General features: G+C 66.6%; 367 protein-coding genes and 4 tRNA genes. 156 read left to right on the top strand and 215 right to left on the bottom strand.

Annotated elements, in window-relative coordinates; all coding sequences use genetic code 11:
* Positions 1-86 precede the first annotated feature (86 nt).
* Complete coding sequence (locus tag G342_RS0107530; protein ID WP_026304223.1) at positions 87-1,028, top strand: IS481 family transposase; 942 nt, start codon at positions 87-89, stop codon at positions 1,026-1,028.
* A gap of 117 nt (positions 1,029-1,145) precedes the next feature.
* Here the strand turns inward: G342_RS0107530 and G342_RS0107525 are convergent, their stop codons facing one another.
* Positions 1,146-2,645 carry a CoA-acylating methylmalonate-semialdehyde dehydrogenase gene (locus G342_RS0107525; protein ID WP_026304222.1) on the bottom strand — a complete coding sequence of 500 codons (1,500 nt, stop codon included), beginning with the start codon at positions 2,643-2,645 and terminating at the stop codon, positions 1,146-1,148.
* A 105-nt stretch (positions 2,646-2,750) separates the two neighbouring features.
* Here G342_RS0107525 and G342_RS0107520 point away from each other — a divergent pair, with 105 nt between their 5' ends.
* Together G342_RS0107520 and G342_RS0107515 are read left to right on the top strand one after the other, a co-directional pair.
* Positions 2,751-3,638 carry a LysR family transcriptional regulator gene (locus G342_RS0107520; protein ID WP_018182508.1) on the top strand — a complete coding sequence of 296 codons (888 nt, stop codon included), beginning with the start codon at positions 2,751-2,753 and terminating at the stop codon, positions 3,636-3,638.
* Between the two features lie 484 nt (positions 3,639-4,122).
* Entirely contained in the window at positions 4,123-4,929 is an 807-nt protein-coding gene (locus G342_RS0107515) for a sulfite exporter TauE/SafE family protein (protein WP_018182507.1), read from the top strand.
* Positions 4,930-4,981: 52 nt separating this feature from the next.
* Here the strand turns inward: G342_RS0107515 and G342_RS0107510 are convergent, their stop codons facing one another.
* Entirely contained in the window at positions 4,982-5,509 is a 528-nt protein-coding gene (locus G342_RS0107510; protein WP_018182506.1) for a DUF6428 family protein, read from the bottom strand.
* Positions 5,510-5,556: 47 nt separating this feature from the next.
* Between G342_RS0107510 and G342_RS0107505 the strand changes: the two genes are divergently transcribed.
* The 6 genes from G342_RS0107505 (at position 5,557) to arsH (ending at position 9,666) form a co-directional block, all read left to right on the top strand.
* On the top strand, positions 5,557-5,892 hold the full coding sequence (locus G342_RS0107505; RefSeq protein ID WP_018182505.1) for an ArsR/SmtB family transcription factor: 336 nt from the start codon (positions 5,557-5,559) through the stop codon (positions 5,890-5,892).
* Between the two features lie 16 nt (positions 5,893-5,908).
* Positions 5,909-6,436: an arsenate reductase ArsC gene (locus G342_RS0107500; RefSeq protein ID WP_018182504.1), complete on the top strand. Its 528-nt coding sequence runs from the start codon at positions 5,909-5,911 to the stop codon at positions 6,434-6,436.
* A 6-nt stretch (positions 6,437-6,442) separates the two neighbouring features.
* Positions 6,443-7,270 (top strand): arsenate reductase (glutaredoxin), encoded by an 828-nt coding sequence (arsC, locus tag G342_RS25635; protein WP_018182503.1) that lies wholly within the window; start codon positions 6,443-6,445, stop codon positions 7,268-7,270.
* A gap of 10 nt (positions 7,271-7,280) precedes the next feature.
* Positions 7,281-8,378, top strand: a complete 1,098-nt coding sequence (gene arsB, locus G342_RS0107490) for an ACR3 family arsenite efflux transporter (protein WP_018182502.1) — start codon at positions 7,281-7,283, stop codon at positions 8,376-8,378.
* An 81-nt stretch (positions 8,379-8,459) separates the two neighbouring features.
* Positions 8,460-8,867, top strand: a complete 408-nt coding sequence (locus tag G342_RS0107485; protein ID WP_018182501.1) for an OsmC family protein — start codon at positions 8,460-8,462, stop codon at positions 8,865-8,867.
* An 82-nt stretch (positions 8,868-8,949) separates the two neighbouring features.
* Positions 8,950-9,666 carry an arsenical resistance protein ArsH gene (arsH, locus tag G342_RS0107480; protein ID WP_018182500.1) on the top strand — a complete coding sequence of 239 codons (717 nt, stop codon included), beginning with the start codon at positions 8,950-8,952 and terminating at the stop codon, positions 9,664-9,666.
* A 141-nt stretch (positions 9,667-9,807) separates the two neighbouring features.
* Here the strand turns inward: arsH and G342_RS0107475 are convergent, their stop codons facing one another.
* The 3 genes from G342_RS0107475 to G342_RS0107465 are packed head-to-tail and all read right to left on the bottom strand — an operon-like array spanning position 9,808 to position 15,839.
* Positions 9,808-10,500 (bottom strand): peptidoglycan-binding protein, encoded by a 693-nt coding sequence (locus tag G342_RS0107475; protein ID WP_018182499.1) that lies wholly within the window; start codon positions 10,498-10,500, stop codon positions 9,808-9,810.
* 55 nt (positions 10,501-10,555) lie between these two features.
* Positions 10,556-12,187, bottom strand: a complete 1,632-nt coding sequence (locus G342_RS0107470; RefSeq protein ID WP_018182498.1) for a ComEC/Rec2 family competence protein — start codon at positions 12,185-12,187, stop codon at positions 10,556-10,558.
* A gap of 10 nt (positions 12,188-12,197) precedes the next feature.
* Positions 12,198-15,839, bottom strand: coding sequence for a S8 family serine peptidase (locus G342_RS0107465; protein ID WP_018182497.1), 3,642 nt, complete (start codon positions 15,837-15,839; stop codon positions 12,198-12,200).
* A gap of 343 nt (positions 15,840-16,182) precedes the next feature.
* On the opposite strand from G342_RS0107465, the gene G342_RS0107460 reads away from it, so the two are divergent.
* The 4 genes from G342_RS0107460 to G342_RS0107445 all read left to right on the top strand — a co-directional run bounded on the left by G342_RS0107460 (position 16,183) and on the right by G342_RS0107445 (position 21,235).
* Entirely contained in the window at positions 16,183-17,205 is a 1,023-nt protein-coding gene (locus tag G342_RS0107460; protein WP_018182496.1) for a hypothetical protein, read from the top strand.
* Positions 17,206-17,510: 305 nt separating this feature from the next.
* Positions 17,511-19,319, top strand: coding sequence for a hypothetical protein (locus G342_RS23555; protein WP_018182494.1), 1,809 nt, complete (start codon positions 17,511-17,513; stop codon positions 19,317-19,319).
* A gap of 49 nt (positions 19,320-19,368) precedes the next feature.
* Positions 19,369-20,475, top strand: coding sequence for a type 2 periplasmic-binding domain-containing protein (locus G342_RS23550; protein ID WP_018182493.1), 1,107 nt, complete (start codon positions 19,369-19,371; stop codon positions 20,473-20,475).
* Between the two features lie 85 nt (positions 20,476-20,560).
* Positions 20,561-21,235, top strand: coding sequence for a hypothetical protein (locus G342_RS0107445; RefSeq protein WP_040878385.1), 675 nt, complete (start codon positions 20,561-20,563; stop codon positions 21,233-21,235).
* Between the two features lie 5 nt (positions 21,236-21,240).
* Here the strand turns inward: G342_RS0107445 and G342_RS0107440 are convergent, their stop codons facing one another.
* Positions 21,241-22,485: a metal-dependent hydrolase family protein gene (locus G342_RS0107440; protein ID WP_018182491.1), complete on the bottom strand. Its 1,245-nt coding sequence runs from the start codon at positions 22,483-22,485 to the stop codon at positions 21,241-21,243.
* A gap of 101 nt (positions 22,486-22,586) precedes the next feature.
* Between G342_RS0107440 and G342_RS23545 the strand changes: the two genes are divergently transcribed.
* From G342_RS23545 to G342_RS0107420, 4 genes are read left to right on the top strand one after another with little or no spacing between them, the layout of a single operon-like run.
* Complete coding sequence (locus G342_RS23545) at positions 22,587-23,795, top strand: ROK family protein (RefSeq protein ID WP_018182490.1); 1,209 nt, start codon at positions 22,587-22,589, stop codon at positions 23,793-23,795.
* Positions 23,795-24,775: an ABC transporter permease gene (locus G342_RS0107430; protein ID WP_018182489.1), complete on the top strand. Its 981-nt coding sequence runs from the start codon at positions 23,795-23,797 to the stop codon at positions 24,773-24,775. The genes G342_RS23545 and G342_RS0107430 overlap by 1 nt, the downstream gene beginning before the upstream one ends.
* 28 nt (positions 24,776-24,803) lie before the next feature.
* A complete protein-coding gene (locus G342_RS0107425) occupies positions 24,804-25,766 on the top strand; it encodes a sugar ABC transporter substrate-binding protein (protein WP_018182488.1) in 963 nt (320 codons plus the stop codon).
* 5 nt (positions 25,767-25,771) lie between these two features.
* On the top strand, positions 25,772-27,292 hold the full coding sequence (locus tag G342_RS0107420; RefSeq protein ID WP_018182487.1) for a sugar ABC transporter ATP-binding protein: 1,521 nt from the start codon (positions 25,772-25,774) through the stop codon (positions 27,290-27,292).
* Positions 27,293-27,342: 50 nt separating this feature from the next.
* On the opposite strand, the gene G342_RS25955 is transcribed toward G342_RS0107420, so the two are convergent.
* Together G342_RS25955 and G342_RS0107410 are read right to left on the bottom strand one after the other, a co-directional pair.
* Positions 27,343-27,507, bottom strand: a complete 165-nt coding sequence (locus tag G342_RS25955) for a hypothetical protein (RefSeq protein ID WP_018182486.1) — start codon at positions 27,505-27,507, stop codon at positions 27,343-27,345.
* Between the two features lie 130 nt (positions 27,508-27,637).
* Positions 27,638-28,795 (bottom strand): hypothetical protein, encoded by a 1,158-nt coding sequence (locus tag G342_RS0107410; protein ID WP_040878383.1) that lies wholly within the window; start codon positions 28,793-28,795, stop codon positions 27,638-27,640.
* Between the two features lie 325 nt (positions 28,796-29,120).
* Between G342_RS0107410 and rhaS the strand changes: the two genes are divergently transcribed.
* The 4 genes from rhaS to G342_RS0107390 all read left to right on the top strand — a co-directional run bounded on the left by rhaS (position 29,121) and on the right by G342_RS0107390 (position 33,735).
* The gene (gene rhaS / locus G342_RS0107405) at positions 29,121-30,122 is read left to right on the top strand and encodes a rhamnose ABC transporter substrate-binding protein (protein ID WP_018182484.1); all 1,002 of its coding nucleotides are present in this window, start codon (positions 29,121-29,123) and stop codon (positions 30,120-30,122) included.
* Positions 30,123-30,197: 75 nt separating this feature from the next.
* On the top strand, positions 30,198-31,748 hold the full coding sequence (locus G342_RS0107400) for a sugar ABC transporter ATP-binding protein (RefSeq protein ID WP_018182483.1): 1,551 nt from the start codon (positions 30,198-30,200) through the stop codon (positions 31,746-31,748).
* Positions 31,745-32,725 (top strand): ABC transporter permease, encoded by a 981-nt coding sequence (locus tag G342_RS0107395; protein WP_018182482.1) that lies wholly within the window; start codon positions 31,745-31,747, stop codon positions 32,723-32,725. The genes G342_RS0107400 and G342_RS0107395 overlap by 4 nt, the downstream gene beginning before the upstream one ends.
* The gene (locus G342_RS0107390; protein ID WP_018182481.1) at positions 32,722-33,735 is read left to right on the top strand and encodes an ABC transporter permease; all 1,014 of its coding nucleotides are present in this window, start codon (positions 32,722-32,724) and stop codon (positions 33,733-33,735) included. The genes G342_RS0107395 and G342_RS0107390 overlap by 4 nt, the downstream gene beginning before the upstream one ends.
* A gap of 33 nt (positions 33,736-33,768) precedes the next feature.
* Here G342_RS0107390 and G342_RS0107385 read toward each other — a convergent pair whose 3' ends face one another.
* Positions 33,769-35,127: an aminotransferase family protein gene (locus G342_RS0107385; protein WP_018182480.1), complete on the bottom strand. Its 1,359-nt coding sequence runs from the start codon at positions 35,125-35,127 to the stop codon at positions 33,769-33,771.
* A gap of 326 nt (positions 35,128-35,453) precedes the next feature.
* Between G342_RS0107385 and G342_RS0107380 the strand changes: the two genes are divergently transcribed.
* The gene (locus G342_RS0107380; protein WP_026304219.1) at positions 35,454-36,341 is read left to right on the top strand and encodes a DMT family transporter; all 888 of its coding nucleotides are present in this window, start codon (positions 35,454-35,456) and stop codon (positions 36,339-36,341) included.
* A gap of 55 nt (positions 36,342-36,396) precedes the next feature.
* Here G342_RS0107380 and G342_RS0107375 read toward each other — a convergent pair whose 3' ends face one another.
* Positions 36,397-37,506 carry a linear amide C-N hydrolase gene (locus tag G342_RS0107375; RefSeq protein ID WP_018182478.1) on the bottom strand — a complete coding sequence of 370 codons (1,110 nt, stop codon included), beginning with the start codon at positions 37,504-37,506 and terminating at the stop codon, positions 36,397-36,399.
* A gap of 309 nt (positions 37,507-37,815) precedes the next feature.
* On the bottom strand, positions 37,816-38,436 hold the full coding sequence (locus G342_RS0107370) for a hypothetical protein (RefSeq protein ID WP_018182477.1): 621 nt from the start codon (positions 38,434-38,436) through the stop codon (positions 37,816-37,818).
* A 175-nt stretch (positions 38,437-38,611) separates the two neighbouring features.
* On the opposite strand from G342_RS0107370, the gene G342_RS0107365 reads away from it, so the two are divergent.
* Positions 38,612-40,042 carry an aldehyde dehydrogenase family protein gene (locus G342_RS0107365; RefSeq protein WP_018182476.1) on the top strand — a complete coding sequence of 477 codons (1,431 nt, stop codon included), beginning with the start codon at positions 38,612-38,614 and terminating at the stop codon, positions 40,040-40,042.
* 285 nt (positions 40,043-40,327) lie between these two features.
* Here the strand turns inward: G342_RS0107365 and G342_RS0107360 are convergent, their stop codons facing one another.
* The 10 genes from G342_RS0107360 to G342_RS23540 form a co-directional block, all read right to left on the bottom strand.
* A complete protein-coding gene (locus G342_RS0107360; RefSeq protein WP_018182475.1) occupies positions 40,328-40,660 on the bottom strand; it encodes a hypothetical protein in 333 nt (110 codons plus the stop codon).
* 123 nt (positions 40,661-40,783) lie between these two features.
* A complete protein-coding gene (locus G342_RS0107355) occupies positions 40,784-41,869 on the bottom strand; it encodes a GGDEF domain-containing protein (RefSeq protein WP_040878380.1) in 1,086 nt (361 codons plus the stop codon).
* Between the two features lie 207 nt (positions 41,870-42,076).
* Entirely contained in the window at positions 42,077-43,426 is a 1,350-nt protein-coding gene (locus G342_RS0107350) for an SH3 domain-containing protein (RefSeq protein WP_018182473.1), read from the bottom strand.
* Positions 43,427-43,664: 238 nt separating this feature from the next.
* The gene (locus G342_RS0107345; RefSeq protein WP_018182472.1) at positions 43,665-45,260 is read right to left on the bottom strand and encodes an ABC transporter permease; all 1,596 of its coding nucleotides are present in this window, start codon (positions 45,258-45,260) and stop codon (positions 43,665-43,667) included.
* A complete protein-coding gene (locus tag G342_RS0107340; protein ID WP_018182471.1) occupies positions 45,257-46,282 on the bottom strand; it encodes an extracellular solute-binding protein in 1,026 nt (341 codons plus the stop codon). The genes G342_RS0107345 and G342_RS0107340 overlap by 4 nt, the downstream gene beginning before the upstream one ends.
* A 426-nt stretch (positions 46,283-46,708) precedes the next feature.
* On the bottom strand, positions 46,709-47,449 hold the full coding sequence (locus tag G342_RS0107335; RefSeq protein ID WP_018182470.1) for a glutamine amidotransferase: 741 nt from the start codon (positions 47,447-47,449) through the stop codon (positions 46,709-46,711).
* 69 nt (positions 47,450-47,518) lie between these two features.
* A complete protein-coding gene (locus tag G342_RS0107330) occupies positions 47,519-48,004 on the bottom strand; it encodes a tellurite resistance TerB family protein (protein WP_018182469.1) in 486 nt (161 codons plus the stop codon).
* A gap of 666 nt (positions 48,005-48,670) precedes the next feature.
* Positions 48,671-48,952 (bottom strand): translation initiation factor IF-1, encoded by a 282-nt coding sequence (infA, locus tag G342_RS0107325; RefSeq protein WP_018182468.1) that lies wholly within the window; start codon positions 48,950-48,952, stop codon positions 48,671-48,673.
* Positions 48,953-48,962: 10 nt separating this feature from the next.
* Entirely contained in the window at positions 48,963-49,169 is a 207-nt protein-coding gene (locus G342_RS0107320) for a cold-shock protein (RefSeq protein WP_018182467.1), read from the bottom strand.
* 53 nt (positions 49,170-49,222) lie between these two features.
* The gene (locus G342_RS23540; protein WP_198010750.1) at positions 49,223-50,491 is read right to left on the bottom strand and encodes a DEAD/DEAH box helicase; all 1,269 of its coding nucleotides are present in this window, start codon (positions 50,489-50,491) and stop codon (positions 49,223-49,225) included.
* Positions 50,492-50,797: 306 nt separating this feature from the next.
* On the opposite strand from G342_RS23540, the gene G342_RS0107310 reads away from it, so the two are divergent.
* From G342_RS0107310 to G342_RS0107300, 3 genes are all read left to right on the top strand, one after another.
* Positions 50,798-51,742 carry a DMT family transporter gene (locus tag G342_RS0107310; protein ID WP_051094138.1) on the top strand — a complete coding sequence of 315 codons (945 nt, stop codon included), beginning with the start codon at positions 50,798-50,800 and terminating at the stop codon, positions 51,740-51,742.
* 121 nt (positions 51,743-51,863) lie between these two features.
* Positions 51,864-53,009: a GNAT family N-acetyltransferase/peptidase C39 family protein gene (locus tag G342_RS0107305; protein ID WP_018182464.1), complete on the top strand. Its 1,146-nt coding sequence runs from the start codon at positions 51,864-51,866 to the stop codon at positions 53,007-53,009.
* A 3-nt stretch (positions 53,010-53,012) separates the two neighbouring features.
* A complete protein-coding gene (locus G342_RS0107300) occupies positions 53,013-54,473 on the top strand; it encodes a RimK family alpha-L-glutamate ligase (protein WP_018182463.1) in 1,461 nt (486 codons plus the stop codon).
* 237 nt (positions 54,474-54,710) lie between these two features.
* Here the strand turns inward: G342_RS0107300 and G342_RS0107295 are convergent, their stop codons facing one another.
* The 4 genes from G342_RS0107295 to gyrB all read right to left on the bottom strand — a co-directional run bounded on the left by G342_RS0107295 (position 54,711) and on the right by gyrB (position 59,859).
* Positions 54,711-55,064 (bottom strand): nuclear transport factor 2 family protein, encoded by a 354-nt coding sequence (locus tag G342_RS0107295; RefSeq protein ID WP_018182462.1) that lies wholly within the window; start codon positions 55,062-55,064, stop codon positions 54,711-54,713.
* A 180-nt stretch (positions 55,065-55,244) separates the two neighbouring features.
* Positions 55,245-55,643, bottom strand: coding sequence for a hypothetical protein (locus tag G342_RS0107290; RefSeq protein WP_156830845.1), 399 nt, complete (start codon positions 55,641-55,643; stop codon positions 55,245-55,247).
* Positions 55,644-55,847: 204 nt separating this feature from the next.
* Positions 55,848-57,278: an NADP-dependent phosphogluconate dehydrogenase gene (gndA, locus tag G342_RS0107285; protein ID WP_026304216.1), complete on the bottom strand. Its 1,431-nt coding sequence runs from the start codon at positions 57,276-57,278 to the stop codon at positions 55,848-55,850.
* 151 nt (positions 57,279-57,429) lie between these two features.
* The gene (gene gyrB / locus G342_RS0107280) at positions 57,430-59,859 is read right to left on the bottom strand and encodes a DNA topoisomerase (ATP-hydrolyzing) subunit B (RefSeq protein ID WP_018182459.1); all 2,430 of its coding nucleotides are present in this window, start codon (positions 59,857-59,859) and stop codon (positions 57,430-57,432) included.
* Positions 59,860-60,105: 246 nt separating this feature from the next.
* Here gyrB and G342_RS23535 point away from each other — a divergent pair, with 246 nt between their 5' ends.
* The gene (locus tag G342_RS23535; protein WP_018182458.1) at positions 60,106-60,717 is read left to right on the top strand and encodes a DedA family protein; all 612 of its coding nucleotides are present in this window, start codon (positions 60,106-60,108) and stop codon (positions 60,715-60,717) included.
* Here G342_RS23535 and recQ read toward each other — a convergent pair.
* From recQ to mutM, 9 genes are all read right to left on the bottom strand, one after another.
* Positions 60,709-62,514: a DNA helicase RecQ gene (recQ, locus tag G342_RS0107270; RefSeq protein WP_018182457.1), complete on the bottom strand. Its 1,806-nt coding sequence runs from the start codon at positions 62,512-62,514 to the stop codon at positions 60,709-60,711. The genes G342_RS23535 and recQ overlap by 9 nt on opposite strands.
* A 107-nt stretch (positions 62,515-62,621) precedes the next feature.
* Positions 62,622-63,245 carry a LysE family transporter gene (locus G342_RS0107265; protein ID WP_018182456.1) on the bottom strand — a complete coding sequence of 208 codons (624 nt, stop codon included), beginning with the start codon at positions 63,243-63,245 and terminating at the stop codon, positions 62,622-62,624.
* Entirely contained in the window at positions 63,242-64,405 is a 1,164-nt protein-coding gene (recF, locus tag G342_RS0107260) for a DNA replication/repair protein RecF (RefSeq protein ID WP_018182455.1), read from the bottom strand. The genes G342_RS0107265 and recF overlap by 4 nt, the downstream gene beginning before the upstream one ends.
* A complete protein-coding gene (dnaN, locus tag G342_RS0107255; protein WP_026304214.1) occupies positions 64,402-65,523 on the bottom strand; it encodes a DNA polymerase III subunit beta in 1,122 nt (373 codons plus the stop codon). The genes recF and dnaN overlap by 4 nt, the downstream gene beginning before the upstream one ends.
* A 196-nt stretch (positions 65,524-65,719) precedes the next feature.
* Positions 65,720-67,162 carry a chromosomal replication initiator protein DnaA gene (gene dnaA / locus G342_RS0107250; RefSeq protein WP_040878465.1) on the bottom strand — a complete coding sequence of 481 codons (1,443 nt, stop codon included), beginning with the start codon at positions 67,160-67,162 and terminating at the stop codon, positions 65,720-65,722.
* A gap of 109 nt (positions 67,163-67,271) precedes the next feature.
* Complete coding sequence (locus G342_RS0107245; RefSeq protein ID WP_018182452.1) at positions 67,272-67,718, bottom strand: rhodanese-like domain-containing protein; 447 nt, start codon at positions 67,716-67,718, stop codon at positions 67,272-67,274.
* Positions 67,719-68,383: 665 nt separating this feature from the next.
* Positions 68,384-68,650: a 30S ribosomal protein S20 gene (gene rpsT, locus G342_RS0107235; protein ID WP_018182451.1), complete on the bottom strand. Its 267-nt coding sequence runs from the start codon at positions 68,648-68,650 to the stop codon at positions 68,384-68,386.
* A gap of 155 nt (positions 68,651-68,805) precedes the next feature.
* Positions 68,806-69,594, bottom strand: a complete 789-nt coding sequence (locus tag G342_RS0107230) for an enoyl-CoA hydratase (protein WP_018182450.1) — start codon at positions 69,592-69,594, stop codon at positions 68,806-68,808.
* Positions 69,595-69,727: 133 nt separating this feature from the next.
* The gene (gene mutM / locus G342_RS0107225; RefSeq protein WP_026304212.1) at positions 69,728-70,597 is read right to left on the bottom strand and encodes a bifunctional DNA-formamidopyrimidine glycosylase/DNA-(apurinic or apyrimidinic site) lyase; all 870 of its coding nucleotides are present in this window, start codon (positions 70,595-70,597) and stop codon (positions 69,728-69,730) included.
* Between the two features lie 167 nt (positions 70,598-70,764).
* On the opposite strand from mutM, the gene ubiE reads away from it, so the two are divergent.
* The 6 genes from ubiE to cysK all read left to right on the top strand — a co-directional run bounded on the left by ubiE (position 70,765) and on the right by cysK (position 77,012).
* Positions 70,765-71,544 (top strand): bifunctional demethylmenaquinone methyltransferase/2-methoxy-6-polyprenyl-1,4-benzoquinol methylase UbiE, encoded by a 780-nt coding sequence (ubiE, locus tag G342_RS0107220; protein ID WP_018182448.1) that lies wholly within the window; start codon positions 70,765-70,767, stop codon positions 71,542-71,544.
* A 4-nt stretch (positions 71,545-71,548) separates the two neighbouring features.
* Positions 71,549-73,123, top strand: coding sequence for a 2-polyprenylphenol 6-hydroxylase (gene ubiB, locus G342_RS0107215; RefSeq protein ID WP_018182447.1), 1,575 nt, complete (start codon positions 71,549-71,551; stop codon positions 73,121-73,123).
* Between the two features lie 41 nt (positions 73,124-73,164).
* Complete coding sequence (coaBC, locus tag G342_RS0107210; protein ID WP_018182446.1) at positions 73,165-74,427, top strand: bifunctional phosphopantothenoylcysteine decarboxylase/phosphopantothenate--cysteine ligase CoaBC; 1,263 nt, start codon at positions 73,165-73,167, stop codon at positions 74,425-74,427.
* 17 nt (positions 74,428-74,444) lie between these two features.
* On the top strand, positions 74,445-75,455 hold the full coding sequence (locus G342_RS0107205) for an Lnb N-terminal periplasmic domain-containing protein (protein WP_026304211.1): 1,011 nt from the start codon (positions 74,445-74,447) through the stop codon (positions 75,453-75,455).
* A gap of 38 nt (positions 75,456-75,493) precedes the next feature.
* Entirely contained in the window at positions 75,494-75,967 is a 474-nt protein-coding gene (gene dut / locus G342_RS0107200; protein ID WP_018182444.1) for a dUTP diphosphatase, read from the top strand.
* A 73-nt stretch (positions 75,968-76,040) separates the two neighbouring features.
* Positions 76,041-77,012 carry a cysteine synthase A gene (gene cysK / locus G342_RS0107195; protein ID WP_018182443.1) on the top strand — a complete coding sequence of 324 codons (972 nt, stop codon included), beginning with the start codon at positions 76,041-76,043 and terminating at the stop codon, positions 77,010-77,012.
* On the opposite strand, the gene G342_RS23530 is transcribed toward cysK, so the two are convergent.
* From G342_RS23530 to G342_RS0107165, 6 genes are all read right to left on the bottom strand, one after another.
* Positions 76,976-77,401 (bottom strand): YciI family protein, encoded by a 426-nt coding sequence (locus G342_RS23530; RefSeq protein WP_018182442.1) that lies wholly within the window; start codon positions 77,399-77,401, stop codon positions 76,976-76,978. The genes cysK and G342_RS23530 overlap by 37 nt on opposite strands.
* A 98-nt stretch (positions 77,402-77,499) precedes the next feature.
* The gene (locus G342_RS0107185; RefSeq protein WP_018182441.1) at positions 77,500-78,210 is read right to left on the bottom strand and encodes a DUF899 family protein; all 711 of its coding nucleotides are present in this window, start codon (positions 78,208-78,210) and stop codon (positions 77,500-77,502) included.
* Positions 78,211-78,326: 116 nt separating this feature from the next.
* Positions 78,327-79,253 carry a cation diffusion facilitator family transporter gene (locus G342_RS0107180; protein ID WP_018182440.1) on the bottom strand — a complete coding sequence of 309 codons (927 nt, stop codon included), beginning with the start codon at positions 79,251-79,253 and terminating at the stop codon, positions 78,327-78,329.
* A 266-nt stretch (positions 79,254-79,519) separates the two neighbouring features.
* Positions 79,520-80,308: a sulfite exporter TauE/SafE family protein gene (locus tag G342_RS0107175; RefSeq protein WP_018182439.1), complete on the bottom strand. Its 789-nt coding sequence runs from the start codon at positions 80,306-80,308 to the stop codon at positions 79,520-79,522.
* Positions 80,309-80,323: 15 nt separating this feature from the next.
* Positions 80,324-80,851, bottom strand: a complete 528-nt coding sequence (locus G342_RS0107170) for a rhodanese family protein (protein ID WP_018182438.1) — start codon at positions 80,849-80,851, stop codon at positions 80,324-80,326.
* Positions 80,852-80,875: 24 nt separating this feature from the next.
* Positions 80,876-81,202 (bottom strand): ArsR/SmtB family transcription factor, encoded by a 327-nt coding sequence (locus G342_RS0107165; RefSeq protein ID WP_026304210.1) that lies wholly within the window; start codon positions 81,200-81,202, stop codon positions 80,876-80,878.
* Positions 81,203-81,327: 125 nt separating this feature from the next.
* Between G342_RS0107165 and G342_RS0107160 the strand changes: the two genes are divergently transcribed.
* Entirely contained in the window at positions 81,328-82,239 is a 912-nt protein-coding gene (locus G342_RS0107160) for an MBL fold metallo-hydrolase (protein WP_018182436.1), read from the top strand.
* 201 nt (positions 82,240-82,440) lie between these two features.
* On the opposite strand, the gene G342_RS0107155 is transcribed toward G342_RS0107160, so the two are convergent.
* A complete protein-coding gene (locus tag G342_RS0107155; protein ID WP_018182435.1) occupies positions 82,441-83,106 on the bottom strand; it encodes a peroxiredoxin in 666 nt (221 codons plus the stop codon).
* Between the two features lie 236 nt (positions 83,107-83,342).
* Positions 83,343-84,740 (bottom strand): aminotransferase-like domain-containing protein, encoded by a 1,398-nt coding sequence (locus tag G342_RS0107150; protein ID WP_018182434.1) that lies wholly within the window; start codon positions 84,738-84,740, stop codon positions 83,343-83,345.
* Between the two features lie 122 nt (positions 84,741-84,862).
* Here G342_RS0107150 and G342_RS0107145 point away from each other — a divergent pair, with 122 nt between their 5' ends.
* From G342_RS0107145 to G342_RS0107135, 3 genes are all read left to right on the top strand, one after another.
* The gene (locus G342_RS0107145) at positions 84,863-85,726 is read left to right on the top strand and encodes a DMT family transporter (protein WP_018182433.1); all 864 of its coding nucleotides are present in this window, start codon (positions 84,863-84,865) and stop codon (positions 85,724-85,726) included.
* Between the two features lie 115 nt (positions 85,727-85,841).
* Positions 85,842-86,807: a hypothetical protein gene (locus tag G342_RS25630; RefSeq protein ID WP_198010749.1), complete on the top strand. Its 966-nt coding sequence runs from the start codon at positions 85,842-85,844 to the stop codon at positions 86,805-86,807.
* A gap of 211 nt (positions 86,808-87,018) precedes the next feature.
* Positions 87,019-87,780 carry an SDR family NAD(P)-dependent oxidoreductase gene (locus G342_RS0107135; protein WP_018182431.1) on the top strand — a complete coding sequence of 254 codons (762 nt, stop codon included), beginning with the start codon at positions 87,019-87,021 and terminating at the stop codon, positions 87,778-87,780.
* Positions 87,781-88,092: 312 nt separating this feature from the next.
* Here the strand turns inward: G342_RS0107135 and deoA are convergent, their stop codons facing one another.
* The 7 genes from deoA to G342_RS0107100 form a co-directional block, all read right to left on the bottom strand.
* Entirely contained in the window at positions 88,093-89,403 is a 1,311-nt protein-coding gene (gene deoA, locus G342_RS0107130; RefSeq protein WP_018182430.1) for a thymidine phosphorylase, read from the bottom strand.
* A gap of 181 nt (positions 89,404-89,584) precedes the next feature.
* Positions 89,585-90,433, bottom strand: coding sequence for a purine-nucleoside phosphorylase (locus G342_RS0107125; RefSeq protein ID WP_018182429.1), 849 nt, complete (start codon positions 90,431-90,433; stop codon positions 89,585-89,587).
* Entirely contained in the window at positions 90,433-90,870 is a 438-nt protein-coding gene (cdd, locus tag G342_RS0107120) for a cytidine deaminase (protein ID WP_018182428.1), read from the bottom strand. The genes G342_RS0107125 and cdd overlap by 1 nt, the downstream gene beginning before the upstream one ends.
* Before the next feature lies 1 nt (position 90,871).
* Complete coding sequence (locus G342_RS0107115; protein WP_018182427.1) at positions 90,872-91,846, bottom strand: ABC transporter permease; 975 nt, start codon at positions 91,844-91,846, stop codon at positions 90,872-90,874.
* A gap of 9 nt (positions 91,847-91,855) precedes the next feature.
* The gene (locus tag G342_RS0107110; protein ID WP_018182426.1) at positions 91,856-92,986 is read right to left on the bottom strand and encodes an ABC transporter permease; all 1,131 of its coding nucleotides are present in this window, start codon (positions 92,984-92,986) and stop codon (positions 91,856-91,858) included.
* Between the two features lie 55 nt (positions 92,987-93,041).
* Entirely contained in the window at positions 93,042-94,589 is a 1,548-nt protein-coding gene (locus G342_RS0107105; protein ID WP_018182425.1) for an ABC transporter ATP-binding protein, read from the bottom strand.
* A 148-nt stretch (positions 94,590-94,737) separates the two neighbouring features.
* Complete coding sequence (locus G342_RS0107100) at positions 94,738-95,733, bottom strand: BMP family lipoprotein (protein ID WP_018182424.1); 996 nt, start codon at positions 95,731-95,733, stop codon at positions 94,738-94,740.
* Positions 95,734-96,081: 348 nt separating this feature from the next.
* Here G342_RS0107100 and G342_RS0107095 point away from each other — a divergent pair, with 348 nt between their 5' ends.
* Together G342_RS0107095 and glk are read left to right on the top strand one after the other, a co-directional pair.
* Positions 96,082-96,477 carry a methylglyoxal synthase gene (locus tag G342_RS0107095; protein ID WP_018182423.1) on the top strand — a complete coding sequence of 132 codons (396 nt, stop codon included), beginning with the start codon at positions 96,082-96,084 and terminating at the stop codon, positions 96,475-96,477.
* Between the two features lie 49 nt (positions 96,478-96,526).
* Positions 96,527-97,564 carry a glucokinase gene (glk, locus tag G342_RS0107090; protein WP_018182422.1) on the top strand — a complete coding sequence of 346 codons (1,038 nt, stop codon included), beginning with the start codon at positions 96,527-96,529 and terminating at the stop codon, positions 97,562-97,564.
* Positions 97,565-97,585: 21 nt separating this feature from the next.
* On the opposite strand, the gene G342_RS0107085 is transcribed toward glk, so the two are convergent.
* The gene (locus G342_RS0107085) at positions 97,586-98,176 is read right to left on the bottom strand and encodes a TetR-like C-terminal domain-containing protein (protein WP_026304209.1); all 591 of its coding nucleotides are present in this window, start codon (positions 98,174-98,176) and stop codon (positions 97,586-97,588) included.
* A gap of 51 nt (positions 98,177-98,227) precedes the next feature.
* Between G342_RS0107085 and G342_RS0107080 the strand changes: the two genes are divergently transcribed.
* Entirely contained in the window at positions 98,228-98,677 is a 450-nt protein-coding gene (locus G342_RS0107080; RefSeq protein WP_018182420.1) for a VOC family protein, read from the top strand.
* An 81-nt stretch (positions 98,678-98,758) separates the two neighbouring features.
* Here the strand turns inward: G342_RS0107080 and G342_RS0107075 are convergent, their stop codons facing one another.
* From G342_RS0107075 to fabA, 5 genes are all read right to left on the bottom strand, one after another.
* Complete coding sequence (locus G342_RS0107075) at positions 98,759-98,986, bottom strand: DUF2442 domain-containing protein (RefSeq protein ID WP_018182419.1); 228 nt, start codon at positions 98,984-98,986, stop codon at positions 98,759-98,761.
* A gap of 94 nt (positions 98,987-99,080) precedes the next feature.
* Entirely contained in the window at positions 99,081-101,582 is a 2,502-nt protein-coding gene (gene hrpB, locus G342_RS0107070; protein WP_018182418.1) for an ATP-dependent helicase HrpB, read from the bottom strand.
* 167 nt (positions 101,583-101,749) lie between these two features.
* On the bottom strand, positions 101,750-102,595 hold the full coding sequence (fabI, locus tag G342_RS0107065) for an enoyl-ACP reductase FabI (RefSeq protein WP_018182417.1): 846 nt from the start codon (positions 102,593-102,595) through the stop codon (positions 101,750-101,752).
* 26 nt (positions 102,596-102,621) lie between these two features.
* Positions 102,622-103,845 carry a beta-ketoacyl-ACP synthase I gene (gene fabB / locus G342_RS0107060; protein ID WP_018182416.1) on the bottom strand — a complete coding sequence of 408 codons (1,224 nt, stop codon included), beginning with the start codon at positions 103,843-103,845 and terminating at the stop codon, positions 102,622-102,624.
* Between the two features lie 69 nt (positions 103,846-103,914).
* Complete coding sequence (fabA, locus tag G342_RS0107055) at positions 103,915-104,442, bottom strand: 3-hydroxyacyl-[acyl-carrier-protein] dehydratase FabA (protein ID WP_018182415.1); 528 nt, start codon at positions 104,440-104,442, stop codon at positions 103,915-103,917.
* Positions 104,443-104,657: 215 nt separating this feature from the next.
* Here fabA and G342_RS0107050 point away from each other — a divergent pair, with 215 nt between their 5' ends.
* Positions 104,658-104,981 carry a hypothetical protein gene (locus G342_RS0107050; RefSeq protein ID WP_018182414.1) on the top strand — a complete coding sequence of 108 codons (324 nt, stop codon included), beginning with the start codon at positions 104,658-104,660 and terminating at the stop codon, positions 104,979-104,981.
* A gap of 84 nt (positions 104,982-105,065) precedes the next feature.
* Here G342_RS0107050 and mtnA read toward each other — a convergent pair whose 3' ends face one another.
* Positions 105,066-106,160, bottom strand: coding sequence for an S-methyl-5-thioribose-1-phosphate isomerase (gene mtnA / locus G342_RS0107045; RefSeq protein ID WP_018182413.1), 1,095 nt, complete (start codon positions 106,158-106,160; stop codon positions 105,066-105,068).
* A gap of 82 nt (positions 106,161-106,242) precedes the next feature.
* On the opposite strand from mtnA, the gene mtnC reads away from it, so the two are divergent.
* Together mtnC and G342_RS23525 are read left to right on the top strand one after the other, a co-directional pair.
* Positions 106,243-106,962, top strand: a complete 720-nt coding sequence (gene mtnC / locus G342_RS0107040; protein WP_018182412.1) for an acireductone synthase — start codon at positions 106,243-106,245, stop codon at positions 106,960-106,962.
* The gene (locus tag G342_RS23525; protein ID WP_018182411.1) at positions 106,959-107,936 is read left to right on the top strand and encodes a DMT family transporter; all 978 of its coding nucleotides are present in this window, start codon (positions 106,959-106,961) and stop codon (positions 107,934-107,936) included. The genes mtnC and G342_RS23525 overlap by 4 nt, the downstream gene beginning before the upstream one ends.
* 97 nt (positions 107,937-108,033) lie before the next feature.
* On the opposite strand, the gene G342_RS0107030 is transcribed toward G342_RS23525, so the two are convergent.
* The 8 genes from G342_RS0107030 to hemP all read right to left on the bottom strand — a co-directional run bounded on the left by G342_RS0107030 (position 108,034) and on the right by hemP (position 116,309).
* Positions 108,034-108,963 carry an ABC transporter permease gene (locus G342_RS0107030; protein WP_018182410.1) on the bottom strand — a complete coding sequence of 310 codons (930 nt, stop codon included), beginning with the start codon at positions 108,961-108,963 and terminating at the stop codon, positions 108,034-108,036.
* A complete protein-coding gene (locus G342_RS0107025) occupies positions 108,960-110,603 on the bottom strand; it encodes a sugar ABC transporter ATP-binding protein (RefSeq protein WP_018182409.1) in 1,644 nt (547 codons plus the stop codon). The genes G342_RS0107030 and G342_RS0107025 overlap by 4 nt, the downstream gene beginning before the upstream one ends.
* Entirely contained in the window at positions 110,600-111,514 is a 915-nt protein-coding gene (locus G342_RS0107020) for a sugar ABC transporter substrate-binding protein (RefSeq protein WP_040878375.1), read from the bottom strand. Before G342_RS0107020 ends, G342_RS0107025 begins: the two co-directional genes overlap by 4 nt.
* A 76-nt stretch (positions 111,515-111,590) precedes the next feature.
* Positions 111,591-113,090 (bottom strand): xylulokinase, encoded by a 1,500-nt coding sequence (locus G342_RS0107015; protein WP_018182407.1) that lies wholly within the window; start codon positions 113,088-113,090, stop codon positions 111,591-111,593.
* Between the two features lie 107 nt (positions 113,091-113,197).
* Positions 113,198-113,983 (bottom strand): heme ABC transporter ATP-binding protein, encoded by a 786-nt coding sequence (locus tag G342_RS0107010; protein ID WP_018182406.1) that lies wholly within the window; start codon positions 113,981-113,983, stop codon positions 113,198-113,200.
* Between the two features lie 78 nt (positions 113,984-114,061).
* A complete protein-coding gene (locus G342_RS0107005; RefSeq protein WP_245557229.1) occupies positions 114,062-115,129 on the bottom strand; it encodes a FecCD family ABC transporter permease in 1,068 nt (355 codons plus the stop codon).
* An 11-nt stretch (positions 115,130-115,140) separates the two neighbouring features.
* On the bottom strand, positions 115,141-116,139 hold the full coding sequence (locus G342_RS0107000; RefSeq protein ID WP_018182404.1) for a heme/hemin ABC transporter substrate-binding protein: 999 nt from the start codon (positions 116,137-116,139) through the stop codon (positions 115,141-115,143).
* A gap of 8 nt (positions 116,140-116,147) precedes the next feature.
* Entirely contained in the window at positions 116,148-116,309 is a 162-nt protein-coding gene (gene hemP, locus G342_RS25625; RefSeq protein ID WP_018182403.1) for a hemin uptake protein HemP, read from the bottom strand.
* Between the two features lie 310 nt (positions 116,310-116,619).
* Between hemP and G342_RS0106990 the strand changes: the two genes are divergently transcribed.
* Positions 116,620-118,752 carry a TonB-dependent receptor domain-containing protein gene (locus tag G342_RS0106990; protein WP_018182402.1) on the top strand — a complete coding sequence of 711 codons (2,133 nt, stop codon included), beginning with the start codon at positions 116,620-116,622 and terminating at the stop codon, positions 118,750-118,752.
* Between the two features lie 155 nt (positions 118,753-118,907).
* A complete protein-coding gene (gene hmuQ / locus G342_RS0106985; protein WP_018182401.1) occupies positions 118,908-119,216 on the top strand; it encodes a heme-degrading protein HmuQ in 309 nt (102 codons plus the stop codon).
* Positions 119,217-119,305: 89 nt separating this feature from the next.
* Here the strand turns inward: hmuQ and G342_RS0106980 are convergent, their stop codons facing one another.
* On the bottom strand, positions 119,306-119,752 hold the full coding sequence (locus G342_RS0106980) for a MarR family winged helix-turn-helix transcriptional regulator (protein WP_026304203.1): 447 nt from the start codon (positions 119,750-119,752) through the stop codon (positions 119,306-119,308).
* Positions 119,753-119,897: 145 nt separating this feature from the next.
* Here G342_RS0106980 and G342_RS0106975 point away from each other — a divergent pair, with 145 nt between their 5' ends.
* Complete coding sequence (locus G342_RS0106975; protein ID WP_018182399.1) at positions 119,898-120,611, top strand: DUF1428 domain-containing protein; 714 nt, start codon at positions 119,898-119,900, stop codon at positions 120,609-120,611.
* A gap of 65 nt (positions 120,612-120,676) precedes the next feature.
* On the opposite strand, the gene G342_RS0106970 is transcribed toward G342_RS0106975, so the two are convergent.
* On the bottom strand, positions 120,677-121,906 hold the full coding sequence (locus tag G342_RS0106970) for an MFS transporter (RefSeq protein ID WP_026304202.1): 1,230 nt from the start codon (positions 121,904-121,906) through the stop codon (positions 120,677-120,679).
* A gap of 69 nt (positions 121,907-121,975) precedes the next feature.
* Here G342_RS0106970 and G342_RS0106965 point away from each other — a divergent pair, with 69 nt between their 5' ends.
* On the top strand, positions 121,976-122,413 hold the full coding sequence (locus G342_RS0106965) for a helix-turn-helix domain-containing protein (RefSeq protein WP_018182397.1): 438 nt from the start codon (positions 121,976-121,978) through the stop codon (positions 122,411-122,413).
* Here G342_RS0106965 and G342_RS0106960 read toward each other — a convergent pair.
* From G342_RS0106960 to G342_RS23520, 6 genes are all read right to left on the bottom strand, one after another.
* Entirely contained in the window at positions 122,410-123,099 is a 690-nt protein-coding gene (locus G342_RS0106960; protein WP_018182396.1) for a D-lyxose/D-mannose family sugar isomerase, read from the bottom strand. The two genes, G342_RS0106965 and G342_RS0106960, sit on opposite strands and share 4 nt — an antisense overlap.
* Positions 123,100-123,172: 73 nt before the next feature.
* Complete coding sequence (locus G342_RS0106955; protein WP_026304201.1) at positions 123,173-124,210, bottom strand: sulfate/molybdate ABC transporter ATP-binding protein; 1,038 nt, start codon at positions 124,208-124,210, stop codon at positions 123,173-123,175.
* Positions 124,211-124,274: 64 nt separating this feature from the next.
* Positions 124,275-125,174 (bottom strand): sulfate ABC transporter permease subunit CysW, encoded by a 900-nt coding sequence (gene cysW, locus G342_RS0106950; protein ID WP_018182394.1) that lies wholly within the window; start codon positions 125,172-125,174, stop codon positions 124,275-124,277.
* Positions 125,161-126,009: a sulfate ABC transporter permease subunit CysT gene (cysT, locus tag G342_RS0106945; RefSeq protein ID WP_018182393.1), complete on the bottom strand. Its 849-nt coding sequence runs from the start codon at positions 126,007-126,009 to the stop codon at positions 125,161-125,163. Before cysT ends, cysW begins: the two co-directional genes overlap by 14 nt.
* 9 nt (positions 126,010-126,018) lie before the next feature.
* Complete coding sequence (locus tag G342_RS0106940; RefSeq protein ID WP_018182392.1) at positions 126,019-127,056, bottom strand: sulfate ABC transporter substrate-binding protein; 1,038 nt, start codon at positions 127,054-127,056, stop codon at positions 126,019-126,021.
* A gap of 101 nt (positions 127,057-127,157) precedes the next feature.
* Complete coding sequence (locus G342_RS23520; RefSeq protein WP_018182391.1) at positions 127,158-127,631, bottom strand: RrF2 family transcriptional regulator; 474 nt, start codon at positions 127,629-127,631, stop codon at positions 127,158-127,160.
* Positions 127,632-127,766: 135 nt separating this feature from the next.
* On the opposite strand from G342_RS23520, the gene G342_RS0106930 reads away from it, so the two are divergent.
* Positions 127,767-128,744, top strand: a complete 978-nt coding sequence (locus tag G342_RS0106930; RefSeq protein ID WP_026304200.1) for an NAD-dependent epimerase/dehydratase family protein — start codon at positions 127,767-127,769, stop codon at positions 128,742-128,744.
* Between the two features lie 387 nt (positions 128,745-129,131).
* Here G342_RS0106930 and G342_RS0106925 read toward each other — a convergent pair whose 3' ends face one another.
* Positions 129,132-130,247: a mannitol dehydrogenase family protein gene (locus G342_RS0106925; RefSeq protein ID WP_018182389.1), complete on the bottom strand. Its 1,116-nt coding sequence runs from the start codon at positions 130,245-130,247 to the stop codon at positions 129,132-129,134.
* Between the two features lie 16 nt (positions 130,248-130,263).
* Positions 130,264-131,301 carry a heparan-alpha-glucosaminide N-acetyltransferase gene (locus tag G342_RS23515; RefSeq protein ID WP_018182388.1) on the bottom strand — a complete coding sequence of 346 codons (1,038 nt, stop codon included), beginning with the start codon at positions 131,299-131,301 and terminating at the stop codon, positions 130,264-130,266.
* 86 nt (positions 131,302-131,387) lie between these two features.
* Between G342_RS23515 and G342_RS0106915 the strand changes: the two genes are divergently transcribed.
* The 12 genes from G342_RS0106915 to G342_RS0106860 all read left to right on the top strand — a co-directional run bounded on the left by G342_RS0106915 (position 131,388) and on the right by G342_RS0106860 (position 145,822).
* A complete protein-coding gene (locus G342_RS0106915; protein WP_018182387.1) occupies positions 131,388-132,362 on the top strand; it encodes an isopenicillin N synthase family dioxygenase in 975 nt (324 codons plus the stop codon).
* 111 nt (positions 132,363-132,473) lie between these two features.
* The gene (locus G342_RS0106910) at positions 132,474-135,821 is read left to right on the top strand and encodes a transglutaminase family protein (protein ID WP_018182386.1); all 3,348 of its coding nucleotides are present in this window, start codon (positions 132,474-132,476) and stop codon (positions 135,819-135,821) included.
* Positions 135,822-135,825: 4 nt separating this feature from the next.
* Positions 135,826-138,336: a circularly permuted type 2 ATP-grasp protein gene (locus G342_RS0106905; RefSeq protein WP_018182385.1), complete on the top strand. Its 2,511-nt coding sequence runs from the start codon at positions 135,826-135,828 to the stop codon at positions 138,334-138,336.
* Positions 138,337-139,230 carry a transglutaminase family protein gene (locus G342_RS0106900; RefSeq protein WP_018182384.1) on the top strand — a complete coding sequence of 298 codons (894 nt, stop codon included), beginning with the start codon at positions 138,337-138,339 and terminating at the stop codon, positions 139,228-139,230.
* A gap of 205 nt (positions 139,231-139,435) precedes the next feature.
* On the top strand, positions 139,436-139,717 hold the full coding sequence (locus G342_RS0106895) for an acyl carrier protein (protein ID WP_018182383.1): 282 nt from the start codon (positions 139,436-139,438) through the stop codon (positions 139,715-139,717).
* 22 nt (positions 139,718-139,739) lie between these two features.
* Complete coding sequence (locus tag G342_RS0106890; RefSeq protein WP_018182382.1) at positions 139,740-140,207, top strand: 3-hydroxyacyl-ACP dehydratase FabZ family protein; 468 nt, start codon at positions 139,740-139,742, stop codon at positions 140,205-140,207.
* Positions 140,204-141,436 (top strand): beta-ketoacyl-ACP synthase, encoded by a 1,233-nt coding sequence (locus G342_RS0106885; RefSeq protein WP_018182381.1) that lies wholly within the window; start codon positions 140,204-140,206, stop codon positions 141,434-141,436. Before G342_RS0106890 ends, G342_RS0106885 begins: the two co-directional genes overlap by 4 nt.
* A gap of 14 nt (positions 141,437-141,450) precedes the next feature.
* Positions 141,451-142,743: a beta-ketoacyl-ACP synthase gene (locus G342_RS0106880; RefSeq protein ID WP_018182380.1), complete on the top strand. Its 1,293-nt coding sequence runs from the start codon at positions 141,451-141,453 to the stop codon at positions 142,741-142,743.
* Positions 142,744-142,834: 91 nt separating this feature from the next.
* A complete protein-coding gene (locus tag G342_RS0106875) occupies positions 142,835-143,860 on the top strand; it encodes a zinc-binding dehydrogenase (RefSeq protein ID WP_018182379.1) in 1,026 nt (341 codons plus the stop codon).
* A gap of 4 nt (positions 143,861-143,864) precedes the next feature.
* Entirely contained in the window at positions 143,865-144,797 is a 933-nt protein-coding gene (locus tag G342_RS0106870; protein WP_018182378.1) for a lipid A biosynthesis lauroyl acyltransferase, read from the top strand.
* A 95-nt stretch (positions 144,798-144,892) separates the two neighbouring features.
* Positions 144,893-145,375 (top strand): MmcB family DNA repair protein, encoded by a 483-nt coding sequence (locus G342_RS0106865; RefSeq protein WP_018182377.1) that lies wholly within the window; start codon positions 144,893-144,895, stop codon positions 145,373-145,375.
* Positions 145,376-145,471: 96 nt separating this feature from the next.
* Positions 145,472-145,822, top strand: coding sequence for a RidA family protein (locus G342_RS0106860; protein WP_018182376.1), 351 nt, complete (start codon positions 145,472-145,474; stop codon positions 145,820-145,822).
* 79 nt (positions 145,823-145,901) lie between these two features.
* Here the strand turns inward: G342_RS0106860 and G342_RS0106855 are convergent, their stop codons facing one another.
* Together G342_RS0106855 and G342_RS23510 are read right to left on the bottom strand one after the other, a co-directional pair.
* Positions 145,902-146,459 carry an ActR/PrrA/RegA family redox response regulator transcription factor gene (locus G342_RS0106855; protein WP_018182375.1) on the bottom strand — a complete coding sequence of 186 codons (558 nt, stop codon included), beginning with the start codon at positions 146,457-146,459 and terminating at the stop codon, positions 145,902-145,904.
* 135 nt (positions 146,460-146,594) lie between these two features.
* Positions 146,595-147,965, bottom strand: a complete 1,371-nt coding sequence (locus G342_RS23510; protein ID WP_018182374.1) for an ActS/PrrB/RegB family redox-sensitive histidine kinase — start codon at positions 147,963-147,965, stop codon at positions 146,595-146,597.
* A 219-nt stretch (positions 147,966-148,184) separates the two neighbouring features.
* Between G342_RS23510 and phaZ the strand changes: the two genes are divergently transcribed.
* The 4 genes from phaZ (at position 148,185) to G342_RS0106830 (ending at position 152,162) form a co-directional block, all read left to right on the top strand.
* A complete protein-coding gene (phaZ, locus tag G342_RS0106845; protein WP_018182373.1) occupies positions 148,185-149,819 on the top strand; it encodes a polyhydroxyalkanoate depolymerase in 1,635 nt (544 codons plus the stop codon).
* Between the two features lie 78 nt (positions 149,820-149,897).
* Entirely contained in the window at positions 149,898-150,374 is a 477-nt protein-coding gene (locus G342_RS0106840) for a DUF2852 domain-containing protein (RefSeq protein WP_018182372.1), read from the top strand.
* A gap of 92 nt (positions 150,375-150,466) precedes the next feature.
* Positions 150,467-151,228: a M48 family metallopeptidase gene (locus tag G342_RS0106835; protein ID WP_018182371.1), complete on the top strand. Its 762-nt coding sequence runs from the start codon at positions 150,467-150,469 to the stop codon at positions 151,226-151,228.
* A 64-nt stretch (positions 151,229-151,292) separates the two neighbouring features.
* A complete protein-coding gene (locus tag G342_RS0106830) occupies positions 151,293-152,162 on the top strand; it encodes a sugar phosphate isomerase/epimerase family protein (protein WP_018182370.1) in 870 nt (289 codons plus the stop codon).
* Between the two features lie 6 nt (positions 152,163-152,168).
* On the opposite strand, the gene G342_RS25205 is transcribed toward G342_RS0106830, so the two are convergent.
* Both G342_RS25205 and G342_RS23500 read right to left on the bottom strand, forming a co-directional pair.
* The gene (locus G342_RS25205) at positions 152,169-152,843 is read right to left on the bottom strand and encodes a DnaJ domain-containing protein (RefSeq protein ID WP_018182369.1); all 675 of its coding nucleotides are present in this window, start codon (positions 152,841-152,843) and stop codon (positions 152,169-152,171) included.
* A 171-nt stretch (positions 152,844-153,014) separates the two neighbouring features.
* Complete coding sequence (locus G342_RS23500) at positions 153,015-155,906, bottom strand: PBP1A family penicillin-binding protein (protein ID WP_018182368.1); 2,892 nt, start codon at positions 155,904-155,906, stop codon at positions 153,015-153,017.
* A 237-nt stretch (positions 155,907-156,143) separates the two neighbouring features.
* Here G342_RS23500 and G342_RS0106815 point away from each other — a divergent pair, with 237 nt between their 5' ends.
* Together G342_RS0106815 and polA are read left to right on the top strand one after the other, a co-directional pair.
* Complete coding sequence (locus tag G342_RS0106815) at positions 156,144-156,683, top strand: hypothetical protein (protein ID WP_018182367.1); 540 nt, start codon at positions 156,144-156,146, stop codon at positions 156,681-156,683.
* A gap of 97 nt (positions 156,684-156,780) precedes the next feature.
* Entirely contained in the window at positions 156,781-159,729 is a 2,949-nt protein-coding gene (gene polA / locus G342_RS0106810) for a DNA polymerase I (protein WP_018182366.1), read from the top strand.
* Positions 159,730-159,987: 258 nt separating this feature from the next.
* On the opposite strand, the gene G342_RS25200 is transcribed toward polA, so the two are convergent.
* The 8 genes from G342_RS25200 to G342_RS0106770 all read right to left on the bottom strand — a co-directional run bounded on the left by G342_RS25200 (position 159,988) and on the right by G342_RS0106770 (position 166,680).
* Entirely contained in the window at positions 159,988-160,545 is a 558-nt protein-coding gene (locus G342_RS25200) for a DUF3833 family protein (protein WP_156830842.1), read from the bottom strand.
* Positions 160,546-160,608: 63 nt separating this feature from the next.
* Positions 160,609-161,082, bottom strand: a complete 474-nt coding sequence (gene ptsN, locus G342_RS0106800; RefSeq protein ID WP_018182364.1) for a PTS IIA-like nitrogen regulatory protein PtsN — start codon at positions 161,080-161,082, stop codon at positions 160,609-160,611.
* Between the two features lie 101 nt (positions 161,083-161,183).
* Positions 161,184-161,783, bottom strand: coding sequence for a ribosome hibernation-promoting factor, HPF/YfiA family (gene hpf / locus G342_RS0106795; protein WP_018182363.1), 600 nt, complete (start codon positions 161,781-161,783; stop codon positions 161,184-161,186).
* Between the two features lie 274 nt (positions 161,784-162,057).
* Positions 162,058-163,605, bottom strand: a complete 1,548-nt coding sequence (gene rpoN / locus G342_RS0106790) for an RNA polymerase factor sigma-54 (RefSeq protein WP_026304195.1) — start codon at positions 163,603-163,605, stop codon at positions 162,058-162,060.
* Between the two features lie 89 nt (positions 163,606-163,694).
* Positions 163,695-164,675 carry an LPS export ABC transporter ATP-binding protein gene (lptB, locus tag G342_RS0106785; RefSeq protein WP_083931142.1) on the bottom strand — a complete coding sequence of 327 codons (981 nt, stop codon included), beginning with the start codon at positions 164,673-164,675 and terminating at the stop codon, positions 163,695-163,697.
* Complete coding sequence (locus tag G342_RS23490; RefSeq protein WP_026304194.1) at positions 164,605-165,246, bottom strand: LptA/OstA family protein; 642 nt, start codon at positions 165,244-165,246, stop codon at positions 164,605-164,607. The genes lptB and G342_RS23490 overlap by 71 nt, the downstream gene beginning before the upstream one ends.
* Positions 165,243-165,950 carry an LPS export ABC transporter periplasmic protein LptC gene (lptC, locus tag G342_RS0106775; RefSeq protein ID WP_018182359.1) on the bottom strand — a complete coding sequence of 236 codons (708 nt, stop codon included), beginning with the start codon at positions 165,948-165,950 and terminating at the stop codon, positions 165,243-165,245. The genes G342_RS23490 and lptC overlap by 4 nt, the downstream gene beginning before the upstream one ends.
* 115 nt (positions 165,951-166,065) lie before the next feature.
* Complete coding sequence (locus G342_RS0106770) at positions 166,066-166,680, bottom strand: ribonuclease D (protein WP_018182358.1); 615 nt, start codon at positions 166,678-166,680, stop codon at positions 166,066-166,068.
* A gap of 126 nt (positions 166,681-166,806) precedes the next feature.
* On the opposite strand from G342_RS0106770, the gene G342_RS0106765 reads away from it, so the two are divergent.
* The 3 genes from G342_RS0106765 (at position 166,807) to G342_RS0106755 (ending at position 168,695) form a co-directional block, all read left to right on the top strand.
* Complete coding sequence (locus tag G342_RS0106765) at positions 166,807-167,826, top strand: Gfo/Idh/MocA family protein (protein WP_018182357.1); 1,020 nt, start codon at positions 166,807-166,809, stop codon at positions 167,824-167,826.
* A 153-nt stretch (positions 167,827-167,979) separates the two neighbouring features.
* Positions 167,980-168,408: an Hsp20 family protein gene (locus G342_RS0106760; RefSeq protein WP_018182356.1), complete on the top strand. Its 429-nt coding sequence runs from the start codon at positions 167,980-167,982 to the stop codon at positions 168,406-168,408.
* Between the two features lie 38 nt (positions 168,409-168,446).
* Positions 168,447-168,695, top strand: coding sequence for a BQ00720 family protein (locus G342_RS0106755; protein ID WP_040878371.1), 249 nt, complete (start codon positions 168,447-168,449; stop codon positions 168,693-168,695).
* 218 nt (positions 168,696-168,913) lie between these two features.
* Here G342_RS0106755 and pheT read toward each other — a convergent pair whose 3' ends face one another.
* From pheT to infC, 5 genes are all read right to left on the bottom strand, one after another.
* Entirely contained in the window at positions 168,914-171,331 is a 2,418-nt protein-coding gene (pheT, locus tag G342_RS0106750; RefSeq protein WP_018182354.1) for a phenylalanine--tRNA ligase subunit beta, read from the bottom strand.
* 10 nt (positions 171,332-171,341) lie between these two features.
* Entirely contained in the window at positions 171,342-172,424 is a 1,083-nt protein-coding gene (gene pheS, locus G342_RS0106745; RefSeq protein ID WP_018182353.1) for a phenylalanine--tRNA ligase subunit alpha, read from the bottom strand.
* A 170-nt stretch (positions 172,425-172,594) separates the two neighbouring features.
* Complete coding sequence (gene rplT, locus G342_RS0106740; RefSeq protein WP_018182352.1) at positions 172,595-172,963, bottom strand: 50S ribosomal protein L20; 369 nt, start codon at positions 172,961-172,963, stop codon at positions 172,595-172,597.
* 28 nt (positions 172,964-172,991) lie between these two features.
* A complete protein-coding gene (rpmI, locus tag G342_RS0106735; RefSeq protein ID WP_018182351.1) occupies positions 172,992-173,186 on the bottom strand; it encodes a 50S ribosomal protein L35 in 195 nt (64 codons plus the stop codon).
* A 277-nt stretch (positions 173,187-173,463) separates the two neighbouring features.
* Positions 173,464-174,003: a translation initiation factor IF-3 gene (gene infC / locus G342_RS0106730; protein ID WP_026304192.1), complete on the bottom strand. Its 540-nt coding sequence runs from the start codon at positions 174,001-174,003 to the stop codon at positions 173,464-173,466.
* Between the two features lie 233 nt (positions 174,004-174,236).
* Here infC and G342_RS0106725 point away from each other — a divergent pair, with 233 nt between their 5' ends.
* The 4 genes from G342_RS0106725 to G342_RS0106710 all read left to right on the top strand — a co-directional run bounded on the left by G342_RS0106725 (position 174,237) and on the right by G342_RS0106710 (position 177,479).
* Complete coding sequence (locus G342_RS0106725) at positions 174,237-175,004, top strand: alpha/beta hydrolase (protein ID WP_018182349.1); 768 nt, start codon at positions 174,237-174,239, stop codon at positions 175,002-175,004.
* A 62-nt stretch (positions 175,005-175,066) separates the two neighbouring features.
* Positions 175,067-175,675 carry a sulfite oxidase-like oxidoreductase gene (locus tag G342_RS0106720; RefSeq protein WP_018182348.1) on the top strand — a complete coding sequence of 203 codons (609 nt, stop codon included), beginning with the start codon at positions 175,067-175,069 and terminating at the stop codon, positions 175,673-175,675.
* Between the two features lie 9 nt (positions 175,676-175,684).
* A complete protein-coding gene (locus G342_RS0106715) occupies positions 175,685-176,446 on the top strand; it encodes a ferredoxin reductase (RefSeq protein WP_018182347.1) in 762 nt (253 codons plus the stop codon).
* Complete coding sequence (locus tag G342_RS0106710; RefSeq protein WP_018182346.1) at positions 176,436-177,479, top strand: glycosyltransferase family protein; 1,044 nt, start codon at positions 176,436-176,438, stop codon at positions 177,477-177,479. The genes G342_RS0106715 and G342_RS0106710 overlap by 11 nt, the downstream gene beginning before the upstream one ends.
* Here the strand turns inward: G342_RS0106710 and G342_RS0106705 are convergent, their stop codons facing one another.
* Together G342_RS0106705 and G342_RS0106700 are read right to left on the bottom strand one after the other, a co-directional pair.
* Positions 177,480-178,361: an SDR family oxidoreductase gene (locus tag G342_RS0106705; RefSeq protein ID WP_018182345.1), complete on the bottom strand. Its 882-nt coding sequence runs from the start codon at positions 178,359-178,361 to the stop codon at positions 177,480-177,482.
* 87 nt (positions 178,362-178,448) lie between these two features.
* Positions 178,449-178,970: a DUF2244 domain-containing protein gene (locus tag G342_RS0106700; protein ID WP_156830841.1), complete on the bottom strand. Its 522-nt coding sequence runs from the start codon at positions 178,968-178,970 to the stop codon at positions 178,449-178,451.
* Between the two features lie 22 nt (positions 178,971-178,992).
* Between G342_RS0106700 and nth the strand changes: the two genes are divergently transcribed.
* Positions 178,993-179,697 (top strand): endonuclease III, encoded by a 705-nt coding sequence (nth, locus tag G342_RS0106695; RefSeq protein ID WP_018182343.1) that lies wholly within the window; start codon positions 178,993-178,995, stop codon positions 179,695-179,697.
* 15 nt (positions 179,698-179,712) lie between these two features.
* On the opposite strand, the gene G342_RS0106690 is transcribed toward nth, so the two are convergent.
* Positions 179,713-180,165 (bottom strand): DUF2214 family protein, encoded by a 453-nt coding sequence (locus G342_RS0106690; protein ID WP_018182342.1) that lies wholly within the window; start codon positions 180,163-180,165, stop codon positions 179,713-179,715.
* Positions 180,166-180,207: 42 nt separating this feature from the next.
* Positions 180,208-180,885, bottom strand: a complete 678-nt coding sequence (locus tag G342_RS0106685) for a sulfate transporter family protein (protein ID WP_018182341.1) — start codon at positions 180,883-180,885, stop codon at positions 180,208-180,210.
* A gap of 215 nt (positions 180,886-181,100) precedes the next feature.
* On the opposite strand from G342_RS0106685, the gene G342_RS0106680 reads away from it, so the two are divergent.
* The 9 genes from G342_RS0106680 to G342_RS0106635 all read left to right on the top strand — a co-directional run bounded on the left by G342_RS0106680 (position 181,101) and on the right by G342_RS0106635 (position 190,858).
* Positions 181,101-182,102 (top strand): adenosine kinase, encoded by a 1,002-nt coding sequence (locus tag G342_RS0106680; RefSeq protein WP_018182340.1) that lies wholly within the window; start codon positions 181,101-181,103, stop codon positions 182,100-182,102.
* Positions 182,103-182,367: 265 nt separating this feature from the next.
* Positions 182,368-182,452: transfer RNA gene (locus tag G342_RS0106675), tRNA-Leu, on the top strand.
* Between the two features lie 969 nt (positions 182,453-183,421).
* Positions 183,422-184,426, top strand: coding sequence for a UDP-glucuronic acid decarboxylase family protein (locus G342_RS0106665; protein WP_051094136.1), 1,005 nt, complete (start codon positions 183,422-183,424; stop codon positions 184,424-184,426).
* Positions 184,426-185,412 (top strand): UDP-glucose 4-epimerase GalE, encoded by a 987-nt coding sequence (galE, locus tag G342_RS0106660; protein ID WP_018182337.1) that lies wholly within the window; start codon positions 184,426-184,428, stop codon positions 185,410-185,412. The genes G342_RS0106665 and galE overlap by 1 nt, the downstream gene beginning before the upstream one ends.
* Positions 185,409-187,247 carry a glycosyltransferase family 2 protein gene (locus G342_RS0106655; protein ID WP_018182336.1) on the top strand — a complete coding sequence of 613 codons (1,839 nt, stop codon included), beginning with the start codon at positions 185,409-185,411 and terminating at the stop codon, positions 187,245-187,247. Before galE ends, G342_RS0106655 begins: the two co-directional genes overlap by 4 nt.
* A gap of 18 nt (positions 187,248-187,265) precedes the next feature.
* Positions 187,266-188,684, top strand: a complete 1,419-nt coding sequence (locus G342_RS23480) for a UDP-glucose dehydrogenase family protein (RefSeq protein ID WP_018182335.1) — start codon at positions 187,266-187,268, stop codon at positions 188,682-188,684.
* Positions 188,681-189,259 (top strand): DUF995 domain-containing protein, encoded by a 579-nt coding sequence (locus G342_RS23475; protein ID WP_051094134.1) that lies wholly within the window; start codon positions 188,681-188,683, stop codon positions 189,257-189,259. Before G342_RS23480 ends, G342_RS23475 begins: the two co-directional genes overlap by 4 nt.
* Positions 189,260-189,266: 7 nt before the next feature.
* A complete protein-coding gene (locus G342_RS0106640) occupies positions 189,267-190,223 on the top strand; it encodes a glycoside hydrolase family 26 protein (protein WP_018182333.1) in 957 nt (318 codons plus the stop codon).
* 122 nt (positions 190,224-190,345) lie between these two features.
* Positions 190,346-190,858, top strand: a complete 513-nt coding sequence (locus G342_RS0106635; RefSeq protein ID WP_018182332.1) for a DUF995 domain-containing protein — start codon at positions 190,346-190,348, stop codon at positions 190,856-190,858.
* A gap of 130 nt (positions 190,859-190,988) precedes the next feature.
* Here G342_RS0106635 and G342_RS0106630 read toward each other — a convergent pair whose 3' ends face one another.
* Complete coding sequence (locus G342_RS0106630) at positions 190,989-191,252, bottom strand: hypothetical protein (RefSeq protein ID WP_018182331.1); 264 nt, start codon at positions 191,250-191,252, stop codon at positions 190,989-190,991.
* A 373-nt stretch (positions 191,253-191,625) separates the two neighbouring features.
* Between G342_RS0106630 and G342_RS0106625 the strand changes: the two genes are divergently transcribed.
* A complete protein-coding gene (locus G342_RS0106625) occupies positions 191,626-192,771 on the top strand; it encodes a helix-turn-helix domain-containing protein (protein WP_018182330.1) in 1,146 nt (381 codons plus the stop codon).
* Between the two features lie 163 nt (positions 192,772-192,934).
* On the opposite strand, the gene G342_RS26635 is transcribed toward G342_RS0106625, so the two are convergent.
* The 19 genes from G342_RS26635 to G342_RS0106530 all read right to left on the bottom strand — a co-directional run bounded on the left by G342_RS26635 (position 192,935) and on the right by G342_RS0106530 (position 208,233).
* A complete protein-coding gene (locus tag G342_RS26635; protein ID WP_425402206.1) occupies positions 192,935-193,126 on the bottom strand; it encodes a hypothetical protein in 192 nt (63 codons plus the stop codon).
* Positions 193,127-193,159: 33 nt separating this feature from the next.
* Positions 193,160-194,143, bottom strand: a complete 984-nt coding sequence (gene dhaK / locus G342_RS0106620) for a dihydroxyacetone kinase subunit DhaK (protein ID WP_018182329.1) — start codon at positions 194,141-194,143, stop codon at positions 193,160-193,162.
* A 24-nt stretch (positions 194,144-194,167) separates the two neighbouring features.
* The gene (locus G342_RS0106615; RefSeq protein ID WP_018182328.1) at positions 194,168-194,575 is read right to left on the bottom strand and encodes a hypothetical protein; all 408 of its coding nucleotides are present in this window, start codon (positions 194,573-194,575) and stop codon (positions 194,168-194,170) included.
* A complete protein-coding gene (locus tag G342_RS0106610) occupies positions 194,572-196,203 on the bottom strand; it encodes a putative PEP-binding protein (RefSeq protein ID WP_026304188.1) in 1,632 nt (543 codons plus the stop codon). Before G342_RS0106610 ends, G342_RS0106615 begins: the two co-directional genes overlap by 4 nt.
* Positions 196,196-196,510 (bottom strand): HPr family phosphocarrier protein, encoded by a 315-nt coding sequence (locus G342_RS0106605; RefSeq protein ID WP_018182326.1) that lies wholly within the window; start codon positions 196,508-196,510, stop codon positions 196,196-196,198. The genes G342_RS0106610 and G342_RS0106605 overlap by 8 nt, the downstream gene beginning before the upstream one ends.
* A 10-nt stretch (positions 196,511-196,520) precedes the next feature.
* A complete protein-coding gene (gene dhaM, locus G342_RS0106600; protein WP_018182325.1) occupies positions 196,521-196,907 on the bottom strand; it encodes a dihydroxyacetone kinase phosphoryl donor subunit DhaM in 387 nt (128 codons plus the stop codon).
* Positions 196,904-197,515, bottom strand: a complete 612-nt coding sequence (dhaL, locus tag G342_RS0106595) for a dihydroxyacetone kinase subunit DhaL (protein WP_018182324.1) — start codon at positions 197,513-197,515, stop codon at positions 196,904-196,906. Before dhaL ends, dhaM begins: the two co-directional genes overlap by 4 nt.
* Before the next feature lie 4 nt (positions 197,516-197,519).
* A complete protein-coding gene (locus G342_RS0106590; protein ID WP_018182323.1) occupies positions 197,520-198,257 on the bottom strand; it encodes an ABC transporter ATP-binding protein in 738 nt (245 codons plus the stop codon).
* Complete coding sequence (locus G342_RS23470; protein ID WP_040878366.1) at positions 198,250-199,110, bottom strand: ABC transporter ATP-binding protein; 861 nt, start codon at positions 199,108-199,110, stop codon at positions 198,250-198,252. Before G342_RS23470 ends, G342_RS0106590 begins: the two co-directional genes overlap by 8 nt.
* A 2-nt stretch (positions 199,111-199,112) precedes the next feature.
* Positions 199,113-200,993 carry an ABC transporter permease gene (locus G342_RS0106580; protein WP_018182321.1) on the bottom strand — a complete coding sequence of 627 codons (1,881 nt, stop codon included), beginning with the start codon at positions 200,991-200,993 and terminating at the stop codon, positions 199,113-199,115.
* 82 nt (positions 200,994-201,075) lie between these two features.
* Complete coding sequence (locus G342_RS0106575) at positions 201,076-202,224, bottom strand: ABC transporter substrate-binding protein (protein WP_083931138.1); 1,149 nt, start codon at positions 202,222-202,224, stop codon at positions 201,076-201,078.
* Positions 202,225-202,297: 73 nt separating this feature from the next.
* Positions 202,298-202,720: a hypothetical protein gene (locus G342_RS0106570; RefSeq protein WP_018182319.1), complete on the bottom strand. Its 423-nt coding sequence runs from the start codon at positions 202,718-202,720 to the stop codon at positions 202,298-202,300.
* On the bottom strand, positions 202,717-203,232 hold the full coding sequence (locus G342_RS23465; protein ID WP_018182318.1) for a cucumopine synthase-related protein: 516 nt from the start codon (positions 203,230-203,232) through the stop codon (positions 202,717-202,719). The genes G342_RS0106570 and G342_RS23465 overlap by 4 nt, the downstream gene beginning before the upstream one ends.
* A 648-nt stretch (positions 203,233-203,880) precedes the next feature.
* Positions 203,881-204,081, bottom strand: a complete 201-nt coding sequence (locus tag G342_RS26245; protein WP_018182317.1) for a DUF2934 domain-containing protein — start codon at positions 204,079-204,081, stop codon at positions 203,881-203,883.
* Positions 204,082-204,218: 137 nt separating this feature from the next.
* Positions 204,219-204,422, bottom strand: a complete 204-nt coding sequence (locus G342_RS26240; RefSeq protein WP_198010748.1) for a hypothetical protein — start codon at positions 204,420-204,422, stop codon at positions 204,219-204,221.
* Between the two features lie 191 nt (positions 204,423-204,613).
* The gene (locus tag G342_RS0106550; RefSeq protein WP_018182315.1) at positions 204,614-205,639 is read right to left on the bottom strand and encodes an aldo/keto reductase; all 1,026 of its coding nucleotides are present in this window, start codon (positions 205,637-205,639) and stop codon (positions 204,614-204,616) included.
* Positions 205,640-205,868: 229 nt separating this feature from the next.
* Positions 205,869-206,144, bottom strand: coding sequence for a hypothetical protein (locus G342_RS0106545; RefSeq protein ID WP_018182314.1), 276 nt, complete (start codon positions 206,142-206,144; stop codon positions 205,869-205,871).
* A gap of 169 nt (positions 206,145-206,313) precedes the next feature.
* Positions 206,314-207,744, bottom strand: coding sequence for a basic amino acid/polyamine antiporter (locus tag G342_RS0106535; protein WP_018182312.1), 1,431 nt, complete (start codon positions 207,742-207,744; stop codon positions 206,314-206,316).
* 213 nt (positions 207,745-207,957) lie between these two features.
* Entirely contained in the window at positions 207,958-208,233 is a 276-nt protein-coding gene (locus tag G342_RS0106530; RefSeq protein ID WP_018182311.1) for a hypothetical protein, read from the bottom strand.
* Positions 208,234-208,417: 184 nt separating this feature from the next.
* Here G342_RS0106530 and G342_RS0106525 point away from each other — a divergent pair, with 184 nt between their 5' ends.
* Positions 208,418-208,732 carry a c-type cytochrome gene (locus G342_RS0106525; RefSeq protein ID WP_018182310.1) on the top strand — a complete coding sequence of 105 codons (315 nt, stop codon included), beginning with the start codon at positions 208,418-208,420 and terminating at the stop codon, positions 208,730-208,732.
* Between the two features lie 12 nt (positions 208,733-208,744).
* Here G342_RS0106525 and G342_RS0106520 read toward each other — a convergent pair whose 3' ends face one another.
* The 3 genes from G342_RS0106520 to G342_RS0106510 form a co-directional block, all read right to left on the bottom strand.
* Positions 208,745-209,998 (bottom strand): NAD(P)/FAD-dependent oxidoreductase, encoded by a 1,254-nt coding sequence (locus G342_RS0106520; protein WP_018182309.1) that lies wholly within the window; start codon positions 209,996-209,998, stop codon positions 208,745-208,747.
* Positions 209,999-210,225: 227 nt separating this feature from the next.
* A tRNA-Ala gene (locus tag G342_RS0106515) sits at positions 210,226-210,301 on the bottom strand.
* Positions 210,302-210,421: 120 nt separating this feature from the next.
* Entirely contained in the window at positions 210,422-210,814 is a 393-nt protein-coding gene (locus G342_RS0106510) for a TIGR02300 family protein (protein ID WP_018182308.1), read from the bottom strand.
* Between the two features lie 199 nt (positions 210,815-211,013).
* Here G342_RS0106510 and aroA point away from each other — a divergent pair, with 199 nt between their 5' ends.
* From aroA to trpB, 8 genes are all read left to right on the top strand, one after another.
* The gene (gene aroA, locus G342_RS0106505) at positions 211,014-212,372 is read left to right on the top strand and encodes a 3-phosphoshikimate 1-carboxyvinyltransferase (RefSeq protein WP_018182307.1); all 1,359 of its coding nucleotides are present in this window, start codon (positions 211,014-211,016) and stop codon (positions 212,370-212,372) included.
* A complete protein-coding gene (cmk, locus tag G342_RS0106500; protein WP_018182306.1) occupies positions 212,369-212,992 on the top strand; it encodes a (d)CMP kinase in 624 nt (207 codons plus the stop codon). The genes aroA and cmk overlap by 4 nt, the downstream gene beginning before the upstream one ends.
* Positions 212,993-213,276: 284 nt before the next feature.
* Positions 213,277-214,977 carry a 30S ribosomal protein S1 gene (rpsA, locus tag G342_RS0106495; protein WP_018182305.1) on the top strand — a complete coding sequence of 567 codons (1,701 nt, stop codon included), beginning with the start codon at positions 213,277-213,279 and terminating at the stop codon, positions 214,975-214,977.
* 141 nt (positions 214,978-215,118) lie between these two features.
* Positions 215,119-216,123 (top strand): signal peptide peptidase SppA, encoded by a 1,005-nt coding sequence (sppA, locus tag G342_RS0106490; protein ID WP_018182304.1) that lies wholly within the window; start codon positions 215,119-215,121, stop codon positions 216,121-216,123.
* Entirely contained in the window at positions 216,120-216,404 is a 285-nt protein-coding gene (gene ihfB, locus G342_RS0106485; RefSeq protein ID WP_018182303.1) for an integration host factor subunit beta, read from the top strand. The genes sppA and ihfB overlap by 4 nt, the downstream gene beginning before the upstream one ends.
* A gap of 8 nt (positions 216,405-216,412) precedes the next feature.
* A complete protein-coding gene (locus tag G342_RS0106480) occupies positions 216,413-216,757 on the top strand; it encodes a lipopolysaccharide assembly protein LapA domain-containing protein (RefSeq protein ID WP_018182302.1) in 345 nt (114 codons plus the stop codon).
* A 263-nt stretch (positions 216,758-217,020) separates the two neighbouring features.
* Entirely contained in the window at positions 217,021-217,713 is a 693-nt protein-coding gene (locus tag G342_RS0106475; RefSeq protein WP_018182301.1) for a phosphoribosylanthranilate isomerase, read from the top strand.
* A complete protein-coding gene (gene trpB / locus G342_RS0106470; protein WP_018182300.1) occupies positions 217,710-218,933 on the top strand; it encodes a tryptophan synthase subunit beta in 1,224 nt (407 codons plus the stop codon). Before G342_RS0106475 ends, trpB begins: the two co-directional genes overlap by 4 nt.
* A gap of 107 nt (positions 218,934-219,040) precedes the next feature.
* Here trpB and G342_RS0106465 read toward each other — a convergent pair whose 3' ends face one another.
* The gene (locus G342_RS0106465) at positions 219,041-219,433 is read right to left on the bottom strand and encodes an endonuclease domain-containing protein (protein ID WP_018182299.1); all 393 of its coding nucleotides are present in this window, start codon (positions 219,431-219,433) and stop codon (positions 219,041-219,043) included.
* Between the two features lie 221 nt (positions 219,434-219,654).
* Here G342_RS0106465 and trpA point away from each other — a divergent pair, with 221 nt between their 5' ends.
* From trpA to G342_RS0106450, 3 genes are all read left to right on the top strand, one after another.
* A complete protein-coding gene (gene trpA / locus G342_RS0106460; RefSeq protein WP_018182298.1) occupies positions 219,655-220,497 on the top strand; it encodes a tryptophan synthase subunit alpha in 843 nt (280 codons plus the stop codon).
* A 14-nt stretch (positions 220,498-220,511) separates the two neighbouring features.
* Positions 220,512-221,432 (top strand): acetyl-CoA carboxylase, carboxyltransferase subunit beta, encoded by a 921-nt coding sequence (gene accD / locus G342_RS0106455; RefSeq protein WP_018182297.1) that lies wholly within the window; start codon positions 220,512-220,514, stop codon positions 221,430-221,432.
* 99 nt (positions 221,433-221,531) lie between these two features.
* The gene (locus tag G342_RS0106450; RefSeq protein WP_018182296.1) at positions 221,532-222,851 is read left to right on the top strand and encodes a bifunctional folylpolyglutamate synthase/dihydrofolate synthase; all 1,320 of its coding nucleotides are present in this window, start codon (positions 221,532-221,534) and stop codon (positions 222,849-222,851) included.
* An 81-nt stretch (positions 222,852-222,932) separates the two neighbouring features.
* Here G342_RS0106450 and trxA (G342_RS0106445) read toward each other — a convergent pair whose 3' ends face one another.
* From trxA (G342_RS0106445) to G342_RS0106385, 12 genes are all read right to left on the bottom strand, one after another.
* Positions 222,933-223,253, bottom strand: a complete 321-nt coding sequence (gene trxA / locus G342_RS0106445) for a thioredoxin (RefSeq protein ID WP_026304185.1) — start codon at positions 223,251-223,253, stop codon at positions 222,933-222,935.
* Between the two features lie 76 nt (positions 223,254-223,329).
* Positions 223,330-226,839 carry a double-strand break repair helicase AddA gene (gene addA, locus G342_RS0106440; protein WP_018182294.1) on the bottom strand — a complete coding sequence of 1,170 codons (3,510 nt, stop codon included), beginning with the start codon at positions 226,837-226,839 and terminating at the stop codon, positions 223,330-223,332.
* Positions 226,836-229,955 (bottom strand): double-strand break repair protein AddB, encoded by a 3,120-nt coding sequence (addB, locus tag G342_RS0106435; protein ID WP_018182293.1) that lies wholly within the window; start codon positions 229,953-229,955, stop codon positions 226,836-226,838. The genes addA and addB overlap by 4 nt, the downstream gene beginning before the upstream one ends.
* Before the next feature lie 6 nt (positions 229,956-229,961).
* Positions 229,962-230,705, bottom strand: a complete 744-nt coding sequence (locus G342_RS0106430) for a nucleotidyltransferase family protein (RefSeq protein ID WP_051094148.1) — start codon at positions 230,703-230,705, stop codon at positions 229,962-229,964.
* A 57-nt stretch (positions 230,706-230,762) separates the two neighbouring features.
* Positions 230,763-232,265: a bifunctional tRNA (adenosine(37)-N6)-threonylcarbamoyltransferase complex ATPase subunit type 1 TsaE/phosphotransferase gene (locus G342_RS0106425; protein ID WP_018182291.1), complete on the bottom strand. Its 1,503-nt coding sequence runs from the start codon at positions 232,263-232,265 to the stop codon at positions 230,763-230,765.
* Positions 232,262-234,691 (bottom strand): sensor histidine kinase, encoded by a 2,430-nt coding sequence (locus tag G342_RS0106420; protein WP_018182290.1) that lies wholly within the window; start codon positions 234,689-234,691, stop codon positions 232,262-232,264. Before G342_RS0106420 ends, G342_RS0106425 begins: the two co-directional genes overlap by 4 nt.
* 375 nt (positions 234,692-235,066) lie before the next feature.
* On the bottom strand, positions 235,067-236,470 hold the full coding sequence (gene ahcY, locus G342_RS0106410; RefSeq protein ID WP_018182288.1) for an adenosylhomocysteinase: 1,404 nt from the start codon (positions 236,468-236,470) through the stop codon (positions 235,067-235,069).
* 104 nt (positions 236,471-236,574) lie between these two features.
* Positions 236,575-236,871 (bottom strand): HPr family phosphocarrier protein, encoded by a 297-nt coding sequence (locus G342_RS0106405; protein WP_018182287.1) that lies wholly within the window; start codon positions 236,869-236,871, stop codon positions 236,575-236,577.
* A 10-nt stretch (positions 236,872-236,881) separates the two neighbouring features.
* Positions 236,882-237,283: a PTS sugar transporter subunit IIA gene (locus G342_RS0106400; protein ID WP_018182286.1), complete on the bottom strand. Its 402-nt coding sequence runs from the start codon at positions 237,281-237,283 to the stop codon at positions 236,882-236,884.
* Positions 237,284-237,456: 173 nt separating this feature from the next.
* On the bottom strand, positions 237,457-237,900 hold the full coding sequence (locus tag G342_RS0106395; protein WP_018182285.1) for an HPr kinase/phosphorylase: 444 nt from the start codon (positions 237,898-237,900) through the stop codon (positions 237,457-237,459).
* Between the two features lie 20 nt (positions 237,901-237,920).
* On the bottom strand, positions 237,921-239,705 hold the full coding sequence (locus tag G342_RS0106390; protein WP_018182284.1) for a sensor histidine kinase: 1,785 nt from the start codon (positions 239,703-239,705) through the stop codon (positions 237,921-237,923).
* A 23-nt stretch (positions 239,706-239,728) separates the two neighbouring features.
* Entirely contained in the window at positions 239,729-240,439 is a 711-nt protein-coding gene (locus G342_RS0106385) for a response regulator transcription factor (RefSeq protein WP_018182283.1), read from the bottom strand.
* Between the two features lie 240 nt (positions 240,440-240,679).
* Between G342_RS0106385 and G342_RS23455 the strand changes: the two genes are divergently transcribed.
* From G342_RS23455 to G342_RS0106370, 3 genes are all read left to right on the top strand, one after another.
* The gene (locus G342_RS23455; protein WP_018182282.1) at positions 240,680-241,408 is read left to right on the top strand and encodes a HugZ family pyridoxamine 5'-phosphate oxidase; all 729 of its coding nucleotides are present in this window, start codon (positions 240,680-240,682) and stop codon (positions 241,406-241,408) included.
* Between the two features lie 285 nt (positions 241,409-241,693).
* Positions 241,694-243,301: a phosphoenolpyruvate carboxykinase gene (locus G342_RS0106375; RefSeq protein ID WP_018182281.1), complete on the top strand. Its 1,608-nt coding sequence runs from the start codon at positions 241,694-241,696 to the stop codon at positions 243,299-243,301.
* A gap of 75 nt (positions 243,302-243,376) precedes the next feature.
* On the top strand, positions 243,377-243,910 hold the full coding sequence (locus tag G342_RS0106370; protein WP_018182280.1) for a GrpB family protein: 534 nt from the start codon (positions 243,377-243,379) through the stop codon (positions 243,908-243,910).
* A gap of 79 nt (positions 243,911-243,989) precedes the next feature.
* On the opposite strand, the gene pnp is transcribed toward G342_RS0106370, so the two are convergent.
* From pnp to mutS, 26 genes are all read right to left on the bottom strand, one after another.
* Positions 243,990-246,122 carry a polyribonucleotide nucleotidyltransferase gene (pnp, locus tag G342_RS0106365; protein ID WP_018182279.1) on the bottom strand — a complete coding sequence of 711 codons (2,133 nt, stop codon included), beginning with the start codon at positions 246,120-246,122 and terminating at the stop codon, positions 243,990-243,992.
* A 195-nt stretch (positions 246,123-246,317) separates the two neighbouring features.
* Entirely contained in the window at positions 246,318-246,632 is a 315-nt protein-coding gene (gene rpsO / locus G342_RS0106360) for a 30S ribosomal protein S15 (protein ID WP_281170444.1), read from the bottom strand.
* A 277-nt stretch (positions 246,633-246,909) separates the two neighbouring features.
* Positions 246,910-247,836, bottom strand: coding sequence for a tRNA pseudouridine(55) synthase TruB (truB, locus tag G342_RS0106355; RefSeq protein WP_018182277.1), 927 nt, complete (start codon positions 247,834-247,836; stop codon positions 246,910-246,912).
* A 3-nt stretch (positions 247,837-247,839) separates the two neighbouring features.
* Positions 247,840-248,277, bottom strand: a complete 438-nt coding sequence (rbfA, locus tag G342_RS0106350) for a 30S ribosome-binding factor RbfA (RefSeq protein WP_018182276.1) — start codon at positions 248,275-248,277, stop codon at positions 247,840-247,842.
* A 164-nt stretch (positions 248,278-248,441) separates the two neighbouring features.
* Positions 248,442-251,141, bottom strand: a complete 2,700-nt coding sequence (gene infB, locus G342_RS0106345) for a translation initiation factor IF-2 (protein WP_018182275.1) — start codon at positions 251,139-251,141, stop codon at positions 248,442-248,444.
* A complete protein-coding gene (locus G342_RS23450; RefSeq protein WP_018182274.1) occupies positions 251,138-251,845 on the bottom strand; it encodes an RNA-binding protein in 708 nt (235 codons plus the stop codon). The genes infB and G342_RS23450 overlap by 4 nt, the downstream gene beginning before the upstream one ends.
* Positions 251,846-251,871: 26 nt before the next feature.
* Positions 251,872-253,473, bottom strand: a complete 1,602-nt coding sequence (gene nusA / locus G342_RS0106335) for a transcription termination factor NusA (RefSeq protein WP_018182273.1) — start codon at positions 253,471-253,473, stop codon at positions 251,872-251,874.
* Between the two features lie 42 nt (positions 253,474-253,515).
* On the bottom strand, positions 253,516-254,124 hold the full coding sequence (gene rimP, locus G342_RS0106330; protein ID WP_018182272.1) for a ribosome maturation factor RimP: 609 nt from the start codon (positions 254,122-254,124) through the stop codon (positions 253,516-253,518).
* A 215-nt stretch (positions 254,125-254,339) separates the two neighbouring features.
* Positions 254,340-255,038, bottom strand: coding sequence for a tRNA (guanosine(46)-N7)-methyltransferase TrmB (gene trmB / locus G342_RS0106325; protein ID WP_018182271.1), 699 nt, complete (start codon positions 255,036-255,038; stop codon positions 254,340-254,342).
* Positions 255,035-256,225 carry a methionine adenosyltransferase gene (gene metK / locus G342_RS0106320; protein ID WP_018182270.1) on the bottom strand — a complete coding sequence of 397 codons (1,191 nt, stop codon included), beginning with the start codon at positions 256,223-256,225 and terminating at the stop codon, positions 255,035-255,037. The genes trmB and metK overlap by 4 nt, the downstream gene beginning before the upstream one ends.
* A 169-nt stretch (positions 256,226-256,394) precedes the next feature.
* Positions 256,395-256,808 (bottom strand): helix-turn-helix domain-containing protein, encoded by a 414-nt coding sequence (locus tag G342_RS0106315; protein ID WP_026304181.1) that lies wholly within the window; start codon positions 256,806-256,808, stop codon positions 256,395-256,397.
* Between the two features lie 149 nt (positions 256,809-256,957).
* Entirely contained in the window at positions 256,958-258,595 is a 1,638-nt protein-coding gene (gene lnt / locus G342_RS23445) for an apolipoprotein N-acyltransferase (RefSeq protein WP_018182268.1), read from the bottom strand.
* Positions 258,596-258,763: 168 nt separating this feature from the next.
* Positions 258,764-259,663 (bottom strand): hemolysin family protein, encoded by a 900-nt coding sequence (locus G342_RS0106305; RefSeq protein WP_018182267.1) that lies wholly within the window; start codon positions 259,661-259,663, stop codon positions 258,764-258,766.
* 114 nt (positions 259,664-259,777) lie between these two features.
* Positions 259,778-260,275, bottom strand: coding sequence for an rRNA maturation RNase YbeY (gene ybeY, locus G342_RS0106300; protein ID WP_018182266.1), 498 nt, complete (start codon positions 260,273-260,275; stop codon positions 259,778-259,780).
* The gene (locus tag G342_RS23440) at positions 260,272-261,300 is read right to left on the bottom strand and encodes a PhoH family protein (protein ID WP_018182265.1); all 1,029 of its coding nucleotides are present in this window, start codon (positions 261,298-261,300) and stop codon (positions 260,272-260,274) included. Before G342_RS23440 ends, ybeY begins: the two co-directional genes overlap by 4 nt.
* Before the next feature lie 50 nt (positions 261,301-261,350).
* On the bottom strand, positions 261,351-262,757 hold the full coding sequence (gene miaB, locus G342_RS23435; protein WP_018182264.1) for a tRNA (N6-isopentenyl adenosine(37)-C2)-methylthiotransferase MiaB: 1,407 nt from the start codon (positions 262,755-262,757) through the stop codon (positions 261,351-261,353).
* 75 nt (positions 262,758-262,832) lie between these two features.
* Positions 262,833-263,678 carry a lyso-ornithine lipid O-acyltransferase gene (gene olsA / locus G342_RS23430; RefSeq protein ID WP_018182263.1) on the bottom strand — a complete coding sequence of 282 codons (846 nt, stop codon included), beginning with the start codon at positions 263,676-263,678 and terminating at the stop codon, positions 262,833-262,835.
* Positions 263,678-264,142 (bottom strand): Fur family transcriptional regulator, encoded by a 465-nt coding sequence (locus tag G342_RS0106280; protein ID WP_018182262.1) that lies wholly within the window; start codon positions 264,140-264,142, stop codon positions 263,678-263,680. Before G342_RS0106280 ends, olsA begins: the two co-directional genes overlap by 1 nt.
* Positions 264,143-264,173: 31 nt before the next feature.
* Positions 264,174-264,662 (bottom strand): GNAT family N-acetyltransferase, encoded by a 489-nt coding sequence (locus G342_RS0106275; RefSeq protein WP_156830839.1) that lies wholly within the window; start codon positions 264,660-264,662, stop codon positions 264,174-264,176.
* The gene (gene tsaB / locus G342_RS0106270) at positions 264,659-265,321 is read right to left on the bottom strand and encodes a tRNA (adenosine(37)-N6)-threonylcarbamoyltransferase complex dimerization subunit type 1 TsaB (protein ID WP_018182260.1); all 663 of its coding nucleotides are present in this window, start codon (positions 265,319-265,321) and stop codon (positions 264,659-264,661) included. The genes G342_RS0106275 and tsaB overlap by 4 nt, the downstream gene beginning before the upstream one ends.
* A 45-nt stretch (positions 265,322-265,366) precedes the next feature.
* Positions 265,367-265,927, bottom strand: coding sequence for a NifU family protein (locus G342_RS0106265; protein ID WP_018182259.1), 561 nt, complete (start codon positions 265,925-265,927; stop codon positions 265,367-265,369).
* A gap of 121 nt (positions 265,928-266,048) precedes the next feature.
* Positions 266,049-266,543, bottom strand: coding sequence for a universal stress protein (locus G342_RS0106260; RefSeq protein ID WP_018182258.1), 495 nt, complete (start codon positions 266,541-266,543; stop codon positions 266,049-266,051).
* 59 nt (positions 266,544-266,602) lie between these two features.
* Positions 266,603-267,646 carry a tryptophan--tRNA ligase gene (gene trpS / locus G342_RS0106255; RefSeq protein ID WP_018182257.1) on the bottom strand — a complete coding sequence of 348 codons (1,044 nt, stop codon included), beginning with the start codon at positions 267,644-267,646 and terminating at the stop codon, positions 266,603-266,605.
* Between the two features lie 63 nt (positions 267,647-267,709).
* The gene (gene murJ / locus G342_RS0106250) at positions 267,710-269,275 is read right to left on the bottom strand and encodes a murein biosynthesis integral membrane protein MurJ (protein WP_018182256.1); all 1,566 of its coding nucleotides are present in this window, start codon (positions 269,273-269,275) and stop codon (positions 267,710-267,712) included.
* A gap of 155 nt (positions 269,276-269,430) precedes the next feature.
* Positions 269,431-272,208, bottom strand: a complete 2,778-nt coding sequence (locus G342_RS23425) for a [protein-PII] uridylyltransferase (protein WP_018182255.1) — start codon at positions 272,206-272,208, stop codon at positions 269,431-269,433.
* 101 nt (positions 272,209-272,309) lie between these two features.
* Positions 272,310-274,973, bottom strand: coding sequence for a DNA mismatch repair protein MutS (mutS, locus tag G342_RS0106240; RefSeq protein ID WP_156830838.1), 2,664 nt, complete (start codon positions 274,971-274,973; stop codon positions 272,310-272,312).
* Positions 274,974-275,177: 204 nt separating this feature from the next.
* On the opposite strand from mutS, the gene G342_RS26420 reads away from it, so the two are divergent.
* Positions 275,178-277,460, top strand: coding sequence for an NADP-dependent malic enzyme (locus G342_RS26420; RefSeq protein WP_018182253.1), 2,283 nt, complete (start codon positions 275,178-275,180; stop codon positions 277,458-277,460).
* A 35-nt stretch (positions 277,461-277,495) separates the two neighbouring features.
* Positions 277,496-278,395: a glycosyltransferase family 17 protein gene (locus tag G342_RS25195; protein ID WP_018182252.1), complete on the top strand. Its 900-nt coding sequence runs from the start codon at positions 277,496-277,498 to the stop codon at positions 278,393-278,395.
* 4 nt (positions 278,396-278,399) lie between these two features.
* Here the strand turns inward: G342_RS25195 and pncA are convergent, their stop codons facing one another.
* Positions 278,400-279,059: a bifunctional nicotinamidase/pyrazinamidase gene (gene pncA / locus G342_RS0106225; RefSeq protein WP_018182251.1), complete on the bottom strand. Its 660-nt coding sequence runs from the start codon at positions 279,057-279,059 to the stop codon at positions 278,400-278,402.
* A 49-nt stretch (positions 279,060-279,108) separates the two neighbouring features.
* Positions 279,109-279,741 (bottom strand): alpha-ketoglutarate-dependent dioxygenase AlkB, encoded by a 633-nt coding sequence (locus tag G342_RS0106220; protein WP_018182250.1) that lies wholly within the window; start codon positions 279,739-279,741, stop codon positions 279,109-279,111.
* A gap of 58 nt (positions 279,742-279,799) precedes the next feature.
* On the opposite strand from G342_RS0106220, the gene dnaK reads away from it, so the two are divergent.
* The 6 genes from dnaK (at position 279,800) to G342_RS0106190 (ending at position 286,175) form a co-directional block, all read left to right on the top strand.
* Entirely contained in the window at positions 279,800-281,866 is a 2,067-nt protein-coding gene (gene dnaK / locus G342_RS0106215; RefSeq protein ID WP_281170439.1) for a molecular chaperone DnaK, read from the top strand.
* Between the two features lie 119 nt (positions 281,867-281,985).
* The gene (gene dnaJ / locus G342_RS0106210) at positions 281,986-283,122 is read left to right on the top strand and encodes a molecular chaperone DnaJ (protein ID WP_018182248.1); all 1,137 of its coding nucleotides are present in this window, start codon (positions 281,986-281,988) and stop codon (positions 283,120-283,122) included.
* A 71-nt stretch (positions 283,123-283,193) separates the two neighbouring features.
* Positions 283,194-283,790, top strand: coding sequence for a class I SAM-dependent methyltransferase (locus G342_RS0106205; RefSeq protein WP_018182247.1), 597 nt, complete (start codon positions 283,194-283,196; stop codon positions 283,788-283,790).
* A 156-nt stretch (positions 283,791-283,946) separates the two neighbouring features.
* A complete protein-coding gene (gene pyrF, locus G342_RS0106200) occupies positions 283,947-284,654 on the top strand; it encodes an orotidine-5'-phosphate decarboxylase (protein ID WP_018182246.1) in 708 nt (235 codons plus the stop codon).
* A 67-nt stretch (positions 284,655-284,721) separates the two neighbouring features.
* Entirely contained in the window at positions 284,722-285,534 is an 813-nt protein-coding gene (gene dapB / locus G342_RS0106195) for a 4-hydroxy-tetrahydrodipicolinate reductase (RefSeq protein WP_018182245.1), read from the top strand.
* Between the two features lie 20 nt (positions 285,535-285,554).
* Positions 285,555-286,175: a 2,3-bisphosphoglycerate-dependent phosphoglycerate mutase gene (locus G342_RS0106190; RefSeq protein ID WP_018182244.1), complete on the top strand. Its 621-nt coding sequence runs from the start codon at positions 285,555-285,557 to the stop codon at positions 286,173-286,175.
* A gap of 28 nt (positions 286,176-286,203) precedes the next feature.
* On the opposite strand, the gene queG is transcribed toward G342_RS0106190, so the two are convergent.
* Together queG and G342_RS0106180 are read right to left on the bottom strand one after the other, a co-directional pair.
* A complete protein-coding gene (queG, locus tag G342_RS0106185; RefSeq protein ID WP_026304176.1) occupies positions 286,204-287,349 on the bottom strand; it encodes a tRNA epoxyqueuosine(34) reductase QueG in 1,146 nt (381 codons plus the stop codon).
* 5 nt (positions 287,350-287,354) lie between these two features.
* Positions 287,355-288,047 (bottom strand): glutathione S-transferase family protein, encoded by a 693-nt coding sequence (locus tag G342_RS0106180; protein ID WP_018182241.1) that lies wholly within the window; start codon positions 288,045-288,047, stop codon positions 287,355-287,357.
* 156 nt (positions 288,048-288,203) lie between these two features.
* Here G342_RS0106180 and G342_RS0106175 point away from each other — a divergent pair, with 156 nt between their 5' ends.
* Positions 288,204-289,010 (top strand): undecaprenyl-diphosphate phosphatase, encoded by an 807-nt coding sequence (locus tag G342_RS0106175; RefSeq protein ID WP_018182240.1) that lies wholly within the window; start codon positions 288,204-288,206, stop codon positions 289,008-289,010.
* An 82-nt stretch (positions 289,011-289,092) separates the two neighbouring features.
* Here G342_RS0106175 and G342_RS0106170 read toward each other — a convergent pair whose 3' ends face one another.
* Positions 289,093-290,064, bottom strand: coding sequence for a complex I NDUFA9 subunit family protein (locus G342_RS0106170; RefSeq protein ID WP_018182239.1), 972 nt, complete (start codon positions 290,062-290,064; stop codon positions 289,093-289,095).
* 75 nt (positions 290,065-290,139) lie between these two features.
* Positions 290,140-291,228, bottom strand: coding sequence for a heat-inducible transcriptional repressor HrcA (hrcA, locus tag G342_RS0106165; protein WP_051094131.1), 1,089 nt, complete (start codon positions 291,226-291,228; stop codon positions 290,140-290,142).
* A 146-nt stretch (positions 291,229-291,374) separates the two neighbouring features.
* Between hrcA and rph the strand changes: the two genes are divergently transcribed.
* From rph to hemW, 3 genes are read left to right on the top strand one after another with little or no spacing between them, the layout of a single operon-like run.
* A complete protein-coding gene (rph, locus tag G342_RS0106160) occupies positions 291,375-292,088 on the top strand; it encodes a ribonuclease PH (RefSeq protein ID WP_018182237.1) in 714 nt (237 codons plus the stop codon).
* On the top strand, positions 292,088-292,738 hold the full coding sequence (gene rdgB / locus G342_RS0106155; protein WP_018182236.1) for an RdgB/HAM1 family non-canonical purine NTP pyrophosphatase: 651 nt from the start codon (positions 292,088-292,090) through the stop codon (positions 292,736-292,738). The genes rph and rdgB overlap by 1 nt, the downstream gene beginning before the upstream one ends.
* Before the next feature lie 4 nt (positions 292,739-292,742).
* Entirely contained in the window at positions 292,743-293,900 is a 1,158-nt protein-coding gene (gene hemW, locus G342_RS0106150; RefSeq protein ID WP_018182235.1) for a radical SAM family heme chaperone HemW, read from the top strand.
* A 67-nt stretch (positions 293,901-293,967) separates the two neighbouring features.
* On the opposite strand, the gene G342_RS0106145 is transcribed toward hemW, so the two are convergent.
* Complete coding sequence (locus G342_RS0106145) at positions 293,968-295,179, bottom strand: penicillin-binding protein activator (protein WP_026304173.1); 1,212 nt, start codon at positions 295,177-295,179, stop codon at positions 293,968-293,970.
* A gap of 129 nt (positions 295,180-295,308) precedes the next feature.
* On the opposite strand from G342_RS0106145, the gene rsmI reads away from it, so the two are divergent.
* The 3 genes from rsmI to gshB all read left to right on the top strand — a co-directional run bounded on the left by rsmI (position 295,309) and on the right by gshB (position 297,906).
* Complete coding sequence (gene rsmI / locus G342_RS0106140) at positions 295,309-296,280, top strand: 16S rRNA (cytidine(1402)-2'-O)-methyltransferase (protein WP_018182233.1); 972 nt, start codon at positions 295,309-295,311, stop codon at positions 296,278-296,280.
* Positions 296,234-296,635, top strand: coding sequence for a YraN family protein (locus G342_RS0106135; RefSeq protein WP_198010747.1), 402 nt, complete (start codon positions 296,234-296,236; stop codon positions 296,633-296,635). Before rsmI ends, G342_RS0106135 begins: the two co-directional genes overlap by 47 nt.
* A 329-nt stretch (positions 296,636-296,964) precedes the next feature.
* Entirely contained in the window at positions 296,965-297,906 is a 942-nt protein-coding gene (gene gshB, locus G342_RS0106130) for a glutathione synthase (RefSeq protein WP_018182231.1), read from the top strand.
* Positions 297,907-297,986: 80 nt separating this feature from the next.
* Here gshB and G342_RS23415 read toward each other — a convergent pair whose 3' ends face one another.
* Positions 297,987-298,934 (bottom strand): hypothetical protein, encoded by a 948-nt coding sequence (locus tag G342_RS23415; protein WP_018182230.1) that lies wholly within the window; start codon positions 298,932-298,934, stop codon positions 297,987-297,989.
* A gap of 143 nt (positions 298,935-299,077) precedes the next feature.
* Here G342_RS23415 and G342_RS0106120 point away from each other — a divergent pair, with 143 nt between their 5' ends.
* Together G342_RS0106120 and olsB are read left to right on the top strand one after the other, a co-directional pair.
* The gene (locus G342_RS0106120) at positions 299,078-300,610 is read left to right on the top strand and encodes a YifB family Mg chelatase-like AAA ATPase (RefSeq protein WP_018182229.1); all 1,533 of its coding nucleotides are present in this window, start codon (positions 299,078-299,080) and stop codon (positions 300,608-300,610) included.
* A gap of 222 nt (positions 300,611-300,832) precedes the next feature.
* Entirely contained in the window at positions 300,833-301,780 is a 948-nt protein-coding gene (olsB, locus tag G342_RS0106115) for a l-ornithine N(alpha)-acyltransferase (RefSeq protein WP_018182228.1), read from the top strand.
* Between the two features lie 7 nt (positions 301,781-301,787).
* Here the strand turns inward: olsB and G342_RS0106110 are convergent, their stop codons facing one another.
* The 10 genes from G342_RS0106110 to hisB all read right to left on the bottom strand — a co-directional run bounded on the left by G342_RS0106110 (position 301,788) and on the right by hisB (position 308,751).
* Complete coding sequence (locus tag G342_RS0106110) at positions 301,788-302,426, bottom strand: trimeric intracellular cation channel family protein (RefSeq protein WP_156830836.1); 639 nt, start codon at positions 302,424-302,426, stop codon at positions 301,788-301,790.
* 12 nt (positions 302,427-302,438) lie between these two features.
* Entirely contained in the window at positions 302,439-303,041 is a 603-nt protein-coding gene (grpE, locus tag G342_RS0106105; RefSeq protein WP_018182226.1) for a nucleotide exchange factor GrpE, read from the bottom strand.
* A 111-nt stretch (positions 303,042-303,152) separates the two neighbouring features.
* Positions 303,153-304,052 carry a cation diffusion facilitator family transporter gene (locus G342_RS0106100; protein ID WP_018182225.1) on the bottom strand — a complete coding sequence of 300 codons (900 nt, stop codon included), beginning with the start codon at positions 304,050-304,052 and terminating at the stop codon, positions 303,153-303,155.
* 120 nt (positions 304,053-304,172) lie between these two features.
* Positions 304,173-305,126 carry a type I pantothenate kinase gene (coaA, locus tag G342_RS0106095; protein WP_018182224.1) on the bottom strand — a complete coding sequence of 318 codons (954 nt, stop codon included), beginning with the start codon at positions 305,124-305,126 and terminating at the stop codon, positions 304,173-304,175.
* A 23-nt stretch (positions 305,127-305,149) separates the two neighbouring features.
* Entirely contained in the window at positions 305,150-305,473 is a 324-nt protein-coding gene (locus tag G342_RS0106090) for a phosphoribosyl-ATP diphosphatase (protein ID WP_018182223.1), read from the bottom strand.
* 11 nt (positions 305,474-305,484) lie between these two features.
* Complete coding sequence (gene hisF, locus G342_RS0106085) at positions 305,485-306,270, bottom strand: imidazole glycerol phosphate synthase subunit HisF (protein WP_018182222.1); 786 nt, start codon at positions 306,268-306,270, stop codon at positions 305,485-305,487.
* Positions 306,270-307,010 carry a 1-(5-phosphoribosyl)-5-[(5-phosphoribosylamino)methylideneamino]imidazole-4-carboxamide isomerase gene (gene hisA / locus G342_RS0106080; RefSeq protein WP_018182221.1) on the bottom strand — a complete coding sequence of 247 codons (741 nt, stop codon included), beginning with the start codon at positions 307,008-307,010 and terminating at the stop codon, positions 306,270-306,272. The genes hisF and hisA overlap by 1 nt, the downstream gene beginning before the upstream one ends.
* On the bottom strand, positions 307,010-307,660 hold the full coding sequence (gene hisH, locus G342_RS0106075) for an imidazole glycerol phosphate synthase subunit HisH (RefSeq protein WP_018182220.1): 651 nt from the start codon (positions 307,658-307,660) through the stop codon (positions 307,010-307,012). Before hisH ends, hisA begins: the two co-directional genes overlap by 1 nt.
* Positions 307,657-308,148 carry a DUF2628 domain-containing protein gene (locus G342_RS0106070; protein ID WP_018182219.1) on the bottom strand — a complete coding sequence of 164 codons (492 nt, stop codon included), beginning with the start codon at positions 308,146-308,148 and terminating at the stop codon, positions 307,657-307,659. Before G342_RS0106070 ends, hisH begins: the two co-directional genes overlap by 4 nt.
* A gap of 9 nt (positions 308,149-308,157) precedes the next feature.
* A complete protein-coding gene (gene hisB / locus G342_RS0106065; RefSeq protein ID WP_018182218.1) occupies positions 308,158-308,751 on the bottom strand; it encodes an imidazoleglycerol-phosphate dehydratase HisB in 594 nt (197 codons plus the stop codon).
* 184 nt (positions 308,752-308,935) lie between these two features.
* On the opposite strand from hisB, the gene hslV reads away from it, so the two are divergent.
* The 3 genes from hslV to G342_RS0106050 all read left to right on the top strand — a co-directional run bounded on the left by hslV (position 308,936) and on the right by G342_RS0106050 (position 311,950).
* The gene (gene hslV, locus G342_RS0106060) at positions 308,936-309,502 is read left to right on the top strand and encodes an ATP-dependent protease subunit HslV (RefSeq protein ID WP_018182217.1); all 567 of its coding nucleotides are present in this window, start codon (positions 308,936-308,938) and stop codon (positions 309,500-309,502) included.
* A 16-nt stretch (positions 309,503-309,518) separates the two neighbouring features.
* Positions 309,519-310,823 (top strand): ATP-dependent protease ATPase subunit HslU, encoded by a 1,305-nt coding sequence (gene hslU / locus G342_RS0106055; protein ID WP_018182216.1) that lies wholly within the window; start codon positions 309,519-309,521, stop codon positions 310,821-310,823.
* A gap of 176 nt (positions 310,824-310,999) precedes the next feature.
* Positions 311,000-311,950 carry a DUF1402 family protein gene (locus G342_RS0106050; protein WP_018182215.1) on the top strand — a complete coding sequence of 317 codons (951 nt, stop codon included), beginning with the start codon at positions 311,000-311,002 and terminating at the stop codon, positions 311,948-311,950.
* Positions 311,951-311,965: 15 nt separating this feature from the next.
* Here the strand turns inward: G342_RS0106050 and G342_RS23410 are convergent, their stop codons facing one another.
* From G342_RS23410 to G342_RS0106030, 4 genes are read right to left on the bottom strand one after another with little or no spacing between them, the layout of a single operon-like run.
* A complete protein-coding gene (locus G342_RS23410; protein ID WP_018182214.1) occupies positions 311,966-312,385 on the bottom strand; it encodes a helix-turn-helix domain-containing protein in 420 nt (139 codons plus the stop codon).
* Complete coding sequence (locus G342_RS0106040; RefSeq protein WP_018182213.1) at positions 312,382-312,969, bottom strand: Smr/MutS family protein; 588 nt, start codon at positions 312,967-312,969, stop codon at positions 312,382-312,384. The genes G342_RS23410 and G342_RS0106040 overlap by 4 nt, the downstream gene beginning before the upstream one ends.
* Positions 312,966-314,063 carry a murein transglycosylase A gene (mltA, locus tag G342_RS0106035; protein ID WP_018182212.1) on the bottom strand — a complete coding sequence of 366 codons (1,098 nt, stop codon included), beginning with the start codon at positions 314,061-314,063 and terminating at the stop codon, positions 312,966-312,968. The genes G342_RS0106040 and mltA overlap by 4 nt, the downstream gene beginning before the upstream one ends.
* A 15-nt stretch (positions 314,064-314,078) precedes the next feature.
* Entirely contained in the window at positions 314,079-314,810 is a 732-nt protein-coding gene (locus tag G342_RS0106030; protein ID WP_018182211.1) for a Tim44/TimA family putative adaptor protein, read from the bottom strand.
* Positions 314,811-315,070: 260 nt separating this feature from the next.
* Here G342_RS0106030 and secB point away from each other — a divergent pair, with 260 nt between their 5' ends.
* Entirely contained in the window at positions 315,071-315,556 is a 486-nt protein-coding gene (secB, locus tag G342_RS0106025) for a protein-export chaperone SecB (RefSeq protein WP_018182210.1), read from the top strand.
* Between the two features lie 154 nt (positions 315,557-315,710).
* On the opposite strand, the gene dnaQ is transcribed toward secB, so the two are convergent.
* From dnaQ to G342_RS0106000, 5 genes are all read right to left on the bottom strand, one after another.
* Positions 315,711-316,430, bottom strand: a complete 720-nt coding sequence (gene dnaQ / locus G342_RS0106020; RefSeq protein ID WP_018182209.1) for a DNA polymerase III subunit epsilon — start codon at positions 316,428-316,430, stop codon at positions 315,711-315,713.
* Between the two features lie 68 nt (positions 316,431-316,498).
* Positions 316,499-317,107 (bottom strand): dephospho-CoA kinase, encoded by a 609-nt coding sequence (gene coaE / locus G342_RS0106015; protein ID WP_018182208.1) that lies wholly within the window; start codon positions 317,105-317,107, stop codon positions 316,499-316,501.
* A complete protein-coding gene (locus G342_RS0106010; RefSeq protein WP_018182207.1) occupies positions 317,104-317,982 on the bottom strand; it encodes a shikimate dehydrogenase in 879 nt (292 codons plus the stop codon). The genes coaE and G342_RS0106010 overlap by 4 nt, the downstream gene beginning before the upstream one ends.
* Before the next feature lie 9 nt (positions 317,983-317,991).
* Positions 317,992-318,579, bottom strand: coding sequence for a Maf family protein (locus G342_RS0106005; RefSeq protein ID WP_018182206.1), 588 nt, complete (start codon positions 318,577-318,579; stop codon positions 317,992-317,994).
* Positions 318,576-319,439 carry a pyruvate, water dikinase regulatory protein gene (locus G342_RS0106000; RefSeq protein ID WP_018182205.1) on the bottom strand — a complete coding sequence of 288 codons (864 nt, stop codon included), beginning with the start codon at positions 319,437-319,439 and terminating at the stop codon, positions 318,576-318,578. Before G342_RS0106000 ends, G342_RS0106005 begins: the two co-directional genes overlap by 4 nt.
* Positions 319,440-319,839: 400 nt before the next feature.
* On the opposite strand from G342_RS0106000, the gene hemE reads away from it, so the two are divergent.
* From hemE to rho, 3 genes are all read left to right on the top strand, one after another.
* Positions 319,840-320,898: a uroporphyrinogen decarboxylase gene (gene hemE / locus G342_RS0105995; RefSeq protein WP_018182204.1), complete on the top strand. Its 1,059-nt coding sequence runs from the start codon at positions 319,840-319,842 to the stop codon at positions 320,896-320,898.
* Positions 320,899-320,912: 14 nt separating this feature from the next.
* On the top strand, positions 320,913-321,341 hold the full coding sequence (gene hemJ, locus G342_RS0105990) for a protoporphyrinogen oxidase HemJ (protein ID WP_018182203.1): 429 nt from the start codon (positions 320,913-320,915) through the stop codon (positions 321,339-321,341).
* A gap of 220 nt (positions 321,342-321,561) precedes the next feature.
* Positions 321,562-322,827, top strand: coding sequence for a transcription termination factor Rho (gene rho / locus G342_RS0105985; protein WP_083931128.1), 1,266 nt, complete (start codon positions 321,562-321,564; stop codon positions 322,825-322,827).
* 113 nt (positions 322,828-322,940) lie between these two features.
* Here rho and G342_RS0105980 read toward each other — a convergent pair whose 3' ends face one another.
* Positions 322,941-324,962: a thioredoxin domain-containing protein gene (locus G342_RS0105980; RefSeq protein ID WP_018182201.1), complete on the bottom strand. Its 2,022-nt coding sequence runs from the start codon at positions 324,960-324,962 to the stop codon at positions 322,941-322,943.
* Between the two features lie 151 nt (positions 324,963-325,113).
* Here G342_RS0105980 and mnmE point away from each other — a divergent pair, with 151 nt between their 5' ends.
* From mnmE to G342_RS0105955, 5 genes are all read left to right on the top strand, one after another.
* A complete protein-coding gene (gene mnmE / locus G342_RS0105975; protein ID WP_018182200.1) occupies positions 325,114-326,439 on the top strand; it encodes a tRNA uridine-5-carboxymethylaminomethyl(34) synthesis GTPase MnmE in 1,326 nt (441 codons plus the stop codon).
* A gap of 95 nt (positions 326,440-326,534) precedes the next feature.
* Positions 326,535-328,421: a tRNA uridine-5-carboxymethylaminomethyl(34) synthesis enzyme MnmG gene (mnmG, locus tag G342_RS0105970; protein ID WP_018182199.1), complete on the top strand. Its 1,887-nt coding sequence runs from the start codon at positions 326,535-326,537 to the stop codon at positions 328,419-328,421.
* Positions 328,418-329,053, top strand: coding sequence for a 16S rRNA (guanine(527)-N(7))-methyltransferase RsmG (gene rsmG / locus G342_RS0105965; RefSeq protein WP_018182198.1), 636 nt, complete (start codon positions 328,418-328,420; stop codon positions 329,051-329,053). The genes mnmG and rsmG overlap by 4 nt, the downstream gene beginning before the upstream one ends.
* 27 nt (positions 329,054-329,080) lie before the next feature.
* Positions 329,081-329,929, top strand: coding sequence for a ParA family protein (locus tag G342_RS0105960; protein ID WP_018182197.1), 849 nt, complete (start codon positions 329,081-329,083; stop codon positions 329,927-329,929).
* Between the two features lie 39 nt (positions 329,930-329,968).
* Positions 329,969-330,853 carry a ParB/RepB/Spo0J family partition protein gene (locus tag G342_RS0105955; protein ID WP_018182196.1) on the top strand — a complete coding sequence of 295 codons (885 nt, stop codon included), beginning with the start codon at positions 329,969-329,971 and terminating at the stop codon, positions 330,851-330,853.
* Between the two features lie 169 nt (positions 330,854-331,022).
* On the opposite strand, the gene holA is transcribed toward G342_RS0105955, so the two are convergent.
* Genes holA through leuS form a run of 3 tightly spaced genes read right to left on the bottom strand, consistent with a single transcriptional unit; the run spans position 331,023 to position 335,269 of the window.
* Positions 331,023-332,054: a DNA polymerase III subunit delta gene (holA, locus tag G342_RS0105950; protein ID WP_018182195.1), complete on the bottom strand. Its 1,032-nt coding sequence runs from the start codon at positions 332,052-332,054 to the stop codon at positions 331,023-331,025.
* Positions 332,055-332,073: 19 nt separating this feature from the next.
* Complete coding sequence (gene lptE, locus G342_RS23405; protein WP_018182194.1) at positions 332,074-332,628, bottom strand: LPS assembly lipoprotein LptE; 555 nt, start codon at positions 332,626-332,628, stop codon at positions 332,074-332,076.
* Between the two features lie 7 nt (positions 332,629-332,635).
* Positions 332,636-335,269, bottom strand: coding sequence for a leucine--tRNA ligase (leuS, locus tag G342_RS0105940; RefSeq protein ID WP_018182193.1), 2,634 nt, complete (start codon positions 335,267-335,269; stop codon positions 332,636-332,638).
* 193 nt (positions 335,270-335,462) lie between these two features.
* Between leuS and G342_RS23400 the strand changes: the two genes are divergently transcribed.
* Positions 335,463-336,191: a YggS family pyridoxal phosphate-dependent enzyme gene (locus G342_RS23400; RefSeq protein WP_018182192.1), complete on the top strand. Its 729-nt coding sequence runs from the start codon at positions 335,463-335,465 to the stop codon at positions 336,189-336,191.
* Between the two features lie 230 nt (positions 336,192-336,421).
* Here G342_RS23400 and G342_RS0105930 read toward each other — a convergent pair whose 3' ends face one another.
* Positions 336,422-336,952: a L,D-transpeptidase family protein gene (locus G342_RS0105930; protein WP_040878353.1), complete on the bottom strand. Its 531-nt coding sequence runs from the start codon at positions 336,950-336,952 to the stop codon at positions 336,422-336,424.
* 132 nt (positions 336,953-337,084) lie between these two features.
* Between G342_RS0105930 and G342_RS0105925 the strand changes: the two genes are divergently transcribed.
* Both G342_RS0105925 and G342_RS0105920 read left to right on the top strand, forming a co-directional pair.
* Positions 337,085-337,768 (top strand): response regulator transcription factor, encoded by a 684-nt coding sequence (locus G342_RS0105925; RefSeq protein WP_018182190.1) that lies wholly within the window; start codon positions 337,085-337,087, stop codon positions 337,766-337,768.
* 52 nt (positions 337,769-337,820) lie between these two features.
* Positions 337,821-338,282 carry a cyclic nucleotide-binding domain-containing protein gene (locus tag G342_RS0105920; RefSeq protein ID WP_018182189.1) on the top strand — a complete coding sequence of 154 codons (462 nt, stop codon included), beginning with the start codon at positions 337,821-337,823 and terminating at the stop codon, positions 338,280-338,282.
* Positions 338,283-338,285: 3 nt separating this feature from the next.
* Here the strand turns inward: G342_RS0105920 and G342_RS0105915 are convergent, their stop codons facing one another.
* The 10 genes from G342_RS0105915 to tesB form a co-directional block, all read right to left on the bottom strand.
* Positions 338,286-339,083: an SDR family NAD(P)-dependent oxidoreductase gene (locus G342_RS0105915; protein WP_018182188.1), complete on the bottom strand. Its 798-nt coding sequence runs from the start codon at positions 339,081-339,083 to the stop codon at positions 338,286-338,288.
* 78 nt (positions 339,084-339,161) lie between these two features.
* On the bottom strand, positions 339,162-339,701 hold the full coding sequence (locus G342_RS0105910; protein WP_018182187.1) for an SRPBCC family protein: 540 nt from the start codon (positions 339,699-339,701) through the stop codon (positions 339,162-339,164).
* Positions 339,698-340,093, bottom strand: a complete 396-nt coding sequence (locus tag G342_RS0105905) for an ArsR/SmtB family transcription factor (protein ID WP_018182186.1) — start codon at positions 340,091-340,093, stop codon at positions 339,698-339,700. The genes G342_RS0105910 and G342_RS0105905 overlap by 4 nt, the downstream gene beginning before the upstream one ends.
* 201 nt (positions 340,094-340,294) lie before the next feature.
* The gene (xth, locus tag G342_RS0105900; RefSeq protein ID WP_018182185.1) at positions 340,295-341,098 is read right to left on the bottom strand and encodes an exodeoxyribonuclease III; all 804 of its coding nucleotides are present in this window, start codon (positions 341,096-341,098) and stop codon (positions 340,295-340,297) included.
* Between the two features lie 507 nt (positions 341,099-341,605).
* Entirely contained in the window at positions 341,606-342,274 is a 669-nt protein-coding gene (locus G342_RS0105895; protein WP_018182184.1) for a LolA family protein, read from the bottom strand.
* A gap of 111 nt (positions 342,275-342,385) precedes the next feature.
* Positions 342,386-344,947, bottom strand: coding sequence for an FtsK/SpoIIIE family DNA translocase (locus tag G342_RS0105890; protein WP_018182183.1), 2,562 nt, complete (start codon positions 344,945-344,947; stop codon positions 342,386-342,388).
* Positions 344,948-344,971: 24 nt separating this feature from the next.
* Positions 344,972-346,156: an aminotransferase class I/II-fold pyridoxal phosphate-dependent enzyme gene (locus G342_RS0105885; RefSeq protein WP_018182182.1), complete on the bottom strand. Its 1,185-nt coding sequence runs from the start codon at positions 346,154-346,156 to the stop codon at positions 344,972-344,974.
* Positions 346,157-346,329: 173 nt separating this feature from the next.
* Complete coding sequence (locus tag G342_RS0105880; RefSeq protein WP_018182181.1) at positions 346,330-347,676, bottom strand: ammonium transporter; 1,347 nt, start codon at positions 347,674-347,676, stop codon at positions 346,330-346,332.
* Between the two features lie 126 nt (positions 347,677-347,802).
* Positions 347,803-348,141 (bottom strand): P-II family nitrogen regulator, encoded by a 339-nt coding sequence (locus G342_RS0105875; protein ID WP_018182180.1) that lies wholly within the window; start codon positions 348,139-348,141, stop codon positions 347,803-347,805.
* A gap of 230 nt (positions 348,142-348,371) precedes the next feature.
* The gene (gene tesB, locus G342_RS23395; RefSeq protein ID WP_018182179.1) at positions 348,372-349,274 is read right to left on the bottom strand and encodes an acyl-CoA thioesterase II; all 903 of its coding nucleotides are present in this window, start codon (positions 349,272-349,274) and stop codon (positions 348,372-348,374) included.
* A 99-nt stretch (positions 349,275-349,373) separates the two neighbouring features.
* Here tesB and G342_RS0105865 point away from each other — a divergent pair, with 99 nt between their 5' ends.
* Positions 349,374-350,612 (top strand): ubiquinone biosynthesis hydroxylase, encoded by a 1,239-nt coding sequence (locus G342_RS0105865; RefSeq protein ID WP_018182178.1) that lies wholly within the window; start codon positions 349,374-349,376, stop codon positions 350,610-350,612.
* A 261-nt stretch (positions 350,613-350,873) separates the two neighbouring features.
* On the opposite strand, the gene G342_RS0105860 is transcribed toward G342_RS0105865, so the two are convergent.
* The 5 genes from G342_RS0105860 to G342_RS0105840 form a co-directional block, all read right to left on the bottom strand.
* On the bottom strand, positions 350,874-351,065 hold the full coding sequence (locus G342_RS0105860) for a Trm112 family protein (protein WP_018182177.1): 192 nt from the start codon (positions 351,063-351,065) through the stop codon (positions 350,874-350,876).
* A gap of 11 nt (positions 351,066-351,076) precedes the next feature.
* A complete protein-coding gene (locus tag G342_RS0105855) occupies positions 351,077-351,757 on the bottom strand; it encodes an LON peptidase substrate-binding domain-containing protein (protein ID WP_018182176.1) in 681 nt (226 codons plus the stop codon).
* A gap of 13 nt (positions 351,758-351,770) precedes the next feature.
* On the bottom strand, positions 351,771-352,697 hold the full coding sequence (trxA, locus tag G342_RS0105850) for a thioredoxin (RefSeq protein ID WP_051094140.1): 927 nt from the start codon (positions 352,695-352,697) through the stop codon (positions 351,771-351,773).
* A gap of 76 nt (positions 352,698-352,773) precedes the next feature.
* Entirely contained in the window at positions 352,774-353,292 is a 519-nt protein-coding gene (locus G342_RS0105845; RefSeq protein WP_018182174.1) for a prolyl-tRNA synthetase associated domain-containing protein, read from the bottom strand.
* Between the two features lie 157 nt (positions 353,293-353,449).
* A complete protein-coding gene (locus G342_RS0105840; protein WP_018182173.1) occupies positions 353,450-354,055 on the bottom strand; it encodes an outer membrane protein in 606 nt (201 codons plus the stop codon).
* Positions 354,056-354,342: 287 nt separating this feature from the next.
* On the opposite strand from G342_RS0105840, the gene G342_RS0105835 reads away from it, so the two are divergent.
* Both G342_RS0105835 and G342_RS0105830 read left to right on the top strand, forming a co-directional pair.
* Positions 354,343-354,417, top strand: a tRNA-Gly gene (locus tag G342_RS0105835).
* 281 nt (positions 354,418-354,698) lie between these two features.
* Positions 354,699-354,773 (top strand) — tRNA-Gly (locus tag G342_RS0105830).
* 172 nt (positions 354,774-354,945) lie between these two features.
* Here the strand turns inward: G342_RS0105830 and G342_RS0105825 are convergent.
* Complete coding sequence (locus tag G342_RS0105825) at positions 354,946-355,596, bottom strand: GntR family transcriptional regulator (protein WP_018182172.1); 651 nt, start codon at positions 355,594-355,596, stop codon at positions 354,946-354,948.
* Positions 355,597-355,811: 215 nt separating this feature from the next.
* Here G342_RS0105825 and G342_RS0105820 point away from each other — a divergent pair, with 215 nt between their 5' ends.
* The 5 genes from G342_RS0105820 (at position 355,812) to G342_RS0105800 (ending at position 361,211) form a co-directional block, all read left to right on the top strand.
* On the top strand, positions 355,812-357,128 hold the full coding sequence (locus G342_RS0105820; protein WP_083931122.1) for an ABC transporter substrate-binding protein: 1,317 nt from the start codon (positions 355,812-355,814) through the stop codon (positions 357,126-357,128).
* 62 nt (positions 357,129-357,190) lie between these two features.
* The gene (locus G342_RS23390; protein WP_018182170.1) at positions 357,191-358,111 is read left to right on the top strand and encodes a carbohydrate ABC transporter permease; all 921 of its coding nucleotides are present in this window, start codon (positions 357,191-357,193) and stop codon (positions 358,109-358,111) included.
* On the top strand, positions 358,111-359,001 hold the full coding sequence (locus G342_RS0105810; protein ID WP_018182169.1) for a carbohydrate ABC transporter permease: 891 nt from the start codon (positions 358,111-358,113) through the stop codon (positions 358,999-359,001). The genes G342_RS23390 and G342_RS0105810 overlap by 1 nt, the downstream gene beginning before the upstream one ends.
* Before the next feature lie 52 nt (positions 359,002-359,053).
* Positions 359,054-360,100, top strand: coding sequence for a mannonate dehydratase (locus tag G342_RS0105805; protein WP_018182168.1), 1,047 nt, complete (start codon positions 359,054-359,056; stop codon positions 360,098-360,100).
* Between the two features lie 28 nt (positions 360,101-360,128).
* A complete protein-coding gene (locus G342_RS0105800) occupies positions 360,129-361,211 on the top strand; it encodes an ABC transporter ATP-binding protein (RefSeq protein ID WP_018182167.1) in 1,083 nt (360 codons plus the stop codon).
* Between the two features lie 74 nt (positions 361,212-361,285).
* On the opposite strand, the gene G342_RS23385 is transcribed toward G342_RS0105800, so the two are convergent.
* Positions 361,286-362,518, bottom strand: coding sequence for a benzoate/H(+) symporter BenE family transporter (locus G342_RS23385; RefSeq protein ID WP_018182166.1), 1,233 nt, complete (start codon positions 362,516-362,518; stop codon positions 361,286-361,288).
* A 333-nt stretch (positions 362,519-362,851) separates the two neighbouring features.
* Here G342_RS23385 and G342_RS0105790 point away from each other — a divergent pair, with 333 nt between their 5' ends.
* On the top strand, positions 362,852-363,361 hold the full coding sequence (locus G342_RS0105790) for an Hsp20/alpha crystallin family protein (protein ID WP_018182165.1): 510 nt from the start codon (positions 362,852-362,854) through the stop codon (positions 363,359-363,361).
* Positions 363,362-363,406: 45 nt separating this feature from the next.
* Here G342_RS0105790 and G342_RS0105785 read toward each other — a convergent pair whose 3' ends face one another.
* The 5 genes from G342_RS0105785 to G342_RS0105765 form a co-directional block, all read right to left on the bottom strand.
* Positions 363,407-364,498: an ABC transporter ATP-binding protein gene (locus G342_RS0105785; protein WP_018182164.1), complete on the bottom strand. Its 1,092-nt coding sequence runs from the start codon at positions 364,496-364,498 to the stop codon at positions 363,407-363,409.
* A gap of 10 nt (positions 364,499-364,508) precedes the next feature.
* A complete protein-coding gene (locus tag G342_RS0105780; RefSeq protein WP_018182163.1) occupies positions 364,509-365,354 on the bottom strand; it encodes a carbohydrate ABC transporter permease in 846 nt (281 codons plus the stop codon).
* 9 nt (positions 365,355-365,363) lie between these two features.
* Positions 365,364-366,308, bottom strand: coding sequence for a carbohydrate ABC transporter permease (locus tag G342_RS0105775; RefSeq protein ID WP_026304163.1), 945 nt, complete (start codon positions 366,306-366,308; stop codon positions 365,364-365,366).
* A gap of 25 nt (positions 366,309-366,333) precedes the next feature.
* Positions 366,334-367,440, bottom strand: coding sequence for an enolase C-terminal domain-like protein (locus G342_RS0105770; protein WP_018182161.1), 1,107 nt, complete (start codon positions 367,438-367,440; stop codon positions 366,334-366,336).
* Between the two features lie 133 nt (positions 367,441-367,573).
* Positions 367,574-368,824, bottom strand: coding sequence for an ABC transporter substrate-binding protein (locus tag G342_RS0105765; RefSeq protein ID WP_018182160.1), 1,251 nt, complete (start codon positions 368,822-368,824; stop codon positions 367,574-367,576).
* Between the two features lie 158 nt (positions 368,825-368,982).
* On the opposite strand from G342_RS0105765, the gene G342_RS0105760 reads away from it, so the two are divergent.
* From G342_RS0105760 to G342_RS0105725, 8 genes are all read left to right on the top strand, one after another.
* Complete coding sequence (locus G342_RS0105760; protein ID WP_018182159.1) at positions 368,983-369,651, top strand: GntR family transcriptional regulator; 669 nt, start codon at positions 368,983-368,985, stop codon at positions 369,649-369,651.
* 278 nt (positions 369,652-369,929) lie between these two features.
* Positions 369,930-371,585, top strand: coding sequence for a methyl-accepting chemotaxis protein (locus G342_RS0105755; protein WP_245557226.1), 1,656 nt, complete (start codon positions 369,930-369,932; stop codon positions 371,583-371,585).
* 31 nt (positions 371,586-371,616) lie between these two features.
* Positions 371,617-372,081, top strand: coding sequence for a chemotaxis protein CheW (locus G342_RS0105750; protein WP_018182157.1), 465 nt, complete (start codon positions 371,617-371,619; stop codon positions 372,079-372,081).
* Positions 372,081-373,334 carry a CheR family methyltransferase gene (locus G342_RS0105745; protein ID WP_018182156.1) on the top strand — a complete coding sequence of 418 codons (1,254 nt, stop codon included), beginning with the start codon at positions 372,081-372,083 and terminating at the stop codon, positions 373,332-373,334. The genes G342_RS0105750 and G342_RS0105745 overlap by 1 nt, the downstream gene beginning before the upstream one ends.
* Entirely contained in the window at positions 373,334-374,041 is a 708-nt protein-coding gene (locus tag G342_RS0105740) for a chemotaxis protein CheW (protein ID WP_018182155.1), read from the top strand. Before G342_RS0105745 ends, G342_RS0105740 begins: the two co-directional genes overlap by 1 nt.
* Entirely contained in the window at positions 374,038-376,332 is a 2,295-nt protein-coding gene (locus tag G342_RS0105735; RefSeq protein ID WP_018182154.1) for a hybrid sensor histidine kinase/response regulator, read from the top strand. Before G342_RS0105740 ends, G342_RS0105735 begins: the two co-directional genes overlap by 4 nt.
* A gap of 22 nt (positions 376,333-376,354) precedes the next feature.
* Positions 376,355-377,377: a chemotaxis response regulator protein-glutamate methylesterase gene (cheB, locus tag G342_RS0105730; RefSeq protein ID WP_018182153.1), complete on the top strand. Its 1,023-nt coding sequence runs from the start codon at positions 376,355-376,357 to the stop codon at positions 377,375-377,377.
* Between the two features lie 12 nt (positions 377,378-377,389).
* Entirely contained in the window at positions 377,390-378,451 is a 1,062-nt protein-coding gene (locus G342_RS0105725; protein ID WP_018182152.1) for a GGDEF domain-containing response regulator, read from the top strand.
* Between the two features lie 36 nt (positions 378,452-378,487).
* On the opposite strand, the gene G342_RS0105720 is transcribed toward G342_RS0105725, so the two are convergent.
* From G342_RS0105720 to G342_RS0105705, 4 genes are all read right to left on the bottom strand, one after another.
* Entirely contained in the window at positions 378,488-379,384 is an 897-nt protein-coding gene (locus tag G342_RS0105720) for a dihydrodipicolinate synthase family protein (protein ID WP_018182151.1), read from the bottom strand.
* Entirely contained in the window at positions 379,381-380,250 is an 870-nt protein-coding gene (locus tag G342_RS0105715; RefSeq protein WP_156830834.1) for a carbohydrate ABC transporter permease, read from the bottom strand. Before G342_RS0105715 ends, G342_RS0105720 begins: the two co-directional genes overlap by 4 nt.
* A gap of 14 nt (positions 380,251-380,264) precedes the next feature.
* Entirely contained in the window at positions 380,265-381,158 is an 894-nt protein-coding gene (locus tag G342_RS23380; protein ID WP_018182149.1) for a carbohydrate ABC transporter permease, read from the bottom strand.
* A gap of 71 nt (positions 381,159-381,229) precedes the next feature.
* A complete protein-coding gene (locus tag G342_RS0105705; protein WP_018182148.1) occupies positions 381,230-382,621 on the bottom strand; it encodes an ABC transporter substrate-binding protein in 1,392 nt (463 codons plus the stop codon).
* A gap of 248 nt (positions 382,622-382,869) precedes the next feature.
* On the opposite strand from G342_RS0105705, the gene G342_RS0105700 reads away from it, so the two are divergent.
* The 8 genes from G342_RS0105700 (at position 382,870) to G342_RS0105665 (ending at position 395,562) form a co-directional block, all read left to right on the top strand.
* Complete coding sequence (locus tag G342_RS0105700; RefSeq protein WP_018182147.1) at positions 382,870-383,925, top strand: ABC transporter ATP-binding protein; 1,056 nt, start codon at positions 382,870-382,872, stop codon at positions 383,923-383,925.
* Between the two features lie 14 nt (positions 383,926-383,939).
* Positions 383,940-385,568, top strand: a complete 1,629-nt coding sequence (locus G342_RS0105695; RefSeq protein ID WP_018182146.1) for a GMC family oxidoreductase — start codon at positions 383,940-383,942, stop codon at positions 385,566-385,568.
* Between the two features lie 100 nt (positions 385,569-385,668).
* Positions 385,669-386,442 (top strand): FadR/GntR family transcriptional regulator, encoded by a 774-nt coding sequence (locus G342_RS23375; protein WP_156830832.1) that lies wholly within the window; start codon positions 385,669-385,671, stop codon positions 386,440-386,442.
* A 55-nt stretch (positions 386,443-386,497) separates the two neighbouring features.
* Positions 386,498-388,219, top strand: a complete 1,722-nt coding sequence (locus tag G342_RS0105685; RefSeq protein WP_018182144.1) for an IlvD/Edd family dehydratase — start codon at positions 386,498-386,500, stop codon at positions 388,217-388,219.
* A gap of 237 nt (positions 388,220-388,456) precedes the next feature.
* Complete coding sequence (locus G342_RS23370) at positions 388,457-389,452, top strand: ATP-grasp fold amidoligase family protein (RefSeq protein WP_051094130.1); 996 nt, start codon at positions 388,457-388,459, stop codon at positions 389,450-389,452.
* 649 nt (positions 389,453-390,101) lie between these two features.
* A complete protein-coding gene (gene rnk / locus G342_RS0105675) occupies positions 390,102-390,515 on the top strand; it encodes a nucleoside diphosphate kinase regulator (RefSeq protein ID WP_026304161.1) in 414 nt (137 codons plus the stop codon).
* A 49-nt stretch (positions 390,516-390,564) separates the two neighbouring features.
* Complete coding sequence (locus G342_RS0105670) at positions 390,565-392,586, top strand: bifunctional DedA family/phosphatase PAP2 family protein (RefSeq protein WP_018182141.1); 2,022 nt, start codon at positions 390,565-390,567, stop codon at positions 392,584-392,586.
* A 378-nt stretch (positions 392,587-392,964) separates the two neighbouring features.
* Positions 392,965-395,562 (top strand): DNA translocase FtsK, encoded by a 2,598-nt coding sequence (locus G342_RS0105665; protein ID WP_083931118.1) that lies wholly within the window; start codon positions 392,965-392,967, stop codon positions 395,560-395,562.
* The last annotated feature ends 786 nt before the right edge of the window (positions 395,563-396,348 follow it).

Below are 396,348 nucleotides of genomic sequence, written 5' to 3'. Positions count from 1 at the left end.
TGTCGAAGCTATGAAGGTTGTTCATCCGGGCCGGTGCTGAGAGGCTGGGGTTGCGACGCTCCAACGTCTGGCACCGGAGGCCCCGGATGAACGTGCACGAGAATGCGCGACTGACGCCTGTTGGTCGAGCCCTGATGGTCGATCGTATCGAACGTGGCGGCTGGTCGATGGCCAAGGCGGCGGAGGCCTTCGGGGTCTCGCGGCGCACGGTCGGCAAGTGGTTGGATCGGCATCGGCAGGGTGGGGCCCGAAGGTTTCACGACCGGAGTTCGGCGCCTCGTCGATGCCCGAGCAAGACCTCGGCGGAGATCGTCGAGCAAATCCAGTTGCTGCGGCGCCGGCGGATGACGGGGCCGGCCATCGCCAGGGCCCTGGACATGGCCCGCTCGACGGTGGGGTTGATCCTGCGCCGGCTGGGCTTGGGCAAACTATCCGCCCTGGATCCGAAGATCCCGGTGGTCCGTTACGAGCGCGGTGCGCCCGGCGAGATGATTCACCTGGACATCAAGAAGCTGGGCCGGTTCCATGTCGAGGGCCATCGCATCACCAACGACCGCCGCCTGGGCCGATCGAGGAAGGCCGGCTGGGACTTCCTGCATGTCTGCGTCGATGACGCCTCGCGCCTGGCCTACACCGAAATCTTGCCGTCGGAAGGCCAGCAGGACACGACCGCCTTTCTTGAACGCGCCGTCGCCTGGCTCCTCCGCCACGGCGTGACGGTCCAGCGGGTGATGACCGACAACGGCTCGGCCTATCGCTCCAAGCTCTTCGCCAAGGCCCTGCTGGCCGCCGGGGCCAGACACGTCCGCACGCGCCCCTACACGCCGCGCACCAACGGCAAGGCCGAGCGCTTCATCCAGACCAGCCTGCGCGAATGGGCCTACGGCCGCGCCTACACCTGCTCCGAGGAGCGCGCCCGCGCCATCGGCCCATGGACCGACAGCTACAACCGTGAACGACCCCACTCAGCCATCCAAGGTCTCACGCCTTGGCAGCGTGTGAACAACCTGCTTGGAAACGACAGCTAGGCAAGGGGCCAGCCCGTCAGCCGGAGCATCAATGGACAAGCCGCCATGCGGCTCGTCCCTTACTCTCAGACAACGGGAAGCCGTGCCCAGCCTTCGCGACGGGCACGGCCTAAGGGATCAGCGCATCGTCGGCATGACGAAGTCAGCACCGGCGCGGATGCCGGTCGGCCAGCGGCTGGTGATGGTCTTGAGCTTCGTATAGAAGCGCACGCCCTCCGGCCCGTGCATGTGATGGTCGCCGAACAGCGACGCCTTCCAGCCGCCGAACGAGTGGAATGCCATCGGCACAGGGATCGGCACGTTGATGCCGATCATGCCGACCTGGATCTGGTGCGCGAACTCGCGCGCCGCGTCGCCGTCGCGGGTGAAGATCGCGGTGCCGTTGCCGAACTCGTGCTCGTTGATCCACTTCGCGGCGGTCGCATAGTCCGGCGCACGGGCCACCGCCAGCACCGGGCCGAAGATCTCTTCCTTGTAGATCGTCATGTCCGTGGTGACGTTATCGAACAGCGTGCCGCCGATGAAATAGCCGTTCTCGTAGCCCTGGCGCTTGAAGTCGCGGCCATCGACGACGAGGGTCGCGCCTTCGGCGACGCCGGCATCGACATAGCCGCGCACCTTGGCGAGGTGCTGGGAGGTTACCAGCGGGCCCATCTCGGCCTCGGGATCCGTGCCGGGCCCGATATTGAGCGCGCGCACCTTCGGCTCCAGCTTGGCCATCAGCGCGTCGGCCGTCTTCCCGCCGATCGGAACCGCCACGGAAATCGCCATGCAGCGTTCGCCGGCCGAGCCATAGGCCGCGCCCATCAGCGCATCGACCGCCTGATCGAGATCGGCGTCCGGCATGATGATCATGTGGTTCTTGGCGCCGCCCAGCGCCTGGCAGCGCTTGCCGGTCCGGGCCGCCGTCTCATAGATGTAGCGGGCGATCGGCGTCGAACCGACGAAGCTGACGGCGGCGATGTCCGGGTCGGTCAGGATGGCGTCGACAGCCTCCTTATCGCCGTGCACGACGCTGAAGACGCCGTCCGGCAGGCCCGCCTCCTTCAGCCATTCGGCAACGAGAAGCGAGGCGGAGGGATCGCGTTCCGACGGCTTCAGGATGAAGCAGTTGCCGCAGGCGAGCGCGACCGGGAACATCCACATCGGCACCATCGCCGGAAAGTTGAACGGCGTGATGCCGGCGACGATGCCGAGCGGCTGCCGCAGCGAGTGGCTGTCGACGCGGGTGCCGACATTCTCGGTGACCTCGCCCTTCAGGAGCTGCGGCGCCGAGGTCGCGAACTCGACCACCTCCATGCCGCGCTGGATCTCGCCCTTGGCGTCGGAAAGCACCTTGCCATGCTCGGCGGTGATGACAGCCGCCAGCTCGTCGGTGCGTTCTTCGAGGATGCGGAGGAACTTGTTCAGGATGCGGGCGCGGCGCAGAGGCGTGGTGGCGACCCAGCCGGGTAGCGCACTCTTGGCGGCGCCGACCGCCGCGCGCACTTCTTCGGTCGAGGCGAGCGGCACCAGTCCGGTCTGTTCGCCCGTCGCCGGGTTATAGACAGGCGCTGTCCGGCCGCTTCGTCCGGCAACCATGTTGCCGCCGATGAAATGGGAAATCAGGCTCGGCATTTCGCCCTCCACAAGCCGGTTTCGATACCGTGCTTATGAGCTTCGCAGAATTGCACAGCAATCTCGCCAATTGCGCTTCCGATGTGCAGAAAATATAGTCCCCCTATGGATTGGGATCGCGTTCGCATCTTTCTCGCCGTGGCGCGCACCGGCCAATTGGCGGGCGCGGCGAAACGGCTCGGGCTGAACCACGCCACTGTCGGCCGCCAGCTGACCGCGCTGGAGGAGGAGCTCTCGACCAAGCTGGTCGAGCGGCAGCCGCATGGCAGCGTCCTCACCCCCGCCGGCGAAGCCCTGCTGGCGACGGCGGAACGGGTCGAGTCCGAATTCCTGCAGCTCGAGGCGGAGCTTTCCGGCACGACGCAGGCGATCAGCGGCCCCGTCCGCGTCGGGGCGCCGGACGGGCTCGGCAATTATTTCCTGGCGCGGGCGCTGGGCGGCATGGCGGCGCGCTATCCCGGTCTCGTCATCCAGTTGGTGCCGCTGCCCAGAACCTTCTCGCTGTCGCGCCGCGAGGCCGACATCGTCATCACGCTCGATCGGCCCAAGCAGGGGCGCATGCTGGTGCAGAAGCTCACCGACTACACGCTCAGCGTCTACGCGTCAGAGAGCTATCTGGCCGAAACGGGTCCGATCGAGCGCGAGGCGGATCTGGCCGGACGGCTGTTCGTCACGCATGTCGAGGATTTCGTCTACAGCCGCGCCCTCGACTATGCCGATCGCCTGGGCCAGCTGATGCATCGCCGTTTCGAGTGCGGCAGTGTGATGGGGCAGATGGAAGCCGTGCGCGCCGGCCACGGCATCGGCATCCTGCACGACTACGCGGCGCAGGGTTTCCCCGAGCTGAAACGCCTGCTCCCGGCGATCCGCTTCACACGCAACTATTGGCTGATATCCCATCCGGACACGCACCGGCTTCGCCGCGTCGCCGAAGTGCAACGCCACATCGTCGCCAGCGTCCGCGCGGCGCGGCGCACGTTCGAGGCCGAGTAGCGCGGGCGCAACGGGCCCCGACACCGAACGATGCGAAGCCATGCCGTAGGTCACCCAAAGCCGCGCGTTGGCGAACACGATTCCAGGCCATCCTGAGTCCAAAGGTCGGGCGGTTGAACCGTCCATCGCCACGCAGTGCCGGAAATACGTACTGGAGACAAAAATCACTCCAATCGCTGCGTTTTGATCCGCTTGACGCCCTTTGCCGGATTGCTTGCTACCAGCGACCTGACCCTGTCCCTTCCCGCTTCGACAGAATGGGGCGACGACACAAACAATCGCACTGCAGAGGTCAGGGGGTTCGATTCCCCTTGGCTCCACCAGCTTCCGGGCTTGATCAAAAAACTAACAAAGACCAATAACTTAACTTCCGGCGCCATAGCGCTGCGTACCCGATTGCCCACCCCACCAAATCGGCTGCTGCAGCGAACCAGAATGGCCAAGATCCGCTTAGGCGAGAGCGTTCGGTGTGCGATAGGACATCATGGACCAGCGCGCGAACCGGCCCTTAACCCGCAACCCCCTCGCCGCCTTCGGCTGGGGCACTGCGATCGGAATGCTCGGAGGGCTCATCGGACTGGGCGGGGCCGAGTTTCGTCTCCCCGTGCTGATTAGCGTTTTCCGCTTTGGTGCACTGGAAGCGGTCATCCTCAACAAGGCCATGAGCTTGGTGGTGGTGGCCGCTGCCCTGATCTTCCGTACCGGCGCGGTGCCCTTTGAAGAGGTCGCGGCCCACTGGCCGATTGTCGTCAATCTTCTAGGCGGCAGCCTGTTCGGCGCTTGGTTCGGTGCGGGTTGGGCAACCAAGCTGCGGTCGAGTTCCCTGTACCGGGTGATATCGATCCTGCTGGTGCTTATCGCCGCCGTGTTGCTGCTGGGTCATGATGCGACGACTGGAGCCCCTCTCTTCAGCGGAGCCGCACAGCTCATCGCGGGTCTGATTGCCGGGTTCGCCATCGGGGTGGTCGCTTCGCTCCTCGGCGTGGCGGGAGGAGAGCTGCTCATTCCGACCCTGGTCCTGCTGTTCGGAGCGGACATCAAGCTCGCGGGCAGCCTATCTCTCGCGGTAAGCCTGCCCACCATGCTGGTCGGCTTTACCCGGTACAGCAGGGATCAAAGCTTCGCGGTGCTCGGGCGCTCGCGCAGGTTCCTTGTCGTCATGGCCGCGGGATCAATCGCGGGTGCCTTCATCGGTGGGCACTTGCTCGGCATCGTTCCGGGCGCGGTCCTTCTGCCGGGCCTCGCTGCCATCCTGCTCGTCTCCGCGTTCAAGATGTGGCGTCACGCGTAGCGCGACATGCGAGCGCGACGATCTCAGCTGGGTGCAACGAGGCTTGTCAGGCTTAGCAGCAGCCCGAACCAGCCTTCGGAGATGGGCTGCAGCACTGGGTGGGCGCTGCCCGCATTTCGGCCCGATGCCTGGGCTTGCAGATGACGGAGCGGTCCGTAAGTCGGAGCGTTGCCTGTCCCGCAAGGACTTCAAGCGCGCCGACATCGAAAACCTGCATCGGCTCGCCAGAAGGCCCGACTTCGAAGGTGAGCCGCGCATCAGCATCCAGCTCGATCCGGGACGCCACCTTGTCCAGGATTGCCGTCAGCTTCGCGGCCGTCATCGGAGAGGCTCCCTCCGCTAGTTCGGCGTCCTCAACCTGCAAGATCACCTCCCGCCACTGGTCGGGATTGCCGCCGCAGTCGAGCGTCACGAACGACGCAGCCTTCACCTCCGTCACGTGATAGCCGAGCTGGCTGATGCGGCCGGCATATTCGAGGCGGAGCGGTTCAGCCCCACAGCTCTGAAGGGCCGCTTTGACAGAGGGGACCGACGCGTCGCCACCAAAGTCATAGCGGTTTGGGGTTGCCTGCAGGGTCATGATCCGGTATCCATCATTTCAACATCTCTTGAGAGGTTGATATAAAAATGGACGAGACGCAAGCCCTGAGTGCCTTCGCGGCGCTGTCGCAGGAGACAAGGCTGCAGATCGTTCGGCTGCTGGTGAAGGCCGGGCCAACGGGACTGGCGGCCGGCGTCATCGGCGAGGCAGTCGGCGCTTCGTCGTCCAAGGCATCGTTCCACCTGAGCCATCTGGAACAGGCGGGGCTGATTTCGTCCCGTCGCGAGTCCCGCTCGATCATCTACAGCGCCGCCTATCCGGCCCTGGCCGGCCTGGTCGGGTTCCTGATGCGCGACTGCTGCCAGGGCCACCCCGAAGTGTGCGAGCCCGCGGTCGCCTCCCTCTCGACATGCAACTGCTAGCCAGAAAGACGAAGACATGACGGACCGGATCTACAATGTCCTGTTCCTCTGCACGGGCAACTCGGCGCGCTCGATCCTTGCTGAGTCCATTCTCGACAAGGACGGCGCGGGCCGTTTCAGGGCCTTCTCGGCCGGCAGTCAGCCCAAGGGCACCGTCAATCCGTTCGCGCTTCGTGCGTTGGAGAGCTTCGGCTATCCCGCCGAGGGCTTCCGCTCGAAGCCTTGGGATGAATTCGCCGTGCCCGGCGCTCCGACAATGGACTTCGTGTTCACCGTCTGCGACAGCGCCGCTGGCGAGGCCTGCCCGGTTTGGCCGGGGCAGCCCATGACTGCGCATTGGGGTATCGAAGACCCTGCGGCCGTGGTGGGTAGCGACTACGAAAGGGAGAGGGCCTTCGTCACAGCCTTCCGACTGCTGAAGACACGGATCTCCCTGTTCACGTCGCTGCCCTTCAAGAGCCTCGACACCATCGCGCTGGGAGCGAAGCTCTCCGAAATCGGCCAGATCGAGGGTGCCAGCTCGCCCCGAGAGATCGGAGCCTAGGCGTCCATGACCTTCGTCATCTACCACAACCCCGATTGCGGCACGTCGCGCAACACGCTCGCCCTGCTACGCAGCGCCGGTGTCGAACCTCACGTCGTCGAATACCTGAAGACCCCGCCGAGCCGCGCGGAGCTGGCTGAGCTGCTCCGCCGCATGGGGCTCCCCGTGCGCGATGTGATCCGCCAGAAGGGCACGCCCTATGCCGCGCTCGGGCTCGATGATCCCCACGTAAGCGACGACGCCCTTCTCGACACGATGGTCGCACATCCCATCCTGATCAACCGGCCCATCGTCGTCAGTCCGGATGGCGTAAGGCTGTGTCGACCTTCCGACATCGTGCTCGACCTGCTCCCGCCCAACGACACGGCCGGCCTCCTCAAGGAAGAGGGCGTGCCCTTCCTTCGGGACGAGCGCATCCTGGCGAACGACCCTGACTTGCTTTCCAGCCTCCGGGCCGCCGGGCTTCCCACCGACGACCTGTGCGAGCCGGGGCGAACCTTCTTCGCCTACCGGACGCCGGCTGGTGATCTCATCGGCTATGGCGGCTACGAAGCGCTCGGTGAGAACGCGCTGCTCCGATCAATTGTCGTCCTGCCGGAGCGGCGCGCCAAGGCGCTCGGTCGCAATCTGGTCGCGCTGCTGCAGCGTCGCGCCTTTGACGAAGGGGCCCGCCGCGCGTGGGTGCTCACGAGCTCAGCCGCGCCCTTCTTCGAGAAGGTCGGCTTCAAGCCGGTCTCGCGCGGCGATGCGCCCGCCACCGTCGTCGCGACCCGTCAGGCCAGCAGCCTGTGCCCGGCTGACGCTGCCCTCCTCGCCCGCACCATCCGTCTCTAGAGGCTTCCCCGTGTCCATTTTCGAACGCTACCTCACGCTGTGGGTAGCCCTCTGCATCGTCGCCGGCATTGCCCTCGGTCATCTCCTGCCGGGCGTCTTCCATGCCATCGGCGCGGCCGAAATCGCCAAGGTGAACCTGCCGGTCGCCATCCTGATCTGGCTCATGGTCATCCCCATGCTGCTCCGAATCGACTTCGGGGCGCTCGGGCAGGTCGGCCGGCACTGGCGCGGCATCGGCGTTACCCTGTTCATCAACTGGGCGATCAAGCCGTTCTCGATGGCGCTGCTCGGCTGGCTGTTCATCGGCTGGCTGTTCCGCCCGCTCCTGCCCGCCGACCAGATCGACAGCTACATCGCCGGCCTGATCATCCTCGCGGCAGCCCCCTGTACCGCCATGGTGTTCGTCTGGTCGAACCTGACCAAGGGCGAGCCGCTGTTCACGCTGTCGCAGGTTGCGCTCAACGACGCCATCATGATCGTCGCCTTCGCGCCCATCGTCGGCCTCCTGCTCGGGCTGTCGGCCATCACCGTGCCTTGGGGCACGCTGCTGCTCTCGGTCGGGCTCTACATCGTCGTGCCCGTCCTCATCGCCCAGATCATCCGCCGCCGGGTGATCTCCTCGGGCGGAGAAGCCGCGCTGGCGCGGGTCCTGCGCAAGCTCGGCCCGGTATCTCTGGTCGCGCTGCTTACGACGCTGGTGCTGCTGTTCGGCTTCCAGGGCGAACAGATCATCGCGCAGCCGCTGATCATCGCGCTGCTCGCCGTTCCCATCCTGATCCAGGTCTATTTCAACGCGGGCCTCGCCTACATCCTGAACCGGGCCACGGGCGAAGCGCATTGCGTCGCCGGCCCCTCCGCCTTGATCGGCGCCTCCAACTTCTTCGAGCTGGCCGTTGCCGCTGCCATCAGCCTGTTCGGCTTCCATTCAGGGGCGGCGCTCGCGACCGTCGTCGGCGTCCTGATCGAGGTGCCCGTGATGCTCTCCGTCGTCTGGATCGTGAACCGGTCGAAGGGCTGGTACGAGCGCGGGGCTGCAGTCCAACTTGTGGCGGGTGCCTCGAAGACTATCCAGTTTCCTGAGCGGTCCACGGAAGGCACCCGAACATGAACGGAACTGGCCGCCATGCCAGCCGATCCGACGCCTGCGTCTTGTCCGGGACCGAACCCGTCGCCTAAAGGGACTGCAAGAATGCTTGAATATGACGTCTCCGCTCGCCGCATCGATAGCTACGGGTCGGAAGCCACAACGAAGGAAGCGCGGATCACTCTCGATACCTGCCTCGCCGGGCGGGCGGATGCCTTCAACCCGGCCGAGATGCTGCTGGCCAGTCTCGCTGCCTGTATCCTGAAGGGCACAGAGCGGGTCATCCCGATGCTTCAATTCGACCTACGCGGCATCGAGGTTAGCCTGCATGGTGTGCGCCAGGACGCTCCGCCAAAAATGCTACGCATTGCCTATGAGATCGTGGTCGACACAGACGAAACCGACCAGCGGATAGACCTGCTACACCGCAACCTGCAGAAATACGGCACGATCTACAACACGCTGGCCGAAGCCACGGACCTTGTCGGCAGTATCCGCCGCAAGGAGATCTGATGACCAACGATCACGATCACACACTGCCCGCCACGGCGCACAGATCGCGCTTGGTCCGCCCCAATCTTGAGGAGAAGCGGACATGATCCCCGCACTGCCCAACGTCGCCGCCGAATTGCTCGACCCGCCCGAGGCCGGCAAGCTGCGAGCACCGGCCTCCACGCATCGCCCGCGCATCCTCCTGCTCTACGGCTCGCTGCGGGAACGCTCCTACAGCCGGTTCCTGACGCTGGAAGCGGAGCGGCTGCTGCAGCACTTCGGTGCCGAAACGCGGGTCTTCGATCCGCACGGCCTGCCGCTGCCGGACGCCACGGCCGCCGACCACCCGAAGGTCAAGGAACTGCGTGAACTGGCGTTGTGGTCGGAGGGTCAGGTCTGGACCAGCCCGGAGCGTCACGGCGCGATGAGCGCGGTGATGAAGGCGCAGATCGACTGGATCCCGCTTTCGGTTGGCGCCGTCCGACCGACGCAGGGTCGCACCCTCGCCGTCATGCAGGTATCCGGCGGCTCGCAATCCTTCAATGCCGTCAACCAGCTGCGCGTGCTCGGGCGCTGGATGCGCATGGTCACCATCCCGAACCAGTCCTCGGTCGCCAAGGCCTATCAGGAGTTCGACGAGGCCGGCCGCATGAGGCCATCGAGCTACTATGATCGGGTCGTCGACGTGATGGAGGAACTGGTCAAGTTCACGCTGCTGACGCGCGACGTCTCACCCTACCTGACCGACCGCTACAGCGAGCGCAAAGAGGCCGCCGAAGCGCTGGAAGCCCGGCTCTCGCTCGCCGCCGCCGTGCGCTGATCTCTGCCGATCCGGGGGCCAGCCAGCGCGCGCCGTGAAGCCAGGGCGACGGCCGACAGGCCCCTGCCTGGCGCCCGGCAGATCCGGAAGCGCCGGCTCTGGCAGGCGCTTCCGAACAGTCCGCACCGGCTCAATCCCTGCCTAGAGCCGGGCAGCCTGGACGTGCATCCAGTCGAAGTTCCGCGAGCGGCCGAGGCTGACCCAGCCCTCCTCCTCCCAGAAGCTCCAGAAGTCGGCGGCATCCGGTCGGGCCAGTCGCGACCGCTCCTTGTCCCATTTCAGCTGGTTGCGGTCGGGATCGAAGTCGATGGCGATGCCCCAGGAATGCATGCTGTAGCCGGAGCCGCCGCGCATCTTGCGCACGTTCAGCGATCCGCCGAACAGATCGAGCCCCATATCCTTGCGCTGTGCCTCGTTGTAGCGGCTGGCGATCTTGGCGAAGGCCCGCGCGGCGCTGTCATGCACCTTCTCGTGTACCGATATGCTGCGCACGACGACGCCCTTGTCCCAGGCGAGCCGCATCGGATAGGGCAACGCCAGCCTCGTCTGGAACAGGCCGACGCCACCATAGTGGCGCATGCAGTCGACCTGCTTCGGCCAGGCTTCGGCAGCGCTCGGCTCGGCAACGGGCGCGACGGCATCTTCCGTCTCGTTGGCGTCGTCCGGAAACAGCGCGGCGGAGGTATTGGGCCCGACCCTGCCGTCGGCGGATAGCCCATTGGCGATCTGAAATGCCTTGATGGCCTTCACGGTCTTCGAACCGCTCTTGCCGTCCAGCTCGCCGGGATCAAAGCCCAGTTCCTTGAGCCGCTTCTGGATGTCCAGGGTCGTCATGCCATGCCTCCCCTCAACGGACGCGTCGCCTCGACGCATCAAACTGTCCCACCTTTCAGCGCGGCGGAAACCGCAGCTCGAGATAGAGATCGGTCTCGATCAGCCGATCCCCGAAGGCCTTGAAATCCTGTTCCGGGAAATCCGGGTTGCTGACTTCCGAAAGCGCCACCCGGCCCTTGGTCCGTTCCGTCAGCGCATCGAGAATGCCCTGCAGCGGCATCCGGTCCCAATGCTTCATCCGCGCCGTCGGCCGGTCGACGGGAATGAAGGCGACCAGATCGCCACTGGTCATCCGCTCGATGCCCCTCGACTTCATCGTCGCATTGTGACTGCCGTGATGGCCGCCCTTGTAGAAGACGGCGCGGGCGAAGAGATCCGGAACCGTGACGGTGCGCCGGCCGATTTTCCAGCTGAGCGCGTCCCAGGAAAGCCAGTTGCCGGCCTGGGCATCGCCGACAAACAGGAATACCGGGCCGCCATCGCCAAGCTCGATCGCCAGCACGAGACTGGTGTTGTTGGTGGCGCCATCCAGCTGCAGGGCGAATTCCGGCGCCATGTCGAGCCAGCTGGTGTCGATCCGGCGCCAGCTCTGATCAACCCGGATCGTGCCGGGCTCCGTGCGGGTGACGGTCCTGGCGAATCCCGGCGACGCGAAGGTCAGCTCGGTGGCGCGCTCGCCGAAATAGTGTTTGGCGAAGAAGGCATCGGTCGCGTCGACCGGACCGCCGACGCTCGTCTCGATCGCCTTGGCGGCCGCGTCGAGATCCTTCAGCGTCGCGCCGCGGACGCTGGCGTCGAAAGGCTGCAGCACATCGTCCCAATCGGCGCTGTCGGTTCTACCGCGCAACGGACTGGCGCCGAAGAAGGCGTCGGCCGCCGGTCCGGCCGTAAAGGCATGATAGGTTTCGTCACGATCATCGGCGCGCCGGATCGCACTTGCATTTTCCGGCGGCCCGAGAGGATAGATACGCAGGCCCGGCAGATCGGCCGAGGACCAGGGTGCCTCGCCCGGTTTCCAGTAGCGCACCGGCTTCTGCGACAGCGAGCGGGCCACGGCCATGGCCGAGCCGGTCTTGCCGCCAACGGCCGCCGCCCCGAACAGGCCGGGGCCTTCCAGGCCGAAGAAGCCGAGGATCGCCGCGATCCCGTCGGCCGTGCGCTGCATCGGCTCGCTTTGCTGCGGCGGCGCCGCGGCCACGGCGGATCCGAGCGCCAGGCCGACGGCTTTCAATCCCTCGATAGTATCCTTCCGCTCCCTGGCAAGCTGCCGGGCGAGCTCATTGCCCGGATCCTCGGTCCAGGCAAACCAGACCTCGCCGATGGAAAGCTTGCCCGCCTGCTGCTTCTGGTCGCCGGGACAGAACAGTTCTTTCGCCTGATCGAAGCCGGAAACATGATCCCAATGCTCATGCGTCACCACCAGCACATCGACGAAACCGCCGGCCCCCGGCTTCCGCTCCGTTGTCCGGATGATGTCGGCGACGACGGCCTGCATCTTCGGCTCGGGATCCTTGGTTCCGACGATGACACCGCAATCGATCATCAGCCAGAACGGCGCGCCGTCGGGCCGGGGCAAGCGCACCAGGAAACAATCGCCGAGCCCTTGCCGATACATGCGGACCCGGATGCCCTCCTCGTCCGCCGGCGGGGGTGACGCCGCATCTGTCTTCCGCGCGGTCTTCGCCATCCCGGCCTCCTCAATGGCCCCAATGCAGCAAGGCGAACGGTTCGGCCGACTCCTCGGCGCCATCGCCGCCGAAATAGAGTTGCATGCCGTCCGATTGCGCCCGCCCGGACATGAATTCGCGGGCTGCCTTCAACCGCTCCTCGCTCCAGGGCGATTTCCAGACCGCGTAGCGGATCGGATCCTTCTCGGCTTCCGCGCTCATCACCAGCGTGACGCCGGAGCGGAAGACGAGCTGGTTCTCGGCCGTGTCGGGACCTTGCGGATCGAGCTTGACGATCCGCTTCTGGGTGATGACAGCGATGATGTCGCGCTGGACCTGGCCATCGAACGAGATCCGTCGCGCCGGCCGCACGGAATGCACCTCGAACGGCATGCGGACGCCATCCGGGCCGGCCGAGCGATCGAGCTTCAGATAGGCGGCGGCGGTATCGCTGAGATTGGCCTCCAGCCAGTCATGCAGGAGCTTGCCGGCCTGATTGGCGGTAGAATAGGCCTCGAGCCGATCAATCTTGCGCGACCACACCAGCGGCAGCGTCCTCAGCCTTTCGACGAGGCCGGTCGGCTGGTCGGCCGGACGGCCCCAGCGCAAGGTCTCCGTCGAGACCGACCGGATGCCGATCGGATAGATGCGCCGCGCGCGGAACGATTCCATGAAGGCGACGCGATAGCCGTAGGTATCGTCGGGAAGCAGGTCGGAATCGGCCGTGATCAGGGCGCGCAGATAGTCCGAGAAGCAGAGATCGACCGGCGGGCAATAGTCGAGCGCGCGAATGCAGATATCGAGCACGTGTCCGGCCGCCTTCGTCGCCTCGCCGGCCAGCCGCTCGACGAGATCGGGGTGAAGTTCGCGCCGCGTGCCGCGGTCGCCGATGCCGGCGAGACGCAGCAGATCGGCGGTCCGGTTGCGGACGATCCGGATATAGGCGTCGAATACGGCCGCCACGAGCACGGCACCACGCTGATGCGGCTCCGTCTCGGTGTCGTAATTGGTCACGGCGGGGTCCGATCCCAGCGCATCACGGAGCGCCGCCGCGCGACCGAGACCTTCGCCGAACTGCCGCGCCAGCTGGCCGAGCGAACTGCGCGACAGGTCGCCGCGCGAGGCCTGGATCTCATGGCGCAGCAATTCCGTCAGCGAGAAGCGCTGGAACAGCGCCACGATGTCGGCAAAGGCTTCGTGAAAGGCGAGCACGTCGAGATTGGTCGCCTCCTGATAGCGGCGATGGATGCCGTCGAGCAGCGCATGCGTCGTCTCATGCGCGATGATGTCCTGCGACAGGCAGGTGAAGATCGTCTCGCCCGGCTCGGTACGGTTCCCGATCTTGCGCGATTCCGGGAAATAGCCGAACAGCAGCGCCAGCTTAGCCGGGCTGTAATAGGCATTCGCCTGGCGCAGCGCGTGCGGATAGATGCGCAGCCGCCGGACGAAGCCCCGCTCGAACCAGGCGGCCACCGGCCCGGCTCCCTGGCTCACCGGACCGGCAGACCGCTTGCCATCCTCCCAATAGCGCGGTTTCGGCGCCCAGAGCGCGACCCGGCCCAACGCCAGCTCGAACCGGTTGATGGTGCGCATCGCCACCGCATAGACCATCTGCTGATGGAACTGCGGATCGGCGACGGAGGGGGCGAGCCCCCCGTCGGCCACGACATAGCGATCGTCGAGATCGACCGGGCGATAGGCGAGACCACTCGCCGGGTCGACATCGATCACCGCCACATATTCGCCGACCGGTCCGGGCTCGATATTGCCGGAGGCCGGCTCCCACGGGACCTCGACCGTCGCCTCGCTGACCTCCAGCGAGGCGAGACGGTTGGCGGCTAGCGGATCGGTCGCATAGATCCGGAGCCGGCGGGCTTTCGGCGGCGGTTGCACCGTGCTCGCCGCCACGATGGCGACGTCGGGCGGTTCCGGCAGCGAGCGACCGAGAGCGGCGGGAGCTGGCGGTTTCGGGCCGGCACCGGGGATCTGGTTGCGCGGCCGGGTGCCGACAGCCGCCTCCAGATAGGAGCGCAGCGAGCCGGAGAGCACTTCGTATTCCAGCAGGATCTGGGCTATGCGCTGCGCCGTCGCCGGGTCGGCCGTCTGCAGATCGGGGAATTCGGCTGTGACCCGCGCCGAGCGGGCGGCGATCTGCGTCGCCTCGAGCGCCAGGCCGGCGAAGGCCGGGTCGGGCGCCAGCGCCCGGCCGAACAGCAAGTCGGCAAAGGGGAACCAGGCGCTGTCGCGCGGGGTCTGCACCAGTTCGCGCGCCGGGACCGGCTCGCTCGCCAGCATCGTATCGGCCTTGACGACGCCGCGCCCGAACCAGGGATGCGGCTGCGCCGCCGTGCCGCCGCCGGCGGCGGTGTCGAACAGCGCCCTGCGCACCATCTCGACCCGCATCCAGCCCCGGATGCCCGCCGCATCGAGCGCCAGCTTGTGCTTCTGCAGCCAGAGCGCCGCCGCCGCGGCGACCTGCGGCGTGGCACTGGACGTGCCGGTACCGTGCCGGGCAATGACATTCTGGCAGCCCAAGATTGGCCAGGGGATGTTGGGCGTGTAGGCGGCGACCGCCGTGCCCATCTTGCTGGGCGGTCCATAGCAGCCTTCCATCTCGCCGAGGCCGAGATCGGCATAGGGCTTGCCATTCGACATGATCCCGCAGGCAGCGACGACGCGCTGGAAACGCGCCGGCCAGACGATCTGGCGCATTGGAAGGCCGTTATAGTGGTTGCCCGCCGCGCAGACGAGCACCACACCCGCCTCGTAGGCGGCGTTGACCGCGTCCGCCCAGGCCTGCGACGGCCAGCCGCCCATGCTCATCGACACGACATCCGCGCCGATCTGGCGGGCATAGTCGAGCCCCTGCGCGACGGTGCTGGTCCGGATATGGGCGACGAAATTGGCAATTCGCACTGGCACGATCGTGGCGTCAGGCGCGCCGCCGATCGGACCGATCGCCATCGCTTCCGGCGGCAGCGCCGAAGCGGGCGCCCGCCCGGCCAGGATGCCGATCGTCCCGGTGCCATGCCCGAGCGTGTGCAGCAGGCTCTGCGGATCGATCGGATCGGTGGCGTCGTTGGGCCGGTCCTCGTCGTAGAAATTGCGCTGCCGCGCGACGTCGATGTGCTTCGGGCGCGCGGCGTGGTGCGGGTCATAGCCGGTATCCAGATGGGCGATCGTCACGGGGGCGGGCGTGGAGCCGATCCCTTCGCGGGCCTTGCCGAGCTGGCCGAACTCGATATCGAGATGCCAGCCGAAATGCGGTGGCGGCGGCGCCGAGGCTTGCGGGACACCCGGATCGCAGCGATCCTCGCCGCTGGCACCCAGCTCCCTGTCATGCGGTTCCGGCCAGTAGTCATTCTGGAGGATGTCGGGCTCGACGACGAGCGCGTTGGTCTCGCGCGCCAGTCGATGCGCCACGTCCCAGTCGCTGAGGCCGCTCCACTGCGCCAGCGCCTGCGGCTCGTCCTTGACCTGGGTGATGAACCATTTCGCCGCCGCCGCGTCGGCGATGCCCTGCCCGGCGCCCGCCTTCGGCGGCGTCGCGAAGAGCGGCTGCAACGTCACTTCGGCACCGACGATGGTCAGGGATTGCGCGGCCAGGGAATGGGCGGTCTCGCTAGACAGCTTGACGAGAAATCGACGAGACCCGTTCTGAACCTCGACCATGACGCTTCCCCCAGGGAGCTATCGCCATCGTGTCTGCATTCACACTCAAGAACTCTTCCATCGCGTAGCGAACCAACAATGAAGCATGGCGCCGCACGTCAGACAAGCTACAGAGCTTAAAATTAGATCCTACCGGATGCCGCCTTTTTCTGGCCGCATCGTCATGGCCGTCACAACAAATGCGAATTCTGCTAAAATAGACTCGATCGACCCGCCAATTGAACTAGCTAAGCGGCGACGCTCAGGCAAAACCATTCGATAAATTTCCGTCAATCCTAACGCCCACCGCTATTTATACGAAAGATCGGCCAAACCTCCGCAACGTCAACCGTGGAGATTCACTATGAAGCCAATCGGGCGCCGATCCATCGCTGCGGTAGCAGCGCTGGCGCTTGCGGGCATCGTCTCGGAGGCGTCGGCGGACTGCGTGTCCAATGTCAGCGTCGAACCCGGCAGAATCGCGGAGATCGGCCGCGTCGACGGCAAGGTCTTCATCGTCGACACCCAGCCAGCCAAGGGCACGTTGCTCACCACCAAGGAAGGCGCCTCCAGTGTGCTGCAATACAGAGCCAACAATGTAGCGACGCCGACATCCGACATCGCCGTATGCGAAATACAGGGAATGCCCCGCGCGAACGTCACGGTGTCGATCCAGTCCGCCGCCTCCGGCACCGACCTCTACAGCGAGGTGGCAAAGACGCTGGTGCTGCTGTTCGCGCTGGCGGTGATCCTTGAATCCGCGCTCGCCGCCCTGTTCCGCTGGCGGCCCTTTGTCGAGATCCTCAATCCCCGCGCCGTTCGTCCCCTCGTCGCCGTCATCCTCGCCTGGACCTTCGTGCGCTATTTCGATCTCGACATCGTGACGGCGCTCGTCAACGCGGCCAAGCCGGACAACCCGAAACCAATCAACATTCCCGGCCAGCTGCTGACCGCCCTGGTGCTCGCTGGCGGCAGCAGCGGCATCAACTCGCTGCTGGTCGGGCTCGGCTTCCGGCAAGTCAGCACGCCGGAAAACACTCAGCCAAGGCCGCCGCCGGACAAGGCCTGGATTGCCGTCAAGGCGCGCCGGAAGGCGGGAACCACCGGCGACATCCAGGTGCTGATCGGAGCGGATCGGCAAGTCGGCGCCACGGCGGAACCGGCGCTGGCCGGCATCATCAAGGGATCGAGCCAAGGCGGCCTACTTTCCTATTTCACACGGGATCTCGGCCGTTTTCCCAATTATGGCGGCTACGAGGTCAAGGCGGGGACGGAATTGCGCGTGCTCCTGCGCGCCGGCACCCAGAGCGGACAGACCGTGGAAGCCGTCTGGGGGCCGCATGTTCCCGCGCCGGGCGCGATCCTCGATCTCGACATGGAAATCTGAGGGTCGAGCCGCCCGCCGATCGCGGGTCGACGCGCAGGGCAGGACCGGAATGCCCCTCGTTAACCAGTGATAAACTTTACGTTGCGGCAGGTTGAAAATGGGAATAGCGTGCCGTGCTTGAGAACTGGGTCTGTTTCGTTGGAGGCTCACATGGCGAAACGTCTGGGCATTCTCATGGCCACGCTGATCTTGATGTCGCCGCTGCTCGTCGGCGGCCAGCCCGCGGCGGCGGGCCCGTGCAATCCGCAACAGCAGCAGTGCTAACGCATCCAGAGAGACTTCCCTCCTAGTACAGGAGGCGTTGCGTGGATTCCTTTCCGGCGTATTGGCCAACCAGCGTACCCCGGACGCTGTGGCAATTCGGTCTGTTAGTTCCTGAGAACCGGCGGGATTTTCCGTTTGTCGGCATCGCAGTCTCCTGGCAGTTCCTGGCCGCCTTTCTGGCCGGGATCGCCCTGATCTGCGCCTTCGCCTGGCGCCGCTTTTCGGAGCCGGCCTATGACGTCAACGCGGCCGCCTTTCGCGATTTCAAGCAATTGACGATCTGGAACCTGAAGGACAGCGCCTCGCTGCGCCGCGCCTATCTGGTCTACTGCATTTCGCTCGTCTTCATTTACGTCGCCCTCGCCTTCTTCGGCCGGGTGATCTTCCAGCTCGCCTCGCAATTGAACGTTTCCGGGCTGGAGGTCAGCGTCGGCACCGTCGATTTCGACTCGTGGAAATGGCCGCTCGCCCTGGCGCTCGGCATCTCCGGCTTTGCCCCGCTGATCAACCCGCTCATTCCGGCGGAACATCTGCTGCGCCGGTTCGCGCACGAGGTCGTCGGCATTCCGACCCGCGTCCGCGAAAAGGCGGTGCGCCTCAAGACGCTGATCGACGGAACGCCGTTCGACGTCGGCGACGAAGTCCTCAAGACCTCGGACTGGGTCAAGGTTCTCCTGGGTTCGAAGCTGCGGGCCTGCTTCGTCCTTCACAACAATCTGAAGAGCGTCGTGGACTGGTCGTACCGGGAACACATCACCTGGTCGGATCCGGACATACGCGGGAAGCTGAACGAATATGAACGGCAGGTGCGCGAAGAGGCCGAGGGCGCGCTGGCGGATTTCGAATATCTGACGGACGCGGAAAAGGTGCCGGACGCGATGATGCGCAGTCAAAATGCCCGGCTGAAGGAATATGAGAGGCGCCTGTCCGACAACATCCTCCAGCTCGAGGAACTTCGCGACAAGTTCTCCGTCATCATGGCGATCTACTGCGAGTACGGGTCGCGCTTTGAGAAAATGAATGATGCGGCCCTAAGAAGAAGTATCGTCGATAGCCTGATCGACGACAACGATCTGGGCGGAACGGGCCTACCGCTTTACCTGTTCATCATCGTGTTCGTGATCTACTTTGTCTTGGTCATGATTCAATGGCATCCGCTCATATCTTCCGTTCCTCAATCGACCCCGAATATCGCCATCACGGCGGCGATGGAGACCCTGAAGGTTTTCCTGCTGATCTGGTTGCCTGTCATGGCGGTCGCCACCTTCACCAGCGTCCTTTCCGGCTCCGAGCGGAAGAAGCCGTCTGGCAAGGATCCAACCGTCTGGGAAATCGTCTCCGGCATGGTGGCGGCGCTTACCATTTCCGCCGTCGGGATGGCGCTCTTCGCCATCATCTATTCTGCGCTGCCGGCCAGCAACATCGCGCAGATGCAGCAGATCCTGCTGGGTTCCGGCACCTGGACCAGTGCTCTGGTCTACTACCTCCTGCTGGTGCCGGCATCCGGAATCTGTTTCTTCTTCGTCAACCTCGCCAGAGCTCCCTCGAGACGGCGAACCGTCGGAATGATCCTGGCGCCCGCCATCGCGGCGGCGCTCCTGACACTCGTCTATCTGGGGGTCGTCGCCACCCTTACCGCTCCGCCCTCCGGCTGTTTGCGAATACTCGAAAACGGCACAGAACCCGTTTCGGTATCGGTCCTGGGGGTATTTGCCGCCAGGGGCATGGATCCCGAAGATGTGCAGACGTGCTTTGCCTATTATTCGTCGCTCGACATCCTCGTCATCAGCGGCGCGACATTCGTATCGGTGCTTGGGCTGAGCCGCCTTCGGCATGGCGGGCGTCGGTAATGGCAGAGCCGATCCTCCAGCCATGGGAGACCATCCGGTGAGATCCAGGATGCTCGCCATCCTTTGTGCCTTGGCATGGCTGCTGACAGCCGGGGGCTCGGTGTCGCAGGCGAAGCGCGTGGTGCTCGGATTCCGAACCGATATTCAGCCGTTTTCCTTCCAGGCCCAGGTCAAGGACAAGGTCAAGGACAAGGCAAACGCGGCGAATCCCGACAAGCCGATGCCCTATCTCGGCTTTGTCGCCGACCTTTGCTACGAGATATTCGACAATAGCGGCTATGATATCGTTCAGGTCCCCGTCGAGGCGACAAAGCGGTTCCCCGTCATGCGCCGCCCGCCTGGCGAGAAGCGCATGGAGCGCGCCAATGGCGAAGAGGTGGATGTTCTCTGTGACGCCACCACGGTTCGGCTCGACGACAAGGAACGGATCGAGGCCGGCGTCTTCTCTCCGATCATCTTCGTTTCCGGCATATCCTATCTGTCGCGCTCGATCCGCAACTTCGAGGACATCGAGGTCGGCTACGTCGAAAACTCCACGGCGGAACGCGTGGCGAAGGAGGCATGCACCGTCGACGTGCTGCGGGTGAGCACCAAAGACACGACCGCCATCTGCCGGATACAGAAGGATCGAGAATGTATCCTCGAACGTCTTCCATTCGACCCCAAGGCGCCACGCAGGGAATCGCTGTCGCTCAGCGAACGCGCCCAACAGGTGCCCGACTACGTTCTCTGCCCGAAACCGGACCATGACGCGCTGATCCAGTGGTTCTGCAGCGACAATGGGCACGACAAGATCTATTTCGGCGATCGCGACATCATCCTGGCAAAGCTGATGGACTGGCAGACGAGGGGGCACCCCTGCAAAGGCTATCGAGACGCCGGGCGATCATTCACCTATGAGCCCTACGCCTTGCTGATTTCGAAGGCCGATCCTGAACTCATCGCGTTCGTGCAGCGGCGGGTCTATGAATTGTTCTCACATCGCGCCGGGGCGGAAGCCTTGTTCAACAAATGGTTCCCGGGCCAGAGCATGTCCGAGCCGCTGGCATGGCTGTTCGTCCTGAATGGGGTCGCCGAACAGGGCGAATTGCTGAGCGGACCGAAGGAGTACTTCATAGAAACCCCGCCCGAGCCGAACCAGCAACCGGCAAAGTGATCGATCCTCTCGACTGATTCAGAACAGCATAAACTCGGAAAGCAGGACACTTCATCCGATCGGAAGACAAGAACGGGAGACCGGAATGCGCGCATGGCGAGGATTTTGGACCGCACTTCTTCTTTCTGGATGCACGACGTCCGGCAATATCGACACCGGCGAAGTGCTGGAGGCGCGGTTCGTCCGCCCCCCGCAGTCGGATGTTTTCGTCGGATCGCTCTACTATGCCCGCGAAGAGCCGACAACCAGCCTGACCAAGCCGATCTCGATCGAACAGCTCTGCTACATCGACTACAGTGCCTATGCCATCAAGGCAGACACCAAGACCGTCGCCGATATCGACCTTCTGCGCACCGCGAACGTCTCGGCGAGCCTGTCGGGAATCCAGACCAAGCTGGTGGCGCTGGGCCTTTCCGGTGATCTGTCGCGCTATTTCGAGCTCAAGGCCGTCAACGTCAAGAAAGTCTCGCTCTGGAACGACGACATCGAAAGCCTGATGGACAAACTCGCCGCCAGCGGCAAGTGCCAGAACTGGCGGAAGAACATCAAGAAGTACGGCTGGGCCGCCTACCAGATCGAGTCGATCTACGTCGGTGACATCGTCTATTCACGCAAGGTAAACCGGGAAGCCGCCGCCGACATTTCCGCCAAGCTGGACATCGTCGAGCCGTCGCTGAAGGCGACGCTGAAGGCGGAATCGAACACCGGACTGGCAGGAAAGGCGCTTGTCTTCGGTGTTGTCCCGCTGCCGCGCAGCTGACGCGGCTAGATCGGCAAGGTGCCCCTCACCCGCCGGCCCTGCTTCATCACGAAGATCGGCCGGGCCAGATCGGCAAGGTCAGACAGCCCGCCGGCGACGGCGACCAGATCGGCGGATTTCCCCATGTCGAGGCTGCCCGTCTCCGCCGCGATGCCGAGCGCCTCGGCGCCGCCGATCGTGCCGGCCCGAAGCGCCTCGTCCGGCGACATCCCCCATTCGACCGCCAATTCGAACTCCTTCGCCGCCCTTGCGAGCGGATGCGTCGGCTTGCCGATCAGGTCGGTGCCGAGGGCGAAGCGGATTCCAGCCTGGAGACCGAGCTCGAAATCACGCCGCATCGCCTGCCAGTGGCGCTCATAGACGTCGCGCTCCCAGTCCGGATAGTGGAACGCGTCATAGGCGGCGCGATGGAAATGGAGCTGGGAGATCGTCGTGACGACAATCTTGCCCTCGTCGACCAGCCGGGCGCGGGTTTCGTCGTCGATGGCGTAGCCGTGCTCGATGACATCGACGCCGCCATCGAGGGCGAGATTGACCGCCGCCGTGCCGATCGCATGCGCGCTGACCTTCATGCCATTGCGATGCGCCTCGTCGACCGCGGCGCGGACTTCCTCGACACTGTAGGTCGTGACCTGCGCATGGGGATCATCGCCCCAGGCGTGGTAGCGGTCCTGCACACCGCCCTTCGAAAGGCCGAGCTTGATGAAATCGGCGCCGGCGCGGGCGCGCTCGCGCACCGTCTGGACGATCTCGTCGACGCCGTCTGCGATCGCCGTCTGGGCCCGTCCCCAGGAGGATGGCAGCGGCGGCGCGTCCCAGGTGCCGCCGGTCGACGAGATGAACTGGCCGGCGACGACGAGCCGGGGTCCTTCGACATGCCCCTCGTCGATCGCCCGGCGGAGATCCGGCCCGACCGACGAGCCGAGACACCGCGCCGAGGTGAAGCCCGCCTCCAGCAATTCGCGCAATTCACCCGCCGCCCGCAGCGCCCGGTAGGGTTCGCGCTCGGTATTGAGGGCGCCGAGGCCGGTGCTCGGCATGCCGAAGGTGTGCATGTGCGCGTCGATCAGCCCGGGCAGCAGCGTCGCGTCGCCGAGATCGGCCGTGGCCACGCCGGCCGGCCGCGGCACGGCGGCGTCCGGCCCGACGGCGACGATGCGCCCGGCCTCGACGAGTACGGCGCCCTCGGCGCAGGGCTCTAGCGTATCGCCGATCCGGAGTTGCTTCGCAGAAATTCGGAGGCTGGCCATCGGAATCCAATTTGTTCGATTATGGACTAATCAATCGATTGATTTGACCAATATTGACAAAACTATTCGGACTATGCCACTGCCATTTTCAGGGAGGACTCATGGTCAAGGCACGTTCACAACATCGGCTTCGCGCGCCGATCCTGGCGGCACTCGAAGACGCGCCGCGCTCGCGCGCCGAGATGGCGCGCCTCCTGTCCGTGTCCCGCTCCACCGCCTCCAGCGCCATCGCCGAGCTGATCGACGAAGGCGTCATCGAGGCGGTCGACGAACATGTCCCGACCACGCGCAAATCGGCCGGCCGGCCGGGCGAACTGGTCGCCCTCAAGGCCCGTCATGCCTACCTCGTCGGCATCGATTTCGGCCGACTGAGCCTCAAGGTCGCGATTTCGGATCTGAACTTTCGCCTGATCGACGAGATCGACTGCGCCTTTGACAGCGACACCGCCGCCGAGGCGGCGCTCTCGCTCGCCGCCGAGCACGTCGAGACCCTGATTTCCCGCAATGGCATCGACCGCCGCCGGATCGAGGCCGTCGGCATCGGCGTTCCCGGCCCGGTCGAGGCCGCAACCGGCATGCTGCATCCGGGCTCGATCCTGGCGAGCTGGGTCGGCGCCGATGTTCCGCGTCGCCTGGCCGAACGGCTCGGCCTGCCGGTCTACATGGACAATGACGCCAATCTCGGCGCGCTGGCGGAAAGCCGCCTCGGCGGCGCCGTCGGCTCCAAGATGATGCTCTATGTCCTGCTCTCGGTCGGCGTCGGCCTCGGCATCTCGATCGAAGGCGAAATCTTCCGCGGCGCCTATGGCATGGCCGGCCAGCTCGCCCATGTCGTGACCGACGAGAACGGCCCGCTCTGCCATTGCGGCAGCCGCGGCTGTCTCGAGGCACAGATTTCCGTCAACGCGCTCAGCCGCTCGCTCGAACCGACGCATCGCGACATCGCGCCGATCGAGATGCTGCGCCTGGCCGCCGAGGGCAGCCCGGGCCCCGCCCGCGTCGTCGCCGATGCCGGCTCGATGGTCGGCCGCGCGCTCGGCGCGCTCTGCAACTATTTCAACCCGGACCTGATCCTCGTCGGCGGCGAGCTGACGCGGGCGGGTCCGGTCCTTCTCAACGCGATGAAGGATGCCATGCGTCGCACGGCGATCGCGCGCGCCGTCGAGCATGTGGATGTCCGTCCAGGCGCGCTCGGCGACAAGGCGGAGCTGTTCGGCACCTTGCTGTTTGCCCATGAACGGGCGCGGCTGGCGCTGCATGCCCGCACTGCCGCCGCGACGCCCGCCGCCCTGATCGAAGGAGCCCTCTGATGTCCCTCTCCCGAGCCGATACGGGCCGGCGGCGCCTCACTCTGCCAGCCGGCGTCGCCTGGTCGAACTATGCCCTGCTCGCCATCTTCGTCGTGCTGGTTGTCGTCTTCTGCCTGACCGTGCCGTACTTCGCCACCTGGGCGAATTTCGCCAATGTGCTGCAGCGCAACTCTGTCATCGGCATCGTCGCCTGCGGCATGCTCCTGATGATCATCCTCGGCGGCTTCGACCTGTCGGTCGGCGCCGTCGGCGCGGCCACCTCGGTGGTCGCAGCAGCGCTGATCGTCCATGTCTCGATGCCGTTCGGCATTGTCGCCGCGCTGGCGCTCGGCCTTGGCGTCGGCCTCATCAACGGCTTCTTCATCGCCAAGATCGGCATCAACCCGTTCGTCACCACGCTGGCGACGCAGGTGCTCGTCACCGGCATCATGTTCGTCGGCACGGCGGCGCAGCCGGTCTACGGCGTGCCGGAATCCTTCACCTGGCTCGGCCTCGGCCGCATCGGTCCGATCCCCGTCCCGACCATCATCTTCGCGGCGGTCGCCATCCTGACCTGGGCGATCCTGCGCTTCACCACCTTCGGCCACCACGTCTACATCGTCGGCGGCAACAAGCTCGCGGCGCGGCTCGCCGGCATCAATGTCGACCGCGTGACCATCCTGACCTACGGCCTCGGCGGCCTGTTCGCCGGCATCGCCGGCGTGGTCCTGCTCGGCCAGACCAATATCGGCCAGCCCGCCAGCGCGGCGGACTGGCCCCTGACGGCGATCGCCGCCGTCGTCGTCGGCGGCGTGCCACTTAGCGGCGGCGTCGGCAAGGTCGGTGGCGCCGTGCTCGGCACGCTGCTGCTCGGCGTCATCGCCAACGCCCTCAATCTGCTCGGTGTCTCGCCCTTCTGGCAGCCCGCCGTCACCGGCGCGGTCATTCTCGTCGCCGTGGGCATCGACAGCTACCAGCGCCGCCGGCTCGAGCGGCGCTGAAACAAGTCTCAAAGGAGGAGAGAGTAACATGACGACTTCCATCACCAGACGCCTCGTGCTCGGCCTTGCCGGCGCGACCATGCTGGCCCTCGGCGGCACCGCCGCCCAGGCCGCCGACGCGCCCCGCATCGGCTTCATGATCTGGAACACTTCGGTTCCGTTCTATTCGAACCTGATCAAGACGGCCGAGCAGACCGCCAAGGATCTCGGCGTCGAGCTGAACATCCAGAGCGGCAACGGCGATCTGGCCACCCAGATCTCCGTCGTGCAGCAGTTCATCGCCCAGGACGTCGACATGATCCTGATCGCCCCGAGCGATCCGCAGGGCATCGTGCCGGTCATCCGCCAGGCGACCGCCGCCGAGATCCCGGTCATGGCCGTCAACACCACGGCCGACACCAGCACCGGCGCCAAGCTCGTGACCTATGTCGGCGTCGACGACTTCGTCTTCGGCCAGCGCCAGGGCGAACTGCTTGCCCAGGCCGTCGGCGAGAACGCCAAGGTCGCCTACATCCTCGGCAAGCTCGGCACCTCGGCCCAGCTCGCCCGCGAAGCCGGCCTGATGGACACGCTGAAGAAGCATCCCGGCATCCAGATCATCGAGAAGCAGGCTGCCGACTGGGACAACTCGAAGGCCCTCGCCATCACCCAGGATTTCCTGAGCAAGTATCCGAAGGGTGAGCTCGACGCGATCGTCGACCAGGGTCCGGAAGGCGTCAACGGCGCGCAGTTCGCCACCGAAAACGGCCGCACCGACGTCAAGTTCATCCTGGGCGACTACCCGGCCGACGTCCGCAACGCGATCATCAAGGGCACCGTGCTTGGCACCGTGAACCAGGATCCGGCGCCGCAGGGCAAGTTCGCCATCGAGGATGCCGTCAAGTTCCTCTCCGGCAAGGCCTCCGAAGTGCCGTCGCCCAACCACTATCTCGACCTGCCCATCATCACGAAGGACAATGTCGAGCAGCATCCGGCGGCCTGGGGCGGCTAGATTCCATGACCAAGGAGACCCCGACCATGCTGCTGGACATGCAGGAAATCCGGAAGAGCTTCAATGCCGGTCCCGTCCTGCACGGTGTCGACTTCCAGCTTGAACGGGGTCAGATCCACGCTCTTGTCGGCCACAACGGGGCCGGCAAGAGCACCTTAATGAAGACGCTCGGCGGCAATTTCGCCGATTATGGCGGCCGGATCCGGATCGATGGCGAGGAGGTTGTCCTCCACTCGCCGAAGCAGGCGCTCGCCAAGGGCGTCGCCATGATCTACCAGGATTTTTCGCTCATTCCCGATCTGTCGGTTGCCGACAATATCGGCCTGGGTCGCGATCCCCGCGGCAAGCTGCCCGGCCTGATCTCGCACTCGGCGCTGCGCAAGCGCTCGGCCGAGGAAGCCGAGGCGGTCGGCATCCGCCTGCCGATGGATACGCCGGTCCGCCAGCTCGGCGTCGCCGAGCAGCAACTGACGGAGATCGTCCGCGCCTGCTCGCAGAATGCCCGCATCCTCGTCATGGACGAGCCGACGGCGCGCCTGGCGCCGGCCGAACGCGAGCATCTGTTCGACGTCATGCGCCAGATGGCGCGGAGCCGTGGCGTCGGCATCATCTATATCAGCCATTTCCTCGAGGAAATCCGCCAGGTCTGCGACGTCGTCACCGTCATGCGCGACGGCCGCATCGTCGAGACAGGCGCGGCCAGCGCCTATTCGGTGCCGGACCTCGCGCGTCTCCTGGTCGGCCATGACGACATCGTCGCCGCCACCGCCAATGCGACCGCCCGGCCATCCTCCGGCAAGCCGCTGCTCGAGATCGAGGGCCTCGCCGTCGCCGGCCGCCCGCCCGTCGACCTCGCGATCGGCGCCGGCGAGATCGTCGGCATCGCCGGCCTGATCGGTTCCGGCCGGACGCGCCTGGCGCGGGCGATCATCGGCGATGTCGCGGCCTCGGGGCGCATCCGCCTTGCCGGGCGCGACCTTCCCCGCCGCACACCGCAGCGCTCGGCCGATGCCGGCCTCGTCATGGTGCCGGAAGACCGCAAGGTCAGCGGCCTCGCGCTTGCCTCCAGCATCGAAGAAAACATGGCAGCGACGGCGCTCGCCCCTCGCCTCTCCCGCTTCGGCATCATCCGAGCCCGGGAAAAGCGCGCGCTGGTCGAGAGCCTGATCGCGAAATTCGGCATCCGCCCGCCGGACCGCAAGCGCGCCGTCGGCACGCTCTCCGGCGGCAATGCCCAGAAGGTGCTGGTCGCCCGCGCCGTCGCGGCGCGCCCGAAGGCGATGATCCTCGACCAACCGACCGCCGGCGTCGATGTCGGCGCCAAGGGCGAATTGCACAAGCTAGTCGAGCTGAGCGCGGCGGAAGGCGCGGCGATCCTGCTGATCTCCGACGATCTCGACGAGATCCTCGCCCTCAGCCACCGCGTCGCCATCATGGTCGGCGGCCGCGTCAAGGAAGTGCTGCCGCGCGAGGGGCTCGATCGGGCGAGCCTGCTCGCCGCGATCAGCCAGGGCGCGCCGGAATAGTCGCAATGGAATGCCGCGCGGACCCGCGCGGCATTCCGGCTCGGCGCAGACTAGATCAGCTTGAACAGGCGCGCGCCGACCCAAACCAGCACGACCAGCATCAGGATGCCGGGCCAGACCCGCTCGCTGCGCGCGAAACTCGCAATGGCGAGACCGGCCAGCGCCAGCAGCGCCAGCACGTCGATGAAGGTGAAGTAGTCCGAGACGAAGGTCATGCCGCTCTCCTGAGGTTGGCCGTAAAGATAGAGCCGCTCGTCGTTTCATGGAAACAAGGAGCGGCCCCAGGTCTTGGTTGGGTCGCGCTTTTCCTGAAGCGAACCGTGTCCGCTTCGCTTGAAAACGGCCCTAGCGCCGGAACTGCGTCAGGCGATCAAGGATCGGAGCACCTGCCGACGTTCCGCGCATCTCGATCAGGTCATTCAGCGTGAAGACGCAGAGCCCTTCGACCGGGCTCGTCTCGACCGCGTCGAGCATGCGACCAAATTCTGGTCCATCGATCACAGTGTTGCGGCCACGGCCGGCGTGCATGCCTTCCAGATAGAGCGCCTTCGCCTGCACGGTGCAGATCGCACGCGCGCCGCTTCGGGCGCGGATGTCGGTGGCGACATTCGCCGGCCATTCCGGCTCGCGACCCATGATCTGGTGATAGGCCATCACCTCGAACACGTCGACGACCTCGGCCAGCATGCGCACGTCCTGGCCGAACACCTCGGTGACGCAATTGTCGAAATCATCGGCGAAGAAGGGCAGCGTGTTGATCGAGATCTCGACATCGCCCTTCACGGCCCGAACGGCCTCGCGGATCTTGCGGATCGCACCGACGGTCGTCGCGCATTTGTGCGCCGTCCATTCCTCGCGATGGCTCTTCGCGATCGTCGCGGCGGCGGCGACCGGATCGGAGGTATCAAGCGTCAGACCGTAAGCCTTGGCGAAGCGGTCGAGCGTCTGCGGCGCGTAGCAATATTCCGGCTTGTCGGCGCGCTTGTCGCCCGGCAGCCAGGTTTCCCAGAAGCCCGGCCAGCGGATGAAGCCGAGATGCACGACGTCCGGCGTCAGGGCGGCGACGCCCTTTTCGAGAAGGCCGATCTTGTGGGCGAGGTTGGCCTCGCGGTCCGGCGGCACGCCGATATACCAGTCCTGCTTTTCCTCGACCTTGCCGAACTGGTCGATCGGCAGCTGCTCCGGATGGGCGGCGATATAGTCGGGATCGAAGCAGATGTTGAGGCAGGAGAAATAGCCGATGCCGCGCTCGGCGAGGGCCTTGCGGACGGCGACGTCGTCGAGCGTCGCATAGCGCGCCAGATCGGCCGGCGTCACCCGGCTCGGTACCGCCGAATCCTGCATCGGCAAGTATCGGCTCTGGGCGATGACATAGCTGATATTCCAACCGGCCAGCAGATCGGCCAGTTGATCGGGCTCCATGCCGTGGCGGATATACCAGTCATTGTCGTAGATCTTAACACCACTGCGCAGGTCTAGCCTGCTCGCGCCCGTGCGTTCCATGCGAGTCTCTCAGACGAGGAAGAATGATCTTGTCTGGCATAGGCAGCGGCAGGGATCAATGCTTGCCGGACTGAATCGCCACGCCTGCCAACGCCCTTCTTTCGGGCGGCGATATTCCGCCGGTTCGACCCGTGTTTTGCGCGGTGAAAACAGCCTCGCGACCGACCGATTCACGGCCGGCGCGACGCCGGAAATGCCGTCGCCAGCACCTCCCGATAATGGCCCAAATGATCGGTGCAGCAGCATGGGTTGTCGCAACGAAACCCTCGACTTATGCGATTGACATGTTAGCCTGATAGTCCTGTCGCCCTGTTAGGAGGAACGCGTGACACCCATCAAGACACTAGGCCTGGGCACTGCCCTGGTCACCAGCCTGATGCTTTCGACGGTAACCGCCAGCGTCGCCGAGACCCGCATCGCCGTCGTTGCCAAGGACATCGGCAACGGCTTCTTCGTGGCCGCCGGCAAGGGCGCCGAGGAAGCCGCCAAGGAAATCGGCGACACCAGCATCATCTTCACTGGCCCGACCGAGCCGACCGCTGAAGGCCAGATCGAGGTGATCAACGCCCTGATCGCCCAGAAGGTCGACGCGATCGTCATCTCCGCCAACGACCCCGACGCGCTCGTTCCGGCCCTGCAGAAGGCCAAGCAGCGCGGTATCGTCGTCGTGTCGTTCGATTCCGGCGTCGCGCCGGAAGGCCGCGACGTGCAGCTCGATCCGTCGTCGGTCGACCTGATCGGCAAGACGATCATCAAGTTGGCCGCCGACCATCTGCCGGACGGCAAGGGCAAGATCGCCTTCCTGTCGGGCACCGCGACCGCCACCAACCAGAATGCCTGGCTGGCGGCAGCCAAGACGCATTACGGCGATTTCCCCGGCGTTGAAGTCGTGGCGACCGTCTATGGCGACGACCTGTTCGATAAGTCCTATCGCGAAGCCCAGGGCCTGATCTCGACCCATCCGGACCTCGCCGCCATCTCGGCTCCGACCACGGTCGGCATCGTCGCTGCGGCCCAGGCCGTGACCGACGCCGGCAAGATCGGCAAGATCAACGTCACGGGTCTCGCCCTGCCGTCCGAAATGGCCGCGCACATCAAGTCGGGCGCGTCGAAGTCCTTCGCGATCTGGAACCCGATCGACCTCGGCTATTCGGCCACCATGATCGCCAACAACCTGATCAAGGGCAACGCCAAGGCCGAGCCGGGCGCCGAGATCTCGATCGGCCGCGTCGGCAAGATCACGCTGGACGACAACCGCTCGGCAGCGATGAGCGACCCGTTCACCTATGACGCTTCGAACATCGACCAGTTCTCGTCGATATTCTGAGGCCGACACCATCCTGGGGCCCGCCGGCACGCTGCCGGCGGCCTTTTTTTATGCCGCTCCGATAGAAGACCGCCCATGACAGACGTCGCCAAGTCCGACGATGCATCCGCGTCGCACCCAGCCGTCGCGCCGCTCCTGACGCTGCGCGGGATCTCCAAGAGTTTCCCCGGCGTGCGCGCCCTCGACCAGGTCAGCCTGGAGATCTATCCGGGCCAGGTCACCGCGCTGATCGGCGAGAACGGCGCCGGCAAATCGACGCTGGTGAAGATCCTGACCGGCATCTACCAGCCGGACGCCGGCGAGATCGCCATCGACGGGACGCCGGTCGAGCTCGGCTCGCCGCACCGCGCGGCGCTGCAGGGCATCACGGCCATCCACCAGGAGACCGTGCTGTTCGACGAGATCTCGGTGGCGGAGAACATCTTCCTCGGCCATGCGCCGCGCACCCGGCTCGGTTTCATCGACTGGCGCGCCCTGCGCCGTCGCGCCCGTGAAGTCCTGGGCGCCATGGGCGCCGGGCACATCTCGCCCGATACGCGGCTCAAGGAACTGTCGATCGCCAACAAGCACCTGGTCGGCGTCGCCCGCGCGCTGTCGATCGATGCGCGCATCGTCATCATGGACGAGCCGACCGCCGCCCTCTCCTACAAGGAGATCGGCGAGCTGTTCACGCTGATCGAGATGCTGAAGGCCGACGGCAAGGGCATCCTGTTCATCAGCCACAAGTTCGACGAGATCTACCGCATCGCCGACCGCTACGCCGTCTTCCGCGACGGCCAGAGGGTCGGCGCCGGCCCGCTGCCGGAGACGCCGCAGGCCGAGATCGTCAAGATGATGGTCGGCCGCTCGGTCGACCAGATCTATCCCAAGCATGCGGCGACACCGGGCGATGTGGTGCTGAAGGTCGACGACCTCAGCCATCCGACCGAGTTCGACGGCATCCGCTTCGAGCTTCGGCGCGGCGAGATCCTTGGCTTCTACGGCCTGGTCGGCGCCGGTCGCAGCGAGGTGATGCAGGCCTTGTTCGGCCTCACCCGGACCTCGCGCGGCAGCATCGAGCTCGACGGACAGGTGATTGCCCCGCGCTCGCCGGCCGACGCCGTCGACGCTGGCATCGTCTATGTGCCCGAGGAACGCGGCAAGCAGGGCGTCGTGCTCGGCCTTCCGATCTTCGAGAACGTGTCGCTGCCGTCGCTGAAGCGCACCAGCCGCCATGGCGTCCTGCGGCTGAAGGAGGAGTTCGACCTCGCCCGCGCCTATACCGAGCGGCTGGATCTGCGCGCCTCGTCGCTGAGCCAGGACGTCGGCACGCTGTCGGGCGGCAACCAGCAGAAGGTCGTGATCGCCAAATGGCTGGCGACCGGGCCGAAGGTGATCATCCTCGATGAGCCGACCAAGGGCATCGACATCGGTTCCAAGGCCGCCGTGCACCAGTTCATGGGCGAACTGGTCGCGCAGGGCCTGGCGGTGATCATGGTTTCCTCCGAACTGCCCGAGGTGATGGGCATGTCGGATCGTATTGTGGTGATGCGGGAGGGCCGCATGGTCACGCTGCTGGACAACAAGAACCTTTCGGCCGAGGCGCTCGTCAGCGCCGCCGCCGGCATCCGGGGAGACGAGGCATGAAAGCGCTGCTGAAACAGCGCGAGTTCTGGCTCCTCGCGGTCATCGTCGCCGCCATGTGGCTGGTGTCGCTCCGCTCGCCGGGCTTCATCCAGCCCGCCAGCCTCGCCAACATCCTCAACGACACCTCGATCCTGATCATGCTGGCGCTCGGCCAGATGGTGGTGATCCTCACCCGCTCGATCGACCTCTCCATGGCGGCCAACCTCGCGCTGAGCGGCATGGTGGTGGCGCTGCTCAACATCGCGTTTCCCGGCCTGCCGATTCCGGTGCTGGTGCTGACGGCCGCCGTGTTCGGCACGCTGCTCGGCGCCTTCAACGGCCTTCTGGTCTGGAAGCTCAACATTCCGCCGATCGTGGTGACGCTCGGCACGCTGACCATCTATCGCGGCATGATCTTCGTCATCGCCGGCGGCTCGTGGGTCAACGCGCACCAGATGACCGACGCCTTCAAGGCGCTGCCGCGCGGCAGCTTCGGCGGCATCTCGCTGCTGAGCTGGTTCGCCATCCTCGTCGTCGGGCTGTTCTACCTGCTGATGACGCGCACGCCACTCGGCCGCTCCTTCTATGCGACCGGCATCAACCCGACCGCCGCCACCTATGTCGGCATCGACGTCGGCCGGACCCGCTTCATCGCCTTCTGCGTGTCGGGAATGGTGTCCGGCGTCGCCGGCTATCTGTGGATCGCCCGCTACGCGGTCGCCTATGTCGACGTGGCCGGCGGCTTCGAGCTGACCATCATCGCCGCCTGCGTGATCGGCGGCATCTCGATCGCCGGCGGCATCGGCTCGGTCGCCGGCGCCGTACTCGGCGCGATCTTCCTCGGCGTCGTCAACAACGCGCTGCCGGTGGTCAACATCTCGCCCTTCTGGCAGATGGCGATCTCAGGCCTCGCCATCTTGCTTGCCGTGATCTTCAACGCCCGCACCGAGCGCAAGCGCGGCCGCATCATTCTCAAGCAGGCGGAGCACGCGGCATGAGCGAGCTGACTTCCAACGACACCGCGCCGCGTCGCATTCCCGACCGGCTCGGCAGCCCGCTGCGGGCGCGCCTGCTCTCCTGGGAAATGCTGCTGCTCGCCGTCGCCGTCGCGATCTTCATCGCCAACAGCCTCGCCTCGCCCTACTTCCTAGACGCCTGGAGCCTGTCCGACCTAACCTTCAACTTCACCGAGAAGGCGCTGATCGCGCTGGCCATGGCGCTGCTGATCATCAGCGGCGAGATCGACCTCTCGGTCGCGTCGATCATCGCGCTCAGCTCGACGCTGATGGGAATGGCCGTGCAATACGGCGTCGGCACGCCGGGTCTCGTCGCCATCGGCATCGGCACGGGCCTGCTCTGCGGCGCCTTCAACGGCCTTCTGGTCACCCGGCTCGGCCTGCCCTCGATCGTCGTCACCATCGGCACGATGAGCCTGTTCCGCGGCATCAGCTTCATCATCCTCGGTGACGGCGTCTACAAGGGCTATCCGAGCAGCTTCGGCTTCTTCGGCCAGGGCTATGTGTGGTGGGTCATCTCGTTCGAGCTGGCCCTCTTCCTGGTCACCGCGGCGATCTACTTCTTCGTGCTGCACAAGACCAGCTTCGGCCGCCGGATCTTCGCCATCGGCAACAATCACGTTGCCGCGCAGTTCTCGGGATTGCGCGTCGGGCAGATCAAGTTCGTCCTGTTCTGCCTGACCGGGCTGATGTCGGGCATCGCCGCCGTGCTGCTGACCTCGCGGCTCGGCTCGACCCGGCCGGCGATCGCCCAGGGCTGGGAGCTCGAGGTGATCACCATGGTGGTGCTCGGCGGCGTCAGCATCCTCGGTGGCGCCGGCGGCATCCTCGGCGTGGTGATCGCCGCCTTCATCATGGGGCTGATGACCTTCGGGCTCGGCCTGCTCAACGTGCCGGGCATCGTGATGTCGATCTTCACCGGCATGTTGCTGATCATCGTCATCGCGCTGCCGATCCTGTTCCGCCGGCTGCGCAACGCGAAACCCGCCTGACGCCCGCGAGGGCGCCAGGCGACGTCGGACCCGTCAGGCGAGACCGCGCTCGCGCGCCACTTCGTGGACGGCGCGGGCGCAGACCTCGACGGCGGTGTCGAGCTGCGACCGCGTCGTGATCAAGGGCGGCGACATTTCGAGCGCCGTACCGATCCGGCAGGCGAGCACGCCATGCGCGCGCATGCTCTCGACGATCACCGACACCGTGTCATCCTCGAACTTCGCCTTGCTGGCGCGATCGGCGGTGAAGTCGACGCAATGCCAGAGGCCGAGGCCGCGCACCTGTCCGACGATCGGATGGTTTTCAAGCGCCGCCGCCAGCTCGGCGCCAAAATAGGCGCCATTGTCTCGGGCGGCATCGACCAGCCCGTCGCGACGCTTGATGGCGATCGCCGCATTGGCCGCTGCCGCGGCACTGGCGTGGCCGGCGAAGGTATGGACATGGCGCAGCATCGGGATCGCGTCGGCGATCGCGTCGGTGGTGATGACGGCGCCGATCGGCGCATAGCCGCCGCTGAGCGCCTTGGCCATGGTCAGGATGTCCGGTTCCAGCCCGAAATGCTCGCAGGCGAACCATGTGCCGGTGCGGCCGAAGCCGGTGATCACCTCGTCGGCGATCAAGAGCACGCCGTGCTTGTCGCAGATCTCGCGCACGCGCTGCCAATAGTGCCGGCTCGGCACCTGGACACCGTTCGCCTGCATCACCGGCTCGCCGATGAAGGCGGCGACGGTATCCGGGCCCTGCAATTCGATCTCGCGCTCGAGATAGGTGGCGCAGAGCTCGAAATAGGCCTCCTCCTCCATGCCAAACGGATTGCGGTAGCGGGTGGGGTTCGGGATGAAGCTGTGCCCGGGCACGCGCGGCTCGAAGATCTCGCGGACCGCCAGCCAGTCGGTGACCGACAGCGCCCCCATGCTGGAGCCGTGATAGGCGTTCCAGCGCGAAATCGTCTTGTAGGCGCGCGGCTTGTTCCCGCTCTCGCGCTGGTATTGCTTGGCGAGCTTCAGCGCCGTCTCTACCGATTCCGAACCACCCGAGGTGAAGGCGACCCGCTTCAGCGATCCGGGCGTCAGTTCGGCCAGGCTGGCCGCGAGCCGGATGGTCGGCTCGGCGAAATGGCTGGTGGTGCCGACATAGTGCACCGCGCTCATCTGGTCGAACACCGCCTGGGCGATCTCGCGATTGCCGTAGCCGAGCGAATTGGCGCGGGTGTGCGAGCCCATCATGTCCAGCATGGTGTTGCCGGCCAGGTCGGTGAGCTCGATGCCCTCGCCCTTCACATAGATGCGCGGCCCTTCGCGCCGGACGGTTTCCTGGTCGATGACCGGAAACAGGCAGTGCTCGAACGCCAGTCGCGTCAGTTCGTCGGCGTTGGATGTCGCGGCAGTCACGTCTTGGATCCTCCCCAGAATTCCATCTGCGCCGGACCATAGCCGAGGCGACACGGAAAGCTAGGACCGCCTCGTGCTACCTCCGGCTGCCGGATCCCCCAAGCGTCGGGAACCCCGGCGCGGCCCGGAGCTCGCTGGGATCAGCGATCCGGCGCGCGGCCGTGCGTCGATCCGCGGCGGACGGACGCCGCGCGGCATCCTTGCGGTTGGCGGCCGGCGGTCGCTATACCTTCGCCCGTCCGGCGACCGAGAATGGCGGCGGACGATCGCCCGGTTCGTACGCGTCGGGCCAGCGCCTCCCCTCGCCAACCGGTTCCCCCCGCGCCATGAAGCCCTCCGAACTTTTCGCCTATCTGTTCCTGGCCGTAACCTGGGGGTTCTCCTTCCTGATCCTGCTCAAGGTGGTGCACGCCTTCGGCTGGGTCGGCGCCGTCGCCTTCCGCGCCTTCATCGCCAGCGGCGTGCTGCTGGTCGTCGCCTGGGCGACCGGAAGGCGGCTCCGCTTCGCGGCCGGCTGGCGTCCTTTCGCCGTCGTCGGCGCGACCACTGTGGCGGGGCAACTGATCGGCCTCTCCTTCGCGACGCCCCGGATCGGCACGGCGATGGCGGCGATCTGCGTCGCCTCGATCCCGCTGTTCTCGATGGTGATCGGCCGGGTGTGGGGCAATGAGCGGATGAGCGGCCGCAGCGTCGCCGGCCTGGTGCTCGGCTTCGCCGGCATCGTGCTGCTGGTCGGCTTCCCGGCCGTGCCGGTGACGCCCGGCTTCGTGCTCGGCTGCGCGGCAGCGCTCGCCAGCGCCTTCTGCGCCGCCTTCGGCAGCAACTACGCCAACCGTCATCTGCGCTACACCGGCGCCCTGGAGGTGACGATCGGGTCGTTCTTCGCCGGCGGGCTGCTGGCCTTGCCGCTGCTGCCGGCCGTGCCGGTGCCCGGCGTGCCGGGACCGGTCGACTATGCCTATCTGCTGCTGCTCGGCGGCGTGATGAGCGCCGTGACCTATGTCACCTATTTCTGGCTGCTCGGGCGGATCGGCGCGACCCGCACGATCAGCGTCGAATTCGTCGTCACCGTCTTCGCGGTGCTGATCGGCGCGGGCCTGCTCGGGGAAACGCTCACCCTAGTCCAACTCGTCGGCGCGGCCGTGATCATCGCCGGCTGCGCCCTGGTGCTGGGCATCGTGCCGAGCCGTCCGCTCCGCGAAAAGGCACGGTAACGCGGGAGACGGACGCCGGATCCCGTTCCGGGACGCCCGTCTCCTAGTCTCACACTCAGGCGGCGACGCCCTTGAGCAGGCCGGTCGCGTCCGGCGCAGCGCCGCTCAGCTTGGCGAGCGGCAGCACCTTGGGCTCTCCGACACTGGCGAGCGCCGTCAGATCGAGGCGGGTGAAGTTGATGTCGTCATAGCCGCGGATCAGGAACTGGCCGCGCTCGAGGTCGGTGAGGCTGGTCCAGCAGGTGAACTCGGTCGCGTATTCCTGGGCGTTCGGATCCGACAGACCCGCGACTTCCATGTGGCTGCCGCCATCCTGCGGATAGTCGATGGTGATGTCGCGCGGCCGGTCGAAATTGTTCATGACATGGGCGAGGGTCAGCAGCGCGCGATCGGGCGTCTTCGCCTTCTCGGCATAGTTCGCATAGAAGGCGGCGCGGACGAAGCGGCCGACCGAGGTGTTGGACGCCGGCAGACCCGCGGTGGCGATGCCGGAATCCGGCTGGCCCACCTTGAAGGTGCCGAAGCTGCCGGTCGACTTGTCGACATTGGTGAGGAAGCTGTAATTGGCGAGATTGGTCAGGTGCCAGGGGAATTCGGGCCCGTTGGTCATGACGCGGACCGGATTGTCGTAGACCGTCATGGCGCCGCGATTGAATTCGATGACGATCGAGCCGCCCGACGCGTCGTTGACGATGTAGTGGAAGGGCGATTCGACTCCGCCGAGCACCGCGAGCGGCACCAGGCTGACCGGCTGCGCGGCGAGCGCCGCCTTCACCTCGGCGGCGGTCGCGAACGAGCCGAGGATCCAGGAACCGAGATCGGAGGCCGACAGCACGGCGCGCGTCGCTTCCAGCGACTGGTGGCCGGCGGCGGCCGGATAGGACAGCAAGCTGAAGGTCAGGCCCTTGTCGTTGAGGCCTTCCAATACCTTCAGATCGGCGATCTGCATCGGCGCCGCAGCCGTTGGAATGCGCACGGGCATCGTGATGGACAGCAGCGCATGCGCGGTCTTGTACTCCAGCGCCGGATGACCCTCGATCTCGGACCGAACGGGGAAGCCGGCGGGGAGGTAGACCACCTGGTAGGGAAGATCGAGCGTCAGCTCCAGCGTACGGCCGAGATAGGGCTTGCCATTGGCATCCTGGTAGATAAGCGCTGTGCACATACCGGCATTTCCTTAGAACGTGAGACAGGGCGCGTCGTTTGGCTGCGACCGGGCACAAGCTCGGAGACAGACCTGCGCCCCGCTGGCGCCTCCTCAGAAGCGCCGGGAACGCCTGCCTGCGATCGATCCTGACGCCCCACGCCACATCCATCCGTTTGTTCTCTTGGCATACTTCTCGAGGAGCGAAAAGCGCGGAGATCGCCTATTTCCGGTTGCCGGGCGAAAACGCCGCGACCGGGCGACGTGGTTCGGCCCGGTCACCGGAATAGCTGCCGGAGGGCTGGCGGGCCGGCCGTGCGGCGGCCGCCTTCAGGGCAGGATGAGGTGGATCGCGGCGGTGAAATGCATCGCCTCGACCGTCAGCCAGGCGGAAGCGGCGGCGAGGATCTTGCCCGGCAAACTGTCGGTCGGCGTGCGGCGGCGCGGCGCCGGTTCGCCCTCGGCGCGGCAGTCCTCGAAATTGACCAGATGACGCAGCGGCGAGCCGCTGGCGGCGGCGCGATCATGCATGACGCTGTAGCGCGCGCCGGGCTCGATGCCGGTGACGATGCCTGAATTGTCCTGGCCGAGCACCTTCGGCCAGACGACGCGATCGCCGATCCGGAAGCGCTGCCGGATGTCGTTGTCGAAGGCCCAGCGCGCCTGCACCGCCTCGAGCCGCTCGGCCAGCATCGAGCCGTAGTCGTCGAGCGCCGCGCAGACGGCCTCGCCGCTCTGCCAGGCCTCGTAGCGCGCCAGATCGCGACCGAGTTCCTCGCCGTCCTTGGTGATCTCGCCATAGGTGGCGATGTCGTGCGGTGCGTCCTGAAAGCGGTCCGCCCGGATCAGCCCGGCCTCGAGCAACCGGACGGCCAGTTGGGTGGCGACAGCCAGCCGATCCTCGAACGACAGATCCGTGGGGCGCGACAGCCCGGTCAGCGTAGCGGACATCCTGAACCCGTTCCCCGGCCCCACCTCCACCATGGAGCGGCCGGCCACACGGCGCATCATGACGGCGAAAGCGGAGAAAAGAAGGCTGTCGATTGATCGGGGGCCCGGACTTGTCGGTTGAACATCCTGTCGGCTCTGGTCAATCTAGGCGGAGCTGCACAAACGGAGGATTCTCATGTCGCATGAACTGAAGTTCTATATCGACGGCGCCTGGGTCGACCCCACGGTTCGCAAGGTCATCGACGTGATCGATCCCTCGAACGAAGACGCCTTCGCGCAGATCTCGCTCGGCTCGAAAGCCGATGTCGACAAGGCCGTCGCCGCCGCCCGGCGCGCCTTCGAGACATTCGGCTTCACCAGCCCGGCCGAGCGGCTCGAACTGCTGCGCCGCGTCGTCGACATCTACAAGAAGCGGAGCAAGGATCTGGCGCTGGCCGTCTCGCGCGAGATGGGCGCGCCGCGCCAGTTCGCGCTCGATAGCCAGGTCGGCATCGGGCTCGCGCATCTCGAGAAGATCGTCGAGGTGCTGAAGGGCTTCTCGTTCCAGCACGCCAAGGGCACGTCCATGGTGGTCAAGGAGCCGATCGGCGTCGTCGGCCTGATCACGCCGTGGAACTGGCCGTTGAACCAGATCACCTGCAAGGTCGGCCCGGCGCTCGCCGCCGGCTGCACCATGGTGTTGAAGCCGAGCGAGATCGCGCCGCTCGACGCCATCATCTTCGCCGAGATCCTCGACGAGGCGGGCGTGCCGGCCGGCGTCTTCAACCTCGTCAACGGCGACGGCCCGACGGTCGGCGAGGCGCTTTCGAGCCATCCCGACATCGACATGATGTCGTTCACCGGCTCGACCCGCGCCGGCATCCTGGTGGCGAAATCGGCCGCCGATACGGTCAAGCGCGTGGCCCAGGAGCTCGGCGGCAAGTCGGCCAACATCCTGTTCCCGGACGTTGATTTCTCGGTCGCCGTGCCGAAGGGTGTGGCGAACTGCTTCGGCAATAGCGGCCAGTCCTGCAACGCGCCGACGCGGATGTTCGTGCCGCGCGACCGGCATGACGAGGCGGCCGAATATGCCCGCGTCATGGCGGAGACCTTCGTCGTCGGCCCGGCCGATACGCCCGGCACCAAGCTCGGCCCGGTCGTCAGCCAGGTCCAGTACGACAAGATCCAGGCCCTGATCGAGAGCGGCATCGCCGAAGGCGCGACGCTGGTCGCCGGCGGCCCCGGCCGTCCGGCCGATCTGAACCGCGGCTACTATATCCGCCCGACCGTCTTCGCCAACGTGACGCCGGAGATGCGCATCGCTCGCGAAGAAATCTTCGGGCCGGTTCTCGCGATCCTGCCCTATGACACAGTCGAGGACGCGATCCGCATGGCCAACGACACGCCCTACGGCCTCGCCGCCTATGTCCAGTCCGCCGATATCGAAACGGCCCGCAAGGCGGCGGCCCGGCTGCGCGCCGGCGCCGTCCACATCAACTATCCGGCCTGGGATGCCGGCGTGCCGTTCGGCGGCTACAAGCAGTCCGGCAATGGTCGCGAATATGCCGAATACGGCCTTGAGGATTTCCTCGAGACCAAGGCCATCCTCGGCTACGAGGCGGCCTGACGCTGAGAGCGTTTTCAAGCGAAGCGGATACCGGTTCGCATCAGGAAAACGCGACCCAACCGATAGTCAGAGGAGGGGCCGGTGCCATGCCGGCCCCTTTTTTGTTCCAGAATTGGCTCCGCCGACGTGCAGCCGGCAAGAGTTTGCTTTAGGCGGGTAAGCGCCGCTTGGCGGGACGCCGATGCCGGGCATCCGAACGCGATCTTCCGCCCGGCGTGAAGACGATCCTCCACCCGGCGCCGCACCGCCGGCGTCGCGAGAGCTGCCGGGCAATGTCGTCTGGCGCTAGCTCAGCGTACGGTTCTGGGAGGCGGCGTGCAGGTCGCCGAGTTCGATCAGACGCAGGAAATCGGCATCGGAATTGTCGAGCCCGTGCCGGCGCAGGGTCAGGAACTCAAGCGACTCGGCAATCGAAAGGCCGCGAAAGCACTCCCGGCCGGCGCCGTCGATCACCAGCGCGTCGGTCGCCTCCAGCCTTTCCCGCTCGTCGTCGGTGAGATCGAGCAGGCGCGGGTTCCGGCTGACGGAACCGCCGCCGCCCGGCGTCCGTCTCATACCGGCAAAATCACCGCCAAGCTGCGACTTGCGGGGGAATTTCGGCTTCTTTTCCAGCGGCATCGCTTCTGCCCTATCCGTCATTACTGACGCGATATGGCAGCCTCAGCCGTTCGCAAATTCAAAAGGCGGTCATTGCAATTTGAAGCATCTGACGATTCCGCCCGTCGCGCTCCGGCGCCGCGTTCAGTGGCGCGAATCCGACATCATCTTGGAATGCTTCTCCATCGACATCAGCGCCCCGGCCTGGCCGAGCAGATCATCGAGCGACAGCGCGCTGCCTGCCCTCGCTTGAACGATGCCGACACTGACTGAAAGTTGGCACTGCGCCGGCGACAGGCGATTGAAGTAGTCGAGCCGCGCCCTGAGGCTGTTGCGCAGCGTCTCGGCCGGCGCCAGCGGAGCCGGAACGAGCACGCAGAACTCGTCGCCGCCCATGCGTCCGACGACATCCGAATGCCGCACGCTGTCGCGCAGCACGCTGGCGCAATCGGCGATCAGACTGTCGCCGACGGCATGGCCAAAAGTGTCGTTGACCTTCTTCAGGCCGTCGACATCGATGATCGCCAGCTGGCAGCCGCGCCCCTGGGCGATGATCGCCTCGGCGGCGCGCCGGAAGCCACGCCGGTTGAGCAGGCCGGTCAGCTCGTCCGTCATCGAGAGCTCCTCGATGGCCGCCTTCGCCTTTTCGAGCTCCTCGGCCCGCATGCGGACCCGCTCCTCGAGCTCGGAATGAACGCGGATGTTCTCGATCGCCAGCGACACGGATTCGGCGAGGCGCTTCAGCAGGCGCAGATCGGCCTCACCCGCGGCGTCCGTTTCGGCGAAATAGACGGCGATCGCCGCGATCGGCTCCTGCACCCGCACCGGCACGATCACCAGGCTGCGGACGAAGGTCGAGCCGTAGAGGGCCTGATCGATGCGCTCGTCGGCCTGGGTGTCCGGAATGATGACGGCCTGGCGATGGGTCATCGCCCAGCCGGCGATGCAATTCTGGAGCGGGAAGCGCATGCCCTTCCAGAGCGGCGCGACAGCCTCTTCGTCGACATAATGGCTGAATTCACCATCGCGCAGGATGAAGGCGGCGCCATCACCGCCGGTCATCTGGCGGGCTGTCGCCCGGGCGATGCGCTGCACCTGCCCGATATCGCGGGCAAAGGCGAGCAGCTGCATCGCAGCCAGCAGGATCTCCATGCCGCGACAATAGCGCTCCGTATTGTGAGCCGTCGCATCGGCGGGTTCCCCCGCCAGTTCCGATCCGAGCCCTTGCATGTCCGCTTTCAGTCGTCCTGCCGTGATTCCTTCCTCGTAGCAGATGACGCGCGGTCCGCCCAGTCAAACTGGCGGCATGAATGCAAAGAGTGTCCTAGTTGGCAACAACAGCGACGCCGGCCGCCGCCATCATCCCTGCGGAAGGACGCCCTGGCATTTCCGGAACATTCGGCATGTCGCGCCTAAGTATCGAAGAGCGAAGACCGATCAGAGCGCGGCAAGGAAACGCTTGAAGACGAACCCGCGCTTGTCGCCAGCGACGACCTCGCACCAGCCCTTGCAGCTGACCACCTCGACCTGAGCGCCCGGCTTCAGATAGCCGACCGTCGGCGCGGCATTGTCGGGGTTGCCCCGCAGCTTGACGCCACTGGTGACCTGCGCCCGGCCCGGGCCGAGATCCGCGATCGACGCCGCCTTGGTGGTCGGCGTCGCCACCGGGGCGGCCGCAGCCGGGCTTGCCGGGGTCGCTGCGGCGCCGCCGACCTCGGAATTCGTCGCCGCTACCGGGGCCGCGGGTGCCTCCGGAACGATGGCGGCATTCGTCGCCGCGACGGCCGCGGCCGGGGCCGCAGCCATGGCGTAGGCGGCCCGCACGCTGGGCTCGACGTCCGCCGTGCCGCCGGCGGAACCGGCCTTGGCCGACAGGCCAGCCGGCAGCATCATCTCGGAGCCGCGCAGCTGCGGCGCCTCCGGCAGGGAGAGGTCCTCGGCGGCGCGGTCATAGGTCTGCTTGCCCTCGGGGGCCACGGCGGGCTCCGGCTCGGCCGCGGCCAGCTGGACATCGCCGGCGGCCATGGCGCCGTCAAGTTCGGCGGCGACGGGAACTTCGGGAGAGGATGTCAGCGCCCGCACCGTCAACAGAGCGCCGCCAGCCACGACCACCAATGCCACGGCCATGGCGACGATCGACTGGTTCAACGCGAACTGGCGACGCGGCGGTCGCGCAAGATGGTCGCGATCCCCGACGATCGCCTCGCCCTCGACGAGATTGAGGCCGTCGACGGCCTCGGAAAGACGCAGCGCCAGCTCGCCGGCGAGCCGATCTTCCAGAATTTCGGGATCCGCCTGGGGTCGCGGCGCGGCGGGGCGCAGCCTCTGTCCGCGCGCCAGCAACAGCTCGACCGCGAGCCGGTCATGCTGGGGGACATCCTCCTGCTGCGGCGGCGCCGGCGAAACGGCGTGTTCGATCTCGGCTTGGGCGAGCGGCAATTGCAGCTGGCCCGGCGACGGCGCGATCCGCACCACATCGGGCGCTCGCGACGACATCGCCTTATTGAGATCGCTCATCAGGGCGGCTTCGAGTTCCGCAGCCAGATCCTGGAGCCGCGCCAGAGGGGGCTCGGAAGCCTGGGACTTGGGATGGGAATCATCGGAATGCAGGGGCTCGGCGCGTGGCGGCTCTGCCTGCAGGGCTGCCCGCATCGGCGGAATACCGATGGTCGGGAAGCGATAGAGGTTCTCGCGGAGGTTTTCGGCCTTCGTGGCGGCGCCGAACTCAGCCGGCTCGGCCGAATTGCGCTGGCGCAACGCGGCGGCGGATTTGACGGAATTGTTCATGGTACTCATCTCGACTTTGTTTCGACACGTAACCCCCGCTGCCGCCAAAACAATTCAGAAAAACTCATTGGTTAATATTTTCATGCGCCGCTTTATACTGAGTTGATATCTAAATAAGTCGCACGTACACGCGTTCGATCCGGCTCGGACCGTTCGATCGTCAACATGACGGGGAAATGCGGCGACTCTTTGCCGTTCTTCGCGACGACACCCGACGCGCGGCGACGGCCTTCGACGTCTACGTCGTTGCTTCGCTGATCTGGCGTTCCGGAACGGATTTCAGCATCCGCAGGGTGAAGATGTAGACGGGCACACCCGAGATCAGCACCAGCAGCGCGGCGAAGGGCGCGGCGGCCGCGTAGGCGCTGTCATTGGTGTGCGACCACACTTCGGTGGCGAGCGTGACCACGCCGGTCGGCGCGAGGATGAGGGTCGCCGTCAGTTCGCGCATCAGCTCGAGCGCGACTAGCGCCAGCGCGGCGCCGAGGCCGGGCGCCAGCGCCGGCAATGTCACGGACAGGAACGCCCGCAGCGGGCTGCGGCCCAAGGTGCGCGCCACCTCCTCGATCTCGCGCGGCACCAGTTCGGCCGAAGCGCGGATCGCCGATTGGGCGAGCGGCAGGAACAGGATGGCATAGGCCGCGAACAGCACGACGCGGGTCTGGTAGACCGACGGCAGCAGGCGAATCGAGAGATAGACCAGCGCCAAGGCGACGACGAGGCCCGGCAGGCCGTGCACGACATAGGGAAGCCGGTCGGCAAAGCGGGCGAACACGCCGCGGCTGCGCAGCACGAGGAGAACCAACGGCAGGGCGATGACCGTCGTCACCACCGTGCCCGGCAGCGCCAGCGACAGAGAGCCATAGAGCGCAGGACCGATCGCCTCCAGGCCGCGCCCGGCCGAGACGCCCTTGACGAGCCAGTAAAGCAGCCGGCCGAACGGCACGCCGAGCGCCAGAAGCGCCACCACGACGAAGCCGAGCGTCACGAGCGGCGCCGCGCGACCGAGCCGCGCCGGGGCGATGCGCCGGGCGGTGTTGCGGCCGACCTTGGAGAAGCGGACGCCGCGCCGGAGCCACATCTCGCCGAAGGCGACGGGCAGGCACAGCAGCATCAAGAGCGCCGACAGCACGGCGGCCGAGGCGTTGTCGAACTGCAGCTCATACTGTTGGAAGATCGCCGTGGTGAAGGTCTGCACGCGCAGCAGCGACAGCGCGCCGAATTCCGACAGCATGTGGGCGGCGACCAGCAGCGCTCCGCCGCCGAGCGCGGGAATCGTGCGCGGCAACGTGACCCGTAAGAAGGTCTGCCACGGCCCCTTGCCGAGCGAGCGCGACACCTCCTCCATGCCGGGATCCATGCTGCGCAGCGCCGCCGCCACCGGCAGGAAGATCAAAGGGAAGCTTTCCATGCTGAGGATCAGGATGGCGCCCGGCATGCCCTGAAAGGCGGGGCCGAGCGATTTCCAGGCGAAGCTGGCGACAAAGGCCGGCATGGCGAGCGGCAGGCAGCAGAGGACGCGCCAGATCCGCCGGCCGGGAAGATCCGAGCGCTCGGTGCACCAGGCGGCGGCGAAGCCGATCAGGCAGCAAGTGAACGTCACCGACAGGCAGAGTGTCACCGTATTGCCGAGCAGCATCAGCGTGCGTCGCCGGCCGAGCTCGGCCAGGATGCCCTCCCAGCCGGCGCCCCAGGAACGCAGCAGCACATAGACGATCGGCAACGCGATCAGCGCCGTCGGGATCAGCGCAAGCGCCACCAGCAGCCGCGAGACGGGCGGGCCGCCCGCGTCGCGTCTGGATGCGCCATCCCGATCGCCGGAGGAACGCGTCAAGCGAGATCCGCCTCGCGCAGCAAGGCCAGGGCGTCGGCGGCGTCGCCGAGATCGGCCGGCGTCACCGGGGCGGGATCGAGCTGGTCGAAGGGTTTCATCGGAAAGGGCGAGACGACGCCCGGCCGGAGCGGATATTCGGCGATCGCGCCGACGATCGCCGCCTGGCCCTCGGCACTGACCATGAAGGCGACGAAACGCTGCGCCGCCTCGCTCTGCTTGGAGCTCTTGAGCACGCCGGCGCCGGAGACGGTGATCAGCGTGCCGGGATCCTGGTTGCCGATGTGGTAGAGCGCCGAATTCATGCTGTCGGGGCCGAGCTCCTTCTCGAGCGCATGCCAGTAGTAGTTGTTGCTGAGCGCCACGGCGATGTCGCCGCCCTCGACGGCCTCCACGGCGGCGGAATCGCTGTTATAGACCTGGCCGTACTGGCGCAGGCCCTTCAGCCAGGCGAGCGCCGCGTCGCGCCCCTTCATCAGCGAGACGGCGACGACCTGCTGCTGGAAGGCGCCGCTGTTCGGCGCGAAGGCGACCTTGTCGGCCCAGGCCTCGCCGGCGAAATCGAGCACGGTCTTCGGCAGCGCCGACAGCTCGATCATCTCCTTGTTGTAGACGACCACGCGACAGCGCGCGCCCGCCCCGATCCAGGCGCCGGACTTGGCGGCATAGGCAGCCGGAATCTGCTTCAGCGTCTCGGCGTCGAGCGGGGCGAGCAGTCCCTTCTCGTCGATCGCGGCGAGCGAGGGGCTCTCCTCCGACCAGAAGACGTCGGCGGGCGAATTGGCGCCCTCCTCGATCAGCTGGCTGGCGAGCTGGGCGCTGTTGCCGTTGCGGGACACGACGGCGATGCCCGTCGCCGCCGTAAAGGCGGCGACCAGTGCCTCGACGGGCGGCCGGTGCTGGCCGTTGTAGAGCGCCAGCGTCTGGGTCTGCGCATGCGCCGGGGTCACTCTGCCGCTGATCAGCGAGGCGCCGGCGACACCGAGGCCGACCCGCATCAGCTGACGTCTGGAGACGTCGTACATTGGAATAACTCTATGTTATTGCAGCCGATTGTTTCCGTACCAATACCCGCGGGCGGGCCCTGTCAACACCACGCGGGCGCGACACGACCGGCCGAGCGGCGGCCGGATGCGGCAGAGATGCGGGAAAAGGCGGGACGGGATGGGCGCGCCGGCCAGGCAAGGCGGCGGGCAAGCGGAGCGGAGAAGGGCTACCGGGGGTCATCGGTTCGACCCTTCTCCGTCCGATAGGAGCTGATTACGCAATACCGGAACATCAGCTTGGCATATGTCTCGCAAGCTTCCTGCCAGGCGCCGCGACCACGCCTGCCACTACATATGGTTATAATTTGAATCAATTCAGCCAGATCTGGCGAAGGTTAACGTCCGATTCACCTTCCGCGCATTGCAATCTGCAACGGGATTCGCAGATTGCAACGACAGCGCCGCTCAGACGGCCTCGACCGGCTCCGGATTGGCACGCTCGCGGCGCGGCAGGCGCAGCCAGAGATCGAGGAAGCCATCGAGGAAATGCGAGGTCTGCGCGTCATAGACGGCGCGACCCTCCATATGGCGCTCGCGCGGTTGGGCGCCCGGCAGCGTGAAGCGGTCGGCGCCCTTGGTGGTCCAGCGATGCATCATCGCCAGCGTCAGCTCGATATGAAACTGGAAGGCGAAGGCGGCGGGGCCGTATTGGAAGGCCTGGTTCTGGTAGAGCTGGCCTTCCGCCAGCAGGGCAGCGCCGGACGGCAGGTCGAAGCCCTCGCCATGCCACTGGTAGACGGTCTCCGGCCACGGGCAGAGCCCCTGCCCGGCCTCGGTCGCCTGCAAGGGGTAGTAGCCGATCTCGACCAGGCCGTCGTCACGCGGCGCGACGCGGGCGCCCAGCTGGCGCGCCAGCATCTGCGCCCCGAGGCAGATGCCGAGCAACGGCGCCTGCTCGTCCAGCGGCACCGACAGCCAGTCGATCTCGCGGCGGATGTAGTCCTCGTCGTCGTTGCAGCTCATCGGCCCGCCGAACACGATGGCGCCGGCATGACCGGCTAGCGTCTCGGGCAGCGGGTCGCCGAAGCGCGGCCGTCGGATATCCAGATCGTAGCCGCGCTCGCGCAGCCGCAGGCCGACACGGCCAGGGGTCGAGTGCTCCTGATGCAGGATGATCAGAACGGGCGGCTTCTCGGACGGCAACAATGGTCCAACGATCCTCGCTACTGGTCGATGTCTCGCGGCGCGGCTAGTGGCAGCCCGGCGAGAGAGCGGTCAGCCTTCCTGCGGCGCGATGTCCGGAACGACATTGCCGCCCGACTGCACGATCTTCTTCAAGCGAAGCCGCGCCCGGCCGGAAACGCCGAGCAGATCGGCGACGCGCCAGATGACATTGTCCTCGAACTCCGTCAGCCGACCATCGGCATAGACCAGATCCCACATCATGGCGATGATCTGCTCGCGATCGACCTCGTCCAGCCGCGTTTTCAGCAGGCTGGTGAAACGATAGAAGTCGACGGCCTCCTCGTCGGCCTTCTCGGCCGCGCGGATCAGGTCCTCGGTCGCATCCTCGTCGAGCCCGTAGCGGTTCTTCAAGAGTTCGTGAAGACGCAGACGTTCCGGCTCGGCCACCTCGCCGTCGACGGCGATGACGTGATGGAGCAGCGCCGCCGCGGCCAGGCGATGGTCATCCTCGCCAAACCCTCGGTCGGCCTCGCCGCCGGTAAGCTCGGCGAGGAAATTGCGAAATACGCTCAGCATTCAATTCCTCCGGAAGTCCGTCCCGATGACGGACGCGGCCGATCAGAGCCCCAAGCTGCATGAGAATAAGGCAAGGGTAGGAAATCATCGCGCGACATGCCGTCGCCGGACAAGGGAGAGAACGCGGCCGCCGCAGAAAGGCCAGAATCCAGCCAAGGAGACCGCCGCCGCCCTCTTCCATGCGCGCCAGTAGAGAGCGCACAAAAATAAACCGCCGGCTGTTGAGACCGGCGGCTGAAACATAACTAAAGAAGAACAACTCTTTGCCCGAACCAAAAAAAACTCGAGCTCATCAATTCTAACTACAACTGCGCTTCAAATAACCTTCGAATACAGTTCAAACCGGGAAATTCCCGAAGCTGTCAAAGCGGCAGAGACTATTGAAGAGTGAATCGTCCGCCCCCGCGACTAGGAAAGAATATGGATTTCCCCGCCGAGACGCAAGCGGGTTTTAGCCATCGGCTGCCACATTTTTACAACCGCGCCGGATTTCGGCCGCAAATGAGGTTAATCGGCGGAAACCATGATGTGGAACGGCGACGGGTCGCCATGGCCTGCGCCGGGCAGCGAGCTGGAGCCGTCGGCCAACGCCAGGCAGGCCCGGAAACGGAAGAGCCGGCGCGATTGCTCGCGCCGGCTCTCGTTTTCATCACCTGGCGTCGGATGTCAGCGTCGACGCGCCGCGCCACCGCGGAAAGGCGGCCTTGGTGCTTGCGAGGCAAGCGGTTCGCCCTTGTGCCGGAAAACCAGTCGCGCACGATCGAGATCGTATGGCGTCATCTCGACGGTTACGCGGTCGCCCGCCAGCGTCTTGATCCGGTTTTTCTTCATCCGGCCCGCAGTGTAGGCGACGACGACATGCCCGTTCTCGAGTTCCACGCGGAACTTGGCGTCGGGCAGTACCTCGACGACCGTACCCTCGAATTCGAGCGCTTCTTCCTTCGCCATGTGTTGTTCCTTACGAGACCTTCAGTTCCGTCGCGGACGTCTTGCCGCGACGATCGGTCTCGAGTTCGTACGAGATCTTGGCGCCGTCACGCAGCGTCGACAAACCAGCGCGCTCAACGGCGCTGATATGCACGAACACATCCTGACCACCCTGGTCGGGCTGGATGAATCCGTAACCCTTGGTCGCATTGAACCACTTCACTGTACCCGTCGCCATGGAAATCTCCTTCAGTCTGGCGGTAGAGAACTTTGCTAACGACCGTCCCGTCGTCAAGCGGCTCGGCGGCGTTGTTGGCCACGCCACCGATTTTTCTTGCTCTTTTCTTGCATAGGCTGCCCGTCCCGAGCCGGCTTGTCACCCCGCTGCGTGTCCGCAACGGGTCTCGGAGCCGAAGACGGGGCTTTGAAATTGGTCGCGACTTCCGGAATCGGACGGCGAATCAGCCGCTCGATTGCCTTCAGACGCGCAGCTTCGCCAGCGTCGAACAGAGAGAGTGCGAGCCCGCTGCGACCAGCGCGTGCCGTACGTCCAATTCGATGGACATACGATTCCGGCTCGTCGGGCAGGTCGAAATTGACCACATGGGTGATGCCGGAGACATCGATGCCGCGCGCGGCGATGTCGGTCGCGACAAGAACCCGGAGGCTTCCATCCTTGAAGCCCTCCAGCGCCTTCTGACGGGCGCCCTGCGACTTGTTGCCATGCAGGGCGAGCGTCTCGACGCGCGCCTTCTGCAGGTGCTGCGCGACGCGATCGGCGCCGTGCTTGGTGCGCGTGAAGACGATGACGCGTTCCATCTCCGGATTGGCAAGCAGATCCAGGAGGAAATTGCGCTTCTCGGCCGTCGGCACGCGATAGAGCTTCTGATCGATGCGATCGACCGTGACCGCCTCGGGCGTCACCTCGACCCGGACCGGGTCCTTGAGGATCTTACGCGAGAGCGTCGCCACCTCGGCCGGCATCGTCGCCGAGAACAGCAGCGACTGACGGTTCTCCGGCAGCAGCGCCACGATCTTCATGACGTCGCGGACGAAGCCCATGTCGAGCATGCGGTCGGCTTCGTCGAGCACGAGATGGGTGACCTGGTCGAGGCGCAGCACGCGCGCCTGGAGATGGTCGAGCAGACGGCCCGGCGTGGCGACGAGGATGTCGACGCCCTTCTCGAGCGCGCGGATCTGCGGCTGATGGCCGACGCCGCCGAAGACGAGCGCGTGACGGATGCCGAGGAACTTCGAGAACTTGCGCAGCTCGGAATCGATCTGGATCGCCAGTTCCCGCGTCGGAGCGAGAATGAGGGAGCGGGCACTCTTCGGCTGGAGGCCGTCAGCGCGGCGCGACAGATGCTGGAGGATCGGCAGGCCGAACGCGGCGGTCTTGCCGGTTCCGGTCTGGGCGATGCCGAGCATGTCGCGGCCTTCGAGAAGTGCGGGAATTGCCTGGGCCTGGATCGGCGTCGGCGTCGAAATGCCGGCCACGTCAAGCGCACGCACGAGCGGTTCGGCAAGAGCCAAAGCCGCGAAATTGGTCAATTGATTCAAGAAGAAAGCCTAATTATGCGGACACCATCGGTATCCGACTTCTAGCCATGACCCACGCGCGACAGGATCAGAGGACGGGGTCGTGTCCCGCCTCACCAGCGAGATAGAGCCACCGAAATCTTCGCGTGGCACAGCGCGATCACGATGATCGTCGTCGCGTATATGCAGACTCGCCGACGAAAAAGCAACCGAAAAGTCGCAGGCGGGCAGAAGAGGCTGCCGGACACGGCCGGAGCGGCATGGTTCTTCTTGTCTCTGCCCCGCTTCTGTGCAGAGTGCCCATTCAATCATCCGTCATGTGATTTCATGTCCGCAACCACCCCCACCGCCTCCGCACGCACCCTTTCAGGCCCGGTTCTCGGCATCGCCCTGATGGTCCTCGGCATCTTCCTCTACTCAGCCAATGATACGCTCGGAAAGTGGCTGACCGCCACCTATTCCGTCGGCATGATCATGCTGGTGCGCTCGATCGCCGCCATGTGCGTGCTGACCCCGTTCATCCACAAACAGGGTGGCCTGGCGAAATTGCGCCAGGCGCCGCGCCCCGGACTGCAGCTGCTGCGCGTCTTCGTCACGGTCGGCGAGATCGGCTTCTTCTACTGGTCGGTGTCGCTGCTGCCGCTGGCCGACGTCATGACCTACTACCTGGCCGGCCCGATCTATGTGACGGCGCTGTCGGCCGTGCTGCTGAAGGAAAAGGTCGACGGGCCGCGCTGGCTGGCGATCCTGGCCGGCTTCATCGGCGTGGTGATCGTGCTGCAGCCCTCGTCCGAGAGCCTGAGCTGGGGCGCGCTGATCGCCATTGGCGGCAGCCTGTTCTTCGCCGCGCTGATGATCGTCACGCGGCAGTTGCGCGGCACGCCGGATTCGACGCTTCTGACCTTCTCGACGATGGCAACTCTGGTCACCGGCGCGGTGATCGCACCCTTCACCTGGGTCACGCCGACGCCGATCGACTTCGGGGCGCTGGCGCTGATCGGTGTCGTCGCGCTCCTCGCCCAGCTCTGCGTCACCCGCTCCCTGCGGCTGGCGCCGGCCTCGGTGGTCGTGCCCTACCAGTACACCATGCTGATCTGGGCGGTCGTGTTCGGCTACTTCGTCTTCGGCGACGAGCCCAAGATCTCGATGCTGATCGGTGCCGCCATCATCATCGCCGCCGGCTTCTACATCTTCTGGCGCGAACAGCGGACCGGCAAGCCGAAGCCGGGCGACACCATCGCCGAGGAAGTCGGCGACAACGTTCCCGGCTAGCGGGTCTCCGCTCACGATTGCGTGCGGATTCCGGCCTTGGCGCCGCCGCAATTGGAGGCCGAGATCGCGCCAACGGAGGGTGCGCCGAACGGGGCGCGCCCACTCTTGCGGATCGGCCGAAATGGGCGTTCCATCGCGCCTTGTGAGTGCAGTCGTCGCCCCCTCGCCGCCCCTCTTCAGCGTGCGCCCCGCCGGGGTCGCCGATGTCGACGGGCTGGTCGCGATCGAAGCCCGCTGCTTCGAGACCGACCGGATCGCCCGGCGCAGCTTCCGCAAGCTGGTCGAGGCGCCGACGGCGGCGATCACCGTCGCCAGCCTGCCAGATGGCCAGCTCGTCGGCTATACGCTGCTGCTGTTCCGGACCGGCACCGGCATGGCGCGGCTCTATTCGATCGCCGTGCTGCCGGAGATGCGCGGCAGCGGCATCGGCGCCGCGCTGATGGCGGAGGCCGAGCGGGTAGCCTTCGCCCGCGACCGCTTCCTGCTGCGGCTGGAAGTGCGCGAGGACAACGCGGCCGGCATCCAACTCTACGAGCGGCTCGGCTATCGCCGCATCGGCCGCTATCTCGACTATTACGAGGATCACGCCGACGCGCTGCGCTTCGAGAAGCGGTTGCGCGGGCCGGCGCAGTCGACGTCGGTGCGCTATTACGAGCAGACGACGGATTTCACCTGCGGCCCCTGCTGCGTGATGATGGCGCTCGGCCATTTCCGCAAGGATTACGCCATGAGCCCGGTCGAGGAGATCAAGCTCTGGCGCCAGGCGACGACGGTGTTCATGATGGCCGGGCTCGGCGGCTGCGATCCCCATGGCCTCGCCGTCTCGGCGGCGCGCAACGGGCTCGCCGCCAGCATCCATGTGAGCCGGGAAGGCTCGCTGTTCCTGGAGTCGGTGCGTGATCCGGAAAAGCGCCGCGTCATGGCGCTGGCGCAGGAAGACTTCCGCCACCAGACGATCGCCTTCGAGATTCCGATCGCCTACCAGCCGCTCGATGTCGCCGCGATCCGCAAGGCATTGGCCGGCGGCGCGCTCGTCATCGTGCTGATTTCCGCCTACCGCATGTTCGGCAAGAAGGTGCCGCACTGGGTACTGGTGGTCGGCGACGACGGACGCCATCTGTTCATCCACGACCCGTGGGTCGAGGACCGCGAGCACGAGACCCACAACGACGCGGCGAACCTGCCCATCCCCTATGCCGATTTCGGCCATATGGCGCGCTGGGGCCGGGAGGCGTTGCGCGCGGCCGTTGTACTCAGACCGAGGTGAACCATGCCGGATTGGGTGATCCTGGTCGACACCGCCAAGGACTTTCCTAACGAAGACACCCCCCACAAGGTCATCACGACGAAAGACTATCTGGCCCGCGCCAACCTGTTTCGCGGGTCACGGCCGAAGATCATCAACCTGTCGCGCTCCTTCGCCTATCAGAGCCGCGGCTATTACGCGTCGCTGCTCGCTGGCGCGCGCGGCCACCGCGTCGTGCCGACCGTCGAGACGATGATCGACCTCGGCAGCAAGTCCCTGTACGCGCAGGCGATTCCCGAGCTCGAAGACCAGCTGGCCAAGGCGATCACGGCCTCCGACGACAAGGACATGCCGGCCCGGCTACTGGTGATGTTCGGCATCGTCGAGGACCATCGCTTCGACCGTTTCGCCCGGCTGCTGTTCGACTGGTTCCGCTGCCCGGTGCTGGAAGTGACGATCGACCCGGCCAGCCGGGCCGAGATCCGCAAACTCGCCGCCGTGCCGCTGAACAAGCTCAGTCCCGACGAGCTCGCCTTCTTCCACGAGGCGCTGCACGACCACACGCGACGCGAGTGGCGTTCGAAGAAGGCGACCCGCTCGTCGCCGCGCTACTCCTTCGCCGTGCTGCACGATCCGACCGAGGCGATGCCGCCCTCCAACCTCGTCTCGCTGAAGCACTGGGCGCGGATCGCCGAGAAGCTCGGCGTCGAGGTCGAACCGATCACCAAGAAGGATCTGGCGCGGCTGGCCGAATTCGACGCGCTGTTCATCCGCGAGACGACCTCGATCGACAATCACACCTACCGTTTCGCCCGCCGCGCCGTGCAGGAAGGCATGCCGGTGATCGACGATCCGGTCTCGATGATCCGCTGCACCAACAAGGTCTATCTGCAGGAACTGATGACCGGCAACGGCATCGCCGTGCCGCCGACCGTCATCCTCGCCGGCAATCGCGATCTCGAGCGCGCCGGCGACCAGCTCGGCTTCCCGCTCGTGCTGAAGATCCCGGATTCGTCGTTCTCGCGCGGCGTGAAGAAGGTCGACAATCACCGCGCCATGGGCGAACTGGCGCGCGCCTGGTTCAAGGACACCGATCTGCTGCTGGCGCAGAAATTCATGCCGACGGAATTCGACTGGCGCGTCGGCGTGCTGGGCGGCAAGCCGCTGTTCGTCTGCCAGTACACCATGGCCAAGAAGCACTGGCAAATCGTCAAGCATCAGGAGAACGGCAAGGCGCTGGAAGGCGGATTGCGCTCGATGACGATCGGGCAGGCGCCGCCCGAGGTGATCGACATCGGGCTGCGCGCCGCGCAACTGATCGGCAACGGACTCTACGGCGTCGACATCAAGGAGACCGAGGACGGCTTCTTCGTCATCGAGGTCAACGACAATCCCAATATCGAGCACGGCATCGAGGACGCCGCCGAGAAGGACCAGGTCTGGATCGAACTGACCCGCTGGTTCGTCAACCGGCTGGAGCGGTAGGCCACGCCACCGCGCTGCCACCTTAGGCGCACCGCGCTCCCCGTCATCCCAGGCTTGACCCGAGGTCCATTCAGCCGGGTTGGCCGCCGGGCGAAGCTCCCGGCTTCACGGCTGCATGGATCCCGGATCTCCGCGGCGCTGCGTCCGGGATGACGGCGAGTGTGGGCCGCGGGCCGGCGCTGGGCTGGGCTGGGCTGGGCTGGGCTGGGACCGGAGACGCAGTAGCGCCCCTCACCTTCAATGATCCCAGGCCTGGATATTGGTCTGGCGACGGATCTTGCCATCGGCGAGTTCCAGCATGGCGCTCATATAGACCTTGACGCCGTCCGGATAGGTGCAGGTCTCGGCGAAGGCGGCGTGGCTGCCCTCCATCAGGCCATCGTCGATGTGGTGCTTCAGGGCGCGCCCGCAGACATCGTCCAGCATGGCGCCGATCGCCTTCTTGCCCTTGAGCACGAGCGGCCGGCTCGGCGGATGGTCCTGGTCGATCACCCGGATTTCGGCATCGTCGGTATAGAAGGCCGCCAGCGCCTTGGCGTCGTTGCCTTCCACTGCCTTGCGGAGACTTGAGAGATTGAGCGCGTCCTGCATCGCATCCTCCCATGACTGCGCCGGGCCGCCGCGCGGATCCACGATCCGTCGACCCGAGGCGGCACGAAAAAGCCCGGCACGACCGGACAAGTCTATCCGATCGAACGGGCTCGAGATCGCGTATCGCGCTGGGGGCTGATCACATTCGAGCGATCCTGCCGCGATCGGCAGGCGTCGCGCTCAGCGACGGTCGGTCCGATCCTCGTTCGGCTCGACGATCCGGTAATCCGTCTCGATCGTCACGCCGTCACTCGGGCGGTTGCCGGGCTGTGCACGGAACGGACCCGGCTCTTCGAACGGGCTCGCGGTCTCGTAGCTGCGGGCCTGCGGGCGCGGCTGCGGCCCGGGCTGGGCACCGGGCGGCATGGTGCGGGCGAGAAACGCCCGCAGGATGCGCCGGCGGAACAGATAGACGATGCCGAGGACCGGGATGAGCACGAGGGCGATCGACAGCGAAACGACCAGCGCGGCGAACATCACGGCGCCGCCGACGGCCAAGGCCGCGGCAAGTTTCAGCTTGTCCTTCCAGCTGGAAGCACCACGGGGGCCCGAAATCGTAAAGGTCCGGTAGGTCGTCATCGTCTCCGCCTGTTCAAACACGCCACCTCATGTGGGGGCGATGGATCCGTCGCGCAACGGCAAGGTCGCAAGATGGATCCGCTACGTCAGGATCGGGGGCGAATACGCCGGGATTTGGGCCGACCCGCAACACAGGATTGCGGGCCGGTATCGTTTTGTTGCTGAGCGAACCGCTCCGGAAAGCGACGCCGGCGAAGCGTCGGCTCAGGCCGGGATCTCGGATCCGTCCTGGCTCCAGCGGGTGTGGAACTTGCCGGGCTTGTCGAGGCGGCCATAAGTGTGCGCGCCGAAATAGTCGCGCAGGCCCTGCAGCAGGTTGGCCGGGCCGCGGGCGCGGCGCAGGCCGTCATAATAGGCGATCGACGACGAGAAGGCCGGAACCGGGATGCCCTCGGCGATGGCCAGCCCGACGACCTTGCGCCAGTTCGCCTCGGCCTGAACGACAGCGTCGTGGAAATAATCCTCGAGCAGCAGGTTCGAGACAGTGGCGCCGGAATCGTAGGCCTCGCGGATACGGTTCAGGAAGCGGGCACGGATGATGCAGCCGCCGCGCCAGATCGTGGCGAGCTCGCCGAGCTTCAGATCCCAGCCGTACTGCTCGGCCGCGACCTGCAACTGCTCGAAACCCTGGGCGTAGGCGACGATCTTCGAGGCGTAGAGCGCGTCGCGGATCGCGTCGATGTCGGCCTGGGTGATGGTACGCTTGGCCGTGGCCGGATGGGGGAAGCGCTTCTCCGCCTCGGCGCGCTGGGCGCGACGGCCCGAGAGCGCGCGGGCGAACACCGCCTCGGTGATCGAGGTCAGCGGCACGCCGAGATCGAGCGCCGATTGCGCCGTCCAGCGGCCGGTGCCCTTCTGCTCCGCCTCGTCGACGATCGAATCGACCAGCGGCTTGCCGGTCTGGTCGACCTTGCGCAGCACGGCGTCGGTGATCTCGATCAGATACGAGTTGAGCTCGCCCTTGTTCCATTCGGCGAAAATGTCGGCGATCTCGCCCGCATCGAGGCCGTAGACCGTCTTGAACAGGTCGTAGGCTTCGGTGATCAGCTGCATGTCGGCATATTCGATGCCGTTATGCACCATCTTGACGTAGTGGCCGGAGCCCTCGGTGCCGATATAGGTGCAGCAGGGCTCGCCATCGACTTGCGCCGCCATCTTGGTGACGATCGGCTCGATGCGGGCATAGGCCTCGCGGGTGCCGCCCGGCATCATGCTCGGACCTTCGAGCGCGCCTTCCTCGCCACCGGACACGCCCATGCCGATGAACTTGATGTCGCGGTCCTTCAGGTAGTGGAAGCGCCGGTTGGTGTCGGTGTAGAGCGAATTGCCGCCATCGATGATGATGTCGCCGACATCCAGATGCGGCAGCAGTTCCTCGATCACGTCGTCGACCGGCTTGCCGGCCTTGACCATGATGATGATGGCGCGCGGCTTGGCGATCGAGGCGACGAATTCGGGGATCGTCTTCGACGGCGTGAAACGACCTTCGGAGCCATGCTCGTTGATGAGTTCGTCGGTGCGGGCGCCGTTGCGGTTGAACACGGCGACGCCGAAGCCCTTGCGGGCGGCGTTGCGGGCGAGGTTCGCGCCCATCACGGCGAGACCCATCACGCCAATATCAGCGAGTTGCGGCAAAGTGTTTCATCCCTGATTTTTGTGTCTGACTGATCACCGGCAGCCCGCAGGGCGCGCGCCGCCGGAGTGCGACATCCTAGGTGGCCGAGCTTAGCACGCGCCGCCCGTTCTGCCACCCGGGGAGATCAGGCGCGCTTGCAACCGTCGCGGGTCAGACGTCGAGATTGACGACGTTGAGGGCGTTGTCCTGGATGAACTCGCGGCGCGGTTCGACCTCGTCGCCCATCAGCTTGGTGAAGAGATCGTCGGCGGCGTCGGCCTCCTTGATCTTCACCTGCAGCAGCGAGCGGACGTTCGGGTCGAGCGTCGTTTCCCAGAGCTGGCTGGCGTTCATCTCGCCAAGGCCCTTGTAGCGCTGCATCTGGATGCCCTTGCGGCCCTGCAGGAAGACGGCTTCCAGCAGCGAGCGCGGCCCGAAGATCGGCGTCGACATGTCCTTGCGGCGCAGCGTCGACGGCTTGGCGAAGACGTCGGAAATGCGCGAGGCGATGGCGTGCAGCTTTCGCGCGTCGGCCGAATCGATCAGCGCCATGTCGATCGTGTGGTACTCGCGGACGCCGCGAACCTCGCGCTCGAAGCGGTAGCCGCCATGCGGATCGAGCGTGCCCTGCCAGCCGCGCTCCGTCTCCTCGGCGATCAGGTCGAGCCTCGTCGCAATGGCGGCGGCGGCGGCGAGCGCGCGATCCTTGTCTTCGAGCAGCGCCGGATCGAGACCGCCGGCCATCGCCGCCTGCTCGACCATGCCGCGATCATAGCGGGTGTGGATGCCGGTCAGGATCGTCGCGATCTGGCGGGCGTCCTGGATCAGGTGGTCGAGATCGGCGCCGGCGCGAACCTCGCCGTCATCGAGATGCAGCGCCGCCTCGTCGAGGCCCTGCTGGATCAGATAATCCTCGAGCGCGCGCTCGTTCTTCAGATACTGCTCCGAGCGGCCACGGGTGACCTTATAGAGCGGCGGCTGGGCGATGTAGACATGGCCGCGCTCGATCAGCTCCGGCATCTGCCGGAAGAAGAAGGTGAGCAGCAGGGTGCGGATATGGGCGCCGTCGACGTCGGCGTCCGTCATGATGATGATCTTGTGGTAGCGCAGCTTGTCCGGCGCGAACTCGTCCTTGCCGATCGAGGTGCCGAGCGCGATGATCAGCATGCCGATCTGTTCGGACGACAGCATCTTGTCGAAGCGCGCCCGCTCGACATTCAGGATCTTGCCGCGCAGCGGCAGAACGGCCTGGTTCTCGCGGTTGCGGCCCTGCTTGGCGGAACCACCTGCCGAGTCACCCTCGACGATGAAGATTTCGGACTTGGCCGGATCGCGTTCCTGGCAGTCGGCGAGCTTGCCGGGCAGCGAGGCAATATCGAGCGCGCCCTTGCGGCGGGTCAGCTCGCGCGCCTTGCGGGCGGCCTCACGCGCCGTCGCCGCCTCGACGACCTTGGAGACGATCGCCTTCGATTCCGTCGGATGCTCCTCGAACCACTGGCCGAGCATCTCGTTGACGATGTTCTCGACGACGGGGCGGACTTCCGACGAGACCAGCTTGTCCTTGGTCTGCGACGAGAATTTCGGGTCCGGCACCTTGACCGAGACGACGGCGGTCAGGCCCTCGCGGCAATCATCGGCGGCGAGCGTCACCTTCTCGCGCTTGGAAATGCCCTGGCTCTCGGCATAGCCGGTCACCTGGCGCGTCAGCGCGCCGCGGAAGCCGGCGAGATGGGTGCCGCCATCGCGCTGCGGGATGTTGTTGGTGAAGCAGAGGACGTTCTCGTGATAGCTGTCGTTCCACCACATCGCGACCTCGACGGTGATGCCGTCGCGTTCGTTGACCATGGTGATCGGCGCCGGCATCAGCTGCTTCTTGGTGCGGTCGAGATAGCGCACGAATGCCTCGAGGCCGCCCTCATAGACGAGCTCCTCGCGACGGACCTCGACGCCGCGCTTGTCGGTCAGCACGATGTGCACGCCCGAATTCAGGAAGGCGAGCTCCCGCAACCGGTGCTCCAGCGTCTCGAAATCGAAGTCGACCTTGGTGAAGGTTTCGGTCGAGGGCAGGAAGGACACCTCGGTGCCGTTGCGACCGTCCCAGTCGCCGACCACCTTCAGCGGCGACACGGCATTGCCGTGCGCGAATTCGATCTCGTGCACCTTGCCGTTGCGCCAGATCTTCAGCTTGAGCCAGCTCGACAGCGCGTTGACGACCGAGACGCCGACGCCGTGCAGACCGCCGGAGACCTTGTAGGAATTCTGGTCGAACTTACCGCCGGCATGCAGCTGGGTCATGATGACCTCGGCGGCGGAAACGCCTTCCTCGGCATGCAGATCGGTCGGAATGCCGCGGCCATTGTCGCGCACGGTGCAGGAACCGTCCGGATTGAGCGTCACCTCGACGAGGTCGGCGTGGCCGGCGAGCGCCTCGTCGATGGCGTTGTCGACCACTTCATAGACCATGTGATGCAGTCCGGAGCCGTCATCGGTGTCGCCGATATACATGCCCGGGCGCTTGCGGACGGCGTCCAAACCCTTGAGCACCTTGATGGAATCGGCGCCGTAGGCTTCGGAGGCTTGATCGCGGGCGGTATCGGACATTCAGGCTTCCTTGAAAGCTTCGCGCGTGCACGCGCGCGAAAAGTCGAATCGAGAGGCTAATATATTGCTTCGACAAGCAAATTGCACCCTCACACCTAGTCTTTAATGACGGCGCAACGGTGGCGAAAACGAAGGGTTGCCTTGGCTTCGCCGCGCACGCGGCTATCGGCCGCCGCTTGCATGTCGCGCGGCTTGACGGGATGGTGAGGGCCGCCCTCCCGAGGCCGAGTCAGGGAACGCCGATCGATGGACGCCATTCATGCTTTCCTCGTCCACTACGGGCTGATCGTCGTCTATATCGGCGTCATCATCGAGGGCGAGAGCGTGCTGATCGCCGCCGGCTTCCTCGCCCATCAGGGCGTGATGAACCCCTATGCGGTTTTTCTCGCCGCCTTTGCCGGGTCGGTCACCGGCGACCAGCTGCTGTTCTATGTCGGACGCCATTTCGCGAGCAGCCGGATGGTGCGGCGACAGGTCGGGCGACCGCTCTTCGCCAAGGTCCTGGAGCGCATCGAGCGCAACCAGGTGCTGTTCATCCTGAGCTTCCGCTTCGTCTACGGCATCCGCACGATCAGCCCGATCGCGCTCGGCGTCGCCGGCGTCAGGCCATCGCTCTATGCCGCCCTGAACATCGCCTCCGCCGCCGTCTGGGCGGCGCTGTTCACCACGGCCGGCTACCTGTTCGGCCAGACGATCGAGCGCGTTACCGGCAAATTGCATCACGACCACAAGTTGATCATCGCCGGGGCGCTCTGCCTCGGCGTCCTGATCGTGTTCGGGCTGGCAAGGGCCGGGCTGATCCGGCGACAGACGCGCGCCGTCAGCCGGCGGGACCCGCGGGAAAGACCGTCACCGTGACGAATGCAGCGCCTCGAGGAAGGCTTCACCGTAGAGGCTGAGCTTGCGCTCGCCGACGCCCTGCACGCCGCGCATCTCGTCGAGCGTGCCGGGCATCGCCTCGGCCATCTCGATCAGCGTGCGGTCCGGGAAGACCATGTAGGCCGGCACGCCCTCGTCGCGGGCGATCTCGCGGCGCAGCGCCCGCAACTGCTCGAACATCGTCGCCGTCGCCTCGTCGAGACCATCTGCGCGGTCATCCTTCTCGGCACGCCGGCTGCGCTTGGGCGCTGCCTCGCGGATCGAGCGCAGCGCGATCTTCTCATGGCCGAACAGCACGGCCTCGCCTTCCGGCGTGATGCGGAAACCGCCATGCTCCTCACTCGCCTCGGCGAGCGCCCCGGCGGCGAAGAGCTGCCGCACCAGCGTGCGCCAGACATGGGCGCTCCGCTCCGAACCGACGCCGAAGGTCTTGATCCGGTCATGGCCCTGGCGCTGCACGGCGTCGGTCGCCTCGCCGCGCAAGACGTCGACGAGATGCGCCGCGCCATAGCGCTGGCCGGTGCGCACCACGGCCGACAGCACCTTCTGCGCATCGATCGTCGCGTCGACCAGTTCGGCGCCGCCCTGGCAGAGATCGCAATGGCCGCAGGGGCCACGCTGTTCGCCGAAATAGGCGAGCAGCGCCTGGCGCCGGCAGGTCGCCGATTCCGCCAGATCCGTCATGGCGGCGAGCCGCTTCTTCTCGACCCGGCGCTGCGCCTCGCCGATCGCCTTCTCGTCGATCTGGCGACGGCGGAAGGCCATGTCGTCGAGGCCGTAGAGCGTCAGCGTGTCGGCCGGCAGGCCATCGCGCCCGGCGCGGCCGATCTCCTGGTAATAGGCCTCGACCCCGGCCGGCATGTCGGCATGGATGACGAAACGGACGTCCGGCTTGTTGATGCCCATGCCGAAGGCGACGGTGGCGACGACGACGACGCCGTCCTCCTGCAGGAAGATGTCCTGATGCTTCGAGCGCGTCTCGGCGTCGAGACCGGCGTGATAGGGCACCGAGCGGATGCCCTTGCCGACCAGCCACTCCGACAGCTTCTCGGTCTTGTCGCGCGACGAGGCGTAGATGATGCCGCTGCCGCCCTTATGGCGGGCGAGGAAGTCGGCGATCTGCGTGCGCGGCCGGTCCTTCGCCTCGAAGCGCAGATGGATGTTCGGCCGGTCGAAGGAGTGCACGACGACGCGGGGCGGCGAGGCGAAGAGCTGGGTGGCGATATCGTTGCGGGTCGCCTGGTCGGCGGTTGCCGTCAGCGCCACCACCTGGACGCCGCCGAGCGCTTCGCGCACCGAGGCGAGCTGGCGGTATTCGGGGCGGAAGTCATGACCCCATTGCGAGACGCAATGCGCCTCGTCGATCGCGAGGCGACGGACGTCGCAGGCGGCGAGCAGCGAGACCAGCCCGTCGCCGGCCAGACGTTCGGGCGAGACGAACAGCAGCCTGATCTCACCGGCGCGCAGTCGGCGCAGCGTCTCGCGATTGGCGTCATCGCCATTGCTGGAGTTCAACGTCGCCGCGGCGACGCCGACATGCTGCATCTGCTGCACCTGGTCGCGCATCAACGCGATCAGCGGCGAGACGACGACGGTCAGCCCACCATCGACGATTGCCGGCAGCTGGTAGCACATCGACTTGCCGGAACCGGTCGGCATCACCGCGAGCACGGGCTCGCCGCTCATCACCGCCGCGATGACCTCGTCCTGGCCGGGGCGGAAATCATCATAGCCGAAGACGGTCTTCAAGGCTGCGCGGGCGCGCGATAGCGGCATGGAGCATCCGGGAAAGTGATTCGTTATCGCCCGGATGCTAGCCGCTCGCCGGCCGTGTGACACGCCCGAAACCCGGGCCGCGTCGATCCGTCAGCGCCGACGACGGTTCAGCGGGTGGCGATCGCCACCGCGGCACCCGCCATGACGACGCTGCTGCCACGGTTGACCAGGCGAACCGCCTTCGGGCTGGTGATCAGCCGGCGGGCACGCAGGGTCACGCCGACATAGAAAGCGAACACCAATCCGACCACCGTCAGCGTGACCGTCGTCAGTTCCAGGAAGGCGAGCGCGTCGATGCGGGTGATGTCGAGGATCGAGGGCAACAGCGCCAGATAGAACACCATCGTCTTCGGGTTGCCGAGGCAGACGGCGAGACCGGCGAAGAACAGCTTCACCTGGCTTTCGCGCGCCGTGACGGGGGCAAGGTCCGGCGCCGCGACCGGGGCCTTCCACATCTTCCAGGCGATGAACAGCAGATAGGCGGCGCCGGCATATTTGATCAGCGCGAACACCTCGTGGAAGGTCTGCGCGACGACGGCGAGGCCGAGGACGGCGAGCGCCAGCCAGACGATGTCGCCCATCGCCATGCCGGCGGTAAACGCGATGGCGCCGGGACGGCCGCGACCGAGCACGCGCGCGACGATCGCCGCGATGCCGGGACCGGGCGCGAAGGCGGCAACCGCCAGCGCGGCGGCGAAGAGCGCCAGGCCCGAAATCGACAAACCCGTCATGATCCTGTTTCCTGCTGCGGCATCGGCTCGACGCGTCCGTGCGTCACGGTGAAGATCTCTCCGGATTGCGGCAATTCGGCGAAGAGCGCCGGGTCCGCTCCCGTCATGAAAATCTGGCTGCCGAGCCGGTCGAGCGCCTCGAACAGGGCGGCGCGCCGGCGCTGGTCGAGATGGGCGGCGATCTCGTCGAGAAGCACGATCGGCGCCAGTCCGCTCATCCGCGCGACAAGGCGGGCATGCGCCAGCACGATGCCGACGAGAAGCGCCTTCTGCTCGCCGGTCGAGGCCCGGCCTGCCGGAACATCCTTCGGTCCATGGCGGACGACGAGGTCGCTCGCCTGCGGACCGACAAGGGTCCGCCCGGCGGCGCGGTCGCGAGCGCGGCCATTGCGAAGGGCTGCGCGATAGCGATCCTCCGCCTCGACCGCCGACCCGTCGCCGATCCAGCCTTCGACATCGCCCTCGAGCGCCAGCACGGCGAAGGGAAAGGGCGAAGCGTCGTCGCGTTCCTCGGCGATCAGGCCTGCGAGCCGCTCGGCCGTCTCCTTGCGGGCGGCGGCGACGGCGACACCGATCTCGGCGATCTCGGCCTCGAGGCCGTCGAGCCAGGCACGATCCGGCGACGGCTCCTCGAGCAGCCGGTTGCGGCCGCGCACGGCCTTCTCGAACGCATTGACGCGGCTGCCATGCGTCGCGTCGACGGCGAGCACCAGCCGGTCGAGGAAGCGGCGACGGTCGCCGGCCGGGCCGGTGAACAGCCCGTCGAGCGCCGGCGTCAGCCAGACGATGCGCAAATATTCGGCGAACGCCGTGGCGGAGGAAACCGGCGCGCCGTCGATGCGGCAGCGGCGCGAGGGCGGTTGCCCGTCAAGCGCGGTGCCGAGGCGGACGGGACCGTTCGCCGTGTCGAGATCGACAGCGACGACGAAGCCGCCATTGCCGCCGATCCGCGCCATCTCGGCCATGTCGGCGCGGCGCAGGCCGCGCCCCGGCGACAGCAGCGAGATCGCTTCGAGCAGATTGGTCTTGCCGGCGCCATTCTCGCCCGACAGCGCGACGAGCCGACGCGTGAACGACACGTCAAGGCGGACATAGGAGCGGAAATCCGCCAGCGTCAGCCGCGTGATGCGCGGCTGACCGGCGTCGGGGCCGTGGCTCACACGCGCATCGGCATCAGGACGTAGAGCGCGTCCTCGTCGCCGTCATCCTGGATCAGCGTCGGCGAGCCGGGATCGGCCAGCTTGAACAGCGCCGTACCGGTCTTCAGCTGGCCGGCGATATCGAGCAGATATTTCGAATTGAAGCCGATATCGATCGGATCGGCCTGGTAATCGACATCGAGCTCTTCCGTCGCCGAACCGGAATCCGGATTGTTGACGGTAAGCGCCAGCCGGCCTTCCGAGGAGAGCGACAGCTTGACGGCGCGGCCACGCTCGCTGGCGATGGTCGAGACGCGGTCGACGGCGTTCGAGAAGGTGCCGCGATCGACCTTGAGCAGCTTGTCGTTGCCCTGCGGGATGACGCGGGCATAGTCCGGGAAGGTGCCGTCGATCAGCTTCGAGGTCAGGATGACGCCGCCGAACGAGACGCGGATCTTCGTCTCCGACAGTTCAATCGTCGCCGTCTCTTCCGAGCTTTCGAGCAGCTTCTGGATCTCGCCGACCGCCTTGCGCGGCACGATGATGCCCGGCATGCCCTCGGAGCCGGCCGGCGCATTGGTCTGCGCCCTGGCCAGGCGATGGCCGTCGGTGGCGACGGCGCGCAGCACGGTGCGGCCCTCGATCGTCGGCGTGTGCAGATAGATGCCATTCAGATAATAGCGCGTCTCTTCCGTCGAGATCGCGAACTGGGTGCGGTCGATCAGCGTCTTGAAGGCTGAGGCCGGCATTTCGAAGCGAATCGGGAACTCGCCCGTGGTCAGATCCGGAAAGTCCGTTTCCGGCAGCATCTGCAGCGAGAAATTCGAACGGCCCGAGCGGACCGTCAGCGTCTGGCCGTCGGCCGAGGTCTCCAGCGCCACTTCCGAACCGTCCGGCAATTTGCGGACGATGTCGTAGAGCATGTGGGCGGGGACCGTCGTCGCGCCGGGACGGCCGACATCGGCGGCGATCGTCTCGAGAATCTCGAGATCGAGATCCGTCGCCTTCAGCGTCAGCTCCGAGCCGGTTGCCCGGATCAGGACGTTGGAGAGGATCGGGATCGTGTTCCGTCGTTCGACCACGCGATGCACGTGATTGAGGGACTTCAGGAGATTGGATCGCTCGAGGGTCGCTCTCATGAAACGCAGGAACCTTGACAGAAAAGCCGCGCGGATGGCGCGGCGCCGACAGAGGCCGGACGCAGCGTCCGGTACGGACCGTGGAAATTGGCTTGTTCCGGCCCGGAACGCAAGGCCCTCGCCCGCGAACAAATGCATCCGGGCGGGCCGGAATGCGAAGAGCCGGCGGAGAGGCCCCGCCGGCCCGCGCGATCGACTATTCGTCGATCATACGCTTCAGCAATTCGATCTCTTCCGCCAGATGCTGGTCGCCCTGCATCATCTCCTCGACCTTGCGGACGGCATGCAGCACCGTGGTGTGGTCGCGACCGCCGAAGCGACGGCCGATTTCGGGCAGCGAGCGCGGCGTCAGCGTCTTCGACAGATACATGGCGATCTGGCGCGGCCGCACGATGGTGCGGGTGCGGCGGCTCGACAGCAGGTCCGCCTTCGAGACGTTGTAGTGGCGCGAGACGACCTTCTGGATGTCCTCGATCTTGACCCGGCGCGGTTCATGCGCGCCGACGAGATCGCGCAGCGTGATCTCGGCCGAATTCATCGTGACGGGCTGGTTGGTGAACTGCCACTGCGCCACCAGGCGGTTCAGCGCGCCTTCGAGGTCGCGGCCGTTCGAAACCACCGACTGGGCGACATATTCGATGACGGTCTCGGGAACGTCGACGCCCGGGTTCTGCGACTGCGCGATCGCATAGCGTGACTTCAGTATATCGCGCCGCAGATCCAGATCCGGCGAGCCGATCTCGAAGGCGACGCCGCCACGCAGGCGCGAACGGACGCGCTCGTCGAGCGTCTCCAGCTCGGCCGCCGGCCGGTCGGCCGCCACCACCACCTGCCGGGCGCCGTCGATCAGCGCGTTCAGCATGTGGCAGAATTCCTGCTGCACGGACTTGCCCTGCAGGAACTGCAGGTCGTCGATCAGAAGCAGGTCGATCTCGCGCAGGTTTTCCTTGAAAGCGATCGCCGACTGGTTCTTCAGCGCCGCGACGAAACGGAACATGAAGTGCTCGGCGGTCAGGTAGACGACCTTGCGGCTCGGATCGGCGCGGCGAGCCGCCTGGGCGACGGCATGCAGCAGATGCGTCTTGCCGCGGCCGACGCCGGCATGAAGGTAGAGGGGATTATAGGGCGTCGGCCGGCCGGCGGGGGTCTCGGCCACGGCGCGCGCTGCGGCATAGGCGACGCGATTGGCGCCACCCTCGCAGAAGGTATCGAAGGTGAAGCGCGGATCGACGGGCGAACCGGCGCCATCGGGCTCGGAACGGACGGGGCCGGCGGCGACGACGATCGGAGCGGCGCTGGCGGCGGGAATGAAGGTCGGGGCGGGCGACGAAGCCTGGGCGGCGGCGACCGGCTTCTCGACCTTGACCGCCGGACGGGCCCGGACGGCGCCGCGCACGATCAGCTCGACCCGGCGGACGCTGTCGACCTCGGCGGCCCACAGGCCGAGCAGCCGGTCGAAATAATGCGCCTGGATCCAGGATTTCAGGAACCGGGTCGGCACCGACAGATTGACGGAGGCGCCATCGGAGCTTTCGAACTCAACCCGCGCGAACCAGCTCGAGAAGACGTCCTCACCCAGTTCGGTCCGAAGCCGCGTCTTGACACGCTCCCACAATACCGCATCCGCGCGCCCGCTCATCGGCAGATCCTCATTGACGGCGATAGTCCGCAGAGCCGAAGCCCCGGATCCGAATTCGCCTGTCCTGTCGTCGCGCATCTGAGCCCCTCTCGTAACGATTGGCATCTAATCATGATTGGACCCAAGGCAGTCCCGCGGCTTTCCAGCCATCCACGGAACCACGATGTCGGCCCTCGTCCAGCGGCCCTTCGAAGCCGCCGGCAATGTTGAAGCACCGGTCGAAACCGGCATCGGCCAGGGCGTTCGCTGCCGCGAGGCTGCGCGCGCCGGACCGGCACAGAAAATACAGGGCCGTCTCACGAGCGACGCCGCGCCGATCGAGCTCGGCTGCGAGTACCTCGGCGAAGTCGGCATTGACCGCCATCGTCGGGTAGCTCTGCCACTCGACCAGAAGCGTCTCCTTGCCGATCGCGCTCAGATCGACAATGCCGACATAAGCCCACTCGGCCCGGGTCCGCACGTCGATCAGCATCGACTGCGGCTCACTGGAGAGACCTTCCCAAGCCTCATCGGCCGAAACGTCGCCGGCGAAGCTGCCGGCAGGCGAACGAGACATACTGCCCCCTCACGCACATGACCTGTCGGGATCACGCGCTATGTAAAACTCAAGTTGATACAGGGTGATGGAGGATCTTCCAGAACGCGGAAGCAATCAAATACGCACAAACACTACATATAGAGCAAACTGAATGTCCGTGATTTCACTGCCGTCGCGCCCCTAGACTCTCTGAGGCGAGAAACGCCCGTTTGAATTATTGCCGGAGCACCCCGCCGGCGGACGACAACTAGAGCTGCCGTCTCCACGAAGGGGAAAATACACAGGGGGTTGGTGGGTCGCAACGGCGGATGACCAAGATTCGCCCGCCCCTCGCAACCACCCCCACGGCCCCCGGCCCCAATCCGCCAACATGCCCTCGCGAATCCCTTACGAGTCAAAGGGTTCAGAAGGCGGCGCGGCGGCCGAAGAAAAGATCCGAAGCGGGCGAAAAATATTCGACCGATGCCTCTTGACTCGATCGGAATCCGACCGAGTCGACAGGACCATTGACGACCCGCACGTAACTATTTGATTTTGCTGATCAAATGGTGCGAAGCAGGGATCCGTGGCCCTATGCCAAGACCGACCTTCACGGCATTTCTGAGGCAGGGCAGACACTTACCCGCATAACAAAAAAGCCCGGCCGAAGCCGAGCTTTTGTCAATCCCCAGAAACTCTGCAGATCAGGCAGAGATCGCCTTCACGCGGGCCGCGAGACGCGAAACCTTACGGGAAGCGGTGTTCTTGTGCAGCACGCCCTTCTGGGCAGCGCGCATCAATTCCGGCTGGGCGTTCTTGAGGGCCTCGGCGGCGGCGGCGGCGTTGCCGGACGCGATCGCCTCTTCGACCTTGCGCACATGCGTGCGCATGCGGCTGCGGCGATTGCGGTTGACCTCGGCACGGCGAGCAATCTTGCGGGTCGCCTTCTTGGCGGACGGCGTATTGGCCATGAGGGGCCTTCCTGAAAAAGCGGTTCGTTGGACTTTCCGTGCCACAAACCCAGACGAGTTCAGGCTAAACGGAAGAGGCGGCTTCGAGGCCGCCCCGGGTTCATTGGCGGCTTATAGTCGTCCGCCCGGGCGCCGTCAATCACGAAGCGCCGGATTCAGCGGTTGCGGAACGACGCAGGCCGTTTGGCGAGGAAGGCCGCCATTCCCTCGCGCGCATCCTCGGTCGCGAACAGCGAATGGAACAGCCGCCGCTCGGTGCGGATACCGTCGGAAAGCGGGCTCTCGAAGGCGCGGTCGACCGCCTCCTTGGCCATCAGCACGGCCGGGCGCGACAGGCCGGCAATCTTGCCAGCCGCGGCCACGGCCTGATCGAGCAGTTCCGCCGCCGGCACCACGCGCGAAACGAGGCCGATCCGCTCCGCCTCGGCCGCGTCGATCATCCGGCCGGTCAGAACCATGTCCATGGTCTTCGCCTTGCCGATCGAGCGGGCGAGGCGCTGGGTGCCGCCGGCGCCCGGCATCAGGCCGAGCGTGATTTCCGGCTGGCCGAAGCGCGCGTTGTCAGCCGCGATGACAAGATCGCACATCAGCGCCAGTTCGCAGCCGCCGCCGAGAGCGAAGCCGCCGACCGCCGCGATCACCGGCTTGCGGACCGAGGCGAGCCGTTCCCAGCGGGCGACGAAATCGTCCAGGAAGACGTCGACATAGCCGAGTGACTGCATCTCCTTGATGTCGGCGCCGGCGGCGAAGGCCTTTTCCGAACCGGTCAGCACGATGGCGCCGATCGCGTCATCCGCCTCGAAGGCGTCGAGCGCGGTATTCAGATCGGCGATCAGCTGGCGGCTCAGGGCGTTAAGCGCGGCCGGGCGGTTCAGGCGGATGACGCCGACCGCGTCCCGCGTCTCGACGAGGACGGTCTCATAGGTGACAGCCGCTTGGGACATGACGCGCTCCTGGCTTCCGGGTCGCCGCCCTCCCCTGCCGACGAGGGCAAATCAGCGGAGCGACATGTCGTTGGCCTAAAGGACGCGCCGCCGCTCTTCAAGGCCGCGACGGCCCGCCCGGGGCCTCAACCCCTCATTTCTGGCAGGTCGCGCAATAGAAGGAGGAACGGCCGGACTGCACCTTGCGCTCGATGACGCCGGAGCAACCAAGGTTCGGGCACGGTTCGCCTTCCCGGTCGTAAACGCGAAAAGAGTGCTGGAAATAGCCGAGCTCACCATTGGCCTGGCGATGGTCGCGCAGCGACGAACCGCCGGCCGCGATCGCCGCGCCGAGCACGTCGCGGATGGCGGTCGCCAGCCGGTCGGCTGCCTTGGCGGTCAGCGAACCGGCGCTGCGCTCTGGCGACAGGCCGGACATGTGCAGCGCCTCGCAGACATAGATATTGCCGAGGCCGGCGACGAGGCTCTGGTCGAGCAGCGCCGCCTTCAGCGGCGCCTTCTTTGCCTCGAACAGGCCGTGCAGCAGCTTGCCGTCGAATTCATTGCCGACCGGTTCGATGCCGAGGCCGGCGAGATGGCGCGCCTTCGTCAGCCCGGCGCGCGGCGCCAGGTCCATGAAGCCGAAACGGCGCGGGTCATTATAGATGACGCGCTTGCCGTTCGAGAGATGGAAGACGACATGGTCATGCGCCAGCGCCTTGCCGCGGGGATGGTGGAAGTCGCCCGGCGTCTCGCTGTCGCCCGCCCGCCCCTCCTCGATCCGGAACGAGCCAGACATGCCGAGATGCATGATGATGACGGCGCCGTCGTCGAGATCGGCGAGCAGATATTTCGCCCGCCGCCCGAGGCCTTCGATGCGCCGCCCGGTCACCCGCTCGGCGAAGCGATCGGGAAAGGGAAAGCGCAGATCGGGCCGGCGCTGCTCGAGCCGATCGATCACGGCGCCCTCCATGGCGGGCGCCAGACCGTTGCGGACGGTTTCTACCTCGGGAAGCTCTGGCATTTAGGCTGCGTCAACTCTGCGGGTGGTGGGGCCGTGGCGCGCCGATGGCGCATCAGGTATCAAGGACTTCGATTTTCTCAGATCGGGCGGCGGCTGTCGCCAGCATGCGGGATTTCTCGCATGCGCGATCGCTGGCTGGTCAAGCGTAATATAAGGAGTGGGACGCCATGGCGACCGAAACTCTTGGCGACACCCCTGAGCAGGGCCGCGCCTCGTTCGGATTCCGCGACGTCGATGTCAATGCCAAGCAGGGCATGGTCAATGACGTCTTCCATAAGGTGGCGTCGCGCTACGACCTGATGAACGACTTCATGTCGGCCGGCCTGCACCGCGTCTGGAAGGACGCGATGGTGTCCTGGCTGACGCCGCCGCGCAACCGGCCGTTCGAGGTGCTCGATGTCGCCGGCGGCACCGGCGACATCTCGTTCCGCATCGTCGAGCGCTCGCACAAATCCGCCCGCGCCACTGTCTGCGACATCAACGCCTCGATGCTCGAGGTCGGCCGCGAGCGCGCTGCGAAGCGCGGCCTCGCCGACCACGTCACCTTCGTCGAGGGCAATGCCGAGGAGCTCCCCTTCGAGAGCAACCGCTTCGACGCCTATACGATCGCCTTCGGCATCCGCAACGTGCCTCGCATCGACCAGGCATTGAAGGAGGCCTATCGCGTCCTGAAGCCGGGCGGCCGTTTCCTCTGCCTGGAATTCTCCGACGTCGACGTCCCCGGCCTCGACAAGATCTACGACTTCTATTCCTTCAACCTGATCCCCGCGATGGGCAAGGTCGTGGCGGGCGACGCCGAGAGCTACCGCTATCTGGTCGAATCGATCCGTCGCTTCCCGCATCAGGAGCGCTTCGCCGAGATGATCCGGCAGGCGGGCTTTTCGAAGGTCTCCTATCGCAATCTGACGGGCGGTATCTCCGCCATCCACTCGGGCTGGAAAATCTGACGCAATGGCGCTCGGCATAGCCGCCCTTTTCCGCCTGGCCTCCGCCGGCTTCGTTCTGGCGCGCGAAGGCGCGTTCAGCCTCGTCGACATCGAGGACGTGCCGCCGCCCGCTCGTCTCGGCGTGCGCATCGGCCGCCTGATGGAGCGGCGCTCGGCCGCCGTCGCCGATCGCGGCGAGCGCATCACCGCCGCCCTCAACAAGCTCGGCCCTTCCTATGTGAAGCTCGGCCAGTTCATGGCGACGCGGCCGGATTTCGTCGGCGAGGACGTCGCCGACGCCCTCGGGCGGCTGCGCGACGAGATCGAGCCGTTCGGCGAGGAAGCCGCCCGGGTCGTGATCGAGCGCAATCTCGGCAAGCCCGTCGACGTCATCTTTCCGCAATTCTCGCCGCCGATCGCGGCCGCCTCGATCGCCCAGGTGCACAAGGCCGAGATCGTCGAGGCGGATGGCACGACGCGCGCCGTCGCCGTCAAGGTGCTGCGCCCCGGCGTGCGCTCGCGCTTCCGCCGCGACCTCGAGACCTTCTATGCCGGCGCCAGGCTGGTCGATCGCATCGATCCGGCGATGCAGCGGTTGAAGCCGATCGCCGTCGTCGACACGCTGGCGCGTTCCGTCTCGATGGAGATGGACCTCCGCCTCGAAGCCGCCGCGCTGTCGGAAATGGCGGAAAGGACTCAGGGCGACCCGGGCTTCCGCGTGCCGACGATCGACTGGGCGCGGACGGCGCGCGACGTGCTGACGCTTGAATGGATCGACGGCGTCAAGCTCTCGGATCCGGCCGGCATCGCCGCCGCCGGCCACGACCTCAAGGCCGTCGCCCGCCGGCTGATGCAGGCGTTTCTCCGCCATGCCATGCGCGACGGCTTCTTCCATGCCGACATGCACCAGGGCAATCTGTTCGTCGACGCGGCCGGCGATGTCGTTGCCGTCGATTTCGGCATCATGGGCCGGCTCGGCCGGGCCGAGCGGCGCTTCCTCGCCGAAATCCTCTACGGCTTCATCCGCCGCGACTATCTGCGCATCGCCGAAGTGCATATGGAGGCCGGCTACGTCCCCGCCCGCCATGCGCCGGAGGATTTCGCCCAGGCGCTGCGCGCCATCGGCGAGCCGATCCACGGCCAGCCGGCCAGCGACATCTCGATGGCGAACCTCCTGACGCTGCTTTTCGAAGTAACCGAGCTGTTCGACATGCAGACGCGGCCGGAACTCTTGATGCTGCAGAAGACCATGGTCGTCGTCGAGGGCGTCGCCCGCTCGCTCGACCCGGAATTCGACATGTGGGAAGCCTCAGAGCCGGTGGTGCGCGAATGGATCGAGCGCAATCTCGGGCCCGTCGGCAAGCTCGAGGAAGCCGCGACCGGCCTTGGCGAAATCGGGCATGCCGTGACGCGGCTTCCCGTCATGCTGCAGCATGGCGCCCGCATCGCCCAGCAATTGAGCGACGCGACGCGCGACGGCCTGACGCTGTCGCCGGAGACAGTCGAAGCGATCGGCCGGGCCGAGGGACGGGGCAATCGCTGGCTGACGATCGGCGTCTGGCTGGCGGTCATCCTGCTCGCCTGGAATGCGTTCACCTGACGCAGGCCCTGGCCGCGTCGAGAGGATCGGGGAGAGGAAGCATGGCGGATTTCGACACGAATTTGGCGGAAAAGCGCATCCTTCTCGTTATCGCGGGCGGCATCGCCGCCTATAAGAGCCTCGACCTGATCCGTCGCCTGAAGGAGCGCGGCGCCCAGGTGCGGGTCGTCATGACCCGCGGCGCGACGGAGTTCATCACCCCTCTCGCGGCCGGCGCGCTTGCCGGCGGCACGGTCTATACCGAACTGTTCGACCGCGAGGCCGAGCAGGATGTCGGTCATATCCGCTTGGCGCGCGAGGCCGACCTGATCATCGTCGCGCCGGCGACCGCCGATCTGCTGGCGAAGATGGCCGGCGGCCATGCCGACGACCTCGCCAGCGCCGTGCTGCTGGCCACGAACCTGCCCGTGCTCGTCGCCCCGGCGATGAACCCGGCGATGTGGTCGCACCCGGCAACGAGGCGCAACATGGCGCAGCTCGCCGCCGACAGTATCCGTTTTGTCGGCCCCGAGCGCGGCGAGATGGCCGAGAGCGGCGAGGCCGGCACCGGCCGGATGTCGGAACCGCTCGCCATCGTCGCCGCCGTCGAGGCCTTTTTCGGAACGGACACAGCACCCGTCGACGCCACGCCTTCGGCAAGCAAGCCCTTGGCAGGAAAGCATGTTCTGGTGACGGCCGGGCCGACGCATGAGCCGATCGACCCGGTCCGCTACATCGCTAACCGCTCCTCCGGCAAGCAGGGCTTTGCCATCGCCGCCGCTGCAGCCGCGGCCGGCGCCCGGGTGACGTTGATCGCCGGGCCGGTCGGCTTGGCCGATCCCGCGGGCGTCGCGGTCCGCCGGGTCGAGACGGCGCGCGACATGCTGGCCGCCGTCGAGATCGCGCTGCCGGCCGACATCGCCGTCTTCGCCGCCGCCGTCGCCGACTGGCGGCCGGCGCATGAGGCGGCATCGAAACTGAAGAAGGATGGCAGCGGCAACGTGCCGCCCCTGCATGTGACCGAGAACCCCGACATCCTTTCGACCATCGCCCACCGTAAGGAAGGCCGCCCCGGCCTCGTCGTCGGCTTCGCCGCCGAGACGGACGATGTACTTGAGAACGCGAAGAAAAAGCTCGGCCGCAAGGGTTCCGACGTCATCGTCGCCAACGACGTCTCGCCGGCGACCGGCGTGATGGGCGGCAGCGCCAACACCGTGCATCTGGTGACGGCGGCCGGCGTGGAGAGCTGGCCGGAACTGCCGAAGGACGAGGTGGCGCGCCGCCTCGTCGACTGGATCGCCGGACAGATTTCGAAGACCTCCTGACCGGGAAGGACGGGGCCATTCGCACGCTCGCGACGATCTTCCGCTGGCTCTGCCGGCTGCTTCTCTGGCTCGTCATCCTCGCCACGGCGGCGCTGGTCGGCCTCGCATTCTGGTACCAGCTGCCGCTGCCGGAAACGGCGAAGAAGATCGCCATCGGCGTCTGGGCGGTCTTTGCCCTCGCCATTCTTTTCCTAGACATATCAAGGCGTTCGTGGATAGCGCGCGGCGCCTATCTGCTGGCGCTCGTCGCCGTCGGCGTCTGGTGGGCATCGATCAAGCCGAGCTTCGACCATCAATGGGCGCCGGATGTCGAGCACATCGTCACCGGGACGCGCGACGGCGATATCGTCACATTGGAAAACGTCCGCGATTTCCACTGGGTGACCGAGACGGAGTTCACGCCGCGCTGGGAGACGCGGACCTACGACCTTTCCAAGGTCGAGAGCGTCGACCTGTTCCTCTCCTACTGGTCCGGCCCTGCGATTGCCCACACGCTCGTCTCCTTCGGCTTCGAGGGCGGCGATCATGTTGTTTTCTCAGCAGAAATCCGCAAGGAAAAGGGCGAGAGCTTCTCGTCGATCGGCGGCTTCTTCAAGGAATTCGACCTGGCGCTGATCGCCGCCGACGAGCGCGACATCATCCGGCTTCGCACCAATATCCGCGGCGAGGACGTCTATCGCTACCGGATCGACATGCCCAAGGCCGGCATGCAGGAATTGTTCTGGTCCTATGTCGAGACCGGCAACCATCTGGCCAAGGTGCCGACCTTCTACAATACGGTCACCACCAACTGCACGACGGTGGTGTTCCGCCTGCTACGGGCGCTCGATCCGGCCCTGCCCTTCGATTACCGCATCCTTCTGTCCGGCTATTTGCCCGGCTATATCTATCAAAATCAAGGCTTTAAGACCGGATTGAGCGAGGCCGACTTCCGCCGCCGCGCCGCGATCAGCGCGCTCGGCATCGCCGCCGGCGACAGCCCCGATTTCTCCGCTGCCATCCGGGTTAACGACCCGCCATCGCGTTAGCCTGCCGTTATCGTTTCGTTAAGCATGAGGACTGCGCCGTGCCGCACCAGCCGACCATCGAACTGAAGGTGCTCGACCCGCGCCTCGAAGCCTGGGGCCTGCCCGCCTATCAGAGCGACATGGCGGCGGCGATCGACCTGCGCGCCGCCATCGACGCTGCCCTCGAGATCGAGGCGGGCTCGCCGGCCGTGCTGGTGCCGAGCGGGCTCGCGCTGTTCATCCGCGACCCGTTCGTCGCGGCGATGATCCTTCCCCGCTCCGGACTCGGCCACAAGCAAGGTCTGGTGCTCGGCAATTCGACCGGACTGATCGATGCCGACTATCTCGGGCCGATCCTGGTCAGCGTCTGGAACCGCAACGCCGCCGGCACGCCGCCGATCGTCATCGAGCCGGGCGACCGCATCGCCCAGATGATGTTCGTGCCGGTGGTGCGGCCGCGCTTCGAAGTGGTGGCCGATTTCTCGACCGCGACGACGCGCGGCGCCGGCGGCTTCGGCTCCACCGGCAGTTGAACGCGGAGGCTCGACCGGGCCACGCGGCTGGACTAGGCTTCCGTCTGAAATCAAAGGGTTGAGGAGACGCAGAATGGCCGAAGGAACCAAGAACAGGCGCGGACGCGGCAAGATCTACGCCTCGATCACCGACACCGTCGGCGACACGCCGATCGTCCGGCTCGATCGGCTGGCGAAGCTGAGGGGTGTCGACGCCAACCTTTTGGCCAAGCTCGAATTCTTCAATCCGATCGCCAGCGTCAAGGACCGCATCGGCGTCGCCATGGTCGACGCGCTCGAGGCCGAGGGCAAGATCGTCCCCGGCAAGACCACCCTGATCGAGCCGACCTCCGGCAATACCGGCATCGCGCTGGCCTTCGTCGCCGCGGCGCGCGGCTACCGGCTGATCCTCGTCATGCCGGAGACCATGTCGATCGAGCGGCGCAAGATGCTGAAGCTGCTCGGCGCCGAACTGGTGCTGACCGAGGGGCCGAAGGGCATGAAGGGGGCGATTGCCCGCGCCGAGGAGCTGAAGGCGGAGATCGGCGACGCCGTCATCCCGCAGCAGTTCCAGAACCCGGCCAATCCGGCGATCCACCGCGAGACGACGGCCGAGGAAATCTGGAACGATACCGATGGCGGCATCGACATTTTGATCTCCGGCGTCGGCACCGGCGGCACCATCACCGGCGTCGGCCAGGTGCTGAAGCCGCGCAAGCCGTCGCTCAAGGTGATCGCCGTCGAGCCGACCGAGAGCCCGGTGCTTTCCGGCGGCTCGCCGTCGCCGCACAAGATCCAGGGCATCGGCGCCGGCTTCGTGCCGGCCGTGCTCGATACTTCGATCTATGACGAGGTCGTGCAGATCCCGAGTGCCGAGGCGCTGGAGACGGCGCGGCTCGTCGCCAAGGTCGAGGGCATCCCGGTCGGCATCTCGTCGGGTGCGGCGATCGCCGCCGCGCTACAGGTGGCGGCCCGGCCGGGCAATTCCGGCAAGAACATCGTCATCATCATCCCGTCCTTCGCCGAGCGCTACCTGTCGACGGCGCTGTTCGAGGGACTGGAATAGCCGCAGACAAATAGCGGCCGCGCCTCGCCGGTGACGCTGTGCGTCTGGACGAGCAGCGGCCGCACCTCGATGCTGCCGAAGCGCGCCATCGGGCAGGCGCTGGCAATCGCGACCGCCGCCGCCATGTCCTCCGCCTCGACGATCAGGAAGCCGCCGAGGAACTCCTTGGCCTCGGTGTAGGGGCCATCGGTGACGGTGGCGCGCCCGCCGCGCACGCGCACGATCGCGGCGCTCGCCGGCGGCTGCAACGGCCGCGCCAGAATCAGCTGATTGTTCCGCCGCAGCTCCCAGTCATGCGCGATGGTTTCGTCGGTGAGGCGCGCTTGCTCCTCCTTCGACAGCGCCGCCAGCGCGGTGCCGTCGACATGGACCAGACAGGCATATTGCATCGAAGGCTCCTCGGGGATGAGGGGGGCTGGCGAAGGCTTAGTCCGGCTGCGTCTGCTTCACGTTACCCGGCATCCGCCGCGCTCGAAACCGCTCGGCCTCAGCGATATTCGAGACTCGGATACCAGTCGGTGCCGCGGCCTTCCGGCGTCATGTCGAGCATGGTCCAGAGCGGCATCGTGTCCGGCGCGCCGCGCGGATCCTGGCCGGGATCCGCCGTCTCAAAGCCCATTTCCGCGGCCCAGAAATGCCGGATCGTGCCATCGCGACGGGTGAAGACGTTGAGCCCAGGCGCATCGCCATCCTGGGGGTCGACATAGTCGCGCGTATAGTCGCCGCTGGCGTCGGAGAACAGCTTCAGCGCCTTCCAGCCGCGCTCCTGCTTGAAGGCGACGAGCCGCTCGATCGGCGAGCGGGCGATCATGACGAAGGCGGCGCGCTGGCCGATATCCTCCGCTTCGCCGTCCCAGGCGCTCATCTGCGACGTGCACATCGGGCAGGGCCGCTTGCGCTGCGGGCCATACATGTAGCTGTAGGCGATGAGCGTATCCTTGTCGCCGAACAGGTCGGCGAGGCCGACCGGACCCGCCTCGCCCTCGAAGCGGTAGTCCTTCGTCACCGGTCCACCGGGCGGCAACGCCCGTCGCATGGCGGCGACCCGCTCGATATGGCGGCGCAACTCGATCTCTTCCGCCAGCAGTGCGGTGCGCGCCTGCCGATAGGCTTCGCTCTCGTTCAGAATGCGCGCCCGGTTGCGCGCCGCCAGCTCCGCTGCCGGCACCAATGCCTCGGGAATCTGATCATGGGCCATGGCTTCTTCCCTTTCCTGATCGTCGAATGCATGTCTGGACGACGCCAAAACGCCCCGTCCTCGCTGTCTCAACGATCCGGCGGCGCCGAAATCGACAGGCCGTGCAAAAAAAAGCGCTACTCGGCCCAGCCGGTGTCGGTGGTGAAGGCGATGGTCAGCCAGCGATTGTGGCTTTCGTCGCCGATCGCCTCGCCGATCTCGTCGCGAATCCGGTCCCAGGCCTCCAGCGGTTTGGCTGGCCCGTTCTTGCGAACGATGAAATAGAGCTCGATCTGCTTGGCCCGCCCCACCTTGGCGACATAGGCGCGATAGCCGAGAAATCCATGCCGCTCGATCGTCTCCGCCGCCACCTGGTCGACATGCGCCTTGAGGTCAGGCGGCGTCAAAAGCAGCATGTCGGCCACCGCCTGGCGGACGGTGCCGATGGGGATCGGGATGATCGCAAGGCTGATCAGCGCCAGCACGGCCGGGTCGATATAGGGGGCGACCCAGTCATATTTCGTGCCCTCGACCGAATAGCCGATGGCGAAGGCGATCAGCAGCGCGCCGCTGATCGCGCCGGACATCAGCCAGGAATGGATGTCGAGCTTGATGAAGTCGGACTCGATCCGGCGGTTGGTCCGCCAGTCGAACAGCGCCATGCCGAGACAGACGAGCAAGGTCGTCGCGGCATAGAGGATGGCATAACCGAATTCGAGTTCGCGCCCGCCGGCCTGGATCGAAAGCAGCGCGTTGATCAGCGCATAGATGGCGACCATGATCAGGATGGTGCCGTTCAGACCCAGCACCATCGGCTCCAGATGCCAGAAGCCGACCGTGAAACGATTGCGCAGCTTTCCCGACAGCGCATCGCGCTTGGCCGACTGGACGATCAGGTGGGAAACGCCGAGCGCCACCGTCGTCATGGCGGCGTCGGTCAGCGCGAAGACGCCGTCGAAGGCGATCGAGAACGAGCCCGACAGCAGGCCGAAGACGATGCCGAAAGCCGCCACCGCGAAGGTCACGAGGATGGAGGCGCGCAGGACGCCCTGTTCGGTCAGCATGAGATGTCTCGTCTTCCGCAGGAGGCATGGGCGCCGGAATGCGCCCGCCGCGCGACCTTAACCGTGCCGGCGCGCCGATGCACCCCGCCGCCGCTTGATCGCGGCGCATCCCGGCCGGCAGACAGGCGCCACGATGCCCGAGGGAAGGCGTGGCGTCTCGACATGCGCCAGGTCGAGACGCCACCAGAGGCGGAAAACAACGGCCTGCCCTGCCCGATCGCGACGGGATGGATCAGCCGGCCGTATTCGTCGACCAGCCCGGCCGCTCAGCCGGTCAGGCCGCGGATGAGGACATAGATGCCGACCGTGATCACCACACCGGCGAAGACCTGGCCGAGCAACGCCTTGCGTCCGGCGAGCCGGCGGCCGAGCGCCGCGCCGCCGAGACCGCCGACCAGGCCACCGAGCACGAAGATCGCCGCCAGCCGCCAATCCACCAATCCGCTCACGGCATAGCTCGACGCCGTCGCCGCGCCGAAGGCGCTGACCGCAACCAGCGAGGTGCCAATAGCGAAGGCGAGCGGCATGCCGGTCGCCAGCATCAGGCCGGGCACGATCAGGAAGCCGCCGCCGATGCCGAAGAAGCCGGACAGCGCGCCAACGGTGAAGCCGGCGCCGATCAGGCGCGGCAGCAGATGGCGCGCGGTGGCGGCGGTCAGCCGGATGCCGGCATCGCCGACAGCGCCGCGCCGGCGCAGCATGATGAGCCCGACGACCACCATCAGCGCCCCGAACAGCATCAGCAGCTTCTCGCCATCGATCGACTTGGCCAGTTCCGCCCCCGCCAGCGCGCCGACAACGCCGGCGGCGGCGAACACCGCGCCGCAGCGCCACTTGACCCGGCCGGCCCGCCAATGTGGCCCCAGATTGACGAGCGCGCTCAACGCGACCGCCACCGTCCCGGTGCCGATCGCGACATGCGGCGAGGCGACGCCGACGCCATAGACGAGAAACGGCACGGCGAGGATCGAGCCGCCGCCGCCGACGAGCGCCAGGACAAAGCCGACCACCGAGCCGAAGCCGGACGCCAGGATGTCCGAAAGCAGGATGGTCATGGCCTGTCCCCCTGTTTACGCGGTTGCCGTCGAGGCCGGCCGGTTCCACGGCATGCGGCGCAGGATGCGCGCCATGGCGCAAGTGCCGGAAACGCCGGCGAAGACGAGGCCGGCGCCGACGAAAGCGGACAGGGCATAGAAGCCCGGATGCACGAAGGCGCCGAGCGCCGCCCCGATCAGTACCAGGCTGCCGGCGGCGATCTGGACCTGGCGCATCAGTTCGAGCGGCTGGCGCTTGTCGGCGACGACCGGAAGACCGGCCTTCTTCCACGCATCGAGCCCGCCTTCGAGACGGTAGGCCTCGCTGGCGGCCGCCGCGGCCAGCCTGTCGGCATGCGCCGTGGTGCGGGCACCGGAGCGGCACTGGAAGATGACAACGCGGCCCGGCTCGACATCGAGGGATGTGAGCGTCGACAGCGGCCGCAGCCGCGCACCGGCTATGTGCTCGCGGCGGTATTCATCCGCATCGCGGATGTCGACGAGAACGGCGCCGGCGGCGATGAGTTCCTTCGCCCGGGTGGGCAGAATCGGGGACAACGACATGATTTTTCCTTTGGGATCCAGGGGTTACTTAGCGGAAGGCTGCCGGCAGTAGAGCCGGTGCAGCACCGCCATCAATTCCTCGATGCGAGGGTCGGCGATGCGGTACCAGAGCGTCTGGCCGTCGCGACGAAAGGCGACGACACCCTCGTCCCGCATCTTGGCGAGGTGTTGCGACAGGGCCGACTGGCTGAGGCTGACCGCCTCGGCGAGCGCACCAACGGTCATCTCGCCCAGCTCAACCAGCTTGCACAACACCATCAGCCGCCGCTCGTTGCCGAGCGTGCGAAGGAGATCGGCGACCTCCATCGCGTTGGCTTCGAAGGCGGCAAGATCCATATTGGTCAGGTCCATGGTGATGAAATCCGTGGTGACGAGATCGATGGCGGAAGGCATGCCGGCGTTCCCTGTTACATTAGTGATTGCTAAATTAGATATTGCTAATATATATGTCAAGCCACCAACGAAAGGAGCGTGTCATGCCATCCACCCAGGTCCCTTCCCCGGGCTTGCCCATCATCCAGGCCTTCTTCGACGAACCGACCAACACGATCAGCTATCTCGTTGCCGACCCCGCCACCCGCCAGGCGGCGGTCATCGATCCGGTGCTCGACTATGACCACCGTTCCGGCACGGTCGATGTCGGCTCGGTCGACGCCATCCTCGCCGCCGCGGCGGCGGAAGGCTTCACCATCGTCTGGGCGCTGGAGACGCATGCCCATGCCGACCACCTCTCCGGCGCGCCCTACATCAAGGCGAAGACGGGAGCGGCGATCGGCATCGGCGAGCACATCAAGGACGTGCAGAAGATCTTCCGGCCGCTGTTCAACCTGGCCGAGCTGAGGACGGATGGCAGCGATTTCGACCGGCTGTTCGCCGATGGCGAGCGCTTCCCGCTCGGCGAGCTCGAATTCGAGGTGATGCACACGCCCGGCCATACGCCGGCCGACATCGTCTACCGGATCGGCGATGCCGCCTTTGTCGGCGACACGCTGTTCATGCCGGACTACGGCACGGCGCGGGCGGATTTCCCGGGCGGCGACGCGCGCACGCTCTACCGCTCGATCCGCCGCCTGCTGAGCCTGCCGGGCGAGACGCGGCTTTTCCTCTGCCACGACTACAAGGCGCCGGGCCGCGATCACTATGCCTGGGAGACGACGGTGGCGGAACAGCGCGCTGCCAATGTCCATGTCGGAGCGGAGGCAGGCGAGGACGAGTTCGTCGCCATGCGCGAGGCACGCGACGCGACGCTCGCCGCGCCGACGCTGCTGCTGCCGTCGATCCAGGTCAACATCCGCGCCGGGCGCTTTCCGGAAGCCGAGAGCAACGGCGTCCACTATCTGCGCGTGCCGGTCACGGCGAAGCCAGGCGCCGAACTGGCCCTCACCTGACGGTGGCGGTCTGGCCCAGAAACCGACCCGGCGCACGCCGGGTCGCGCCGAGAACGGCGATGCGGGGTTTATGGGAAGCGCTCATGCAGAATCCCGTTGTCCAAGGCAGCGTGCCGGAGGCGGAACGCCGGGTGAGAGCGAAGCGCGTTCACGGGAGAGGCGACGGGGACGCGCCCTGGCGTCCCCGTCGATCCGGCCGTCTCAGGTCAGGACGGGCTGCGGCACGATGCGGATATATGGCTTCGGCTCCTTCCAGCCCTGCGGATAGAGCTGCTTCGCCTCGTCGTTCGAGACCGAGCCGGCGATGATGACGTCGTCGCCCGGCTGCCAGTTGACCGGCGTCGCCAGCCGGTGCCTGGCGGTCAGCTGCAGCGAATCCACCACCCGCAGCACCTCGTCGAAGTTGCGGCCGGTCGTCATCGGATAGGAGATCACCAGCTTGATCTTCTTGTCCGGGCCGATGACGTAGACATTGCGCACGGTCTGGTTGTCGGCGGCGGTGCGGCCGTCCGACGTCTCGCCCGCCGTCGCCGGCAGCATGTCGAGGAGCTTGGAGATCGCCAGCGTCGGATCGCCGATCATCGGGAAGTTCGGGGCCATACCCTGCGTCTCGGCGATGTCCTGGGCCCAGTCGGCATGCCGATCGACCGGATCGACCGACAGGCCGATGACCTTGACGCCGCGCTTGTCGAATTCGGGCTTCAGCCGCGCCATGTAGCCGAGCTCGGTGGTGCAGACCGGCGTGAAGTCCTTCGGGTGTGAGAACAGGATTCCCCAGGAGTTGCCGAGCCACTCGTGGAACGCGATCCGGCCCATCGTCGTGTCGGCGGTGAAGTCGGGAGCCATATCGTTGATGTTGAGGGTCATTTGGGTGTCCTTCTCTGTCCGGAGTCCGATTGCAGGGTCACGCTCGGCACATAGGCTCCGCCAGCGTTCCCCTGCAGCACGCGCCCGGCGACGGCCCCTCCGACGTCCGGCGGCGCCCTCCCTTGAACATGGTGTCGGCTTGCGCGTTTCCATCCACCCGCCCGGCCGCTTTGACGTCCGCGTCGACGACCGCCCTCGTCAAGCCGGACCGCGCCGGCCGAGCGGCGGCGAGACGCTTAGGCCAGTTGCCGGATCGTCGTCCTCAGCACCTCGAAGATGCGCGGATCGGCGCATTGCGAGACGTTGAAGCGGAGATAGTCGCGCGCCGTCTGCGAAACGCTGAACACATTGCCGGGCGCCAGCACGACGCCCTGCGGCAGCGCAGCCTTGGCGACGTCGGACGCGTCGATCCCCCCGGGCAGACGGCACCAGAGGAACATGCCGGCCTGCGGCTCGAACCAGGGCACCAGGCCGAGCTCGCGCAGCCTGGCGCTGACCTCCGCCATGGCGCGCGCAAGCCGCAGCCGCAATCCCTCCAGATGCTTGCGATAGCTGCCGTCGCGCAGCACGGCGAGCGCCAGCTCGGCGTTGAAGCGGCCACCGCCGAACGAGGTCGCGATCTTCAGATCCACCAGCCCGTCGATCCAGTCCGGCCGCGCGGCGATGAAGCCGCAGCGGGCCGAGGCGGAGAGCGTCTTCGAGAACGAGCCGATCTCGATCACCCGGTCCAGCCCGTCGAAGGCGGCGAGGCGCGGCGCCGGTGCCGTCTCGAAATCGGCGAAGATGTCATCCTCGACGATGGTCAGACCATGCTGCTCGGCGAGCTTCAGGATCCGGTGCGCCGTCGCCGGCGACAGCGTCGCGCCGGTCGGATTGTGGATCGCCGAATTGGTGATGTAGAGCCGCGGTTTCGCCTCGGCGCAGGCCCTGGCAAACGCCTCCACGTCCGGCCCGTTCGGCGTCCAGGGCACGCCGGCGATCGTCACCCGATGCGCCCTGAGCAGCGCCTGGAAATTGAAATAGCAGGGGTCGTCGACCAGCACGACGTCGCCGGGCTCGACCAGGAAGCGGCAGAGCATGTCGATGCTCTGCGTGCCCGATTCCGTCAGCAGGATCTGCTGCGGCGACGCCTCGACGCCCTTGTCGGCCAGGCGCCGCGCGATCCATTGCCGAAGCGGCGGCAGGCCGAGCGGCGTGCCGTAGTCGAACAGCGCCGCGCCATCGGCGCGCGACAGCGTCCTGAGCGCCCGCCGCATGACATCCTCCGGCAGCCAGGCAGGCGGCAGCCAGCCGCAGCCGGGCTTCAGATCGCTATCGCCGGCGTCGAGCGACTGGCGCGACACCCAGAGCGGATCGATGGCGCGGTCGAGCTTCGGCCCGATCGCCGACAGCGCCAGCGGCGCGGCGGGGCTGGCGACGAAAAAGCCGGAGCCCGGCCGCGATCGCACCAGCCCCTCGGCGACCAGCCGCTCATAGGCCTCGACCACTGTCGAAGTCGAAACCTGCAGCTCGCGCGCCAGCGAGCGGATCGACGGAAGCTTTGCGCCTGCCGGCAGGCCGCGATGGGCGACGCGCCGCCGGATCGCCGCCATCACCCGCGCCGTCCGCGTGCCCTCTCCCGCTTCGTCATCCATCCGTTCGGTTCCTGTCACCATAACAGTTTGGCCCAACTGTATCGCTCCGTGACTGGCCGCGACAGCCCCCGCGCGCGATAGAGCGGTCGGCGGAGCGGGCAGAGCGTGACGGAGTGACGGATATGGACAGGGCAACCAGCGGCTGGATCTCGGGCTTCATCGGGGTGGCGATCTTTTCGGGCTCCCTGCCCGCGACGCGGCTCGCCGTGCTGCAATTCGATCCCGTCTTCCTGACGGTCGCCCGCGCCGCGATCGCCGGCCTGATCGCGGCCGCCCTGCTCCTGGCGTTCCAGCAGAAGCGCCCGGCCCGCGCCGACCTGGTGCCGCTCGCCATCGTTTCGCTCGGCGTCGTCGTCGGCTTCCCGCTGCTGACGGCGCTGGCGCTGCGGCACGTCACCTCGGCCCATTCGATCGTCTTCATCGGCCTGCTGCCGCTCGCCACCGCCATCTTCGGCGTGCTGCGCGGCGGCGAACGGCCAAAGCCGGCCTTCTGGCTGTTCTCGCTCTTGGGCAGCGCCGCCGTTGCCGGCTTCGCGCTTGCGCAGGGGCTCTCGGCCTCGCCCGCCGGCGATCTCCTGATGCTGGCGGCCGTCCTCGTCTGCGGCCTCGGCTATGCCGAGGGCGGGAAGCTTTCGCGCCGGCTCGGCGGCTGGCAGGTGATCTCCTGGGCGCTGGTGCTGTCGCTGCCGGTGATGCTGGCGCTCGCGCTTCTCACCTGGCCGGCGAGCCTTGCCGCCGTCGAGGCGCCGGCCTGGCTCAGCCTCGGCTATGTCTCGCTGTTCAGCATGCTGATCGGCTTCGTCTTCTGGTATCGCGGCCTGGCCTTGGGCGGCATCGCCGCGGTCGGCCAATTGCAATTGCTGCAGCCGCTGATGGGCCTGGCGCTCGCCGCCTGGCTGCTCGGCGAGCCGGTAACGGCCACCATGTTCGCGACGACACTGGCGGTCATCGCCTGCGTGTTCGGGGCGAAACGGTTCGCGGGGTGAGGGCGCCGTAGTATGCGCCGAACCGCCTTCTCCGCTCAACACTGCAAATCCACTTGCAATATGCCTTTATCGGCAGATAAGCGAAACATCCTGACAGCAAGTGGAATTAGCGATCTTGGTGACCGAAGAAAGATTCTTTTACCACTCATTTCCACGTCGTGGCGCGGCAGGCCTCAATGAGTTGGAGAAGGGATTGGCGATCCTTTCTTCCATTAGGGACATTGGTCTCCTGCTGGTTCCCGAATACATCGTATGGAACCAGCCCCTGTCAAACGGACAAGATCGTCCATTCCCAATTCTGCAGAAGCGAATTTGCTTCACAGAATTGCATCCATCCAATCTAGAGAATCACTCTGGATTATTTGGTCAATTCTCGCTTGAATTTAGTGCCATAGATGCACGCAGATTGGGTGCAGTTCCTGTTTTTTATCTACCTCAGCCAATAGAGAGGCACAACGGAAACGCCATAGGTGTCGCACTCCTAGCCGGGATAATGGATGCTAAGGCGCTAGTTAACAGGCTGGCCGTCATCGACAGCGCATTGAACGGAGATACACCCGTCGCAGATAATATAAGTATAAACCTATCTTTCAATGACAACCCAGAGCTGAAGGGGCACTACACAATCCATAGTCGCGAGGCGTCAAATTTTATCGATGCGGTTAAATTTGGTATCACGCCACTACAAGACTTAAATAATGTTCTAGAATCCATCTTAGGCATGTTTTATCCCGCGGACAACTTAAAGCATGAGATTTTACTTGATTACTACAAGCAGCGCGAATGGCGGATCGCCAGCTCATTTGTGATTGACGGAAATGAAGTTACCCGCCCGCTTAGGCAAGAAGAGAGAGACAAACTACTCGAAATCGACAGCGATTTTTTCGGAAGGAAGATTGAGTCGGGCCTCGGCGAGGTCGACATGCTCGATGCGACACTCGCTCTTCCAGGCCTTGGCGGGATACCGTTGATCGAGCTGGTGCGAAGGATAATCGTACCAGGGTCGGTTGTTGATGTAGTTAGGCAGATGCTGGGGAGCCTGTCGATCGCGCCAAATGTCATCTCTCTGGATGATCTATAGGAGATTCCGTCACCTCACAGAGGCTTGAACCAGACATTGCACGGACAACCTTCCCCCTGACGTGCGCCCCTCAGATTTTGGTTCCGCTCCTTCGGCCTTTGGCTTAGAACAAGCGCGGGCCGGGCGACCGGCGTCTTGCAGACAGCGCAAGCATTCCACACGAGTTCAGCGCGGCCGCGCGCCGCGAGACAAGCCAGGGACGGAAACACTCATGACCAGCGGCGCCATCTATCCGAGCCTGAAGGGCCGGACCGTGCTCATCACCGGCGGCGGCAGCGGAATCGGCGAATCGATCGTTCGCCACTTCGTCGCCCAGGGCTCGAAGGTCGGCTTCCTCGACATCAATGCCGAGGCCTCCGAGGCGCTGGTGAAGGAACTGTCGGCCAGCGGCACCGTGCATTTCGAGAAATGCGACCTGCGCGATATCGCGGCACTCCGCCAGGCGATTTCGAACGTGCGCGAAAAGCTCGGCCCGATCACCATCCTGATCAACAACGCCGCGCACGACCAGCGCCACAAGCTGGAAGACGTGACGCCGGAATATTGGGACGAGCGCTACCAGGTCAACATCCGCCACCAGTTCTTCGCGGCGCAGGCCGTGGTCGAGGACATGAAGGCGGCGGGCAACGGCGCCATCATCAACATGGGCTCGACCTCGTGGATGATCGGCCAGGGCGGCATGCCGGCCTATACCTCGGCGAAGTCGGCCGTGCAGGGGCTGACCCGCGGCCTGGCGCGCGACCTCGGCCCGTTCAACATCCGCGTCTGCTCGGTCGTCCCCGGCTGGATCATGACGCAGCGCCAGATCGACCTCTGGCTGACGCCGGAAGCCGAGGCCGATCTGATGGCGAAGCAGTGCCTGAAGCGCAAGCTCTTCCCGGACGACATCGCCAAGCCGGTGCTGTTCTTCGCCTCCGACGAGGCATCGGGCTGCACCAACCAGTCCTACATCGTCGACGGCGGCTGGGTCTGAGACTTTCGGCCTTCGATGCTTTCAAGAGCCCCCTCTCCGGAGGGGGCTCTTTTTGTTTCGAGGCGGGATGTCCGTCCCTGCGTCCTTTCGAGGCCCGGCTCCGCCGGGCACATCAGGATGATGGAGGCGGTGCATGGCGGGGAGGATCGGGCGCTCTTCCCCCTCCCCCTTGCGGGGAGGGTCGGGGTGGGGGGTACCGGCACCGATCGTGCCGGACGCGCCACTTCCTGGAAGCTGCGAGGTGGTACCCCCTCCCTCGCCCTCCCCACAAGGGGGAGGGAATACGGGCTTTCCCGTCCCCGAGATGACTGACTACCCCTCGATCCGCTCATAGACCGTCGGCCGGGCGTCCGGCTTGGTCCCGAGGCGATAGGCGGCGCGGAGCAGCCCGGCCGCGCGCTCGGCGTCTTCCTCGCTCTTCGCGTGGACGCGGCCGAGCGGCGTCTTCGCGTCGAGCCTGGCGCCATGGCCGGCGAGATCGGAAAATCCGACCGAGAGATCGATCGTGTCGGCGGCGACGCGGCGGCCACCGCCCAACTCGATCACGGCGACGCCGACGGCGCGGGTGTCGATCGCCGAAACATGCCCCTCGCCTTCCGTCAGCACGTCGCGGACGATCGCCGCTTTCGGCAGGTAATCGTCGACGCGCTCGACGAAATCGGCGGGGCCGCCGAGCCCCGCCACCATGCGGCCGAAAATCTCCGCCGCGCGGCCGGAGGCGAGCGCCGTCTCGAGTTGGTCGCGCGCTTCCGAAACGCTGCCGGCCTTGCCGGCGGTGACCAGCATCTCGGCGCCAAGCGCCACCGTCACCTCGTGCAGGCGCCGATCGCGCGCCGCCCCGGTCAGGTAGTGGACGGCATTGCGGACTTCGAGCGCATTGCCGGCGGCCGACGCCAGCGGCTCGTTCATGTCGGTGATCAGCGCCGTGGTCGGCACGCCGGCGCCGTTCGCCACCTCGACCAGGCTCCTGGCCAGCGCCCGCGCCTCGTCGACCGTCGCCATGAAGGCGCCACTCCCGGTCTTGACGTCGAGGACGAGGCCCTGCAGCCCGGCGGCGAGCTTCTTCGACAGGATCGAGGCGGTGATCAGCGGGATCGATTCGACCGTCGCGGTGACGTCGCGGATGGCGTAGAGGCGCTTGTCGGCCGGGGCGAGATCGGCGGTCTGGCCGATGACGGCGGTGCCGACCTCGCGCACCACCTTGCGGAACAAGGCGAGGTCCGGCTGGCTCCTGTAGCCGGGGATGGCGTCGAACTTGTCGAGCGTGCCGCCGGTATGGCCGAGGCCGCGCCCGGAGATCATCGGCACATAGACGCCGGAGGCCGCCACCATCGGCGCCAGCATCAGCGAGACATTGTCGCCGACGCCGCCGGTCGAATGCTTGTCGACGACCGGGCCGTCGAGCTCCGACCAGTCGAGCACCGAGCCGGAATCGCGCATGGCCAGCGTCAGCGCCACTGCCTCGTCGCGCGACATGCCGCGAAAGAACACCGCCATGGCAAAGGCGGCGACCTGGCCCTCCGAGACGGACCCATCGGTCAGTCCCGCGACCATGAAGCGGATCGCCTCGGCGGAGAGCACGCCGCCCTCACGCTTCTGGCGGATGATTTCCTGCGGCAGCATTGTTTTGGCACGCCTCCCAAGCGTCAAGTCCGAGTTCGATCCGGCTTACTCCAACCGGATCGCACCATACTTCACCTCCCCCGGCGGGAGAGGCCACGGCCGAGGGCCGGCGGGTGAGGGGTTCGGGAGCCATCCGGAAAGGCCGTAAACCCTCACCCGGAGCTTCGCTCCGACCTCTCCCTCAGGGAGAGGTGAAGGGAAGCGCCCGACCCTGGTCCTGCAGATCCCTCAGAAACCGGCGGATCAGCTTTTCCAGCTTCTTCGCGCCGACCGGGGCCATGTCCTTGGTTTCCTGGTGCGAGAGCTCGTCGCCCGTCATGCCGGCGCCGAGATTGGTGATGTTGGAGAAGGCGGCGACGCGCAGCCCGAAGAAGCGGGCCAGGATCGCCTCCGGCACGGTCGACATGCCGACGGCGTCGGCGCCGAGAATGCGGGCCATGCGGATCTCGGCCGGCGTCTCGAAGGACGGGCCGGAGAACCACATATAGACGCCGCGCGCGAGCGGGATGCCGGCCTCGCCGGCGAGACGCTCGAAGGCGGCGCGCCAGAGGAGGTCATAGGCCGTCGTCATGCCGACGAAGCGGCCATCGGTCGCCTCGCCGATCAGCGGGTTCTCGCCGGAAAAATTGATGTGGTCGTCGAGCATCATCAGCGAGCCCGGACCCATCTCCGGATGCAGCGAGCCGGCGGCATTGGTGAGGATCACGCCCTCGCAGCCGAGATGCTTCAGCATGCCGACGGCATTGCGCATCACCGCGGCGTCGCCCGCCTCGTAGAAATGCGAGCGGCCGGAGAAGACCAGCACCTCGACACCCTCGAGCCGGCCCGCCACCAGGCTGCCTGCATGGGCCGAGACCTTCGAGACCGGCAGGCCCGGCAGATCGGCATAGGGGATGGTGACCGCGTCCTCGACCGCGTCGGCGAGCGGGCCGAGGCCGGAACCGAGCACGATGCCCAGGCGATAGGGCGCGTCGCGGCGAAGGCGGACGCGGGCGGCGGCGGCGCTTCCGTCGTCGCGCAATGCCGCCATCAGAGCCGCTCGTCCATCGAGAAGCCGGCCGGCAGCAATTCCGCCATGGTGAAGTCCTGGCCCTCGCCGGTCGGATCCGAGCAATGGATCAGCGTCCGCGGATGCGAGAATTCCTTCAACCGCTGCCGGCAGCCGCCGCAGGGCGTGCAGACGATGCCGCCATCGACGCGGTCGGCGACGACGAAGACAGCGGCGACGCGCCGGCCCTCGCCCGGAATGCCGGCGGCGATCATCTGGCCGAGCGCCGAGGTCTCGGCGCACCAGCCTTCCGGATAGGACGCGTTCTCGCAATTGGCGCCGACATAGATGTTGCCATCCTCGGTCAGCACGGCGGCGCCGACGAGAAACTGCGAATAGGGCGCGTGGGCATTGAGGCGGACGGCCTGCGCCCGCTCCAAGAGGTCAGCGCGAAGTTCGGCATCCAAGGCAGCGGTCATGTCAGCGCTCCTTCACATAGGGCACGCCGCCGGCCTTGGGCGGGATCGCCTTGCCGATGAAGCCGGCAAGCAGGATCACGGTCAGGATATAGGGCAGCGCCTGGATCAACTGGACCGGCACTTCGCCTATGCCGGGAAGGATGGTGCCCTGCAGGCGGATCGACGTCGCGTCGAGGAAGCCGAACAGCAGGCATGTCAGAAGCACGTTGAGCGGCTTCCATTTGGCGAAGACGAGGGCGGCGAGCGCGATGTAGCCCTTGCCGGCCGACATCTCGCGGATGAAGCTCGCCGATTGCGCCACCGACAGATAGGTGCCGGCGAAACCTGCGAGGATGCCGCAGCAGATCAGCGCCCGGTAGCGCAGCCACGTCACGGAAATGCCGGCCGTGTCGACGGCGCCCGGATTCTCGCCGACGGCCCGCACTCTGAGGCCGAAGCGGGTGCGGTAGAGCACCCACCAGGTAAAGGGCACGGCGAGGAAGGCCAGATAGACGAGGACGTTCTGGCCCGAGATCAGCCCGGAATAAAGCGGGCCGAGGAAGGGGATCGGCGCGATCTCGGCGGCAAAGGGCAGCGTGATCTCGGTGAAGCGGGCAGAGTTGGGCAATTGCGGCGTGCGGCCGCCCTGGCCGAACCAGGCATTGCCGAGCAGGATCGTCAGGCCGGAGGCGATGAAATTGATGGCGACGCCGGAGATGATCTGGTTGCCGCGCTGGGTGATCGAAGCGAAGCCGTGCAGAAGGCTGAGCAGGACACCGGTCAGGATGCCGGCAAAGAGGCCGAGCCAGGCCGAACCGGTAACGGTGGCGACCGTGGCGGCGGAGAAGGCCGAGAACAGCATCTTGCCTTCGAGACCGATGTCGAAGATGCCGGAGCGCTCGGCATAGAGGCCGGCCAGCGCCGTGAAGATGAGCGGCACCGACAGGCGTACCGTGGCGGCGAGGACCTGGATCAGATCGGCGAACAGACTCTCCATGATCGATCCTCAGGTCGCGCCGGCGGCGGATGCCGGCCGGGATTTGGGTTTCGCCGCGAATAGCGCGATCAGGGCAGGCCGGAACATATGCTCCAGGGCGCCGGCGAACAGGATGACCAGACCCTGGATCAGGATGATCACCTCGCGCGAGATATTAGGCATGTCGAAGGCGAGCGCCGCGCCGCCCTGGTAGAGCACGCCGAACAGGATCGAGGCGATGACGATGCCGACCGGATGCGAACGGCCCATCAGCGCCACGGCGATGCCGACGAAGCCGGCGCCGGCGGGGAAGTCGATCTGCAGCTTGCCGGCGTCGCCCATGACCGGGTTCAGCGCCATCATGCCGGCGAGGCCGCCGGAGATCAGCATGGTGACGACCACCGTCTTCACATAGGGAATGCCGGCATAGACCGCGGCCGTCGCATTGGTTCCCATGGTGCGGATTTCGTAGCCGAAGCGGGTCCGCCAGATCAGCAGCCACACCGCCACGACCGCGACCAGCGCGATCAGGAACGAGACGTTGAACGGGGCGGCGCCGATGTCGAGCCCGAACCATTGCATGAGCCCGCCGAGCTTGGGCAGCTGGCCGCCCTCCTCGAACAGGCGAGTCTGCGGCGACATGTTGCCGGGCGGCTTGATGACGTTGACGAGCAGATAGACCATCAAGGCGGCGGCGATGAAGTTGAACATGATCGTCGTGATGACGATGTGGCTGCCGCGCTTGGCCTGCAGCCAGGCGGGGATCAAGGCCCAGAGCGCGCCGAAGGCGAAGGCCGCCACCGTCGCCACCACGGCAGTGACGTACCAGGGCATGAAGCGGTCGAGCGTCAGCGCGGCAAAGGCGACGCCGAGGCCGCCGAGATAGATCTGCCCCTCGCCACCGATGTTGAACAGGCCGCCATGGAAGGCGACGGCGACGGCGAGGCCGGTGAAGATGAAATTGGTGGCGTAGTAGAGGGTGAAGGCGATGCCCTCGCCATCACCGAGCGCGCCGACGACGAGATATTGCACCGCCTCGATCGGGTTTTCGCCGATGAACAGGACGACGAGGCCGGAAATGGCGAAGGCCACGGCGACGTTCAACAGCGGCAGCAGGCCATAATTGACCCAGCGCGGCAGGGTTCCGAGAGGGACGCTCATGGGCGGATTTCCGGGCGGTGGGTCATGGTGAAGTGGTTCATTGTGCCGAGCGTCATCACTCCGCCGCCTCCCGGCCGATGCCGGCCATCATCAGGCCGATCTCCTGCTCGTCGGCATGCGCTTCGGGCTCGCCGACGATGGTACCGGCGAACATGACGAGGATGCGGTCGGACAGCGAGCGGATCTCGTCCAGCTCGACCGAGACCAGCAGGATCGCCTTGCCCTCGTCGCGCAGCGCAACCAGGCGCTTGTGGATGAACTCGATGGCGCCGATGTCGACGCCGCGCGTCGGCTGGCCGACCAGCAGGCAGGCCGGATCGCGCTCGATCTCGCGCGCCAGAACGATCTTCTGCTGGTTGCCGCCGGAGAAATTCGCCGTCTTCAGGCGCGGGTCGGCGGGGCGGATGTCATATTTCTCGATCTTCTCGACGGCGTCCTTGCGGATGGCGTCGATGTCGAGGAACGGCCCCTTCAGATATTTCGGATCGTCCTGGTAGCCGAGGATGGCGTTCTCGTTTTCCTCGAAGGCGAGGACCAGGCCCATATGGTGCCGGTCCTCTGGCACATGGGCGAGCCCCTTCTTGCGCAGGAGCGCCGGATCGACGCGGCCGTCGCGGTCGACCGGCTCGCCATTCATGATGATGCGGCCCGACGACGCCTTGCGGATGCCGGCGATCGCCTCGAGCAGTTCCGACTGGCCATTGCCGGCGACGCCGGCGATGCCGACGATCTCGCCGGCGCGGACCTCGAACGACACGTTGTCGACCATGGTGACGCCGCGCCCGTCCTTGACGGTCAGGTTCTCGACCGACAGCACGACCGGGCCGGGCTTCGCCTCGCCCTTCTCGACGCGCAGCAGCACGCGGCGACCGACCATCAGTTCGGCCAGCTCCGCCATCGTCGTCTCGGCCGTCTTGCGGGTGGCGACCACCTCGCCGCGACGCATGACGGAGACGGTGTCGGTGATCGCCATGATCTCGCGCAGCTTGTGCGTGATCAGGATGACGGTCTTGCCCTGCGCCTTGAGCTGCGCCAGCATCTTGAACAGATGGTCGGCCTCGGCCGGGGTCAGAACGCCGGTCGGCTCGTCGAGGATCAGCACCTCGGCGCCACGATAGAGTGCTTTGAGGATCTCGACCCGCTGCTGCTTGCCGACGGGGAGTTCCTCGATGATCGCGTCGGGATCGACGTCGAGCCCGTATTCCTGTTCGATGCCGCGCAGCGCCGCCCGCACCGCCGTCTCGCCATGCTTCAGCAGCACGCCACCCTCGACACCGAGCATGACATTCTCGAGCACGCTGAAATTCTCAACCAGCATGAAGTGCTGGTGCACCATGCCGATGCCGGCGCGGATCGCGGTCTGGCTGTCGGTGATGCGGAGCTCCTGGCCATTGACCAGGATCTGTCCGGAATCCGCATGATAAAAGCCATACAGGATCGACATCAGGGTCGACTTGCCGGCACCGTTCTCGCCGATGATGCCGTGGATCGAGCCCTTGGCGACCGAGAGATGGATGTTCTTGTTGGCATGGACCGGCCCGAAGCGCTTGTCGATGCCGACAAGTTCGATGGCGGGCGTGGGGACGGCGGTCGGAGCGTTCATGGGGCGATCCCGATAGACTGCGACGAAGGGGCCCGTCGATCCGGCGACGGGCCGTCTGGGGATCCACGGCCGCCGAAGCCTCACGGGCCCAGCGTTGCCGCATCCAAAGTAAGGAGCCGCCATGCGAGGCATGGCGGCTCCTCTGGCCTCAGTTGAGGACCGGGCACTTCTCGTCGGTGTTGTAGTTATGGACTTCGATCTTGCCGGCGACGATCTCGTCGCGCGCCTTGTTGACCGAAGCTTCCATCTCGGGGGTGACGAGGCTGCGATTGTTCTCGTCGAGCGCCCAGTCGACACCGTTTTCCTTCAGGCCCAGGGCCTGCATGCCGGTGGTGAACTTGCCTTCCTTGACGTCGTTGAAGGCGTTGTAGACGGCGACGTCGACGCGCTTCACCATCGAGGTCAGCACCTTGCCGGGATGCAGGTGGTTCTGGTTCGAGTCGACGCCGATGCCGAGCTTGCCGGCGTCGGCAACGGTCTGAAGCACGCCGAGGCCGCTGGCGCCGGCCGCCGCGTAGATCACGTCGGCGCCCTGCTCCATCTGCGCCTTGGCGAGCTCGCCGCCGCGGACCGGATCGTTCCAGGCGGCGCCGGTGGTGCCGATGTAGTTCTGCGTGAACTCCGCGCCGCCGGCCTTGGCGCCGATGGCGTAGCCGCAGGCGAAGTTGCGGATCAGCGGAATGTCCATGCCGCCGACGAAGCCGACCTTCTTGGAGGCGGACTTCTCGGCCGCGAGCAGGCCGACGAGATAGCCGCCTTCCTGCTCCTTGAACACGACCGAACGGACGTTCGGCGCGTCGACGACGGAGTCAACCAGCACGAACTGGGTCTCCGGGAACTCCTTCGATACCTTGGCGACCGCGTCGGTCCAGGCGAAGGAGAGCGCGACGACGGGGTTGAAGCCGCGCTTGGCGAAGTTGCGGATCGCCTGCTCGCCCTGCGTGTCGTTCTGCGGCTCGAAATCCTTGTAGTCGATGCCGGTCTCGGCCTTGAACTTCTCCGAGCCGTTGAAGCCGGCTTCGTTGAAGGATTTGTCGAACTTGCCGCCCGTGCCGTAGACGAGCGCCGGCTTGACGTCGGCAGCCCATGCCGAACCCGTCGCCAGGAGCGCAACCACGGCAGCCCCGATGAACTTGCGGATCATGATGATAGATCTCTCCTCTGAAAGGCTTATTCGTTTGGCGTTCTTCGCCAGTCGAAACGTCCCCTTGCGTTACCGACGAGCGGCAGCTGTTCCCAATTTCGCATGGCGCCTGACAAATTTCATGCGGTTTCTTTGGTCAGGCGCCCCACCATCCGCTGCTTTCCCTGCGCTGCGGATCATGGGTCGCAGATTAGGCGGGGCCATTTTTTTATTCAACTGATCAAGAATTGCGGGGGGCCGGGCGCCAGCGGCCAAAATGCCGCCGGGGATCACTTTCGGCTTTTCCTCGGACCCCGATCTTTCTATCACTGGCACATTCGGTCGCGAGGACCGCGGGGAGTACAGTCTATGGCGATCCGTCCGGCCCTTGCGCTGGTTGCCCACGACAAGAAGAAGGACGACCTGGTCGCCTTCGCCGTCGCCCACCGCGCGCGCCTCGCCGAATTCGATCTCTATGCCACCGGGACGACGGGCGGCCGCATCATCGAAGCGGTGCCGGAGCTGCCGGTGACGCGACTGAAGAGCGGACCGCTCGGCGGCGACCAGCAGATCGGCGCGCTGATCGCGGAAGGTCGGATCCGCGGCCTGATCTTCTTCGTCGACCCGCTGACGCCAATGCCGCACGACGTCGACGTCAAGGCGCTGATGCGGCTCGGCGCGCTGTACGACATTCCGATGGCACTGAACTCGGCGACCGCCGATCTGCTGATCGCCCACCCCGACGCCTTCATGCAGACCCCATGACGCCTGCAAGCCCGCCAACCCGATGACTGATCAGCCAACGCAAGGCACCATGACCACCACCTCCGCCCCTCGCGCCTTCGTTCCGTTCCCGACGCTGATCGCCGACATCGGCGGCACGAACGCCCGTTTCGCCCTGGTGCCGGACGAGACCTCGCCGCCGCGGCGCTTCCCGACAGTGCTGACGGCCGATTTCGCCACCATCGACGATGCCATCGCCGCCGTGCTGCCGCCGGGCGTCAAACCACATTCGGCCGTGCTGGCGCTGGCCGGGCCGATCCAGGGCGACCAGGTGCCGCTCACCAATTGTCACTGGGTCGTCGAGCCGAAGCGGATGATCGCCCGCTTCGGGCTGGACGAGGTGATCCTGCTCAACGACTTCGAGGCATTGTCGCTGTCGCTGCCGGCGCTCGCCGGCGACGATCTCATGCCGATCGGATCGGGCGTGCCGCAGGCCAACGCGGCGCAGGTCGTCGTCGGCCCCGGCACCGGGCTCGGCGCCGCGGCGCTGATCCACGCCAACGGCATCTGGCTTCCGGTGCCCGGCGAGGGCGGCCATATCGACCTGGCGCCGGTAAGCCGCCGCGATTTCGCCATCTGGCCGCATCTCGAGCGGCCGCACCAGCAGAAGGATCCGTTCGCCCGCATCGAGGGCGAGACGCTGCTTTCCGGCAGCGGCCTGCTGCGGCTCTACCGCGCCGTCGCCAGCGCCAACGGCACGCCGGCCCGCTTCGACGATCCGTCCGAGATCACCGCCGCCGCGATGGATCGTTCCGATGCTAGCGCCGAGGAGGCGCTCGAACTGTTCTGCGTGCATCTCGGCCGGCTCGCCGGCAATCTGGCGCTGATCTTCATGGCGCATGGCGGCGTGTTCCTGGCCGGCGGCATCGCCGCCAAGATCGCGCCGTTCCTGAGAGAGAGCGGATTTCGCTCCGCCTTCATCGACAAGGTGCCGCATGGCGCGATGATGGACCGGATGCCGACCTCGGTCGTCGTCCATCCGGAGCCGGCGCTGGCCGGCATCACCGCCTATGCCCGCCATCCGGAGTTTTTCGGCGTCGTCACCGAAGGCCGCCGCTGGCAGAAATAGCCTCCGAAGCTCCCCGTCCGCTCAGCGCGCGACCGCCCGGAACACCGTCGCGACGACGGCGTCGGCGAGGGCCGCGTCGAGCGGCTGGTGGCCGACGAGCAGCCGGTAAAACACCGGCCCGTAGATCATGTCGAGCAAGGCCTCGAGATCCGGCGGCGGCGCGATCTCGCCGGATGCGATCGCTGCTTCCAGGATGGCGCGCCCCGTCTCGCGGCTGGCGAGGATCACCTTGTTGCGGAAGGCCTTTGTGAATTCGCTCTGCGGATCGGCCGAGGCCAGCGCCAGGGCGACCTGGCGGCCGCGCGTCGTGGCGAAGGCGGTGACGAGGCCGCGCATCTGCGCGACGAGCCGGGCACGGGCTGTGACGCCCTCGGCCAGCGCCTCCGGCAACGGGTTGGCGACGAGGGCGGCGAGCGCCAGTTCCTGCGCATTGGCCCAGTTGCGGTAGAGCGTCGGCTTGCCGACGCCCGAGCGTGCCGCCACGGCCTCGATCGACAGCCGGCCGAAGCCCTCCTCCATCAGGATCTCGTGCGCGGCGCGGAGCGCGCGCTCGCGCGCCTCGGCGCTTGGCGGCCGGCCCGGTTTCCGCTTGGGGAGGCTTGCTTGACTCATTACGTTACGAACCGTAAAGTAATACCGACTGAAGCGCAAGGGAGACAGCCGATGGAACCGACGACAATTCGGGTCAGCCCGCATTTCATCACCCGCGACGCGGCGCAGGCGATCGACTTCTACAAGAAGGCGTTTGGCGCGGAAGAGATCTTCCGCATGACGGATCCCGCCGACGGCCGGGTCGGCCATGCCGAATTGCGCTTCGGCGAGACGCTGATGATGATCGCCGACGAATATCCCGATTTCGGCGCCGTCAGCCCCGACACGATCGGCGGCTCGCCCGTCACCTTCCATCTCGACACCCGCTCGACCGACGCCATGGTCGAGCGGGCGCTGGCGGCTGGCGCGACGCTGCTGCGCGCCGCCGCCGACCAGAGCTTTGGTGAGCGCATCGCCCAGGTACTGGATCCATACGGCCATCGCTGGACGTTGTCGCAGAAGATCGAGGAGGTGGCACCGGCCGAGATGCAGCGCCGCTGGGAAGCGGAAACCTCGGCGTGAGGGAGAACCGCCAGGCGTCCCCTCCCCCTTGTGGGGAGGGGGAAGAAGGACGCCAGCCCGCAATCCGAGGCGATCCGCCGCTCAGCTGATCCGCAGCAGGCTGGCGACCGCGATGTCCTCGCCGAGATCCGGCCAGTGCAGCGCCTCGCCGCGCCCGGTGATCTGCCAGTTCTCGCGCTCGGCCCGGGTGGCGCCGACAAGGCGGGGAAACCAGTCGATCGGGGTCGCGAGCTCACGGCCGTCGGCCAGGCTGACCAGAAGCACGTCCTTGGTCACGGCCGCATCAATGGCGACGGGATCAATCTTCATGGTCGTTCCTTTCCGCGACGTGAGCGAGTGATTCGGCGATCCCGAACGATGCCGCCACAGAATGGCAATTCCGAGTCGACGCCAGGCGCTGGGCTCAGGTGCCGCGCGGCTTCGCCCGCGCCGTCGCCTGGGCGACGAGCGGATCGTCGGGCCAGACGTGCTTCGGATAACGGCCGCGCATGTCGGAGCGGACATCCTTCCACGACCCGCGCCAGAAGCCGGGCAGATCTCGAGTGATCTGGATCGGCCGGTGCGCCGGCGACAGCAGCGTCACCGTCACCGGCACGGCGCCGTCGCCAACGGAAGGGTGGCGGTCGAGGCCGAACAGCTCCTGCACGCGAATTTCCAGCACCGGGCCGTTCGGATCGGAATAATCGATCGGCACGCGCGAGCCGGACGGCGCATCAAAATGGGTCGGCGCCAGGCGATCCAGCGCGGCCCGCTTGTCCCAAGGCACCAAGCTCGCCAGCCCCTCATGCAGCACGCCCGGCGTCACCGCGTCGAGCCGGCGTTTTCCCGAGAGATAGGGCCCGAGCCAGTCATCGAGGGTCTCGCTCAGCGCCGCGTCGGAAACGTCGGGCCAGTCGGCCCCGAGGCGGGCATGCAGGAAGGCGATGCGGGCGCGGAATTGCTCGGCCGATTTCTCCCACGGCAGGTCGGCCACGCCACGCCGGCGGATTTCCGCCAACAACGCCGCTTGCACCGCCGCATCGGACACCTTGGAGCTTGCCCGGTCGGCCAGAACGAGACGCCCCAGTCGTCGAACGCTCCTGCCACGGACGGAGCCGGTCTGCGGATCGAAGGCGACGCTTTCCTCCTCGACGATCCCGCCGGCGAAATTCGCCTCGATTTCTTCACGCGAGATGGGAGCCGCCGCGAGGATCCGCGCCTTCTCGGCCGAGCCCTGCAGGCTGGCGACGGCGAGGAAAGGCTCGCGCGACAGCGCGTCCGCCGGATCGAGAACGCCGCCGCGCCCGTTCGCCATCACGAAGGCGCCGGGCGCGCCGCGCGCCATGGCGATGCGGTCCGGAAAGGCGAAGGCGGTTAGGAGCCCGGCTTCCTCGATCGATGAGCGGCCGTCCTCGGCCTTGCCGCCGGCCTGGCGGGTCCAGCGCGCGGCGAGCGCGAGCGAATCCCGGCTTCTGGGATCGCGGGCGGCATAGAGCCGGCGCAGCCGCTCGCGCAGATCCACGTCATTGCCGCCGAGCCCGGTCTCGCTGAGCACCGCCGCGATCGCGCCGGCAAGCCCGCCGAGGCCGAGCGCCGCGCCCTTGCGCAGCATGTGGCCAAGACGCGGGCTGACGGCGAGACGGGCGAGACCCTCGCCCTCCTGGGTCAGGCGGCGATCGGCATCGAGCGCGTCGAGCCGGTTCAAAAGCGCCACGGCCTCTTCCCAGGCGGGTTTTGGCGGCGGATCGAGGAAGGCGAGCTGCGCGGGATCGGCGACGCCCCAGCTGGCGAGATCGAGCACGAGCGGCGCGAGGTCGGCCTCCAGGATTTCCGGCCGGTCGAACGGCGCGAGCGCCGCCGTCTGCCCCTCTTCCCAGAGCCGGTAACAGACGCCGGGCTCGGTACGGCCGGCGCGGCCCCGGCGCTGGTCAGCCGACGCGCGCGACACGCGCCGCGTCTCCAGCCGGGTCAATCCGGTCGCCGGCTCGTAGACCGGCGCGCGTGCAAGGCCGGAATCGATGACGACGCGCACGCCCTCGATGGTCAGCGAGGTCTCGGCGATCGCGCTCGCCAGCACCACCTTCCGCTTACCCGGAGCGGCGGGCCGGATGGCGCGATCCTGCGCGGCAAAATCGAGCGCGCCATAGAGCGGCGCGATCTCGACGCCGTCGCCGACCCGCCCTTCCAGCCGCTCGGCGACGCGGCGGATTTCGGCCTGGCCCGGCAGGAAGACGAGCAGGCTGCCGGGCTCGGCCGCCAGCGCGCGGCGCACGGCGTCGGCGACGTCGTCCTCGATGCGGCGGGCGGCATCGCGGCCGCCATGCCGCGTCTCGACCGGAAACATGCGGCCGAGGCTTTCCACCACCGGCGCGTCGCCGAGCAGCCTTGCCACGCGGGCGCCGTCGATCGTCGCCGACATGACGAGGATGCGCAGGTCCTCGCGCAGGCCCGATTGCGCGTCGAGCGCCAGGGCCAGGCCGAGATCGCCGTCGAGGCTGCGCTCGTGGAACTCGTCGAAGATCACCGCGGCGACGCCGTCGAGCGAGGGATCGTCGAGGATCATGCGGGTGAAGACGCCCTCGGTGATGATCTCGATCCGCGTCTTCGCCGACACCTTCTTTTCCAGCCGGACGCGATAGCCGACCGTCTGGCCGACCTCCTCGCCGAGCGTCTCGGCCATGCGGCGGGCGGCGGCGCGGGCGGCGAGCCGGCGCGGCTCCAGCATCAGGATGCGGCGGTTCTCCCGCCACGGCGCGTCGAGCAGCGCCAAGGGAACACGCGTCGTCTTGCCGGCGCCCGGCGGCGCCACCAGCACGGCGCTGGTCCGGCCTTCGAGCGCGGATTTGAGTTCGGGGAGGACGTCGTCGACGGGCAGCATGCCGCCGTCATAGAGGGCGGCGCGGTTTCCTGCCAGTGGGGGCGTCATCCCTCGGCCAGGGTTCCTGCCGCCCAAGGCCTCGGGTGAATGGATCCCGGGTGTCCGCCCGGGATGAAGGCGCGAGCGGGAACGGGCGAGCCTCGCGTAGTTCCGCCGCAAACAAAAAGGGCGCCACAACGGGCGCCCTTTGAGATTCGACCGGAAACCAGGGCGGATCAATCCGCCTGCGGATTATTCGCCTCGGCGTTCGCCTCGTGCACCTTCAACTCCTCGAGCCGCGGCATCGAGACGATGTTGTAGCCGGAATCGACGAAATGCACGTCGCCGGTGACGCCGGCGCCGAGATCCGACAGCAGATAGAGCGCCGAGCCGCCGATCTCGTCGAGCGAGACGGTGCGGCGGAGCGGGGCGTTCTTCTTCTGGTAGTTGTACATGATGCGCGCATCGGCGACGCCGGAGCCGGCGAGCGTGCGGACCGGGCCGGCCGAGATCGCGTTGACGCGGATGTTGTCGCAACCGAAATCCATGGCGAGATAGCGCACCGAGGATTCGAGCGCCGCCTTGGCGACGCCCATGACGTTGTAGTTCGGCATGACGCGGGTCGAGCCGCCATAGGTCAGCGTCAGGATCGAGCCGCCATCCGGCATCAACGCCGCGGCGCGCTTGGCGATCTCCGTGAAGGAGAAGCAGGAGATCACCATCGTCTTCACGAAATTGTCGCGCGTCGTGTCGGCGTAGCGGCCCTTCAGCTCGTTCTTGTCGGAGAAGCCGATGGCGTGGACGATGAAGTCGATCTTGCCCCATTCCTTCTCCAGCGCCGCGAAGACGCTGTCGACGGAAGCGACGTCCTCGACGTCGCAGGGCAGCAGCAGCTTGGCGCCGACCGAATCGGCCAGCGGCTTCACACGGCGGCCGAACGCGTCACCCTGATAGGTGAAGGCGAGTTCGGCGCCATGCGCTGCCAGGGTCCTGGCGATGCCCCAGGCGATCGAATGATCGTTGGCGACACCCATGATGAGCCCGCGCTTGCCGCTCATCAGGTTGCTGGTTGGTGCCGTCATTCGATCGTCCTTGTTTTTGTTCTGTCTCAGGCCACGTAGCGCTGGAAGACCAGCGAGGCGTTTGTGCCGCCGAAGCCGAAGGAATTGGAGAGCACGGTGTCGATCTTCGCGTCGTCGATGCGCTTGCGCACGATCGGCATGTCGGCGAAGGCCGGGTCGAGTTCTTCGATATTGGCCGATTCGGCGATGAAGCGGTTGTTCATCATCAAGAGGCTGTAGATCGCTTCCTGCACGCCGGTCGCGCCCAGCGAATGGCCGGTCAGCGCCTTGGTGGCGGAGATCGGCGGACACTTGTCGCCCGAGCCGAACACGGTGCGGATCGCCTCGATTTCCGGGGCGTCGCCGGCCGGCGTCGAGGTGGCGTGCGGATTGATGTAGTCGATTGGGCCCTTCACGGTCGAGATCGCCTGCCGCATGCAGCGTATGGCGCCCTCGCCCGACGGCGCGACCATGTCGTAGCCGTCCGAGGTGGCACCGTACCCGACAACCTCGCCATAGATACGGGCGCCGCGCGCCTTGGCATGCTCGAGCTCTTCCAGGACCAGCACGCCGGCGCCGCCGGCGATGACGAAGCCGTCGCGGTTCTTGTCATAGGGGCGCGAGGCGACGGCCGGGCGGTCGTTGTACTTGGACGACATCGCGCCCATGGCGTCGAACAGCACGGAGAGCGTCCAGTCGAGCTCCTCGCAGCCGCCGGCGAACATCACGTCCTGCTTGCCGTACTGGATCATCTCATAGGCGTTGCCGATGCAATGATTGGACGTCGCGCAGGCGGACGAGATCGAATAGTTGACGCCCTTGATCTTGAACCAGGTGGCGAGCGTGGCGGAGGCGGTCGACGACATCGCCTTCGGCACGGCGAACGGGCCGACGCGCTTCGGACCCTTCTGGCGGGTGATGTCGGCCGCCTCGACGATGGCGCGGGTCGACGGGCCGCCGGAGCCCATGATGATGCCGGTGCGCTCGTTCGAGATCTCGTTCTCTTCGAGGCCCGAATCGCGGATCGCCTGTTCCATGGCGACATGGTTCCAGGCGGTACCGCCGCCGTGGAAGCGCATGGCGCGGCGATCGACGACCTCGGCCGGATCGAGCGTCGGCATGCCCTGGACCTGGCAGCGGAAACCGAGCTCTGCGAAATCCTTGGCGGAGGTGATGCCGCTCTTGGCTTCGTGCAAGCTCGCCAGGACTTCCTGGGTGTTGTTGCCGATGGAGGAGACGATACCCGTCCCGGTCACTACGACCCGCTTCATCGCTCGGTGTCCTTCCTGAATACTCTCGTTCGGTGATGACCGCCGGCCCCGCAGGGGCCGGTCCTGCCATCAGCCGACGGCAGGTGTTGCTTCGCCCTGGAACAGGCCGACGCGCAGGTCCTTGGCGCGGTAGATGGTGACGCCATCCGCCTTCAGCCAGCCGTCACCGATGCCGAGCACCAGTTTCGAGCGAAGGACGCGCTTCAGATCGACGCCATATTCGACTTTCTTGACGCTCGGCACGACCATGCCGGAGAACTTGATCTCGCCGGTCGAGAGCGCGCGGCCACGGCCGGGCGAACCGCTCCAGCCGAGGAAGAAGCCCAGCATCTGCCACATGGCGTCGAGGCCGAGGCAGCCCGGCATCACCGGATCGCCCTTGAAGTGGCACTGGAAGAACCAGAGGTCGGGATTGACGTCGAGCTCGGCGCGGATGTGGCCCTTGCCGAACTCGCCGCCCTCTTCGCTGATCGACGTGATGCGGTCGAACATCAGCATGGGCGGCAGCGGCAATTGCGCGTTGCCCTCGCCGAACAATTCTCCCCGCCCGCAGGCGAGCAGAGCCTCATAGTCGAAGCTCGACGGGCGATCTGCCATGCCGTCACTCTACCTCTGTTTGGCAGGCGCCCTCGAAAATCCGGGCGCGCGCACTATCCTCAAAACGCGGAGACGTCCGGCCCCCAGCGCTGTTCGTGGCCTTCCTAACATAGCCGTCCCCTGATCGAAAGCCCGCCGGAATTCTCTTGCGCCTCCGGCGATCCAGCCCTGATAGGATGGGGGAAAGGCGCGCTGTGCCGCCATGGAGTGGGATCATGAAGCGAAACCGGGCCCTCGGCGCGCTGCTGATTTTCGGGAGCCTGACGACGATGCCGGCCGAGGCGCAGGATCTGTTCAAGCAACCGACCCTGTTCGGCCAGCCGAAGCTGTTCACCGCGCCGCAGCCGCGTGTCCGAACGCCCGGCGCGGCGACCGTGCCCAGCCTCTCCGCCAATCAGTGCCGTGTGCTGACCGGCACCTGCCCGACCGGCCGGCTCGAGCGCGTCGGCACGACCTGCTTCTGCAACACGGCGACCGGCACGAGGCGCCAGGGCACGACCGAGATCCGGCCCCAGGGCACGTTCAAGAACGGCCCGTGAGCGGTCGCGGACGAGCGAGGTTTCAGTCTTCCTTGAACCTCCCTCAAGGGGAGGGTTCAGCCAACGACCGGCCCGCCAGCCCGCTCACCCCTTTTCGGGATAAAGCCCCGACAATCCGACGGGGCTCGCCTCGGCGATGCCGCGTTCGGTGACGAGGCCGGTGATCAGCCGCGCCGGCGTCACGTCGAAGGCCGGATTGCCGGCCTTGGTGCCCTTCGGCGCCAGCCGCACCTTGACGATGGTGCCGTCGCCGGCAATGCCGGAAATATGGGTAACCTCGTCGCCGGCGCGCTCCTCGATCTCGATGCCGGCGACGCCGTCCTCGATCGTCCAGTCGATCGTCGATCCCGGCAGCACGACATAGAACGGCACATTGTTGTCCTTGGCGGCCAGCGCCTTCAGATAGGTGCCGATCTTGTTGCAGGCATCGCCAGACGCGGTGACGCGGTCGGCGCCGACCAGGCAGATATCGACCTTGCCGTGCTGCATCAGATGGCCGCCGGCATTGTCGACAACAAGCGTGTGCGGCACGCCATGCGAGCCGAGTTCCCACGTCGTCAGGCTGGCGCCCTGGTTGCGCGGCCGCGTCTCGTCGACCCACACATGGACGGGAACGCCGTCGTCATGGGCGCGATAGATGGCGCCGAGCGCCGTGCCCCAGTCGACGCAGGCGATCCAGCCGGTGTTGCAATGGGTGAGCACGTTGACCGGGCGCGAGCGGCCGTTCGCCTCCCAGATCTCGCGGATCAACCGCGCGCCATGCCTGGCGATCGTGCCGTTGGTCTCGATATCCTCCGCATGCAGCCGGTCGGCCGCGACATAGGCGGCGACGGCGCGGTCATCGGGCGCCAGCGGCCGCAGCTCGTCGCGCAGGATCTGCAGCGCCCAGCGCAGATTGACGGCGGTCGGCCGCGCGGCATTGATGGCGTCGAAGGCGGCGTCGAGATTGGCGTCGGACGGGTTGTCGCGCATCGCCATCGCATAACCATAGGCGCCGGTGACGCCGATCAGCGGCGCGCCGCGCACCACCATGCGCTTGATCGCATCGATCGCATCGGCGACGTTGGAGAGCCGAAGCGTCTCGAAGCGATGCGGCAGCAGCGTCTGGTCGATGACGGTGACCGTCGTCTCGGAGGGATCGCGCCAGATCGAGCGATAGGCGACGCCGTCGACTTTCATCGGATGCTCCATACTAAACAGGATGACCGCCTTCACGTAATCGAGTAGAGGCGGAAGTGCCACAACCATCAGGGCCTGATCGATGTCGACCCCGCCAATCCGCGCCGTTCTGACCGATATCGAGGGGACGACCTCGTCGATCTCCTTCGTCAAGGACGTGCTGTTCCCCTATGCACGCACCCGCCTCGCCGGCTTCGTCGCCGAGCACGCCGCCGATCCGGACGTCGCCGGGGCGCTCGCGGAGGCGCGCGTTCTGGCCGGGCGGCCCGACCTCGACACCGCCGGCACGATCGAGCTGTTGCAAGCCTGGATCGACGAGGATCGCAAGGCGAAGCCGCTGAAAGCGCTGCAGGGCATGATCTGGGAAGACGGCTATCGCTCGGGCGAGCTCAAGGGCGACATCTATCCGGACGCCGTCGCGCAGCTCACTGCCTGGAAGAACTCCGGCCTCGCCCTCTATGTCTATTCGTCCGGCTCGGTGCTGGCGCAGAAGCTGATCTTCGGCTTCACCCATTCCGGCGATCTGACGCCGCTGTTCTCCGGCTATTTCGACACCGCCATCGGCTCGAAGCTGGAGGCGTCGTCCTATACGGCGATCGCGAAGGAGATCGGCATCGCGCCGGTGGAAATCCTGTTCCTCTCCGACAACACGCGGGAGCTCGACGCGGCGCGCGAGGCCGGCATGAAGACGATCGCGCTCGATCGCGGCGAAGTCGTCATCCCGCCCGACCAGACGCATCCGGTCGTCGCCGACTTCCACGCCATCGACGCCGCCACAAGCACCGTCCGGTCCGCCAATTGAGCCGCGAATCCGGGTCCGCCACGGCGATCGGCGCGGCGGCGATCGGGCTCTGGGCCTGTCTCGCCGCGCTGACCGGGGCAAGCCGGACGGTACCGACCTTCGAGGCGCTGGCGATCACCTTCGCAATCGCGGCGGTCGCCGCCCTCGTCGGCTTCACGGCGATGCGCGGCTGGGCCGGTGTGCGGCACGGCCTGACGCTCTGGCCACGCAAGGCCTGGATCCTGACGACGGTGGCGATCTTCGCCTACCACGCGCTGTATTTCGCAGCGCTCCGGCTGGCGCCGCCGGCGCAGGCGAGCCTGATCAACTATCTCTGGCCACTGCTGATCGTGCTGTTCTCCGGCCTGATCCCCGGCGGCACGACCAAGCTCGGCGGCCCACAGATCCTCGGCGCCATCATGGGCTTCGCCGCGACGCTGCTGCTCGTCGGCGGTCCCGGCCCGGTCGAGGCGAGCGGCACGGCGATGGCGGGTTATCTGGCGGCGCTCGTCTGCGCCTTCACCTGGTCGCTCTATTCGGTGCTGAACAACCGCATCAACGCGCCGGGCAGCGAGCCAATGATCGTCGTCTGCGCCCTCGTCGCCGTGCTGGCCGCGCTCTGCCATCTCGCCATTGGCGAGACCTTCGTGATGCCGGATTTCGGCGCGTCCCTGTCGCTGCTCGCGCTCGGCATCGGCCCGATCGGCGCCGCCTTCGTCGCCTGGGACCATGCCACCAAGCATGGCAAGCTGGCGCTGCTCGGCGCCATGTCCTATGCAGCGCCGCCGCTTTCGACGCTGATCCTGGTGCTCTCCGGCCAGGCCGAGCCGAGCCTGACCCTGCTCGCCGCCACGCTGCTGGTCGTCGCCGGCGCGGGTCTCGCGGCCTTCGGTAGCCGGCTGAAGCGCCCCGTTGTTTCACCTCTCCCTGAGGGAGAGGTCGACGCACGAAGTGCTGCGGGTCAGGGGTTAGGAAAGCCTCCGGAGAGGTCGTAACCCCTCACCCGAACCTGCGGTCCGACCTCTCCCTCGGGGAGAGGTGATCCGGTCGCACCGGCCATGTCCTGCCTTGCCGGCTTGGCCGTCGCTTATCTCAATCGCCGTCGCGGCCGAAATTGCGCACCAGCACGGCGGCGAGGATGATCGCGCCGGTCAGGAGATCCTGCAGGAAGCTGGGAACACCGAGGATGGTGAGGCCGTTCGAGATGACGGCGATGATCGCAGCACCGACCAGCGTGCCGGGCACGCTCGGCTCGCCCTCGCGAAACGCCGTCATGCCGAGGAAGACAGCCGCATAGGCCTGCAGCAGATAGCCGCCGCCGCCAGTCGGATGGGCGCTGCCGAGCCGCGCCGTCAGCAGCAGGCCGGCGAGACCGGCAAGGGCTGCGCAAAGCGCGAAGGCGACCACCATGTCGCGCCGGACCGGCAGGCCGACGAGGCGCGCCGCCTCGCGGTTTCCGCCGATCGCATAGAGCCGGCGGCCGAACTCCGTCTGGTCGAGCAGCAGCCAGAACACGATCGCCGTGCCGATCAGCCAGAGCGTCGGAACGGGCACGCCGGCGAGCGTGCCGCGGCCGAGATCGCGGAATCCGGCCGGAATGCCGGAAAACATCGTGGCGCCGTTCGAGATCCAGAAGGTCAGCCCGCCGATAACGGTGCCGAAGGCAAGCGTCGCGATGAAGCTCGGCACCCGGTAGCGGGCAACGAGGAAGCCGGAAATCGCGCCCATGGCGACGGCCGCGACGAGGACGGCGATCATCACCACCGGCACCGGGACTCCGGCCGCGAACAAGGCGGCGGCGGCGATGCCGGCGAAGGAGACGACGGCGGAGACGGAGAGGTCGAACTCGCCCAGCACCATCACCAGCGTCGCGCCGATGGCGACGATGGCGAGCAGCGACATCTGCTGCGTGATGTTGATGAGGTTCGACATCGTGCCGAAGGCCTGCGGCGAGGCGATGGTGAAGACGAGGACGATCAGCGCCAGAGCGAAAAGCGTGCCGTAGCGGCGAAGAAGGATCATGCGGAGCGTTCCGAGGGCGGCATCTGCTCGTCGGGAGCATGGCCGAAGGCGGCGGCGACGACGGCCGCGCGGGTGAGCGAGGGACCGTCGAGCTCGGCGACCAGCCGGCCGGCATGGAGCACGAGGACCCGGGTGGAGAGGGCGAGCAGTTCCTCGATGTCGCTGGTCGCCATCAGGACGGCGGCGCCGTCCGCGGCGATGCGGCGCATCTCGCCGTGTATCTCGCCCTTGGCGCCGACATCGACGCCGCGCGTCGGCTCGTCGACGAGAAGGACGCGGATCGGGCGACCGAGCCAGCGGCCGAACAGCAGCTTCTGCTGATTGCCGCCGGAAAGCGTCGCCGGCGAACGGTCGGGACCGGCGGCGACGAGGCGGAGGCGGGCGCCGGTGGCCTGGGCGAAGGCGCGGATCTTGGCCCGCGACGGCGCGGGAATGCTGGCCAGGGCGCGGAAATCGGATAGGTGAGCCAGCGAAAGATTTTGCTCGATCGACAGCGAATTGGCGAGGCCCTCGCGACGGCGATCCTCGGGCACATAGGCCATGCCGCGGGCGATGCGGCCGGCAGGCCCCGGCCCCGGCACCTGGCCGTCGAGGGCGATCAGCCCGCGCCCGGGCGTCGCGCCCCAGATCGTCTTCAGCAGCGACGAGCGGCCGGCGCCGACGAGGCCGTAAAGCCCGACGATCTCGCCGGGACGGATGGCGAAGGAGACATGGCTGCCGGCGGGGCCAAAGCCGAGATCGGCGGCGAGGACGGGGTTTTGGCCGCTCGCCCCCTCCCCTTTGTGGGGAGGGTTGGGGTGAGGGAATGCCGGGGCCGCGATTGTTTCATCCGGAGAGACCGAGGCCGTACCCCTCTCTCCAACTCTCTCCCATAAGGGGAGAGAGGGCTGGCCTGAGGCCGTCCCCGCAATCTCCGTCCCCGACATCATCGCCACTAGGCCGGCGCGGCTGGTATCGGAAACCGAGCCGGCGCCGACCGTGCGCCCGTTGCGCAGCACGGTGTAGCGGTCGCAGAGGTCGACGACCTCGTCGAGGCGATGCGAGATGAACAGGACGGCGCAGCGCTCGGCCGACAGCTGGCGCACGATATCATGCAGCCGCTCGGCCTCGCCTTCGGACAGGCTCGAGGTCGGCTCGTCCATGACGACGAGGCGAGCCGGCTCCATCAGAGCCCGGACGATTTCGGCCATCTGGCGCTGGCCGGGCGTCAGCCGCGCGGCGGGCTTGTCGAGCGGCAAATCGGGGGCGATGCGCGCCGCGACCTCGGCGACCCTGGCCCGCATGGCGCGGCCATCGATGAACGGGCCCCGACGGGGATGGCGGCGGCCGATCCAGGCATTGTCGACGGTGTCGAAATGCGGGACGAGGTTCAGTTCCTGATGGATGAAGCGCAGACCCAGCGCCTCGGCCGAGCGCGGGCCGTCGATGGAGATCGGCTGGCCGTCGAGGCGTATCGCGCCCGCGTCGGGCTGGTAGAGGCCGGACAGCGTCTTGATCAGGGTCGACTTGCCGGCGCCGTTCTCGCCGACAAGCGCATGCACCGATCCCGCTTCGAGAACGAGATCGGCACCATCCAGGGCTTTCGTCGCGCCGAAATGCTTGACGAGGCCGTCGAGCGCGAGGAAAGGCGATTGGCTCACGGGCAGGTGACGCCCAGCGTCTCCGGGGTGATCAGCTTGGCCGGGGCATAGATCTCGGCCTTCTCCGGCGTCTTGCCGGCGAGGATCTGCGTCAGGCCTTCGGCGGCGAGGTCGGCCATGGCGTCGAAGTCCTGGCTGACGGTGCCCTTGATATGGCCGCACGCCTTGATCATCTCGACCGCCTGCGGATTGCCGTCGATGCCGGCGATGATGATCTTCGAATCCGGCTTGTCGGCCTCGATCGCCAGCTGCGCGCCGATCGCCGGCTCGTCCCAGGCCGCCCAGACCGCGTCGATCTGGTCGCCCTGGCTCTTCAGCCAGTTCTCGGTGGTCTTGCGGGCGTCGTCGATCGGGCCGGGCACGACGACGTAATGGTCGGCGATCACCTTGATGTCCGGGTACTTCTTCAGCGCCGCGTCGAGCGCCAGCTCGCGCTGATGCACGCCCGGATGGGCCGAGTAGAAGAACTTGACGATGTTGCCCTTGCCGCCGAGCTTGTCGAACAGGAAGTCGGACAGCTTGGTGCCGAGCTCGAAATTGTCCGAGGTGACATTGAGCACGACGCCCGGCGCCTTGGCGCCGTCGATGGTGATCACGGGAATGCCGGCGGCGGCGGCGGCGTTGACCTGGTCCTGGATCTGGGTCGGGTCGACGCTGACGAGCACGATGGCCGCGACCTTGGCGGCGACGACGTCCTCGATGCGGCTGGCAAGCTGGCCCATGTCGCCGCGCGTGTCGACGACCGTGGCGTTCCAGCCGGCCGTCTTGGCCTTGTCCTGGAACACGTTGATCATCTGGTTGGTGGCGACCGAGCTCTGATAGGGCGTCAGCACCGCCACGTCGGCGGCGAACGATCCGACCGTCGAAGCCATCAGCCCGGCCAAAGCCAAGCCCAGAATTCCAGCCCGCATTTTCTCTCTCCCCTTGGGTTCGGGGGAGAGTGATATCGCTTCCGCTAGCGTGGGCGCAAGCGGCCAGACGAGCGCGTCAGAGCACCGGATCGAGCGCGGATGCGAGCGCCCGCGCATGGCCGGCCGCCTGGCGGTAGGCGGCGAAGCGGCGGGCGGCGCGCGCGGCCCGCTCGGCACGCGGCTTGACGACCGTCTCGTCGCCGCCGCCGCCGCGCTTTGCCTTGCCATTCGTCGGCGGCGTCAGGCCGATGATCGGCGCGATGATGCGGAAGGCGCCAAAGGCGGTGACGATGCGGCTGGCCGAGGGAACCGTGACCCGCGCGCCGGTGACGTCGGCGATCAGGCGCGCCACGGTCAGGCTGCCGGCGACGCCGCCGGCGAGCGCGATCGTTTTCGGCGCGATCGGCAGCGCGTCGAGATTGTCGCGGATGGCATGGGCGAGGCCCTCGAGCACGGCATAGGCGAGCGCTTCCGGCGCTTGGTCGCGGTCGAGGCCGAAAAAGGCGCCGCGCACGGCGCGATCGGAAAACGGCGCCCGCTCGCCGATCAGATAGGGCAGGAACAGCGCGCCGGGCGGATGCGCGTCGTGCTTTTCCGCCGCCGCGTAGAGCTCGGCGACCGGCTTGTTGGCGATGGCGGCATACCAGTCGATGGCGAGACCGGCGGCGAGGAAGGGCGAGATGACGATGACGTCGGTCCCGACGGGCGCGGCCAGCGTATAGGCGTCGCGCGGCGGCTTCGCCACGGCGTAGGGCATGGTGGCGGCGATCCAGCCGGTGGTGCCAAGATAGGCGTGCGGCCGGTCGTGCTGCTCGCTCGCCGTGCCCCAGGCGGTCGCACCGCCATCGCCGGCGCCGACATAGACAGGAATGCCGGGCGCCAATCCAAGCGCCGCGGCGGGCTCCGGCAGCAGCGGGCCGGCGAGCGCGTCGGCATCGAGAATATCGGGGAGGATCGCCGGCGACATGCCGATCGCGGCGAGGATGGTGGCGTCCCAGTGACGCGCCGCGAGGTTCAGCAGCCCCGTCGTGGTAGCGCAGGTCGGATCGACAACGGCGCGACCGGTCATGCGGTGGATCATCGCGTCCTTGGCGCCGAACAGCACGCGTTCGACGCGCGCCATCGTGCCGCCTTCGTGGTTCAGCAGCCAGTCGAGCCGGAACAGGCAGAGCGCCGGCTCGGCGCGATTGCCGATCCGCGCCTCAAAATCCTTTGGCAGCTGCGCCTTCAGCGCGGCGATCTCGGCATCGGTGACGCGGGCATCGCTATAGAGCAGCGCCGGACGCAGGCTCGCTCCTTCCCGCCCGAGCAGGATGACGTTCTGCATCGAGCCTGTCAGGGTGATAGCGATCGGCTGGGTGGTGATCTTCAGGGCGCGGACGGCGTCGGCGGTCGCCTTCCACCAGATCGCCGGATCCTGCTCGGCCCAGCCCGGCTGCGGGCTCGACGTGGCGACCGGCGCGTCGGCGGAGCGCAGCGTGCGGCCATTCTGGTCGAACAGCACGGCCTTCACCGACGACGTTCCGACGTCGATGATCAGTACCGTGCTGGTCGGCACCGGCTTTCTGGCTGCCATGTTCGAATCCCTGTCCGCAGTTTCGGGAGGCGCAATCTAGCGGCCCGGCAACCCGGCCGCCAGCTTCCAGACTGACGCGGAGAGAGGCTGTGAACCGGCGGTGGCGATCAGGCGGCGCGGGCCGAATGCGGCAGGATGAACGGCGCATCGGTCGGCACGCCGCCGACATGCACACTGACGCCGAAGACCTGGCGCATCATCTCGTCGGTCAACACCTCGCGCGGCGGACCATCGGCGGCGATGCGACCGGCGCTGACGACGATGATCTTGTCGGCATAGAGCGCCGCGAGGTTCAGATCGTGCAGGATGGCGACGACGCCGCCGCCAGCCGCCGCGAAGGCGCGCGCCGTGTCGAGGGTGAGGAGCTGGTGGCGCAGATCGAGGCTCGCCGTCGGCTCGTCGAGGAAGAGATAGCGCGGCACGCCGTCGACGACCGGCTCCCAGACCTGACAGAGCACGCGGGCGAGGTGGACGCGCTGCTGCTCGCCGCCGGAAAGCTCCTGGAAGAAGCGGCCGCCAAAGCCGTTCAGATCGACGCGGATCAGGGCGGCGGCGACACGGGCGGCGCGATCGGCGGCGGAAAGCGCGCCGCTGGTGCCAAGGCGCACGACCTCGTGCACGGTGAAGGGAAAGGCGAGCGAGGACGCCTGCGGCAGCACGGCGCGGCGGGCTGCCATCTCATAGGCCGGATAGGCGGCGACGTTCTTGCCGTCGAGCTTGATGCTGCCATGGGCAGGGCGCAATTCGCCGGTGACCGCCTTCATGATCGTCGACTTGCCGGCGCCGTTCGGGCCGACCACGGCCGTCAACTGACCGGGCACCACCTTGAGTGACACGCGATCGAGGATATCGCGCTTGCCGGCGCGGACGGTCAGGTTTTCAACTTCGAGCATGGTGCGTCCCGTTGCTACGGATCGACGGAAGGCGCGGCGGGCGACCCTCAGGCCGGCGCCGCCGCCCGTCCCCTTTGGTCAGAGATCGATGACGCCGCGCTTCCTGAGCAGGATCGACAGGAAGAAGGGCGCGCCGATGGTGGCGGTGACGATGCCGATCGGCAGTTCGGCCGGCGCGACAATGGTCCGGCAGATCATGTCGGCGACGATCAGCAGCGTCGCGCCGAGCAGCGCCGTCGCCGGCAGCAGCGTGCGGTGCTCCGGCCCGATCACCAGCCGCAGCACATGCGGCACGACGATGCCGACAAAGCCGATGATGCCGGCAAACGCGACCGAGACGCCGACGGCCAGCGCCACGACGAAGATGATCAGGCTCTTCAGCCACTGGGTGTTGAAACCGAGATGGCGCGCCTCCGATTCGCCCAGCACCAGGGCATCGAGCCCGCGCGCGGTGAACGGCATGGCGAGAAAGACGCCGATGATGAAGGGCAGCGCCAGGCCGAGCTTCTTCCAGGTCGCGCCGCCGAGCCCGCCCATCGACCAGAAGGTCAGCTCGCGCAGCTGGAAGTCGTTGCTGCGGAAGACGAGATAGGCGGTGATGGCGCCGGCGATGGCGCCGAGCGCGATGCCGGCCAGCAGCATGGTGCCGACCGAGGTGCGGCCCTGGCGGGTGGCTATCGAATAGAGCAACAGCGTCGTCCCGAGACCGCCGAAGAAAGCGGCGATCGGAAGCGCGCCGATGCCGAGGAAGTCCATCACCGGGGCGAGGAAGGCGCCGCCGAGCACGATCACGAGCACAGCGCCGAGCGCCGCGCCCGACGACACGCCGACGAGGCCGGGATCGGCGAGCGGGTTGCGGAACAGGCCCTGCATCATGGCGCCGGCCAGAGCCAGCGCGGCGCCGACCATGGCGCCGAGCAGGGTGCGCGGGATGCGGATGTCGAACAGGATGACGTGATTGACGGTGCTGATCTCGTCGAACCGGCCGGCGAGCGCATCGGAGAGCAGGCCGGCCACCTCGGCGGTGGAGAGGCCGGACGGTCCGATACAGAGCGAGGCCAGCGCGGCGACGATCAGCAGGACGACGAGGCCGGCGATCACCACCCGCGCGCGGCCGCGGCGATCGCCGGCGATCGGAGCTGTCATGACGAGAGACATCAGTTCGCCGCCGGCCACTCGGGGAGGTCCAGCGACGGATAGATCGCCTGGGCGAGGTCGCGGGCGGCATCGGCGGTGCGCGGGCCGAAGCCGAGCAGATAGAGGCCGTCCATGGCGACCAGCGCCTTGTTCGTCGCGGCCGGGGTGGCGCGCAGCGAGGGCGAATCGAACACGACGTCCGGCTTCGGCGGGCCGCTCTGCGAATTCATCATGACGACGACTTCCGGCGCCGCGGCGATCAGCGCCTCGTCGGAAGCCGGCTTGTAGCCCTCGACCGATCCCATCGGGTTGATGCCACCGGCAAGCCCGATCATGGCGTCGGCGGAGGTGTTGTGGCCGGCCGCCATCGGCTTGCCGCCGGCGAGGCTCATCAGGAACACGGCCTTCTTGCGCTCGTCGGCCGGAATCTTGGCGATCGCCGCCTCGAGCGCGCCGAAGCGGGCCGCCAGCGTATCGGCCATCTTGTTGCCCTTCTCCGCCTCGCCGAGGATATCGGCGATCAGGCGGATCTTGGCGACGATGCTTTCAGGCGAATGCTTCTCCGGCACGATGACGATCGGCACCGAGGCGGATTCGAGCAGGTCGACGGCATCCTTCGGACCGGAGCCTTCGACGGCGATGATCAGGTCCGGCTTGACCGACAGCACGCCCTCGGCCGACAGCGCCCGCATGTAGCCGATGTCCGGCTTGGCGTTCGCCTCGGGCGGATAGGACGAGGTGGTGTCGCGGGCGATGATGCGGTCGCCGGCGCCCAGCGCATAGACGATCTCGGTGATGTCGCCACCGATGGTGACGATGCGGTCCGTGCTGCCGATCTTGACCGAGCGGCCGGTGGCGTCCTCGATCACCCGCTCCGCCGCGACCGTCTGGACGATCGCGGAGAGGGTGATGCCGACGGCGACGGCCAGGCCGAAGACGATCTGGGAGCGGCGGCCGGCGAAACGCTCGAGCGAACGCGGCGCGCCGTGGTGGGGGGAAGTATGCGCGAGCCTCATCATGATCCCGTCTACTTGTTCAATATGAGCTTGCCGGCCCGGGTAAGGCGCAGCCTGTAGTCCTCGCCGACATGGCGAATGATGATCTCGCGCGATCCGTCGAGCAGATCGGCGCTGGATACGACGCGCGGACCGGAGCCCGCCGGGGAAGCCTCGAGGGAAGATCCAACCATGGGTGTGTCTTGCATCTCTGTCCCGCCTGCTTGCTTGGGGGAGCGGTAATTTTGAGCGGTTCTAAACTTGCGAATTATTCGCAACAATTTAGTTGACTGACGTACTCACCTTTTCGTATCTCCGCAAGTGAAACATCGCTGACCCCCGATTTCGCCGCATTCGCGACGGCCGGCGGACCAGCGAAGAAACCGCCAAGCACGCCAGAGCCGGCGCCGCGCGAAAGCCGCGCACGCCCGGACAGCCAGCCAGGCCCATCACAGAACATTCAATGGGGCTCGCATGCGTGTCGTTCGACATAAGACTTGGCTGATGGCTGGTACCGCCGCCGCACTTCTCTCCGCCTTCGCCGCCACCGCCGCCAAGGCGCAAACCGCGCCGACGCCGGCCGCCAACAGCAGCGAGACGGATGAGGAGCTGAAGAAGAAGGCCGCCAAGGGCGAGGGCAGCTTCCTGTCGCCGATCGTCTCGACGACGACGCAGGAAGGCTGGAAGAACCCGTTCGCCACCCCCGGCCCTGTCAGCACCGCCACCGAGGACGAGATCCAGCTGTTCGGCCAGCGCAACATCGGCAACGTGCTGCGCGCCATGCCGGGCACCTTTTCGCGCGACAGCATCGAGAATTCCGGCCTGTCGGTGAACATCCGCGGCCTGGAAGGCTCGGGCCGCGTCAACACGACGATCGACGGCGTGCGCCAGAACTTCCGTTTCACCTCGCATGAGGCGCAGGGCTTCGCCTATGTAGACCCGGCGCTGGTTGCCGGCGTCGACGTCACCCGCGGCGCCGTCTCGACCGCCGGCGGCGCCGGCGCGCTGATGGGCCAGGCCAATGTCCGCACCCTCGGCGTCGACGACATCCTGACCGACGGCAAGAACTGGGGCGCGCTGGCGATGCTGTCCTGGGGCAGCAACAATGTCGGCTTCTCGGAAATGGCGGCCGGCGCGCTGCGCTCGACCGGCGGCGGCGCGGCAATCGCCGGCGCCATCAGCTACAGCAGCCCGAACGACTACGAGAATGGCGATGGCATCACCGTCGCCAACACCAACCGAAACCTGCTCTCCGGTCTCGCCAAGGCCGAGTTCGCGCCCACCGACGACCTCACGGTCAATTTCGGCGCCGTGCTCTACGACAATGATTTCGCCGCCAACAGCTACAACCAGAACGTCAAGTCGAACACCTATACCGCCGGCTTCAACTGGGATCCGGACAGCGAGCTCCTCAATCTTCGCGGCAATTTCTACTACAATGACGTGAAGATGGTCTACGATTCGCCGATTTCAGCCGGCTATACGGCGGCGGGACGGACGATCGAAGATCAGGGCATCGGCTTCGATATCTCGAATACGTCGAACTTTACCCTCGGCAATGTCGGCGTCTCGTCGACTTACGGTTTCGAATATTTCCACGACACCGTCGACTCCTACAACACGATCGCCCCCAGCAAGGCTGGCGGCGTCAATCCGAGCGGCAAGAGCGACATCGGTGGTGTCTTCTCGGAGACGACCTTCTCCTACAACATCGTCGATGTGATCGCCGGCCTGCGCTACGACTTCTACTCGGTCAAGGGCGACACGACGATCAGCGGCAACAACCCGGCCGGCCTGCCGATCGGCACCTACAATGTCGACAATTCCGACGGGCGCCTGGATCCGCGCATCACCGTGGCGCTCAACCCGCTTGAGTGGCTGCAGCCCTACATCACCTATGCCGAGACGTTCCGCGCCCCGACCATCCAGGAAACCATGCTCGGCGGCTCGCATCCGGGCGGCCCCTTCGTCACGATGTTCCCGAACCCGTTCCTCGAGCCCGAAATCGCCAAGGGCTGGGAAGTCGGCGCCAACGTCAAGACAGACGGGCTGCTCACGGAAGGCGACAGCTTCCGCCTGAAGGCCAACTACTACTACCAGGACATCGAGAACTACATCACGACGAAGATCGTGCGGTTCCCGACTGGCACCCCGTCTTCCGGCACCTATTTCGCCAACAATCCGGGCACGTCGGTGGTCCAGGGCTTCGAGCTCGAGACGGCCTATGATGCCGGCTTCGCGTTCGGCAGCATCGCCTATACCCACGCCAAGTCGGACCTGCCGGCCCAGACGGACGGTCTCGGCGCCACCAGCTACCTGCCGGAGAATGTCTTTGTCCTCACCGCCGGCGCCCGCTTCCTCGAGCAGCGCCTGACCGTCGGCGGCCGGCTCAACTATGTCGGCGAAGTCGACGGCGGCGACGGCGAGTACGGTCCCAATGATGATTGGGCCGCCTACACACTGGTCGACGCCTTCGCCAACTACTCGTTCGACAACGGCCTCGACCTGTCGGCCAATGTGACCAACCTGTTCGACAAGACCTATACGCCGGCCCTGTCCAACGTCGCCTCCTATGGCGTTGTCCCGCCGACCGGCCGTGGCCGCACCTTCCTGCTCACGGCCAAGATGCAGTTCTGAGCCGATCCTGAATACGCCTGCCCGGCGGTGTGGTGACGACGGGCAGGCGCGAGGGGGGAGGCCGGTTTCCGGTCGTCCCTCCTCACCTTTTTCGCCCCATTCGGCGCGCATCACCCACCCACGCACCTCATCGGCACGCAAACGGAAGAATGACCATGTACATCGCCATGAACCGCTTCAAAGTCATCAAGGGCATGGAAGCCGAGTTCGAGGAAGTCTGGCGCACCCGCCCCCGCCACCTGAACGAGCTCGAAGGCTATGTCTCCTTCAACCTCCTGAAGGGCGCCGAGGCCGAGGACCACACCCTCTACTCGTCGCACACGGTCTGGGAGACGGAAGAGAACTTCATCGCCTGGACCCAGTCGGAGCAGTTCCGCGCTTCCCACAAGGGCGCCGGCGACCGCAAGCCGATGTTCCTCGGCCATCCGAATTTCGAGGGCTTCAAGTCCGTCGACGGCGTCTGACCCGCCGGATCTCCGGGCCAACCCCCTTCGAAGCCTCCGCCCCTCACCCCGGGGGCGGGGGCTTTTTTTTCGGCCGAACTTCACCCCGCTCAGGCCAGCGCCAGCAGGCCCTCACGCAGCCGGTCCGCCGCGCCGGGACCGAGCGGCTCTTCGACCGCCTCATGCGTACGCTGCCAGATCGGCACGGCGGCGGCGAGCGCGGCCCGCCCCGCATCGGTCAGCGCCAGCAGCCGGCCGCGCCGGTCGGCGGGGTCGACCGTCACCGTCAGGAAGCCCTGCCGCTCCAGCGGCTTCAGATTGGCGGTCAGCGTGGTGCGGTCCATGGCGAGCAGGGCGGCGACAGAGCCAATCGTCGGCGGCTGCGGCCGGTTCAGCGACATCAGCAGCGAGAACTGGCCGCTGGTCAGCCCGACCGGCTTGAGCGCCTCATCGAAACGGCGGGCCAGGGCGCGGGCCGCGCGCTGGGCGGCCAGGCACAGGCAATGATCGCGGACATGCAGCGTGGTCGAGAAGGGCACGGGGCCGGCATTTGACATCCTTCTTTTATGTTGATATCAACCTATTATGTCAAGTGAACTTTCGCCTCTGACAGCCGTTGTCCCTTGTGCCGCGCAGGATGCGCGGGAGGATCGCACCGGCGACGACGGACCACCCGCCCGAAACGACGTGGAGGAAATCGAGATGTCCTATATCGAGGGATTCGTGGTGGCAGTCCCCGCCGCCAACAAGGAAGCCTATCGCGACATGGCCGCCAAGGCCGCGACCCTGTTTCACGAATTCGGCGTGACGCGCCTGGTCGAGACCTGGGGCGACGACGTACCGGACGGCAAGGTGACCGACTTCAAGGGCGCCGTTCAGGCGAAGCCGGACGAGGTTGTCGTCTTTTCCTGGTGCGAATATCCCGACCGCGCGACGCGGGACGCCGCCAACCAGAAGATGATGAGCGATCCGCGCATGAAGGAAATGGGGACCCCCATGCCCTTCGACGGACAACGGATGATCTATGGCGGCTTCGAGACGATCCTGGTCGACAAGGGCGGCGATGGGCGCACGGGTTATATTGATGGCTCGCTGATCGCGGTGCCCAGCGCCAACAAGGAAGCCTATCGCGCCATGGCGGCGAAGACGGCGCCGATCCTCCGCGAGCATGGTGCCACGCGAGTGGTCGAAAGCTGGGCCGACGATGTTCCGGACGGCAAGGTCACGGATTTCCGCCGCGCCGTGAAGGCCACGGACGACGAGCAGGTCGTCTATTCGTGGATCGAATGGCCGTCCAAGGAGGCTCGCGTCGCTGGCTGGGAGAAGGTCATGGCCGACCCGCGCATGGAGTTCACCATGCCCTTCGACGGCCAGCGCATGATCTTCGGCGGCTTCAAGCCGATCCTCGACGTCTGAACGGCACCGGCCAGACAGGCCGTTCGGATAGGGCTCGGGGCCCTGCTTTCAGCCTGGCGCAGCAGCTACTCCGAGCCCGCGCCAAGCCGGAACACGGCCGCGAGGGCCAGCATGATCATCACGCCGGCGACCAGGAATGTGAGCCTCGTTCCGGCGGTGATGGCGTCAGGCGCGGCATGAATCAAATCATCCGTCCCGACGCCGAAGGCGAAGACCCCGCCCATGAGCGAAGCGCCGACGATCAGCCCCAGATTGCGGGACAGAGCAAGCCACCCGGAGACGGCGCCGCGCCGATCGGGCTCGACGTCGGCAAGGACGGCCGCGTTGTTCGCGGCCTGGAAGAGCTGATAACCCGGCGTCAGAATCACGATCGCGAGCACATAGCCGCCGAGACCGATCCATTCCGGCAACAGCGCCAGGAGGAAAGCCCCGGCGCCTAGGAGAACAAGCCCGACGACCAGAACGCGGCGGCTGCCCCAGCCATCGACGAGGCGTCCCGACGGCACGCCGCTGACGATGGAAACGACAGGACCGATTGCCACGACCAATCCGATTGTTGCTTCCTGCAGACCTAGGCCGAGACCGAGAAGAAAGGGCCCGACCACCAAGGTTGTCATCATGACGGCGGCGACCAGCAGATTGACCGCGAGACTAGGCAGGAGGCTCCAGCCCGGCAGCGACCGCGCCCCTTTCGCGGGGCCCCTCGCCGCCCCGTTCGGAGCCGCCAGCGTCGCGCATGCGAGATACAGAGCCAGAACCGCCAGCGGAACCTGTATCCAAAAAACGCCCCGCCAGCCCGTGATCGGAATCAGAAGCCCGCCCAGCGACGGGCCGAGCGCCGTCCCCAGCGCCGAGACCGTACCGAGCAGCCCCATGGCCCGCCCCATGCGCTCCCTGCCCACCGCCTGGCGCATCAGCGCCATCGGCAACGTCATCAGGAAGGCGGCGCCGATGCCTTGCAGCGCTCTCGCGATGATTAGCAGCCACAGGTTCGGCGCCATGCCGCACAGCAGGGCAGAAGCTGCGAACAGCCCGATCCCTATAACGAGCATGCGCTTCAGGCCATGTCTGTCACCAAGCCGACCCGCGAAGACCACCGAGATCGCGAGCGCCGCGAGATAGCCGACGACGACACCCTGCACATGCGCGAACGGAGCCGCGAACGCCCCCGCCAGGGCCGGCAGCGCGATATTGGCGATGCTCGTCCCAAGCGATGCCAGCAGCACCGACAGCGCCAAGGTGACCGCGAGACCGCGTTGCTTTCGCTCTACCGGAGACGGCTCCGCTTGTTCCATCCTGCTCTACCCTTGCCTCGATCCGCGTTTGAGAGCAGGCTACGACTTCAAGCCGACTTGAGGTCAAGCATGGATTTTCTCGACATCGGAGACGTCGCGGCGCGAAGCGGAGTCAAGCCGTCGACGCTGCGCTACTACGAGGAGGTCGGGCTGATTTCCTCGGCCTGGCGACGCGGCTTGCGCAGGCAGTTTGGGCCCGAGGTGCTCTTGCAGCTGAGGCTGATCGCCTTGGGCAAGTCAGCGGGCTTCTCGCTGGACGAGATCGCCGCGATGTTCGGAAAGAACGGCGAACTGCAAATGCCGCGCGGCATGCTCCATCAAAGGGCGGACGACATCGACCGGCAGATCCATGACCTGACCATGATGCGCGACACGCTCCGCCACGTCGCCGACTGTCCGGCGCCGTCGCACCTGGAGTGCCCAAGCTTCAGACGCCTCGTCGACGCCGCGGGGCGGACACGGCAGGGAGACCCTGAACGGGCGAAGCGGCGACCTCGCCCCAGCTAGGTTCCAAACCAGCGGTCGTAATCCGCCACCAGCAGGTGCTGCGGATCCTCGTCTTCCTCGATCTCGGCGAAACGGCCGACCGGATCGGCGAAGATGTTGTCGGTGCGGTCGTCATTGACGGTCGACACCTCGCCGACCAGCACGTCGGCACCCTCGCCCCAGAAGGCGTGCCAGACGCCGGGCAGCAGGGTGACGCTCTCGCCGGGTTCCAGCTTCAGCTTGCCGCCTGCCGGCAGGCGGCGGAGGATGCCGTCCGACGGGACCGTGACGCCCGCCTCAAGATCGATCTCGCCCTTGGCGTCCGACAGGAACAGTTCCAGCGTCAGCGTGCCGCCGCCGCGATTGATGATGTCCTCGGCCTTGACCACATGCCGATGCATCGGCGTTACCTGGTCCTTGCGGGCGATCATGATCTTCTCGGCGTAGAGCATGCCCCGCCCGGTGGCGAGATCGGCCGCGCGCCCGTTGCGCACCGTGAACAGGAACAGGCCGAGCTCGTCGAACCGGCCACCGCCGAAATCGGTGATGTCCCAGCCGAGCCGGGCATCGAGGATGCCGGCGGCATCCGCCTTCCGGGCCCGGAATTCCTCCGGCGTCCAGTAGGCGAAGGGCGGCATCACATAGCCGAAGGAGCGGATGAACGCGTCGCCCTCCAGCATGATCTCGTTGACGCGCGAGCGCTTCATCCCGGTTTCCTCCACGCCGCCCTGCCTGCCGCCAGACTAGGCGGAAGGCGGGCATGGTGGAAGACGGGCTCGATCAGCGCGGGAACAGCCGCCAGCGATGCGGGCGGAAGGCGACCAGCCCGCCCTCCTGGCGCGTATGATCGACCGCCATGTCGATCTCGACGCGGTGGCGAGCGGAACCGACCTCGAGCTCGAGCCGCCTTGCGCCACCATGGCGGCGCTCGGCGATGATCTGGCCGACGATCGCCGGCGCGTCGCCCTCGACGATCGAAATATCGTGCGGACGGAAGCCGAGCGTCGCCGCGCCGGACGGTGCGCCGAGGGCGGCGAGGTCGAGCGGGGTACCGTCGAGCTGCACGGCGCCATCGACGACGGTCACCGGCAGGAAGGAGGATTCTCCGATGAAGCCGAACACGAAGGGGCTGGCCGGCGCGTCATAGATCTCGTCCGGCGTCCCGACCTGCTCGATCTGGCCCTTCGACATGACGACGACGCGATCGGCCAGTTCTAGCGCCTCTTCCTGGTCGTGCGTGACGAAGAAGGTGGTGTGGCCGGTCTGGTCGTGCAGCTCGCGAAGCCAGCGGCGGAGATCCTTCCTGACCTGAGCATCAAGGGCGCCAAAGGGTTCGTCGAGCAGCAGCACGCGCGGCTCGATGGCAAGCGCGCGGGCGAGCGCCACGCGCTGGCGCTGGCCGCCGGAAAGCTGCGAGGGATAGCGCTTGTCGAGACCGGAAAGCTGGACGAGATCGAGCAGATGCAGCACGCGCTTGCGGATCTCGGCCTTCGGCGGCCGCTCGGCCCGCGGCCGCACGGTCAGCCCGAAGGCGATGTTGTCGTATACCGTCATGTGACGGAACAGCGCGTAGTGCTGGAACACGAAGCCGACATTGCGGTCCTGCACGCGCAAGCCCAGCGCGTCGTCGCCGCCGAACAGCACACGGCCGGCCGTCGGCGCGTCGAGACCGGCAAGGATGCGCAGCAGCGTGGTCTTGCCGGAGCCCGACGGCCCGAGCAGGGCGACGAGTTCGCCCGCCTTGACGTCGAGCGAGACGCCGTGCAGCGCCGGGGTATCGCCGAAGGCCTTCTCGACATTCTCGATCGTCACGTCGATGGGCGCGCCGAGCGCAACGGACTCCACCGCGTCGATCGGGTTGATCGCGTTCATTCCAGTCACCTCAGTGGCGGCGCGTCGCGGCGATCTCTTCGGCATAACGCCATTCCAAGACCGACTTGACGACCAGTGTAAAGAGGGCAAGCAACGCCAGCAGGGATGCAACAGCGAAGGCAGCCGCGAAATTATACTCGTTGTAGAGGATCTCTACATGCAGCGGCATGGTGTTGGTCAGGCCGCGAATATGGCCGGACACCACGGAAACCGCGCCGAACTCACCCATTGCGCGCGCATTGCAGAGCAGCACGCCGTAGAGCAGCGCCCACTTCACATTCGGCAGCGTGACGCGGAAAAAGACCTGGAAGCCGGAAGCGCCGAGCGATAGGGCCGCCTCCTCGTCGCCGCGGCCCTGCTCTTCCATCAGCGGGATCAGTTCACGCGCCACGAAGGGAAAGGTGACGAAGATCGTCGCCAGCACGATGCCGGGCACCGCGAAGATGACCTGGATGCCCTCGCTCTTCAGCCAGGGACCGAGCAGGCTCTGCGAGCCGAACATCAGGATGTAGATCAGGCCGGCGATCACCGGGGAGACCGAGAACGGCAGGTCGATCAACGTGTTGAGCAGGCTCTTGCCCTTGAAGTCGAACTTGGCGATCGCCCAGGCCGCCGCGACGCCGAAGACGAGGTTGCAGGGCACGGAGATCGCCGCGACCAGCAAAGTCAGCCGGATCGCCGCCGCCGCGTCCGGCTCGAAGATTGCTTCCGTGAAGGCCGGCAAGCCGCCGCGCAGCGCCTCGACGAAGACGGCGACCACGGGGAGGACCAGGAACAGGCCGAGAAAGGCCAGCGAGACGAGGATCAGTCCGACGCGAATGCGCCGGCGCTCCACCGTCACCGGCCGGAAATGGATCGCCGACGCGCCCGGTAGCCGGGCCGAGGTGAAAGCCTCATCAGACATCGCCATATCTCCGACGGCTCCAGCTCTGGATCAGATTGATCGCGAGCAGGATCAGGAACGATGCGATCAGCATCAGCACGGCGATCGTCGTCGCGCCGGAATAGGCGAACTCCTCCAGCTTGATGACGATCAAGAGCGGCGCGATCTCGGTCTTGTAGGGGCTGTTGCCGGCGATGAAGATGACCGAGCCATATTCACCGACGGCGCGGGCGAAGGCGAGCGCGAAGCCGGTCAGCAGCGCCGGCAGCAGGGCTGGAAACACCACCCGGCGCACGGTCTGGCGACGCGTCGCCCCCAGCGTCGCCGCGACCTCCTCGACCTCGCGGTCGAGATCCTCCAGCACCGGCTGCACGCTGCGCACCACGAAGGGCAGGCCGATGAAGATCAGCGCGATGATGATGCCGGTTTCGGTATAGGCGATGCGAATGCCGAAGGGTGCAAGCCACGAGCCGATCCAGCCGTTCGGCGCATAGAGAGCCGTCAGCGCGATGCCGGCCACCGCCGTCGGCAGGGCGAAGGGCAAGTCGATGACCGCGTCGATGAAGCGCCGGCCCGGAAATCTGTAGCGGACCAGCACCCAGGCGAGGATCATGCCGAAGACGAGGTTGACCAGCGCCGCCACGAAGGAGGTGGTGAAGGAAAGCCGCAGCGCGGCGAGAGTGCGGGGATCGGTGGAGATCCGGATGAATTCATCCAGGCCGCCGCTGGCGGAGCGCCAGAACAGACCGGCGAGCGGGATCAGCACGATCAGGCTCAGATAGGTCAACGTGACGCCGAGCGCCAACCCGAATCCCGGGATGACGCTCGACTTCCGGACCGATGCGATGGTCGTTGCGGCCATCTTTTCCCGTCAGTTCGGCTTGTAGATCTGATCGAAAATCCCGCCATCGCCGAAATGTTCCGGCTGGGCCTTGGCCCATCCGCCGAATTGCGGATCGTCGATGGTCACGAGGTCGATGTTCGGAAAGCGCTCGAGGGCGGCCGGATCGACCAGCTCCGGCTTGGACGGCCGGTAGAAATTCGCCGCGGCGATCTTCTGGCCCTCGGCCGAGTAGAGGTAGTCGAGATAGGCCTGCGCCTGCTTGCGGGTGCCCTTGGCGTCGACATTGGCATCGACGAGAGCGACCGGCGGCTCGGCCAGAATGGAAAGCGGCGGCACGACGATGTCGAACTTGTCGGGGCCGAGCTCCTCGAGCGCCAGGAAAGCCTCGTTCTCCCAGGCGAGAAGCACGTCGCCGATGCCGCGCTGGGCGAACGTCGTGGTCGAGCCACGCGCGCCGGTATCGAGCACCGGCACGTGCTTGAACAGCGTGGCGACGAATTCCTTGGTCTTCGCCGGGTCATTGCCGAACGCCTTGTTGGCATAGGCCCAGGCAGCGAGATAGTTCCAGCGGGCGCCGCCGGAGGTCTTCGGGTTCGGCGTGATCACCTCGACGCCGTCCCTGATCAGATCGCCCCAGTCCTTGATCTCCTTCGGATTGCCCTTGCGGACGAGGAAGACGATGGTCGAGGTATAGGGCGAGGAATTATGCGGCAGGCGTCCGCGCCAATCGGCCGGGATCTTGCCGCTGGCCTTGACGATGGCGTCGATGTCGGCCTCGAGCGCCAGCGTCACGACGTCGGCGTCGAGCCCGTCGATGACGGAGCGGGCCTGCTTGCCGGAGCCGCCATGCGACTGCTGGATGGTGACGGTTTCTCCCGTCTCCGCCTTCCAGTGCTTGGCGAAGGCGGCATTGTACGCCTTGTACAATTCACGGGTCGGATCGTAACTGACATTGAGCAATTGGACGTCGGCCAGAACCGGCGTCGCGATCATGGCGAACCCCATCGCAGCGGCGGCGACAGCGGGGCGAAGGCGTCGTGCAAGCGAGACGAACGGGCGAACCATCGTGTGCTCCCTAGATCGATGATGCCTTTATCTCGACACAGGCGATCGACAATTACAAACTACCGAACGCCATCTGCGGAGGGTGCGCTAGAAAATCCTTCCTAGATCCGGTCGTCAGCAGAAACGATCTCGCGGTCCATGTCCAGATCCGCCGACCCGGCGTCGCCACCGAGCGCGTCGGCCAGCGTCGTTGCCTCGAAGGCCTGGAGCTGGGTCGCATAGGGCCCGGCAAACATCCGCCGAACCGCGCAAGCTGTCTCGTCAGGACAATCGGCACAAGGCTGGTAGGCCGTGCGGGAAATGCAGGGGAGCGGCGCGATCGGACCATCGATGGCGCGCAGAACCTGGCCGATCGTCACGTCGCCCGGCTGCTTGATCATGGCGTAGCCGCCGGTCCGGCCGCGCCGGCTGGCAATGATGCCGCGATGCTTCAGATCGAGCAGGATATGTTCGAGGAACTTGCGCGGCACGCCGGCCTGGCGCGCGATCTCGTCGATCTGCGTGGTCTGGCCGCTCGGCTGCCTGGCCAGATGAATCAACGCCTTGAATGCGTATTTGGCCTTTTGGGAAATCATGCGACGTCCAGCACTGCTTCCGCGCCATGCGGGCGCCAGTCTGTCATAGCGGATCGCCGACCGGATTGGAACGACGGCGCATATTGCCGAAACGTCCACCTTTGTGGCGGCGAGAAAATCGGCTAAGCCGGAGGCATGAAAATGCTCATCACCGGTGTCGCAGGCTTTATCGGCTCGCATGTCGCGCGGGCAGCGCTCGAACGCGGCGACGCCGTGATCGGGGTCGACAATCTCAACCCCTATTACGATCCGGCGCTGAAGCGCGCCCGGCTCGACCGGCTGCAGGGGTACCGGGATTTCGAGTTCGTCGAGGCATCGATCAGCGACATGGAGCGGATGGAGCGGCTCGTCACCACCCATGCCGACATCGAGACGGTGGTGCATCTCGCGGCCCAGGCCGGCGTCGCCTATTCGATCGAAAATCCGCTCGCCTATGCCGACGCCAACGTCACCGGCCAGGTGGTGATGTTCGAGGCGGCGCGGCGCCTGCCCAGGCTCCGGCATGTCGTCTACGCCTCGTCCTCCTCGGTGTACGGGCTGAACGAGGACGTGCCGTTCCGCGAGAGCGACCGGGCCGACCGCCCCGCCTCGCTCTACGCCGCCACCAAGCGCGCCGGCGAGCTGATCGCCCATTCCTATGCGCATGTGCACGGCATCGCCTCGTCGGGCCTGCGCTTCTTCACCGTCTACGGGCCATGGGGACGGCCGGACATGGCGCCTTGGCTGTTCACCAGCGCCATTCTCGACGGACGGCCGATCTCGGTCTTCAACCACGGCCGGATGCAACGCGACTTCACCTATATCGACGATATCGTCGCCGGTGTGCTCGGCGCGGTCGACCGGACGCCGGAGCCCGGCGAAAACCGCATTTTCAACCTCGGCAACAACCAGCCGGTGCCGCTGATGGACTTCATTGCGACGATCGAGCGGGCGACCGGGCGACAGGCCGAGATCCGCTTCGAACCGATGCGCAGGGCCGATGTCGAGGCGACGTTCGCCGACATCGCGCTCTCGTCCGAGACGCTCGGCTTCCAGCCCGGCACCTCGATCGACGAGGGCATGGCGCGCTTCGTCGAGTGGTATCGCGGGTATAACGCCAGGCCGGCGGGGTAAAGCCGCTCGACGGCCCGTGGCCGGTGGTGGCTTCGGCCGGATTGCTGGCTGCTCTCAGCCGATTGGCGCGAACTTGGCCGGTCGCCTGCTCATGGCCGATTGGCGCAATCGACGCCCTCGCTTCCCGACATCCCGCTCCGCCGTCATCCCCGCGAAGGCGGGGATCCCTGCAGCCGCGCGCCCGGGTGTTTCACGTGGCACCAACCCGGCGGAAATGGATCCCTGGTCAAGCCCGGATGACGGCGAGTGTGGGGTGGCGGGGGAGGCTCGTCCTGGTTGGACCTGGGACAAGCCGCCTTGGTGGCCAGCTGCCCCAACGCCTCAATCCGCGGCCAGCTCTCCCATGAAAGAGCGGAAGGGATCGGCCTTCCGTCGGCAAACAGACGCTCAGCCGATGGGCGAGGCGAGGATGGCCTCGAGGCGAGGGGTCGGCAGGTCGAGGCCGAGCGCCTGCTTCCAGGCCAGCAGGCCGCCGATGCGGCGGCGCTTCTTTTCGGCATGGTTGCCGAAAATCTCCGCCAGCCGATGTGCCAGATACGGATTCTCGAAGCGCTCCAGCACGCTCGCCCGATATGCCGGCGCCTCGGCAATGCCGCCCGCCGCGAAGATCGGCAGAACCTCCCGATCATAGATTTCGTCGAGCTCGCGCCGGACCGCCGCGTCGGCGACGATCTCGCGCACCAGCTCGCCCTCCGGCCGCCCCTGTTGGCGCCAGGCCTCGGCCAGAGCCGTATGGCCGAGATTGAGGATGAACAGCTTCAGCCGCTCATAGACGGCGAGGTCGTCGACCATCAACACGTGCGGATGGATGCACGGCGCGACGAGGCCCGGCTGCTTCTCGATCGCCCACAGCGCATAGGGTTCGGCCACCGCGCCGGCCGGCTCGATCGGCTCGGAGACGATGCGGTCGACCAGCGAATTGGCGAAGACGCAGGACGAGAGCCAGCCCTGGAAGGCGGGCGAAAGGCCATTCTCCTCGGCGAGCTTCAGCAGCAGCGCCTTGAGCACATCGCCATTGCGCGGGATCAGCTCGCAGGGAAACAGCGTCAGCGGTGCGGCGCCGGCTGAGTGGCGGGCGACCAGCAGCTTCAGCAGCTTCAGCGGAAAGGATTGCGGCACGGCCTCGCCGAGGCGCTCGCCCTCGACCAGCGCGAAACCGGCATCCGAGGTGTTGGAGATCAGGATTTTCGCTTCCTCGACGACGACGCGCTCGACTTCGTCCCACTCGCCGACCGCCGACAGGCCACGCACCAGGCAGGTCACCTCCGCCGTGCGCTCGACCGGTCGGCCCGCCTCGATGCCGCGGATGACGATCGGGATCGGCGCGCCGTCGAAGGCCCTGAGCCTTCCGGAGCGGGCGCCCGACGCCGTCGTCTGCACGATGGTGACGGGGCCGACATCCTGCCCTTCGGCACGCGCCTCGGACAGGAAGAGATCGGCATGCGCCTGCAGGAAGCGGCTGGTACCGAACTGGACGATCGGCGTACGGACGGGGTCGGTCATCGGGGATCCTCGAAAATTACTGCGGCGACGCCGCGTCCGGCGTCTCGTCGACGGGCGGAAAGACGGTGGCGGAACAGACGGCGATGCTCTCCTGCAACCGCAGCGTCTGGTCCTCGTTGAGGGTGCGCGCCAGGAAGGACGCCATCAGCTGCTTCTCCTTCAGATCGCCGAACACGCAGCCGCAATAGGTCTGGCAATCGGCGGCACTCTTGCCGACGGCGACGCAGCGCTCGGCGCAATCGGCGCGCGCGGCATTCTCGGCCGCGTTCGGCGCGAAAACGGCGGCGAGCCCGAAGAAGAACGCATAGAGCAGGGGCTGGTGGATCAGATAGACGGCGAGCGAATGGCGGCCGCCGAAGGCGAGCCAGCGGCCCGGCGCGAAACGCGGCTGCCAGCGCGCGAGACGCTCGTCCCAACCGAGCGCGACGCCGAGCTTCGCCACCGCCATGCCGAACAGCACGACGCCGAACCAGGGAAACACCGGCACATAGTCGAACGAGGCCGGCGGCTTCGGCGCCAGCCCGACCCACCAGAGCGAGGGATGCGAGAACACCGCATCGCGGAAGAAGAACGGCAGGGCGAAGACGGCGACGGCAGCGAGGAACAGGCCGCGCGGCGGCAGCCGCAGGAAGGCGAGGCCCAGCACGCTGGCGAGCGCGATCTGGTGCAGGATGCCGAAGAAGATCCACCCTTCCGGCAGCACGAAATAGGTGGCGACAGAGACCAGAGCCGCCGCTGCGACGATCATCGCCAGCCGCTTCAGATAGGGTCGGAGGCGAAAGCCGTTGCGGGTGGCGAGCACGAGGCTGATGCCGACCAGCATCAGGAACGAGCCGGCGATGGCGCGGGCGAAGACGATCCAGCCGATCGAGGCGCCGGGATCGAAACGGACCAGCTGCAGGAAGGCGACATCCCAGGCGCCATGGAAGATCGCCATGCAGACCAGCGCCACGCCGCGCGCGACATCGAGCGCGGCGATTCGCGACGATCGCGTCGCCGTCACGGGCGCGCCGGGCCTTGCTTCCGCGCCGAGGGCGGCAGCTGCCTCATTCATGTGCACGCTCCGCCGATTGACGGTTTCCAACGCCGCGGGCGCCCCATAGTCTCGACGTGTAATCTGGTCATGGCGCAAGGAAACCCATGTCGATCGTCCCTGTCATCGATCTCTCCGATCCCCAAGGCTCCCGCGCGATCGCCGATGCGATCGGCCGAACCTGTCGCGAGACAGGCTTCTTCCTCGTAACCGGTCATGGCGCCGACCGGGCCGTCGTGCAACGCGGCTGGAATGCCGCCCGCGCCTATTTCGATCGCCCTCTCGACGAAAAGATGACGGCCGTGATGCCGTATCCGGGCTATCCCTATGGCTATAGCCCGGTCAAGGGCGAGACGCTCGCCGCTTCGCTCGGCGAGGCCAAGCCGGCCGACCTGAAGGAGACCTTCTCCTTCGGCCCGTCCGCCTTCCAGCGGCTCGACCACAAGCCGGCCGACGACGCCGAAGCCTTCGTGTTCTCCGCCAATCCCTGGCCGCTCGGCGGCGACGAATTCCGCATCGCGACGCAGGCCTATTATCGCGAGATGTCGGCCCTGGCCGGCCGGATCATGCGCTTCTTCGCCCTCGCGCTCGATCTGGAAGAGACCTATTTCGACCGCTTCATCGACGCGGAGGCGAGCGCCCTGCGGCTGCTCAACTATCCGGACCTGACGGAAGATCCCGCGCCCGGCCAATTGCGCGCCGGCGTGCATTCCGATTACGGATCAATCACCATCCTGATGCAGGAAGATGCACCGGGCGGGCTGGAAGTGATGGGCCTCGACGGCCAGTGGCACCGCGTCCCGGCGATCGCCGACAGCTTCGTCATCAATATCGGCGATCTGATGCAGCGCTGGACCAACGACCAGTGGAAGTCGACGCTGCACCGCGTGACGATCCCGCCGCGCGACATCGGCCGCTCGGCCCGGCGCCAATCGATGGCCTTCTTCCACCAGCCGAACTGGGACGCCGAGATCGCCTGCATCCCGACCTGCCTGAAGCAAGGCGAGACGGCGAAATACCCGCCGGTCGGCTCGGGCGAGTATCTCGCCTCGAAATTCCGGTCGACCGTCGTGAAGATGTAAGCGCACCCGCGCGGCGCGGCGACCGGGGATGGCGTGAAACTTGCGTCTTTCCGGTCGGCGCGCCCGTCGCCACCGCCCTTTTGCGAACGCCAATGGAGAGCCTGACCGCCGATGTCGATCCTAGCCGCGCTTCGCCACGTCACCCGCTATCGCTACGACCGCCCGGTCGCCCTCGGGCCGCAGGTGATCCGTCTGCGCCCGGCCCCGCATTGCCGCACCGAGGTGCCGAGCTATTCGCTCAAGGTGACGCCGGCCAACCATTTCGTGAACTGGCAGCAGGACCCGCACGGCAACTGGCAGGCGCGCTTCGTCTTCCCGGAAAAGACGACGGAATTCGCCATCGAGGTCGATCTCCTGGCCGAGCTCGAGGTCTACAACCCGTTCGACTTCTTCGTCGAACCCTATGCCGACCAGTTCCCCTTCGCCTATGAGCCGGCGCTGGCCGAGGAGCTCGCCGCCTATCTGGCGCCGGAGCCGGCAGGCCCGCTGTTCGCGGATTTCCTGGCCTCCATCCCGCGCCAGCCGACCCAGATCGTCGACTTCCTGGTGGCGATCAACCAGCGTCTGCAGCACGACATCCGCTACCTGATCCGCATGGAGCCCGGCGTGCAGACGCCGGAGGAGACCCTGTCTTCGCGCGCCGGCTCGTGCCGCGATTCCGGCTGGCTGCTGGTGCAGGCGCTGCGCCATCTCGGCCTCGCCGCCCGCTTCGTCTCCGGCTATCTGATCCAGCTGAAGCCCGATGTCGCCGCCCTCGATGGCCCGTCCGGCACAGCGGTTGATTTCACGGACCTACACGCCTGGGCCGAAGTCTATGTGCCCGGCGCCGGCTGGATCGGCATGGACCCGACCTCGGGCCTCTTCACCGGCGAGGGCCATCTGCCGCTCTGCGCCACGCCGCATTTCCGCTCGGCGGCGCCGATCACCGGGTCGTTCGCCGCCGATCCAGGCACCGAGACGGCGTTCGAATTCGAGATGCGGGTCGATCGTGTCGCCGAAAATCCCCGCGTGACGCTGCCCTTCTCCGACGAGAGCTGGGCAGCGCTCGACGCGCTCGGCCACCGGGTTGACGCCGACCTCCAGGCGAATGACGTCCGGCTCACCATGGGCGGCGAGCCGACCTTCGTCACGATCGACGACTACGAGGCGGCGGAATGGAACACCGAGGCCGTCGGCCCGACCAAGCGAGAACGCGCCGACACGCTGATCCGCCGCCTGCGCGACCGCTTCGCGCCGGGCGGCTTCCTGCATTACGGCCAGGGCAAGTGGTATCCGGGCGAGAGCCTGCCGCGCTGGACCTTCGCGCTCTACTGGCGCAAGGACGGCCAGCCGATCTGGCGCGACAGCGGCCTGATCGCCGTCGAGACCGACGAGCTGAAGGCGACGCCGGAGCAGGCCGGCGCCCTGCTCGCCGACCTGTCGGAACGGCTCGGCATCTCGGCCGACCATGTCGTGCCGGCCTATGAGGATCCGGCCCACTGGATCCTCAAGGAAGCCGAGCTGCCGGAAAACGTCACGCCGGGGGATTCCAAGCTCGACGATCCGGAGGCGCGCGCCCGCATCGCCCGCGTGTTCGAACGCGGCCTGACCCAGCCTTCCGGTTACATCCTGCCGGTACAGCGCTGGCAGGCTCAGGCAGTCGACCGGCGCTGGATGTCCGAGAAATGGCCGCTCCGGCGCGGCAAGATGTTCCTGGTGCCCGGCGACAGCCCGGTCGGATTCCGCCTGCCGCTCGCCTCGCTGCCCTTCGTGCCGGTCTCGTCCTATCCCTTCATCGTGCAGAGCGATCCGGGTTCGATCACCGCGCCGCTGCCGGCGGCGGAGGAACTGGTCCGTCGCGACGCCGCGCGGCGGCAGGAAGAACTGGCGCGGACCGGTTCGGAGGCGGCCGAGAGCGAGCGCGGCGAGCAGGTCGAGCAGTATTTCACCGAAGGCGAGACGGTGCGGACGGCGCTGTCAGTCGAGCCGCGCGACGGCAGGCTCTGTGTCTTCATGCCGCCGACCGAGAAACTCGAGGACTATCTGGAGCTGCTCGCCTCGCTGGAGGAATCAGCTCGCGCGCTAGGCCTCGCCGTGCATGTCGAGGGCTATCCGCCGCCAATCGATCCGCGCATCGACGTGATCAAGGTGACGCCGGATCCCGGTGTGATCGAGGTCAACATCCAGCCGGCCGCCAACTGGACCCAATGCGTCGCCATCACCCGCGACCTCTACGAGGAAGCCAGGCAGTCGCGGCTCGGCACCGAGAAATTCATGACGGACGGCCGCCATACCGGCACCGGCGGCGGCAACCATGTCGTCGTCGGCGGCGCCCATCCCGCCGACAGTCCCTTCCTGCGTCGGCCGGACCTCCTGAAGAGCCTGGTGCTCTACTGGCAGCGCCACCCGTCGCTCTCCTACCTGTTCTCCGGCCTGTTCATCGGCCCGACCAGCCAAGCGCCGCGCATCGACGAGGCGCGGCATGACGGGCTCTACGAGCTGGAGATCGCGCTAGCCGCCGTGCCGACGCCGGGAAGCGGTAATGAACCGCCGCCCTGGTTGGTCGATCGGCTGTTCCGCAATCTGCTGGTCGACGTCACCGGCAACACCCACCGGACCGAAATCTGCATCGACAAGCTCTATTCGCCGGACGGGCCGACCGGCCGGCTCGGCCTGGTCGAGTTCCGCTCCTTCGAGATGCCGCCCGACTACCGCATGAGCCTGGCGCAGCAGCTGCTGGTCCGAGCCCTGATCTCCATGCTCTGGCAAAATCCGCAGCAGGGTTCGCTGATGCGCTGGGGCACGCAATTGCATGACCGCTTCATGCTGCCGCAAATCGTCTGGTCGGACTTCCTCGACGTGCTCGGCGATCTGCAGCGCGCCGGCTATGCCTTCGATCCCGTCTGGTTCGAGGCGCAGCGCGAGTTCCGCTTCCCCTTCATCGGCGCGATCGAGCAGCAGGGCGTCAAGCTGGAGCTGCGGCAGGCGCTGGAGCCCTGGCATGTGCTGGGTGAAGAGGGCGCGATCGGCGGCACCGTGCGCTATGTCGATAGCTCCGTCGAACGCATCCAGGTCAAGGTCGACGGCTTCGATCCGCGCCGGCATGTCATATCCTGCAATGGCCGCCGCGTGCCGATGACGAATACCGGCACGGCCGGCCAGTTCGTGGCGGGCGTCCGCTACAAGGCGTGGCAGCCGGCACGCGGCCTGCATCCGACCATTCCCGCGCACGCGCCCCTCACCCTCGACATCGTCGACGGCTGGTCGCAGCGCTCGCTCGGCGGCTGCGTCTATCACGTCGCCCATCCCGGCGGCCGCAACTACGACACCTTCCCGGTCAATTCCTACGAGGCCGAGGCGCGTCGCCTGGCCCGATTCGAGGCGATCGGCCATACCGGCGGCAGCTTCATGCCGATACCGGAGGCGGGCTCGCCGGAATTCCCGATGACGCTCGACCTGCGTCGTCCGGCCAACCTCTGAGGCGATGGTGACCCGCAAGGAAGCAACCCGCCGCAATCGCGACGCCGCCGACAGGGCGGAGCGGCTGATCGCCAATTATCGGCCGCTGCCCGGCATCGCCGATGAGTTCGTCGGCCATGACGGCCGGATCCGGCCGCACTGGATGCGCTTCGTCGAGACGATGGCCGATCTCGGGCCGAAGGAAGTGCAGCACCGCTTCGCGCTCGCCGACCGGCATCTCGCCGATTCCGGCGTCGTCTTCCGCGTCTATGGGGCCGAGAATGGCGACGAGCGGCCGTGGCCACTGTCGCATGTGCCGTTCCTGATCGAGCCGAAGGAATGGGCCCGCCTGGAAGCCGGGCTGATCCAGCGGGCGAAGCTGCTCGATGCCATCCTCGGCGATGCCTATGGCGACGGCCAGCTCGCCGCCGACGGCGCCCTGCCGGCGGCGATCATCGCCGGCAGCCCGGAATATCTGCGCCCGCTGGTCGGCGCCAAGCCAGTCGGCGGTCATCACCTGCGCTTCTACGCCGTCGATGTCGGCCGCGGACCGGACGGCCGCTGGTGGGTCGTCTCCGACCGCACCCAGGCGCCATCGGGCGCCGGTTATGCGCTGGAAAACCGCATCGCCCTGTCGCGGGCGCTGCCCGACGTCTTCCGCGCCTTCAACGTCGAGCGCCTCGCCGGCTTCTTCCAGGAATTTCGCGCTGGGCTGAATGCCCTGAACCGGCACGAGGAGACGCGCGTCGCGCTGCTGACGCCTGGCCCCTTGAACGAGACCTATTTCGAGCACGCCTATCTCGCGCGCTATCTCGGCTTCGTCCTCGTCGAGGGCGAGGATCTGACGGTGCGCGACGACACCGTCTACATGCGAACGATCTCCGGGCTGAAGCGCGCCGACGTTCTGCTCCGCCGCCTCGACGCCGATTTCGCCGATCCGCTGGAGCTGAACCCCGCCTCGCGGCTCGGCGTGCCCGGCCTCGCCGGCGCGGTGCGCCAGCGCAACGTGGCGATCGCCAACGCACTCGGCGCCGGCCTGGTCGAGGCCCGCGCCATGCTGGGCTTCCTGCCCGGCCTCGCCCGCCGCATTCTCGGCGAGGATCTGATCCTGCCCAATGTCGCCACCTGGTGGTGCGGCCAGACGCTGGAGCGCGACCATGTCGTGGCCGAGTTCGACCGCATGGTGATCGCGCCGGCGCTGGGCAGCCGCGTGCCGGGACTGCTCGACCACGGCGCCGTGCTCGGCGGCGCGATCGATCCGGAGCTGAAGGCCGACCTGATCCGCGCGCTCGGCCGGCGCGGCACGGATTTCGTCGGCCAGGAGGCGGTCAAGCTTTCGACCACGCCGGTCTGGCGCGGCGATGGCGAGACGGCGCGGCTGGAGCCGCGACCCTCCATCCTCCGTCTTTATGTCGCGCGTGGCCAGGACGGCTGGACGGTGATGCCGGGCGGCTTCTGCCGCATCTCCGACCAGCCCGACGCCCGCGCGGTGACGCTGCATCAGGGCGGCGCCTCGGCCGATGTCTGGGTGCTGTCCGACGGGCCGGTGGCGGAGACGACCCTGCTCGCCTCGCCCGACCGGGTGGCGCTGCAGCGCATGACCTCGACCCTGCCGAGCCGGGCGGCGGAAAACCTGTTCTGGCTCGGACGCTATGTCGAGCGCACCGAAGCCGCGCTCCGCCTCGTCCGCGCCATCGTCGCCCGCCATGTCGACGCCGAGCGGGAGAGTGCCGCCGTGATCGCCCAGCTCGACGCGGCGCTGGCCGCCGCCGGCTCCGTCGATGATGACAACGACGCCACGCCCTCGGCCCGGGCGCTGTCGATCCTGACCGAGCGCGACGCCTTCAACACCGTGCCCCGCCTCGCCGAGGCCTCGCGCCGCGCCGCGTCCGTCATTCGCGACCGGCTGTCGCCGGACGCCTGGCGCACGGTCGCCGATCTCGAGGCGCTGATGCAGCGGCCCCTGGAAGCGGAGACCGACAGCGACATGCTGGAACGCGCCAATGCGGCGCTGCGCCTGATCGCCGCCTTCTCCGGCCTGGTGCAGGAAAACATGGTGCGCCAGCATGGCTGGCGCTTCCTCGAGACCGGACGGCGCATCGAGCGCGGCCTCGCCATCGCCCGCGCCGCCCGCTTCTGCGGCCTGAGCGGCAAGGCGGGCGAGCTCGACGCGCTGCTCGAACTTGCCGACAGCCAGATCACCTACCGCATCCGCTATGTCATGCTGCCGGCCCGCGTGCCGGTGGTCGACCTGGTGCTGCTCGACAGCCGCAACCCCCGCGCGCTCGCCTTCCAGGCCGAGCGCATCCGCCAGTCGCTGTCCGAATTGCCGGCGCATGCGCCGGCCGGGCTGCTGGCGCCGGCCGACCGGCTGGCGACCCGGCTGGCGGCGGAACTCAACACCGCCGACGCGGCCGAACTCGATGCCGACAGGATCTTCGAATTCGAAAAGACACTGATGCGCATCTCGGACGAGATCGCGCTCGCCTATTTTACCCATCGGCGCGCCACCGACCCGTCCGAGGGCGGCGAATAGATGCTGTACGACATCCGCCAGACCACCCGCTACACCTACGCCTCGCCAGTGCCGTTCGCCCGCCAGGTGCTGCGCCTGCTGCCGGTGGCGCGCGCCGGCCAGCGCGTCATCGCCGCCGATCTCGTCATCACGCCGGAGCCGACCGAGCGCCAGGACGGGCTCGATTTCTTCGGCAACTGGATCACCACCGTCGCCTTCGCCTTCCCGCATGAGGCGCTGACGCTGGAAACGCGGGCCCGCGTCGCCGTCGATGCCGAGCAGGCGATCGACGACGAGACGACGCCCGGCTGGGAGCAAATCAGGCGGCTCGCCGTGGCCGAGACCGATCTTGGCCCGCTGTCGCCGGTGCATTTCCTGTTCGCCAGCCGGGTCATCGCCATCGACGACGCCATCGGCGCCTATGCCGCGGCGAGCTTTCCGGCCGGGCGGCCGATCCTCGCCGCGGCCTTCGACCTGACCCGCCGCATCAAGGCCGATTTCGCCTATGACCCTGAGGCGACCGATGTCACCACCCTGCCCGGCGAGGCCTTCGCGGCGCGCGCCGGCGTCTGCCAGGACTTCGCGCATGTGATGATCGCGGGCTTGCGCACGCTCGGCCTGCCCGCCGCCTATGTCAGTGGTTTCCTGCGCACCCTGCCGCCGCCCGGCCAGCCCCGCCTGGAGGGCGCCGACGCCACCCACGCCTGGGTCGCCGTCTGGTGCGGCCGCGCCATCGGCTGGATCGGCCTGGACCCGACCAACGGTGTCATCGCGGCGGAAGATCATGTCGTCCTGGCGCTCGGCCGCGACTATTCGGACGCCGCTCCCGTCGACGGCATCATCGTCACCTCGGGCGACCACCAGCTCGACGTCGAGGTCGATGTCGTCGCCGTCCAGGGATACGATGCCGGATAACATCAGATGAGGACCGAATTTGTCGCACCGGCGCGACAGGCTGGTATTTCTCGACGGCACACGGTATCAGGACGAATGCAATTCCCTGCCGCCCTGGCTTGCGGGATCGGTTGTTGTGTCTGCCGCACAAGCCTCGACTTCGTCGTGAAAGCGCAGATCTGCACCGAAATGCGAGAGCCATTCTAGATAGGATTACGTGACCGTCATGTCTTCCACGTTCGACGTCGTCGCCGATGTGATCGCCCAGACCAGCGAAATTCCGCGCGAGAAAATCACGCCCGAATCGCATGCCATTGACGATCTTGGCATCGACAGCCTCGATTTCCTCGATATCGTTTTCGCGCTCGACAAGAAGTTCGGGATCAAGATCCCGCTTGAGCAGTGGACCCAGGAAGTCAATGCCGGCAAGGCTTCGGTCGAGGAGTACTTCCTCCTGAAGAACCTCTGCGCGCATATCGACGACCTGGTCGCCAAGAAGAACGCCTGACAGGATCGGCGTCGAAGCGGCCATGCGTCTCGAATATTTCCAGATGATTGATCGCATCGTCGATTTCGACGCTGCGACCGGTCGCATTCATGCCAAGGCTTTCGTCCCCGAGACGAGCCCGGTGTTCGAAGGTCACTTTCCCGGCTATCCGATCATGCCGGGCGTGCTCCTGATCGAGACCATGGCGCAGGCTTCCGGTTTCCTGATCCTCGGCCTGAACGGCCTTTCCCGCATGCCGTTCTTCGCCGGCTGCAAGAAGGCCAAGTTCCGCCGCTTCATCGAGCCGGGCGCCGAGCTCGACGTCTACGCGACGCTCGCCCATGACGGTTCCGGCTTTGCCGTGACCGAGGCGAAGATCGAGCAGAACGGCCCGGTCTGCGACGCGGAGCTGACGCTGCGCGTGATGGATTTCCCGGCTCCCGAGCTGGTGGAAACCATGCGCGAGCGGGTGCGGCAGATCGGCCTGACGCCGGTCGGAGACATGGCATGAGCGACAAGGCCGGCATGAGCGACGGGCGCGACGTCTGGATCACGGGCATCGGCCTGATCTCCTCGCTCGGCGAGGGGCTCGATGCGCACTGGCAGGCCATGGCCGTCGACGCGCCGCGGATCCCCGCTGGCGAAACGGAACGGTTCGCGCCGTTCCCGGTTCTGCCGATGGTGCCGCTGGAGCTCGACAAGCAGATCCCGCGCAAGGCCGACCAGCGCCAGATGGAGCCGTGGCAGCGCCTCGGCACCTATGCCGCGGGCCTGGCCCTCGCCGATGCCGGTCTCTCCGGCGATCTCGAGCGCCTGGCGCATATGGACATGATCGTCGCCGCCGGCGGTGGTGAACGCGACGTCGACGTCGACGGCCAGATCCTGGCCGGTCTCGATCGCGCGGCCGAGCCGGATGCGTTCCTGAACGAGCGGCTCGCCAACGACCTCCGCCCGACCCTGTTCCTGGCCCAGCTTTCCAACCTGCTCGCCGGCAACATCTCGATCGTCCACAAGGTGACGGGTTCGTCGCGCACCTTCATGGGCGAGGAACTCGCCGGCATCAGCGCCGTCGAGATCGCCGCCCGGCGTATCCGCGCCGGCCAGGGCGACCAGTTCCTCGTCGGCGCCGCCTACAACGCCGAACGCAAGGACATGCTGCTGAGCCTGGCGCTCGGCAACACGCTCTGGCAGGGCGCCGTCAACGCCGTCTGGGAGCGTGCGAACGCCGGCGGCGGCATGGTCACCGGCTCGCTCGGTGTCTTCCTGGTATTGGAATCGCGCGAGCATGCCGAAGCGCGCGGCAAGACGGCCCACGCCAAGCTCGGCCCGGTGCTTTCCGGCCGCAGCCGCCGTGAACCCGGCCAGGCCGCCGCCGTGGCGCGCGGCCAGCTCGACGCCCTGCGTCCGGCGCTCGGCGACAAGCCGGTCGGCGTGCTGTCGGGTGCCAACGGCCTGGGTCCGGCGACCCTCGAGGAGCGCGCGCTGCTCGAAGAGCTCGTCGCCGAGGGCATTGCCGGCCCGATCCGCGCCTCGCAGAGCCTGATCGGCAACAGCCTCGAAGCCGCCTTCCCAGCCCAGATCGCGCTCGCCGCGCTGGCGCTGTCGCGCAAGGGCTTCTATCGGCCGGCCGATCCGACCGGATTCGAGCTTGAAGCCGCCGACGTCCCTACCCAGATCCTGGCAACGAGCTGGGGTTTCTGGCGCGGCGAAGGCATGGCGCTTCTCGAAGCGATCGACTGAGAAAGGTCAAGAGCATGGGCAAGACCCTGGGCAAGACGCGCGATCACCTCGGGCGTCCCGTCGTCGCCGTCACCGGCATGGGCGTCGTCACCTCGCTCGGACAGGGCATCGACGACAACTGGGCCGCGCTGACCTCCGGCAAGTCCGGCATCCACCGCATCACCCGCTTTCCCGTCGACCATCTCCGCACGACGATCGCCGGCACCGTCGACTTCCTGTTCGACGAGGCGCCGCGCTCGGCCGTGCTGACCGAAAAGCTCGCCGAACTGGCGGCCGAGGAAGCGATCGCCCGCGCCAAGATCGGCACGCCGGGCGATTTCCCCGGCATGCTGTTCATGGCGGTGCCGCCGGTCGAGCTCGACTGGTCGGTCAAGCGCGATCTCTATGAGAGCGGCGACGCGGAAACCGCCGATCCCTACGACCGGATGATCGAGAGCGCCCAGTCGCTCAACAATCCCGACATCTACGAATATGCGCTCTATGCCTGCGTCGCCGACAAAACGGCCGACCGCTTTGGCACGCGTGGCGCGCCGATCTCGCTGTCAACCGCCTGCGCCTCGGGCGCGACGGCGATCCAGCTCGGCGTCGAGGCGATCCGGCGCGGCGATACGGACGCGGCGCTGTGCATCGGCACGGACGGCTCCGTGCAGGTCGAATCGCTGATCCGCTTCTCGCTGCTGTCGGCGCTGTCGACCGCCAATGAGGATCCCGAGACCGCCTCGCGGCCGTTCTCGAAGAACCGCGACGGCTTCGTCATGGCCGAGGGCGCCGGCGCGCTCGTGCTCGAGGATTACGACGCGGCCGTCGCCCGCGGCGCCGAGATCCTCGCCGTCATCCGTGGCGTCGGCGAGCAGGCCGACGATTTCCACCGCACCCGCTCCAAGCCGGACGGCTCGCCCGTCATCGGCGCCATGCGCCAGGCGCTTGGCGACGCCGGCATCGGCCTCGACGAGGTCAACTACATCAACGCGCACGGCACCAGCACGCCGGAAAACGACAAGATGGAAGCCTTGTCGCTGGAAGCCGTGTTCGGAGAGCACGTCAAGGCGATCCCGATCAGCTCGAACAAGTCGATGATCGGCCACACGCTGACGGCGGCCGGCGCGATCGAGGCGGTGTTCTCGATCCAGACCATCCGCAGCGGCGTCATTCCGCCGACGATCAACCACGACATTCCCGACCCGTCGGTTTCGCTCGACGTGGTGCCGAACGTCGCCCGCGAAGCCCCGGTTTCGATGGTGTTGTCAAACTCGTTCGGCTTCGGCGGCCAGAATGCCTGCCTGGTGATCGCCGCCGAACCGGCCTGACCGCGACGCTCGGTCCATCGCGTGCCTCTGGCATGTTTGGTCCCGAGGCGGTAAAGCAGGCCCCTGTTCAGAACGTCAGACCGGATATTTCATGCGCGCCCTCCAGCTGCTCGCCGACCGCAAGCTCTCGATCGTTGATGTCCCCATGGCCGCCGAGCCGGGTCCGGCCGAGGTGCGCGTCAAGATCGGCGCGGTGGCGCTGAACCACATCGACGTCTGGGGCTGGCGCGGCATGGCCTTCGCCAAGCGCAAGCTGCCGCTGACGGTGGGCGCGGAAGCCGCCGGCACGATCGAGAAGATCGGCGCCGACGTCGAGGGCCTGAAGGTCGGCCAGACCGTCGCCATCTACGGCGCCGAGACCTGCGGCACATGCCCGGCCTGCCATGCCGGCCGCGACAATCTCTGCGAGAACGTCGCCGGCGTGCGCGGCTTCCATGTCGACGGCCTCGCCTGCGACTATGTCACCCTGAAGGCCCGCCATGTCGTGCCGGCGCCGGAAGGTGTCTCGGTGCAGGCAGCGGCCTGCACGCCCATCACCTTCGGCACCGTGCAGCACATGCTGTTCGACAACGCCAAGCTCGAAGCCGGCCAGACCATCCTGATCCAGGCGGGCGGCAGCGGCATCGGCACGGCGGCGATCCAGCTCGCCAAGGCGGTCGGCGCCACGGTCATCACCACCGTCGGCAGCGATGACAAGGGCGAGAAGGCCAGGGCGCTCGGCGCGGACCACGTCATAAACTATCGCGAAGAGCGCTTCGAGGGCGTCGTCCGCAAGCTGACCAAGAAGCGCGGCGTCGACGTCGTGTTCGAGCATGTCGGCGTCGACACCTGGGCCGGCTCCGTCTTCTCGCTGAAGCGCGGCGGCACGCTGGTCACCTGCGGCTCGACGACGGGCATCTCGGCCGAGATCAACCTGTTCCAGCTCTACCAGCAACAGCTCCGCCTGATCGGCTCGTTCGGCTGCCGGATCGAGAACATCGCCCAGTCGCTCGCCAAGATCGCCGCCGGAGTCGTCAAGCCGGTGATCGACAGCACCGTGCCGTTCGAGAACATCGACGAGGCTCTGGACCGCATCGAGCAGCGCCAGGTGTTCGGCAAGATCATCGTCACGCTCTGATCCGATGGCCTCCAAGGCGCGCAACCCGTTCAAAGGCCTGACGCGCCGTATCACGCGCTCGAAGGCAGTCCATGCGACGATCGCCTTCGTCGTGCGCGGGCTGATCGTCGGCGTGCGCTCGCTCGGCGAAGAGCGGGCCGGCAAGGTCGCCTCGTCGGTCGCTCGCTTCATCGGCCGCTTCGTGCCCGAGACCAAGCTGGCGCGAGCCAATCTCGCCGCCGCCTTCCCGGAAAAGTCCGAAGCCGAGCGCGAGGCGATCGTCCAGGGCGTCTGGAGCAATCTGGGCTGCACGGTCGTCGAATATGTCTTCCTCGACAAGCTGGTCGACATCGACCCCGAGCGCCTCGGCGAGGGTCGGATCGACGTCGTCGGGGTCGAACACTTCCTCGCCATGCGCGACGACGGCAAGCCCGGCATCATCTTCTCGGCGCACCTGGCCAACTGGGAGATCCTCGCGGTCGTCGCCGCGCGCTTCGGCCTGCCGGTGGTGTCGCTGTTCCGCGCGCCCTCCAACAATGTCATCGCCGAGGACCTGCTGCAGCAGCGCGAGCAGATGATGGGCAAGCTGGTCGCCTCCGGCCGTGGCGCCACCTTCGAGGTCGGCGCGGCGCTCGATCGCGGCGAGCATCTCGGCATCCTGACCGACCAGCATCATCGTCGCGGTCCGCAAGTCCCGTTCTTCGGCCGGCCGATCTACGCCAACCCGCTCGTCGCCCGCCTCGCGCGCCACTATGACTGCCCGGTGCATGGCGCCCGCACCATCCGCTTGCCCGATGGCCGTTTTCGCGTCGAGCTGACGCCGCCGATCGAGATGCCGCGCGACGAAGAGGGCCTGATCGACGTCGACGCCGGCACCGCCAAGGTGATGGCGACCGTCGAGGGCTGGGTCCGCGAGCACCCCGAGCAGTGGCTCTGGCTGCACAATCGCTGGCGGTGAGCCAGCCGTATTGGCTCCCCGGGCTGTTTGAGCCCTCCAAATGGCCGAGGCCTCCCGCCCTTTAAATCGACACCGCGCCGTGGCAAACTCTGTTCATGGTTTATTCCCCTACCCTCGCCGTGCCGCGTGACGGTCGTCAATCGGACACAGCGCTCGCGATCCAACGCGGCGTCGGCCGGCTGTTTCGCGCACGCGGGCATGCGATCGTCACCGAGCTGGTGCTGGCGACCGGCCGCCGCGCCGACGTCATCGCGCTCGGCCCCGCCGGCGAGATCACCATCGTCGAGATCAAGTCGTCGATCGCCGACTTCCGCACCGACGGCAAATGGCCTGACTACGCGCCCTATTGCGACCGGCTGTATTTCGCCAGCCATGCCGGCGTGCCCGCCGAAATCTTCCCCGAGGCCGCAGGGTTGATCCTCGCCGACGCCTATGGCGCCGAAATCCTGCGCGAGGCACCCCATGCGCCGCTGGTCGCCGCCCGCCGCAAGGCAATGATGCTGCGCTTCGCCCAGGCCGCCGCCCACCGGTTGCACGGCCTGTTCGACCCCGATGCGGGCTTTCACGAAATCATCTGACCGTCCAACGGCTCCGGAACGTCGCGTCCGACCGGGCTTGAAGCCTCGGTCCGATCCCGATAGACGGGGACGGCCAATCTCAGAAGGGAAGTTTTCATGAGCATCATTCGTCGTATCCAGCCCGGTCCGCGCATGAGCGCAGGCGTCGTGCACGGCAACACCGTCTACCTCGCCGGCCAGGTCGGCAATCCGGGCGACGACGTCGCCAAGCAGACCCAGACCGTGCTCGACACCATCGACGCGCTGCTGGCCGAGGCCGGCACCGACAAGTCGCGCATCCTTTCGGCACAGATCTGGCTCGCCGACATGGCGAACTTCGCCACCATGAACACCGTCTGGGACGCCTGGGTCGACAAGGCAAACCCGCCGGCGCGCGCCACGGGCGAATCGAAACTCGCCACCCCGGCGCACCTGGTCGAGATCATCGTCGTCGCCGCTCTGCCGTAGGGCTGGCACGACCGATCCTGGACATGCGAACGGGCGCCGCGGCGCCCGTTTTCAATCCTGCGATCCAGTCCGGCCGATGTCAGCGCGGCGCGCGCTTGGCCAGGATCCGCTGCAGCGTACGACGGTGCATGTTGAGGCGGCGGGCCGTCTCGGAGACGTTGCGCTCGCACAGCTCGTAGACGCGCTGGATATGCTCCCAGCGGACGCGATCGGCCGACATCGGATTGTCGGGCGGCGCCGCGCGCTCGGTCGGGTCGCGCGTCAGGGCGGAAAACACTTCGTCGGCATCGGCTGGCTTGGCGAGATAGTCGACGGCGCCGAGCTTCACGGCGGTGACGGCGGTGGCGATGTTGCCATAGCCGGTCAAAACGACCATGCGCGATTCAGGCCGGCGCTTGCGGATCAGTTCGATCACGTCGAGGCCGTTGCCGTCCTCCAGCCGCATGTCGACGACGGCGTAGGCCGGCGGCTTCTGGTCGACCTTGCGCATGCCTTCGGCGACGCTGTCGGCTGTATCGACGGTAAAGCCGCGAGCTTCCATCGCCCGGGCAAGGCGCTGCAAGAAGGCCTTGTCGTCATCGACGATGATGAGCGAGGAGTCCGTTCCGGACAGGCCGGCCGTTTCTAAGTCTGTCATAGACGTTTAACTCCGCCCCTCCCCAGGTTTTTCTTTTCCTTCCAGAGCGGGTTATAGGCATCCGAAGCCGCCCCGCCAAGGCCGTCCTGCAACCAAGATGGTCAAAACCGCGCGCTATTGGCCATTCTTGCCGCATTAACCATGCGCTTCCGCCTGCGCCTCATCCTGGAACAGCGCCCTCGGCTGGCTGGCGGGGCTGATGCGGTCCATCGCGTCGCGCGGCCAGACGATGCGCACGATGGCGCCATGCGCCGGCGCCTCGCGGTTGGAGAGGTCGATTTTGGCACCGGTCCGCTCCAACAGCGTCTTGGCGATGAAGAAGCCGAGCCCGAGCCCGCCCGCTTCATGATCCTCGCTCGCCTCGGCGGTCGGCGCCCGCGTCGTCACATAGGGCTCGCCGATATGGTCGATCACTTCGGAGGCGAAGCCCGGGCCGTCATCGGCGACCACAATCGTCACGCTGTCGGGCGACCAGGACGCCGTGATCTCGACGGTCGTCTCGGCGAAATCGACGGCGTTCTCGACCAGATTGCCGAGGCCGTAGAGGATCGCCGGGTTACGTCGGCCTACCGGTTCGCTGCCGCTCTCGCTCTCGAGCTTGACCCGGATGTCGATGCCCGCCTCGGCATGCGGCTCGACCACTTCCGACAGCAAATGGCTGACCGGCAGGCGGTCGATGTGCTGGTCGGACTCGGTCGACAGCGAGGTCAGCTTGCCGAGAATGTCGCGGCAGCGCTGCGACTGGCTGCGCAGGAGGGCGATGTCCTCGGCATAGGGGCTGTCGGGCGGCAATTCGCGCTCGAGCTCCTTGGTGACCAGGACGATGGTGGCAAGCGGCGTGCCGAGTTCGTGCGCGGCGGCGGCAGCGAGGCCGTCGAGGGCGGAGAGATGCTGCTCGCGCGCCAACACCAGCTCCGTTGCCATCAGCGCATCGGCCAGTTGGCGCGACTCCTCCGCCACGCGAAACGCGTAGACGCCCATGAACACGACCGAACAGGTCAGCGCCACCCAGACGCCGAGGATGTAGAGGAAGGGCAGCGCGATGAAGGCGCCCGCCGCCCAGGGCAGCGGCATGTGCCAGAGGCCGAGCACCGTGACGGCGACGATCACCAGCCCGCCCAGCATCACGGTGAGGCGCGGCGCCAGCGTGGTCGCCGACACCATGACCGGCACCAGGATCAGGATCGCGAACGGGTTCTGCAAGCCGCCGGTGAGGAACAGCAGCACCGACAGCTGCAGCACGTCATAGCCGAGCAGCAGCGCCGCCGTCCGCCCCTTCAGGCGCAGGCTGGACGGATAGCGGATCTTGATGAAGAGATTGAGCCAGGCCGACAGCGCGATCGCTGCCAGGCACAGGCCGATCTGCATGGGGAAATCGAGCCAGAACCGCACGGCGACGACGCTGGCCGTCTGGCCGGCGATCGCCAGCCACCGGAGCCGCACCAGCGTATCGAGCTTGAGGCGCCTGCCCTCATAGTCATGCGATCGAAGCGCTTGCTCGGGCATTCTTACATCACCTGCAGTCTGATGGGTCGTTCTTGGGCCGGCTTATAGCATGGCAGGGCCCCGGACTGGCGAATTGACGCCAAATCGAACCGCCAACTCTTGCATCGGGGTGAAAATCATCCTTACATGCTGCATTGCACAAGGCTGGCCGCCGCCCCTACTGCCCGACGGAATACCCGGCCGGTCCGATCCCCAGGGGAGCGGCAGATGGACGGCATAATGGGTCCCTTGTCTTATTATGAGCTTTACGAATTGAACCATGCCGCGATGTCGCCCATGCGGGCGGCCGCCGACATGTTCAGCCTGCTTCTGAAAAGCCCGTTGAACCCGATCAGCCAGACGCCGCTCGGCCGCAACTGGCAGGCCGGGCTGGAACTGTTCGAACGCACCACGCGCCGCTACGCCAAGCCGAGCTTCGGCCTCGCCACCACGCTGGTCGGCGGCACGCGCGTCGCGGTCACCGAAAAGACGGTCTGGCGGAAGCCGTTCTGCGAACTGCTGCATTTCGAGCGCGCGCTGGAAAAGCCGCGCAAGGATCCGAAGCTGCTGATCGTCGCGCCGATGTCGGGCCACTATGCGACGCTGCTGCGCGGCACGGTCGAGGCGATGCTGCCCCGGCATGAGGTCTACATCACCGACTGGGTCGATGCGCGCATGGTGCCGCTCGCCGATGGCTCGTTCGATCTCGACGACTACATCGACTATCTCATCGAGATGCTGCATTTCCTCGGCGAGGACGTGCATGTGGTTGGCGTCTGCCAGCCGGCGGTGCCGGTGATCGCCGCCGCCGCCCTGATGGAGGCGGCGGGCGACCGCTTGGCGCCGCGCTCGATGACGCTGATGGGCGGGCCGATCGACACCCGCATCAATCCGACCGCCGTCAACGAACTCGCCACCGGCAAGAGCCTCGACTGGTTCGCCGAGAATGTCGTGATGAAGGTGCCCTTCCCGCACCCCGGCGCGCTGCGCGACGTCTATCCGGGATTCCTGCAACTCTCCGGCTTCATGGGCATGAACCTCGACCGCCATGTCACGGCGCATCAGGACCTGTTCAAGCATCTGGTCGAGGGCGACGGTGATAGCGCCGACAAGCACCGCGACTTCTACGACGAATACCTCGCCGTGATGGACCTGACGGCCGAGTTCTATCTGCAGACCGTCGACACCGTGTTCATCCAGCAGGCGCTGCCGAAGGGCACGATGACCCATCGCGGCGTGCCGGTCGATTTGACGGCGATCCGCAACATCGCGCTTCTGACCGTCGAGGGCGAGAACGACGACATTTCCGGCGTCGGCCAGACCGAGGCGGCGCAGCATCTGTGCACCAACATCCCGGCCGACATGCGGGCGCATTACGTGCAGCCGAAGGTCGGCCACTACGGCGTTTTCAACGGCTCGCGCTTCCGCGCCGAGATCGCGCCGCGCATCAGCGATTTCGTGCTGACCCACAACCAGCCGCGCCGCGCCGCGCCGGCGACGACGCCGTCCGAGGCGGCGGCGCCGAAGCCGGTGGTCGCGAAGTCAGCGGGCAGACCGGCCCCGGTCGGCATTGCGGCGCCAAAGCCGGTTGTCGCGAGGGCCCGGCCGAAAGTCGTTGCCGCCGAGAAGGCGTCGCCGGCCACGCCGGCCGACGACCTGAAACGCATCGCCGGCATCGGGCCGAAGCTGGAGGCGAGCCTGAACGCCGCCGGCATCGTCCGCCTGGCGCAGCTGGCCCGGCTGACGGCCAAGCAGGCGACCGCGCTAGACGCCAGGCTCGGGCTGCGGGGCCGCATCGGCCGGGACGACTGGATCGGCCAGGCGAAGCGCCTGCTGGCCGCGACGGAAGCCTCCGACAGGATCACATCGGGCTAGGTTTCCGGTTTTCTCTTGAATCGCGATCCGACCTTTCCCACTTCCGTTGCGTTGGGGGTGCGAGAGAGGAAAGGTTCCATGTCCCATACTCAGGCCTTGCGTCCGGGATGGACGCCGCTCACCATCGCGTTGATGGTCCTCGGCTTCTTCGTGTTCTGGCCGCTCGGCCTCGCCATGCTCGCCTACATCATCTGGGGCGACAGGCTGCCCGAGTTCCGCCGCAACGCGGAAGGCGTGCGCGATGATTTCAAGCGCTCCTTCGCCGGTTGCGGCTGGCGGGGCGGGCGTGAGAACCGCTCGACCTATTACAGCCAGAGCGGCAATGCCGCTTTCGACGACTATCGCGCGGCCGAACTGAAGCGGCTCGACGAGGAGCGTCGCAAGCTCGAGGAAGAACGCGCCGAATTCGACAATTTCGTCCGCAACCTGCGTCGCGCCCGCGACCAGGAGGAGTTCGACCGCTTCAAGGCCGAGCGCGACGCGGCCCGCCGCGACACCAACCCTGCCGGCCCGACGTCTGGCCAGCGCGACAGCGGTCCGATCATCGACCTCTGATCTCCGCCACGATCGATTGGGAGGGGCCGCCTCAGGGCGGCCCTTTTTCGTGCCATGATCGAACGACGAATCACTCGATACTGACTGAACGCATGGGTTTTCTTTCCCGCCTCACGCAGGCTTCGAAGCGCGCCGCGCCGGCCAAGCCGGACCATTGCCATGTCGAGATCGACGGCGCACCCGTGCGGGTGGCGCTGCTCTGGAACGACCGGGCGCTGCGCTACACGCTGCGCCTGCGCGGCTCGGTCCGCGAACCCGTCGTCACCATCCCGGCGCGCGGCAAGCTGGCGGAGGCGCGCGACTTTCTCGAGCGTCATCGCGGCTGGCTGCGGGCCCGCCTCGCGGCGTTGCCGGCGGCGACGCCGATCGTCGATGGCGGCTGGATCCCGCTGCGCGGCGAGCCGCACCGCATCGTCCACCATGCCGGGCGCGGCCTGGTGCGGATCGACCAGCACGAAGGCGAGCGGCGCCTGCTCGTCACCGGCAGCGTCGAGCACCTCCCCCGCCGCGTGACCGATTTCCTGAAGCGCGAGGCGCGCCGCGACCTCGAGGCGGCGACCGCGCGCCATGCCGCGACGCTCGGCGTCAAGGTCAAGACGGTTCGCCTCGGTGATCCGACCAGCCGCTGGGGCTCCTGCTCCTCGACCGGAACGATCGCCTATTCCTGGCGCATGATCATGGCGCCGCCCGCCGTGCTCGACTATCTCGCCGCGCATGAGGTGGCGCATCTGCGCGAAATGAACCATTCCGACCGTTTCTGGCGCCACGTCGCCGCGATCTGCCCCGGCATGGACGAGGCCAAGGCCTGGCTCAACCGGCACGGCGCGTCGCTGCACGCCGTCGGCGCCGACTGATATCCGCCATGTACCGCGCCACCTCCCCGCGCCACGATTTCCAGCAGAGGCACCGGACCGACCGATGAAACAAGACAGCACGACCCACGGGACGTCGCCGGCGCTGGCGATTTCGAGCTGGAGCCTGCACCGGGCGCTCGGCCTGACCTTCCCGAACCGGCCCGATCATGATGTCGAGGCCGTCGCCGAGCCGACCTATGGTCCCGGCCGGCTGACGCTGCTCGACATGCCGCGCGCCGTGGCCGCCCTCGGCATCGACCGCATCGAGGTCTGTTCGTTCCATGTTCCACGTCGCGACGCCGGCTACGCCGCCGCCTTCCGGGCGGCGCTGGCCGAGGCCGGCGTCACGCTGCAGACGCTGCTGATCGAATATGGCGACATCACCGATCCGGCGACGCGTGAGCGCGATCTCGCCTGGATGGAAAGCTGGATCGACACGGCCGCCCAGTTCGGCGCCGAGCAGGCGCGCGTGATTGCCGGGCGCAGCCAGCCAAGCCGCGAGGCGCTCGACATGAGCATCGCCGGCCTGACCCGGCTCGGCCATTATGGCGAGGCGCGCGGCGTCCGCGTCGTGACCGAGAACTGGTTCGAGCTTCTGCCGGGGCCGCGCGAGGTCCGCTACCTGTTCGATCGCCTCGACGAAACGGTCGGCCTCAACGGCGATTTCGGCAATTGGTCGGGTGAAGGCAAATATGCCGATCTGGAAGCGATCTTCGACCTCGCCATCTGCTGCCACGCCAAGGCAGATTTCAGCGGCGGCGTGTTGCAGGCCGAGGACTATCGCCGCTGCCTGGACGCCGCCGACGCTGCCGGCTTCCGTGGCCCGTACACGCTGATCTATGACGGCCCCGACGCGGACGAATTCCGCAACCTGCTGGTCGAGCGCGACTTCATCCGCCAGTACTACGCCCGGGCGCGCGCCAGCGCCGGATAGGCGGGTTCAGCGGACGAGGTTGAGCGTCCTGGTTCCCGGCTTCGGCGGGGTCGGCTTCGGCGGCTCCGCGGCCTTGGGCGGCTCGGGCGGCTTCGGCGGGGCGGGCCGTGGCGGCTCGAAATCGAAGGTGTAGTCGGCCAAGAGCTCGATCGCCTTGGCGAACACCGCTTCCTCGCGCCGGGTCTTTTCCGCCATCTCGCGGGTATCGGCGGCGCGGCGCTCCAGCGCCTTGCGGATGACGTTGTCGCCGGACTGGCGACGGAAGCGGGCAGCCATCGCTTCGGCGCGCTTCGCCTGCTTCTCGAGCTTGCGGATGCCGGCGCCGATATCGCCCTTCTGCTTGGTCAGCGTGTCGCGGATCGGCGCGATCAGATCGACCGCCTCGAACGGCAGGTCGCTCTCCAGTACGGAAACCACCAGCGCCTGGATCCGCTCCATGGCACGGCCGGCGATGTCGTCGGCGGCGAGCTCGCCCTCATAGCCGGTCTCGTCATAGGCCTTGCGGCGCTCGGGATCCGACAGGATGGCATAGGCATGCGACAGCGCGTGGAAGGCCGCGGCGGTGCCACCGGCATCCGGATGCGCGTCACGGGCGCGCTGGCGATAGGCCTTGTCGATCTCGGCCGGCGTCGCACCGGGCTCAATGGCCAGCTCGCTGTAGAGACTGCGCTTGTCGGCCATTGCCGGAAACTCCCTGGGCAGGGTGCGCATGCATCCCCGGGCGACGATGCACGCCGCGAAACGAAGCACCACGAAGGCGCGGCGGCGTCACTATCCACGCCCTGCCGACAATGTCCACCATTGTCGAACGCCGGCAGGCCGGAATGCGGAGGGAGGCGGTTCGGCGGCCGTTCAGCCGCCGAACAGCCGGTCGATCAGGTTGCGGCGATGCGGACGCGCCTGATAGACCCCGGCCTGGCCGTCCTCGCCAACGCCGGCCGGCGGCATCGGGGCGCCACGCTCGACGCCATAGTCGGGATCGCCGTCGCGGTAGATGCGGGCGCCAGCCGGCGGCTCCTGATAGTCGCCGTCGCTCCAGCCATTCCCCGTTTCGGGATCGGCGTAGCCGCCATACTGGCCGCCATTGTCGGCCCGGCCGACCGGCGGCCCGCCCTGATTCGGATCGCGCCCCTGCGCCTGGCCCTGCCCCAACGCCCGGCCATCGGCCGGCGGCTGCAGATATTGCGGCTGGCCCGACGGCTGGTATTGCGGCTGCTGGCCGCCGCCGCCGACCACCTGGCCGTATTCGTCGACGAGGCCGCCCTGTACGGTCGACTGGCCGTCGAACTCGGTCGGCGTCTCCTGGAAGCTGTCGGGATCGCGATAATTGTAGTTGCCCGGCAAGGCCGCGACGGTGACGCCCTTATGCGCCTCGGTCATGAAGCGCTGCCAGATCTGCGCCGGCAGGCTGCCGCCGGTCATGCGCTTGGTCGGCTTCGAATCGTCATTGCCGAGCCAGACGCCGGTGGTGAGGTTGGCCGTGTAGCCGACGAACAGCGCGTCCTTGGAATCGTTGGTGGTGCCGGTCTTGCCCGCCGCCTGCCAGCCGGCGATCGCCGCCTTGCGGCCGGTGCCGCGCTGCAGCGTGTCGGTCAGCATGCTGTTCATCATGCCGACATAGAACGGATCGATCACCTGGCTCGCCGCCGCGCCCGGCCGCTCGTACAGAGTCTTGCCATCGACGTTCTTGACCCGGGTGATCACATGCGGCGGCGCCGAATAGCCGCCATTGGCGAACGGCACATAGGCGTCTGTGAGCTCCAGCAGGCTGACCTCGGAGGTGCCAAGCGCCAGCGACGGGTTCGGCTGCAGCGTCGAGGTGATGCCGAGCCGCTCAGCCGTCTTGATGACGCGGTCGGGACCGACTTCGTTGGCAAGCTGCACGGCGATGGTGTTGATCGACAGCGCCAGCGCCGACTGCAGCGTCACCGGCCCCTTGAACTGCTTGCTGTAGTTCTTCGGCTCCCAATTGCCGATCCGGGTCGGTTCGTCGACACGGATCGATTCCGGCACCAGGCCGTACTCGAGCGCTGTCAGAAAGACGAAAGGCTTGAACGCCGAGCCCGGCTGACGCTTGGCCTCGACAGCGCGGTTGAACTGGCTCTTCTGGTAATCGCGGCCACCGACCAGCGCGCGCACCGCGCCGGTGCCATCGATCGCCACCAGCGCACCCTGCGACACGCCGAACGACTTGCCGCTCTTGTCGAGCGCCTCGGTCAGGGCCTGGCCGGCCGCCGCCTCCAGATGCGGATCGATCGTCGTCTCGACGACGACGTCCTGCTCCAGCGCGCCGACGACGTCGGGCACCAGATCGGCGACCCAGTCGGCGACATAGCGGCCAGCGCCGCCTTCCGCCTCCGGCTTCGCCTTGATGGTGATCGCGGCCGCTTCCTTCTGCTGCGCGGTCGTGATGAAGCCGGCCTCGCGCATGGCACCGAGCACGACATTGGCGCGGGAATTCGCCGCCGCCGGATTTCGCGTCGGCGCATAGGTCGAGGGCGCCTTCAGGAGGCCGGCGAGAATGGCCGCTTCCTTCAGCGAGATATCGCGGGCCGACTTGCCGAAATAGCGCCGCGACGCGGCATCGACGCCATAGACGCCGGCGCCGAGATAGACGCGGTTCAGGTAGGATTCCATGATCTGCGCCTTGGAGTATTTGCTCTCCAGCCACAGCGCCATGATCGCTTCCTGGATCTTGCGATCGAGGCTGCGTTCCGGCGTCAGGAACAGGTTCTTGGCCAGCTGCTGCGTCACCGTCGAGCCGCCCTGGACGACGTCGCCGGAGCGGAAATTGACATAGGCCGCGCGCAGAAGGCCGAACGGGTCAACGCCGAAATGGCTGTAGAAGCGGCGGTCCTCGATGGCGATGACCGCCTGGCTCAGATAGGGCGGCAATTCGTCGATCCGGACCGATTCACCGCCGGTATCGCCGCGATTGGCGATCAGCGAGCCGTCATTGGCCAGCACCTTGATGTTGGGCGGCCGCTTCGGCACGGCCCAATTGGCCGTCGACGGCAGCTGGGTGGCGAAATAGGCGATGGTGCCGCCGACCGCCACCGTGCCCCAGAACATCAGGATCAGCGCCCATTTGAGGCTACCACGGAGGAACCGGCCGAGACCGGAGCCACTGGCACGCTTGCGGCCGCGCGCGCGCCCCTTCTTGCGGGTCGGCGCTTTGCCGCGACGGGATCTGGATCGGCGGGAATCAGCCATGGGGTCATCTTCATCGAGATCGATGAATTCCGCATCCTCTATGTCAGCGTCGAAAGGCTCCGGTTCCGCAGCCCGGACACGCCGTTCGGCGGCGCCGAGTTCCGGCTCGCGGCGGTCGCGCCCCGGGCGCTCCGAACGACCGGCGGGCGCTTCCAGCTTGGGTGCGGCCTCAGGCGCGCGCCGGCCGCGCGGGCGGTTCGTCGCGTCTTCCTGTGCCGGTTCGCTCCAGCGCGGCTCTTCGCGGCCCGGCTCGTCCCAGCGGGGTTCGTCCCGCCCCATGGCATCGTCGCCAAAGCCCGGCTCGCTCCGCTCCTCGGCGGCGCGCTCCCCGCGCTTCGATCTGTCCTTTGATCGGTCCTTGGGCCGGTCGATCGGCGGTTCGGCGCGCTCGCGGCCGAAGCGCTGCTCGCCACGGCCGCCGGCGGGACGATCGTCCTCGCCGAGCCGGATGTCGAACGCGCTCGACTCCGTCTCCTGCGGCTTGTCGAGCACCGGTTCGATCCGATCTCGCCCCGGAATCGGTCTCGCCATACTGGTTTCGTCTTCCACACAAAGGTCAAAAAAGCGCTAATCGCGCAGGATCTGGGCCCCGAATGCCCGATGAATACGGCGATTTGAGGGGAATTGCCTGCCCCCTCGGAGCCATCGCCGGTGCCGGCGACGGCTCGTCCACAACCCGCGCGATCCGTGTGATCCGCTTAACAGCGCCGGGAACCCTTTGCTGCGACATTTCGTTACGGAAATGAGAGATATCCGGAGAAGGCGGCAATGGCACAGGCAGCGCAGACCGAAAACGCCCAGCGGAAGACCGTCCGGCTCGCCGCGACGATGGCGCTGAGCACGACGCTCGTCCTGTTCGTCGGCGGCAAGACCTCCTTCGATTCCGCGACCGCGCTCGCCACCCTGACGCCGATCGCCCTGCTGGCGCTGTCCTACATCACCGGCGCGCTCGCCGCCACCAGCGTCACCGCCCTGTCCCGCCGCCCGATCCTCGGCGCCGCGGCTCTGACAGGCCTGGCGCCGTTCGCCCCGATCCTGCCGCCCGCCGAGGATTGGGCGCTGTTCGCCGCCTTCGTCATCTTCGGCCTGCTGACGGCGTCGAGCCTGCGCGCCATCGTCGCCGCCTTCGCCCGCGAGAGGCTGGCGAGCCTCGGCGGCGCCTTCGGCCTCGGCCTGATCGTCGCCATCGCCGCCGCCGCCGGTCTCGCCGCCGGCCCGCTGATGCAGATGGTGCTCGCCCTCAGCGGCATCACCGCCTGCCTGGCCGTTGCCAGCGTCGTCGCGACCGTTCCGGCCACCATTCGCTAGCTGTTCAGCGTTGCGTGGCAGCGGAATGGCAGCAGAACCGCCTGCCATCGCCACGCATGCTGTAGCCAAATCGGATGCTCGCGGGCATAGTCCGCGCATGTCAGACACGCTCGCTCCCGCCATCGTCTCCCGTCCCGTCCAGAAGGGAGACCACGTCTTCCTGGTCGACGGTTCGTCCTATATTTTCCGCGCCTACCACGCGCTGCCGCCGTTGACGCGCAAGTCGGACGGCCTGCCCGTCGGCGCCGTCGCCGGCTTCTGCAACATGCTGTGGCGGCTGCTCAAGGAAGCGAACGAGGCGGGCGTCAAGCCGACCCATCTGGCCGTCATCTTCGACCACTCCTCCACCACGTTCCGCAATGCGCTCTACGACAAGTACAAGGCGCAGCGGCCCGAGCCGCCAGAGGACCTGCGGCCGCAATTCGGCCTGATCCGCCACGCGGTCTGCGCCTTCAACGTGCCGTCGATCGAGATGGAAGGCTTCGAGGCCGACGATCTGATCGCCACCTACACCAAGCAGGCCGTCGCCGCCGGCGCCGACGTCACCATCGTCGCCTCCGACAAGGACCTGATGCAGCTGATCGAGCCGGGCGTATTGATGCTCGACACGATGAAGGGCAAGACGATCGGCCGCGACGAGGTGATCGAGAAATTCGGCGTGCCGCCGGAGAAGGTCGTCGACGTGCAGGCGCTGGCCGGCGACTCCGTCGACAACATTCCCGGCGTCCCCGGCATCGGCATCAAGACGGCGGCGCAGCTGATCGAAACCTATGGCGATCTCGAGACGCTTCTGCAGCGCGCCGGGGAGATCAAGCAGCCGAAGCGGCGCGAGGCGCTGATCGCCAATGCCGAGCTGGCGCGCATCTCGATGCAGCTGGTCACCCTCGACCGCGACGTGCCGGTCAACGAGCCGATCGACCGGCTCGGCGTCCGTCCGGTCATCGGCGAACAGCTGATCTCGTTCCTGAAGGCGATGGAATTCACGACGCTGACCGGCCGCGTCGCCGCGGCGACGGGCGTCGAATCCGGCGCCGTCGAGGCGGATGGCGCGCTGATCGCCAGGGGACGCGACACGGGAGCGGCGGCGGCCCCGGCGATCGGCCCCGACGGCACGCCGCAGCCGGCGATCGAGGATATTGGCGGCCTGACGCCGGCCGGCCTCGCCGCCGCCCGCGCCAGCGCCGTCAAGGCGATCCCCTTCGACCATTCGCACTACGAGACCATCACCTCGGAGGAACGTCTCTGGGCCTGGATCGCGCGCGCCACCGAGCTCGGCGTCGTCGCCGTGGACACCGAGACCACCTCGCTCGACCCGATGCAGGCCGAGCTGGTCGGCGTTTCGCTCGCCGTCGCGCCGAACGAGGCCTGCTACATCCCGCTCGCACATCGCGGCGAGGGCGACGGGCTGTTCACGGAAGGGCTCCTGCCCGGCCAGATCGAGATCCGCACCGCGCTCGCGCTGCTGAAGCCGCTTCTGGAAGACCGCGCCGTGCTCAAGGTGGCGCAAAACCTCAAATATGACTGGCTGGTGCTGGCCCGCCACGGCATCGACGTCGCGCCTTTCGACGACACCATGCTGATGTCCTATGTGCTCGACGCCGGACGCGGCACGCATGGCATGGATCCGCTTTCGGAGAAATGGCTCGGCCACAAGCCGATCTCCTTCGACGACGTCACCGGCAAGGGCAAGGCCCGCATCACTTTCGACCGCGTGCCGATCGACCGCGCCAGCGACTATGCCGGCGAGGATGCCGACGTCACGCTGCGCCTCTGGCAGGTGCTGAAGCCGCGCCTGGCCGCCGAGGGCATGTCGACCGTCTACGAGACGCTGGAGCGGCCGATGGTGCCGGTGCTCGCCTCAATGGAGCGGCGCGGCATCTCGATCGACCGGTCGATCCTGTCACGGCTCTCCGGCGAATTCGCCCAGAAGGCCGGCGCGCTGGAGGCCGAGATCCAGGAACTGGCCGGCCAGCCCTTCAATGTCGGCTCGCCGAAGCAGCTCGGCGACATCCTGTTCGGCGTGATGGGCCTGCCCGGCGGCACCAAGACGGCGACTGGTGCATGGGCGACCGGCGCCAGCATCCTGGAGGACCTGGCCGAGCAGGGCTACGAGCTGCCGCAGAAAATCCTCGACTGGCGCCAACTGACCAAGCTGCGCTCGACCTATACCGACGCGCTGCCGACCTATCTGAACGCCGAGACGAAGCGTGTTCACACCTCCTACGCGCTGGCGGCGACGACGACAGGCCGCCTGTCCTCGTCCGAGCCGAACCTGCAGAACATTCCGGTCCGCACCGAGGCGGGGCGCAAGATCCGCGCCGCCTTCATCGCCGAGCCCGGCCACAAGCTGGTCTCGGCCGACTATTCGCAGATCGAGCTGCGGCTGCTGGCCGAAATCGCCGATATCCCGCAGCTGAAAACCGCCTTTTCCGAGGGCATCGACATTCACGCGCTGACGGCGTCGGAAATGTTTGGCGTACCGGTCGAGGGCATGCCGGCCGACGTGCGCCGGCGCGCCAAGGCGATCAATTTCGGCATCATCTACGGCATCTCGGCCTTTGGCCTGGCCAACCAGCTGTCGATCGCCCGCGAGGAAGCCGGCGCCTATATCAAGCGCTATTTCGAGCGCTTCCCCGGCATCCGCGACTACATGGAAGAGACCAAGCGGATCTGCCGCGACGTCGGCTATGTGACGACCCTGTTCGGTCGCCGCTGCCACTATCCCGAGATCACCTCGAAGAACGCCTCGATCCGCGCCTTCAACGAGCGCGCCGCCATCAATGCGCGGCTGCAGGGCACCGCCGCCGACATCATCCGCCGCGCCATGATCCGCGTCGAGCCGGCACTGCAGGACGCGGGCCTCAACGCCCGCATGCTGCTGCAGGTGCATGACGAACTGATCTTCGAAGTGCCCGAGGCCGAGGTCGAGCCGACGCTGGCGCTGGTCACCCGCGTGATGGAGAACGCGCCCTCGCCCGCGGTCGCCCTCAGCGTACCGCTCAACGTCGACGCCCGCGCCGCCGACAATTGGGACGAGGCGCACTAGCCCCACCTGGCATCCCCTCCCCTTTGTGGGTAGGGTTAGGGAGGGGGTACCGACTCCGCCCCTTCCGAGAGAAACGGTTCGAAGATCGTTCTCCGCACCGAGGTGACACCCCCACCCCGCCCTCGCCAAAAGGGGGAGGCAGAAGGAGGGGCGCGTTGCGGAGGTCTGTATGCCGCCTCGGAGCCCGGTGGGAGCCAAGCCCTTCCCTAGGGAGAGGCTTGAACCGAGCCTGGACCTCAGGGAGCCGAATGGCCGGCCCTATCGCCGGGCCGTCTCCTGGACGCGGCCGCGCTTGCGGTCGACCTTCTGGCGCTTGAAGGTGACGTCAACCGAGCCGACCTTCATGCCGAGCGTCGAGATCACACCATTGTTGGTGATGGTGTCACGGCCCGTGCGCCGGATCGTGTCCTCGAAATGCAGCTGGAGCTTGCCGCCGTCCTTGCCCCGCGTGATCAGGTCGTAGGACATGCGGATGCGGTCGTCCTCGACACGGACGGCGGCCTCGCCGACGACGTCCTGGCGCGTGCCGACATAGGTATCGGGGCCAGTGCGACGGAAGCGCCAGGTGCGGCGGTCGATCGCGCCATTGTCGAAGCGGAAGACCTGGTCGAGGATGAAGTGCTCGCCGCTGCGCCGTCCCTTGGTGGTGACGACGAAGCCGCGATCGACGCCGGCGATGCGGCTCTTGAAACGGCCAACGCCGGTGGCCTGGCCGCGAAACGCTTCTTCCAGCGTTTGTCCCGCCGCGACCACGGATCCGCCCGCATCGCATGCGAGAAGCATCAGCAGGCCGGCGAGACTATGCACGATCTTCATGGAAAGGCCCCCGGCGCGCGCCAAAGTCACGCGGGGGCACTCTAGCTCGACTTTGCGGTGGCGTCAGCCCGTCACGACATTTGCCGCGGTGCAGCTTTCCGTCAGCACGGCATAGAGGGCCGCCTGGTCGCCGGAAGCGCGCAGCTTGTTGGCGAGGCCGGGCTCGCGCAGCAGGCGGGCAATGCGGGCGAGCGCCTTCAGGTGGTCCGCGCCGGCGTTTTCCGGCGCCAGCAGCAGGAAGATCAGGTCGACCGGCTGGTCATCAAGCGATTCGAAATCGATCGGCTTGGGCAGGCGGGCGAAGATGCCATGAATGCGCGTCAGCGCCGCCAGCTTGCCATGCGGGATAGCGATGCCGTTACCGACACCGGTCGAGCCAAGGCGTTCACGCTGCAGCAGGGTGTCAAAGATCTGCCGTTCGTCGAGACCGGTCAGTTTCGCGGCCTTTTCGGCCAGTTCCTGAATCGCCTGCTTCTTGCCATTGGCTTTCAGGGCCGGGACGATGCCGTCCAGGCTTATAAGATCACTGAGGTCCATGACTTGGTTCAAAATGCCTCGGTTCAAACCTTTGGTCTAAGACCCGTCGTTTCGGCGCACTCCCCGAGCGCGCCGAAAGCTCTTTCCGACTTTACGCGGAATTAACTACCGACGGAATCCCCTTTGCCGGCCTGGGCCGGGTCGATCCACCCAATATTGCCGTCACGACGACGGTAGACGACGTTGACGCCGCCATGGCCAGCGTGTCGAAACACGACGACCTGCGATTCTGCGAGATCCATGGCCATCACCGCGCCCGAGACGGACATCATCCGCAGGGCCTTGGTTTCCTCGGCAATCACCATGGGCTTGTAGTCTACCGCCAGCTCTTCGTCCTCGTCCGGCGTCGCCGCGAGCACCGTATAGCTCGCCTCCGCATCCGCCGCGCCGTTGCGCTGGTCGTAGTAGTGATGATCCTTCAGCTTGCGCTTGTAGCGCCGCAACTGTTTCTCGATCCGCTCCGCCGCCTGCTCGAAGGTCGGATAAATCTCGTGGCCACGTCCTTCGGCGTGGAGATCAGCGCCACTATCGAGATGCAAAGCGCAATCGACGCGATAGCCCGTTCCATCGCGCTCGAGGACCACGCGCCCCGAATAGCCGCCAACAAAATATTTCCCAATCGCGTCGCCTAGCCGGCCTTCCACATGCGTGCGGTAGGCGTCGCTGATTTCGATATTCTTACCGGAGATGCGCAGAGACATGGACTTCTCGTACCCCTTGGTCGTCGTTGCGATCCGAGGCTCGCCCACCGCCTAGACGTCGAGCAGGCCTCGTCGGGCACGTCGCGTTCCGGCTCTTCCAAGGCCTACCAGACTTCGAACCGGGCTTCTCCGGCTCAGAGGCCCCGGCCGCCATTGGCGCCGCGCCCTTCTAGTGACAGCGTGCCGGGAAGTCAAGAAACCGCTCCCGGCAGGCGCCATCATGTCTTGGACTTGGTCATCCGTCGAGCCCAAGGCAAGGGTAGGCGCCTAAACTTTAAGTCACGAGAAGGGCTTGCTTTTCGCGCCGTCTTTGCACCGAAGACGGAATCCGCAACGCTTCGCGGTACTTGGCGACCGTGCGTCGGGCAATGTCGATGCCGCCATCACGCAAGATTTTGACCAGCGCGTCGTCGGAAAGAACATCCTCCACCGCTTCCGCGTCGATCAGTGCCTTGATGCGGTGGCGCACCGCCTCGGCGGAATGGGCCTCGCCGCCCTCGGAAGAGGCAATCGAGGCGGTGAAGAAATATTTCAGTTCGAACACGCCGCGCGGCGTCGCCATGTACTTGTTCGAGGTGACGCGCGACACGGTCGACTCGTGCATGGCGATCGCCTCGGCGACGGTCTTCAGGTTGAGCGGCCGGAGATGTGCGACGCCATGGGCAAGGAAGGCGTCCTGCTGGCGGACGATCTCGGTCGCCACCTTCAGGATCGTCTTGGCGCGCTGGTCGAGGCTCTTCACCAGCCAGTTGGCGGTCTGCAGGCAATCGGTCAGATAGGCGCGATCCTCGCCCTTCGAGCGGCGTGCCACGGTGGCGTAGTAGCTCTGGTTGACCAGGACGCGCGGCAGCGTGTCGGCGTTCAGGTCGATGCGCCAGCTGCCGTCCGGCGCCGCCCGCACCACGACATCCGGCACCACCGGCTGGATCGGGGCCGAGCCGAAGGCGCTGCCGGGCTTGGGATCGAGCGCGCGCAGCTCGCGCAGCATGTCGGCGAGATCCTCGTCGTCGACGCCGCAGAGCCGCCGCAGCAGGGCGAAATCGCGCCGCGCGACGAGATCCAGATGCCGGACCAGCGTCGCCATGGCCGGATCGAGCCGATCCCGCTCGCGGAGCTGGATCGCCAGGCACTCGGCCAGATCGCGGCCGCAGACGCCGGCCGGCTCGAAGCTCTGCAGGATCGCCAGCACCGCCTCCACCTCGGCCACCGGGGCGCCCAGGCGCGACGCGATGGCGTCGACGCTGCCGCGCATGTAGCCAGCCTCGTCGACCTCGTCGATCAGCGCCTGGCCGATCAGCCGGCGCATCGGATCGGTGACGGCGAGGCCGAGCTGGTCGCCGAGCAGGCCGGCCAGCGAACGCTGCTCGGCGACGAAGGCCTCGAGATTGTAGTCGTCGCTGCTGACCGCGTGGCGCTCCGACGGCATCGACCAGGGGTCGACCGGCGGCATGGCCGCGGCCTCGCCGGCGGCGGCGCCATGATCATCGGGAAAGACATTGGCGAGATCGGTGTCGAGACGCTCGGCGATGGCGTCCGGCGACACCTCCAGCCGGGTCTCCAGCCAGTCCGGCCGCTCCTCGGCGACATCCCTGGCGCTGGCGAGGTCCTCGGCCGCGTCGGCGCCGCTCTCCGACGGCAGGGCGATGCCGGCCAGGCCGTCGCGCTCGTCGCGCTCGAGCAGCGGATTGCGCTCGAGCTCGGCATCGACATAGGCGACGAGGTCGAGATTGGAGAGCTGGAGCAGCTTGATGGCTTGCATCAGCTGCGGCGTCATCACCAGCGACTGGCTCTGCCTCAGCAGGAGTTTCTGTGAAAGAGCCATGCTTCGGCGGCGGGTCCCAATGCGGCGCGGCAAGCCTTGGTACAAGACTTGCTTATTTCAGCCTTTTGGTATCGCATGGCGGGCCGCCATCAAAGCGTAAACTGCTCTCCGAGGTAGAGCCGGCGCACGTCGGGGCTGGCGACGATGTCCTCCGGCCGCCCTTCCATCAACACCTCGCCGGCATGGATGATGTAGGCACGGTCAATCAGGCCGAGCGTCTCGCGCACATTGTGGTCGGTGATCAGCACGCCGATGCCGCGCTGGGTCAGGTGGCGGACCAGCGTCTGGATGTCGCCGACGGCGATCGGATCGATGCCGGCGAAGGGCTCGTCGAGCAGCATGAAGGCCGGCCGGCTGGCCAATGCCCTGGCGATCTCGCAGCGCCGGCGCTCGCCGCCCGAAAGCGCGATGGCGGGCGATTTGCGCAGATGGCTGATGTGGAACTCGGCCAGCAGCGAATCGAGTTCCTCTTCGCGTTTGTGGCGGTCCGGCTCGACCACCTCGAGCACGGCCTTGATGTTCTGTTCGACCGTCATGCCACGGAAAATCGAGGTTTCCTGAGGCAGATAGCCGATGCCAAGCCGGGCGCGCCGATACATCGGCATCTGCGTGACGTCATTGCCGTCGAGCTCGATGCGGCCGTGATCGGCGGCGACGAGGCCGGTGATCATGTAGAAGATCGTCGTCTTGCCGGCGCCGTTCGGCCCGAGCAGGCCGACCGCCTCGCCCCGCGCCACGGCGAGGCTGGCCGAATGCACGACGCGGCGACGGCGATAGCTCTTGCCAAGGCCATGCGCGACGAGCCAGCCCGGCCCTCCGGCATCCTGGACATAGCGGGTCGCCTGCGGCTCGGCTTCGCGTGCCGCTGCGGCCGGAGCCGTCGACCCACTGTTGAAAAGGCGCGAAAAAATCACCGGCGCTCCGTGCGATGGTCCGGCGCGCGGCCGGACCCTGTCCTCAGGCTGATCCCGGACGGGACCCGTTCGACGGCAAGTGCGCTCAGGGCGTCTTGCCCGGGGCGGAGCCCGGCGTGAAAATGCCGCGGATGCGGGCACCCGGCGTCTGGTCAACGCGGGCGCGACCGGTCGTCATGTCCCAGGTCAGCTTGTTGCCGGTGATGACGTTCGGACCCTGGCTCAGCACGACATTGCCGGTGAGCGTCACCAGCTTGCCGACCATGTCGACGACGGCATTGTCGCCGGTCGCGGTCTGCTGGCCGGAATTCACATAGACCTTGCCGCTCGCCTCGATGCGGGTGAAGCTTCCGGCACCGGGAAGCGTGCCTTCCAGCGCCGACGGCTCTTCCTTGGCGGCAGCCGGCTTGGCGCCATCCTTGGCCGCATCCTTGGCATCGGCGCCGGCGGCCGGCTTGGAGCCGGCGGAGTAGATCGAGATCTTGCCGGCCTTCAGCACGCTGTCGCCGCGCGTCACGGTGACGTTGCCGGTGAAGGTCGAGATCCGCTGGCCGTCCTTCTCGACGACGTCGAGCGAATCCGCCTCGACATTGACCGGGCCCTTCTGGCCGGTCTGGAAGCCCTTGAACAGATCAGCGGAGGACTGCGCCCGCGCCTCGACGGCGCCGAAGGCCATCGGCAGGAACGCCAGGGCAAGGAGAAGACGGCGGTGGGACAATCTTGTCATTCGATCACCGAAGGTGCGGCGGGCTGCGGGGAAGTCGAGTCGTCAGGGGTTGTATACGTCACCTTTACCCCATTCCGAAACATAACACGCTTGCCGCGGTCCTGTACTTCGACGCTGTTCGCCTGGATGCGGCTGCCCTGGGCGCTGAAATCGATCGGCTTGTCGGAGCGCATCGTCCCCGCCTTCATGTCGATATCGGCATTTTCCAGCGTTCCGTCGATGCCGGTCGACGTCTTCAGCTTGATCGCCTTGTCGAGGAACAGACGCTGCGTGTCGGCATAATAGGTGCCGGTCGTGGCGTCGACCTTCGCGGTATCCTCATTGCCGAGGCCTATGGTGGCGCCAATCTTCTGCAGCGTGACAACCTTGGTATTTTCCAGCGACTGCTCGGCCCGGTCGGCCTTCAGCTCGTAGGCGCGGCCATTGTTGGTGTAGCCCGAGACATGCGGGCTCTCCATCACAACCGCATTGTTGGTGACGTCGATGGAACCGAAGGAGACGCCCTCCGGCAGGTCCGGCACGAAATAGGTGAACAGGAAGAAGCCGCCGGCGGCGACCAGGCTGATCGTCGGCAGCGCAATCTTCAGGATACGGACGAAAACACTATGGCGCCGGGCCGCGCGGTAGCGCGCATCGACGCCGTCACGGTCATCGAACTGTCCGGGGCCAGGGGCTGACCAGCTGGGGTCAGTCGTCGCTCTCATGCCGTCTCTGCTCTCATGTCGACTACACGTCACTTCGGGCCCGCGTCACAGGCGCTACCTATATGGATATTTCGCGGCGCGAACCAAGACGCGCGGCAAAATGCGCCGAAGCCCCTCAGGAATGCGCGAAGATATCCTCTTCCGGCCAGCCTGCAAGATCGAGTGCCGCGCGGGTCGGCAGGAAGCGGAAGCAGGCCTCCGCCAGCTCGGTTCGGTTTTCGCGCGCCAGCCGCTCGTCCAGCTTGGCCTTGAGGCCGTGCAGGTAGAGCACGTCGGACGCCGCGTAGGCGAGCTGCGCCTCGGTCAGCTTCTCCGCCGCCCAGTCCGAGCTCTGCTGCTGCTTCGACAGGTCGACGTCGAGCAGCTCCTTGACCAGGTCCTTGAGACCGTGCCGGTCGGTATAGGTGCGGGTCAGGCGCGAGGCGATCTTGGTGCAATAGATCGGATCGACCGTGATGCCGAAGGCGTTGCCGAGCACAGCGACATCGAAACGGGCGAAGTGAAAGATCTTGGTGACGGCCGGGTCGGTCAGGAGCCTGACCAGGTTCGGCGCCTCTTTCTGGCCGGGCGCGATCTGCACGACGTCGGCCGAGCCGTCGCCGGCGGAAAGCTGCACGACGCAGAGCCGGTCACGGTGCGGATTGAGCCCCAGCGTTTCGGTGTCGATCGCAACCGACGCGCCATAGCGGGCGAGATCGGGCAGGTCGCCGCGATGCAGACGGATCGTCATGACAGAAAAATTCCTCAGATGCCGGAAGCGTTTGCGTTTTCCTAACGAAGCATGTCGACTTCTGCAATGACGCAGGTCACAGCCGACAGGATCGCATGTCCGGCGATGCGGAGGGAGACGACATCGATGAGCCACCTCGCAGGCGAGCCGGCGACGGAGAAAGTCCGCTGGGGCATTCTGAGCACGGCTCGCATCGCGCGCCAGCGCGTCGTGCCGGCGATGCTGAAGAGCGCCTCGACCCGGATCGACGCCGTCGCCTCGCGCTCGCTCGAAAATGCCCGCAATTTCGCCGCCGCATTCGACATTCCGCGCGCCTATGGCTCCTACCAGGAACTGATCGACGACCCCGAGATCGACGCCATCTACAATGCGCTGCCCAACCATCTGCATGTCGAGACTACGCTGGCCGCGGCGGAAAAGGGCAAGCATGTGCTCTGCGAGAAGCCGATCGGCCTCGATCTCGCCGACGCGCTCCGCCTGAAGGCGGCGCCGCCAGGCGTGCTGATCGGCGAGGCCTTCATGATCCGCCACCATCCGCAATGGCACGAGGTGGCGAGGATCGTCGCCTCCGGCCGCATCGGCCCGGTGCGCGCGGTGCAGACCTTCTTCTCCTTCCTCAATGTCGATCCCGCCAACATCCGCAACCGGCCGGAGACGGGCGGCGGCGCCCTGCTCGACATCGGCTGCTACGCGATCGCCTCGGCGCGGCTGATCTTCGACGCCGAGCCGGTCCGCGTGATGGCGCTGGTCGACCGCGACCCGGCCATGCGGACGGACCGCTCAGCCGCGATAACAGCCGATTTCGGCGGCGGCCGGCAGTTCAGCGCCCAGCTCTCGACCCAGGCCTTCCGCCATCAGCGCGTCGGCATCGTCGGCACCGAGGGGCGGATCGAGATGGAGACACCCTTCTCCGCCCCGACCGACGAGAAATCGAAGATCACGGTCGACGTGCATGGCCCCGGCCAGCCGGTCGAGACGATCGTCTTCCCGCCCGTCGACCAGTATGCGCTGCAGGCGGAGGCGTTCTCGCGCGCCGTGCGCGGGACGGGCCCCTGGGAGTTCGGGCTCAACGACGCGCTCGCCAACATGGCCGTTCTCGACGCGTTGTTCCGCTCGGAGCAGTCGGGGAACTGGGAGAAACCCTGACTTTCGCCGTCCCGGATCGGTCCATCGACGATCCGCCGCCGCTGTTCTTGAAGCCGGCTTCGGGGACAACCATATTGGGGCCACGGGAATAGTCCCGACGGATGCCTCTTCGAGGGTCCGGTTACAAGGTCGCTTAGTGAAAGGACTTTGTGGATGTCGCGCGTTTCTGCGTTCTCCAGTCCGTTGCTTCTCGGATTCGACGAGATCGAACGAGCTCTCGATCGGGTCGCGAAAGCGTCGGGCGATGGCTATCCGCCCTATAATATCGAGCGGATAACCAAGACCGACATGCGCGATGAATGTCTACGGATCACGCTTGCCGTCGCCGGCTTCAGCCGCGAGGCGCTGGAGGTGACCGTGGAAGAGAATCAACTCGTCATTCGCGGTCGCCAGTCTGACGAACGCGAGCGGATCTACCTTCACCGTGGCATCGCCGCACGACAGTTCCAGAAGACCTTCGTGCTGGCCGACGGGATCGAGATCATCTCGGCGGAGTTGAAAGATGGACTGCTTGCCATCGACCTGGCCCGGCCGACGCCGGAACGGATCGTCCGCAAGATCGAGATCGGCGTTCGCGACTAAGGTCGTCGATCCTCTCGCTCGTTGATGAGGAGATTGTCATGAGTACCCGTTTCCATATGACGCCCGAGTCCTTCGCTGGCCTCGGCAATGGCCAGATCGCCTATGTGAAGGCGATCCAGTCCGAGAACATCAAGGAACTGTTCCCCGATGCGCCCGAAATCGCGCCGGGACAGAAATTCTGGGCCCTGCTCGACGCACGCGGCACGCCGCTCATGATTTCCGACAGCCGCGAGGCCGTCGTCATGAATGCGCACGAGAACGACCTCGAGACGGTCAGCTTGCAGTAAGCCGCCCGCCGCGCCCCCATCGCGGCGTCGACCTTCCATCCCTGATCGCTGGATTTGGCATCGGATATTCCCCCGCGCGCGGGTGGAATCCGGTGCCTTCGGCGTTTTTGAAGCTACCGCCGGTGCTGGGCCGCCCGCGCCTCACCTCGCCCGCCCCACAAACAAAGAGCCGCCCGGACTCGCATCCGGGCGGCTTTTTTTTTCGAAAGCAGAAGGCGTTAGGAGCGCAGGACGCCCCCCGTCGCCTTGCCGACCTGTGCGACGATCTTGGCCGAGACGGCGTCGATCTCCTCGTCGGTCAGCGTCTTCTGCGTCGGCCGCAGCGTCACCTCGATGGCAACAGACTTCTTGTCGGCGCCGAGTGACGCGCCTTCGAAGATGTCGAACACCGAGACGCCGGCGATCAGCGCCTTGTCGGCGCCCTGCGCCGCCTTGACCAGCTTCGCCGCTTCCACCTTGCGATCCACCACGAAGGCGAAGTCGCGCGTCACCGGCTGGTAGGGCACCAGCTCGAGCGGCGGCTTGGTCTTGGTCGGCCGGGCGCGCGGCACCGGAATCGCGTCCAAGATGATCTCGAAGCCGACCAGCGGGCCGGAAACGTCGAGGGCCTCCAGCACGGACGGGTGCAGCTCGCCGAACCAACCGATGATGTTCTGCGGCCCGAGCTGGATCGTGCCCGAGCGGCCCGGATGGAACCAGGCCGGCGCACCCGCGACGATCTGGAACTTGTCGACCTGCGCACCCAGCGCATCCAGGAGAGCCAGCGCATCGGCCTTGGCGTCGAACACCGACACCGACGGCGCCTTGCCCTGCCAGTGGCGGCCAGCGCCGTTCACGGTTGCCGTGTTGCGGCGGATGCCGGTGGCGGCGGTCAGCTGGTCCGTCGGCTTGATGCCGCGGAAGATCTGGCCGACTTCGAACAAAGCGAGATCGGCGATGCCGCGATCGGCATTGCGCTGGGCTGCCAGCAGCAGGCCGGGCAGCAGGCTCGGCCGCATGTCCGACATGTCGGTCGAGATCGGATTGGCGAGCGCCAGTTCCGGCTTGCCGCCGCCGAAGGCTTCCGCCACCGGCTTCGCGACGAACGACCAGGTCACCGCCTCGACGAGACCGCGCGAGGCCAGCGCCCGCTTCGATCGACGGGTGCGGGTCTGCGCCAGCGCCAGCACCGGCTTGGAGACGTTTTCCGACTTCGGCAGCGGCGTCGACGGCACGCTGTCGACGCCCCGGATGCGCATCACTTCCTCGACCAGATCGGCCTTGCCGTCGATGTCGGGCCGCCAGGACGGCACGCCAACCGTCAGCACGGGCGCCTTGCCGGCGACGGTGAAGCCGAGCGCGGTCAAGATGGCGCGGATCTCGTCCTCGGTCGGATCGATGCCGGCCAGCCGCTTCACTTCCGAAATCGGGAAGGCGAGCGACAGATGCGGCTCGGGCGCCGCGCCGGTGACGACCACGTCGCTCGCCTCGCCGCCGCAGAGTTCCTGCACCAGGCGGGTGGCGAGCTCGAGGCCCGGCAGCATGAAGGCCGGGTCGACGCCGCGCTCGAAGCGGTAGCGCGCATCCGAGTTGATGCCGAGCTTGCGGCCGGTCTGAGCGATGTTGAGCGGCTCCCACAGCGCCGATTCGATCAGCACGTCGACGGTGTCGTCGGAGCAGCCTGACGCCTCGCCGCCCATGATGCCGCCGAGCGATTCGATGCCGTTGTCATCGGAAATGACGCAGATCGACGGGTCGAGCGTATAGGTCTTGCCGTCGAGCGCCAGCAGCGTCTCGCCGCCGACGGCGCGCCGCACCACGAGATCGCCCTTGACCTTGGCGGCATCGAAGACGTGCAGCGGCCGGCCGCGATCGAAGGTCAGGTAGTTGGTGATGTCGACCAGCGCGTTGATCGGCCGGAGGCCGATGGCGCGCAGCTGGCGCTGCATCCATTCCGGCGACGGGCCGTTCTTAACGCCGCGCACCATGCGGAGCGCGAAGGTGGGGGTGAGCGGCGGCGTATCGCCGAAATCGAAGGTGACACCAACCGGAGACGGGAATTTGCCCTCGACCGGAGCGACCGTGCGATCCTTCAGCTGGCCGAGGCCGGCGGCCGCCAGGTCGCGTGCGACGCCGTGGATGCCGAGGCAATCCGGGCGGTTCGGCGTGATGGCGATGTCGATGACGGGATCACCGAGGCCGGCCCATTCGGCATAGGCCATGCCCACCGGCGCATCATCCGGCAGCTCGATGATGCCGTCATGATCTTCCGACAGCTCCAGCTCGGCTTCCGAGCATAGCATGCCGTGGCTCTCGACGCCGCGGATGGTGCCGACGGCGAGCGTGATGTCCTTGCCCGGAATGTAGGTGCCGGCCGGCGAGAACACGCCCTTCATGCCGGTGCGGGCGTTCGGCGCACCGCAGACGACCTGCACGGGATCGCCGGAGCCGGTATCGACCATGCAGACGCGCAGCCGGTCGGCGTTCGGATGCTGAACGGCCGAGACGACATAGGCGATGGTGAAGGGGGCGAGCCGCTTCGCCTTGTCCTCGACGCCCTCGACCTCGAGGCCGACACGGGTCAGCGCATCGGTGATCTCGTCGATCGTGGCATTGGTCTCAAGATGCTCCTTGAGCCAGGAAAGCGTGAATTTCATGGATCTTTCCTTACGAGCTCAGGCCGCCGACGAGGGTCGGCAGGTCCAGCGGACGGAAGCCGTAATGGTTCAGCCAGCGCTGATCGGCGTCGAAGAAGGCTCTGAGGTCCGGCATGCCGTATTTCAGCATGGCGATGCGGTCGATGCCCATGCCGAAGGCGAAGCCCTGGTAGACGTCGGGATCGAGGCCGGCGAAGCGGATGACGTTCGGATGAACCATGCCGCAGCCGAGGATCTCGAGCCAGTCATCGCCCTCGCCGAAGCGCACTTCGTTGCCGACCCGCTTGCAGCGGATGTCAACTTCCATCGACGGCTCCGTGAACGGGAAGAAGGACGGACGCATGCGCATCTCGACCTTGTCGACCTCGAAGAAGGCGCGGCAGAACTCTTCGAGCAGCCACTTCAGATGGCCGATATGGCTCGACGTGTCGATCACCAGGCCCTCGACCTGATGGAACATCGGCGTGTGGGTCTGGTCGCTGTCGTTGCGATAGGTCCGGCCGGGCGCGATGATGCGGATCGGCGGCTTCTGGGCCTGCATGGTGCGCATCTGCACCGGCGAGGTATGCGTGCGCAGCAGCAACCGCTCGCCCTTCTCGTCCGGATTGAAGAAGAAGGTGTCGTGCATCTCGCGGGCCGGATGGCCGACGGGGAAATTCAGCGCGGTGAAATTGTAGTGGTCGGTCTCGATGTCCGGCCCCTCGGCGACGGCGAAGCCGAGATCGCCGAAGATCGCCGTGATCTCGTCGATCACCTGGGAGATCGGATGGATGCGGCCCTGCTCGAGCGGGCTCGCGCGCAGCGGCAGCGTAACATCGACCGCCTCGGCAGCGAGGCGCGCGGCGAGGCCGGCTTGCTTGAGGCTGGCGCGGCGGGCGAGAAGCGCTTCGGAAACACGGTCACGAAGACCGTTCAGCGCCGGTCCCATGACCTTGCGCTCGTCCGGCGACATGGCGCCGAGGCCCTTCAGCAGTTCGGAGACGGAGCCCTTCTTGCCAAGGGCAGCGACGCGGACCGCCTCGATGGCGGCTTCGTCGGAAGCCCCGTCGATGGCCGCGCGGATGTCGCGTTCGAGAAGTTCGAGATCGGACATGTCATTCCTCATGGGCGCCTGTTGAGCGCCGGATCATCGTCAGTTCGATCCGAAGAGGAATGCTCGCCGGATCACGCCAAACGCCGCAGCCGCGAAAAGCGGCGGCGGCGCGGTTGCGTTCCGGCCCCGGAAAGTCCGGCGGGAGGCCGCCCGGAGGCGACCGTCCCCACTCAGGCGGCCTTGAGGGCGCCCTGAGCCTGATCGACCAGCGCCTTGAAGGCTACCGGCTGGCTGATTGCCAGTTCGGCCAGCACCTTGCGGTCGACTTCGATCCCGGCCTTTGCGAGGCCATCGATAAAGCGGCTGTAGGTCAGGCCCTCGGCAACTTCGCGGACTGCCGCGTTGATGCGCTGGATCCAGAGAGCGCGGAAATTGCGCTTCTTGGCCTTGCGATCGCGGTACGAATACTGGGCGGCCTTGTCGACCGCTGCCTTCGCTGTCCGGATCGTGTTCTTGCGACGACCGTAGAAGCCCTTAGCGCGCTTCAGGATCTTCTTGTGCTTGGCGTGAGACGTTACGCCCCGCTTAACTCGCGACATGGTTCAAACTCCAGGTAAAGGGGACGGTTCAGCCGTTCAGGAACTGCTTGACGATCTTCGCATCCGCATCCGAAAGCGTGGTCGTGCCACGTGCATTCCGGACAAACTTCGCGGTGCGCTTGATCATGCCGTGCCGCTTGCCGGCCTGGCCTGCCTTGACGCGTCCGGTACCCGTGAGCTTGAAGCGCTTCTTGGCGCCGCTCTTGGTCTTCAACTTGGGCATTTTGCTCATCCTTAATCGTGCTGCCGAGATGAGAACCACCTTGCGCCCGTCTTGCGACAGGCGGCTGGATGGTCGCTTCGGCATGGAAGCATTCGTGAGCCGACGCGGCATGCCCTGAGAAAATCGTCAACGGATTGACGTTCCTCGCGCCGGGCGGCTCGGAAACGGCGGATCTATAGCGGGAGCGGAGGAAGGTGGCAAGATCCCAAGTGAGGGGGCGGGCCGATGTTTCCGGTCCGCCAACTTGCAGCGTTCGATCGCTGGCCTGCCGACCGCCTTAGCGGGGTGCCAGCACCATGATCATCTGGCGGCCTTCGAGCTTCGGTTCCGCCTCGACCTTGGAGATCTCGGCCGTCTCGTCGCGCACGCGCTCGAGAAGCTTCATGCCGAGATGCTGGTGGGCCATTTCGCGGCCACGGAAGCGGAGCGTCAGCTTGACCTTGTCGCCCTCTTCAAAGAAGCGCTTGATGGCCTTCATCTTGACCTCGTAATCGTGGTCATCGATGGCGGGGCGCATCTTGATCTCTTTGACCTCGACGACCTTCTGGTTCTTGCGAGCCTCGTTGGCCTTCTTCTGGGTCTGGTACTTGAAGCGGCCGAAATCGAGGATCTTGCAAACAGGCGGCTCGGAGTTCGGCGAGATCTCGACGAGATCGAGGCCTGCCTCCTGGGCAGCGGCCAGCGCATCCTGGATCGGGGTGACGCCAACATTCTGGCCGTCTTCACCGATCAACTGAACTTCACGGACACCACGAATTTCGCGGTTGATACGCGGCCCATCCTTAGTGGGTTCCTGCGCTTTGAACGGACGGCGAATGGGGGCACTCTCCTCTAACGTTAATGAATCGGTCCGGATTGACTAAATGGGTACGAACCGCGTCTTTGCCTAGGCCATAACAAGGGCGATGCAAAGGGCGGCGCGCGCGGGGTCAAAGTTCCCGGACAGAATGGGGAAACTCGGCCAAGCAGGCGGGAAAGTCAACCGAAAGCCGCCGTTCCGCTCCGGTTCGATCCGGATCGGGCGCGAATCTGGTCCCATATGAGGAAGTGATGCAGTCAGAACACAGAACGATCGCCGTCGGCGCCGGCGCAAATGCCCGCGACATCGCGATCCTCGCTCGACCGGGCGCCGGACCCGGAATCCTGTTCCTCGGCGGCTTCATGTCGGACATGCGCGGCTCCAAGGCCGAGGCGCTGGACGAATGGGCGGCAGCCAATGGCCGCGCCCTCACCCGCTTCGACTATTCCGGCCATGGCGCCTCCGGCGGCGACTTCGCCGACGGCACCATCACGCGCTGGCTGGAGGAAGCCCGCGCCGTCCTCGATAGCGCGACCAGCGGGCCGCAGATCCTCGTCGGCTCGTCGATGGGCGGCTGGATTGCCCTGCTGCTGGCGCTCGCCCTGCGCGAGGCCGAGCCCGGCCGGGTCGCCGGCCTCGTCCTCCTGGCGCCGGCGGTCGACATGACGCGCGACCTGATCCTTGCCCGCATGACCGAGGCGGAGAAGGCCGAGATGGAGACGACCGGCGCTCTCAAGCAGCCGAGCGCCTATTCCGACCAGCCCTATCTGATCACCAAGGCGCTGATCGACGACGGCGAGGCCCATCTTCTCGGCCACAGGCCGGTTGCGCTCGGCGCGCCGGTCCATATCATCCAGGGCGTCCTCGACGACGAAGTGCCATGGCAGGTCGCGATAGACCTTGTCGCGCAGCTGGCGCAGGACGATGTGGTGCTGACGCTGATCAAGGATGCCGGCCATCGCCTGTCGCGGCCGGAGGATCTGAAGAAGCTGATCCAGGCCGTCGAGGCGATCGCCTGACGGCGCTTCCACTTCCTGTGGGCGGATGGCTCCCATCCGCCCCGGCACGGACGGAGCAAGGCATGGCCACCACGCGCGGTTTCTCCGGCAAGCGTCCCGCCGACGGCGTCGGCGAGCGGCTGCCGCCCGGCCAGTATCTCACGGAGGATTTTCCCATCCTGTCGGCCGGGCCGGTCCCCCGCGTTGCGCTCGAGAACTGGCGCTTCACCGTCAAGGACGGCGTGCGGCCGGTGGCGAGCTGGAACTGGGAAGCCTTCAACTTGCTGCCGAAGACCAAGCTGACGCGCGACATCCACTGCGTGACGAAATGGTCGAAGTTCAACACCGCCTGGTCCGGGGTGATGATCGACGACATCCTGGCCGAGGCCGGCATCGAGGCGCCGAGCGACTTCGTGCTCGCCCATTCCTATGACGGCTACTCGACCAATGTGCCGACCGAGGACCTGATCGTCGGCAAGGCCATGATCGCCACCGCCTATGAGGGCAACCCGATCATTCCCGAGCATGGCGGCCCTGCCCGGTTGCTGGTGCCGCATCTCTATTTCTGGAAATCGGCCAAATGGGTGAACGGCCTGCAGTTCACCCGCCGCGACGAGGCGGGCTTCTGGGAGCTCCGCGGCTATCACATGCGCGGCGATCCGTGGCGCGAGCAGCGTTTTTCCGGAGATTGAGGCCCTGCCTTGAGCATTGATCCCGAGATCGCGCCGCAGCCGAAACGGCTGGTCTGGCAGGAGGCGACCGTCGTCGCCATCACGATCGCCACGCCGCGGGTAAAGATCTTCCGGCTGCGGCCGGTGGCGTGGCAGGGCTTCACGGCCGGCCAGCATGTCGACCTGCGGCTGACGGCGCCGGACGGCTACCAGGCCGAGCGCAGCTATTCGATCGGCTCGGCCCCGGACAGGAGCGGCGAAATCGACCTCGTCATCGACCTGATCGACGACGGCGAAGTGTCGCCCTTCTTCCACGCGGTGGTCGAGATCGGCGACACGATCGAGATGCGCGGCCCGATCGGCGGCCATTTCATCTGGCGTGCCGAGGATGGCGGGCCGCTGCTGCTGGTCGCCGGCGGTTCCGGCCTGGTGCCGCTGATGTCGATGCTGCGCTACCGGAGCGACGCCGCGCCGGACATTCCCGCCGCGCTGGTCCTGTCGGCGCGGCGCGAAGGGGAGATGATCTGGCGCGAGGAGCTACTAAGCCGGGATCGCGACGAAGCGGGCTTCCACTTGTTCGCGACGGTGACGCGCGACGTACCGGCGACGCCTGGCATCCATCATGGCCGCGTCAATGCCGGGCTGATCGCCTCGGCGCTGGCGCGCCTGCCCGCGCCGCCGAAGACGATCTTCATCTGCGGCGCGACGCCCTTTGTCGACGCCGCCGCCGATCTGGCGCTTGCCGCCGGCATCCCCTTCGAACGCATAAGGACGGAACGCTATGGGGGCTGAGCCGCTCGCCATCACCGCCGGCGACATGCCCGATACAATCGATGCCAGCGCCACCGACGACCTTATCGCCTTCTCCCAGCATCTCGACCGCACCGCGACGGCGTGGCTCGACGGGCTCGGCGCCGGCGCGCGGCGCGATGGCCGCCGCGTCTTCTACCTCGTGGTCGGGACCGAGGATTATGCGCTCGGCATCGCGGCGCTGGTCCGGTCGCTGCGGGCCCGGTCGACGCTGCCGATCCTCGTGCTGGCGGCCGGCGGCTGGAAACCGCAGCTGCGCGAGGAGCGCCTCGCCGTCATCCATGTGCCCGAGATCGTCAAGCGAGACCTGGAAGCCTGGGGCGCGCCCCGCTTCCGGCGGACCCTGACCAAGCTCTGGGCCTTCAGCTTCGTCTCGGCCGACCGGCTCGTCTTTCTCGACGGCGACTGCCTGGTGCGGCAGCCGATCGACGACCTCCTCGACGGCGACGGTTTCGCGGCCGCGCCCGACCTGCTCTCCAACCAGCCCGGGCCGGTGTTCAATTCCGGCGTCTTCGCGCTGTCGCCGGATGTCTCCACGCGTCGCGCTCTGTTCCAGTTCCTGCCAGGAGCGCGCTCGTTCGACGGCGGCGACCAGGGCATCCTCAACACCTTCATCGGCGCTCCGGCGCACTGGCTGCCGGCTTGTGACAATCTGCTTCGAACCTATGAGCACGCCATGCCCGGAGCCGCCGGGACGGCGCGCATCGTCCACTACACCGCCAAGAAGCCCTGGCACCCGGATACCGAGACCGAGGGGGACCGCGCCCTGATCGCGCTCGACGACGCCTGGACCGAGCATCTCGACCGCGACGAGCTGATGGCGCTGGTCGGCGAATGGCGGCGCCGGACGGCGGCCGCGGAGATCGCCACGAACGCCGCGCTGGCACGGCTCGAGGCGGAGATCATTGGCCAGCGAAACCAGGTCCGGCGCCTGTGTCGGAACGGTCTGGCACTGGGCGGGCTCGTTGCCCTGCTGCAACTCGCCCTGTTCGGCGTCTGGTTGCTGGCAGCCTGATCAGCCGCGCCAGCTGCCGTCCTTCCAGAGCGCGGCGATGCCCTCGCGATAGCTCGGATAGGCAAGCCGCACGCCGAGATCGGCGGCGAGCCGCTTGTTGCCGACACGCTTGTTCTCGCCATAGAACGAACGGACCATCGGCGACAGGTCGGCCGTCTCGAAATCAATGGCCGGCGGCGCCGGATAGCCCGCCGTTTCGGCGGCGAAGGCGACGACGTCCTGCGGCGGCGCCGGCTCGTCGTCGGTGACGTTGAAGACGCCGGCGGCCTCGCGCGCCGCGCCGGCGGCGACCACCGTGGCGATGTCGGCGACATGGATGCGGTTGAACACCTGGCCGGGCTTTACCAGCCGGCGCGCCGTGCCGTCGACGATCTGCGCGAGCGCGTTGCGGCCGGGTCCATAGATGCCGGAGAGCCGGAAGATGCCGATCGGGACGCCGAGTTCATCGGCGAGGAGGCGCCATTCCGTCTCGGCCCGCACCCGCTCGATCGAACGGCCCGACAGCGGCCGGGGCTCGGTCGCCTCGTCGACCCAGCCGCCGCCATGATCGCCATAGACGCCGACGGTGGAGAGATAGCCGATCCAGGCAAGATCCGGCGCCCCCGCCAGCGCCTCGCGCAGCAGGCCGAGAACCGGATCGCCGGCCGTGCCCGGCGCGATCGACTGGATGACATGCGTCGCCCGCTTCACCGCCGCGACGAGTTCGTCGCTGATGGTCTCGCCGTCGAAGACATGCGCGTCGATGCCCTCGGCGCGCAATTGCGCCGACTTTTCCGGGTGGCGCACCGTGCCGCCGATGGTGGCGTAATCGCCCTTGACCCGCCGGGCGAGCGCCTGGCCGGAGAAGCCGAGCCCGAAAATGAAAAGGTGCTTGTCGCGCATGCCGTCACCGGGGCTGGATGGAAGACCTTGGCGATCTATGGCCGAAAGCGGCCGCCGTTCAAGCCCGACCGCAGCCAGGCCACCGCTTCAGGCGTGACGAACCGAGGCGAGCGCCTTCGAGAAGGCCGCCGCGAAGCTCTCACGATCCTCCGGATTGAGAAAGGCCCCGATGGCGAGCCGCCGGCCATGCGAGGCCAGCGCCATGCGGACGATGCCCCATTCCGGCTGCCGCTCGACCTCGAGCCGGGCCCAATAGGGGTTGAAGTCATATTCCTGCGCGCGGCCGTTTGGCGCAATCCGGCGCACCGTCAGCTGCTCTTCCGTCATCTCGACGATCTCGCAGGCGCGGGCGGCGCGATAATTCATGCGGAAGGCGAGCTGGATGACGAGGATGTCGAGCCCGAAAAAGCCGGCGATCGGCCAAGCGCCCATCGACCAGAACAGCAGCCCGCTCAGGAAGCAGGTGCCGCCGACAAACATCAGCAGCGCCCCGTAGCCGCGCGGCGACAGCGAGCGATAGGGCCGCAGCGTCGCCTGGAACAGCAGTTCCGCGCGACGACCTTCCCGGGCGGGGTCTTCAGCGGCGATGTCGACATTGCGGTCGCTCATGGCGGACCAGTATAGAGGATGCATGTCCGATGCACAGCCTCTTCCTCCCGCCCCGCCGCCGCGCCGGAAGGCCGCACGCCCGCCGAAGCGCTTCACCAAGGCCGAGGTGGAGGAAGTCTTCGCCCGCTTCGAGGCGCGCGACCCGGAACCGAAGGGCGAACTGGAGAGCGTCAACACCTTCACGCTGCTGGTCGCGGTCGTGCTGTCGGCGCAGGCGACCGATGCCGGCGTCAACAAGGCGACGCGGGCGCTGTTCGCCATCGCTGACACGCCGGCCAAGATGCTGGCGCTCGGCGAGGACCAGGTGCGCGACTACATCAAGACGATCGGCCTGTTCCGCACCAAGGCGAAGAACGTCATCGGCCTGTCGAGGATGCTGGTCGAGCTGCATGGCGGCGAGGTGCCGGACGACCGCGCCGCGCTGGAGGCGCTGCCCGGCGTCGGCCGCAAGACGGCGAATGTCGTGCTCAACATCGCCTTCGGCCACCCGACCATCGCCGTCGACACCCATATCTTCCGGATCGGCAACCGTACCGGCCTCGCCCCCGGCAAGACGGTCGACGCGGTCGAGAAGGAGCTGAACCGGATCATCCCGGCGAAATACATGCTGCACGCGCATCACTGGCTGATCCTGCACGGCCGCTATGTCTGCAAGGCGCGCAAGCCCGATTGCGCGATCTGCCTCATCAACGACCTCTGCCGCTACCCGGACAAGACGATCGCCTGAGGGGGCGGCCCGCCCTCAGAGCCCGATGCCGCGCGCCATCAGCGATGCGAAGATGACGACCAGCACCAGCGCCGCGGTCTCGCTATGGACCATGCGGCGCGTCGCGGTGATCTCGGCCGCGCCGGGCGAGAAGGACGGATCGGCCTTGGCCTGCCGGCGCCAGCCGAGGATGCGCCGGGTCGGCTGGATCGACAGCAGTCCCATCACGACGAAGGCGGCGATCTTGCCCCAGAACACCCAGTTGTGGGTGTAGAACTCCGAGCCCTTCAGGCCGAGGAAAACGCGGCCGAAACCGACCAGGATCAGCAGCATCGCCACGCCGCCATAGAGCGCGTCGACCCGACCGAGCTTCTCGATCGCCGCGCCGGAAAGGCCGGGCTTCAGCAGCATGAGCTCCATCGTCAGCAAGGTGACGATGGCGAAGACGATCAGGAAGTGACCGATGGCGAGCAGCAGGTCGGCGAGCATGGCGGTTCCCCGTGGCGCGGTCCCGTATCGCGATGATCTTGCCTAGTTTTCGACCGGACGGGAACCCGTCACCCGCTTGTGCAGATGCGTCATGAACGCCGTGGCGAACAAGGGCGTCAGCAGGTTGAGGATCGGAATCGCCAGAAACAGCGCGATGACGAAGCCGCCGAGAAACACCGTGACGGCGTTTTCCCGCCGGAGCTGCCGCGCCGCCTCGACAGGGCGGAAGCGCGAGGCCGCCGCCTCGAAGAATTCGCGCCCGAGCAGATAGCCGTTGCCGATGAAGAAGGCGACGAGATTGACGCCCGGCACCAGCAGGAGGATCAGGCAGACGAGGTTGACCAGGATCACCGTCGCGGTGAAGCCGAGCGTCGAGACGATGCTGTCGATGAAAGAGAGGCCGCGCCCGGGCGGATCCTGCGGGTAGTGCGTCTGCTCGACCACCTGGGCAATGTCGTCGGAGAACAGGCCGGCGAGCAGCGCCGAGACCGGCGCGATCAGGAAGCCGAGCCCGATCACCAGTCCGAAGCCGGTGACGATGGCGACCGAGGTCTGGATCCAGGGCTGGCTCGGCCAGTCGGCGAAGGTGACGACCAGCCATTGCAGGCCGAACCAGACGCCGACCAGAAGCACCAGGGTCAGCGCGAGCGACTTCCACAGCACAGAGCGGAAGGGCGGCGTCCAGATATCGGTGAGGGCGAGCCAGGCGGCCGACAACATGCGGAATTCCCCCGGAAAAGGTGACGTTGGAGATAGGATGGCGGCGTGGCCGGTGCAAGGCAGTTGGAGCCGCAAGCGGCCTGTCACCGCCGCCCTCACCGGGCGGATCGATCCGTCGTTTCACCAGAACTGTTGCGCGGCAAGGGCCCGACGGTATAGTCCGGCTCCGTCACTCCTTCGGCCGCCCGGCCAAATCGCCTGATCAGGATCTCAACATGACGGAAGCCCGCTACGACGTTCTCGGCATCGGTAACGCGATCGTCGACATTCTGGCGCGGGCGGAGGAGAACTTCCTGGTCGACCAGCAGTTGGTCAAGGGCTCGATGCGGCTCGTCGACATGGACGAATCGAAGCGGCTCTACGGCGCCATGGGCCCGGCGATCGAGGCCTCGGGCGGCTCCGCCGGCAACACCGTCGCCGGCGTCGCCTCGCTCGGCGGCAGCACGGCCTTTGTCGGCAAGGTCGCCGATGACGAGCTCGGCGCCGTCTACCGGCACGACATGCGCTCGATCGGCGCCACATTCGACGTCGCGCCGCTGGTCGGCGGCGCGCCGACGGCGCGCTGCATGATCTTCGTCACGCCGGACGGCGAGCGGACGATGAACACCTATCTCGGCGCCTGCCATGCGCTAACGCCCGACGACATCGACCCGGCCCTGTTCGCCGATACAAGGATCACCTATTTCGAGGGCTTCCTCTGGGATGCGCCGAGCGCCCGCGACGCCTTCTTCAAGGCCGCCGACATCGCCCACAAGGCAGGCCGCCAGGTATCGCTGACGCTGTCCGACGCCTTCTGCGTCGATCGCTTCCGTGGCGACTTCATGCGCCTTTTGCGGGACGGCACGATCGACATCCTGTTCGCCAACGAGGTCGAGCTGAAGTCCTTCTACGAGACGGCGAGCTTCAACACGGCGCTGAAGGCGCTGCAGAAGGATTGCCGCATCGCCACCGTCACGGTCGGCGCCGAGGGCTCCTATGTGGTGACGCCGGACCGTATCGAGCATGTGCCGGCGACGACAGTCGAGACGGTCGTCGACACCACCGGCGCCGGCGATCTCTACGCCTCGGGCTTCCTCTATGCGGTCGCCAAGGGTCTCGACTTCAGGACGGCGGCGGCGCTCGGCTCGCTGGCGGCTGGCGAGGTGATCAACCATATGGGGCCGCGCCCGGCGGCCTCGCTGATCGACCTGGCGCGCCAGTCCGGCTACACGATCTGAGCGGATCTCAGCTGGAGGTCCGAGCCCGCCACAGGCCGGCACGGTCCTGCAAGGGTTTGGCGCCATTCATTGTTTCCAGGAAGCGCGGATCGGCGCCGAGCTTCTTCTGATGTCGCGCCGGGGAAACGCGTCGGCGCGGGCGAACGCGGCTCGGGGCGGAACGGCGGAGGCGGCTGGGAAGTTTTCCCCAGCCTCGAATTATCCCGGACGTTCGCGTCGTCTCGTGATTGACAAGGCAACGGGGTCCCCTTATTCATCCGTCCGCGCCCAGATGGCGGAATTGGTAGACGCGCACGGTTCAGGTCCGTGTGACGAAAGTCGTGGAGGTTCGAGTCCTCTTCTGGGCACCATTTCCCAGGCTACGTTCCTGATTAATTTCGGGATTTCAGCTTGACGCCCGCACCGAAGCTTCGGTGCGGGCGTTTTTCGTTCTGGGAATGATCTCGGAGCATGAGCGCCGCTCCCTCCATGCCGAGCCGCTTTATCTCAGCGGCCCTCGTGCAGAGCGCCGCCATCTTTCCTGTTGTCCAGCCCAAAATGGCCACGGGCTGGGGCACAGTTGCGCCGTTCCCGGCTGCACGCACGGCGCCGGCTTTCCGCAGACCCTGCGCCGAGCCAAGACACTTGGCTGTGGTGCGCCAAAGCCCTCTTTGTCGAAGGCGCGTCCGTAGCCAGTCGTAAGTCCGTCCGGTAGGGCAAAACCCGCCTCGTCCAGGCTCTTTCGACGCTCGGCTCGGTTCGCGCTCTCCTGCCATGGACGAGTATTACCACGCGAGTCGATACATCGGTCGTCTCGTTCGCGAGCCCGCTGACCGACGTCAGGCCCCCTTCCTCTCGGACATGCTCGAGGCATGAAGGACGTGGCGCCCATGCGTGCGCCTGCGCCGGAGGATGGCCACCACCGCCGGGGCAGCGCGCTTCATGGCCGGCGATGGGCTCATGGGACGGTCATGCCTAACGCGTTGTGCCGAAAGCGCCTGCAGCGTGCCGAGGACTACATCGCCGAACGTTCCGGCGCGCTCTTTGGTCGACGACATCGCCCGGCAAGTCCAACAGGAGCCCTCTTCGGTTGTATCGAGGCATCCATCATCGGCACGAATGTTGGAGATCATCAAATGGACGCGGAGACAACTTTCCGGATGCCGGGATAACGACCAACCCATCCCCAGTATGTATCAGTAAATAGCTGAGAACGCCTGAGCGCAACAAATTGATACATAGCCGACCCGAGCGCATCTCAACTTTGAGCCACGGGTAAGCTGTACATTTGTTCATCTTGCACGAATAAAATCGACCCGATGGAGGCTGAATTGGGGGAGATGCTGGGTGCCGAAACGTTTCTTACAGGCATAATTCCGAAGCGTCGCATCTTGGTTGCAGGCGGCGCCGGATTCTTAGGATCGCATCTTTGCGAACGTCTGCTGCGCGAAGGTAATTCTGTCGTCTGCGTCGACAATTTCTCGACGGGTCGCATGGAAAACATCCGCGGCCTGCTCCGCTCCGACGATTTCACCGTGATCCGGCATGACATCGTGGATCCGATCGGTCTGTCGGTGGACGAGATCTACAACCTCGCCTGCCCGGCATCGCCACCCCATTACCAGGCCGACCCGATCCACACCATGAAGACGAACGTCGTCGGCTCGCTCAACCTGCTGGAATTGGCCGCCCGGAATGGGGCGCGCATCTTCCAGGCCTCGACCTCCGAGGTCTACGGCGATCCGCACGTGCACCCGCAACCGGAAGGCTATTGGGGCAACGTCAACTGCTTTGGTCCGCGCTCCTGCTACGACGAGGGCAAGCGCTCGGCCGAGACGCTGTTCCACGACTTCCATCAGCGCTACGGCGTCGACATCCGCATCGTCCGCATCTTCAACACCTACGGACCGCGCATGCGCGCCGATGACGGCCGCGTCGTCTCCAACTTCATCGTGCAGGCCCTCCAGGGCCATGACATTACCATCTATGGCGATGGCTCGCAGACGCGTTCCTTCTGCTATGTCGACGATCTGATCGAGGGGTTCCACCGGCTCATGTATAGCCGGCCGGCGATCCAGACGCCGGTCAATATCGGCAATCCGGGCGAGTTCACCGTCCGCGCGCTTGCCGAGCAGATCATCCGCATGACGGGCTCCTCGTCCAGGATCGTTCATCACCCGTTGCCGACGGACGACCCGCGTCAGCGCCGGCCCGACATCACGATCGCCCAGCGCGAGCTCGGCTGGTCGCCGAACATCGCCCTCGCGGAAGGCCTGAGATCGACCATCGCCTATTTCGAAGGCCAGTTGACCAGGCCGGTCGCGGCACTCGCCGAGGCGTCGTGATGACCAGGCAAACCGTCCTCGTGGTCGGCGGCGCGGGCTTCATTGGTAGCCACACGGCCAAGCTGCTCTCCCGGCAGGGCTATGACCCGGTCGTCTATGACAATCTCTCGACCGGCGACGCCAAGGCGGTCCGCTGGGGCGCGCTCGTCGAAGGCGACATTCTCGACACGGAGCGGCTGGTCGCGACCATCAAAGCGTACGACCCCGTCGCCGTCATCCATTTCGCCGCCTCCGCCTATGTCGGCGAGTCTGTCGAGAATCCGGCGAAGTACTATCGCAACAACGTCAGCGGTACGCAGTCCCTGCTGGAGGCATGCCGCCTGACGGGTGGACGGCATGTGATCTTCTCTTCGAGCTGCGCGACCTATGGCGTGCCCGATCATCTGCCCATCCGCGAGGGCGAGGTCCAGCACCCGATCAATCCCTATGGCCGGACGAAGCTGATCGCCGAGCAGATGCTGGCGGACTACGCGGCCGCCTACGGCATCCGCTACGTGGCGCTGCGTTACTTCAACGCCTGCGGCGCGGATCTCGAGGGCGAGATCGGGGAGGCGCATGATCCCGAGACCCATCTCATCCCGCGCGCCATGCTGGCGGCGGCTCGCTCCATCGAAGTCCTCGAGGTCTATGGCGACGATTACGAGACGCCAGACGGCACCTGCATCCGCGACTACATCCACGTCACGGACCTGGCGCGGGCCCATGTCCTCGCGGTCGAGCACCTGATCCGCGGCGGCGACAATCTCGCCGTCAACCTCGGCACCGGGCGTGGCACCTCGATCAAAGAGATCCTCGACGCGATCGGGCGTGTAACAGGCCGTGATGTACCGGTGACGCTCCGCGCGCGCCGCGCCGGCGATCCGCCGATCCTCTATGCCGATCCGGCGCTGGCGGCGGCGACCCTGGGCTTCCGGGCGCTGCATTCGGACCTCGACACGATCATCCGCACGGCGGCGCCTTTCTTCGGGCTCGAGGTGCGGCCATGAAAACGCCCCGCGTCGCGTCGGCGGCCGGAGCGGACGAGCCGCTCCTGGTGCCGATCTTCACCGGCCGCAAGCGTATCGAATATGTCGCCGGCGCGGTCCTCTGGCTGCTGGCTCTCGGCTACTTCTGGCAGTGGTGGCTGTTCACCGCGGTCCACACGCATCTGGTCGGCTCGATCCTCATCTCTGTCGTCCTGGCCTGGATCACCATCCTGCCGGTCTATTTCATCTGGGTGTTCTACAAGGCCCGCCGGCCGCATGGCCCGCTCCGGCTGCCGACCGGCAGCCGGGTCGCGATGGTCGTCACCAAGGCGCCGTCCGAGCCCTTCCCGATCGTGGCCGAAACGCTGCTGGCGATGCTGGCGCAGAACGTGCCGCATGACACGTGGCTCGCGGACGAGGACCCGACGCCCGAGACGCTCGCCTGGTGCGAGGCGCAGGGCGTGTTCGTCTCGACCCGCAAGGGCCGCGCCGACTATCACCGCAAGACCTGGCCCCGCCGCACGCGCTGCAAGGAAGGCAACCTCGCCTTCTTCTACGATATGTATGGATACGAGCGTTACGACTTCGTCGCGCAGCTCGACGCTGACCACGTCCCCGAGCCCGGCTATCTCTACAACATGCTGCGTCCCTTCGCGGACCCCGCAGTCGGCTATATCTCCGCGCCCAGCATCTGCGACCGCAACGCGGCGGAGAGCTGGTCGGCCCGCGGGCGCCTCTATGTCGAGGCCAGCATGCATGGTTCGCTGCAGGCCGGCTACAACGGCGGCTACGCCCCTCTCTGCATCGGTTCGCACTACGCGGTGCGCACGGCCGCTCTGAAGGAAATCGGCGGCCTCGGGCCCGAACTCGCCGAGGATCACTCGACGACGTTGTTCATGAACGCGCATGGCTGGCGCGGCGTGCATGCGCTCGACGCCATCGCGCATGGCGACGGACCCCGCACTTTCGCCGACCTGGTGACGCAGGAATTCCAGTGGTCGCGCAGCCTGGTGATGCTTCTTCTTCAGTATTCGCCTGGATTGGTGAAAAAGCTTCCGCCTCGGCTGAAGTTCCAGTTCCTTTTCTCGCAGCTGTGGTACCCGCTCAATGCGCTTTGCATGGCGATTGCGTTCCTGCTGCCGCCTGTCGTGCTGATCTACAACGAGAATTTCGTCGACGTCACCTATCCGGATTTCCTGCTTCATTTCCTGCCGCAGTCGATTGTCATGGTGATGCTGGCGCTCTGGTGGCGGTCGAGCCGGACTTATCGTCCCGTCGACGGCAAGATCTTCAGCTGGGAAGCCACGCTCTTCCTGCTGGCACGCTGGCCATGGGCCATGGCGGGAACGATCGCCGCGGTTCGCGACTGGCTGACCGGCTCGTTCGTTGACTTCCGCGTCACACCGAAGGGAACCTCCGAGGTCGATCCGCTGCCGTTCCGGGTGCTCGCGCCCTATGCGATCATTGCGCTGATCTCCGTCCTGCCGGTGCTGCTCGTGCCGGACGCCGACGAGACGCGCGGCTTCTATGTCTTCGCGATCGTCAACGCCAGCCTCTATCTGCTGCTGATGACCGTGATCGTGCTGCGGCATGGCCGCGAGAACGCGGTGCGCGTGCGCAACCGCTTCTACCGGCCAGCTCTGGCGAGCGGTCTCGTAACCCTCTGCGCAGTCGTCAGCATCGCCACGGCCGAGCGCGGCCGGGACGGCATCGTGGCGTTGACCTGGGGGACCAAGAGCTTCTCGATCTTCGATGACCGCTTCTCGGCGTCCGGGGCGGGCGTCGGCGGACGTCAGCTTCACAGGACCGTTTTCAATCCGCGTTGGCGCGGCAGTTCCGCCAGTGGCCAAGACTAACAGGGAGGCAGAACCAAAATGAAGATCGCAGTCATTGGGACAGGATATGTCGGACTGGTCAGCGGCACATGCTTTGCCGCGTGGGGGCACCAGGTGGTCTGCGTCGACAAGGACGCACAGAAGATCGCCGGACTGAAGCAAGCGATCCTGCCGATCTACGAACCTGGCCTCGACGAGCTCGTCGAGGAAAACATGAAGGCAGGACGGCTCGGGTTCACGTGCAACCTCGCCGAGGCCCTGAAGGGCGCCGCCGTCGTGCTGATCGCCGTCGGCACGCCGGCCCGCGCCGGCCATGGCGATGCGGACCTCTCCTTCGTCTACATGGCCGCGCGCGAACTCGCGCCCCATCTCGAGAAGGGCGCGGTCGTCACCGTCAAGTCCACCGTTCCGGTCGGCACGGGCGACGTCGTCGAGAAGATCATCGGCTCCATCCGGCCGGCAGGGACCTTCTCGGTTGCGTCCAATCCGGAATTCCTGCGCGAGGGCGTCGCGATCCGCGACTTCCTCGAGCCGGACCGGGTGGTGATCGGCGTCGAGGACCAGCGGGCGCGCAAGGCGCTGATGGAGCTCTATGGCCCGCCGCTCGAGAGCCGCGGCACGCCCATCGTCGTCACGCGCCGCCGCACCTCGGAACTGATCAAGTACGCAGCCAACGCGTTCCTCGCGACCAAGATCACCTTTATCAACGAACTGGCCGACCTCTGCGAGGAAGTCGGTAGCGACGTTGGCGAACTGGCGCTCGGCATGGGTCTCGACAAGCGTATCGGCTCGAGCTTCCTGAACGCCGGCCCCGGCTATGGCGGTTCCTGTTTCCCGAAGGACACGCTGGCGCTGCTGCGTACGGCGCAGGACCATGGCGTGGCGCTGCGGCTGGTGGAGGAAACCGTCACCGCCAACGAGGCGCGCAAGCGCCGCATGGCGCTGAAGGTGATGGACGCGCTCGACGGCGACGTCGAAGGCGCCACGATCGCGGTGCTGGGCCTCACCTTCAAGCCGGACACGGACGACATGCGCGACGCGCCGTCCGTGCCGCTGATCGAGACGCTGCAGCGCTTCGGCGCCAATATCCGCGCCTACGACCCGATCGGCACGGAGAATGCGAGCCGCATCCTGTCGGACGTGGAGTTCTGCCACGACGCCTATGAGTGCGTCCGCGACGCCGACGCGGTGGTGGTCGTGACGGAATGGGACAGCATCCGCCGGCTCGACCTCGGTCGCGTCAAGCGCGCCATGCGCCAGGCGGTTCTGGTCGATCTCCGGAACGCGTTTTCACGTGGCGCAGCCGAGGAGCTCGGCTTCCGCGTCTCGGCCATCGGCCGGCCTGCGTCGGCGCGGCAGGAGACACGCGGCAAATACGGATTGCAGGCGGGCGATCCCCGTTCGCATGCAGGACTGGGCGGGGGCGACAACCAGGCGAAGGGTGGGAGGCTCGAATGAGAGAACGGAATTCTGACGCAACCCGGGCCATGGCCCGGCTGAGGGCAACCGCCCTTGCAGCCCTGGGAGCGGCGCTTCTGGCAGGTCCGGCCGTCGCCTCCACCGCTCCGGTGGCGGCGGGTGAACCGCCGGCGGGAAGCGCCGTCATGTCGGCCGCCGAACTCTACGTGCTCTATGGCGACAAGAGCTGGCAATGGCCGGACGGCGCGGGCCGCCTGGACAGCACCGACCGCCGCTTCACCGCCTGGGTCGACGGTGAAAAGGGCAAGTCCTGGGCGGAAGGACGCTGGCTCGTGATGGATTCGGGGCTGATGTGCCTCAAGGCGGACTGGCACAGCGGCCAGGAGGTCTTCCCGGCCAGGACTTGCTTCGAACATCGCATCGGCAACGGGACGATCTACCAGAAGAAGCAACCGGACGGCGGATGGTACGTCTTCCGCCATGCCGAGGCTCGCGAGGACGACGAGGCGAACAAGCTCGTCTCCGCGGATCTGGTCTCCGGCCGGTTCGACGAACTGAAGCCAGCGCAGCCGCCAAAGGCCCGGCCGGCGATGAAACAGCAAGCGAAGAAATGAGACGGCTATGAAATCACGCTATGTGGTGGCTGCAACCCTACTTTGCGGCGCGTTCTTCTCTGGCGCTGTCTATGCGGCGAGTGGCGCTTCCGGCGCCAATGTCGACAATCGCAGCCAGTTCCAGGACAAGCGGCCGGTAATCGCCGCTAAGTCCCTGATCGCCGGCGCCTATGATCCGCATGGGGACTACGCCAACGACTCCAACTCCAAGATCGAGCATCTCTTCCTGCCCTGGGAGGATGTCGACCTGGAAAGCCTCGCCATGGCGGACGCCTATGCCCGCGAGCGCGGGCGGGCGCTCCTGATCAGCGTGGAACCCTGGTCATGGGCCCGCGACTGGCGCGCCACGCCCGAGGATCTTCTCAGCGGCATCCTGAAGGGACGGTACGATTCCAACATGACCGCCGTCTGCTCCACGGCGGCAAAGCTGAAAAGCCCCGTGACGATCCGATGGGCCCAGGAAATGGACGACAAATCCGGCCAGTTCACCTGGTCCTCCTGGCGTCCGGAAGACTACATCAAGGCCTACCGTCATGTGGTGGACGTGTGCCGCAAGCACCTGCCCAACGCCCAGTACATGTGGTCGCCCAAGGGCGACGAGGGCCTCGAAGCCTTCTACCCCGGCGCCGACTATGTCGACACGATCGGCCTGTCGGTCTTCGGATACCAGCCCTATGACAAGCTGACCGTCGGCCGGGATGTGGGCTTCTTGGAGCGGACCAAGCCTGGCTATGATCGGGTCAAGGGCTTCGGCAAGCCGATCGTGATCGCAGAGCTCGGCTACGAAGGCTCTGACGACTACGTCCGCTCTTGGGCGTTGGAGGCCAATCGGCCGCATCCCGAATTCCCGGCCATGACCTCGGTGGTCTACTTCAACGACCGGGAAGTCTATCCCTGGCCGAAGGATGTGGGCCGCCCCGATTGGCAGGTCGCGAACCACCCCCTGGAATGGCCAACGAACTGATCCGCTGGAGCGGCTCCGGTCGATGGCCCAAGGGCCGCTCCCCGCTTCTGCATTGCACGTGCATCGCCGCCGACACGCGACCTGCCCATGCGGATGCACCCCGGACATGAGAGGAAAGCAAAGTGTTTCCGACCCGATTTTCGATCGCCCTCGCGGCTCTGCCCCTTCTCTTCGTGGCGGGAGCCCATGCTGCCCCCCAATCGAAATCTGCGGCCGCGACGGCGAAACTGGCCGCCGCCGCCACGCCGATGAGCGTGCAGGCGCTTGAAGCGCTCTATTCCGGCAAAACGTGGAAATGGAAGACTGGCGGCGGCTACTTCTCGCCCGAACGCCACCGTTTCACCGGATGGTCGGAAAAGGGTGATGTGTGGTCCTATGGCAAGGGTCGCTGGAAGGCCAGCTTCGGCGGCAAGGTCTGTATGCAGGTCGTCTGGCACTACCAGACCGGCTACGGCAACAACAGCACCTGCTTCCTGCACAGGGAGAAGGACGGGGTGATCTACCAGAAGCCCGCCTTGGGCGGTGAATGGTATGTCTTCCGGCACAATCCCATGCGACCCGGCGACGAAGCCCGCAAGTTCGTCAGCGGCGACCGCGTCGGCAAGAATGTGGCTCGTCTGGAGGCCGCGCGCTGACTGTCCCCTGCAGAGCCGAGCCCTACCGAACCTCACGAACGCAGACATCCCGAAAGCGGTCGGACGCTTTCGGAATGCGCGGGGCCGAACGGCGAAGGAACTGGAGCGACGCGGGCGCCGGTGTGGCGCCTCAGAAGAGGCCGCGCGAATGGCATCGTGACTTCTGTCCGAAGCCGCTTGGCGTGCAGACAAGGGAACCGGCGCGCGCGTTGTCGGCGGCGGAAATCTTGACGACCTGCCCCTTGCCGACCTTGTTGTAGCGGACCTCGCCATTGACCTGGTATTTGACGAGATAGACGGTCCGGGTGTCGTCCTTCTTCTTCCGGGCTTCCTTCGCCTCCGCGCCGACCGGCAACGCCACGCACGTTGCCAATCCGAAAGCGACGATGGCCAAGCAATTCAGACTCTTCCAGCGGGTATTCCGAAGCAGTTCATTGTGTCTCACAGGATTGCCTCCTACTGGTGATCCAGAGGACGTCTTAGCGGCAGCCCGCTAACATTTTCGCCGAGAACCCTCGATAATTTCATTCAAATTGACACTATCCCCCCGCAGCGGAATGGTCGGCTTGACTGTACTTTAGCACGGCCGGAAGGGCGCTTCTTCTGTCGATCCGCCAGACTTGAGTGGACAATTCAGATTATAAGCGCATCCATTATACTTACTGAATAGTCAGCTATCCTTATTTAAATGCTAGAAAATCTCGCCCACCTTGATAGGCTCCGCCTTTGCGTCTAGCCTATTGTCTAGGCTTAACAGGGGTGCCCCGGTGGCGGCCGACGATTCCAAGGATATCGACCAGCAGACCGAATTTATCGAGCGCCGACGCCTGCCGCGCGTACCGCTGATCCCGCTCGGGGAAGAACCAAGCCAATCGGCTGCTCTCGTCCCGCATCGCTTTGCCACCGATCATCTCGCGGCGGATCAGCAGTTTCGTGCCTGGCAGACATATCTGGCGCCGCTGCTGGACGTGCGCCTACCGCCCGGCGTCGGCGCCGAGCAAGGTTTTCGGGTCCGTCAGGCCGTCTGGAATCTCGGTGGCATCCTGCTGGTGCAGCAATCCGCTCCGGCGTTCAGCTATGAGCGGTCGCGCGAGCAGGTCCGGTTCAGCCCGATCGACCATTGGCAACTCACCATTCTCCGTTCGGGTCAAAGCTGGACCGCCGTCGATGATCGCGTGGCGGAGGGTCGTCCAGGAACGGTCGAAATCCGATCGCTCGGCCAGCCGTTCCGCGGGCGCGCCACTGCGGCTGAATCGGTCACGCTGATCGCGCCCGTCGACCGCTTCGCGCCGCGCGGCGGCCTGCCGGAGGCCAGCCATCACGTGGTCCTGGGCGGCCAGCACTCCAGGCTGCTGGTGGATTTCGTGACGAGCGTCGAGGGAGGCCTCGATCGGCTGACCCATGATGACCTCTCCAGCGTGAGGAGCAGCCTGCTGGAGGTGGTTTTCGACACAGTCTCCTATCTGGTGGGAACAGGTTGCGAGACGGATCAGGCTTCGTATGTCGGACTCATGACAAGAGCGCGGCGATTCATCCAGAGCCATCTGGCTTCCGAGAATCTGACTCCGGACACCCTCAGCCGGGAACTGGCGATTTCACGCACGCGTCTATATGAGTTGTTCGAGAGTTCCGGCGGCGTTCTGAAATACATACGGGAGCGGCGCCTGCTCGCCGCACACACCATGCTGGCGGACCTCTCGGAAACACGGAAGATCGCCGACGTGGCCGAGACCTTCGGCTTCGACTCGGCCGCCAATTTCAGCCGCGCCTTCACACAGCGATTCGGCTACAGCCCCAGCGGCGTACGCCGACTGCCACTGCGCCTGGAGGCACAATCCGATGCGAATAGCCTATCGTCGGATGCCCCCCTGACGACGTTCGAGAGCCTGCTCAAAAATCTCGAGTCGCCTTGATAGCGAGGCCTATGAATGCACCCCGCGCTCAAAGCCTGACCGGCTGCGAACGGATGGCAATCATGCCGGGCGTAACTCGGCCAAATCGCTCAGCGATGGTCAGCGAGCCATGTGGTGATCGAAAGGCTGCCGGAGAACATCCCAGCCACGACCTGGCCATGCGCTAGCCCAAAGGCCTCCCGCAATCGATCGGAATGACCGATCCGATCGCGAACGGCAGGAGCGAGGCAACGTCCTCAGGCGCAGAAACCCGCCCGAGTGGCGTCTGCGCCGCCTGCCGATCGCGCCATTCTTGGTCGAGCCCCTTGACGAATTCCGTGTCGACCCGCCCCGGCGAGACCGAGACGACGCGGATCTCCTGCGCAATCGGCCATATTCGCGCGTGGCTCTACCAGCGCAAGGCCGGGGTCCGCACCGGCGCGTCCCACAACGCCGCCAGATCATCGTCCAGAACGGTCACGGTCAGCGAACAACCGGCCATTTCCAGCGACGTCACATAGGTGCCGACCAGGCTGCGCGCGACGTCCAGCCCCTCGGCCTCAAGACGGCGTTGGGCCGCGTTGTACACGACGTAAAGTTCGCTCGACGGCGTGCCGCCGAAACCGTTGACGAACAGCAGGCAGCGCGATCCGGCGGCCGGGCGCAGATCGGCGAGGATCGCGTCCAGCAGTTCGTTCACGATCGCATCGGCCGGCGCCATCGGCGCGCGCCGGCGGCCCGGTTCGCCATGGATGCCGACACCAATCTCGATCTCGTCTTCGGCCAGCTCGAAGGTCGGCTTGCCCGCGGCCGGCACCGTGCAGGAGCTCAGCGCCACGCCCATGGAGCGCGTCGCGGCGTTGACCCGCTCGCCGAGCGCGACCAGCTCGGCCAGATCCATCCCCTGCTCGGCGGCGGCGCCGAGGATCTTCTCGACCACCAGCGTTCCCGCCACGCCGCGCCGACCAATGGTGTAGGCCGAGTTGTCGACCGCGACGTCGTCATTGACGAGAACGCGCGCGACCGGCCCGGAGGCCATCTCCGCCGCCATCTCGAAGTTCATCACGTCGCCTTCATAGTTCTTGACGATCAGAAGGGCGCCGGCATCGGAGCCGACCGCCTCGATCGCGGCCAGGATGCGGTCCGGCGTCGGCGAGGTGAAGATCGCGCCCGGCACGGCCGCGTCCAGCATGCCCAGTCCGACGAAACCCGCATGCAGGGGCTCGTGGCCGGAGCCGCCGCCGGAAATCAGCGCCACCTTGCCGGAGGCCGCCGCGCGGCGGCGCAGGAAGCGTCGCTCGCCATCCATCTCGATCAGATCGGCATGGGCGGCGGCGAAACCGTCCAGGCTTTCGTCCAGCACATCGGCCACGCTGTTGATCAGTTTCTTCATGGACTTCCTCCCCCTGAATGCGGGTCACTTTTCTTGCAGGATGCGGATGATGTTGCGGACCATGTCGTGCAGCGCCTCGTCCATCAGACGATTGGCCCTCGCATTGCCCAGATCCGGCACGGTCATCTGGATCGTCCGATGGCCGGGGCTGTTGTCGGATTGCTGCCGCTGGTTGGGATGAGCGACATCATAGGCGGCCAGGAACTCGGCCTTCTCGGCTGGCGAGAAATGGCAGACTTCGAGGATCGTATCGATGTGATGGGTGGGGATGGCCACCCGGTAGCTGGGACTGCTGATCTGCGACACGAAGGATCGGTTCGTGCCCAGCGCCACCGCCAGCCTTTGCCGCGTACCCGAGGGCCGGTTGTCCAGGACGCTGCGCAGCAGCTCCTTGTAATTCCGGACGGGCTTGGGAACGCGGGATGTCGTCATGACGGCGGGGTGCTCGGTTCATCGGTCGAAGCCAGATCGAGCCCGGCGATCACCGCCTTGACCGCACCGGCCAATCCGGGCTGGACCGAGAGCGACCGCAGGCCGGCCGTCAGCAACGCCGGCACCAAGGCCGGATCGCCGCCGGCGTCGCCGCACAGGCTGACTTCGCGCCCGACCTGCCGGCCATGCGCCGCCACGCGGGCGATCAGTGCCAAAACCGAAGGATCCGCCACAGAACCGAGCTCCGCCGACGCGGCCTCCTCGCGGCTGACGGCGCAGGTATACTGCACCAGATCATTCGATCCGATCGAGAAGAATTCGGCGTCGAACCGTTCGGGGGTGATGGCGACGGCCGGAACCTCAACCATGATGCCGAGCGCGGGACGGCCATGCGCGACGCCGGCCGCGGCCAATGCCGCGATCTCGGCTTCGAGCAGGGCGCGGGCATCCGCGAGTTCGCGCGGCAGCGTCACCATCGGCAGCATCACCTTGAGCGGCCCGGTCGCCGCGGCGCGGGCCAGCGCGCGCAGCTGGACGCGGAACACGTCGGGATGGCGCAGCGACAGACGGATCCCGCGCATGCCCAGAAACGGATTGGCTTCATGCGCCGGCGTGTAGCCCGCGATAGGCTTGTCGCCGCCGGCATCGAGCGTGCGAACCGTCACCGGCCGCCCGCCGGCCCAGGCGAGGATCCGCGCATAGGCGGCTAGCTGCCCCTCCTCGTCCGTCAACCGCTCCGGGCGATCGAGGAACAATTCGGTCCGTACCAGGCCGATGCCATCGAAATGGGCCGGATCCAGACCGTCGAGGTCTGACGGATCCGCGATGGTCGCCTGCACGGCGACCCGCACACCGTCACGGCTGAGCGCCGGCCGCGCGGCATAGACCGCCGCCTGCGCCCGGCCGGCTTCTTCCGAAGCGATACGGGCGCCGGCCGCTGCCAATCGACCTTGCTCCGGCGCGACAACCAGCGTTCCTTCGGCGCCGTCGAGAAGCGCCTCGCCGTGGAGATCCAGCACCTCGGGGCCCAGTCCGACCACCATGGCAAGCCCTCGGCCGCGCGCCAGCATGGCGACATGGCTGGTCGGGCTGCCCTGCGCCAGCGCAAGTCCCGCGCCAGCGCCCCAGCGGGCCGACAGGAACTCGGACGGGCGCAGTTCGGCCGCCAGCAGGATCGCGTGGTCGGGCACCACCAGCGGCCCGCTCGCCCCGCCGGACAGCTCCGCCAGGACACGATCGCGGATATCCTGGAAATCGACGGCGCGGGCGCGAAAATACTCGTCGTCCGAGGCCTGATAGGCGGCGATCTCGGCATCCATGGCTGCCGCCCAGGCCGCGCCGGCCGGTTGGCCTGCGGCAATCGCCTCAAAGGCCGGACGGGCCAGCTCGTCATCCTCGAGAAAGGCGATCTGCATGCCGACCACCTCGGCCTCGTCGCCGTCGAGTTCCCCCAGCAGCGCCGCCAGCGCCTGCCCCGCCGAAGCGATGGCGCCATGCAATGCCGCCTCGTCATCCCCGGTGGACGCGGCAGGATCGGCCTGCGAGGCGGCCTCGGACTCGGGGCGCCACAGGCGACCCGAGACCAGTCCCGGCGACGCCGCGACCCCGACGAGCAGCCGCTCAGCCATGACCGCCGCCATCCGGCGCCGGGCCAGCCTCGTCGAAGTTACGGGAGACCAGCGACATCATTTCGTCGAGCGCCTGCTGCGCCCCCTCGCCGGAGGCGCGCATCCAGAGCCGCGTGCCCTGCGGCGCGCGAAATCGCATGAGCTTCACCGGGCTCTTGGCGTCCACCCACGGGCCGGCTTCGTCGGTCGCAACCTCGATCGCCGCCGGGAAGGACTTGGCCAGCTGCGTCAGCTTGACGGAAGGCCGGGCGTGCATGCCCGATTCGTTGGTGAGGATGGCCGAAGCGACGACATGTTCCTGCGACATCGGGAATCCCTTATTGCGACGACAGCTCGTCGGCGACGGCCTGAACCTTCGCCAGCGACGATCCGCCCGAGGCTTCCGCTGCGGCGATGACGGCGCCCTCGACGATGGGCGCGTTGCAGATCACCGCACGCTCCCGGCGTTCCGGCGGCAGCATCTCGATGGCCATCTCGCTGTTGGTCTCGGCGCCGCCGAGATCGACCAGCACGGCGACTCCCGCCTCGCTCCACGCGGCGTTGATCGCATCCAGGATGCGCGCCACGCTGGTTCCCAGGCCCCCTGCCTCGTCGCCACCCGTATAGGCGAGCGGCACGCTGTCCCCCACCATCTGGCGCACCATGTCGGCGGCGCCCTCCGCCACCTTGGGCGAATGCGAGACGATCACGATTCCGACGTTCATCCAGATGTTCCTTCCAGCACGGCACAGACGGCACCGATGATCAACGAGGCCGAGCGTGCGCCGGGATCCATATGTCCCACCGAGCGGGCACCCAGGAAAGCGGCCCGCCCACGCAGCGCCTGCATCGGCACAGTGGCTTCGGCAGCCTCGGCGGCGACGCGTGCAATGCCCGCAGGCGTCTCATTCTCCGCCAGCGCGGCTGAAACCGGCGCCAACACATCGAGCAGAGTCTTCTGTCCTGGCTCGGACTTGCCGCGCGCGGCGACCGCGGCCATGGCTCGGGCGAAACCGGCCGCGAAAGCCGCCCGGTCGGGGTTCTCGTCCAGCGCCTTGCCCAACTCCAGGAAGAAGGTGCCATAGAGCGGGCCGGAGGCGCCGCCCATCGACATCACGAGCGTCTGGCCGATACCGCGCAGGGCCGCCGGCAGCGGCTGGTCCGCCAGCTTGTCGGCATGGGCCAGCACCGCATCGAAGCCGCGCTTCATGCCGGTGCCGTGGTCGCCATCGCCGATGGCCTGGTCCAGCTCCGTCAGCTCCTGACAATGCGCCTCGACCGTGGCGGCCATCTCCTCAATCAACCGCCGGCGCAAGGCCGAGTCGATCTGCATGCCCTTATCCTCCAAGATAGGCGCGACGAACGTCGTCATTGTCCCGAAGCTCGGCAGCCGTCCCGGTCACCGAGACGTGGCCCTGCTTGAGCACATAGCCCCGATCGGCGATCGACAGCGCCATGTTGGCGTTCTGCTCGACCATCAGGATCGTCAGGCCGAGGGCCTTCCACTTCGCCAGGATGTCGTAGACCTGATCGACGAAAAGCGGCGACAGTCCCATCGACGGCTCGTCGATGCAGAGCAGCTTCGGCTTGCGCATCCATGCGCGCGCCATGGCCAGCATCTGCTGCTCACCGCCGGACATTGTGCCGGATATCTGGTTGCGTCGCTCGGCGAGCCTCGGGAACATGGCCAGCGCCTCTTCGATCTGGGCGTCCATCTCGGCCTTGGGTTCGCCGCGGCGGACATAGGCCCCGAGCTTGAGATTATCCAGGACGGTCATCTCGGAAAACATCCGCCGTCCCTCGGGGATCGAGCCGAGACCGCGCGCGATCATCTGGTAGGCGGGCGTGCCGTTCACGCGCTGCCCCTCGAAGGTGACATCGCCGCGCGCGACCTTGACCAGCCCCAGCACGGTCTTGACCGTCGTCGACTTGCCCGACGCGTTGCCGCCGAGAACGACGACCGTCTCGCCGGGCATGACGGAGACATTGACGCCGAACAGCGCCTGCACCGGACCGTAGAACACATCGATATCCGTCAACGACACCAGCGGTGCCGACTTGGGTGCCTCAGCCATCGTCGTTCACCTTTCCAAAGGCGGCAGCCGAGCGCTTCGTGCCCAGATAGGCCTCGATCACCCGCGGATCCTCCAGAGCTCCGGCCGGCGTATCGTCGACGATCACCGTGCCCTGGGACATGACGATGCAGCGTTCCGCCAGTTGGCGAACGACCTGCAGTTTGTGCTCGACCATGACGATCGTCATCGACGGCCGGCTGCGGCGCAGCTCCGCGATGATCTCGGTCAGCTCGTCGGTCTCGCTGGGGTTCATGCCGGCGGCGGGCTCGTCCAGGAGCAGGATGTCGGGATCCTGGACCAGCGCGCGGGCAATCTCGAGCCGGCGCCGGTTGGCGTAGGACAGCGAGAATGCCTGGTCGTTCCGGCGCGGCCACAGCCGGTCGCCGAACATCTTCATCACCTCTTCCGCGCGGGCTTCGGCCGCGGCAGCGCTGGCGCGATAGCCGGGCAACCGGAACAGCGCCGAGACGAGTTCGCCGACCGGTCCGTAGCGGCGCGGGCTGCGCCCGCCTCCGATCAGGCCAACCTGGGTGCCGACCAGGATGCTGTCGCGGATGGTCAGCATCGGGAACACGCGGCTCGTCTGGAAGGTGCGCGAGATGCCGAGCGCGTTGATCGCCTCGGGTGTCAGCCGGTCGATGCGCCGGCCGCCCAGGCGAATTTCGCCTTCCTGCGGGCGGATGACGCCGCTGATCATCTGCAACAGCGTGGATTTGCCGGCGCCATTGGGCCCCACCACCGCGAGGAATTCGCCCTGGCGAATGGTGAAATCCAACGCATTGGCGGCCACGACACCGCCGAAGCGACGATTGACCTTGTCGATGACGAGCGCGGCGGAGTTTGGGGTGCTCATGCTCATCGGGTCCCTGCCAGTCCCTGCGGACGGAAGCGCAGAAGAAGGAGAAGAATCGCGCCATAGGCGAGCATTCGATACTGCGCGAACTCGCGCAGGACCTCTGGCAGCAAGGCCAGCAGGACGCCGCCCACCAGCGCGCCGGTGATGTTGCCGAGACCACCCAGCACGATCATCGAGATCAGCACGATCGACGTGTCGATCATGAAGCTCTCGGGACTGACGAAGTTCTGCAGGAAGGCGAACTGCGCGCCCGCCAGTCCGGCCAGGAAGCCCGACACCAGGAACACCAGCGTCAGATAGCGCGAAACCGGAACACCGGAGGCGCGAGCGGCCAGCCGGTCCTCCCGGATGGCGCGCCAGGTGCGGCCGATCGGCGAGTTGAGCATCGCGAAGGCGATCGTGACCGCGATGGCGAGGACCACCAGGGCCTGCCAGTACTGCGCCGCCAGGCTCTTCATGTCGATGCCGCCGAGCAGCAGCGAGGGCCGCTGCACGCCGGGAATGCCCATCGGGCCGCGCGTGACATCCACCCAGTTCAGGCAGACGAGATAGACGATCTGGCCGATGGCGAGCGTCGCAAGGCCGACCGTGTGGCCGGACAGGCGGATCGTCGGCCAGTAGAGCACCGCCGCGAACACCGCCGCCGCGACACCGGCCAGCAGGAAGGCTGCCTCGGCGGGGATCCCCCAGTTGCGCCCTGCCAGGGCTGCCGCATAAGCGCCGACGCCGAAGAAGGCGGCATGACCGATCGAGATGATACCGGCCGAGCCGGTCAACAGGGTGAGCGACACCGCCAGCACGGCATAGATCGCCGCCTGCGTGCCGACCTGGAGCAGATAGTTGGAGCCGCCCAGCGCCGGGAGCAGCGCGAACAGCGCGATGACGCCGAGCAGGACCAGCAACGGCGCCTCGATCAGCCGTTGCTTGGTGCGCCCTGTGGCGCCTGCCATCGAAGCGACGACCGAGGTGGTCGGAATGCCACCCGTGGCGCCCGAGGCGCCGCCCAGCGCGTCGAGCGACTTGTTGCCGAACAGGCCGTGCGGACGGACGATCAGCACCAGCAGCAGCACGCTGAAGGCGATGACGTCGCGCCAGCCTTCACCGACATAGCCGGAGGCGAGGCTCTCGAAGATGCCGAGCAGAATGCCGCCGACGATGGCGCCGGGTATCGACGACAGGCCGCCCAGCAATGCCGCGGCGAAGCCCTTGAGGCCGTAGGGGATGCCCATCTGCGGAAAGACGGACATGTAGTACATGCCGATCAGCACGCCGGCCAGCGCGCCGAGAGCGCCGGCGAGTCCGAACGAGAACTGCCGCATCAGGGGCACGTTGATGCCCATCTGCGTCGCCGCCTCGGGATCCTGCGCCGTGGCGCGGAGGGCCTTGCCCATCCAGCTGCGCGACAGGAACAGCATCAGTCCCGCCATGACGGAAAGCGACACGGCGATGATCAGGAAGTCGACGCCGGTCAGATAGGCGGAACCGACGAACACCACATATTTCGACAGCGGCGACGGAAAGGACTGGATCTCCGCCGTCCAGATCATCTCGGCCGCAGCGTCGAAGATGATGGCGATCGCCAGCGTCGACAGCAGCGGCGCGATATAGGGCGCGTTCTGCAACGGCCGCAGCGCCAGGCGTTCGATCAACATGCCGGTGGCCGTGGTGATGGCAATCGCCAGCGGGATCGCCACGGCGATGGGCGCACCTAGCCTGACCATGGTGAAGGTCAGGAACGCTCCCAGCATCAACAGCGCGCCCTGGGCGAAGTTGATGATGTTGGCCACACCGAACACGAGGCTGAAGCCAAGTGCGATGAGGGCATAGACGAAGCCGATCACGACCCCGTTAAGGATCTGACTCAGGAAGAGTTCCAGCATGTCGGGTAAGCCTTGAAAGATCGCCGCCTGGCGGCCGAGGACCCGCTATCGGGCCCTCGGCGCAATCATGGCCGGGAGATCGTCACTGAAGCAGCGTGTAGGCGCCGTCCTTGATCTTCAGGATCGTCAGATCCTTGGCGGGGGTGCCGTTGACGAACTTCGTCACGCCGGTCACGCCGTCATAGGCCGGCAGGTCGGCGATCGCGTCGCGCAGGGCGTCGCGGGTGACCGGCTTGCCGGCGTCGGCCAGAGCCTTGGCTCCGGCGGTCGCGATGGCGATCGCGTCATAGGCATAGGCCGCCCAGAGGTCGGGATCGCGGCCATACTTGGCCTTGTACGCGTCGACGAAGGCGACCTTCGTCGGATCACCCGGGAAGAAATAGGTGGTGGTGATGACGCCGTTCGCGGCATCGCCGGCGAGCGTGATCAGCTCGGGATTGTAGAGCGTCTCGGGGCCGACAACCGTCTGCTCCAGGCCCGCCTGCCGCAGCTGCTGCAGGAAGGTGGCCGACGGGCCGTAGTGGCTGGCGAGCAGGATGCTGTCGACATTGGCCTGGCGCAGCTTCGTCACCAGCGGCCGGAAATCGCGAGCGTCGGGAAGCATCGCCTCGAACACCGGCACTTCCGAGCCGTCCTTCTCCAGCGCCGCCTTGGTAGCGTTGCCGACGAAGATGCCCCAGTCATCCTGGAAATAGATGATGGCGACCCGCTTGTGCGGGGCATTGTCCTTCAGCGCCGAGACATACTTCAGGGACATCGTGTCCTGGGTATTCGGGATACGGAACTGGTACTTGGAGATCTTGGTGTAGTCGGGGTGCGACGACGACGGGCTGACCTGCGGCACGCCGGCGGCGGCGAAGATCTCGCCGGCGGCGATCGAGTTGCCGCTGGTGAACGAGCCGATCGCCGCGACGACGGCGGGATTCTCGGAGAATTTCTGCGCGATGGCGGTCGCCTGCATCGGCTCGCCGCGATCGTCTTCGGTCAGCACGACCAGCGGCTTGCCGCCGATGCCGCCGGCGGCGTTGGTCTGCTCGACGAACAGGTTGACGGCTTCCTTGAAGCGCTCGCCATTGGCGCCGAAGCGGCCGGTCAGCGGCGCGAAGAAGCCGAAGGTCACGGAATCCTGCGATTGCGCCAAGGCCGGCGCCGGCGCGGCGAGGCCCTGCAGCAGGCCGGCGGCGACCAAAGCGAGACCGGCACGACCCAGCCAGTTCATACGACGTTTCATGATGGTTCCCGATTTTTCTGGATGGTTTCTTATGCAAAAACCCGCGCGGCCTTGCGGACGCGCGGGGATCAGATCAAGCCAGTCGCAGGGTCAGCGGGACACCCGGGCTGGTCCAGGTCTTCACGGCGGCGAGTTCCATCTCGGTGTTGCCCTCGATGATCTCGCCGCAATAGGACAGCTCGAACGGCTCGGGCGAGACATCGTCGCCGTAGTAGATGCAGATCTGCTGGCGCGGACCGTAGAAGCAGACGGAACCGCCGGCGGTCCCCTTCTCGGCGCGGCGCTGGCGGCAGATTTCCGTCAGCGTCAGCGGCTTCTCGTTCGGCATCAGCACCGGCAGGCAGAAATACAGGAGATCGCCGACGATCTTGCCGTGCTGGGCGATGCTGGTCACCGGCAGAACCTTGCGCAGCGCCTCGGCCACCGCCGGATAGCGGTCTTCCCAGATCTCGATGGTGCAGGTGTCGCGGCCATCCATGTTGAGGATCAGTTTCATGAACGGGCTCCCTGCTCCAGACCCTCGGCATTGCGCGTGCCGTAACCCGGACGCATGAATCCGGTGCAGACCCCCCAGGGGAAGGCCGCGTCCAGCCACACATGCACGCGGTTGGCATAGGCCAGCGCCGCATCCGTCAGACGCCGCAGATCGTCGAGATTGTCGACGGCCTGCGCCTCGGCGATGTAGGTGCGGACCAGACCCGAGGCATGTTCGAGACCGAACAGTTCGAAGAAGCCCGCCTTGCGGCCGACCATCTCCGAAATGACCACCTTCAGCGTGGCGAGATCGGTTTCGGGACGGTCGCACATCAGGCGAACCACCCACATGGTCTCGTCGGCGAGCGACCGGGCCGTGCCCTCGGCGAAGATCAGCGGGGTCAGATACTGCCCGCGCGAACCCACGCCGCGCACGCCTTCGCCGCGCGACAGAATACGAATCTCTTCAGGCTGTTTCAGCCAGATAGCCTCGCACTCGCGCTGAAACAGCGCGATCGCTTCTTCCAATGCCATGGGTCCTCCGTAGCGGCTCAAAACCCTCGGGTTTATCCGAGTTGTTTAGCACTCAACAAATTGCTATCGGAGTTTGAAAACCTTGACAAGACCTTGCCGACATCGCTCAGCCAAGCAGTTCCAACTTGCCCGGCATCAAAGATCGACGACATCGGTGGCGGCTCCCGCATCCCGGGTGCGGCTCACGACAGGAAAGGCCGGAAGGCCCGCCGTCTTGGTCGTCACGCCTCGGCGGCAGCGCGAAAGCTGCGAGCGCTATGAAGGTGTCAACACCGCGCGAAAAGCCTCGACATTGCCTTGAGCGCGAGGAAGCGACGAATAGGTTAGGTCCGTTCTGATCATCGCTTGCGAGGACCTCGCCATGCGAGCCGGATTGACGCGACGCGTCGGCTGTCATCCTTCGCTGCGCCGACTCTTGCGCGACCCACGCCCGACGACGGATCTGTGCGGTCGTTTTCGCCAGCCCTGGCCGGCGAGGCGGAGCCTCGGCTCCAGGACTCGACGATGATCTGGCCGCAGCGGCCCGAGCGCCTTCCGAAGAGCGCTCCCAGCATCGAGCCGATGCTGGCGGCGAAGAGGGCAAAGCGACAGATCTCCCTCGCGCGGCGGAGGCCGAGTGGGATTCGATCCCGGGACGGACGCCGCGGTTCAGAGTTCCGACGCGATCTTTTCGGATGGCATGCGCTCGCCGGCGGCGGCGCTGGCGCTCTCGGCCGGCAGGTTGCTGCGCGCCTTCAGGTTCTCGATCGCCTGGTGCCAGTGGCTCTCCGCCCTGCCCTCGGGCTTCCGTTCGGCCAGCCAGATCCGGTGGGCTTCGTCCGCGATCTCTTGTTCGGTGAACTGGGTCATGGAATTCCCTCCCTGAGCAAGCCGACATGCGCGCCTGCTGGGATTCAACCCGCCCGGGGGCAGCCGGTTCCGGAGACAGGTGTGAGGCAGCACCGAATTCGGGACGCCCCCCTTCCGACATGCGCGCCCGCCGCCGCTCAATAGTACTCGAGCCTCGAACTGCTCGACGGCAAAGGCGTCGTCAATGCCGAGATCATTGGCCAGCGGCTGCCGCTGGTCTCGGCGCAGACGAGTTGATCGATTCGGGCCGCCAACAGGAACCGGTCGAGATTCACCCATTGCAAGACCGACGATCTCAGCAGCGCGGTGCGATAGGCGCGCTCCCTGGCCAGGTCGAACAAGAATCGCAATTGGTGCAGTAGGGCATCCGTGGATACGGGTCGGCGCCTGACCTAACAGGCGGTCCGGCCTGCGCCATCCAGCCCTAGCCGAATCCCATCGATTTCGCGCGGCAGACCGGCGGGAGACGGTAAGTCCAGGACAAGGGATCGAGCGGCCGGCGGCGACCTAGGTCACCGCCGGGTGTCGTTCGTCAGGCCGGCGTCGGCGCGTCGGGGCGGAGCAGGCCGGCCGTCTTCAGATCGGACCAGAGCGAGACCGGCACCGGACGCTCGAAGGCGGCGCGGTTGCGCTTCGTCTCGTCAGCCGAGACCGAGCCCATCACCAGCGAGGCGACGGCGGGATGACCGAGCGGGAAGCGGAGCGCCGCGTCGGCAAGCGAGACGCCATGCGCTTCGCAGACGGCCTGGATCTTCGCCACGCGGTCGAGGATCTCCGGCGGCGCATCCCGATAATTGTATTTCGCGCCCGGGACCGGGCCGGTGGCGAGGATGCCGGAATTGAACACGCCGCCCAGCATCATGCCGATGCCCTTCTCCACCGCCAGCGGCAGGAAGCTGTCGAGCGCCGGCTGCTCCAGAAGCGAATAGCGGCCGGCCAGCAGCATGGCGTCGAAATCGCCGGCGCGGGCAAAGCGCTCGCACATGTCGGCCTCGTTCAGGCCGACGCCGATCGCGTCGATCACCTTCTCGGCGCGGAGCTTCTCCAGAGCCTTGTAGACGCCGTCCATCGCCGCCTTGAAGTGGCCTTCGACCTTGTCCTTGCCATGGGTATAGACGTCGACATCGTGGATCAGCACGATCTCGATCCGGTCGGTGCCGAGGCGGATCAGCGACTGCTCCAGCGAGCGCATGGCGCCGTCATAGGAGTAATCGAGGCGGGCCGGATGCGGCAGGCCGCCGGCGAAATTCGGCGGCTGGGTGTTGCCGTCGGCCGGCTGATGCAGCGGGTCCATCCAGCGGCCGACCTTGGTCGACAGCACATAGGATTTGCGCGGCACACGGCGCAGCACGGTGCCGATGCGGTGCTCGGCCAGGCCGTGGCCGTAGAAGGGCGAGGTGTCGTAGAGCGTGACGCCCGCCTCGACTGCCGCCTCGACGGCGCCGAGCGCCGCCTTGTCGTCGAGCCGGTGATAGAGATCGCCGAGCGGCGCGGAGCCGAAGCCGAGCGTGGTGACCGGGATCCCCGTCCGTCCGAGCGGACGTGTTTCAAGTGCCATGGCGTTCCATTCCCTGTGATTTTTCGGAACGGAAAGGAAACGCCACCGATGCGCGCGCCCCGGACCCTCGCCGGCGCCGCGCGACCGGACATCTCCCCCGTCCCTTCGCGGCGACAGGTTCCGCATTGAACTCCGGTTCCGTCAAGACCCCGTGACGGCCGCCAAGGCCTGGCGGCACAAAAACGAAGAGGGCCGCCCCACTGGGCGGCCCTCTTCGTTTGATTGTCGCCTAGTAAGCGTTCTGGCCGCTGCCGTCGGAGAAATTGCTGTCTTCCTGAAGGCCGATCGTGCCGTTGTCGTTCTTGGTGATAATGACATGCTCACCGGGGGCGAGGTTCCGGAGCAAGAGCGGTTGGCTGACCCGATAGGTACCACTGCCGACGATCGTGATGGTGCCCATGGCGGGATCGGCATGGCTCACAACACCGCCGATTGTTTCCGCCGCGAGGGCGGGACCGCCGACGAGAAGACCGGCGAGGGGAAGAATGAAGGCGAGCTTGCTCATGACTTCGTTTCCTTGATCCGATCGGTTTCCCCATCCCTTTTGCAAAGATGGCCCCGGCCCGAGGCGCGGCAATCGGTCGGGACGAACATGAACAAAATTTCATCCGGCAGCCATATGATGGCCATGCCTTGCGTCATCGTCCGGACGGCAAACTTCGGCCGCCACTCGCTCAGACGCTGATCAATCCGGTGGCGAGGCCGTAGAGCGCGGCGAGCGCGCCGGCGACCGCGACGGCGAACAAAGCCCATTCGGCCGGCGTGAAGACGCGCTTGCCCTGCTCACGGCGGGCGATGACGAACAGAATGGTGCCGGGCGCGTAGATCACCGTCGAAAGCAGCAGGAATTTGAGCCCGCCGGCATAGATCAGGCCGACGGCATAGGCGGTGGCGATCGTCGCCCGCACCAGATCGCCGCGCCGCGCCGCCGGATCGCCCGCATAGGTCTCGCCGCGAAGGGCGAGCTTCAGCGCATAGGCGGCCACCAGCAGATAGGGCAGCAGGATCATCGACGAGGTCAGCTTCAGCGCCAGCAGGAAGGCCTGCTCGGCGAAAAAGGTGAAGACGAGGAAGATCTGGATCAGGCTGCTGGTCAGCCACAGCGCCGCCGCCGGCACCTGGTTCCGGTTCTCGCGCGCCAGGAAGCGCGGCATGCTCTCCATCCGCGCGGCGGAATAGAGCACCTCGGCGGCGAGCAGCGACCAGGACAGATAGGCGCCGAGCACCGAGATGATCAGGCCGATGCTGACGAAGACGGCGCCCCAGCGCCCGACCACCGCCTGCAAGACGCCGGCCATGGACGGATTGCGCAAGGCCGCCAGTTCCGGCCGCAGCAGCACGCCGTAGGACAGCATCGTCACCAGCACCAGCAGGCAGAGCACGCCGACGAAGCCAAGGATGGTGGCCAGACCGACATCGTCGCGGTTCCTGGCATAGCGCGAATAGACGCTCGCCCCCTCGATGCCGACGAAGACGAACACCGTCACCAGCATGGTGCCGCGCACCTGGTTGAACAGATCGCCAAAGGTCGGCGCCTCGCCGCCCCAGAAATTGAGCGCGAAGATGTCGGCTTGGAAGCCAAAACCGACAAAGACCAGGAAGATCAGGATCGGGATGATCTTGGCGACGGTGACAATGGTGTTGAGGCCCGCCGCCTGCTTGACGCCGCGCAGGATCATGAAGTGCACGCCCCAGAGGATCAGCGACGAACTGAGGATGGCGGTCACCGTGTTGCCCTCGCCGAAGGTCGGCACCAGCGCGCCCAGCGTCGACTTGATCAGCACGAAATAGGAGACGTTGCCGAGGCAGCAGACGGTCCAGTAGCCGAGCGCCGAGGCGAAGCCGAGATAGTTGCCGAAGCCGGCCTTGGCATAGGCGAAGACGCCGGCATCGAGATCCGGCTTGCGGCGCGACAGGCTCTGGAACACCAGCGCCAGCATCAGCATGCCGGTGCCGGCGATTGCCCACGCGATCAGCGCGCCGAAGCCGCCTGTGACGCGGCCGAAGGTCTGCGGCAGCGAGAAGATGCCCGCACCCACCATCGAGCCGACCACCATGGCGCTCAGATTGGGCAGGGACAGTTTCTGCGCCGACGACGATGCCATGTGATTCCCCCCGGAACGGACGCGACGTTTCCCTGCCGCAGAGGCAGGCAAGGACAGGCGCGGCACAATACCGCTCATTCCTGCTTTGGATGGTGAATTCAAACGAATTCTACTGGGAGGGGAAAGAAACCGAACCCGGGGCGGACGAACCATCCGTCCCGGGAGATCCAGGATTATCAAGACAGGCGATGGCCATGAAGGGAGCGGACAGGATTAGTACCCGCCGTCACCAGCGCCGGAATAGGAAGAGTCTTCCTGAATTCCGACGGTGTTATTCTCATTGACCGTGACGATGACGTGCTCGCCCGGCGCCAGGCCGTGCAGCAGGACCGGCTCGCTGACCTGGAAGGTCGAGCCGCCCAGCAACGTCACTTCACCCGTCATCGGATCGGCACGTGCGACGACACCATTGTAGACGTCTGCGGCGAGAGCCGAGCCGGTAGTCAGGACAAGGCCCGATAGGGCCAGGAGCAGGGTGAGTTTCTTCATTTCTGTTCTCCGGCGGATTGTCATCGAAGTGCCCGCCAGCCCGTGCCAGACGTGGCGTCCATGCGCCGCCATAGCAACCCGGATGAACGAAAGGTGATCTGCTCGCGATCGCTCGCCGGCGCCGGTAGCCAAGCCGGAAGCGGTGCGCTAGAGCAGGCGGAGGTTCGATATCGGGGGATCTGCGATGCGTCTGGCAAGTTTGGCTTTCATCACGCTCGGCAGCCTCTGCCTGGCCGGTCCGGTACTCGCCGAGAGCGCGGCGGCGCGCGGCAAGCAGGTCGTCGACCAATGGTGCCGCGAATGCCATCTGCGCGCCAACGACAAGCCGAACCCGGTGATGGCGCCGCGCTACGAGGACATCGTCCGCCGCGCCGGCCGCAACGAGGCCTATTTCCGGAAATTCCTGCACGAAGACCATTTTCCGATGACGATCTTCCGCCTGCGCGAGGACGAAAAGCGCGATGTCCTCGCCTACCTGATGTCGCTGAAGAAGCGCTGACGCTCCCGCGTCTCAGCGATCGATCGCGAAGTCCTCGAACCAGGCGCGCGGCTCGCCGGCGACCCAGGCCGCAATCATGCGCGAGGCCAGGAAGCTGAAGGTGATGCCGTTGCCGCCATAGCCATAGGCGGCCAGCAGGTTCGGTGCGCCTGGAACCGGCCCGATCAGCGGCAGGCCGTCCGCCGTCTCGCCGAAGGCGGCCGTCCACGCCGCCTCGATCTCGAACGAAAGCTGCGGCTGCAGCCCCCGCATCCGGTCGACCAGTCGCGCGGCCTTCGCCGGCATCCGCGCCTCCCGCTCCGTCGCGTCGACGATTTCCTCGTCTTCGCCGCCGACCAGCAGGCGGTTTTCCGCGTCGAAGCGGGCGTAGAGATAGGGATCGGCCGCCTCCCAGATCAGCGCCCTGTCGCGCCAGAGCCTGCCGGCCGCCTGCGGCGGCGTCGCGATGCACCAGGTCGAGACAATCCTGTGCAGGCGGGACGGCACGAAATCGGGCATATCGTAGCCGGTCGCCAGCACGATGGTGCCCGCCTCGATCGTGGCGCCCGAGGCGAGCGCCACCGCGCCGCCATGCGGAAGGGAATCATAGCGAACCACCTCGTCGGCGACGAAGCGGGCACCGCGCTCGAAGGCGCGCCGCAGCAGGCCCTGCGCCAGCCGCACCGGATCGGACTCGGCGCTTCCCTCTGCCACCAGCGCGGCGGGGCGATCGATGCCGAACCGCGCCATCAGGGCGCCGCGATCGAGCGCTTCGCCGGGAAGTCCGGCCCGCTGCCGCGCAGCATGCTCGGCCGCGAGGCTGTCCGGCAACGCGCCGGCCTCCGCCAGATAGAGCGACGGGCGTGGCGCGTGGCGGCAATCAATCCCCAGCCCCGCCACCAGCGCGCCCAGTTCGCGAACCGCCGCCAGCGAGCGCCTGTAGACCGATACAGCCTTGTCGAAGCCATAGGCGTCGGCCAGTTCCACCAGCGGCGTATCGATTTCCCAGAGCAGCATGGCGGTGCTGGCGGCGGTGCTGCCGTGACCGGGGAACGCGCGATCGACCACCAGCACGGAAAGTCCCTGCCGGGTCAGCGCCTCGGCGGTCATCGCGCCGGTGATGCCGCCGCCGACGATCAGGACATCGCAGGCGGTGCCGCCGGCGAGGCGCAACGTCGCCAGTTCGACGGCGGGCGGACGCCACGGCGCGGCGCCGGAACGGACGGGATGCAAGCCCTCATCGTCTTCCTCGCCCGGTTCGGACCGGTCACCGTCGAAGGATGTCATGCCGGGCACGCTGCCGCGCGGCGCACTTTCGGGCTTGTGAGGTGTCTTGTCAGCATATCGCCCCCTGATCCGGCAAACGGCGGAAGGCAACAAGGGTTCCGGCCGAAGCGTCGGAAGCCGGCGCCGGTCAGAAACAGCGAGGGAGTTGGCGATCGGCGATCGCAGACAGCCGTCACGCGGGCCGGAAAAACGAAAAGCCGCCCGGTGGGCGGCTTTCGGTGGAGAATTGGTGGAGCCAATCGGAATCGAACCGACGACCTCTTGAATGCCATTCAAGCGCTCTCCCAACTGAGCTATGGCCCCACGCTTTCTCTTAAAGAACCGAGGGGTTGGGACCCCCCGGGAACGGCGCAACTCTTAAGCCGCGCTCTTTTTCAAATCAAGCGCCAATTCGAGAAAATCGACTGGCGCCTGTGGATAGCCTCAGGACTCTTCGTCCTCGACCCCGCCGATGATATCGGCAACGTCATCGCCTTCCTCTTCTTCCTCGATGAAGACGTCATCCACTTCATCGTCGGCGATTTCGACGTCGTCGTCATCGTCGCTCACCGCGGCGCTAACGCCGCCGGATGCCTCTTCATCAGCCTCTTCGAGGCTGACGAACTCGGCGTCCTTCTCGACGACCTCGTCCTCAACTTCATCCTCGTCATCCGCCACATTCGCCGGCCGTGCCTTGGCAGCCGGGCCGGACTCGAAGTAGGAGCGAGGATACGAAACGCCCGTAAAGGGCGAAACGATGGGATCTTTGTTCAGGTCGTAGAACTTCTTGCCCGTCTCCGGGTCGACCCGCTTGGTGCCGAGTTCCGCTTTCGCCACGTCGTGCCTCATCGGTTAAAAGAGCGGGCCTCCCATAATGACTCGCATCGGCCCTGTCAAAAGCATTTCTATCCGGCGGTCCAAGCCGGATGACGCCGCCGGCTTGCCGTGCTATCCGACGACCGTCCCTTCAGGTCTCTGAGCCCGCATGCGCGACCACCCGTTTCGCACCTGCCGAACGCCCGAGGAACCCGATCCCATGTCATCCCAGCTTCGTCCGCCCGCCCCGCTGACCGCGACCGCGATGGGCCCGCTCAGCGGCCGCGTCCGCGTCGCCGGCGACAAGTCGATCTCGCATCGTGCGCTGATGCTGGGCGCCTTGGCAATCGGCGAAACCACGATCGACGGACTGATGGAAAGCGACGACATCCTGGCGACGGTTTCAGCCATGCGGGCCTTCGGCGCGCTGGTGACGCGATCGGCGCCTGGCGCCTGGCGCGTGCGCGGTCTCGGCGTCGGCGGCTTCCTGGAACCGGAGGACGTCATCGACTTCGGCAATGCCGGCACAGGCGTCCGGCTGGCCATGGGACTGGTCGGCAGCCAAGCGATCGCCGCAACCTTCTCCGGCGACGCCATGCTGCGCGGTCGTTCGTTCAGCCGCTTCCTCGATCCGTTGCGCCGCATGGGTGTGCAGGCGATCACCCGTTCCAACGACCGGCTGCCGATGACGATCAAGGGTCCCGACGTCACCCTGCCGCTCGAATACCGCATGCCGGTCGCCTCCGCCCAGGTGAAGTCGGCCGTGCTGCTCGCCGGCCTCAACACGCCCGGCGTCACGACGATCATCGAGCCGGTGGCGACGCGCGACCATACCGAGCGCATGCTGACCGCCTTTGGCGCCGCGATCGAGATCGACCGCAACGAGGATGGCGAGCGCATCGTGCGGCTCGAAGGCCGGCGCGACCTCAGGGCGCAGGCGATCGCCATTCCCGGCGATCCGAGCCTCGCCGCCTTTCCGCTCGTCGCGGCGCTCCTGGTCGAGGGCTCCGACCTGACGATCGAATCCGTATTGCTGAACCCGATGCGCAGCGGCCTGATCGAGACGCTGGTCGAGATGGGCGGCGACATCCGCATTTCCAACCGCCGGGCGCTCGGTGGCGAGGAAGTCGGCGACATCCACGTCCGCGGCAGCCGGCTCAAGGGCGTCGTCGTGCCGCCGGAGCGCGCACCGGCGATGATTGACGAATATCCGCTTCTGGCGATCGCCGCCGCCTTTGCCGAAGGCACCACGATGATGGACGGGCTGGGCGAGTTGCGGATGAAGGCCTCCGACCGCATCGCCGTGGTGGCCGCCGGCCTCGCCGCCAACGGCATCACGGTCGAGGAAGGGCCGGAATCGCTCGCCGTGACGGGCGGCGCGCCGTCGATCGGCGGCGGCCGCGTCACGACCCGGCTCGATCCGCGCGTCGCCATGAGCTTCCTGGTCCTCGGCCTGGCCGGCCATGCCGGCGTGACGATCGACGATTTCGGCCCGGTCCAGACCAGTTTCCCCGAATTCCAGAGCCTGATGAGCGGGCTCGGAGCCCATTTCGAGAAGGCGGAGCCTCCCGCAGCATGATCATCGCAATCGACGGACCCGCCGCCGCCGGCAAGGGCACCATCGCCGTCAAGCTCGCCCAGCATTACGGGCTGAACCATCTCGATACCGGCCTGCTCTACCGCGCCATCGGCCGGCTGATGACCGAACAGGGCCTCGATCTCGACGATCCGGAAGCCGCCGGCGCCGTTGCCCGCCAGCTGCGGCCCAAGGATCTCGCCCATGCCGACCTGCGCGGCCGCGAGGCCGGCGAACTCGCCTCGCGCGTCGCCGTCCACCCGGAAGTGCGCGCCGCGCTGGTCGATTTCCAGCGCGATTTCGCCCGCACGCCGCCCGGCGCCGTGCTCGACGGCCGCGACATCGGCACGGCGATCTGCCCGAATGCCGACGTCAAGATCTTCGTCACCGCCTCGCCGGAAGTGCGCGCCCGACGCCGCACGGACGAGCTCAACGCCAAGGGTCGCGACGTCCCCTACGAACGCATCCTGGCCGAGATTCTGGAGCGTGACGAACGCGATTCGCATCGCTCCGCCGCCCCGCTGCGCCAGGCCGACGACGCCATTCGTCTCGACACCACGGCGCTCGACGCCGACGCCGCCTTTCAGGCCGCGGTGGCGATCGTCGAGGCCGGACACGAGTGATTGAACGCGACCCAGCGGCAAAGTCGCAGAAACCGGCCAATTTTACCTTGCCGCACCGGCAGCGACCCTATATAGAGCCCTGATCTGTGCGATCCGGACGTCTGTGCGCCTCTTGCGATGGCGGGCTGACGTCTCGAAAGCATGGATAAGTACCCGCATCCCGATCCGGAAGCGTCGGTCCGCCCCAAGCGGTAGCCCTGATTTCCGTCGAGGGCAGGATCGAGATCGCGGGTTTTCGCAACACCAACCGCCGACGCATGCCAGAGATGGCACCAGGAGTTTTCATGGCTGTTACCAATCCGTCCCGCGAAGATTTCGCCGCCCTGCTCGAAGAGTCCTTCGCCAACGAAGACCTTTTCGAAGGCAGCGTCGTCAAGGGTACGATCGTCGCTATCGAGAAGGACCTCGCGGTCATTGACGTCGGTCTGAAGACCGAAGGCCGCGTGGCGCTCAAGGAATTCAACGGCCCGGGTCGCGACAACGCGCTCAAGGTCGGCGATGTGGTCGAGGTCTATCTCGAGCGCGTTGAAAATGCTCTCGGCGAAGCCGTTCTCTCGCGCGACAAGGCTCGCCGCGAGGAGAGCTGGATCCGTCTCGAGGAGCAGTTCAACAAGAACGAGAAGGTCACGGGCGTCATCTTCAACCAGGTCAAGGGTGGCTTCACCGTCGATCTGGACGGCGCCGTCGCCTTCCTGCCGCGCTCGCAGGTGGACATCCGCCCGGTTCGCGACGTCGGCCCGCTGATGCACACGCCGCAGCCCTTCCAGATCCTCAAGATGGACAAGCGTCGCGGCAACATCGTCGTCTCGCGTCGTACCGTGCTTGAAGAGACCCGCGCCGAGCAGCGTTCGGAGCTCGTCCAGAGCCTCGAAGAAGGTCAGATCATCGAAGGCGTCGTCAAGAACATCACCGACTACGGTGCGTTCGTCGACCTCGGCGGCATCGATGGCCTGCTGCACGTCACCGACATCGCGTGGCGCCGCATCAACCATCCGACCGAGGTGCTCTCGATCGGCCAGACCGTCCGCGTGCAGATCATCCGCGTCAATCACGAGACGCACCGTATCTCGCTCGGCATGAAGCAGCTCGAGGCCGATCCGTGGTCGGGCATCGAGGCCAAGTATCCGGTCGGCGCCAAGTTCTCGGGTCGCGTCACGAACATCACCGACTACGGTGCGTTCGTTGAGCTCGAGCCGGGCATCGAAGGCCTGATCCACGTCTCCGAGATGTCCTGGACGAAGAAGAACGTCCATCCGGGCAAGATCGTCTCGACCTCGCAGGAAGTCGACGTGATGATCCTCGAGGTCGATCCGGTCAAGCGTCGTATCTCGCTCGGCCTGAAGCAGACCCTGTCGAACCCGTGGGAGAGCTTCTCGGAGAAGTATCCGATCGGCTCGATCGTCGAAGGCGAAGTCAAGAACAAGACCGAGTTCGGTCTGTTCATCGGTCTCGACGGCGACGTCGACGGCATGGTCCACCTGTCGGATCTCGACTGGAACCGTCCCGGCGAGCAGGTCATCGACGAGTACAACCGCGGCGACATCGTCAAGGCGCAGGTGCTCGACGTCGACATCGACAAGGAGCGCATCTCGCTCGGCATCAAGCAGGTCGGCGGCGATCCGTTCGTCGAAGTCTCGGGCGAAGTCCGCAAGGGCTCGGTCGTGACCTGCGAGATCCTCGCTGTCACCGAAGCTGGCCTCGAAGTCCGCATCGCCGACACCGACCTGACCTCCTTCATCCGTCGCGCCGACCTGTCGCGCGATCGGTCGGAGCAGCGTCCGGAGCGGTTCGCCGCTGGCGAGAAGGTTGATGCCCGCATCACCAACTTCGACAAGAAGGCCCGCAAGGTCGCCGTTTCGATCAAGGCGCTGGAAATCGCCGAAGAGAAGGAAGCGGTTGCCCAGTTCGGTTCGTCGGATTCGGGTGCGTCGCTCGGCGACATCCTCGGCGCGGCCCTCAAGGCACGCCAGGGCGGCGACGAGTAATCGTCCCATCCCTTGAAAATCAGGAAACGCCCCGGCTTGTCCGGGGCGTTTTCGTTTCCACCGGCCGCACGCGCCGTTTGATTTCGTCTCGCAAAACAGTTAACCCCTTGAGCCTTCGTGGGTATCCGGAGGCGCAAGGCCATGAGCATCGACGCGGACCAGATCATCGACCGCCGCCGCTTGCGGCGGAAGCTGACCACCTGGCGCATCCTGGCGTTCGTCGCCGCGGTCCTCGCCATCGTCGGCGCTTCCCTGCTGGCAGTCGGCGGCACCGAGGCGCTGACGGGCCGGTCGCGCCCGCATATCGCCCGCCTGACGCTTTCCGGTTTCATCTCCGACAACCGGGCCCAGCTCGATCTGATCGAGAAGCTCGGCGACAGCCCGGCGGTCCGGGGCGTCATCGTCTCGATCAACTCCAGTGGTGGCGCCACCACGGGCGGCGAAGCGCTCTATGACGCCATCCGCAAGCTCTCGGCCAAGAAGCCGACGGTCGCCGCCATCCGCACCGTCGGCGCCTCGGCCGCCTATATGAGCGCCATCGCCGCCGACCACGTCGTCGCCTACCGCACCTCGATCACAGGCTCGATCGGCGTGCTGTTCCAGTCGCCCGAAGTCAGCGGTGCCATGGAAAAGCTCGGCATCAAGCTGACCGAGGTGAAGTCGTCGCCGCTCAAGGCCGCGCCCTCGCCCTTCGCGCCGCCGACGCCGGAAGCGCTCGCCGTCATCGACAGCCTGGTCCGCGATACATACGGCTGGTTCGTCGACATCGTCGCCGAACGGCGCAAGTTCGACCGCCCGAAGGCGCTCGGGCTTGCCGACGGCCGCGTCTTCTCCGGCCATCAGGCGCTCGAGGCCGGGCTGATCGACGAGATCGGCGGCGAGGAAGTCGCGATCGCCTGGCTCGCCAGGGCGAAGGGCGTCGATGCCAAGCTCAACGTCATCGACTGGAAGCCGGAGGAATCGGCGCTGTCCTTCCCGTTCGGCAGCGCGGCGATCGTGTGGCTGGCCCGCGAAATCGGCATTCCGGCCGACTTGCTGCGCGCCAGCGGCGTCGCCGAGCTGATCCCGGCCAGACTCCAGCTTGACGGTCTCCTATCCGTTTGGCACGCTCCGTCCGGTCTGAACGCTGAGGGGGCACCACGGTGATCAAGTCCGAGCTGGTACAGAAGATCGCCGAGCAGAACCCTCATCTCTATCAAAGAGATGTGGAGCACATCGTCAATTCGATCCTCGACGAGATCATCGATGCGCTGGCGCGGGGGGACCGGGTCGAACTGCGCGGCTTCGGCGCCTTCTCGGTCAAGAACCGGCCGGCCCGCCAGGGCCGCAACCCGCGCACGGGCTCCAAGGTCGAGGTGACTGAGAAATACGTGCCCTTCTTCAAGACGGGCAAGGAGATGCGCGAGCGTCTCAACGACGAGGACTAGCCGTGTCCATGAAGAAGATACTGGCGGTCGTCGTTTTCGTTCCGGTCGCCATCGTCGCGGTCGCGCTTTCGGTCGCCAACCGCCACGACGTCGCCCTGTCGCTCGATCCGTTCAACGCGGCCGATCCGGCCGTGGCGATCGCCATGCCGCTCTATGCGCTGGTCTTCGCGGCCGTTGCCGTCGGCGTCGTCATCGGCGGTGTCGCCACCTGGCTCGGCCAAGGCCGATGGCGTCGCCAGGCCCGCCGCCTGAAGCACGAGGCGAAGGACATGCGCCGCGAGACCGCCCAGTATCGCGCCAGCTCGACCAGTCCCGCCACGACGCTTCCCGCCGTCCGCCGCGACGCGGCCTGACAGGCTCCGGCATCCGTCAAAGGTTTTCTTCGACGCCGCCCCGGACCTTCCCGAAACGACGCGCGAGCCCGGATGCCCGACTGCCTTGATAGCGGCCAGATCCGGGTGCATATCGCGACGTCTCTTGCCACCGCTGCCGCGCACCACCGTTCCGGCCGTCTTTCCGGATCGGCCCGGCAGCATCTTTCTTGGACTTGGGCCCGCTTTCGTGGCAAACCCTTGCGCCATACCGTGATCACCTCACTTGCCGTGATTGTTGAACTATGTCCGTGATCGTCAAAATCTGTGGTCTTTCGACCGAGGCGACCGTCGACGCCGCGCTTGCCGCCGGCGCGGACATGATCGGTTTCGTCTTTTTTCCGAAGAGTCCGCGCGCCGTCTCGCTCGAGCGTGCCGCCACGCTGGCCGCCCGCGCCCGCGGCCGGGCCGAGATCGTCGCGTTGACGGTCGACATGGACGACGCTTCGCTCGCGGAGATCGTCGCGACGGTCAGGCCCGACTGGCTGCAGCTGCATGGCGGCGAGAGCGTCGCCCGCGTCGCCGAGGTCCGGTCGCGCTTCGGCCTCCCGGTCATGAAGGCGCTCGGCATTCGTGGCGCCGAGGACCTCGCCGGACTCCCCGCCTATGCCGCGGTCGCCGATCGCCTGCTGCTCGACGCCAAGCCGCCCAAGGGCGCGGACCGGCCCGGCGGCAATGGCGTGTCGTTCGACTGGCGCCTGCTCGATGCGCTTGACCCCAGGCTTTCCTATATGCTTTCCGGCGGCCTCGACGCAGACAACGTAGCGGAAGCCTTGGCGCTGACACGGCCGTTCGGGATCGACGCCTCGTCGGGCGTGGAGACCGCCCCCGGTATCAAGGATCCGGACAGGATCCAGGCTTTCATCGCCGCCATTCGCGGCTTCCGATCCAATGCTGACAAAGGCCGGACGATTGCCGGCGAGAGGATGACGTCGTGACTGCTCCCGTCCAGCCCAACTCGTTCAAGACCGGCCCGGACGAACGGGGCTATTTCGGCATCTATGGCGGCCGCTTCGTCGCCGAGACGCTGATGCCGCTGATCCTCGAGCTGCAGCAGGCCTATGAGGACGCCAAGGCCGACCCCGCCTTCAAGGCCGAGCTGCAGGCACTCTCGACCCACTACGCCGGCCGTCCCTCGAAGCTCTATTTCGCCGAAGGCCTGACCAAGCATCTCGGCGGTGCGCGCATCTTCTTCAAGCGCGAGGACCTGAACCACACCGGCAGCCACAAGATCAACAACTGCCTCGGCCAGATCCTGCTCGCCAAGCGCATGGGCAAGACGCGGATCATCGCCGAGACCGGCGCCGGTCAGCACGGCGTCGCCTCCGCGACCGTCGCGGCGCGCTTTGGTCTGCCCTGCTTCGTCTACATGGGCGCCACCGACGTCGAGCGGCAGGCCCCGAACGTCTTCCGCATGAAGCTGCTGGGAGCGACGGTGAATCCCGTCACCGCCGGCAACGGCACGCTCAAGGACGCCATGAACGAGGCGCTGCGCGACTGGGTGTCGAATGTCGAGGACACCTATTACCTGATCGGCACCGCCGCCGGCCCGCATCCCTATCCCGAGCTGGTGCGCGACTTCCAGTCGGTGATCGGCACCGAGGCGCGCGCCCAGATGCTGGAGCAGGAAGGCCGCCTGCCCGACATGATCATCGCCGCCGTCGGCGGCGGCTCGAACGCCATCGGCCTGTTCCATCCGTTCCTGGACGACAGGGATGTCGAGATTGTCGGCGTCGAAGCCGGCGGCCACGGCGTCGATATCGAGAACGGCCACGCCGCCTCGATGACCGGCGGCCGCCCCGGTGTGCTGCACGGCAACCGCACCTATCTGCTGCAGGATGCCGACGGCCAGATCCTCGAAGGCCATTCGGTCTCGGCTGGCCTCGATTATCCCGGCGTCGGTCCCGAGCATAGCTGGCTGCGCGACACCGGCCGCGTCCAGTATGTGCCGATCGTCGACCAGGAGGCGCTCGACGCCTTCCAGGTCTGCACCCGCGTCGAAGGCATCATTCCGGCGTTGGAATCGGCGCATGCCATCGCCCAGGCGATCAAGGTCGCGCCGACCATGGCCAAGGACAAGACCATCATCGTCAATCTCTCCGGCCGCGGCGACAAGGACGTCCACACCGTGGGCAAGCTCCTCGGCATGGACATCTGATTGATGCGGTTCATGGGGGACATGCGTTCTTCACCTCTCCCTGAGGGAGAGGTCGGCCCGCAGGGCCGGGTGAGGGTTTACGCCCTCTCCGGAAACGCCATGAACCCTCACCCGCCGGCTTCGCCGTCGACCTCTCCCTCAGGGAGAGGTGAAGATCGGCCTATCGCCAGCTCACGCAGGATTGCCTCGGCAACACCTGCCAGATTTTCATATATGTCGGTATTTGATACACGCAGGATATGGAATCCGAGCGACCGAAGGATCTCGGTTCGCTGCGCATCATGCGCCCGTTCCGCATCACTCCCGTGCGTCGCGCCGTCGACTTCGACAACCAGCCTGCCGGCCATCGTCACGAAATCGACGACATGTCGACCAATTGGATGTTGCCGCCTGAACTTCCAGTCGGCCAGCCTTCGTCCGCGCAGCAGGTACCAGAGCCGTGCCTCGGCCGAGGTCTGCGACGATCTCAGCGCGCGCGCTCTTGACCTGAACCGTTCCATCGGTCGCTCCCCCGGCCACTGGCTTCACCTCTCCCTGAGGGAGAGGTCGACGGCCGAAGGCCGGCGGGTGAGGGTTTACGTCCGTACCGGATGGTTCCCTAAACCCTCACCCGGAGCTTCGCTCCGACCTCTCCCTCAGGGAGAGGTGAAGAGGGAGCCGCGCCTTCATTCGCCCCGTCGTCGACTTGACGCAACAATGCATCGAGCCTAGGCCCATTGTCATGACTGAAACCCGCATCGACCGCCGCTTCGCGAGCCTCAAGTCCGAGGGTCGGCCCGCGCTCGTCACCTTCATGACGGCCGGCGACCCCGACCCGGACACCACACTGGCGCTGCTGAAGGCCCTTCCCGGGGCCGGGGCCGACGTGATCGAGCTCGGCATGCCGTTCTCCGATCCGATGGCCGACGGCCCGGCGATCCAGGCCGCCGGCCTGCGCGCGCTGAAGGGCGGCCAGACGCTCCAGAAGACGCTCGACCTCGTCCGCACCTTCCGCCAGTCGGACGATGCGACGCCGATCGTGCTGATGGGCTATTACAACCCGATCTATTCCTTCGGCTCGGAAGCCTTCGTCGCCGCGGCGAAGGCCGCCGGCGTCGACGGACTGATCATCGTCGATCTGCCGCCGGAGGCCGATGACGAGCTCTGCCTGCCGGCGCTCGAGGCCGGATTGAACTTCATCCGCCTGGCGACGCCGACCACCGACGACAAGCGATTGCCGGCGGTGCTCGCCAATACGTCGGGCTTCGTCTATTACGTCTCGATCAACGGCATCACCGGCTCGGCAGCTCCCGACGCCTCGCGTGTCGCCGAGTCCGTTGCGCGGATCAAGCGCCACACCCATCTACCGGTTTCCGTCGGTTTCGGCGTCAGGACAGCCGAGCAGGCGGCAGCCATCGGCGCGAATGCCGATGGCGTCGTCGTCGGTTCGGCCATCGTCTCGGCCGTCGCGGCGTCGCTCGACAGCGAAGGCCGCGCGACCCCCGCGACCGTGCCGGCCGTCCTGGCACTCGTTTCCGATCTGGCGGGCGGCGTTCGCGCAGCCCGCAAATCGGTCGCCGCCTGAACAAGGATTACGCGATGAACTGGATCAACGACGTCGTTCGTCCGAAGATCAAGAGCCTCTTGAACAAGCGCGAGGTTCCCGAGAACCTCTGGATCAAATGCCCCGAGACCGGCGAGATGGTGTTCCATCGCGACCTCGAGGCCAATCACTACGTGATCCCGAATTCGGGCTATCACATGCGGATGAGCGCGCCGAAGCGCCTCTCCTATTTCTTCGACGACGGCAAGTATGAGTCGATCGCCGTTCCCGACGTCGCGATCGACCCGCTGAAGTTCCGCGACGAGCGCCGCTATACCGACCGCCTGAAGGACGCTCGCACCAAAACCGGCCTGCAGGACGCCATCCTGGTCGGCGCCGGCACCGTCGAGGGCGTGCCGATGGTCACGGCCGTGCAGGATTTCGACTTCATGGGCGGTTCGCTCGGCATGGCCGCCGGCGAAGCGGTCATCGCCGGCATGGAAGCGGCGCTGAAGCGCAAGCAGCCCTTCGTCATGTTTGCCGCCTCCGGCGGCGCCCGCATGCAGGAAGGCATCCTGTCGCTGATGCAGCTGCCCCGCACCACGGCCGGCGTCATCGCGCTGCGCGAGGCGAAGCTGCCCTATATCGTCGTCTTGACCAATCCGACGACGGGCGGCGTCACCGCCTCCTACGCCATGCTGGGCGACATCCAGATCGCCGAGCCCGGCGCGCTGATCGGCTTCGCCGGACCGCGCGTCATCGAGCAGACGATCCGCGAGAAGCTGCCGGCCGGCTTCCAGCGCTCGGAATTCCTGAACGAGCACGGCATGGTCGACCTGGTCGTCCACCGCCACCAGCTCCGCGAGACGATCGCCCGGCTCTGCGGCGTGCTCGGCCCGCAGCCGGCGAAGGCACCCGCCAAGGCCATCAAGGCTCCGGCGGCGCCCGTCGCGAAGGACGTCGCCCTGGCGACCTGATCGCCGCCAGGCCTGCGCATCAATCAATCCACCGGTCGGCGGTCCCAGGGGCCGCGGCCGGCCTTTGCGTGGATTTTGGCCACGCCACGGGATCGCGTCATGGACCGCAGCACCGTCATCCTGGAGCGCCTGTTCCAGCTCCACCCGAAGGAAATCGACCTCTCGCTCGATCGGCTGAAGCCGCTGATGGCGAAGCTGGGCGCGCCGGAGACCAAGCTGGGGCCGGTGCTGCATGTCGCCGGCACCAACGGCAAGGGTTCGACCACCGCCTTCCTGCGCGCCATGATCGAGGCGGCCGGCCTCACCGTGCATGTCTACACCTCGCCGCATCTGGTGCGTTTCCACGAACGCATCCGCATCGGCCAGAAAGGTGGCGGCCGCTTCGTCGACGAGGACGAGCTGGTCGACACGCTGCTCGACATCGAGAAGGTGAATGACGGCGCGCCGATCACCCATTTCGAGATCACCACCGCCGCCGCCTTCAAGCTGTTCGCCGATCACCCGGCCGACGTGACGCTGCTCGAGGTCGGGCTGGGCGGTCGCTATGACGCCACCAACATCGTCGACCGTCCGGACGTGGCCGTGATCACGCCCATCTCGCTCGACCACGAAAAGTTCTTCGGCAGCGCCCTCGACGGCATCGCGCACGAGAAGTCCGGCATCATCAAGCAGGGCCGGCCCGTCATCGTCGCGCCGCAGACACCAATCGTGCTCGACGTGATCGAGCGCGACGCGGCGAAGCTCCGGGCGCCGCTGTTCATCGGCAACCAGGACTGGGTGGCGCATGCCGAGCGCGGCCGGCTCGTCTACCAGGACGAGGACGGGCTGCTCGATCTGCCGCCGCCGCGCCTGCCCGGGCGCCACCAGTTCGTCAATGCCGGCGCCGCCATCGCGGCGCTGCGCCGCTCCAGCCTCGACGTGCCGGTCGCGGCGATCGAGGCCGGTCTGCAGAACGTCGAATGGCCGGCGCGGATGCAGCGGCTCACCAGCGGCCGGCTGGTCGACCAGGCGCCGCCCGAATCCGAGATATGGCTCGACGGCGGCCACAACCCGGGCGCTGGCCTTGTCGTCGCCGAGGCGGTCGCCGATCTCGAGGAACGAGTCTCGCGGCCGCTCTACCTGATCGCCGGCATGCTGGTGACCAAGGACCCGGTCGGCTTCTTCCGCCCCTTCGCCGGCCTGGCGCAGCATGTCTACACCGTGCCGATTGAGGGTTCGAACGCCGGGCGCGATCCGCTCGAGCTCGCTGCCGCCGCCGAAGCGGCCGGCATCGCGTCAAGCGCCACGTCTGGCGTCGAGGCGGCGCTGGCAGCGATCCGCAAGGCGCTGCCGCCCGGCATCGCGCCGCGCATCCTGATCTGCGGGTCGCTTTATCTCGGCGGCACCGTGCTCGCCGCCAACGGAACCCTGCCGCGCTGAACACGGAAGATGCCGGTCAGCCGGCGTCCGGACAAGAAAACGGGGCCGCGAGGGCCCCGTTCGACGTCGATGGTAGAGCGATCAGATCGCGCCCTTGATCCATTCGGCCAGCCGGCTCTTCGGCGCGGCGCCAACCTGGATCGAGGTCGGCTCACCGTCCTTGAACAGGATCAGCGTCGGGATCGAACGCACGCCGTAGCGAACCGCGATGTCGGGATTCTCGTCGATGTTCAGCTTGGCGATCGTCACCTTGCCTTCCATCTCCGTCTGAATTTCCTCGAGCGCGGGCGCGATCATGCGGCAGGGACCGCACCATTCCGCCCAGAAATCGACGACAACCGGGCCGGATGCCCCCAGAACGTCGGCGTCGAAGGAACTATCCGTTACTTTGGCAGTCGCCATGGCAAGCCTCAAAAAGGATGGGAGAGAGTGGTTCTAAGGTAGGAACCCGCCCCATCCCGGTCAAGGCAAACGGGTTTCACGCCGCGGTAATGGCAGCCATGCGACTATCGAGCAACTCCGACGGGATCGCCATCAACAGCGGCAGCTCCGTCCAGAGCAGCGCCGTCTCGATCGGCCGGTCGGCATAGAGCCGCGACAGCAGGGCGCGATAGAGCGCCAGCTGGGCGAGATGCGCATCGGGCACCTCGTCGAGCGTGCGCGGCGCCGGCCGGTTGGTCTTGTAGTCGACGATGATGACCCGGTCTGGCAGCACGACGAGCCGGTCGATCCGGCCGGAAACCGAGGCCGGTCCGCTCCGCGTCTCGATCTGGCCGGCGATCGGCACCTCGGCCCGGCTCGAGGGGCCGAACAGGTCGGCGAAGGTTTCATCGTCGAGGATCGGCAGGATCCGGTCGAGCAGCCCCTGCCGTTCCGCTTCGCTCCAGTCCTTGCCGATCACCTCCAGATAGCGCGCCGCGATACCGGCGCGCGCCTCGGCGGCATGATCGGGCAGCGCCTGCAGCAGGCGATGGATGACGCGGCCGCGGTCGAGCGCGCTCAGGGCCGCCGGATCGAGCCGGGCGTCGAGCGCCGTCACCGGCGGGAAGGCAGGCTCGGCTTCGGCAAAGCCGACCGCCGCCGACGGCGTCAGCCGTCTCGGCACCGGCGGTACGGCCGGCGGCGGCAGCAGCATCCAGGGTTCCGGCGCGGCGATCACGCGGGCGCCGTCGCTCGCGGCCTCGGCCCGCGCCGGCGCTGCGGCGCGGCTCCAGTCCTGCCGCCATTCGAGGCTGTCGAAACTCTCGGTCGGCAGGTCGACCGGCACCGGCCGACCCTCGCTGCCGAGCGCATCACCGACCAGTTCGTGCCAGAGCCGGTCCGAACCGGTATTCGCCTTCATCGTGCCGCAGACGATCAGGTGATCGCGCGCCCGTGTCAGCCCGACATAGAGCAGCCGGCGATATTCCTCGCGCGCCTTTTCCCTGAGCGTATCGATCGCCGCCTCGACAACATGCGGTTTTCGCGCGCCCGGAGCGACCCAGACCAGCGGCGCGCCATCGGCATCGTCTGGATCATCCGTCAGCGCCACGATCTTCGGATCATGGCTCGCATGCACGGGCTTCGAACCGGTATCGACCAGGAAGACGATATCGGCCTCGAGCCCCTTGGCGCCATGCACCGTCATGACGCGGATCTCGTCGCGGGCGAGGTCGGCATCGCGCTTGATCTGCGTCGCTGCTTCCCGCATCCAGCCGACAAAGCCCTGCAGCGACGGCACGGAGGCCTGCTCATGCGCCAGCGCCTGCGCCAGGAACTCGTCGAGCACGTCGTCCGCCTCCGGCCCCAGCCGCGCCAGCAGTCGCCGGCGGCCGCCATCCGGCCCGAGGATGCGGGCGAAGAAGGCATAGGGGCTCATATGCTCGGCGCGGACACGCCAGGTCTTCAGCTGTGCCGCCGCCCGCATCGCCGCCTCATCCGTCGAGCGATCGAGCGCATACCAGAGCGAGCCGCCGCGCGGATGCGCCAGCTCGAACAGCTGCTCCTCGGTGAGGCCGACGAGCGGGCTCTTCAGCAGCGCCGCCAGCGCCAGGTCGTCGCGCGGCTGCAGCAGGATGTCGGCGAGCGCCATCAGGTCGAGCACGGCGATGTGGCTCGTCAGCGCCAGCCGGTCGGCGCCGGCGACCGACAGTCCCGCCGCCTTGAGGGCGCGGTTGATCGCGTCGGTCTGCGGACCGCGCTTGCGTGTCAGCACCAGGATGCCGCCCTCGCGGATCGGCTTGCCGGTGGCGGCGATCGTGGCCTTGTCCCGCTTCCAGGCGGCGACCGTGCCGGCGATGCGCTCCGCCAGCCGGACTTCCGGGCTCTTGGCGTCGAGATGGTCGAGCGGCGTATGCCAGTCCTCCGGCACCGGAGCCTTGTCGGCCTCGATCGGCGGCCAATAGGTGACGCGGCCGGGATCGAGCCGCCGCGCCGCCGCGTGAACGGTCGGCGACCGTGCCTGCGTCAGGCCGGCATGGGCGTCTTCCGGCTCGAAGATGCGATCGACGGCGGCGAGCACGTCCGGCGTCGAACGGAAGGAAAGCGTCAGCTCGAGATTGTGCCAACGGGCTTTCGCCTGCTCGGCCCGCGCCGAGATCGTCTCGCGCTGGCGGGCGAACCAGGCCGGAACAGCGCCCTGGAACGAATAGATCGACTGCTTCTCGTCGCCGACGGCGAAGAAGGTGCGCGTCACGTCGCGCGCGCTCTGGCCGGAGAAGAACTCGCCGGCCAGCCGCTCGATCACCTGCCACTGGCGCGGGCTGGTATCCTGCGCCTCGTCGACGAGGATGTGGTCGAGGCCGCGGTCCAGCTTGTAGTGGACCCAGGCGGCCGCATCGGCGCGCGACAGAAGATTGGCCGTCTTGACGACGAGATCCTGGAAATCGAGGGCGCCGCGCACCTGCTTGGCCCGCTCATATTCGCCGATCACGGCGTCGCCGAGCGTCAGCAGGGCGCTCGTCACGGCATAGGCCTCGGCGGAGGCGATGCGGTCGAGCAGATAGTCGATGCGCTCGCGTTCGGCTTCCAGCGCTTCCTCGAAGCCCGGCCAGCCGTCGCGGACCGACTTGGCGGCGAGGCTCGAAGTCGCCCTGAGCTTGCCGCCGTCGCTGGTCATCCAATAGGCGAGCCAGGCGGCCGCCCTGCCCTCCTGCGTCTCGGCCGACAGGATCGGCGCCAGCCGGGCGGCGCTCTTCTTGTCGTTGGCGCCGCTCGCCGAAAGCCGGTCGACCAGCCGGCGCAGATCGTCGTCGTCGAACGGGATTTCGGAAGCCAGCCGGTCACGCAGGCTCTCCGCCGTCTCGCCGAAGGCAAGGCCGAGCGCATGGCGCAGGTCGCGCAGGCCGCTGGTGAGATCGCCGGCACCGACGATGAATTCGCGCACCGCGTCGCGCGAGGCGACCAGCGCCGCCAGCGCCGCCTCGATACCCTGATCGCTCGCCGCGTCGAGCACCACGGCGAAGGCCCGGCCGAGCGCCGTATCGGCCTCCGCCGCCGCTCTGGCGATGACGGAACGCTGCGCCTCGGCCGTCAGCACCGACGCGCCGCGATCGTCGAGCACCTCGAAGCTGCCGGCGACGTTCGCCTCGAACGGGAACTGGTGCAGCAGCCGCTCGCAAAAGGCGTGGATGGTCTGGATCTTCAGCCCGCCCGGCGTTTCCAGCGCGCGCGCGAACAGGCGGCGGGCGCTGACGAGATGGGTCGGTGTCGCCGGCGCGCCCTGATAATCAGCGAGGATCGCGGCGAGCTCCGGATCCGGCAGCGTCGTCCAGCCGGCCAGGATCTCGAACACGCGGCCGGACATCTCGGCTGCCGCCGCCTTGGTGAAGGTCAGGCAGAGGATCGAGGCCGGATCGGCGCCGGCGAGCAGCAGACGGATGACGCGGCGCGCCAGAACATAGGTCTTGCCGGAGCCGGCATTGGCCGACACCCAGGCCGAGGCCTCGGGATCGGTCGCCCGCGCCTGCGTATCCTTCGTCTTGTCGTCGACCGAGATCACGCCGCTCATTCGCCCGTATCCTCGCCATCGCTGAGCGACCATTCGCGGATGCGGGCGAGATGATCGTAGGGGCTCTCGTAGCGCGTCTCGAACATCGGCCGGGCTCGCGAAACATAAGCCCGCTTCTCGTCGTCGAAGGCGGCGATCAGTTCGGCCAGCCGCTTGGCTGCCTCGTCGCCCAGCTCGTCCGCCGTCTTGTCCTTGGTGACGGCCGAGGAGAACGGATCACCCTTGCCGACCTTGCCGAGGCCGACCCAACCGAGGACGGACACGGAAACGCCGGCCGGCACCGCCTCGAACCCGCCGCCACGCGCCATCGCGACTTCAAGCGCCAACTGCGGCGCGAGGCCGGTCGAGAGCTGCCGGGCGCTCGGCGGCGAGCCGGTCTTGAAATCGAGGATCTCCAGCCTGCCGTCCTGGCGAAGATCGATGCGATCGGCGCGGCCGGTGAGCTTGAACTCGCCCGCCGGCGCGTTGAACGGCCAGGCCCCGCCGATCTCGGCAAGGCGACGGCCGATCTCCGCCCGGCTCGCCTCCCAGCCGACGAACCAGTCGGCAATCGCCACGAAGCGGGGCCACCACAAGGCATAGACCGCCGGGAAAGGCTCGATGCGGGCGAAGACGCGGCGTCCGATGACCATGAGCTCCGTCAGCGCCGTCGCGTCGAACGGGCCCTTCCAGGCCTGGATAAAATCACCAAGCGCCTCGTGGATCAGCGTGCCGCGCAAGGCCACGTCTGGCACGACGCCGATCGGATCGAGCGGGTCGAGCTTCAGCACCCGCCTCGCATAGACCGCGTAGGGATCGCGGATCAGCGTCTCGATCTCGGTCACCGAGAGGCGGCGCGGCCGCGCCGCGACCGGCGGCCGCGGTTCGGGCCGGCGGATCGGAACCGGCTGCGCCGCATGATCCAGCGCGCGGGCCCAGTCGAGATAGCGCGTCCCCCGCGCGGCGAGCGCCTTCGCCTCGTCCTTGCCGAGCCGCGCCTGCAGCCGCTGCAGCCAGCGCGCCGCCACCGTCGGCGTGCCGCCGCGCCGCTCCGCCCGAGTGACGACGACTTTGCCGGCTGACAAGGCGCTGACGAAGTCATGCGCCGACTGGCCAAGCTTGCGCTCCGGCGCCTCCAGGCCGAGCTCGGCCCGCATCGACCGCGATAGCCACGGATCGGTGCGCGTCTCCGACGGCCAGACGCCTTCATCGAGACCGCCGAGCACCATCAGGTCGACCGTCTGCAATCGCGCTTCCAGCGTGCCCCAGATGAACAGCCGCGGATCCGAGCCCGGCCGGGCCGGGACGCCGACGCCGGCCATGGTCGCATCGAGGAAGCCCGGATATTCGTAGCCTGCCATCACCAGCGCGGCGGCGTCCGGGCTCATCAGGCCGGCCAGCAGCGTCGCCAGCGCCTGCCCCGCCTCGTCGGCCCAAAGCACCTCGTCCGTGCCGTCCTCCTTGGCCGCTACCTGCTTCAGCGCGGCAACGACGGCCGTGGTCAAGGCGGCCGCGTCGGAGGCTTTGATACCGTCCATGAGTCGGCTAAGCGGTTCGAGCGCCGCCACCATGCGGGTGGCGAGCTCGCGTCCCGCCTGCCAGTCTGCCGGGCTGAGCCGCTTCACCGCCGGTGGCGCATAGCGGGCTTCCGGCAGGTCGCGCTCGGCAATATCGAGCGCCTCCACCAGCCCTTCGAGACCGTCGGAAAGCAGGGTGCCGCGAAACAGCACGAGATCCAGAATGTCGATGGCGGCGCGACAGGCCGGGCGGCCAAGGCCGAACGAGGCGAGCGGGTGCTTGGCCAGCGCCAGCAGATCGGGCGGCGCACCATCCGATCGCGCCGCGGCGACCAGCAGGCGGGCGAGCGTTCCCGGCGGCGACGTCATCAGCGGGCGGCCGGCGGAATCGTCGACCGAGAGGCCGAAACGGCCGAGCTCGATGGCGACGCGGCCGGCGAGGCGCCGATCCGGCGTCACCAGCGCCGCCGTCCGGCCCGGCTGCTGGATCGTCTCGCGCATGGCGAGCGCGATCGCCACCGCCTCTTCCTGCTCGGTGCGCGCCACCACCAGCGCGACATCGCCGATCGCGGCGGCGGCGACCGGTGGCGCCACGGCCCAGTTCTCGGTCGTCTCGGCCGGGCGCATCGCTTCCGAGAGCAGCCGCACGCGCTCGGCGATGTCGGGCGACATGGTTCCGATCGTCGCGATCTCGGCCCGCTCGATGGCGATCGTCTCGATCAGCTGCTTCAGGCCGTATTGCGGGTGGCCCGGCGCCGAGCGAGCCGGGCTCGCCACGCCGCCGATTGCCATCCATCCAGTATCGTCGAGCAGCGTGTCGATGCCCGGCAGCACGACGGCGCCGTTCGGCAGATGCGCCACCACGGAGAGGAGTTCGGCGACCGCGGGGATCGAACCGGTTGATCCGGCGGCGATCACCAGCCCGCGCGGCGGCGAGCCGGCCAGGCGTTTCGCCGCCTCCCGGATCAGGTGGTCGCGGCGCACCGACGGGTCGGCCAGGCTGCGTTCCCGAAGGAAGGCCGGCCACTGCTCACCGACGATGCGCAGGAAATCGAGCGAGATCTGCCAGTAGCGGGCGAGATCGTCGGGAACCAGCGTCTCCAGCCGGTCCCAGGCGATGCCGGTCGTCTCGATGTCGTCAATCAGGCGGGCGAGGTCGCCGGCGAGATGGAAGGCATCGGCGGCGGAGGCGGGAACCAGCAGCGGATCGCTCTCGTCGAGCGCGAGAAGCTCGCGCCGCACCGCCCTGCCCCAGGCCAGCGTCAGCCGGGTCAGCACCAGCAGGCGGTCGAGCCGCGAGATCGCCTCGGGCAGGACCAGGCGGTCGGCCGGATCGTCGGCCACGCTCTCGAGGATCTGGTCTTCCTCATCGACGTCGCCGATCGGCCGGATCGCCGGCAGGATGGCGGCCTCGCCGCCGAGCCGGGCCAGGATCTCGGCATGCAGCGAGCGCGCGGCGCGCCGCGTCGGCACCAGGATGGTGATGTCGGCGAGCGCCAGCGGATCCTTAGCCGGATTCGGAAAGGCGCCGAAGCGGCCGGAAAACAGCGCTTCGACGAGGGTCGTCAGGAAAGGCGTACCCGGCGGGATGGTGAAGACGCGCGGGTTGGACCTGGCCATCTTTCCTCAGGCTGCGCTTTCCGACACCGACATCTCGGCCTCGCGAATGGCCTCCGGCGTGCCGACATGCAGCCAGGTGCCGTCCATGCGGACACCGAACAGGCGGCCGTTCTCGATCGCCCGGTCGAACAGGACGTTGAGCGAGAACGAGCCTTCCGGCGCGTCGGCGAACAGGCGCGGCGACAGGATCGCCGTGCCCGAATAGACGAAGGGCGCGACGGTCCGCTCGACGCGACGGGCGAGGCGACCGTCCTTGTCCATGATGAAGTCGCCGGGGCCCGGATATCCGATCGCCGAGACGGTCGGCGCCAGCATCAGCACGGCGTCCATCTGTTCGTCGTCCCAGGCGCGGGCGAGCCAGTCGAGATTGGGACGGGGCCCCTCGATCCAGAACGAGTCCGAATTCATGACGTAGAAGGGCGCGTCACCGAGCAAAGGCAGCGCCTTGGTGATGCCGCCACCGGTCTCCAGCAGGCCGCCGCGCTCGTCGGAGACGACGACCTTCGGGGTCTTGCGCTTCTTCACATGGGTTTCGACGAGATCGGCGAGATAGTGCACGTTGACGACGGCCTGCTCGACGCCGGCATGGGCCAGACGGTCGAGCGCGTGGTCTACCAGCGAACGGCCAGCGATCTCGATCAGCGGCTTCGGGACCGTCGCCGTGACGGGCCGCATGCGCTTGCCGATGCCGGCGGCGAGCACCATGGCGCGCTTGGGATGGTTCGGCGTCTTGAAGATGGGCGTTGGCATGTCGGTCTCGGGCAGTTCCATTGTTCTTGCTTGCGGCATCGGCCCCGACCGGGGCCGTCAATCGTCGAGTGGCAGGTATTGTTCATACCAGAGCGCCAGACCGGAAAGAACCGGATGGCGCATCGACCGCGCGAGATAGCCCCTTACACGGGGAATGTGACGGAGATATTGGGGCTTGCCGGCAGCCTCCGCCAATCGGACAAAACCGCCCAGCACCTTGGTAGCGCGCTGGGCGCCGGAGATGGCATAGGCGGTCCGGAACGCCGCCTCGTCGAACGGCCCCTGCGCCTGCCTCGCCGCGACATAGCGATCGGCCAGTAGCGCTTCCAGCGCCGGATCGACCGAGATGCGGACGTCCTGCAGCAGCGAGGCGACGTCATAGGCGCTGGCGCCGATCATCGCATCCTGATGATCGAGAATACCGATCCGCTTGAGCCCCTCGCGCTCGGGCAGCCAGAGCAGGTTCGGGGAGTGGAAATCGCGCAGCAGCCAGCTCTTCTCGGCGCCGTCGAGCGTCTCATAGAGATCCCGCCAGACGCCAGCGAAGGCCGCTTCGGCCTCGGGCGCGAGCGGAGCGCCAAGCTGCCAGCGCGCATACCAGCGCGGCAGCAGGTCGACCTCGATCGACAGCGCGTCCCAATCGAAGGGCGGAATATGATGAACGCCGCCATCCGGCAGCGGCAGATCGACCGGGCGCGCCGCCGCATGCAGGGCGGCCAGGACATCGACGGCGACGCCATAGCGGGCCGGATCCGGCGCGCCGTCGGCGAGCACGCCCTCATCGCCGAGGTCCTCCACCAGCAGCAGGCCGGCAGGCATGTCGGCGGCCAGAATCTCCGGCGCCGAAAAGCCCGCCGCGCGCAGGCCGTCGCTCATCGCGACGAAGGGGCGGACGCTGGTGGCACGGTGGGCTAGATCGTCATAGGTACGGCCGTCGCGCACCGCCGGGCCGGACGGACGCTCCGGCGCATCCATCAGCACGGCGCGCCGGCCATCCGGCGTTTCGACCCGCTCATAGGCACGCGTCGAGGCGTCACCCTGCAGGTGGCGCCGCACGGCCTGCGTCATGCCGGCAAGATCGAGGAACTGCCGGACGGCCAGGGTGCGCCCAATCCGCTGCGGCCAGTCGCCGCCGCCGGTCAGCGTCGCCAGCCGCCCGGAACCAGCCATGTCGAGGGCGATTTCCAGGTGCCCCGCAGGCAGGCGGTCGCCGGCGCGCTCGGGCCACTCGACCAGCACCACGCCTTCGCTCACCGCCTCGTCGAAACCGATCTCGTCCAGTTCGTCGGCCGAGCCGAGGCGATAGAGATCGAAATGCGCGATCGGCAGCCGGGTTTCGTAGGTCTGGACGATGGTGAAGGTCGGGCTCGGCACCTCATAGCCGGCATCGGCCGCAACGGCGCGGATCAGCGCCCGCGCGAAACTGGTCTTGCCGGCGCCGAGATCGCCGCGCAGCGCGATGACGTCGCCGATGGCGAGCTTGGCGGCGATGTCCTCGGCCAAGCGGATGGTCGCCGCCTCGTCGGGCAGATCGACCCGGATCGGATCGGGGGTGTTCATTCGGCGGCTACGGCCAGCTCGGTCGGGCGGATCGGCAGCCGCACGCTGACGGCCGTGCCGCGCCCTTCCTCGGAGCGGATGCCGACGGTGCCGCCATGCAGCTCGACGAAGCTCTTGACGATGGCAAGGCCGAGGCCGGCTCCGCCGCGCGCGGAGCCGGCGGCGCGGCTCTCGAAGCGGTCGAAGACGGAGGCCAGGAATTCCGGCGGGATGCCGGGGCCGTGATCCTCGACGGAGAACTCGACCGCGTCGGCGGCACGACGCGCCGTCAGCACGATCGAACCGCCATGGGTCGAGAAGCCGACGGCGTTCGAAAGCAGGTTGTAGAGGATCTGCCGGACCCGCTTCTCGTCGGCGACGAAACTGCCGATTCCATCCGGAATGCGGGTTTCCAGCACGATCTGCGCTTCCTGCAGCCGGTCGCGGACGCCCTCGATCGCCGCGGCGATCGTGCGCTCGACATCCACTTCACCGAGATCGAGCGCGATGATGCCGGCGTCGACCGTGGCAAGATCCAGGATGTCGTTGACGATCGCCAGCAGCGATCCGCTCGAGGAGAGGATGTAGCCGGTATATTCCTGCTGCTTCTCGGTCAGCGGCCCGATCGAGACATCGGAGAGGAGCTGGGTGAAGCCGATGATGTTGGTGAGCGGCGAACGCAGCTCGTAGGACACGTGCTGGATGAAGGCGTTCTTCAGGCCGTCGGCGGCCTCCAGCGCTTCGTTGCGATCGGTCAGGGCGCGTTCGACCTGCACTGTGTCGCTGACGTCGATGAAGGTGACCATGGTCTGGCCGCCCGGCAGCGGCACCGTCGCATAGTCGACGACACGGCCGTCCGAGCGCTCCATCCGGCCGTGGCTCGGCGCCCGGCTCTCGTCCATGCCGGCGACGCGGGCGGTGAAGCGGGCCCATTCCTCCGGCGCGTCATGCAGGCGCCGGCAGGCGCGCTCGATCTCGCCGATATGGGGATGGGTCGACAGGAACTTCTGGTCGAGATGCCAGATCCGCGCGAAGGACGGATTGTCCAGCCGCAGCCGGCCGTCGGAGCCGAACACCGCGACGCCTTCGGCCAGATGGTCGAGCGTCTCGCCCTGGACGCGCGACAGCGCGTTGTAGCGGCTCTCCAGCTCCAGCTGCTCGGTGACGTTCTCGTAGATCCAGGTGATGCCGCCCTGCGGATGCGGATTGGCGAGCACGCGCAGCGTCTGGCCATCGGGCAGATGCCACCAGTGCTCGCGCGCGTCGAGCGACTGGTAGGCGACCAGAAGGTCGTTGCGCCAGCTCTTGAAATCGGCCTGTTCCGGCAGGCGGCGGTTGGCACGCATGCGCTCGAGCACCGCGCTTTCGTCCGGCTGGCCGTCGAGGAAGCTGGCATCGAGGCTGAAAAGCGAGCGGAAGGCGGCGTTGTAGGAGCGCAGGCGCCGATCCGAGCCAAACACCGCGACGGCCGTCGCCAGCTGGTCGAGGGTGCGGGCATGGAACTCGACCAGGCGCTTCATCTGGCTCTGGACGGTTTCCAGCTCGGTCGCATCGGTTGCGATGCCGGCGCTGCCGGTTTCCGACACGACGTCGATGACATCGAAGATCCGGCGCGCGCCGGCGACGATCGCCGGCAGCCGCTGCTCGAAGACGGGCTTCTCGGCATGGCCGAGGCGGATCGCCTCGCGGCCGGCCGTATCCAGCAGCTCGAGATGGCGCGCCGCCGCGTCCTGCGGGTCGCGGGCTTCGACGGCGCGGGCGAAGGCGTTGTTGATCCAGCGCAGCGTGCCGTCGGGACCGCGGATCCAGGCCGGCATCGGCGCCGCCTGCAGCAGCACGCGCATCGCCTCGACATCCTCGCTGACGCGCTGATGCAGCGTTTCCAGCTCCGCCAGGGCCAGCCTGTCGCCGGAAAGGTCGCGGAACCGGGCCACGGCGCGACCGCCGGCCGTGCGGCCGACCGCCTCAACATGGCTGCCGTTCACGGTCTCCAGCGAAATGGTGAAGGTCTCGCCGCGCTGGCGCAGGCTTTCGAGCGCCGCGTCGAGCCGGCTGGCGGCGGCCGGCACCAGCCAGGTGCCGAAAGCCAGGAAAGCGGCGCGCTCTTCGGGTGCCGCGCAGGAGCGCGGCAGCCGCCCCATCACCAGCGGCAGCTCGCCCGGTGCGCCCCAGGCGACCATGCGCTGGTCATCGGCGTCGACCAGCGCCTCGGCGCGATCGGCCTTGGCCTTGGAATCGGCCAGCTGGTGGCGGAGGACGGCATTCTCGTTCTCGGCCCGTGCGCGGGCCCGCTGCAACACCGCGACGCCGAGCACGGCGAAGGCAACAACACCCAGAAGCGCGCTCACCAACGCGGTCCTGCCGGCGTCGATCGGTCCGCTGGCGGCCTCGGCGCCCGTCGACGAGACGGCCAGCACCGTGGTGGTCAAAGCGGTGGCGGCGAGCATGGTCCGGCGCAACGTCGGAACGGCGGAACTCCAGCGGCGAGCGCCGCGAATCCCATCCAAATTCCTGCGATGCCAAAGCATGCGGGCAGGTCCTTCCGCCGTCAGAGTAATGAAATCGACCCGTTTCGGCGCCGACGACAAACTACGGCCACTCACGCGAATCATCCCCAATGTAGCGGGTCGGGGAATCGAGTGTGAAGCCGATGACGCCGAGAAAAAGGCCATGCGGGATGCCCGCATGGCCTGGGAGTGTCAGATCATCGTGGTTAACCGCCAGTTAATCCGGCGAGACGTCAAAATATTGCGTCTGAAGCCCTACCGAACCACGACAGGTAGCGACCGGCTGCGGCCGATCGTCAGACCCGAATTTATCGGTCAGTAACGATAGTGATCCGGCTTGAACGGACCGGTCTCGGCGACGCCGATATAGGCCGACTGCTTCTCGCTGAGCTTGGTCAGCTTGACGCCGATCTTGGCGAGGTGCAGCGCCGCGACCTTCTCGTCGAGGTGCTTCGGCAGCGTGTAGACCTTCTTCTCGTACTGGCCAGGCTTGGTCCAGAGCTCGATCTGGGCCAGCGTCTGGTTGGTGAAGGACGCCGACATCACGAAGCTCGGATGGCCGGTGGCGTTGCCGAGATTGACCAGGCGGCCTTCCGACAGAAGGATGATCCGCTTGCCGCCGGCGAATTCAACTTCGTCGACCTGCGGCTTGACGTTGTTCCACTTCAGATTGCGCAGCGCCGAGATCTGAATCTCGCTGTCGAAATGGCCGATGTTGCAGACGATCGCCCGGTCCTTCATGGCGCGCATATGGTCGATCGTGATGACGTCGACATTGCCCGTCGCGGTGACGAAGATATCGGCGCGCGGCGCGGCGTCCTCCATTGTCGTGACCTCATAGCCTTCCATCGCCGCCTGCAGGGCGCAGATCGGATCGACTTCGGAGACGAGCACGCGGCAGCCGGCCTGGCGCAGCGAGGCAGCCGAACCCTTGCCGACGTCGCCGAAGCCGGCGACCATCGCGACCTTGCCCGACATCATGACGTCGGTGCCGCGGCGGATGCCGTCGACGAGCGACTCGCGGCAGCCATAGAGATTGTCGAACTTCGACTTGGTGACCGAGTCGTTGACGTTGATCGCCGGGAAGAGCAGCGTGCCCTTCTTCTGCATCTCGTAGAGACGATGCACGCCGGTGGTCGTCTCTTCGGTGACGCCCTTGATCGAGCGGGCGATCTCGCCGTACCAGCCGGGCTTCGAAGCCAGGCGCTTCTTGATCGCGGCGAAGAGGACTTCCTCTTCCTCGTTCTCGGGCTTGTCGAGGAAGGCGGTGTCGCCGCCCTCGGCGCGCAGGCCGAGATGGACCAGCACGGTGGCGTCGCCGCCATCGTCCAGGATCATGTTGGGAACGCCGCCGTCATGCCATTCGAAGATGCGGTGCGTGTATTCCCAGTAGTCCTCGAGACTCTCGCCCTTGATGGCGAAGACCGGGACGCCGGACTGGGCGATCGCCGCGGCGGCGTGATCCTGGGTCGAATAGATGTTGCAGGACGCCCAGCGGACGTCGGCGCCGAGCGCCTTCAGCGTCTCGATCAGCACGCCGGTCTGGATCGTCATGTGCAGGGAGCCGGCGATGCGCGCGCCCTTCAGCGGCTGCGACGGGCCGAATTCGGCGCGCACGCTCATCAGGCCGGGCATCTCGGTCTCGGCGATCGAGAGTTCCTTGCGGCCCCAATCGGCGAGGCCGATGTCCTTGATCGCGTAATCGTTGGCGGCAGCCATCTTGCTGATCTCCGTGCGTTGGATATGTCGCGCTTATAGCGGAGACTACGCCTGGCAGCAATCAGGATATAAAGATGTCTTTATGTGGCAGCCGGGAGCGGTGGCTATTCCTCTTCGCCGAAGCGGTTCGCCACCAGCTCGGCGATGGCGGCCAGCGCCGCCTCGGCGTCCGGCCCTTCGGCGGAGACGCGGATCGAGGAGCCGATGCCGGCCGCGAGCATCATGAGGCCCATGATCGAGGTGCCGCCGACCGTGTTCTGGTCCTTGGAGACGGAGATCTCGGCGTCGAAGACATCGGCGCACTGGACGAACTTGGCCGAGGCGCGCGCGTGCAGTCCCTTGCGGTTGACGATCGGCAGATCGCGGAACAATCCGGGGGCGTCGGCTTCGGTTTCGGACATGCTCTGCGCTTCAGTGCCCCGCCAGGACCTGGCTGGCGACGTTGATGTATTTTCGGCCCGCTTCCTGCGCGCCGGTAATGGCATCGGCGAGCGACTTGTCGACACGCACACTGGCGAGCTTGATCAGCATCGGCAGGTTGACGCCGGCGATCACCTCGATGCGCCCGGCCTCCATCACCGAGATGGCAAGATTGGACGGTGTGCCACCGAACATGTCCGTCAGCAGGATCACCCCGCTGCCGTCATCGACGCCGAGCACGGCCTCGAGAATGTCCTGACGCCGACGCTCCATGTCGTCCTCGGGACCAATGGCGATGGTCTCGAACTGCGTCTGGCGACCAACCACGTGCTCCAGGGCCGCCCGGAACTCGGTAGCGAGCTGGCCGTGGGTAACAAGGACGACGCCGATCATGCCCTTCGATTACCTGCTTTTCTCAGTTCAGCCCCGAACCGGAGCCATGAATCACATCGGAACCACTGGTGCCCAGCGGCCGGCCCGAACGGGGCGGAACGGCGCCGCATCTTGACCGAACCTTGCCGCAACGCAAGAAAAAAGCGGGCACATTCCTCAAAACCCGAACAATACTAAACAATCGCGGCGCGGAACGCCAATGCCGCCCGCACCCGAATCCAGCCGTCGCTCTGGCCGACCGGAAGGGCCAGGCGACGCAGCGTGATTCCCGCGATTTCCGCGCGCATGTCGGCCGGCTCCGGCAGGCGCGGGCAGCGCTCCATCGGCTCGAGGTCGACGACCAAGTCGATCACCGCCGCGTCAAAATGCGGCACTGCAACAATTCCCTGGCCGCGGATCTCCAGCAGGCCCGCCAGCCGCTCCGGCGCCCGTGCCCGCAGCCGGCCCGCCTCGGCCGCGACATGGACGCGATCGTCGGCGATCAGCCGGTTCGCCTGCCGGTCGGCCAGGATCAGCGCCAGGAGAAGCGAGGATTTTCCGCAGCCGGAGGGCCCGCGCACCAGCACACCGGCGCCGTCGACCCACACCGCCCCGGCATGGATCGTGGCCGGCGCCATCACGTCGCCGTCCGCCGCTGTCATGACGACGCCGAGGGCAGCCGGACCGTGAAGCGCGCGCCGACGATCTCGGCGCGGTCGGCCTTGGTCGCCTTGCCCTTGGAGCGGTTCTCCGCCCAGATCCGGCCGCGATGCGCCTCGACGATCTGCTTCGAGATCGACAGGCCGAGGCCGGAATTCTGCCCGAACGCCTCCTGCTCGGGCCGGTCGGTATAGAAGCGCTCGAAAATGCGCTCGACCTGCTCGGCGCGGATGCCCGGCCCGTCGTCGTCGACGACGACGTCGACCGAGGCGCCGCTGCGCCGGACCATCACCCGCACGCTGCCGTCCGGGCGACAGAAGGAACGGGCATTGTCGATCAGATTGGTGAAGACCTGCGCCAGCCGGCTATCATGACCAAGAACGACGAAGGCATCCGGCTCTTCCGCTTCCGCCACTTCGAGCGTGATGCTCGGTCCGTCCGGCTGCGAGGTGTCGCGTGCCATCGAGACGACCGCCTCGACGACGGCGGCGACATCGACCGGCGCCGCGTCCTGGCGAGCGAGCTCGGCATCGAGGCGCGACGCGTCGGAGATATCACTGATCAGGCGGTCGAGTCGGCGCACATCGTGCTGGATGATGTCGTTCAGTCGCTTCTTCGAGGCCGCCGTCTTGGCGAGCGGCAGCGTCTCGACGGCGCTGCGGAGCGAGGTCAGCGGGTTCTTCAGCTCATGGCTGACATCGGCCGCGAAGCTCTCGATCGCCTCGATCCGGTTGAACAGCGCGCCGGTCATGTCGCGCAGCGCCTGCGACAGGTGGCCGATCTCGTCGCGACGGTTGGAGAAGTCCGGGATCTGCGGCCGCGCCGTGACGCCCCGGCGCACGCGGTCGGCGGCGTCGGCGAGCCGGCGCAGCGGCACGGCGATGGTGCTGGCGAGCAGGATCGAAAGCAGCACGACGACGCCGGCCGAGACCAGGAAGACGCGGACGATCGCCATGCGCTCGGCATGCACGATCTGGTCGATGTCGCCACCCTGGGTCGACAGCAGCAGCACGCCGAGCACCGAGCGATAGCGCTGGATCGGCACCGCCACCGAGACGATCAGCTCGCCGCGATCGGTGATGCGGACGATCGAGGACGGGCCGCCGTCGAGCGCGGTGGCGACTTCCGGATAGCCGCGGCCGTTCGAACCGCCGAGCTCCTGATAGATCGGCAGGTCGTCGCGCTGCAGATGGACGTTGACCCACTGCCAGATGCGATCGAGCAGCGCCGGCTCCTCGTCGGCCGGCGGCAGGTCGAAGCGCAGGATCTGGCCGCGCGAATAGAGATGGCGCGAATCGAGCACCAGGCTGCCGTCGCGATCATAGATGCGGGCGCGTGTGCGGGTCGGCGAGATCAGCCGGCGCAGCACCGGCGCGACGCGCTCGGGATTGATCGGGAAATCGAGGCCTTCGATCGAGTTTTCGCCCGGCATCAGGCTTTCGCCGGCCTGCAGTTCAAGCAGCTTGTCGGGGTCGATCGACAGATTGTTGGTCTCGACCGTCGCCGAGGCGGCGACGGCGCCGGCGATGATCTCGCCCTGTGTCAGCAGGCTCTCCAGCCGCGCATCGATCAGCCCGGCCCGGAACTGATTCAGGTAGAGGATGCCCGAGACGAGAACGATAAGCGCCGCGAGATTGAGGATGATGATCCGGCGCGTCAGGCTCGAAAAGGCGTGCGGCCCGATCGAGCGCAGCATGCGGCCGAGGCCGCGACGCCACATCCGCACGCGCAAGCGCCATGGACGCCTGCGCGGTGCAATCGGCTCCTCGATGCTGATCGTCATGCCTCTCCCGAGCCCGACTGCCGTCAGGCCTCCTTGAAGCGGTAGCCAACGCCGTAGAGCGTCTCGATCATATCGAAATCATCGTCGACGACCTTGAACTTCTTGCGCAGCCGCTTGATGTGGCTGTCGATGGTGCGGTCGTCGACATAGACCTGATCGTCATAGGCGGCATCCATCAGGGCGTTGCGGCTCTTGACGACGCCCGGGCGCTGCGCGAGCGCGTAGAGGATCAGGAACTCGGTGACGGTCAGCGTCACCGGCTGGCCGTTCCAGGTGCAGGTATGGCGCTCCTGGTCCATGGAAAGCGCGCCGCGATCGAGATTGCGGGCGGCATCCGGCACCTTATTGTTGGTGGGCGCGACGGCCTCGCGCGGCTGGAAGCGGCGCAGCACCGCCTTCACCCGCTCGACCAGGAGCCGCTGCGAGAACGGCTTCTTGATGAAATCGTCGGCGCCCATCTTGAGGCCGAACAGCTCGTCGATCTCGTCGTCCTTCGAGGTCAGGAAGATGACCGGCAGATCGGTGCGCTGGCGCAGGCGGCGAAGCAGCTCCATGCCGTCCATCCGCGGCATCTTGATATCCAGGATGGCGAGGTCCGGCAGCGACTGCTGGAAGCCGTCCAGGGCGGAGGCGCCGTCCGTGTAGGTCTGGACGCGATAGCCCTCGGACTCCAGTGCTATCGACACGGAGGCGAGGATGTTTCGATCGTCGTCGACCAATGCGATCGTCGGCATAGATGGGCTTCTCCCGAAAGCGTGCCCGCATGGGCGTTGACCGGCCTGAAGCAGCAGGCATGAGCGTAACCTGACGGCCCCCGCCTAAACGTCGCAGGATTACGCGGAAAATATGGCGTGCAAACTAGCGGATTTAAACCCGTGACGCCAATCGACCGGGAAAGCTCCATCAAATGAGAGACATACAAATATGATGATGATAATCATCTTTAGAACGCGTCTGTTCTCAAGGAAGGCAATATGCTCGACAATCCCCCTTTCGATCCGATCGCAACCGGCCGCGCCGTCATCCGCAGCGCCATCGCCGGAAGCCTGGCGACGCTCGATGAAGCCGGCAACCCGTTCGCGACGCTGGTCACGATCGGGCTCTATCCCGACGGCCGGCCGATCCTCAGCATTTCGGACCTCGCCGCGCACACCCACAATCTGAAGCGCGACCCGCGCGCGTCGCTGCTCCTGGTCGCTCCAGGCGGCGAAGGCGGCAATCCGCTGGCCGGCGCCCGCATCACGCTGGTCGGCACGTTCGAGAAGACCGAGGATCCGGTCGCCGCCTGGCGCTACGCCCTGCACCAGGGCAAGGCCGCCCGCGCCTCCGCCCTGCCCGGCTTCCACTATTACGCGATGAACGTCACCAGCTCGCACCTCGTCGCCGGCTTCGGCAACATCGCGCAAGTCCCGGCCAAGGATCTCATCCCCGATTACTCGGATTGCCAGGAACTTCTCGACGGCGAGAAGATGGTCGTCGAGCATATGAATGACGATCATGCCGAGGCGATCGGCCTCTACGCAACCAAGTTGCTGAATTTGCCAGCCGGCGCCTGGCGCATTACCGGCTGCGACCCGGATGGTATCGACATTGCTACCAGTGAATTGCGCGCCCGCTTGCCTTTCCCGACGAGAGCAACCACGGTCGGACAGGCCGGAGGTCATCTGAAATTGTTCGCAAAACAAGCGAGATCGATGGAATAACAATGCCATTTTGCAAACAAATAGAATTTTCTGTTTGTTTGGAGATCAAAATATTCGATCTCAAGTCACCTGTTGCTTTGTCTCGGTCGATTAAATCGATTTAATCGGCTCGCGATAACTCAAGCGGTGCGGTTTTTGTTGCAGTCGCGAAATCCGATCCTCTAGGTTCTGGCCTGTCGGCGGCATTGCCCGCCGATAGAGCCGGTGCGGCCCGCTATTGCGGCGCACCCTTTCCCGGAGCGAGGCCTCGCAAAGGAAGCGAGCGCCTCTCAGAGGAGACGACCCGTGACCGAGAACGGCATTCGCAATCCTGCCCATGGCGCCGACCAGTTCGGCTTGAAGTGGCTGGCCGGTCTCTACTGGAACTATGGGGCGCCGGCGCTTTATGAGGAATCACTGCGGCGTGGCGAGGCCCTGGTCTCGGTCGACGGCGCGCTGACCGTCGAGACCGGCATCCATACGGGCCGCTCGCCGCAGGACAAGTTCGTCGTCCGCGATGCGCTGACGGAAAACGCCGTCTGGTGGGACAACAACAAGGCGATGTCGCGTGCGCATTTCGACACGCTGCAGGCCGACATGCTGGCGCACGCCTCGGGTCGCGAATTGTTCGCGCAGGACCTGCAGGGCGGCGCCGACCCGGCCGAGAGCGTCGCCGTGCGCGTCTTCACCGAGAAGGCCTGGCACTCGCTGTTCATCCGCAACCTGCTGATCCGCCCCGAGGCGGAGGCGCTCAAATCCTTCGTGCCGAAGCTCACCATTCTCGACCTGCCGAGCTTCAAGGCCAATCCGGAACGGCATGGCTGCCGGACGGAGACGGTGATCGCCTGCGACTTCACCCGCGGCATCGTGCTGATCGGCGGAACGTCCTATGCCGGCGAGATGAAGAAGGCCGTCTTCACCTATCTGAACTTCACCCTGCCGCCCAAGGGCGTCATGCCGATGCACTGCTCGGCCAATGTCGGCCCCGACGACGATGCCGCCGTCTTCTTCGGCCTGTCGGGCACCGGCAAGACGACGCTGTCGGCCGATCCCAAACGCACGCTCATCGGCGATGACGAGCATGGCTGGGGACCGGAGGGCATCTTCAATTTCGAGGGCGGCTGCTACGCCAAGACGATCAAGCTCTCGGCCGAAGCCGAGCCGGAGATCTTCGCGACGACCCAGCGCTTCGGCACCGTGCTCGAGAATGTCGCGATCCATCCGGTGACGCGCCAAATCGACTTCAACGACGCCTCGAAGACCGAGAACACCCGCGCCGCCTACCCGCTGCATTTCATCCCGAATGCCAGCGAGACCGGTCGGGCCGGCCATCCGAAGACGATCGTCATGCTGACCGCCGACGCCTTCGGCGTGATGCCGCCGATCGCCAAGCTGACGCCGGAACAGGCGATGTACCACTTCCTCTCCGGCTACACCGCCAAGGTCGCCGGCACGGAGAAGGGCGTCACCGAACCGCAGGCGACGTTCTCGACCTGCTTCGGGGCGCCGTTCATGCCGCGCCACCCGGCCGAATACGGCAATCTGCTCCGTAGCCTGATCGCCGAGCACGGCGTCTCCTGCTGGCTGGTCAACACCGGCTGGACCGGCGGCGCCTATGGCGTCGGCCGCCGCATGCCGATCAAGGCGACGCGGACGCTGCTGTCGGCCGCTCTCGACGGCTCGCTCGACAGCGGGCGCTTCTACACCGACCGCACTTTCGGCTTCCAGGTGCCGACGGATGTCGCCGGCGTCGAGCCGCATATCCTGCATCCGCGCAAGACGTGGCAGGACAAGGCCGGCTATGACGCGCAGGCGGCCAAGCTGGTCGGCATGTTCCTGAAGAACTTCGAGAAGTTCGAAAGCCATGTCGACGCCGAAGTGACGGCCGCCGCGCCCGGCACGATGGTCGCCTGATCCGGCCGCGCCCTTTTCGAAGGGCGTCTCGTTCAGTACGCTCCCTGGCTGTTCCAAGCAGCCTGGGAGCCTCCGATGCCACCGCCGATCCCGGTCGAACTCCTGCCCCACTCGCCGCTCTGGCGCGAGGCCGCGGCGCGGGAAGGCCAACGCCTCGCCGACACGCTCGGCCCGCTTCTGGTCGCCGTCCACCATATCGGCTCGACCGCCATCCCCGACATCGCCGCCAAGCCGATCCTCGACCTGATCCCGGAAGTCCGCTCGATCACCGCGCTCGACGCTTTCGCGCCGCAGTTGCGCGCGCTCGGCTATGAATGGTGGGGCGAATACGGCATGGCGGGGCGGCGCTACGCCACCCTTACCGATGGCGCCACGGGCCAACGCTGCGTCCAGCTGCACGCCTTCGAAGCCGGCTCGCCCGATATCGAACGCCATCTCGCCTTTCGCGACTTCCTCCGCGCCGATCCCGCCAAGGCACGCGCATACGAAGCGATGAAGCTGCAAAGTCGCGACCAACATCCTGATGATTCACACGCCTATTCGGATGCGAAATCGGCATGGATCCAGGCGACGGAGGCCGCGGCGCTCGCCTTCTACCGCTCGCGCTGACCGACGCTCCACCCCGACATGCAAAAGGGCCCGGCGATTTCTCGCCGGGCCCTTTCTCGTTCGTACGGAAGTGCAGCGATTACTCGCCGGCGGCTTCCGTCTTTTCCTTGATCTCTTCGCCGGTCGTCTGGTCGACGACGCGCATCGAGAGACGGACCTTGCCGCGCTCGTCGAAGCCGAGCAGCTTGACCCAGACCTTGTCGCCTTCCTTGACGACGTCCTGGGTCTTCGCCACGCGCTGGTTGGACAGCTGCGAGATGTGGACCAGGCCGTCCTTGGCGCCGAAGAAGTTGACGAAGGCGCCGAAATCGACGGCCTTGACGACGGTGCCCTGGTAGATGGCGCCGACTTCCGGCTCCGCGGCGATGCCCTTGATCCAGTTCAGCGCGGCGGTGATCGCCTTGCCGTCCGAGGAGGCGACCTTGACGGTGCCGTCATCGGAGATGTCGATCTTGGCGCCGGTCTTTTCCACGATCTCGCGGATGACCTTGCCGCCCGAACCGATCACTTCACGGATCTTGTCGGTGGGGATCTGGATGACTTCGATGCGCGGGGCATGCTCACCGAGCGACGGGCGCGCGGTGGTCAGGGCCGTGGCCATTTCGCCGAGGATGTGCTCGCGGCCACCCTTGGCCTGGTCCAGAGCGACCTTCATGATCTCTTCGGTGATACCGGCGATCTTGATGTCCATCTGGAGCGAGGTGACGCCCTCAGCCGTGCCGGCGACCTTGAAGTCCATGTCGCCGAGGTGATCCTCGTCGCCCAGGATGTCGGAGAGGACCGCATAGCGATCGCCTTCGAGGATCAGGCCCATGGCGATACCCGCCACCGGACGCTTCAGCGGCACGCCAGCGTCCATCAGCGACAGCGAGGTGCCGCAGACGGTTGCCATCGAGGACGAGCCGTTCGACTCGGTGATCTCGGAGACGACGCGCAGCGTGTAGGGGAACTCGTGGTGGTTCGGCAGAACCGGGCGGACAGCGCGCCAGGCGAGCTTGCCGTGACCGATTTCGCGACGGCCGGGCGAACCCATGCGACCCGTCTCACCGACCGAGTAGGGCGGGAAGTTGTAGTGCAGCAGGAAGGTTTCCTTGTAGGTGCCTTCCAGCGCGTCGATGAACTGCTCGTCATCGCCGGTGCCGAGCGTCGCGACCACGAGGGCCTGCGTCTCGCCACGGGTGAAGATGGCCGAGCCGTGGGTGCGCGGCAGCACGCCGACTTCCGAGACGATCGGACGGACCGTCTTCAGGTCGCGGCCGTCGATGCGGCTGCCGGTGTCGAGGATATTCCAGCGAACGATCTTCGCCTGGAGCTCCTTGAAGACGGCGCCGATCTTCTCCTTGTCGAAGCGGGGCTCTTCACCTTCCGGGAAGAAATGCGCGGTCACCTTCGCCTTGACGGCGTCGACGGCGGCATAGCGATCCTGCTTGACGGTGTTCTTGTAGGCGGCGCGGAGCTCGGTCTCGGCGATGCCGAGCATCTCCGTCTCGATCGCCGACAGGTCGGCCGGGACGAAATCGCGCGGCTCCTTGGCGGCCTTCTCGGCGAGCTGGATGATCGCGTCGATCACCGGCTGGAAGCCGCGATGACCGAACATGACGGCGCCGAGCATCGTCTCTTCCGAAAGCTCCTGAGCTTCCGACTCGACCATCAGCACGGCGTCCTGCGTGCCGGCGACGACGAGATCGAGCTTCGAGCCTTCGTTCTGCTCGAGCAGCGGGTTCAGCACGAACTCGCCGTCGACCAGGCCAACGCGGGCGGCGCCGACCGGGCCCATGAAGGGCACGCCGGAGATCGTCAGCGCGGCCGAAGCGGCGACAAGGGCGACGATATCGGGATCGTTCTCGAGGTCATGCGACAGAACCGTCGTGACGACCTGCGTCTCGCAACGGAAACCGTTCGGGAACAGCGGGCGGATCGGACGGTCGATCAGGCGCGAGGTCAGCGTCTCCTTCTCGGAGGGACGGCCTTCGCGCTTGAAGAAACCACCGGGGATCTTGCCGGCGGCAAAGGTCTTTTCCTGGTAGTTCACCGTCAGCGGGAAGAAATCGATACCCGGCTTCGGCTGCTTGGCGGCGACGACAGTCGCCAGAACGGTCGTCTCGCCATAGGTAGCGAGCACGGCGCCGTCAGCCTGACGGGCGACCTTGCCGGTCTCGAGAACGAGCGGGCGACCGCCCCATTCAATTTCGACGCGTTGGACATCGAACATGGCAATTCCTTTCCTGCGCGGATGCGCCAAAAGAGCCATGAGCAAGACGGCTAGAGGCTTTCGACCTTAGACAAGGAAAAAGCATCCGGCGATCCTGCCATGGCTCGACCGCTGATCCGCGGGCAATGTGCGCGGCAGCCCCATGCCGCCGCGCCGTACGGGCGTCTTTGGAGGCGGGCCTTGGGCCCGCCTGTCTCAGCGACGCAGGCCGAGGCGCTCGATGAGCGTCTTGTAGCGCTGCTCGTTCGTCTTCTTCAGATAGTCGAGCAGGCTACGGCGCTGGCTGACCATCTTGAGAAGGCCGCGGCGCGAATGGTTGTCCTTGGTGTGGCCCTTGAAGTGCTCGGTCAGGTTGGCGATGCGCTCGGAGAGCACCGCGACCTGCACTTCCGGCGAGCCCGTATCGTTCTCGACGGTACCGTATTCCTTGATCAGTTCCGCCTTACGGGCAGCTGTGATCGACATCGGGTATCCCTTTCTTGGGGTTCTCGACCCGGCTTTCGCCGGGATCTGTCAAAATTGAACCGGACGCCGCGCTATCCCGGACAAGCCGGCTGACCGGCAGTGTCGCGCCATGGCGCAAGAGGTGGCGTCACGATCTCCGAATGCACGCGATCGGCTGTTGCCGTCGCGGTCGCCGCGGGTCTGGCGGCCAGTGCCGGGATGTCGTCCAGCACGGTCACAGCGCCAAGCGGCTACGCCCGAAAGGTCAGATGACCCTCCGGGAGCGCGGCCTATATGGCTGAATTAGCGGTCAATAGCCAGCGGAAACTTGAGACGGCGCCGCTCAGCCGCCGACGAAGACGCGCGAGGGATGGAACTCGCCGCGCTCGACTTCGCCGATCGCCACCAGCGTGCCGCCGACGGTCGCGAACACGGTTTCCCCGTTCGCCGGCGCATCGCGGCCGCGCAGCAGCACGCTCTGGCCGTTGCGGAGCCGGGCCGCGTCCGTATCGTTCAGGCGCACTTCGAGCAGATCGCGGAGCGCCAGCTCAACCGGGCTCATCACCTGATCGCAGGCGTCGGAACCGCCCTCTTCCTGCAAGGCGCGGAGCTGGTCGAGCTTGACCATGGCCGCTTCCTCGAACGGTCCGACCAGCAGCCGGCGCAGACCGACGACATGGCCCCGCGTGCCGAGCGCCCGCGCCATGTCGCGGGCGATTGCCCGCACATAGGTGCCCTTGCCGCATTCGGCGGCGAAGACGGCGGTGTTCTCGTCCGGCATCTCGACCAGGTCGAGCCGGTGGACCTGGATCGGCCGGGCCTCGAGCACGACGTCCTCGCCATCGCGCGCCAGGTCATAGGCGCGCGCGCCCTCGACCTTGATGGCGGAGAAGGCGGGCGGAACCTGCAGGATCTCGCCGATGAATTCGGGAAGGATCGCCTCGATCGCGGCACGCGTCGGCCGGACGTCCGAGACGGCGACCGGCTGGCCCTCTGCGTCGTCGGTGCGGGTTTCCTCGCCCCAGCGCACGGTGAAACCGTAGATCTTGCGGCCGTCCATGACGAAGGGGACCGTCTTGGTCGCCTCGCCCAGCGCGATCGGCAGGCAGCCGGTCGCCAGCGGGTCGAGGGTACCGGCATGACCGGCCTTCTGCGCCCCGAACAGGCGCTTGACGACGGAGACGGCCTGGGTCGACGTCATGCCGAGCGGCTTGTCGAGATTGAGCCAGCCGGAAACCGGCCGCCCCTTCTTCTGGCGTTGCGAGGCCATGATCTACTCTTCGTCGGAGGCGTCGTCGTCGCGCGGGGCGGACTCGATGTCCTGGCGGACGACCGGATCCGTGCGCAGCAGCGCGTCGATCCGCGCGCCTTCCGCGAAGGAGGTGTCGACCTTGAACTTCAGATCCACCGCGAATTTGAGATCGATCCGGCGGGAGACTTCACCGCGCAGGAACTTGCGGTGGGTGTCGAGCGCCGCGACGACGGCGTCGGCATCCTTGCCGCCGAGCGGCATGATATAGCAGGTCGCGAGCTTCAGATCGTTCGAGACCCGGACTTCCGGCACCGTGACGATGACGCCGTCGAGCGCCGGCTCGTTCAGGCTGCCGCGCGCCAGGATTTCCGACAGCGCATGGCGCACGAGCTCGCCGACGCGCAGCTGGCGCTGGCCGGCGACGCCGATCTTCTTACCATTGGCAGCCGTTCTGGCCATTTCGGGAATACTCCATCGCACCGTTCAAACGGCGCGTGCGGGCCGCTCTCGCGCTGCCCGCCTCAAGCCGCGGCATCCGCCCGGCCGAACCATCGGAAACGGGACGAACGCGACCGGAACGGCCGCGTTCGTCACCACGACTTCGATTTCGAGACGCCCGCTCCTTAGAGCGAACGCTTGATTTCCTCGACGCGGTAGCACTCGATGACGTCGCCAGCGCGCATGTCTTCGTACTTCTCGAAGGCCATACCGCATTCCTGGCCCGCCGGCACTTCCTTGACTTCGTCCTTGAAGCGCTTGAGCGTCGACAGCTTGCCGTCGTGAATGACGACGTTGTCGCGGATGAGGCGGACATTGGCGCCGCGCTCGACCGTGCCGTCGGTGACGCGGCAACCCGCGACCTTGCCGACCTTCGAGATGTTGAACACCTCGAGGATCTCGGCATTGCCGAGCATCGTCTCGCGCCGCTCCGGCGTCAGCAGTCCGGACATCGCCGCCTTCACGTCATCCACGAGGTCGTAGATGATGTTGTAGTAGCGGATCTCGATGCCTTCGCGCTCGGACACGTCGCGCGCCTGCTTGTTGGCGCGGACGTTGAAGCCGATGATCGCCGCGTTCGACGTCGCCGCGAGGGTGACATCGGATTCCGTGACGCCGCCGACACCCGACAGGATGATGCGAGCCTGGACCTCGTCGGTGCCAAGTGCCTCCAGCGCGCCGGCGATGGCCTCGACCGAACCCTGCACGTCACCCTTGATGACGAGCGGGAATTCCTTGAGGCCAGCGCTCTGACGCTGGTTCATCATTTCGGCGAGCGAGCCGCGAGCCGTCGTCTGACGGGCCACTGCCTTCTCGCGCTTCTGACGGGCGCGATAGTCCGCGATTTCACGGGCACGGGCTTCCGTCTCGACAACCGCGAAGCGGTCACCGGCGGCCGGCGCGCCCTGGAAGCCCAGGACCTCGACCGGTGTCGACGGCTGTGCCTCGGTCATCGCGGTGCCGCGATCGTCGAGAAGGGCGCGGACACGGCCCCACTCCGAACCGGCGACGACGATGTCGCCCGGACGCAGCGTACCGCGCTGGACGAGGACGGTCGCGACCGGGCCGCGGCCCTTGTCGAGCTTGGCTTCAATGACCGTGCCTTCCGCATCGCGGTTGGGATCGGCCTTGAGGTCGAGCACTTCCGACTGCAGCAGGATCGTCTCGAGCAGCTTGTCGAGATTGGCGCCCGTCTTGGCGGAAACCTCGACGTCCAGCGTCTCGCCGCCCATCGACTCGACGAACACCTCGTGCTGCAGCAGTTCCGTCCGGACCCGGGTCGGGTCAGCCGACGGCTTGTCGATCTTGTTGATCGCCACGATGATCGGCACCCCAGCGGCGCGAGCATGGTTGATCGCCTCGATCGTCTGCGGCATCACGCCGTCGTCGGCGGCCACGACCAGGATCACGATATCCGTCGACTTGGCGCCACGGGAACGCATCGCCGTGAAGGCGGCGTGACCGGGCGTGTCGATGAAGGTGATCTTCTGGCCGTTCTGCTCGACCTGGTAGGCGCCGATATGCTGGGTGATGCCACCGGCTTCGCCCGTCTGCACATTGGTCTTGCGGATCGCATCGAGCAACGACGTCTTGCCATGGTCGACATGGCCCATGATCGTGACGACCGGCGGACGCGACACGAGATCGCCTTCCGTATCCGGCGTATCGAACAGGCCTTCCTCGACGTCCGACTCGGCGACGCGGCGAACCGTGTGGCCCATGTCCTCGGCAATGATCTGCGCCATGTCGGCATCGATCACGTCCGTGGCCTTGAGCAACTGGCCCTGCTTCATCAGCAGCTTGATCACGTCGACGGCGCGTTCCGACATGCGGTTCGCCAGATCGCCGATGGTGATCGTCTCGGGCACGGTGACCTCGCGAGAAACCTTCTCGCGCGGACCCTGCGACATGTGACGGTTGCGTTCGCGCTCGCGGCGACGGCGAACCGAGGCCAGCGACCGTTCCCGCTCGGAATCGTTCAGCGCGTTGGAAAGCGTCAGGCGGCCACGCGGCTTGCCTTCTTCCTTCTTGACCGGCTTCGGATCGACGGCCTTCGGACGCTTGGCGGTCGAAGGACGGAGGCCGCCGGAGCGATCCTCCTCGTCGGCGCCGCGGCCGGCCGGGCGGGCGCCCGGAGCGGAGGTGCGCTGGACCGGCTTCTCGGTCGCGTTCGGATCGCGCTGCGTCGGAGCCGGAGCGTTGCGGCCGGCCGGCTGGGCAGCGGCGGGCTGCCGCGCGGCCGGAGCCTCGTTGGCGCCGAGACGACGGCGGGCCGTGTCCTCGGTCTTTTCGCGAAGCGCGGCCTCGGCGGCCCGACGAGCATCTTCCTCGGCCTGACGCTTGGCAGCCTCTTCCCGCTCCTTGGCGAGACGGACTTCCTCTTCGGCGCGACGGATCGCGTCGATCTCGGCCTGACGACGCTCTTCCGCATCGCGGACGCGGGCATCGGCGAGCGCCTTGGCGCGGGCATCGAGCTCATCGGTCGAGAGCTGACGCAGGACCATGCCGGAGCGTCCACCCTGCGGACGCGGCGACTGGACCGGCGCAGCCGGTCCCTGGCGCGACGGCGCCGAGGACTGGATGGGCTTGACCGACGAGGTCGGCGAAGGAGCCGGCGACGGACGCGGGGCTACGGGAGCGGCAGCAGCCGGCTCGCCCTTGCCATGCATCAGAACCCGCTTCTTCTTCTCGACGACAACGGTGTTGGTCCGGCCATGCGAAAAGCTCTGGCGCACGGTTCCGCGCTCCGGATCGCGGCCCTTGAGGCTCAGTGTCTTCTTCGCGCCGCCAAGATCCTTGTCGCCGCTATTGTTCGTATCGTTCATTCGGTCTTCTGTCCTGCGGGGTCTTCGGCCATTGCCGACACGTTCGGTTCACGCACTTGCGGCGCGTCGATCGCGCCAACGTCATCGCCAATAGCAACGAGCCCGTCTTCACCCAGAAAACAGGCGAGCGCGGCGACACGCTCTATCACATTTTCGCTCGCCCGGCCCGCGAGCAGAGCAGCATGTATCACATTTGACCGGCCCAATGCCAAATCCAATTGCTCCGATCGAAAGATACGGATCACCGGAACGGCACCAGCCCTGCCAAAACGGCGTTTCAAGGCCGCGTCGATCTTCTGCCGGCCATCGTCGCCGGCCTCTTGCGCCTGGACGATGCCAACCACCGCGTCTCGCGCGATGGCCGTCTCGACCTTGGCGAAGCCGGTGACGATTTCACCGGCCTTCCTTGCGAAGGAGACAGCCTGCAAGGCCGAATCCTCCATCAGCTTCTCAACTCGTCCGGCGAGGTCCGGTTCAACCTTGACCTCTTCCTTGAAGCCGCGGCTGAAGAGCCGCTTCTTCTCCGCCAGGGCCACCATCTCGGCGCGGGCCGTAACCCAGACGCCGCGGCCCGGCAGCCGGTGCCGGAGATCGGGGACGACCCGACCCTCCGGGTCGAGCACAAATCGGATCAGTTGCTCGGACGGCATCGTCTCACGCGAGACGATGCAGCTGCGTGTCGTGGGTTCGCTCTTACGCGGCAAATCGTTTCTCCGCGGTCAGAGTGCTCTCAGGCCTCAGCCTCTTCGCCCTCGGCGCTTGCTTCCTGCTCAGCCGCAGCTTCCTCTTCTGTAATCCAGCCCGCCTTGACGCGGGCCGTCATGATCATGTTCTCGGCGTCGCTGCGGGTCAGGCTGAAGCCGTCGAGGACACCGCCATGACGGGTCGTCTCGCCTTCGTTCCGCTCCGCCCAGCCGACCAGGTCGTCCGGCACATAGCCGGCAAAGTCCTCAATCGTCTTGACGCCGTCCTTGCCGAGCGCGACCAACATGGAGCTGGTGAGGCCCGGAATTTCCTTGAGCTCATCGGTGACGCCGAGCGTCTTGCGCTCTTCGTCATGCTCGGCCTCGAGCTTGTCGAGATAGTCGCGGGCGCGCTGCTGCAGCTCGGCGGCCGTCTCGTCGTCGAAGCCTTCGATCGAAGCCAGTTCCTCGGGCTCGACGAAAGCGATTTCCTCGAGCGAGGCGAAACCTTCGGAGGCAAGCAGCTGGCCGACGACTTCGTCGGCATCCAGCGCCGTGTTGAACAGAGACGACCGCTCCTGGAATTCCTTCTGGCGGCGCTCGGATTCTTCCTGCTCGGTCAGGATGTCGATATCCCAACCCGTGAGCTGCGAGGCGAGGCGGACATTCTGTCCGCGACGGCCGATCGCCAGGGATAGTTGGTCATCCGGGACGACAACTTCAATACGCGCGGCCTCTTCGTCGAGCACGACCTTGGCGACTTCCGCCGGCTGCAGCGCGTTGACGATGAAGGTGGCGGCGTCCTGCGACCACGGAATGATGTCGATCTTCTCGCCCTGGAGCTCGTTGACGACCGCCTGGACACGAGAGCCGCGCATACCGACGCAGGCGCCGACCGGATCGATCGAGCTGTCGCGCGAGATCACGGCCATCTTGGCGCGTGAACCCGGATCGCGGGCGACCGACTTCACCTCGATGATGCCGTCGTAGATCTCCGGCACTTCCTGGGCAAACAGCTTGGCCATGAACTGCGGATGGGTACGCGACAGGAAGATCTGCGGCCCGCGCTGCTCGCGGCGGACGTCGTAGACATAGGCGCGGATGCGATCGCCATAGCGGAACGCCTCGCGCGGGATCATCTCGTCGCGGCGGACGATACCTTCGCCCCGGCCGAGATCGACGATCACATTGCCGTATTCGACGCGCTTGACCGAGCCGTTGATGATTTCGCCGATACGATCCTTGAACTCGTCGAACTGGCGATCGCGCTCGGCCTCGCGGACCTTCTGCACGATGACCTGCTTGGCCGACTGCGCCGCGATGCGGCCGAAATCCATCGGCGGCAAGGCTTCGGCGATATAGTCGCCGACGCGGGCGGCCGGATTCTGGTCCGTCGCCAGCTCGAGCGAAATCTCGACGGCGGGGTTCTCGACGGTATCGACGACCTGGAGCAGGCGCTGCAGCCGGATCTCGCCCGTCTTCGGGTTGATCTCGGCGCGCACGTCGGTTTCCGAACCGTAGCGCGAACGGGCCGCCTTCTGGATCGCATCTTCCATAGCCGCGATCACGATCTGCCGATCGATTACCTTCTCGCGGGCGACCGCGTCGGCGATCTGCAGAAGTTCGAGGCGGTTGGCGCTGACTGCCATCGTCCTGTCTCCGTTAACCTGAACTGGTTGCCGGCGCCGCGATCACGCGTCGCTGGTCTCATCCGTTAAGTCATTGTCGTCCACGCCTTCGACGCGCTGGAGGCGCTTGGCCTCGCGCAGCGTCTCGGCGACCAGGGCATCGGTCATGACCAGCCTGGCATCGGTGATGGTATCGAGCGGCAGCAGAACCCGGTCGGGTGCGCCTTCCGGCGCATCCTCGAGCTTCAGCCCCGTCGCGTCCCCGTCGAGACCGAGCAGCACGCCACGATAGCGCTTGCGGCCCTCGACGGGCGCGCCCAGCTCGATCTTGACGGTGTGGCCGGCCCAGCGGGCGAAATCCGAACGGCGAACCAGCGGCCGGTCGATACCGGGCGAGGACACTTCCAGATGGTAGGCGGCAGCGACCGGATCCTCGACGTCGAGGGCGGGCGAGATGTTGCGGCTGATCGCGCCGCAGTCCTCGACCGTCATCGAGCCGTCCGGCCGTTCGGCCATGACCTGCACCGTCTGGCCATTGCGGCTGGAAATCTTGACGCGCACCAAGCGGTAGCCAAGCCCTTCGATGATGGGCTCGACGATCGCCGCGACATGGGCGTCGAGCCCCGTCTCCGTGACGATGCGGGCTTCGTTTTCCGGGGCAATGTCCGCCAAATGGATACTCCGTGCCTGATCTCGTAGGGTGCGTTCGACCGGAGCGGGCCCGGAGGTCCACTCTCTCTTACGAACCGATCGTTTGAGATGATGAGAGGCGTATAGGCCCAGAAGCGCTGGAATGCAAGCAAAAGCGGCTTGGCCGCCGATCGCGGGCGATGCGAGCCGGCGGTCGGCCGACGGATCGGATCCGCCGGCGGCCGTCGCGATGGGCCTCAGCGCCGCTCGAAGGTCAGGTAGGTGCCCTGGCGGCCTTCGCGGAACGCCTTCTGCTCGTAGCGCGTTCCCGGCCATCCGGCCCAGGGCTGGCGCCAATCGTCGGCGTCGCGCGCCGTCCAGCGGAATTCCTCGTGGTCGCGGACATGCAGGAGCGTCCACTCGACATAGGATTCGATGTCGGAGGCGAAGCGGAACTGGCCCCCGGGCCGCAGCACGCGCGCAAAGCGGGTGAGGTTCTTCTCGGAGACGAAGCGGCGCTTCCAGTGCCTGAACTTCGGCCACGGATCGGGATAGAGCAGGTCGATCGCCGCGAGGCTCGCCGGCGGCAGCCAGTCGAGCAGCTCGGCAGCGTCCCGATCGAACAGCCGGACATTGGTCAGGCCGCCGGCGGCGATCGCCGACGCGGCCTTGGCCATGCCGTTGACGAAGGGCTCGACCCCGATGCGACCGACGGTCGGCTCGGTGGTCGCCCGATGGACGAGATGCTCGCCGCCGCCGAAGCCGATCTCGAGCACGACGTCACCGACATCGGCCTCGAACAGTTCCGCCAGCGCCGGCGGCGCCGGTCGGGAGAGGTCGACGCGGAGATGGGCAAGCACATCGGCGAGGGTTTCGGCCTGACCGGCGCGGAGATTGTGCCCCTTGCGCCGGCCATAGAAGGAATCGCGCCTGAACGCGTGGTCCGGAGTGGTCACAGCGATTTGCGGATCGTTTCCACGAGGTCGGTCCGCTCCCAGGAGAAGCCGCCATCCTCTTCCGGCGCCCGGCCGAAATGGCCATAGGCGGCGGTGCGGGCATAGATCGGCCGGTTGAGCTGGAGATGTTCGCGGATGCCGCGCGGCGACAGGTCCATGACCTCGGCCAGGACCTTCTCGACGCGCGCTTCCTCGACCTTGCCGGTACCGTGCAGGTCGACATAGATCGACAGCGGCTGCGACACGCCGATGGCGTAGGAGAGCTGGATCGTGCAGCGTTCGGCAGCGCCGGCGGCGACGACGTTCTTGGCCAGATAGCGGGCGGCATAGGCGGCGGAACGATCGACCTTGGTCGGATCCTTGCCGGAGAAGGCACCGCCGCCATGCGGGGCCGCGCCGCCATAGGTGTCGACGATGATCTTGCGGCCGGTCAGGCCGGCGTCGCCGTCGGGACCGCCGATGACGAACTTGCCGGTCGGATTGACGTGCCAGATCGTCTTGTCGCCGATCCAGCCCTGCGGCAGGGATTCGCGGATATAGGGCTCGACGATCGAGCGGACGTCGTTCGAGCTCAGATTCTCGTCGAGATGCTGGGTCGAGAGCACGATCTGCGTGACTTCGACGGGCTGGCCGTTCTCGTAGCGGACGGTGACCTGGCTCTTGGCGTCGGGGCCGAGCGCATGCGTCTCGCCGGAGCGGCGCGCCTCGGAGAGACGCTTCAGGATGCGGTGCGCGTAGAAGATCGGCGCCGGCATCAGTTCCGGCGTTTCCGAGCAGGCGTAACCGAACATGATGCCCTGGTCGCCGGCGCCTTCATCCTTGTTGCCGGCGGAATCGACGCCGACGGCAATGTCGACCGACTGCGCATGCAGGTGCACGTCGACCTTGGCCGTCTCCCAATGGAAGCCATCCTGCTCATAGCCGATGTCCTTGATCGCCAGACGGGCGACATGGGACACCAGATCGCGCGTGATCACCGCCGGACCGCGGGTCTCGCCGGCGATCACCACGCGATTGGTGGTGGCCAGGGTTTCGCAGGCGACGCGGAGATGGCTGGGATCCCAGCCCTGCTCCGGCCCGATGCGGAAGAAGGCATCGACGATCTCGTCGGAGATACGGTCACAGACCTTATCGGGATGCCCTTCGGAAACTGACTCACTCGTGAACAGGTAAGACGTTCTCGACACCGAAACGGACCCCGCGCAGAAAATGGCCGGAGCAGGGTGCCCCGGCGAAACTAATTAGCTTTTTTAGCCAGTACGTTCCGTGGGTCAAGCCGCAATGGGCATGACGGCGCCGAACAGCGAGTTCTGGGAATAAACTTTCGTCTCGGGCTCGATTGGCGCGAAAAGCGGCTCAATCTTCCGCTTCGTCGCCGGCGACGGCGCGTACCAGCTCGACGATGCGACGGCGAACCTTGGGATCCTTGATCCGGATGAAGGCCTTGTTCAGCTGCAGGCCCTCGGTGCTGGTGAGAAAATCGGTCACGAAGGCAGCGGGGCGCGACTCGGCAAAGCCACTGTCGTTCGAGGAGCCGGGCGCGTCCTCGAAAAAGAAGGAAACGGGAACTTCCAAAACCTGGGCGATATGCTGCAGCCGGCTCGCGCCGATGCGGTTGGTGCCCTTCTCGTATTTCTGGATCTGCTGGAAGGTGATGCCAAGGCTCTCCCCCAGCTTTTCCTGGCTCATCCCCTGCATCATGCGGCGGAGCCGAACTCGCCCACCCACATGCGTATCAACGGGATTGGGCTGCTTCTTGTTAGCCATCAAGGGCTTCTTCTCCTAGACCCATGCAACACATCCCAGACCGGAAAGAGCGATGCTCTGACAAGTCCGCGTGCCTGCACTCACTTCCGGCGACTACCGCCGATTACACAAGCCCCGCCCTGCCCGCAAAATGCAACTACACCTTCAGCGTGTCAATTGGGCTGTTTAGTCCGGGTGAAACTGCCAGTAGAACCCACAACCCATGCCAGTATGATCAAGGCGAAATAGAGGTGGTCACGATAATTTGAATAAATGGTTGCTGACAGCGCACTCGGCAGCGGGCCATCCAAGACGCCAAACGACCCGACACCGAGCGTTGCGATAAGGTTGCCATAAGGATCTATGATTGCTGATATTCCAGAGTTGGCTGCTCTTGCGACGGGCAAGCCTTCCTCTACGGCACGGACGGCGGCCTGATGAAGGTGCTGCCAAGGGCCCGGCGTGTCGCCGAACCAGCCGTCATTGGTCACATTGACCAGCCAGCCGGGCCGATTTTCGACATCAATAGCCGCGCCGGGGAAGATGATCTCATAACATATCAGGGAACCAAAGGATGGCGCTCCCGGCACGCCCAGCGTCACTGCCCGGCTGCCGGCGTCGAAGCCCCCGGGCAAGGCCACCATCTGGCGGAGGCCGATGCGACGAAACAGGCCTTCGAACGGCAGGTATTCCCCAAAAGGAACCAGGTGAACCTTGTCGTAGCTGGCGCGAATCGCGCCGCTGGAATCAATCATCTGCAGGCTGTTGAAGACCCGCACCTCGTCGTCCTCGCCCGGGCCCGCCTCGGCCCGCGCGGCTCCGGTGATCAGTGTCGTGCCTTCCGGTAACAGAGCACCGATCGTCGCCAGCGCGTTCGGCTTTTCCGCGAGCAGGAACGGGAAGGCTGTCTCCGGCCAGATCAGATGGGTGAAGGGCGCCGGCTCGCCTTCCTGCATGCCGGTGGCGCTCAGGCTCAGATAGCGCCCGAGGATCTCGTCGTCCCGGCCCGAGGCCCATTTCTCGTCCTGCGCGATCACCGGCTGGACGAGGCGAAGCCGCACGCCGGGGACCATCGCCGGCGCCGCCGTGGCGAGACGCCAGGCGCCAAAACCGAGATCGGCGAGGAACAGGGCCGCCAGCACGGCGAAGGCGCAACGATCGGCGAAACGGTTGCCGTTGGCCCAACCGAGCAGCAGCACGGGCGCCGCGAAGACGAGAAAAGCCAGCAGCGTCACGCCCCAGACGCCGACCAGCGACGCCACCTGCATCATCAGCGGCACCGGCATCAGCGTGTAGCCGAAGGCGTTCCACGGAAAGCCGGTGAACAGGTGGCCCCGGCCATATTCGGCGAGGCTGAGCAGCACGGCGAGGATGACGATGCGCGACCAGCCTGGCCGCCAGAACAGGCGCGCCACGCCGGCGCCGACGCCCCAGAACAGCGCCAGCCCGGCCGGCAGGGCCAGCACGGCCAGCGGCATCAGCCAGGCGAAGGCGGCGGCGTCGACGAGAAAGGCGGCGCCGATCCACCAGAGGCCGCCGACGAAATAGCCGAAGCCGAAGCTCCAGCCGGTCACGAAGCCGGGCCAGGCCCGCGCCCGCCACGAGGCGCCGGCGCGGCTGGTGGCCCCGTCCATCAGCAGGACGAAGACGGGCAGCGTCAGCCAGAGGACGGGAAACCAGCCGAGCGGCGGCAAGGCCAGCGCCGACAGCGCACCGGCCGCGATCGCCGTCAACTGACGCGACCAGCCCGAGGTCAGGAACCGAAGCGGGTCAACGGCCGGCGCGGCCGGAATGTTAGCGCGAAGAGCCATGGCCTCCCGGATCGCCAATCAACGAAGCGGCGCGACAGGAGCCTCTCGCCGTTTCACCGAAACGGCAGCGGCTCCGACGCCTTGCTGGGTCGCGTCTTCCGCCCGCGAACCGGACCCCCACCTCGCTTGGAAAACACGCTAGAGGGATGCGGGAGACCGGGGCGGCGGTCAAGCCGCCGCGGCGTCCGCCCGGCGGATGCGCAGGCGCTTGACCCGGCGCGGATCGGACTCAAGGATCTCGAATTCCAGCCCGCCCGGCACGTCGATCCGTTCGCCGGTCGAGGGAATGCGGCCGAGAAGCGTGAAGACCAGGCCACCCAGCGTGTCGACATCGTCATGCTCGGAGCCGAGATCCAGCCTTGTGCCGAGCACCTGCTCGAGGTCATCGAGATCGGCGCGGGCGTCGGCGAGATAGGCCCCGTCCGGCTCCTGCGTAATCATCGGCGCTTCGTCGTCATGCTCGTCCTCGATATCGCCGAAGACGATCTCGACAACATCCTCGAGCGAGACGAGCCCGTCGGTGCCGCCATATTCGTCGATGACGACGGCCATCTGCACCCGCTTCGCCTGCATGGTCGACAGCAGCGTCGTCGCATGCATGGAAGGCGGCACGAACAGGACCTCGCGGACGACCGATGTCTGCGACAGGCCGACATCGAGATCGACCCGGCTGAGATCGAGACCGCTCGCGGTGGTCGCCACCGTCATCATGTAGTCCATCAGGTCCTTGATATGGACCATGCCGATCGGATCATCGAGCGTCTCGCGATAGACCGGCATGCGCGAATGGCCGGAATCGCGGAAGGCGGCCAGCGCCTCGCCGATCGTCTTGTCGACGTCGAGGGCGAGGATATCGGCGCGCGGGATCATCACGTCGTCGACGCGGACCTCGCGCAGCTTGAGGATGTTGCGCAGCATGCGCCGTTCCCCGGCCGAGAAGGTGTCATCCTCCTCACCAGCGTCCAGCGCGTCCTCTATGTCATCGCGGAGGGAGCCGGCGACCTTGAGGCCCACGGCCTGGCGGATGCGATCCAGCCAGCTTTCCGGCGCACGTTCGACCTCGCGCAACTCCGGCGCGGAGGTCTGACTACTCGGAGGTTCAGGGTTCGATTCAGCGCTCGAACCGGGCGTCTCAGTATCACTCATCGTCCGTCGTTTTCAGTGGTTTCGCGGTCGCCGCCATCACAGTGCCGGTTCGGCATAGGGGTCGGCGATGCCAAGGCGTGCCAGGATTTCCGTCTCGAGAGACTCCATGCGTTCCGCCTCGTCATCCTCCAGATGATCATGCCCGAAGAGGTGAAGCAACCCGTGCACCACCAGATGGGTCAGATGGTCCTCGAACGCCAGCCCCTGCTCGGCAGCTTCGGCGACCACTGTTTCACGTGCAACGACGATGTCGCCGAGCAGCGGTCCGAACAGTTTGGAGTCCGGCGGGCTGCCCGGGAAGGACAGCACATTGGTTGGCTTGTCCTTGTCGCGATAGTCGGCATTGAGCTGGCGCACATGCTCGTCATCGGTGAAGACGACCGACAATTCCGAGCCCTTGACGGCCGGCAGCCGGCCGACGGCGAAGCTCGCCTCGACGGCCTGCGCCACGACGCGCGCCAGGCCGTCCTCGTCCGGCCAGTCTCCGGCCTCGACCAGCAGATCGATGGCGATCGGCAGGGTATCGCCGCTCATGCCGGTCCTCCCGCGCGCGGGAGGCGCGCCGGCTGGGTCGGCCGGGGCGGCGCCCGATCATAGGCCCGGACGATGCGGCCGACCAGCGGATGACGCACCACGTCGACATCCGTGAACTTGATCTGGACGATGCCCGGCACGTCGCGCAACAGGTCGCTCGCCTCGGCAAGGCCCGAGATCTGGCCCGGCGGCAGATCGACCTGGGTCGGATCGCCGGTGACAATCATGCGGGATCCCTCGCCCAGCCGGGTCAGGAACATCTTCATCTGCATCGAGGTGGTGTTCTGCGCCTCGTCAAGGATGACGACGGCATTGGCCAGCGTCCTGCCGCGCATGAAGGCGAGCGGGGCGACTTCGATCATGCCGGAGGTGAGGCCGCGCTCGACCTTGTCGGGCGGCATCATGTCGTAGAGCGCGTCGTAGAGCGGACGGAGATAGGGGTCGACCTTCTCCTTCATGTCGCCGGGCAGGAAGCCGAGCCGCTCGCCCGCCTCGACGGCGGGACGCGACAGGATCAGGCGCGAGACGTCGCCGCGTTCGATCAGCGCCGCGGCATAGGCGACGGCGAGATAGGTCTTGCCGGTGCCGGCCGGGCCCATGCCGAACACCAGCTCGGCCCGGTCCATGGCGCGGATATAGGCGTCCTGGGCCGGGTTGCGCGCCATCACGGTGCGGCGGCGGGTCGAGATCTGCGCCATGGCGAGCCGGCCCTTCGGCTCCAGGCTCGGCAGGGAGAGCTGTTCGTCGTCGGCGATCGCCATGCGGATGGCGCCCTCGACATCGGCCGGGCCGACCTCATGCCCCTGCTGCAGGCGGACATAGAGCAGGTCGAGCGCCAGCCGCGCCTGCGCGCAGGCATCGGGGCGGCCGCGGATCGTCACCTGGTTGCCACGCGCCACCGCCTCGACGCCGAGCTTCTGCTCGATGATGGCGAGGTTCTGGTCGAACTGGCCCAGCAACTCGCTCGCCAACCGATTGTCGTCGAAGGCGATCACCACATGGGCGAGATCGGAGGCATGCGCCATGTCGGCGCCTCGGCCAGCCGGCTGCCCGGGCGGCGTGTGGGAGCGTGCATTCACGAAAGGACCTCCACGAAATGGCTTTCCCTTGTCGACGTTGGAACGGACTCGGCCAGCGTGCCGAACAGCGAATTCGAGCCGAGGCTGTCGATGGTGACTCGGCCGATCGTGCCGATGCGGTCGGCGGGACCGTCGACCAGCACGGCCTGCAGGAAGGGTGAACGGCCCATGAGCTGGCCGGGAAGCCGGCCGGGCTTCTCGAACAGAATATCCAGCGTCTCGCCGACCTTGGACCGGTTGAACGCCGTCTGCTGGTCGAGGATCAGCGCCTGCAGGCGCTGCAGCCGTTCCGACATCACCGCCTCTTCGACGTGGTCGTCATGGCCGGCGGCGGGCGTGCCGGGGCGCGGGCTGTATTTGAACGAATAGGCGGCCGCATAGCCGACCGTCTCGACCAGCCGCATCGTCGCCTCGAAATCGGCATCGGTCTCGCCCGGGAAGCCGACGATGAAGTCGGAGGAGAGGGCGATGTCGGTGCGGGCGTCGCGAATGCGGTCGACGAGGCGGAGATAGTCGTCCGCCTTATGCTTGCGGTTCATCGCCGCGAGGATCCGGTCGGAACCGGCCTGCACGGGCAGATGCAGATAGGGCATCAGCGCCGGCAGGTCGCGATGCGCCGCGATCAGGCTCGATTCCATGTCGCGCGGATGGCTGGTCGTGTAGCGCAGCCGGTCGAGGCCCGGGATCTCGGCGAGGCGGAACAGCAGTTCGCCAAGGCCCCATTCGCGGCCGTCGGTGCCGACGCCGTGCCAGGCGTTAACGTTCTGGCCGAGCAGCGTCACCTCGCGGACGCCGGCATCGGCCAGCCGCTCCGCTTCCTCGACGATCTTGGCGACCGGGCGCGACACCTCGGCGCCGCGCGTATAGGGAACCACGCAGAAGGTGCAGAACTTGTCGCAGCCTTCCTGGATGGTCAGGAACGCCGTGACGCCGCGCGCCCGCGTCCGCTCCTTCGAGGCGGCCGGCAGGCGGTCGAACTTCTCGGCGATGGCGAATTCGGTCTCGATCGCCCGCTTGCCGCCGGCGACGTCGCGCAAGAGCTGCGGCAGGTGCTGGTACGATTGCGGCCCGACGACGAGATCGACCGCCGGCGCCCGACGCGCGATCTCCTGGCCTTCCGCCTGGGCGACGCAGCCGGCGACGCCGATCGTGACGCGACGGCCGTTGCGCGCCGCCTCTTCCTTCATCACGCGCAGGCGCCCGAGCTCGGAATACACCTTCTCGGCCGCCTTCTCGCGGATATGACAGGTATTGAGGAGGACGAGGTCGGCGTTGTCGACGCTGTCGGTCGCTTCGTAGCCATCGCTGGCCAGCGCGTCGGTCATACGATCGGAATCGTAGACGTTCATCTGGCAGCCATAGGTCTTGATGAAGACGCGCTTCTTTTCCTGGGTTCCGGTCATTGATCCGGTTATCTACCGCCACGGTTTGGCTCTGGCATGATCGCCCGCGACGGAACCTGCCGTCGCCCGCCCTTCCTAGCCGCTTTCTGCGCCGCTGAGAATAGCGGCCTCCGGTGACGCTGTCGTGACCGTGATGTTCTTGAGGCCGCGCGCCCGGACCGAGCGCACCAGCGCCCGCACTTCCGCCTCGGCCTGGGCGGTCACCTGCTTGCGATCGGCATCCGGCCCGAAGATGATCGGCGTGCCGAACGCCACCACCGCGTCGATGGCGCCGATGTCGATCAGCGCCGCCAGATGCGGGGCGAGATCCATGTGACCGTGCCAGGCGATCTCGGCCATGCGCGAGCGATCGATCGGCAGGCCCTGGAAGCCGACATAGACGATGGCGACTGGCTGGATCGTGATCGGCGCGTCGGCGCCGCTCGCCTCGCGCGCCGCGCCGACCAGAGCGCTGCGGAACGGCAGCACGCTGATGCCGTCACCGGTGGTGCCCTCGGCGAACAGCACGAGCGCCTCGCCGCCGGCGAGCCGCGCCGCGATGGCGCTGTTCGAGGCGGCCGTCGCCGTGCGGCGGGTGCGGTCGATGAAGACGCTGCGCTGCAGCCGCGCGAGCCACTTCACCACCGGCCAGCCGCCGACCTCGCTCTTGGCGATGAAGGAGACCGGCAGCAGACTACCGAGCGTGACGATGTCGACCCAGGAGACGTGGTTGGAGACGATCAGCAGCGGCCGGTCGCCGGCCGGCTCGCCCTCGATGCGGACCCGGAGACCGAGCGCGCGCGCCGCGGCGCGCTGCCACCACATCGGCACGCGGGCGGCGAGGCGCGGACGAAAGCGCATCGCGAACAACTGCACCGGCAGGAGGACCAGCGTCACCAGCAGCAGATAGACCAGGACACCGCCGCGCCGGAGCCAGCGCATCAGTTGCCGCCCTTGGCGCCCTTGGCAGACTTGTCGTCGATCGGCACGGCATAGAGCTCGAGCCGATGGTCGACAAGCCGGTAGCCGAGCCGCTTGGCGATCAGTTCCTGCAGCGCCTCGATCTCCTCGCTGCGGAATTCGATGACGTCGCCGCTGCGCAGGTCGATCAGGTGGTCGTGATGCTCTTCCGAGACCATCTCGTAACGGCTGCGGCCATCGCGGAAATCATGCCGCTCGATCATGCCGGCGTCCTCGAACAGCTTGACCGTGCGATAGACGGTCGAGATCGAGATGCGCGGATCGATCGCCGAGGCGCGGCGGTAGACCTCCTCGACATCGGGATGATCGGTCGCGACATCGAGCACGCGAGCGATGATGCGGCGCTGCTCGGTCATGCGCATGCCCTTCTCGACGCAAGCGTCTTCGAGGGTCGTCGAATGCTGAAGCTCTGGCGTCACACTCATCTCCTGCCCCACCCTGATTCAAAAATCCTGCTCAACGGAGTTGCAATCGCAAGACCAGCGCCGTGCCACCCGGCCCCTTGCCGTCGCTATAGTAGCCCTTTCGCCGGCCGACTTCGACAAATCCGAGCGACTGGTACAGGCCGACCGCGCTGCGATTGCCTTCATCGACCTCGAGAAAGATCTCCGGCACCAGATCGCGGTAGAGGCAGCGCAGCGCCTCCTCCATCAGCTGGCGGCCATAGCCCCGCCCGCGGCTCGACGGCGCGACGGCGATCGTCAGCACCTCGGCCTGGTCGGCGACCGTGCGGATGAGGATGAAGCCGTGCGGCCGCCGGGCGCCGAACAGGGTCTCGCGCCGCAGCACCAGGCTGAACACCGTATCATCGGCGATCAGCCCCTCGATCTCGTCGGCGCTCCAGCCGCGCCGGAAGCCGGCGGCATGGATTTCGACCAGGGCCTCGGTATCGGCCGGTTCCGCCGCATCGATGATGATCCGCGGGCGCAACAGCAAATCCATCATTGGCGCTGAATTCCCTTGTGCAGCTGGGGCTGGGCATCGGGTGGCTTGATGTAGAGCGGCTTCGGCGGATGATCCGCCGGATCGAGCGTCGCTCCGCGCGCCAGCAGAATGGCGATATCCGGCGCCGACCGCGCATGCACGACCCGCTCCGGCTGTTCCAGCCGCGGCGCCCCGGCCCCGGCGAGATCGGCGCCCGAACGCGCCGCCAGCTCGGCGAAGTGCGCGATCGAGCCGAGCGACGCCTCGTCGAGCGGATGCAGGGTCGCTGAAAAGAGCTGGCCGTAGAGTTCGTCGCCGCGCGCCGGCAGCAGCGCCAGGATCGGTTGGCGGCGATCCGCCGGCCGTTCGCGCGCCGCGAGCGCGGCGTGGCTTTCCAGCGTGCTGACGCCAACGACCGGGATCCGATGGACGAGCGCGAGCCCGCGCGCCGCCGAGATGCCAACGCGCAGCCCGGTGAACGAGCCGGGACCGACCGAGACGACGATGCGGGACAGCGATCCCGCCGAGACGCCCGCCTCGTCCAGCACGGCCGCGATCTCGGGCATCAGCAACTCGGCGTGGCCCTTGCCGATCGTCTCGACGCGCAGGAAGACGGCCCCGCCGGCTTCAAGTCCGACGGAGCAATTCTCGAGAGCGGTATCGATGGCGAGCAGGGTCATGGACCCCGGATAGTGCGAGAGAGCCGCGCTGTCGAGCGTTCCCGATCAGGAAACGGCCTCAACCTCGCGCACTTCAGGTACGAAGTGACGCAGCAGGTTCTGGATTCCGTGCTTCAGCGTCGCCGTCGAGGACGGGCAACCCGAGCAGGAGCCGCGCATGTTGAGATAGACGACACCGTCCCGGAAACCCTGGAAGGTGATGTCGCCGCCATCCTGCGCCACGGCCGGACGGACGCGCGTCTCGATCAGCTCCTTGATGGTGTCGACCAGCTCGGCATCGCCCTCGTCGAAGAATTCCGCCTCGTCGCTCGAATGCGGCTTCAGCGTCGCCATGACCGGAACGCCGGCCATGAAATGCTCCATGATCGCGCCGAGAATGGCCGGCTTCATGTGCTGCCACTCGCCGTCCTTCTTGGTCACGCTGATGAAGTCATGCCCGAGGAACACGCCGGCGACGCCGTTGACGGCGAACAGGCGCTCGGCCAGCGGCGACCGGCCGGCATCGTCCGCGTCGCGGAATTCGGCGGTGCTTTCCGGCAAGACAAGCCGACCCGGCAGGAACTTCAAGGTCGACGGATTCGGCGTCGCTTCGGTTTGAATGAACATGATGCGGGCTCCGTGCGATCTTGTTTAGAATATTTCTAGAGAGGCATGTTAGCCAGTGTCGCGCTTCCATCCAAGCGGAATCGCCACCCGACGCCTAAAATCGTAGTCTCAGGGTCAGGTTTCAAGCGATGGCGGCGATGTCGTCGTCGGAAAGCGTGCCGGGCACGATGGTGATCGGCACCGGGAAGGTTGCCGAGAGCTTGCCGGCGATCGAAGACACCAGCGGACCCGGGCCTTCCTTGTCGGTGCCGGCGGCAAGAATGAGGATCGCGATATCCTCGTCCGCCTCGATCAGCGCGGTGATCTGCTCGGCCCGCGTGCCTTCGCGGATGACCATTTCCGGCTCGATCGACGAATGGCGCCTGGCAAGGTCGGCGAATCGGCCGAGCGTCGTCTCGGCCTCCTCCATCGCCTCGGCGCGCATGATGTTCTCGACGCCGATCCAGTGCTGGAAGCCGGACGGTTCGATCACATAGAGCAGGACGAGGGCGCCGCTGGTCCGCTCCGCCCGCCGCGCGCCATAAATGACGGCGCGCGAGCATTCGGGCGTATCGTCGATCACCGCCAGAAACTTGCGGCGGTGACCGGCTTCAGTGCTCTTTCGCTTCATCAGCATGCTGCAATGCTGCCATTGGCCGGCCGGCGCCGCAAGCCGCCGATCCCGCCTTGATGGCGTTACGACTTGCGACGGATGAAGCCGACGACGTCCTTGACGCCGTCGAGGATCGGACGGGCGATCGCATCCGCCCGCGCCGCGCCATCGGCGAGGATGGTGTCGATGTGGCCGGGATCGGCCATCAGGCGGCGCATTTCGCCACCGACGGGGCCGAGCTTCTCGACCGCGAGATCGGCGAGCGCCGGCTTGAAGCCCGAGAATTGCTGGCCGCCGAACTGGCGCAGAACGTCATCCTTGGAAAGGCCGGAGAGGGCCGCGTAGATGCCGACCAGATTGTCCGCTTCCGGACGCCCCTTCAGGCCCTCGACCTCGCCGGGCAGCGGCTCGGCATCGGTCTTCGCCTTGCGGATCTTCTGGGCGATGCCGTCGGCGTCATCGGTCAAATTGATGCGCGAGTAATCGGACGGATCCGACTTCGACATCTTCTTGGTACCGTCGCGCAGCGACATGATGCGGGTCGCAGGTCCCGTGATGACGGGCTCGGTGATCGGGAAATAGGCGTCGCCGAAGCCGTGGGCGGCGATCGACTCGGCATAATCGTTGTTGAACTTCTGCGCGATGTCGCGGGTCAGCTCGAGATGCTGCTTCTGGTCCTCGCCGACCGGCACATGCGTCGCCTGATAGGCGAGGATGTCGGCGGCCATCAGGCTCGGATAGGCGAGCAGACCGAGCGAGGCGTTCTCCTTGTCCTTGCCGGCCTTGTCCTTGAACTGCGTCATGCGGTTCATCCAGCCGATGCGCGCGACGCAGTTGAAGATCCAGGCCAGTTCCGCATGGGCGGAGACCTGGCTCTGGTTGAAGACGACGTTCTTGACCGGGTCGATGCCGGCGGCGACGAAGGCGGCCGTGACCTCGCGGATCTGCCGCGTCAGCTCGGCCGGCTCCTGCCAGACGGTGATCGCGTGCATGTCGACGACGCAATAGATGCACTCGTTCTCGTGCTGCAGGGCGACGAAATTGACGATCGCGCCGAGATAGTTGCCGAGATGCAGATTGCCGGTCGGCTGGACGCCGGAAAAGATGCGCGTCTTGAATTCGGTCATCAGAAACCCCGTTTTTCCGCCGCCTTATCGCGCGGCGGCGTCCATCGCGCAAGCGGCCTGAAATCAACCGCGCCGACGGTTGCGCAGCTTGCCGAGCATGGCGCCGAAATGCACCACGCCCGTCAGCTGGCAGAACAGCGCGAACAGCACCAGGCCGATGGCGCAGATCACCCCCATCGCCACCGCGCGGAACAGGATGCGGTGGTCGGCGAAATAGGGCTCGGCCCACCACGCCGCCAGGAACACCGCGACGCCCATGGCGAGCGCGGCCACCAGCACCATCGGCATGTTGCGCCGGACCTTGGCGTCGAAGACGAAATGGCCGCGCTTGTGCAGCGCCCAGCCGAGCAGGCCGGCATTGACCCAGCCGGAGATGCTGGTGGCGATGGCAATGCCGACATAGGTGAGCGACGGGAACAGCGCCAGCGAGCCGACGATGTTGACCGCGACGCCGACCGCCGCGAACCGCATCGGCGTCTTGGTATCCTCGCGGGCGAAGAAGCCCGGCGAAAACACCTTGATCAGCACGAAGGCCGGCAGGCCGACCGCATAGGCCATCAGCGTATGCGCCGTGGCGATCGTGGCGTCGGGGCCGAACTCGCCGCGCTGGAACAGCACCTGGACGATCGGCTTCGCCAGCACGAACAGCGCGATCGCCGCCGGCAGGGTCAGCGCCATGGCGAATTCGAGGCTGCGGTTCTGCGTGTGGTGGGCGAGATCGTCGCGGCCGCCGCGCAGCTGGCGCGACAGATCCGGCAGCATGACGACGGCGATGGTGGCGCCGACGATGCCGAGCGGCAGCTGGTAGAGGCGGTCGGCATAGCTCAGGATCGCGATCGCGCCCGGCGCGAAGGAGGCGATCATCGTGCCGATGATGATGTTGATCTGGGTGACGCCGCCGGCGATCATGCCCGGCACGGCGAGCCGGGTCAGCTTGCGCACGCCGGCGGTCAGCCGCGGCCAGCGCAGCTTCAGCAGCAGGCCGTTGCGGTGGGCGTCGATGATGACCACGGCGAGCTGCAGCACGCCCCCGACCAGCGTCGCCCAGGAGAGCAGGATGCCCGCCTCGGCGCTGTTTTCGAGCTTCGAGAACAGGATGTAGGCGAGCGCCGCCACCAGCACGACATTGAGCAGGGCCGGTGCCATCGCCGCCGCCATGAAGCGACCGTCGGCGTTCAGCACGCCGCTATAGAGCGCGAGCAGCGAGATCAGCGTCAGATAGGGAAACGAGATCCGCGTCATCAGCACGGCGAGGTCGAATTTCGACGGGTCCGACACGAAGCCCGGCGCCATGATGTACATCAGCGGCACCATGGCGATCAGCGCCACGACGGTGAGCACGACGAGGAAGGCGAACAGCGCCGACAGCGCCTCGGAGCCGAACTGGCGCGCCTCGTCGCGGCCGTCCACCTCCAACTTGCCGGCGAACATCGGCACGAAGGCGGAGGCGAAGGCGCCCTCGGCGAATAGCCGGCGAAACAGGTTCGGGAAGCGGAAGGCCACCATGAAGGCATCCGCCACCGGACCGGTGCCGAGCGCCGCCGCCATGAACATGTCGCGTACGAAACCGATCAGCCGGCTCGACGTCGTCGATCCGCCGACGGTGACGAAATTCTTCAGAAGGGACATGGCGGCCTGGAATGTCTCGGATGAGGCGTGAGCGGCTTGCTTGCTTCAAATCGAGGGCAAAAGGAAGCCCCGATATCGCGGTCGCATGCCATGCTGGCAAAGGTAAGGCGAGCGATGGACCCGTCGGCACGGCCGGCGATCAGTCTGACCTTCGATCAGCTCGATTTGCGCGCCGCCGGCTTGTCGACCGGCGTCGTGCCCTCGAAGGCCTGATGCAGGCGGCGGCGGATGCTCGCCTCGCGATTGGCGTTCATCACCTTCCGGCCGGTCAGATCGGTGACATAGAACACGTCGACCGCCCGCTCCCCGAAGGTGACGACATGGGCGGAGGCAATGTTGAGGTTGAGATCGGAGATCGAGCGCGTGAGGTCGTAGAGCAGGCCCGGCCGGTCGAGACCGGATGCCTCGATCGCCGTGAACTGGTTCGACCAGGAATTATCGAGCAGGATCCGCGTCTCGACGGTGAAGGCCTTGATGCGGGCGCGCGACTTCGCCTTCCTGGCGATGGCCTCTGGCAGGGCGACGACGCCCGACAGCGCCTGCTCGATCAGCGTGCTCACCTTGAGCGCGCGCGCCGTCTCCTCCGCGTCGGTCTCGAATTCGCGCGCGATGAAGATGGTGTCGACGGCGAGCCCGTCGGTCGTGGTGAAGATCTGCGCGTCGACGATGTTGCCGCCGGCGGCGGTGCAGGCGCCGGCGATCATCGACAGCAGGCGCGGATGGTCCGGCGCCAGCACCGTGATCTCGGTGATCGCCTCGAAGGCGCGCGTCGACACGGCCGTCGCCAGTGTCTTGCCGGAACGGTCGGCATCGCGGATCAGCGCCGCATGGGCGATCTTGCGCGGCAGGTCGACCCGGAGCCAGTAGGCCGGGTAATGGCGGTCGAGATAGGTGTCGAGCTCGCGCGCCGGCCAGTCGGCCAGCGCCTCGGCCAGCTCCGCCTTGGCGGCGGCGACGCGCTCGTCGCGCGAGACCTGGCTGTGGCCGCCGGTCAAGAGCGGCTCGGTCTCGTAATAGAGCGTGCGCAGCAGCTGTCCCTTCCAGCCGTTCCACACACCCGGGCCGACCGCCTTGATGTCGGCGATGGTCAGCACCATCAGCATCTTCAGCCGGTCGAGGCTCTGCACGACGGCCGCGAAATCCTGGATCGTCTTGCGGTCGCCGAGATCGCGCGACTGCGCCGTCATGCTCATCAGCAGGTGGTGCTCGATCAGCCAGGCGACCGTCTCGGTCTGCGCCGGCGACAGCCCGAAGCGCGGCCCGAGCTTGCGCGCCACGCGGGCGCCGGCGATCGAATGATCCTCCGGCCGCCCCTTGGCGACATCATGCAGGAACATCGCGACGAATAGCGGCGTCCGGTCCTGGATCGTCGGCATCACCGTGTTGGCGAGCGGATGCTCGCTGCCGCGGTCGCCGCCGTCGATCTCCGACAGCACGCCGATCGAGCGGATCAGGTGCTCGTCCACCGTATAGTGGTGGTACATGTTGAACTGCATCATCGCGACGACCTTGCCGAAATCCGGCACGAAGCGGCCGAGCACGCCCGCCTCGTTCATCCGCCGCAGCACGACTTCCGGCTGGTTGCGCGACGCCACCAGCTCCAGGAACAGCCGGTTCGCCTCGGGATCGTCGCGCAGCTTGCCGTCAATCAGCTTCAGCGAACGCGTCACCTGCTTCATCGCGTCGGGATGGAAGGCGAGGTCATATTTGTCGGCGAGATGGAAGATGCGGATCAGATTGACCGGATCGCGCTTGAAGACGTCGGCCGACGCCATGTTGATGCGGTCATGCTCGACGACGAAATCGCTCGAGCCGGGGATCTTGCGGTGGCGGCGGCGGGCGCCGAACTGGAAGAACCGGTTCAGGAGCGGCGTCGGCTTGGCGTTCTCCTCCTCGAGGCCGGCGCAGAAGATCATCGTCAGGTCGCCGACATCCTTGGCGACCAGGAAGTAGTGCTTCATGAAGCGCTCGACATCCTTCATGCCCGGATGCGAGGTGTAGCCCAGACGCACCGCCATCTCGCGCTGGACGTCGAAGGAAAGCCGCTCCTCCGGCCGCCCGGTCAGGAAGTGCAGATGGCAGCGCACCGACCAGAGGAAATCCTCCGACTTGCGGAACAGCGCCAGCTCGGAGCGGGAGAACAGCCCCGCCTCGACCAGCGCGTCGCCGGAGCGGACGCGGTAGAAATATTTGGCGATCCAGAACAGCGTGTGCAGGTCCCTGAGGCCGCCTTTGCCTTCCTTCACGTTCGGCTCGACCAGATAGCGCGAGGCGCCCTGGCGCCGATGGCGATCGTCCCGCTCGGCGAGCTTGGCGGCGATGAATTCCGGCCCGGTTCCCTTGACCACCTCGGTATCGAAGCGCTGGGTCAATTCGTCGAAGAGATGCTGGTCGCCCCAGAGGAAGCGGGATTCGAGGATCGCCGTGCGGATCGTCATGTCGCCACGCGACAGGCGGATGCATTCGTCGACATTGCGGGTGGCGTGGCCGACCTTGAGGCCGAGATCCCACAGCATGTAGAGCACGAATTCGACGACGCTCTCGCCCCAGGGCGTCTGCTTGTAGGGCAGGACGAACAGCAGGTCGATGTCGGAGCCGGGCGCCAGCATGCCGCGGCCATAGCCGCCGACGGCGACCAGCGCCATGCGCTCGGCCGAGGTCGGGTTCTCGGCCGGATAGATGTGGCGAACCGCGACCTCGTAGATCGCGCCGATCACCTCGTCCTGCAGGTTCGACAGCCGGCGCGCGCAATCGCTGCCATGGCCGTCGGCGATCAGCTGCGCCTCGGCCTCGGCCCGGCCGGCCTTCATCCCCTGCTTCAGATGGGCGAGCACCGCCGACCGCAAGGCCGACTTGTCGAGACCGGATGCCAACGCGTGCAGTTCCGCCGCGAGCGGCGAGCCGTCGAGGAGCGCTGTCTCGGTTCTGGTCATGGAGGCGATCGGCTCTGGGTCGTGGCAGGGGAGCAAAGCGTAAACCGCTTTTCAGGACCGCGCCAATAGTGGCCCGCCCCCGCTCGCCCCTGCCGGCCCGGTCAGCGCTTCTGCGCCCGCACGGCTTTCAGGCTGTAGAGCGCCTCCAGCGCCTGGCGCGGGGTCATTTCGTCCGGCTGCAACCCGTCGAGCACCGGTCCGAGCGGGTCTTCCGCCACGACAGGCTGCGGTTTGGCCGCCAGCGCGGCAAATAGCGGCAGGTCGTCGATCAGCGTCGCGGCCGGCGATTTGCGGTCGGTTTCCTCGAGATGCGAGAGCACATCGCGGGCGCGCGCCACCACGGAGGCCGGCAATCCGGCGAGCTTCGCCACCTGGATGCCATAGGAACGGTCGGCGGCGCCGGCGACGATCTCGTGCAGGAAGACGACGTCGCCGTTCCATTCCTTGACGCGGACGGTGGCATTCTCCAGCCGGTCGAGCCGCTGCGACAGCGCCGTCAGCTCGTGATAGTGCGTCGCGAACAGGCCGCGGGCGCGGTTGACCTCGTGCAGATGCTCGATCGCCGCCCAGGCGATCGACAGGCCGTCGAAGGTCGCCGTGCCGCGGCCGATCTCGTCCAGGATGACCAGCGAGCGCTCGGTCGCCTGATTGAGGATCGCCGCCGTCTCGACCATCTCGACCATGAAGGTCGAACGGCCGCGCGCGAGATCGTCGGCAGCACCCACGCGGCTGAACAGCCGGTCGACGATGCCGAGATGGGCGCTGTCGGCCGGAACGTAGGAGCCGATCTGCGCCAGGATGGCGATCAGGCCGTTCTGGCGCAGGAAAGTCGACTTACCGGCCATGTTGGGACCGGTGATCAGCCAGATCAGGCCCGGATTGCCTTCCTTGCGGGCGCCGAGGTCGCAACCATTGGCGACGAAGGCGGCGCCGTTGTCGCGCTTCAGCGCCTGCTCGACGACGGGATGGCGGCCGCCTTCGATGGCGAAGGCGAGCGAGCGGTCGACCACCGGCCGGGCGTAGTTGTCAGTCTCGGCGAGGGTCGCCAGCGCCGCCGTGACGTCGATGACCGCCAGAGCGGCGGCAACGGCGCGCAACGAATCCGAGACACCGACGACATGGGCGAGCAGCGCATCGAAGGTCGCCTGCTCGATCGCCAGCGCCCGGTCGCCGGCCGAGGCGATCTTCGCCTCCAGGTCGGCAAGCTCGGTGGTGATGAAGCGCATCGCGCCGGCCATGGTCTGGCGATGGATATAGCGGCCGGCGAAATCGGCGCCGAGCAGGCGCTCGCCATGCTGCTGCGGCACCTCGATGAAATAGCCGAGCACGTTGTTGTGCTTGATCTTCAGCGCCTTGATGTCGGTCTCGGACGCATAGGTCGCCTGCAGGCCGGCGATCACCTGCCGGCTTTCGTCGCGCAGGGCCCGCGTGGTGTCGAGATCCTCATCATAGCCGGCGCGGACGAAGCCGCCGTCGCGCTTCAAGAGCGGCAATTCGTCGGCGAGCGCCCCCGCCAGTTCGGTTGCGAGATCATGCGGGGCGCTGGCGAGTGCGGCGCGCGCCGCCGCCAGTTCATCCGGCAACGCCGTGTCATCCTCGCCCAGCACGCCGGCCAGCCGGGCTGCCGCGTCGAGCGAGTAGCGGATGCCGGCGAGATCGCGCGGACCGCCGCGATTGAGTGTCAGGCGGGAGAGCGCGCGGGCAAGATCCGGGCTGGCGCCGAGCGCCTCGCGGATAACGGCGCGGCGTCGCCCGAGCTTCAGCATGTGGTCGAGCGCATCGAGCCGGCGCTCGATCAGCGCCGGATCGGTCGAGGGGCTGGCGAGCCGCTCGGCCAGCAGGCGCGAGCCGGCGCCCGTCACTGTCCGGTCGATGGCGGCGAGCAGGCTGCCGCGCCGCTCGCCGGAAAGAGTCCGCACCAGCTCCAGATTGGCGCGCGTCGCCGCGTCGATCAGCATGACGGCGCCGTCGCTCTCGCGGATCGGCCGGGCGAGCGGCGGTCGCTCGCTGATCTGCGTCTTCTCGACATAGGCGAGCGCCGCGGCCGCGGCCGAGAGCTCGACGCGGGTGAACGAGCCGATGCCGTCCAGCGTGCCGACGCCGAAATAGGCGGCGAGCCGCGTACCGGCGGTGGAGCCGTCGAAGAAGGCGCCGGGCAGCGGCGTCACGGCGACCGGCAGCTCGCGCACGAACGGACCGAGTTCCTCATCCGCGAAGAAGCTGTCCGGCACCAGCAATTCGCGCGGGTCGACGCGGGCGACATCGGCGGAGAGGCGCAGCTGGTCGGTTTCGGCCAGGCGGAAATCGCCGGTCGAGATGTCGATCCAGGCAATGGCGAAGCGGTCGCCGCCGTCGGCGGCGCCACCGCGCAGGCGCGCCACGGCGGCCAGGTAGTTGTTGCGACCGGCGTCGAGCAGCGTGTCCTCGGTCAGCGTGCCCGGCGTGACGAGACGGACGACGCCGCGCTTCACCACCGACTTGCCGCCGCGCTTCTTCGCCTCGGCCGGATCTTCCTGCTGCTCGCAGACGGCGACCCGGTGGCCGAGCGAGATCAGCTTCTGCAGATAATCATTGGCGGCATGCACCGGCACGCCGCACATCGGGATGTCCTCGCCGAGATGCTTGCCGCGCTTGGTCAGCGTGATGCCGAGCGCCCGCGAGGCGATCTCGGCGTCGCCGAAGAACAGTTCGTAGAAGTCGCCCATCCGGTAGAAAAGCAGGCTGCCCGGATTGGCGCTTTTGATCTCGACATACTGCTCCATCATCGGTGTGGGCCGGGGGAGCGAGGCGTCGGGCGTGGGTCGGGTTTCGAGCATGGCGGGACGCTAGCAAAACGTTGAAGGTGTTTCACCCTCGCGTGCGTGATCGGCATGCTTGAGATCACAGAAACCGGTGATATCGTCGCTGTCCGCATTTTGAGACGGCGAATGCCGTCCGCCCCGGAAACGCCCCACGCCGAGCTCCAATCCATGACCGAAACCAAACGCCCCGCCAAGAGCGGCCCCGTGCTGACCGACAAGGAGGCGCTGGACTTCCACGCCCAGGGGCGGCCCGGAAAACTGGAAATCACCCCCACCAAGCCGATGGCGACGCAGCGCGACCTGTCGCTCGCCTATTCGCCCGGCGTCGCCGTGCCGGTCAAGGCGATCGCCGAGGACCCGGCGCTCGCCTATGACTACACGACGCGCGGCAACATGGTGGCCGTGATTTCGAACGGCACCGCCATTCTCGGCCTCGGCAATCTCGGCCCGCTCGCCTCGAAGCCGGTGATGGAGGGCAAGGCAGTCCTCTTCAAGCGCTTCGCCGATATCGACTCGATCGATCTCGAGCTCGACACCGAAGACGTCGACGCCTTCGTCAACTCGGTCCGCTATCTCGGCCCGTCCTTCGGCGGCATCAATCTGGAAGACATCAAGGCGCCGGACTGCTTCATCATCGAAAGCCGCCTGCGCGAGCTGATGGACATCCCCGTCTTCCATGACGACCAGCACGGCACCGCCATCATCGCCACCGCCGGCATGATCAACGCGCTGCACCTGACCGGACGCGACATCAAGACCACCCGCCTCGTTTGCAACGGCGCCGGCGCGGCTGGCATCGCCTGCATCGAGCTGGTCAAGGCGATGGGCATGCCGGCGGAGAACGTGCTGCTCTGCGACACCAAGGGCGTGGTCTACCAGGGCCGCACCGAGGGCATGAACCAGTGGAAGACGGCGCATGCGACGGCGACCGAGGCGCGCACGCTCGAAGACGCCATGAAGGGCGCCGACATCTTCTTCGGCGTCTCGGCCAAGGGCGCGCTGACGCCCGACATGGTCCGCTCCATGGCGCCGAAGCCGATCATCTTCGCCATGGCCAATCCCGATCCGGAGATCACGCCCGAGGAAGTGGCCGAGATCCGCGACGACGCCATCATGGCGACCGGCCGCTCCGACTATCCGAACCAGGTCAACAACGTCCTCGGCTTCCCCTACATCTTCCGTGGCGCGCTCGACGTCCGCGCCACGACGATCAACGAGGACATGAAGATCGCGGCGGCCAACGCGCTTGCCGCGCTGGCCCGCAAGGACGTTCCCGACGAGGTCGCCGCCGCCTATCAGGGCGTCCGGCCGCGTTTCGGCCCGCACTACATCATTCCCGTGCCGTTCGATCCGCGCCTCTTGTCGGACATCCCGGCCGCCGTGGCCCAGGCCGCGATGGACAGTGGCGTCGCCGGCAAGCCGATCGAGGACATGGCCGCCTACAAGATCCAGCTCTCGGCCCGCCGCGATCCGATCGTCGGCACGCTGGCGCGCATCTATGAGCGCGTCCGCCGCAATCCGAAGCGCGTCGTCTTCGCCGAGGGCGAGGAAGAGCAGGTAATCCGCGCCGCCGCCAGCTTCGTGTCGCAGGAACTCGGCACGGCGATCCTGATCGGCCGCGAGGACATCATCCGCGAGACGGCGGCGAATGCCGGCATCGAGCTGTCGGACGGCATGGAGATCCACAATGCGCGGCTGTCGAAGCGCAACCCGGCCTATATCGACTTCCTCTATGCGCGCCTGCAGCGCCAGGGCTACCTGCATCGCGACAGCCAGCGCCTGATTAACACCGACCGCAACTATTTCGGTGCCACCATGGTGGCGCTCGGCGATGCCGACGCCATGGTGTCCGGCGTGACGCGCAACTACTCCACCGTGCTCAGCGATGTCCGCAAGGTCATCGATACACGGCCGGGTCATCGCGTCATCGGCGTTTCGATCGCCCTGATCCGGGGCCGGACCGTGGTCGTCGCCGATACCGCCGTGCACGACATGCCGTCGGGCGAGGAACTGGCCGACATCGCGGTCGAGGCGGCCGGCGTCGCCAAGCGTCTCGGCTACGAACCGCGCGTCGCCATGCTGGCCTATTCGACCTTCGGCCAGCCCGAAAGCGAGCGTTCGCGCCATGTCCGCGAGGCGGTGCAGATCCTCGAGCGGCGGCGCGTCGGCTTCGAGTTCGACGGCGAGATGGCGGCCGATGTCGCGCTGAACGCGAAGGCTATGGCGGCCTATCCGTTCTGTCGCCTGTCGGGCCCGGCCAATGTCCTGGTCATGCCGGCGTTCCACTCGGCCTCGATCTCGACCAAGATGCTGCAGGAGCTGGGCGGCGCCACCGTGATCGGCCCGCTGCTGGTTGGCCTCGACAAGCCGGTGCAGATCCTGTCGCTCGGCGCGCGCGACAGCGATATCGTCAACATGGCGGCACTGGCGGCCTTCAACGTGGGCGGCTAAACAGGCGCGGCAACCGCCAACCCTCGGGCCCCACGATGCCGCAAGTCTATGACTGCTTCACTTTCTTCAACGAGCTCGACTTGTTGGAGGTGCGGCTGAACGAACTCGACGGCATCGTCGACCGCTTTGTGCTGGCCGAATCGCCCTACACCTTCAGGGGCCAGCCCAAGCCGCTCGTCTTCCAGGAGAACCGCGCCCGCTTTGCGCGGTTCCTCCCCAAGATCGAGCATGTCGTCATCGACGACCTGCCTCTCGGCGGCCGCAAGAAGGAGCACGACTACTTCAAGAAGGAGCGCTTCCAGCGCAATGCGCTGGCGCGTGGTCTGCGCGGTGCCAGTCCGGATGATTTTGTCATTCTCTGTGATGTCGACGAAATCCCGCGGGCGAGCGTGATCGAGGCCATCGTCCGGGCGGACGGGCCGAAAGCGGTCCACCTGCTGGAGATGGACTACTACAGCTTCTTCCTGAATCTCCTGACCTCGACCGCCTGGGACAAGCCGCGCATGGCGCGCTTCGGCGACATCCGCCGGCTGCAGGCGCTGCGCTCCGGCGGTCCCGGATGGGCGCCGAAGGAAGGGCGGGTTCTCGCGGTGCTGCGGCAGTGGAAGCGGATGGTGTTCGGCGTCCGGCCGCGGCCCTGGGTGCGGGTGCCGAACGCCGGCTGGCACTTCACTTCGATGAACGGCCCCGCGGCGGTGCGCGAGAAGATGATGGCCTATTCGCATGTCCGGCCGGAGCTGGAGAACGAGGCGACGATCATCGGCCAGATCACGGCCGTGCTGGAGCAGGCGACCGCGAACGGCGCCGGGGCGACGCCCCGGCTCGAGCCGCTCGAGCGGCTGCCCGCCTTCATCCGCGACAATCCCGATCGCTTCGCCGGGCTGATCGCCTCGGCGCAGACGCTGACGGATTACAGGACGCTAACGCGGGGCTAACGGCTCAGCGGGCCAGCGCCACCGACTGGACGCGCTGGATGCCGACCTTGTTCATCACCGCGATCGCCTCGGCCAGCGAATCCTGGGTGTCGATGGCGCGGCACGCATCCTCGATCACGGTTGTCTGAAAACCATGCGCCCGCGCATCCTGCGCCGTCCAGGACACGCAGAAATCGAGCGCCAGGCCGACAACGAAGACATGCTCGATATTGCGCTCGAACAGGTAGCCGGTCAGTCCGGTCGGCGTCTTGCGATCCGCCTCGAAGAAGGCCGAGTAGCTGTCGGTATGGGCGTGGTAGCCCTTGCGGAGGATCAGCTGGGCGTGCGGAATGTCGAGACCCGCCGCCAGCGCCGCGCCCGGGGTGCCCTGCACGCAATGGTCCGGCCACAGCACCTGCGGGCCATAGCGCAGCCCGATCGTCTCGAACGGCGCGCGGCCGGCATGCGACGAGGCGAACGAGATGTGGCCGGCGGGATGCCAGTCCTGCGTGATGACGACATTCTTGAAGCCGCGCGCGAGCTGGTTGACCAGCGGAACGATGGCATCGCCATCCGCGACGGCGAGAGCGCCGCCGGGCAGAAAGTCGTTCTGGATGTCCGTAACGATGAGAACGGTGTTCGAATCCGGCACGATATCTCCCTCTCGGCACTGGATCGCGGCCATTTCGGCTGTTGAGGCCTTGTTAACCAACTATTCCCGAACGTCAAAGGCCCTATTCGGGTTTTGTGACCCGGCGAAGCGTCAAGTTGATGCGGCCGCCCTGCGGCAACAATTTCGACGTGCCGGGATAGATCCGATCGACGCCGTGGAAGGCGAGCCGCGAGGGGCCGCCCAGCAGCAGGACATCGCCCGATGCCAGCCGGACCGAGCGGGTCGGATCGCGGCGGTTCGTTCCACCCACCCGGAACAGGCAGCTGTCGCCGAGCGACACCGACAGCACCGGCGCAGCGAATTCCGCCTCGTCGGAATCCTGATGTAGCCCCATGCGGGCTTCCGGATCGTAGAAATTGACCAGGCAGGCTTCCGGCGGATGCGGATAGTCGGCCAGCTCGCGCCAGAGAACGAGCAGGATCTCGGGGATTTCGGGCCAGGGCCGGCCGGTCAGCGGATGGGCCGGCTGATAGCGATAGCCGCTCTGGTCGGACACCCATCCGAGCGAACCGCAATTGGTCATCCGGACCGAGAACGGCTTGCCGGTCCTGGGCATGCTGGGGCGGTAGAGCGGCGCCTCGGCCGCGACAGCGCGGATGGCATCGCGAAGGGCTTCCTGCTCCGTCCGGTCCAGACGCCCCGGCACCAATCTGAAACCATCGAAGGTCGGCGTTCCCCGTTCCGATATCGGCATTTCGTAGCGTGTCTCCCCGCGATCGGCACATCGGCACAAGATCAGGCTGAGAGCCGACTTGCGGCCGTTTAGGCATCTTCTTATATACGCCCAGAACCTGCGCAGGCCGGCCATTCGCCGAGACCACGCAAATCGTAGCGTTCATGGGGGCCGTTCGGGCACCTGCCCGGCACGGCGGAAGCCTCAAAGAGGGTCCGCACGGCCCGCCGAAAGGAGAGAGAATATGGCTAAGGTCATCGGTATCGACCTCGGAACAACGAATTCCTGCCTCGCCGTCATGGACGGCAAAACGCCAAAAGTCATCGAGAATGCCGAGGGCGCGCGCACGACGCCGTCCATGGTCGCGTTCACCGACGATGGCGAGAAGCTGGTCGGCCAGCCGGCCAAGCGCCAGGCTGTCACCAATCCCGAGCACACCTTCTTCGCGGTGAAGCGCCTGATCGGCCGCCGCTATGACGACCCGATGGTCGAGAAGGACAAGCACCTCGTTCCCTACAACATCGTCAAGGGTCCGAACGGTGACGCATGGGTCGAGGTCGAGGGCGAGAAGTACTCCCCGGCCCAGATCTCGGCCTTCATCCTGCAGAAGATGAAGGAAACGGCGGAAGCCTTCCTCGGCACGCCGGTCGAGCAGGCCGTGATCACGGTTCCGGCCTATTTCAACGACGCCCAGCGTCAGGCGACCAAGGACGCCGGCAAGATCGCCGGTCTCGAAGTCCTGCGCATCATCAACGAGCCAACGGCGGCAGCGCTCGCCTACGGCCTCGACAAGAACGACGGCAAGACGATCGCGGTCTATGACCTCGGCGGCGGCACGTTCGACATCTCGATCCTCGAGATCGGCGACGGCGTCTTCGAGGTGAAGTCGACCAATGGCGACACGTTCCTTGGCGGCGAAGACTTCGACATGCGCCTGGTCGGCTACCTCGCCGACGAGTTCAAGCGCGAGCAGGGCATCGACCTGCGCGGCGACAAGCTCGCGCTGCAGCGCCTGAAGGAAGCCGCCGAGAAGGCCAAGATCGAACTCTCGTCGGCCCAGCAGACCGAGATCAACCTGCCGTTCATCACGGCCGACGCCAAGGGCCCGAAGCACCTTGCGATCAAGCTGACCCGCTCCAAGTTCGAGGCGCTGGTCGACGATCTGGTGCAACGGACCGTGGCGCCCTGCAAGGCCGCGCTCAAGGATGCCGGCCTGACCGCGGGCGAGATCGACGAAGTGGTCCTGGTCGGCGGCATGACCCGCATGCCGAAGATCCAGGAGATCGTGAAGCAGTTCTTCGGCAAGGAGCCGCACAAGGGCGTCAACCCGGATGAAGTCGTCGCCATGGGCGCCGCGATCCAGGCCGGCGTGCTGCAGGGCGACGTCAAGGACGTCCTGCTGCTCGACGTGACCCCGCTGTCGCTCGGCATCGAGACGCTCGGCGGCGTGTTCACGCGCCTGATCGAACGCAACACGACGATCCCGACCAAGAAGAGCCAGGTCTTCTCCACGGCCGAGGACAGCCAGTCCGCCGTGACGATCCGGGTCTTCCAGGGCGAGCGCGAGATGGCGGCCGACAACAAGATGCTCGGCCAGTTCGATCTCGTCGGCCTGCCGCCGGCGCCGCGCGGCGTGCCGCAGATCGAGGTCACCTTCGACATCGACGCCAATGGCATCGTCAACGTCTCGGCCAAGGACAAGGGCACCGGCAAGGAGCAGCAGATCCGCATCCAGGCCTCGGGTGGTCTCACCGACGCCGACATCGAGAAGATGGTGAAGGACGCCGAGAGCCACGCCGCCGAGGACAAGAAGCGCCGCGCCGTCGTCGAGGCGAAGAACCAGGGCGAAGCTCTGGTGCATTCGACCGAGAAGTCGCTCGGTGAGTTCGGTTCGAAGATCTCGGCCGCCGACAAGTCGACGATCGAAGGCGCGATCGCCGATCTGAAGACGGCACTGGAAGGCGACGATCCGGAAGCCATCCAGCAGAAGACCAACACGCTGGCCCAGGCTTCGATGAAGCTCGGCGAGGCGATGTACGCGGCCCAGCAGGCCGACGGCAGCGAGGGCAACCCCGAGGCCGCTGGTTCGGACGACGTGGTCGACGCGGACTTCGAGGAAGTCAACGACGACAAGAAGTCGAACTGATACAGCTTCGCTAGAACACAGAGGCCCGGCGCGCCGCGCCGGGCCTCGATCACGGCAAGACATCCATTCGCCGTGTTTCTTCCCTTTGAGTTTCGGCTCGCTTTCACCACGGGCGCCGCATGGCAAAAATCGATTATTATGAATTGCTGGGCGTCGCGCGCGATTGCGACGACAAGGGCCTGAAGGTTGCCTTCCGCAAGCTCGCGATGCAGTACCACCCCGACAAGAATCCGGGCGATCACGCTGCCGAGGCCAAGTTCAAGGAAATCAACGAAGCCTACGAGATGCTGAAGGACCCGCAGAAGCGGGCAGCCTATGACCGCTTCGGTCATGCCGCCTTCGAGAATGGCGGCGGCGGACCCGGCTTCTCCGGCGATTTCTCCTCCTCGATGTCCGATATCTTCGACGACATCTTCGGCGAGTTCATGGGCGGTCGTCGCGGTGGCGGCGGCGGACAGCGCTCGGGCGGACGCGAACGCGGCGCCGATCTTCGCTACAACATGGAAATCACGCTCGAGGAAGCCTTCTCCGGCAAGACCGCGGAAGTGCATGTCCCGACCAAGATCGCCTGCGACGCCTGCTCCGGCACCGGCGCCAAGCCGGGCTCGCATCCCAAGGTCTGCACCACCTGCGACGGCCATGGACGCGTCCGCGCGGCGCAGGGCTTCTTCTCGATCGAGCGCACCTGCCCGACCTGCCAGGGTCGCGGCGAGATCATCTCCGACCCGTGCGACAAGTGCGCGGGCTCCGGCCGCAAGACGCAGGAGCGCACGCTTTCTGTCAACATTCCGGCCGGTATCGAGGACGGCACCCGCATTCGCCTCTCGGGCGAGGGCGAAGCCGGGCTGCGCGGCGGACCGGCCGGCGACCTCTATCTCTTCCTGTCGGTCAAGCCGCACAGCCTGTTCCAGCGCGAGGGCGCCGACATCTTCTGTCGCGTGCCGATCTCACTGACAACGGCGGCGCTCGGCGGGCAGTTCGACGTGCCGACCGTCGATGGCGGCAAGACCCGCGTCAAGGTTCCGGAAGGGACCCAGACCGGCAAGCAGTTCCGCCTGAAGAGCAAGGGCATGCCCGTGCTGCGCTCGAGCCAGATGGGCGACATGTATATCCAGGTCGTGGTCGAGACGCCGCGGAACCTGTCCCGCCGCCAGCGCGAGCTGCTCGAGGAGTTCGAGAAGGCATCGTCGGAAGAAACCAACCCTGAATCGGCAGGTTTCTTCGCACGGATCCGAGACTTTTTCGGCGGCACCTGACACGATGGGCCGTCACAGGATTGCCGCGATGCGTCGCGCATAGTCCGTACTCTCAACGATTCGGGTCCTCCATGTCCTCAATCCAGAAGCGAAAGCTCAAAGCGCTCGTTGCCGACGAGGTCCGCTTTTTTCGAAGCTGGATGGGCAAGCCTCTCTCGATGGGCGCCGTCAGCCCGTCGGGCAAGGCGCTGACCAAGCTGATGGCAAGCTTCGTCGACCCCGACGACACGCTGCCGGTCATCGAACTGGGGCCGGGCACCGGCGTCGTCACGCAGGCGCTGCTGGAGCGGGGCGTGGCGCCGGAGCGGATCGTTTCGATCGAATACAGCGCCGATTTCTGCCGGTTGCTCGAGAAGCGCTTCACCGGGGTGAAGATCATCGAGGGCGACGCCTATGCGCTGGAGCGTTCGCTGAACGGCTGCATCGCCGGTCCGGTCAGCGCTGTGATCTCCAGCCTGCCGCTCCTGACCCAGCCACCGGCACGTCGCAGCGGGCTGATTCAGGCCGCCTTCGACCGGCTTGCTCCCGGCCAGCCCTTCATCCAGTTCTCCTACGGCCTGGCCTCGCCCGTCCCCCCCGATACCGCGCTGTTCTCGACATCGCACACCGGCTGGGTGATGAAGAACGTGCCGCCGGCCCGTGTCTGGGTCTATCGGCGCGCGCACTGACCCGCCATTCCGGCCCCCGAAACGCCCTCCCCCACAACGGGGTGCCGCGCTTCGCCCTGGCGGGGCCAAATCGAAGACGACCATTGCCTTGCGCGTCCCGACGCGCGAATGGATACCGACGCGCCGCCCTCCGGTGGCAGAACCATGAGGCCCGACATGCCCCTCCTCGATATTCGCGACCGCCTGATCGTCGGCCTCGACGTCCCCACCGTGGAGGCTGCGGAGGAAATGGTCGCCACGCTGGGCGATACGGTCACCTTCTACAAGGTAGGCCTGCAGCTCTGCTTCGCCGGCGGTCTCCAATTCGCCGAGCGCCTGGTCGATAGCGGCAAGAAGGTCTTCCTCGACGTCAAGCTGCTCGACATCGACAACACCGTCGAGCATGCCGTACAGAACATCGCCAAGCTCGGCATGCATTTCTGTACCATCCACGCCTATCCGAAGGCGATGCGCGCCGCCGTGCAGGGCAAGGGCGCCAGCGACCTGCGCCTGCTCGCCGTCACCGTGCTGACCTCGATGGACGAGAGCGACCTCGCCGCCGCCGGCTATCGCGGCGGCCCGGCCGAGCTGGTGGCGCGCCGCGCCGCCGACGCCCGCGCCGCCGGCATGAACGGCATCGTCTGCTCGCCGGAGGAAGCCGGCGCGATGCGCGCCGTTGTCGGCGCCGGCATGGCCATCGTCACGCCGGGCATCCGGCCGGCCGGCGCGATGGTCGGCGACCAGAAGCGGATCGCGACACCGGCGGCCGCGATCCGGGCGGGCGCCGATCACCTCGTCGTGGCGCGGCCGATCATTGAAGCCGCCGACCCGAAAGCGGCGGCGAAGGCCATTCTCTCGGAAATCGAGGTCGCCTCGGCCATCTAGGCCACCACCCCTTCCCGCACAGGCGACCAGCCTGCTATATGCGCTCTGAACCCGGGGGAAACTCGTCATGACCGATATGGGTCTCGTCATCGTCGGCGCCGCCGGCCGCATGGGCCGGACGCTGATCCGCACCGTCTCCGAGACGGAAGGCGTCGCCGTCGTCGGTGTGATCGAGCGCGAAGGCTCGCCGTTCCTCGGCCAGGACGCGGGCATTCTCGCCGGCCTGCCGCCGCTCGGCGTCACCGTCAGCGACGATCCGCTGCCCGTCTTCGCCAAGGCGCAGGGCGTTCTCGACTTCACCATGCCCGCCGCGACGCTGGGCTTCGCCGAGATCGCGGCCCAGGCCCGCATCGTCCATGTCATCGGCACCACCGGCCTCTCGGTCGACGACCACGCCGCAATCGACGCGGCCGCCCGCCACGCCGTCATCGTGCAGGCCGGCAATATGAGCCTCGGCGTCAATCTGCTGGCCCAGCTGGTCCGGCAGGCGGCCCGCGCGCTCGACGCCGATTTCGACATCGAGGTGCTGGAGATGCACCACCGCCACAAGGTCGACGCACCGTCCGGTACCGCGCTGATGCTTGGCCAGGCCGCCGCCGAGGGCCGAGGCATCGACTTGGCCGAGCATTCCGTCCGCGTGCGCGACGGCATCACCGGTCCACGCGAGCGAGGCTCGATCGGTTTTGCCACGCTGCGCGGCGGCAGCGTCATCGGCGACCATTCCGTGCTGCTTTCCGGCGAAGGCGAGATGATCACCCTGTCGCATCACGCCTCGGATCGCGCCCTCTTCGCCCGTGGCGCCGTCAAGGCGGCGCTCTGGGCCCACGGCCGCAAGCCCGGCCGCTATTCCATGGCCGACGTGCTCGGCTTCACCGACTGACCCCAAAAGGAGCCTTCCGTATGGATCGCCTTCTCGTGCTCGTCCGCCATGGCCAGAGTGAGTGGAACCTGCAGAACCTGTTCACGGGCTGGCGCGACCCCGCGCTGACCGAGCAGGGTATCGCCGAGGCCACGGCCGCCGGCAAGCGCCTCAAGGCGCTCGACCTTTCCTTCGGTCTCGCCTTCACCTCCGAACTCTCCCGCGCCCAGAACACGCTGAAGCTGATCCTCGGCGAGCTCGGCCAGCCCGATCTGACGACGGTCCGCGACCTTGCCCTGAACGAGCGCGACTATGGCGACCTCGCCGGCCTCAACAAGGACGATGCGCGCGCCAAGTGGGGCGAGGAGCAGGTCAAGATCTGGCGCCGTTCCTATGACGTGCCGCCGCCCGGCGGCGAGTCGCTGAAGGATACCGGCGCCCGCGTCTGGCCCTACTACATCTTCAACATCCTGCCGCCCGTCATGCGCGGCGAGAAGGTCATCGTCGCGGCGCACGGCAATTCGCTGCGCGCGCTGATCATGGCGCTGGAAGGCCTGACGCCGGCCGAGATCCTGGAGCGCGAGCTCGAGACCGGCGTGCCGATCGTCTACCGGCTGAACGCCGACACGACCATTGCCGAGAAGAAAGTCCTGAAGGGCTGAGCAGCCGGCGTCGCCAGTCTACGCGCGATCATCCGATGGCGGGCCCCAGGGCCCGCCATTCTTGTTTCACGGCCTCGTCATCCTCGCTGGCGACCGCTTCGATCCGCGCCGCGAAAAACGCTTCCGGAGCCAGCCGCGAGAGCGCCCAGACCGCCGCGCCCCGGACCACCGGCGCCGGATCGGCGAGCAGGCGACGCACCGCCGGCAGCAGGTCGCCCTCCCCCGAATTGCCGATTGCCACCAGCACGTTGCGGACGAAGCGATCGCGACCGATCCGCTTCACCGGCGAGCCGGAGAAGAACGCCCGGAAGGCGGCGTCGTCGAGAGCCGCGAGATCCGACAGCCTCGGTCCCTCGAATTCGGGACGCGCCTTCAGCTTCATCTCGGAGGCGGATTTCGCGAACTTGTTCCACGGACAGGCGGCGAGGCAATCGTCGCAGCCATAGATGCGGTTTCCCATCGCCTCACGGAACTCGAGCGGGATGGGCCCGGCATTCTCGATCGTCAGATAGGAGATGCAGCGCCGCGCATCGATGCGGTAGGGCGCCGGGAAGGCCTGGGTCGGGCAGCAGTCCAGGCACGCGCGGCATTTGCCGCAATGATCCCGCTCCGGCGCGTCGACTGGCAGTTCCAGCGCGGTGAAGATCGAGCCGAGGAACAGCCACGAGCCGAACTCGCGCGAGACGAGATTGGTGTGCTTGCCCTGCCAGCCGAGGCCGGACGCCTCGCCGAGCGGCTTCTCCATCACCGGCGCGGTATCGACGAAGACCTTGACCTCGGCGCCGGTGCGCGAGGCGAGCCGGCCGGCAACAAGCTTCAGCTTGCCCTTGATGATGTCGTGATAGTCGCGATTGCGCGCATAGACGGAGATGTTGCCGCGCGTCCGCGCCTCGAGCAGCGAGCGCGGATCCTCGTCGGGCCCATAGTTGAGGCCGAGCATGACGACGGAGCGGACATCGGGCCAGAGCACGCGCGGATCGGCGCGACGCTCGGCCGTCTCCGCCATCCAGCCCATGGAGCCGTGATGGCCATCCTTCAGGAAAGCGTCAAGCCGTTCCGGGGCCAGCGGTATGGCGTCCGGCGCGGTGATGCGAACGGCGCTGAAGCCTTCGGCCAGGGCGTCGGCGACCAGCCTCGCCTTTTCCGCCGCGAGCTGCTTGGGCGTCGCCGTCAGCGGGTTCAGAAGTCCAGATCGGCGTAGTGCGGCGACGGCGGGACGCCCCGTACCACGTCGCTCAGCAGCGGCCGGAAGGACGGCCGCGACTTCACCCGGGCGTACCACGCCTTCGCCGCCTCGTCCGCCTCCCATGGCACCTCGCCAAGATAGTCGATGCAGGAGATCTCGGCGGCGGCCGCGAAGTCGGCCAGCGTCAACTCGCGCCCCGCCAGCCAGTTCCGGCGTGCCGCCAGATATCCGATATACTGGATATGATAGCGGATATTGGCCCGCGCGGCACGGATCGCCGCTGGATCGGGGGAGGTGTTGCCCTCGCCCGCCTTCATCTGGCGCTTGTAGATCTTCTCGTTGATGAGATAGCCGGTCACTTCGCCATGCAGCTTGCCGGCGAACCATTCGACCAGCCGGCGCACCTCGGCGCGGTCGGCGGCGTGCTCCGGCATCAGCCGGACCTCGCCCATTCGCGCGCCCTTGGTTTCGACCAGATATTCGGTAATCACCGAACCGCCCGCGACCACCGACTCATTGTCGTCCACGAACACCGGCAGGATGCCAGCCGGATTCATCGCCAGGAGTGCTGCGTTGCGCACCCACGGCTTCTCTTCGACGAATTCGACGGTCTCGTCATATTCCGCAAGGACAAGGCGGGCATAGCGCGAGGCGGCGGAAAAGGGATGATGATGAAGAAATGGCATCGTTATGGCAGGGCGAGAGCTGAGGGTGCGACGCGATTCTGCGGCGCCAAGGGCGATTGCGAGAACGGCTTCAGCGCTCGCATATAGGCTGCGATTGTGGCGAGTATCAAGCCGATTCGCGGCATTTGACCTTCTGCCCTGCACACGGGAGCAATGATGGATATCCACGGTTTGCTGAATGCGCTTGTGCTCGGCCTGCTAGAAGGTCTCACTGAATTCATTCCTGTCTCCTCGACCGGACACATCCTGCTGGCGGGCCATTTCCTCGGCTTCGACAGCCCCGGCCGGGCCTTCGAGGTACTGATCCAGCTTGGCGCGATCCTGGCGATCCTAACGGTCTATTCCGGCCGACTGGTTAAGATCCTGCGCGATCTTCCGTCCGATCCGCGCACGCGCCGTTTCGTCGTTGGAATCCTGCTCGCCTTCCTGCCGGCTGTTGTCATCGGCGTCGCGGCGCATGGCTTCATCAAGCAGGTGCTGTTCGAAAGCCCGATGCTGATCTGCATCATGCTCATCGTCGGCGGCTTTGTGCTGCTGGTGGTCGATCGCCTGGACCTGCGGCCGCGCTATCACGACGCCATGGACTTCTCGCTGCCGATCTATTTCGGCATCGGACTGGCGCAATGCGTTGCCATGATCCCCGGCGTGTCGCGTTCCGGCGCCTCGGTCGTCGCCGCCATGCTGTTCGGCAGCGACAAGCGGTCAGCGGCCGAATTCTCGTTCTTCCTGGCGATGCCGACGATGGCGGGCGCCTTCGCCTACGACCTCTACAAGAGCCACGACCAGATCACGTCGGCCGGCGCCTGGAACATCGTCGTCGGTTTCGCGGCCGCCTTCGTCGCCGGCGTGTTTGTCGTGCGGCGCCTGCTCGATTTCGTCAGCCAGCGCGGTTTCGCGCCCTTCGCCTATTGGCGGATCATCGTCGGCGCCGTCGGCCTCGCCGCCCTGCTCACCTTCGGCTGAGCCACCCGACATCCGGATATGAAAAGGGCCTCTGCCGACGACGGCAGAGGCCCTTTTCATGAATCAATGAATCGCGACGGCGTCAGGCCGTGCGCTTGTGGTCGAACTGGCCGTGCGGCTTGAAGCGCTGGATGTAGGACGGCAGCACCGCGAGCAGGTTGCTCGGCTGAATGCCGATACCGTTCAGCGTCCGGCCCTCCGCCTCGGCGGCGGTCGAGACGATGTTGTCCTGCTTCAGCAGGCGGACCTGGTCGACGGTCAGGAGCGGCTTCGGCAGCCACTGGGCGATCGAGGCGCCGTAATGCGCCATCGTCCACGGCACCGAGACCAGAAGCGGCTTGCGCTCGATCTCGGCCAGCAGCAGCTCCATGCAGCCGCGGAAGGTCTTCACTTCCGGACCGCCCAGCTCGTAGACCGTGCCGCCGGCAAGCTGACCCTCGACCGCGCGGGCGATCGCCTCGGCGACATCGCCGACGAAGACAGGCTGCAGCTTGGTCTGGCCGCCACCAATCAGGGGCAGGAAGGGCGAGACGCGGGCGAGATCGCCGAAACGATTGAAGAAATTATCCTCGGGCCCGAACACAACCGACGGCCGGATGATGACGGCGCCCGGCATCGTCTCGAGCACAGCGGCTTCGCCCTGCGCCTTGGAGCGGGCATAGGCCGATTCCGATTTCGCGTCGGCGCCGAGCGCCGACTGATGCACCAGGGTGGTGATGCCGGCGGCGCGCGTCGCCTCGGCAATGGCGCGGGCGCCGAAATTGTGCACCACCGAGAAATTCTGCCGGCCGCTCTCGGCCAGGATGCCGACAAGGTTGACGACGGCGTCAGCGCCCTCGAGGGCGCGATCGACCGACCAGCGATAGCGCAGATTGGCCTGCACCGGCATGATCTGGCCAACGGCGCCCAGCGGCTGAAGATGACCGGCGAGATCCGGTCGGCGCACGGCCACCCGAACGCGCCAGCCGCGCTTGGCGAGCGCGCGCACGACATGACGGCCGATAAAGCCCGAGCCTCCGAAAACCGTGACCAGTTTGTCGGTACCCATCGCCATGTTTCGTCTCCATTGTCTTTGAAACGTTCTCATATCGGCTCGCCACGGCGCTGTACAGACGCCAGAGGGTCGCGTCTATGGGCCGATCAGGCGGCCAACCAGCTTGGCCGTATAGTCGACCATCGGCACGATGCGCGCATAGTTGAGCCGCGTCGGCCCGATCACGCCGAGCACGCCGACGACCCGGCTCTCGCTGTCGCGATAGGGCGAGACGACGAGCGACGAACCGGACAGCGAGAACAGCTTGTTCTCCGAGCCGATGAAGATGCGCACACCGTCGCCGGCCTCGGCGCTGCCGAGAAGGTGCACCAGTTCCCGCTGCGTCTCGATATCGTCGAACAGCAGCCGGATGCGTTCCAGATCCTCCGCCGCGCGAACATCGTCGAGCAGATTGGCTTGGCCGCGAACGATCAGCGTATCCGGCCGGCCGCCGCTCGCCTCGACCCAGCTGGCGAGCCCGGCATCGATCAGGCGCGCGGTGAGCTGGTCGAGCTCGGCCCGGACCTGCCGCTGCCGCTGATTCAGCTCGGCCCTGGCCTCGGCCAGGCTGCGCCCGCGCAGATGCGTGTTGAGGTAGTTGGTGGCCTCGACCAGGCTCGACGGCGTCGTGCCGGGATCGAGATCGATCAGCCGGTTCTCGACCGAACCGTCCTCCCCGACCAGCACGACCAGCGCCTTACCCGGCTCGAGCCGCACGAATTCGATATGCTTGAGCCGCTGGTCGCTCTTCGACGCCAGCACGACGCCGGCGCCACGCGACAGGCCGGACAACATCCGGCCGGCCTCGGACAGGACATCATCCACTGTCCGACCGGCGCCGCCGCCGGCGACCCGGCTTTCGATGTCGCGCCGTTCGTCCGATGTCAGGTCGCCGACTTCCAGCATGGCATCGACGAACAGGCGCAGCCCGCTTTCCGTCGGCAGCCGGCCGGCCGAGGTATGTGGCGCGTAGATCAGGCCGAGTCCCTCGAGATCGGCCATGACATTGCGCACCGAGGCCGGCGACAGCGCCATCGGCAGGATCCGGGCGAGATTGCGCGATCCGAGCGGCTCGCCGGTCTCGAGATAGCTGTCGACGATCCGCTTGAAGATCTCGCGCGAACGCTGGTCGAGTGCCGAAAGCACCGATCCCCTCGCATCTGGAACCCTGTGGTCGGCGGTCACGACGCCTGTTCCTCTCGTGAGACGAAACGCGGAATTCCGCGATCTCCTTGATTAAGTGTCGATTTTGGCGCCCGGTTCAAGCAGGGCTTTACGTTTCGAGCCGCCGACCTGTACAAGCGGACCAACGAAACAGCCAGGATACCCCAATGCGACCTTCAAAACGCGCCGCGGATGCCCTGCGTGCGGTAACGCTTGAACGCGGCGTTGCCAAGCATGCGGAAGGCTCCTGCCTGGTCAAATTCGGCGATACGCACGTGCTCTGCACGGCAAGCCTCGAGGAAAAGCCGCCATCCTGGTTGCGCGGATCCGGCAAGGGCTGGGTGACAGCCGAATACGGCATGCTGCCCCGTTCCACCGGCGACCGCATGCGCCGCGAGGCGGCGACCGGCAAGCAGTCGGGCCGGACGCAGGAAATCCAGCGCCTGATCGGCCGCTCGCTGCGCGCCGTCGTCGATCTCGTCCATCTCGGCGAGAAGCAGATCACCATCGACTGCGACGTCATCCAGGCCGATGGCGGCACCCGTACCGCCTCCGTCACCGGCGCCTGGATCGCGCTCTATGACTGCGTGCAGTGGATGAAGTCGCGCGACATGGTCGGCCCGAAGGTGATCCGCGACCACGTCGCCGCCGTCTCGGTCGGCATGTATCGCGGCACGCCTGTTCTCGACCTCGACTATGCCGAGGATTCCGAGGCCGAGACCGATGCCAACTTCGTCCTGACCGGTTCCGGCGGCATCGTCGAGATCCAGGGCACGGCCGAGGGCAAGCCGTTCAACGAGGAAGAGCTGACCGCCATGCTGCAGCTCGCCAAGGCCGGCATCATCGATCTGGTCGAACTGCAGAAGCTGGCCATCCTTTGATGACGAAGCCCGATTCCCGCCTTTCGGCCGGCGACACGCTCGTCATCGCCACCCATAATGGCGGCAAGCTGCGCGAATTCGCCGGCCTGCTGGCGCCGTTCGGGCTCAAGGTCGTCTCGGTCGGCGAACTCGGCCTGCCGGTGCCGGACGAGACCGGCACGACCTTCGAGGAAAACGCCGCGATCAAGGCGCATGCCGCCGCCAAGGCGTCGGGCTTCCCGGCGCTTTCGGACGATTCCGGCCTTTGCGTCGATGCACTCGGCGGCGAGCCCGGCGTCTATTCGGCCGATTGGGCAGCGCCCGACGGCGATTTCGCCCGCGCCATGCGCAATGTCGAAGAGAAGCTGCAGCAGGCCGGCGCGGTTTCGCCCGACAAGCGGAGCGCCCGCTTCGTCGCCGTGCTCTGCCTCGCCTTCCCGGACGGCACGACGCGCTATTACCGCGGCGAGATCGACGGCACGATGATCTGGCCGCCGCGCGGCGAGCTCGGCTTCGGCTATGATCCCGCCTTCCTGCCGGAAGGCCATGAGCGCAGCTTTGGCGAGATGGTGGCGGAAGAGAAACACGGCTGGTCCTCGGGCCGCACCGACGCCCTGTCGCACCGGGCGCGCGCCTTCGCGCTGTTCGCCCGTTCCGAACTCGGGGCCTGAGCTCATGCCCGTTCCGATCGAACCCGGTTTTGGCGTCTATGTGCACTGGCCGTTCTGTGCGGCCAAGTGCCCCTATTGCGACTTCAACTCGCATGTCCGCCACCAGGGGGTCGATCAGGAGCGCTTCGCGAAAGCCTTCGTCACCGAGATCAAGACGATGGCGGCGAAATCGCCCGGCAAGACGGTCGACTCGATCTTTCTAGGCGGCGGCACACCGTCGCTGATGGATCCGAAGACCGTCGGCACCATCCTCGACGCCATCGGCGAGGCATGGAACGTCGCGCCGGACGCCGAGGTGTCGATGGAGGCGAACCCCTCCAGCGTCGAGGCGGAGCGCTTCCGCGGCTATCGCGCCGCCGGCGTCAACCGCGTCTCGCTCGGCGTGCAGGCTCTGAACGACGCCGATTTGAAGGCGCTCGGCCGCATCCACAATGTCGAGGAGGCGATGCGCGCCATCGACATTGCACGCGCCACCTTCCCGCGCCTTTCCTTCGACCTGATCTATGCCCGCCCCGGCCAGACACCGGACATGTGGCGCGCCGAGCTGCTACAGGCACTCGACCGCGCCTCCGACCACATGTCGCTGTACCAGCTCACCATCGAGCCGGGCACGATGTTCGAGAAGCTCTACAGGGCCGGCAAGCTGGCGATCCCCGACGAGGACACGGCAGCGACCCTGTTCGAGATCACGCAGGAGGTCTGCGAGCAGCACGGCCGCCCGTCCTACGAGATCTCCAACCACGCGGTTCCCGGCGGCGAATGCCGGCACAATCTCGTCTACTGGCGCTATGGCGAATATGCCGGCATCGGCCCCGGCGCGCATGGCAGGCTGGTGATCGACGGCCGCCGCCACGCCACCGCGATCGCGCGCGAGCCCGAGCAGTGGCTGAGCCGGGTCGAATCTTGGGGCGACGGCATCGAGACCGACGATATCCTCAATCCGGAGGAAGCCGGCGACGAGATGCTGCTGATGGGCCTCCGCCTGATCGAAGGCATCGATCTCCGCCGCTACCGGTCGATTTCGGGACGTGACCTCGATCCGAAGCGGCTCGCCGACCTGATCGAGCACGGCATGGTCGAGCAGATCGACGAAAACCGGATCCGCTGCACCCGTTCGGGCTCCTTCGTCCTCGACGCCGTCGTAGCCGACCTCGCCGCGTAAGATCACCCCTTGCTGACCCCTCCCCTCAAGGGAGGTTCAAGGAAGGCAGCAGCAAATACCAAGCGTGCTACGTGCCCGTCCGCGAAAAAGTCTGCGGCGCGCGGTCGATCAGGACCGGCGTGCCGCCGCCGAGCTCGTAGACCGCGAGCTGGCGCTGGTTGGTGCCGTCGGGCAGGAAACGGAACGCCCCGTCAACACCGATGAAGCCGTTCGGGCTTGCCAGCGTCTCGGCGGAGAAGCGCTTCTGGCCGTAGCGCGCGGCAAGGCCGGCGGCGAGGCTGGTCGCGTCATAGCCGAGCGAGGCCGTGCGCAGCGGCGGCGCGCCGAAGACGCTCTGGTAGCGGTTGGCGAAGGCAGCGAAGGCCGCCCGGTCGGGTGCCGGATACCAGCTACCCTTGAGCGTAGGCTCGGCCGCGATGCGCGGATCGTCCCACTGGCCGGAGCCGAGGAATTTGACCTGCCCGGGCCGAACGCCCTGCGCGGTCAGGACCTGCGCCAGGAACGGCGCGGTGTCGCCGCCATCCGGCATGAACACGGCGTCGACCTGGCCGCTTTGCACGATTTTGGCGATCGCCTCGGCCTTCTGCTGCTTGGCGGCGCGGTCGGAGCCGTAGCGCTCGATCGTGACGATCCTTGCGCCGCTCGTGGTGGCTGCGCGTTGCAGCGCCGCCTGCATGACGGTGCCATAGCCATTGTCCGGCAGCAGCGCGGCGATCGAGCGTTTCCCTTGCCCCGCCGCATAGCCGATGATGCGGTCGGCATCGGATTGCGGCAGGAAGCTCAGGAGATAGACATTGCGGGCGGCGATGCTGGTATCGGTCGAGAAGGCGACGACCGGTATGCCGGCCGGCCGCGCGACGGAGGCGGCCGTCGCCACGGACTGGGCGAAGAGCGGGCCCATGATCAGCTCGGCACCCTCTGCGATCGCCTCGGTCGCGGCTTCGCGCGCGCCCTCCGGTGTGCCGCGGTCGTCCTTGACCAGGATCTGCAGATTGGCGCCGTCCTGGAATTCGCGCAGCGCCAGATCGGCGGCGTTCCTCAGATTGGCGGCGATCACGCCGGCATTGCCGGTCGCCGAACTAGGCACCAGGAGCGCGACACGGACGGTTCCATTGCCAAGTGTCGCGCCGCGGACCGGCGGGGTGCCCGCCGCGGGCGCCAGGCCGGCGCCGGGGGCATCGAGGGTCGACGAACAAGCCGACAGCAGGCCAAGCGCCGCCAGCAGCGGCGCCATCCCCTTCAGCCTGCCACCCTGCCGTTCGGAACGGAACCAACCCACAGCCTTCTCCTGTTCAATCGCAAGATGTAACTGTACTGGAAAGGCTTTGGTCATTCAGCGGCAAAGAGCGGCGGTCTCAGTGAATTCAAGTCGGGTGTCACATCTCCACAACGTCGGCGCGGGCGAGCGATGAGCGCGCAGACCGGACAGGCCGCGCCGGAAGGCGACGCCAGCTACACGATCGATGGACAGCGCGTGCGCGCGCCGACGATCGAGCCCGGCCTCTACGTCGTGGCGACGCCGATCGGCAATCTGCGCGACATAACGCTCCGGGCGCTGGCGACGCTCGCCGCAGCCGACCTGATCGCCTGCGAGGATACCCGCGTCACCCGCGTGCTGACCCGCCACTACGGCATCGACACCGAGCTGATGGCCTATCATGAGCACAATGCCGACCGGCAGCGGCCGAAGCTGCTCGCGGCGCTCGCGGCCGGCAAGGTGATCGCGCTGGTCAGCGACGCCGGCACGCCGCTCGTCTCCGACCCGGGCTTCCGCCTCGTCGGCGACATGGTGGCGGCGGGCCACCGCGTCGTGCCGATCCCCGGCGCCTCGGCCCTACTCACAGCCCTGGTTGCCGCGGCCCTGCCGACCGACACCTTCCTGTTCGCCGGCTTCCTGCCCAACCGCACCGTGGGCCGCAAGAAGCGGCTGGCGGCGCTCGGCGACATCCCGGCAACGCTCATTTTCTATGAATCGCCGCACCGGACGCTCGATTCCCTGATCGACATGGCCGAGACGCTCGGTGCCGATCGCCCCGCGGTGGTGGCGCGCGAGCTGACCAAGACCTTCGAGACGGTCCGTCGCGGCACGCTCGGCTCGCTCGCCGAGGCCTATGGCGGCGAAGCGCCGCCCAAGGGCGAGATCGTCATCCTGATCGGCCCGCCGACCGTCACGGAGCCGGGGGCCGACGAAATCGACACGCTGCTGGCGCGGTTGCTGGAGAACCACCCGCTGAAGGAGGCGGCGGCCCTCGCCGCGACGGCCACCGGTATGGCCAAGCGCGACCTCTACCAGCGCGCGCTCGAACTGAAGGCGGAAGCCGCCGGCGACGCGGATGACGACGATCCCGGCACGGATCGCGACGACGATGGCGAGGCCTGACCGCCGCGCCTCCGAACGCCATGGCCGTTTCGCCGAAACGGTGGCCGCGCTGTTCCTGAACCTGAAGGGCTACCGGACGATCGCCCGGCGTTTCCGCAGCCCGCTCGGCGAGATCGATCTCGTGATGCGGCGCGGCGGAACGCTCGTTTTCGTCGAGGTCAAGGCGCGGCGCAGCCATGACGCCGCCATCCTGGCGATCACCCCGGCGGCGCGGAAGCGGCTGCTGCGCGCGGCGGAGAGCTTCCTCGCCCGCCATCCGGAAGCAGCGGCGATGCGGCTCCGCTTCGACATCGTCGCCGTGCTGCCACGGCGGCTGCCGCACCACATCGTCGACGCTTTTGGCGCCGATCGCTGACGCTAGGGTCCGAACTCAATTGGGAACGAGGCAGCGCTCGATGGAAACCGGGTCAGTTCCAGGAGCTGGCGGCGACGTTGGGCCTCCCCCAACGAGCCGACGGCGACGCCGAAATGGCCCGGTTTCCATCGAGCCCTGCGGGTTGGACGAAAATCCCGCGCCGGTGCGTCGCCGATCCTCGCCGATGGATAGCCATCGGCTCCGGTCCGCTCCTGCCCGCGCGGGATTTTGGCCCAACGCTGCCCCATTCTCAATTGAGTTTGGACCCTAGCATTGCCATTCGGCCCCGCCACACGACATAAGAGGCCTATTCCGCATTGGGGGCCTTCATGTCGCTTTCCGTCGCCGTCCAGATGGACCACATCGCCAACATCAACATCCGGGGCGATTCCACCTTCGCCATCATGCTGGAGGGCCAGCGGCGCGGCCACAAGCTCTACCACTACACGCCGGACCGGCTGTCGCTGAACGACGGCCGCGTCGAGGCGGCGATCGAGGCCGTCACCGTCCGCGACGTGCCGGGCGACCATTTCTCGCTCGGCGAGAAGGAGCGCACCGACCTCTCGACGCTCGACGTCGTGTTCCTGCGCCAGGATCCGCCCTTCGACATGGGCTACATCACGACGACGCATCTGCTCGAGCGCATCCATCCGAAGACGCTGGTGGTCAACGACCCCGCCGAAGTGCGCAACGCCCCGGAAAAGATCTTCGTCACCGAATATCCGAAGCTGATGCCGCCGACGCTGATTTCGCGCGATGCCGACGAGATCCGCCGCTTCCGCCAGGAGCATGGCGACATCATCATCAAGCCCCTGTTCGGCAATGGCGGCGCCGGCGTGTTCCGTCTCTCCGAGGGCGACCAGAACCTCGCCTCGCTGCTCGAGATCTTCGCCGCCGCCTATCGCGGCGAACCCTATGTCGTGCAGCGCTATCTGCCGGCGGTGCGGGCCGGCGACAAGCGCATCATCCTGGTCGACGGCGTCGCGGTCGGCGCCATCAACCGGGTGCCGGCCGACGGCGAATCCCGCTCCAACATGCATGTCGGCGGCCGCCCCGAGCCGATCGAGCTGACCCGCCGCGACCGCGAGATCTGCGAGGCGATCGGGCCGGATCTGAAGAAGCGCGGCTTCCTGTTCGTCGGCATCGACGTGATCGGCGACTACCTGACCGAGATCAATGTCACCTCGCCGACCGGCATCCGCGAAGTGAAGCGCTTCGGCGGCGCCGACATCGCCTCGCTGATCTGGGACGCGGTCGAAGCGAAGCGCTGATCGGCTAGCCGATACCGTACCCTTCTGACTGCCGACAAGGCTCCGCCAGGAACGGCCATCAGACCGTGACGGCTGCCGGATCAGGCAGCCGTCTCTCCCTGCATCCTAGCGCGCATGGCGAGGGCGCCCTCGACTCCGCATCCGCTGATCAGCGTCCGTTCCTTGGCATTCGACAGCAGCCTTCCTACCCAGTCGACCGCGCCACCATCCGACAGTTGGTAACGCTCGCCGCCAATTTCGCCCCAGATGTGAAAGCAGAACCCGGCGTAGTAGCCGTGCGCGGCCTCGCGGCCAGGCTCTTCCGCGACCGCCACGCCATGACGCGTCGCCGCCGCCATGACGGCGTTCCGACGGGCGTCGTCATGGCTGTTCGAGACGATGGTGTAGCCCACCGAGAGCCGGACACCGGCGCCGAAGAGCCGGCTGAACGCGGCGAGATGGGTATCGAGATGAAGCCCGACGGCCTCCGCTTCGATACTGTGACTACCGTGATCGCGGCCCGTGCTCACCAGCGCCATGAGGGCGAAATGGGCGAGCATGCCGGGATCGGCATAGGCCTGCGGGCGGACGACGCGCTGAGTCGTGGCCAGGTGCACCAACGCTCGATCGGACGGGCGGCGCCTGCGGCGCAAGGCCGCCTCGAGCGCGAGAATATTGGTCGAATCCGAAACGACCTCGCCAGTGCGGACCGTGGGCACGGACCAGCCCTGCCCTACCGTCGCGACCGCCGCGCAGCTCGCCAGCGGCGCCACTGGCGACAGCGCCAGGACTTCGAAGCGATCCGCCATGACGGCATCGGCGACGTGCTCCCATGCCGCATAGTCGGCCCGGGCGAATGGCGCCGCGCCGAAGAAGCGGCTGCGCTCATAGTCGGCGAGCACATCGGCCGGCGAACGGGCGGCGGAGCGACGGGCATAGACGGCGAGCATCAGCGATTGCAGATCGGTTGGACTCAGACGCTCGCTCAGAATCTCGAGCAGATCGGGCACTTCCGTATCGGCAAGGATACGCTCCAGTGTCGAGCTCATCGCAGCACCTTCCATCGGCCTTGGCGGCGCCAGCTTCATGCGGACGGCTCGTCCCGACAAGGCCTGCCACTGACGTTCACGCCCTGTTCTTGTGTTCCCGCACAGATTGACGTAGCGTCAACCTGCAACGGGGGTCGCGGGCAATGGTCGCGCATGTCACGACGGTGGCGTTCCAGGGCATCGAGGCGGTGCCCGTCGACGTCCAGGTGCAGATCGCGCCGGGCTTTCCGGGCATCGTCATTGTCGGCCTGCCCGACAAGGCGGTCGCCGAAAGCCGCGAGCGAGTCCGCGCCGCGCTGCATGCCTCCGGTCTCGCTCTGCCGCCGAAGCGGATCGTCGTCAATCTCGCGCCGGCCGACCTGCCGAAGGAAGGCAGCCATTACGATTTGCCGATCGCGCTCGGCCTGATGGCCGGGCTCGGCGTTCTTCCGGGCGAGCAGCTGGCCGACTTCGTCGTGCTGGGCGAACTGGCGCTCGATGGCACCGTCGCACCCGTCGCCGGCGTGCTGCCGGCGGCGATCGGCGCCAACGCGATGGGACGCGGGCTGATCTGCCCGGCCGCCTGCGGCCCGGAGGCAGCCTGGGCCGGCGGCGACATGGAAATCCTCGCGCCGCGCAGCCTGATCGCGCTCGCCAACCACTTCAAGGGCACGCAGGTGCTCACCCGGCCCGAGCCGGCGCTGCGGCGCGACGCCGGCGGGCTCGCCGACCTCGCCGACATACGGGGCCAGGAGAGCGCGCGCCGGGGGCTGGAGATCGCCGCAGCCGGCGGCCACAACCTCTTGATGGCCGGGCCGCCCGGCGCGGGAAAATCGATGCTGGCGAGCCGCCTGCCCTCGATCCTGCCGCCGCTGGCGCCGAAGGAACTGCTCGAGGTCTCGATGATCGCCTCGATCGGCGGCGAACTCTCCGGCGGCAAGCTGACCGACCGGCGACCGTTCCGCGCTCCGCACCACTCCGCCTCGATGGCCGCCATGGTCGGCGGCGGACTGCGCGCGCGGCCCGGCGAGGCGTCGCTGGCCCATCACGGCGTGCTCTTCCTCGACGAACTGCCGGAATTCACCCCGCAAGTCCTCGATTCACTGCGCCAGCCGCTCGAGGCCGGTGAGGTGGTGATCGCCCGCGCCAACCACCGGGTCAGCTATCCCGCCCGGTTTCAGCTCGTCGCCGCGATGAATCCGTGCCGGTGCGGCATGGCGGGCGAGCCCGGCCAGAGCTGCGCGCGGGGCCCGCGCTGCGCGGCCGACTATCAGGCTCGCCTCTCCGGGCCCTTCCTCGACCGCATCGACATGCGCATCGAGGTGCCGGCCGTCGCCGCCACCGACCTGATCGGCGCGTCCGCCTCGGAGGCGAGCGTCACGGTCGCCGGCCGCGTGGCGGTGGCGCGAGCGATCCAGGCGGAGCGCTTCCTGGCGCTCGCGCCTGGAAGCTCCGGCATCAACGCCCATTGCGCGACATCGCTGATCGAGACCATCGCGGCGCTGGACCCGGCCGGCGAACGGCTGCTTCACGACGCGGCGACAGCGTTGAAGCTGTCAGCGCGCGGCTATCATCGCGTGCTCAAGGTCGCCCGCACCATCGCCGATCTCGACGGAGCCGAGACGGTCGGGCGGATCCACCTGGCCGAGGCGCTCAGCTACCGCGTCGGCGGCGAACGGATATTGGCCGCCGCCTGATCCGGCCCGAAGTAGGCGGCGCCGCCGCGCGTACCGCGCATTCGGCCGCCCCGCCAATGCGATCGGACTTCCGCCGTCGGCCCGGGGCAAAGGTGGCCGGGATCGGGCATGCTGTCGACGGGACGGCCAAACCTCCTTCGTCACCAAACTGTCGGAGAGCTGTGCTTTGGTGGCGCGAGCGCCGGAACGGCCCCGGCGCGGCGGGAACGGGAGTGAGGCAAGATGGCGAAACGCGGCGATGCGGCGGCATCCCGGCAGGTCGAGCGCGTTTCCGGCGCGACCGTGACCCTGCCGGCACTATCCCAGCTTGTATTCGGCGGTATAAAGCTGTCGATGACCAAGTCTCTTCGCCCTGCCCCTGTCGTGCCTGAACCGCTCGGAAGAATCGGCCCGCTCGAAGTGCGTCTCGCGGCCACGCCGCGCGAGGTCAAGAAGGCGCAGAAGCTTCGCTACAAGGTGTTCTACGAGGAGATGTCGGCGATCCCCGACATGCAGGCGCAGCTGTCGCGTCGCGACCGCGACGGCTTCGACAAGATCTGCGACCACCTTCTCGTCATCGACCACGACACCCGCACGGGATCCGGCGAGGCGGCGATCGTCGGCACCTACCGGCTGCTGCGCCAGGAAGTGGCCGAGCGCCACACCGGTTTCTACACGGCGAACGAGTTCGACATCGGCGCGCTCGTCTCGCGGCACGAACAGCTGAATTTCCTGGAGCTCGGTCGCTCCTGCGTCCTCAAGCCCTACCGCACCAAGCGTACCGTGGAACTGCTCTGGCACGGCATCTGGAGCTATGTCCGCAGCCACAATGTCGATGTGATGGTCGGCTGCGCCTCGCTGGAAGGCACGGATCCGGATGCGCTGGCGCTGCCGCTCTCCTTCCTGCATCACCATGCCCGCGCGCCGGCCGAATGGTCGGTGAGCGCGCTGGCTGGTCGCCATGTCGCGATGGACAGGCTGGGCGAAGCAGAGATCGACATGAAGGCGGCCCTGAAGACGCTGCCGCCGCTGATCAAGGGCTATCTCCGCCTCGGCGCCTATATCGGCGACGGCGCCGTCGTCGACCGCCAGTTCGGCACGACGGACGTGCTGATCATCCTGCCGGTGCAGTCGATCAACGAGCGCTACGTGAACCATTACGGCGTCGACGCGACCCGCTACGCCGCCTGAACCGCAATCAGCGCGGCGGAATCGGACGGCCGGGCCGCGAGCGGTAGGTCGGCAGCGTCCAGCCGAAATAGAGCGCCCCCGCGCGGACGAAGAAGGCCGAGAAAGCGCCGAGGAATGCTGCCGGCCAGAGCGAAAGCCCGGCGAGCGTGGCGAGCACGAACAGACCGGCTCCCACCACCGTCGCCGTCACGTAGATTTCCTTGCGCAGCAGGACGGAGGGCTCGCCGGTGATGATGTCGCGGATGATGCCGCCGACGGTCGCCGTCACGACACCCATCACAACGGCCGCGAACGGGCTGGCGCCGGCATGCAGCGCCCGCGCGGCGCCCATGACGCAATAGCCGGCGATGCCGATCGCATCGGCCCACAGCAGCAGCCGGTAGCGATATTCGACGAATGGCGCCAGGAAATAGGTTCCGGCCGCTGTCACGACGCAGAGTACGACATAGGCCGGCTGGCCGATCCAGAAAACCGGCGTGACGCCGAGGATCACATCGCGCGTCGTGCCGCCGCCGACTCCGGTGACGGCGGCCAGGAAGGCGAAGCCGACGATATCCATCTGCCGCCGCGAGGCGGCCAGCGCGCCGGTCAGGGCGAAGACAAAGACCCCAAGGAGGTCGAGGCTGTAGAGCAATCCAGCGTCCACAGCCCCGCGTCCTTAGCTGCGAGAGGCGGCAGCGTCGCCTTGTGGCTTGGGCTCCCGCGGCTTGGCGGGGCCCTTGGCGACGCCGACCATGGCCGGGCGCAGCACGCGATCGCCGATCACATAGCCGGACTGCATGACCTGCATCACCGTGCCGGCCGGCTGTTCCTCGGTCGGAATCTCGAACACGGCCTGATGCAGATGCGGGTCGAACTTCTGGCCAAGCGGCTCCAGCTTGCGGACGCCGTGCTTTTCCAGCGAATTCTGCAGATCGCGTTCGGTCATCTCGACGCCGTCGATCAGCGCCGTCAGCGCCTCGTTGCCGGCGCGGGCTTCATCGGGGACCGCGTCGATGGCGCGGGCCAGATTGTCGCCGGCCGTCAGCATGTCGCGGGCAAAGGCGGCGATGGCGTACTGGCGGGCATCGCCGACCTCGCGCTCGGTGCGGCGGCGCAGGTTTTCCATCTCGGCGATCGTGCGCAGGACACGATCCTTCAACTCGGCCGTCTCGGCCTCGAGCGCCGCGATACGCGCCGCGGCGACGTCTGCCTCTGCCGTCGCCGATGCCGCGTCGGCGGCAGGCTCGGTGTTGGGCACAGACTGGGTATCGTCGGACATGGCGAACTCTCGTTTCTCGTCAGGACAAAGGGTTAGGCCCGATATCATGAGTTTGGAACAGAAAATCAAGCTCCGGCCCGAACATGCCGGCGAATGACCGCCCGCCGGAGACTAGAGCACGATGACGCCGTGGTGCAGCGCTTCGGCCTCGGGCTCGACATGGATCAGCACTTCCGATCCCTCGATCGCCTTATTGAGGGCCGCCTCGATGCGGTCGCAGATGACATGACCGGCGGCGACCGTCATCGATCCCGGCACGACCAGATGGAACTCGATGAAAATGACACGGCCGGCGTTGCGAGTCCTGAGGTCATGCACCTCGATCGCGCCCGTCGCCTCCGCCGAAATGATCGCCCGGATCTCGCTCTCAACGTCGGCGGCAACGGCATGGTCCATCAGTCCGCCGACCGAATCCCGGATCACGCGCCAGCCCGACCACAGGATGTTGACGGCGACGATGACGGCGAGCAGCGGATCGAGGACGAGCCAGCCGGTCAGCGCGACCAGCACGAGGCCGAAGAACACGCCGATCGAGCTGACGACGTCGCTGGTGAGATGCCAGGCCTCGGCGATGAAGGCGGGCGAGCGCCGGCGCCGACCGAAGCGGAACAGATACAGCGCCCAGAGCCCGTTGATGCCGGTGGCGATCAGATTGATCGTCAGGCCGAGGGTGGTGTTCTCGAGCGGGGTGGGCGTCGCGTAGCTGAGCCAGGCCTGGCGCAGGATCAGCAGCGCCGCGACGACGATCAGCACACCCTCGAGCACGGCGGAAAAATATTCGGCCTTGTGATGGCCGAACTGGTGGTCGCTGTCGGCGGGCTTGTGGCTGAGACGGATTGCCCAGAACGCCGCCACCGCCGTCGCCAGATTGACGATGCTCTCCAGCGCGTCGGAATAGAGCGCGACGCTGCCGGTCTGCAGATAGGCGGCATATTTCAACGCCATCACCACCAGCGCGATGACGATCGAGCTGAGCGCGACAAGCGTTATCCTGTCGTTCCATTTCGGCATGATCGTCCCCGGCAGTTCAAGCGAAGCGGCGCAGTAGCATCGCCCGGAGGACGCTTCAACGGCTATCTTCGCAACTGCGAACGAGTGGCAATCAAGGGTGCCGAAAACCCAGGCTGCGCCTCAAAGACGGCGCAGTGCGACCTGTTCGATCAGGTGACTTTCACCCTTGGATAAAATCAGATCGGCGCGCGGCCGGGTCGGCAGGATATTCTCGTAGAGATTGACCCGATTGATCCGCGACCAGAGCCGTTCGGCGATCGCCAGCGCTTCCTCGTCCGACACCATCGCATAGCGATGGAAGTAGGAATTCGGGTCGCGGAAGGCGGTTTCGCGCAGGCGCTGGAAGCGCTCGACATACCAGCGCCGGATATCCGCCTCGGCCGCGTCGATATAGATCGAGAAGTCGAAAAAGTCGGACACGAAGGGGACCGCCGTGCCGTCGCGCGGCAGCCGCGGCGCCTGCAGCACGTTGATGCCCTCGACGATCAGGATGTCCGGCCGGTCGATGGTCACCCGCTCGCTCGGAACGATATCGTAGACGAGGTGCGAATAAAGCGGCGCCGAGACGCTGCCGCGCCCGGCCTTGATGTCGGACAGGAACGAAAGCAGCGCCGGCAGGTCGTAGCTCTCCGGGAAGCCCTTGCGCTCCATCAGCCCTTCGCGCTCGAGCACGGCGTTGGGATAGAGGAAGCCGTCGGTGGTGATCAGGTCGACCTTCGGCGTATTGGTCCAGCGCGCCAGAAGCGCCTTCAGCACGCGCGCCGTGGTCGACTTGCCAACGGCGACGGAACCGCCGATGCCGATGATGTAGGGAGTTTTGCCCTCGTTCGCGCCGAGGAAGGTGCGGGTGGCGTTGTAGAGGCCCTGCGTCGCCGCGACATAGAGGCTGAGCAGACGCGACAGCGGCAGGTAGATCGTCACGACTTCGTCGATCGAGATCGGATCGTTCAGGCTGCGCAGCCGGACGAGGTCGTCCTCGGTCAGCGTCAGCGGCATGTCCGCCCGGAGGCTGGCCCATTCCTTGCGCCCGAATGTGCGGTGCGGGGTGTGCTCGATCCGCGCGGACTTGTCCATGTTGGTTCTCCCGGGCGGACGGATCACTCCGCCGGCCGCGACGCCTTTTCCTGAAGCCCGGTCTGCCGGGTCCGGCCTTCGAGTTCGTCCATCACCGCGTCGAGCGGCACTTCGGACGCCTCCAGCACGACGAGCAGATGATAGAGCACGTCGGCCGCTTCCGCCGTCAGATCCCGGGCGTTGTGCTCGGTGGCGGCGATGACGGCCTCGACCGCTTCCTCGCCGAATTTCTTGGCGCAACGCGACGGTCCCTTCGCGACCAGCTTGGCCGTATAGGAACCCGGATCGCCGGAATGGGCGCGATCCCGAATGATCGCGGCCAGATCGGCCAGCGTGAAGTTCGACATGCCCCGTCTCCTCAGCCGTCGAGGCGGACGGGAATGCCGGCCGCCGCCATATGCGACTTCACATCGCCAATCGTGAACTGGCCGAAATGGAACACCGACGCCGCGAGCACGGCGCTGGCATGGCCTTCGATGACGCCGTCGACGAAATGGTCGAGCGCTCCGACGCCGCCCGACGCGATCACCGGGATCGGCACCGCGTCGGCGATCGCCCGCGTCAAGGCGAGATCGAAGCCGTCGCGCGTGCCGTCGCGGTCCATCGAGGTGAGCAGGATCTCGCCGGCGCCCAGCGCCGCGACCTCGATCGCATATTCGATCGCGTCGATGCCGGTTTCCTTGCGGCCGCCATGGGTGAAGATCTCCCAGCGGTCGTGATGGTCGCCATTGCCGCGGCGTTTCGTCTGCTTGGCGTCGATGGCGACGACGATCGCCTGCGCGCCGAACTTCTCAGCGGCACGTGCGACGATCATCCGGTCCGTCACGGCGGCCGAGTTGATCGCCACCTTGTCGGCGCCGGCCAGCATCAGCGCGCGGATATCCTCGACGGCGCGGACGCCGCCGCCGACCGTCACCGGCATGAAGCAGGCCTCGGCCGTGCGCGCCACGACGTCGAGGATGGTGCCGCGGTTCTCGTGCGTCGCCGTGATGTCGAGGAAGCAGAGCTCGTCGGCGCCGGCGGCGTCATAGGCCTTGGCGGCCTCGACGGGGTCACCGGCGTCGATCAGATCGACGAACTGCACACCCTTGACGACTCGGCCGTCATGCACGTCGAGGCAGGGAATGACACGGGTCTTGAGCATCAGGCGGTCTCCCGGGCCTGCTTGATCAGCCGCAGCGCCTCGGCCGGGTCGAGCCGGCCGTCATAGAGGGCGCGGCCGGAGATCGCACCTTCGAGGATTGCGCAATCGGGCTCGAGCAGCCGCTTGACGTCGTCGATCGAGGCGAGGCCGCCGGAGGCGATGACCGGGATCTCGACGGCGCCGGCGAGCGCCAGCGTCGATTCGATGTTGAGGCCCTTCAGCACGCCGTCACGGTCGATGTCGGTGAAGACGATCGCCGCCACGCCGGCATCCTCGAAACGCCGAGCGAGCTCTATCGTCGTCAGCTCGGACGTCTCGGCCCAGCCTTCGACCGCCACCTTGCCGCCGCGCGCGTCGATGCCGACGGCGACCTGGCCGGGATAGGCCCTGCAGGCTTCGCGGACGAGTTCGGGATCGCGGACAGCGATGGTGCCGAGGATGACGCGGGCGATACCCTTGTCGAGCCAGGCCTCGACGCCGGCACGGTCGCGGATGCCGCCACCGAGCTGGACCGGCATCTTGACGGCACCAAGGATCGCCTCGACCGCCGCGCCGTTGACCGGCTGGCCGGCAAAGGCGCCGTTCAGGTCGACCACGTGCAGATATTCGAAGCCCTGGGTCTCGAATTCATGCGCCTGGGCGGCGGGATCGGTATTGAACACCGTCGCCTGCTCCATGTCGCCGAGCTTCAGGCGGACACAGGCGCCATCCTTCAGGTCGATGGCGGGAAAAAGGATCATCAGGGCTTCCACTTCAGGAAGTTGGCGAGAAGGGCGAGACCGAGTTTCTGGCTCTTCTCGGGGTGGAATTGCGTGCCGGCGACATTGCCGGTGGTGACGATGGCCGTGACCGGGCCGCCATAGTCGGCGGTCGCCACGACGTCGCCCGCCTGTTCGGCGAAGAGCTGGTAGCCATGCAGGAAATAGGCATGCCAGCCATCGTCGCCGAGCGCGATGTCGTCGAGGAGGGGATGCGGGGCGGATGCGTTCAGCGTGTTCCAGCCCATATGCGGGATCTTCAGGCGCGGATCGTTCGGCTCGATGCGGCGGACGTCGCCGCGAATGCGGCCGAGGCCCTTGGTGACGCCGTATTCGATGCCGCGCGTCGCCAGCAGCTGCATGCCGACGCAGATGCCGAGGAACGGCCGGCCGCGCGCGTCGATCGCCTCGTTGATCGCCTCGATCATGCCGTCGACGCTGTCGAGATTGGTGCGGCAGTCGGCGAAGGCGCCGTCGCCCGGCAGGACGATGTGATCGGCCTTGGCGACGACCTCCGGCTCGGCGGTAACCACCACCGGGCTCGTCGAGCCGATGCGGGCGGCGGCCAGTTCGAGCGCCTTGGCGGCGGAGCGCAGATTGCCTGCGCCGTAGTCAATGATGGCAATGGTCATCGGACCGTCCCGGGGGTCGGAAAGAGGCCGACAATATCGGCCGAGGAATCGGGTCGCGCCGGGCGGAAGCCGGCAAGACCGGCCGGCCTGGGCCCGTCGCCGGCCGGCGACGCGTCGGCGAAACGGTGGAAGAAGCGGATCTCGGCCTCGTCCCGCGAACGGGCCTCGACGAGGCCCTGCTCGGTGAAGCGACGCCGGTTCAGAGTCCAGCGCAGCAGCGTGGCGCCCTCGAAACCGAGGAACAAGGCGCCGAGCAGGCCGAGCGCCGTCGCGGTCGGCGCGCCGAGAAACCGCCCGGCGAGCTCGATTGCGACGAGGTAGAGCGCATAAAAGCAGAGCACCACCCACATGCGACGGTACAGCATCCAGACCACCGGGATCAGGAATGCCGGCCACGAGAACCCGTCCCTGACGAAGATCATGCGGTCGGCCTCGTCCAGCCCGCCAGTCGCGGAAACAGGCGGCGCGAGCACGGTGTAGATCGTCATGACGCCCTCTCAGTCGCCGAGCTTGCCCTTGGTCGACGGCACACGGTCGGCCTGGCGCGGATCGATCGACGCGGCAGTCCGCAGCGTGCGCGCCACCGCCTTGAAGCAGGTCTCGGCAATATGATGGTTGTTGTCGCCGTAGAGGTTCTCGATATGCAGCGTGATGCCGGCGTTCTGGGCGAAGGCCTGGAAGAATTCCCTGAACAGCTCGGTATCGAAATCGCCGACCTTGTCGCGCGTGAACTCGACCTTCCAGACCAGATAGGGCCGGCCGGACACGTCGATGGCGCAGCGCGTCAGCGCCTCGTCCATGGCGAGGTGGGTGTCGGCATAGCGGGTGATGCCGCGCATCTCGCCGAGCGCCTTCCGGAGCGCCTGGCCGATGGCGATGCCGACATCCTCGACCGTGTGATGCTGGTCGATATGCAGGTCACCCTTGCAGCGGACGGTCAGGTCGAGGAGGCCGTGGCGGGCCAGCTGATCGAGCATATGATCGAAGAAGCCGACACCGGTGGCGATGTCGGAGCGGCCGCTGCCGTCGAGATCCAGCGTCACCGCGATCTCGGTTTCCTTCGTCTTGCGCTCGATCGTGGCGCTACGCATATCGCATTCCTTCTTGGTCCGCCTTGCTCGGGACAGCCGGCTTTTATCAGGCGTTTCCATGTAACGCCATAAGGTTGAGCAAGCCTTTGCATCGACGGACGACGCGCCTACATAAGACGCTCTAGCCAACAGGGATCGCCGCGGGGCCTCAAGGGACCAAGGCGATCCGCCACGAAAGCAGATCATGACACATTCCCAGAACGAGAGCCCCTATGCGCCTTGGCACGGGACGACGATCATCACCGTTCGCAAGGGCGACAAGGTGGTCATCGCCGGCGACGGCCAGGTGTCACTCGGCCAGACCGTCATCAAGCATACGGCCCGCAAGGTCCGCCCGCTCGGCAAAGGCGACGTGATCGCCGGCTTCGCCGGCTCGACCGCCGATGCCTTTACGCTCTTCGAGCGCCTCGAGGCCAAGCTGGAGCAATATCCCGGACAATTGACGCGCGCCTGCGTCGAGCTCGCCAAGGACTGGCGCACCGACCGCTATCTGCGCCATCTCGAGGCGATGATGCTGGTCGCCGACAAGTCCACCAGCCTGGTCCTGACCGGCAATGGCGACGTGCTGGAGCCGGAAGGCGGCGTCATGGGCATCGGCTCCGGCGGTAATTACGCCCTCGCCGCCGCCCGCGCGCTCATTGACACCGACATGACCGCCGAACAGGTCGCCCGCAAGGCGATGGCGATCGCCGCCGAGATCTGCGTCTACACCAACACCAGTGTCACGCTCGAACAGCTCGACGCCGTCTGAGCGGACAGGACATCCCATGACCAATTTCTCTCCCCGCGAGATCGTCTCCGAGCTCGACCGCTACATCATCGGCCAGAACGACGCCAAGCGCGCCGTTGCCATCGCCCTTCGCAACCGCTGGCGCCGCCAGCAGCTCGAAGGCACGATGCGCGAAGAAGTGCTGCCGAAGAACATCCTGATGATCGGGCCGACCGGCGTCGGCAAGACCGAGATCTCGCGCCGGCTCGCCCGGCTCGCCGGTGCGCCTTTCCTGAAGGTCGAGGCGACCAAGTTCACCGAGGTCGGCTATGTCGGCCGCGACGTCGAGCAGATCATCCGCGACCTGGTCGAGGTCGGCATCAGCCTAACCCGCGAGAAGAAGCGCAAGGACGTCGAGGCCAAGGCCCATCTCTCGGCCGAGGAACGCGTGCTGAACGCGCTTGTCGGCGAGAGCGCCAGCCCGGCGACCCGCGAGAGCTTCCGCAAGAAGCTGCGCGCCAACGAGCTGGACGACAAGGAAATCGAGATTCAGGTCCGCGACCAGTCCGGCGGCCTGCCGCAGTTCGACGTTCCCGGCATGCCGGGCGCCTCGATCGGCGTCATGAACATCGGCGACATGCTCGGCAAGGCCTTCGGCGGCAAAACCAAGACGCGGCGCGTCACGGTCAAGGACAGCTACAAGGTGCTGATCGACGAGGAGTCCGACAAGCTGCTCGACGACGAGCAGCTGACGGCCGAGGCGATCCATATCGTCGAGAATGACGGCATCGTCTTCCTGGACGAGATCGACAAGATCTGCGCCCGCGAGGGCCGGGCCGGCGATGTTTCCCGTGAAGGCGTGCAGCGCGATCTTCTACCCTTGATTGAAGGAACAACGGTCGCAACCAAGTACGGACCGGTGAAGACGGATCACATCCTGTTCATCGCGTCGGGCGCCTTCCACATCGCCAAGCCGTCCGACCTGCTGCCGGAATTGCAGGGCCGACTGCCGATCCGCGTCGAGTTGCAGGCGCTGACCCAGGCCGATTTCCGCCAGATCCTGACCGAACCGGAAGCGAGCCTGATCAAGCAGTATGTGGCGCTGCTGCAGACCGAAGGCGTCAACCTGGTCATCGCCGAGGATGCGATCGACGCCATCGCCCGCATCGCGGTCGAGGTGAACGGCTCGGTCGAGAATATCGGCGCGCGCCGCCTGCAGACGGTGATGGAGCGGATTCTCGACGAGATCAGCTTCTCGGCCCCCGATCGCTCCGGCGATACGGTGACGATCGACGCCGCCTATATCGAGGCGCATATCGGCGATCTCTCGCGCAATATCGACCTGTCGCGCTACATCCTCTGACGCCAATTGCGGCCCCGCCCTGCCCTTGCTGGCGGGGCCGCAACACCTCCCGGGGGCTTTATCCGCGCCACTGTGGCCGAGAAGCCGTTTTCGACGGCCGATTTCCGATGCTATAAGCCCGGATCGGCCGATCCGTCACGGGTGCGGTCTTTCGTTCGACCGACGGATCGCTTCCCATGCGCCTGCTGCGTAGCGCCTTGCTCGCCACTCTCGTCCTTGCAACCGCCCTGCCCGCGCTGGCAGCCGCCGTCGTGGCACCCGCCGGCAATCGCTCGGCCGAGCAACCGACGATCGACATGAGCTCGATCAAGCGGGCCGGTGAGACGAAGGAAAGTTTCGACGCTAAATATCGCCGGATCTACGCGCTGCTGCAGCGTGACAAGACCCTGATCCGTTCGATCAAGCGCGCCGCCAAGACCTATGGCGTCGACCCGGTCCACCTGATCGGCGCGATCATCGGCGAGCATACCTACAATGTCGGCGGTCTCGACAGCGCCCAGTCCTACTACGTCAAGGCGCTGGCCTATCTCGGCACCAAGGATCTCGCCTTCGGCTACAAGGGTGAAAGCGTCACCGATTTCGTCGCCCGGCCGGAATTCGACGGCTGCGACAACCTGAAGTCGTCCTACGACCTCTGGACCTGCCGCGAGGACGTCTGGGACGCAGAATTCCGCGGCAAGACGGTCGACGGCAAGTCGTTCCCGCGCGACCGCTTCTCCAAGGTGTTCTTCCAGCCGCTCTACGCCGGCCAGACCTTCGGCCTCGGCCAGATCAACCCACTGACGGCGCTGACCGTCACCGACATCGTGCACAAGAAGAGCGGCCTGCCGCTGCTCAGCGCCGAGCAGGCGCCGCAGCTCTACCAGGCGATCATGGATCCCAACATGTCGCTCGACTACATGGCGGCGATCATCCGCCTGTCGATCGATGTCTATCGCGACACGGCCGGTGTCGACATCTCGAACAATCCCGGCATCACCGCGACGCTCTACAATGTCGGCGACGTCAAGGTCCGCGCCCGCGCGCTCGCGGCCGAGCGCAAGCGCAACAAGAACGCGATGCCGCAGGAGAACTACTATGGCTGGCTGGTCAACGACCGGCAAGACGAGTTGCGTAAGCTGCTCTGAGGCGCGGGCGCGCCGCTATTTCAGGGTCGGCAAATCGAGCGCGTGCTCGGTCCGCAGCGCCCGGCGCGCGGTGTCGCGATCCGTGGCGTCATGAAGCGCCTTCTTCAGTTCCTGCAGGGATTTGACGCTCAGATTGCCGATCTCGGCGGCGAGGAGATGAGCGAGTTCGGTCGCCTCCGGCGCCAGCCCGGCCGTCTCGACGGTGACACGCGGATGCGAGCGTTCGGCAAGCCGCTGCAATTCCTCCGCCTCGTCCCAGATCACGTTGAAATAGGCGATGATGCGCTGGACCATGAACCAGCTCGGACTGCCGCGCCGGCCATGCTCGAGCGCCGAGAGGTAGGAGCTGGAAACGCCGAGCTTCTCGGCCATGTCCTTCAGCGACAGACCGCGCTCGTCGCGCATTTCGCGCAGGCGCTGGCCGAACGGCGTCATGCGATGCCTGCCTTGTGGGCCGTCCGCTTCTTGCGGATCCGCACATAGAGCGCGCCGCCGCCGCCATGGCTGCGATGCGCCTCCTCGAAACCGATGACGATGCCGCGCAGGCCAGGCTCGGCCAGCCATTGCGGCACGCGCCGGCGCAAGACACCGCGCTCGGTCATGCCGAACGGATCCTCGCCGGTTGCCTTGCCCTTGCCGGTGATGACGATGACCAGCTTGGCGCCGCGCGCCTGGGCATCGACCAGGAAGCCGCGCAGCCGGTCATGCGCATCCATCTGGGTCAGGCCATGCAGGTCGATGCGGCCGTCGATCTCGATCGTCCCGCGCGCGACGCGGGTCAGCGTGCGCCGTTCGATCGGATGCAGGGCCGGCGGCGGCGCCGGCTTGGTCGCCTTGGCGATCTTGGTCCCCGCCCCGACCGGCTTCGCCAGCTCCGCCTGCAACGACTGCGGCTCGGCGACCGGAGCCAGCGGCGGCTCGGGCATGACATCTTCCGCCCGTAGCGGCGCGACGGTTCGCGCCACCGTGGCCCAGAGCGTCCGCTCCTCGCCCGAAAGACTGCGCTTGCGGCGTGTCATGACCGGCCCCGCGGCGCCAGGACGACGAAATCGCCCGCGGCCTGCATCCGGCCGGCGATCCGTCCCGCCTCGTCGCCCGATCCGAAGAAGATGTCGCCGCGCGCCGGTCCGAGAATGGCCGAGCCGGTATCCTGTGCCATCATCAGGCGCTGCAAGGCTCCGCCCCCTTCCGCCGGCGGCAGCCGGGTATCGATCCAGATCGGGGCGTGGAACGTGTGCAGCGTGCGATCGACGGCGAGGCTCCGACCCGCCGTCAGCGGCACCTTGGCAGCCGCGATCGGACCGAGCGCAGGATCCTGCACGGCAGCCTCGCGAAAGAAGATGAACGAGCGGTTCTGCCAGATCACGTCGGACACCTGGTCCGGATGCGTCGCGAACCATTGGCGGATCGACTGCATGGTGACGCTGCCCTTCGGCAGCGCGCCCCGTTCGATCAGCACGCGGCCGACAGGCGTGTAGGCATGGCCAGACTTTGCCGAATAGGTGATGCGGAGCAGACCGCCATCCGGCAGGCGCAGCCGTGCCGCACCCTGGATATGCACGAACAGCGCGTCGATGCGATCGGCGAGAAAGGCGAGTTCGAGGCCACGCCCGGAAAGCGCGCCGCGCTCGATCTCGCCGCGGTCGAAATAGGGCTCGAACCCCTGCCCCGTCTGACGCGCGAACCGCATGCCCGGTTCCAGACCGGGTGGCGGGTTCGCCTCGTCGATCTCGACGAGCTCCGGCGGCCGCGCATAGAGCGGAACGGCGAAATCCGGCGTAGGGACCAGCGACGCCGCTACTTCGGGTTCATAGAATCCGGTGAAAAAGCCGCTCTCGCTGGGCTCCTGCACGCGCATCGGCACGAAATGCTGCTCGAAGAAGCGCCGCGCGCTGTCGCCATCCAGATCGGCGGGCATGCTGGCGGCGATGGCGGCGATCTGCGCCAGCGCGTCGCCGTCTATGCCAATCGCCCTCGTCTTCGGAGGATGGATGGCGGCGTATTCGGCGCTTCGATGGAAAGCGCGCCACGCCGCCGCATGGTCGTCAGCCCGCCACCCCTCCAGCGCGTCGAAGGGGATCGGCACGAGCCGGGTGTTCGTTTCCGTCGGCACAACGCGGTTTCCCGGTCATTCAACGGTTTCGGTCGCCACCAATAGCCAGTTCGGGTCTCGGGACGACACGTCGCGAGCAAAGGTCCAGATATCGGTGACGTCGGCGATGTGCACGGGATCGCCATCGACGACCTCGCCGCCCTTGTCGCGCGTCGCGGAGATCAGCTTGGAGACGAACTTGACCGAGACCTGGGCCGTGCCGCTCTTCATTGCGGCGTCGACCATCTCGACCTTCTCAAAGCCGACGAAATTGAACTCGACCGTCTCGCCGCGCGCCTCGCGCTCGGAAATCGCGCCGGCAAAGCCGTCATAGACCTCGCGGCCGAGCAGCGGCTTCAAGGCCTTGCGATCGCCCTGGGCGAAAGCGGTGACGATCATCTCATAGGCGGTGCGGGCGCCATCGATGAATTGCTGCGGATCGAAATTGCGGTCGGCCGCGATGATCGCTGCCAGCGCGGTGGCGAGCGGCGTTCCGGCGGGCGCGATCGCGGCGATGCGCTGATCCTCGCCCGCAGTCGCGGGCTGCGCCGCTGCGGCGGCATCGTCATTCGCCGTCGGGCGTCGCGGCAGGCTGACGACCTTGTCGCTGGCGGCCGCCTCCGGCTCGCTCGCCTTGCGACGGGTGAACGGGTCGAAGGGCGGGCGCTCGCTGCCCGTGCGCTGACCCAGCACGCTGCGCAGCTTGAAGAAGATCACCACCGCGAGGACGAGGAAGATCAGCGTATAGATGTCGACGAAGCCGTTCATGCCGAAGGCATCCTGTCCTATTCTGGGGGGCCCATGAGACCGGCGTGTGAACCGGATATGCGCGTTCGAGCGATCATGGACCCAATGTGGTAATCGTTGGGCGTCGATCCAAGTCCGTCAAGGGCACAATGCCAGCTAGGCCAGCGCTTCGTGCTTCCGACGGACTTCGTACAGCGCTTGTATCACTGAGACGGAAGTGTTAGCGAGCCCACTTGTCAAGATCAGGCCATTCGGCCGATTGTCCCAGGGGAGCCGCCTTTATGGCCGATGAAAACGAAAACGGCGCGGGCCAGCTCGCCCAGCCGAACCTTTCGATCCTGCTGCAGTATGTGAAGGATCTTTCCTTCGAAAATCCGGGTGCGCCCCGCTCGCTCGGTCCGCGCCGCACGGCTCCAAACATCAATATCGGCATCAATGTCGGCGCCACCCCGCTGGACGGCGACGACTACGAGATCGAGCTTCGCCTCGAAGGCCGCGCCACCGATGGCGACCAGGCCATCTTCGTTGCCGAGTTGGTCTATGCCGGCGTTTTCCGCGTCTCGAACGTACCGCAGGAAAACCTCGCACCGATCCTGATGATCGAATGCCCGCGCCTGCTGTTCCCGTTCGCGCGCCAGATCCTGGCCGACATGACCCGCAATGGCGGTTTCCCGCCGCTGCTGGTCGATCCGGTCGATTTCACCCAGCTCTACCGTCAGCGTCTGATGGAAATGGCCGCTGCCCAGCAGGGATCGCGCCCGAGCTGATATCGTCGGCCTCCGCCGAAGGCGGCGGCCGCGAAACAGCCCATTGAAAGAGCTCCTGAGCCGGCCGGTTCAGGAGCTTTTTGTTTGAGCGTCTTCAAGCGAAGTGCGTGCCCGTTCGCGTGAAAGAAGACGCGGTTACCAGGAATTGTCGACCTCAGGCCGGCTCGACTTCCTCGGGCAGATAATTCTTCCAGAGCGCGCCGTCGCCCATTTTGGCGATAAAGGCGCGATGCGCCGCCTGCTCCTCCGCCGTGACGCGGAACGGACGCGGCACCGGCCGCTGCTGCGGCGGCGCCACAATGACCAGACCGCCATCATCCCGGACCTCGGAGGCAACTTCAGGGACCAGAACGAGATCGGGCTGGCGACCGCCGATCAGCTCCAGATAGACCTCGGCCAGCAGCACGGAGTCGATGAGACCGCCGTGCACGGTGCGCTTGCTGGAGTCGATGCCGTAACGCGAACAGAGCGCGTCGAGCGAATTCGGCCCCATCGGATGCTTGCGCCGGGCCAGCGCGAGCGTGTCGATTACCCGCTCTGGCCCGATTGGCGGCTTGCCCAGCCGGGCGAACTCCGCATTGATGAAGCCGATATCGAAGCTCGCATTGTGGGCGATCAGCGTCGCATCGCCGATGAACTCGATGAAATCGTCGACGAGTGCGCTGAAGACCGGCTTGTCGGCGAGGAATTCATCCGACAAACCGTGCACCCGGAACGCCTCGACCGGCATGGACCGCTCGGGATTGATGTAGATATGGAAATCGCGGCCCGTGGGCAGATGGTTGAACAGTTCGACCGCGCCGATTTCGACCAGCCGATCGCCCTTCAACGGTTCGAGGCCGGTCGTTTCCGTATCAAAGACGATTTCGCGCAACGCTCTGCTCCGCTTCAACGCTAAGGGGATGGTGACGCCGCCGGAGGGGCAACGCAACCGCTTCGGCATCAGCCACGATGCGACCGCGCCGCGGCGGTCGCCGCCAGCGCCCGCACGATATCGGTGACGGTCGCCGCGGCCGCTTCCTTGCTGCCGCCCGTCTCGACGACGAAATGCGCCCGCCGCCGCTTTTCGGCGTCCGGCATCTGCCGGGCCAGGATGGTGGCGAACCGCTCCGGCGTCATGCCCGGGCGCTCCAGCACCCGCGCTGCCTGGATATCGGCCGGCGCGCTGACGACGACGACGACATCGACCCGCTTCTCGCCGCCCGTCTCGAACAATAGCGGCACGTCGAGGATGAACATCGACCGGCCCTGCCGGCGCGCCTCTGCCATGCTTTCCGCCTCGACGGCCTGCACCATCGGATGGACGATCGCCTCCAGCTCCGGCAAGGCGGACGGCTCAGCCGCCAGAATGGCGGCAAGGCGGGTCCGATCGACCATGCCGTCACAGATCGCATCTGGAAACCGCGCTCCGACCGCCGGCACGGCCGGCCCGCGATAGAGCGCATGGACGACGGCATCGGCGTCGTGCAGCACGGCGCCCTGCGCGGCGAACACCCGGGCGGTCGTCGATTTGCCCATGCCGATCGAGCCGGTGACGCCGATGACGATCACGCCGCGTTCCCCTCCTCCACGACACCCATATCTGCCAGGATCAGGCGCCGCAGTTCCGACGTGACCGCCGGCCGCTTGCCGAACCAGCGTTCGAAGCCCGGAACCGCCTGATGCAGCAACATGCCGAGACCGTCGACCGTCCGCAGGCCGCGATCGCGCGCGACCCGGAGCAGCGGCGTCTCCAGCGGAACATAGACGATATCGGTAACGAGAAGCGTGTCCTTCGCCGCGCCGAGATCGATCACGAGCGGCGGCTGGCCCTCCATCCCGAGCGACGTGGTATTGACCAGCAAGGTTGCTTCCGGCAGCAGGCGAGGGAGATCCTCCCAGCCGGCTGGCCGAACCACGGAACCGAAACGATCGGCCATCGCCTCGGCACGGTCGCGCGTACGGTTGACGACATGGATCGGCGCGAAACCGCGCGCCTTCAGCGCCCAGATCACGGCGCGCGCGGCGCCGCCGGCACCAAGCACGATCGCCGGGCCGGGATTGGCGTCGAAGCCCGGCGCACGCTGGTCGAGATTGGCGACGAAGCCTTCGGCATCGGTGTTGGAACCGAAGAGCTTGCCGTCCTCCAGCCAGATCGTGTTGACGGCGCCGAGCGCTGTTGCCACGGCATCGGCATGATCGACCGATCCGAAGGCCACTTCCTTGTGCGGGACGGTGACGTTGCAGCCGATGAAGGGCCCGCTGGCAAAACCGGCAAAAAAAGCGGACGCCTGCTCCGGCTCGACGGGATGGCGAACATAGTCTCCGGCGAGGCCAAGCTCAGCCAGCCAGTAGCGATGGATGATCGGCGATCTCGAATGCTTGACCGGCCAGCCGATGACGCAAGCGGTCGGCACGGCAGGCTTCGGCGCGGCGGAATTCGTCATGGTGCCTCGTCAGGACGGAAGAACACCGCGCCGGCGCAATTCGGCCAGAAGCGGCAGAAGGGGAAGTCCGAGAATGCTGAAATAGTCGCCTTCGATCACCGAGAACAACTGGATTCCGACACCTTCCAGCAGATAGGCGCCGACGGACCACAGCGCCGTCTCGCCGGCTTCGTCCAGATAGTGCTCGATCGCCGCCTCTGTCAGCGGCCGCATCGTCAGGCTGGCGGTGCTGACATGTTCCCAGACGATCTCGCTGTCCTCCGCCAGTACCACCGCCGTTCGCAGCCGATGGGTCCGGCCGGCGAGCGCGGCGATCTGGGCAGCCGCCGCCGCGCGATCGGCCGGCTTGACGAAGCGCTGGCCATCGAGATCCAAAACCTGGTCGCCGCCGAGTACCAGCCTGCCCGGCGCCGCGATTGCCAGAGCCTTGGCGCGCGCCAGCGCCAGGGCGATCTCGGTCGGCGTGGCGCCGGCGGAAAGCAGCGGCGCCTCCAGAGCGCGCTCGTCGACGCCGGGCGACAGTGCCTCGAAAGTGAGGCCAGCATTGCGGAGGAGGGCGATGCGGGTCGAACTGGTGGATGCCAGGATCAGGGTCATGCGAGGAAACCATCCCGGGAAGAAGCATCCTTGACGCTTCCCGCCTGCTTGTTGCGAAGCGCCAGGATGGCGGCGGCGGTTTCCTCGATCGAACGGCGCGTCACGTCGATCACGGGCCAACCCTTGCGCGCACAGATCTTGCGCGTCGCCGCGATCTCGTTGGCGACGGCGGCGCGGTCGACATAGGGATCGTCCTCGCCGAATGTTGCGTTCGACAACACCCGGTTCTCGCGCATCTGTACGATGCGGTCCGGCGTTGCGACGAGGGCGACGATCAACGGCTTGGTCACCGCCTCAAGTTCGAGTGGCAGGCCGATCCCCGGCACGATCGGGATATTGGCGGTGCGAACACCGCGATTGGCCAGATAGATGCTGGTTGGCGTCTTCGATGTCCGGCTGACACCAATGATGACGATCTCGGCCAGGTCGAGATCCTCCGGCAGCTGGCCATCATCATGCATCATCGTGAAGGTGAGGGCCTCGATGCGGCGGAAATAGTCGCCGTCCAGCGAATGCTGCGCGCCGACCCGGCCCTGGCTCGAGGCGCCGAGGTAGGACTGGAATACTTGCAGCACCGGATCGAGCACCGAGAAACAGGGCACGCCGATGTTCCGGCAACCCTGTTCGAGCATCGCCGCCATCACCCGGTCGACCAGCGTGTAGAGAACGATGCCCGGTTCCTGCTCGATCTCGACGAGCAGGTGGTCGATCTGCTTCGGCGCACGCACCATGGAATGCATGTGTTCGATCACCGAAACGCCGGGATACTGCGCCGAAGCGGCCCTGCCGACCGTCAGCAACGTCTCGCCCGTCGCATCCGAAATCAGATGCAAATGCAGGTGCCGGAGCTCGTTCTTCACACTGTCATCCCCAGGGCTGTGGATACGGACGGGATAAGTCGGCCTCGCGGCGTCCGTTGACCGACTTGTCCCCGATCAGCCAAAAATGATCAACAGCGGCTGGTCCTGGGGACAATGAATCCGGGCCTGTCGAGAGCAACGGGAATTAACGATTTATTAACCAACACCTTAACGGGATATTAACAGCCAGATCCGGATCGTTCGAATTGGAAGTACCCGGTAAAATGCAAGCTGAAACAAATAGATAGAACGAAACAAACAGCGATTTTCCCCAGCCATCCTCAACCGCGGGATGAATCGGGCGAGTTATCCGGCGGCGTCTCGGTCGCATTGTGGATAGCGCTGAATGACGGTAATCCACCGTCAAGAAGAAGAAGAAACTACAGATAGATCTCTTTCTTTGGTGGTGGTGGTGCAGAACGTTCCGACGGCTTTGAAGACGAAAGCGCGCTTGCTGCGCGTCCTCGATGGCGAGGTTCTCGCCGAGCCGCCAATCTGGCTGATGCGCCAGGCAGGGCGTTATCTTCCCGAATATCGGGCGCTCAGGACCCAGGCTGGATCCTTCCTCGATCTCTGCTACACGCCCGAGCTGGCCACGGAAGTGACGCTGCAGCCGATCCGCCGCTTCGGCTTCGATGCCGCCATCCTGTTTTCCGATATTCTCGTCATTCCGCATGCGCTCGGCCGCGATGTCCGCTTCGTCGAAGGCGAGGGACCTCGTCTCGATCCGATCGATCCGGCCGAAATTGCCCAGCTCTCGATCGATGCCGTCCTCGACAGGCTGGCGCCCGTGCTGGAGACGGTGGCGGCAGTCCGCCGCGAGCTGGCGCCGGACAAGGCCTTGATCGGCTTTTGCGGGGCTCCCTGGACCGTTGCGACCTACATGATCGCCGGCAAGGGGACTCCGGATCAGGCGCCCTCCCGTCTGATGGCGGCGCGCGATCCCGAGGCGCTCGATCGCCTGATCGACGTTCTGGTCCGGGCTTCGATCATCTATCTGATCGCGCAATTGCGCGCCGGTGCCGATGCCGTGCAGATTTTCGACAGCTGGTCGCGCGTTTTGTCGCCGAAGGCGTTCGAACGGTGGTCGGCCGGGCCGATCGCCCGGATCATTGCCGGCGTTCGCGCCGAAATCCCGGATGCCCGGTTCATCGGCTTCCCGAAGGGCGCGGATCGCGGGCTGCTCTCGTTTGTCGAGACGACAGGCGTCAACGCCGTCGGCGTCGACTGGACCGTGCCGCTCAAGACCGTTCGCGACGAAATCGCCGGTCGCGTGGCGATCCAGGGCAATCTCGACCCGATGGTTCTGGTGGCCGGCGGCGCCGAACTCGACACGGCGATTGATGAAATCCTCGAGTCCATGCGCGGGGCAAGGCTGATTTTTAACCTCGGACACGGGATCGTGCCGCAGACGCCGATCGCGCATGTCGAGCAGTTGATCGCCCGGATCCGCGGCTAGGGCAGGGGAAAACGATGGCCTATTACGACTGGATCAAGGCTCTGCACGTCATCGCGGTGATCGCGTGGATGGCGGGGATCTTCTATCTGCCTCGGCTTTTCGTCTATCACACCGGCGCAGCTGCCGGCTCGGACAAGTCAGAGACCTTCAAGGTGATGGAGAATAAGCTGCTGCGAATGATCATGAATCCGGCGATGATCCTGACCTGGATCACCGGGTTGGCGATCGTTCGGCTCGGCGGCTGGGAACAGCAGCCCTGGTTCATGGCGAAATTCGTGCTTGTCATCGCCATGTCGGTTTTCCATATGTGGCTGGCGTCGTGCCGCAAGGCCTTCGCCGCCGACAAAAACGCGCGTTCGGAGCGGGCTTTTCGCCTTGCCAACGAGATCCCGACGGTCCTGATGGTGCTGATCGTGATTTTGGTTGTCGTCAAACCGTTCTGAATTTCTGCGATTTTGCGACGTTTCTGCCGCTTGCCGTGGAACCGGCGAGCGATTATGGTGCGCCATCTTGTCGAAGCAGACAGATGCCGGTTGACCTGCCAGGGACGACCGAAGCATCGCGCCGGCGGGCATAGTCCCCGCCAGGCTGAAGTTCTGCGCAATCCCCTTTATGCCCTTCGAATTCATCCTTTCTTGAATCCAAACGAGATTCACAAAACCCATGCGTGAAATGAAACTGCAGGACCTCAAGTCCAAATCCCCGACGGAGCTGCTGGCCTTCGCCGAGGAACTTGAGGTCGAGAATGCGAGCACGCTGCGCAAGCAGGAACTGATGTTCGCGATCCTGAAGCAGCTGGCAGACAACGATGTCGAAATCGTTGGTCAGGGCGTCGTCGAAGTGCTGCAGGACGGCTTCGGCTTCCTGCGTTCACCCGACGCCAACTATCTCGCCGGACCCGACGATATCTATGTCTCTCCCTCGCAGATCCGGCGGTTTTCGCTGCGGACCGGCGATACGGTCGAGGGCTATATCCGCAGTCCGAAGGATGGAGAGCGCTATTTCGCCCTGCTCAAGGTCTCGACCATCAATTTCGAGGACCCGGACAAGGCGCGCCACAAGGTCCACTTCGACAATCTGACGCCGCTCTATCCCAACGAGCGCTTCAAGATGGAGCTCGAGGTTCAGCACGGCAAGGACATGACGCCCCGGATCATCGATCTGGTCGCGCCGCTCGGCAAAGGCCAGCGCGCGCTCGTCACAGCGCCGCCGCGCACCGGTAAGACGGTGTTCCTGCAGAACATCGCCCACTCGATCGCCGAGAATCATCCCGAGTGCTACCTGATCGTCCTGCTGATCGACGAGCGCCCGGAAGAAGTCACCGACATGCAGCGCTCGGTGAAGGGCGAGGTGATCTCCTCGACCTTCGACGAGCCGGCTACCCGCCACGTCGCCGTCGCCGAGATGGTGATCGAGAAGGCGAAGCGCCTGGTGGAGCATGGCCGCGACGTCGTCATCCTGCTCGATTCGATCACCCGCCTCGGCCGCGCCTACAACACGGTCGTGCCGTCTTCCGGCAAGGTTCTGACCGGCGGTGTGGACGCCAACGCACTGCAGCGGCCGAAGCGCTTCTTCGGCGCGGCGCGCAACATCGAGGAAGGCGGTTCGCTGACGATCATCGCGACTGCGCTGATCGATACCGGCAGCCGCATGGACGAAGTCATCTTCGAAGAGTTCAAGGGCACCGGTAACTCGGAAATCATCCTGGACCGCAAGGTGGCCGACAAGCGGACCTTCCCGGCGATCGACATCACCCGTTCGGGTACTCGGAAGGAAGAGCTGCTGGTACCGCCGGATGTGCTCAAGAAGATGTACGTGCTGCGCCGCATCCTCATGCCGATGGGCACCGTCGATGCGATCGAGTTCCTGCTCGACAAGCTCAAGCAGACGAAACACAACTCCGATTTCTTCGACCAGATGAACACCTGATCCCGATTTTCGGACGCCATGGCGTTTGGTTGTGACATGAAAATGGCCGGGCTTGTCCCGGCCATTTTTCGTTTCCGCTGTTAACCTCTGCCGTCCGGTTTGTTAGCCTTCCGTTAACCGTGCGCGGCTTCGAGCCGGGTTCTCAGCGCCTCGGCGTCGGTCAAGGGCAGGGAACAGGCGCCCTCGCGGCAGACATAGGCAGTCGCCTTGCCTTCGATCGCGGTCTTACCATGGGCCGGATGACCAGCCGGCAAGGGCTCGTCCCCGGATCGGACATCGAGCACGATCGACGCGGTCCAGGTCGCGCGCACGGCATCCCGCAGTAGGGCGCCGTCGTCGTCGGCCGTGGTCATGATCACGACGGTTTGGATGCCCAGGCGAAGATCGAGCGCGCTGAGGAGGCTGGCCGTTCCGAAGACATTGGCGGCGATGGCGGCGGAGGCAGCCTCGAGCATCGCGTCAGCGCGATCACGATAGGCATCGTCGCCGGTCAGCGCCCAGAGCCGGACCAGGCCGTCGACGGCGAGCGCATGCGGATTGGGCGAGGCGTCGTCGACGCGATCGGATTTCCGCACGATCAGCGGCTCGGCGTCGTCGGCGGTGAAATGATATCCACCCCGGCCGTCGCTGTGATGGGTCTCCAGCGCGGTGAGGAAACGCGCCGCCGCGTCAAGGTAAGCGGTGTCCTGCGTCGCCTGGTTCAGCGCGAGCGCTGCCTTCGCCATCGCGGCGAGATCGGACGAGAAGCCTGGATGGACCGTCTTGCCCTGGCGCAGCGCATGGCCGAGCCGGCCGTCGCGCGAGACCGATTCGGTTATGAAACGAAAGGCGCGTTCGGCCATTTCGATCCAGTCGGGTCGGCCCAGCAGCATGCCGGCGGTGGCGAGGCCGGCGATGGCGTAACCGTTCCAGTCGACGAGGATCTTGTCGTCGAGCCCCGGCCTTTCGCGCTTCGCGCGATAGGCCAGCATCCGATCCAGCAGGGCATCGGCACGGGCCTGGTCGGGCGCGGGCAGGGCAGCCGGGCTCCGCAGTCGATTCGGGATCGAAACGCCTTCCCAGTTGCCGGCCGGGGTGATGTCGAAGATCCCGGCGATGAAGGCCGCGTCCTCTTCCCCGAGCAGGGTGTCGAGCTCGGCCCGGGTCCAGACGTAGAAGCGACCCTCATGCCCTTCGGAATCGGCGTCGAGGCTGGTGGAGAAGGCGCCGCCCCCAAGCTGCATCTCGCGCGCCAGCCAATCGACGGTCCGGTCGATTCGGCTCCGATACATCGCTCCGTGCGGGCTTCGCACCGATGCCAGCGCCAATTGCTCGATCAGCAGGCCGTTGTCGGAGAGCATCTTTTCGAAATGCGGCACTAGCCAGTCGGCGTCGGTCGAGTAGCGGGCAAAGCCGCCGCCGACATGATCGAAGATGCCGCCATTCGAAATCCCCGTCAGCGTCGCCTCTGTGGCGCGGGCATAGTCGCGATCGCCGGTGCGAAAGGCACTGCGGGAGAGATAGTCGATCACCGTCGTATTGGGAAATTTCGGCGCGCCGCGCGTGCCGCCGCGGTCGAGGTCCATGATCGAGAGGATCGAGCGCGCCGCCTGATCGAGCAGATCCGGTCCGAGGGCCGGGCCCCCCTCACCGGGGCGAGGCTGGATATGGGCCGCGATGCGATCGGCCTGGGCGAGGATCTCCACGCGATCGCCGCGATAAAAGCCGTCGATCTGGGTCAGGACGTCGACGAAGCCGGGGCGGCCGTAGCGGGTGGTCTTCGGGAAGTAGGTGCCGCCCCAGATCGGCTTGCCTTCCGGCGTCAGGAACATGGTGAGCGGCCAGCCGCCCTGGTCGCCAATCGCGTGCAGCGCCGCCATGTAGATCTGGTCGATGTCGGGCCGCTCCTCGCGATCGACCTTGATGTTGACGAAGAGACGGTTCATCACCGCTGCCGTCTCCTCGTCTTCGAACGATTCATGCGCCATGACGTGGCACCAGTGGCAGGCCGCATAGCCGATCGAGAGCAGGATCGGCCGGTCGAGATCTCTGGCCTCCTGGAGCGCGGCGGCGTTCCATCCGCGCCAGTGCACGGGATTGTCCCGGTGCTGGAGCAGATAGGGGCTGGTCTCGAAGCGCAGCAGGTTTTCGGACATCGGAGCCTTGGCGGTTGGATCGGGTAGCGGTTGCTGGAAGCCTAGACCTGTCGGGTCGGCACGGCTAGGCAAGAGGCCGACCAAGAAAGAGACCGAGAGCGGGCGACGAGGCGGCTCGGGAAAGCAAGCAGCAAGGGCAGGGCGGACAGGCATGGCATTGCATCGCGACGACACGATCTTCGCGCTATCGAGCGGCGCGGCTCCCTCCGGCGTCGCCGTCATCCGGCTATCGGGCCAAGGGGTTCGATTCGGTCTCGAAACCTTGCTGGGCACCGTGCCGCCGGCGCGTCTCGCGAGCCTCCGCACGCTGCGCGCGCCGGAGAACGGCGAGATCCTCGATCGTGGCCTGGTGCTGTTCTTTCCCGGCCCTGCCAGTTTCACCGGCGAGGATGTCGCCGAATTGCAGGTTCATGGCGGCCGGGCTGTTATCGCCGGCATCCTGAAGGCGCTCTCGGCGCTGCCGGGATATCGCGCGGCGGAGGCGGGCGAGTTCACCCGCCGGGCCTTCGAGAACGGACGCGCTGATCTGACCGAGATCGAGGGGCTGGCCGACCTGATCGCGGCCGAGACCGAGATGCAGCGACGCCTCGCGATCCGCCAGGCCGATGGCGGCCTGCGCAGGCTCTATGAAGACTGGCGCCATCGCCTGATCCGGGCGCGCGCCTTGGTCGAGGCCGGACTGGACTTCGTCGACGAGGAGGACGTGCCGGATGACGTCATGGCGCCGGCCTGGTCGGAAGCCGCGGGCGTGGCGACCGAGATGGCGGCCCATCTGGATGACCAGCATTTCGGCGAACGAGTGCGCGACGGCTTCGAGGTGGTGCTGCTGGGCGCCCCAAATGTCGGTAAATCGAGCCTGATGAATGCCCTGGTTCGGCGCGAGGCGGCGATCGTCACGGCCGAGCCTGGTACGACGCGCGATCTGATTGAGGTGGCGCTCGATATTGATGGTCATGCGGTCACGCTGATCGATACGGCTGGGCTGCGCGAAACCGAAAGCCTCGTCGAGCGCGAGGGCATCACCCGCGCCCGGCGCCGCGCCGATACCGCCGACCTGGTGCTGGCCCTATCCGACCAGGACTCCTTTGCCGAAACGATTCCGGACGGTGCGCCGGTTCTGCATGTACGGACGAAACTCGACCTTCTCGATTCGGACTCGAAACGAGTCGAGTCAGCGGACCTTCACCTATCGGCCCGCACCGGCGAGGGGCTCGATGCCTTGATCCAGGCGATCGGCGAGACATTGCGACTGGCGCGTCCTATGCCGACCGCGATGATAACCCGGGCGCGCCAGCGCGATGGTATCGCGCGCTCGCTCGGCTATCTGCGTGAGCTGGCGCTGGCCGGCGATCATGCGGTCGAAGTGAAGGCCGAATTGCTACGCAGCGCCGCCGATGCGCTCGGCCGGGTGACCGGCAAGGTCGATGTCGAGGATCTGCTCGACGTCATCTTTTCGGAATTCTGCATCGGCAAATAGGCATCGTTTCAGGCCCTGTTCCACGTGAAACAGTTTTCGCCTTTGACGTCGTTCGGCCAAGCGACTAGGAAAACGCGATCAACAGGATCGGAACCATGATCAGCGCAGCAGATGCGAGCTTCGACGTCGTCGTCATCGGCGGTGGCCATGCCGGCACTGAGGCGGCGGCCGCTTCCGCCCGTCTGGGCGCCCGCACGGCGCTCGTCACCCATTCTCGCGAGACGATCGGCGTGATGTCGTGCAATCCGGCGATCGGCGGCCTCGGCAAGGGTCATCTCGTGCGCGAGATCGATGCCCTGGACGGCTTGATGGCGCGGGTGACCGATGCCGGCGGTATCCAGTTCCGGATGCTGAACCGCCGCAAGGGCCCGGCGGTTCGCGGCCCGCGCGCCCAGGCGGATCGTAAGCTCTATCGCCAGGCGATGCAGGCCGAGATCGCCGCCACCGCCAATCTGACGGTTGTCGAGGGGGAAGCCGATGATCTGACCGTCGTCGACGGTCGCATCGCTGGCATCGTGCTGGCCGATGGCCGGGCCATTCGCTGTGGGGCGGTGGTGATCACCACCGGTACCTTCCTGCGTGGCCTCATCCATATCGGCGAGACCAAGATCCCGGCCGGTCGCGTCGGCGAGAAGCCGGCTATGGGATTGTCGGGCGCCCTGCTGCGTCACGCGTTCAGCGTCGCTCGACTGAAGACCGGCACACCGGCGCGCCTCGATGGCCGCACGATCGATTTCAGCCGGCTCGAGCGGCAGCCGGGCGACGACCAGCCGGAACCGTTCTCGACCCTGACCGGGTCGATCGAGACGAGGCAGGTCGATTGCTTTATTACCCGCACGACCGAAGCGACGCATGAAGTCATCCGGGCCAATCTGCATCGCTCGCCGATGTATTCCGGCCAGATCGAGAGCCGCGGCCCGCGCTATTGCCCGAGCATCGAGGACAAGGTCGTCCGCTTCGCCGAGCGAGACTCGCATCAGATCTTCCTGGAGCCGGAAGGGCTCGACGACCCGACGATCTATCCGAACGGCATTTCGACCTCGCTGCCGGAAGATGTGCAGAAGGCTCTGGTCGCCACCATCCCGGGCCTGGAGAACGCAGTGATCCTGCGGCCGGGCTACGCAATCGAATATGACCATGTCGATCCGCGCGAGCTGACCCCCTCGCTCGAGACCAAGAAAGTCGAGGGCCTGTTCCTCGCTGGCCAGATCAACGGCACCACCGGCTACGAAGAAGCCGGCGCCCAGGGTGTCGTCGCCGGTATCAATGCGGCACGCCGGGCGGGCGGGCAGGACGGCGTCGCCTTCAGCCGGTCGGACAGCTATATCGGCGTGATGATCGACGATTTGATCAATCGCGGTGTCACCGAGCCCTATCGGATGTTCACCTCGCGAGCCGAATATCGGTTGTCCCTGCGCGCCGATAATGCCGATCAGCGGCTGACGCCTTACGGCATCGAACTCGGCGCGGTCGGCGGGCGTCGGCGGGAAGCGTTTGCCGACAAGCTGGCGCAGCTCTCCACCGCGCGCGAGGCCTTCGCGGCGCGCAGCATGACGCCTAACGAAGCGGTCAAGGTGGGCCTCGGCGTCAACCAGGACGGCGTTCGCCGTTCAGCTTTCGACCTGCTCGCTTATCCCGATATCGACGCGGCGCGGCTTGTCGGGGTCTGGCCTGAGCTCGGCGCTTTCGCGCCCGCGATCCTCGACCAGATCGAAGCCGATGCAAAATACGCGGTCTATTTGAATCGGCAGCGGAACGATATCGAATCGGTCAAGCGCGACGAGGCCGTCGTGCTTGGCGATGATCTCGACTATGCCAGCATTGAAGGCCTTTCCAACGAGCTTCGCCAGCGCCTGATCCAGATCCGGCCGGCGACGCTTGGCCAGGCTGGCCGCATCGAGGGCATGACGCCGGCGGCGTTGGCCCTGCTTCTCACCACGACGCGCCGGCGTTCGGCGAACAACCTTCGGACGGTGGCATGACCGATACGATCGCGGCGGTCGAGGCCGTCCTTCCCGTTTCACGTGAAACACGCGAGCGGCTGGAGCGCTATGTCGCGCTGCTGCGCAAGTGGCAACCGGCGCAGAACCTCGTCTCGCCGAATACGCTCGGCCAGATCTGGGTCCGCCATGTCGCCGACTGCGCGCAGCTGGTGGCGATGTTCCCGGATACGAGGCGCTGGCTCGATCTCGGCAGCGGCGCCGGCCTTCCCGGCATGATCACCGCCATCCTTTTGACCGGCCAGGACGGGGCTGTCGTCCATTGCGTCGAGGCCAATCAGCGCAAATGCGCCTTCCTGCGCACGGTGATTCGCGAGACGGGCGCGGCGGCCGTGGTGCATGAAGGGCGGATCGAATCGGTCCTGAAACAATGGCAGCACCCAGTCGAGCGCATCAGTGCTCGCGCGCTGGCCTCGCTCTCGGACCTGCTGGAGCTCTCGGCGCCGGTTCTGGCGACCGGAAGCATAGGAACCTTTCACAAAGGTGAAGATTTCGAGGGGGAACTGGCCGAAGCCTCTAAATCTTGGACCCTCGATCTGGTAAGACACAAGAGCATGATCGACGAGCGTAGCTCGATCGTCGAAATCTGCCGCGCAGAGCGCCGGTCCGTCTGACCGCGCGCTCAACCGAAGAGGCCGCCGATGTCTTATGCCGACACGTTTTCTCCGCCGTCGCTGTTGCCGCCGCTGCCGCGCGTCATCGCGCTGGCCAACCAGAAGGGCGGCGTCGGCAAGACCACGACGGCGATCAATCTCGGCACGGCGCTGGCTGCCATCGGCGAGGAAGTGCTGATCGTCGACCTCGACCCGCAGGGCAACGCCTCTACCGGTCTCGGCATCGATCGCAAGAGCCGGCTGCGCTCCACCTACGACGTCCTGGTCGGCGAGTCGTCGCTGTCGGAAATCGTCATGGAGACCGCGGTACCGCGGCTGTCGGTGGCGCCATCGACAATGGATCTGCTCGGCGTCGAGCTGGAAATCGCCAGTCGATCCGATCGCGCTTTCCGGCTGCGCCGGGCGATCGCCAGCCACATGCAGCGGCCGGAATCGATTCGGGGTCGAAACTACAGCTACGTGCTGGTCGATTGCCCGCCCTCGCTCAACCTTCTGACCATCAACGCGCTGTCGGCGGCGCATTCGATCCTGGTGCCGCTGCAGTGCGAGTTCTTCGCGCTGGAGGGTCTGAGCCAGCTGTTGCAGACGGTGGACCAGGTCAAGCACGCGCTGAACCCGGAGCTGTCGATCCACGGCATCGTGCTGACGATGTTCGATAGTCGCAATAATCTGGCCAGCCAGGTGGTGGCCGATGTGCGGGCCCATATGGGCGATACCGTCTACGACACGGTGATCCCCCGCAATGTGCGCATTTCGGAGGCGCCGTCGCATGGCAAGCCCGTGCTGCTCTACGATTTCAAGAGCACCGGCAGCCAGGCCTATCTCCGGCTCGCCTCGGAAATCATTCAACGCGAGAAGCGCCTGCGCGCCGCCTGAGGCGCGCGGGTCTTTTCGGGAATTGCAGGAGTTGACGCAATGAGCATGGAAGACGGATCGCGCCGGCGCCTGGGACGTGGCCTGGCCGCGCTGATTGGCGATGTCGGGCAGGATGCGGTCGTTGCCAGCGATCGCTCGCGAAATTCGCGCCGGGTGCCGGTCGAATTCCTGCGGCCGAACCCGCGCAATCCGCGCAAGGCGTTCGAGGAGGCGGATCTCGCCGACCTGACCGCATCGATCCGCGAGAAGGGGATCATGCAGCCGATCCTGGTGCGGCCGGTGCCGGGCGCCGTCGACGCCTATGAGATCATCGCCGGCGAGCGGCGCTGGCGGGCGGCGCAGCGCGCCGGCCAGCACGACGTGCCGATCATCGTGCATGACGTCAATGATCAGGAAGCGCTCGAGCTCGCCATCATCGAGAACGTGCAGCGCGCTGATCTGAATGCGCTCGAGGAAGCGCTGGGCTACCAGCAACTGATCGACGAGTTCGATTATAGCCAGACGGCGCTCGCCGACGTCATCGGCAAGAGCCGTCCGCATGTCGCCAACACGCTGCGCCTGCTGAAGCTGCCGCCGGTGGTGCAGAACTATCTGCGCGACGGCAAGCTGACGGCCGGCCATGCCCGCGCGCTCGTCACCGTCGACGATCCGGAAGCGGTGGCGCAGCGCATCGTCGACATGGGCCTCACCGTCCGCGACGCCGAGGCCCTGACGCAGAACGAGCCGAAGAAGGGGGGCGCCCAGCGCGCCGCCAACAAGGCCGAGAAGGATGCCGACACACGGGCGCTGGAGAAGCTGCTTGGCGACAGCCTCGGGCTGATGGTCACCATCGACCACAAGTCGAACGGCAGCGGCGAGATGCGGGTGCGTTACCGTACGCTGGAGCAGCTCGACGAGGTCTGCCGGCTGCTGAAGCGGGAATAGCCGCCGGCAGGCCGAGCGCGCCGCTATTGCGGCGTCAGCCCGTCGCGATGACAGCCGATGCGTTATCCCTTCATTTGCCGGCTAATAACGACTTGGGCCGTTTAGCCGGCAAACTGTTTGACTTAATCGTAAGGAAATCCGCCGCGATCGGGTTGATATTCGGTGCCAATCAGCGCCGGGCGCGGGCGAGCATGGCGACGGCGAGCAGCGCCTGGCCGATTACTTCGTCGGCTATGCTTGCCTTCAGGCGGCTGTCGAAGATCGCGCCGTCGAGCCGGTCGAGCGCCGTCAGCAGCCGGTCGGCGCTCCAGATCCGCAATTGCTGCTCCAGCTTGCCCTTGCGCTGGAAGAAGATGCCGCCGGCATACCGCTCGATCGCGGCCGATTGCGGCATGCCGTCCTCGGCGGCGGCCTTGATCCGGTGCAGCAACTGGAAATGCCGGAGTGCCGCGTTGGCGACGACGAAGGCGGCCGTACCCGAGCCGAGGATGCGGCGGAACGCCCTGTCGAGGCCCGCCGCGTCGCCGAGGGCAGCGGCATCCACCGCCTCGTCCGTCGCGGAAGCGCCGGCATCGCCGACGACGGCCCGCACCGAGTCGATGTCGATCGACCTCGTTCCCAGCGCATAGAGACAGAGCTTGGCGACCTCGGAGCGGCTGGCGAGCCGGTCGGCGCCGAGCAGGCTGCGGAGCAGCGCGCGCGCATCCGGATCGATGCCGAGATTGGCTTCCTTCAGTTCGGAATCGATCAGCCGGTCGAGCGCCGCCTCATTGTCGGCATAGCAGGCGATCGCCGCCGCGCCGCGGGCGTTCTCGCAGAGCTTGCGGAGTCCGACGCCCTTCTTGATGTCGCCGGCCTCAAGCACGATCCAGGCGTCCTGCGGCGGCGCCGCCAGAACGGCCTCGACGGCGGCCTGGATCGGCCGGTTGCCGGCGACCTTGACCCAGATCGCCCGCGTGCCACCGAAAAGCGCGATGGTGTTGGCTTCGTCGGCCAAGCGGCCGGGATCGCCGGCGATCTCGGACGAATCGAGCCGGACCAGCGCGAACGGGTCGTCATTCTGGCCGAGGATCGTCTTGGCGAAGCCGGCGGCCCGCTCGGAGATGAGACCCGTGTCGCTGCCATGGATGAGCACGACACGGATTCCGGGATCCGGCCGGGAGAGAAACCGGTCGGCGTCCTGAGGCTTGATCTGCACCATGGCGTTGGCCGGCCGGAGCCTAGCCGGGCTTCCGGGTCGCCAGCGCCGCGGCGAGGCGGAGCTGGATGTCGTCGGCGACCGACTGGGCGGCGCGGTCCTCGGCGTCGATCCGGGCCCGCTGGTTGGCGAAGGCCTGGTTCGAGCGGTCATAGGAAGCGACGCCGCGGTTGAGCGAGCGCAGGATGACCTTGCCGGTGCTGATTTCCTTGAGCTCGTAGGTGACGGTGACCGTGACCGAATAGGCCGGCGCCGTCTCGTCGCGCTCGAAGCCGAGGCGGGCCTCGCGCGAGATCACGCGCATGGCGAGATCATAGCGCGGCGGCGCGGCCTTGCCGCCGCCGGTGAAGCCGAGGATCAGATTGTTGCGGACCTGCTGGCCGACGCGGTCGTTGACGTCCTCGATCGAGATCGCCGAGAGATCGGCCGCGACCTGCGGGCCGTTGGCGATCGGCATGTAGACCGGCTGGATCGTGCAGGCCGAGGCGAACAGGCCGAGGCCCAGGGCGACGAGGCCGCCCCGTGCCAGCCGCGCGACCCGCCCCGCGGTCGTGCCGGAGGCCGGCGTCGAATCCATTTTGTGATCAGACGACGACATTGACGATCCTCTTCGGCACGATGACGATCTTGCGGGGGGCACGGCCTTCCAGCGCCTTGATGACGCCGTCGAGGGCCAAGGTTGCGGCTTCGATGTCACTTTCCGACGCCGTGGCGGAGATTGTCAATTCCGCGCGCTTCTTGCCGTTGATCTGGATCGGCAGGACGAGCTCGTCCTCGGCCAGCAGCGCCGGATCGACGACGGGCCAGGCGGCCTCGGCGGCGAGACCGTCGCGGCCGAGCAGGACCCAGCATTCCTCGGCGAGGTGCGGGATCATCGGGCCGATGGCGGCGACCAGGAATTCCGCCGCTTCGCGCAGCGCGAAGGCGAGATCGGCCGCCGGGGGTTCGCCGCTGGTCTCGCTCTGCTTGCGCGCCGCCGAGATCGCTTCGGCGAAGACGTTGGCGAAGCCGTGGATGCGGGCGACGGCGACGTTGAAGCGCAGCCGGTCGATATCGTCCTCGACATGGGCGGCGAGCTTGTGCGTCGCCCGGCGCAGCGCCGTGGCCTCGGGACCGAAGGTCTCCGGCTTGGCGGCATCCGCCTGCGAGAGCTCGACGGCGTCGCCGACCAGGCGCCAGAGACGCTGGGTGAAGCGCCAGGCGCCTTCGATGCCGGCTTCCGTCCATTCGCTGTCGCGCTCGGGCGGCGTGTCGGAGAGCATGAACCAGCGGGCGCAGTCGACGCCGTAGGTCTCGGCCACCACTTCCGGCGGCACGACATTCTTCTTCGACTTCGACATCTTCTCCGGCGGACCGACGGTCACCGGCTCATCCGTGCCGATCTTGACCGAGGTGCCGTCGGCGCGCTTCTCGACCTCTTCCGGGAACAGCCACTTGCCGGCTGCATCCTTGTAGGTCTCGTGCACGATCATGCCCTGGGTGAACAGGCCGGCGAACGGCTCCGTCACCGAGACGCGCCCGGTGCGCTCCAGCGCGCGGGTGAAGAAGCGCGAATAGAGCAGGTGCAGGATCGCGTGCTCGATGCCGCCGATATACTGGTCGACCGGCAGCCACTGGTCGGCAGCCTCGTTCGAAAGCGGTGCCGCGCCGGGCTCGCTGGCGAAACGGGCGAAATACCAGGACGAATCGACGAACGTGTCCATCGTGTCCGTCTCGCGCGTCGCCGCGCCGCCGCATTTCGGGCAGTTGACGTGCTTCCAGGTCGGATGGCGGTCGAGCGGGTTGCCGGGCTGGTCGAAGGTGACGTCTTCCGGCAGCTTGACCGGCAGATCCGCCTTCGGCACCGCGACCGGGCCGCAGCTCGGGCAATGGATGATCGGGATCGGGCAGCCCCAGTAGCGCTGGCGCGAAATGCCCCAGTCGCGCAGGCGGAAATTCACCTGGCGCTTCGCCTGCGGTGCATTGCCGAGGATCTGGCCCTCGAGCCGCAGCGCGACGGCTTCCTTGGCTTCCGGGATCGTCATGCCGTTCATGAAGTCGGAACGGAACAGCGTGCCCTCGTCGGTATAGGCGACGTCGCCGACCTCGAAGGTGAGCGAATCCTCGCCCTCCGGCAGCACGACCGCCGTGACCGGCAGGCCATATTTGCGGGCGAAGTCGAGGTCGCGCTGATCATGCGCCGGGCAGCCGAACACGGCGCCGGTGCCGTAATCCATCAAGATGAAATTGGCGACATAGACCGGCAGGTACCAGCCCGGCACCAGCGGGTGCTTGGCGCGGATGCCGGTGTCGAAGCCCTTCTTTTCCTGCGTCTCGATCGCTTCGGCCGAGGTGCCGGTGCGGCGGCATTCGGCGATGAAGTCGGCCAGCTCCGGATTGCCGGCGGCCATCTTCTCGGCCAACGGGTGGTTGGCGGCGATGGCGACGAAGGAGGCGCCGTAGAGCGTGTCGGGACGGGTCGTGTAGACCTCGATCTCGGTCTCGCCCTGCGGCGCGGAAATGGCGTCGAGGCCGAAGCGGACCATCAGGCCCTCGGAGCGGCCGATCCAGTTCTTCTGCATCAGCCGGACCTTGTCCGGCCAGCGGTCGAGTTCGTCCAGCGCGCCGAGCAGCTCCTCGGCGAAATCGGTGATCTTGAAGAACCACTGCGACAGCTTGCGTCGCTCGACCAGCGCGCCCGAGCGCCAGCCGCGCCCGTCGATCACCTGCTCGTTGGCGAGCACCGTGTTGTCGATCGGGTCCCAGTTGACCTCGCTCTCCTTGCGATAGACCAGGCCGGCGGCATGGAAATCGGTGAAGATGCGCTGCTGTTCGGCGTAATAGGACGGATCGCAGGTGGCGATCTCACGGCTCCAGTCGAGCGACAGGCCGAGCAGCTTCAGCTGCGCCTTCATCGCCTCGATGTTCTCGTAGGTCCAGATCTTCGGGTGGCTGTTGCGCTCGATGGCGGCGTTCTCGGCCGGCAGGCCGAAGGCGTCCCAGCCCATCGGATGCAGGACGTTGAAGCCCTTCATGCGCTTGAAGCGCGCCACCACGTCGCCCATCACATAATTGCGGCCATGGCCGATATGGATGCGTCCCGACGGATAGGGGAACATTTCCAGCACGTAGTATTTCGGACGCGGATCGTCGTTCTTCGTCTCGAAAATGCTCTGATCGGCCCAGACACGCTGCCAGCGCGGTTCGGCATCACGAGGGTTGTAGCGTTCTATGGCCATGGTCCGTCGTCGAAAAAGAGAGGGAAAGGGCGGCTTCATGCCACCGGAACAGGGTGCGACCTTCACCAGAAACGCGCGGCCCGGTCAACCGCTATCGCTGACGCAGCGCCCGATCGGGCCACCGGAACGGCGCATCGGTTGAGCGATCCGGCCCGTCATGCTAGGCGCAGCGTCATCCTGCTCCGGAGGCACCATGCCCGATATCCTGTCCGATGATGTCCAAACCCGCCTTTCCTCCGTCCTCGCCCGGATCCGGGCAAAGGAGGCGGATGCGGCGCGCGCGGCCGGTTCGGTCCGGCTTATCGCCGTGTCGAAGACGTTCGGCGTCGACGAGATCCGTCCCGTCATCGCCGCCGGCCAGCGTCGCTTCGGCGAGAACCGCGTTCAGGAAGCGCAGGCGAAATGGCCGCTGCTGCGGCAGGAATGCGCCGATCTCGAACTGCATCTGATCGGCCCGCTGCAATCGAACAAGGCGAAGGAAGCCGTGGCGCTGTTCGACGCCATCCACACCGTCGATCGCGACAAGATCGCCGGCGCGCTGGCGGGCGAGATCGAGAAGCAGGGCCGGGCGCCGAAGCTGTTCGTCCAGGTCAACACCGGGCTGGAGCCGCAGAAGGCGGGCATCGCGCCGCGCGAGGCGGCCGAGTTCGTCGAGCGTTGCCGCGCCGTGCATGGCCTCGCGATCGACGGGCTGATGTGCATTCCGCCGGCCGGCGAGGCGTCGGGGCCGCATTTCGCCCTGCTCGCCAAGATGGCGGCGGAGATCGGAGTCGCCGAGCTGTCGATGGGCATGAGCGGCGATTTCGAGACGGCGATCGCCTTTGGCGCCACCTATGTGCGCGTCGGCGGCGCCATTTTCGGCTCGCGCCCGCCGATCGCCTCCGCCGTCGCTCCGGACGAGCCGGGCGAACAGGCCGTGTGAGGGCTTTGCCCTTGGCCCGTCAGTCCTCTGCGGGATTGCTGGTGGTTGTTCCTCCTTCACCTTTCCCTGAGGGAGAGGTCGGAGCGAAGCTCCGGGTGAGGGTTTGGGAACCATCCGGATAAGGCTCCGTCGGTCCGGCGTCTGAATTTCGAGGCTGTACCCGCCGGCCTGCCGCCGTCGACCTCCCCTCAGGGAGAGGTGAAGGGGAGGTTGCGCGACGTGGAGACCTCTCACCGCACCTCGATCGCCGCGCCGGGCCTTAGCCGCCGCAGGATCTTGCGCATGTCGGCAAGCGTGACGGCGACGCAGCCTTCCGTCGGCGTGAAGCCAGGCCTCGCCAGATGGAAGAAGATGGCGCTGCCGCCGCCCTGCCGGCGCGGCCTCAAGTTCCAGTCGAGGATGACGACGATGTCGTAGACGGCATCGTCTCGCCACATCGTCTCGGCGCTGGCCGGGTAGGGCAGCTCGACGGGGCGGTTGTAGTTGCGGTCGCCCTTGCCGTCGCACCAGCCGTCGCGCGGGCGCGAGCGGCGGAGCGGCAGCGCCGTCGTCGGGCGCCGGACCCGATCGGGGCGATAGCGCACCTCGAGCAGCGCATAGCGTCCGGCCGGCGTGCCGCCATCGCCCTCGCGCTTCGCATGGGTGACGCCGGACCGCCCGAGCGCGCAGGGAACCCTGAGATTGCCGAGCCGCAACGTGCCGCGCGTGCGGCAGCCAGGACGGGGCTCTACATGGAGGGTCTGTCGGTTGTGCAGGGACATGGGACTTTCGGAAGAAGCGTGGGCGCTTGCTTGCGCGCCGCCATATTTGGGGGCTAAACCTTAATCCATCGAATTAGAAGAATGCTTCGGTTCTTGCGACGAAAGCCGAAGAAAACGTCAGGGGCAAGCATCATGGCTGCACGGCGAATTCTGGTCGTCGACGATGACGACCTGCTGCGCGAAAGTCTTGTCGAGCAACTTTCCCTCTATGAAGAGTTCGAATTGCTCGATGAGCCGACGGCCACCAAGGGTGTCCAGCGGGCGCGTGGCGAGCCGACCGACCTGTTGATCATGGATGTGACGCTGCCCGACATGGATGGCCGCGAGGCGGTCAAGCTGTTGCGCAAGGGCGGCTTCAAGGCGCCGATCATCATGCTCACCGGGCATGATTCCGAATCCGACACCATTCTCGGCCTCGAGGCGGGGGCCAACGACTATGTGACGAAGCCGTTCCGCTTCGCCGTCCTGCTCGCCCGCATCCGCGCGCAATTGCGCCAGTTCGAGCAGAGCGAGGACGCGACCTTCTCGATCGGTCGCTATACCTTTCGTCCCAGCGCCAAATTGCTGCTCGACGAGCGCGGCCAGAAGATCCGGCTGACCGAGAAGGAAACATCGATCCTGAAATTCCTCTATCGTGCCGGCGAAAAAGTCGTCGGGCGCGACGTGCTGCTGCACGAAGTCTGGGGATATAATTCAGGCGTCACGACGCACACGCTCGAAACGCATATCTACCGGTTGCGGCAGAAGATCGAGCGCGAGCCCTCCATCGCGGAGCTGCTCGTGACGGAAGCCGGCGGCTACAAGCTGGTTCCATGAAACACAGACCGGTCAAGCGGCTTCGATCGCGGCTCGGGGCAGGAATTTCGGCGTGACGCTTGAACAGGATATTGCAAGGCTCTCGACGGTACCGCTGTTCGCGGAATTGGCGACGGACCATCTGCGGCTGATCGCCTTTAGTGCGACGAGGCTGGAACTGCCGGCGGGGCGGGTGCTGTTCCGCGCCGATTCGAAGGCGCTGTCCGGGTTTGTCGTGATGTCGGGCGAGATCGAGCTGTCGCGCGGCGGCGAGGAACGCGTGGTGCTCGGCGTCTATGGCCCGGGCACGCTGATCGGCGAGACGGCGCTGTTCATCGAGACACGGCGGCCGGCCACCGCGACGGCGGTCGGCGACGCGCTGGTGATCGAGATCGACCGCACGCTGATGCGGCGCATCCTGACCGAATATCCCGATGTCGCGGCGCGCATGCACACGCTGATCGCCGACCGGCTGATGGAGACGGTCGGCGAACTCGGCCGGCTCGAACACCGGCTCGACGCGGGGCGGTCCTAGGACTCAGTCGAGCACCGAGCCGCAGGTGAGGTTCGCCAGTGCGCCGGTCATGGCGCCGGCCCGGTCCGAGGCGACGAAGGCGGCGTAGTCGGCGATCTGATCGAGCCGCGGCAGGCGGCCGAGCTGCGTATCCTCCCGCGCATGCACCTCCAGCCACGCCTCCGTCGTCGTGCCGAAGCCGCGCGTCATGTCGTCGAACAGCTCGCGCGTATAGGACAGCGGCACGGCATCGGGAATGGCGTCCGACTTCAGGCAGATGACGCGGACGCCGAACTGGCCGAGCTCGACTGCGAGCAGCCGCGAAAACGTCTCGATCGCGCTGCAGGCGATGCCATGCGCCAGGAAGCCGGGGCGGGAAACGCGCGATCCGGGCGCCGTCAGCGTCAGGATGACGCCGCCGCCGCGAGGCCGCATGTGCCGCGCCACCGCCCTGGCGGTCAGGAAGTTGGTGCGCGTGTTGGCGCCGATCGTGTGTTCGAACTCACCGAGGCTGACCTCGGCCAGCGGCCGGCCCTGCTTGTGGGGGACGCTGACCGCGTTGAGGGCGATGTCGATGCCGCCGGCCCGGGCCGCGACCCGGTCGGCATGGTCGTTGACGGCCGCCTCGTCCTGCGCGTCGAGGATGTCGACGGTGACGCGGCCGCCCTCGGCGCGGATGTCGGCGGCGACGCGCTCGAGCCTTTCGAGCGTGCGGCCGGCGAGAAAGATCTCGGCGCCCTCGCGGGCGAAGGTGCGGGCGGTCGCGCCGCCGATGGCGCCGCCGCCACCATAGATCACGGCAATCTTGTCCTTGAGCAGCATGACAGCCTCCCTGGCTGGATGGGACGAATGCAGGACGGAACGTGGATCGGGTTAGGTCCGGGGCGGGCCCCGGAGCCGTTACCAGGGCGGAATGCGCTGGTCGTAGATCGCGTCGAGACGCGTCATGGTGCGCCAGAAGCTCTCGGGCGCCTCGCCGGCGAGATGGGCCGCCAGAATGTCGAGATGGGTGTGCCAGCCGGCCGAGACGCTGAGCAGCGCGTCGCGCGAGGGCAGGCGGGTGTGGGTCAGGCGGAACAACACCTTGTCGCCCTTCGGCTCCAGCTCGATCCGCACCTCCGAGGCGAGTTCACCGTCATGGTGCCAGCGATAGCCGAGGACACGCGGCGGTTCGAAGTGGGTGACTTCGCCGAAGATCCAGGTCGGCCCGACATGCCGCGCGTATTTTGGCGGCGGCCGATCGCCTTCGTCCGACAGGTCGGCATTGCGGATCTCGATCTCGACCCGGCCGCCGACACGCGGCTCGATGTCGCCGCCGCCGATCCAGGCGCGACGCTTGTCGGGATCGACCAGATAGCTCCAGAGCCGGTCGATCGGGCCGGGCATCAGCCGTTCGATGCGAACGGCGTCGCGAGCGATGATTTCGCCAAGCATGTTCATGATCCGGTTCCTTTCGGAGGGGCCTGCTGATCGTCCGGCTTCGGGTCGGCGCGCTTCGTGTCCGCGTCTTCGGAAGCGAGCAGGCCTTCGAGCACGTCGATGCGCTGGTTCCAGAGCTTCTCGTAGTGGCGCATCCACTCCATGCCGGCATGGATCGGCGCTGTGTCGAGCCGGCACATATGGGTGCGGCCGTTGACGGTGCGGGCGATCAGGCCGGCGCGCTCCAGCACCTTGATGTGCTTCGACGCCGCGGCGAGCGTGATCGAGAACGGCGCGGCAAGTTCGCCGACGGTCTGCTCCGAGTGGGACAATCGCGCCACCATCGCCCGCCGGGTCGGATCGGCAAGGGCGTGGAACACGTCGTCGAGCTGGGGTGCGCTATAGTCAACCATGTAGTTGAATATAGTCTGTATCGGCGAATAGTCAACCGATCGGTATAATTATTCCCTACGGGTCGTTTGGGCGACCCTTCGCGTTTTCGGGAGGGGAATCTTCTCGCGGCCAGCGATATTCCCGACGACGCAACCCTCCCCAAGGTCGCCCCAAGGCGATCTTGGCCCTCCCTCAAGGGGAGGGTTCAGGCTTCAAAGTCCCTAAACCGCGATGCGGGCGATGACCGGGACGTGGTCGGACGGCTTGTTCCAGCCGCGCGCCTCGGTAATGACTTTGATGTCCTTCAGGCGCGCCTTCAGCGGCGGCGTGACCCAGACATGGTCGAGGCGGCGGCCGCGATTGGAAGTCTCCCAATCCTTGGCCCGGTAGCTCCACCAGGTGTAGAGCTTCTCGTCCATCGGCACGAACTGGCGCATGGCGTCGATCCAGCCGCCGGCCTCGCGCACTTCTTCCAGCAGCCTGGTTTCGACCGGCGTGTGGCTGACGACGTTCAGCAGCTGCTTGTGCGACCAGACATCGTGCTCATATGGGGCGATGTTGAGGTCGCCGACCAGGATCGCCGGGCCGCTGGTCTCGGCGCCGGTCAGCCAGCTCTTCATCTCGTTCAGGAAACCGAGCTTGTGCTCGAACTTGTCGTTGATCGCGGGATCGGGCTCGTCGCCGCCGGCCGGCACGTAGAAATTGTGCAGCGTGATCGGCAGGTCGCGGTCGGTCAGGGCGACCTGGACGTGGCGCGCATCCTCCTTGCCGTAGAAGCCGCGCCGCTTCGTCTCGACGAAGGGCTTGCGCGAGACGGTGGCGACGCCGTGATAGCCCTTCTGGCCGTGCACCGCCTGGTGGACATAGCCGAGTTTGTTGAAGGCACCGGCCGGGAAATTGTCCTCAATGCACTTGATTTCCTGCAGGCAGAGGACGTCGGGTCGATGCGCCTCGAGGAAGGACGTGACGAGATCGATCCGGAGACGGACCGAATTGATGTTCCAGGTCGCAATGCTGATGGTCATGAAGAGTTTCCGGCGGCGGGAAGAGCGCCGGGTCGGCATACGGGATCGCGCCGCCGATCGCCAAGCAAAATCAGCGAGCGGGCTTGTGTGGACTTGCTGGGCGAGTTCCCGACGGACATTTCACCTCTCCCTGACGGAGAGGTCGGCCCGCAGAGCCGGGCGAGGGTTTTGGGGAATTCTCCGGTGAGGGTGTGAACTCTCACCCGCCGATCTTCGGTCGTCGACCTCTCCCTCAGGGAGAGGTGACGAAAACCGGGTGCTTCGAGTCGAAAGGCTCGCTCCACAAAAGGAAACGCCCAGCTCCGGGGGGGAAGCTGGGCGTTGCGCTTTTCAGCGCCTTGCGCCCGTCTGAGACGCGGCGCTTCGCGGGACCATCTTCGGCGAGACGGGGGGCACTACCGATCGATGGAATGGCCCGCTGTTTCTAACATTTGGGGAAGCCGGCGCCGGATTCAAGGACCACTGCGATAATCCGGCATCACCGTCGTTCACATCGGCGCGAGCCGATTACTTCAGGCTCTTGTTCGGCAGGTAGTAGTCGATCTTGAAATGTTTCGGATCGGCCGCCTTGCCGATTTCCACGTCATAGACGGCGACCGAGGTATCGAGACCCTGGGCGTCGGTGACGACCCACTGGCGCAGCTCGAAGGTGCGGTTGTCGAAGATCAGCTTCAGGCTGCCGCCGCCGAACGCGCTCTCCTGCTCGAGCACGAGCGAGATCAGGTCCGGCTCCTCGATCAGCTTGCGGACGATGTTGGACGAGGTCAGGTCGATGCGGTCGGCGAGCAGATAGCGCAGCGGCGTCCGCTTCAACGGATAGAGGTCCTGCGTGCGGAGCTTGTTGTCGCGGATCGCGACCTGGTTGCCGTCGCTGACGACGTCCATCCGGACCGGCGGGCTGTAGTTGAAGCGGATCTTGCCGGGACGCGCGATAAAGAACACGCCCTCCGACTGCTCGCCATTCGGGCCGAACTGGATGAACCGGCCCTGCATGGTGCGGATCGAGTTGAAATAGGTATTGATCTTGTTGAGCGCCGCCTTCTGGTTGGCGTTGAAGGCGGCGTGCGCCTCCCCGGTCATCAGCGCCGGACCGGCCGCGACGGCGACCGCGATGCCGGCCGAAAGAGCCAGGAAGCGACGCCGTGTGAAACCCTTGTCCGTGTCGATCATCACCATGCGCATCCTTCGCGTCCTGGGCCGGATTGGCCGGTGTTTCCTGGGCGGGCGATCCGTGTCCCGTCGTCACCCGGCCTGCATCTAGGACTGCCGGATGGCGATTTCGGGGCGTCAGAACCGTCCGTCATCCTCGCCGCCGACCAGGATCTCGCGCTTGCCGGCATGATTGGCGGGGCCGACCAGCCCTTCCTGCTCCATCCGCTCGATCAGCGAAGCGGCGCGGTTGTAGCCGATGGAAAGGCGACGCTGGATATAACTGGTGGAGGCCTTGCGATCGCGCAAGACCACCGCGACGGCCTTGTCGTAGAGGTCGTTCGACTCCTCGCCACCGAGCACTGCCGCCGGATCACCGCCACCCTCGTCCTCGCCGTCATCCTCGGTGATGGCGTCGAGATAGTCGGGCCGGCCCTGCAGCTTCAGGTGGCCGACGATCTTCTCGACCTCCTCGTCGGATACGAAGGGGCCGTGCACGCGCTGGATGCGGCCGCCGCCGGCCATGTAGAGCATGTCGCCCTGGCCGAGCAGCTGTTCCGCGCCCTGTTCGCCCAAAATGGTGCGGCTGTCGATCTTCGAGGTGACCTGGAACGAGATGCGGGTCGGGAAGTTGGCCTTGATCGTGCCGGTGATGACGTCGACCGAGGGACGCTGCGTCGCCATAATGACGTGGATGCCGGCGGCGCGCGCCATCTGGGCCAGGCGTTGCACCGTGCCCTCGATGTCCTTGCCGGCCACCATCATCAGATCCGCCATCTCGTCGATGATCACGACGATATAGGGGATCGGCTCCAGCGGCAGGTCTTCCTGCTCGTAGATCGCCTCGCCGGTCTCCTTGTCGAAGCCAGTCTGGATCGTGCGGGTCAGGATCTCGCCGCGCGCCTTGGCCTGGCCGACGCGGGCATTGTAGCCGTCGATGTTGCGCACACCGACCTTCGACATCTTGCGATAGCGGTCCTCCATCTCGCGCACGGTCCATTTGAGCGCGACGACGGCCTTCTTCGGATCGGTGACGACGGGGGTCAGCAGATGCGGGATGCCGTCATAGATGGAGAGTTCCAGCATCTTCGGGTCGATCATGATCAGCCGGCACTCGGCCGGCGTCAGCCGGTAGAGCAGCGACAGGATCATGGTGTTGATGGCGACCGACTTGCCCGAGCCGGTGGTGCCGGCGACGAGCAGATGCGGCATGCGCGACAGGTCGACGACGACCGGCTCGCCACCGATCGTCTTGCCGAGGCCGATCGGCAGACGGGCCTTCGAATGCTCGAAATCCTCGGCCGCCAGCATTTCGCGCAGGAACACCATCTCGCGGCGGGCGTTCGGCAGCTCGATGCCGATGGCGTTCTTGCCGGGAATGACGGCGACGCGGGCGGCGATGGCGCTCATCGAGCGGGCGATGTCGTCGGCAAGTCCGATGACGCGCGACGACTTGATGCCGGGCGCCGGCTCCAGCTCGTACAGCGTGACGACGGGGCCGGGGCGGACATGGATGATCTCGCCGCGAATGCCGAAATCGTCGAGCACGCCCTCGAGCACGCGGGCGTTCTGCTCCAGCGCCTCGGTGTTGATCTTGGCGCGCGGATCGACGGCGCGGGGCGGCGTCAGGAAGTCGAGCGCCGGCAGTTCGAACACGTCGTTCGGGCCGCGCGTCGGCTGGGCTTCGCGGGTCTGGCGCTTGCCGGGCTTGGCACGGGCGGCGGGCACACGGGCCGGTGCCGCGACGGGCGCGAGGTCGATATCGGCGTCGTCCTCCTCCGACCAGTCGTCGAAATCGTCTTCAGGCTCGGCGATCCGGGCGCGGGCGGGAGCCTTGGCGCCGGCCAGGCGCGGCTCGACGCGGTCGCGCTGCGGGCGACCGTCGACATCGGCGCCGGCGTGGCGCTCCTGCAGCTCGCCGCGATTGCGGCCGAACAGGCGGGCGAGGCTCGCCTTGGCCGAGTAGCCGAAATGGGCGAGCGCGCCGAGCGGCACGGTGAAGAAGCTCGAACGCTCCTCCTCGCCGAGCAGATCGTCATTGTCGTCGAAGCGCTCTTCCGGACGCTGGCGCTTCGGCGTCGACCGCACGGGCTCGTTCACCGAGGCGCGTTCATCGGATTGCCGGCCGAAGCGGATGAAGGCGGTCGAATGCAGGAACAGCGCCAGCGCGACGAGGCCGAACAGCGCGCCGGCGACGATCGTCGTGGTCTGGGTGACGGGCGTGCCGACCACCAGGCCGGGCAGGCGGGCGAAGATGTCGCCGATGACGCCGCCCATCCCGGTCGGCAGCGGCCATTTGGCCGTCACGGGGACAAGCGCCACCAGGGCGGCCGCGAAGGCGCTGGCGCCGAGCCAGGAGAGCAGCATCGTCTTGGCGAAAGGCCGTCCTCCGAACAGCCCGCGCCAGCCCCAGATCACGGCCGGCAGAAGCAGGACCGCGACGGCGAGGCCGAAGAACTGCATCAACAGATCAGCGATGATCGCGCCCGGCAGGCCGAGGACGTTCACCGCCTCCTTGTCGACCGCGTAGGACAGGGACGGATCATCGACCGCCCATGTCGCGAGGCTCGCCGCGACGGCGGCCGTGCCGGCGATGAGCGCCAGCCCCGTCAGCAGCCGGACATGGCGGCGGAGGAGCCTGCGGATGCCGTCGTCTTCCTCGGAAGGCAGAGGCAGCGAAACCGATCGTGTCGAACGCATTATCCGGTCATGTCCTTTGCACTTTTAGCCGAGAACACGCGCCATACGGGTGAGCGCTTCCTGGGTGGTGGCTAGATCCTGCACCATGGCGACGCGAAGATAGGGCGTGCCCGGATTGGAACCGTCGGGACGCGGCAGCGAAAGATAGGCGCCGGGAATGGTCCGGACGCCCGCCTCCTGCCAGAGCTTGACCGCCGCCGCTTCGCCGTCGCCCACTTCGAGCCACAGGAAGAAGCCGCCCTCCGGCGTCCTGGCGCGGATGTTCGGCCCGAGGATCGCGGTGGCAGCGGCATATTTGGCGTTGTACTGCGCCCGGTTGTCGGCGACGTGGCTCTCGTCCTCATAGGCGGCGATGGCGACGGCCTGGATCGGGCCGGGCACCTGCGGCGCCGCGATGTTGCGAAAGCGCATCCATTCGGCGAGGAAATCCGGATCGCCGGCGACGAAGCCGCAGCGCAGCCCCGGCAGGTTCGATCGCTTCGACAGCGAATGGAAAACCAGGACGTTGGCATAGCCGCTGCCAAGCTGGTCGGCCGCCTGCAGCGCGCCGGGCGGCGGCACGTCGCGGTAGATTTCCGAATAGCATTCGTCGGCGAACACCATGAAGTCGAACCGGCGTGCGGTCTCGAGGACCCGCGTCCAGTCCTCCAGCGTCGCGACGTCGCCCTGCGGGGCGGTCGGTGACGCGATGTAGAGTGCGATGGTGCGCGCCAGAACGTCGTCGGAAATCCGGCCGAGATCGGGGATCGAGCGGGCGTCGGCGCCGTCATCGAGCAGCACGATCTCCGCCCCCGCCACTTCGGCGCCGGCGGCATAGGCCTGGTAGAACGGATTGGGCAGCAGAACGACCGGCTTTTCGATCTCCGGACGGCGCTGGCGGGCGGACAGCGCGGCGAGCGCGAGGCCTTCGCGCGAACCGTTCAGCGGCAGCACCATGCGCTCGGGATCGATGGTCGTGGCAAGCTGGTAGCGACGGTCGAGCCAGCGGGCGACGGTGCCGCGGAAGGCGTCGGTGCCGCGCACCGGGGGGTAGCGTCCGAACAGCGCGATATTCTCCGCGATCACCGGCGCCACGAAAGCGGGGACGGGATGCTGCGGCTCGCCGATGGTCAGGTTGATCGGCGCTTGCCCGGCGGGAATGCCGGCCAGCCGGTCGTTCAGACGGGCGAAGGGAGAAGAGGCTTTGCGGGCGCTCGTCGGGCCGAGCATGACGCCGATCCTTGTTTTCGAAGACTGATAAATCGACCCTAACGGCCGTTGGTTAAGCCGGCTTTAACCATCCCGGGCGTGCGGCGAAAAAAAGACCCCGGCGCAAGGCCGGGGTCTCTCGGGTCTGGAAGGTGTTGTTTTTGTTGCGGCGGGCGCCGGGGCGCCCGGCCGGATCAGTTGTGGTAGGCGCGCTCGCCGTGCTCGACGATGTCGAGGCCTTCGCTCTCGACTTCCGGACGGACGCGCAGACCGACGATGACGTCGACGATCTTGTAGAGGATGGCCGAGCCGATGCCGGACCAGACGACGGTGAACAGCACGCCTTCGATCTGCACCCAGAGCTGGTGGCCCATGGCGTAGCCCTCGATGCCGACACCGCCGAGCGACGGGCTGACCAGGATGCCGGTGGCGATCGCGCCGACGATGCCGCCGACGCCATGGATGCCGAACACGTCCAGGCTGTCGTCATAGCCGAAACGGTTCTTCACCGTGGTGACGAAGAAGAAGCAGATGATCGACGCGCCGAAGCCGAGCACGATGGCGCCGACCGGGCCGATGAAGCCGGCGGCCGGGGTGACGGCGACCAGACCGGTGACGACGCCCGAGATGCCGCCCAGCATGGAGGGCTTGCCGCGGACGATCCATTCGATCAGCGACCAGCCGATGGCGGCACCCGCCGTGGCGACGAAGGTGTTGATGGTGGCGAGACCGGCGACGGCGCCGGCCGAGAGCGCCGAGCCGGCGTTGAAGCCGAACCAGCCGACCCAGAGCATGGCCGCGCCGACCATGGAGAGCGTCAGCGAATGGGGCGGCATCAGATCCTTGCCGAGGCCGGCCCGCTTGCCGATGATCAGCGCGCCGACCAGGCCGGCGATACCGGCATTGATATGGACGACCGTGCCGCCGGCGAAATCAAGCGCGCCGCGCTGGAACAGCCAGCCGGTCGACTGCCAGACCGAATGGGCGATCGGCAGGTAGACGACGGTGATCCAGAGGATCATGAACAGGATCACGGCCGAGAACCTCGTGCGCTCGGCGAACGAGCCGACGACGAGTGTCGCGGTGATCGCCGCGAAGGTCATCTGGAACGACAGGAAGACATATTCCGGGATCGTGCCGGAGAGCGTGTCCGGCTTGATGCCGGCGAGGAACGCCTTCGACAGGCCGCCGATCAGCGCGCCGCCATCGGTGAAGGCGAGGCTGTAGCCGTAGAACACCCAGATGATCATCGCGACGCAGGCGATCAGCAGGACCTGCATCAGCACGGAAAGCATGTTCTTGGCGCGGACGAGACCGCCGTAGAACAGCGCGACGCCAGGCACGATCATGGCCAGCACCAGCACGGTCGAGATCAGCATCCAGGCGGTGTCGCCGGAATTCAGCGTCGGCGTGGCGGCGGCGACGGCGGCCTCGGCCGCTTCAACGGCCGGCTCGGCGGTGTCCTGGGCAAAGGCGACCGCCGCCGATGCGAGGAGCGCGCCACCCGCGCCCACCAGGGAAAGTGCATTTCGAAGCTTCATGGAACCTCTCCTGTCGAACCGACCCTGTGGTCGGCTGCCGGCGCCCGGGACGCGTGTCCTTCTCGCGGCTGTTGTTCGATGTGATGCTCGGAGTCGCGCGACGCTCTGCAGCGTCGGCGGATCGCGCTAGAGGGCGTCCGTATCGGTCTCGCCGGTGCGGATGCGGACGGCCTGCTCGATCTGGTAGACGAAGATCTTGCCGTCGCCGATCTGGCCGGTCTTGGCGGCGGCGGCGATCGCCTCGACGACGGCGTCGACCGCCTCGGTCGCCACCGCGACCTCGATCTTCAGCTTCGGCAGGAAGCTCACCGCATACTCGGCGCCCCGGTAGATCTCGGTATGCCCCTTCTGGCGGCCGTAGCCCTTCACTTCCGTCACCGTCAGGCCCTGGACGCCGATCGCCGTCAGGGCGTCGCGGACTTCGTCCAGCTTGAACGGTTTGATAATCGCCATCACGATTTGCATGTGTCTCGATTCCCGTCTTTCTCTGGCAGCTCAAGAACCGCGCGGCCTGACAAGCCACGCGGCGGCGTTCACTGGCGATGACCATTCAAGGTCCGTGCCAACTGCCGTCCGGGCGTCGGGAAAAAATGCGATTCGCGTAAAAGCGCGTCAGTCGAACGGATGCGATCCGAGGCCTCGCCTCGGTCTTGCCGCAAATTGTGCCTGCTTTGCAGGCAGTCGAATTGTTGTGATTATTTTTTAGGCTGAGAGGGTCGGGTCAGCGCCAGCGAATTGTGCGCCGATGCCTCGACCGGGCGCACGAGCCCTTCCTGCGCGACCGAGGCGACGAGGACGCCGCGCCGGTCGAACAGGCTGCCGCGGTTGAAGCCGCGCGCGCCATGCGCCGAGGGGCTGTCCTCGACATAGAGCAGCCAGTCATCGATCCGGAACGGCCGGTGGAACCACATCGCATGATCGAGGCTGGCGACCTGCACGCTCGGATCGAAGGCGGAGCGGCCATGCGCGAGCAGGGTGGTGTCGAGCAGCGTCAGGTCCGACGCATAGGCGAGCACGCAGCTGTTCAGCACCGGGTCGTCGCCGATCGAGGTCTTGGCCCGCATCCAGATCGCATGGCCCTGGCGCGGCTCGGCACGGGTGAAGAAGCCTTCGAGGTCGACCGGCCGGAGCTCGATCGGCCGGAGTCGCTCCCAGTAGAGCCGCACGCCCTCTGGCGCGCCGTCGAGCAGGGCGGCGGTGTGCGGGCCGTCGACCGGCAGATCCTCCGGCGGCGGCACGTCCGGCATGGTGATCTGGTGATCGAAGCCTTCTTCGCGGATGTGGAAGGAGGCCGACATGACGAAGATCGAGCGGCCGTGCTGGGTCGCGACCACGCGGCGCGTCGAGAAGCTGCCGCCGTCGCGAACCCGCTCGACCTCGTAGATGATCGGCGCGGCCGGGTCGCCAAGGCGCAGGAAATAGCAATGCAGCGAGTGCACGTGCCGGTCGGGCTCGACCGTGCGCGAGGCGGCGACCAGCGACTGGCCGATCACCTGGCCGCCAAAGACGCGCTGCCAGCCGGGATCGAAGCTGCGACCCCGGAACAGATTGTGTTCCAGCGGTTCCAGATCGAGTATCGAGAGGAGGTCGTCGATCATGCGGGAGTGTTCTTGCAGCGGTTCGGCGGGACGAGCGTTGGTGTTGCGGCCGATGGCCGGTCAAGTCAAGCGGCGGATTGCCGGAAGGGACGGATCTTTATGGGCGCGCGTGAACACGAAGAACCCGTCCTCGACGTGCTGATCGCCGGCGGCGGCTATGTCGGCTTGTGCACGGCGCTGGCGCTGAAACAGGGCGCTCCGTCGCTGTCGGTCGCGGTGGTCGATCCGGCGCCTGCCGGCGCGGGATCGCGTGACGGCCGCGCCTCGGCGATCGCCGCGGCGGCGAAGCGCATGCTGGAGCAGCTCGGCATCTGGGCGGTGATCGCCGAGACCAGCCAGCCGATCACCGAGATGATCGTCACCGACAGCAAGCTGCGCGATGCGGTGCGACCGGTGTTCCTGACCTTTTCCGGCTCCGTCGCCGATGGCGAGCCGTTCGCCCACATGGTGCCGAACGGCGCGCTGGTCGGCGCGCTCGCCGAGGCTGCCGCGGCGGCCGGCGTCGATCTGATCGCCGGCGAATCGGTGGTCGATTTCGTCACCCATTCCTCGCATGTCGCGGCAAAGCTCGCTGGCGGCCGCACGATCAAGGCTCGCCTGCTGGTCGCCGCCGATGGCGCCAAGTCGCGCCTGCGCGATCTCGCCGGCATCCGCACCGTCGGCTGGTCCTACGGCCAGTCCGGCATCGTCACCACGGTTCAGCACGAGCGCCCGCATCACGGCAGGGCCGTCGAACACTTCCTGCCCGCCGGCCCGTTCGCCATCCTGCCGCTGCCCGGCAATCGCTCGTCGCTGGTGTGGTCGGAGAGCACGGAAAGCGCCGACCGTCTGGTCAAGGCCGACGATTTCACCTTCCAGCTCGAACTCGAGCGCCGATTCGGCCACCAGCTCGGCGCGATCGAGCCGATCGGTCCCCGCCGCGCCTATCCGATCGGCCTGAAGCTGGCGCGCTCCTTCGTCGCGCCGCGCGTCGCGCTGGTGGGCGACGCGGCGCACGCCATCCATCCGATCGCCGGCCAGGGCCTCAATCTCGGCTTCAAGGACGCGGCGGCGCTGGCCGAGACGGTGGTCGAGGCGGCGCGCCTCGGCCTCGATCCCGGCACGCTCGACATCTTGGAGCGCTACGAGCGCTGGCGGCGGTTCGACACGGTGCAGATGGGGATCATGACCGACGGTCTGACCCGGCTGTTCTCGAACGACAATCCGGCGCTCAGGATTGTTCGAGATGTCGGCCTCGGCCTGGTCGACCGGTTGCCGCGGCTCAAGGAGAGTTTTATCGGCACGGCCTCCGACGTCGGCACCTCCGGCCCGCGCCTGCTGCGCGGCGAGGCGATCTGAGTTCTGGCGATGTGTCGCGATGATTTCACCTCTCCCTGAGGCAGAGGTCGGCCCAACGGGCCGGGTGAGGGTTTAGGAAGCCCTCCGGATGAAGCTCCCGGAGGAGGGAGGCAGATCCGCGACGCCGTAAACCCTCACCCGCCGACCTTCGGTCGTCGACCCCTCCCTCAGGGAGAGGTGAAGGGGAGGGAACACGCCGGGTTGCCGACCGCACGAAACGCCCCGCCGCACGGCGTCATCCAAGATGACGGCGAGACCCGCTTAGATCGGCCGGGCCTCGTCCGGCAGCATGATCGGGATGCCGTCGCGGATCGGATAGGCGAGCCGCGCGGCGCGGCTCACCAGTTCCTGGCGCTGGTGATCATATTCGAGCGCCGTCTTGCTCAGCGGGCAGACAAGCAGCTCCAGCAGCTTGCCATCGATCCGGCTTGCCGGTCGCTCGACATGCACCATGCCGGCCTCCTCTACTGCAGCTGCGACGGAGCGCCGCCGCTGCGGCGGGCCAGTGACACTTCGGTGAGCGCGATCAGCGTCTCCGAGCGCGTCTTCAGATCGGGCGCCTCGAGCAGGGCCTGTTTCTCGGCCATGCCATAGGGACTCATCATCGACAGCGCGTTGACCAGCGTCTCGTTCGAGGCCTTCTCGATGCTGTCCCAATCCGCTTCCAGATGGTTGGCATCGAGATAGAGGCGGAACGTATCGAGCAGATGCGTGCGGTCGACCGTGTCGGAACCGGCGTCCTCGATGAAATCGGCGGTGAAATCCGCCGCCGTCACGCGGGCGCGCCGGAAACCGGATTCCGGCTCGACTTCCTCGATGATGCGGAACCGGCTGATGCCGGTCAGGCAGATCATGTAGCGGCCGTCGCCCGTCTCGGCATAGGAGGTGATGCGGCCGGCGCAGCCGACGGCGAACAGTTCGCCGGCTTCGTCGCCATCCTCCGTCTCCGACATGGTCAGCGGCTGCACCATGCCGATGACGCGGTCGCCCGCCATCGCATGGTCGATCATCGCCATGTAGCGCGGCTCGAAAATGTTGAGCGGCATCTGCCCGCGCGGCAACAGCAATGCCTCGGGAAGCGGGAAAACCGGAATCAGATCGGGGAGATCGTCCGGGCCTTCATAGGTGGCAATGCCTACCTGCATCCGACTTGTGCCCTTAGGAAAACAGCAGAGAGGAGAGGCGACGACGGCCATAGAGCGTCGCCTCGTCGGTCGGGCCCCAGGCCTCGAAGAACTGCACGAGCTGCTTGCGGGCCTTGTCCTCTTCCCAACTGCGATTCAGCCGGAAAATGTCAAGAAGCAGGTCGGCCGCGTCTTCGCGCTGGTCTTTCGCGTTCAGGAGCAGCGCCAGCTCGAAACGGGCGTCGTAGTCCTTCGGATCCCTCTCGATCCGGGCCCGCAATTCGCCTTCCTCGCCGAGATCGGCGGCCTGGTCGGCCAGCGCGATCTGGGCGCGCAGCGCGGTCACGGCGGGGTCATTGGCCTTCTCGACCGGCAGTGAATCGAGCAGCTCCTTCGCCGCGTCGACATTGCCGGTCGCCACGTCGCAGCGGATCAGACCGACCAGGGCGCGGAACGTGTCGGGTTCGGCAGCGAGGATGGCGGCATAGACCTCCGCGGCTTGCGCGAAATCGCCCTGCTCGACCAGGGCATCGGCCTCGGTGAGGGCTGCTTCGAGCTCGGCGCCGCCGGCGGGGCCGGCCACGCGCTCGATGAACTCCTTGATCTGGCCTTCCGGCAGCGCGCCCATGAAGCCGTCGACCGGGCGGCCGTCGACGAAGGCGATGACGGCCGGAATCGACTGGATGCCGAGCTGGCCGGCGATCTGCGGATGGTCGTCGATGTTCATCTTGACCAGCTTCACCGTGCCGCGCGCGTTCTGGACGACCTTTTCGATCACCGGCGTCAGCTGCTTGCACGGGCCGCACCACGGCGCCCAGAAATCGACCAGAACCGGCTGGCGGCGGGATTCGTCCAGCACGTCCTTGGCGAAGCTGTTGGTCGTCGTGTCCTTGATCAGCGCCTCGGCGCCGTTGGCCGACGTCGCGGCGGCGTCGCCGATGTTGAAGCTGGGCTGGTTCATGCGGATTGCCTCGATCGTCACGGGGCCGGCTCACGCGCCGGCATGTCGGGGAGAAGATGGCGCTTCGAACCCGGTTTTACAAATCCGGACTGGCCGGCGCGGTCGAAAAGGACAGCAAAAGTGGTTCGTGGCCGGTGGCGCGCAGGAAGGTGAGCAGGTCGGCGGCGGCGATCGTCGTCGTCGCGGTGTTGGTGAGCGGATGGAAGTTGACGGGGTCGGCCCCGGCCAGCGCCTCGTCGAGCACCACCCGGATTCGCGCCTCGCGGTCGTTGATCAGGCCGAAGGGCGTCACCGAGCCCGGCGTCACGCCGAGCAGTTCCTGCATCAGCTCGGCCGAGCCGAAGGACAGGCGGCCGGACGCGCCGATGCGCTCGTGCAGCCGCTTCAGGTCGATCGCGGCTTCCTCTTCGGCGACGACGAGGAAGAGCGCGCCCTTCTTGTCCTTCAGGAACAGGTTCTTGCTGTGGCGACCGGCGATTTCGCCCCGCAGCCCCTGCGATTCCTCGACCGTGAACAGCGGCGGATGCTCGACCGTCACCGTCTCGATGCCGAGGCTGTGGAAAAGCTGGAACAGATCGTCTGGCGTGGCCGGCATCGGGATCCCCCTGGCTGAACGGCAGATGAAGCATGTCGCCGCCGGGTCGGCAAGCCGGCGGGCCGGGATGCCGGAGCGGCGGCGGCGCGGCGAGAGGCTCAGCCTAGAAAAAGCCCGGCGCGAGGCCGGGCTTTCCCATCGTCCGGATCGAAACCGATCAGAACTTGAAGTTCAGGCCGGCCGTGACCGAGGAACCGGTCGCGCCGCCGCTGACTGCCGGCACGAAATTGCCGATGTCGTCCTCGCCGAGGTCGACATAATTGTATTCGAGCTTGGCGGTGATGTTGTTGGTGAAGGCGTATTCGACGCCGGCACCGGCCGTCCAGCCGACGTTCCACTGGCTCTCGTCGGCGAACTTGATGTCGCCATAGGCGACGCCGCCCTTTGCGTAGAGCAGGAACTTGTCCCAGGCATAGCCGCCGCGAACGGTGGTCTTGCCGAGCCAGTCGAGGTCGGCGACGTCGGACAGCGACGAATAGGCGATGTCGGTCTCGACGCCGATCACCCAATGGTCGATCTGGTAGTTGTAGCCCGCCTGGGCGCCGATGAGGCCGCCGGTGCCGCTCAGGCCGTCCAGATCGCCGGTGAAGTCGCCGAACAGCGCGCCACCATGCACACCGACGTAGAAGCCGGTCCAGTTGAAGGCGGCTTCCGTGACGATGGGCTCGACCGGGGCCGGCGCGGGCTCATAGGTGAGATCCGCCGCGGAGGCGGCGCCGGAGAGGGCGAGGAGCGCCGCGCCGGCGAGAAGAAGCTTTTTCATGGGTACCTCAAGAGATGCGGTTCCAGGCAATACGCGCCTGGACCCAGTACCTCAGCCACCCCTGGCTTGACCCGGCCGGGGAGGTAGCACGTCGATCCCGGCCTGACGACCCTTGAGCCGGCGCAGGGGTCGCGAAAGTCCGGATTCACCGGGTTGCTGCGGTAAAAAGGTCTCGCATCGTGGCGGGGCGGTGGCAGATTTCTGGCTCAAATTGGGACGCAAAAACCCTCTTGCAATCGATTCCGGCTTCGGTCATAAGGTGCGCACGCTGGCGGTGCCGGCGAGAAGCGGGTGTAGCTCAGGGGTAGAGCATAACCTTGCCAAGGTTAGGGTCGAGCGTTCGAATCGCTTCACCCGCTCCAATACTTCCGGTCACCCACCGGATGCTCAAAAAGGCCACGGTTCTCCGTGGCCTTTTTGCTTTTCCGGCTGGTTTTGCCTGTGCCGGCAGAAAACTTTCCGTCGCTGATCTCACTTGTTCTGGAAGAAAAACCGTGTCGGCCGGGGCTGTCGGCGGGGGGGGGCGGGTTCGTATCGGGCCGGTCGCGACGAGTTGTGGGATCTCGGCGAAGCGCTCGCCGATCTCTTGCAATCGATCCGGGCTTGGGTCATAAGGTGCCCACGTCGGCGGTGCCGGCGAGAAGCGGGTGTAGCTCAGGGGTAGAGCATAACCTTGCCAAGGTTAGGGTCGAGCGTTCGAATCGCTTCACCCGCTCCAATCCTTCCGGCAACCCACCGGAAGTTCAAAAAGGGCCACGGTTTTCCGTGGCCCTTTTGCGTTTCTGGCCTTCGCCATAGCGAGAGCGCCGGAGGCTTCGTCGGGCCAAATCCCGGCTCCACTCTTCAGTTTGAACTCGTTCTCCTCACACCACCGGTACGCCCGCAGCGCCCTAGTGCGTGAGGATGCGGTGCAGGACGTTCTTGAAATGTCGCTGCAGCGCCTCGACCGCGGCGACGGTGTCGCGCCGCCTCAGCGCTTCGACGACCTCGACATGCTCCAGCATCGACTTGATCGTGTTGCTGGGGCCGATGGCGTCGGGATTGAGCAGGCGGAGCAGGTACATCTTCTGCGAATTGCGCCGGTAATTGATGCTGATCTGGTCGTTGGCGAAGGCGTTGATGAAGCTCTCGTGGAAGCGCGTCTCCAGCGCGCCGACCGGACCGGCGAAGAACGCCGGATCGGGATGGCGTTTGACCAGCTCGATCACGTCCTGATGCTCGGCCAGCATCCGGTCGGTCCAGTCTTCGGTCACCATCTCGGCGAAGCGGCGCAGCCCCTCGCATTCGAGGATCTCGCGGTACTGGAAGGTGCTGCCGACAAAGCGCACGTCCGGATAGAAGATCGTCAGTCCGACGCGCTTCTTGACCTGGACCAGCCCCTCCGCCTCCAGCAGGACCGTCACCTCGCGCATGCGCGACAGGGTCAGGCCGAGAACCCGGCAGAGTTCTTCCTGCGTGATCGTCTGCCCGAGCTTGAGCCGCCCGTCGATCAGGGCAGCAAAAAAGGCCAGGGAACCGGGATTGTCGATGCCCCCATTCATGGATGAACCGCTCCTCGTCAATCGCCCACCACTAGCCGCTCGCCACCATGGTGTCACGCGGCATTTCCGTGCTGGCCGGATTGACAGAGCAATTAATGGCCTCCTAGGATGAGTGGTATAGGCTGATTAAATATATTTAATAGGCATATCGGATTAAGTCATGCGATGCGGCTCCCGCGTGGCAGGGCTCGGTTCGACGTCTGGGAGGAGACGGAATGACACTTCAACATCGGATGCGCGCCTGGACGCGCCGCCGCTTCATGCTGGCGGCGTCGGCCGTGGCGCTCGCGGTGACCGTCGGCGGCGCACCGGCGATGGCCCAGGACAAGCCGTTCGCCGGCACCAAGCTCACCTTCTGGGGCGGCCTGATCTACTCGGAAGCCGCGAACAAGATGCTGGTCGACGCGGTCAACGCCTGGGGCGAGGCCAATGGCGTCCGGACCGATGTCGTGATGATCAACCAGAACGAGATCGTCCAGAAGCTGTCGGCGGCGGTTGAATCGAAGACGCTGCCGGATGCCGTCGATCTCAGCCTCGAATTGCTGCTGGTGCTGTCGCGCCAGGGCGTGTTCGTTCCGATCGACGACGTTTACGAGGCGGTCGGCAAGGAGGGCGGCGGCTGGTACGACGCCGTCGACAAGGCCAGCGCGGTCGAGGGCGGCCGCACCGGCCTGCCGTCCGGCGTCGGCGGCAATCTGCTGCTGCGCCGCACCGATCTCCTGACCGCCGCCGGTTTCGACAAGGCGCCGGCGAGCTGGGACGAACTGGTCGCCCAGTCGGCCGCCGTGACCGCCGCGCCGGTGGCCGGTCTCGGCCTGGCGCTCTCCAACGTCGGCGACGGCAACATGCAGCTCTCCGTGCTGCAGTCCTTCGGCGGCCGCCTGGCTGATGATGCCGGCAAGACGGTGACGATCAAGTCGGACGCGACGCGGGCCTATCTCACCTGGCTCAAGGGGGCCTGGGACAAGGGCGTGTTCCCGCCCGGCAACGCGACCTGGGACGGGGCCGGCGACAACCAGTCCTACCTCTCCGGCCAGACCGCCTTCATCGCCAATACCGGTTCGGTCGGCCTCGCCGCCAAGAAGCAGGATCCGGAGCTCTACGACGCGACCGCCTATTCGGCCCTGCCGGCCGGCCCGGCCGGACGGATCTCGCCGATCATGCTGCAGATGCGGGCCATTCCGGCCGCCAGCACCAACCAGGCGGCCGCCAAGGCGCTGCTCGCCCACCTCGCCAAGCCGGAATTCGCCAGCGCCTATTACGAACAGGCGATCTACGGCCCGGTGCTGAAGGGGGAAGCCAAGTTCCCGGTCTTCGACGGCAAGGATCCCATCCATGCCGGGCTGCTCGACCTGGTCGAGAACGGCACGGCTCCCGGCTATCCCGACGTCTACAATGCCGCCTTCGCCGATGCGTTTTCCAATTTCATCGTGCCGAAGATGGCGCAGCGCGTCGTGATCGATGGCTGGGATTTCGACCGCGCGATGGATGAGGCGCAGAGCCAGGCCCAGGTGATCTACGACAAATACTGAGTCCGGTTGCGCGATTCCCGCCGGCGGCATGCGTGCCGCCGGCTCCGCACTGGCGAGGAAACATGTCCCTATCCGTCGAAACGTCTGCCGCGCCGCGCCGCGCGCGCTGGCTGAATGCCAGCCGCCGCGTGCACCTCTTCGCCTATGCCATGGTGCTGCCGGCGATCGTGCTCATTCTCGGCCTGGTCGCCTATCCCTTCTTCTATGCCATCTATGTCGCCTTCACCGACCGCATGGTCGGCAGCGTCGGCAACTGGGTCGGCTTCGCCAATTTCCGCTATCTGGCCCAGACGGCGACCTTTTCCAGCGCGATCTGGAACACGATCGTCATCGTGCTGGTGACCGACGTGCTGAAGCTCCTGATCGGGCTCGGCCTGGCGCTGCTGGTCAACCAGAACCTGCCCGGCCGCGGCCTGTTCCGGGCTTTCCTGATGCTGCCCTGGGCGATGCCGGCCTTTGTCGCCTTCCTGACCTGGCGCGTCCTGTACCAGCCGATCGGCGGCGGCCTGAACCTGATCCTGACCCAGACCGGGCTCTACCCGCATGTCATCGACTGGCTCGGTCAGCGTCAGACGGCGATGCCGTCCGTGATCCTGGCCTCGGTCTGGCGGGGCTTTCCCTTCTGGTTCATCAGCATCCTCGCCGCGTTGCAGTCCATTCCCAAGGATCTCTACGAGGCGGCGCGGGTCGACGGCGCCAATGCCTGGGAGCGGTTCTGGATGGTGACCTTCCCCGGCATCCGGCAGGTTCTGATCATCACCACCCTGCTCTCCTCGATCTGGACCGCCAATGCCTTCGAGCATGTGTGGCTCCTGACCCAGGGCGGGCCGTCCGACGCCACCATGGTGTTCCCGGTCCTCGCCTTCTTCGGCATGCAGACCCAGCGCATCGGCGAAGCCGCCGCCGTCTCGGTCGCCATGCTGCCGGTGCTCGCCATCCTGGTGATCGTCGCCACCTCGATGCTGCAGAAGGATGAGGATTGATGGAGCAGGTCCTGCGCAATCCCGCCCGCCGGTCCGAGGCGCGCAAGCGGATGCTGACCGATCGGCAGCGCTACTGGCTCGGCCGCGGCCTGACCTATCTCTGCCTGGTCGCAGCCGTCATCGTGATCGTCTTCCCGATCTACTGGATGGTCATCACGTCGCTGAAGCTGCCGCGCGAGATCTACCGCATGCCGTCGCTGTGGCCGCGGGTGTTCACGCTCGAGAACTTCCGCGTCCTGCTGCTCGACAAGGACTTCCTGCGGCCGATCCTGAACAGCCTGATCGTCTCGACCGTCGTGACGGTGATCTCTGTGCTGATCTCGTCCTGCGCGGCCTATTCGATGGTGCGCTTCCGCTATCGCTTCAAGGGGCTGATCGGCCGCATCATCCTGTTTGCCTATCTGACGCCGACCTCGCTGCTGTTCATTCCGCTGTCGATCCTGATGGCGCGGATGAATCTCGGCAATTCGCTGCACGGCCTGATCCTCGTCTACCTGACCTTCTCGCTGCCGCTCAGCACCTGGCTGCTGCAGGGCTATTTCCGCGGCGTGCCGCGCGAGCTCGAGGAGCAGGGGATGATCGACGGGCTGAGCCGGTTCGGCGCGCTGCTGCGCATCGTCCTGCCGCTCTCTGCCCCCGGCATCGCCGCGGTCTCGATCTTCACCTTCACCGGGGCCTGGAACGAGCTGCTGCTGGCGCTGGTGCTGGTGACGTCCGAAAGCCAGCGCACGACGCCGCTGGCGCTCAACTATCTGATCACCAGCGACGTGCTGCCCTGGGGCCCGCTGATGGCCGGCGCCGTGCTGTCGTCGGTGCCGCTGATGATCCTCTACTTCATCGCCCAGCACTTCATGGTGCAGGGCCTTACCGCAGGTTCCGTCAAGGGCTGAGACCGGCCCGATCGCTTTCCATCGCTTCATTCATCCGAGAAGGACAACCAGCATGACGATCCGCGTTGCCGTCGGGCAATTCAACGAACTCACCGACGAGAAGCTGCGCTTCGCCGCCCAGATTGGCGCCAGCGGCATCCAGATGAACACGCCGAAGCTGCCGGGCGAGCATCGCTGGGAGACGACCGACCTTCGCGCTTTGGTCGAGAAGACCGAGGCCGCCGGCCTCAAGCTCGAGGCGATCGAGAACGTGCCGGTCCACTTCTATCATAAGGCCATGCTGGGCCTGCCGGGCCGGGACGAGCAGATCGAGAACTATTGCGCCACCGTCCGCGCCGTCGGCGAGGCTGGCATCCCGATCCTCGGCTATCACTTCATGCCCAATTCCGTCTGGCGCACCGACCATTCGGCGCCGGGACGCGGCGGCGCCGGCAATACCCGCTTCGACATGGCCGTCGTCGATGCCGCGCAGTCGATCGACGAACTGCGCGCCTTCCTGCCCACCTCGCTCGGCCACCAGAGCGCCATGCCGCTCTCCGAGCCCGGCACGGTCCTCATCGACGAAGAGACGATGTGGGGCAACTACACTTATTTCATGGACGCCGTGCTGCCAGTGGCCGAGGCGGCCGGCGTCAAGCTGGCGCTGCATCCGGACGATCCGCCGGTGCCGATGCTGGGCGGCGTCGCCCGGTTGTTCTATCGCCCCGAAGGGTTCAAGCGCGCCTATGAGATCAGCCAGGGCAGCGCCGCCTGGGGCCTCGATCTCTGCCTCGGCTGCTGTTCGGAAATGCCGGGCGGCAAGGATGCCGTGCGCGAGATGATCGAGTTCTTCGCGCCGAAGAACCGGATCTTCTACATCCATTTCCGCGACGTGCAGGGCACGGTGCCCAACTTCATCGAATGCTTCATCGGCGAAGGCAATTTCGATCCCGGCGAAGTGATGGCGCTGCTGATCCAGAACGGCTTCGACGGCTTCCTGCTCGATGACCACGTCCCGCAGATGGACGGCGACACGCCGTGGAACCATCGCGGCCGCGCCCATGCCATCGGCTACATGCAGGGCCTGATCCGCATGGCCCAGTATCTCAAGGCCGCCTGACGGCGGCCGCACCGCAAGGTCGAATTTGATGGCAACGCTGAGTCTCGACGCTGTTCGCAAATCCTATGGAAACGTGCCCGTCATCCATGGTGTCTCGATCGATATCGCCGATGGAGAATTCGTCACCCTCGTGGGGCCCTCGGGCTGCGGCAAGTCCACGCTTCTGCGGATGATCGCCGGTCTCGAAACCATCTCGAAGGGGGAGATCTCGATCGGCGACCGCGTCGTCAACGACCTGGCGCCGCGCGATCGCGACATCGCCATGGTGTTCCAGAGCTACGCGCTCTATCCGCACAAGAACGTCGCCGAGAACATGGGCTATGCGCTCAAGCTGGCGGGACGTCCGAAGGCGGAAATCGAGCGGCGGGTGCGCGAGGCAGCGGAAATCCTCGACCTTGTTCCCTTGCTCCAGCGCAAGCCGGCGCATCTTTCCGGCGGCCAGCGCCAGCGTGTCGCCATGGGTCGCGCCATCGTGCGCGACCCCAAGGTGTTCCTGTTCGACGAGCCGCTGTCGAACCTCGACGCCAAATTGCGCGTCGCCATGCGCGGCGAGATCAAGGAGCTTCACCAGCGCCTCAAGACGACGACGGTCTATGTGACGCATGACCAGGTCGAGGCCATGACCATGGCCGATCGCATCGTGGTGATGAACCAGGGCGTCGTTGAGCAGGCCGGCCGTCCGCTCGAGCTCTATGATCGCCCGCGCAATCTCTTCGTCGCCGGCTTTCTCGGCTCGCCGGCGATGAACCTCGTCACCGGCACCGTCGAGGGAACAGCCCAATCGGCCAGTCTCGTGACCGCCGACGGCGAGAAATTGCCCTTGCCCGGGCTGCGGCCGGGCATCGCGGCGGGGCGCAGGCTGATCCTCGGCATCCGCCCCGAGCACATCACCCTGGTTGATGCCGGCGGGGAGAGTACCTTTTCGGCGCGGGTGGTCATCACGGAACCGACCGGCGCCGAGACGTTGATCTCGACCCGTCTCGGCGCGACCGAGATCGTCGTCGTCGTGCGGGACCGGATCGAGCAGGGGGCGGGCGAGCGGCTGCATCTCGCTTTCCCCGCCAACCGCGTGCATCTCTTCGATCCGGAAACGGGACTGCGCATCGAATAGACGTCCGATCCCCAAGCAATGCCGAAGGCCACGGTTCCCGTGGCCTTCCTCGTCCGGGCCCGTTTCCTGCCGCGCTATCGGTCGGTCGTCACGACCGTGTTCCGCCGGCTGGCTGGGCGCGCCGGCAGGCGGGCGTTCAGCACGACATGGGCGACCAACCCGATCACCAGCCCCCAGAACGCGCCGCCGATGCCGAGCAGGCTGATGTTGGCGGCGGAGGCGAGGAAGGTGATCAGCGCCGCCTCGCGCGATTTCGGGTCCGCCACCGCGCCGGCCAGGCTGCCGCCGATCGTGCCGAGCAGCGCCAGTCCGGCCAGCGTGGTGATGAAGGTCGCCGGAAAGGCCATGAACACGGCGGCGAGCGTCACGCCGAAGGCACCGACGAGGATGTAGAACAGCCCGGCCGCGATGCCGGCGATCCAGCGCTTGCCGGGATCGTCATGCGCTTCCTTGCCGGTGCAGATCGCGGCGGTGATCGCGGCGATGTTGAAGGCATGCGATCCGAACGGTGCCATGAAGAGCGAGCCGAGTCCGGTGACGGTGACGATCGGGTTGGCGCTGGTCTTGTAGCCGTCGTTTCGAAGCACGAGCATGCCCGGCATGTATTGCCCGGTCAGGGTGATGAGGAAGAGCGGCAGGGCGACGCTGAGCAGGGCGTTGAGCGAGAAGGCCGGCATGGTGAAGACAGGCGCGGCCAGCGTCAGTTCGAGGCCGGACAGGTCGATGCGGCCCTGCGCCAGCAGGAAGACCAGGCCGAGCGCGAGGATGCCGACGATGGCATAGCGCGCCGTGAAGCGCTTCAGCACGACATAGGCGACGATCAGCACGCCGACCAGCGTCGGGTCGACCGTCGCGCCCTTGAAGGCGCCGATGCCGAACTGCAGCAGGATGCCGGCCAGCAATCCGGCGGCGATTCCCGGCGGGATCCGCCGCACCAGTTTCTCGAAGCAGCCCGACAGGCCGAGGACGACGAAGGCGGCTGCCGAGATCATGTAGGCGCCGATCGCCTCGGCATAGGGCGTGTGGGCAAGCGCCGTGACGAGAAAGGCGGCGGCCGGCGTCGACCAGGCGGTGATGATCGGCTCGCGGTAGTGCCAGCTCAGGAAGAGCCCGGTCACGCCGACGCCGATCGAAACCGACCAGACCCAGGATGCCGTCAGCTCGGGGCTTAGGCCGGCGACCTTGGCCGCCTGGAACACCAGGATGAAGGTTCCGCCATAGTTGACGATGACCGAGATCAGCCCGGCGATGACGGGATTGATGAGATCCCCGGGGCGAAGCGGGGAGGCGGCTGGGGGCGGTGTCATGGCGGGCGTATCCTGTCGCGGGGAGGGGCTGCGTCGCAGCCGCTGACAGGTAGCCCGGCAATGGTCGGGTGTGCCCCACCATTTCGTCAACAAGGTGCCAGCCATTTGATGATCGCGACGGCGACAACAGCGTAGCCCGCGGAATCCTCATCGCCCCGTCGTTGCCCTCTCGAAAGCCGGCTTCCCGGACCCTAGTTCTTTCAGCGCTGGGGATCCTCGGTCGCGCGTCAGCCTGGGGAGTCCCCAGGGGTGCCGCCTTCCTGTGCCGCCGCGCCGGCCGGTCAGGAACAGCGAAACCGAGACGCCGGCGTTCGTTGATAGGAGATCGTGGCCATGGCACGTCGTTCGCTTGTACCCTTCGGCAGCAATCAGATGGGAGGCATTGACCCCTTCGTCTCGCTCCAGCGGGGCATGAACCGTCTGTTCGAGGACATGTTCACCACGGCGGGCATGCCGGCCGCTGGCGCTGAGCGTCAGGAGGGCGGCGCGTTGATGCCGCAGATCAACGTTTCTGAAACCGATAAGGAAATTCGCATCACGGCCGAGTTGCCCGGCGTGGCGGAGAAGGATGTCGAAGTCACCCTGGACGACGACATGCTGACTATTCGCGGCGAGAAGCGCATGGAGCAGAAGGAAGAGCGCGAGAACTATCACTTCGTCGAGCGGTCGTTCGGTCGCTTCACGCGGTCGATCCGCCTTCCCCAGTCGATCCTGCGCGACCAGGTCAGGGCAAATGTCGAAAACGGAGTCCTGACCGTGGTCCTGCCGAAGAACGCGGCGCAGGAAAAGACCCGCCACATTCCGGTCGGCGGACCGACGACCGGCAGCGGCATCAGCCACTGAGGGCGGTTCCGGAGCGCGCGCCGGCCGGCGGCGCTCCGGGTCGGATCAGCCGATGCGGCCGCCGGATTTCGGATCGAACAGGCTGATCGAATCGGGGTGGATCGTCAGGCCGAGCGTCTCGCCGGTGGATACCGTCAGCTTGGGGCCGAGGCGGGCGGTGATCGTCTGGCCACCCACCGCCAGCACCACCAGCGTATCCGGGCCGGTCGGCTCGACGACATCGATCGTGCCGACGAGGTCGGCGGTGTCGCCGGTCGCGGCCGAGAAGGATTCCGGCCGGACGCCGAGCACCACCTGGCGGCCGTCGAGACCGTCGAGATTGGCAGCGACGCGTGGCAGCCGGATCGTCGTCGGCTCGCGGCCCTCGGTCTGAAGCACGACATGGTCGCCGTCGCGCGCGAGCGTGCCATTCACGAAGTTCATCGACGGCGAGCCGATGAAGCCGGCCACGAACATGTTGGCCGGCTTCTCATAGGTGGTCATCGGATCGGCGAGCTGCTGGATCACACCGCCCTTCATCACCGCGATTCGTGTGCCGAGCGTCATCGCCTCGATCTGGTCGTGCGTGACGTAGACGACCGTGGTGCCGAGGCGGTTGTGCAGGCGCTTGATCTCGGTCCGCATTTCGGCGCGCAGCTTGGCGTCGAGGTTCGACAGCGGCTCGTCGAACAGGAAAAGTTCCGGCTCGCGCACGATGGCGCGGCCCATGGCGACGCGCTGGCGCTGGCCGCCGGAGAGCTGGCCGGGCTTGCGATCGAGCAAATGGTCGACCTGCAGCATGCGCGCCGCGCCGTCGACGGCGCGCTTGCGGGTGTCGGCCTCGACGCCGCGCATTTCCAGGCCGAAGCCGATGTTCCGCTCGACCGGCATGGTCGGATAGAGGGCGTAGGACTGGAACACCATGGCGATGTTGCGGTTCTTCGGGTGGACGTCGTTGACCCGCTTGTCGCCGATGAAGATGTCGCCGGATGTCGGCGTCTCCAGCCCCGCGACGATGTTCAGAAGCGTGGACTTGCCGCAGCCCGAGGGGCCGAGCAGGACGAGGAACTCGCCGTCCTCCAGCTGCAGATCGATGCTCTGCAGCACGTCCATGGCGCCGAAGCTCTTGCGCACGCCGTTCAGCGTCAGTGTCGACATGATGGTGTCCTCAACCCTTGACCGCGCCGGCGGTGATTCCGTGGACCATGGTCCGCTGCACGATGGCGAACAGGATCATGACGGGGATGATGCTGATGATGCCGCCGGCGGCGAGCACGCCCCAGGGCAACTGGAATTCGCCGACCATCAGCTGCAGGCCGACCGGCCAGGTGCGCGAGCCCTGGCTGGTGGTGAGCATCAGCGCGAACAGGAACTCGTTCCAGGCCGCGATGGCGACGAAGACCGAGGTGGCGACGAGGCCGTTGCGGGCGAGCGGCAGCACGATGCGGACCATGGCGCCGAGCCGGGTGCAGCCGTCGATGCGGGCAGCACTTTCCAGTTCCTTGGGCGCTGCGTCGAAGAAGCCCTTCAGCATCCAGACGAAGAGCGGCAGCAGGAAGCTCGTATAGGCGAGCGCCAGGCCGAAGCGGCTGTCGAGCAGGCCGACGCCGCGCATCAGGATGAAGAGCGGGATGATCATCAAGACGGCCGGGAACATGCGGATGACCAGATAGCCGAGCATCAGCACGCCGCGGCCGGGATAATGGAAGCGCGAGAAGGAATAGGCGGCGAGCGTGCCGGTGATCAGGCAGAGCACGACCGTGGTGGCGGTGACGACGAAGGAGTTGAACACCAGCGTCGGGAAGCCGGACTGGGTCCAGATCGCGACGTAGTTGTCGAAGGTGATGCGCTTGGGGATGTACTGCATCGTCTGGGTGACGATGTCGGCCTCGTATTTGAGCGAGGTCAGCAGCGTCCAGACCAGCGGGAAGATGCAGAAGATCGTCAGCGTGATGAGCACCGCATAGGTGGCGATGTTCCAACCCAGACGGGCGCGACGGCTTGTCGTGATCATGGCGTTCCCTCAGTCCTGGTTCACTTTGGAGACGCGCACATAGGCCCAGGCGAAGACCATGAGCAGCACGAACATCACGACGGAAAGCGCGCCGGCATAGCCGAAGTTGAAGTCCTTGTAGGCCTTCTGGAACGCGTAGAGCGACAGCACCTGGGTCGACTGGCCAGGGCCGCCGCCGGTCAGGATCAGGAGCAGGTCCGGCGAGTTGACCAGGCCGATGACGCGGAGAATGACGGCGGCGGCGATGACAGAGCGCAGCATCGGCAGCGTGATCAGGCGTAACTGCCGGATCGGGCCGGCGCCGTCGACCGAGGCCGCCTTGTAGAGGTCGTCCGGGACGCCCTTGAGGCCAGCCAGCAGCAGCAGCGCGAAGAACGGGAAGCCGTGCCATGCCTCGACGAGGATGGCGGCGCCGAGCGCGGTCGAGGGATCGGCGAACCAGGCCTTGTAGGTTTCGAGGAAGCCGAGCCGGACGAGGATGTCGTTGACGACGCCGAGGCGCGGGTCGAGCAGCAGCGCCCACATGTGGCCGGCGACGACGTTGGGCAGGAAGAAGGGCAGCAGGATCAGCACGCCCATGATCTTGGTGCCGGGCAGATTGCGGTTGAGCGCCAGCGCGGCGACGAGGCCGAGCGCGAACTCGATCACCACGGCGAAGGTGACCCAGACAGCGGTGTTGCGCAGCGACAGCCAGAACACCTTGTCGGACCACATATAGATGTAGTGCTTGAAGCCGACGAAGCCGGTGCCGAGATCCGGCCGGTTCAGCCGCATCTGGCGGAAGGATAGCTGGAAGCCGTAAACGGTCGGATAGAGAACCACCGCCAGGATCAGGATCGCGCTGGGGACCAGCAGCAGATACATCCAGTAGCGGCTTTCGGAGAGACGGCCGAGCGCCGCCGCCGGATCGAGCCGCCGCCAGATCGACGGTGACTGCTCAGATAGGGCTGACATGCGTTCGGCCATCTCTCTTGTTTCCTTAGACGATCGCGAGCGCGGTGCGCTCGAGATAGGCCCAGTCCGGCTCGGCGCCGAGGCCGGGCTCGGACGGCACGGTCAGATAGCCGTCGACGATCGGAACCTCGGCCAGGCTGGCGAGGCCGCGGATCTGCTCGCTCGAGATGACCAACTGCTCGTAGAAGTCGTTGTTGGGGATGGCGCCGCAGATATGGGCGTTGGCGACACTCATGCCGTGCACCTGCGCCTTCATGCCGTGCGATTCGGCCAGATGCGCCACCTTCATCGCGCCGGTGATGCCGCCCTTGTAGAAGGTCGAGGTGCGCATCATGTCGAGCGCGCCCATGTCGATCCAGGTGGCGGCGTTCCAGTGGCAGCCATCCGAGGTCTCGGCGGCAAGCACGGGGATGTCGAGCTGCTCGGTGAGCTTGGTGTAGCTCTTGAGATCGAACTCGCGCATCGGCTCCTCGTACCAGTAGAAGCCGGCATCCTCGAGCTGGCGGCCGAACCAGAGCGAGGTGACGAAGTCCCAGCCGGCCGAGCCGTCGAACATCAGCACGGCGTCGTCGCCGGTCCACTTGCGCAGATTGTGGCTGAGCTTGGCGTCCTGCTTGGCGTCGCCCCAGGCATGCAGCTTGAAGGCGGTGAAGCCGACATCCATGCATTCCTTGATGTAGCGCTCATACTCGTCCATCGTGTCCCAGGTGACGGTCGAGGCATAGGCCTGCACGCGGTCGTTGTTGCCGCCGATCATCTGGTAGACCGGCAGGCCCGCCTTCTTCGCCTTGATGTCCCAGGCGAGCTGGTCGATCAGGCCGAGATGGCGCATGTGCAGCTCCTCGACGCGGTCGATCTCCCAGATCAGCGTCCACAGCCGCTCGGTCATCAGCGGGTTCTCGCCGATCAGCGTCTTCAGGCGGCGGCGCGTCAGGCTGGCGATCGCCTCGCCATCGGCGATCCTGACCGAGCCGGTGATGCCCTCGTCCGTATCCATGCGCAGGATGGCCGTCTTCGGTCGCTCGCCGGGCGCCGTGCCGTCACCGGAGCCGGCCAGGCCCTGGCGCCAGCGGAAGGCGTGCTGCGGATGGTCGTCCTCGATGATGTAGGCGCGGATGTCGGTGATCTTCACGGGTTGCTCCCGGCGTGGTCGGCACGCCAACGACTTTCATGCGATGCGGAGGTCAGGTGGGCTGGGCGGCGGGCGTGCGCGATCCGGGCGGCGGCGTGAAACGCGACCGCCCGGCCGATGCTGGCCCGGCGCGCTACTTGGTCTCTTCGAGGCCGGCGATCATCTCGTCGACGGCGTCCTCGGCCGACAGCTGGCCGATCAGAACCTTCTGGAAGGCGGCGAGCACGGTGTGCTCCGACCAGCCGGCGATGCCGACGAAATTGGCCGGCAGGATGCCGAAGGAGAGCGTCTCGACGGCCGGCGCATAGAGCGGGTTCGAGGTGATGCGCTCGTCGTTGACCACGGCGGCGTTGGCCGGGAAGTAGCCCGTCTTCTCGAGCAGGGCGAGCGCCGGCTCTGTCTGGCCCCAATAGCTGATCCAGTCCCACGCGGCGTCGGCGTTCTCTTCCTTCATCATCGCATTGTAGAGATAGGCGAGACGGGCTACGCGGGCGACGGGACCGGCGGGAATCGCGAACGTCTTGAACTCGACGCCGGGCTTGAGGGCTGCCGAGATCTCCTGGAACGAGCCGGTGTGATGCCAGATCATGCCGGTCTGGCCGGTGCGGAAGGCTTCCATGATCTGGCGGTAGCCGTCGCCGGGCGCGCTCGGCGGCACGACCTTGTCGGTGGTGAAGAGGCCGGCATAGAACTTGACTGCCTCGATCGCCTTGTCGCGGTCGAGACCGATATTGCCCTCGGCGTCGACGACCGGCGCGCCGAACGCCTCCATCACGTCAAGCACGTATTTCTGGCCGCCGGCGCCGCCGCGCATGCCGAAGCCGTAGCGGCCCTTGGCCGGATCGGTCAACTTCTTGGCGATGTCGACGAACTCGGCATAGGTGGCCGGCGGGCCCGCGATGCCGGCTTCCTCGAACCAGTCGGAGCGGTAATAGCCCCAATCGACGAAGGCGAAAGCGGGCACGCCATAGATCTTGCCTTCACGCGAGATGCCCTTCCAGCGGTCATCCGGGAAGTTCGCCTTCTGATCCCAGGCGTCGACGCGCGCCGTGATGTCGACGAGGCCTTCCATGGCAAGCATGTCGGCGAGCCGCTCGGCCGTCACCATGGTGGCGTCGGGACGGCTGCCGGACACCACGGCCGCGGTGAACTTCGCCATGAATTCGGGGTTCGGGATGTTTTCCTGGGTGACCTGGATCGCCGGATGGGACTTGGCGAAGGATTCCATCACCGCCTGCAGGCCGGCGAACTCGGCCTGGCTGGTGAAGTGGTGCCAATAATTGATGTTGGTGGCGGCGAGGGCGCGCATCGGGGCGAAGGCGGCCGAGGCGGCCAGCACGGCGCTGCCCGCCATGAGGCCACGGCGAGTGAGATTGGCGACCATGAGTTCCTCCCAAGGGTCAATTTGATCGAGTCTGGTTGCCTCTTCCCGCAACCAAAATCCTGATCTGATTATTCATATCGGCCATCTGATAGCAATAGGACCGCTGTTTCATATATGAAGATCGTGATATAAGGCGCGTTCAGGGAGAGGGGAAAACCATGGTCCAGGCGGCAGACGCCCCCACGAAGCTCAGTCAGGTGGCCTACCAGCGCTTCAAGGAGGCGTTGTTCTCGCGCCAGATTCCGATCGGCGCGACCGTGTCGCAGGGGGAGCTCGCCGATCTGCTGCAGGTGCAGACCGGGGCGCTGCGCGAGGCCATGCAATTGCTGGAGCGGGAGGGCTTCCTCGCCGTGTTGCCGCGTTCCGGCATCCGCATCGTCAAGCCGGACATGAGCCATCTGAAGGATTGCTTCCAGATGCGCCGCGTGCTGGAGGCGGAGGCCGTGCGGCGCTATGCCGAGCGCGCCGGGCAGGAGGATCTCGCCTCCTGGCGCGAACGTCACGAAGCGATCATCGAGCTCGCCCGTTCCGGCACGCTCGAATCGGCGCTGATCGAGCAGTCCTCGGCCGTCGACGGCGCGTTTCACCGTCACATGATCGACAGCCTGCGCAATCCGCTGATCGCCACGGCGCATGCCCACATGATGGAGCAGATCGGCGTCATCCGGCTCGACAACATGTACATGCTGTCGGCGTTGGCGGTCGCGCAGACGATGCACGAGCATCTCGCCGTCATCGAGGGGCTGGAAAACCAGGATCCGGAAGCCGCTGTCGCGGCGATGGACGCCCATCTCGCCCGCGCCATGCACCGCGCGATGGGACTCTAGGCCTTCGGCGGGAGGCGCGAGGCTCCGCCGACTGTAGGGTCTGGCCTGGCGGTGACGGCGATGTCGCGCCGACGAGACGGAGAGAGACGGCGGGCGGATGCTTCCGGCCGGGCCGTCATTGCTGGTCTTCCATCCATCTTCTTCTTGTTGGCCACGTCCGTTTTGCGTCGGCCTGCAATGGAGATGAAAGGATTGGCCGCTATAGTCATGCGATCATCCGATGGGTCGGCGCGTTCGCGGGAATGCGGCCAGGGCTCCCGGAGCCGAGCCACGCTTGCATGACGGAACCACGCTCGATGAACAATCTGACCATTCGTCAACGTATTCTCGGCAGTTTCGCCGCGGTGCTGGTGGTGATGTCGATCATGGCGGCGCTCACCTTTCTCTCGCTGATCCGGACCGAGAACGAGGCGATTTCCGTCGAGACCAAGACGGTGCCGGGCCTGTTCTACAGCCTGGAGATGATGGCGGGCTGGATCGAGACGCAGACACTGGTGCAGGATCTGGCGCTGTCGGAAACCGACGCGGCGCGCCAGAGCGCGACGGCGGCGATCGAGGCCAATCGGGACTATCTGCGCGGCTTGATGGTCACCTATGAGAAGTCCTTCGATTCCGAGCAGGACAAGGTCAATCTCGATGTGGTGCGCCAGCTCGCCGACGACTTCTTCCCGAGGGAGGATGCGGTCGTCGCGATGATCCGCAATGGCGCGACGGCCGAAGCGGTGGCTCAGCAGCGCGCCTCCATCAAGAACGAACTCGAGCCGATCCTGGAGCAGATCCAGGCCGGCCTGCGCAAGATGGTCGACTACAACAAGCTCGAAAGCGACCGCTCGACCCAGACCATCCTCGCCAATGTGCAGTCGGCCAAGCTGGTGCTGATCGGCAGCTTCGTTGTCGCGCTCGTCTTGTCCGTTCTGCTCGCTTACTGGCTATTCCGCGCCATCATGGGGCCGCTCGGCCAGCTCGTCGCCGCCGTCGCGGTGATGCGGCGCGGCGATTTCAGCCAGCGCCTGGCGCTGGCGCGCCGCGACGAGTTCTCGACGCTGGCCGACGGCTTCAACGGCATGGCCGACGATTTGACGACGCTGATCGGTCAGGTGCAGAAATCCGGCATCCAGGTCAACACCTCGATCACCGAGGTCGCCGCGACCTCGAAGCAGCAGCAGGCGACGGCGAACGAGATCGCCACCACGACGACGGAAATCGGCGCCACTGCCAAGGAGATCTCGGCGACGTCGAACGAACTCGTCCGCACGATGAACGAGGTGTCGACCGTTGCCGAACAGACCGCCGAACTGGCGGGCGGCGGCCAGGCCGGCCTGTCGCGGATGGAGGCGACCATGCGGCATGTGATGGAGGCTGCCGGCGCCATCAACGCCAAGCTGGCGATCCTCAGCGAGAAGGCCGGCAACATCAACCAGGTGGTGACCACCATCACCAAGGTCGCCGACCAGACCAATCTCCTGTCGCTCAACGCCGCCATCGAGGCGGAGAAGGCCGGCCAGTATGGTCGCGGCTTCGCTGTCGTCGCCACCGAGATCCGTCGCCTCGCCGACCAGACCGCCGTCTCGACCTATGACATCGAGCAGATGGTCAAGGACATCCAGTCCGCCGTCGCCGCCGGCGTCATGGGCATGGACAAGTTCTCCGAGGAAGTGCGCCGCGGCATGACCGAGGTGCAGCAGGTCGGTGGCCAGCTGTCCGAGATCATCGAGCAGGTGCAGGGCCTGGTGCCGCGCTTCGAGATCGCCAATGAGGGCATGCAGGCGCAGGCGACCGGCGCCGGCCAGATCAGCGACGCGCTGTCGCAATTGAGCGAGGCGGCGCAGCAGACGGTCGAATCGCTGCAGCAATCGTCGCTCGCCATCGAGGAGCTGAACCAGGTATCGAGCGGGCTGCGCAGCAGCATCACCCGGTTCAAGCTGCGCGGCTGATGCGGTCCACTGAGGAGACGAGGGTCGAACCATGCTGTTCCTGATGTTTCGTCTGGGCAGGGACCGCTACGTTCTCGATGTCGAGCAGGTCGAGGAAGTCCTGCCCTTCGTCACGCCCACCGTCCTGGCTGGTGCGCCGCACGGCGTCGTCGGCGCTATCAACTATCATGGCGGCCCCGTGCCGCTGCTCGATCTCAGCCTGCTGGCGCTCGGCCGTCCTTCGGCCGCGGTGCTGAGCACGCGCATCATCCTGATCCGCTATCCCGTCGGGGAGGGCGAAACGCGCCGGCTCGGCCTCGTCGCCGAGCGGGTCATCGAGACCCTGTCGCGCGATCCCGCCGATTTCGTGCCGTCCGGCGTCGAGGCCGGCATGCCCCCCTATCTCGGGCCGGTCGCCGCCGATGCGCGTGGGCTGATCCAGCTGGTCCGGGCCGAGGCGCTGTTGCCGCCGGCCCTCCGCGACATCCTGTTTCGCCAGCTTGCGACGAGCCCCTGATGCAGGGCGTGATCGAACAGTTCCTGAAGGACGAGATCGGCCTCAGCAGCGACGCCGTCGGCGCTTCGGTCATTCGTCATGCGCTCAAGGAGCGGATGACGGCTCTCGGCACCACCGACCTGCACGCCTATTGGGATTTTCTCAGCGGATCGCGCGCCGAGCGGCAGGAGCTGATCGACGCCACCGTGGTTCCCGAGACCTGGTTCTTTCGCGATGAGGGCGCCTTCGCGGCGATGGCGCAACACCTGCACGCGCAACGGCGCCACCATCGCCCCCTCCGGCTCCTGAGCTTCCCCTGCTCGACGGGCGAAGAGCCCTATTCGATGGCAATGGCGATGTTCGACGCCGGTTTCGCGGCGGAGGCGTTCGTCGTCGAGGCCCGCGATGTCAGCGCGCGCAATATCGCCTATGCGGAGCGGGCGATCTATGGCCGCAACTCGTTCCGCGGCCGCGATCTCAGCTTCCGCGACCGCTATTTCGAGCCGGTCGAGGCCGCCTATCGGCCGCGAAACGCCGTGCGGGAGCGGGTGCGTTTCGTCTGCGCCAACCTCTTCGATCTCGACCTTCGGTCCGAGGCCGGTCGCTTCGACATCGTCTTCTGTCGCAATCTGCTCATCTATTTCGATCGGCCGACGCAGGACCGCGCGCTCGACCGGCTGAAGGGCGTGCTGGCCCCGGAAGGGCTGCTGCTCGTCGGCCCGGCCGAATCGGCGTTGCCGATGGCGCAGGGTTTCGTCTCCGCCCGGTTGCCGATGGCGTTCGCCTTCACGCTGAGGCCCGAGGGCGCGCAGCCCGCAACGCCGCCGGGCGCGGTGCGCCCGGTCCGCGCGCTTCCCCCGGGCGGTACCAAGGCGGCCGACCGGCCGGCCGCTCGGTCGCCCGCGCCTGCAAAATCACGTCCGGCGCCTGTCGCCCCGGCGGTACAATCGCCGGACCGCGTCGCCGCGAGCCTCGCCGCCATCGAACGCGCCGCCAATGCCGGCCGGCTGGCAGAGGCGGAGGCGGCGGCGCGCTCGCATCTGCGCGAATTTGGCTCGTCTGCCGAGGCGTTTTATCGCCTGGGCCTCGTCCTGGACGCCGCCGGCAACGCCGAGGAGGCGGTCCAGAATTATCGCAAGGCGATCTATCTCGCGCCCGATCACCGCGAGGCGATGGCGCATCTCGCCTTGTTGCTGCAACGACAAGGCGACGCGGCCGGGGCCAGGGTTCTGACCGGTCGGCTCGGCCGGATGACGAATAGGAGCGGCACTTGATGTCGGATGCTTCCGGGACATTCGCGGCCGCCGCGGCATGGGAGATCGACGATTGCTGGCGCCGGATCGGCGTCCAAGGCGATCGTTCTTGTCCGGAGCTCGAAACGCATCTGCATTGCCGCAACTGTCCGACCTTCGAGGACGCCGCGCGCGGGCTGCTTGACCGGCCGTTATCGGCGGATTATCGCGCCGAATGGGCGGCGCATTTCGCCGGCGAAAAGGCGGGCGAGACTGATGGCGACGAAGCGCTCGCCGCCGTCGTCATCTTCCGTATCGGCGAGGAATGGCTGGCCTTGTCGACCTCCGTGTTCGAGGAGGTGGCGGAGCCGCGCCGGGTGCATTCGCTGCCGCACCGGCGCAACGGCATCGTGCGCGGCATCGTCAATGTGCGCGGCGAACTGCTCGTCTGCATTTCCTTCGCCACCCTGCTCGGCATCGACAAGGACGCCGAGGTCGAGCGCCGCGACCGCAGCCTGCATTTCGAGCGGCTGGTGGTGATCGGCCGTGCCAATGGCCGGATCGCGTTCAGCGTGCATGAGGTGCACGGCATCCATCGTTTTCGCCCCAACGCGCTGACGGCGGTTCCGGGCACGGTCGGCCAGGCGGCGTCGGCCTTCACCAAGACCATGCTGGCCTGGCAGGGGAGGTCGGTCGGCATTCTGGACGAGACGAGACTTCTCGATGCGATCGATCGGAGCATCGCATGAGCAGCGAGGATTTCAGCCAGTTCTCCATGCTGGACCTGTTCCGGGCCGAGCTCGCGACGCAGTCCGAGGCGCTGACCGCAGGTCTCCTGGCGCTGGAGCGCAATCCGGTCGCGGCCGACCATCTCGAGGCGTGCATGCGCGCCGCCCATTCGCTGAAGGGCGCGGCCCGCATCATCGACCTCGCCGCCGCCGTCGAGGTGGCGCATGCGATGGAGGAATGCCTGGTCGCCGCCCAAAGAGGCCGGCTGGCCCTCAACCGCGACCATATCGACGCGCTGCTTGGGGGTGTCGACCTCTTGGCCGCCATCGCCGCCGGCAGCGACGAGCCAGGCGATACCGGCGAGTATCCAGCCGATGACGGCCGTTTCGCCGGTGTGATCGCCGCCTTCCTGGCAACGCTGGACGCCGCTTCGAACCCGGTCTCGGATCCACCGGTACCCCTCGTCGCGCCGGCCGCGAGTGCGCAGGGGACGGAACCCACCCGCGCGCCGGAGCCGCGTGTCGAAGCCGTTGATCCCCCGCCATCCGCATCGGGCGCTTCCGGTGACAGCATGGTCCGGGTCACGGCCGAGAGCCTGAACCGGCTGCTGGGGCTAGCGGGCGAATCCTTGATGGAAGCCCGCCGGCTTCGTCCGTTCCACGACGAATTGCTGCGGTTGAAGCGCCTGCAGAACAACACCGTCCGCGCCTTCGAGCATCTGCGCGCGGCCCTGCCGGTCACGGTCGAGGAGAAGGCGGCGCTCGCCTTTGAAGAGGCGCAGCGACAATTGCTGCAGGGTCATCTCTTTCTCGCCGCCCGCCTCGACGAGCTGGAAGCGATCGACCGGCGCGCCACCGATCTCGCCAACCGTCTCTATGACGAGACGCTCGCCAGCCGGATGCGGCCGTTCGAGGATGGCGTCCGGCACTTTTCGCGCAGCATACGCGACCTCGGCCGCAGCCTCGGCAAGCAGGTTCGGCTCGAGATCATCGGCGGCTCGACCAGCATCGATCGCGATATCCTGGAGCAGCTCGAGGCGCCGCTCGGCCATCTTTTGCGCAACGCCGTCGACCATGGCGTCGAGACTCCGGAAGAGCGGCTCGCCGCCGGCAAGCCTGCCGAAGCCGTGGTGCGTCTGGAGGCCTGGCACAAGGCCGGTCTGCTGCAGATCGTCGTCGCCGATGACGGCAGGGGCATCGAGCTGGAGGCGTTGCGCGCCGCGATCCTCGCACGCCAGCTGACGACGGAGGCGACGGCGGCCAGCCTGAGCGAGGCGGAGCTGCTGGAGTTCCTGTTCCTGCCCGGCTTCTCGATGAAGGCGTCCGTCAGCCATGTTTCCGGACGCGGCGTCGGCCTCGACGCCGTGCAGGCGATGGCCAAACAGGTGCGCGGCCTGGTCAGCGTTGCCTCGCAACCCGGCGCCGGAACGCAGTTCCGCCTGCAGCTGCCGCTGACGCTGTCGGTGATGCGCACGCTCCTGGTCGAGGTCGACGAGGAGCCCTACGCGTTTCCGCTGACCGGCATCATCCGCACGCTGTCGCTGGCGCGCGAGCAGATCGAGATGCTGGAAGGTCGACCGCATTTCCACTTCGATAACCGGCAGCTTGGCCTGCTGACGACGCACGAAGTGCTGGGACGCGGTGAGCCGCGGCTCGACGAAGGCGAGCTTTCGGTCGTCGTCGTCGGCGATCGCGGCGAGGCGTATGGGCTGGTCGTCGACCGTTTCCTGGGCGAGCGCGAGCTTGTCGTGCGGACGCTCGATCAGCGTCTCGCCAAGGTCAAGGATATCAGCGCGGCGGCCCTGATGGATGATGGGTCGCCGGTGCTGATCCTCGATGTCGCCGACATGGTACGTTCGGCCGAGAAGCTGGCCGCGGCCGGCGGATTGCGGACGCTGGAGCGGCGCCGGTCGGGCGCGGCCGCCGCGCGACGGCGCAAACGGGTCCTGGTGGTCGACGATTCGCTGACGGTGCGCGAACTCGAGCGCAAACTGCTCGACTATCACGGCTATGAGGTCGAAGTGGCGGTCGACGGCATGGATGGCTGGAACGCTGTCCGCTCCGATCCGTTTGACCTGGTGGTGACCGATATCGACATGCCCCGCATGGACGGCATCGAACTCGTCACCCTGATCAAGAAGGATGTTCGCCTGAGAAGCTTGCCGGTGATGATCGTGTCCTACAAGGATCGCGAGGAAGACCGGGCGCGCGGCCTCGATGCGGGTGCCGATTATTATCTGACCAAGGGCAGCTTTCATGACGAAACGCTGCTTCATGCCGTCGTGGATCTGATCGGGGAGGCAACGGAATGAACCTGCGCCAGGGAAGCATCGGATGAGAATCGGCATCGTCAACGACATGCCGATCGCCGTGGAGCTGCTGCGGCGAATCCTGGCCTCGACGGCCGAGCATCAGCTCGCCTGGATCGCCAGGGACGGCGCTGAGGCGGTGGCGCTCTGCCAGCGCGATCTGCCCGATCTGCTGCTGATGGATCTGAACATGCCGGTCATGGACGGGGTCGAGGCGACCCGCCGCATCATGCTGGCGACGCCCTGTCCGATCCTGCTGGTTACCGCCAGCATCGAGGACAACGTCCCGGGCGTCTACGAGGCGATGGGCCATGGCGCGCTCGACGCCGTCGACATGCCGCAGGCAGGCGTGCGGGGCGACGGCACAGGCACCGCCACGGCGCTCCTGACCAAGATCACCACGATCGGCAAGCTGGTGCACGAGGTGCCCGGCAAGCGGACCGCCACGACGGCGCAGCCGGTCGCCGGCGCGCGCGCCTCCAGCCTCGTCGCCATCGGCGCCTCGGCCGGCGGTCCGGCCGCCCTGGCGGCGGTGCTCGGCGGGCTGCCGGTCGATTTCCCGGCGGCGATCGTCCTGGTGCAGCATCTCGACGAGCAATTCGTCGCCGGCCTGGTCGATTGGCTCGGCCAGCATATCGCGCTGCCGATCCGGGCCGCCCGCGAAGGCGACCGGCCGAAGCCCGGCACCATCCTGGTCGCCTCGACCAGCGACCATCTGGTCTTCAAGTCGAGCCAGGAGCTCGGCTATTCGCAGCAGCCGCGCCAGCACATCTATCGTCCGTCCATCGATGTCTTCTTCGAAAGCGCCGCGCGCTGGTGGCAGGACGATCTGGTCGGCGTGCTCCTGACCGGCATGGGCCGCGACGGCGCCGCCGGCCTGAAGACGCTGCGTGAGCGGCATCATCTCACTATCGCCCAGGACCGCGCGACCAGCGCGGTCTATGGCATGCCGAAGGCGGCCGCCGAACTGGGTGCCGCCGCGGAGATCCTTCCGCTCGATTCCATAGCGTCGCGCCTCGTCGAGGCCTGCGCCCGTGCCAATGCTTGAAAAGGTCATCCCATGAAGGGTGAACAGGATTTCAACCCGCAGCAGCCCGGTTCGTCGGAGCTGCCGACACCCGTGCCGGCCGACAAATACCTGTCGATGGTCCTGCTGGTCGATGACCAGGTGATGATCTGCGAGGCGGTGCGACGGATGCTGGCCACCCAGCCGGACATGGACTTTCACTATTGCACCGACCCGATGGAAGCGCTGGCCGTCGCCGAGCGCGTCAAGCCGACGGTGATCCTGCAGGATCTGGTGATGCCGGGCATCGACGGCATGGAACTCGTGCGCCACTACCGCAAGACAGCCACGACCCATTCGGTCCCGGTGATCGTGCTGTCGGCCAAGGACGATCCGTCGATCAAGAGCGAGGCGTTCCAGGCCGGCGCCAACGATTATCTGGTCAAGCTGCCGGACCGGGTCGAGCTGATGGCCCGCATCCGCTATCACACGCGGGCCTATCTCGATCACGTCCAGCGCGACGAGGCCTATCGGGCACTGCGGGAGAGCCAGCGCCAGCTGATGCGGGTCAATCTCGAGCTGGAGCGGCTGACCCGGATCGACGGCCTCACCGGCCTCGGCAACCGGCGCTATTTCGATGAGTATCTCGGCGCCGAATGGAAGCGCGGCCTGCGCACGCAGACGGAGGTCTCGGTGCTGATGATCGATGTCGACCACTTCAAGCGCTACAATGACGCCTATGGCCACCTTGCCGGCGACGACGTGCTGAAGCGGGTGTCGGGCGTGCTGCAGTCGAGCGCCAACCGCTCAACCGATCTGGCAGCACGCTATGGCGGCGAGGAGTTCGTCATCGTCCTGACCGATGTGACGCTCGCCGGGGCGCAGCATGTGGCGGAGCGATTGACCGAGGGCGTGCGCGATCTCGCCATTCCACATGGCGAGGGCCGGATCAGCGTCAGCATCGGTGTGGCGACCATGCTGCCGGAAGAAGGCGGCTCGCCGGACGATCTCGTCAAGGCGGCCGATCAGGCGCTGTTCCGTGCCAAGGCCGAGGGCCGCGACCGGGTCGTGCTGCATGAGGGCCCGGCCAGGCCGGCGGCGAGTTCTTCCCCCTGAGGGGTTCGGGGCGGCCTGGCCGCCCCGAATGTCGTGCTAGCGCGAGATCGTTCCGGCGAACGGGCCGAGCGCCTCGGCGTGCCGGGCCACCAGCGACAGGCCGAATTCGGTCGGCCGCAGGGCGGGGCCGCGGTCGTGCACGGTCAATCCGGCGCGCGCTGCGAACAGGCGCTTGCCGTAGCAGATCAGCGTTTCGAGCGACTGCATGACGAAGACGATCGCCGGCACGATCTCGGCGTAGCGGGCGTCGGCGGCGGGGTCGCCGGCATCGTGCAGCCGCATGACCTCGACGGCGCGGTCGACCAGGTCGGGCGCCAGCAGGAAGCCGGCGCAGCCGGCGCGCAGATTGTCGATCAGCTCCAGCCCGCCGCGGCCGTTGAAGACGTCGATCCGACCCTCGGTGCGGGCGATCAGCCGCTCGATGCCGACGGCCGAATCCTCGGCCTTGATCAGCGTCATGTTGGGATGGCGCTCCATCAGCCGGGCGATGTCGCCGGCGTCGAGGCCGCGGCCGAGATATTGCGGCGCGTTCTGGATGGCCACCGGCAGGTCCGTCTGCGCCATGATGCGGCTGAAGAAGGCGATGTATTCGTCGGCGCCGTAGCTGCCGACGGCCGGCGGCTGCAGGATGATCCAGTCGGCCTTCGCCGCCTCCGCCGCCCGCACCAGCGCCACCTGTTCCTCGACCGACTGGCCGAGAATGGTGAAGCCGAGCGGCGCGCGGCCGCCGACATCCTCTGACACCCACTGCATCAGCGTTCGGCGCTCGTCGAAGGAGAGTTTTGCGACTTCGGTCGCGAGGCCGAGCGCGGCGATTCCGGCGACGCCGGCGTCGAGGCAGAGCTCGACCTGCCGGCGCATGGCGGCGCGGTCGAGCCGCTCGTCCTCGTCGAAGAAGGCGTAGAGGATGGCGTGAATGCCGCGAACGGTCATTTGGTGGCTCCCATGGTGAGGCCGCGAACGAGCTGCTTCTGGAAAATGAAGACGAAGGCGAGCACCGGCACCAGCATCAGCACGGCCGAGGCCGACAGTTCGCCCCAGCGCACCTGCTGATAGCCGACGAAGGAATAGAGGCCGACCGGCACGGTGCGGATCTCGTTGGTCAGCACCAGCGAGAACAGGAACTCGTTCCAGGAGAACAGGAAGGAGAGGATGGCGACGGCGGCGATGCCGGGTAGCGCCACCGGCAGGCAGATCTGGCGGAACGCCTGGAAATAGGTGGCGCCGTCCATGAAAGCGGCTTCCTCCAGCTCGCTCGGCAGATCCTCGAAGAAGCCCTTCATCAGCCAGACCACGATCGACAGGTTGATCGCGACATGGGCGATGACGAGGCCGGGATAGGTGTCCATCAGCCCGGTGCGGACATAGAGCACGAAGAACGGGATCAGCATGGCGACCGGCGGCGTCATCCGGGTCGAGAGAATCCAGAAGCCGAAATCGGAATTGCCGCGGAAACGGTAGCGCGCCAGCACATAGGCGGTCGGGATGCCGAGGGCGAGGGCGACTGCCGTGGTCGCCAGCGCGACGATCAGCGACGAGCCGAAATAGTTCCAGATGTCGCCGGCCTTTATGACGGCGAGGTAATTGTCCCAGATCGGCTGGAACCAGAAGCGCGGCGTGCGCGCCATGGCGTCGACCTGCCGCTTCAGGCTCATGGTGGCGAGCCAGTAGATCGGGAACAGGCACCAGATGGCGAAGGCCCAGAGGATCAGCCGGCGGGCCCAGGGCGCGAGGGCGCGCGCAAGCCGCGTGGCGGGCGAGAGCGGGCGCAGGTTCACGCGGTCGGGAGAGCTTGTCATCGTCATCTCGGCCATCACAGCGCCGCCTTGGGTTTGAACAGGTCGACCCGCCGCAGGAACAATTGGCTGGCGACGATGGTGACGATCAGCATGACGATGGCGATCGCCGCGGCATAGCCCATGGAAAGGAACTCGATGCCCTGCTTGTAGGCGAGCAGGTTGAGCGTGCGCGTCGCAACGCCCGGCCCGCCATTGGTCAGGACGAAGATGATGTCGAACGTCTTGAAGGCATCGATCGAGCGGAAGACGATCGCGACCGCCAGATAGGGGAACAGCATCGGCAGCGTGTGCTGGAAGAAGATCGCCATCGGCCCGGCGCCGTCCATGCGGGCCGCTTCCAGCGGCTCCTCGTCGAGGGCGGCGAGGCCGCCGGCGGCGATCAGCAGGATGAAGGGCGTCCACTGCCAGCTGTCGACGAGAATCAGCGACACCAGCGCCATGGTCGGCGAGCCGAGCCAGTCCTGCGCCGGCAGGCCCATCGTCTTCAGGATGTAGTTGAACACGCCGAGCGTCGGATTGAACATCATGCGGAAGGTGAAGACCGCCGCCACCGGCGTGATCGCCATCGGCAGCAGATAGATCAGCCGGAGCGCCGAGACCGCCCGCGTCTCGTGATGCAGGAGGGCGGCGATGCCGACGCCGAGCACGAGCTGCAGCCCGACGGCGACGACGGTGAACAGCACCGTGATCCAGGCCGCGTTCCAGAATTCGCTGCTCGAGAACAGAGCGAGATAGTTGCCGAGGCCGATGAAGGCGATGTCGTTCGGCGCGGTCAGCGAATAATTGGTCAGCGAGAAGCCGACGCTGACGACGAAGGGAATGAGCGTCAGCCCGGCCAGGAGCACCGTGGCCGGTGCGAGCATGAGCAGGATGAAGCGGTTGCGGCTGCGGGCGGCGGAGGAGCGCATCTTGGGGATCCAGTCAGATGCGGGGCGGCTTTCGCCACCCCGCCAGTCGGTTTCGAAGCGAAGCGGGCGGATCAGCCGATGGCGGCCCGCATCTTCTCCGCCGCAGCCGTCATGGCCGACTGCGCATCCTTCGCGCCGGTGACCACTTCGTTCACGCCTATGCCGAAGGCGTCGAGGATCTGCGGCCCCTTGGCGTGGAACCAGGTCGCCTTCATCAGATCGGCGTCGGCGGCGTTCAGGTTCTCCAGTACGGCCGACACGGCCTGCTTGCCGAAACGCTCGCCGAAGGCGCTGGTCTTCCAGGCCGAGGTGCGCTGGGTGGCGAGGCCGGCCGCCGCGGCCATCGCCGCCGTCGGCTTCGAGGTCGCCCAGAGCAGGAACAGGAAGGCCGCGTCCTTGTTGGCGGCGTTTGGGTTCATGCCGATCGTCCAGTTGTAGATGTTCGGCTTGGCCGGCTTGCCGGCGGCCGTCGGCATGCCGCCATAGATGGCCTGGCCGGCGACGGCGCTCTTGTCCTTGTTGCCGATGTCGGTGGCGAAGTTGGACGAGTCGCTCGACATCGCGACGGCGCCGGCCATGAAGTCGTTCAGGCACTCCATCCAGTGGTAATTGCCGCTGCCGATCGGGCCGGCCTCGCGCAGCAGCTTGCCGTACATGTCGATGGCTGCCACCGCCTCGGGCTGATCGACGGCGACCTTGCCGTCGAGGCCGATGATGGCGCCGCCATAGGAGAAGACGAAGCCGCCGGCCGGCCAGGTGGCGCCGTCACCCGACTTGGCGCGCATGGCGATGCCGGCGATGTCGTCGGTCTTCAGCGCCTTGGCGGTGGCGAGCAGCTCGTCCATCGTCTTCGGCAGGGCGAGGCCCTTCTCGTCCAGCATGGTCTTGTTGGCGAACAGCGTCTGCGCCTCGGCCGTGACCGAGACGACATACTGGTTGCCGTCGGCCCAGGTCTGGTAGGCGCGCGTCGACGGGAACAAATCGTCCACATCCCACCAGGCGAGGTCGGTCAGCTTCGGGTCGGCGAACATCGGGCCGAGCGGCTCGAGCCAACCGGCGGTGACGGCCTGGCCGAGCGCCCAGACCATGTAGACATCCGGCGTCGCGCTCTTGGCGCCCAGCTTGACCGGCAGCGAGGCGATGTATTCCGACTCCGACTGGGTCTGGACCTTGACCTCGATGCCGGTCAGCTTGGTGAAATGCGGCACCAGCGGCGTGATCGCATCCATCCACGGGTGCTGGACGCCGTTCAGGACGATCGTCGCGCCGCTCTGGCGCTTCCAGTCCATCTTGGCCGATTCCCACTGGCCCTTGATGTCGTCGAAGACTTCGCTGGCGAAGACCGGCACGCCATGCACCGACAGGATGCCGGCGCCGGACAGGATCGCGGTTGCCTGCAGCAGGCTGCGGCGGGTGATCGGCAGATGCAGTCCACCCTTGGGCGGCAGAACGGATTTCGACATGGTTCCTCCCGAATTGATACGCACAGGACGGACGATTTGCATCCTGCGTCCGGCCGGCCCGTCGCCTCCTGCGGCGAGCCTCATCATACTCATCAACTTGATAAGTAGGATTTAGTGATGCTAAGAATGGGACTCGTGGCGAGGGAAAGTCAAGCCGGTCCTCCGGCCTCCCGAGTCCGATGGCGTAGCGGACGCGTAGGATAGAGGTCGCGTCGGCCGGGCCAGGGTGAGGAGTTCGGGAGGTTGATTTGGTCGACGTACAGCTTCGTGGCGTGTCGAAACGCTGGGGTAATTTCGCTGCCATCCAGGATCTCAATCTGGAGATCGCGCATCAGGAGTTCCTGGTGCTGCTCGGACCGTCCGGCTGCGGCAAGACGACGACGATGCGCATGATCGCCGGGCTAGAGCCCGTCTCCGGCGGCGATATCCTGATCGGTGGCGAGCGGGTCAACGATCGTCCGGCGCGCGACCGCGACATCGCGATGGTGTTCCAGAACTACGGCCTCTATCCGCATTTCACCGTCGGAGAGAACATCGAATACCCTCTGAAGCTGCGCAATCTCCCCGCGGCCGAGCGCCAGCGCCGCGTCAAGTCGGCGGCGGAGAAGGTGCATCTCGAAGCCCTGCTCGAGCGTCGCCCGCGCGCTCTTTCCGGCGGCCAGCGCCAGCGCGTCGCCTTGGCGCGCGCCATCGTGCGGACGCCGAACCTCTTCCTGATGGACGAGCCGCTTTCCAATCTCGACGCCATCCTGCGCGTCTCGATGCGGGCCGAGCTGAAGCGGCTGCATCACGAGCTGAAGACGACCACCATCTATGTGACGCACGACCAGATCGAGGCGATGACTTTGGCGACCCGGGTCGCCGTCATGAACAAGGGCGAAATCGTCCAGCTTGGCACTCCGGAAGAGATCTACGAGGATCCGGCCTCGCTGTTCGTCGCCACCTTCATCGGCTCGCCGCCGATGAACCTGATCGCCGGCACCCTGTCGGCCGGCACGTTCACGGCGCCCGGCGTTCGCCTCGGAGGCTTCCCGGTCCAGCTTGGCGGCGCGGTCACGCTGGGCATCCGCCCCGATCACATCGTCGTCGCCCCGCCGGAAGAGGCCGATGTCGTCGGTTCCGTCTATTCGGTCGAATATACCGGCTCCGGCATGCAGATCACGGCACAGCTCGGCGAGACGCGAATGACGGTGATGGCCGATTCATCCTTCCGGCCGCAGCTCGACGAACGCGTCGGCTTGCGCATTCGTCCGGAACATATTTTCCTCTTCGACACGAAGAGCGAAAAGCGCCTTCGCTTCTGACAGGACCGATCCTCATGGCCTTTGATTACATCATTGCCGGCGGCGGCTCGTCCGCCTGCGTCGCGGCGACCCGCCTGGTTCGTGACCATGGCGCCCGTGTCCTGCTGATCGAGCGCGGCCCGTCGCACTACGCCAAGCTCATGCAGATGCCGGCCGGCTACATGAAGTATCTCGGCCGCGAGGACTTCCTCGAGATGCACCACACGGTCGAGCAGCCGCGCCTCGGCGGCCGCGGCCCGATCGTGCCGCAGGCCAAGGTTCTTGGCGGCGGCAGCTCGGTCAACGCCATGGTCTATATGCGCGGCCAGCGCGACGACTACGACCATTGGGACGAATTCCTCGGCGGCAATACCGGCTGGAGCTATGCCGACCTGCTGCCGCACTTCAAGGCGCTGGAAAAGAACCAGAAGTTCAACGACGCCTATCACGGCATCGACGGCAGCCTGCTGGTCTCCGACCCCGGCCAGCTCTGCGAGATGACGCGGGACTATATCCTCGCCGCCCAGGGCGCCGGCATTCCCTACAATCCCGACTTCAACGGCGCGCGCCAGAACGGCGTCGGCGTCATGCAGCACACCATGGGCGTGGTGAACGGCAAGATGCGCCGCAGCGACGCGGTGTTCTCCTTCCTGTCGCAGGTGATGAACGACAAGCGCCTGACCGTCGTCACCGAGGCGCTGGTGACCCGCATCCTGTTCGAGGGCAACCGGGCCGTCGGCGTCGAATATGTGCACGAAGGCAAGCGTGTCGAGGCGCGCGCCGATCAGGAAGTCCTGGTCGCCACCGGCACCTACAATACCGCCAAGCTCCTGATGCTGTCCGGTCTCGGTCCCGAGGCCCATCTGAAGGAGCACGGCATCGCCGTCCATGCCGATCTGCCCGGCGTCGGCCAGAATTTGCAGGACCACCACGAGGTGCCTGTGATCGCCACCACCAAGCGGGCGAGCGGCTATTTCGGCGAGGACAAGGGCTGGCCGATGCTGCGCAACGGCCTGCAATATGTGCTGTTCGGCACCGGTCCGGTGTCGACGACCGGCATCGAATCCTGCCTGTTCTACGATCCGGACGGTGGCGACCGGCCGACCGTGCAGCTCTATTGCGCGCCGATCGTCTATCTCGACCGCGATGTCACCGATATGCAGCCGACGCATGGCGTCACGCTGACCTCCTGCCTGCTGCGGCCGAAGGCGCGCGGATCGGTCAAGCTTCGTTCGGCCGATCCGGCCGCCAAGCCGGTGGTCGATTCGAACTTCTTCGGCGATCCCGACGATTTGCGCCTGACGATCGCGTCGATGCGCTTCGCCCGCAATCTGCTCAAGACCGAGCCGGTCGGCTCCAACATCAAGGGCGAATTGCTGCCGGGTTCCGACAAGGTCAGCGACGACGAACTCGCCGCCTTCTGCGCCAAGACGGTGAAGACCAATTATCACCCGTCCGGCTCGGTCCGCATGGGACCGGATGGCGACCCGATGGCCGTGCTCGACACCAAGCTGCGCGTGCGCGGCGTTGACGGGCTCCGGGTCATCGACTGCTCGGCGATCCCGTTTATTCCGTCCGCCAACACCAATGCGATCGCGCTGGCGCTCGGCAACAAGGCGGTGTCGATCCTGATGAACGAGACCGTCGCGCCGGCCGTGTTCTGATCGCTGACGGAGCGGCGGGTGCACTATATGGTTGCAGGCGCGGGGTCTTGACCCGCGCCTGAAGAGGTCGTCCCGGACGGCCGGAGTTGTGAGACAGATCGTGGTCGTTGACCGTTCCTCCCCATTGGGGTCCAGCCTGACCGGCGAGCGCAAGAAGGTTCGTACCCTGGTCGACGACGCCGTCCAGACCGTGGGGCGCGCCATCGTCTGGGGCCAGTATCCGCCGGATACCACCCTGCCGGTCGAGGCGGAGATCGCCGCCGAACTGGGCGTCGGCCGCAATGTCGTGCGCGAGGCGATCAAGATCCTGTCGGCGAAGAGCCTCGTCCTGGCCGGGCGCGGCACGGGCATGGTCGTGCTGCCGCGCGGCGAATGGAACTATCTCGACCCCGACGTGATCCAGTGGAACCTCGATCATCCGGAGTTGCGCGACGAACTGATCGACGAACTGAGTGCCCTGCGCGCCATCATCGAGCCGCAGGTGGCGGCGCTGGCGGCGACCGCGGCCTCGACGGTGGAAGTGCTCCGTCTGTTCGAGGCCTACGAGGCGATGGAGAACGCGCCGGACAAGTTCGCCGGCATCGAGGCGGACATCCTGTTCCATCGCCGGCTGTTCGAAGCCTGCCACAACAAGATGATGCTCAGCCTGATGCGGACGGTGTTCGTCGTGCTCCGGGCCAATTTCGCGCTGGCGATCGAGGTCGATGCCGTGTCGTCGCGCTATCCGGACGACCACAAGCTGGTCGCCGAGGCCATCCACCAGCGCGATCCCGAGCGGGCCCGCGCCATCATGACCAAGCTGCTGCACAAGAATATCGAGAACGTCGCCAAGATGCGCCGCGCGCGCAGCCTGCTCGGCGTTCAGACCCCCTGACATTTCGCCACCACCACGCGGGCCATCGCCCGCGGCGCCATTCACTCGAGGAAACATGACCCGCAAGACCCCACTCCGCTCGCAGGCCTGGTTTGGCGGCTTTGACAAGGACGCCTTCATTCACCGCAGCTGGATGAAGAATGGCGGCCTGCCGGACGACATGTTCGACGGCCGGCCGGTGATCGGCATCTGCAACACCTTCTCCGAATTCACGCCCTGCAACGCCCATTTCGGCCCGCTGGTCGAGGAAGTGAAGAAGGGCGTGCTCGACGCCGGCGGCTTCCCGCTCGAGTTCCCGGTGTTCTCCTGCGGTGAATCCAACCTTCGCCCGACCGCCATGCTGTTCCGCAACCTCGCCTCGATGGACGTCGAGGAATCGATCCGCGGCAATCCGATGGACGGCGTCGTGCTGATGGCCGGCTGCGACAAGACCACGCCGTCGCTCTTGATGGGCGCCGCCTCCTGCGACCTGCCGACCATCCTCTTGTCCGGCGGCGCCATGCTGAACGGCAAGTTCCGCGGCAAGGACATCGGTTCGGGCACGGATGTCTGGAAATTCTCCGAGGATGTGCGCGCCGGTGTGATGAGCCCGGAGGACTTCATGGCGGCGGAAAGCGCCATGTCGCGCTCGCCTGGCCACTGCATGACGATGGGCACCGCCTCGACCATGGCGTCGATGGCCGAATCGCTCGGCGTCACGCTGCCCGGCAACGCCGCCTATCCGGCCGTCGACGCCCGTCGCGCCCGTCTCGCCCGGCTGACCGGCCGTCGCGCCGTTGCCATGGTCAACGAGGATCTGCGCCTATCGAAGGTGCTGACCCGCGCCGCCTTCGCCAATGCAATCCGTATGAACGGCGCCATCGGCGGCTCGACCAACGCCGTCGTGCACCTGCTTGCCATCGCCGGCCGCATCGGCGTCGACCTGACGCTCGACGACTGGGACGCCTTCGGCCGTGACATCCCGACCATCGTCAATCTGATGCCGTCGGGCAAATATCTGATGGAGGATCTCTGCTATGCCGGTGGCATTCCCGCCGTCATGGACGCGATCCGCGACCTGCTCGATCTCGACGCGTTGACCGTCACCGGCCGGACGATCGCCGAGAACATCGAGGGCGTCGAGAACTTCAACCCCGACGTCATCCTGCCGCGCGACAAGGCGCTGGTGCAGAACGGCGGCATGGCGGTGCTGCGCGGCAATCTCGCGCCGGACGGCGCCATCATCAAGCCGTCGGCCGCCTCTCCCGAACTGATGCAGCATCGAGGCCGCGCCGTCGTGTTCGAGGACATCGATCACTACAAGGCGCGCGTCGACGATCCCGCCCTCGACATCGATGCCAGCTGCATCATGGTGCTGAAGAACTGCGGCCCGAAGGGCTATCCCGGCATGGCCGAGGTCGGCAACATGGCGCTGCCCCGCAAGCTGCTGCAACAGGGCGTGCGCGACATGGTCCGCATCTCGGACGCGCGCATGAGCGGCACCGCCTTCGGTACCGTCGTGCTGCATACGGCGCCGGAGGCCGCCGTTGGCGGTCCGCTGGCGCTGGTCCAGGATGGTGATTTCATCGAGCTCGACGTTGCCGGCCGCCGCCTGCATCTCGACGTCAGTGACGAGGAACTCGCCCGCCGCCGGGCGCTGTGGCAGCCGCTGAAGCCCGCCATGGAAGGCGGCTACCAGTCGCTCTATGTCGAGCGCGTGCTGCAGGCCGACAAGGGCGCCGATCTCGACTTCCTCGTCGGTTGCCGCGGCCACGCCGTCCCGCGCGAAAGCCACTAGGACGACATGCCGGGCCGGATTGATAAGGGGATAAACCTTTCTTCCGGCCCGGAAATCTTCTTGACGCCAAAGGCCTGGTTGATTTGAAGAACAGTCTTCAGGGCGGGGCATGGAGCTGCCGTCGTCGGGACGTTCTGAAATGCCCTGCGCTACAAGGATCACTGGCGTCGCATCTGGATCTTGCGAGCCATATCCGCCTTCCTGCCCCCGGCGGGACACGACTGGCGCGGCCCCGTCGTGAGCGTGCTACTCCCTCCGCTGGGGCGGCTGATCGATGCCGCCATCCATGCCGGCTACCGCAAGCAGACGCGGGAATTCCGGGCCGAAATCGGGGCTCTGCCCCGCGTGGCCTTTCCGGTCAGCTACAACGACAAGATGTTCTGGCGGCGCGTGTTCGATCGCAACCCGGCTTTCATCGCCTATTGCGACAAGCTGGAAACCAAGGCGATCTTCCAGCGCTGCGCCGACCAGGCCGGGATCGACGTCCGGATTGCCAGGACGCTGTGGGCGGGCGAGGATCCTGCCGAACTGCCAGCGTCGCTGCGCCATTCTGGCGTCGTCCTGAAGATGAATTCCGGCTCGGGTCGCAACTGGTTCTTTCATGAGCGCGCCGAGGACGAGGCGCTGCTTTACGCCACCTGCCGGGACTGGCTGGCGGGGCCCTACGGTCGCGATACCGCCGAATGGGCTTACGGCGAGACATCGCGCCGGCTGTTTGCCGAGGAGGTCCTGCATCCGGACTCGCATCAGATCGACGACATCAAGGTCCATCTCTTCGCCGGCGAAATTTTCTACGCCATGATCTACCGGGGCGAGAAGTCGCCGGTCGGACTGTCGGCGATCTTCGACGGCCAGGGGCGGCGCCTCCGCGTCACCAATACTCTGGTGGCCCGCAATCCGGCGCGGGCGCTGCCCGATGGCTACTGCGTGCCGGACTGCTACGGCGAGGCGATGCGGGCGGCGAGGGCCGTGGCGGCGGGCTCGGACTATCTCCGCGTCGATTTCATGGTCGTCGACGGCAGGCTCCATGCCGGCGAGATCACGCCCTATCCGACAGCCGGACTGATGACCAATTCCGATTCCGCCGTCCTCGCGGCGATGGGCCGATGCTGGGATCTCGGCCGATCCTGGTTCCTGTCGACGCCGCAGACGGGTTGGCGCGCCGTCTACCAACGCCTGCTGCGAGCCCATGTCGCTGGGCTCTCCGTGGATCCGGTTCCTGTTCTGGCGTGAACGGTTTTCGCGGCCGGAAGCCAGGTGCCGTCTCCTGCGGCGGCGGGGGCGATCTCGCTCCCTGCGCGCTGGGCTAGTGTTTCACGTGTGACGAAATCTGGGGGCAGGGCGGGGCGCGCTGCGACGCATCCTTCGGACGCTGCCAGCTGGGAAGCTTCGGGAAGCGGATACCCCGGCCTCGGCGTCCGGGCGGGGTCCGGGAGCCGCTCGCGTCGGAAGGCCCGGCTTCATCGGTGCTTCCGGACCTTGTCCGCGCCGTTTGACTTTCCCGTCAGTGTGCTTATGTCTGAAGCACCATGCAGACCTATTCGACCTTTCGCCGTTCCCTGCTCCACGCAGGTCTTCTGATCGCGGGACACTAGCCCCGGGTTCGGCGTGCGCGTTCGCCCCGGACACGGGGTTTGTGCCAGCATGACTTTCCTTACATTCCATCCAGACTGTCTCTTCCTGCCCTAGCGCTTTCGCGCGCCGACCGGGCGCAGTCTGGTCCAGCAAGACGCCCTGGAACGATGTCGCGCGCGCGGCGACGAACAGGGCGCATTCATTCTCGGTCCTCACCGCACTTCCCAACGGGAGCGGGGCGATGGAAGATCAATTCCGGACCATCGTCGCTCGCGAACGAGCGCGGTCCAACTTGGAGACGAAGACCATGACGACGCGCAGCGCCGGCCGCCTGAAGCCCCGCATCACGATCCTGGCCGCCGATCACGAGCGGCTCTCGACGCTTGCCCGTGCGGCGACCAATACGCATCCCGACGTTTCGGCGATCCTGACCGAGGAGCTCGACCGCGCCCGCGTCGTCGCCGATGCCAAGCGCTCGCACCCGTTTGTGCGGATGGGCCATGAGGTCGAATATCGCGATGACACGGCCGGCGCCGTCCGCAAGGTCACGCTCGTCTATCCGGAGGATGCCGATATCGGCCAGGGCAAGATCTCGGTTCTGACCCCGATCGGCGCCGCCCTGATTGGCGTCGGCGTCGGCGAATCGATCAGCTGGGAAACCCGCAATGGCGAGCTGAAACGCCTGACCGTGCTGCAGGTCGGCGACGCCGAGGTCGCCTGATGTTGGCGAGGGCCGCCGTCATGCTCGTCCGGGCCTAGGGGCCTGATCGATGGGCGACTGGCTGCAGGCCCTCATCGATCTCGCCGCCCGGCATCCGCACTGGGCGGCGCTGCTGGTTTTCGTTAGTGCGATGGCGGAGGCGATCGCCGTCGTCGGCATGTTCGTTCCGGGCACCGCGATCCTGATCGGCATCGGGGCCGTCGTCGGCCTCGGCGAATTATCGATCTGGCCGATCCTGATCTGGGCGACGCTCGGCGCCATCGCCGGCGATGGCGTCTCCTACTGGATCGGCCATCGCTACAAGCAGCGGATCCGCACGATCTGGCCCCTGCGCGAGCGCCCCGAGCTTCTGGCCAAGGGCGAGGCGTTCTTCGACCGCTTCGGCCTTTTGAGCGTGGCGATCGGCCGGTTCGTGCCCGGCGTGCGGGCCGTCATTCCGCTCGTTGCGGGCGTCGTCGGCATGCCACCCGTGCGCTTCTATGTCGTCAATGTCCTTTCCGCCCTGATCTGGGCGCCGGCACATATCCTGCCCGGCGCCGGCATGGGCCTCGCGCTCGGCGTGCTCGGCTCGATCGCCGGCCGTCTGGTGGCGATCCTCGTCGGCGCGCTCGTCCTGGTCGGCCTCGTCATCTGGCTCGCGCATCTCGGCCTGCGCTGGGTGCTGCCCGGCCTCAGCCGGCGCTACCGCCGCTTCATCGTCGCCAGCAAGCGCCGCGGAGCCGTGTTCGACCGCGTGCTCGTCACCGTGCTCGATCCCGACGATCCCGGCACATCGACCCTGATCGTCATGGGGTTTGCCGCGATCGCGCTGGCGGCGGCGTTCGTGTCGCTCGCCGAGGACGTCCTCATGCGCGAGCAGATCACCCGCATGGATTCGGCCCTGAGCACGCTGGTCCAGGGATGGCGCACGCCGAAGCTCGATACGGTGATGATCGCCATCACCACGCTCGGCGACGGTGTCGTCATCATTCCGGTGCTGCTGGCGACCGCGCTTTGGCTGCTTCTCCACCGGGCCCGCAAGCTGGCCGGCGGCCTCATCCTGACAATGGCCTTCGCCGCCATCTCGGTGCCGCTGGCCAAGGGCGTTTTCGTCATTCCCCGGCCGATCGATCTCTATTCCGGGGCCGACGCCTTCAGTTTTCCCAGCGGCCACGCCACCTCGTCCGCCGCCCTCTATGCCTCGATCGCCTGGCTGGCGACGCACAATGCGCCGTTCCGCTGGAAAGTGGTCGTTTTCGCGCTCGCCGGCCTGCTCGTCGCAGCGATCGCGGCGTCGCGCGTCTATCTCGCCGCGCACTGGCCTTCCGACGTGCTGGCAGGCCTGGCGCTCGGTTCGGCGCTGGCGGCGATCTACGCGCTGGTGTTCCGCCGCCTTGATCTGCAGGCGATGCGGCCGCTGCGGCTGGTCGGGCTCGTGCTCGGCGTCCTTCTCGTCGCCGGCGGGCTGCGCTTCGCCACTCATTATGATGCGGCGGTCGAGGCCTATCGTCCGCGCACGGTCGAGACGGCGATGGAGGCGACCCGCTGGCGCGACGGCGACTGGGCCATCTTCCCGGCCGATCGCTGGGAGCTCGACGGCTCCGACGGTGGCGCGCTGACGCTGCAGTCGGATCTGGATGCCGCGACGCTTCGGGCCGCGCTGACGTCTGGCGGCTGGCAGGTGGCGCCGTCCGGCGATCTTGGCGGCTTCGCCCGTTTCCTGACCCCGGATGCGCCGCTCGACGGTTTGCCGCCCCTGCCGCTGACCCATGCCGGTCGCTTCGCTGCGCTGACGCTTGTCCGTCCGGTCGATGCCGACAATCGTGTGGTGTTGCGGTTCTGGCCGACCACGACGTTCGCCGAGGCGAGCGGACGCCGAGACCGGATCCTGCTCGGTTCGCTGACGCGCGAACGGATCAGCCGCCCGTTGCAACTCGCCACCCTGCTGCAGGACCAGGAATTGTCGTCGGCCGAGCAGTTCGGCCTGCTCGGCTCCTTCGCGGCGCCGGCCGGCCTACAGGCAATTGCCGACGAACAAGGCGGCCGGCGGATCCTGCTGCTGACCGGCATAGCGGGTCCGAGCGCGCCCTGATGCCGGGCAACCCCGAACGCGCGCCGCCGCTCGTTCCTCTCGCGTTCCGAGCTATCGCGCTTCGACGCGACTTGCTGCCGCGGCTGCAGGCGCTCCGGGATTCCCATCGCAGCGAACGCCGGAAAGACGGTCGCATCACAGCCCGCGACGTCGCGCGTCTGGCCGCGCCCCATGCCTGGACGCTCCTTGTCTCCGGGCTAGGGGCAGGGCCGGGGAGCCAGCCCTCCGGCATCGCAACGGCTGCTGTGGGCTGGCTGCAACAGCGACCTCGAATGGTGGATTGGACGGATCGTTCAAACCATTCGTTAACGCTGTTCTTCGTATGCCTGAGCGACCAGCAACGGTCGGCCAGACCGCGTACCAGGGTCAGCGACAAACATGCGTTCTTCCAATCGGCCTCCCCAATACACCACCCTCCAGTCCGCCGAACCGGCGGCGCGCTCCCCGCGCGAACGAGAGGCACTGCATCATCCCGATCCATCGCGTCCCGCCGCCGCGCCGGTGGCGCGCGACGCACCGGTGACCGGGCCGGATGGCGAGCCGCTGCCCTCCTGGCTGCAGCCCTTCACGGCCGGGATGAATGCCCGGTTCACCCGCACCCCGGACTATTTGCGCCGTCCGCGCCATGCGGCGGGCGATGCCGAATCTCCGGCCGAAATCGACGAGACGGCGGCCGAGGCGACGGAACCGCCCGTCGCCGCCGCCCCGGTTCCCGTCGCGCTGGTGACACCGGCGCCCGTCGCGCCCGCTCCCGTGGTTTCGGCCCCGGTCAAGATGGCTCCGGTCGCCACCGTCGTCGCCCCGACCCCGCCGGTCACGCGCAGCCCCGTCGTCCCCTCGATGGTGCCGCCGAATGTCCTGTCGGCCGCGACGCAGACACCCGTTGCTCCGCCCGTCGCCGATGCGCCGGCGGTCTCCGAGCCCGTGTCGCAGCCCGATCGCCAGGCCGAAATCGTCGCGGCGGCGCAGCCTTCCAACATCCGCCGCCTCGAGCGCCTGATCCAGGTCGGTCGCGCCGTGCCGCCAGTCCGCGCCATCGGCTTGCCCGAAGCGCCGGTCGCCGAAGCCGAGCCCGCCCGCGTGACGCGCCCGGTGCGCCCGGCCGCGCCGACGACCGCTCCGTCGGTCGCCGCGGCGCCCGCTCCGGCCAGTGAGCCCGTCGCGATCGCCCCGGTCCCGAGCTTCGTTGCACCGGTGCTGCGCGCTCCCGAAACCCTGTTGCCGGGCTTTGTCCAGGCTTCGATCCAGGTCTGGTTCGAATGGCCGATCTGGGTCACGCCGGTGCAGTCGCTGAGCGCGCGGTCGCGCGAATCGCGCCGTCTGCGTCGCGAGAGCGCCCTCGATACGGTCGCCGTCGAGCCGATTGCCGCAGCGCCCGAGCCCGTTCCGGCGCCGGTCGCCATCGCCCCGGAGATCGTCCCGGTTAGGGCCGAGACCGTCGTCAGCTTTCATACCTGCGAGTACGAACTGCCGCCGCTGGAGCTGCTCGCCGAGCCGCCGGTCAGCGAGCCGCCCTTCGAGCTTTCGGCCGAATATCTCGACCAGAACTCGACCTTCCTGCAGCAGACGCTGCGCGATTTCGGCGTTCGCGGCGAGATCATCGACGCCAATCCCGGCCCGGTCGTAACGCTATACGAGCTGGAGCCGGCGCCCGGCACCAAGTCGAGCCGCGTCATCGGCCTGTCGGGCGACATCGCCCGCTCGATGAGCGCGGTGTCAGCGCGCGTCGCCGTCGTCGAGGGCCGCAATGTCATCGGCATCGAGCTGCCGAACCAGACCCGCGAGACGGTATGGCTGCGCGAATTGATGGCAAGCCAGGATTTTGCTGAAGCCAAGGCCAAGCTCGGCCTCTGCCTCGGCAAGACCATTGGTGGCGAACCGGTGATCGCCGATCTCGCGCGCATGCCGCATCTGCTCGTCGCCGGCACCACCGGCTCCGGCAAGTCGGTCGCCATCAACACCATGATCCTGTCGCTGCTCTACCGGCACCGCCCCGAAGAATGCCGCCTGATCATGATCGATCCGAAGATGCTGGAACTCTCTGTCTACGAGGGCATCCCGCATCTGCTCACCCCCGTCGTCACCGACCCGAAGAAGGCGGTCACCGCCCTGAAGTGGGCCGTGCGCGAGATGGAGGAGCGCTACAAGAAGATGTCGCGCCTCGGCGTGCGTAACATCGACGGCTTCAACGTCCGCGTTGCCGAAGCGAGGGCGAATGGCGAGGTCATTACCCGTACGATCGATACCGGCTTCGACCGGACGACCGGCGAAATGACGCAGGAAGAGCAGGTGATGGATCTCACCCATCTGCCTTTCATCGTCGTCATCATCGACGAGATGGCCGACCTGATGATGGTCGCCGGCAAGGACATCGAAAGCGCCGTCCAGCGTCTCGCCCAGATGGCCCGTGCCGCCGGCATCCATCTTGTCATGGCCACGCAGCGTCCCTCGGTCGACGTCATCACCGGCACGATCAAGGCGAACTTCCCGACCCGCATCTCGTTCCAGGTCACGTCGAAGATCGACAGCCGCACCATTCTGGGCGAGATGGGCGCCGAGCAGCTGCTTGGCCAGGGCGACATGCTCTATATGGCCGGCGGCGGCCGCATCACCCGCGTGCACGGTCCGTTCGTGTCTGATCATGAAGTCGAGCAGGTGGTCGCGCATTTGAAGCGCCAGGGCCGCCCGGAATATCTCGACGCCGTCACGGCCAGCGACGAGGAGCCGGAAGAGGCCGTCGCCGAGGACGATGTCGCGGTCTTCGACAAGAGCACGATCGGCGAGGAGGGCGGCGACGCCTATGAGCAGGCCGTCGCCCTCGTGCTGCGGGACCGCAAGGCGTCGACGTCCTATATCCAGCGTCGCTTGCAGGTCGGCTATAACCGCGCCGCCTCGATCATGGAGCGGATGGAGCAGGAAGGGATCGTCGGCCCCGCCAATCATGCGGGCAAGCGCGAGATCTTCATGGAGCGCTAGGCGGATCCTTCTTCGTCTCTCTATAAGAACAGAAACGGCGGCCTTCGGGCCGCCGTTTCTGTTTCGGCCTGTTTCCGGCCTGTCGGCAGACCGACCTGGTGGTGCTGTCGCCGATCTCCTCGGGACGGCATCCGCCGGAGCGGCCTCGGCACGGCGGGATCGCCGTGACGACCACCATTTCCGCATGGCCGCCATGCGAAGCCGGCGCAGGATCGTCGATCCCAATGATCCAGCCTTCGACAGCGGCTCGGCTGCCCGCTTCGACATCGACCAAGCGCCGGCGGACATCTTAACGAAAATTAATCTTTTCAATCACTTAGGTTGGATTGGCTGATTTCTGCGGGTTGTGCGGTGTTGTGGGCCGGCTTATCCACATGGGTTGGGTGGTGGGGGTTTGGATGGCTCGAATTGTTGTAATTCGCGGTTGACGGGGTCGGGTGTCGTCCGTATAAACCACCTCAAGAACGCGGGCGGCACCGCTGCCAGCGAACGGAAAACTCGTCTCTGAGTTTTGTTATTTGGGTGGTTGACTGGTTGTCGGAAGATGACTAGATAAGCGCCTCCGGTTCGGCCGGGCGGTTTGGTTCCCAGGGTTGCTCTTTTGGGTGGCTTGTTTGGATCGAGCGGTTTGGTTTTGAGCTTTCGACAGGGTAAGACCTGTCTGTTGTTTGACAAGTGAATAGGAAGAAAGAGAAACGTAGACGGCGATGTCCTTGCGGCTTGTCCAGGTAACTGGATGAGCGAAAAGAGACTTCGGCGGTACTACGTTTTATCAAGCTCGCTTAG

Source organism: Kaistia granuli DSM 23481, assembly GCF_000380505.1.
Classification (GTDB): domain Bacteria; phylum Pseudomonadota; class Alphaproteobacteria; order Rhizobiales; family Kaistiaceae; genus Kaistia; species Kaistia granuli.
Note: the sequence above shows the minus strand (reverse complement) of the source record. Positions and strands in the feature narration are given on the sequence as shown.

What these genes read in the sequence shown, in the direction of transcription:
- G342_RS0107530 (WP_026304223.1), top strand. Translation starts at nt 87, where the DNA reads ATGAACGTGCACGAGAATGCGCGACTGACGCCTGTTGGTCGAGCCCTG.
- G342_RS0107525 (WP_026304222.1), bottom strand. Translation starts at nt 2,645, where the DNA reads ATGCCGAGCCTGATTTCCCATTTCATCGGCGGCAACATGGTTGCCGGA.
- G342_RS0107520 (WP_018182508.1), top strand. Translation starts at nt 2,751, where the DNA reads ATGGATTGGGATCGCGTTCGCATCTTTCTCGCCGTGGCGCGCACCGGC.
- G342_RS0107515 (WP_018182507.1), top strand. Translation starts at nt 4,123, where the DNA reads ATGGACCAGCGCGCGAACCGGCCCTTAACCCGCAACCCCCTCGCCGCC.
- G342_RS0107510 (WP_018182506.1), bottom strand. Translation starts at nt 5,509, where the DNA reads ATGACCCTGCAGGCAACCCCAAACCGCTATGACTTTGGTGGCGACGCG.
- G342_RS0107505 (WP_018182505.1), top strand. Translation starts at nt 5,557, where the DNA reads ATGGACGAGACGCAAGCCCTGAGTGCCTTCGCGGCGCTGTCGCAGGAG.
- G342_RS0107500 (WP_018182504.1), top strand. Translation starts at nt 5,909, where the DNA reads ATGACGGACCGGATCTACAATGTCCTGTTCCTCTGCACGGGCAACTCG.
- arsC (WP_018182503.1), top strand. Translation starts at nt 6,443, where the DNA reads ATGACCTTCGTCATCTACCACAACCCCGATTGCGGCACGTCGCGCAAC.
- G342_RS0107485 (WP_018182501.1), top strand. Translation starts at nt 8,460, where the DNA reads ATGCTTGAATATGACGTCTCCGCTCGCCGCATCGATAGCTACGGGTCG.
- arsH (WP_018182500.1), top strand. Translation starts at nt 8,950, where the DNA reads ATGATCCCCGCACTGCCCAACGTCGCCGCCGAATTGCTCGACCCGCCC.
- G342_RS0107475 (WP_018182499.1), bottom strand. Translation starts at nt 10,500, where the DNA reads ATGACGACCCTGGACATCCAGAAGCGGCTCAAGGAACTGGGCTTTGAT.
- G342_RS0107470 (WP_018182498.1), bottom strand. Translation starts at nt 12,187, where the DNA reads ATGGCGAAGACCGCGCGGAAGACAGATGCGGCGTCACCCCCGCCGGCG.
- G342_RS0107465 (WP_018182497.1), bottom strand. Translation starts at nt 15,839, where the DNA reads ATGGTCGAGGTTCAGAACGGGTCTCGTCGATTTCTCGTCAAGCTGTCT.
- G342_RS0107460 (WP_018182496.1), top strand. Translation starts at nt 16,183, where the DNA reads ATGAAGCCAATCGGGCGCCGATCCATCGCTGCGGTAGCAGCGCTGGCG.
- G342_RS23550 (WP_018182493.1), top strand. Translation starts at nt 19,369, where the DNA reads ATGCTCGCCATCCTTTGTGCCTTGGCATGGCTGCTGACAGCCGGGGGC.
- G342_RS0107445 (WP_040878385.1), top strand. Translation starts at nt 20,561, where the DNA reads ATGCGCGCATGGCGAGGATTTTGGACCGCACTTCTTCTTTCTGGATGC.
- G342_RS0107440 (WP_018182491.1), bottom strand. Translation starts at nt 22,485, where the DNA reads ATGGCCAGCCTCCGAATTTCTGCGAAGCAACTCCGGATCGGCGATACG.
- G342_RS23545 (WP_018182490.1), top strand. Translation starts at nt 22,587, where the DNA reads ATGGTCAAGGCACGTTCACAACATCGGCTTCGCGCGCCGATCCTGGCG.
- G342_RS0107430 (WP_018182489.1), top strand. Translation starts at nt 23,795, where the DNA reads ATGTCCCTCTCCCGAGCCGATACGGGCCGGCGGCGCCTCACTCTGCCA.
- G342_RS0107425 (WP_018182488.1), top strand. Translation starts at nt 24,804, where the DNA reads ATGACGACTTCCATCACCAGACGCCTCGTGCTCGGCCTTGCCGGCGCG.
- G342_RS0107420 (WP_018182487.1), top strand. Translation starts at nt 25,772, where the DNA reads ATGACCAAGGAGACCCCGACCATGCTGCTGGACATGCAGGAAATCCGG.
- G342_RS25955 (WP_018182486.1), bottom strand. Translation starts at nt 27,507, where the DNA reads ATGACCTTCGTCTCGGACTACTTCACCTTCATCGACGTGCTGGCGCTG.
- G342_RS0107410 (WP_040878383.1), bottom strand. Translation starts at nt 28,795, where the DNA reads ATGGAACGCACGGGCGCGAGCAGGCTAGACCTGCGCAGTGGTGTTAAG.
- G342_RS0107400 (WP_018182483.1), top strand. Translation starts at nt 30,198, where the DNA reads ATGACAGACGTCGCCAAGTCCGACGATGCATCCGCGTCGCACCCAGCC.
- G342_RS0107395 (WP_018182482.1), top strand. Translation starts at nt 31,745, where the DNA reads ATGAAAGCGCTGCTGAAACAGCGCGAGTTCTGGCTCCTCGCGGTCATC.
- G342_RS0107390 (WP_018182481.1), top strand. Translation starts at nt 32,722, where the DNA reads ATGAGCGAGCTGACTTCCAACGACACCGCGCCGCGTCGCATTCCCGAC.
- G342_RS0107380 (WP_026304219.1), top strand. Translation starts at nt 35,454, where the DNA reads ATGAAGCCCTCCGAACTTTTCGCCTATCTGTTCCTGGCCGTAACCTGG.
- G342_RS0107375 (WP_018182478.1), bottom strand. Translation starts at nt 37,506, where the DNA reads ATGTGCACAGCGCTTATCTACCAGGATGCCAATGGCAAGCCCTATCTC.
- G342_RS0107370 (WP_018182477.1), bottom strand. Translation starts at nt 38,436, where the DNA reads ATGTCCGCTACGCTGACCGGGCTGTCGCGCCCCACGGATCTGTCGTTC.
- G342_RS0107365 (WP_018182476.1), top strand. Translation starts at nt 38,612, where the DNA reads ATGTCGCATGAACTGAAGTTCTATATCGACGGCGCCTGGGTCGACCCC.
- G342_RS0107360 (WP_018182475.1), bottom strand. Translation starts at nt 40,660, where the DNA reads ATGCCGCTGGAAAAGAAGCCGAAATTCCCCCGCAAGTCGCAGCTTGGC.
- G342_RS0107355 (WP_040878380.1), bottom strand. Translation starts at nt 41,869, where the DNA reads ATGCAAGGGCTCGGATCGGAACTGGCGGGGGAACCCGCCGATGCGACG.
- G342_RS0107350 (WP_018182473.1), bottom strand. Translation starts at nt 43,426, where the DNA reads ATGAACAATTCCGTCAAATCCGCCGCCGCGTTGCGCCAGCGCAATTCG.
- G342_RS0107340 (WP_018182471.1), bottom strand. Translation starts at nt 46,282, where the DNA reads ATGTACGACGTCTCCAGACGTCAGCTGATGCGGGTCGGCCTCGGTGTC.
- G342_RS0107330 (WP_018182469.1), bottom strand. Translation starts at nt 48,004, where the DNA reads ATGCTGAGCGTATTTCGCAATTTCCTCGCCGAGCTTACCGGCGGCGAG.
- infA (WP_018182468.1), bottom strand. Translation starts at nt 48,952, where the DNA reads ATGGCGAAGGAAGAAGCGCTCGAATTCGAGGGTACGGTCGTCGAGGTA.
- G342_RS0107320 (WP_018182467.1), bottom strand. Translation starts at nt 49,169, where the DNA reads ATGGCGACGGGTACAGTGAAGTGGTTCAATGCGACCAAGGGTTACGGA.
- G342_RS0107310 (WP_051094138.1), top strand. Translation starts at nt 50,798, where the DNA reads ATGTCCGCAACCACCCCCACCGCCTCCGCACGCACCCTTTCAGGCCCG.
- G342_RS0107305 (WP_018182464.1), top strand. Translation starts at nt 51,864, where the DNA reads ATGGGCGTTCCATCGCGCCTTGTGAGTGCAGTCGTCGCCCCCTCGCCG.
- G342_RS0107300 (WP_018182463.1), top strand. Translation starts at nt 53,013, where the DNA reads ATGCCGGATTGGGTGATCCTGGTCGACACCGCCAAGGACTTTCCTAAC.
- G342_RS0107295 (WP_018182462.1), bottom strand. Translation starts at nt 55,064, where the DNA reads ATGCAGGACGCGCTCAATCTCTCAAGTCTCCGCAAGGCAGTGGAAGGC.
- G342_RS0107290 (WP_156830845.1), bottom strand. Translation starts at nt 55,643, where the DNA reads ATGACGACCTACCGGACCTTTACGATTTCGGGCCCCCGTGGTGCTTCC.
- gyrB (WP_018182459.1), bottom strand. Translation starts at nt 59,859, where the DNA reads ATGTCCGATACCGCCCGCGATCAAGCCTCCGAAGCCTACGGCGCCGAT.
- G342_RS23535 (WP_018182458.1), top strand. Translation starts at nt 60,106, where the DNA reads ATGGACGCCATTCATGCTTTCCTCGTCCACTACGGGCTGATCGTCGTC.
- recQ (WP_018182457.1), bottom strand. Translation starts at nt 62,514, where the DNA reads ATGCCGCTATCGCGCGCCCGCGCAGCCTTGAAGACCGTCTTCGGCTAT.
- G342_RS0107265 (WP_018182456.1), bottom strand. Translation starts at nt 63,245, where the DNA reads ATGACGGGTTTGTCGATTTCGGGCCTGGCGCTCTTCGCCGCCGCGCTG.
- dnaN (WP_026304214.1), bottom strand. Translation starts at nt 65,523, where the DNA reads ATGAGAGCGACCCTCGAGCGATCCAATCTCCTGAAGTCCCTCAATCAC.
- dnaA (WP_040878465.1), bottom strand. Translation starts at nt 67,162, where the DNA reads ATGAGCGGGCGCGCGGATGCGGTATTGTGGGAGCGTGTCAAGACGCGG.
- G342_RS0107245 (WP_018182452.1), bottom strand. Translation starts at nt 67,718, where the DNA reads ATGTCTCGTTCGCCTGCCGGCAGCTTCGCCGGCGACGTTTCGGCCGAT.
- rpsT (WP_018182451.1), bottom strand. Translation starts at nt 68,650, where the DNA reads ATGGCCAATACGCCGTCCGCCAAGAAGGCGACCCGCAAGATTGCTCGC.
- G342_RS0107230 (WP_018182450.1), bottom strand. Translation starts at nt 69,594, where the DNA reads ATGTCCCAAGCGGCTGTCACCTATGAGACCGTCCTCGTCGAGACGCGG.
- mutM (WP_026304212.1), bottom strand. Translation starts at nt 70,597, where the DNA reads ATGCCAGAGCTTCCCGAGGTAGAAACCGTCCGCAACGGTCTGGCGCCC.
- ubiE (WP_018182448.1), top strand. Translation starts at nt 70,765, where the DNA reads ATGGCGACCGAAACTCTTGGCGACACCCCTGAGCAGGGCCGCGCCTCG.
- ubiB (WP_018182447.1), top strand. Translation starts at nt 71,549, where the DNA reads ATGGCGCTCGGCATAGCCGCCCTTTTCCGCCTGGCCTCCGCCGGCTTC.
- coaBC (WP_018182446.1), top strand. Translation starts at nt 73,165, where the DNA reads ATGGCGGATTTCGACACGAATTTGGCGGAAAAGCGCATCCTTCTCGTT.
- cysK (WP_018182443.1), top strand. Translation starts at nt 76,041, where the DNA reads ATGGCCGAAGGAACCAAGAACAGGCGCGGACGCGGCAAGATCTACGCC.
- G342_RS23530 (WP_018182442.1), bottom strand. Translation starts at nt 77,401, where the DNA reads ATGCAATATGCCTGTCTGGTCCATGTCGACGGCACCGCGCTGGCGGCG.
- G342_RS0107185 (WP_018182441.1), bottom strand. Translation starts at nt 78,210, where the DNA reads ATGGCCCATGATCAGATTCCCGAGGCATTGGTGCCGGCAGCGGAGCTG.
- G342_RS0107180 (WP_018182440.1), bottom strand. Translation starts at nt 79,253, where the DNA reads ATGCTGACCGAACAGGGCGTCCTGCGCGCCTCCATCCTCGTGACCTTC.
- G342_RS0107175 (WP_018182439.1), bottom strand. Translation starts at nt 80,308, where the DNA reads ATGACCATCCTGCTTTCGGACATCCTGGCGTCCGGCTTCGGCTCGGTG.
- G342_RS0107170 (WP_018182438.1), bottom strand. Translation starts at nt 80,851, where the DNA reads ATGTCGTTGTCCCCGATTCTGCCCACCCGGGCGAAGGAACTCATCGCC.
- G342_RS0107165 (WP_026304210.1), bottom strand. Translation starts at nt 81,202, where the DNA reads ATGGACCTGACCAATATGGATCTTGCCGCCTTCGAAGCCAACGCGATG.
- G342_RS0107160 (WP_018182436.1), top strand. Translation starts at nt 81,328, where the DNA reads ATGCCATCCACCCAGGTCCCTTCCCCGGGCTTGCCCATCATCCAGGCC.
- G342_RS0107155 (WP_018182435.1), bottom strand. Translation starts at nt 83,106, where the DNA reads ATGACCCTCAACATCAACGATATGGCTCCCGACTTCACCGCCGACACG.
- G342_RS0107150 (WP_018182434.1), bottom strand. Translation starts at nt 84,740, where the DNA reads ATGGATGACGAAGCGGGAGAGGGCACGCGGACGGCGCGGGTGATGGCG.
- G342_RS0107145 (WP_018182433.1), top strand. Translation starts at nt 84,863, where the DNA reads ATGGACAGGGCAACCAGCGGCTGGATCTCGGGCTTCATCGGGGTGGCG.
- G342_RS0107135 (WP_018182431.1), top strand. Translation starts at nt 87,019, where the DNA reads ATGACCAGCGGCGCCATCTATCCGAGCCTGAAGGGCCGGACCGTGCTC.
- deoA (WP_018182430.1), bottom strand. Translation starts at nt 89,403, where the DNA reads ATGCTGCCGCAGGAAATCATCCGCCAGAAGCGTGAGGGCGGCGTGCTC.
- G342_RS0107125 (WP_018182429.1), bottom strand. Translation starts at nt 90,433, where the DNA reads ATGGCGGCATTGCGCGACGACGGAAGCGCCGCCGCCGCCCGCGTCCGC.
- cdd (WP_018182428.1), bottom strand. Translation starts at nt 90,870, where the DNA reads ATGACCGCTGCCTTGGATGCCGAACTTCGCGCTGACCTCTTGGAGCGG.
- G342_RS0107115 (WP_018182427.1), bottom strand. Translation starts at nt 91,846, where the DNA reads ATGGAGAGTCTGTTCGCCGATCTGATCCAGGTCCTCGCCGCCACGGTA.
- G342_RS0107110 (WP_018182426.1), bottom strand. Translation starts at nt 92,986, where the DNA reads ATGAGCGTCCCTCTCGGAACCCTGCCGCGCTGGGTCAATTATGGCCTG.
- G342_RS0107105 (WP_018182425.1), bottom strand. Translation starts at nt 94,589, where the DNA reads ATGAACGCTCCGACCGCCGTCCCCACGCCCGCCATCGAACTTGTCGGC.
- G342_RS0107100 (WP_018182424.1), bottom strand. Translation starts at nt 95,733, where the DNA reads ATGATCCGCAAGTTCATCGGGGCTGCCGTGGTTGCGCTCCTGGCGACG.
- G342_RS0107095 (WP_018182423.1), top strand. Translation starts at nt 96,082, where the DNA reads ATGGCGATCCGTCCGGCCCTTGCGCTGGTTGCCCACGACAAGAAGAAG.
- glk (WP_018182422.1), top strand. Translation starts at nt 96,527, where the DNA reads ATGACCACCACCTCCGCCCCTCGCGCCTTCGTTCCGTTCCCGACGCTG.
- G342_RS0107085 (WP_026304209.1), bottom strand. Translation starts at nt 98,176, where the DNA reads ATGAGTCAAGCAAGCCTCCCCAAGCGGAAACCGGGCCGGCCGCCAAGC.
- G342_RS0107080 (WP_018182420.1), top strand. Translation starts at nt 98,228, where the DNA reads ATGGAACCGACGACAATTCGGGTCAGCCCGCATTTCATCACCCGCGAC.
- G342_RS0107075 (WP_018182419.1), bottom strand. Translation starts at nt 98,986, where the DNA reads ATGAAGATTGATCCCGTCGCCATTGATGCGGCCGTGACCAAGGACGTG.
- hrpB (WP_018182418.1), bottom strand. Translation starts at nt 101,582, where the DNA reads ATGACGCCCCCACTGGCAGGAAACCGCGCCGCCCTCTATGACGGCGGC.
- fabI (WP_018182417.1), bottom strand. Translation starts at nt 102,595, where the DNA reads ATGACGGCACCAACCAGCAACCTGATGAGCGGCAAGCGCGGGCTCATC.
- fabB (WP_018182416.1), bottom strand. Translation starts at nt 103,845, where the DNA reads ATGAAGCGGGTCGTAGTGACCGGGACGGGTATCGTCTCCTCCATCGGC.
- fabA (WP_018182415.1), bottom strand. Translation starts at nt 104,442, where the DNA reads ATGGCAGATCGCCCGTCGAGCTTCGACTATGAGGCTCTGCTCGCCTGC.
- G342_RS0107050 (WP_018182414.1), top strand. Translation starts at nt 104,658, where the DNA reads ATGAAGCGAAACCGGGCCCTCGGCGCGCTGCTGATTTTCGGGAGCCTG.
- mtnA (WP_018182413.1), bottom strand. Translation starts at nt 106,160, where the DNA reads ATGAAAGTCGACGGCGTCGCCTATCGCTCGATCTGGCGCGATCCCTCC.
- mtnC (WP_018182412.1), top strand. Translation starts at nt 106,243, where the DNA reads ATGTCGACCCCGCCAATCCGCGCCGTTCTGACCGATATCGAGGGGACG.
- G342_RS0107030 (WP_018182410.1), bottom strand. Translation starts at nt 108,963, where the DNA reads ATGATCCTTCTTCGCCGCTACGGCACGCTTTTCGCTCTGGCGCTGATC.
- G342_RS0107020 (WP_040878375.1), bottom strand. Translation starts at nt 111,514, where the DNA reads ATGCGGGCTGGAATTCTGGGCTTGGCTTTGGCCGGGCTGATGGCTTCG.
- G342_RS0107015 (WP_018182407.1), bottom strand. Translation starts at nt 113,090, where the DNA reads ATGGCAGCCAGAAAGCCGGTGCCGACCAGCACGGTACTGATCATCGAC.
- G342_RS0107010 (WP_018182406.1), bottom strand. Translation starts at nt 113,983, where the DNA reads ATGCTCGAAGTTGAAAACCTGACCGTCCGCGCCGGCAAGCGCGATATC.
- G342_RS0107005 (WP_245557229.1), bottom strand. Translation starts at nt 115,129, where the DNA reads ATGACAGCTCCGATCGCCGGCGATCGCCGCGGCCGCGCGCGGGTGGTG.
- G342_RS0107000 (WP_018182404.1), bottom strand. Translation starts at nt 116,139, where the DNA reads ATGATGAGGCTCGCGCATACTTCCCCCCACCACGGCGCGCCGCGTTCG.
- hemP (WP_018182403.1), bottom strand. Translation starts at nt 116,309, where the DNA reads ATGGTTGGATCTTCCCTCGAGGCTTCCCCGGCGGGCTCCGGTCCGCGC.
- G342_RS0106990 (WP_018182402.1), top strand. Translation starts at nt 116,620, where the DNA reads ATGGCTGGTACCGCCGCCGCACTTCTCTCCGCCTTCGCCGCCACCGCC.
- hmuQ (WP_018182401.1), top strand. Translation starts at nt 118,908, where the DNA reads ATGTACATCGCCATGAACCGCTTCAAAGTCATCAAGGGCATGGAAGCC.
- G342_RS0106980 (WP_026304203.1), bottom strand. Translation starts at nt 119,752, where the DNA reads ATGTCAAATGCCGGCCCCGTGCCCTTCTCGACCACGCTGCATGTCCGC.
- G342_RS0106975 (WP_018182399.1), top strand. Translation starts at nt 119,898, where the DNA reads ATGTCCTATATCGAGGGATTCGTGGTGGCAGTCCCCGCCGCCAACAAG.
- G342_RS0106970 (WP_026304202.1), bottom strand. Translation starts at nt 121,906, where the DNA reads ATGGAACAAGCGGAGCCGTCTCCGGTAGAGCGAAAGCAACGCGGTCTC.
- G342_RS0106965 (WP_018182397.1), top strand. Translation starts at nt 121,976, where the DNA reads ATGGATTTTCTCGACATCGGAGACGTCGCGGCGCGAAGCGGAGTCAAG.
- G342_RS0106960 (WP_018182396.1), bottom strand. Translation starts at nt 123,099, where the DNA reads ATGAAGCGCTCGCGCGTCAACGAGATCATGCTGGAGGGCGACGCGTTC.
- cysW (WP_018182394.1), bottom strand. Translation starts at nt 125,174, where the DNA reads ATGGCGATGTCTGATGAGGCTTTCACCTCGGCCCGGCTACCGGGCGCG.
- cysT (WP_018182393.1), bottom strand. Translation starts at nt 126,009, where the DNA reads ATGGCCGCAACGACCATCGCATCGGTCCGGAAGTCGAGCGTCATCCCG.
- G342_RS0106940 (WP_018182392.1), bottom strand. Translation starts at nt 127,056, where the DNA reads ATGGTTCGCCCGTTCGTCTCGCTTGCACGACGCCTTCGCCCCGCTGTC.
- G342_RS23520 (WP_018182391.1), bottom strand. Translation starts at nt 127,631, where the DNA reads ATGATTTCCCAAAAGGCCAAATACGCATTCAAGGCGTTGATTCATCTG.
- G342_RS0106930 (WP_026304200.1), top strand. Translation starts at nt 127,767, where the DNA reads ATGAAAATGCTCATCACCGGTGTCGCAGGCTTTATCGGCTCGCATGTC.
- G342_RS0106925 (WP_018182389.1), bottom strand. Translation starts at nt 130,247, where the DNA reads ATGACCGACCCCGTCCGTACGCCGATCGTCCAGTTCGGTACCAGCCGC.
- G342_RS23515 (WP_018182388.1), bottom strand. Translation starts at nt 131,301, where the DNA reads ATGAATGAGGCAGCTGCCGCCCTCGGCGCGGAAGCAAGGCCCGGCGCG.
- G342_RS0106915 (WP_018182387.1), top strand. Translation starts at nt 131,388, where the DNA reads ATGTCGATCGTCCCTGTCATCGATCTCTCCGATCCCCAAGGCTCCCGC.
- G342_RS0106910 (WP_018182386.1), top strand. Translation starts at nt 132,474, where the DNA reads ATGTCGATCCTAGCCGCGCTTCGCCACGTCACCCGCTATCGCTACGAC.
- G342_RS0106905 (WP_018182385.1), top strand. Translation starts at nt 135,826, where the DNA reads ATGGTGACCCGCAAGGAAGCAACCCGCCGCAATCGCGACGCCGCCGAC.
- G342_RS0106900 (WP_018182384.1), top strand. Translation starts at nt 138,337, where the DNA reads ATGCTGTACGACATCCGCCAGACCACCCGCTACACCTACGCCTCGCCA.
- G342_RS0106895 (WP_018182383.1), top strand. Translation starts at nt 139,436, where the DNA reads ATGTCTTCCACGTTCGACGTCGTCGCCGATGTGATCGCCCAGACCAGC.
- G342_RS0106890 (WP_018182382.1), top strand. Translation starts at nt 139,740, where the DNA reads ATGCGTCTCGAATATTTCCAGATGATTGATCGCATCGTCGATTTCGAC.
- G342_RS0106885 (WP_018182381.1), top strand. Translation starts at nt 140,204, where the DNA reads ATGAGCGACAAGGCCGGCATGAGCGACGGGCGCGACGTCTGGATCACG.
- G342_RS0106880 (WP_018182380.1), top strand. Translation starts at nt 141,451, where the DNA reads ATGGGCAAGACCCTGGGCAAGACGCGCGATCACCTCGGGCGTCCCGTC.
- G342_RS0106875 (WP_018182379.1), top strand. Translation starts at nt 142,835, where the DNA reads ATGCGCGCCCTCCAGCTGCTCGCCGACCGCAAGCTCTCGATCGTTGAT.
- G342_RS0106870 (WP_018182378.1), top strand. Translation starts at nt 143,865, where the DNA reads ATGGCCTCCAAGGCGCGCAACCCGTTCAAAGGCCTGACGCGCCGTATC.
- G342_RS0106865 (WP_018182377.1), top strand. Translation starts at nt 144,893, where the DNA reads ATGGTTTATTCCCCTACCCTCGCCGTGCCGCGTGACGGTCGTCAATCG.
- G342_RS0106860 (WP_018182376.1), top strand. Translation starts at nt 145,472, where the DNA reads ATGAGCATCATTCGTCGTATCCAGCCCGGTCCGCGCATGAGCGCAGGC.
- G342_RS0106855 (WP_018182375.1), bottom strand. Translation starts at nt 146,459, where the DNA reads ATGACAGACTTAGAAACGGCCGGCCTGTCCGGAACGGACTCCTCGCTC.
- G342_RS23510 (WP_018182374.1), bottom strand. Translation starts at nt 147,965, where the DNA reads ATGCCCGAGCAAGCGCTTCGATCGCATGACTATGAGGGCAGGCGCCTC.
- phaZ (WP_018182373.1), top strand. Translation starts at nt 148,185, where the DNA reads ATGGGTCCCTTGTCTTATTATGAGCTTTACGAATTGAACCATGCCGCG.
- G342_RS0106840 (WP_018182372.1), top strand. Translation starts at nt 149,898, where the DNA reads ATGTCCCATACTCAGGCCTTGCGTCCGGGATGGACGCCGCTCACCATC.
- G342_RS0106835 (WP_018182371.1), top strand. Translation starts at nt 150,467, where the DNA reads ATGGGTTTTCTTTCCCGCCTCACGCAGGCTTCGAAGCGCGCCGCGCCG.
- G342_RS0106830 (WP_018182370.1), top strand. Translation starts at nt 151,293, where the DNA reads ATGAAACAAGACAGCACGACCCACGGGACGTCGCCGGCGCTGGCGATT.
- G342_RS25205 (WP_018182369.1), bottom strand. Translation starts at nt 152,843, where the DNA reads ATGGCCGACAAGCGCAGTCTCTACAGCGAGCTGGCCATTGAGCCCGGT.
- G342_RS23500 (WP_018182368.1), bottom strand. Translation starts at nt 155,906, where the DNA reads ATGGCGAGACCGATTCCGGGGCGAGATCGGATCGAACCGGTGCTCGAC.
- G342_RS0106815 (WP_018182367.1), top strand. Translation starts at nt 156,144, where the DNA reads ATGGCACAGGCAGCGCAGACCGAAAACGCCCAGCGGAAGACCGTCCGG.
- polA (WP_018182366.1), top strand. Translation starts at nt 156,781, where the DNA reads ATGTCAGACACGCTCGCTCCCGCCATCGTCTCCCGTCCCGTCCAGAAG.
- G342_RS25200 (WP_156830842.1), bottom strand. Translation starts at nt 160,545, where the DNA reads ATGAAGATCGTGCATAGTCTCGCCGGCCTGCTGATGCTTCTCGCATGC.
- ptsN (WP_018182364.1), bottom strand. Translation starts at nt 161,082, where the DNA reads ATGGACCTCAGTGATCTTATAAGCCTGGACGGCATCGTCCCGGCCCTG.
- hpf (WP_018182363.1), bottom strand. Translation starts at nt 161,783, where the DNA reads ATGTCTCTGCGCATCTCCGGTAAGAATATCGAAATCAGCGACGCCTAC.
- rpoN (WP_026304195.1), bottom strand. Translation starts at nt 163,605, where the DNA reads ATGGCTCTTTCACAGAAACTCCTGCTGAGGCAGAGCCAGTCGCTGGTG.
- G342_RS23490 (WP_026304194.1), bottom strand. Translation starts at nt 165,246, where the DNA reads ATGACAAGATTGTCCCACCGCCGTCTTCTCCTTGCCCTGGCGTTCCTG.
- lptC (WP_018182359.1), bottom strand. Translation starts at nt 165,950, where the DNA reads ATGAGAGCGACGACTGACCCCAGCTGGTCAGCCCCTGGCCCCGGACAG.
- G342_RS0106770 (WP_018182358.1), bottom strand. Translation starts at nt 166,680, where the DNA reads ATGACGATCCGTCTGCATCGCGGCGACCTGCCCGATCTCGCCCGCTAT.
- G342_RS0106765 (WP_018182357.1), top strand. Translation starts at nt 166,807, where the DNA reads ATGAGCCACCTCGCAGGCGAGCCGGCGACGGAGAAAGTCCGCTGGGGC.
- G342_RS0106760 (WP_018182356.1), top strand. Translation starts at nt 167,980, where the DNA reads ATGTCGCGCGTTTCTGCGTTCTCCAGTCCGTTGCTTCTCGGATTCGAC.
- G342_RS0106755 (WP_040878371.1), top strand. Translation starts at nt 168,447, where the DNA reads ATGAGTACCCGTTTCCATATGACGCCCGAGTCCTTCGCTGGCCTCGGC.
- pheT (WP_018182354.1), bottom strand. Translation starts at nt 171,331, where the DNA reads ATGAAATTCACGCTTTCCTGGCTCAAGGAGCATCTTGAGACCAATGCC.
- pheS (WP_018182353.1), bottom strand. Translation starts at nt 172,424, where the DNA reads ATGTCCGATCTCGAACTTCTCGAACGCGACATCCGCGCGGCCATCGAC.
- rplT (WP_018182352.1), bottom strand. Translation starts at nt 172,963, where the DNA reads ATGTCGCGAGTTAAGCGGGGCGTAACGTCTCACGCCAAGCACAAGAAG.
- rpmI (WP_018182351.1), bottom strand. Translation starts at nt 173,186, where the DNA reads ATGCCCAAGTTGAAGACCAAGAGCGGCGCCAAGAAGCGCTTCAAGCTC.
- G342_RS0106725 (WP_018182349.1), top strand. Translation starts at nt 174,237, where the DNA reads ATGCAGTCAGAACACAGAACGATCGCCGTCGGCGCCGGCGCAAATGCC.
- G342_RS0106720 (WP_018182348.1), top strand. Translation starts at nt 175,067, where the DNA reads ATGGCCACCACGCGCGGTTTCTCCGGCAAGCGTCCCGCCGACGGCGTC.
- G342_RS0106710 (WP_018182346.1), top strand. Translation starts at nt 176,436, where the DNA reads ATGGGGGCTGAGCCGCTCGCCATCACCGCCGGCGACATGCCCGATACA.
- G342_RS0106705 (WP_018182345.1), bottom strand. Translation starts at nt 178,361, where the DNA reads ATGCGCGACAAGCACCTTTTCATTTTCGGGCTCGGCTTCTCCGGCCAG.
- G342_RS0106700 (WP_156830841.1), bottom strand. Translation starts at nt 178,970, where the DNA reads ATGAGCGACCGCAATGTCGACATCGCCGCTGAAGACCCCGCCCGGGAA.
- nth (WP_018182343.1), top strand. Translation starts at nt 178,993, where the DNA reads ATGTCCGATGCACAGCCTCTTCCTCCCGCCCCGCCGCCGCGCCGGAAG.
- G342_RS0106690 (WP_018182342.1), bottom strand. Translation starts at nt 180,165, where the DNA reads ATGCTCGCCGACCTGCTGCTCGCCATCGGTCACTTCCTGATCGTCTTC.
- G342_RS0106685 (WP_018182341.1), bottom strand. Translation starts at nt 180,885, where the DNA reads ATGTTGTCGGCCGCCTGGCTCGCCCTCACCGATATCTGGACGCCGCCC.
- G342_RS0106680 (WP_018182340.1), top strand. Translation starts at nt 181,101, where the DNA reads ATGACGGAAGCCCGCTACGACGTTCTCGGCATCGGTAACGCGATCGTC.
- G342_RS0106665 (WP_051094136.1), top strand. Translation starts at nt 183,422, where the DNA reads ATGCTGGGTGCCGAAACGTTTCTTACAGGCATAATTCCGAAGCGTCGC.
- galE (WP_018182337.1), top strand. Translation starts at nt 184,426, where the DNA reads ATGACCAGGCAAACCGTCCTCGTGGTCGGCGGCGCGGGCTTCATTGGT.
- G342_RS0106655 (WP_018182336.1), top strand. Translation starts at nt 185,409, where the DNA reads ATGAAAACGCCCCGCGTCGCGTCGGCGGCCGGAGCGGACGAGCCGCTC.
- G342_RS23480 (WP_018182335.1), top strand. Translation starts at nt 187,266, where the DNA reads ATGAAGATCGCAGTCATTGGGACAGGATATGTCGGACTGGTCAGCGGC.
- G342_RS23475 (WP_051094134.1), top strand. Translation starts at nt 188,681, where the DNA reads ATGAGAGAACGGAATTCTGACGCAACCCGGGCCATGGCCCGGCTGAGG.
- G342_RS0106640 (WP_018182333.1), top strand. Translation starts at nt 189,267, where the DNA reads ATGAAATCACGCTATGTGGTGGCTGCAACCCTACTTTGCGGCGCGTTC.
- dhaK (WP_018182329.1), bottom strand. Translation starts at nt 194,143, where the DNA reads ATGAAGAAACTGATCAACAGCGTGGCCGATGTGCTGGACGAAAGCCTG.
- G342_RS0106615 (WP_018182328.1), bottom strand. Translation starts at nt 194,575, where the DNA reads ATGACGACATCCCGCGTTCCCAAGCCCGTCCGGAATTACAAGGAGCTG.
- G342_RS0106610 (WP_026304188.1), bottom strand. Translation starts at nt 196,203, where the DNA reads ATGGCTGAGCGGCTGCTCGTCGGGGTCGCGGCGTCGCCGGGACTGGTC.
- G342_RS0106605 (WP_018182326.1), bottom strand. Translation starts at nt 196,510, where the DNA reads ATGTCGCAGGAACATGTCGTCGCTTCGGCCATCCTCACCAACGAATCG.
- dhaM (WP_018182325.1), bottom strand. Translation starts at nt 196,907, where the DNA reads ATGAACGTCGGAATCGTGATCGTCTCGCATTCGCCCAAGGTGGCGGAG.
- dhaL (WP_018182324.1), bottom strand. Translation starts at nt 197,515, where the DNA reads ATGCAGATCGACTCGGCCTTGCGCCGGCGGTTGATTGAGGAGATGGCC.
- G342_RS0106590 (WP_018182323.1), bottom strand. Translation starts at nt 198,257, where the DNA reads ATGGCTGAGGCACCCAAGTCGGCACCGCTGGTGTCGTTGACGGATATC.
- G342_RS23470 (WP_040878366.1), bottom strand. Translation starts at nt 199,110, where the DNA reads ATGAGCACCCCAAACTCCGCCGCGCTCGTCATCGACAAGGTCAATCGT.
- G342_RS0106580 (WP_018182321.1), bottom strand. Translation starts at nt 200,993, where the DNA reads ATGCTGGAACTCTTCCTGAGTCAGATCCTTAACGGGGTCGTGATCGGC.
- G342_RS0106575 (WP_083931138.1), bottom strand. Translation starts at nt 202,224, where the DNA reads ATGAAACGTCGTATGAACTGGCTGGGTCGTGCCGGTCTCGCTTTGGTC.
- G342_RS0106570 (WP_018182319.1), bottom strand. Translation starts at nt 202,720, where the DNA reads ATGAAACTGATCCTCAACATGGATGGCCGCGACACCTGCACCATCGAG.
- G342_RS23465 (WP_018182318.1), bottom strand. Translation starts at nt 203,232, where the DNA reads ATGGCATTGGAAGAAGCGATCGCGCTGTTTCAGCGCGAGTGCGAGGCT.
- G342_RS26245 (WP_018182317.1), bottom strand. Translation starts at nt 204,081, where the DNA reads ATGACCCAGTTCACCGAACAAGAGATCGCGGACGAAGCCCACCGGATC.
- G342_RS0106550 (WP_018182315.1), bottom strand. Translation starts at nt 205,639, where the DNA reads ATGGCACTTGAAACACGTCCGCTCGGACGGACGGGGATCCCGGTCACC.
- G342_RS0106545 (WP_018182314.1), bottom strand. Translation starts at nt 206,144, where the DNA reads ATGAGCAAGCTCGCCTTCATTCTTCCCCTCGCCGGTCTTCTCGTCGGC.
- G342_RS0106535 (WP_018182312.1), bottom strand. Translation starts at nt 207,744, where the DNA reads ATGGCATCGTCGTCGGCGCAGAAACTGTCCCTGCCCAATCTGAGCGCC.
- G342_RS0106530 (WP_018182311.1), bottom strand. Translation starts at nt 208,233, where the DNA reads ATGAAGAAACTCACCCTGCTCCTGGCCCTATCGGGCCTTGTCCTGACT.
- G342_RS0106525 (WP_018182310.1), top strand. Translation starts at nt 208,418, where the DNA reads ATGCGTCTGGCAAGTTTGGCTTTCATCACGCTCGGCAGCCTCTGCCTG.
- G342_RS0106520 (WP_018182309.1), bottom strand. Translation starts at nt 209,998, where the DNA reads ATGACATCCTTCGACGGTGACCGGTCCGAACCGGGCGAGGAAGACGAT.
- aroA (WP_018182307.1), top strand. Translation starts at nt 211,014, where the DNA reads ATGTCATCCCAGCTTCGTCCGCCCGCCCCGCTGACCGCGACCGCGATG.
- cmk (WP_018182306.1), top strand. Translation starts at nt 212,369, where the DNA reads ATGATCATCGCAATCGACGGACCCGCCGCCGCCGGCAAGGGCACCATC.
- rpsA (WP_018182305.1), top strand. Translation starts at nt 213,277, where the DNA reads ATGGCTGTTACCAATCCGTCCCGCGAAGATTTCGCCGCCCTGCTCGAA.
- sppA (WP_018182304.1), top strand. Translation starts at nt 215,119, where the DNA reads ATGAGCATCGACGCGGACCAGATCATCGACCGCCGCCGCTTGCGGCGG.
- G342_RS0106480 (WP_018182302.1), top strand. Translation starts at nt 216,413, where the DNA reads ATGAAGAAGATACTGGCGGTCGTCGTTTTCGTTCCGGTCGCCATCGTC.
- G342_RS0106475 (WP_018182301.1), top strand. Translation starts at nt 217,021, where the DNA reads ATGTCCGTGATCGTCAAAATCTGTGGTCTTTCGACCGAGGCGACCGTC.
- G342_RS0106465 (WP_018182299.1), bottom strand. Translation starts at nt 219,433, where the DNA reads ATGGAACGGTTCAGGTCAAGAGCGCGCGCGCTGAGATCGTCGCAGACC.
- trpA (WP_018182298.1), top strand. Translation starts at nt 219,655, where the DNA reads ATGACTGAAACCCGCATCGACCGCCGCTTCGCGAGCCTCAAGTCCGAG.
- accD (WP_018182297.1), top strand. Translation starts at nt 220,512, where the DNA reads ATGAACTGGATCAACGACGTCGTTCGTCCGAAGATCAAGAGCCTCTTG.
- G342_RS0106450 (WP_018182296.1), top strand. Translation starts at nt 221,532, where the DNA reads ATGGACCGCAGCACCGTCATCCTGGAGCGCCTGTTCCAGCTCCACCCG.
- trxA (WP_026304185.1), bottom strand. Translation starts at nt 223,253, where the DNA reads ATGGCGACTGCCAAAGTAACGGATAGTTCCTTCGACGCCGACGTTCTG.
- addA (WP_018182294.1), bottom strand. Translation starts at nt 226,839, where the DNA reads ATGAGCGGCGTGATCTCGGTCGACGACAAGACGAAGGATACGCAGGCG.
- addB (WP_018182293.1), bottom strand. Translation starts at nt 229,955, where the DNA reads ATGGCCAGGTCCAACCCGCGCGTCTTCACCATCCCGCCGGGTACGCCT.
- G342_RS0106430 (WP_051094148.1), bottom strand. Translation starts at nt 230,705, where the DNA reads ATGCCAACGCCCATCTTCAAGACGCCGAACCATCCCAAGCGCGCCATG.
- G342_RS0106425 (WP_018182291.1), bottom strand. Translation starts at nt 232,265, where the DNA reads ATGAACACCCCCGATCCGATCCGGGTCGATCTGCCCGACGAGGCGGCG.
- G342_RS0106420 (WP_018182290.1), bottom strand. Translation starts at nt 234,691, where the DNA reads ATGCTCGCCGCCACCGCTTTGACCACCACGGTGCTGGCCGTCTCGTCG.
- ahcY (WP_018182288.1), bottom strand. Translation starts at nt 236,470, where the DNA reads ATGGCTGCCGCCAACGATTACGCGATCAAGGACATCGGCCTCGCCGAT.
- G342_RS0106405 (WP_018182287.1), bottom strand. Translation starts at nt 236,871, where the DNA reads ATGTCCGAAACCGAAGCCGACGCCCCCGGATTGTTCCGCGATCTGCCG.
- G342_RS0106400 (WP_018182286.1), bottom strand. Translation starts at nt 237,283, where the DNA reads ATGATCGGCGTCGTCCTTGTTACCCACGGCCAGCTCGCTACCGAGTTC.
- G342_RS0106395 (WP_018182285.1), bottom strand. Translation starts at nt 237,900, where the DNA reads ATGGCGCCGGCCACGATCCATGCCGGGGCGGTGTGGGTCGACGGCGCC.
- G342_RS0106390 (WP_018182284.1), bottom strand. Translation starts at nt 239,705, where the DNA reads ATGACGATCAGCATCGAGGAGCCGATTGCACCGCGCAGGCGTCCATGG.
- G342_RS0106385 (WP_018182283.1), bottom strand. Translation starts at nt 240,439, where the DNA reads ATGCCGACGATCGCATTGGTCGACGACGATCGAAACATCCTCGCCTCC.
- G342_RS23455 (WP_018182282.1), top strand. Translation starts at nt 240,680, where the DNA reads ATGCTCGACAATCCCCCTTTCGATCCGATCGCAACCGGCCGCGCCGTC.
- G342_RS0106370 (WP_018182280.1), top strand. Translation starts at nt 243,377, where the DNA reads ATGCCACCGCCGATCCCGGTCGAACTCCTGCCCCACTCGCCGCTCTGG.
- pnp (WP_018182279.1), bottom strand. Translation starts at nt 246,122, where the DNA reads ATGTTCGATGTCCAACGCGTCGAAATTGAATGGGGCGGTCGCCCGCTC.
- truB (WP_018182277.1), bottom strand. Translation starts at nt 247,836, where the DNA reads ATGGCCTCGCAACGCCAGAAGAAGGGGCGGCCGGTTTCCGGCTGGCTC.
- rbfA (WP_018182276.1), bottom strand. Translation starts at nt 248,277, where the DNA reads ATGGCCAGAACGGCTGCCAATGGTAAGAAGATCGGCGTCGCCGGCCAG.
- infB (WP_018182275.1), bottom strand. Translation starts at nt 251,141, where the DNA reads ATGAACGATACGAACAATAGCGGCGACAAGGATCTTGGCGGCGCGAAG.
- nusA (WP_018182273.1), bottom strand. Translation starts at nt 253,473, where the DNA reads ATGGCAGTCAGCGCCAACCGCCTCGAACTTCTGCAGATCGCCGACGCG.
- lnt (WP_018182268.1), bottom strand. Translation starts at nt 258,595, where the DNA reads ATGGCTCTTCGCGCTAACATTCCGGCCGCGCCGGCCGTTGACCCGCTT.
- ybeY (WP_018182266.1), bottom strand. Translation starts at nt 260,275, where the DNA reads ATGAGCGGCGATACCCTGCCGATCGCCATCGATCTGCTGGTCGAGGCC.
- G342_RS23440 (WP_018182265.1), bottom strand. Translation starts at nt 261,300, where the DNA reads ATGGCGCATGCCTCCGATCTCGCCCATGTGGTGATCGCCTTCGACGAC.
- miaB (WP_018182264.1), bottom strand. Translation starts at nt 262,757, where the DNA reads ATGACCGGAACCCAGGAAAAGAAGCGCGTCTTCATCAAGACCTATGGC.
- olsA (WP_018182263.1), bottom strand. Translation starts at nt 263,678, where the DNA reads ATGCGCTGGCTCCGGCGCGGCGGTGTCCTGGTCTATCTGCTGCTGGTG.
- G342_RS0106280 (WP_018182262.1), bottom strand. Translation starts at nt 264,142, where the DNA reads ATGAGTGTGACGCCAGAGCTTCAGCATTCGACGACCCTCGAAGACGCT.
- G342_RS0106275 (WP_156830839.1), bottom strand. Translation starts at nt 264,662, where the DNA reads ATGATGGATTTGCTGTTGCGCCCGCGGATCATCATCGATGCGGCGGAA.
- tsaB (WP_018182260.1), bottom strand. Translation starts at nt 265,321, where the DNA reads ATGACCCTGCTCGCCATCGATACCGCTCTCGAGAATTGCTCCGTCGGA.
- G342_RS0106265 (WP_018182259.1), bottom strand. Translation starts at nt 265,927, where the DNA reads ATGTTCATTCAAACCGAAGCGACGCCGAATCCGTCGACCTTGAAGTTC.
- G342_RS0106260 (WP_018182258.1), bottom strand. Translation starts at nt 266,543, where the DNA reads ATGCTGATGAAGCGAAAGAGCACTGAAGCCGGTCACCGCCGCAAGTTT.
- trpS (WP_018182257.1), bottom strand. Translation starts at nt 267,646, where the DNA reads ATGACCGAATTCAAGACGCGCATCTTTTCCGGCGTCCAGCCGACCGGC.
- murJ (WP_018182256.1), bottom strand. Translation starts at nt 269,275, where the DNA reads ATGTCCCTTCTGAAGAATTTCGTCACCGTCGGCGGATCGACGACGTCG.
- G342_RS23425 (WP_018182255.1), bottom strand. Translation starts at nt 272,208, where the DNA reads ATGACCAGAACCGAGACAGCGCTCCTCGACGGCTCGCCGCTCGCGGCG.
- mutS (WP_156830838.1), bottom strand. Translation starts at nt 274,973, where the DNA reads ATGATGGAGCAGTATGTCGAGATCAAAAGCGCCAATCCGGGCAGCCTG.
- G342_RS26420 (WP_018182253.1), top strand. Translation starts at nt 275,178, where the DNA reads ATGACCGAAACCAAACGCCCCGCCAAGAGCGGCCCCGTGCTGACCGAC.
- G342_RS25195 (WP_018182252.1), top strand. Translation starts at nt 277,496, where the DNA reads ATGCCGCAAGTCTATGACTGCTTCACTTTCTTCAACGAGCTCGACTTG.
- pncA (WP_018182251.1), bottom strand. Translation starts at nt 279,059, where the DNA reads ATGGCCGCGATCCAGTGCCGAGAGGGAGATATCGTGCCGGATTCGAAC.
- G342_RS0106220 (WP_018182250.1), bottom strand. Translation starts at nt 279,741, where the DNA reads ATGCCGATATCGGAACGGGGAACGCCGACCTTCGATGGTTTCAGATTG.
- dnaJ (WP_018182248.1), top strand. Translation starts at nt 281,986, where the DNA reads ATGGCAAAAATCGATTATTATGAATTGCTGGGCGTCGCGCGCGATTGC.
- G342_RS0106205 (WP_018182247.1), top strand. Translation starts at nt 283,194, where the DNA reads ATGTCCTCAATCCAGAAGCGAAAGCTCAAAGCGCTCGTTGCCGACGAG.
- pyrF (WP_018182246.1), top strand. Translation starts at nt 283,947, where the DNA reads ATGCCCCTCCTCGATATTCGCGACCGCCTGATCGTCGGCCTCGACGTC.
- dapB (WP_018182245.1), top strand. Translation starts at nt 284,722, where the DNA reads ATGACCGATATGGGTCTCGTCATCGTCGGCGCCGCCGGCCGCATGGGC.
- G342_RS0106190 (WP_018182244.1), top strand. Translation starts at nt 285,555, where the DNA reads ATGGATCGCCTTCTCGTGCTCGTCCGCCATGGCCAGAGTGAGTGGAAC.
- G342_RS0106180 (WP_018182241.1), bottom strand. Translation starts at nt 288,047, where the DNA reads ATGCCATTTCTTCATCATCATCCCTTTTCCGCCGCCTCGCGCTATGCC.
- G342_RS0106175 (WP_018182240.1), top strand. Translation starts at nt 288,204, where the DNA reads ATGGATATCCACGGTTTGCTGAATGCGCTTGTGCTCGGCCTGCTAGAA.
- G342_RS0106170 (WP_018182239.1), bottom strand. Translation starts at nt 290,064, where the DNA reads ATGGCGATGGGTACCGACAAACTGGTCACGGTTTTCGGAGGCTCGGGC.
- rph (WP_018182237.1), top strand. Translation starts at nt 291,375, where the DNA reads ATGCGACCTTCAAAACGCGCCGCGGATGCCCTGCGTGCGGTAACGCTT.
- rdgB (WP_018182236.1), top strand. Translation starts at nt 292,088, where the DNA reads ATGACGAAGCCCGATTCCCGCCTTTCGGCCGGCGACACGCTCGTCATC.
- hemW (WP_018182235.1), top strand. Translation starts at nt 292,743, where the DNA reads ATGCCCGTTCCGATCGAACCCGGTTTTGGCGTCTATGTGCACTGGCCG.
- rsmI (WP_018182233.1), top strand. Translation starts at nt 295,309, where the DNA reads ATGAGCGCGCAGACCGGACAGGCCGCGCCGGAAGGCGACGCCAGCTAC.
- G342_RS0106135 (WP_198010747.1), top strand. Translation starts at nt 296,234, where the DNA reads ATGACGACGATCCCGGCACGGATCGCGACGACGATGGCGAGGCCTGAC.
- gshB (WP_018182231.1), top strand. Translation starts at nt 296,965, where the DNA reads ATGTCGCTTTCCGTCGCCGTCCAGATGGACCACATCGCCAACATCAAC.
- G342_RS23415 (WP_018182230.1), bottom strand. Translation starts at nt 298,934, where the DNA reads ATGAGCTCGACACTGGAGCGTATCCTTGCCGATACGGAAGTGCCCGAT.
- G342_RS0106120 (WP_018182229.1), top strand. Translation starts at nt 299,078, where the DNA reads ATGGTCGCGCATGTCACGACGGTGGCGTTCCAGGGCATCGAGGCGGTG.
- olsB (WP_018182228.1), top strand. Translation starts at nt 300,833, where the DNA reads ATGGCGAAACGCGGCGATGCGGCGGCATCCCGGCAGGTCGAGCGCGTT.
- grpE (WP_018182226.1), bottom strand. Translation starts at nt 303,041, where the DNA reads ATGTCCGACGATACCCAGTCTGTGCCCAACACCGAGCCTGCCGCCGAC.
- G342_RS0106100 (WP_018182225.1), bottom strand. Translation starts at nt 304,052, where the DNA reads ATGCCGAAATGGAACGACAGGATAACGCTTGTCGCGCTCAGCTCGATC.
- coaA (WP_018182224.1), bottom strand. Translation starts at nt 305,126, where the DNA reads ATGGACAAGTCCGCGCGGATCGAGCACACCCCGCACCGCACATTCGGG.
- G342_RS0106090 (WP_018182223.1), bottom strand. Translation starts at nt 305,473, where the DNA reads ATGTCGAACTTCACGCTGGCCGATCTGGCCGCGATCATTCGGGATCGC.
- hisF (WP_018182222.1), bottom strand. Translation starts at nt 306,270, where the DNA reads ATGCTCAAGACCCGTGTCATTCCCTGCCTCGACGTGCATGACGGCCGA.
- hisA (WP_018182221.1), bottom strand. Translation starts at nt 307,010, where the DNA reads ATGATCCTTTTTCCCGCCATCGACCTGAAGGATGGCGCCTGTGTCCGC.
- hisH (WP_018182220.1), bottom strand. Translation starts at nt 307,660, where the DNA reads ATGACCATTGCCATCATTGACTACGGCGCAGGCAATCTGCGCTCCGCC.
- G342_RS0106070 (WP_018182219.1), bottom strand. Translation starts at nt 308,148, where the DNA reads ATGACGATCTACACCGTGCTCGCGCCGCCTGTTTCCGCGACTGGCGGG.
- hisB (WP_018182218.1), bottom strand. Translation starts at nt 308,751, where the DNA reads ATGCGTAGCGCCACGATCGAGCGCAAGACGAAGGAAACCGAGATCGCG.
- hslV (WP_018182217.1), top strand. Translation starts at nt 308,936, where the DNA reads ATGACACATTCCCAGAACGAGAGCCCCTATGCGCCTTGGCACGGGACG.
- hslU (WP_018182216.1), top strand. Translation starts at nt 309,519, where the DNA reads ATGACCAATTTCTCTCCCCGCGAGATCGTCTCCGAGCTCGACCGCTAC.
- G342_RS0106050 (WP_018182215.1), top strand. Translation starts at nt 311,000, where the DNA reads ATGCGCCTGCTGCGTAGCGCCTTGCTCGCCACTCTCGTCCTTGCAACC.
- G342_RS23410 (WP_018182214.1), bottom strand. Translation starts at nt 312,385, where the DNA reads ATGACGCCGTTCGGCCAGCGCCTGCGCGAAATGCGCGACGAGCGCGGT.
- G342_RS0106040 (WP_018182213.1), bottom strand. Translation starts at nt 312,969, where the DNA reads ATGACACGCCGCAAGCGCAGTCTTTCGGGCGAGGAGCGGACGCTCTGG.
- G342_RS0106030 (WP_018182211.1), bottom strand. Translation starts at nt 314,810, where the DNA reads ATGAACGGCTTCGTCGACATCTATACGCTGATCTTCCTCGTCCTCGCG.
- secB (WP_018182210.1), top strand. Translation starts at nt 315,071, where the DNA reads ATGGCCGATGAAAACGAAAACGGCGCGGGCCAGCTCGCCCAGCCGAAC.
- G342_RS0106010 (WP_018182207.1), bottom strand. Translation starts at nt 317,982, where the DNA reads ATGACGAATTCCGCCGCGCCGAAGCCTGCCGTGCCGACCGCTTGCGTC.
- G342_RS0106005 (WP_018182206.1), bottom strand. Translation starts at nt 318,579, where the DNA reads ATGACCCTGATCCTGGCATCCACCAGTTCGACCCGCATCGCCCTCCTC.
- hemJ (WP_018182203.1), top strand. Translation starts at nt 320,913, where the DNA reads ATGGCCTATTACGACTGGATCAAGGCTCTGCACGTCATCGCGGTGATC.
- rho (WP_083931128.1), top strand. Translation starts at nt 321,562, where the DNA reads ATGCGTGAAATGAAACTGCAGGACCTCAAGTCCAAATCCCCGACGGAG.
- G342_RS0105980 (WP_018182201.1), bottom strand. Translation starts at nt 324,962, where the DNA reads ATGTCCGAAAACCTGCTGCGCTTCGAGACCAGCCCCTATCTGCTCCAG.
- mnmE (WP_018182200.1), top strand. Translation starts at nt 325,114, where the DNA reads ATGGCATTGCATCGCGACGACACGATCTTCGCGCTATCGAGCGGCGCG.
- mnmG (WP_018182199.1), top strand. Translation starts at nt 326,535, where the DNA reads ATGATCAGCGCAGCAGATGCGAGCTTCGACGTCGTCGTCATCGGCGGT.
- rsmG (WP_018182198.1), top strand. Translation starts at nt 328,418, where the DNA reads ATGACCGATACGATCGCGGCGGTCGAGGCCGTCCTTCCCGTTTCACGT.
- G342_RS0105960 (WP_018182197.1), top strand. Translation starts at nt 329,081, where the DNA reads ATGTCTTATGCCGACACGTTTTCTCCGCCGTCGCTGTTGCCGCCGCTG.
- G342_RS0105955 (WP_018182196.1), top strand. Translation starts at nt 329,969, where the DNA reads ATGAGCATGGAAGACGGATCGCGCCGGCGCCTGGGACGTGGCCTGGCC.
- holA (WP_018182195.1), bottom strand. Translation starts at nt 332,054, where the DNA reads ATGGTGCAGATCAAGCCTCAGGACGCCGACCGGTTTCTCTCCCGGCCG.
- lptE (WP_018182194.1), bottom strand. Translation starts at nt 332,628, where the DNA reads ATGGATTCGACGCCGGCCTCCGGCACGACCGCGGGGCGGGTCGCGCGG.
- leuS (WP_018182193.1), bottom strand. Translation starts at nt 335,269, where the DNA reads ATGGCCATAGAACGCTACAACCCTCGTGATGCCGAACCGCGCTGGCAG.
- G342_RS23400 (WP_018182192.1), top strand. Translation starts at nt 335,463, where the DNA reads ATGCCCGATATCCTGTCCGATGATGTCCAAACCCGCCTTTCCTCCGTC.
- G342_RS0105930 (WP_040878353.1), bottom strand. Translation starts at nt 336,952, where the DNA reads ATGTCCCTGCACAACCGACAGACCCTCCATGTAGAGCCCCGTCCTGGC.
- G342_RS0105925 (WP_018182190.1), top strand. Translation starts at nt 337,085, where the DNA reads ATGGCTGCACGGCGAATTCTGGTCGTCGACGATGACGACCTGCTGCGC.
- G342_RS0105915 (WP_018182188.1), bottom strand. Translation starts at nt 339,083, where the DNA reads ATGCTGCTCAAGGACAAGATTGCCGTGATCTATGGTGGCGGCGGCGCC.
- G342_RS0105910 (WP_018182187.1), bottom strand. Translation starts at nt 339,701, where the DNA reads ATGAACATGCTTGGCGAAATCATCGCTCGCGACGCCGTTCGCATCGAA.
- G342_RS0105905 (WP_018182186.1), bottom strand. Translation starts at nt 340,093, where the DNA reads ATGGTTGACTATAGCGCACCCCAGCTCGACGACGTGTTCCACGCCCTT.
- xth (WP_018182185.1), bottom strand. Translation starts at nt 341,098, where the DNA reads ATGACCATCAGCATTGCGACCTGGAACATCAATTCGGTCCGTCTCCGG.
- G342_RS0105895 (WP_018182184.1), bottom strand. Translation starts at nt 342,274, where the DNA reads ATGGTGATGATCGACACGGACAAGGGTTTCACACGGCGTCGCTTCCTG.
- G342_RS0105890 (WP_018182183.1), bottom strand. Translation starts at nt 344,947, where the DNA reads ATGCGTTCGACACGATCGGTTTCGCTGCCTCTGCCTTCCGAGGAAGAC.
- G342_RS0105885 (WP_018182182.1), bottom strand. Translation starts at nt 346,156, where the DNA reads ATGCTCGGCCCGACGAGCGCCCGCAAAGCCTCTTCTCCCTTCGCCCGT.
- G342_RS0105880 (WP_018182181.1), bottom strand. Translation starts at nt 347,676, where the DNA reads ATGAAGCTTCGAAATGCACTTTCCCTGGTGGGCGCGGGTGGCGCGCTC.
- G342_RS0105875 (WP_018182180.1), bottom strand. Translation starts at nt 348,141, where the DNA reads ATGCAAATCGTGATGGCGATTATCAAACCGTTCAAGCTGGACGAAGTC.
- tesB (WP_018182179.1), bottom strand. Translation starts at nt 349,274, where the DNA reads ATGATCGACGACCTCCTCTCGATACTCGATCTGGAACCGCTGGAACAC.
- G342_RS0105865 (WP_018182178.1), top strand. Translation starts at nt 349,374, where the DNA reads ATGGGCGCGCGTGAACACGAAGAACCCGTCCTCGACGTGCTGATCGCC.
- G342_RS0105860 (WP_018182177.1), bottom strand. Translation starts at nt 351,065, where the DNA reads ATGGTGCATGTCGAGCGACCGGCAAGCCGGATCGATGGCAAGCTGCTG.
- G342_RS0105855 (WP_018182176.1), bottom strand. Translation starts at nt 351,757, where the DNA reads ATGCAGGTAGGCATTGCCACCTATGAAGGCCCGGACGATCTCCCCGAT.
- trxA (WP_051094140.1), bottom strand. Translation starts at nt 352,697, where the DNA reads ATGAACCAGCCCAGCTTCAACATCGGCGACGCCGCCGCGACGTCGGCC.
- G342_RS0105845 (WP_018182174.1), bottom strand. Translation starts at nt 353,292, where the DNA reads ATGCCGGCCACGCCAGACGATCTGTTCCAGCTTTTCCACAGCCTCGGC.
- G342_RS0105840 (WP_018182173.1), bottom strand. Translation starts at nt 354,055, where the DNA reads ATGAAAAAGCTTCTTCTCGCCGGCGCGGCGCTCCTCGCCCTCTCCGGC.
- G342_RS0105825 (WP_018182172.1), bottom strand. Translation starts at nt 355,596, where the DNA reads ATGAATGGGGGCATCGACAATCCCGGTTCCCTGGCCTTTTTTGCTGCC.
- G342_RS0105820 (WP_083931122.1), top strand. Translation starts at nt 355,812, where the DNA reads ATGACACTTCAACATCGGATGCGCGCCTGGACGCGCCGCCGCTTCATG.
- G342_RS23390 (WP_018182170.1), top strand. Translation starts at nt 357,191, where the DNA reads ATGTCCCTATCCGTCGAAACGTCTGCCGCGCCGCGCCGCGCGCGCTGG.
- G342_RS0105810 (WP_018182169.1), top strand. Translation starts at nt 358,111, where the DNA reads ATGGAGCAGGTCCTGCGCAATCCCGCCCGCCGGTCCGAGGCGCGCAAG.
- G342_RS0105805 (WP_018182168.1), top strand. Translation starts at nt 359,054, where the DNA reads ATGACGATCCGCGTTGCCGTCGGGCAATTCAACGAACTCACCGACGAG.
- G342_RS0105800 (WP_018182167.1), top strand. Translation starts at nt 360,129, where the DNA reads ATGGCAACGCTGAGTCTCGACGCTGTTCGCAAATCCTATGGAAACGTG.
- G342_RS23385 (WP_018182166.1), bottom strand. Translation starts at nt 362,518, where the DNA reads ATGACACCGCCCCCAGCCGCCTCCCCGCTTCGCCCCGGGGATCTCATC.
- G342_RS0105790 (WP_018182165.1), top strand. Translation starts at nt 362,852, where the DNA reads ATGGCACGTCGTTCGCTTGTACCCTTCGGCAGCAATCAGATGGGAGGC.
- G342_RS0105785 (WP_018182164.1), bottom strand. Translation starts at nt 364,498, where the DNA reads ATGTCGACACTGACGCTGAACGGCGTGCGCAAGAGCTTCGGCGCCATG.
- G342_RS0105780 (WP_018182163.1), bottom strand. Translation starts at nt 365,354, where the DNA reads ATGATCACGACAAGCCGTCGCGCCCGTCTGGGTTGGAACATCGCCACC.
- G342_RS0105775 (WP_026304163.1), bottom strand. Translation starts at nt 366,308, where the DNA reads ATGTCAGCCCTATCTGAGCAGTCACCGTCGATCTGGCGGCGGCTCGAT.
- G342_RS0105765 (WP_018182160.1), bottom strand. Translation starts at nt 368,824, where the DNA reads ATGGTCGCCAATCTCACTCGCCGTGGCCTCATGGCGGGCAGCGCCGTG.
- G342_RS0105760 (WP_018182159.1), top strand. Translation starts at nt 368,983, where the DNA reads ATGGTCCAGGCGGCAGACGCCCCCACGAAGCTCAGTCAGGTGGCCTAC.
- G342_RS0105755 (WP_245557226.1), top strand. Translation starts at nt 369,930, where the DNA reads ATGACGGAACCACGCTCGATGAACAATCTGACCATTCGTCAACGTATT.
- G342_RS0105750 (WP_018182157.1), top strand. Translation starts at nt 371,617, where the DNA reads ATGCTGTTCCTGATGTTTCGTCTGGGCAGGGACCGCTACGTTCTCGAT.
- G342_RS0105745 (WP_018182156.1), top strand. Translation starts at nt 372,081, where the DNA reads ATGCAGGGCGTGATCGAACAGTTCCTGAAGGACGAGATCGGCCTCAGC.
- G342_RS0105740 (WP_018182155.1), top strand. Translation starts at nt 373,334, where the DNA reads ATGTCGGATGCTTCCGGGACATTCGCGGCCGCCGCGGCATGGGAGATC.
- G342_RS0105735 (WP_018182154.1), top strand. Translation starts at nt 374,038, where the DNA reads ATGAGCAGCGAGGATTTCAGCCAGTTCTCCATGCTGGACCTGTTCCGG.
- cheB (WP_018182153.1), top strand. Translation starts at nt 376,355, where the DNA reads ATGAGAATCGGCATCGTCAACGACATGCCGATCGCCGTGGAGCTGCTG.
- G342_RS0105725 (WP_018182152.1), top strand. Translation starts at nt 377,390, where the DNA reads ATGAAGGGTGAACAGGATTTCAACCCGCAGCAGCCCGGTTCGTCGGAG.
- G342_RS0105720 (WP_018182151.1), bottom strand. Translation starts at nt 379,384, where the DNA reads ATGACCGTTCGCGGCATTCACGCCATCCTCTACGCCTTCTTCGACGAG.
- G342_RS0105715 (WP_156830834.1), bottom strand. Translation starts at nt 380,250, where the DNA reads ATGACAAGCTCTCCCGACCGCGTGAACCTGCGCCCGCTCTCGCCCGCC.
- G342_RS23380 (WP_018182149.1), bottom strand. Translation starts at nt 381,158, where the DNA reads ATGCGCTCCTCCGCCGCCCGCAGCCGCAACCGCTTCATCCTGCTCATG.
- G342_RS0105705 (WP_018182148.1), bottom strand. Translation starts at nt 382,621, where the DNA reads ATGTCGAAATCCGTTCTGCCGCCCAAGGGTGGACTGCATCTGCCGATC.
- G342_RS0105695 (WP_018182146.1), top strand. Translation starts at nt 383,940, where the DNA reads ATGGCCTTTGATTACATCATTGCCGGCGGCGGCTCGTCCGCCTGCGTC.
- G342_RS0105685 (WP_018182144.1), top strand. Translation starts at nt 386,498, where the DNA reads ATGACCCGCAAGACCCCACTCCGCTCGCAGGCCTGGTTTGGCGGCTTT.
- rnk (WP_026304161.1), top strand. Translation starts at nt 390,102, where the DNA reads ATGACGACGCGCAGCGCCGGCCGCCTGAAGCCCCGCATCACGATCCTG.
- G342_RS0105670 (WP_018182141.1), top strand. Translation starts at nt 390,565, where the DNA reads ATGGGCGACTGGCTGCAGGCCCTCATCGATCTCGCCGCCCGGCATCCG.
- G342_RS0105665 (WP_083931118.1), top strand. Translation starts at nt 392,965, where the DNA reads ATGCGTTCTTCCAATCGGCCTCCCCAATACACCACCCTCCAGTCCGCC.